Origin of the sequence: Peterkaempfera bronchialis, from assembly GCF_003258605.2 — a bacterium.
Lineage (GTDB): Bacteria > Actinomycetota > Actinomycetes > Streptomycetales > Streptomycetaceae > Peterkaempfera > Peterkaempfera bronchialis.
Window position 1 is genome coordinate 677,702 of sequence record NZ_CP031264.1, and the last position, 461,373, is coordinate 1,139,074.

The window sequence follows — 461,373 nt, forward strand, 5'->3', positions numbered from 1 at the left end:
TCGCCCGTCCGCTGCCCCCGGGCGGCGAGGCCGACTGGGCGCTGCGCTGGTTCACCCCCGCCGTGGAGGTGGACCTCTGCGGGCACGCCACCCTCGCCACCGCCCATGCGCTGCACTCGGACGGGTCGCTGCCGGAGGGCTCGGTCCGGTTCGCCACCCGCAGCGGGGTGCTGACCGCGCAGGCGGCACCGGACGGCGTACTCACGCTGGACTTCCCGGCCTCCCCCGCCGACCCGGCCCCCACCCCCGAGGGCATCGCCGCCGCCCTGGGCACGGCCGTGCTGGCCGCGTACGACACCGGGGCGCTGGGCGACCTGCTGGTGGAGGTCGCCGACGAGACGGCGGTGCGCAGCCTGGACCCGGACCTGGCGGCCCTCGCCCGCCTCCGCGTCCGGGGCGTCGTCGCCACCGCCGCGGCCGACGACCCCGCAGCGGGCTACGACTTCGTCTCGCGGTTCTTCGCCCCGGCCGTCGGCATCCCCGAGGACCCGGTGACCGGCAGCGCCCACACCGCCCTGGCACCCCTGTGGTCCGCCCGGCTCGGCCGCCCCGACCTGGTCGGCCTCCAGGCATCCGCCCGCTCCGGACTCGTCCGCACCCGGCTGCGCGGCGACCGGGTCCTGCTCTCCGGCCACGCGGTCACCGTCCTGGACGGCACCCTAGCCCTCTGACGCCGCCCGGTCACCGTCCGGCCTGTCCGGCGCCACCCGCGCTCGGGGCAGGCCGGGCCGTAGGCGATCGGCTCCGCCAGGCGTTCACGGGCGGCGCGGCGGTCCGGGTCCGGCCCCGTCAGCCGGTCGGCAACCAGCTCACATGCCCGGCCAGCAGCGCATACCCGACAAAGGCCACGGTGTCGATCAGCGCATGCGCCACCACCAGCGGCATGACCCGCCCCCAGCGCCGGTACAGCAGGCAGAAGACCACGCCCATCACCACATTGCCGACGAAGCCGCCGACGCCCTGGTAGAGGTGGTACGAGCCGCGCAGCAGCGAGCTGGCGACCAGCGCCGCAGGCCAGGACCAGCCGAGTTGGGCGAGGCGGCGCAGCAGATAGCCGACGACGATGACCTCCTCCACGATGGCGTTCTGCCAGGCGGAGGCGATCAGGACGGGGATGCGCCACCACACGTCGGGCAGCGAGGAGGGCACCACCGTGAGGTTGGCGCCGGAGGCGCGCGCGCCCAGGTAGAGGGCGAGCCCGGAGCCGCCGATGGCGGCGGCCACGGCGGCGCCGCGCCCGAGGTCGGGCCAGCGGCGGGCCAGGTCGAAGCCGAGGGCCCGTACCGAGGAGCCCTCCCGCAGCAGCAGATGGGCGACCAGGGCCACCGGTACCAGCGCGGTGGCGATGCCGAAGAGCTGCCAGGCCAGGTCGAGCCAGGGGCGGCCGGGGGCGAGCGAGCCGTTGAGGGTGGCGGTCTGCTGCTTGAGGGCCGCGTGGCGGGTGAGCGAGCCGATGAAGCTGATCAGCGCACTGAGCCCGCTGGCGCCCAGCGACAGGGCCAGGACGATGATCAGTTCCTGGCCGAGCAGCCGCCGGGGGACCGCAAGAGCCGGTGCGGCGTTCTCGGTGGTCGTCAAGGGGGCTCGCTCCAACAACGCACAGGGGACCGGGCAGATCATCATTCCACAGCCATGCACGCATCCCACCCGAGCCCGGTTCACACCCGAGCCCGGCCCGGACCCAGGCCCCGGCTCAGCCCACCGGCCAGGTGTGCACCGGGTCCCCGCTGCGCATGTACTCCATGTACCGCCGGGTCATCGCGGCCAGCGCCGAGTCCCGGTCCTGCCCATAGCGGTCCCGGAAGTGGTGGAAGGTCGCGCTCTGCCAGGAGGCGCCATTGGTCCGGCGGCGGCAGCGCGCCTCGATGATGCCCAGGTAGCGGTCCCGGTCGGCGGCCTCCACCCCCCAGGCGTCCAGACCCTGGGCGGCGAGCGGCAGCAGCTCCTCCAGCACCAGCTCCACTGCGGGGATCCGCACCGGCGGGCCGACCCGCCCGCCGCGCCCCTGGCGCGGCCAGTGCAGCACCGCGTCGATACCGGCCCGGGCCGCGGCGTGGAAGTTCTCCGAGGCGAGCGCGAACGGCAGCCGCGTCCAGACCGGCCTCGGCTGCTCGGCCAGCGAGCGCACCAGGCCGTAGTAGAACGCCGTGTTGGCCAGGGTGTCGGCCACCGTCGGCCCGGCCGGCAGCACCCGGTTCTCCACCCTGAGGTGCGGCACCCCGTCGGCGACGTCGTAGACCGGGCGGTTCCAGCGGTAGATGGTGCCGTTGTGCAGTCGCAGCTCGGCCAGGCTGGGCACCCCGCCGGAGGCCAGCACCTTCCCCGGGTCCTCGTCGTCGCAGATGGGCAGCAGCGAGGGGAAGTACCGGACGTTCTCCTCGAAGAGCTCCAGCGCCGAGTCCACCCAGCGCTCGCCGAACCAGGTGATCGGCCGGACGCCCTGCGCCTTGAGCTCCTCGGGCCGGGTGTCGCACGCCTGCTCGAAGAGGACCGGCCGGGTCTCCCTCCACAGCTCCCGGCCGAACAGGAACGGCGAGTTCGCCCCCACCGCCACCTGCGCACCGGCCAGCGCCTGGGCCGCGTTCCACACCGCCGGGAACCGCTCGGGCGTCACCTGGAGGTGCAGTTGCAGGGAGGTGCAGGCGGCCTCGGCCACGATGGACGCCGACTCCACCTCCAGCCGCTCCACCCCGTCGATGTCCAGCACGATGTCCTCGCCGCGCGCGGCCAGGATCTGGTCGTTGAGCAGGCTGTACCGGTCGTTGCGGGACATGTTGTCCAGTACCGCGTGGTCGTTGGTGAGCGTGGGCAGCACGCCCACCATCACGATCCGCGCCCCCACCTCGGCGGCCTTGCGGTCGGCGTACCGCAGCCCGGTATCGATCTCCTCGCGCAGCTCCTCGAAGACCCGGCCGCCCAGCCGGTGCGGGGCGATGTTCACCTCGATGTTGAACTGCCCCAGCTCGGTCTGGAAGTCGGGGCTGGCGATGGCCCGCAGCACCTGCTCGTTGCGCATCACCGGGAGCCCCTGCTCGTCGGCGAGGTTGAGCTCGATCTCCAGTCCCATCACCGCGCGCGGGCGGTCGAAGCGGCTCTCCCGCAGCATCCGCTCCAGGGCCTCCAGGCAGGTCCTGAGCTTTCTGCGGTAGAGCTGCCGGTCGGACAGGTCGGAACCAGCGGCCGCGACCTTCTCGCCCATGGGCGCCATCCCTCCTCGGTGCACCGTGCCTGCATCATGCCCCGGGGGCGTGATCGATAGCCGAGCCGTTCAGCTGCGGCGGAGCACCTTTCCGCCGCCACGCGGATCACACCCCCGGGCCGCTGGGCACGCGTGAGATGACCGGTTTCGGGAACCCACGGACCGGAGGTCCTCTTGCGCCCGGCGGCGGACCGCCATACAAGAGTCACAGCCGGCAGTCACAGAGCCGCGCCCGGCCCCGGCCCGCCGGTCCTCCCGAGGATCGGCCCGCCGCCGCCCGCGCGCCACACGCTCGCCGGCACAGCACGGCACCCTCGCCCAGCGCCTGCACGCCGATCTCAACCGGAGAGGCGACCCGCCATGACCCTCCAGCTCCCCCAGCCTCCCGACGGAGCGCTGCGCTCCGTCCTCACCGCCCTCGCGTCGCCCAGCGCGGTGCGCCATGTCACCGCGCCCGCCCTGCGGTCGCCGGACGCGGAGCACCCACCGCTGCCCGCACATCCGCTCCCCGTCCACCTGCTGCGGGCCGGCACGGCGCTGGAGACGGCGCCCCGGACCGGCTGGCGGTTCCTGATCCGCTGCGGTGACCAGGTGGTCGCCGCAGCCGAGACCCTGGAGACCCCGGACGGCCACGCCTTCTCGCACTTCGCCGAGGGCCCCTACCTGGAGGCGACGCTGCGCGCACTCCAGCAGGCCCGCCGGGCCACCGCGACGGCGACCGGCCCTTACCAGCCACGGCTGCTGTCCGTACCGACCCTGTACACCACGGCGCTCTGGCTGCACGCCCTGCGGCCGGGCGGCACCGACCTGCTGATCCCGCTGGCGCCCGCGCCGCTCGGCATAGCCGCGCACCGGGCCTATCCGGCGGCCGAGCTGCTGGACCTCTTCCGGCGGACGGTGGCGCCGCCCGCCAAGGGCGCCCGTGAGGCACCGCCCGCCGATCCGGAGGCGCTCACCGTCGCGGGCCGGTGACAGCGCGTACGACGGTCGCCGGGATGCGCCCCCGGACATCCGAACGGGTGATCTCGGGCTCGGGGGTGTGGCGCATATCACCAAAGGGCTGCGGGATGGTCTCTTGATGCAGACACTGGGAACCAGCGCGGAAAGGTGGTTGTCTTACCCCGTGAGCGAACGGCTCACACCTGCCGTGGAGAGTGATTCCCGGCACGGGGCAGCACACTGCCGCGCGGAGACCGGAAACTTGCGAAGCGAGGGTACGACAATGTGCCAGCACCGACCTGAGTGCCCATCGGCCGACTCCCCGGACCGCGAGGCGGCCCGCCCCGTGGCCTGCCACCCCGAGCAGGGCTGGAGTCTGCTCTGCAACGGTGTGCTCGTCTTCGACGACACCGGTGAGCTGCTGCCCGACGGCCGGGTGATCGCGCCGCACCGCCCGCTGGCCGCCGCCGGCGCGGCCTGACCGGCGCGGGCCCAAGCGGGTCCAGGCGGGTCCAAGGGGCGCTCGGACACGCGGAGGGGCGGGCGGCGCGCAACGCGCCGCCCCGCCCCTCCATGCGCTCCGAACGGGCGCTGCGACCGGGCTCCGACCGGGGTCAGGAGCCGTACTCGTCCAGCGGCGGGCAGGAGCAGACCAGGTTGCGGTCACCGTAGGCGCCGTCGATCCGCCGCACCGGCGGCCAGTACTTGCCCGCCGGGTCGACGCCCTGCGGGAAGACCGCCTGCTCGCGCCCGTACGGGTGCGACCACTCGCCGGCCAGCAGCGCGGCGGTGTGCGGGGCGCCCCGCAGCGGGTTGTCGTCGGCCGGCCACTCGCCCGCGCCGACCTTCTCGATCTCGGCGCGGATGGCGATCATCGCCTCGCAGAACCGGTCGACCTCGCCCAGGTCCTCGCTCTCGGTCGGCTCGATCATCAGCGTGCCGGCCACCGGGAAGGACATCGTCGGCGCGTGGAAGCCGTAGTCGATCAGGCGCTTGGCCACATCGTCCACGCTCACCCCGGTCGCCTTGGTCAGCGGCCGCAGGTCGATGATGCACTCGTGCGCGACCAGGCCGTTCGGCCCGGTGTAGAGCACGGGGTAGTACGGCGCCAGGCGCTTGGCGATGTAGTTGGCGCTCAGCACCGCGACCTGGGTGGCCCGGCGCAGGCCCTCGCCGCCCATCAGCCGCACATACGCCCAGGAGATCGGCAGGATCGCGGCGGAGCCCCAGGGCGCAGCCGAGACCGGGCCGACGCCGGTCGCCGGACCGGCCTCCGGCTGGAGGGGGTGGTTGGGCAGGTACGGCGCCAGGTGGGCGCGGACCGCCACCGGGCCGACGCCCGGACCGCCGCCGCCGTGCGGGATGCAGAAGGTCTTGTGCAGGTTCAGGTGCGACACATCCGCGCCGAACTTGCCCGGCTTGGCGAGGCCCACCAGCGCATTGAGGTTGGCGCCGTCCACGTAGACCTGGCCGCCGGCCTCGTGCACGGCGGCGCAGATGTCGGTGATGTTCTCCTCGAAGACGCCATGGGTGGACGGATAGGTCACCATCAGCACGGCGAGCGCGTCACGGTGCAGCTCGATCTTGGCGTGCAGGTCCGCCACGTCCACGTCGCCGTCGGCGCCGGTCTTCACCACGACCACGCGCATTCCGGCCATCACCGCCGAGGCGGCGTTGGTGCCGTGCGCGGAGGACGGGATGAGGCAGACGTCGCGCTGCTGCTGCCCATGGGCGCGGTGGTAGGCGCGGACGGCCAGCAGGCCCGCCAGCTCGCCCTGGGAACCGGCGTTCGGCTGGAGGGAGACCGCGTCATAGCCGGTGACCTCGGCCAGCCGCTGCTCCAGCTCGCGGATCAGGGTGAGGTAGCCGGCCGCCTGCTCCGCCGGGGCGAAGGGGTGCAGCTGGCCGAACTCCGGCCAGGTGATCGGCTCCATCTCGGTGGTGGCATTGAGCTTCATGGTGCACGACCCGAGCGGGATCATGCCCCGGTCCAGCGCATAGTCGCGGTCGGCCAGCCGCTTGAGGTAGCGCAGCATGGCCGTCTCGGAGCGGTGGCTGTGGAAGACCGGGTGGGTGAGGTACTCGTCGGTGCGCAGCAGCGCCTCCGGCAGCACCTCGCCGGCGGCGGCGTCCAGGGCGTCGGCGTCGCCGGCGGGCACCCCGAAGGCGGCCCAGACGGCGGCCAGCTGCTCGCGGCCGGTGGTCTCGTCGCAGGCGATGGAGACCTGGTCGGCGTCGACCTGGCGGAGGTTGACCCCGCCCGCGCGGGCGGCGGCGACGACCTCGGCGGCCCGGCCGGGCACCCGGGCGGTGACGGTGTCGAAGAAGGCGCCGTGCACCAGCTCCACCCCGCCGGCGCGCAGGCCCTCGGCGAGCACGGCGGCGTAGCGGTGGGTGCGGCGGGCGATGTCGGCCAGGCCGTCGGGGCCGTGGTGGACGGCGTACATGGAGGCCATCACGGCGAGCAGCACCTGGGCGGTGCAGATGTTGCTGGTGGCCTTCTCGCGGCGGATGTGCTGCTCGCGGGTCTGGAGCGCCAGCCGGTACGCGCGGTTGCCGTCGGCGTCGACGGAGACGCCGACCAGGCGGCCGGGCAGGCTGCGGGCGTACTCGGCGCGGACCGCCATATAGCCCGCGTGCGGGCCACCGAAGCCCATGGGCACGCCGAACCGCTGGGTGGTGCCCACCGCGATGTCGGCGCCCAGCTCGCCGGGGGACCTGAGCAGGGTGAGGGCCAGCAGGTCGGCGGCGACGGTGACCACCGCGCCCAGCGCATGGGCCTGCTCCACCAGCGGGGCCAGGTCGCGCACGGCGCCGGAGGCGCCCGGGTACTGGAGCAGCACACCGAAGACGCCGCGCTCGGCGACCTCGGCCGGGATGCCGTCGGAGAGGTCAGCGACGACCACCTCGACCCCGGTGGGTTCGGCGCGGGTCCCGATCACGGCGGCGGTCTGCGGCAGGCAGTCGGCGTCCACCAGGAAGACGCCGCCCTTGACCTTGCCCATGCGGCGGGAGAGCGCCATGGCCTCGGCGGCGGCGGTGCCCTCGTCCAGCAGCGAGGCGCCGGAGGTGGGGAGGCCGGTGAGGTCGGCGACCATGGTCTGGAAGTTCAGCAGCGCCTCCAGCCGGCCCTGCGAGATCTCCGGCTGGTACGGGGTGTAGGCGGTGTACCAGGCGGGGTTCTCCAGCACATTGCGGAGGATCACCGGCGGGGTGAAGGTGCCGTAGTAGCCCAGGCCGATCATCGGGGTGAGCACCTGGTTGCGGTCGGCCAGCTCGCGCAGCTCGGCCAGCACCTGGGCCTCGGAGCGGGCTCCGGGGAGGTCCAGGCCCTGGAGGCTGCGGATCGCCTCCGGTACGGCGGCGGCGGTCAGCTCGTCCAGCGAGCCATAGCCGACGTGGGCCAGCATCTTGTCCTGCTCGGCCCGGTCCGGGCCGATGTGGCGGTTCTCGAAGGGGCTCGCCTGCTCCAGCTGGGCAAGGGTCGCCGCGGTCGCGGCGCGGGAGCGCGCGATCGTCTGGTCGGCATTCATGGCGCTTGAGGCCTCCTGGTCACGGACCGGTAGGGGCTCGCGCGCGTACGGGCACCGGCGTCCTACGGGGCCGGCGGCCGGGGCGTGCGTGCCCGGACGGCCTCCCCCTCTGTCATCGGAACCTGAGAGCTTCACCGGCCCGCCCGCGCCCGGGGGTTGCGACCCGTGCCCGTGCCCGCCGGCTTGCACCGTCGGTGAGGGGCCGACCGCCGGCTTCTGCACCGGCCGCGCCCGCCCCTGCTTTCCAGAGTGACCTCGCCCGTCCGGTACGGATGCCTGAGAGATTCCGGGGAGGAGTTGCTCCTTCGGCGCCGCGCCCCGTCGATGCGGGGGCGTGAGGACTCTCCCGAACGGGCTCGACGGTCATCCCCACAGTACCAGCGGACCCCCGCGCACCCCGGGTCGACCGCGTCACCACCAGCGGCGGCGACCGGCACCGGAAGCCCGGCGCCGGAAGACCTCTGCTACCCCCGAACGGTCCACTGGAATCCCGCTCGGCCCTCCCCAGGTCGACAGCGGGACAAATATGCCTTTTGGTGTGAGATGGCGGTGTGACCGCCTGCTACTCACCCACCGCCCCGGCCCTCGGGGCCCGCCGGCGCCTGCGCCGGGGAACCGCACTGGAGGAACCGTGCAGACCGACATCGATCCGCGGGACCTGATCGGTCACAAGGCCGTCGACCGGAACGGGGACAAGATCGGCACCGTGGACGAGGTGTACCTCGACGACGCGACCGGCCGCCCCGAGTGGGCCGCGGTCCGCACCGGCGTCTTCGGCCGCGACGCCTTCGTCCCGCTCAACGCAAGCGAGTTCTCCGGCGACCAGCTGCGGGTGCCGTACGAGAAGTCGCTCATCAAGGACTCCCCCGACTTCGGCGCGGGCCAGCACCTCTCGCCCGCGCAGGAGATGCAGCTCTACCGCTACTACGGCCTCGACGCCCCCGGCGGCCGCGCGCCGCAGAGTGCGGCGCAGCCCGCGCCGGACCGCGACTTCGGCGCGGTGCCGGCCGCCGGCCCCGCCCAGGACCAGGCCCAGTCGCAGTCGCAGTCGCAGGCCCAGACCCAGGCCCAGGCGCCCGCAGCGGCGCAGGAGGCCCGGCCGCACCAGGAGGCCCAGGCGGCCCAGGCGGCCGAGTCGCGCCGCACCGAGGAGACGGCCGCCCGGGCACGCCTGGCATCGGAGGACCAGAGCGCGTCCGCGCACCGGCCGAGCACGGTCGAGCACATCCACGCGGCCCCCCGGTTCACCGAGCCCGGCCCTGCCCAGACCTCGGCGGCGCGGCAGGAGTCCTCCGCCACGACCCGGCCCGGCCCCTCGCACCTGGACGTGGTCTGCCGTGAGGAGCGGGTGGAGGTGACCACCGAATGGCACGTCCTGGGCACCGCCCGGCTGCGCAAGTACGTGGTGACGGAGGAGGTGGAGCGCCGTATCCCGGTGGTCCGGGAGCGGGTGCGGATCGAGCGGGTGCCGGTCACCGAGGCCGAACTCGCCGGGCTGAGCGACGAGGACATCACCGAGGCCGTCGAGGAGGTCACCCTGCGCGAGGAGCGCCCGGTGGTCCGCAAGCGGATGGTGCCGATCGAGCGGGTCCGGCTGGTCGTGGAGCGGGTCACCCACGAGGAGGTCGTCCGCACCCAGCTGCGCCGCGAGCAGGTGAAGGTGCACGACGGCGGCGCGACCGGCCGGACCGACCTGGGCGGGTCGCCCGACTCCCCCCATGTGGTGCAGTTCAACGGCTCGGGTCCGTCCTCGCACCTGGAGCAGCCGATCGCCTGACCCGGACGCGGTGCCGCCCGCGCCCCGGCACCGCGCGCCATGCGCGCCACCGCACCCAGCCCGACACCCCGGTCACCCGGTCGGCCACCTCCCTACCCCGGCAGGTGGCCGACCGGGTGACCGGGCGCCGTCGCGGGCAGGGGCGGGGCGGGCGCGGGCTGCAGGTCCGGGTCGTCCACCAGGAAGGTCCGCACCCTGCCCGGGGCCGAGCCTGGGGTCTCGAAGCGGACCGTCACCCGGCCCACCCCGCTGCCCTGGACCCAGCCGGGCCCGAACTCGGCGTGCTGCACGTCGTATCCCGGCAGCCATCGGCGGGCCGCAGGGGCGTCCCCGACCGGCTCGGCGGCCCGGCCCGGGTGGAAGGCCCTCGGCGCACCGGGACCGCCGTACGCGGCCTCGCCCCCGTCGCCCGTACCCCCGCCGCCCGTGCGCCCGTCGCCCGTGCCCCCGGCCTCGCCGCCACTCCCGCCGTGACCGCCGTGGTCACCGTGGTCACCGTCCCCGAGGTCGCCCTGCCCCGCGCCGTCCGCCTCCTCCTCCGACAACCGGGCGGCCTGCGCAAAGAGGTCCTCCTGGGTGAAGTCGGCAAGGCCGGACACGCCCACCCCGAGCAGCCGTACGCCGCCCGTGACCTCGACCTGCTCCACCAGCCTGCGGGCCGTCTCCGCGATCACCGAGGGGTCGTCGGTCGGCGCCCGCAGCGTCTCCGAGCGGGTCAGGGTGCTGAAGTCGAACCGCCGCACCTTCACCACCACCGTGCGGCCGGACCGCCCTGCCGCGCGCAGCCGCCGGACGCACCGCTCGGCCAGCCGGTCCACCTCGCGGATGATCCGGTCGCGCTCCACCAGGTCCACCTCGAAGGTGTCCTCCACCGAGACGGACTTGGCGTCCCGGTCCGCCACCACCGGCCGGTCGTCGAGCCCTAGCGCCATCGCGTGGAGCGAGGCCCCGTGCGCCTTGCCCAGCAGCCGCACCAGCTCCGCCTGGTCCACGGCGGCGACGTCCGCGACGACGGCCAGCCCGGCGCGGCGCAGCGTCTCCGCGGTGGCCGGGCCGACCCCGGGCAGCGCCCTGACCGGCATCGGGCCCAGGACCGCCCGCTCGCTGCCCGGCTCCACCACGGCCAGCCCATCGGGCTTGGCCTCCTCCGAGGCGATCTTCGCCAGCAGTTTGCAGCCGGCCAGGCCCACCGAGCCGGTGAGACCGGTGGCCGCGTGGATGTCGGCGCGCAGGTCCTCGGCGAGGGCGCGGACCAGCTCGGCTCCCGTGCCCGCCTCGGCCGCCGCCTCCAGGAGCTCGCCGTAGGGGCCTGCCGCCAGGTCCACAAAAGCCTCGTCCAGGCTGAGCGGCTCCACCAGGGGCGAGAGCTGCCGCAGCAGCCCCATCACGGTCTCGCTCACCTGGCGGTAGAGCTCGAACCGGGGCACCAGAAACGCCGCATTGGGGCAGAGCCGGCGGGCGTGCGCCATCGCCATCGCCGAGTGCACACCGAAGCGGCGGGCCTCGTACGACGCCGTCGCCACCACGCCCCGGCCGCTCAGCCCGCCCACGATCACCGGCTTTCCGCGCAGGCTGGGCTTGGACGCCTGCTCCACCGAGGCGAAGAAGGCGTCCATGTCCAGATGCAGGATCGTCGGCAGGGAGCGCACACTGCCGATGATCCCTCACGGGTCGGACATCCGTCCGGAACCGCTTGACGGCTACCGGCTCCGCGCGGCGGCCAGGGCTCGGGCGACACCCGGCTCGGCCGGTCCCAGGAACCGGGGGTCCGGCCGCACCACGGCCTCCAGCGCCGCCTTGCCGGCTGCGGCGATCTCCCGGATCCCGCCGTAGTACCAGGTGGCGTCATGGGGTCCGGGCACACCCACGCCGTAGGAGTCGATCCCGGCCGCCCGGCAGAGGGCGACCGCCCGCCGGATGTGGAAGTCCTGGCTGACCAGGACGGCCCGGTCGACGCCGAAGATCCGGTGGGCCCGGGTGCAGGAGTCCCAGGTGTCGAAGCCGGCGTAGTCCAGCACGATCCGCACCTCCGGCACCCCCTGGCGGCGCAGGTAGTCGCGCATCGCGGTCGGCTCGTCGTAGTCGGTGCGGCTGTTGTCGCCGGTCACCAGGATGGCCTGCACCTTGCCCGCGCGGTACAGCCGCACGGCGGTGGCGAGCCGCTGCGCCAGGTACTCCGAGGGCTGCCCGCCGAGCAGACCCGCGCCGAAGACCACCGCGACCGGCTCGGCCGGGGCCGTGGCCACGCTGCGGAGCCGGTCCCCGGTGCCGAGCCAGAGCCAGCCGGCGGGGGCGAGCGCGGCGACGCTGAGCAGCACCACCGCCTGGAAGGCCCGGCGGCGGCCCCGCCGGGTGGCCGGCAGGCGCCGCCGCACCCACCGGGCGGCGGCCCTGGGCAGCGCCCGAAGCCGTCCGGTACCCGCCGCCCTCATCCGGGGCCTCCCTCCGCGCACCGCTTCCCCCTGCCCCTCGCCCGCGTGATCTCCCCGTATGGGTGCGGACGTGCGCGAAGGCCCGGACGGTTCCCCGTCCGGGCCTTCGCGCACGTCAGCACGTCATCGTGGGCTGCGGGCTCAGACGGCCCGGTTGCGGCGGCGGGCCAGCTCGTCGGCGGGGTCCTGGGCGACCACGGTCTCCCCGGTGTCGGTACGCTCCGCGTGCAGCTTGCTCAGCGAACCCTCCAGCTCCCGCCAGACCGCGCCCACGGCGATACCGAAGACGCCCTGGCCCCCCTGGAGCAGGTCGACCACCTCATGCGGCGAGGTGCACTCGTAGACGGTCGCGCCATCGCTCATCAGCGTGATCCCGGTGAGGTCGGCGACGCCCCGGGAGCGCAGATGGGTGACGGCCACTCGGATGTTCTGCAGGGAGACCCCGGCGTCCAGCAGCCGCTTGACGATCTTGAGCACCAGGATGTCGCGGAAGCTGTAGAGCCGCTGGCTGCCCGAGCCCTGGGCGGGGCGCACACTCGGCTCGACCAGCCCGGTGCGGGCCCAGTAGTCGAGCTGCCGATAGGTGATCCCGGCCGCCGAGCAGGCCGTCGGGCCACGGAAGCCGACCAGGCCCGAGGTGGGCTCCGGGTGCATGGATCGCGGCTCGGACGGCGGCGGGGGCACCTCCGACACCCGCGCCTCCCAGGCGTGCCGTACCGGGCGGCGGTCACCCCGCGCCGGATGGATCGGGCAGGAGCCACCTGCGGCTGTACTGTCGCCGGTGCTGCTCACGCCGACCTCCGTCCACTCGTCCCCCGGGGCCGTCGGACACCGGGCACACTCTCGACGGTAGGCAGTCGCCAGGGGCGCGTCAACGATCGCCACGCTGGGCATGCCGGGGGAAGTCAACCTCGGGAGTGGTTTCGCGTGCCCTTAGTGTGGGTATGAGTGAACCTTTTGGCAAAATGATCACCGAAGATCGGTTCGAGCGCCGGTGCGCCGTCACTGGCTCCCGGTGCTCCCGAAGTCCTCCGGCGAGATCTGGTCGAGGAACTCGCGGAACTTCTCGACCTCGTCCTCCTGCTCGTCCGGAATGGCGATACCGGCCTCGTCGAGCACACCGTCACTGCCGTAGATCGGCGTGCCGGTGCGCAGCGCCAGCGCTATCGCGTCGGACGGCCGGGCGCTCACCTCCACGCCGCTCGCGAAGACCAGCTCGGCGTAGAAGACGCCCTCCCGCAGGTCGGTGATCCTCACCTCGGTGAGCTGCTGCCCCACCGCCTCCAGGACATCGCGGAAGAGGTCGTGGGTCAGCGGCCGGAGAGGAGTCATCCCCTGCTGCGCGAAGGCAATCGCGGTGGCCTCCCCAGGTCCGATCCAGATGGGGAGGTACCGGTCGCCCCCTACTTCCCGCAGCAGGACGATCGGCTGGTTGGAGGGCATCTCGACCCGGACACCCACGACGTCGAGCTCGTTCACAAGAGCAACCCTATGGCCCCCGCCCCGGATATGAAAGCGCAGCCCGGACTCACCGCCCGGCGTGCCGGAGCGTAGGCGGCGGGCGCCGTCACGGCGACAGCGCCCGCAACCCGGCCTGCACCAGGGCCGCGTGCAGCCGCACCGCCAGCGTCGCCAGCTCCCGCGCGGTGGCCTCGGCATGGGCGCGGGTCTGCGGGTTGCGGTGCCGCCGCAGCGGCGCGACCACCTGCTCGACCAGCCCCACCTCACGCTCGGCGGCGGCCCGGACCGCCCTCAGATGGCGGGGCTCCAGACCGAACCTGCCCAACTCGGCCACCAGCCGGGCGATCTGGAGCATCTCGCTGTCATAGCCGCCGTCCGACCCCGCGCTGACCAGCCCATAGGACTCCCACTCGCGCAGCTCGGCCTCCTCCGCCTCCGCCGCGGCCAGCAGCTCCGCCCGGCCCAGCCGGACGCCGCCCGGGCCGACACCGGGGCCCAGCTCGCGCTCGGCCTCCTCCACCGGCCCGGGCCGCTGGTCGGGGCCGGGCAGCGCCGGAGGCGCCTCACCCCGGTCCATGGCGTCCAGGTGGTCCCGGATCACCCGCAGCGGCAGATAGTGGTCCCGCTGCATGCGCAGCACATAGCCCAGCCGCTCCACATCGGCGGGGTTGAACTTCCGGTACCCCGAAGGCGTCCGCGACGGCTCGACCAGCCCCTCCGCCTCCAGGAAGCGGATCTTGGAGATGGTCACTTCGGGGAAGTCGTCACGGAGCAGCGCCAGCACAGCGCCGATGCTCATCAGCTGGTCCCGGACCGTGGACCGCGCCGGAACGCGGTCCACGGGGGGCAGGGCCTGGGCCACCACCTTCGCCACAGCGGGCGGGCGGCGGGCAGCGGTGTCGCCCCGTACGACTGGCTCACTGGGCACGACTGGGTCTGCTCCTCCCGGTAGGTCTGGTTCAGAACCCCCGGTGGCCGGCGAAGAACACCAGCCGGTACTTGCCGATCTGCACCTCGTCGCCGTTGGACAGCGTCCACTCGTCGATCCGCTCGCGGTTGACATAGGTGCCGTTGAGGCTGCCCACGTCGGCCACCGTGAAGCCGGTCGGCGTACGGCGGAACTCCACATGGCGCCGGGAGACGGTGACATCGTCCAGGAAGATGTCGCTCTCCGGGTGGCGCCCGGCGGTGGTCAGGTCGGAGTCCAGCAGGAAGCGGCTGCCCGAGTTGGGACCGCGACGGACGATCAGCAGCGCCGACCCGGCGGGCAGCGCGTCGATCGCGGCCAGCACCTCCGGCGACAGCGCCGGCTGGGTGCCGGTGCCGGTGGCGTCCGGGTCGTAGGACTCCAGACCGGAGATGGAGATCGTCGAGGTGGTCTCGGCGGGCCGCTCCGCCGCCAGGCCGCCGCGCAGCGGCGCTCCGCAGTTGGAGCAGAACCGGGCCGCCTCCGGGTTGTGGTTCCCGCACCGGGTGCACACCGTCGCAGCCATGGCGTTCGCAGCCTCCTGGCGCGGGCCGCCCTGCTGGGCGGCGGACGCGTAGGGGTCGGGGGCAAACCCTCCACCAGAGGTTGAGGGTCCTGCGTCGAAACCTATGCGCGGCCCGCCCGAAGGGTCAACCGACGCGCCGTGTGCACCGGTACGGCCACCCGGCTCGCCGCCGGGCTGCCCATCGGCCTGGTCGCGGAAGAGCGGACGGTCGCCGGACGGGGCGGCGAACTCGTCGCCCTGCGGGGCACCGCGCATGCCCGGCACACCACCGGGCTCCTCACCGGCGCGGCGGTGCCGCGCCGTCGGCGCCTCGGCGGCGCCACGGCGGGAGTTGCGACCGAACAGCTTCGAGAACAGACTCACGGGCGAATCCCCTTGCATGAGACAGACCCGCCCGCGGGGCGAGGTGGAGTGGTCGTGGGACAGTCTGGCGGAGGCGCCGGCAGCAGGTGGCACCGGGGGCGTTCGAGGCCATCGGTCATGGCTGCGCCGGCCGAGCGTACTCAGGCGTCTTCGGCTGGATCAAGGCGTCCACGGTGAGCTTCTCCTCCTCGGCGATGCTGGCCGTGGCCTGCTGCTTCTCCAGGGTACGCACCACGCCGCCGGGGATGTTGAGGGCCGGCTGCAGATCCTGAGGATTCCCGATCACGGTGAAGACGTAGGGCTGCGACACGCTCTTTCCGTCGATCTGCACGCCGCCCGAGGAAGGGTCGGTGAAGTAGGTGTCCGCCACCACGCGCACGTTGTTGATCTGAATCGCCTCCGCCCCCGCTGCTCGCAGTTCCTGCAGCGTATCGAGCAGCATATCCGCCTTGACGCCGCCTCCGGGGTCCCTGATCGTCAGCGTGATCCCGGGCCCGGTCGCGGTGACCGTTCCCGCCAGGACGCCGAGCTCGGCCTCCTTGCGGCGGGTCTGCGCCTGCGCCTCCTTGGCCTGGTTGGAACTGGTCTCCAGCTGCGCCAGGGACTGCTCCAGCTGGTGCTTCTCCTGCTGGAGCCGCTGCTGGCGGCCGTCGAGCTCGTCCAGGATGCGCACCAGGTCCTCCTGGCGGGCGCCGCGCAGCTGGCTCTGGTCATTGGTGCTGCTGACCTGGATGGCGAGGCCCAGCCCGAGTGCGAAGAGCAGCACGGCGACCACCAGCTGGGCCCGCGACACGCGGGGCGGCCAGGCGGCGGCCAGCAGTCGGCGGCGGCCGTCCGGCGGCGCACCGCCGGTGTCCGGCCGGTCGGCGTCGCCGTCGGGCCCGTCCGACTCCGGCTGCCCCGGCTGCTCCGGCTGCCCCGGCTGCTCCGATTCCTCCGGGCCGGTCGTCCCCGCCTCGGGCCCGCCCGCCGCCGGGGGCTGCTCCGGCGCCGACGGCTGCTCGCGGCGGTCCCCCTGCTCTGGCGGTCCGAACGCGCCCGGCTGCTCCGGGGGCGCCCCGTCGGCGGCGTCCCCGCGCCTCGGCTCGCTCTCGTCCTGACTCACCCGTGCTCCCGCCCGGCCGCGCTGTTCCCTGTCGCTGCGTTCATCGTGTCGCTCGGTCGTCCGTACCGTTGCCCGGCCCTCACGCACGGAGGACATGGCGGCGGATGGCCGCGGCATTGGAGAAGATCCGGATGCCGAGCACCACCACCACGCCGGTCGACAGCTGGGAGCCGACACCGAGCTGGTCGCCGAGGAAGACGATCAGGGCCGCGACGACCACATTGGAGAGGAACGATACGACGAACACCTTGTCATCGAAGATCCCGTCCAGCATCGCCCGCAGACCGCCGAAGACGGCGTCCAGTGCCGCCACCACGGCGATCGGCAGATAGGGCACGACGGCGTCGGGCACCTCGGGCTGGACCACGAGCCCCAGCACGACGCCGATCACGAGCCCCAGTACGGCAATCACGGTGTTGCTCCTCCTGTCCCTGCTCCGACTGTCCCTGCGTCGGCCGTCCCTGCGCCGGCCGTCCCTGCTCCGACCGGCGAGGCATAGCGCAGGGTCACCCCGGTCGCGGCCGGCACCTCGACCTTCCCCTGCACCGAGATGCTCGCCCGGATCCCGTAGTTGTCCTGGAGCAGCTTGAGGTAGCGGCCTCCCACACTGTCCCGGAAGGCCGTGCTGAACTGCTTGCCGTTTCCGATCGCCAGCACGGTGTACGGCGGCACCAGCGGTCTGTTGTCGACGAGTATGGCGTCACCGGCGGCCCGGATCGCCGAGAGTGCGGTGAGCCGCTGGCCGTTGATGGAGATCGCCTCCGCGTCCGCGACCCAGAGGCCGTTGACGATCAGCTGGAGGTCCCGGTCGCGGACCCGGCCGCTGTCCCCGAAGCCGCTGGAGTCCCGCGGGTTGGTACCGCCCCCGCCGCCGGTCGCCTCGGCCGCGTCGTCCACCACCAGCTTCACCCCCGGTCCGGACGCGGCCACGGTCCCGGCCTCCACCCCCAACTGCTGCAACCGCTGGTCCTCCCCCGTCGACCGCAGCGCCTGGCGCTGCGCGGTGTCCACCCGGGTCCGCAACTGCTCGATGTCACGCTGGAGGCGGTCGGCGGAGGAGTTGGCACCGTTGATCCGATCTATCAGCTCCTGCCGCTCCCTGGCCAGCGTCGACGCGGCCTTGTGGGACTGGACCCCGCCCACCGTGATCACCACCCCCGCCAGCGCCAGGCCGACCACCAGCACCAGGCGGCCCCGTGCGGCGGACGGCATCCGGCTGGTCCCGTACTCCCCCCGGCGACGCGCCGCCTCGGCATACCCGTCGTCCAGGGTGTTGTCCATGACATTGGTCAGCAGCGACATGGAGGCGTCCGGGCGCGCGTACCGCGCGTCGGGCTCTCGGGTCGTCCGCTTCTCCGGCATGCGGGACATCGTCGCATGTCGACAGGGGTCGGCTCGCACAACCCCCGCCACAGGCACCCGAATCGGAGACCCGATCGTGACAAAGCCGCCGATACGCGGGGGCGAACACCGGGCGGCGGGCGAGCGGCGGCGCGGCAACGCCGGTGACAGGCGTTGCCGCGCCGCCGCTCTGGCTTACCTCCCGGCACCCTCCACCACGCCGGCCCATTCGTCCAGCAGGGCCTGGGTCGCGGCCTCGTCCGGCCCCTCGGCCCAGAGGTGGGTGACGGCCTCGGCGGGGTCGGGCAGCACCATGGTCCAGCGCCCGTCCGGCTCCACCACCCGCACTCCGTCCGTGGTGTCCACCTGGCGGTCGCCCGCCGCCTCGACCACCGAGCGCATCACCATGCCCTTGGCCGACCACGGTGTGGCCAGATCCCGACGGTGCACATGCGCCGTGGGGATGCGCGCATCGATCTGACTGAGCGTCAACTGAGTACGGGCCACCAGGCCCATCAGCCGCACAAAGGCGGCGGGACCGTCGAAGACCCCGCTGAACTCCGGCACCACGAAGCCGCCCCGGCCGTCACCGCCGAAGACGGTGCCCTCGGCCGCCGACGCCCGGGTGAGGTCATCGGGCGAGGTCGTCGTCCAGAGCACCTGCGTGCCGTGGTAGGCCGCCACCTGCTCGGCGATCCTGGTGGTGGTGACGGGCAGCGCCACCCGGCCGCTGCGCCGCTCGGCCGCGACCAGGTCCAGCAGGACCAGCAGCGCCCGGTCGTCCTCGATGATCCGGCCCCGCTCGTCCACGAAGGAGATGCGCTCCCCCACCGGGTCGAAGCGGACCCCGAACGCCGCCCGCGAGGAGGCCACCAGCTCGCCGAGCCGCACCAGCCCGATCCGCCGCTCCTCGGCGGTCTCCGTTGGATGCGTCTCATCCAGGCCACCGTTGACCGTCAGCGCCTCGACCCCGAGCCGGCCCAGCAGGCTGGGCAGCACCAGGGAGGCACTGCCGTGCGCCGTGTCCACGACCACCTTGAGTCCGGATTCGGCCACTCCGCTGATGTCCACGGCCTTGAGCAGCGTCCCCGCGTAGGAGTCGAAGACCCGGGAGGAGGAGGTGAGGTCGCCGATCTCGCCCGGGAACGCCCGCCGGTACTCCTGCCGCGCGTACACCCGGTCCAGCTTGCGCTGGCCGGCCTGCGACAGATCGGCGCCCCGCTCGTCGAAGAAGAGGATGTCCACCGAGTCCGGCACCCCCGGCGTGGTCCGGAGCATGATGCCGCCGGCGCTGCCGCGCGCCGTCTGCTGGCGTGCCACCGGCATCGGCACATTCTCCAGGTCGCGCACATCGATGGCACTGGTCTGGAGGGCGGAGATCATCGCCCGCTTGAGCGCCCGGGCACCACGGGAGTGGTCACGTGCGATGGTGACCGTGGCGCCCTTCTTCAGGGTGGTGGCATAGGCCCCGGCCAGCCGCACGGCCAGCTCCGGGGTGATCTCCACATTGAGGATGCCGGAGACGCCACGCGCCCCGAAGAGGTGCTCCTGGCCGCGCGACTCCCAGATGACCGAGGTGTTGACGAAGGCGCCGGCCTCGATCGTCTTGAACGGGTAGACCCGGACGTTGCCGGCGATGATCGACTCCTCCTCGATGAGGCACTCGTCGCCGATCACCGCCCCGTCGTCGATCCGGGCGGCCCGCATCACATCGGTGTTCTTGCCGATCACACAGCCGCGCAGATTGCTCTGCGGACCGATGTAGACGTTGTCGTGCACCACCGCCTTGTGCAGAAAGGCGCCGCGCTTCACCACGACATTGCTGCCGAGCACCGTGTGCTCCCGCAGCTCTACCCCGGCCTCCACCTTGGCGTAGTCGCCGATGTACAGCGGCCCGCGCAGCACCGCCTCGCGGTCGACCTCCGCGCCCTCAGCCACCCAGACCCCGGGCGAGATCTCGAAGCCGTCGATGTCGACGTCCACCTTGCCCTCAAGGACGTCCGCCTGGGCCTTCACATAGCTCTCATGGGTGCCGACGTCCTCCCAGTAGCCCTCGGCGATGTAGCCGTAGATCGGCTTGCCCTCCTTGAGCAACTGCGGGAAGACATCGCTGGACCAGTCGACGGACTCATCGGCCGCGACATAGTCGAAGACCTCGGGCTCCATCACATAGATACCGGTGTTCACGGTGTCCGAGAACACCTGCCCCCAGGTGGGCTTCTCCAGGAACCGCTCGACCTTGCCCTCGTCATCCACGATGGTGATGCCGAACTCCAGCGGGTTCGGGACCCGGGTCAGGCAGACCGTGACCAGTGCGCCCTTCTCCCGGTGGAAGCGGATGAGGTCGGTCAGGTCGAAGTCGGTGAGGGCGTCCCCCGAGATGACCAGAAAGGAGTCGTCCTTGAGGGCGTCCTCCGCGTTCTTGACACTGCCCGCGGTCCCGAGTGGCACCTCCTCGTTGGCGTAGGTCAGGCTCATGCCCAGTTCCTCGCCATCACCGAAGAAGTTCTTGACCAGGGACGCGAGGAACTGCACGGTGACCACGGTCTCGTTGAGACCGTGCCGCTTGAGCAGCCTCAGGACGTGCTCCATAATCGGCCGGTTCACCACCGGCAGAAGCGGCTTGGGCATGCTCGAAGTCATCGGGCGCAGGCGCGTGCCCTCGCCTCCGGCCATCACGACGGCCTTCATGTCGGGTGCGTCCTCCTTCAAGGGCTGTGGACGTCAGCAGTCCGGTTGCTCCGCGCTCCCCCTGCTGGGCAACATCAGCCCCATCCGACGCAACGGATCAACCGGTCGCGGTGTCCGCCTTCAGGATCCGGCGGACCTGCACCGCGTACAGAATCCCTGCCCACCAATAGAGGGTTGTACCCCACCAGGCGAACGCCCATCCGAAGATTGATGCCGCATTGCCGAGCCAGTCGTGCCGATCACTCAGAAGGAGTAGCGGGAATGCATACATCAGGTTGAACGTGGCTGCCTTGCCGAGGAAGTTCACCTGCAACGGTCCGTAGCCGTTCCGACGCAGGACGAGAAGCATCACGCCCATGAACAGCTCGCGCAGCAGCAGAATCGCCGTGAGCCACCACGGAATGATCTCCCGCCAGGTCAGACCCAGCAGCGTGGACAGCACATACAGCCGGTCGGCCGCAGGGTCCAGGATCTGGCCCAGCCGGCTGATCTGCCCCCACTTCCGGGCGAGCTTCCCGTCCAGGTAGTCGCTGATCCCGCTCAGCAGCAGGATCAGCAGCGCCCACCCGTCGCAGTTGGGCCCGCCGAACTTCGGCCAGAGGATCAACCACAGGAACACGGGCACGCCGACCAGGCGAGCCATGCTCAGCAGATTGGGGATGGTGAGGACGCGGTCGGTCTGGACGCGCGTCTCCTGAACCTCCACCCGGGGGCCTCCTGTCCGGGGTACCGACGATGCAGGCCGACTTTACCCGGCCTTGAGAGCCGCCCCGCGCCGCCCCCCTCCGGCGGGCTGGTATGCGGTCTGGTATACAGGCATGCGAAAGGGCCCCGTAGCCTTCCGGCTACGGGGCCCTCCCGTCAAAGATTGTTCGGCGGCGTCCTACTCTCCCACAGGGTCCCCCCTGCAGTACCATCGGCGCTGTAAGGCTTAGCTTCCGGGTTCGGAATGTAACCGGGCGTTTCCCTCACGCTATGACCACCGAAACACTATGAAGTTGACCCACCGGCAACCGGCACAGGTCATTGCTTCAGAACAACACAGTGGACGCGGAGCAACTATGGACAAGCCCTCGGCCTATTAGTACCGGTCAGCTCCACCCCTCACGAGGCTTCCACACCCGGCCTATCAACCCAGTCGTCTACTGGGAGCCTTACCCACTCAAGGTGGTGGGAGCCCTCATCTCGAAGCAGGCTTCCCGCTTAGATGCTTTCAGCGGTTATCCCTCCCGAACGTAGCCAACCAGCCATGCCCTTGGCAGAACAACTGGCACACCAGAGGTCCGTCCGTCCCGGTCCTCTCGTACTAGGGACAGCCCTTCTCAAGACTCCTACGCGCACAGCGGATAGGGACCGAACTGTCTCACGACGTTCTAAACCCAGCTCGCGTACCGCTTTAATGGGCGAACAGCCCAACCCTTGGGACCTACTCCAGCCCCAGGATGCGACGAGCCGACATCGAGGTGCCAAACCATCCCGTCGATATGGACTCTTGGGGAAGATCAGCCTGTTATCCCCGGGGTACCTTTTATCCGTTGAGCGACGGCGCTTCCACAAGCCACCGCCGGATCACTAGTCCCTGCTTTCGCACCTGCTCGACCCGTCGGTCTCACAGTCAAGCTCCCTTGTGCACTTACACTCAACACCTGATTGCCAACCAGGCTGAGGGAACCTTTGGGCGCCTCCGTTACCCTTTAGGAGGCAACCGCCCCAGTTAAACTACCCACCAGACACTGTCCCTGATCCGGATCACGGACCCAGGTTAGACATCCAGCACGACCAGAGTGGTATTTCAACGATGACTCCACCATGACTGGCGTCACAGCTTCACAGTCTCCCACCTATCCTACACAAGCCGAACCGAACACCAATATCAAGCTATAGTAAAGGTCCCGGGGTCTTTCCGTCCTGCTGCGCGAAACGAGCATCTTTACTCGTAATGCAATTTCACCGGGCCCGTGGTTGAGACAGTCGAGAAGTCGTTACGCCATTCGTGCAGGTCGGAACTTACCCGACAAGGAATTTCGCTACCTTAGGATGGTTATAGTTACCACCGCCGTTTACTGGCGCTTAAGTTCTCAGCTTCGCCACGACGAATCATGACTAACCGGTCCCCTTAACGTTCCAGCACCGGGCAGGCGTCAGTCCGTATACATCGCCTTACGGCTTCGCACGGACCTGTGTTTTTAGTAAACAGTCGCTTCTCGCTGGTCTCTGCGGCCACCACCAGCTCAGAGTGCAAGACCCATCACCAGCAATGGCCCCCCTTCTCCCGAAGTTACGGGGGCATTTTGCCGAGTTCCTTAACCACGGTTCACCCGAACGCCTCGGTATTCTCTACCTGACCACCTGAGTCGGTTTGGGGTACGGGCCGCCACAGAACTCGCTAGAGGCTTTTCTCGACAGCATAGGATCATCCACTTCACCACAATCGGCTCGGCATCAGGTCTCAGACTATATGCAGGGCGGATTTGCCTACCCCACGTCCTACACCCTTACCCCGGGACAACCACCGCCCGGGCTGGACTACCTTCCTGCGTCACCCCATCGCTCACCTACTACCCTGTTGGACCGGCGGCTCCACCACTCCCCCTCGACCCGAAGGTCTCAAGGGCGGCTTCACGGCCTTAGCATTCAGAGGTTCAGCGTTGACGCTCTACAGCGGGTACGGGAATATCAACCCGTTGTCCATCGACTACGCCTGTCGGCCTCGCCTTAGGTCCCGACTTACCCTGGGCAGATCAGCTTGACCCAGGAACCCTTGGTCAATCGGCGCAAGAGTTTCCCACTCTTGTATCGCTACTCATGCCTGCATTCTCACTCGTATACCGTCCACGACTGGCTCCCGCCGCCGCTTCACCCGGCACACGACGCTCCCCTACCCACCCACACACCCGTTAAGGCTATTGTGTGAGTGACACGGCTTCGGCGGTGTACTTGAGCCCCGCTACATTGTCGGCGCGGAATCACTTGACCAGTGAGCTATTACGCACTCTTTCAAGGGTGGCTGCTTCTAAGCCAACCTCCTGGTTGTCTCTGCGACTCCACATCCTTTCCCACTTAGCACACGCTTAGGGGCCTTAGCCGGTGTTCTGGGCTGTTTCCCTCTCGACCACGGAGCTTATCCCCCGCAGTCTCACTGCCGCGCTCTCACTTACCGGCATTCGGAGTTTGGCTAAGGTCAGTAACCCGGTGAGGCCCATCGCCTATCCAGTGCTCTACCTCCGGCAAGAAACACACGACGCTGCACCTAAATGCATTTCGGGGAGAACCAGCTATCACGGAGTTTGATTGGCCTTTCACCCCTAACCACAGGTCATCCCCCAGGTTTTCAACCCTGGTGGGTTCGGGCCTCCACACGGTCTTACCCGCGCTTCACCCTGCCCATGGCTAGATCACTCCGCTTCGGGTCTTGGGCATGCGACTACGTATTTAAATTAAACACAGCGCCCTATTCGGACTCGCTTTCGCTACGGCTACCCCACACGGGTTAACCTCGCCACACACCGCAAACTCGCAGGCTCATTCTTCAAAAGGCACGCAGTCACGGCCAGCAGGCAAGCCCACTGACGACGCTCCCACGGCTTGTAGGCACACGGTTTCAGGTACTATTTCACTCCGCTCCCGCGGTACTTTTCACCATTCCCTCACGGTACTATCCGCTATCGGTCACCAGGGAATATTTAGGCTTAGCGGGTGGTCCCGCCAGATTCACACGGGATTTCTCGGGCCCCGTGCTACTTGGGAAACGCACAAGCAAGCCGCACAGATTTCGTCTACGGGGGTCTTACCCTCTACGCCGGGCCTTTCGCATGCCCTTCGACTACCTGTACGGTTTCTGACTCGCCCAGCCGCCGGCAGACGACTGAAGTACGCTCCCACAACCCCGCACGCGCAACCCCTGCCGGGTATCACACACATACGGTTTAGCCTCATCCGGTTTCGCTCGCCACTACTCCCGGAATCACGGTTGTTTTCTCTTCCTGCGGGTACTGAGATGTTTCACTTCCCCGCGTTCCCTCCACACTGCCTATGTGTTCAGCAGCGGGTGACAGCCCATGACGACTGCCGGGTTTCCCCATTCGGACACCCCCGGATCAAAGCTCGGTTGACAGCTCCCCGGGGCCTATCGCGGCCTCCCACGTCCTTCATCGGTTCCTGGTGCCAAGGCATCCACCGTGCGCCCTTAAAAACTTGGCCACAGATGCTCGCGTCCACTGTGCAGTTCTCAAACAACGACCAGCCACCCACCCAGAACAAGCATGGGACCGGCACAACCAGAGGAAACAACCAACCGTTCCCTCAGGACCCAACAGCGCGCCCGACACCACCCAGAACCCCGACCGTTCCACACACCCCCGAAGAGACGCAGTACTGAGAAGAAGCTTCCAGACAGTGCCGAATAGTCAACGTTCCACCCATGAGCAACCGCTCCGAGACACTCGCTCGAAGCCGGCCAATGCTCCTTAGAAAGGAGGTGATCCAGCCGCACCTTCCGGTACGGCTACCTTGTTACGACTTCGTCCCAATCGCTGGTCCCACCTTCGACGGCTCCCTCCCAGAGGGTTGGGCCACCGGCTTCGGGTGTTACCGACTTTCGTGACGTGACGGGCGGTGTGTACAAGGCCCGGGAACGTATTCACCGCAGCATGCTGATCTGCGATTACTAGCGACTCCGACTTCATGGGGTCGAGTTGCAGACCCCAATCCGAACTGAGGCCGGCTTTTTGGGATTCGCTCCACCTCGCGGTATCGCAGCCCATTGTACCGACCATTGTAGCACGTGTGCAGCCCAAGACATAAGGGGCATGATGATTTGACGTCGTCCCCACCTTCCTCCGAGTTGACCCCGGCAGTCTCCTGTGAGTCCCCGACATTACTCGCTGGCAACACAGAACAAGGGTTGCGCTCGTTGCGGGACTTAACCCAACATCTCACGACACGAGCTGACGACAACCATGCACCACCTGTACACCGACCACAAGGGGGCGCCTGTCTCCAGACGTTTCCGGTGTATGTCAAGCCTTGGTAAGGTTCTTCGCGTTGCGTCGAATTAAGCCACATGCTCCGCCGCTTGTGCGGGCCCCCGTCAATTCCTTTGAGTTTTAGCCTTGCGGCCGTACTCCCCAGGCGGGGAACTTAATGCGTTAGCTGCGGCACGGACGACGTGGAATGTCGCCCACACCTAGTTCCCAACGTTTACGGCGTGGACTACCAGGGTATCTAATCCTGTTCGCTCCCCACGCTTTCGCTCCTCAGCGTCAGTATCGGCCCAGAGATCCGCCTTCGCCACCGGTGTTCCTCCTGATATCTGCGCATTTCACCGCTACACCAGGAATTCCGATCTCCCCTACCGAACTCTAGCCTGCCCGTATCGAATGCAGACCCGGGGTTAAGCCCCGGGCTTTCACATCCGACGCGACAGGCCGCCTACGAGCTCTTTACGCCCAATAATTCCGGACAACGCTCGCACCCTACGTATTACCGCGGCTGCTGGCACGTAGTTAGCCGGTGCTTCTTCTGCAGGTACCGTCACTTGCGCTTCTTCCCTGCTGAAAGAGGTTTACAACCCGAAGGCCGTCATCCCTCACGCGGCGTCGCTGCATCAGGCTTTCGCCCATTGTGCAATATTCCCCACTGCTGCCTCCCGTAGGAGTCTGGGCCGTGTCTCAGTCCCAGTGTGGCCGGTCGCCCTCTCAGGCCGGCTACCCGTCGTCGCCTTGGTAGGCCATCACCCCACCAACAAGCTGATAGGCCGCGGGCTCATCCTGCACCGCCGGAGCTTTCCACGCACACCCCATGCGGAGGTACGTCGTATCCGGTATTAGCACCGGTTTCCCGGTGTTGTCCAGAGTGCAGGGCAGATTGCCCACGTGTTACTCACCCGTTCGCCACTGATCCACCCCGAAGGGCTTCACCGTTCGACTTGCATGTGTTAAGCACGCCGCCAGCGTTCGTCCTGAGCCAGGATCAAACTCTCCGTGAATGTCTCATTCGCGGAAGAGCGGCACGGCATCCGGCGGAATAAGCCGGACCCGCGCACAGCGTCCTCGCTGTACTTCATTCAAAGGAACCCAAAGGGGTTCAAATATCTGGCGTTGACTTTTGGCACGCTGTTGAGTTCTCAAGGAACGGACGCTTCCATCGAAACCCCTTCAGGTTTCTCCGGACGCTTCCCTTCTTCGTGTTCCAGCCTATCAGATCCGCTTGGTGCTACCGCTTTTCCGATTCCCCGCTGAAAGGGGGCCGCTTTCGGCGACAACCACCACCTTAGCGGTTCCGGCGCCCTTTGCCGAATCGGCCCTGACGGGCTGTCAGATCGGCACTGCGCGCACGGCACCCCGATCCTTTGCTGATCGCTCAGGTTCTTTGGGTGGGGATGGCTGCCGGGAGGCTACGGATCCATGCAGATCCGGCGACTCTCCGTCGGCGGAATGACGACCGTACCCCCTCCCCTCGGCAGAGGCAAATCGGGGCCGGAGGCCTTCGACCGATCGGGGTGTGCGGGCTGCGCCAAATGGAGGGGGCGGGGTGCACGCAGAGGTATCGATGCTGGTCATCAGGATGCCGTAGAGTGCGTCCACGCCGCAGAGGACTAGACCACTCGGGGGCGAGATCGCGGCGGATGTCAGGGTTGTCATGATTTAGGCTGATCTCCAGGGCCGGCCGCCGCAGGCGGGCGCTTGCTGTACTCCGCACCTGGGAGGCTCCACCATGACCACCGTGACCTCGCCACTCGCAGGGCGTGCCATCGGGCTCGCGGCTGTGCCCGATCCCGTGTTCGCCGGTTCCATGGTCGGTCCGGGGACGGCGATCGACCCCATTCGGGAGCCGGGTGCGGTGGTGGCTCCGGTGGACGGGCTGGTGGTCTCCATGCATGCGCACGCGTTCGTGATCATGGATGACGAAGGACATGGCATCCTCACCCACCTCGGTATCGACACCGTGCAGCTCAACGGTGAGGGTTTCGAGCTGCTGGTGAGCAAGGGCGACACGGTCACCAGGGGGCAGCCGGTCATCCGCTGGGATCCGGCGGCGGTGGAGGCGGCGGGCAAGTCGCCGATCTGCCCGGTGGTGGCGCTGGAGGCCACGGCCGGGCAGCTGGGCGGCGTCGCGGAGTCGGGCTTTGTCGCCAGTGGCGGCACCCTGTTCACCTGGGACTGAGAGCGCGGCCGCGCCGACGGCCGCGCGGGTCGAAGCGGAGACAGGTGGAATGGAAGAGACGCTGCGGGGCGCGGGTGTCAGTCACGGGGTGGCGATCGGTCCGGTGCGGCACATGCGTACGGCGGTGCTCGAACCTCCTGCGGCGCGGATCGCGGCCGACCAGGCGCCTCGTGAACAGGCGCGGGCCCAGCAGGCGGTGGAGGCGGTCGCGGCCGATCTCCGGGCCCGTGGCAACCTGGCCGGCGGTGAGGCGCAGGCGGTCCTGGAGGCCCAGGCACTGATGGCGCTGGACCCGGAGCTGATGGCCGATGTGCGGCGTCGGACCGCCGTGGGCAGCAGCGCGGCGCGTGCCGTGTACGACGCGTTCGCCGCCTATCGGGCGCTGCTGGCGACGGCCGGCGACTACCTGGCCGGACGGGTCGCCGATCTGGACGATGTACGCAACCGGACCGTGGCCCGGCTGATGGGCGTTCCCATGCCGGGGGTACCGGACAGCGACGAGCCGTATGTGCTGGTGGCCCGGGATCTGGCGCCGGCCGACACGGCGCTGCTCGATCCGTCGCTGGTGCTGGGTTTCGTCACCGAGGAGGGCGGGCCGACCAGCCACAGCGCGATCCTGGCGCGGGCCATGGGGGTGCCCGCCGTGGTGGCGCTGCCGGGCGCGACCGCGCTGGCGAAGGGTGCGGTGGTCGCGGTCGACGGGAGTACCGGGGAGGTGCTGGTGGCGCCGTCCCCGGAGCGACAGGCCGAGCTGCGGCGGGTGGCGGAGGAGCGCCGGGCCGCGCTGGCGGCGTCCTCGGGACCGGGTCGGACCTCGGACGGGCACCGGGTCCCGCTGCTCGCCAACATCGGCGGTCCGGCCGAGGTCGCTGCGGCGGTGGCGGCCGGGGCGGAGGGGGTGGGGCTGTTCCGTACCGAGTTCCTGTTCCTGGACGGTTCGGCGCAGGCGCCGTCGGAGGAGCGGCAGGTGGAGGCGTACCGGGCGGTGCTGGAGGCGTTCCCGGAGGGGCGGGTGGTGGTCCGCGTGCTGGACGCGGGGGCCGACAAGCCGCTGGGCTTCCTGACCCCGGCGGACGACGAGCCCAACCCGGCGCTCGGGGTGCGGGGGCTGCGTGCGCTGCTGCACCACCCGGAGGTGCTGCTGACGCAGTTGCGCGCGCTGGCCAAGGCGGCGGACGGGCTGCCGGTGCACCTTGAGGTGATGGCTCCGATGGTGGCGGACCGGGTCGATGCGCGGGCGTTCGCGGACGCCTGTCGGGCGGCGGGTCTGCCGGGCGCGGTCGGCGCGATGGTGGAGATCCCGTCGGCGGCGCTGCGGGCGCGGTCGATCCTTCAGGAGGTCGGGTTCCTGTCGCTGGGGACCAATGACCTGGCGCAGTACACCTTCGCGGCCGACCGGCAGGTCGGGGCGGTGGCCCGGTTCCAGGACCCATGGCAGCCGGTGCTGCTGGACCTGATGGCGGGCGCCGCAGAGGCGGCTCGGGCGGCGGGGCAGGGCTGCGGGGTGTGCGGGGAGGCTGCGGCCGATCCGGTGCTGGCGTGCGTGCTGACAGGGCTCGGGGTGACCTCGCTGTCGATGGGTGCGGCGGCCATCCCCCGGGTGCGGGCGACGCTGGCGAAGTACACGCTGGCCCAGTGCGAGCGGGCGGCCGCTGCCGCGCGGGCGGTGGACACGGCGGAGGAGGCGCGGGCCGCCGCCCATCAGGTGCTGTCGGGCGAGTGAGCCGCCCGCCGGGTGCGGGGTGGTGCGGGGTAGGCCCCCGGCGGGCGGTGTGAGGGCGTGCGGGTGTGTCAGGGCCGGTCGGCGGCGCGCTCGTGGGCGAGCCGTTCGAAGAAGCGCAGGGTGTCGGGGTTGTCGACGGAGCCGGGGTTGACCGCCTGGTGGAGGGCGGCGCCGGAGAGCAGCCGTTTGACCGGGACCTCGATGCGCTTGCCGGTGAGGGTGTGGGGGAGGCCGGGAACAGCGATGACCTCGTCGGGGACATGGCGCGGGGAGAGCTGCTCGCGCAGTGCCGTACGGATGCGGGCGCGCAGTGCGTCGTCCAGTCGGGCGCCCTCGGCGAGGACCACGAAGAGCGGCATCCAGTAGCCGCCATCCGGCTCCTCCAGGCCGATGACCAGGGACTCGCGGATCTCGGGAAGGCGCTCCACGACCTCGTAGATGTCGGCGGACCCCATTCGGACGCCCTGGCGGTTGAGGGTGGAGTCGGAGCGGCCGTGGATGACGACGGTGCCCCGGGAGGTGAGGGTGATCCAGTCGCCGTGGCGCCAGACGCCGGGGAAGGTGTCGAAGTAGCTCTCGCGGTAGCGGGTGCCGTCCGGGTCGTTCCAGAAGCCGGTGGGCATCGAGGGCAGCGGGCGGGTGACGACGAGTTCGCCGACCTGGTCGATGACCGGGTGGCCGCCCGCGTCCCACGCCTGGACGTCGGCGCCGAGGCAGGGGGCCTGGATCTCGCCGAGGTGGACGGGGAGGGTGGGCACGCCGCCGACGAAGCAGCTGCAGACGTCGGTGCCGCCGCTGACGGAGGCGAGCCAGACGTCCTGCTTGACCTCGTCGTAGATCCAGCGGAAGCCGTCCGGGGGCAGCGGCGAGCCGGTGGTGCCGATGCAGCGGACGGCGGAGAGGTCCAGGTCGCGGCCCGGGTGCAGGTCCGCCTTGCGGCAGGCGATGACATAGGCGGCGGAGGTGCCGAGGACGGTGGCGCCGGTGCGGGCGGCGACGCTCCACAGGGCATCGGTGCCGGGGTGGCCGGGGCTGCCGTCGTACGTGACGATCGTGGAGCCGGTGAGCAGGCCGGCGACCAGGAAGTTCCACATCATCCAGCCGGTGGAGGTGTACCAGAGGAAGCGGTCACCGGGGCCGAGGTCGAGGTGGAGGCCGGCCTGCTTGAGGTGCTCCACCAGGATGCCGCCCTGGCTCTGCACGATCGCCTTGGGCAGGCCGGTGGTGCCGGAGGAGTACAGCACCCAGAGAGGGTGGTCGAAGGGCAGTTGCTCGAAGACCGGCTCGCCGTCCGAGGCGGTGAGGTCGTCCCAGTGCAGGGCGCCGTCGGGGGTGGAGGTGCCGAGGACGGGGACATGGACGACGGCGCGCAGGCCGGGCAGCTCGCGGCGGAGTTCGGCGACGACCTCGGTGCGGTCGTGCTCCTTGCCGCCGTAGCGGTAGCCGTCGACGGCGAAGAGGACGACGGGCTCGATCTGCTGGAACCGGTCGAGCACGCTGCGGGCGCCGAAGTCGGGGGCGCAGGAGGTCCAGACGGCGCCGACGGCGGCGGAGGCCAGCAGTGCGACGACGGCCTGCGGGATGTTGGGCAGGTATGCGCTGACGCGGTCGCCGGGGCGTACGCCGAGGCGGCGCAGCTCGGCGGCGAGGGAGCCGACCTGGCGGCGCAGCTCGGCCCAGCTGAGGGGCTGCGGCTCGGCGGTGGTCTCGTCGAGGTGGAGGACGGCCGGCCGGTCGGCGTGGGCGGGGTCCTCGGCGTGGCGCAGGGCGTGCTCGGCGTAGTTGAGGCGGGCGCCGGGGAACCAGCGGGCGCCGGGCATGGCCGGGTCGGCGAGTACGGCTTCGGGCGGGGTGCTGAAGCGTACGTCGAACCACTGGGTGACGGCGGTCCAGAAGCGGGCCGGGTCCGCCACGGACCAGGCGTGCAGGGCGGCGTAGCGGGTGGCGGCCTCGGTGTCGTCGGCGGTGGGCGCCAGGGGGGCGGCGGGGGCGCCGTGGTGGCGGGCGGCCCACTGCTGGAAGGCGACGATCCGGGTGGCGGCGGCACGTGCGGGGGCGGGGCGCCAGAGGGGCGCGGTTGCCGTGTCGTCCTGCGGCGTTGTGGTCACGGTGGTGTCTCCCGGCCGGAGGGTGGGGCGGGGTGGCGTGCTTGTGGCTGCGGCCCGCCCGGACGGTACTGACAGCCAGACCTTGCCATGTGAGCGGGGCGTGCGCCAGGGGGGTCTGCGGCGAGGGGCGAGGTCGGGGGTGGGCGGGGAAGGCGAGGTCGGCGGGGGGGCGGAGTGGTGGGGTGGGCGCCTGCGGGCCGCGGAGGAGTGGGCAGGGGAGGCGGGGGCGGCGGGAGCCCCGATGCGGGGGCGGAGTGGTGGGGTGGGCTCCTGCGGGACGGCGGAGGGGTGGGCAGGGGAGGCGGGAGCGGCGGGGGCTGAGGTGAGGAGGGCGGTGAATCGCGTGCGGGGCGGTGGGGACAGGGGAGGCGGGGGCGGCGGGAGCCCTGATGCGGGGGGCACGGTGGTAGCCCGCTGCGGGCAGCGAGGGTGTGGGCGCGGAAGGCAGGGCCGACGGGGCGCGGTAGTGCGGGGCAGGGCGGCGGGTGGTGGGGTGGGCGCCTGCGGGCGGCGAGGGGGTGGGCGGGGAAGGCGAGGTCGGCGGGGGGCGGAGTGGTGGGGTGGGCGCCTGCGGGCCGCGGAGGAGTGGGCAGGGAAGGCGAGGTCGGCGGGGGCTGAGGTGAGGAGGGCGATGGATCGCGTGCGGGCGGCGGGGGCAGGGGAGGCAGGGCTCGCGGGGGGTGGTTGGAGCGGGTGCGGGTGGGCGGCGTGGACGAGGGGAGGCGGAATGCGGGTGGGCGGGGAGAGGTGGGGGTGGGTCAGGGGGTGGTGGGGTAGCCGCCGGTGAACCAGGTGTGGGCGGCGAGGGTGTGGAGGGGGAAGGCGAGGTCGGTGGGGGCGGTGAGGAGGTGGTGGCCGTCGGTCTCGTCGGTGGGGGTGGACGGGGGCAGGTCGGCGAGGTCGAGTGGCGGCAGCAGGCCGAAGAGGAGCAGGTAGCTGCCGACGGTGTCGGTGTGGGCGTCGGCGAGGCGGACCCGGGCGGGGTCGGCGTGGATGCCGGTCTCCTCGGCGAGTTCGCGGGTGACGGCCTGCTGCCAGGTCTCGCCGTGGTCGATGAAGCCGCCGGGGAGGGCGAGCAGTCCCCGGCCGGGTTCGATGGTGCGGCGGACAGCGGTGAGGGCGGTGGCGCCGTCGGCGGTGCGGACGGGCAGCAGTGCGACGGCGACGGGGAGCGGGTTGCGGTAGGCGAGGGCGCCGCAGCCGGGGCAGCGGCGGGGCCAGGTGGCGGTGCCGGGGGTGTAGGGGGTGCCGCACCGGGTGCAGTGGGAGCCCTCGGCGGGGCGCGGGGCCGGGTACTGGTCGGCGGTCATGGGCGGGAGCGTACCCAGCCCTCGGCGCGGGCCTCCCAACGCCGCGAACTCGGGCTGGGCGGGGGCTTTGCGGCCCTGGACTACGGTGAAGCCATGGCCCCCTCCCCGCACCCCGCCGCTCCCGCACTCGCCGACGCGCTGGCCGCCGGTCCGGTGGTGCTGGACGGCGGGCTCTCCAACCAGTTGGAGGCCGCCGGGCATGACCTGTCGGACGCGCTCTGGTCGGCGCGGCTGCTGGAGGACCGGCCGGAGGCGATCACCGAGGCGCATCTCGCGTACTTCACGGCGGGCGCCGATGTGGTGATCACCTCCAGCTACCAGGCGACCTTCGAGGGGTTCGCCCGGCGCGGCATCGGCCGGGCCGCAGCCGCCCGGCTGCTGCGGCGCAGCGTGGAGCTGGGCCGGGAGGCGGTGCGGCGGGCTCGCGAGCAGGGGGCCCGGCGGCCGCTCTGGGTGGCGGCGTCGGTGGGCCCGTACGGGGCGATGCTGGCGGACGGCTCGGAGTACCGGGGCCGGTATGGGCTGACGGTGGCCGAGTTGGAGCGGTTCCACCGGCCGAGGTTGGAGGTGCTGGCCGGGGCGGGCCCGGATGTGCTGGCGCTGGAGACGGTGCCGGACGCGGACGAGGGGCGGGCGCTGCTGCGGGCGGTCCGGGGCCTGGGGGTGCCGGTCTGGTTGTCGTACAGCGTGGCGGGCGGGCGGACCCGGGCCGGGCAGCCGCTGGAGGAGGCGTTCGGCCTTGCGGCGGAGGCCGACGAGGTGGTGGCGGTCGGGGTGAACTGCTGCGCGCCGGAGGACGCGGACGCGGCGGTGGAGGTCGCGGCGCGTACGACGGGGAAGCCGGTGGTGGTGTACCCCAACAGCGGTGAGGCGTGGGATGCCGGTGCGCGGGCCTGGCGGGGGCGGTCGACCTTCGGGCCGGAGCGGGTCGCGGCGTGGACGGGGGCGGGCGCGCGGCTGGTGGGCGGCTGCTGCCGGGTGGGGCCGACGGAGATCGCCCGGCTGGCGTCGGTGCTGGCGCCGGGCGGTGGCGGCCCGCTCCCCCACGCCGCTTTCTGATCCCGGGGTCGCCGCCGGGGTTTGCCGCCCGCCCGCAGGCGGGGACCGACACCCCGTCAGCACTCCTCTCAGCCTTGGCTCCTCCACCACCGAATGAGGCCCGCATGACCACCACCGGCAGCTATATCGCCGCGATCGACCAGGGCACCACATCGAGCCGCTGCATCGTCTTCGGCGCCGACGGCCGCATCGTCTCCGTGGAGCAGCAGGAGCACCGCCAGATCTTCCCGCAGCCCGGCTGGGTCGAGCACGACGGCGCGGAGATCTGGACCCGGGTGCGGTCGGTGATCCGCGGCGCACTGGAGAAGGCCCAGCTGACCAGGGCCGACATCCGCGCCATCGGCATCACCAACCAGCGCGAGACCACCCTGCTCTGGGACCGCCGTACCGGCAAGCCGGTCCACAACGCCCTGGTGTGGCAGGACACCCGCACCGAGGGCCTCTGCCGGGAACTCGGCCGCGAGGTCGGCCAGGACCGCTTCCGCGGTGAGACCGGGCTGCCGCTGGCCGCCTACTTCGCCGGTCCCAAGATCCGCTGGCTGCTGGACAATGTCGCCGGTCTGCGCGAGCGCGCCCAGGCCGGCGACATCCTCTTCGGCACCATGGACACCTGGGTGATCTGGAACCTCACCGGCGGCCCGGACGGCGGCGTCCATGTCACCGATGTCACCAACGCCTCCCGCACCATGCTGATGAACCTTCACACCCTGGAGTGGGACGAGCGGATCGCCGAGTCGATGGGCGTACCGCTCTCGGTGCTTCCCGAGATCCGCTCCTCCGCCGAGGTCTACGGCCATGCGGTGGGCGAACTGGCCGGGGTGCCCGTCGCCTCCGCCCTGGGCGACCAGCAGGCGGCGCTCTTCGGCCAGACCTGCTTCAGCGAGGGCGAGGCCAAGTCCACCTACGGCACCGGCACCTTTCTGCTGCTCAACACCGGCGAACGGGTCGTCGACTCCCACCACGGCCTGCTCACCACCGTCGGCTACCGGATCGGCAAGGGGCGCCCGGTCTACGCCCTGGAGGGCTCCATCGCCGTCACCGGCTCGCTGGTGCAGTGGCTCCGCGACCAGTTGGGCATCATCTCCACCGCCGCCGAGATCGAGACCCTCGCCTCCACCGTCGAGGACAACGGAGGCGCCTACATCGTGCCCGCCTTCTCCGGGCTCTTCGCCCCGTACTGGCGCTCCGACGCACGAGGGGTGATCACCGGGCTGACCCGGTATGTCACCAAGGCCCATCTGGCCCGCGCCGTCCTGGAGGCCACCGCCTGGCAGACCCGCGAGGTCGTCGACGCCATGCGGAAGGACTCCGGGGTGGAGCTCACCGCCCTCAAGGTCGACGGCGGCATGACCTCCGACGACCTGCTGATGCAGATCGTCGCCGACGTCCTCGGGGCCCCCGTGGAGCGGCCCCAGGTCGCCGAGACCACCGCCCTCGGGGCCGCCTATGCGGCCGGGTTGGCCGTCGGCTTCTGGCCCGACCTGGAGACGCTGAGGGCCAACTGGCACCGCGCCGCCGAGTGGACACCGCGCATGGACCAGGCCACCCGCGACCGCGAGTACCGGAACTGGCTCAAGGCCGTCGAGCGGACCATGGGCTGGGTCGAGGACGACCAGCCCGCCCCGCAGAGCTGAGCCCCCGGAGCTGACGCCGCAGGCCCCGCTCCCGAAGAGCCGCACCGCGACCCGAGAGGAGGCACGGCGCCGACGGGCCCGGAAGCCCCCGCCGCCGTACACCACACCATGGCCACCATCCCGACCCAGGGCGCCCACCGCGCCGCCGGCCGCGCACAGTCCCGCGCACTCCTCAGCAGCACCACCTACGACCTGCTTGTCATCGGCGGCGGCATCCTCGGCACCGCCGTCGCCTGGACCGCCGCCCAGTCCGGGCTGAAGGTCGCCATGGTCGACGCCGGTGACTTCGCCGGCGCCACCTCCAGCGCCTCCTCCAAGCTCGTCCACGGCGGCCTGCGCTACCTCCAGACCGGCGCCGTCAGGCTCGTCGCCGAGAACCACAAGGAACGCCGGGCGCTGGCCACCGACATCGCCCCGCACCTGGTCACCCCGCTGACCTTCTTCGTCCCCGTCTACAGGGGCGGCCCGCACAGCGCGCCCAAGCTCGGCGCCGGGGTCTTCCTGTACTCGGCGCTGTCCGCCTTCCGCGACGGCATGGGCCGGGTCTCCACCGCCGCCCACGCCGCCCAGCAGGTGGCCGCGCTGCGCACCGAGGGCCTGCGGTCGGTGGCCGTCTACGGCGACCACCAGATGAACGACTCCCGGGTCGCCGTAATGACCGTGCGCGCCGCCGTCGACGCGGGCGCCGTGGTGCTCAACCACGCCGAGGTCACCGGACTGCGCTTCACCGGCGGCCGGGTCACCGGCGCCGAGGCCAGGGACCGGCTGGACGGTACCGAGTTCGGCGTGGACGCCCGGCTGGTGCTCAACGCCACCGGTCCCTGGGTGGACCACCTGCGCCGCCTGGAGGACCCCGGCGCTGCACCCAGCATCCGGCTCTCCAAGGGCGCCCATGTGGTCCTCAGGCGCCGCGCGCCATGGCGGGCCGCGCTCACCATCCCGATCGACAAGTACCGCGTCTCCTTTGCCATCCCGTGGGAGGACCACGTCCTGCTCGGCACCACCGACGAGGAGTACACCGGCGACCCGGCCGAGGTCCGCGCCACCGACGCCGACCTGGACCAGATCCTCGGCGAGGCCGGGCACGCCGTCCGCGACGAGCACCTGGACCGGTCGCTGATCACCTATGCCTTCGCCGGTCTGCGGGTGCTGCCCGGCGGACCCGGCGGCACCGCCGCCGCCAGGCGCGAGACCGTGGTCACCGAAGGCAGCGGCGGCATGCTCTCGGTCGCCGGCGGCAAGTGGACCACCTACCGGCACATCGGCCGCACCGTGCTGGAGAAGCTGAAGCACGTCCCCGGCGCCGGGCTCTCCGAGGAGATGGCCGACTTCCCCAGGACGGTGCCGCTGCCGGGCGTCGGTGCGCCCGACGCCGTCGCCCACCGGCTGCTGGCCGACCGGGAGCCCGGCGCCCGGATGGAACCGCTGGTCGCCAGGCATCTGGCCTCCCACTACGGCACCTTCTCCTTTGACATCGCCCGGCTGATCGCCGACGACCCGGCGCTGGGCGCACCCGTCCACGCCGACGGACCGGACGTCTGGGCCCAGGTCGCCTTCGCGGTCGACCGCGAGTGGGCCTGCACCGTGGACGACGTGCTGCGCCGGCGCACCACCATGACCGTGCGCGGCCTGGACACCCCCGAGGTCCGGGACCGGGTCGAGAAGTTCCTGGCCGGGCGCCGCCGGGCGCACCCGAGCTGACCGGATCGGGTGAACTCGGGGCGCACCCGGGCATGAACCCCACCGGAGCGGGCAGGGTCGTGACGGACGGTGTGTGCAGCACACCGTCCCGTCGCATCTCGGAGGGGGTCACGGATGGGAGTCAGCCGACGTACCGAGGGGACCAGGCGCCGCCGACTGCCGGACGAGGTCCGGGCGGCGGCGGTGCGCGCCTGGCTGTCCTTCGCCTTCACCCTGGTCTGCCTGATGGTGACGGTGCTGGCCTCGCTGGCCGGCACCTGGGTGCTGCTGCCCGCCCTGCTGGTCACGGCCCTGGGGGTGCTCACCTCCACCTGGTGCCTGCTGGACATCTGGATCGCCCGGCAGGTCGCCGCCCAGCGCACCTGGGGCACCGGGACCGGTACGGCGTGGGCCAACGCCGCCGGCACCGGCCGCCCGCCCCGGCGGCGCCGGCACCCGCGCCCGGCCTGAGCCCGGCGGCGCCCCGGACACGCGAGGGCGGGCGGGGCCGCCGGGGAGCCGCCGGGGGCGGGCGCGGATGGTCGCGGATCAGCCGGAAGCGGTCGGGATCAGCCAAGATCGGTGCCCCGGTTGCGGTGAACCGCTGCGAGGCCGGGCCGCGTAGCGAGAGGCTGAGTCCCACGTGCACCGGCAGCCCCGGAGGGGCAGGCTGGTGAACGCGACGACAAGCGGCCGATTCACAAGGCGGGAGCTTCAGCAATGGCGCAGCAGGCACGCATCGGGGTCACCGGACTGGCGGTCATGGGCCGCAATCTGGCGCGCAACTTCGCCCGCCACGGGCATCCGGTGGCGGTGCACAACCGGACGGTCTCCCGGACCAGGGATCTGGTGGCGCAGTACGGCGACGAGGGGGTGTTCCTGCCGGCCGAGACGGCGGAGCAGTTCGTCGCCTCGCTGGAGCGGCCCCGGCGGCTCGTGGTGATGGTCAAGGCGGGGCAGCCCACGGACGAGGTGATCGAGGAGTTCGCGCCGCTGCTGGACCGGGGCGACATGATCGTGGACGGCGGCAACGCCCACTTCGCGGACACCCGGCGGCGGGAGGCATCGCTGCGGGAGCGCGGCATCCACTTTGTCGGGACCGGGATCTCCGGCGGCGAGGAGGGCGCGCTGCACGGGCCGTCCATCATGCCGGGCGGCTCGGCGGAGTCGTACGCGGCGCTGGGCCCGCTGCTGGAGGACATCGCCGCCAAGGTGGACGGGGTGCCCTGCTGCACGCATGTGGGCCCGGACGGGGCCGGGCACTTTGTGAAGATGGTGCACAACGGCATCGAGTACGCCGATATGCAGCTGATCGGTGAGGCGTACGACCTGCTGCGGCATGTGGGCGGGCAGAAGCCGGGCGAGATCGCCGAGGTGTTCCGGACCTGGAACGGCGGGCGGTTGGAGTCGTACCTGGTGGAGATCACCGCCGAGGTGCTGGCGCACACGGACGCGGCGACCGGCCGGCCGTTCGTGGACGTGGTGCAGGACCAGGCCGAGCAGAAGGGCACCGGCCGGTGGACGGTGCAGATCGCGCTGGACCTGGGCGTGCCGGTGAGCGGTATCGCCGAGGCCGTCTTCGCCCGGTCGCTCTCCGGCCACGCCGATCTGCGGGCGGCGGTGCGCGGTATGCCCGGCCCCGGGGAGACCTGGCTGGACAGCGCGGCGCACGACCGGTTCGCGGACGATGTGGAGCAGGCGCTGTACGCGTCGAAGATCGTCGCGTATGCGCAGGGGTTCCACCAGATCCAGGCGGGCAGCGCCGAGTACGGATGGTCGATCGAGCCGGGGGCGATGGCCACCATCTGGCGGGGCGGCTGCATCATCCGGGCCCGGTTCCTGGACCGCATCCGGGCGGCGTACGAGAGCCGGCCGGACCTGCCGACGCTGCTCGCGGACGACTACTTCGCGGAGGCGCTGGGCGGGGCGCAGGACTCCTGGCGGCGGGTGGTCTCCACGGCGGCGCAGCTGGGGGTGCCGGTGCCGGGCTTCTCGGCGGCGCTGGCGTACTACGACGGGCTGCGGGCGGAGCGGCTGCCGGCGGCGCTGATCCAGGGGCAGCGGGACTTCTTCGGGGCGCACACCTATCGGCGGGTGGACCGGGAGGGGTCGTTCCACACGATGTGGGGCGAGGACCGGCGGGAGGTCGAAGCCTGATCGGCCGTCCTGGCTGTGCCCGGCGGGCGCCGGGCTGACGGGGTGTCACCGGGCTGACCGGCAGGGCTCCCCACCGCGCTGCGGTGGGGAGCCCTTGCCGTTCAGTCGGCCGCGGTCGCCGGCTCGGGCGGGCGGCGGAACATCCGGGTGGTGGTGATCTCTCCGTGGACGGCGGGGGCGTCGGGCGCGGGCAGGGTGGGCAGGCCCGGCCGCAGATGCTCCTCGACGGTGAGGTACTTCAGGCCGGCCCGCAGGTCCGCGTCATTGCGCAGCCGGATGATCAGCGGGAACTCCGCCAGCGCCGTGGTGTCGAAGAGCCCGGTGGTGTAGAGCAGCTGCACGCCGAGGGCGTCGGCGACGGCGCGCTGGAGCTCCAGCAGATAGGTGGCGTTGGCGCGGCCGATGGGGTTGTCCAGGAAGAGCGTCCCGGCGTGGCGGAGCCGGGCCTGGCCCCGGTCGTTGGCGCGCAGGGCGGCCATGGTGCAGTAGAGCGCGATGGCGGCGGTGAGCAGTTGGCCGCCGGAGAAGACGTCGTTCATCTGGCTGACCGGGACCCGCTCGGCGCGCAGCACCGCGTCGGGCTTGAGGATCTCCACCGAGATGCCCTTGGGGCCGATGGCGGCGTGGACGCCGCGCAGCAGCAGGGACATGCCGTCCCGCCTGAGGTCGCTGTTCTTGCGGACGGCGGCGCGGGTGGCCTCGTCGATGACCTCGCCCAGCCGCTCCACCAGCACGGAGTGGTCGGGGTCCTCGAAGCGGATGCGCAGGAACTCCTGGCCGGACCACTCCCCCAGGCCGTCGGGGAGGCGGGAGAGCCGCTGGGCGGCGCGGAGCGTGGTGAGGGAGGTCTCCGCCAGGCCGCGCAGCCGGTCCACGATGGAGTCGCGGTTGCGCTCCAGCTGCTGGAGTTCGTCGGTGAGGACCCGCAGCCGGGGGGCGAAGGCGTCGGCCCAGGCGGCGGCGTGCTCGGGCAGGGCGGCGGCGGGCAGTTCGCGGATCTGCTGGCGGGCGGGGGTGCGTACGGCCTCGTAGCGGGCGGCGTTGGCGTGCCGGATCAGGATGTCGCAGGCGTCGCGGACGGCGAGGTCGGCGGCGGAGAGGTCGGCGGCGGCGCCGCGCAGGGTGCGGCGGCTCTCGGCGGCGGCGGTGCGGGCCTCGGCGAGGGTGCCGGACCAGGGCTCGGCAAGCTGGTCGGGCTCGTCGGCGGGCGCGGGGTCGCGCAGGCCGTCGCGGAGCTGGGCGGCGGTCTCCTCGAAGTCGGCGGCGGCGGTCTGGGCGGCGTCGTGGGCGCGGAGCAGTTCGCGGTGCTCGGTGCGGGCGGTCTCCAGGCGTTCGGTGCGCTCGGCGAGTTCGCCGGTGGCGGTGCGCAGCAGGGCCTGGGCGTGGTCGGGGTCGGTGGGGATCAGGTGGTCGGGCAGGTCGGTGTGGGTGTCGCCGTCGGCGGGGGCGGACCGCTCGGCCTCGCCGCGCAGTCGGCCGAGCTGCTCGCTGGCGGTGGCGGAGCGGGCCTCGATGGTGTGGACGAGGTCCTCGGCGCGGGCGGCGGCGGCCTGGCGGGAGGGGCCGTCGGCGCCCTCGGGGCCGTCCAGCAGCTCCTCGGCGCGGGTGCGGACCTTGTTGGTGAGGCGGTCCAGCTCGGCTTGGGCGGCGGTCTCGGCGCTCTCGGCGCGGGCCTGCTCGGCGCGTAGGTCGGCGCCGACGCCGACCTTCTCGTAGAGCTGGGAGGCGGCGCGGTAGGCCTCGCGGAGGGCGGGGAGGGAGGGCCGGGGGGCCTTGGGTGCCTGGGGTGCTCCGGGGGTGTCCGGGGTGTCGTCGGCGAAGCCGAGGCGGTCGGCGCCGGTGATCTCGGCGCGTTCGGCGCGCAGCGCCCGGGCGGTGCGGCGGGCGTCGTCGGCGGTCCGCTGGGCGGCGCGGCGGTCCTCGTCGGCGGTGCGGGCGCGGGCGGCGCAGGTGTGCTGGCGGGCTTCGCAGGCGGCGACGTCTTCGGCGAGTTCGCGCAGCCTGCGGGTCCAGGTGGTGCGTTCGCGGAGCCGGAAGGCGAGCCCGGCGAGGGCGTCGGCGGAGCGGCGGGCCTGCTGGGCGGCGTCGCGGCGCTCCTCGTGGACGGCGGCGGCGGTGGCCCGCTCCTCCTCGGCCTCGGTGTGCTCGGCGCGGGCGGTGGCGAGTTCGGCGGCGGCGAACTCGGCGGCGGTGCGGGCCTGTTCGGCGGCGGCGGCGAGGTCGGCGAGGCGGCCGGCGGGTGAGGCGGCGCGGTGCTGGTCTCCGGTACGCCAGGAGGAGAGCCGGGCGGCGAGGGCGCGGTCGCCGCCGAGGCGGGCGGCGAGTTCCCGGATGTGCTCCTCGCGGGCGGCGGCGCGGGCGCGCAGTTGGCGGCGCTCGTCGTCGGCGGCGCGTTCGTCGTGCATGGCCGGGTTCGGCGGGACGAGGAAGACGTCCTGGGGGCCGTCGGTCGGGAGTGGGGCGATCAGGGCGGCGGCGGTGCCGACGGCGACGGTGGAGCGGGGCAGCAGGGCGGCGCTGGCGAGCGCTTCGCGGGCCCGGTCCAGGGCGGCGGGGTCGGTGACGACGACGCCGTCGACCAGTTCGGGCCGGGTGGCGAGGATGCGGTCGTGGTCGGCGGGGTCGACGGACTGGGCGAGGTAGCGCCAGCCGGGCAGCGCGGGGATGCCGTGCTCGCCGAGGTGCTCGACGGTGGCGAGGACGTCGGGGCCGGGCGGCAGCAGACCGCCGTCGCCGAGGGCGGCCAGGATGCGGGAGTCGTCGGCGGCGGCGGTGCGCAGGTCGAAGAGGGTGCGCTCGGCGGTGGCGATGGCGTCGTCGAGGAGGTCGCGCAGGTCCTCGGCGGCGGTGTCGAGCAGTTCGGGGGTGAGGGTGCCGGGCTCGGCGGGGGCGTCGTCGCCGGGGTGGGGGGCGAGCGAGAGCAGTTCGGCGAGGCGGGGTTCGGCGGCGAGCCGGGCGGCGGTGCGGCGTTCGGCGGCGAGTTCGGTCTCGGCGGCGGTGCGGGCGTCGGCGGCGCGGGCGGCGGCGAGTTCGGCCCGGTTCTCGGCGGCGGCGGCCTCGCGGGCGCGGGCGGTGGCCTGCTCGGCGGCGGCGCGGGCCTGGTCGAGGGCGGCGGTGGCGGTCTGCTCGGCGTCGGCGGCGTGCAGGGCGGCCCGGGCGGGGTCGCCGGGGTCGCCGCCGTCGGCGGTGTCCTCGATCCAGCCGGCCTGGATGGCGGCCCGGGTCTCCTGCTCGACCTCGGCGAGGCGCTGGCGGAGGTGGTCGGCCTCGCTGCGGGCCTTCTGGGCAGCGGTGGCGGCGGCGGTGGCCTCGCGGTGGGCGGTCTCGCCGTCGGACTGGAGGGCGGCGGCGCGGGCCTCCTCGCCGTCCGCCTGGCTCTCCGCCTCGGCGGCGGCCGACTCCAGGACCCGGACCAGGGCGGCGGCGGCCCGGGCGCGGGCGGCGAGGGCGGGGGCGGCGTCTCGTTCGGCCTCGCGGATGGCGGCGGCGACGCGGGTGGAGCGGTCGGCGGCGGCGCGGTGGCGCAGTACGGCCTCGGCGGCCTGCCAGGCGGCGTGCAGGGTGCGGGACTCGGTGAGTTCGCGGCGCAGGGCGGCGGCGTCGGCGGTGGCGGCGGCCAGGCCGAGGGTGGCATGACGGTACGTCAGCTCTGCGGTGATCAGCGAGTGGTGGGTGCGGTCGGTCTCGGCGGCGGTGACGGCGGAGGCGGCTGCGGCGACCTCCACGGCGAGGTCGTGGGCGCGGTCCCGTTCGACGGTGGCGCGGGCGGCGAGGGCGCGGGCGAGGCGGCGGGTGCGCCGGTCGGCGGCGCGGTGGGTCTCCCGTACGGTCTCGCGGGCCGTGGTGGCGGCGGCGATGCGGTGCAGCAGGTCCAGGGAGCCGGCGGTGAAGTCGCGTTCGGCGGTGAGCTCGGCGCGGCGGCCGAGCTTGGCGGCGAAGCCGTGGACGAGGTCGGCCAGGCCGTCGGTGTCGCGGGTGTCGGTGACGGCGCGCAGCAGCAGATCGGTGAAGTCGGAGTCGTTCTTGACCGAGAAGAGGCCGGCGGCCTCGCCCTCGTCGGCGTTCATCTCGCGCTGGTAGCGGAAGAGTTCGGGGTCCAGGCCGAGCTCGCCGAGGTGCTCGTTCCAGCGGTCGTGGATCTCCTCGAAGGTGACCTCCAGGTGGGGGTCGGCCTTGCCGGCTTCGGTGAGGGCGTCGCGGAACCCCTTCATGGTGCGGCGGCGGCCTCGGGAGAGCGGCTTGACCGGCTCGTCCCCGGGGCCGGGTACGGGCGGCAGCACGATGCGCTCGGCGACGGGCAGGGAGTCCAGGGTCATGCCGGTGCCGGGGCGGAAGGAGTACCAGAGCTCGGCGAACTTGCGGGGGTCGGAGGAGACCTGGCGGCCGCGCCACTCGCTGACCTTGCCCACGACGACGAGTTCGCCGGTGACGGTGTGCTGCCACTCCAGGGCGACATGGCCGCAGTCGTCGGCGAGCAGGAACTTGCGGAGCACGCCGGAGCTGGCGCCGCCCAGGGTGTTGCGGTGGCCGGGCAGCATCACCGAGAAGATCAGCTTCAGCAGGACGGACTTGCCGCCGCCGTTCTCCAGGAAGAGCACGCCGGCCGGTGCGGGGCGGCGGGGCGGGCCCTCCGGGTCGTCGCCGAAGAGGCCCGGCTGCTGCGGGGCGGGGTCGCTGACGGGCTCGCCGACGCCGCGGAGATCGAGCACGGTGTCGGCATAGCGTGCGCCGGCGGGCCCGATCGAGTACAGGCGGACCCGGTTGAGCTCGTACATGGGGCGGCGGTCTCCTGGACGGTTCCGTTGTGGACGGTTGGGGGTGGGTCAGAGGGCGTGGAAGGGCAGGCCGGCGTCGGCGACGAGTTCATCGCTGTCGTCGGCGGGGAGGAGGGTGGCGGTGCCGTCGGTGACGGGGACCACGCCGAGGTCGAGCAGTTCGGCCATGGCGGCGCTGCCGGCCAGGTCGCGGACCTGGAGCTGGTAGCGGGCGGTGGTGCGGTAGGTGCCGCCGGAGTCGTCCGACGCCTTCTGGAGGAAGCCGGACTCCACGAGGAAGGAGACGGCCTTGCCGACGATGCCGATGGTCGAGCCGGAGAGGCGGCGGGCGTCCTTGGTGGCGCCGGTGGCGCTGCGGCGGGCCCACACCCGCCAGGCGGCCTCCAGGCCCGGGGTGTCGCTGGCCGGGTCCGTGTTGTCGCCCTCGACGGCGGCCTGCTCCTCCAGGCGGCGGCATGCCTGGCGGACGAAGGCGTCGATGCCGTTGACGCTGATCCGGCCGATGTAGCCGTCGTCGGCGAGGTCCTCGGGGCGGGGGAAGGCCAGGGCGGCGACGGCGAGGTGGGCGAGGCCGTGCAGGAAGCGGTCGGTGGAGTCGGAGGCGGCGCGGCGGGAGTAGTCGCCCATCCGGACCGCGAAGACGGAGTCGTCGGCGGCGGCGACCGCCATGCCGGAGCGCGGCGAGACCTCCAGGACGACCAGGCCCAGGCCGGTGGCGACCGCGTCGGCGAGACGGGCGAAGGGCGGGTCCTCGCGGTAGCGGCGGATCAGCTCCCCGTACTCGGCGTCGCGGGCGGGTTGCAGCCGGGGCTGGAGGCCGAAGGAGACCAGGCGGGAGGCGTCGGCGACGTCGCCGGGGGTGACGGCGGCGGTGCGGTCGGCGCCCAGGGCGCCCTCGCCGGGCGCCGGGTCGGCCGTGAGGCGGGCACTGGCGTCGGTGGGCGTGCTCACGGGCGGGGCTCCTGACAGGACGGCGGGACGGGGGACGGACAGTCGCGGGTCTGGGTGAGTCGGCCGGACGGGCGCCTGCGGCGGTGGACGGCGGCGGCGGTGGGGAGGGTGGGGCCTGCGGCGCGGCAGGCCGGGGGTGGGGGTGGAGGGGCATGCGCGCGGCGGCGGGCATACTCCGGAGCGGGGCCGTGGACGGCGGGAGGCGACGCGCGCACGCAGAGCGGAGGGGCGAACACAGGGCGGCGGCCAGGGTGCGGCCCATAGGCCACGCAGGCCGGGTGTGCGGGCGGAGGCGCATGCGCGCGGCGGCGGGCTCGTCTCGGCGCACGGCCAATGGGCGAGCGAGACAGGCCGCAGGGCCGAGGGGCCAGCACATAGCGGCGGCGGGCTCACTCCGGAGCGGGGCCGTGGACGGCGGGAGGCGACGCGCGCACGCAGGGCCGAGGGGCGAACACAGGGTGGCAGCGAGGGTGCGGCCCATAGACCACGCAGGCCGGGGGTGGAGGTGGAGGGGCGTGGGTGCGGCGGCGGGCTTGTGTTGGGGCACGGCCAGGACGCGGCGTGCGTATGGGCGGCGTGGGGGTGTCATCCGGCCTCCGCCCGCTCGGCCGCCATGCCGGCGGAGTCCAGTCGGGCGCTGCCGACGATGAGGTCGGCGCCGCCGAACTCGGGGTCGTGCAGCGGGGTGCCGTCGTCGACGGCGAAGAGCAGCCGGTCCTCGCCCTGGCGGTAGGCGGTGCCGACCGGCGGACTGGCGGCGTGCACGGCCAGCAGGGCGACCAGGTGGGGCAGTTCGGGGTCGTGGCGGCGGGCGTCGGCGAGCAGGCCGGAGAGCCGGCGGGGCGCGTCGGCGGGGAGGTCGAGCAGATGCAGGGCCGCGTCCAGCTGCTCCTCGGAGAAGCGGCTGTCGTCCGGGGTGGCGACCAGGTCGGGCTCGGGCAGCTCGGCACCGAGGTGGTCCCGCTCCAGGGGCGGGGTGAGCAGCAGGTCGACCAGGTCGGCGACCCGGACGGCGGTGGGGGTGCGCAGCCCGGCGCCATGGGCGAAGAAGGCGTCGGTGGGGCGGGTGGCCCGCTCGACGGGGAGGCGGAGCAGCGGGGCCAGCAGTTGCCCGTAGAGGTCGATTCCGGCGCGGGCGGCGGGGGCGGCGAATGCCTGCCGGTCCTGCTCGGCGCGGAAGAGCGGGCCGGCCTCCAGCAGCCGGGTCTGCAGCTGGGTGTGGCGGCGGATGCAGTCCTTGACGATGTCGACCAGTTCGGCGGCGCGGCGCTTGTGCTCCGGTTCCTCGGACTCGTCGCGGGCGCGGCGGATGTTGGTGAGGATGGCGTTCTCGTGCCGGTAGCGGTCGGCGACATGGTCCAGCGCCTCGGCGATCATGTCGGGGACGGTGCTCATCCAGTCGACGGCCCGGACGTTGCGGCGGGTGGCCTCCAGGGCGCGGCGCAGTGTCTCGGCGTACTGGACGGTGCGGTAGCGGGCCTGCTCGGCGGCGAGCTGGGCGTCGGCGAGGCGGCCACGCCGGATGAGTACCTCCAGCTTGACCTCGGCGGCGATCTGGGCGGAGGTGACATCGGTGTCGAGGGCGCCGACCAGGACGTTGACGGCCTCGTCGGTGGTGCGCAGGTAGACGCCGCCGTCGGGGCCGGGGACCTCCTCGATCAGCTTGAAGTCGTAGTCGCGGCGGATGTAGGCGCCGTCGGGGCCGAAGGTGCCGTAGACGGCGCGGAAGCCCCGGTCCACCGAGCCGACGTTGATCAGCGACTCCAGCACCCAGCGGGCGACGCGCTGGTGCTCGGCGGTGGGGCGGGCGGCGTTCTGCGCGGCGACGCGCGGCAGCAGGCGGGCGAGCACCAGGTCGCGGTCGGCGCCGGTGTCGAAGTCCATGTGGAGGGTGACCAGGTCGATGGCGGCGAGGCCCACCTCGGCCATGGAGTAGATCGCGTACTCACCGGCCAGGTTGACCTTGCGGGCGTCCAGGTCGTGCAGCGGGGCGGTGCAGGCCAGCGCCTTGAGCCGGCGGGCGAGGCCCTCGTCGGCGGCGGGTCCCGGGGCAGGCCGGACGGGTCCGGGGGCGGGCCGGACCGGGGAGGGCGCGGCGGTCTGGTCGGCGGTCCTGGTCACGGTGGTCAAGATTAGAGGTTCCGACTGACAACGTCCCAAACGCCCCGAATGGCGGGGGTTCCGGCCGTGGACGGGCAGAAAACCCCCGCAAATGATCATCCTATCGGCTGTGCGGCAGCCCCCGTTCCACGCTCAGCCCGCCCGTATTGCCGGGGTCGCCGACGGGCAGTAGGACAGAAGCATCCGGAGCCGTACAAAACGGCCCCCGTACGCCCAGGAGGCGTCATGCAGCAGACCGGCGGAATGACCCGGATGAGCAAGGAGATGCAGGAGTGCGTGGACATGTGCCTCGCGTGCCACAGCATCTGCGAGGAGACCATGAGCTACTGCCTCCAGCAGGGCGGGCAGATGGACGCGCAGATCATGCGCGCGCTCATGGACTGCACGGACATGACCCGGATGTGCGCGGACATGATGATGCGCAGGTCGCCGCTGAGTGCGGAGATGTGCGGCATGTGCGCGCGGGCCTGTGAGATGTGCGTCGAGGCGTGCAAGTCCATGCCCAACGACGCGCAGCTCACGCGGTGCGCCGAGATCTGTCGCAAGTGCGCGCAGATGTGTCGCTCGATGGCGGACGTACGCGCCTGACACGGCGGTACGGACCGGCCCGGCCGGCGGCGGATCGACCTCGCCTCCGGCCGGTGCCCGCGACGTACCGGGTGCCGTTCACTGCTGGGCCTCCAGCAGGGCGTCGCCGGCGGCCGTCCGGTAGTAGAGCACGGACCGCCCGACCCGTCGCCGCCCGACCAGCCGGGCGTCGAACAGGACCCTGAGGTGGCGGCCCACCGACCCCAGCCCCTGGCCGGTCAGCGCCACCAGCTGCGTCGTGCTCTTGGGAGTGCCGAGGAGGACCAGGACGCCCGCCCGCGCGGGCCCGAGCAGCCTGCCCAGAGGTTCGGGCACCGGCGCCGGATCCGGCTCGGCCAGCGCGCCCGAGCAGGGGTACACCACGGCGTACCGGTGCTGGGCAGCGGGCGGGTCCTCCCAGGAGACCCAGCCCTGGCGCGGGGTGACCGGGACGAAGAGCAGCTGTGCCCCGGAGATCTCGCGCGGCGGGTAGTCATGCGCGTTGATCTGGAGCCGGCCCTCGCCGAGCCAGCGCATCCCCGGGCGCAGGTGGTCCAGGGCGGCGCTCCAGCCGCCACGGCTCAACTGCCCCGTCCGCGCGACCACATCGGCCTCGATGATCCGCCGGCGGCGCGGCCAGTAGGGCAGCACGGTCTCCGTCCACACCCACTCCATCAGGTCGGCGGCGCGTTCCGGCAGGTCTGAGCCGTGCAGCAGGGCCGGGAGCGGACCGCCCAGCGAGACGGCCAGGTCGGCCTTGGCGGCCTCGGCGGGCGTGGCTCGGATCCGCGCCACCTCGTCCCCGAACTCCTGCTCGCCCTCGCCGGTCGCGGTGGGGGTGAGGAAGTCCGCGTTCCAGGCCCGCCCCAACCCGACCCGGACGAGCAGCGCGGTGACCGGGTCGTCGGCCAACCGCGCCCGGTAGGCGGGCAGATGGACGTCGAGCCAGGTGCGCTCGCCCGGGTGCGCGGCCGTGCCCCGCTCCAGGGTCTTCAGGCTCGCGGTGGTCTCGGCCAGGGCGGAGAGGACGAACCGGCCCCCCGCGAGGGTGTCCGCATTGACCAGCCACCACCCCATGGTTTCGCCTCCCGGCGAAAGAGTAACGCCCCACCGGTGGGGCACCCGAGACTCCGGCCATGCGCACCTATCAGGAACTCTTCCGGACACCGGAGTTCACCCCGTTCTTCCTGACCGCTTCCGTGGCGGTGGCGGCCCAGACGGTGAGCGGCCTGGCGCTGGGCACGCTGATCTATGCGGCGACCGGTTCGCCGCTGCTCTCCGCCCTCGCCATGTTCGGCCCGTCCCTCGCCCAGCTGGTCGGTGCGACCACGCTGCTGTCGGCAGCCGACCGGCTGCCGCCGCGCGCCGCGATGACCGGCCTGGCGCTGCTCTTCGGGCTCGGCACCGCCGTTCAAGCCGTCCCCGGCCTGCCCGTGTGGGCCGCCTTCGCCGTGCTGCTGGGCCTGGGGATGGTCGCCTCGCTGGGCGGCGGAGTGCGCTGGGGACTGCTCAACGAGATCCTGGCCAGGGACGGTTACCTGCTCGGCCGCTCGGTGCTCAATATGTCCACCGGCACCATGCAGATCTGCGGGTTCGCGGTCGGCGGCGTGCTGGTGACCGCGCTGTCACCGCGCGGCACGCTGCTCGCCGGCGCCGCCCTCCACCTCGCCGCAGCGGCCGTCGCCCGGTTCGGCCTCGGCCGCCGGCCACCGCGCGCCACCGGGCGGCCGTCGGTCGCCGAGACCTGGCGGAACAACGCACTGCTCTGGTCCGCCGGGCCCCGCCGCTCCGTCTTCCTCGCCCTGTGGGTGCCCAATGGGCTGATCGTCGGCTGCGAGTCCCTGTTCGTCCCGTACGCGCCCCGGCACGCGGGACTGCTCTTCGCCTTCGCCGCGCTCGGCATGCTGGCCGGGGACACCCTGACCGGGCGGTTCGTCCCCCGTCGGTGGCGGGAACGGCTCGGTGCCCCGCTGCTTCTGCTGCTGGCCGTCCCGTATCTGGTCTTCGCCCTGCACCCGGCGCTGCCGCTCGCGGTGGCGGCGGTCGTGGTCGCGTCGGTCGGCTACTCGGCGAGCCTGCTGCTCCAGGAGCGGCTGATGTCCCTGACGCCGGAGGCGTCCAGCGGGCACGCCCTCGGGCTGCACTCCTCCGGCATGCTCGCCATGCAGGGCGTGGGCGCCGCCCTCGCGGGGGCGGTCGCGCAGCGCACCTCGCCCTCGACGGCGATGGCCGTGATGGCGGTGCTCTCCGCCTCGGTCACCCTGGCCCTGGCCCCGGGGCTGCGGCCCGGCCGCCGCCACGACCGCACCTCCCCGGAGCCCGCCCATGGGGAGGCCGCGGCCTAGGCGGGCGGTGTCTGACCATTCGGGCCGGTAAGGCGTGCGGCGTCCGGTGCGGTGCATCGCAAGGCGGCGGGCCGCCCTCGTACCGGGCGTACTCGGTCGATCCCGACAACGCAGCGAGGTGCCGTGCCGGGGGCGTGCGCCAGGCGGGAATGGTCAGACACCGCCTGGTGCCGCGCCTGCCGACGTTTGCCCGGTGGCGAGGCGTCCTGGCGCGTGCAGCTGCAAGGCGGAGGGTCAGCCTCGTGCCGGGTTGTACGGGGGTGGTTCGCCGACGATGCGGCCGATGTGCGGAGATGCGCGCAGAGACCCGCTGGTCACCCGGCGGAGGGGAATTCCCGGCGGACGATCTGGGCGGTGGCCGGGTCGGCGGGCAGGAAGAACTCGATGGCCAGCTCCGAGACGGCCACGTCCAGCGGGCTGTTGAAGGTGGCGATGGTGCTGACGAAGGCCAGCTCGCCGTGTGCGGTGCGCAGCCGTACCGGCAGGGCCACCGCAGGGGCCGAGGGGGTCGAACCGCCGTCGTCGTCATCCTCGTCGGGCCCGGGATAGCGGCTGACCTCGGTATGGAGGCGGCGCAGCGGCTCGGTCTCCCGGATCGCGAGATGCCGTTCGACGCGCTCCAGCAGATGGCGGCGGACCTGGCCCAGGTTGGCGATCCGGGGCGCCAGCCCCTGCGGGTGCAGGGCGACCCGGATGAGGTTGAGCGGCGGCCGCAGCAGTTGTTCGTGGACGCCCCCGAGCAGCGCGGCCATGCCGCTGTTGGCGGCGAGCACATCGTGGGTGGCGTCCAGGACCACGGCCGGGTACGGCTGGTGGCCGCGCAGCAGCGTGTCGACGGCGGAGCGGACGGCCGCCATCGCCGGGTCGTCGGGGTCGTGGAACGACGACTCGCGGTAGGCGGGTGCATAGCCGGCGGCGACCAGCAGGGAGTTTCGCTCGCGCAGCGGTACCCCGAGGTGCTCGGCGAGCCGGAGCACCATCGCGCGGCTGGGCCGGGAGCGGCCGTTCTCGATGAAGCTGATGTGCCGGGCCGAGCTGTCGGCGGTGAGCGCGAGGTCCAGCTGGCTGAGGCGGCGGCGCAGGCGCCACTGGCGGAGCAGTGGGCCGACCCCGGCACCGTCGGCGGCGGTCGCGGTGCCGACGGCGGTCGCGGTGCCGGCGGTGGCGGTCGGCGCGGGGCCGGTGGTCAGGGACACGGTGCTCCTCCGGGCGCTGTACGGCGAGGGTCGGCCTCTGACCGTACGTCAGCGCCCGGGCGGGCGGTGCGACCTGAGCCGGTTCAGACCTTGCCGCGCAGATCTGCCGCCAGCGTCCGGATCCAGTGGGCGAACTCGTCGCGGTGGTGGACGTGCCCCTCGCAGAGTGCGGTGACCTGCGCGTCGCTGAGCTGGTCGGAGCCCGTGTCGTCCAGCAGGCCGGAGACCTCCTCCAGCACCGCTGCGAGCCGCTTGGCGTCGGCGTAGCTGATCATCACGGCTTGGTGCTGGTGGCTGATGGTGACAGATCCAGGCATCGCTGCCTCCTCCGAGTCGGCCCCTGTCCACCGTACCCGCGACCGGTGCCCTTCGCGTCCGGCGGGCGCCGTCGGCCTACGATCACGGGCAGGGGCGTGGCGAACGGGAGGCTGGTCGGCATGGCGGACACGGTGATCGATCTCAACGCGGATCTGGGCGAGGGGTTCGGGCGTTGGACCCTGACCGACGACGAGGCGCTGCTGTCGGTGGTGACCAGCGCCAATGTGGCCTGCGGCTTCCACGCCGGGGACCCGACGACGATGCGCCGGGTCTGCGGGTGGGCGGCCGAGCGGGGGGTGCGGATCGGCGCGCAGGTCTCCTACCGGGACCTGGCCGGGTTCGGGCGGCGGGCGATGGAGGTGCCGCCGGAGGAGCTTGCGGACGAGATCGCGTACCAGATCGGCGCATTGGAGGTGTTCGCCCGGGCGGCCGGGTCGCGGGTGGCCTATGTCAAGCCGCATGGGGCGCTGTACAACCGGGTGGTGGCGGACGGCGGGCAGGCGGCGGCCGTGGTCGCGGGCGTGGTGCGGGCCGGTGCGCTGGGCGCTGCGTCGGGCGGCGGTCCGCTGCCGGTGCTGGGGCTGCCCGGCTCCGAACTGCTGCGGGCGGCGGGCGCGGCGGGGCTGCCGGTGGTGGCCGAGGCGTTCGCCGACCGCGCGTACACGGCGGCGGGGACGCTGGTGCCGCGCGGGCGTCCCGGGGCGGTGGTGGAGGACGCCGAAGCGGTGCTGGTCCGCGCGGTGCGGATGGCCCGGGACGGGCAGGTCACCGCGGCGACGGGCGAGGAGGTGCCGGTCCGCGCCAGGTCGCTCTGCGTACACGGCGACACCCCGGGCGCTGCGGCGCTGGCGGTGCGGCTGCGGGAGGCGTTGACGGCGGCGGGTGTGCGGGTCGAGCCGTTTGTGTAGGACGGGCCGGCTGGAGAGGACGGGCTGCGGGCGGGAGGAGGCGGGCGGTGGAGCTGGAGCTGGAACCGGGGCTGGACGTGCGGCCGATGGGGCGGCGGGCGCTGCTGGTGGAGGTGGCCTCGACCGAGCGGGTGGAAGCCTGGCATGCGGAGCTGCTGCGGCGGCGCGCGGCGGGGCTGCTGCCGGCCGAGGTCGAGATCGTGCCGGCGGCGCGCACGGTGCTCCTGGACGGTCTGGACCGGCCGGATGCGCTGGCGGCCGAGATGCGCGGCTGGCGGGTGCCTGCGGTCGGGGGCGGCGAGGGGCCGCTGGTGGAGGTGGCGGTGGTGTACGACGGCGCGGACCTGGAGGAGGTGGCGGCGCTGTGGGGGGTGACCGGGGCCGAGGCGGTGCGGCTGCACTCGGCGATCGAGTACCGGGTGGGATTCTGCGGGTTCGCGCCCGGCTTCGCGTATCTGACGGGCCTTCCGGAGCGGCTGGCGGTACCGCGCCGGGACACCCCCCGGACCAGGGTGCCGGCCGGTTCGGTGGCGGTGGCGGGTCCGTACACGGGGGTGTATCCGCAGCCCTCCCCCGGCGGCTGGCAGTTGCTGGGCCGCACCGACCTGCGGCTCTGGGACCCCGCGCGGGAGCCTGCCGCACTGCTGGCGCCGGGGACGCGGGTGCGGTTCCGGCCGGTCGCGGCGGAGGGAGGCGCATGAGGGTGCGGGAGGCGAGGGTGCTGGAGGTGGTGCGGCCGGGGCCGCTGACGACCGTTCAGGACGGGGGGCGGCGCGGGGTGGCGCAGCTCGGGGTGCCCCGGGCGGGGGCGCTGGACCCGGTCGCATACCGGCTGGCGAACCGGCTGGTCGGCAACGGCGAGGGGGCGGCGGTGCTGGAGACCACGCTGGGCGGGGTGGCGGTGCGGGCGTCGGCGCCGGTGGTCGCCGCCGTGACCGGCGCCCCGGCACCGGTCACCGTGGACGGCAGGCCGGTGCCGTGGGGCGCTCCGGTGGCGGTGGCCGCCGGGGCGGTGCTGGAGGTGGGGGCGGTCACCCACGGGGTGCGCAGCTATGTGGCGTTCGCGGGCGGGGTCGCGGTGCCTCCGGTGCTGGGCAGCCGCTCGGCCGACCTGCTGTCGGGGTTGGGCCCCGCCCCGCTCGCCGTGGGCGACCGGCTGCCGCTGGGGGAGGACGGGGGCGTACCGGTCCATGCCGAGGTGGTGCCCTTGCCGGGGCCCCCGCTGGAGCTGGTGCTGCGGCTGGAGCCGGGGCCCCGGGCGGACTGGTTCGGCCCGGACGCCACGGCCGTGCTGGCCCGCGCCCGCTACCGGGTGGCGGCGGCCAGCAACCGGGTGGCGCTGCGTACCGAGGGGCCGCCGCTGGAGCGGGTGCGGGGCGGGGAACTGCCCAGTGAGGGGATGGTGCTGGGCGCGGTGCAGGTGCCTCCGGACGGGCGGCCGGTGGTGTTCCTGGCCGATCATCCGACCACGGGTGGCTATCCCGTGGTCGGGGTGGTGCCGGAGGAGGACCTGGCGGCGGCCGCACAGGCGGTGCCGGGTATCCCGCTGCGGTTCGTTCCGGTGCGGGCCGGGCGCGGGGGGCGCGGCTGAGCACGGCGGCTTTGCGTACACCGACCGGTCGGCCCGGCAAGCGAGGAGTGCACGGGGCGCCCGGCCCGCGATGACTCGGAGGTGGACCTCGGGTGGTCTCCCACGGATGACGCAGCCTGTGAACGCCGTGAGGTCGCCGATGTGCAGACCACGATGGTCTACGAGCATGTACGGTCCCGCCGCATCGAGCCGATCAGCCCCGATCGGCCCCGACCGGCCCCGCGCCTCACGCAGAGCCCGGTGACGGCAGAGCCCGGTGACAGCAGAGCCCGGTGACAGCAGAGCCCGGTGACGACGGCCGACTCCGGCGCACGCATGGGCGGACCGCTTAGGGTGGGGGCGGCGGAGATCGGCGGGGGCGGTGGAGGGACGGGGAATGCTGATCGGCAAGGGCGCGAACGTACCGGTGGCCGCAGGGGCGGTCCGGGTGGTGCTGGGCTGGCGGAGCGGGGCGGGGGTGCCGGACGCGGACGCCTCGGCGCTGCTGCTGAGCGGCGGGCGGGTGCGCTCGGACGCGGACTTCGTCTTCTACAACCAGTCCCGGGACGCCTCGGGTGCGGTGCGCCACGAGGGCAAGCAGGCCACCGCGGACGGGGTGGCCGACACGCTGGCGGTGGACCTGGCCGCGCTGGACCCGGCGGTGGAGACGGTGGTACTCGCCGCGTCCAGCGACGGCGGGGTGTTCGGTGCGCTGCCCGGGTTGCAGCTGTCGGTGCGGGATGCCGCGAGCGGAGCGGAGCTGGCGCGGTTCGAGGACCCGGGGGCCACCTCGGAGACGGCCTTTGTGCTGGGCGAGCTCTACCGGCGCGGCGGCGGTTGGAAGTTCCGCGCGGTGGGGCAGGGCTATGACTCGGGGCTCGCCGGGCTCGCCACCGACTACGGCATCCGGGTGGACGCGGCACCGGCACCAGCACCGGCACCGGCACCGGCACCACCGTCATCGCCGTCGCCGTCGTCGCCGCCGCCGCCGACCAAGCTGTCGCTGACCAAGGCCGCCCCCACCGTTTCACTGGCCAAGCACGGGGCGACCGGCGGCGCCATGCGGGTCAACCTCAACTGGCACGCCCCCGACCAGGGGCAGGACCCGGGCCAGGACCAGGCCGGCCGCCGGGGCTGGCTGCGCAAGCTCGGCGGCGGAGGCGGGGCCGGCGGGGGCGCCGGCGGCCGGGACCTCGACCTGGCCTGCCTCTGGGAGACGCAGGACGGCAACAAGGGCATCGTGCAGGCGGTCGGCCGGCTGTTCGGCCACCTCGGGGGGCCGCCCTACGTCCAGCTCGACCAGGACGACCGCACCGGTGCGGCGGCCACCGGCGAGAACCTGTGGATCAATCTGGACTTCGCATCGCGGATCCGCCGACTGCTGGTCTTCGCCTTCGTCTACAGCGGCGCGGGCAGCTTCCAGGGACTGGACGCGGTCGCCACCCTGTACCCCGCCTCGGGGATGCCGATCGAACTGCGGCTCGACGAGTGCGCGTTCCCGGCCAGCGGCTGCGCCATTGCCATGATCGAGAACGTCGGCGGGGAGCTGGTGGTGCGGCGCGAGGGCCGGTACTTCCAGCAGCTGCCTGGCGCCTCCATCCATCAGCAGGTGGACCAGGCGTACGGCTGGAACCTGAGCTGGGTCAGCGCCTCCAAGTGACCCGGCCGCTGCGGAGCGGTCCCCGCCCCGCCCGCGCCTAGCGCACCCGGTCCCCGGCGATCAGCCGCCCACGGACGGCCGCATGCACCTCCGCCTCCTCGGCCGGGTCGGCGGCGAGCCTGCGCAGCCGCTCCAGGACCCGCACATCGCCGGTGGTCGCGACATGCCGGGCGGCGAGCTCCCGGGTGGTCTCCTCGCAGTCCCAGAGGCACTCCACCGCCGGTCCGGCGGGGAAGCAGGCGTCGGTGGCGGCGAGCGCGTGGGCGGCCCGCCCGCGCAGCTGCGAGGAGACGGTCTCCGCGTAGACATAGCGCAGCGCCGGTACGGCGGCGGTGGCGCGGAGCCGTCCGGCGCCGTCGACCAGGCAGCCGAGGCCGTCGCCGTCGGCGCCGTATCCGGCGATCCAGCGGCGCAGCGCATCGGCCACCAGCGGGGCGTCCCGCTCGTCGCCCGCGCAGGCCAGCAGCCGGGCGGCGGCCTCGCCGAGGGCGCTGTCGGCGCCTCCGGTGGCGGGGTCGGCCCAGCGGCGGGCGTGGTCCATGGCGGCGGGTCCGCGCATCCGGCCGAGGACGTCCAGGGCCGCGTCCACGATCCGTCCGTCGGGGTCGGCGGCGCACAGCTCGATAAGGCCGGGGACGGCGGGGTCGTCGCGGTCGACCAGGTGGCGCAGGGCGGCCCGGCGGGCGCCCTCGGCGCCGTTGCGGGCGGCGTTCAGCAGCAGCGGGCGGTCGTCGGGACCGGCGACGGCGGCCAGGCAGCGGGCCGCGGCGGCGGCGCGGCGCTGTACGGCGTCATGGGGTGAGCCGCTGCGGTCCTCCTCGGCGGCCCGGTCGGCCCAGGCCAGCACCTCGGCGGCGCCCCAGCCGGGGGCGGCGGTGCTGCGGCCCAGCTGGCGCTGCCACAGGTCGAAGGGAGCCTGTTCGCCGGCGGCGGCGATCCGGGGGTGGGTGGCGGCCCAGAGCCGCCAGGGGCGGGGCTCATAGGCGTCGCGCACGGCGGCGCGCAGGGCCGCGTCGCCCTCGGGTCCGGCGGGGAAGCGGTCCAGGACGGCGGGGGCGAGCCGCAGCAGGGAGGCGTCGTCGTCGCGCAGGGCCAGCTCGTCCAGCGCCCAGGCCCAGTTGCTGCCGTGGACGGTGTAGCGGCGCAGCAGGTCGAGGGCGTCGCGGCGGCCGTAGGCGGCGAGGTGGCCGAGGACGGAGAGGGCGAGGCCGGTGCGGTTCTCGTCGGTGTCGATGCCGTCGTCGGGGTGGAAGAGGTGCGCGTCGATCCCGTCCAGGGGGCCTTCCAGCTCCGAGTAGAGCCGCGCGTAGTACAGCGACCGGTTCTCCACCTGCCAGTCGTGGCGGGGGTCGCGGACGACACACGCGTCGAGGGCGGCGAGGGCGTCCGGCCGCTCGGCCGCCAGCGCATGCAGGGTGCCGTCTCCGCGGCCCCGCTGGAGCAGGCCGAGAAGGGTCGCACTGGGCGCTATGTCGGGCTCGAACATGAGGTCAGCATCCGTTGCGGCGGTCCTGGTGGCAACGGGATTTCCGCTGCCGGGGGGCCCGGCGCCCGGGTCCGGGTCGGCAGACGGGGCCGGTCCGGGCCGGGGGGCCGGAAGCACCGAAGGTTACCGTTCGCGCGGCTTGTCCGCACACAGGGCGACCGTGGGCCGGGGTCCGGCCCCCGGCGGCGCACCACGGCATGTCCCGGGGACATCGGGAGGGGAATCGCCCGAAACCCTTACCGGCGGTGGCTCTCTGTGCAACAGTCGTGACGGCCCATATGTCCGTCGACCCGTGGGAAACCCATGCACCCCGCTGCGCACCCGGACCATCCAGCCGTCCTCGGGGACGGGCCCGGCGCCGTGGCCGCGCCGTACGCCCCCGGCATCGCCGTCTGGGACCTGACCACCGACGAGGTGCACTGGTCCCCGGAGGTCTTCGCGCTCTTCGGCCGGGACCGGACGGCCGGTGCCCTCACCCTCGACCAGCTGCCGGCCTATCTGCTGCCCGACGACCAACTGCCGGTGCAGGGCATGGTGACCGCCGCGCTGGTCGACGGCCGGGCGCTGCGCGGCGAGTTCCGGGTGGTGCGGCCGGACGGCACGGTGCGCGCCGTCCGCTGCACCGGCGGACCGGTGATCGGCCCGGACGGGCACGCGGAGTCGCTCCGGCTGTCGCTGCGGGACGCCGGTGGGGCATGGCCGCTCTCCGACCGGGCCGCTGCCGCGTCGGCCCGGCCGGTGGCAGCCCCGGCCGCCGCCGTTCCGGACCTGGCGGTGCGCGGCCCCGCCGACACCGCCTCGGGGTGGTGCGACGCGTTACCGCTGCCGGGCGGCGGCGCGCTGCTGGCCCTGGGGTCCGGAGCGGCCGAGTCGGCGATGCTCCGGGACGCGCTGCGCGGTATGGCGATGACCGGTGCCGGGCCCGCCGTGATGCTGGGGCTGCTCGACCGGTTACTGCGGCAGTGCGGGGGCAGCACGCCGGTCGCCGCGCTCTGCTGCCGCTACGAGCCCGGGGAGCCGCCCGCCCTCGCCTGGGGGCAGGCCGGACTGCGCCCCCCGCTGCTGTTCCGGGACGGCCGGGTGCAGCCGACCGCCGCCGAGGACGCGTCCGGGGCGCCGCTGGGCGGCACCGCCGAGCCGGGGTACGGCGAGCGGCGTACGGCGCTGCGCCCCGGGGATGTGGTGCTCTGCTGGGCCGGAGACGCCGGTGAGGCCGAGGCTGCCGCTGTGGAGGCGCTGGGCCCAAGGCTGGGCGCGGCCCGGACGGCGGCGGACTGCGCCGACCTGGCCCTCGACCTGCTCGGCCAGGGCTCGGGCTCGGACTCGGCGGAGGCCCACCCGGGCGGCGTCCGCCTGGTGGCCCTGCGACTGGGCTGAACCGACGCCCCCGCCTCACACCAACTGCTGCTGAACCGCAGCCCGGGCACCCCGCCGCACACGATCCGCCACGGCACCGCCAGCCGACCGAGCCGAGCCGCCGCCGCCTGGGTACCCGCCCCGGAGCCCCCGCCTCACACGATCTGCCGCCGCTGCTGCGGCACCGCCTGCCGGATCTGCTCCCGCAGGTCGGCCACCTCGGGCAGGCCCTTGTACTGCTGGGTGAGCCGGTACATCTCCCGCAGCCGGTCCCAGGTGCGGTGCGAGGAGGTGTCGCGGATCAGCGCCAGTGCCATCTTGGCCTGCACCTGGGCCTCGTCGGGCTGTCCGGCGATCCAGCAGGCCGAGGCCAGGGAGAGGCGGTCGAAGATGGTGGACCGCTCGCGGCCGTTCTTCGACCGGAGGTCGAGCGCCAGCTTGGCGTGCCGCTGGGCGAGCGGGGCCGCCTTGGGGTCGTGCTCGGCCAGGGTGCGGTAGACCAGCGCCTCCATGCCGTGCAGCTCCGCCTCGGTGAAGAGCTGCATCCAGCTGGGCGCCGGCTCGCCCTTGTCGGCCACGAACAGCTCCTCCGCCTCGCCCAGCACCCTGCGGGTCGCCTGGGAGCGGCCGAGCGAGGCATGTGCCCATGCCTCGATGGTCTGGAGCATCGCCCGGGTGCGGGGCAGCGTCTGCTCGCCGGAGCCGATCTTGGCCAGCTGCATCAGGTCCAGCGCGTCGTCGGCCCGGCCGAGGTGCACCATCTGGCGGGCGGCGCGGGAGAGGGCCTCCCCGGCCCTCGGTTTGTCCCCGGCCTCCCGTGCCGCGTGCACGGCGATCACAAAGTACTTCTGGGCGGTGGGCTCCAGGCCCACGTCATGGGACATCCAGCCGGCCAGCACCGCCAGGTTGGCGGCGACGATCCAGAGCCGCCGCTCCAGGTCCTTGGGGTGACGGTAGGTCAGCATGCCGCCGACCTCGTTGAGTTGGCCGACCACGGCCTTGCGCTGGAGTCCGCCGCCCCGGGAGGCGTCCCAGGCGCGGAAGATGTCCACCGAATCCTCCAGGGCCTCGACCTCGTCGGTGCCGACCGGGCCGGCCTCGTAGAGGTCCAGGGAGGATTCGCCGACCGGGATCACGGAGCGGGGGCGGCCGGCCTGGCGGAGGGCCTCGGGGGCGTCGTACTCCCCGGTGAGCCAGTCGTGGAGTGAGTCGGCGATGGAGGAACCAGCCGCGAGCGCGGCGCCCGCGCCCATCAAACCGCGTCGGTTGAGCATGAGGTCCATTCCCGTGAACTCGGTGAGGACCGCGGCCGTCTGCTCCGGCTTCCAGGGCATTCCGGTGTCCGATGTGCCTGCTCTGCTGCGCCGGTGCCGTTCCAGACCGAGGTCTTCGATGGTGACGACACGGCCGAGCCGCTCGGTGAACAGTGCGGCCAGCACCCTCGGCACGGGATCTCGGGGGATCTCCCCCTGTTCGATCCAGCGCCGCACCCGCGAGGTGTCGGTGGACAGCTGTTGCTGCCCCAGGGCGGCACCGCGCCGATTGACCATCCGCGCCAGCTCGCCCTTCGACCATCCGGTCAGGGCGAACAGGTCGGCAAGTCGGGTGTTGGGTTCTCTGCTCACGTGAAGCCCCCAGGTTCCTCGGCAGCTCCGACATTAACGGGCTGTCATGTGCCTCGCGACCATTCGCCAGGGTTCGCCAGGGTGCGCCAGATGGTGTGCCACCCGAAGCCCGGTGTGATGTAGGCCTGCGCCACCCGACTCCCGTCGGGAACCGCCGCCACCGGGGCTCTCCGCGCCGGAGGGGACGGCTCCCGGTCGTCACGGAGGGGAGTGGCGCAGAGGGTGGCGCGGGGGCGCCGCGCATGGCCGCTCCCCGACGGCCGACCGCATTCCCCAGGGTGCGGCGGGCCACCGGGCGGGGCCTGTGCCCCGGTCCGTGTACGGCGCCTGCGCGCCACCCCGTCCGCCACCCCTGGTCGGCACCCGGCCGACCGGCGGCTCGCCGGCCAGCAGGAAGGGACCCACCCACCCCCATGTATCCATCAGCAACCGCTCCGGCCCCCACCACGCTGCGTCCCCCCGCGCCCCTGCACCGCCGGCCGGTGGGCGCACCGGCCGCGCCGGTACGCACCGGGCGGCCCCTCGACCCCCGCTCGGCCGACCAGCGCGCCGCGCTGGAGGCCCGGCAGCAGTTGGCGGCCCGCAGGCCGGGCGCCCCCGCAGGCACCGCCCTGCTCCCCCGGCCGGGGGTCGACGGACCGCTGCGCGGCCGGCTGCCGGGCGGCGGGCGTCCCGACACCACCGCGCTCCAGGCCCCGCTGGTGCGGGCCGCGATGGCCCATGTGACGCGGATATGTCCGGGGTTCACCCCGCGTCAGCTGCTCCACCAGGACGGCCGCCACGTCCTGGTGGCGGGTACGGTCGGCCGCACGCCGGTGGTGGCCAAGTGCCTGGCTCCCCGGACGGAGCGCCGCGACGACGACCTTCAGTGGGTGGAGAGCTTCCGGCACGAGGTGGCCGCCTACCGCGCCTTCGTCCGGCACCGGCCGCCGGTGCGGCTGCCCAAGCTGGTGGCCGCCGACCCGGACCGCTGCGTACTGCTGCTGGAGCGGGTGCCGGGCCGGACCGCCGCCCGGGAGCGGCACCCGGTCGATGCGCCGACGCCCGGTGAGGTGCGTGCTGTGCTGGGCTCGATCCGGGCGCTCAACCTGTGGCGGCCGCCGTCCGGCTTCGACGCGCCGCTGGACTATCCGGTGGAGATCGCCCGCTACCACGCGCTCGGCCTGCTGACCGACCGCGACACCGGTGACCTTCAGCAGTTGCTGTACGGGCTGGCGCATGTCCCGGCGCAGTTCTGCCACGGCGACGCGCTGCTGTCGAATGTGGTGCTGGCCCCGTCCGGCCCGGTGCTGGTGGACTGGGAGCGGGTCGGCTGGTACCTGCCAGGCTACGACCTGGCGGTGCTGTGGAGCGTGCTCTCCGGGGACACCGCCGCGCGGCGCCAGATCAGCCAACTGGCGCAGGCGTCCGGCACGGTGCTGCGGGATGCCTTCCTGGTGAACCTGATCCTGGTGCTGATGCGCGAACTCCGGATGCACGACCTGCCGGGTGCGGGCGAGGAGCAGCGCATCCTGATCCGCCGGCTGCACGACGACGCCTCGCTGGCCCGCCGTGCGGTGCGGGCCGCCGTGGGCACCCGCTGAGCGCATCGGCAGGGGCGTCGTCCGAGGTGCCGGCCGAGAAGTCGGCCGGGAAGTCCGCCCGCAGGGGGCCGCCGGTCCGGCGGCCCCGTGGCGGGTGGTGGTGCCGGTCGGGCCGTAGCCGTCAGTCGGCCTCCAGCGCGCAGGGGTGGCTGAGCAGGTTGCCGAGCCAGCCGTCGCCCTCGCCGTCCTTGAAGGCACGGGCGGCACCGGTGAGGTGGCCGTCCCGCAAGGCGAGTTCCAGCCCGGAGGCGGGGCTGTTGCGCCGTGCGTCGACGCTGGGGAGCTGCACCGGGAAGGAGACCCGGAGGTCCCAGTCGGCAGAGGCCGTGGCCTGGGCCATGACCGCCGCGCCGCCGTCCAGCCGTAGCTCGACCTGCCGGTCCGGACGCACCCGCAGGGTCAGCGGCACCTCTCGGTCGGGGGTGCTGATCCCTCCGGTCCAGCGGCCCTCGGGTACGGCCATCGGGCGCTCGGCGGAGACCGGCGGCGGCAGGACGACCGAGTCGCGGTCCGCCACGAGTCCGTCCAGAAGGCGGCCGACGACCGCGTCGCGGGCACGCCGGTCCGTGCTGTTGGTGAGCACGCAGAGGGCGGTCTCCTGATCGGGCAGCACCACCAGCATGGTGGCGACGCCGCCCATGCTGCCGCTGTGGCTGACGGTCCTCGGCCCGTCCCCGGAGGAGACGAACCAGCCGAGCCCGTACCCCAGCCGACCGTCGATCGGGATGCCGTCCAGCATGGCGGTGGCCGTCTCCGGCCGCAGCAGCCGGCTGTACGAGAGCCCGAACAGCGCCGCCTCCGATGCCGTCGCCCAGCCGAGCGAGGCGCCCGGGTGGCTGGTCCCGTACGCCGGGTAGGCCCGGCCGTCGGCGGTGTGGGGCACCGCCTGGAGGCCCTGGTGGCGCGGGCCGAGATGCGCGGCGGTGAGTCCGAGGGGGGCGAAGACCCGCTCCCGGACGACGTCGCCGAACTCCTGCCCGGTGGCCGCCGCCAGCGCCCGGCCGAGCAGCCCGTAGCCGAGGTTGGAGTACTCGAAGCCGGAGCCGGGCTCCCGGTAGAGCGCGGCGTAGTCGTCCAGCGCCACCTCGGCGTCGGTGGTGTCATAGCTGAAGTCGTAGTGCTGCCCGAACCCGCCTCGGTGCAGCAGCACCTGACGGATCGTCGGACCGCTGTCCCGGCCGGGCAGCGGTGCGTCCAGGGCGAGCAGCCCCTGGTCGGCGGCGAGGCAGACCGCCGTGGCCGTGATCGGCTTGGTGACGGAGGCCAGCAGGTACGCGGTGTCGGTGGTGGCCGGGCGCCCGGTGGCGGGGTCGGCCAGTCCATGGGCCTCGGCCAGGGTCACCACGCCCCGCTGGGCGACGGCGACCGAGACCGAGGGGCAGCCGTAGGCGGTCAGCACGTCGGCGCAGTGGTCGGCGAGTTCGGCGGGCATACGGTCGCCCCTCCCTCGTTCGGCGTGGCGGCCGGGCCGTCCCCCGGCAGCCGGCGGGTCAGGCCGCGCCGATGCGGCTCGGGCCTCCCTGAGGCAGCCTACGGCGCGCCCCTGACGCCGCCCTCTCCAGGGCGGCGCGGCCGACGGCGGTGAGGATGACGTCGTCCTGGGGGAAGTGGACCCGGCCGCAGAGTACGTCGCGGTGGTGGCGCTCCAGCGGGTTGCCTCGGCTGAGCCCGGGGTTGCCGGTGAGGGCGAGGGCCTGCTCCACGGCGGAGATCGCGGCGCGGGTGGCAAGCAGCTTCGCCGGGCCGGAGCGGCGGACCGCCTCGCTGTCGCCCTCGTCGACTCGGCGGGCCAGGGAGGTCAGCACTTCCTCGGCACCGATCAGGCGGGCCTCGATCTCGCCGACGGCGGTCTGGAACCGGGGCAGCGAGGCGAGCGGGGCTCCGAGGTTGGCCGGGGTGCGGCGGTGCAGAAAGCCCACCAGCCAGTCGCGGGCGGCGCGGGCGACCCCGAGGTAGAGGGCGGGGAGGGCCAGGTCGTTCCAGGCGGCGGCGACCCTCTCCGGGCCGTCGGGGTCGCCGGAGGCGGGCGCGTCGCCGGAGGCGGGCGCGTCGTGGGAGGCGTGCGCGTCATGCGCGTCGTGGAGGCCGACGGCGGCCTGCTCGGGCACCAGCACCTCGTCCAGCAGCACATCGTGGCTGGCGCTGGCCCGCATGCCGAGGTGGTCCCAGATGGGGTCGATGCCGATGCCGGGCGCGTCGCCCCGGACCAGGAAGGTACCGACCCGGGGCCGCTCCTCGTCGGTGCGGGCCCAGACCGCCATCCAGGCCAGCGCCTCGGCGCCGGTGCAGAAGGTCTTGCGGCCGGTCAGCGCCCAGCCCTGCCCGGTGCGGCGGGCGACGGTGGCAGGCAGGCCGCCGCGCCCGGGCGTGCCCAGCTCCGGCTCCACCCGCAACGTGTTGACCAGCGCGGGGCCGCGCCGGGACTCCTCCAGCAGCACCCCGTACAGGGCGTCCGGCCAGGCCCCGGTGCGGGCCTGCGCGGCGTGGTGCAGCAGGGTCATCGCCGCGACCAGCGCCACCGAGGCGTCCCCCCGGCCGAGCTCCCCGAGGACCCGTACGGTGTCGGCCAGGCCCGCCCCGGGGCCGCCGTACCGTTCGGCGACGGTGAGGGTCAGCAGTCCGGCCTCGTGCACGGCCTCGATGCCCTGGTAGGGGAAGGCGCCGTCGCGGTCCAGTTCGTCGGCGCGGGCGGCGAGCAGGTCGACGACGCGCGGCAGCCGGTCCAGGGCGGCGGCGACGGCGACGGTGGGGCCGCTGAGCTGATGGGGCGTCATGGCGGGGCCTCCGGGGCAGGCGGGAGCGGCGGGCACGGCGAACGGGGGGTGCGCGGGAGGGCTCCGGACCTGGCACGGCGGCGCCCCCGCCGACCTGGGCGGGTGGACGCCGGGCGGACACCGGGTGGAGGTGTCAGGCCGTGGGCCGTGCGGGGGCGTGCGCCGCCGCCGGCTGCGGTCCGGCAGCGCCACTACACACCGCGCTGGCGGTCCGCCGCAGGTCGACATAGCTGCGGCGGGTCAGCAGCGGACGGCACGGCATAGGGCGAATCTACGAACGCGCCTTCGGCCGCGTCAACCACGGCCCGCCCCGGCGGGCGGGCTCAGCCCTGCTGGAACATGTCGGCGGGCAGCGGCTTGAGCAGTTGGTAGAGGTCGTCGGAGATCGGGCGGTCCCAGGTGGCGATGGTGACCTGGACGCCGTCGCTGCGCCCGAACTGGGCACAGGTGATCCGCTCCTCGCTGACCTTGACCTTCTTCACGATCAGCAGGTCGTCGCCGAGCATCACCGGGAAGTCCTCGCTGGAGACCACGGTCACCGGCTCGTCGTTCTCCAGGGCCGCCAGCAGCTGGCGGACCTCGAAGGGCACACCGTCCTCCGGCTCGCGGACCGGGGAGCCCTCCGGCAGGTTGCCGATCAGCATGGCGGGGCCGCGTCCGCCGAAGAGGTCGTAGCGCAGGAAGATCCCCTGGCAGGTCCCGTCGGCACCCGCCAGGATGGCGGCGCCGAAGTGGCCCGGCCAGTCGCCCGGGTCCATCGCGAGCACATCGAAGTCCGGGCCCGCAGGGGTGCCGGAGCGGCGGCGGAGAAACGGCATGGGGACATCGTACGGGGCGGCTCGGGCGGGCCGCGCAGCCGTCCCGTACGGCGGGCGTGCGGCCGGTTTCCGACGCCCCGTCAGACGGCCGTGGCCGATTGCGGCCAGGTGCTGCCGGTGGGGCTGGACACGCGTTGACCGTGGGCGGACACGACGGTTACGGTCGCGGCATGCAGCGATCGGCGCGTCCGGTCACGCGGAGCCAGGGGGACCTGCTCCGGGTCGCCGCCGCGCGGCGTGTCGCTGCGTACCCGGCCGGTGCCGGGCCCGGCTCCGCCGAGCGGCGCCGCCGGGTGGTCGCTTCCCCCGCCCCGGGGCCGGTGCGAGTCATGCGCCGTGGGGCGCGTACCTCCACTCTCCAGCCCCAAGCCCCAAGCCTCCAGAGATGCATCCGATCGTGGTCCGCGGGCCGCTCTCCGACCGCCGCAGCCCGTGGACCGGCCCGTCGAGCCGTCGTGTGGGAGCGTGCGGCCTACGGGCCTTCGGCAACCCGGCTGTCGGCGACCGCGTCCCGCAACGGCGGGCGGCGGTCCGCCCGGCCGGGGTGCCACCCTCCCGGCGGCGGCCCGCCCGACGAGGCGGCGGGGCTGCGGAGGGGCGCCCGGTGGGGTGGCCGGGCGGTCGCAGTGCGCCGCGTCGGCCGCGTGGGGGCGTCCGACGCGGCGCCTCGGTGTCCTGGATCAGGTGAGGTCGAACTCGCCGTCGCGCGCGCCGAGCACAAACGCCCGCCACTCGGCCGGGGTGAAGATCAGCGCCGGGCCGTCGGGGCTCCGGCCGTCCCGCATCGCGATGTAGCCCTCCACAAAGGCGATCTGCACATCGCCGACCCCCTGGCTGCTGGAGAGCCACTCCGCCTCGCTGAGGTCCACCTTCGGCTTCCGTCCATCCGCGAGGACCTCGGTGCTGCCGATGTCCACGCCGGTGCTGTCGCCTGACACGTCTGTGCTCCTCCCGCCGTCGTCCGGGGGCCAGCGTAGCCAGCCCGGCGGGGCGCCCGGAACCGTTTGCCCGGACACCACCCGCAGGGGGTGATCTCCGCCGGGCCGCGTGGTATGGCACGGACCGCCCCCCTCACAGCCCCGTTCCCGGCCCTGTTCTATGCCTGGACACGCCGGGGCCGGGGCCGCCCGGATCGCTCCGCATCGGGCTCCGGTTTGCGAGAGTGGCGGCAGCGGTCGCCGCCCGTGCGCGGCGCGGCCGGCGGCACTCGGGCGGACGAGAGGGAACCGGCGGTGAGGAAGCGGATCGGCGCTCCGGAGAAGGTGGCTTCCGATGCGCCGCGCGGACTCGCCCCGACCACCGCCCCCGCCGACCGGCCGGAGTCGTCCACCGGCCTCCACCGCGCCCCCGCCCGGGGGATCGCCGAAGCCCTGCCGGACGCGGTGGCGGCCCGGTCCGGTGTCCACCGGCCGGGGAAGCACAAGGAGGGATCGTGAGCACGTCGGACGGCAGGGACGCGGAGGTCATCCCGATCGGCGAGGCGCCGTCCGCGTCGCCCAGGACCTCGGCCCGGCCGAGGCGGGGGCGGCCGGCCGAGGCGCAGCCGGTCACCGCGCATCCGGCGGAGCTGGACCGGGTGGGTGTGGTGCTGGTCTCGCACAGCCGCGCGGTGGCGGCGGCCACCGCCGCGCTGGCGATCGGGCTGGCGGGTACCGGCGACCCGGCGCCGGTGAGCACTGCGGGCGGTACCGAGGAGGGCGGGCTGGGTACCAGCGCGGCACTGGTGCTGGCCGCCGCCCGGCGGGTCGACCAGGGGGTGGGTGTGGTGGTCCTGTCGGATCTGGGCAGCGCGGTGGGGACGGTGCGGTCGCTGCTGGCCGAGGCGGACCGGAACGGGCTGCCGTTCCCGACCCGGTTCGCCGATGCGCCGTTTGTAGAGGGGGCGGTGGCGGCGGTGGTCACCGCGTCGGCCGGCGGGGATCTGGCGGCGGTGGTGGACGCGGCCGAGGACGCCTACCGGTTCCGCAAGGGTTGACACAAGGGCTGAGCCCCGGTCGCCGATTGGCGGCGATCCCGCCCGTCGGCGGCCGTCCCGGGGCTACGATCACGGACGGGGTGAGCCGGCCGCCCCCGGGGGGACCGATCCGGCCGGGCACGGAGGGGGACGTCCATGCGCGTGGTCATCACCGGCGGTGCGGGGTTCATCGGCGCCAATCTGGCCCGGACCCTGCTGGAGCAGCCGGAGGTCGAGCAGGTCAGGGTGGTCGACGACCTGTCGACCGGCAGCAAGGCCAATCTGGCGGGCCTGGATGTGGCCTTCCACGAGGGCAGCATCCTCGATCCGGCGCTGCTGGACGAGGTGTTCGCCGGCGCCGACGCGGTGGTGCACCTGGCGGCGCTGCCGTCGGTGCCGAGGTCGGTCGCCGACCCCGTGGCCAGCCACCACGCCAATGCCACCGGCACCCTGGAGGTGCTCCAGGCGGCCCGGCGGGCAGGCGGCCTCTATGTCGCGGCGGCGTCCTCGTCGTCGGTGTACGGCGCCAACCGCGAGCTGCCCAAGCGGGAGGCGATGCGTACCGCGCCGATGAGCCCGTATGCGGTGAGCAAGCTGGCCACCGAGGCGTATCTGACGGCCTTTCACCACTGCTATGGGCTGGAGGTGCTGCCGTTCCGGTTCTTCAATGTCTTCGGGCCGCTCCAGCCGGCCGGGCACTCCTATGCGGCGGTGGTCCCGGCGTTTGTGGAGGCGGCGCTGGCCGGGCGACCGCTGACGGTGCACGGCGACGGCGGCCAGACCCGCGACTTCACCTTTGTGGGTACGGTCTCCCGGGTGCTCTGCGACGCGGTGCTGCGGCGGGTGGTGCACCCCGATCCGGTGAACCTCGCCTTCGGCACCCGTACCTCGCTGACCGAGCTGGTCGCCGAGCTGGAGTCGGTGCTGGGCAGCCCGGTGGCGGTGGAGCACACCGAGCCGCGCCCCGGCGACGTACGCGACTCACAGGCGGACAACGCCCGGCTGCGGTCGCTCTTCCCCGAGGTGCGGCCGGTGCCGCTGCGGGAGGGGCTGGAGCGCACGGTGGAGTGGTTCCGGTCCTGACGCGGGGCCGCCCGGCCGCCCGGCAGCGCGCCGCGCCGTCGGCCGTACGGCGGCCCTATGCGCCGCCGCCCCGGCCCGGCATCGGCCGGGCCGGGGAGCCGATCACCGTGGTGTGCGGCGGCACATCCCGGGTGACCACGGCCGCCGCGCCGACAAAGGCCCCCCGGCCGACCGTGCGGCCCTGGAGCACCACCGCGTTGCTGCCCACCGTGGCGTCGTCCTCCAGCAGCACCGAGCCGGAGACATTGCCGCCCGGGTAGACGGTCACCCGCTCCCCCAGCACCGCGTCATGGCCCACCGTGGCGTTGTAGTGCACCTGGCTGTGCGGGCCCAGCCGGACGCTGCTGGAGATATACGCCCCGCCGAGCACGATGCAGCCCTCCGCCAGCTCGGTCTCCGGCGCCACCACCGCCCGGGGGTGCACCAGGGTGGCGGGCCGGGCACCGCGCTCCGCCAGCAGCGGGGCGAGCCGCTGCCGCGCCCCGGGGTCGGCGATACCGATCACATAGCGTGCACCGTCCGGGATCTGACGGGGTGCCAGCACCGGCAGGCCGCGCACCCTGCCCCCGGCCCGGTGGTCGTCGAGGAAGCCCGCCACCCGGACGCCCGAGGCCAGCGCGGTGTCCAGGGCCTCCCGGCCCACTCCCCCGGCTCCCGCGATCCACAGGCCGCCGCCGTCCTCCGCTGCGGGCCCCGGAGCGGGGTGGGGGTCGGTGGCGGTGGCGGCGTCGGGTGCGGAAATCCCCTGCGACATGGTCGACATGGCCACATACTGCCGCCTCCGCGACTACCGTGTGGGCAAGTCCGGATGGCCGTCGGGTCGCTGCGGCTGCCCCCGGGATGCGTTCTGCCCGATGGGCGGGCGCGGGCCGCGCGGGCCCGGAACGGGGGTCCCAGGGGGGCGGGAAATGCCGGACTCTGATGCCGTCTCCACTCTCGCGGCGCCGTGCCCGCACCGGCTGCCGGGGCCCGAGGTGGCCGGTGCCGCCGTACTCACCAGCTGCGCCGGCTGGACGCTGGCCACGGCGGCGGGGCACTCCAGCGCCCGGCCCGAGGGCGTGCTGCTGGCCCTGCTGGCGGTCGCCGCGGGCTACGCCGCCGGACGGGTCGCGGGAGCGCTGCTGCCCACGGCGGCCCCGGCGGCGGCCGCGCTGGCGGTGGGGCTGCTGACGGCGCTGGTACCGGGCGGGCTGTCCGGTGCACCGCTCGCGCCCCCGCTGCACTACGGCAACGCCGACGCCGCGCTGCTGGCACTGGGCGTGGGCGCCGCCTGCTGCGCCGCCTGGTCCGCCGACCGGTCCGCCGTACGGGCCGCGCTGCTGGCCCTGGCCTCGGTCCTGACCGGGCTGACGCTGCTGGTGGGCTCGCTGACGGCCTTCGCCACCTCGGCGGGAGTCCTGCTGGTCTCCTGCGCGGCCGGGCGGCTGCGGCGGCGGGGTCCGCTGCTGGCGGTACTGGCGCTCTGCGCGGCACTGGCCGCCGCGGGGACGGTGGCGCTGGCCCGGGGCGCCGTACCGGAGACGCTGCGCGGGCATGCGGTGGCCGAGCTGTCCGAGCGGCGGATCGAGCTGTGGAACGACGCCCTGGTGCAGACGCGGCTGCATCCGCTGCTCGGGGTCGGTCCGGACCGGTTCGGCGAGCAGAGCCCCACCGTACTGGCCGACCGGGACACCGACCGGGCCCACTCGGCGCCGCTCCAGCAGGCGGCCGAGCAGGGCCTGCCCGGGCTGGCGCTGCTGGCCTGCGCCTATCTGTGGGTGCTGTGGGCGCTGCTGCGCTCCCCCCGGCCGACGCCGGTGGCGGTGTCGGCTGCGGCGGCGCTGACCGGGCTGGCCGTGCACGCCTCCATCGACTACGTCCTCAGCTTCGCCGCCGTCACGACCGGCGCCGGGCTGCTGCTGGGCATCGCCACGGCCCACCCGCTCACCGAGGAACCCACCACCCGCCCGACCTGACAGCGTGGCGCCGGGAGTTCCGATGAGGCAGCTCGCCTCGCAGTCGCCTGGGATCGCCGCGCCGCTTGAGCCCGAACGGCGGCCCTGGAACCGGCCACCGGTGATCCCACCGAGTGCGGCGCATGTGCCGGGCGCCTGGAGCGTACGACCCGTCAGGTGCTGCCCGCCAGCCGTCGTGTACGGGCAGCTGCGGGCGGGTGGGGATGTTGTCGGGCGACGGTCAGCCCTGCTGGGATCGGCGGTGCAGCCGCAGGAACCACACCGACAGACCAGCGAAGACAACCGCGCCGGTGACGCCGGCCAGGTGCAGCCCGCCGGTGAACGCGTCGTGCGCCGCGCGCAGCAGGTCGGCCGCAGCCCCGTCGGGAAGTCGGTGCGCAGCGCCGACCGCGCCGGCCAACGTCTCCCGGGCCTGGTGTGCCGCGCCCTCGGGCAGCCCGGCCGACACTGCGTCCGCGACCGGCCCGGCCATCCGCTGCTGGTAGAGGCCGGTGCCCGCCGCGCCGAGCAGCGCCATGCCCAGCGATCCGCCGAGGAAGTTGCTGGTCTCCGACATCGAAGCGGCCGAACCGGCCCGCTCCGCCGGAACCGCGCCCACCACCACGCCGGTGCCGAGCGCGAACAGCGGACCGGTTCCCAGGGCCAGCACCGCCACCCCGACCGCCAACGGCAGCGGCCTGCCGTCGGCGCCGACCTGTGTGATCAGCAGGCAGCCCGGCACCGAGCAGGCCAGCCCGACCGCGATGGCGGCGGGCAGCGGCAGCCTCCGGCCCAGGGCCGGCGCCAGCATCGTGCCCAGCCCCACGCCCAGCCCCATCGGCGCGAACCACAGCGCCGCAGTGGTCGGCGACAGGTCGAGCACGCTCTGGAGGAACTGCGTGCCCAGCAGGCCGGTACCGGCCATCACCACGCCGGCCAGCACCAGCGCGCACAGCACTGCGGTGAAGGTCGGGTTCCGGAACAGCCGCAGGTCCAGCAGCGGCGTGGCCAGGTGCAGTTGCCGCCGGACGAAGAGCGCGCCGACGCCGGCGCCGACCACGATCGCGGCCACCGGCAGCGTCGGGCCGCCGCCCTCGGGCACGGCCAGCCGCTTGATCCCGTAGACGATCGGCAGCACGGCCGCCATCGACAGCGCCACGCTGACCGGATCCAGCCTGCCCCGGTCCGGGTTGCGGAACTCCGGCAGCAGCACCGGCCCGGCCACCAGCACCAGCAGCATCACCGGCGCGGCCACCAGGAACACCGAACCCCACCAGAAGTGCTCCAGCAGGAACCCGCCGAGCACCGGCCCGACGGCCGCGCTGGTGAAGTTGCAGGTGGCCCAGATCGAGATGGCCTGCCCGCGCTGCCGGGCCTCGGCGAACATGCTGGTGATCAGTGCCAGCGTGGACGGCATCAGGGCGGCGCCGGCCAGTCCGAGCAGCAGCCGCGCCGCGATCAGCATCGTCGTACCCGTCGAGAACGCGGCCAGCACGGACGCGGCGCCGAACCCGGCCGCGCCGATCAGCAGCAGCCTTCGCCGGCCGATCCGGTCGCCCAGGGTGCCCATCGTGATCACAAACCCAGCCGTCATAAACCCATAGCTGTCGGTGATCCACAACTGCTCGGTACCGCTCGGCCGCAGGTCCGCCGTCAGCCTTGGCAGCGCCAGGAACAGCACGTTCATGTCCAGGCCGACCAGCAGGGTGGGCAGCGCCAGCAGGGCCAGGCCGAGCCAGGCCCGCCGCCCGGCGCGGGCCGTGGTCGGCGGCGGCGCCGTCTCGGCCGTCGTCGTGCTCATGGGGCAACCTCCTCCGGGTGGATCGTCACGGTATGGTCGGAACCGATCGACGGATCTTGACCTGCGTCGGCGGAATCGTCGGCGGAATCACCGGCGGAATCGTCCGATCTGCTGAATCCAGCGCCGGCATGTCAAGGGCGGCCGACCCGCGACGACCACCCGATGACGGGGCCCGTCCGGGCGCCACGACGGTGAGGAGTCGGACATGAAGTTCCTGCTGATCATGCACATCAACCCGGCCATCATGGAGGAGCTGACCGAGGCCGAACGCCAGGAGATCATGGACGGCCACGGCGAGTTCATAAAAACGATCCGCGAGTCCGGCGAGATGGTCGGCACCGAGGCGCTGGCCGACCCGTCCCAGAGCGCGGTGGTCCGCGTCCGCGACGGTGTGCCGGTCGTCACCGACGGCCCCTACCTGGAGGCCAAGGAGTTCCTGGGCGGCTACTACGTGGTCGACGTCGCGAGCAGGGACCGTGCGCTGGAGCTGGCCGCGTTGATCCCGGATGCCCGGTTCAACGGCCTGGGCATCGAGGTCCGCCAGGTGATCTTCTCCGGCGGCCTGCCCGCGTGAGCGCCGACCGCGCCACCGTCGAGGGCCTGCTGCGCGCGCTCGCGCCGCAGGCCCTCGGCGCGCTGGTGCGCCGGTACGGGCAGTTCGACCTGAGCGAGGACGCCGTGCAGGAGGCGCTGCTCGCCGCAGCGACACGCTGGCCGACCGAGGGCGTCCCGGACAACCCTCGCGGCTGGCTGACCACGGTCGCCAGCCGCCGTCTGGTCGACCGGATGCGCAGCGAACAGGCCCGGCGGCGGCGCGAGGACGCGGTGGCCGCCCAGGAGCCTGATCCGACGTCGCCCGGCCCCGGCGAGGACACCCCGGCCGACCGGGACGACACGCTCACCCTGCTGTTCCTCTGCTGCCACCCGGCGCTGAGCCCGGCCTCGCAGGTCGCGCTGACGCTGCGCGCGGTCGGCGGCCTGACCACCGCGGAGATCGCCCGCGCCTACTTCGTACCGGAACCGACCATGGCGGTCCGGATCAGCCGGGCCAAGCAGCGGATCAAGGCCGCCGGCAGCGAGTTCACCATGCCGGTCGGGCAGGATCGGGCGGAGCGGCTGCGGGTCGTGCTGCATGTGCTGTACGTGATCTTCAACGAGGGCTACACCGCCAGCTCCGGCGACCGGCTGCGCCGCGACGACCTGGCCGCCGAGGCGATCCGGCTGACCCGGCTGCTGCACCGGCTGCTGCCGGACGACGGCGCGGTGACCGGCCTGCTGGCCCTGATGCTGCTCACCGACGCCCGCCGGACCGCCCGCACCGGCCCGCATGGCGAGCTGATCCCGCTCGACGAGCAGGACCGCTCACGCTGGGACCGGGGTCGTATCGCCGAGGGCGTCGCGCTGGTCACCGACGCGATGACCCGCTCGACACTGGGCCCCTACCAGTTGCAGGCCGCCATCGCCGCGCTGCACGACGAGGCGCCCAGCACCGGCGAGACCGACTGGCGCCAGATCAACACCCTGTACAGGATCCTGGAGCGGATCTCGCCCAACCCGATGGCCAGCCTGAACCGGGCGGTGGCGGTCGCCATGGTCGACGGACCGCAGGCCGGTCTGGCCCTGCTGGACGGGCTGGCCACGGACGACCGGATCACCGACCACCACCGGCTGCACGCGGTCCGCGCACACCTGTTGGAGATGGCCGGCGACCACCCGGCGGCCCGGGAGTACTACCGCCGCGCCGCCCACGGCACCGCCAGCCTGACCGAGCGCCGCTACCTGGAGGCCCGCGCCGCCCGACTGACGCCGCGTCCTGCCTCCTGAGGCGGGCCCTCGCTCAGGATGCCTCTTCGGCGGGCTCGGCTGCGGGCTGGTAGCGGGGGCGGGAGACGAGGGGGGTGACCGGCGGGAGGTGGCTGGTGCGGCGGAGTACGGCGGGTTCGCCGGGAGCGGGGAAGCCGGGGTTGACGCCGCCGGCGCCGGTGATGCCGACCGGCCGCAGCAGCACGCCGACGGTGCGGAAGAGGATTCTCAGGTCGAGCAGCAGCGAGTGGTGGTCGATGTACCAGAGGTCCAGTTCGATGCGCTCGGGCCAGCTGATGGAGTTGCGCCCCTGCACCTGGGCCCAGCCGGTGAGTCCGGGCCGGACGGCCAGTCGGCCGCGCTGCCGGGGCGAGTAGTGCACGACCTGCTCGGGCAGGGTCGGACGGGGGCCGATCACGCCCATGTCGCCCCGGATGACGTTCCACAGCTGGGGCAGTTCGTCCAGGCTGGTCCTGCGGAGCAGGCGGCCGAGCCGGGTGATGCGGGGTGCGTCCTCCTCGTCGGGGTGGCGCCGGTCCCGCATGGTGCGGAACTTGAGGATCTCGAACTCCTCGCCGCCGCGCCCGGCGCGCACCTGGCGGAAGATCACCGGCCCGCCCATGGTGAGCCGGACCAGCAGGGCGATCGTCAGTACCAGTGGAATCGCGACGATCCCGGCCAGTACGGCGACCGCCAGGTCCCCCCCTCGCTTCATGCGTTCTCCCCCCTAGCGGTCCGCGATGTCGCGGAGTGACTGGTCGTCCCGGCTGTGCGGTGACGCGGTCGGCCAGCCCAGGCCACGGGCCCGGGCGACGGCGGCGTAGGTCTGCACCGAGACGCGCGCCACCTCCCGCTGGTCGAACTCCCGGTTGGCCCTGCGGCGGGCGGCTCCCCGAGCCGCCGCCGCAGGTCGCCGTCGGTGAGCAGCCGGTCGACGGCGGCGGTGAGCGCCGCCGGGTCGCCCGGCGGGGCGAGCAGCAGATGCTCGCCGTGGGTGCCGATCTCCCGGCAGCCCCGGATGTCGCTCAGCACCATGGGGAGGCCGCAGGCGGCGGCCTCCATGGCGGAGCGGGAGAAGCCCTCCCGGTAGGAGGGGAGGACAAAGAGGTCGAGCGCCGCGTAGACGTCGGGCATGTCGTCGCGTTCGCCGAGGAACTCCACGCCGCCGAGGGCGTCGGCGAGGGCGTCGGACTTATCGGGGTCGTCGGGGCCGATCCAGGCGAAGCGGGCCTTGCCGGTGAGTGCGCGGGCGGTGGCGGCGTACTCGCGGATGCCCTTCTCGGCGACCCTGCGGCCCACTCCGGCGACCAGCAGTTCTCCGTCGGCGACGCCGAGTCGGGCGCGGACGCGGGCGCGGGCGGCCTCCCGGTCCGGTCCGGTGGCGAAGCGGTCGAGGTCGACGCCGTTGCCGACCACCCGGGAGCGCCGGGCGGGCACCGCGCGGGCGAGGGTGCGGCGGTCCTCGCCGTTCTGGTACAGCTCGGCGTGCGAGAAGCGGCCGGCCAGGGCCTCGGCGCCGAGTACCAGGGCCCGTTTGGCGAGCGGGTCGTGCGCCTGGGCCCAGAGTCCATGGCAGGTGTTGACCACCACGGGCACCCGGGCGGCGCGGCCGAGGATGCGGCCGAGGACGCCGGTCTTGGGGTTGTGGGTGTGCAGTACGTCGGGCCGGATGCGGCGCAGCGCGGTGAGCAGTTCGCGGGCGGCGGCGGCGTCGCCGCGCGGGTTCCAGGCGCGGGTGAGGGCGGGCAGCGGCACATGGGTGACGCCGAGTGCCTCCACCTGGGCGACATAGGGGCCGGGGGCGCTGATGCCGTAGGTCTCGAAGCCGCTCTCCACGTCGTGCCGCAGCTCGGTGGCGAGCAGCAGTTGGAGGCTCATGTCGACGGTGGTGAGGTGGGCGACCCGCAGCGGTCGGCCGCCGGGGCCGCGCAGGGCGGCGGGGGACGTGCCGTGGGCGGGGGACGTGCCGTGGGCGGGCGCGTCAGGCACGGACGCCCACCGCCTTGGCTGCGGCGACCAGGCGGGCGTAGGCGCGTTCGGGGAGGAGGCGGCCGGTGAGCTTGGCGCGGAAGAAGTCGAGCGGGTCGGTGCGGCGGACCGGGACGCGGCGCAGCCGTACCGGGTCGAAGCCGGGCAGGTTGCGGCCGACCTCGCCGGTGGCGGCGCTGCGGAAGCGGGCCCGCAGGGCGGGTTCCATATGCGGCACGGGGACGCCCCAGGTGTAGGCGTAGTGCCGGGGGCGGGTGCCGAGGTGCTGCTCGATGTCGTCGCCGCAGGCGTCGAGTTCGGCGGTGGAGAGCAGCTGCGGCCGGGCGTGGCTGCGGGTGTGGTTGGCGACGGTGCAGAGGCCGCCGGCGGTCATCTCGGCGAGCTGGTCCCAGGTCAGGGCGGGGGCGCCGGCCGCTTTGGCGGTGGAGCCCTCCCAGCGCATCTCGCCGCCGATGTGGCCGCTGGCGAGGTAGATGGTGAAGGGCAGGCCGCGTTCTCTGAGGACCGGCCAGGCGTGGTCGTACACATCGGCGAAGCCGTCGTCGAAGGTGAGGACGGCGGTGCCGGTGCGGTTGCCCCGTTCCAGCCGGTCGACGGCCTCGTCCAGTGGGACGACGGGGCGGCCGGGTAAGTCGGCCAGCAGGTCCATCTGGGCGGTGAAGTCGGCTGTGGAGACGTCCAGTTCATCGGGTGAGCCACCGCCGACGCGGTGGTAGATGAGCAGCGTGGCGCCCTCGGCGGGGCGGCTGCCGGCAGCACGGGCGAGGTGCTGCTTGACCCGGGTGCGGGCGCCGCCGGGCTCTGTCGGCACGGTGGTGCGGCTCATGGTTCCGGTTCCCCCCTCTGCGAGACCCTCCCCGGCGTCGCGGCCCGGCGGTGGTGCCCTCCACCGGACGAGGACCACCTTAGGGGGAAGTGTGGGGCTGCTGCCCCGGAAATGTGAAAGAAGCGAGAAGGTAGGCGGATGATCGGCCGATATGCATACTGCCCGGGCAGAGCCGGTCAGGCCGGGCAGTCAGACCGGGCAGTCAGGCGGTGCCGGGTCGGGCTGGGCCGGGGCCGGTGGGGAGCAGTCCTCGGAGCACCGTCACCGCCGCCTCGGCGTCGTCCACGGTGACGGTGAAGCGACGGCCGCCGCCGAGTTCCAGGACCAGCGCCGGGCCCTTGCGCACCACCACGGCGGCGCCGTGGCTCTGCCGGTAGCGGTAGCCCCAGCCGCCCCAGTGCATGGGGGTGCAGGGCTGGTAGCTGGCGTCCACCACATCGGCGAGCGGGATGCGGCGGCGCGGCAGCCCGACATGGCCGCAGCGCACCTCCAGGGCGTCCCGGTCGATCCGGACATGAACATGCACAAATGCAAGGGTCCCGGTCAGCAGCAGCAGGCCGATGGCGAGGCAGCCGGCCACCGTCATCACCCAGGCGGCCGGGCCGTCGGTGTCCGGCACAGTGACCGCGACCAGCACACCGAGCGCGAGACAGGCCGCCCCGACCCCGGCCAGCAGCCACTGGTGGCGGTTGTGGGCGGTGCCGCTCCAGAGCGGCGGCACGGGAAGAGACCGGCTCAGCGCCGAGGCGCCCACCGGACGTCCTTCACGATCGCTCTCCGCATCCTCCATGGACCACACGGTATACCGGATACCCGGGCTGGGCACGGGCAAGCACAAGGGGGTTCCCACCGGAGGCCGCCGGGCCACCGCCCACGGCCGCCGCGCGGAAATTCCCGCCTCCCCTGTACAACCATCCACGGAATGTAGGTGTCTGTACTACGTTGAGCGACCCGGGACGGGGTGGGGAGCCCCCTCGCGGGCCGTCGTCGCTCCGGGCGGGGCAACTCCGCCCCACCGCACTACCACCGCCGGGAGGACGGGGCCGCCGTCCCTCCGGCGAAACCGCCGCGCCGCCCAGGCGTCGGAAGGGGGAACCGTGCCGCAGCCGGAAACCACCACGCGTTCATCCACCGCCATGATCACGACATTCGCGCCCGCACCGGGCCGCCACCCCGTACCCGTGACCGACCGCCGCCGGCGCCGACTGGACGCCCTGCTCCGCCACTCGCCCGCGCAACCGGTCTTCCGGGCCAGGGCAGCGCGCCGGCTCTCCGTACTCGCCTACCACGAGATCGACGACCCGACCGCCTTCGCCGCCCAGATGGACCGGCTGCTGCGGCTGGCCCGCCCGGTGTCGCTGGACGAGGTGCAGCGGGCCTCGGTGGAGGACCGGCCGCTGCCGCCGCGCAGCGTGCTGGTCACCTTCGACGACGGCGACCGGTCGGTCGTCACCGAGGGGCTGCCGGTGCTGGCCCGCCGCTCCATCCCGGCGGTGGCGTTCGTGGTGGCCGGTCTGGTCGGCGGCGACCAGCCGTTCTGGTGGCGGGAGGCGCACTTCCTGGCCCGGCACGGCGGCACCGCCCGGTCGCTGCCGCCCGGCGGAGCGCCGGAGGCGGTGGTCCGGCGGATGAAGGCGCTGCCGGACCCGGACCGCCGCCGCAGCCTGGCCGAGATGCGGGTGAGTGCCACCCGGCGCGCGCCCCGGCAGGCCCAGCTCTCCCCCGAGGACCTGCACACCCTGCGCGGCTCCGGCGTGCGGATCGGCAACCACACGCTGGGCCACCCCTGCCTGGACCACTGCGACGAGCCCACGGTGCGTACCGAGATCGTCGATGCGCACCGGTCGCTGGAGCGGTGGCTGGGCGAACCGCCGACCGCGTTCGCGTACCCGAACGGCAACTTCGACTCCCGGGCGGACGGGGTGCTGCGGGAGCTGGGCTACCGGCTGGGGTTCCTCTTCGACCACCGCCACGAGGCGCTGCTGCCGAGGAATCCGCTGCGGATCAGCCGACTTCGGGTGAACGCCTCCACAAGCCTGCACCGGTTCGACACAATCCTCTCGGGCCTGCACCCGGCGGTGCACCGGCTGCGCGGCGGCACCTGACGGCCCGACGACGGCCGGGACACCGCACGGGGGCAGGCCGCCTCGTACGGGACGGGCCGGGGGGCGCGCGGTCGCACGGCCTGCGCCTGACGGCGCACCGACTACACGACGACAGTTGGGGGACCACACCGGGGCAGGCCGCACAGGCGAGGCGCGTGCCAGGCGGGCCGGGGAGAGCAGGGTCATGCGACCTGCACCCGACGGTGCACCGGCTGCGCGGGCGGGGGCCTCATGCCGGGCGGGCCGGGGGTGGGGGCAGTGACAGGGGGGACGCGGGTGGGGCAGCGGTGGGTGGGGGTGCGCAGCCGGAGGTTCACCGTTCCCCTGTGTTGCCCGTCGGGGTCGAGGAGGGCTGGCGGGAGCTGGTCGCGGGTGATCCGGGCGGGTCGTGGTTCATGACGCCGGACTGGGTGCTCGCCTGGTGGGAGACGCTGGGCGCGGATCTGCCGGCGGGCGCCGCCGAGGTGGCGGTCTGGCGGGGCCCGGGCGGCGCGGTGGAGGCGGTGGCGCCACTGCTCCGTACCCGGCTGCGGCTGCACCCGAGGGCGCCGCTGTCGGTGGACTGCCTGACGGTGCTGGGTTCGGGCGCGGGCGCGGCCGACCACTGCGGCTTCCCGGCGCTGCCGGGGCGGCGGGCCGAGGTGCGGGACTGGCTGGCCGGGCGGGCCCGCAGCAGCAGCCTCTGGCTGCCCGGTCTCGATCCCGGACAGGCCACTCTGCTGCCGCCCGGGGCGCGGGAGGTGGAGCGCACGCCCTGCCCGCGCGCCGACCTCTCGGCAGGGACGGAGGCGCTGGGCTCCCGGCAGTTCCGGTCCACCGTCCGCCGGTACGGGCGCAAGCTCGCCGCCGCCGGGGTGTCCTTCCGCTGGGTGCCGCCCAAGGAGGCCGGGCCCGAGCTGCTGGACGAGGTGATGCGGCTGCACCTGCTGCGGCGTGCCGCGCTGGGCCGCCCCACCACCTTCGACGCCGGGCGCCGCCCGCTCCATCTGCGGGTGATGGAGCGGGCGGCGCAGGGAACCGGGCCCGAGCGGGGCCCGGCCCTGCTGGTGGCCTCGGCGGGCGGCCGGGTGGTCGGCGGGCTGTACGGGTTCCTGTGGGGCGACACCTTCGGGTACTACCAGATCGGCTGGGACCCGGCGTGGGCGCCGCTGCGGCTGGGCACCGCGATCATCGCGGAGGCGCTGGCGGCCTGCGCCGACCGGGGGGTGCGGACCTTCGACTTCCTGCGCGGCACCGAGCCGTACAAGTACCGCTTCGGCGCCGTGGACCGGGACGACATCGGCTGGCTGGTCCCGCACGGCGCGGGCGGCGCCCTGATCGGGCTGCGGCAGCGCGCCAGGTCCCGCCGCGCGGCGAGGCGCTGAGGCGGGCGCGGCGGTCAGCGGCGGGCGCGGCTCCAGGCCAGCAGCCGGTCGGCGGTGAGGGTGTTGACCACCCGGGCGGCGGGCACGCCGCACTCCTCGGCGCGGGCGCAGCCGTAGATCTGCCAGTCGAGCTGGCCGGGGGCGTGGGCGTCGGTGTCGATGGCGAACACCACCCCGGCGTCCAGGGCCTTGCGGATCAGGCGGCGCGGCGGGTCCAGCCGGTCCGGGCGGGAGTTGATCTCCACGGCGGTGCCGTGTTCCGCGCAGGCGGCGAAGACGGCGTCGGCGTCGAAGGCGGACTCGGGCCGTCCCCGGCCCGTCACCAGGCGCCCGGTGCAGTGGCCCAGGATGTCGACCCGGGGGTTGGTGACGGCGGCGACCATCCGGCGGGTCATCGCGGGGGCGTCCATCCGCAGCTTGGAGTGGACCGAGGCGACCACGATGTCCAGCTGCGCCAGCAGGTCGGGCTCCTGGTCCAGGGTGCCGTCGTCCAGGATGTCGCACTCGATGCCGGTGAGCAGCCGGAACGGGGCGAGGTCGGCGTTGAGCCGGGCGACCACCCGCAGTTGCTCGCGCAGGCGGTCGGGGCTGAGGCCGCGGGCGACGGTGAGCCGAGGCGAGTGGTCGGTGAGGACGGCCCAGCGGTGGCCCAGGTCGCGGGCGGTCTCGGCCATCAGCGCGATCGGGCTGCCGCCGTCGGACCAGTCCGAGTGCAGATGGCAGTCGCCGAGCAGGGCGGCGCGCAGCCGCTGCCCGCCCTCGGTGAGCGGGGTGCGGGCGCGCTGTTCCAGGTCGGCGAGGTAGTCGGGGGTGGCACCGCGCAGCGCCTGGTCGACGGCGGTGGCGGTCTTGGGGCCGATGCCGGGCAGCTCGGTGAGGGTGCCCGCCCGGTGGCGGCTCTCCAGTTCGGGCCCGGGGAGGGCGGCGATGGTGGCGGACGCGGTGCGGAACGCCTTCACCCTGGGGGTGGCGGCCTGTTCGCGTTCCAGCAGGAAGGCGATGCGGTTCAGCGCCTCGACCGGGTCCACGGGGCCTCCTCGCGAGTCAGGCGCTGGCCCGCCTGCGGGCTGCCGCGGTCTTCTTGGCGGGCTTCTCGCCGGTCTTCTCGGCAGGCTGCCCGCCGGCCTTCCCGGCAGTCTTCTCGGGGCTCTTCCGGCCGCCGGAGGAGGCCGTCTTCTTCGCCTCGGGCTGCTGCTTCCGCGCGGTCTTCCGCGCGGCCGGCTGCTTCGCGGCACTCTTCCGGGGCGGCTTCCCCTCCTCCGGCTCCTCCGGCTCGCCGGCGGTCCGGCTGCGCTCGGCAGCCTTGACGCTGGCGGACAGCGCGGCCATCAGGTCGATGACATTGTCGGGGGCGCCCTCGCCGGCCTCCTCCTCGCTCGGCGGCTCCACCCCCTCCAGCTTGGCGGCGACCAGGGTGTCCAGGGCGTGCTGGTAGTCGTCGTGCAGGGCCTGGAGGTCGAAGTCCTCGCTGAGGGTGTCCATCAGCGAGGTGGCCATGCTCAGCTCCTGGGGCCGGACCTCGACCTTGCCCTGCGGTTCGAGGCCGGATGCCGAGCGCACCTCGTCGGGCCAGAGCATGGTCTGGAGCACCAGCAGGTCACCCCGGACCCGCAGCAGCGCCAGGCTCTCCCGGGTACGCAGCGTGATCTTGGTGACGGCCGCCCGGCCGGTGCCCGCCAGCGCCTCCCGCAGCAGCACATAGGGCTTGGCGGCGGCCGGGGTGGCGGTCTGGAGGTAGTAGGGCTTGGCCAGCAGCAGCGGATCGACCTCGGAGGCGTCCACAAAGGCCAGCACATCGATGATCTTCTTGCTGGGCAGCGGCAGCTCCGAGAGGTCCGCGTCGGTCAGCACGGCGGTACGGCCGTCCGGGGACTCATAAGCCTTGGCGATCTCCGCGTAGGGGACCTCGCGGTTCTCCTTCTCGCAGTACCGCTTCACCCGGATCCGCCCGCCGTCCTCGGCATGGACCTGGTGCAGGCTCACGCCGTGCTCCTCGGTGGCGGGGAAGAGCTGCACCGGGATGGAGACCAGGCCGAAGGTGATCGCACCTTTCCAGGAACTACGCATGCTTCCGTCCCTTCTGGGGACTTTCACGGTATGCCGGACCGGATCGCCACGACAGTCGACGGCCGCCCGCTGGCCCTCAGCAACCTGGAGAAGGTCCTGTGGCCGGCGACCGGCTTCACCAAGGGCGAGGCGCTGCACTACTACGCCCTGGCGGCTCCGGTGCTGCTGCCGCACCTGCGCCGCCGCCCGGCGTCCTTCGTACGGTTCCCGGACGGCGTCGAGGGCGAGCGGTTCTACATCAAGCATCCCCCGCCCGGGCTGCCCGACTGGGCGCCCACCGTCGAGGTCTCCGGCAAGGACGGGTCGCGCAGGCAGGTCGTGGTGGACGATGTGCCGACCCTGATGGCGCTCGCCAACCTGGGCGCGCTGGAGCTCCATGTCCCGCAGTGGACGGCGGACGGCGGACCGGATGCCCACGACCTGCTGGTGGTGGACCTCGACCCGGGACCCGGCGCGGGCCTGCTGGAGTGCTGCCGGGTGGCGTGCCTGGTCCGTGAGGCGCTGGCCGAGGACGGGTTGGAGTGCTGGGTGAAGACCAGCGGCTCCAAGGGCCTGCACCTGTATGCGCCGCTCGTCCCGGCGCCCGGGCGGCTGGTCTCCGGCTATGCCAAGGCCGTGGCGCAGCGGCTGGAGGCGGACCATCCGGCGCTGGTGCTGTCCCGGATGGCCCGGCATCTGCGGCCCGGCAAGGTCTTCGTGGACTGGAGCCAGAACGCCAGCGCCAAGACCACCGCCGCCCCGTACACCCTGCGGGCCCGCCGCACGCCCACCGTGTCCACCCCGGTGACCTGGGAGGAGGTGGCGCACTGCACCCGTCCGGAGCAGCTGGCCTTCACTCCGAGCCAGGTCCTGGCCCGCGTCGAACGGGACGGCGACCCCTTCGCCTCCCTGACCGACCCCGCCCGCGCCCGGCCGCTGCCGGGCACCCGGTGACCGAGACCGGGCCCGGTCAGTACGGGGGAACGTCGGCGGCAGGGCCGCGCAGTCCGCGCCAGACCGGCTGGCGCAGTCGGCCGCCGGAGGTCTGCTCCAGGTACTCCACCTCGCCCTGGAGCACCGGGGCGACCCAGCGCACCTCCCGGCCGGACTCCTCGCGCAGGGCCTCCAGATTGGCGGTGAAGGGCGGCGCCTCCCGCTCCAGCGGGAGCAGCAGGCCCGCGAGGGCCTGCCGGTCGCGCTGGGTGAAGCCGGTGCCGACCCGGCCCGCGTAGCGCAGCCCGGTGGGGTCGGCGGTGCCGATGAGCAGCGCCTGGCAGGCGCTGGCGCGGGGGCCGTCGGCGACCCAGCCGCCGATGGCGACGTCGGCGGTCCTCAGGTGCTTGATCTTGATCCACTCCCGGGATCTGGTGCCGGGCCGGTACGGGGACTCCAGCCGCTTGGCGACCACCCCCTCCAGTCCGGCCGACCGGGTCCACTCGAAGGCCAGGGTGCCGGTGCCCACCCAGTTGGCCGGGACCACCGCCCGGGGGTGGTCGATGCCGAGGCCGGTCAGCAGGTCCCGGCGGGCCGTGTAGGGCCGTGCGGTGGTCGGCCCGCCGCGCAGCCAGAGCACATCGAAGACCATCGCCGTCACCGGCGCGGCGGCGGCCGAGGCGCGCACCGCCTCCGGCCGGTAGAGGCTCATCCGGTCCTGGAGCCGTCGGAAGGAGGGCCTTCCATCGAGGCCCAGCGCCACGATCTCCGCGTCCAGGACGGCGTCGGTGCCGGGCGGCAGCGCCTCGGGCAGCGCGGCCAGCTCCGGGTACTGCGCGGTGACGTCGCGCCCCTGGCGGGACTCCAGCCGTACGGTGCCGTCGCCGGGCAGATAGGCGAGGACCCGCATGCCGTCCCACTTCACCTCGTACGCCCAGTCGGCCTGCACGGCCGGCAGCCGACCCGCCGTGGCCAGCATCGGCCGCAGCGACGGCAGCGGTACGGCGGGGGCTGCGGCGGCGGGGCTCACCGGACCAGGCTGCGTCCGGCGGGCCCGCCGCGCAGCCCGGGGCGTGGGCCGTACGGCGGTCAGCGCGGGACGGGGGCCCCGGCGATGAACCGGCCCTCGGCACAGCGCAGGGCCTCCGCCGGGAGTTCGCTCTCCCGGCCGCTGAGGATCACCCGCAGGGTGCCGCCGCCGGTGGCCGCGACGCGGGCGGGGGCGGACACCGCGACCCGGCGCAGCGCCTGGGCGGCGACGGCGTCGGCCGACCCGAAGAGGGCCAGGTCGGGGTGGGCGGTACCGGCGACGGCGGCGCGGATGCGGCCGGCGACCAGCTCGTAGTGGGTACAGCCGAGCACCAGGGCCCGGATCCCCGCCGGGGTGCGGGCGGCGGCGTCCGCGACGGCGGCGGCGACAGCCCGCTGGTCGGCGCGTTCCACGGCGTCGGCGAGACCGGGGCAGGCCACCTCGGCGACCTCGGTGCGGTCGGCGAAGTCGCCGATCAGGCCGCGCTGGTAGGGGCTCCCGGTGGTGGCGGGCGTCGCCCAGATCGCCACCGGACCGCCGGTGGCGGCGGCGGGCTTGATCGCGGGGACGGTGCCGACCACGGGCAGGGCCGGTTCGAGTTCGGCACGCAGGGTCTCCAGGGCGTGCACCGAGGCCGTGTTGCAGGCGACGATCAGCGCGTCGGGCCGGTGCAGGGCGGCGGCGCGGGCGCAGGCGAGGGCATGCCGGGTGACGTCGGCCGGGGTGCGGGGGCCCCAGGGCATGGACTCGGGATCGGAGGAGAGCACCAGGTCCGCGTCGGGGCGCAGCCGTCGCAGGGCCGCCGCTGCGGCGAGCAGGCCGATACCGGAGTCCATCAGTGCGATCTTCACGACCATCGACCTTAGACGATCGACCGTGGCCGCCCGCACCGCAGCAGCCGCACGGCGGCGGGTTCCGGCCGAGCCCGGCGAGTCCGGCCGCAGACTCCGGCGCAGGCGTGGGACCCGGCAACGGGCTCCCACCAGGCAGGAGGTCCGGTACCAGGGCTCCGGCACGGGCCCGGGCGCGGCGCGCGGGGACGGGCCCCCGCCGGGCACGGAGGTCGGCGACAGGCCGGGCGCGGCGCGGGGGGACAGGGCACCACCGCCCACCGGACACCGCAACGGGGAGGCGGAGGCTGCGGCGGAGGGATGACGCCGGAGGCGGGGAGGCTGAAGCTGCGGCGAGGCGCTGACGGTGGGGACGGGGAGGCGGAGGCCGCGCCGGAGGGGCTGACAGTGGAGACGGGAGGCTGAAGCTGCGGCGGGGGGCTGACGCCGGAGGCGGGGCGCGGGCTGCGGCGGAGGGATGACGCCCGAGGCGGGTGGGTGGGGGCTGAGGCGGAGGCGGAGGCTGCGGCGGGGGGCTGACGCCGGAGGCGGAGGCGCAGGCTGAGGCGGAGGGCTGACGCCGGAGGCGGAGGCGCAGGCTGAGGCGGAGGGATGACGCCGGAGGCGGGGAGGCTGAAGCTGCGGCGAGGCGCTGACGGTGGGGACGGGGAGGCGGAGGCTGCGGCGGGGGGCTGACGCCGGAGGCGGGGAGGCTGAAGCTGCGGCGGAGGGATGACGCCGGAGGCGGGTGGGCGGGGGCTGCGGCGGGGGGCTGATGGTGGGGGTGGGGGGTGGGGCAGACTGCGGGGCGTGACGGTGCTCGGGTGGATCTCCGTGGTGTCCCTGGCGGCCTGGGTGTGGCTGACGTTCTGCCATGGCCTCTTCTGGCGGACGGATGTGCGGCTGCCGCCGCGCGCCGCACCGGAGCGGTGGCCGTCGGTCGCGGTGGTGGTGCCGGCCCGCGACGAGGCGGAGGTGCTGCCGGTCAGCCTGCCGAGCCTGCTGGCGCAGGAGTACCCGGGCGAGGCGCGGGTGGTGCTGGTGGACGACGGGTCCACCGACTCCACCGGGGCGTTGGCGAAGGAGCTGGGCGAGGCCGGCGGGCTGCCGCTGACCGTGGTCTCACCCGGGGAGCCGCCGGCCGGGTGGACGGGCAAGCTGTGGGCGGTGCGGTACGGCGTGGAGCAGGCCGGGGACGCCGAGTACCTGCTGCTCACCGACGCCGACATCGCGCACCGGCCGGACTCGCTGGCGCAGCTGGTCGCGGCGGCGGAGAGCGCGGGTCTGGACCTGGTGTCGCAGATGGCGCGGCTGCGGGTACGCACCGGCTGGGAGCGGCTGATCGTCCCGGCGTTCGTCTACTTCTTCGCGCAGCTGTACCCGTTCCGGTGGTCCAACCGCCCGAGTGGCCGCACCGCCGCCGCAGCCGGCGGCTGCTCGCTGGTGCGCCGCTCGGCGCTGGAGCGGGCCGGCGGGGTGGCGGCGATCCGGGGCGCGGTGATCGACGATGTGTCGCTGGCGCGGGCGGTGAAGCGGTCCGGCGGGCGGATCTGGCTGGGCCTGGCCGACCGGGTGGACAGTGTGCGGCCGTACCCGGAGCTGGCGCAGCTCTGGCGGATGGTCTCGCGCAGCGCATATGCGCAGCTGCGGCACTCGGTGCTGCTGCTGGCCGGGACGGTGCTGGGGCTGGCTCTGGTCTATCTGGTGCCGCCGGTCGCGACGGTCGCGGGGCTGGTGGCGGGTGCGCCCCGGGTCGCGGTGCTGGGCGGCTGCGCATGGGTGCTGATGGCGGTGACGTATCTGCCGATGCTGCGCTACTACGGGCAGCCGCCGGCCGCCGCGCTGCTGCTGCCGTACACCGCCTTCCTCTATCTGCTGATGACGGTGGACTCGGCGATCCAGCACTGGCGGGGGCGGGGCGCGGCCTGGAAGGGGCGGACCTACCCGGCCCCGGGGCGCCCCAGCTGACCCCTGTCAGGGATGCGACAATCCCGTATTTGTCGGGCTATGCCCGTTATGAGACCCATCTAACAGTGGCCTCGATCACAATTCCTCCCCATTTGGGTGGTGGCTTGTAAGGGTTTGTACGAGGTCGCGCCCGGTGTGGCGCGGCATCGTCATGCACCGCCAAGCCCCCGAAGAGGTTGTATGCGATCGACCCGCTCTCGCCGGCGTGTGAGCGTCCAGGCAGCGGCCGTGCTCCTGCCCGTCGCCTCGTCCCTGCTCGTCTGGGGGCCGCCCGCCCAGGCGGCCGACCGGGTCCCGCTGGCCGGTGCCCGCCCGGACTGGGCCACCGCCCGGGCGGACCGGGGCGGCATACCGGCGCAGACCACCGTCAGCAGCCGGGTCTACCTCGCCGGACGCGACCCGCAGGGCCTGGCCCGCTATGCGCAGGCGGTCTCCGACCCGAAGTCGCCGCTGTACCAGAAGTACCTGTCGCCGCAGCAGGTGCGGGAACGGTTCGGAACCAGCAGCGGCCAGCGGGCCGCGGTGACCTCCTGGCTGACCTCCTCGGGCCTCAGGATCACTGCGGCCACCCCGCGCTATGTGGCCTTCCAGGGGAGCGCCACCGCCACCGACCGGGCCTTCGGCACCCGGCTGCACGGGTACGCCACCTCCGGCAGCACCTACTTCGCGCCGTCCTCCATACCCTCGGTGCCGGCCGCGCTGAAGGACGCCGTACTGGGCGTGGCGGGCCTGGACGACGCCCCGCGCCAGGCCGGACGCGCCGAGGCCCTGCCCGGCCCCGGCTCGGCCTTCGTGGACGCCGGACCGTTCTCCACGTACTACGGCTCCACCGTGGACAAGAAGCTGCCGAAGGCGTTCGGCATACAGCCCCCCGCCCCCGTTCGGGGCTACACCGGCAAGCAGCTGCGCGCGGTCTACGGCGGCACCGCGTCCGGGCTGACCGGCAAGGGCGTCAAGGTGGCGGTGCTCGACGCCTACGCCTCGCCCACCCTGGCGTCGGACGCGGCCACCTACGCGGCCCGCAACGGCGACCAGCCCTACCGCCCCCACCAGCTCACCCAGTCGCTGCCGAAGAGCTACAACGACATCAAGGCATGCGACGCCTCCGGCTGGTACGGCGAGGAGAGCATGGACGTCGAGGCGGTGCACGCCGTCGCCCCCGACGCGGACATCGTCTATGTCGGCGCCGCCTCCTGCAATGACGACGACCTCGTGGACGCCACCGCCAGGATCGTCGACCACCACCTCGCCGACATCGTCTCCAACTCCTGGGGCGACGCCGAGAGCGATGCGCCGGACGGCGGCCCCAAGGTGTACGACCGGCTCTTCATGGAGGGGGCCGTCGAGGGCATCGGCTTCTACTTCTCCTCCGGCGACGACGGCGACCAGCTCGCCTCCTCCGGGACCAAGCAGATCGACTACCCGTCGGACTCCCCCTGGGTCACCACGGTCGGGGGGACCAGCCTGGCGGTGGGCAAGAACGACCAGTACCTCTTCGAGACCGGCTGGGGCACCGCCGAGGCCAGGCTGTCGGCCGACGGCAAGCAGTGGAAGCACCTGCCCGGCACCTTCACCGGCGGCTCCGGAGGCGGTACCAGCCGGTTCTACGCCCAGCCGTCCTACCAGCGCGGCATCGTGCCCGACGCGCTGGCGCGGGCGCACGGCGGGACCCGGCACCGCACGGTCCCGGACATCGCGGCCGTCGCCGACCCCGCCACCGGCTTCCTGGTGGGCCAGACCCAGCGGTGGTCCGACGGCTCGGTGCGGTACGGCGAGAGCCGGGCGGGCGGCACCTCGCTGGCCGCGCCGGTGATCGCCGCCGTTCAGGCGATGGCGCAGCAGGCCAGGGGCGGCGTGCCGATCGGGTTCGCCAATCCGTCGATCTACGCCCGGTACGGCAGCAGCGCCTACCACGATGTGACCGACCACCCGCTGGGGGCGGACAAGACCCTGGCCGTGGCGCGGGTCGACTACGCCAACAACGAGAACGCCCGGCGCGGCACCACGACCTCGCTGGAGATCCTCGGCAAGGACAGCTCCCTGTCGGCGACGCGCGGATACGACGACGTCACCGGCGTGGGATCGCCCGGCGCGGACTACCTGAAGTCGTTCCTGCCCGGGCAGCGCGGCTGACCCCGGGGCCGGGTCAGCGGCGGAGCAGCCGCAGTCCGGCGGGCTTCACAAACTCGTAGCGGCTCATCTGCTCGGCGTCGCGCAGCCAGCCGGTGAGGCCCGGCGGGGAGGCCAGGGCGGAGCGGTACAGCTCCTCGAAGGCGGTGGCGACCTTGGTCAGCGAGAAGCGGCCGACCACCCAGGTACGGCCCCAGTCGGACAGCTCGGCGCGGCGGTCCGGGTCGTCCAGCAGCCGCCGGATGTGCCCGGCCAGCGCGGTCGGGGAGGGCTCGCCCGTCCCATAGCCGTACATGCAGCGGGAGGCGTGCTCCTCCACCACCGGGCCGGGCTCATGGACGGCGTGGTAGCCGTCGGCGCCGTACACGATCACCGGCTTGCCGAAGGCCAGCCCGCGCAGCGCCGAGCTGCCCATGCCGAGGACGAGGTCGGCGGCGGCATAGGCGGTGCGCGGGTCGGCCATCTGGCCGGGTACCAGGACGGCCTCCCGGCCGAGTGCGGCGTTGGCCCGGGCGGCGGCGGCGCGCAGCCGGTCGCGGCTGGGGCCGTCGCCGACGACGGCCAGCCGGAGGCGCGGGTCGGCGAGGCTGCGGACGGCCTCGACGGTGAGTTCGGCGCCGGCGTCCTTGCCCAGGTCGGGCACCAGCCGGGTGACGATGACCAGCAGCTGCTCGTCGGCGCCGATGCCGTGGGCGGCCCGGAAGTCGGCGCCGTCCACGGCCCCGGGGGCGTCGTCGTCGGTGTTGACGGGCGGCTCGATCAGATGCAGGTCGCGGTGGCCGAAGGCGCGGCCGTCGGCGGTCAGCGCGCCCAGGCCCAGCACCAGCGGCTGGTGCCGGGGCATGCCACGGAGCATCCGGACGCCGTAGAAGGTGGTGACCACCGGGAGGCGGCCGAACCGGGCCGGGCCGAAGTAGGCGTTGCGGGCGGCGCGGACCTCCCAGGCGTGCACCAGCCGGCTGCCGTGCTCGCGGGCGAGCCGCTCCAGCCGCCCCCGCACCGCGCGGTGCGGGGTGCCGGGACCGCCGGCCACCACCAGGTCGAGGCCGTGGGCGGCGGCCCGGTCGACCAGCGGGGCGGGCCCGTCCACGCCCTGGGCGAAGAGCACCGGGTGGTGGCCCCGGTCGCGCAGGGTGCGGGCGATGTCGACGGCGTTGATCTGGGCGCCGCCCAGGGCGAGGTTGTTGAGGTGGACCAGGACGCGCAGGCCGCCTCTGCCGTCGACTGACGCCACGTCAGCCCTCCCAGTGGTGCGGGACGAAGACCGGTGCGGCCAGCACCACGGCGCGCGGCGGGGTGTCCAGCATCGGCCCGAAGACATCGAACTGGCCAGCGGAGTGCCAGCTCATCAGGGTGCCGCCGTCGGTGTGCCCGATGCTGTAGACCCCGGCCCAGAGGGTGTAGCGGCCGCGCGGCAGCGGCAGCCGGGGGATGGTGCAGCTGACCTTGCGGTCCTCGCCGGTCAGCCGGACCTCATGGCTGATCTGGAAGATGGGGCTGGCCGTGCCCTCGCTGACGCCGAGGTGCAGGGTGGCGTCGCCCCGGTAGTCGCCGCCGAGGAAGAGGTCGACCGTCATCGGCTCGTCGGAGAGCAGGTTCTCCCGCTCGGGGCCCCGGACCTCGTACTTGAGCAGCTGGAGCGGCTCACCGGTGCGGGCGTTGCCCTCCGACTGGGCCTCGATGGAGTCCCGGTACCCGGCCATGGCCTCGCGGATCCCGGCGTCGACCCGTACGGTGCCCTGCTCCAGCCAGATGCCCCGGCTGCACACCGACTCCACGGCGGGCAGGTCGTGGGAGACGAAGACCAGGGTGGTGCCCTGGTCCAGCACCTCGCGCATCCGGTCCAGGCAGCGCTGCTGGAAGACCGCGTCGCCGACCGCCAGCACCTCGTCCACCAGCAGCACATGCGGCTCCAGGTAGGCGGCGACGGCGAAGCCCAGCCGCATCTGCATACCGGAGGAGTAGAACTTCACCTGCCGGTCGATGGCGTCGTTGAGCCGGGCGAACTCCACGATGTCATCGAACCGCCCCGCCACCTCGCGCCGCTTGAGGCCGAGCAGCGCGCCGAAGAGGTAGATGTTCTCCCGGCCGGTCAGGTCGGGGTGGATACCGGCCCGGATCTCGATCAGGGCGCCGATCCGGCCCCGGACGTCGATGTCGCCCGCGTACGGGTACATCACCCGGGTCAGCATCTTCAGCAGCGTCGACTTGCCGGAGCCGTTGGAGCCGATCAGGCCGACGGCCTCGCCGGGCTCGATGTGCAGATTGATGTCGCGCAGCGCCCAGCGCCACTCCTCGCCGCGTTGCCCGCGCAGCCGCCGCCCCAGGGACTCGACCTTGTCGCGCAGCAGCATCCGCTGCTGGTCGGCCTTGAAGCGCTTCCAGACGTGCTCGGTGCGGATGGTCCCGTCGGGCAGCTCACGCGACATCGGCGATCCCCGTTTCGAGCTTCTTGAAGATCAGGTACCCGCCCACCAGGAAGACCAGCGAGCTCACGGCGGCGATCACGGTCAGCCGGGCGTCGGGCGCATCACCGTAGAGCAGCGCGCCCCGGTAGCCCTCGATGACCGCGCCGAGCGGGTTGAACCCGACGTAGACCTCCTGGAGCCGGTGCGGGATCTGGGCCAGCGGATAGGCGACCGGGGTGGCGAAGACTCCCATCTGGGTGATGATCGGCAGCAGGTGCCGCACATCCCGGAGGTAGACCACGGCCACCGAGAGGATCAGCGCCACGCCGTAGGTGAAGGCGAACTGGATCAGCAGCAGCGGCAGCACCCAGGCGGCGGTGGCCGCCGGCGGCACCCAGAAGGCGAGGAAGAGCACCCCGAGCACACCCACGCCGATCAGCATGTCCACGCTGGCCACCAGCATGGTGGCGAGCGGGAAGACCTCACGCGGGCAGTAGACCTTGTTGAGCAGGCTGAGGTTGTTGGCGAGGCTCAGCGCGCCCTGGTTCATGGTGTTGCTGAAGAACTGCCAGACGATCAGGCCGACATAGGCGAAGAGCGCATAAGGCGCCGAGCCGGTCTCGATCTTGACGGCCCGGTGGAAGACCAGGGTGAAGATGGCGCAGAGCGCCAGCGGTGTCAGCACCGCCCAGGCGAAGCCGAGCACCGCCTGCTTGTAGCGGGCCCTCAGGTCCCGCTCGGCCAGTGCGCGCACCAGCTCGCGCGATGCCCACAGCTCCCGGGCCACCTGGGCCGGGCGCAGCCGGCGTCTGAAGATCGCGCCGGGCGGCGGCCCCTCGGCGACCGCCGCGCCTCCCTCGGCGCGCACTTCGACCAGCTGTGCGTTGCGTCCCCCCACGGACCTCCGCCTTTCCGTCCCCCCACGGCCCCATCCCGGGGCCGGGCCTGCGGCACCCGACCACTCTGGCACAGAGTGTGGCCGACCGGAGGCGGTTCGGTGAACGTGATCGACACTCCGTGCCGGGGGGATCACTCCCGGCGGTGGGCAGCCTGATCACCGTCAGGACCAGGCCGCCCGCACCGCGCGGCGCGGTCAGCGCTCCGCTGTGCCGCGCGGGGTGGCGGGGCTGTCGACCACGCGGAGCGGGCGCAGTCTCGGGCCGGTTGCGGCCAGCTCGGCGCGGGCCCGGTCGGCCAGGCCGTCGGCCTCGCAGCGGACGGCCAGGTCCACCCCCGCGTACAGCCGGTCCGCCGCCTCGTCCGCGCGGTCGGCCCGGCGCAGCGCCGCACCGAGGTCCACCAGCGCCTCGGCGTACTCATGGAGGCTGGGCGAGCGGCTGAGCAGGTCGACCGCCTCCTCCAGCAGCGCCAGCGCCTCCGGGCCGCCGTCGGCCACGGCGGCTGCGGTGCGCAGCGCCTGCCCGATCGCGGTGGCCGTGCCATGGCGGCGGGCCCGTTCCAGGGTCTGCGCCACCAGCAGCCGGGCGCGGTCGGGGTCGTCGTCCGCGACGGCCAGGGCGAGGTGTCCGGCCCAGGGGCACCAGGTGGGGCTGAGGGCTCCCTTGGCCTCCATCCGCCGCCCGACCTCGGCGAGTTCGGCGGCGGCCTCGGTGTGCCGCCCCTGGGAGAGCAGCAGTCGGCCGAGCACCGTCTGGGGGTCGGGGAAGACGACCGCGCTGGGGAACGGCGGGCCGAAGTCATAGTTGTCGGCGACCCGTTGGGCCTCGTCCAGGTGGCCCCGGGAGAGCAGGACGTCGATCAGCAGTCCGACGGCGTACCACTGGGCGGGCACCCGGCGGCCCACCCGGTCGGCGAGCCGCACCCCTTCGCGGGCGAAGCCCTCCGCCGCGCCGAGCCGCCCCTGGCGGAACCGCACCAGGCCGAGCAGGGTGAAGCCGAAGGAGAGGTGCGCGCCGCTCCACCCGGCCTGCTCGCACTCGGCGATGGCGGCGCCGAACATCTCCTCCGCCCGGTCGGGCTGGTCGGCGTACATGAAGGAGAGCGCGGCCACGCTGGGCAGTTCGAAGCCCCAGTCGGGGTCGGTGTAGCTCAGGGCGGAGCGGGTCCGGCCGGTGGAGTGCCGGGGCGGCCGCCCGAGGGGCGCGGGAGAGGGCCCCGGGCCGGTGCCGGTCCACAGCGGGGCCTCAGGGATCTGGGGCGTCTGGCCGCTCAGGGAAGTCTGGCCGCTCAGGGGCGTCTGGCCGCTCAGGGGCGCCCGGGAGGCCAGGCCGAGGGCGCGGTCGGCGATGGCGAGGGTGGTGGCGGCGGGCTCGCCGCGCAGGGTGGCGTCCCAGGCGCGCAGGCAGAGGACGGCGCGTTCGCCCTCGGTGTGTCCGCCCAGGTGCTCGGCGAGCCGGGCGAGTCGGCGGGAGCGGGCCGGGCCCTCGGTCTCATAGGCATCGAAGACCTGCCAGAGGAAGTGCGCCGTCTGGAGGCGCAGCCGGCCGCTGGGCGACTCGGTGCGGCCGGCCTCGTCCCCGACCACCTCGGCGGCCTCGACCAGCCGGTCGCTGTGGGCGAGCGCCTGGGCGAGGCGGAAGGCGATGTCCTCGCGCAGGTCCGGGTCCAGGTCGGGCTGGGCGAGGGCGGCGCGCAGGTGGTTGACGGTGACGGCGGGGGCGGTGAGCAGGGCGGAGCAGCCGAGTTCATAGAGCACGGCGGCCCGGTCGGCCGGGCGCGGCGGCTCGCGCAGGGCGCGTTCCAGGCAGCGGCGGGCCGCCTCGGGGGCACCGGCCCGGAGGTTCTCGCGGGCGGCGGCGCGCAGGTGGTCGACGGTGTCGGGGTCGCTGTCGGGGTGGGTCTCCAGCAGGTGGCGGGCGGCGGCGGCGATGCCAAGTCCGGCGTCGGCGACGGCCCAGGCGGCCTGCCCGTGCAGGGCGGTGCGGGTGGCCGGGGGGATGGCGCTGTAGACCGCGGTGGCGATCAGCGGGTGGACGAACTCCAGGGTGGTGGTGCCGGTGAGGATCCGGGCGGTACGCAGCCGGTCGACGGCGTCCGCCGCCTCGGCGAGGCCCAGCCCGGCGACGGTGGCGGCCAGGCCGGGCGAGATCTCGGTGCCGAGCACGGCTGCGGCCCAGGCGAGGCGTACGGTGCCGGGGCCGAGGCGTTCCAGGCGGCGGACCAGTCCGCTGCCACGTGCGGTGGCGGCGAGGTCGCGCAGCAGCGGGGCGGCGTCCGCGACCGGTTCGATGCCCCGGTCCTGGACCCTGGCGATGAGTTCCACGGTCTCGTACGGGTTGCCGCCGGTGACCGCCCAGCACTCATGGCAGAAGGGGCCGTCGGCGCGGTCGCCGAGGGCGCTGCGGACCAGCCCGGCGACGGCGTCGGGGCTGAGCGCGTTGAGGCCGATGGGCCGGGCGGCGCGGCCGGTGACGAGGGTGCGGAAGGTGTCGGCCGCCTCGGGCAGCTCGCCGGGCCGGTAGCCGAGCACGGCGAGCACGGGCAGCTCCCGGAGCCTGACGGCGAAGGCCGCGAACCAGGCCAGGGACTCCAGGTCGGCCCAGTGGGCGTCGTCCACGACCAGGACGATCGGCGGCTGGAGGACGGCGAGCCGGGTGACCACCCAGTCGAGGCCGTCGCGGACGCCCTGGGGGTCGGGCAGCGCGCCGTCGCCCTGGGCGAAGAGGCCGACTGCGGGTCCGGCGATCTCGTACCAGCCGCCGAACAGCTCCCGGCACTCGGCCTCGGTGCGGCCGGCCAGGACGGGTTGCAGCAGTTGGCGGACCACATGGAAGGGGACGGTGTGCTCCTGCTCGCTGCCGCGCGCGAAGAGCACGGTGCAGTCGCGGGCGGCGGTGCGGCGGGCCTCGGCGAGCAGGGTGGTCTTGCCCAGCCCAGCCGCTCCGCTGAAGAGCAGCAGGTCGCCGAGGGCGGCGCCGGCGCCCTCGGGCCCCGCGCGGAGCCGGTCGACGGCCTCCCGGACGGCGGCCAGTTCCCGCTCGCGCTCATACAGGTGCGGGCTGCCGAGGGCACCCGCGGCGGTGCCCAGCCCTGCACGGTCGGCCTCGGCTTCTGACGCCGCCGGTCTGTCCGACAACCCCGTGCCTCTCTCCTCGTCCGCCCCTTGCGGGGAGCGTACCGATTAAACGCGCCCGGGTCGGCTCTGTATGCAGTTCGCGCGGGATGCGGTTCGCCCACGACCGGGTGACGGCAGGTCAGGGCAGGGTGGTCAGCGGACGGCGGCCACCTCGCCGAGCAGCCGCTGCCAGGCGTCCGCGACCACGCCCAGTTCGAAGCGGTCCAGGGCGTGGCGGCGGGCGGCGGCGCCCAGGGCGGCGCGGTCGCCGGTGAGGACCCGGCCGAGGGCGTCGGCCAGGGCCTGGGCGTCGCCGGGGGCACCAGGGCGCCGGTGACCCCGTCGACCACGGCCTCCCGGACCCAGCCGACCTCGGTGGCGACGCTGGGCAGGGCGGCCAGCGCGGCTTCGACGAGGACGCCGGGCATGCCCTCGCTGGCGCTGCTGAGCAGCAGCGCGTCGGCGGCCCGGTAGAGCTCGGCGGGGCTGTCCAGGCCGCCGAGGAAGTGCACCCGGCCGGGGGCGAGGACGGCGGCGTGCTCCTCCAGGGCGGCGCGCAGCGGGCCCTCGCCGGCCACCGCGAGGTGGGCGCCGGGGGTGCGGGTGACGGCGTCCACGGCGAGGTCGATCCGCTTCTCGGGGGTGAGCGCGCCCACGGCGGCGGCCAGCGGTACATCGGGCGGCAGGCCCAGGGCGCGGCGGGCGGCGAGCCGGTCGGCGGGTCCGGCGGCGGGCGGGTAGCGGTCGGCGGCGCGTCCGTTGGGGATGGTGCGGACCCGTTCGGGGTGCAGCCGGAAGCGGTCCAGCAGCACCTCGCGGGCGCCGTCGGAGAGGGCGGCGACGGCGGCGGCCCGGTGCAGGGCGGCGCCGACCCGCAGTCGGCGGGCCCGGCTCGCGGTCCAGTGCCGGGGGTCGCCGATGTTGACGTAGACGAAGGGGGTGCGGCTGCCGAGCAGCGCCGCCGCGCAGGCGGGCAGGGTGCTGGAGCCATGGGCGACCACCACGTCGGCGGTGGTCGCGGCGCGGCGCAGGGCGCGCAGCGTGGCGGGGTGGAAGCGGGCGGGGCCGAGCACCGGCAGCGGGTCCCCGGGCGGGGCGTCGGGGTGGGGTTGGAGGGCGGCGATGCGGCTCTCGGTGCCTCGGGCGAGGAGTTCGGCGTGCAGGTCGCGGGCGAGGTTCTGGGCGCCGCGCCGACGGGGGTCGGTCACCAGGTGGAGGACGCGGGGCTGCTCGGCTGACGCGGTGTCGGGCATGGTGCACCACCCTGGCACAGCGGGCGGTCCGGCAGAGCCGGTTCTGCGGGTCGCCTGGTGCACCGTGACCGGGTGCGTCCGTCACTTGACGTTCTTTGCCCGAATCCGACAGCGGCTTTGCCTGCCTGGGGGCACTCTTTACGTATCCGAACCGCCGTTCCGCAGCGGGCACCCCTCCCCGCCTGGGATGCTGTGTCGGCGATGGCGCCGCCGGACGGCGGGGAGGGCCGGTGCGCATCGCACAAGGGGGGGGAGACCTGCACATGCATGTGCTCTATGTGATCGACAGTCTGGAGAGAGTCGGCGGCGCGGAGCAGGGCCTCGCCAGCATGGCGCCTCATCTGATCCGCAGCGGCGTCCGGCTGGACATCGCCTATCTGGTCGACTCCGAGGGGTTCCAGCCGGAGCTGGCCGCCGCCGGAGCCACCCTCTTCGGGGTGCACCGGGCCGGCCGGTCCGGCCGCGTCCGGGGTCTGTACGAGCTGCTGCGCGAGCGCCGCCCCGACCTGGTGCACACCACCCTGTTCGAGTCCGATGTGCTGGGCCGCAGCGCGGCGCTGGCGGCGCGGGTGCCGGTGGTGTCCAGCCTGGTCAACTCCTCGTACGGGCCGGAGCATGTGCACGCCCGGGGCCTGAGCCCGTGGAAGGTGCGCGCGGCCCAGGCGGTGGACGGGGTGACCGCGCAGGGCACCCGCCGCTTCCATGCGCTGACCCGGCATGTCGCCGGGGCGATGTCCCGCCGGCTGCGGATCTCCCCGGACCGGATCGATGTCATCCCGCGCGGCCGGGACCCCGAGCTGCTGGGCACCGCCGACCCCGAGCGGCGGGCCAAGGTGCGGGCCTCGCTCGGTCTGCCGCAGGAGGTGCCGCTGGTGCTGGCCGCCGCCCGGCAGCAGTACCAGAAGGGCCTGGACGTGCTGCTGGAGTCCTGGCCCCGGGTGCGCCGCGCGGTGCCGGAGGCGGTGCTGCTGCTGGCGGGCGGCCCCGGCGCCGAGACGGCCCGGCTGCGGGCCCTGGCCGAGGCCGCCGACGGCGGGGCGGCGCCCGCGTCCGACGGCTCCACCGGGAGCGTGCGCTTCCTGGGGGCGCGCACCGATGTCTTCGACCTGATGGCGGCCAGCGACGTCTTCACCGCCCCGTCGCGCTGGGAGGGCCTGGGCAGCGCCGCGATGGAGGCCATGGGCGTGGGGGTGCCCCTGGTCTGCTCCGATGTGCCCGCGCTGCGGGAGACCGTCGGCTCGGAGGAGTACGCCTCGCTGGTCCCGCCCGAGCGGCCCGAGGAGCTGGCCGACGCCCTGGTGGCCACCCTGGAGCACACCGAGGCCGCGCAGCGCCGGGTGGAGGCGGCCCGGGCGCGCTTCCTGGCGTTCTTCACCCTCCAGCGGGTGACGGGGCGCACCGTGGACTTCTATGAGCGGTCGCTCGGGGCGCGGGGGCGCGGGGGCCGCTGACCGGGAATTGCCAAAGTGGTTGCGCCGGACGCCTGCTGAGGCAAGCATCGCAAGGGACGGCGGTTCCACACGGGGGTGCGGAAGGCGAGCTTCCGCGTGGTCAGGGGGGTAGAGGTGCACAACCGATCGAGGAATCCCGCGACCGCCTGCTGCGGCCGGCGCGGTGGCGGCTGTCCGCGACCGTCCGCGTCCGAGACCCCACGGGCCTGAACCAGGAGCGAGCCGCCGCCACGCCGCCGCCGCCCGGGGGAGGGCGCGGCTCGCCGCACCGGCGCCTCACCGAGCCGGACGGCGCACCGCGTGGGCCTCGCCACGGCCCGTGTGGACGCGACGCACGGCACCGCCGGGACCGGCAGCGGGAGGGCCGGGCCCGGTAGCACCGAGCACACGATCGCGAGGGGAACTCCACCGGTGGAACCGGCAAACCATCTCACCGTCCTACGACGGTACTGGCGGCTGCTCGTCGGCTGCGGCCTGGCGGCGCTCGTCGTCGGCTGGCTGCTCACCCCGGCCGGCAACGCCGTGGACAACGGCAAGTGGGAGTGCAAGGTCAGCATCGTGCCGGCTGCGGGCTCCGGAGACACCGTCAAGATCGACCAGGTGCTGTCCTTCGCCACCGGCTCGGACGTCGCCCAGGCCGCCGCCAAGAAGCTCGGCACCACCGACCTCCAGACGCTGCTGACCCGCCGCGAGGTGACGGCGGTCAGCGAGCAGATGCTCCAGTTCACCGCGCACGGCCCCACCCAGCAGGCCTGCTCCGACGTGGTCAGCGCGTTCGCCGAGGCCACCATCATCGGGTACGGCCGCGAGGCGCAGAAGAACGCCCAGGACTCCATCCAGTCCCTCCAGCAGCAGGCGACGATCCAGCAGCAGCAGCTCGACTCCCTCAACTCCAGGCTCGCCGGCGCCACCGCCGAGGCGCAGACCAAGCTGCAACCGCAGATAGACGCCGCCAAGGCCGCCATCACCAAGACCCTGACCGACATCTCCAACCTCCAGAACGCCGCCCGCACCGACGCCGTGCGCAAGTGGGGCTCCATCGACAGCAGCCCGGCCGACTCCACCCTGCTCACCGCGCCCAGCAGCCGCCCGCTGCGCCTCGCCCTCGCGGTCGCCCTCGGGTTGGCGCTCGGCGTGGTCGCCGCGCTGATGCTGGACCGGATCGACGGCAAAGTACGGACTCGCAACGGCGCCGAGGAGGCGTTCGCCCTGCCGGTGATCGGCGAGATCCCGGTGCTCTCCCGGCGGCTGCGGCGGCTGCGCGAGCCGGTGGTGGTCGCCCGCCCGTCCGCGTCGGCCGCCGAGGCGTACCGCTCGCTGCGCTCCACCCTGCTGCTGACCGGGCCGCCCTCGCTCTCCCTGCACATCAGGGACGGAGAGGAGGACGGCAGTCCGGCGGCGGCCGCCGCGCTGGTCTCCCGCCGGCTCGCCCACCCGGCCCCCGTGGTGCTGGTGATGTCCGGGCGCAGCGGCGACGGCAAGACCACCACCGTGGCCAATCTGGCGGCCGCGCTCGCCGAGACCGGCCGCTCGGTGCTCGTGCTGGACTGCGACTTCCGCCACCCGCAGACCCATGAGCACTTCGGGGTGGCCGCGCGCGGTCCCGGCATGGCCGAACTGCTGCGCGGCGACCGGCTCACCGGCATCGTCGACGTCGTCCGGACCACCAATGTGGAAGGGGTCACCCTGATCGGCGCCGGAAACACCAACGCCTACCCCGCAGCCCTGGTGATGCGCGCCGGGGAGGTGCTGCAACGGGCCCGGCGGCACGCCGACATCGTGCTGATCGACACCTCGCCGCTGCTGCACGCCAATGACGCGTACGACCTGGTGCAGCACGCCGACGCGGTACTGGTGACCGCCCGCAGCGGCAATGTGACACCGGAGCAGGCCGCCCGGGTCAGCGAACTGCTGGCCCGCACCGGCGTACCGGTGGCCGGGCTCGCGCTCACCGCCTCCCCGTCGCCGTCCGGCGGCGGCCCGCGCACCGGGCTGCGCCGCTCGGAGGCCGCGCCGCCCGGCGCCGCCGTCACCACCCTGGGCCGGGGCGGCGCGCAGCCACGCGCCCTGGTCCGGCCCGACGACGACGAGGAGGACCGGGTCTACGAGACCCGCGAGCGGGAACGCGAACGGCACGCCCCGAGCTGGGCGCGCGGCGAGGCCGGACTGCCCGACCGGGCCGTGGACGGCGGGTACGCCGCCGACCCGGCGGCGGTCCGCCGGGCGGAGGGGGAGGACCGGTGACCGACGCCGCAGAGGCGGACCCCGCCGCCACCCCCGGACCCGCCCCGCTCCCCCACCGCCCCTCCGGCGCCCGGACCAGGGTGCTGTGGCTGGCCAAGGGGCTCGGCCGGGGCGGTGCCGAGCAACTGCTGGTCAACTGCGCCCGGCACCTGGACCGCGACCGCTACGAGGTCGAGGTCGCCTATGTGCTGCCGTGGAAGGACGCCCTGGTCCCCGCCCTTGAGGAGGCCGGGATACGGGTGCACTGCCTGGGCGGGGCCCACGGCACCCCCGGGCGGGCCGACCCGCGCTGGCCGCTGCGGCTGCGCCGCCTCGCCGCCGAGCGGCGCTACCGGCTGGTGCACACCCATATGCCGGTGCCTGCGGTGGCGGCGCGGCTGCTGCTGCGCGGGCCCGGGCTGCGGGGCGTACGGCTGGTGCACACCGAGCACAACATGTGGGAGCGGTACCGGACCGCCACCCGCTGGGCCAATGCCGCCACCTACCGCCGCAACGACGCGGTGATCGCGGTCTCCCGGGCCGTCGCCGAGACCGTCTCCCCCCGGGCGCACCGGCTGGGCGACCGGCTCACGGTGGTGCACCACGGGCCGGACCTCTCCGGCGCCCCCACCGGCCCGCTCGCCCGGGCCTCGGCCCGGGCGCTGCTGGGCGTGCCCGGGGACGCCGTGGTCGTCGGCAGCGTCGGCAACCTCACGGCGAAGAAGGACCAGCGGACACTGCTGGAGGCGCACGCCCGGCTGCGGCGCACCCACCCGGGCACGGTGCTGGTCCTGGTGGGCTCCGGGCCCCTGGAGGGGGAGCTGCGCGGCCGGGCGGCGGCGCTGGGCCTCACCGACGGCGCGGTCGTCTTCGCCGGGTCGCGGTCGGATGTACCGGCCCTGCTGCCGGGGCTGGACGTCTTCGCGCTGAGTTCCCGTCAGGAGGGGCTGCCGGTGGCGCTGATGGAGGCGATGGCCAGCGGGCTGCCCGCCGTGGTGACCCGCGTCGGCGGGATGCCGGAGGTGCTGGACGACGGCGACCAGGGCCTGCTGGTGCCGCCCGCCGACCCGGACGCCCTCTGCCGCGCCCTGGCCCGGCTGGTGGGCGACGACGGGCTGCGCGCCCGGATGGGCGCGGCGGCCCGGGAGCGGTCGCGGTCCTTTGACGTCGCGGGGGCGCAGCGGGCGGTCGAGGCCGTGTACGAGCAGGTGCTGGGGGCCGGCCGCCGGTGACCGCCACCCCCGCCCCAGAGCCGCCCCGCGAGAGCGGGCCGGGCCCGGCCGATGCGGTGAACGCCCTGAGCGCCCCTGCCGAGCCGCCGGACCACACCGACAGCCCGGCCCCCGGGGCGGCGCCGCGGCGGGCTGTCGGGGGCCGGGGCGGTGGCGGTGCCGGGCTGCTGGTGCGGCCGTGGGTGGAGGGCGACCTGCCGGAGCTGCTGCGCCTGCTCACCGCCTCGCTCGCCGGAGGCCCCACCGGTGAGCGCAGCGCCGACTTCTTCACCTGGAAGCACCTGCGCAACCCCTTCGGGGTGAGCCCCGGCCTGGTCGCCGAGACCGGGGACGGCCGACTGGCCGGGGTGCGGCTCTTCCTGCGCTGGGAGTACGCCGCCGCCGGACGCCCGGTCCGCGCGGTGCGGCCGGTGGACACCGCCACCCACCCGGACTTCCAGGGGCGCGGCATCTTCCGCCGCCTCACCCTGGACCTGCTGGACCGGGTCGCGGACGACACCGCCCTGGTCTTCAACACGCCGAACGCCAGCAGCCTCCCCGGCTATCTGAAGATGGGCTGGCAGCCGGCCGGACGGGTGCCCATCGCCGTGCGGCCGGTGCGGCCCGCCGCCTTCGCCCGGGGCGTACGCGCCGTGCTGGCCCGCCGGGCCGCCCCCGCGCCCCCGCAGGACGCCGGGGCCCGCTGCCCGCTGCCCGGCGCGGCCGACTGGTTCGCCGGGCAGCAGCGGGACGGCACCGCAGGCCCGCTGGCCGAGCTGCTGCGCGAGCGGGCGGAGGCCGACGCGGGCGACGCCCGGCTGGCGACCGTGCGCTCCGCCGCCTTTCTGCGCTGGCGCTACGGCGAGGCGCCGGGCCTGGACTACCGGGTGATCACCGTGGTCCGTGGCGGCGAGCTGGCCGGGGTGGCCTTCGGCCGACCGCGCCGCCGGGGCCCGCTCACCGAGTTCACCCTGGCGGATGCGGTGGTCCGCCCCGGCGACCGGGCCACTGCGGCCCGGCTGCTGCGGATGGCCGCCCGCTCCGGCTGCGACCATGTGGCCACCCATCTGGCGGCGGGCACCGAGCCGGCCGCCGCCGCGCTGCGCAGCGGCTACCTCACCGCGCCGCGCGCCGGGATGACGCTGGTGTCGCGCGCCCCCGGCGGCGGGCCGGGGCCGGGCGGGGCCGGGGGCGTCGCCGGCTGGCGGTTCGCCCTGGGCGACCTGGAGGTCTTCTGATGCGGTCCCGCCACGAGCTGGCCGCGCTGCCCGCCCGCTGGGCCCGCCGGGTGCCGTGGGCCTCCTGCGTGGCGGGCCTGCTGGTGTCCGGCTATGTGGCGATGTTCGCCTGGGGCATGGCGCACACCTCGTACGACATCTGGGGTGCGCTGCTGATCCTGCCGGTGCTGATGGCGGTGAGTACGCCGATCCTGGGCCGGATCGCCGCCGTCAACCCCGAGCCGAGGATCTTCAAGCTGCTGATGATGGCGATGGCGCTCAAGCTGCTCTGCGCCTTCCCCCGCTATCTGATGGCGTTTGTGCTGTACGGCGGCCAGGCCGACGCCAGGATGTACGACGAGAAGGGCCGGGCCCTGACCGCTGCGCTGGAGCAGGGGACCCTGCTCCAGAACGGCGGCCACTACGACCTGGGCATGAAGGTGGCCGGCACCGGCTTCGTCATCATCGTCACCGGCGTGGTCTACCTGGTGACCGGCCCCTCCCTGCTGGGCGGCTTCCTGGTCTACTCCTGGCTCGGCTTCTGGGGGCTGCTGCTCTTCTGGCGGGGGGTGCAGATCGCCTTCCCGGAGGCGGAGTCGCGCCGCTACGCCAAGCTGCTCTTCTTTCTGCCGTCGCTGCTCTTCTGGCCGTCCAGCATCGGCAAGGACGCCTGGATGATGCTCTGCCTGGGCGCCACCGCGTACGGCACGGCCCGGCTGCTGGAGCGGCGGCGCGGGGCGTTCGCCTGGATCGCCGCCGGTTCGCTGGGCACCGGGATGGTCCGCCCGCATGTGACGGTGCTCGCCGGGGCCGGGCTGGTGATCGCCTATGTGCTGCGGCGGCGGCCCAAGGAGGTCAGCGCGCTGGGGCCGCTGCGCACCATCCTCACCGTCGCCGTGCTGGGGGTCGGGGTGATGCTGATGCTCCAGCAGGTCAGCTCGTTCTTCGGCACCGCGGGGGCGGGGCAGGTCGACCAGGTGCTCCAGGAGACGGCACGCCGCACCTCGCAGGGCGGCTCCCAGCTGACCGCGACCGCCGGGGCGGGGATCAGCGACGACGCGGCGCCGAGTGTCAGCCTGTCACCGCTGGGGCTGCCGATGGCGGTGGTGACGGTGTTGTTCCGGCCATTCCCGTTCGAGGCGTCCAACCTCCAGAACCTGGTGCAGTCGGTGGAGTGCTTTGCGCTGCTGATCGTCTTCATCCGGTCCTGGCCCCGGCTGCGCCAGGTGCCCCGGCTCTTCGTGCGGCGGCCGTACATGGCCTTCACGGTCGTCTATACGCTGCTGTTCTGCTGGGCGTTCTCCAGCATCAACAACATGGGCATCCTGTCCCGGGAGCGGGTGCAGGTGCTGCCGCTGGTACTGGTGCTGCTGGTGATCCCCAGACCGCCCGCCGTCCGCCCGCTGCCCCGGCAGCGGGCGGTGGAGTGGCTGGCCGAGCCCGGTCAGTGGCGGGACCGGGCCTGGCCCGGGGCCGAACCGCCCGACTCCCGGCTGGTGCCGCTGCGCACCGCCGTACCGCGCCGCCCACCGCCGACTCCACCGGCGACAGCCGCGCCACCATCGCCACCGCCGCACCGGCCGTACCGGCCACGCCCACCGCACCCACCGCACCCGCCGCACCCGCCGTACCCGCCGCACTCCAGGGGGATCGACTGATGACCGCAGACCTGCCCGCAGCCCTGGGCGGCACGCCCGCCTTCCCCGAGGGGCTGCCGCTCACCGTCGTCCGGGCACCCGACCGGGACGGGCTGCTGCGCCGTCTGGGCACCGTCCTGGACAGCGGTCAGCTGACCAATGGGCCGACCGTCGCCGAGTTGGAGGAGAGCGCCGCCAAGCTGCTGGAGGTGGACCATGTGGTGGCCGTCTCCAACTGCACCGCCGGGCTGATGCTGGTGCTCCAGGCCGCCGGGGTGGGGGCCGGCCGGCCGGTGGTGATGCCCGGCTTCACCTTCTCCGCGACCGCGCACGCCGCGCACTGGGCGGGCGGGGTGCCGCTCTTCGCGGAGGCGCTGGAGGAGAACATCACCCTGGACCCGGAGGACGCCGCCGCCCGGCTGGCCGCCGCCGGGTCGCCGGCCGCGCTGATGGCCACCCATGTCTACGGCACCCCGTGCCGGGTCGAGCGGTTGCAGGAGGTGGCCGACGCCGCCGGGGTGCCGCTGGTGTACGACGCGGCGCACGGCCTGGGCAGCCGCCGGGCCGGTACCCCGGTGGGCAACTTCGGCCTCGCCGAGGTGTTCTCCATGAGCCCCACCAAGGTGGCGGTGGCCGGTGAGGGCGGGCTGGTCGCCACCCGCGACGGAGCGCTGGCCGCGACGCTGCGCTGCGCCCGCGACTACGGCAACCCCGGCGACTACGACACCCTCTTCCCCGGCCTCAACGCCCGGATGAGCGAGCTGCACGCCGCGGTGGCGCTCAGCTGGCTGGCGGGGCTGGAGGAGCGGGTGGCCCACCGGGGGGCGCTGGCGGGCGAGTTCAGCTCGACCGTCGCCGGGCTGCCGGGCCTGCGGATCGCGGTCCCGGACGAGGGCGACATCTCCACCTTCAAGGACCTCACCCTGATCCTGGATCCGGACCGCTTCGGCCTGACCGCCCTGGAGCTGTCCCGCGCCCTCAAGGCGGAGGGCGTGGACACCCGCCGCTACTTCCACCCCCCGGTGCACCGGCAGCGGGCCTACGCCCACCTCGGCCAGGCCGAGGCGCTGCCCCGTACGGACCGGCTCGCCGACTCGGTGCTCACCGTCCCGCTCTGGACGCAGATGGACGCCGCGACGGTGCGGCGGACGGCGGACGCGGTGGTGCGCATCCACGGGCGGGCCGAGCAGCTGCGCTCGCACGGCGTCTGAGCGCGCCGGACCCGGGGCGCGCGCGGCCTCGGACGGGCTCCTCGCGGGGCCGGTCCGCAGCCGTGCGCGCCCTCGTTCGTCTGCGATCACTCCGCTGATCACTCCGCCGCACAACGGCCGGATGTCGAGGGTCACATGCACAACCACTTGACAACCTCGCCGACGCTTGGTGACCGTTTTTCATACTTTCAACGCAAGTGTGGAGAGGAAGTCTCGGCAAACACACCAACTCCGTGCCCTACCGGTCTCCTCAGCAGGCACAAGGTGTCCTACGGTATGCGCATGACCTCCCCGCGCTCCTTCGACGGAGTCGGCTACTACGCTCCGTCCTTCTCCTCGGACACGCCCATCTACGACAGCCTGGTCGCAGAACGCGGAGTCCCCCAGATCGCCCCGATCAATGTGCCGGCTGCCCTTCCGCCGGCCATGCCGTCCCCCTATGAGCAGCCGCGCTACGGCGGCTATGAACCGGCCTCCAACCTGCCCGCGCTGCCGCCCGCCCGCCCGGCGCTGGGCCCCGGTCCGAGCAGCAGCCACCTGCCTCCGCAGGCCCCCGCCCCGCAGTACGCGGCGGCCCCGCAGGCACCCCAGTACGGCGCTCCCCAGCCGTATGTCCCCAACCAGCGGATGGCCGCCCCCGGGCAGGGCATGCCGCCGCAGGGCATGCCCAGCGCGCCGCAGGGCGGCCAGGGCCAGCCGGGCGGCTACGGCTACCCCGGTCCGGGCCAGGGCTTCGGCGGCAACGGCCTGCGGCCCGCCGCCCCGGTGGCGCCGGTCGCCCCCGTCGCTCCGGTCCGGCCGATGCCGCAGCGCCCCGCAGCGCCCACCCAGTACGGCGACCAGCAGCAGCAGCAGTACCCGCGTGGCGGTGGCTACCCGGGGTACTGACCGGCACACCCACCGCACGACCCCGGTGCCGCGCCGCACCGGAGGAGCATGGGCCCCTCCTGCCCGCCCCGGGCCAGGAGGGAGGGTCTGCACCGGGCCGATCGGGTTTCCCGATCGGCCCGGTGGCATCTCCGGCCCGGCGCCCGCGCGCCCGCATACCGCCCGGATACCGCCCGGATACCGCCCGCCCTTGATACCGCGAGCGCCCGCACCGGCCGCCACCTGGCACCATGGCCGCATGCCACGCCTGAGCGCCCTGTACGTCCACCCGCTGAAGTCCGCCCGCCGGCTGAGCCCCGCCTCCGCCCCGGTCGAGCCGTGGGGGCTGGCCGGAGACCGGCGCTGGATGCTGGCCGCCCGCGACGGCCGCTTCGTCAGCCAGCGTGACCACCCCCGGCTGGCGCTGGTCCGGGTCGAGCCCCGGCCGGACGGCGGCCTGCTGATCACCGCCCCCGGAGCCGAACCGCTGCATGTCGACGCCCCGTCCGCCGAGCGCGGCGACCCGCTCGCCGACGTCCACGTCTGGGGCACCCCCTTCCAGGCCGCCGCAGCCGGGAAGGAGGCCGACGTCTGGTTCGCCGAACTGCTCGACGCCGATCTGCGGCTGGTGCACCTGGACGACCCCCGCCGCCGCCCGTCGGACCCTGAGTACGCCCCCGGCGGGACGGTCTCGATGGCCGACGGCTTCCCGCTGCTGCTCACCACCACCGCCTCACTGGACGCGCTCAATGCGCACATCGCCGCCGACCACCCCGGCGACCCGGTCGCGGGCGCCCCGCTGCCGATGGCCCGGTTCCGCCCCAACCTGGTGGTCGACGGCACCGAGCCGTGGGCGGAGGACGGCTGGCGGCGGATCCGGGTCGGCGAGGTGGCCTTCCGGGTGGTCAAGCCCTGCACCCGGTGCGTGGTCACCACCACCGACCAGGAGACCGGCGTACGCGGCGCGGAGCCGCTGCGCGCCCTGGGCAGGCACCGCCGGTTCGGCAAGGGCCTGGTCTTCGGGCAGAACCTGGTGCCCGAGCGCCCCCCGGGCCGCATCGGCGACGTACTGGGCACCCTCCATCTCGGCGACCCGGTGACCGTGCTGGAGGAGGGGCCGCGCCCGGTCCCCGGAAGGTGAACGATCGGGTCGTGGTTCCGGCCACCCGGCACGGATGATCTTCGCCGAGGCGCTACGGTGGGGCGACGGCTCCGCCCACGGCCGTCCCCGTGGGCGCTGCCGCGGCACGGCCGGACGAGAGGTGGGGACGCGTTCCGCTATGGGAGAGCAGAAGGTCCGAGTCACGCAGGACAGCGGCTCCCGCTGGCGGCGTCGGACCGGCGAGTACGACACCCTGGCGGAGGCGCTTGCCGCCGCCGAGCCCGGGGACACCGTCACCGTCCGGGCGGGGACCTTCCGGGAGAACCTGGTCCTCGACAAGCCGGTGACCGTCACCGCCGCCGGCGCCCTCGGCTCGGTGCGGATCGAGCCGCCCGCCGGACCGGCGCTCACCGTGCTGGCCGCCGCCTCGGTGCGGGGCCTGGTGCTGGAGGGCCATGACACCTCGTCGGCCGCCGTGCTGGTCGACGGGCCGGCTGCGGCGGCCGAGATCGCCGAGTGCCGGGTCAGCACCGTCTCCGCCGTGGGCATCGAGGTCCGGGGCGGGGCCAGGCCCACCGTCCGGCAGTGCACCGTGGAGAACCCCGGAGGGCTCGGCATCCGGGTCCGCGACGCCGCCGCCGCGTCCTTCGAGGAGTGCGAGGTGGTCGCCGCCGGGCAGGCAGGGGTGGCGGTGCTGGAGGGCGCCACCGCCCGCCTGGACCGCAGCCGCATCCACCACGCCTCCGGCGCCGGACTGCTGCTCACCGGCGAGGGCACCACCGTCGAGGCGGTCGGCTGCGAGGTCTACGAGATCGACGGCACCGGCGTGCAGGCGGAGAGCCGGGCCGTCGGCCGGATCACCGACTGCGAGGTGCACCGGGTCTCCGGCAACGGCATCACCCTGGACAGCGAGGCGGTGCTGGCGCTCGACGGCACCCGCGTCCACGACGTACCGGAGAACGGCGCCGACCTGCGCGGCCGCTCGGTGCTCACCCTGGAGCGCAGCACCATACGGGCGTTCGGCCGCAATGGGCTCTCGGTGTGGGACGCGGGCACCCGCGCCGAGGCGTCCGGCAGCGAGCTGCATGACTCCACCGGCGACTACCCGGCCGTCTGGATCAGCGACGGCGCCCGGGTGTCCCTCTCCGACTGCCGCCTGCACGATGTGCCCGACGCGCTCTTCGTCCTGGACCGCGACTCGCACGCCGAGGTCACCGACTGCACGCTCACCCAGATCCGCAGCTCCGCCGTCTCGGTGAGCGGGGGCGCCACCGTGCGGCTGGACCGCTGCCGCATCCAGGACGCCGGTACCGGCCTCTGGTTCCGCGACCACGGCAGCGGCGGCACGCTGGACGGCTGCGAGATCGCCGACGTGGCCACCGGGGTGATCGTGGCCCGGGGCGCGGACCCGGTGGTGCGCTCCTGCACCGTACGCGGCAGCGCGGACGCGGCCGTCTATGTCTCGGCGGGCGGCGTGGGCACCTTCGAGGAGTGCCGGGTCTCGCACGGCAAGGGCTATGGCTTCCATGTGATCGACGGCTGCCGGACCGTCATCTCCCGCTGCCGCGCGGAGCAGCACGCCCGGGGCGGGTTCGAGTTCTCCGAGCCCGGCCCGATCGTGGAGGACTGCACCAGCGACGACATCAAGCCGCAGACCGCCACCGCCACGGCCGCGCGCGGCACGGTCAGCGACCACGCGGCGGGCGCCGGCGGCATCCTCGGCGGCGGCATCCTCGGCGGGGGCTTCGCGGGCGGCGGCGGTGGCGCCGCGCGTACGGGCAGCGCCCCGCTGGTGGACTCCACCGCCGCCATCGCCCCGATCCCCGACTGCCGCCCCGCCGACGAGGCGCTGGCCGATCTGGACGCGCTGATCGGGCTGGACACCGTGAAGCAGGAGGTCCGCACCCTGATCGACCTGATCTCGGTCGGCCGGCGGCGGCAGCAGGCCGGGCTCAAGGCGCCCTCGCTCCGCCGCCACCTGGTCTTCACCGGCTCCCCCGGCACCGGCAAGACCACGGTGGCCCGCCTCTACGGGGAGATCCTGGCCGCCCTGGGGGTGCTGCAACGCGGCCACCTGGTGGAGGTCGCCCGGGTCGATCTGGTCGGCGAGCACATCGGCTCCACCGCGCTGCGCACCTCGGAGGCGTTCGACCGGGCGCGCGGCGGGGTGCTCTTCATCGACGAGGCGTATGCGCTGGCACCGGAGGACGGCAGCCGCGACTTCGGCCGGGAGGCGATCGACACCCTGGTGAAGCTGATGGAGGACCACCGCGATGAGGTGGTGGTCATCGTGGCCGGCTACACCGCCGAGATGGAGCGTTTCCTCTCCTCCAACCCCGGTGTGGCGTCCCGCTTCTCACGTACCGTCACCTTTCCCGACTACTCCGCCGAGGAGCTGCTGCGGATCACCCGCACCCAGTGCGCCGAGCATGAGTACCAGCTGGCCGAACCGACTGCGACGGCGCTGCTGGACCACTTCGCGGCGCTGGACCGGGGGCCGTCGTTCGGCAATGGGCGCACCGCCCGGCAGGTCTTCGAGACCATGGTCGAGCGGCACGCCGTACGGGTGGCCCAGTTGGCCGACCCCTCCACCGAGGAGCTGCAACTGCTGGTGCCCGAGGACCTGCCCGGGTAGCCAGGCAGGTGAGCAGGGCCGGTTCAGCAGAGCCGGGAGAGCAGCGCGGCCCGCTCGGCGGCGAAGGCCGGGTCGGCCTGGTAGTGGGAGTGCGCCTCGACCTGGGTGGGCAGCGGAGCGGCCGGGGTGCGCCCATAGCTGAGCGGGTCGGTGAACGGCGGCGCGTCCACCGGCGCCTGCTGCCCGGCGGTCGGGACGTGCACCGGGCCGCCTATCGGGTCGGTGTACCGGTAGAGGTTCCGCCACGCCGGGATGTGGCGCCGCAGCCGGGCCAGGTCCTCGGGGCCCATGTACGCCGGGAAGAACCGCCCGTACAGGCGGCGCAGCGGCGAGCCATAGGTGAGCAGGCTGACCTGGTGGCGTACCGACTCGGGGAGCTGCCAGAGCGCGGCGGCGGCGATCACCGTGCCCTGGGAGTGGGCGGAGACCACGATCCGGCAGACCGGCCCCCGGTCGCACCAGGCCCGGACGCGGGAGACCAGGTCGGGCACGGCGCGCTCGGCGTAGCAGGGCGGGGCGAAGGGGTGTGCGGCGCGCGGCCAGAAGGTGCCGATGTCCCACAGGATGCCGATGGTGCGCCGCGCCCCGGCGCCCTTGTAGGCGCGGCGGCCCAGGGCCACCAGGGCGACCACGGCGGTGCCGATCAGCCAGGACCCGAGCGCCTGGGCGGTGTCGGCGGCATAGGCGACGGCGGTGGGCGTGGAGTCGGCGGCCTGGGCCGGGTCGGCGTGCTTGACCAGCGCCCCGGCCAGTGACCCCGCGCAGGCCAGCAGGGCCAGCAGTGCGACGGCGCCGATCAGCGCGGGGCCGGAGTCGGTGAGCCGCGCCCGGGCGAGCGCCCCGGCGATGGCGGCGGACCGCTCGGGGCTGGCTCCGTCGGGGGCCACCCCGTAGGTGGCCGGTACCCGGGGGGCGAGGTCCCGCTGCTGGAGCACCATCCGGCCGCCGGCCAGCGCCAGCAGCCCGGCGACGGCCAGCAGCACGACGGGGAGGCAGACGGCGTGCCAGGTGAGCAGCAGCGGCGGGGCGGGGAGGGTGTCGCGGCGGTCGCCCGGTCCGGCGGCGCGGTTGAGCCAGTCGGCGGCCCAGACAACCGCGCCGGAGGTGAAGAGCACGCCCAGGCCGCAGGCGAGCATGGCGGTGGCCGGGCCGCCGAAGCCGCCCAGCGCCGCCCCGTCGGGCCCGCCGAAGCCGGGGGCCCGCAGCGCCGCCCCGGGCTGCTTGCCGTCGGGCTCCGGGCCGGGCTGCTTGCCGTCGGGCTCCGGGCCGGGCTGCTTGCCGTCGGGCTCCGGGCCGGGCTCCGGGCCGGGCCCCTCGGCGAGGCCCGCGGCGGCCGGGGCGCGGCCGGACCTGCGGGCGAGGACGGCGGTCACGGCGGCGAGCCCGACCACCAGCACCAGTTGACCGGTCGCCAGCACGGTGAAGGCGGCGGCCCCGCCGGGGAGCAGTCCGGAGGAGGTCCAGCCGGTCCGGCCCCAGCCGCTGTAGAGCAGGGCCGCCCCGCAGATGGCGAGGGTGGCCCAGTGCAGATAGCGCACCAGGACGCCGTCCCGGGCGTCGTCCAGGATGGCCTCCCGGCGTACGCTCCCCACCAGCACCACCAGGACCGCGACCGCCACCGCCGTGAGCAGTGCCGCCAGCAGCACCCCCGCCCCGAGCAGCGCCGCCGATCCGGTGGGCCCGGCGTCGTGCCGCAGCGTGGGGACCACCAGAGCGATGCCCACGGTGGCCAGCGCGGCGGCGAGATGGGCGATCCGCAGTCGGCCGACCGCGCGTTTGCCGTACCAGAACCCGGCGAGCTCCATGGGGGCCTCGCGCTGCTCGGTCGCCCGGTGCTCATCGGGCTGGTGGGCCTCGAAGGCGCTCCAGGTGCGGTGTGAGAGATGCCCCAGCAGGGCGACCAGCGCCAGCGGCAGCAGCGCGCCGAGGGCGAGTCGGCGGCCGGGCTGGTGCCACCAGTTGTGCGGGTCGGCGGCGAAGCGCAGCCAGGACTGGTGCACGGCGCAGACGGGGCTGCCCGCGCACTGCCAGGCGGCCAGGTCGAGCGCCACCTCGCAGGCACCGGCGGCGAGCAGCACGGTGAGCAGCAGCGCCAGCAGCCGCAGCAGCAGGTCATAGGCGGCCCCGGCGCGCTGCCTCGGTGCCTGGCCCGTACCGGCCGCGCCTGGGCCCGCCTGACCCGCGCCCGCCTGGCCCGGGGGCCGCATCCAGTGGGCGAGGTTGACCACCATGAAGGGCAGGAGCAGCAGCCAGAGCGCCCGGGTGCCGTCGCCGGAGGTGAGCCCGGACCAGCAGTACGCCTCCTGAAGGGGTTCCTGCCGAGGGTTCCGGGGGTCGTCCTCGGCGTGCAGGTCCCTCCGGCGGCGGTAGACGCCTGCGGTGTCGTCGCCGAGCATCCGGATGGGGTGCGGGTCGGCCAGCATGCCGCCGGGCGTGGCTCCGCCGACGCCATGGACGAGGAGTTCCAGGGCGGGGCCGGAGGAGGCGGCGGGCGGCGGTGCGACGCCGACGGGACTGGCCTGGCCCGGCAGGTCGGGCTGCGGTGGCGGCGGCGTGCCCGGCGGGCCGCCGGGGCGCTCGGGTGCCTGGGTCATGGTGCTCTCTCCCCCGAGGAACTGATACGGCGCCGGGCCGGGGCTGCGCGGCCGGGCCCGGTGGGACCATGGTTCCGCCGGCGGGCGGTCTGTACACCCGCTGCGCCCCAACCGCAATGAACAGCGGGCGCGCAGGCTGCGGTGCGCGCTCACCCATACGTGGCCGCGCCCCACGGTGCATGGGATCATGGGCCCGACCACCGGGACGGAGCAGAAGGCGGGTCGGCTTCCTTGACGGAGAACAGCAACCTCCTCGCCGAGCAGCGTAGGGCGCTGATCCTCGACGAGGTGCGGCGGCGCGGGGGCGTGCGGGTCAATGAGCTCACCCGTCGGCTCGGCGTCTCGGACATGACGATCCGCCGGGACCTCGACGCCCTCGCCCGGCAGGGCGCGGTGGAGAAGGTGCACGGCGGCGCGGTGCCGGTCGAGGAGGCCCGGACGCATGAGCCGGGCTTCGAGGCGAAGTCGTCGCTGGAGCTGACCGCCAAGGAGGAGATCGCCCGGGCCGCGGCGCGGCTGGTCGCCCCGGGCAGCGCGGTGGCGCTCTCCGGCGGCACCACCACCTACGCCCTCGCCCACCGGCTGACCCAGGTGGAGGGCCTGACCGTGGTGACCAACTCGGTGCGGGTCGCCGATGTCTTCGAGCATGCGCTGCGGCAGGGCGGCGGCGCGGGGACCACGGTGGTGCTGACCGGCGGGGTGCGCACCCCTTCGGACTCGCTGGTCGGGCCGATCGCGGACCGGGCGATCCGGTCGCTCCACTTCGACCTGCTCTTCCTGGGCTGCCACGGGGTCTCCCCGGCGGCGGGGCTCTCCACGCCCAATCTGGCGGAGGCGGAGACCAACCGCAGCTTTGTGGCCTCCACCCGGCGGCTGGTGGTGGTGGCCGACCACACCAAGTGGGGCACGGTCGGCCTCTCCACCTTCGCCGAGCTGGCGGAGGTGGACACCTGGGTCTGCGACGCCGGGCTGCCCGAGGAGGCCCGGGAGACGGCCCGCGAGCAGATCCGCGAACTGGTGCTGGCGGGCGCGTCCGACTGAGCCGGGGCCGCCCCGAGGCACCCTCGCCGGGCGGCTGCCGCTCCCGTACGATGGCGCCTCCGGGCCCTGGGGTTGGCTTGCCGGGTCCTCGTCGCACGGAGCGGGAGGTGGCCTGATGGCACGTCACCTGCGGCCCGAGACACCGGACTTCCTGACCGGTGCGCCGGTGCGGCTGCGTTTCTCGGCCGTGCTGGCGGCCTCCCCGGAGGCCGTCTTCCGGGAGCTGGCGGAGATCCCCGAGGGCTGGCCGCGCTGGTTCCGCCCGATCGCCTCGGTGGAGTACGTGGGCGATCCGCCGTACGGGCGGGGCAGCTGCCGGCGGGTCAGACTGGTCGGCGGGGGCCGGTTCGTGGAGAGCGTGCTGGTCGCCGAGGAGGGGCGGCGGTTCGTCTACCGGGTGGACGAGACCAGCGTCCCCGGGCTGCTGGCGCTGATGGAGGAGTGGCGGCTGTCACCGTCCCCGTACGGCGGCACCCGGCTCCAGTGGACCACCGCGCTGGCGGCGCGGCGGCCCGCCCGGCAGCTGTGGAGCGCGGCCCGGCCGCTGCTGGCCCGGGCGTTCCGGCGGGCGGCACGCCGCCTGGACGAGCGGATCGCCGAACAGGCCGCCGGCTGACGGCTGGTCAGCCCTGCCATTCCCCGCCGGCCAGAAAGCCGTCCAGGACGGCGGTGTACGGGGCGATCTCGATGCCCTGCTCGGCGAGCCAGCGGTCGGAGTAGTACTTGTCCAGGTAGCGGTCGCCGGGGTCGCAGAGCAGGGTGACCAGGCTGCCGCGCTGCCCGGCGGCGCGCATCTCGGCGACGATCCGCAGCGCGCTCCACAGCCCGGTGCCGGTGGAGCCGCCAGCCCGGCGGCCGAGCACCCGCTCCAGGGTGCGGACGGCGGCGATGGAGGCCCCGTCGGGGACCTTCATCATCCGGTCGATGGCGCCGGGCACGAAGCTGGGCTCGATCCGGGGCCGCCCGATGCCCTCGATCCGCGATCCGCGCTCGCAGTGCACGGTCTGATCGCCGCTCACCCAGCCGTCGAAGAAGCAGGAGTTCTCCGGGTCGGCCACGCAGATCCGGGTGTCGTACTGCTGGTAGCGGACATAGCGCCCCAGGGTGGCGGAGGTGCCGCCGGTCCCGGCGGTGGCGATGATCCAGGCGGGCTCGGGGTAGCGCTCCATACGGAGCTGACTGTAGATCGACTCGGCGATGTTGTTGTTGCCCCGCCAGTCGGTGGCCCGCTCCGCGTAGGTGAACTGGTCCATGTAGTGGCCGCCGGTCTCCGCCGCGAGCCGCGCGGAGACCTCGTACACGGTGCGCGGGTCGTCGACCAGATGGCAGGTGCCGCCCTGGAACTCGATCAGGCTGATCTTCTCGTAGCTGGTGGTGCGCGGCATCACGGCGACAAAGGGCACGCCGACCAGTCCGGCGAAGTACGCCTCGGAGATGGCGGTGGAGCCGCTGGATGCCTCGATCACCGGCTTCCCGGGGCGGATCCAGCCGTTGCACAGGGCGTACAGGAAGAGCGAGCGGGCCAGTCGGTGCTTGAGGCTGCCGGTGGGGTGGGTGGACTCGTCCTTGAGGTACAGGTCGATGCCCCACTCCTCGGGCAGCGGGAAGCGCAGCAGATGGGTGTCGGCGGAGCGGTTGGCGTCCGCCTGGACCTTGCGCACGGCCTCCTTCAGCCAGGCCCGGTAGGCGTCGTCGGAGCGGTCCACATCGACGGTCGCCGCTGCTCCGGCGGTGTTCCGGGGGTCTGCCATGCCGTCGGGCCTCCTTGCGTGCCTGCGGTCGAGCCGACGCAAGCGTAACAGGCGACTACCATAAGTGACCGTTACCTGCTATCCATGCGCCCCTTATGCCACCCCCGTCCGCCGAACGGCGGGATACGCCGGTTCGCACCACCGCCCACCGGCCCGTTCACGCCGTGCGCTCCCCGGTGCAGCATCGCGCCCGCGTGTGCGCAAGTTGCGGAACGGCGCCATCGGCGTGAGTCTGGTGCACATCGCTTTCCGTTGCGACCCAGACACTCTGCGCGTTCGAGGTCTCGCAGCGCGCAGCCGGCCCCACCTCGGAGGGAGTCGTTGCGTCATGGAGGATCGGGTCAGGAATTACGAACTGCGGCTGGCCGCAGTCCCGAGCCGCTTCGAAACCGTGCGCCGGATAACCTCGGCGCACCTGCGGTACTGGAAGTGCGCGCCCCTGGTGGACTCGGCACTGCTCGGGCTGACCGAGCTGCTCGCCAACGTCCACCAGCATGCCGCCGGCAGCGAGGAGTGCGTCCTGGAACTCAGGGCCGCCCCGGACTGCCTCACCATCTCGGTGCACGACGCCGACCCGACCCTGCCGGTGGCCCGCGAGGCCGACGTCTGGGAAGTCAGCGGCAGGGGGCTGGCCATCGTGGCGGCGCTCAGCAAGGAGTGGGGCGCCGTGGTGGAGCCGGAGGGCCTGCTGGCCGGCAAGGTGGTCTGGTTCTCGCTGGCCGCCGACCCCGTACTGCCGGACCCGCTGCGGGCCCCCCGGGCCCGCCGGGCGCTCGCCCACCCCCGGCTCACCGTGGATCCGCTGCGGCCGTCGGCTCCGCTGCGCACCGCACCGCTGGTGCTGCCCTCCGGCGACGAGGACGACTGGTACGACCCCGCGCTGCCGGGCCGGGCCCAGCCCGTCGCCGTACCCCACCGCTGAGCCACGCGGGGCAGGGAGACCGGGCAGCGGGCAGCCCCAGCGGCCCGCCCGCCGCCCGCCGCCCCGGCCTCAACCTCCGCCCAGGCCGCGCGCAGTCGGCGGGGGACGCCGACTCACCGCGTATGCGCTCGCTCGGCGCGACGTCGGCACCAGGCCCAGCTCAAAGGCGATGGTGACCAGCTGGACCCGGTCACGGGCCGCCGACTTGGTGGGCAGCCGCCCCCCGTGGGCCTTGGCGGTGGCCGGGCCGATGAAGAGCCCGGAGGCGATCTCGCCGCTGGACCGGCCGCGTCCGACGAGAACGAGCACCTCGCGCTCCCGGTCGGCGATGCCCTCGACCACCCCGTGCCGGGGCGCAGCCGCAGGCTCGGGGCGGGCGGCGAACTCCTCGATCAGGCGGCGCGTCACGCTCGGCGCGATCAGCGCCTCACCGGCGGCGACCACCCGGAGCGCGGCGAGGAAGCCGCTCGCGCCCGCGCGCAGCGCGCCGTAGCCCTCGTCCGGCCTGGCCCGGGCGATCCTGCGCGACCACCACGGCCTCTCCCTCAGCGCCCCCGGCGCCCTGCGGGCCGTCGCCGCCTCCGCGCGGCTCGCCCCGCTGCACGCCCTGGTCGGCATGGCTCTCGGTGCCCTCATCCGGCACGCCGGGGGCACGGTCGTCGCGGTCGTCGGTGTGCTCCTGCCGCTGGCTGCGCTCTTCGCCATGGCCGCCGTGCACCGCCGCGACGTATGAGCGCTCCAGGCCCGCCGCCTTCCGGGCCCAGACATCGCGGAATGAAAATGACAACCATCTCGCTATAGTGGGCACACCGCACCGAAGGGAGCCCACCCCCGCATGGCCCGCAATGACATCCGCCCGATCATCAAGCTCCGCTCGACCGCCGGCACCGGCTACATGTATGTGACCCGCAAGAACCGCCGCAATGACCCCGACCGGCTGCAACTGCGCAAGTACGACCCGGTCGCCCGCCGCCATGTGCTGTTCCGCGAAGAGCGCTGACCCGAGCCGACCCGAGAGAGACCCGGAGAGACCCATGAAGCCCGGCATCCACCCCCAGTACCGCCCCGTCGTCTTCCGCGACCGCGCGGCGGACTTCGCCTTCCTCACCCGCTCCACGGCGACCAGCGAGCGCACCGTGGAATGGGAGGACGGCAAGACCTACCCCGTGATCGACGTGGAGGTCTCCTCCGCGAGCCACCCCTTCTACACCGGACGCACCCGCGTGCTGGACACCGCCGGCCGGGTGGAGCGCTTCGAGCGCCGCTACGGCCGCCGCTGACCGGGCGGAGCGACGCGCGCAGCGACCGCGCACGGGGGCTGCCGCAGTCGCGGCGGCCCCCGTTCACGCGGCGGCAACGCCCGAGGCGAGATGTCCACCCGAGGGTCATCCGCCTGCAAAACACCCGTCACAACGGGGTGCCAACCTTGGAGTCAAAGGAAGACTCCCGGAAAGGAACCCCACAATGAGCGATCTCACCCTGCTGCTGGCCGCCGTCGCCGAGAAGCTGCCCGTCTCCGACAACGGAGCCGGTGCCCCGCCCCGCATCCCGGGCCACGAGGCCGACCGGCTGGCGAGCCTGGGCCCGGCGGCCCGCCCGGGCCCTGGACGCGGCACGGAGGGACGGCGGCGCCGAACCGCCGTCGGCGCCCGGCTTCGGCGGCGACTGCTCACCCGGCCCGCCGTGGCCGCGCCACCGTCCTGAGCAGCCCCCCGCGCGCTCGTCGCGCACCCTGCTGCCCAATTTCTGAGAGCGCTCTCACCCGGATTCCGCTACCCTCCTGGCTGTCCGGCGCCCACCCGGGGCGCGGACCGCCGGAGGGGACGACCATGGAGAGCCTGACCAAGCGCCGACCGCCCGTGGAGCAGTTGCAGACGTGGCTGCACCAGGCACTGGGGCCGCAGGCGCTCCTCGCCGAACACTCCGAGTGCACCGACGGCTGCTTCAACGCCGTGTACGCGGTGACACTGGCGGACGGCCGCGACTGCATCCTCAAGGTGGCTCCCCCGTCCGGCCTCAAGCTGCTGCGCTACGAGGCCGATCTGCTGCACGCCGAGGCGCACGTCTACAGCCGGGGGGCGGAGGCGGGGGTGCCGCTGCCGGATCTGCTGTACGCCGACCTCGACCAGGGGTTCCTGGTGCTGGAGCGGCTGCGCGGCACCCCGCTGGAGAAGGTCCGCGACACCCTGGACCCGGCCGCCCTGGCCGACGTCCGCCGCCAACTGGGCGGGGCCACCGCCCGGCTGCACTCCGTGACCGGCCCGGCCTTCGGCTACATCCGCCGCGACGGGCACACCCGGTCGGCAACCTGGCGCGGTTCGTTCCTGGCCATCGTCGACGACATCCTCGCCGACGCCGCCGAGTTGGGGACCGAACTGCCCGCGCCGCCGGACCGCATCCGGTCCGTGATCCACCGCCACGCCGACGCGCTGGACGAGGTCACCCGGCCCGCCCTGGTCCACTTCGACCTCTGGGACGGCAATGCGTTCGTGCTGCCGGACGGCGACGGATCGTGGCGGCTTGAGGGCATCATCGACGGCGAACGCGCCTTCTACGGCGATCCGCTGGCCGAGCTGGTCTCGCTCGCCCTCTTCTGCGACCCGGAGGACTCCCCCGGCCTGCTGGAGGGCTACGCCGAGGCGGCCGGCGCACCGCTGAGGCTCGACGGCGCGGCCCGGAGGCGGCTGGCCCTGTACCGGATCTACCTGGACCTCATCCTGGTGACCGAGGGCGCGACCCGCGGCTTCACGGGCGAGGAGCACGAGGGCTTCCGGCGCTATGCGCTGGGGCTGCTCGACGGGGAACTGACCGAGCTGGACGCGACACACCCGCACAAATAGTACTAATTGTCCACAATCTGACTAGAGTAAACCTCCCGGATCAGGGAGGCGCCATGTCGACACCGATGTTCTATGACGTTCCGTCAGCAGAGGGCTGCCAGTGCCCCGCATGCAGCGCGGTGCGGCTCGCCCGCAATGTGCGCCGGCTGCGCCGGGCAGGTCTCGGCGACGGCCGGGCGCACGGGCGGGCGCAGCTGCGTCCGGTGGTGACCGTCGCCGCCGGTACGGTGCTGGCCGGGACGGGCGTGGCGCACGCCGCCCAGAGCAGCACACCGCCGTCCACCACCTTCGCCGATCTGCCCGGCCCCACCGACCTGCCCGGCCCCAGCGATCTGCCCACCGACCTCCCGGGCTCCGCCGGCCTGCGGTCGACTGCGGCCTGGACGATGCGCGGGGACGACGCGGGGCCGCCGGTCCTGACGGAGCTCACCCGCGCGGAGATCGTCTCCCGGGCGGCCCGCTGGCTGAACTCCCGCGTCCCCTACAGCCGGTCCCACTTCCGCGACGGCTACCGCACCGACTGCTCGGGTTTCATCTCCATGGCCTGGGGGCTCGACGGCAGCGCCTGGACCGGCAACCTGACGGACTTCGCCGTCCCCATCGCCAAGGACGACCTGGCAGCGGGCGACATCCTGCTCTTCCACAACCCGGCCGACCCGGAGCGGGGCTCGCATGTCGTCCTCTTCGACCACTGGGCCGACCGGTCGCACACCTCCTACGTCGGCTATGAGCAGTCCCGGCCGCACACCTTGCGGCGCACCATCCCGTACGGGTACTTCACGCATGGCACGGAGTACCGGGCCTACCGCTACCGCAACCTGGCGTCGGGCATCTCCGAGCTGCCCTTCCCCGGCGCCGAGTCCTTCGGGCCGGGCGCCAGCAACTCCTCGGTGACGCTGCTCGGCTCGATGCTGGTGGGGCGTGGCGGCGGCCGGTTCTACACCGAGGGGCCCGGCCCGGAGTGGGGTGACGCCGACCGCGCTGCCACCCAGGCGTTCCAGCAGGCGCAGGGGTGGCGGGACGCCGAGGCCGACGGGTTGCCCGGCCCGCACACCTGGCGGCTGCTGATCAACGGCGGGGGCCGCGACATCCCGGGCGACGCCCTCGGCGCCGGCCGCACCCCGGACTTCCCCGGCGTCGACTCCTTCGCCCCCGGCCGCTCCGGCAGCCATGTGCTGGCCCTGGGGCGGCAGTTGACGACGCGCGGCTACGACAGCCACTACCGGGTCGGCCCCGACCCGATCTGGACGGAGGCCGACCGGCTGAACGTCCAGGACTTCCAGCGCGCCCAGGGCTGGCGCGGCACCGAGGCCGACGGCTACCCGGGCCCGGACACCTGGACCCGCCTCTTCGAGTGAGCCGTCCGCTGCCCGGCGGGCGGCGGGCGGCCGGCCGGGTCGGGGCGGGGCGGGCCGGTCAGAGCAGGGTGAGGATGCGCGGGCCCTCCTCGGTGACGGCGATGGTGTGCTCGATGTGGGCGGCCCGGCTGCCGTCGGCGGTGCGCAGGGTCCAGCCGTCGGGGTCCGTACGGTAGTCGTCCAGGCCGCCGGCCAGCAGCATCGGCTCGATGGCCAGGGCGAGGCCGGGGCGCAGGTGCAGCCCTCGGCCGGGGCGGCCGGTGTTGGGGATGTGGGGGTCCTCGTGCATGCGGCGGCCGATGCCATGGCCGCCGAAGTCGGAGAGCTGGCCGAAGCCGGCGGAGCGGGCGACGGTGCCGACGGCATGGGAGATGTCGCCGATGCGGTTGCCGGCGGTCGCGGCGGCGATGCCCGCGTCCAGGGCCCGCTGGGTGGCCTGGATGAGCTCCAGATCGGCGGGGCGGGGGGTGCCGACGGTGAAGGAGACGGCGGCGTCGCCGGTCCAGCCGTCGAGTTCCGCGCCGCAGTCGATGCTGACCAGGTCGCCGTCGCGCAGCCGGTAGCCGTCGGGGATGCCGTGCACCACGGCATCGTTGACGGAGGCGCAGATCACCGCCGGGAAGGGGGTGGGGGCGAAGGCGGGCCGGTAGCCGAGGAACGGTGAGCGTGCCCCGGCCTCCGCCAGGACCGTACGGGCGCACTCGTCCAGCTCCCGGAGGCTGACCCCCACGGCCGCCGCCTCGCGGACCGCCGCGAGCGCCTGCGCCACGACCCGACCGGCCTCACGCATCGCCTGAAGGGCCGTGTCCGTCTTGATCTCCACCATGTCCGCGACTCCCGTCGTGTCGAGTGAACCAATTCTTATACCGGCATTAGTATCACGGTCATGGTGAGAACGCCTTTGACTCCGCAGGAACGGCAGCGCGGCGAGCGGTTCGGCGCCCTGCTGCGGCAGGCGCGCGGCGAGCGGTCCATGGTGGAGGTGGCCGCGGCGGCGGGGGTGTCGGCCGAGACGCTGCGCAAGATCGAGACCGGCCGGGCGCCCACCCCGGCCTTCTTCACGGTGGCGGCCCTGGCCGCCGCGCTGGACCTCTCCCTGGACACGCTGGCCGCCGCCTGCGCGGAGGACGTCGACTACGACGGCCCGGCGCTCTCGGCCTGAGCGGCGGCCCGGCTCAGGGCCCGGCTCAGGGCCCGGCGACCGCCAGGGGGTCGTCGAGGTAGGGCTGCCAGGCAAGTTCGGCGGCGCCGGTGAGGTCCGGGCGGCCAAGGGCGGCGGGCAGCAGCGGGACACCGGCGCTGCGGCCCCAGAGGCACCGCTCGGCGACGACGCCGGGCAGCCGCTCGGGAGCGGCGGCGAGCAGGTCGAGGTGGATGCCGCCGAGCACGATGCGGTCCGGGTTGAGGATGTTGACCAGCCCCGCGATGCCGAGGCCCAGCCGGTCCACCACCTGGTCCACGGCGGCGCGGGCGACCGGGTCGTGGGCGGCCGCGCGGGTGACGGCTCGGGCCTGGTCCAGCAGCGGTTCGACGGGGTCCGGGACGATTCCGGCGGCGGCCAGCAGGGCGGCCGGGTCGGTCTCCACGTCCAGGCAGCCGCGCCGGCCGCAGGGGCAGCGGCGGCCCTGCGGGTCGACCGTCAACTGGCCCACCTCCAGGGCGAGTCCGGCGCTTCCGGTGTGCAGTCGGCCGCCGACGACCAGGGCACCGCCGACGCCCCGGTGGCCGGAGGTGACGTACAGCAGGTGGCGGGCGTCGCGTCCGGCGCCGTGCCGGTGCTCGGCGAGGGCGGCGAGGTTGGCGTCGTTGGCGACGGCGGTGGGCAGCGGGGGGCCGGGGACGGCTTCGGCGATACGGGCGGCGAAGAGGTCGGCCACGGGGGTTCCGCTCGGCCAGTCCAGGTAGACGGCGGCGAGTGCGGTGCCGTCCGGCTCGGTGACCGGCGTGGGCACGGCGAGGGCGGCGCCCAGGCAGCGCCGGGGGCTGGCGGCGATCAGCCGGGCGCCCGCCTCGGCGACCGCGCGGAGTACCCGCTCGGGGTCGCCGGGGCTCGGCAGCGGGAGGTCGGCGGGCTCGCCGAGGGCGCCGCCGAGCCCGGCCAGGGCGACGCTCAAGCCGTCGGCGTGGATCTGCGCGGCGAGCACCACCGGCCCGCCGGGCGCAACCGCCAGCCGGTGGGAAGGGCGGCCCCGGCTGCCCCCGGCGGGCCGGGAGTCGACCGCGACCAGGCCGAGCGCCTCCAGTTCGGCGGCGACCGCCCCGGCGGTGGCGCGGGTGACGGCGAGCGCCCCGGTGAGCGCGGAGCGGGTGGGGGCCTGCCCGGTGTGGATCAGGGCGAGCGCGGGCCCGAGTACGGTGCGGCCCCGGTCCAGGGCGGGCCGACCCGCCGGTCGGCCCGGGCGGGTGGGCGGCGCGGGGCTTGTCGTGGTGTGCGGCACCCCTCTATTCTGCATTTGTGCCGCGACTCAACAAAATACCCGTCAGCTCCGACCTCGACCCGCTGCGGCGCACCTTCCGACGCCGCAACCGGCCCGCTGACCGGCCGTCACCCGGCGACCCCCTGCCGTCCGCGTGGTCCCCGCTGCGATTGGCCCTGACCGCCTTCTTCACCGCCGACGGCTTTGTCTTCGCCGGCTGGGTGGTGCGGGTGCCCGCCATCAAGGAGCAGGTACACGCCTCCCCCGGCGCCCTGGGACTCGCCCTGCTCTGCATCTCGGCCGGCGCGGTCGCCACCATGGCCGTCGTGGGCAGGCTCTGCGTGCGCCATGGCACCCGCCCGGTGACGGTGGCCTCCGCGCTGCTGCTCAGCCTCGTCGTCGCGCTGCCCGCCCACGCCCACTCGGTGGCCACCCTCGGCGCGGCGCTGCTGCTCTTCGGCGCGGGGTACGGGGCGCTGAACGTGGCCATGAACAGCGCCGCCGTCGAGGTCGGCGCCGCCCTCCGACGCCCCATCATGCCGACCTTCCACGCCGCCTACAGCCTGGGCGGGCTCTGCGGCGCCGGACTCGGCGGACTGCTGGCCTCCCGGCTGACCCCCGCCTGGCACCTGGGCCTGATCGCCCTCGTCGGGCTGGCGGTCACGGCGACCGCCGGAACCGTCCTGCTGCGCTCCCCCGCACCGGGCCGCCCGCAGCCGCAGGACGCACAGGGCGCACGCCCCGCCGCCCCGCGCGGCGGCGACCGGGGCCGCCGGGTGGGCCTGCTGGTGGTACTGCTCGGGCTCACCGCGCTCTGCACCTCGTACGGCGAGGGCGCACTCGCCGACTGGGCGACCCTCCACCTCACCGACGACCTGCACACCGGCGCCGGACTGGCGGCGGCGGGCTATGCCGCCTACGCCTTCGCCATGACGACCGGTCGGCTGACCGGCACCTGGCTCTCCATGCGGCTGGGGCCGACCCGGGTGATGGCCGGCGGCGGACTGCTGGCCTGCGCGGGCATGCTGACGGCGGCGCTGGCGCCCTCGGTGCCGCTGGTGCTGGGCGGCTTCGTCCTGGTGGGCCTCGGCCTGGCCAACACCTTCCCGCTGGCCATCGCCCGCGCCGGGACGCTGGCCGGGCCGCAGGGCGTGGCCACCGCCTCCACCCTCGGGTACGGCGGCATGCTGATCGGGCCGCCGGTGATCGGCTTCCTCGCCAACGCCTTCGGGCTGCCCCTCGCGCTCACCACCGTCGCCGCGCTGGCCGCCGTCGCTGCGGCCATCGCCGTCAGTACGGACCGCAGGCCCGCCGCGCACCCGGGCAGTTGACGGGGCAGCGGACGGACCGGCCGACCCCGAGGCACCGCCGTACGGATCGGCGACTCCCGACCGGACTCCGGTACCCGGCACCGGACCGCCCTGGGAACCAGTCCGTCAGATCAGTCCAGAGTCACGAAGCGGCGGACGGGTCGGCCGCCCCCGCGCCCGGGCCGCCGTCCACCGGCCCGGGCAGGTGCAGATCCCAGCCGACCAGGGCCCGCAACTGCTCCGCCGTGACACCGTCCGGCACCGGCCGGGGCGCCGCCGTACGGATCGGCGGCTCCCAGCCGGCCTCCGGCGTCCAGCGGCGGACCACCTTGGCCGGAGCCCCCGCGACCACGCTGTGGTCGGGCACCTCGCCCCGGACCACGGCGCCCGCCGCCACCACCACATTGCGGCCGAGCCGGGCGCCCGGCAGGATCACCGCGCCGGTGCCGATCCAGCTGCCGGAGCCGATCTCCACCGGCTCGTTGCGCGGCCACTGCTTGCCGATCGGCAGCCCCGGGTCCCGGTACTCGTGGCCCTGGTCGGTGATGTACACCCCGGGGCCGGTCCAGACGTCGTCACCGAGCACGATCGACTGGTGGCCCACGATGTGGCTCTCCCGGCCGATCACACAGCCGCCGCCGATCCGCACGATCGGCTCGGGCCCCAGGTCGAGGCCGGGCAGAAAGCCCGCCGACAGGGTGACCTGCTCGCCCACGATGCAGAACGGCCCCAGGTGGATCCACCGCTCGTTGAAGACGGTGCCCAGCGGGAACGCCAGCCGGGTACCGTCCCCCAGGCTTCCGAAGCGGTACGGCCCCGGGCTCTCCGGCGACACCGCCCCGCGTTCCTGCACCCAGCGCCAGCCGCGGTGCACCAGTCGGCCGACGGCGCGTCGGCGGCGGGCCCGGGCAGCGGAGAGCAGCGAGTGCGGGAAGGGCATGCGCCCACGGTAGCCGCCGCCGGGCGGCCATGATCGGGGACGGGAGCAACGTCACACCCCCGCCCGAGGGGTCAGCGTGCCCAGGAGGGCGGGCGGCGCTCCAGGAAGGCGGACATGCCCTCCCTGGCCTCCTCGCTGCCGAAGAGCAGCGCGGACTGGGCGACCCGGTCCTCCCCGTCCTGGTCGAAGGAGCGCAGCAGATCGGTGGCAACCAGCCGCTTGGACTCGGCCAGGCCCTGCGGGGACGCCTGCCGCAGCGCGGCCAGGATGGGCTCCAGGGCGGCGCCGGTGTCCTCGGCGGCGAGGGTGAGCAGGCCCATCCGGACGGCCTCGGCGGCGTCGAAGGTCTCGCCGGTGAGGTAGTAGCGGGAGGCGGCGCGCGAGTCCAGCCGGGGCCGCAGCGGCACCGAGATCACGGACGGGGCCAGGCCGAGCCGTACCTCGGTGAAGGCGAAGGTGGCCGCCGGTCCGGCGACGGCGATGTCGCAGACGCCGAGCAGGCCCAGCCCGCCCGCCCGGACATGCCCGTCGGCGCGGGCGACGACCGGCTTGGGGCACTCCACCACGGCGCGCAGCAGCTCCAGCAGCCGTCGCGGGCCTGTGGTGAAATCGCCGGAGGCGGCCTCGGAGAGGTCGGCGCCGGCGCAGAAGACCTTGCCGGTGTGGGTGAGCACCACGGCGCGGACGGCCGGGTCCTCGGCCGCCTCGGCGAGCCCCTGCCCCAGTTCGGCCATCAGCCGGGTGGAGAGGGCGTTGCGGTTGTGCGGGGAGTCCAGGGTGAGGGTGGCGACCGCGTCCTCGACCGTGTAGCGGACGAGGGGGGCGGGGGTGGTGGGGTCGGTCATCGCGAGGGGCCTTCTTCCGGGTCGGCTCCGTTGCCGGCGTGCGTCGGGGTCTCGGTCGCGGTGGCGCGGGCACCGTCGGGCTCCCGCTCGTGCGGCCGGCGACTGAGGGTCCCGCCGGTCGCCGACACGGGGACGGGGCCGGCCACGTAGTCGATCACCTGCTTGAGGCGTGAGGTTACTCCCCGGCCCTCCCCCGCCCGGCGGAGGGCCCGGTCGACCTTCCTCTGCCGACCCGGCGAGGCCCCGGCGGCCGGCTCACTGCCTGCCACCGGGGCCCGTTCGACCAGTCAGCCGGTCAGCCGGTCAGCCGGTGGGGACGGTCCACTTCTGGTTGGCGGCGCCGGTGCAGGTCCAGATCTGGAGCGGGGTGCTGTTGGCGGAGGTGTTGCCGGTGACGTCGAGGCACTTGTTGGCCTTGGGGTTCACCAGGTCACGCCCGGAGGTGTAGCTCCACTGCTGGGCGGTGGTGCCGTTGCAGTCGTACAGCTGCACCTTGGCGCCGTCGGCGGTGGAGCCGGAGGCCACGTCCAGGCACTTGCCGAGCGCGCGGACCGTCCCGTCGGCGGCCATGGTCCACTGCTGCGCCGTGGTGCCGTTGCAGTCGTAGAGCTGGACCTGGGTGCCATTGGCGCTGCTGGCGGCGGCGACGTCCGCGCACTTGCCGCCCAGTCCGGTGATCGCACCGGTGGGCGCACCGCCGCCGGACTGGCCGCCGTTCCAGGTGAAGGTGGCGGAGGTCCTGGCGGGCAGGGTGTAGGCGAAGGACTGGCCGCCCCAGTTGACCCGCAGGGTCTGGGTGGAACCGGAGTCGTTCCAGGCCACCAGGGCCTTGGAGCCGTCCGGGTTGAGCCAGGCGACATTGGGGACGGTGCCGCTGGCGGTGGAGGCGATCCGGTACGCGCCGGGCTGCACGAACTTGGTGAGGTGCCCCATGGTGTAGTACTCGACCGTGTAGTCCACCTGCCCGCTGCGGCTGTCGCCGTTGTGGACCGTGACCAGGCCGGTGCAGGTGCCGCAGCCGCCGTAGTGCGGGCCCATGTTCTGGTCGACGGCCAGGCTCCACTTGGTCACCGACTTCCCCCAGTTGCGGGTGTAGTCGATGATGTTGCGCATGTCCTCCCGCTGCTGGTCGGCGATCCAGGTGCCACCGGAGTGCTCGGTGTCGAAGGCGTCCACCGACGGGTACTGGTTGTGCACGGTGGTCTGCTGGCTGACGTCGCCGCCGTAGCCGTGCCAGGCGATACCGCCGAAGAGCGAGTCATTGCGGATGGCCGCGTCGTCGACGACCGGGGCGCCGTACCCGGACCACAGGTCCCAGTTCCAGTCCAGAGCCAGGACCTTGGTGGGGAGCCCGGCGCCGTGCAGCGCGGGCAGCAGATTGGTCTTGGTGAAGTAGTTGAGGCCGGAGCCGTTCCAGCTCATGGAGGGGTAGCCGGAGCAGCAGGTGGGCTCGTTCTGCACGGTCACATAGTTCACCGGCACGCCCTGGGCCTGGTACGCCTGGAGGTACTTGACGAAGTACTGGGCGTAGGCGCCGTAGTCCTCGGCCTTGAGCCAGCCGCCGTTGAGGCTGCCGCTGTCCTTCATCCAGGCCGGGGCGGTCCACGGGCTGGCCATCACGGTGAGCCCGGGGTTGAGCTGCCGGGCCTGCTTGGTGAGGGGCAGCACGTCGGCGAGGTCGTGGGCGATGGAGAAGCTGTTCAGGTTGGGGTCGCTCTGCCCGGCGGGGACGTCGTCGTAGGTGTAGCCGGTGCGGGCGAGGTCGGAGGCGCCCATGGGGTTGCGGAGGAAGGAGAGCCCGATGCCGGTGCCGGGGTCGAAGAGCTTCTTCATCACATCGGTGCGGGTGGCGGCGGAGAGGGCGCCGCTGGAGTTCAGCAGCCAGGCGGCGGTGTCGGTGAAGGAGGCGCCGCCGCCGGTGAACTGCTGGTACCGGGTGTTCTGGTCGACGGTGACATTGACGCCCGAGCCGCCGGTGCCGGCCGCGAAGGCGACCGGGGACTGCTGCTGGAGGCCCCGGGTCACATGGCGGCCTGCGGCGTCGTCGGTGGTGGTCAGCCAGACGTTGACGGTCTCGTTGGCGGCGTGCGCCGGGGCGGCGGTCAGCAGTCCGGCCGTGGCGAGCAGCCCGGTGAGGGCCGCGGCGACCGGGCCGCGCCAGGGCGGCCGGCGGTGGCCGGCCGTACGGGTGGAGGGCATGGGTGGGTCCGCCTCTCGGTGGTTCGACGGGTGGGCAGCTGGTGAGGGGTTGTCCGAAAGCGACGCCGCACCCCGCTTCCGACTTATTTCAGGGCGTGATTCAACTCATGCGGTTAAGCTGCGTCAAGGGTTTCGACAGGAGTAATTCCGTGGACATGACAGGGTCAGCAGAAAGACGAGGGAGAGAGCAGATGCCGGAGCGAACCCTGCAGACGGTCCGCGACCTGCGCCGGTCCAACCGGTCGCTGCTGCTCCGGCGGCTCTACTTCGGAGGACCGCTCAGCCGCCAGGACCTGATCCACACCACCAGCCTCAGCGCCGCCTCGGTGAGCAATGTGGTCGCCGACCTGGTCGACGACGGGCTGGTGGTGGAGGCGGGCGCCCTGGAGTCCGAGGGCGGCCGGCCCCGCATCCTGCTGCGGGTCAACTCCTCGGCGCTGCATGTGGTGGGCGTGGACGTGGGCGAGACCCGGGTGCGGGTCGAGCTCTTCGACCTCGACCTGGAGCGGCAGGCCGGGACCGACCTGCCGCTGGACGCGGGCGGCTTCACCGCGCCCGAGGTGGTCACCCGCATCCGGGCCGGGCTGGAGGCGGTGACCGGGGCCGCCGCTCCGGACGGACCGGCGCTGCTGGGCATCGGCATCGGTGTCCCCGGCGTGGTGCAGCACTCCCCCGACGCCGTGGTGCACGGGCAGACCAACGGGTGGGACGGGGTGCCGCTGGAGCGGCTGCTGCACGAGTTCACCGACCTGCCGATCTTCATCGACAACGGCGCGGTGACCATGGGCCAGGCCGAGATGTGGTTCGGCGCCGGGCGCGGCACGCGGAACACCGTGGTCACGCTGATCGGCTCGGGTGTCGGCGCCTCGGTGGTCACCGCGGGGTCCCCGTACCGGGGATCGACCAGCAGCGCCGGGGAGTGGGGGCACACCACCGTACGGGTGGACGGCCGCCGCTGCCGCTGCGGGTCGCGCGGGTGCCTGGAGGCGTACATCGGCGCCGAGTCGGTGATCGCCCGCTTTCTGGAGATCGCCGACGACCCCGCCGTACGGGACGCGGCGGACGAGGAGTCGGCGCTGGCCGCGCTGCTGGCCCGGACCGACTCGGCCGCCGCCCGCGAGGTGCTGGACGACACGGCGGTGCACATCGGCGCCGGGGTCGCCAACCTGATCAACCTCTTCAACCCCGAGCGGATCGTGATCGGCGGCTGGGCGGGCCTGATGCTGGGCAGCGCGCTGCTGCCGCGCATCCGGGAGACGGCCCGCGAGTACGCGCTGCACCACCCGTTCTCGCAGACCCGGATCACCCTCGGCGACCTCGGCCCCGACGCGGTCACCCGGGGCGCGGCCACCCTGCCGGTCGCCCGGTTCCTCGCCGCCGGCGGCACCCGCAGCCGCGCCGGGGCGCAGGCCGCACCGGCCTCCGGGCACTGAGACGGAAAAGGTGCCGCCGACCGGCCCGGACTCCGGTCGGCGGCACGCCGAGGGGCGATCAGTGCGTCAGAAGAGGCTGCACGTCGCGCCGTTGAGGGTGAAGGCGGTCGGGGTGGCATTGGACGAGTTGTAGGTGCCCTGGAACCCGAAGGCGGTGGAGGCACCTGCGGGGAGGCTGCCGTTGTAGCCAAGGTCGGTGGCGGTCACCGAGGCACCGGACTGGGTGACCTTGGCGTTCCAGGCGCTGGTGATCTTCTGGTCGCCGGGGTAGGTCCACTTCAGCGTCCAGCCGTTGACCGCAGCGCTGCCCGTGTTCTTCACCGTGACGTCGACGGTGAAGCCGCCGCTCCAGGAGTTGGGCTTGTAGGAGACGGAGCACGCGGCGTTGCCGGGCGGAGTGGTCGGCGGCGTCGTGGGCGGGGTCGTCGGCGGAGTGGTCGGGGGTGTGGTCGGCGGCGTCGTGGGCGGAGTGGTCGGGGGGTTGGTCGGCGGGGTGGTCGGCTGGGACGGCGGGTCCGCCGCATTGGCGGCCAGCGCGTACGCCACATCGGGCAGGAAGGTGCCGGCGGAGCCCGCGCAGCCGTCCGACTCACCCGGGGGCTTCACCCAGAGGAAGGCGTCGATCGCCGCGTCCCCGGTGGCGGCGGTCGGGTAGTTGCCGATCTTGCGCCCGGACGGGTCGCACCAGGCGCCGCCGCCCGCAGGACCGTTGCCGTTCCGGCTGGTGTCCACCACGGCGTGCAGGTTGGACGGGTTGCCCAGCGCGGAGAGGATCGCCTTGTCGTAACTCACCTCGCTGGAGGTGGTGTTGAAGTTGGAGACATTGGTGTAGAAGCCGTCGGAGTTGGTCAGCACCCCTGCGTTGCGCAGCCGTGCGGCCTGCTCCGAGGCGCTGTTCCAGGTGGAGTGGCCGCCGTCCAGATAGACCTTGGCGTTCGGGGCGGCGGAGTGGATGGCGGCGCCGGCCCGGGAGAGCGAGGCGAAGCGGTCGGACTGCTCCTGCGCGGAGAGGCAGGTGGTGAGCGCGATCGAGTCCGGCTCCAGCAGGACGATCGACTGCCCCTTGCCGAGCCCGGCCGCGAAGTTGCGTACCCAGGTGTCGTACGCGGACAGGTTGGGGGCGCCTCCGGCAGAGGCGCCGCCGCAATCCCGGTTGGGGATCGCGTACGCCACCAGCACCGGCACCTGACCGGCAGCGGCGGCAGCCGAGGTGACCCGGCTGACGTCGGAGGTGACGGTGTCCGGGCGGTAGGACGAGAACCAGATGCCCTGCGCCTGGCTGGCGATCCGCTTGGAGATCACCGGCTGCCGGGAGTCGCCGGGGTTGGCGGCGGCCCACTTGACGACCTGCGAAGTCGGGTCCTTGTAGAACTGGGTGCCGCTGGGCAGGCTGCCCTGCACCGCAGCGTCGGCACTGGTCTGGGTGGACAGCAGCATGGCGCCGGCTGCGGCGCCGGCGGCCAGCGCGAGTGCGGCCGTGCGGCCGCGGCGTGCTCTGCGGACCGGGGGCGGTCCGCTGGGCGCCGCGGCGGCGAGCCGGTCGCTGGTGGGGGTGGTCACAGGGGTCCTCCGCGCTCTCGGGGTGGGAGAGATCCAGGGGCGGCATCACCGGAAATCGTGGGAGCGCTCCCGCGATGCCGGGGCTGAGCGTAGCCTGGCATGTCGCGTTCATGTAATCCCTAGGAGGGGCTGAATATCCGCCTTCATGGGAGCGCTCCCGCATACACCGCCCGTTTTCTCATGACATGACCCCCAAGCACGCAAAGCCCGGGCACGCGGGCCAGGCCCGCCCCGGAGCACCGGGCACGCGGGAGGACCAGGCACGGCGGAGGCTCGGTGGCGGTCAGCCCAGCCGGCCCGGCCGCACCAGCCCCGACTCGTACGTCACGGTGCCTGAGTACGGGTGCGCCGTCCGGCTGAACAGCGCGGAGCTTCCGATCCTCGGTGCCCCGGCCACCGGTCACCGGGACAGCGGACGGCCGGGGCGGTCTACTCGGCCGCGAAGGAAGGGACGGGGCGTGAGGGGTCGGCCAGCCACGGCCGGTGTGCGCCCTCCGGGGTCACGGTGAGCCCGAAGGAATCCACCTGCGGGGAGCCCAGCCCTCGCCACCACTCCAGCGCCCGGGACACCTCGTCCCACAGCCTGCGCGGGCCAGACTGGTGGACCGTGGCCTTGGCCTCTCCCGCCCGGAAGACGACCGACGCCCACGAGCGCGAACCCTCGGCCATGTCGAAGAACCAGAGCGTTGACTCACCCCTGTCGGTGTTCAGCACATGGGCGCAGTCCGGCACGCACAGCCCCATCACGAACTTCGCGCCGTGGAACCGCCGACCCTCGCCCAGGTCCGCCAGGGTCACCGACACAGCCTCCTCTGCTGCGTCCCCGGGGTAGGTCCCGACGTGGCTGCCGAAGCGCCGCCAGTCCAGCCGGGCGGACAGCAGTCCGGCGTTCCAACCGGTTCCGGTGCCGACTTCGAGCACGTGGGCATCCGGGAACACGTCAAGGTCGGCCAGCATGCGGCTGACGACGGACGGCATGCTCGCCGAGCTTGTCGGCACCCGTCCCGGGGCGGGGCCGGTGTGGTGCCCGTCGTCCCACTGGATCGTGACCGGGACGTTGGCGTACGCCTCCCGCTCCCATCCCGCCAGGTCCGCGCTGCGGTCCACTGAGCGGCTGGCCCCGGTGTCCATGTCGTAGGGCCACATGAGGTCAGGCAGGAAGGCAGCGCGCGGGGCCGCATCGAACGCAGCGGCCCAATCGCCGGTCAGCGCACCGGAGTCGAGGAGGAACCGCACCAGCTCCTCGCGGGGGCTGACGCGGTCCACCTGATCATGTTCCGTGGTCACTTGCGGTGCTCTCCGTCTCCTTCGGGCGAGCCGCCATCCGGCGACGGCGGGTCGGTCGGAGGAGTCCACGGCTGACCCGGAAGGTTGTCGCCGCCCTCGCCGGGCTTGTGCTTGTCCACGGTGCACCTCCGATGGATTGACGGTGTCCGACCTCGCATTCGCGGCGGCCGTCCACGTTGGTCTGCCAGCTGTGGTCCATGACCAAAAGGTAGGCGCATCGGCGGACACCGCCTACCCGGTTTCGCGTTCTCGCAAAAAGTCGTCCCGGATAGCACCGACCATGCTTCGCATGCCGCCGCCGGTAAGACTCCGGATCTGAGGAACATCCATGTCGGATCGTGCGCTAATCCCTCGTTGCCCCTGGTGGGCGGCTGACGGAGCATCGGTAGCGAACGCGATCTGAAGTCTTCCTACAGATAACACCCCAATATCTGCGGTAGCTTGATCCGTCACCTGCGGTGACGTTCTCCGGCCGCTACGTGAAGCGGCCCTGTTATCTGCGGCAAGGGGAAATGGTGCCCACCGTCGTACAGCTGCCAACAGGAAAGGCGCTGACCGTCCGGGCGGCGGCCGACGTCTTCCTCGACTCGCTCGGCAATCCGAACACGGTCCGGAACTATGGGATCGGGGTGGGCAAGACCGCCGAGCGGCTCGGCGAGGGCCGGCCGCTGGCGTTGGTCGCGAACGACGAGATCGGCGAAGCCCTCGAACTGCTCTGGGGCACCTCCGCGGTGAACACCTGGAACACGCGTCCGACATCGGTGCTGTCCTGGCTCGGCTGGTGCGGTGAACGCGGCTACGAGGGGCCGGCGGTCCCGGCATGGGCGAAGCGGCTGGCGGTGCCGGACTCTCAGACCCCGGCCCGCTCGAAGATGGCTGTTGACCGGCTGGTCTCCCGCCGGGAGGTGTACCTGCGGGAGAAGACGCTGTGCGGATGCTCTACGAGACCGCAGGGCGGGCGGAGGAGATCCTGGGCGTCAACATCGAGGACCTGGACTTCGCTGGTCGCCGCTGCTCGGTCAAGGCGAAGGGTGCGCGGACCAAGTCCCGCCGCCGGGGCGAGGCTCGCGAGGACTTCGTACTGGAGACGGTCTACTGGGACGCTGGCACTGCCCGGCTCCTACCCCGCCTACTCAAGGGACGTACGAGGGGGCCGGTGTTCGTCACCCACCGCAAGCCCGGCCCGGGAAAGGTCGTCAGCCCGCGCGACGCGTGCCCGGACACCGGCCTCGCCCGACTGTCCTACGGGCAGGCCCGTGCCCTGCTGGACCAGCACACCGCCGTACGCGGGCCCGGTAGCGGGTGGGACCTGTACGAGTACCGCCACTCCTCTCTGACCCACCTGAGCGAGGCCGGGGCGAACCTGCTGATGCTGATGGCCAAGTCCCGGCACAAGAAGCCGGAGAACGTGCGCCGCTACTTCAAGCCCTCTCCGGAGGCGATCTCCGAGCTCACAAGTCTGCTCGCGCCGGGCGACGCCCGCCGCTGAGCGGTTCCGACGGGTCCCGGTTTCTGTACGGGTTGGCCGGGCGACTTCCTATCCCCGTAGCCAGGCGAGTATGCGCGGGCGGATCGGCCGACGCGTGTCGGCTGTGGGGATCCGCAGAACTGGGTGGGTTTTCGCGGCTTGCCGCGCGAGTCGGTCCCGGGCGGCTGCGTCGATCAGTTCCTGGTGTCGGAACCGGGCCAGGGCGATGAGCGTGTCGACCTGCATGGCGCCCGCCCCTACTGCTGGAGCTCCAGCACGTCGGCGACCACGCAGCTGACGTTGTCGGGACCGCCGGCACGGTTGGCCAGGGTGATGAGCTCGCGCACCGCCTGCTCGGGATCGGCGACGGCGGAGAGGACCTGGTGCAGGTCCTCGGTCGCGACGACCGCGGACAGGCCGTCCGAGCACAGCAGGTAGCGGTCTCCAGGCCGGGCATCGTGCAGGCGAATGTCGGCGGCGGCATCGGAGGCCTCGACCAGAGCCCGCATCAGGAGCGAGCGCTGCGGGTGGGAGGTGGCCTCGTCCGCGGTGATGCGGCCCTCGTCGACCATCGACTGCACCAGCGTGTGGTCGTGGGTGATCTGGAAGAGCTCGCCGTTGCGCAGGAGGTAGGCCCGGGAGTCGCCGATGTGGACCAGGGCCAGCTGGGATCCGGTCCAGAGCATCGCGGTCAGGGTCGTGCCCGCCTCCTGCGGGGCGGGGCCGCTGGAGGCGACACCACGCACGGCCTGCTGGGCCTGCTCGATCGCGTCACCCAGGACGTTGAGAAGGTCTCCCGCCGGGATGCTGTCGCCCTCCAGGCGCTTGAGCACCTCGACGGCGGCCGCGCTGACGGGGGCGCCGGCCGGGCCGAAGCCGTCGGCCACCGCGAGCAGCCGGGATCCGGCGTAGGCGGTGTCCTGGTTGCTGTCGCGCACCAGGCCGGTGTCCGACAGTGCGGCGTAGCGCAGGTGCAGGGGGTTGGTGGTCGATGACATGACGGGGTCCTTCCAGGTCAGGTGGTCGATGAGGAAGGTGGCCAGGTCCCGGCGCGCGGTGGTGTCGGCTTCGATCCGGGCCCAGAACGCGCGGACCTCCTGCGCGGCTGCGGCTGCGTCGAGTTCGCCTACCTCGCGGATGCGGGCCAGGGGCATGCCGAGCCTGCGAAGCCAGGCCACCAGCTGGGCGCGCTCCAGTTGCCCGGGGGCGTAGAAGCGGTAGCCGTTCGCCGGGTCGACGCGGGCCGGGGTCAGCAGTCCGAGCTCGTCGTACAGGCGCAGTGCCTTCGGCGACAGCCGGGACGCCTTCGAGAATGCCCCGATGGTCAGCAGCTCCATGCCCGTTCCTCCTCGTGCCGGGCACCTCGCCCGGCCTCACTGATGCTGGGGCTTCCCCCCAGGTGAAGGTCAACCAGTGCTCCTCGCTCGGCTCCGCACCGCAGACCGCCTGTATGACGATCCGCAGGTGGGAGCCGGTTGCTACGGCGCTCTGCGGGTGGTCTGCGTCAGCGTCCGGGTCGCGCAGCGGTCGTAGGCCCCCGGGCAGGTCGGGGAGCTGGAAGGAGCACCGGCCCAGCATGTTGATGTGCTGCCGGACAAACGGTGAGAGGCGGGCCAGGTCCTCGTCTCGGACGTCGAAGCCGTCCGCGCGGAGCTGGTTCACCGCGGCATCCATGTATCGGGTATTGAAGAGTACGACGGCGTTGAGCACGAGTCCGAGCGCGCCGATCTGGTCTTCCATGCCGTCCTGGTAGCGCTGGTAGAGCTGCCCGGCCTTGCCGTGGAAGATCTTCCGGGCGAGCGCGTGGCGCCCCTCCTGGAGGTTGGCCTGCACCTTGATCTTCCGCCGGTAGGTCGGCTCGTCCGCCAGACGCAGGATGTGCAGAGTCTTGGCGATCCGCCCGTAGTGCGCGATCGCGTCGCCCAGCGGGGTGGGCCGGCCCTCGCGCGACAGCATCCGGATCACGTCGTAGGCCCGCACCACGCCGGTGTGGATGGAGCCGGTGATCGCCACCTCCGTGCGAGGCAAGACCGTTGTGGTGACAACGCGACGAAGCTCCTGGTAGATGGGTTGTCAACCAAGATCAACCTTCTCCGCCAGGAGCTTCGTGTGCTTGTCTACCCGTCCGGGCTGGATCTGTCCACTTCCGCGCTGCGGCTGCTGGGAAGGGAACTGGCCGCCCGACGCCGCCGGATCGGGACCCGGTGGCGGCGGCTGACCTGCGGCCGGCAGGCGCTGATGGGCCTGGCCCACCTGCGCTGCGGCCACACCTTCACGCAACTCGCTGCCGGGTTCGGCGTCGGACTGGCCACCGCCCACCGCTACGTCACCGAGGCCGTCGAGGTCCTGGCCGAGCTCGCGCCCACCCTGGAGGAGGCGGTAGCCGTCGCCGCGACCAAGGCGTTCGTGATCCTGGACGGCACCCTGCCGCCCATCGACCGCGTCGCCGCCGACCGGCCCTCCTACTCCGGCAAGCACAAGCGCCACGGCATGAACGTCCAGGTCCTCACCGACGCCTTCGGGAAGGTGATCTGGGTGTCACCGGCCCTGCCCGGCGCGGTACACGACATCAAGGCTGCCCGCACCCACGGCATCCTCGACGCGCTCAACACCGCGAGCATCCCGTGCTGGGCGGACAAGGCCTACCAGGGCGCAGGCCCGGCCGTTCGCGTCCCCTACCGAGGCCGGTGGGACAAGCTTTTCTCAGGTCAGAAGGCCGTCAACCGCGCTCACGCGAAGATCCGCGCGGTCGGCGAGCAGGCCATGGCCACCCTCAAGACCTGGCGCCTCCTGCGCAAGCTTCGCTGCAGCACCACCCGCATCACCAACATCGTCAAGGCCGTCCTGGCCCTGCAGCTCGCCACATCAGCGTGAGATTGGAAAGCCCTCACTGGCGGATTCATCGAACGCCCAGGGGTCGTCCACTTTGAAGCCCTGGGCGATCACATCCGTTCCGTCCGTACCCCATACGGTCGGGCACGGGCCGGACTCACAGTTACTCGCCCACTTGGTCAGCCTCATGGGCTCCCCTTCCCTCGTGTTGCGTTCGATGCTGTCGGCCCGTCAACCGGCGCGCAAGAGGAATCAGTTGCAACAATGCGAAATCGGGAAAGCACGCATCGCGACTACCCACGTGGTCCGGAGGACCTCGGCGACGGCGGTGACGGCCACCGACCGCCGCCCGCCCCCGGCCCGTGGCTCAGCGGGTGGCGACGGCCATCAGCCGCTGCACGCCGCGGTACTGGCGCAGTGCCTCGGCGAAGGTGGTTGCGCCCTGGGTGACCTGGACGAAGGCCCGCCAGATCGGCGGCACCGTGGTCACCCCGGCGTGGAACACGGCGGGGCGCCGCTCGAACGCCGCCAGCAGCTGCTTGCCGGCCCGCATCTCCACGCCCAGCCCGGCCTTGATGGCGAAGGCGTAGTTGAGGGCCTGCCGCCGCACATCGACGCCGTCGGCCGCCTCGGCGACCCGTACCGCCCACTCACCGGCCAACCGGCCGGAGCGCAGCGCGTAGGAGATGCCCTCCCGGGTCCATGGCTCCAGCAGCCCGGCCGCGTCGCCCGCCACCAGCACGCGGCCCCGGGAGAGCGGTGAGTCCTCGGCGCGGCAGCGCGTCAGATGCCCGGACTCCACGGCCGGGCGGAACCCGGCCAGGCCCAGCCGCCCGATGTAGTCGGACAGGTACTGCTTGGTCCGCTCGCCCTGGCCTCGGGCGGCGATCACCCCGACGGTCAGCGAGCGGGACGCGGTCTTGGGGAAGACCCAGCCGTACGAGCCGGGCATCGGCCCCCAGTCGAGGTGGATGCGGCCCGCCCAGAACCGGGCGACCTCCTCGGGGACCGGGATCTCGGCCTCCAGGCCCAGGTCGATCTGGTCGAAGGAGACCCCGACATGGCGGCCGATGCGGCCCGCGCTGCCGTCGGCGCCCACCACGGCGCGGGCCAGCAGGGTCCGCCCGTCGCCGGTGGCGAGCGCGACGGTACGGCGGTCGGGCACCCGGTCCCCGTGCTGCTCCACCCCCGTCACCGCGACGCCGGTCTCCAGCGCGGCACCGGCCTGCTGTGCGGCCTTGACCAGGCCGTGGTCGAACTCGTCGCGGTTGACCAGGCCGAACATCATCCGCCGGGAGCGGCGGGTGCGCTCCCAGCGGCCGTCCAGGGAGAAGGTGACGGCGTGCACCCGGTCCTGGAGCGGCAGCGCAAAGCCCGGCGGCAGCGCGTCGCGGGACGGGCCGATGATCCCTCCCCCGCAGGTCTTGTAGCGGGGGTGCTCGACCTTGTCGAGCAGCAGCACCTTGCGTCCCGCCATGGCGGCCGCGTACGCAGCAGAAGATCCGGCCGGCCCAGCGCCGACCACCACGACGTCCCAGACGTCCTCGGAGTTGTCCGTCACGTTGCGCCATCCTATGCGGCGCGAGCGACCTGACGATCACCCGGCACCTGCGCGGCCGGTGGGATCGCCGGTCGGAACCCCGCTCTGCCGCCGCCGCACCCCGGCGCACAACGGCGTCCCCCTGCTTGGGCCGTCCGGGGGGCCGCCGCTGCGGATGCGGTGCCGTCCGCGCAGCGGGCCGGGGCGGGTCAGTCCTGGCGGGCGCTGCGGATGCGTGCCGCCGCCGCGTACAGCAGCAGACCTGCGGCGAGGCCGGTTCCGGCGCCGAAGCAGGCGGTGGGGACCAGGTCGGCGACGGAGTCGGTGGTGCCGTGCAGCGAGGTCCAGCGGGCCACTCGGTGGACGGCGCCCGCGATGCCCGCCGCTGTGACGAAGGCGGCCGTCCCGGCCCGCGCCCGGCCCGACAGCCGCGGCCGGCGGCGCTGACGGATGGCCGGACGGGCGGCCACGGCCACTCCGCCGGTGCCGGGCACGGCGGCAGGGGCGGGCTCCGGCTCCGGATCGGGTCCGGCCCCCGGTCCGGCCTCGGCCTCGGTCTCGGTCTCGGTCTCGGTCGAAGCAGCCTCCGAAGCGGCGGCCCTGCGCGTCGTACGGACCGCGTAGACGGCGAGCCAGACCAGCGCCACCGCCGAACTGCCGTACTGGAGCAGGTGGAAAAGCGGCTCCCCGGAGACCGTCCGGTTGAGCACCGGGAGCAGCCGCACCCCGGCCCGGTCGTGGTGGGTGAAGGCGTCCCAGCCCACATGGGTGGCGGCGCCGACCGCCGCCGAGAGGACGAACCAGCCCGCGTCCGCCGGGCGGAGGCCGCGCCGCCGAGGCGCCGTCAGGGTGTGGACGGCCGCCGCCCAGCGGTCGGGCAGCAGGGCGGTCAGCGGCTCGCGCAGCAGCCCGTGCCAGGCCGCCACCAGCGCGCCGGCGATGGCCACGTCCACGGTGGGGATCGCCCAGAGGCTGTGGGTGACCGTGCCGTACTCGAAGGTCCCTCGGATCAGCGAGTCGGCGAAGTACGGCACATCGGGCGCCATGGACCCGGCGACCAGCGCGGACGCGACCAGCGGGCCACGGGCGCGGCCACGCCGCAGCAAGGGCAGGACGGCGGCCGGGTGGCTGAAGGTGAACGGCATTGCGCCATCCTGCCGGACCCTCCGGGCGGCGGCGAACGGGACCGGTTCAGCCGTCGACCACGGCCTCTGCGGCGCCCTCCCCCACCGGGACTCCGGCCTCCAGGGCGAGCACCTCGCCCAGTTCGCGGGCGCGGAGCGCCGCCGCCAGCCGCCGCGCCTTGCCGGGGGCCAGCAGCTGCTCCGCCTCCCGCAGGGTGACGAACCGCCAGGAGCGCAGTTCCTCGGCGGGCAGCCGCAGCCGCGCCTGCCCGGCGGCGTCGAGCCGGCCGCCGTCGTAGACCAGCCGCATGCCGCCGCGTCTGGGCCCGGTGTGGGGTTCCCAGTCGACCACCAGCAGCCGCAGCGTGCGGCGGTCCAGCCCGATGGAAAGCTCCTCGGCGGCCTCCCGCACCCCCGCCAGGGTGGGGGCCTCGCCGCGTTCCACCACTCCGCCGGGGAACTCCCAGCCCGGTTTGTAGACCGGGTCGACCAGCAGGACCCGGTCCTGCTCGTCGAAGAGCAGCACGGCGGCGGCGACGGTGTCGGCGGCGGGGAGCGGAGTCTGCACGATGGGACGGTGGGCGGTGCCCTGCCGGACCAGGGCGGCGATGCGCTCGGCGACGGCGCGCGGGGTGAGCGCGGTGGTGTCGATGACGGCGGCGTCGGCGGTGAGCCAGGGCAGCGCCGCCCGGTAGTGCGGCAGGTGGTCCAGGGACCAGCGGCCGGCCTTCTCGCCGTGGTCGGGGTGTCCGGGGTCCGCCGCGCGGGCTGCGATGCGTGCCCGGAGGATCGTTTCCCCGGCGTGCAGCAGCACATGGTGGACCGGGATGCGGCGGGCGGCGAGCGCGCCGAAGATCTCGTCCCGGTACTCCTGCCGCAGCAGCGTCATCGGGACCACCAGCGGTCCCTCCACCTCCGCCAGCAGCGCCGCCGCCACCTCGGGCACCAGCAGCCGCCACGACGGCAGGTCCTGGAAGTCGGAGACGCCCGCCAGACGGCGCTCCGGCAGCATCCTGGTCAGCCCCGACCCGACCAGTTCCGGGTCGTACAGCACACTGCCCGGCAGCAGTGCGGTGAGTTCCCGGCAGGCGCTGGTCTTGCCCGCGCCGAAGGCCCCATTGACCCAGACGATCACACAGCCCCCTGCTGTAGGCCCACCCGGCCCTCGGGCCCGCCCTGCGGGTGGCCCTGCCGGCTCCTCAGTCGACCGTGCCCGCAGGGGGCGGCCGGCGGTTCCAGGTACTCGGGAGCGGCAGTTGCACGCCGTCCCCTGTATTCCTACCCGCGCGCCCCCGCCCTCCACGCCTGCGCCGGCGCCCGAACTGACGGCAAGCCCGGGGCACCGGCCGTACGCCGGTCCCCGCTCAGTCGCGCGCCTCCCGGCCGCGCAGCCCCAGCGCCTCGATCGCGGCGGCAGCCGCGCCCACCAGGCCCGCGTCGGTGCCCAGTTGGGCGGCCCGCACCTCCAGGCCCCGGACGAAGGGCAGCGTCGCATACTGCGCCAGCCGCTCCCGCAGCGGCCCGAAGAGGACCTCGCCGGCCTGCGCGACCCCGCCGCCGATCACCGCCACATCGATCTCCACCAGCGTCGCGGTCGCCGCGATCCCGGCGGCCAGCGCCTGCGCTGCGCGGTCGTACGCGGCCAGCGCCACCGGGTCACCGGCCCGCGCGGAGACGGCGACGGCGGCAGCCGAGGAGTCGTCACCGGCGGGCTGCCAGCCGTCCCGCAGAGCGCGCCGGGCGATGGAGGTACCGCTGGCGATCACCTCCACGCAGCCTCGGCAGCCGCAGGGGCAGAGGTCGCCGTCGAGGTCCACGCTGATGTGGCCGATGTGACCGGCGTTGCCGGTGGGGCCGGGGTGCAGGGCGCCGCCCAGCACCAGCCCGCCGCCGACTCCGGTGGAGACGACCATGCAGAGCGCGTTGTCGTGGCCGCGCGCGGCGCCCTGCCAGTGCTCGGCGGCGGTCATCGCGACGCCGTCGCCGATCAGCAGCACCGGCAGTCCGGCTGCGGCCGGGTGGCGCCGTACCCGTTCGACCAGCGGGAAGTCGCGCCAGCCGGCGATATTGACCGGGCTGACGGTGCCGTGGACGGCGTCGACCGGTCCGGCGCTGCCGATCCCGACCCCGCGCACCCGCTGCCAGCCGGGCGCGGCCGACAACTCGTCCAGCACCTCGGTGACGGCCCGCATCACCGTCTCGCCGGACTCGCGGGCGGGGGTGGGCCGCTGGGTGCGCGCGGTGAGGGCGCCCCGGAGGTCCACCAGAGCGCCGGCGATCTTCGTACCGCCGATGTCGAGGGCGGCCACCAGGTCTGCCGTACCGCCCCCGGCCCCGCCCTCGATCACTGCGGCACCGGCCGCGCCGCGAGGGTCCGGCCCGGTCCCGGTGCGATCCGTCTGCATCCGCTCACTTCCACTTCCTCGTCCACCGGGGTCCACCGGGTGGCGTCCCGGGCCTGGCCGTTCGGCCGCAGTCGGCTTTGCTGTCGGCCACTGTCGGCCGGTGTAATGTTCCGCATCACTGACAACGTTGTCCAGTCCGTTGTCGCGTCCGTGGCGCGCGGACGGCCCGGATCCGTACCATCGACGGGCCCCGTCGCCCACCCCCGCCCCCGACGGCCGTCCAGGAGGAGCCCAGTGCCGAGACAGTCGCAGGCAGCCCCGACCGCCGCCGACGGGCCACCCGTGCCCCCGGCGCAGCGGTACGGCCACCGGCCCACCATGAAGGATGTCGCCGCGCGGGCCGGGGTGGGGCTCAAGACGGTCTCCCGGGTGGTCAACGGCGAACCCGGGGTCACCTCGGACACCGCCGAGCGGGTCCAGGCCGCGATCACCGCGCTGGGCTTCCGCCGCAACGACAGCGCCCGCATCCTGCGCAAGGGGCGCACGGCGAGCGTCGGGCTGGTGCTGGAGGACATCGCGGACCCGTTCTACTCCTCGCTGAGCCGGGCGGTGGAGGAGGTCTCCCGGCTGCACGGTTCGCTGCTCTTCACCGGGTCCAGCGACGAGGACCCGGAGCGCGAGGAGCAGTTGGCGCTGGCCTTCTGCGCCCGCCGGGTGGACGGGCTGGTGATCGTCCCCGCCGCCGGGGCGGACCACCGCTACCTGGCACCCGAGGTACGGGCCGGGATCGCCACCGTCTTCATCGACCGGCCGCCGCTGGGGCTGAACGCCGACACGGTGCTCGCCGCCAATGCGGCCGGTGCCCGCGAGGGGACCGGCCATCTGATCCGGCAGGGGCACCGCCGGATCGCCTTCCTCGGCGACTCGCCGGACATCCACACCGCCGCCGAGCGGCTGCGCGGCTACCGCGAGGCGATGGCCGAGGCGGGGCTTCCGGTGGACCCCAACTGGGTCGCCATGGGCCCGACCACACCCGACCGGGTCGGCGCCGCGCTCACCGCCGCCCTGACCGGCCCGGCCCCGGCCACGGCGCTCTTCTGCGGCAACAACCGGGTCACCGTGGCCGCCGTGCGGCGGCTGCGCTCCCTGGACCGCTCGGTGGCGCTGATCGGCTTCGACGACCTGGAGTTCGCCGACCTGCTCTCCCCCGGCCTCACCGTGGTCGCCCAGGACCCCGCCGGCATGGGCCGCGCCGCCGCCCAGCTGCTCTTCGCCCGCCTCGGCGGCTACACCGGCCCGCCCCGCCGCGTCGAACTCCCGGCCCGCCTGATCATCCGGGGCTCCGGCGAGACCCCGCCCGCCTGACGGCCCCGCGCGGGCCGCGCACCCCGTCGGGGCGGAAGGCAGCCGCCGGGGAGCAGCGGGGCCGGGCTCCCCGATCCACGCCGCAGTCGCGCGAGCGGGCCGGTGATGAGCCGAGGTCCAGGGCCCCGGGCCCGGGGTGTCAACTCTCGGTCAGCAACTGCTTCTTCAGGACCTTGCCCATGGCGTTGCGCGGCAGCTCGTCCACCAGGACCACTCGGCGGGGCCGTTTGTGGACCGAGAGCCGGTCGGCGACGAAGGCCGACAGCTGGTCGCCGGTGACCGCGCCGTCGGTGACCACATAGGCGACCACGGCCTGGCCCAGGTCGGTGTCGGGGGCGCCGACCACGGCGGCGTCCGACACGGCCGGGTGGTCGCGCAGGGCGGCCTCCACCTCGCCCGCGCCGATCTTGAACCCGCCGCTCTTGATGAGGTCCACCGAGGCGCGCCCGACGATGCGGTGGAAGCCGTCCGCGCCCACCACCGCCACGTCGCCGGTGCGGAACCAGCCGTCGTCCGTCCAGGACTGCGCATCCGCGTCGGGGCGGCCCAGGTAGCCGTCGAAGAGGGTGGCCCCGCGCACCTGGAGTTCGCCCACGCTCTCGCCGTCGTGCGGCAGGGGCGTGCCGTCCTCGCCGAGCAGCCGGGTCCGTACGCCCTCGACGGGGATGCCCACGCTGCCCGGGCGCCGCTCGCCGTCGGCCCGGGTGGAGACCGTGATCAGGGTCTCCGTCATGCCGTACCGCTCGATCGGCCGCTGCCCGGAGAGCGCCTGCAACCGCTCGAAGACCGGCACCGGCAGCGGGGCGCTGCCGGAGACCAGCAGCCGGGCACCGGCCAGGGAGCGGGCGGCGGCCTCGTCGGCGGCCACCCGCGACCAGACGGTGGGTACGCCGAAGTAGAGGGTGCCGCCCGCCGCCGCATAGGCCGCAGGGGTGGGTCGGCCGGTGTGGACCAGGCGGCTTCCGGTGCGCAGTGCGCCCAGCACGCCGAGCACCAGCCCGTGCACATGGAACAGCGGCAGGCCGTGGACCAGGGTGTCCTCGGCGGTCCAGGCCCAGGCGGCGGCCAGCGCGTCCAGGTCGGCGGCGACCGCCCGCCGCGAAACGACGGCGCCTTTGGGGGCGCCGGTGGTGCCGGAGGTGTAGAGCACCAGGGCGGTGGCGCCGGGTTCGGGCTCGGGGTGGGTGGTGGCGGAGCGGGCCGCGGGGTCGACCGGTACGGCGGGGATGGTGACGCCGTCGGGTACCTGCTCGCCCGGTCCGACGGCGAGCAGCGCGGCGCCGGAGTCGCGCAGGATGTGGTCGCGCTCCTTGGGCCCGGCGTCGGGCGGCAGCGGGACCACCGGGACTCCGGCCAGCAGTCCGCCGACCACGGCGGTCACGGTGGCGGCGGTGGGCCGGGCCAGGACGGCGACGGCGGACGCCCCGGCGAACCGGTCGGCGGCGGCGGTGGCCGCCGCCAGCAGTCGCTCCCGTGACATCGCATGGCCGTCGATCCGCAGCGCGTCCGGGGCGTCTCCGTGTCCGCCGCGCAGTGCCGTGAGCATCCGCCCGTCCCCTCCTCGGTGCCGCTGTGTCAGGTATGGCTGCTGAGCGTGGTGTACCGCCCCCGACCCTATGCCCAGGGACGCCCGGGGCGGGGGCCGACGGGTGCGGGCCCCGGCCGTGGTGGCGGCCGGGGCCCGGAGTGGCTGTACGGAAGCCGGGGTCAGCCCTTGCGGGCCTTGATCTCGGCGGTGAGCTGCGGCAGGACCTGGAAGAGGTCGCCGACGACGCCGAAGTCGACCAGGTCGAAGATCGGCGCCTCGGGGTCCTTGTTGACCGCGACGATGGTCTTGGAGGTCTGCATCCCGGCCCGGTGCTGGATGGCACCGGAGATGCCGTTGGCGATGTAGAGCTGCGGGGAGACCTGCTTGCCGGTCTGGCCGACCTGGTTGGTGTGCGGGTACCAGCCCGCGTCCACCGCCGCCCGCGAGGCGCCCACCGCCGCGCCGAGCGCGTCGGCCAGCTCCTCCACCACGCCGAAGCCCTCGGCGGCGCCGACGCCGCGTCCACCGGAGACCACGATGGCGGCCTCGGTCAGCTCCGGGCGGCCCGAGGAGACCCGGGGCGTGCGCGCCACGACCCTGGTCCCGGCGGCACCGGCGCTGAACTCCACGCTCACGCTCTCCACCGCGCCGGCGGCCGGGGCCGGCTCGGGGCCGACCGCGTTCGGCTTGACCGTGATCACCGGGACCCCGCGCGAGACCCGCGAGGACACCTGGAAGGAGGCGGCGAACACCGACTGCACCGCCACCGGGCCGCTCTCACCCGCGACCACGTCCACCGCGTCGGTGATGATGCCCGACTCCAGGCGCAGCGCCGTACGGGCGGCGATCTCCTTGCCCTCGCCGGAGGAGGTGACCAGGATCGCGGCCGGGTCGGCGGCGCGGGCGATCTGGGTCAGCGCGTCGACCTTGGGGACCACCAGGTAGTCGGCGAACTCGGCGCCGTCGGCGGTGTAGACCTTGGCCGCGCCGTACTCGGCGGCCTTGGCGGCGATGGCGGCGGCGGCGTCACCGGCGCCGAGCACCACGGCCGAGGGCTCGCCGATCCGGCGGGCCAGCGTCAGCAGTTCCAGGGCCGGCTTGCGGACCTGGCCGTCCACATGGTCGACCAGGACGAGGACTTCACCCATTGCTCATGTCTCCAGAAGTGAATGCGTGGACGGGGGCGGCTCAGACGAACTTCTGCGCGGCGAGGAACTCGGCCAGCTGCCGGCCGCCCTCGCCCTCGTCCTTGACGATGGTGCCCGCGGTCCGCGCCGGGCGGGCCGCGATGGCGTCGACGGCGGTCCAGGACCCGGCCAGGCCCACCTCGTCCGCCTCGATGCCCAGGTCGTCCAGGTCCAGCGACTGCACCGGCTTCTTCTTGGCGGCCATGATGCCCTTGAAGGAGGGGTAGCGGGCCTCACCGGACTGGTCGGTCACCGAGACCACCGCCGGCAGCGCGGCCTCCAGCTGCTCGGTGGCCGTGTCGCCGTCCCGCCGGCCCTTCACCGTGCCGCCCTCCACCGTGACCTCGGAGAGCAGGGTCAGCTGCGGCACGCCCAGCCGCTCGGCCAGCAGCGCCGGCAGCACGCCCATGGAGCCGTCGGTGGAGGCCATGCCGCACACCACCAGGTCGTAGCCGGTGCTCTCCAGCGCCTTGGCCAGGATCGCCGAGGTGCCCAGCACATCGGTGCCGTGGATGTCGTCGTCATTGACGTGCACGGCCTTGTCCGCGCCCATCGACAGCGCCTTGCGCAGCGCGTCCTTGGCGTCGTCCGGACCCACCGTGACCACCGTCACCTCGGCGTCGCCGGAAGCCTCAGCGATGCGCAGCGCCTGCTCCACGCCGTACTCGTCCAGCTCCGACAGCAGCCCGTCGACCGACTCGCGGTCGGTCGTGGTGTCGTCCGCGAAACGGCGGTCACCGGTCGCATCGGGCACGTACTTCACACAGACAACGATCCTCAAGCTCACGGCCTGTCTCCTGTACTGGTCACGTCCGGCGGGTGCGGCAGTGCGACGACCGGCCGCGCGACGCCCGGCGGTCACTTCCGGCAGTCTACTCACCAGTAGCAGATGACTGCTACTCGCGAGTAGCTTACGCTCCGCACACCCTCTCCCTACCGCCTCCAGCCTCGTCAAAACTGTGACGTCGGTCGTAGTCGGTGTGCCGAGCCCCGTCGCCCATCCTTCCTCACCAGCGGCGATCCGTCACCCTGCGTGGCCGGTCGGCCGCTGTGACGTTGCCCGTATTGACGCGACGGCCGCCGGGATGGCAGGAAGGTATGAGTGCAGGAAGGCAGCGGGATCAGACCGCCTCGCCCAGCGCCGCGATCACATCCACCCGGCGGGGCAGCCCCGAGGCCCGCCGCACCACCCGTCCCGAGGCGTCCAGCACCAGCACGGTGGGGGTGCGCAGGATCTCCAGCCGCCGCACCAGCTCCAGCCGGGACTCCGCGTCGACCTCCACATGGGTGACGCCGTCCACCATCCCGGCCACCTCCGCCAGGATCCGGCGGGTGGCCCGGCACGGCTGGCAGAAGGCGGTGGAGAACTGCACCAGCGTGGCCCGCTCCCCCAGAGCGGCGCCGAGGTCCCGCCCGGTCAGCCGTACACCCTCGTCGCGCACCCGCGTCCTCCCGTCCCGTCCCGTCCGGTCCAGCCAGCCCGCCGCCCGCCCGTCGGCTGCCCGCCACGCCCGGGTGCGCCGCCCCTCGAACGGGTGACTCCTGCCGCCCTCGGCAGGTTCCCCGGCCGGGGTGTGATGACAATCTCCGCCCGGTGGAGCACCGCGCAGGTGACACGGCCTGCTCCTTCGCGGGACCATCATCGCTGTATCGCCCGTCGCCCCGGGGCGAGCCGCGCCTCCGGTCGGCCGTCCCGCCTGCCACGGGCACCGCTGGATCGGGCGACCGCCCGTGGGAAGTAGGGCTGACCGTGGCTGAGTTCGTGTACCCGCCTGTGATCGGGGCCGCCCTCACCGCCTTCCGCGCACTGGACCTGCGCATCGAGGTGGAGGGAGCCCACCACGTGCCGAGGCAGGGCGGTGCCGTGCTGGTCAGCAACCACATCAGCTACCTGGACTTCCTCTTCGCCGGACTGGGCGCCTGGAAGTCGGCCCGGCGCCACACCCGCTTCATGGCCAAGGACGACGTCTTCCGGCACCGGGTGTCCGGCCCGCTGATGCGCGGTATGCGGCACATCCCGGTGGACCGTACGGACGGCCAGCCCGCCTATGACGCCGCGGTGCGGGCGCTGCGGGCCGGTGAGGTGGTGGGGGTCTTCCCCGAGGCGACCATCAGCCGGTCCTTCACCCTGAAGAAGTTCAAGACGGGTGCGGCCCGGATGGCGGCCGACGCCCAGGTCCCGCTGCTGCCGGTGATCGTCTGGGGCACCCAGCGGCTCTGGACCAAGGGGCGGCCGAGGCAGCTGACCCGCCGCCACACCCCGGTCACCCTCAGGATCGGCGAGCCGATCCACCTCACCCCCCAGGACCGGCCGGTGATGGTGACCCGGCGGCTGCGCCAGGCCATGGCCGACCTGCTGGACCACGCCCAGCACAGCTACCCGGACAAGCCGTCGGGCCCGGACGACCGCTGGTGGCTCCCCGCCCACCTGGGCGGCTCGGCGCCGACCCTGGAGGTCGCCGAGGCCGAGGACGAGAAGGAGTCCCAGGAGCGGGCCGCCCGCCGGGCCGCACGCGACGCCGCACACTAGGAGACCGACCGGGCAGCAGAGCGGCGGGAAAACCCATTGGCCCCGGCGGGCCGGTCTCCCTAGTCTCGCCTGCCATGACGGTCGACTGGCGGGCGCTGAGCCCTGCGGACACCCCCGGCTGGGCGGACCTGCTCAGCGCCACCGCGACGGCGGACGACGCCGGCGAGTTCTACAGCGCCGACGACCTCGTCGAGGAGTTGCAGGACCCCGAACTGGACCTGGAGCGCGGCACCCTGGCCGCCTTCTCCGGCGGGCGGATGGTCGCCTATGGGACGCTCGCCGGACGCCCGGAGGCCGATCCGGTGCACCGGATGTGGTTCGAAGGCGGCGTGCACCCGGACCACCGGGGCAGCGGGCTGGGCTCCCGGCTGCTGGAGTGGGCCCTGGAGCGCGCACCCGAACTGCACCGGGCGCGGCACCCGGGGCGACCGCCGGAGGCGCTGGAGCTGCACACCCAGCTGCCGGAGGGCGACACCCGGGGTGCGTCGCTGCTGGACTCCCGGGGCTTCACTGCGGCCCGGTGGTTCACCGAGATGTCCCAGCGGCTGGCGGACCGCCCCCAGGCCGTGCCGCCGCCGGCCGGGGTGGTGCTGGTTCCCTGGTCGAAGGAGCGGGACGAGGACGCCCGGCGGGTGCGCAACAGCTCCTTCGCCGACCACTGGGGGGCGTCGCCGGTGAACGCGGCGCAGTGGCACCACCACCAGACGGGCACGGCGGCCTTCCGGCCCGCCCTGTCGTGGCTGGCGCTGGACGGCGCCACCGGGGAGGCCGTCGGCGTGGTGGTCACCCACTACTTCGAGGCCGACACCAAGGCCACCGGGGTGCGGGACGCCTGGATCTCCACGGTGGGCACGGTCCTCGGCCACCGTGGGCGCGGGGTCGCCTCGGCCCTGGTGGGCCGGGTGATGGCGGAGGCCGCCGAGACCGGGTACGACACCGCCTCGCTGCAGGTGGACACCGCCAGCCAGACCGGCGCGGACGCGCTCTACCGGCAGCTCGGCTTCCGGCCCGGCCGCCGGGCGGTCCGCCGGGTGCGGCGCTTCTGACGGCATGGGTCCGGCCCGGGTCCGGGGGGAACGGACACGGGCCGGACGTGAGTGCGGGCGGCCTACTGCCTGCCCATCTCCTCCGCGATGGCGGCGGCGAAGGCGTCGATGTCGGCCTCGGTGGTGTCGAAGGCCGCCATCCAGCGGACCTCGCCGGTGTGCTCGTCCCAGAAGTAGAAGCGGTAGCGCTTCTGCAACCGCTCGCTGACCTCGCGCGGCAGCAGCGCGAAGACCGCGTTGGCCTGCACCGGCCGGACGACCTCCACCCCGTCGATGGTGCGCACGGCCGCCTCCAGGCGCCTGGCCATGGCATTGGCGTGGGAGGCGTTGCGCAGCCAGAGGTCGCCGCCGAGCAGCGCCTCGAACTGCACCGAGACAAAGCGCATCTTGGAGGCGAGCTGCATCGACATCTTGCGCAGATAGGTCAGGTCCCGTACCCGGTCGGGGTTGAGCACCACCACGGCCTCGCCGAGCAGCAGCCCGTTCTTGGTGCCGCCGAAGGAGAGCACATCCACGCCCGCGTCGCTGGTGAAGGCGCGCAGCGGCAGGTCCAGGGTGGCGGCGGCGTTGGCGATCCGGGAGCCGTCGACATGGACCAGCATGCCGCGCTCATGGGCGTGGTCGCAGATGGCCCTGATCTCGTCGGCGGTGTAGCAGGTGCCCAGCTCGGTGCTCTGGGTGAGGGAGACGGCGAGCGGCTGGGCGCGGTGCTCGTCGCCCCAGCCCCAGGCCTGGCGGTCGATGAGCTCGGGGGTGAGCTTGCCGTCGGGGGTGGGGACGGTGAGCAGCTTGATGCCCGCGATCTTCTCGGGGGCGCCGCACTCGTCGACGTTGATGTGGGCGCTCTCGGCGGCGACGACGGCGCCCCAGCGGGGCAGCAGCGCCTGGAGGGCGACGACATTGGCTCCGGTGCCGTTGAAGACCGGGTAGGCCTGGGCGCGGTCGCCGAAGTGGCGGCGGAAGACGTCCTGGAGGTGCGCGGTGTAGTCGTCCTCGCCATAGGCGATCTGGTGGCCGCCGTTGGCGACGGCGAGGGCGGCCAGGATCTCCGGGTGCACTCCGGCGTAGTTGTCGCTGGCGAAGCCGCGTACGGCGGGGTCGTGCAGGCGTACCGCGTCGGTCCGGGTCGGGAAGGGGTCGTTCATCGCGGCGTCAGCCACAGGTGCTGTCCATTCAGTTCGTCGGCGGGCCGGTCCCACAGTCCGGCCAGGGTGTCGGCCAGCTCTGCGGTCGCCGTGAAGCCCGCGAATTTCGCTTCCGGGCGCTGCTGCCGCATCTCCGGGGTGACCAGCGCCTTGATGACCAGGATCGCAGCCGCCGCGGTGGGCGGCACACCCTCCCCCGGGGTCTCCTTGGCGAAGGAGGCGGCGAGGGAGAGGGTCCATGCCTCGGTGGCGGCCTTGGCGGCGGCGTACGCGGCCCCGCCGGCGGTGGGCCGGTGGGCGGCGGTGGCCGAGACCATGGCGAAGCGGCCGGCCGGGCTGCGCAGCAGGGCGGGCTGGAAGGCCAGGGTGGTGTGCTGGAGGGTGCGCACCACGCGGTCGTGCAGGAAGTCCCAGTCGTCCAGGTCGGTGTCGGCGAAGGTCTTGCCGCCGCGCCAGCCGCCGACCAGGTGGAGCAGGCCGTCGACGCCGCCGTGCTCGGCCTCGATGTGGTCGGCCCAGTCGCGGGCGGCCTGCGGGTCGAGCAGGTCGACCATCTGCCCGCTGGCGCGGGCGCCGGGCACGGCGGCGCGTACCGCGTCCAGGGCGGCGTCCAGCCGGGCGGGGTCGGTGCCGGCGGCGACCACGGTGGCGCCGTCGGCGGCGAGGCGGCGCAGGGCGGCGCGTCCGGCCGGGCCGGTGGCTCCGGCCACGGCGACGACCTTGCCGTTCAGGCTGCCTCGGGGGGCGGTCATGCGGCGGCCTCCTCGGGGGCCGCGCCGGTGATGCCCTTGGTGGAGGCGATCACGTCGCGCAGCTTCTTGGCCAGGGCCTCGTAGAACATGGAGAGCGGGAACTCGTCCGGCAGCACCGCGTCGCAGAGGGCCTTGTTGAGCGCCTTGCCGTCGGCCTGGTCGAAGGGCAGGGCGTCGGCGCCCTTGGCCCAGGTGGAGGCGGGGTGCGGGGTGAGGTAGCGGGAGACCAGCCGGTAGGCGGCGAGCCAGTGGGCGGTCTTGGGCCGGTCGATGCCGTCGCGGTAGAGGGTCTCGATCTCGGCGCAGAGGGCGTTGGTGACCTCGGCGGCGCGGTCCCAGTCGATCCGCAGGCGGTTGTCGGTCCAGCGCAGCGCGTCGTGCTTGTGCAGGTACGCGAAGAGCAGCTGGCCGCCCAGGCCGTCGTAGTTGCGCACCCGGTCGCCGGTGACGGGGAAGCGGAAGAGGCGGTCGAAGAGGATCGCGTACTGGACGTGGCGGCCCTGCTGGTAGCCCTCGGCCTCCAGGCGCACGGCCTCCTTGAAGGCGGTGAGGTCGCAGCGCAGCTCCTCCAGCCCGTACATCCAGAACGGGCTGCGCTGCTTGATCATGAAGGGGTCGAACGGCAGGTCGCCGTGGCTGTGGGTGCGGTCGTGGATGAGGTCCCACAGCACAAAGGTCTGCTGGGCGAGCTGCTGGTCCTCGATGAGCCGGGCGGCGTCCTCGGGGATCTCCAGGCCGAGCAGGTCGACGGCGGAGCCGGAGACGGCGCGGAAGCGGGCGGCCTCGCGGTCGCAGAAGATGCCGCCCCAGGTGAAGCGCTCCGGGACCTCGCGGACGGCGACGGTCTCCGGGAAGAGCACGGCGGAGTTGGTGTCGTACCCGGCGGTGAAGTCGGTGAAGGTGATCGGCACGAACATGGGGTTGTCGAACCGGGTGCGCTCCAGCTCGGCCAGCCACTCGGGCCACACCACGCGCAGCAGGACCGCTTCGAGGTTGCGGTGGGGGTTGCCGTTCTGGGTGTACATGGGGAACAGCACCAGGTGCTCCAGCCCGTCCACCCGCTGGTCGGCGGGGTGGAAGGCGAGCAGCGAGTCCAGGAAGTCGGGCACGCCGTAGCCGCCGTCGGCCCAGCGGCGCAGGTCCTTGGCGACGGCTTCCAGATAGGTCTCGTCGTGCGGGAAGTGCGGGGCCAGCTCGCCGAGGGCGCCGAGGACGGTCTCCAGCAGGGCGTCCACGGCGGCGCGGTCGGCGGCTGGGCGCTCGGGGTCGGCGCCGGTGAGGTCGATCGAGCCGTCCTTGGCCTGGAGGGGCCGTATCGCCTCGACGGCCTCCTTGAGGCGCTGCCAGGCCAGATTGTCGACCGGAGCGGGCTTCGGCGAAAGATTATTCATCTCTTCCCCACCTGGAGTGTAAGAACTGGAGTCAGAACACGATATGCCCGAAGCTTCTCCTGTTCAAGCGGAGCCCTGCGCAGGCCCTCCGGGGGGTTTGTCCGCCTGCTCCCACTCTGCCCCGCCGCACTCCGCCCAGCATGCGGACGAGACCGCTCCGACCTGGACAGTCACGCCCCCGGGATGCCACGCTCCCGCCATGCTCCCGGCCTTGATGACCAGCCCTCATGGACGTGTCCGCCTCGGTGCGGTGACCACCGCAGCCGCCGCTCTGCTGGGCCTTGCCTCCTGTGCGCCGCAGGAGAACGGCACCGCCACCGGCTCGGCCCCGACCTCCAGCGATGCCTCCACCGCCGCCTCCGCCGGGAGCGCCGACCCGTGCGCCAAGGGCGGGCTGGCCACCAGGACCGCCGGCACCTTCACCGTCGCCACCGACAACCCGGCGTACGGGCCGTGGTTCTCCGACAACAAGCCGGAGAACGGCAAGGGCTTCGAGTCCGCCGTGGCCTACGCGGTCGCCGACCGCCTCGGCTACGGCCGCGACCGGGTGACCTGGGTCAAGGTGCCGTTCAACAAGGCGTTCGCCCCCGGGGTCAAGAACTTCGACGTCGACATCAACCAGGTCTCGATCAGCGACGAGCGCCGCAAGGCGGTGGACTTCTCCTCGGGCTACTACCAGGTCCGCCAGGCCGTCATCGCCCTCAAGGGGTCGAAGATCGCCGACGCCAGGACCACCGCCGACCTCAAGGGCGCCAAGCTCGGCGCCCAGATCGGCACCACCAGCCTGGAAGTGATCGACTCCATCATCAAGCCGTCCGTGCGGCCCGCCGTCTTCGACGACAACGACCTCGCCAAGACCGCGCTGAAGAACAGGCAGGTGGACGGCATCGTCATCGACCTGCCCACCGCCTTCTACATCACCGGCGCCCAGGTCACCGACGCCAAGGTGGTCGGCCAGTTCGACACGGCCGGCGGCCGGCCCGAGCGGTTCGGCCTGGTGCTGGACAAGGGCAGCGCGCTCACCCCGTGCGTCACCAGGGCGGTGGACGAGCTTCGCGGCGACGGCACCCTGGCCGCCCTGGAGAAGCAGTGGCTCTCCGAAGCGGTCGGCGCCCCGGTGCTGAAGTGACCACCCAGCTCTCCAAGGACGCCGCCGCGCCGTCCGACGACGGCTACCGCCCGTCGGCGCGGCGGCTGGCCAGGGAGGCGTACCGCAGAAGCCGCACCCGCCGCTCGGTGGCCATCGCCGCCGGCAGCACCCTGGTCACGGCGGTCGCGCTCGCCCTGCTGATCGTCGGCTCCCCGGGGTGGCAGCGCACCCGCGAGACCTTCTTCAGCGTCGAGTACGCCCGCCGGGCGCTGCCGTCGATCCTGGACGGCCTCTGGCTCAATCTGCGGCTGATGGCCGTCTGCGGCGCCGTGATCCTGGTGCTGGGCATGGTGCTGGCGGTGGCCCGCACCCTGCGCGGCCCGGTCTTCTTCCCGCTGCGGCTGCTGGTCACCGCGTATGTGGACTTCTTCCGGGGCCTGCCGCTGATCATCTGCCTGCTGATGATCGTCACGGGGGTGCCGGCGCTGCGGCTGGCCGGGGTCACCACCGACCCGGTGCTGCTCGGCGGGACCGCGCTGGTGCTCACCTACTCCGCGTATGTGGCGGAGGTCTTCCGGGCCGGGATCGAGACCGTGCACCCCAGCCAGCGGGCCGCCGCCCGGTCGCTGGGGCTGACCAGCGCGCAGACCATGCGCCATGTGGTGCTGCCGCAGGCGGTCCGCCGGGTGGTGCCGCCGCTCCTCAACGACCTGGTCTCGCTCCAGAAGGACACCGGCCTGGTCTCCATCGGCGGGGCGGTCGACGCGGTGGCCGCCGCCAAGATCCAGACCTCGGAGACCTTCAACTACACCGCCTATGTGGTCGCCGGGCTGGTCTTTGTGGCGCTGACCATCCCCATGACCCGGTTCACCGACTGGGTCACCGCCCGGGCCAACCGGCGGCAGAGCCAGGGAGGAGCGGTATGACCGGCGAGCCGGTGCTGCGGCTGGAGGCGGTACGCAAGGGCTTCGGGACCTCGCTGGTGCTGCGCGACGTCCATCTGGAGGTGCCCGCCCACTCGGTGACCGTGCTGATCGGCGCGTCCGGCTCCGGCAAGTCCACCCTGCTGCGCTGCGTCAACCTGCTGGAGGAGATCGACGACGGCGCGATCCTGCTGGACGGCGAGGAGATCACCGACCCCCGGGTCGACCCCGACGCGGTACGCCGCCGGATCGGCGTGGTCTTCCAGGCGTACAACCTCTTCCCGCACATGACCGTGGTGCAGAACGTCACCCTGGCCCCGCGCCGGGTGCACGGCGTGCCCCGGGAGCGGGCCGAGGAGCGCGCGCTGGAGCTGCTGGACCGGCTGGGGCTGCGCGACAAGGCCGGGGAGTACCCGGACCGGCTCTCCGGCGGCCAGCAGCAGCGGGTCGCCATCGTCAGGGCGCTGGCCACCGACCCCCGGCTGCTGCTGCTCGACGAGATCACCGCCGCCCTCGACCCTGAGCTGGTCTCCGAGGTGCTCTCGGTGGTCCGCGACCTCAAGGCGCAGGGCATGACCATGGTGCTGGCCACCCATGAGATGGGGTTCGCCCGCGAGGTGGCCGACCAGGTCTGCTTCCTGGACGGCGGGGTGGTACTGGAGCAGGGGCCGCCGGAGCAGGTCTTCGGCGACCCCCGGCAGGAGCGCACCCGCCGCTTCCTGCGCCGCATCGTGGACGCCGGCCGACTGGCCCCGCCCGGCTAGGCCGGCGCTCTCAGTCCCCGACCGCGTCCGCCGCGACCGCGTCCGCCGCGACGGCGCCGGTCGGGGCCGGACCGGCCGGCCTCGGGGCCGACCCGGCCGACCCGGCGGACTTGCGGAAGAAGAGGTACATGGTCGGCACCAGGTAGAGCGCCCACACGGCCGCCTGGAGCGCCGTCGGGTCCGGCTGGAAGTTGAGCACGCCCTTGAGCAGGGTGCCGTACCAGCTGTCCGCCGGGATGGTGGAGCTGATGTCGAAGAGCGTGCTGTGCAGGCCCGGCAGCCAGCCGGCCTCCTGGAGGTCGTGGAAGCCGTAGGCGAGCACCCCGGCCGCCACCACGACCAGCATGGCGCCGGTCCAGGTGAAGAACTTCGCCAGGTTGATCCGGACCGCGCCCCGGTAGAAGAGCCAGCCGAGCACCACCGCGGTGAGCAGCCCCAGCGCCGCGCCGACCAGCGGGCGCACCCCGTCGTCGGTGGCCTGCACCGCCGCCCAGATGAAGAGCGCGGTCTCCAGCCCCTCGCGGCCCACCGCCAGGAACGCGGTGACCACCAGGGCGAGGGTGCCCATGGCCAGCGCCGCGTCCAGCTTGCCGTGCAGCTCGGCCCTGAGGTGGCGGGCGGTCCGGCGCATCCAGAAGACCATCCAGGTCACCAGACCGACCGCGATGATCGACAGGGAGCCGCCCAGCGCCTCCTGCGCCTCGAAGGTGAGCGAGGAGGAGCCGAACTGGAGCACCGCGCCGAAGGCCATGCTGAGCACGACGGCGGCGGCGATGCCGAGCCAGACGGGCGCCAGCCGGTCACGGCGGTCGGTCTTGACCAGATAGGCGATCAGAATGCAGACGACCAGGCTGGCTTCGAGACCTTCGCGCAGGCCGATCAGGTAGTTGCCGAACACTGCGGGCTCCTGGAGGGGGTCGTGACTGGTGCGGGCGGGGGGGTCAGCCGAAGAGCGCCTGGCCCCACCATTCGCCGGACGTGCGGACGCCCGGCGGGCAGGCGAAGTGCGCGGAACCGACGTGCTGGATGTACTCGTTGAGGGCGTCGCTCGCCGACAGCCGCTTCTGCAGCGGGACGAACGCCTTGCGGGTGTCGCGCTGGTAGGCGAGGAAGAAGAGTCCGGCGTCCAGGCGGCCGAGGCCGTCCGTGCCGTCGGTGAAGGAGTAGCCCCGGCGCAGGATCATCAGGCCGCCGTTGCTGTCCGGGTGGGCGAGCCGCACATGGGAGTCGGCGGGCATCGCCGTGAGGTCGGGAGCGTCGTGCTCCTTCCGCCTGCCGTACGGGGCGCCCTCGCCCTTGGTGCGGCCGAAGACGTCCTCCTGCTCGCTCAGCGAGGAGCGGTCCCAGGTCTCGATGTGCATCCGGATGCGCCGGGCCACCAGGTACGAGCCGCCGGTCATCCACTCCGGGCCGTCGCCGGGGGCCGCCCACACATGGTCGCGCAGGGCCTTGGCGTCGGACCCGGCGATGTTGTGGGTGCCGTCCTTGAAGCCCATCAGGTTGCGCGGGGTCTGGGCCTCCGGGGTGGTGGAGGAGGTCTTGCCGAAGCCCAGCTGGGACCAGCGGACCGAGACGGTCCCCATGCCGATGCGGGCCAGGTTGCGGATGGCGTGCACCGCCACCTGCGGGTCGTCCGCGCACGCCTGCACGCAGAGGTCGCCGCCGCTGCGGTCCGGGTCCAGGTTGTCGCCGGGGAAGCGCGGCAGGTCGATCAGCGCCTCCGGCCGCCGGGCGCGGATGCCGAAGCGGTCCTTGCCGTCCTGCTCGAAGAGGGTGGGGCCGAAGCCTATGGTCAGCGTCAGCCGGGAGGCCGGCAGGCCCAGGGCCTCACCGGTGTCGTCCGGCGGGGCCTCGGCCAAGCCGTCCACGGCACCGTCCCCGACCTCGCGGCCGGCGGTCATCGCCGCTGCGGCCCGGGTCCACTGCTTGAGCAGCGCCACCAGCGCGGCCCGGTCGCCGGTGGTGACGTCGAACGCCGCGAAGTGCAGCCGGTCCTGAACGGGCGTGGCGATCCCGGCCTGGTGCTCGCCGTGGAAGGGTACGGCCCCGGCGTCGCCCGCCGCCGCACCGGCCTCGCCGCCCATGGTCGCCGCCGCCACCGAGCCGACACCGGCCGCGCCCAGCGCGACGCCCGCCCCGGCCCAGCCGATCACCGACCGGCGGCTGGGCCGCCGCCTGTCCTCTGCGGTGTCGGCGGTGGATGCCTGGGGTGCGTCCATGGTGCACTGGCCCTCTCTGCGTTCGGCGGCGCGCGACGCGCCGCAGTGGTCCGGTCCTGGCCGCCGACTACCGGGCGACGGCTGCGGCGAGCTTGGAAAGCGGCTCGGCCAGCGCGTTGACGGCGTTGGAGAAGGTCTTGCGCTCGGCCGGAGTCACCTTGTCGTACGCAACATAGCCGTCGCCCTTGCGGTACGTGGCGAGCAGGGTCTCCAACGAGGCGAACTCGCGGTCCAGGGTCGCGGCCAGCGCCGGGTCCTTCTCGGAGGCGACCGGCTTCAGCAGCTCATAGGCCTTCTTGGCGCCCTCGACATTGGCGTTGAAGTCCCACAGGTCGGTGTGGCTGTAGCGGTCCTCCTCGCCGGTGACCTTGCCGGTGGCGACCTCGTCCAGCAGCTCCTTGGCGCCGTTGGCCATGCTGGTGGCGCTGATCTCGGCCTTGCCGACCCGCTGCTGCCAGTCCTTCAGGTCGGTGACCAGCTCGTCGGCGAGGGTCTTCTCCTCGGCGCCGATCTTCTTGTCCTCCCAGAGCGCCTTCTCCAGGCGGTGCCAGCCGGTCCACTTCTGACCGTCCTCAAGGCCGTCCGCCCGGGTGTCGGTCTTGGGGTCGATGTCACCGAAGCTCTCGGCGACCGGCTCGGTACGCTCCCAGCCGACCCGGGAGGGGGCGAAGAGCGCCTTGGCCTGCTCCAGGTTGCCGGCCTTGATCGCATCGGCGAACTTCTGCACCACCGGGATGGTGAGGTCGGCCTGCTCCTGGGCGTAGGTGCGGTACGCGGCGACCGCGGCGTCCAGCCGGGGGTCGCCCTTGGCGGGGGCGCCCTTGCCGGTGACGGTGATCTTCTGGCGGATGCCGTCGCCCTTCATCCCGGGCTTGCAGGCGATCTCGTAGGAACCGGCCTTGATCTGGGCGGTGATGGTGGCCTTGGTGCCGGGGCCGATGTTCTCCCGCTCGGTGACGATCCGGTCGCCCGGAGCGTAGACATAGACCTCGGTGACCCGGGAGCCCTTGTTGTGGATCGCCAGGTCCACCGGGCCCGCCGGGAACTCGGTCTTGGAGACCTCGCAGGCGCTGTCGCTCGCCTCGACCTTGATCGCATCGTCGGAGGAACCCGACGCGCTCTTCTCCGCGCACCCGGTGACGGCGGTGCACAGCACAGCGAGCGAGAGCACGGAGGCTGCGGTGAGGCGGCGGGCGGGCATGCGGACTCCCGGGTTTCGGAGGACTGACCGGCCCTGGGACCGGAAGAAGAGGCAGAGCCAAGTTATATGAGCCTTACCTCACCTGATTACCCAGGGCGCGTGATTCTCACCACGCCTGCGCGTTCGGGGCCCCACGCCGGGCCCGGACCGGGTATGCGCGCAGACCGCCGGGAGGCGGGGCGCGGGGCGCGGGAAGCGGGGTCAGCCGAGAGTCTTGACCAGCCGCTCGAAGCGCAGGTCGGGGCGGAGCGGCAGGCCGAACCGCTCGTCCCCGTACGGGAAGGGCAGGGTCTCGCCGGTGCGGCGGTAGCCGCGCCGCTCGTACCAGGCGATCAGGTCCTCGCGCTGCACGATCACCGTCATCTCCATCGCGGAGCAGTGCCACTCCTCACGGGCCGTCCGCTCCGCCTCGGCGAGGACCGCCCTGCCGATCCCGCCGCCCTGCCGGTCCGGGCGCACCGAGAACATCCCGAAGTAGGCGGTGGTGCCGCGCCGTTCCAGCTGGCAGCAGGCCAGCAGTTCGCCGTCCCGCTCCACGGCCAGCAGCCGGCTGCCCTCGTCGGTGATGACCTCGGTCACACCCTGCGGATCGGTGCGCTGCCCGGCCAGCAGATGGGCCTCGGTGGTCCAGCCACCACGGTTCTCGCCTCGGTAGGCGGACTCCACCAGCGCCACCACGGCGGGTACGTCGGCCTCCACCGCCGTACGGAAGGTGAGGGGGCTGGGGCTGGGGCTGGGGCTGGTGGAGGGCAGGGGGTCGACGGTGGCCACGGCCGGGTCCTTTCTGCGATGCGGCTCGGACCGCCGGTCTGCGTCGGCTGTGCTGCTGACGCCGATGGCGGTCCTACGGCGGTCCTACGGCGGTCCTCTGGCGGTCCGACGGCCGAGGCTAGCGGCAGCCGGGCGCCCGGTCCGCCCCCGGCCACCCCTTGATACCCCCGTGCGCCCCCCTGCGCGCCCTGCTCGGCGCGGGCCCGCTCGGTGACCGTGGAGAGGCGATCACGCTGCCGGCCGGAGGGGATGCCGATGCACGGAGCTCCTGTTCTCGGCTGGCTGCTCGCGGCACTCACGGGTGCCGCGGGCCTCTACTGCCTGGCGCGGGTCTGGCGACCCGCGACCGGGGCCGGCTGCGCCGGCGCCGCCCAGCGCGGCGCAGCCGGGCGGGAGTCGGACGCCGCCGAAGCGCTGATGGGGCTGGGCATGGCCGCGATGGCGCTGCCGCTGGCCCGCCACGGCGGGCTGCCGCCGACCGCCTGGGCGGCGGTCTTCGGCGGCGTCGGCGCCTGGTTCGCGGCCGGTGCGCTGCGCCGGAGCGCGGCCCGGGACCGGGCGCACCGGCTGCACCATGCGCTGGGCGCGGGCGCGATGGTGTACATGGCCCTGGCGATGGCGGTCGGCGGGACCGCCGGGCCGCACGGGACGGGCCACTCCGGCATGGCCGGGGGGCCTCCGCTGCCGCTGCTGACCGGGCTGCTGCTGGTCTACTTCGGCGGCTATGCGCTCTGGGCGGGCAGCGGGCTGCTGCGCTCGGGGGGCGTGGCCGCCGCGTCGGGCGGTCGCACGCTGCTGCTCGCGCCGGGGTTGGCGCGGGAGTGCCGGTTGGTGATGGGGCTCGGGATGTTCGCCATGCTTCTCACGGGATGAGGGGCTTCTCACGGGATGAGAGGCTTCTCACGGGATGCGGGGCTTCTCACCGGATGAGGGGCTTCTGACGGGATGAGGGGCTGCTGACCCGGTTGCGGGGCCCCTGGCCGGGCGTCGGCAGCGCGCCGGGGTGTCCTTGGTCACGCCTGTCCCGAAAGCCGTTCCACGAGCAGGCCGGGCGGCCTAGGTTGGACGGGCACGCACCATCGCGCGCCGACCGTACCCGGGAGCCCGCTGCCATGACAGCCCTGCTCGGCCTGATGCTGCTCTGTCTGCTGCTGTCCACGGTCATGCCCCGTGTGCTGGCGCGGGCGAAGTGGCCCGAGCGCGAACCCGTGCTGGCGCTGGGCGTCTGGCAGTGCCTGGTGGTCTCGGTGCTGCTCTGCTGCGGGCTGGGGCTGGCGCTGGCCGCCTCGGCGGCGCTGCCCGCCGTGCGCGAGGTGCTCTTCTCGGTGGCGCCGCGTCAGGTGGAGGACGCCTACGGCTTCGCGGGCAGCGAGCAGTGGGGGGCGGTGGCCGCGCTGCTGCTGGCGTACGGGGGCCTGCACACCGCGCTGTCGCTGGTCCGCGAGATACGGGTGGCGCGGGCGGCCCGCAGCCGCCGACAGGCCGAGCTGGCGCTGCTCGCTCCGGAGCTGCCGCCCGCGGCGGCGGTGTACGAGCCGAGCCGTGAGCGCGAGCGGCTGGTGGTGCTGGAGAGCCTGCAACCGGCCGCCTGGTCGCTGCCGGGCCCGTCCGCCCGGCTGGTGGTGACCACGGGGGCGCTGCGGCGGCTGAGCGACCGCGAGCTGGCAGCGGTGCTGGACCATGAGCGCGGCCATGTCCGCGCACGCCACCACTGGCTGTTGCAGTGTGCGGAGGCGCTGGCGGCGGGCTTCCCCGGGGTCGCGGTGTTCGGCGCCTTCCGTGACGAGGTGGGGCGGCTGGTGGAGCTGGCGGCGGACGACACCGCGTCGCGGCGGCATGGGCGGCTGGCCACCGCGCTGGCGCTGGTGGAGCTGAACTCCGGGCTCGGGGTGTTCGGTGACTGCCCGGCGCAGCTGGCGCAGGTGCCCCGGCGGGTGGACCGGCTGCTCGCGGGCGAGCCCCGGCTGCCGGTGGGCCACCGGGTGCGGCTGACCGCCGCCGGGCTGACCGCGCTCACCGTCCCGGTGCTGCTGGCGTTCGCGCCGGGGCTGCACGCGCTGCTCTGAACCGGCGGCCGGCCCCGACCGGTCGGGTCCCGGGGCGCCGCGCGGGCGCGACCTGCGGCGCGGCGGGCATCCGGGCGAGAGTGCCCTGCGGGGCCGTCAGATCGGGTTACCCTTCCGGCAAGTGTCCTCCAGCCGCACCCCGGTCGGCGGCCGCACCCCGGTACCGCCCGGGTGTGCCCGGTGGTGACCGGGGCAGGCGTTTGTTCGGGTGATTCGTCCGTGGTCGTCTTCGTTCTCGGTATCGGCGCCGCCTGCTGCCTCGGGCTGGGCTTCGTCCTCCAGCAGCACGCGGCGCAGCGAGCGCCGCGCTCCGACTTCCTTTCCTGGCGGCTGCTGCTGGCCCTGGTGCGGGACCCCGAATGGCTGCTCGGGATCGCCTTCATGATCGGCGGTCAGGTGCTGAGCGCCCTGGCGCTGGACCAGGGCGAGGTGTCGCTGGTCGAACCGCTGCTGGCGACCAATCTGCTCTTCGCCATGGCCCTGGCGCGGGTGCTGACCCGTCAGGTGCTGGGCCGCTCGGGCTGGTGCGGGGTGCTGCTGCTGGCGGCGGGGGTCACCGCGTTCATCGTGGCGGGCCGCCCGCGCGGCGGCGGTGCGGAGGCGGACGCGCTGCGGCACTGGCTGGTGCTGGGGGTGGTGGCGGGGCTGGCGCTGCTGCTGGTGTCGACGGCCCGGCGGATGCCGCTGGTGGCGGAGGCCGCGCCGCTGGCCCTGGCGGCGGGCCTGCTGTACGGGTTGCAGGACGCGCTGACCCGTACCACCGCCCAGCGGATCGGCGTCGACGGGGTGGGCGCGGCGCTGCGCGGCTGGGAGCCGTACACGGTGCTGGCGATCGGCGTGCTGGGGCTGATCCTGGTGCAGAGCGCCTTCGGGGCGGCGCCGTTGAAGATGTCGCTGCCGGCGCTGACGGCGGCGCAGCCGCTGGCCGGGATCGCCTGCGGTGTGGGGTTCCTGGGCGACCGGCTGCGGCTGACGCCGGGGGCGATGGCGTGGGAGGCGGCGGGCCTGCTCTGCATTGTGCTGGGGGTGGTGGTGATCGGGCGCCATCCGGCGCTGCCGGACGCCTGCGAGGCGGGCGGCGCCTCGGCCCAGGGGCTGCTGGAGCGGACGGCGGGGCGGCGGTAGGGCGCTCGGGCCAGGGCGGCGCAGGTCAGGTCAGGGCCTGGACCGAGGCGGCGTCCGCGTCCACGTCGGCGTCCGGGGAGAGGACCCGGGCCAGCACCTCGCGCTGGGTGGGCCTGGCCTCCTGGTAGCGGCTGCGGCCGGCCGGGGTGAGGGAGACGAAGATGCCGCGCCGGTCGGCGCTGCACATGGCGCGCTCGACCAGGCCGTTCTTCTCCAGCCGCCCGATCAGCCGGGAGAGTGCGCTCTGGCTGAGGTGCACGGCTGCGGAGAGCTCCTGGACGCGCAGCTTCTCGCAGCCGCCGCTCACGCTCTCGGCCAGCCGCTCCAGGACCTCGAACTCGCTCATCCCGAGTCCATGGCGGTCGTTGAGTTCGCGGTCGAGGGCACACGCGGTGGCGGCGTGGCGGGCGAGCAGATCGCGCCACTCCTCCACGAGGGCCCGCTCGGCGGCGGGGTCCAGGTCAGGCACGGCCCCATGGTAGCAGCTGCGGCAGAACTTAATGCGTTCACACTAAATTCATGTGCATTGGTTGCACATGCATGTACTCTGCTGCACATGACCACGACCGAAGAGCGCTGGAGCCCACGCCTGTGGGGCACCCTCGTCGTCCTCTGCGCCGCCTTGTTCCTCGATGCCCTGGACGTCTCGATGGTGGGCGTGGCGCTCCCCTCCATCCGCACCGAACTCGGCCTGTCCACCTCGTCCCTGCAATGGGTGGTCAGCGGATACGTCCTCGGCTACGGCGGTCTGCTGCTGCTCGGCGGCCGGGCCGCAGACCTGCTGGGCCGCCGCCGGGTCTTCCTGATCGCCCTCGGCGTCTTCGCCGCCGCCTCGCTCTTCGGCGGCATGGTCGACAGCGGCGGCCTGCTGATCGCCTCGCGCTTCCTCAAGGGCATCGCCGCGGCCTTCACCGCCCCGGCCGGACTGTCGATCATCACCACCACCTTCGCCGAGGGTCCGGCCCGCAACCGCGCCCTCTCCATCTACACCACCTGCGGCGCCAGCGGCTTCTCGCTGGGCCTGGTGCTCAGCGGTGTGCTCACCGAGGTCGGCTGGCGGTGGACCTTCCTCTCCCCGGTACCGGTCGCGCTGCTCGCCCTGGCCGCCGGAATCCGGCTGATCCCCCGCCAGACCGGGCCCGAGCGCACCGGCGGCGGCTACGACCTGGCGGGCGCGGTGACCGCCACCGGCGGGCTGCTGCTGCTCGTCTACACCGTCACCGAGGCGCAGGGCGCCGGCTGGGCGAGCGCCCGCACGGTGCTGTCGCTGCTGGCCGTGGCCGCCCTCTTCGCCGCCTTCGTGGCCGTGGAGCGGCGCACCGCGCACCCGCTGGTACGGCTCACCATCTTCCGCAACGGCAGCGTCACCCGGGCCAATCTGGCGGCGCTGGCCTTCTTCGGCACGTACACCGGGTTCCAGTTCGTCGCCACCCTCTACCTCCAGACCCTGCTCGGCTGGTCGGCGCTGGAGATGGCCCTCGGCTTCCTGCCCGCCGGAGTGCTGGTGGCGGTGGCCTCCACCCGGATGGGCGCCATCGTGGACCGGTTCGGCACCTCCCGGCTGATGGTGGCGGGCTTCGCGGCGCTGGTGGCCGGCTATGCGCTCTTCCTGCGGATCGGGGTGCACGGCTCGTACCCGGGCCTGGTGCTGCCCAGCATGATCCTGATCGGTGTCGCCTGCGCCCTGTGCATCCCCTCGCTCAACATCGCGGCCACCAGCGGGGTCTCCGACGAGGAGCAGGGACTGGCCTCCGGGCTGGTCAACACCTCCTTCCAGGTGGGCGGCGCGGTGGTACTCGCGGTGGTCACCGCCGTGGTGACGGCGGGCAGCGGCGGCGGCACCTCCGCACAGGCGCAGTTGGACGGCTACCGCCCGGCGGTCGCCCTGGTGACCGGCGTGGCGCTGCTGGGCCTGCTGGCGACGCTGGCGGGGGTGGTGCTGGACCGCCGCCGGCTGGTGGCGGCCACCCGCGCCGCCGCCGTCGCCGTCCCCGACTACCGCTACCCCGGCCCGGAGACGTCCGACGCGCCCTCCCCCGCCACCGCTTCCGGCGGGACCGCAGACCCGGCAGCCTCGGCGGCGTCCATCCGACGCTGACGCCGCAGGCAGCCGCTCCCGGGGGGCGGCAGGGCCCGGACCACCCGGTCCGGGCCCTGCCGGCTATGGCGGTGCTGCACGGTGACGGCCTGCGGGAGACTGCGCACCCGGCAGACGGGGGGCAGGGCATGGCCGGGCAGACGACGTCGCCATCCGTGATCAGCCGGCAGCCGCCCTGAGGGCTCTGCCCTGAGGACCACGAACGGCGGGCGTCTGCTCACCGATCCCCCGTTTCGGTGAGCAGACGCCCGGTGTCGGGGCATGGCGGACTCTCCAGGAACGGTCCGCCCGCGCCCCGGCCGTCGTCGGCGGCCCCAGTATATTGACTGGGAGCCAACCAACGTATGGAGCACGATGTCACCTCGACGGGCCTCGGTCAATGAGGAGATGCGCAGGCGTTCCCAGGAGCGCATCATGCGGGCGACCGTCGAGCTGGTCGACAAGCAGGGCTACGCCGGGACGACGCTGGCGGACATCGCCGAGCACGCGGGGCTGGCCCGGGGGCTGGTGTCGTACTACTTCGCAGGGAAGCACCTGCTGCTGCAGTCGGCGGTGCACCGGGAGATGCATCTGCACCTGGCGGCCGAGCTGGACCGGCTCCCCGAGGACGCCTCGCCCGATACGCGGCTGGCCTGCGCGGTCGACGCCATCCTGGGGTTCGCGCTGGCCCATCCCCGCCTGATGCGCTCCCACCTGGCGCTGATCCTGGACCCGGACTCGGGGGCGTTTGTGCAGGATCCCGAGCAGCAGCGGCTGGGCGCGCTGCTCCAGGGAGTGCTGCACGGGCGCGGGTCGGCGGATCCGGCCGCCGACCATGCGGTGCTGCGCAGCTCGCTGATGGGCGGCTGCATCGGGGTACTGCTGCCGGGCGCGGAGACCCCACTGGTCCCGATCCGGGCCGACCTGTTCGCCCGCTACGGGCTGGCGTGGGAGCTGGGCACGCCGCCGCAACCGCAGCCGCCGCCCGGGTTCCGGCCGACCGGGGCTGCCGTGGACCGCTGCTGACGGGTGCCCGGTCAGCCCTCCACCAGGATCGACTTCAGCAGGTCCACGGTCTGCTCCGGAGTCAGGCTGTCGACGCAGAGCCGCTCCATGACCTGGATGTAGGAGTCGACGTCGTCGCGCTTGTCCAGATAGAGGGCGCTGGTGAGCTGCTCCAGATAGACGACGTCGGCGAGGTCCTGCTCGGGGAAGCGCAGGATGGTGAAGGCGCCGCTCTCCGCCGCGTGGCAGCCGAACCGGAACGGCATCACCTGCACCACCACATTGGGCTGCTCGGCGATGTCGATCAGATGCTGCACCTGAGCGCGCATCACCTCGGGCCCGCCGACCGGGCGGCGCAGCGCGGCCTCGTCGATGACGGCCCACAGCCGGGGCGAGTCACCGCCGGCCAGCAGCTTCTGCCGGCGCATCCGCAGGCCGACGCGGCGCTCGATCTCCTCGTCGCCGATGGCGGGCCGGGCCAGCCCGAAGACCGCCCGCGCGTAGTCCTCGCTCTGGAGCAGCCCGGGGACGAACTGCAACTCATAGGTCCGGATCAGGGCTGCGGCCTCCTCCAGCCCGACATAGGTCTGGAACCAGTTCGGCAGCACATCGCTGAAGCTGTGCCACCAACCTGACTTGTTGGCCTCGCGGACGAGGCCGAGCAGCGCCTCGCGCTCCGTCTCGTCCTTGACGCCGTACAGGCTGAGCAGGTCCGCCACGTCGCGCTCCTTGAAGCTGACGCGGCCCAGCTCCATGCGGCTGATCTTGGACTCGGAGGCCCGGATCGTGTATCCCGCGTCCTCGCGGGTGATGCCCTTGGCCTCACGGAGCCGACGCAGCTGGGAGCCGAGGAGGATCCGGCGCACCATCGAGCCGCCCCCCGGCTGAACTGTGGTCATGCGGTCTTACCTCCACCCGACGAAAACAGCGCACAGTCTGCCACTACCCGGCTGCGAACGGTGCCGGACGGGCATGGGGTCACCCCAGATTGTTGCGTATGCAGGTCCGGATGCACGTGCATTCGCCAGGCGCATATGCCAGTCGAACGCCTGCACGTGAATCGGCTCTTGCATCTGCCGTTAGCAAAGAGGACCATGGTGCACGTGCACATGCACACCCACTGGCAACCCTGCGGGGACCGCGTCACCCCCACGCGAGAGTCCGCTCACCGGCCACTGCGCGCCCCCGCGCATCCGACCGGAGAGGGCCGACGCGCGCGGACGCCCCGGCCCACCGAGTCGGAGGTGTCCCGCATGACCCCGGCGGGTCCCGCTGTGTCAAGCCCCTTATGGGAGGAGCTGTTCATGGGCGCCGGTCCGGCAGTCCTGGCCGACCCGGACGTGGTCACCTGTACTCTCACCCCCCGCTATGAGGCGGTGAAGACGGCACGTGACTTCACCCGGAACTCGCTCCACCGCTGGGGACTCGGCGAGCTCTTCGACGACATCGCACTGGTGGCGTCGGAGCTGGTGACCAACGCTCTGCGGCACGCCCTCCAGCTTCGGGCGGGTGACGCCCAGGGACGCATCCCCACGCAGCCCCAGCACGGCCCCGCGGCCGAGCAGTTGCCCATCCGCATCAGCCTGGTGCACCGCGCACCGCAGGTGGTGTTCGCGGTGAGCGACCCCAGCAGCGCGGGCCCGGTCGCCCGCGACGCGGACTACATAGCCGAGTCGGGCCGTGGGCTCCACCTGGTGGACTCCTTCAGCCGCTCCTGGGGCTGGCATCCACTGGCCGGAGCCGGAAAGGTGGTCTGGGCGCTCTTCGAGGCCCATGAGGCCACGGTCGACAACGGCGGCGGCAGGCACCGCAGGGCCTGACCAACCGCAGGGCCTGACCACAGCAAGGCGTGACCAGAGCAGACAGAGCGGCAGGGGCCGCCACCGGAGTCTCCGGTGGCGGCCCCTGCCGCTGCGGTGAGGCAGACCCGTCGTGGTCACTGGACCAGGTGGTCGAACTCCCCGTCCTTGGCCCCCAGCAGCAGCGCCTCGATCTCCGCGCGGGTGTAGATCAGGGCCGGCCCTTCGGGGAACCGGGAGTTGCGCATGGCGACGTCGCCGCCCGGCAGTTTGGCCAACTCCACGCAGTTTCCCTGCGAGTTGCTGTGCCGACTCTTCTGCCAGACAACGCCACGGATCTCCGCGGCCGCCATGCCGTTGTGTATGTGGCGCATAGAAAACTCCCGGAATGCGAGTACTGCGCGTGCTGCCGTACTGCTCGGCTTCTCGATCGTGCGGCCGGCAGGGGATCACTCCACCCAGCGAAAGTCCTGGTACCCGCCTCACTGGACGTGATGATAACCCGAGTGCACGTGCATCCGCACACGCAATTGCCTGTGCATGAAACGGTACGCCACGTGACGAAACCCCCTCTGTAAAAGCGAATTGACGCTTCGTAAGCGGACATAGCCGAGCGGAACGTCCCACCCGATGGCTACACTCCGCGTACGCTCGACTTCCCCGGGGTCCGCCGGGTCGAATTCGACGCCACCGCAACGGGCACACGGTCAGTCACGGACCCGGTGTGAGACTGATCACTCGGAGGTGGGCGCACCATGGCGCAGGACCTCGACACCCGCGTCCGGGCACTGCTCGCCCGGATGTGCCTTGAGGACAAGGTCGGCCAGCTCTTCGTCAGCCGCGTCCACGGCGGCGACACCGAGCACCCCTCCCCCGCCGAGGCAGCCGAGAACCGCAAGGCCCTCGGGGTCGCCACCGCCGCCGAGGCGGTGGCCCGCTACCGGCTGGGCGGCGTCGTCTACTTCGGCTGGACCGGCAACCTCGACAGCCCCGAGCGCACCGCGGCACTCTCCGCCGGACTCCAGCGCGCCGCCCGCCTGCTCCCCGTACCCGTGCCCCTGCTGATCGCCACCGACCAGGAGCAGGGCTCGGTGGTCCGCATCGGCCCACCGGCCACCGGATTCCCCGGCGCCATGGCGCTCGGCGCCTCCGGCCGCCCGGAGGACGCCCGCAGCGCCGCCCGGGTCACCGGCACGGAGTTGGCCGCGCTCGGCATCAACCAGGACTACGCCCCGGTCGCCGACGTCAACCTCGACCCCGCCAACCCGGTGATCGGCACCCGGTCCTTCGGCGGAGACCCGAGCGCGGTCGCCGCCCTCACCGCCGCCCAGGTGCAGGGCTTCCACGACGCGGGCACGGTCTGCACGGCCAAGCACTTCCCCGGCCACGGGGACACCTCCGCCGACAGCCACACCGGTCTGCCGGTGATCGGGCACAGCCGGGCCGAGTGGGAGCGGGTGGACCTTCCGCCGTTCGCCGCCGCCGTCCGACACGGGGTGGACTCCGTGATGACGGCGCATATCGTCGTCCCCGCGCTCGACCCCTCCGGCGACCCGGCCACCCTCTCCCGGCCGATCATCACCGGCCTGCTGCGCCGACACCTCGGCTATGACGGCGTGGTGGTCACCGACTCCCTCACCATGGCGGGCGTACGGACCCGCTACGGGGACGACCGGGTACCCGTACTCGCCCTCAAGGCCGGTGCCGACCAACTGCTCGATCCGCCCGACCTGGCGCTCGCCTACCGGTCGGTGCTGCATGCGGTACGCGACGGTGAACTGACCGAGAGCCGGATCGACGCCTCCGTGACCCGGGTGCTGCGGCTGAAGGTGCGGCGCGGACTCTTCGAGCGGCGGCCACCCGACCCGGCCTCGGTCCGGCGGCTGCTGGGTACGCCCGCGCACCTCGCGGTGGCCGACACCGTGGCCGACCACAGCATCACGCTGCTGCGCAACGACGATCGCGTCCTGCCGCTCGCGGCGGCGGCCGGGCGGCCGGTGCTGGTGACCGGCTGGGAGCCGGTCGGCGGCTCCGCCGGGATCGGCACCGCCGCCGGACAGCCGGTACGGGAGCTGGCCGCCGCCCTCTCCGCCCTCGGGCTCCCCACCCGGGCGCTCCCCACCGGCCCGGCCCCCGACGCCGCAGCGGTGGCCCGCGCCACCCGGGCCGCCGGGGACACCGGGGACACCGGGGTCACCGGGGACGCGGGGGGCGGCGGCGCGGTGGTGGTGCTCACCGGCGGGGCGGCCGGAGACGCCGCACAGCGGCGGCTGGTGGCCGCGCTGCTGGCGACGGGGCGGCCCATGGTGCAGATCGCCGTCCGCGACCCCTACGACCTGGCCCGGCTGCCCGGGGTACGCACCGCCCTGGCCACCTACTCCTGGTCCCCGGCGTCGATGCGGGCGGCGGCCCGGGTCCTGGCCGGCCGTACCACCCCCACCGGCCGACCGCCCGTCACCCTCCCCGACTGACCGCCCCCCACCATGCCCGGCCCCTCCGCTTCACCCTCCCCCGGCCGACCCGCCCCCGCCGCGCTCTCTCACCTCTTTCTTCACCACTCGCGCCCCGCACCGGCACACCGGCGTGACAGCAGGTCACAGCAGCCACGACGGTGCCCGCAGGGCCAGCCGACACCGACCGGAGCCGATCACGGCGTGACCGTTTCGGCCTCTTTCTGATTCCCTGTCCTACTTGTCCTCGCTGCGGCACGCCGGTTCCGGGAGCCCGCTGCCGCAGAGTCATCCGAATGACCTACGATCGGTCGCCATGAGCTCTGCCGCCACCCCGGGCACCCCGCTGCCCGTACGAACTCCTGGCTCCCCCGCCCGGGGGCGCCACCGCCGCCCCGAGCGTCCCGAGATACCCGAGGGCGCACCGGCGCTGCTGCTCGCCGTGCCCGCCACAGCGGGTGCCGACGCGCGGCTGATCGCCGACGAGATCGTCTCCATCGTGCGCGGCGAACAGCCGGGCATCGATGTCACCGCCGCTTACCTCGCGGCCTCGGAGGACTCCGACGGGGCCACCGTGGCCGAGCTGCTGGCTCAGGCAGCCGAGGCGGGCGCGCCCGCCCCCGTGGTGGTTCCGCTGCTGCCCGGTCCGCACGAGGAGGCGCTGGCCACCGTGCGGGAGACCGCCGCCGCGACGGGCGCCCTGGTGACCGATGCGCTGGGTCCGCATCCGCTGCTGGCCGAGGCGGTGCATGTGCGGCTGTCGGAGGCGGGCCTGGCCCGTGCCGACCGTGCGCGCCTGTTCAGCGTCAACACCGCTGCCGACGGCGTGGTGCTGGCTGCGGTGGGCGGCGAGGAGGCGGTGCAGGCGGCCGGTATCACCGGTGTGCTGCTGGCCGCGCGGCTCGCCGTCCCGGTGGTGCCCGCCGCGCTGGACGTACCCGGCTCGGTGCGGGCCGCTGCCGCGCACCTGCGGGACACGGGTGTCTCGCTGCCGGCGCTGGCGCCGTTCGTGGTCGGCCCGGAGGTCGACGCGGATCTGGTGAAGTCGGTGGCCGAGGAGGCGGACTGCCCGGCGGCGGAGCCGCTGGGCGCGTACCCGGCCATCGGCCGGCTGATCGTCTCTGCCTATCTGAGCGCCCTCGGCGTCAATGAGGAGCAGCCGGGACGACCGGTTCCGGCGGTCTGACGGAGTGCGGGGCGGCCGTCTGCGGGGGTTCTCCGCAGACGGCCGCTTTGCCATGGCCGAGTACGGTCAGGTCTTGAGGCGTGCGGTGGGTGCGGCGCTGCCGCCCAGCCGGATCGCCGGGGTGAGCGGGGTGCGGGCGGCGGTGCGGACGGTGGCCGGGCGGGTGGCGGCGTTCCAGGCGGGCACCTCCCTGCCGCCGCCGTCCTTGCCGCCGGAGCCCCTGGCCAGCACCGTCACCGCTCCGCCGCTGCCGGCCTCGCGGAAGACCACGGTCCGGGGTTCGGGCGCCTCGGGGTCGAGCCAGAGTTGGTTGCCGTCGAAGGCGCAGTCCAGCACCTCGACGTTGTCGGGTGCCCCCTGGTGGGTGGCGCGGAAGGCCACCCCGGCCTTGCGGTAGCCGGTGAAGCGGCACCGGCTGAGGGTGACCGGGTCGCCGTCGAGTTCATGCCGGGCGGTGGAGACCGCGAAGTCGGACATGCCCGCCGCGTCGACCAGCATGCCGTCGAAGAGGGTGCCCTGGCCGGCGCCGAGCGAGTGCACCGCGATCCCGCCGCTCGCATTGCCGTGCAGCACGCTGCTGCGGTAGGTGAAGTCATTGAGGTAGGCGCCGTGCTCGATGCCCCAGCCGCCGTTGTGGTAGGCGACGAAGTCGCTGATCACATGGTGCCGGGAGGTGTTGAGCCAGACGAAGATGCCGTCCTCCAGGTTGTTGTGGGCGAGGCAGCGCTCGAAGGTCCAGACCCCTTCGCCGCCCTCCGGCCACTCGTAGCCGGAGGCTCCCTCCGCTCCCTGGACGCCCACCGCGACGCAGTCCCTGGCCGTGCTGCCGCGACCGGCGCCGAGGCTGAAGCCGGTCAGCCGGTAGGCGCGGAAGTTGGGCTCCAGACGGGTCCGGGAGGCCACGCAGGAGTCGTAGACGATCTCGTCGGAGGGGCCCTGCGGGGTGCGGGTGTCGGGGGCGCCGTCCCACCAGTAGGCGTCCTCCCAGGTGTCATGGCTGATGCAGCTGCGGAAGGTGATGCCATGGCTGCCGTGCGGGACGAAGGCGTGGTTGCCGGCGTCGCGGATGACGACGCCCTCCACGGTGGTGCCCCGGCTGGCGTCGCCCACCATATGGAAGTGCAGGGCGTAGCGGCCGAGGACCGGGGCGGTGACCGGCGTGGGGCCCTGGGGTGAGGTCCAGGTCTCGTCGGTCGCGCTGCGCGGGCCGAGCCAGCGCAGGGCGGCGTGGCGGACGTCCTGGCGGCGGGAGCTGGTGAGGTGGATATGGGCCCGTCCGCCGGGGGTGCCCTCGACGCGGACGTTGCGGGAGAGGTTGAGCACCTCGGCGCCGACGGTGACGCCGCCGCCGGCGGCCACCCGGGGGTGCGGGTAGCGCAGCGGGCCGTCCAGGGTGATGGTGCGTCCGCTGACCGAGCGCACGGTGTGCAGGTCGTACTGGGTGGAGAAGCCGCCGCTGTCGGGCGGCGCGGTCGGGGTGACCGCGATCCGGTCGCCGGTCTGCCAGCCGTCGGGGGCGGCGGTGAGGGTGACGGTCCGGTCGCCGGGGCGCAGCGAGGCGGCGGCGCGTACCCAGGCGGTCTTGGCGGCGCCGTCCAGCCGCAGGTATCCGTCGCCGGTGACCCAGAGGCCGGTGTCGCCTTCGACCACGCCCATGCCGCCGCCCTGGAAGCGCTTCTCGTCGATGCCGGTGAAGCGCAGGGTGTGGGCGGTGCCCGCGTCTGCGGGGGCCAGCGCCAGGGTGCCCCTGACGACCACGCTGCCGGTGGAGCTGAGGGTCACGGTGCGGGTGGGGCTGTACACCAGGGAGCCACCCGCATCGATGACCAGCCCGGCGACGGCGGCGTCGGTGTCCAGGACCACCCGGTCGCGGATGCGTACGGTGTCGCGGGGGCCAGGGACGCCGCCTTCCCAGCCGGCCTGGTCCGACCAGCGGCGGCCCTGCTCGTCCACCGGCGGCGGCGGTGCGGCCGAGGTGCCGGATGCGGCACCGGGCGCAGTGCCCGGGTGGTCGTGCGGATGGTCGTGCGGGTGCGCGGTGGACGGCCTCAGCGGGGTGGCTGCCGCCGTCGCCGACCGGTCGTGCAGGGTGCGCCGCAGCACCTCCTCGCCGCCGACGGCGGCCAGCACGGCTCCGGCGGCGGCCCAGCGCAGCGCGGAGCGGCGGCCCACCGGGCCGGGTGGCGGCGGGTTGTCGTCCGGCTGCGGCTCCCCCGGCCGCTCCAGCGGCGGCTGCCGACCGTACGGATCGTGGTCTCGGACCATGTGTGCGTCCCCCCAGACGGCTTGGCTGACCCTCAGCAGCTTAGGCAGACCGGCGCGGCCGATGCCGCCGTTTGTCCGGAACCGTCCGGAGACGGCGCTAGCCGACCGGCTCTGCCGGAGGGGGTACGGCAAGGCCCGCGCCCTGGGCGCCCGCTGCGGTGCGGGTGTCCGGGGCGCGGGCCGGCGCCGGTGCCGGCGCCGGTGCCGGTGCCGATGCTGGTGCTGGTGCCGGTGTCAGTCCCGGCGGGCCGGGGCGGCGGCGGTGGAGCCGCGTACCACCAGCTCGGGCTGGAACATGAACTCGGCGCGCTGCGCCGGGTTGCCGCCGACCTCCTCCAGCAGGGCGTCCACGGCGGCGGTGGCCATGGCCTCCACGGGCTGCCGGATGGTGGTGAGCGGCGGTTCGGTGAAGGCGATCAGCGGCGAGTCGTCGAAGCCGACCACCGAGACGTCCTGAGGGACCGTCAGCCCGCGCTGCCGGACCGCCCGGATGGCACCCAGCGCCATCATGTCGCTGCCGCAGACGATGGCGGTGCACCCCTTGTCCAGCAGGGCTCCAGCCGCCGCATGGCCGCCCTCCACGCTGAACAGGGTGTGGTGGACCATGGACTCGGCCTGCTCCCGGGTCTGCCCGAGGATGCTCTGCAGGGCGGCGGTGAAGCCCTCCATCTTGCGCAGCACCGGGACGTACCGGCGCTGGCCGACGGCCAGTCCGATCCGCTCATGGCCGAGCTCGACCAGGTGCTGGACCGCCATCCGCATGGCGGCCCGGTCGTCGGGGGAGACAAACGGCGCGGAGATCCGCTCGCTGTAGCCGTTGATCAGCACAAAGGGCACCTGCCGGCCCGCCAGCCTGGCGTACCGGTCATGGGCGGCGGTGGTGTCCGCGTGCAGACCGGAGACAAAGACGATGCCGGAGACACCCCGGTCCACCAGCATCTCCACCAGCTCGTCCTCGGTGGAGCCGCCCGGTGTCTGGGTACACAGCACCGGGGTGTAGCCGTGGCGGCTGAGCACCTGCTCGATCACCTGGGCCAGCGCCGGGAAGATCGGGTTGTTGAGCTCCGGGGTGATCAGTCCGATCAGGCCGGCGCTGCGCTGGCGCAGCCGCGTCGGCCGCTCGTAGCCGAGCACATCGAGAGCCGCGAGCACGGTCTGCCTGGTGGCAGCCGACACCCCTGCCTTGCCGTTGAGGACGCGGGAGACGGTGGCCTCGCTAACCCCCGCCTGTGCCGCGATGTCCGCCAGTCGTGCCGTAGTCACAGCCCCCGAGCCTATTGCACCCATCTCAGACGGCCCACCAGACGGTGCTGTCCGAGGGCAGCAGGATCTCGCCGTCCACCGTCCCGGTCTCCGTGGAGGCGAGCAGGAGGCGGCCGGGGGCGGGGATGCGGACCGGTTCGGCGCCCAGGTTCACGGTGCAGGCGAAGGAGCCGGCGGCGGCGTCGCGGCGGAATGCCAGGACGCCCTCGGGGTAGCCGTCCAGCCAGGTCACGGCGGTGCCGGCGCCCAGCGCGGGGTGCTCGCGGCGCACCGCCAGGGCGCTGCGGTAGAGCTCCAGGGTGGAGGAGGGGTCGCCCTGCTGGACGGCGACGCTCAGCCGGGCCCACTCGGCGGGCTGCGGCAGCCAGCTGGAGCCGCCGTCGGGGCCGAAGCCGTACGGGGCCTCGGTGCCGGACCACGGGATGGGCACCCGGCAGCCGTCCCGGAAGCCGTCCTGGCCGGCGGCGCGGAAGAACGCCGGGTCCTGGCGGACCTCGTCGGGCAGGTCGGTGACCTCGGGCAGGCCCAGTTCCTCGCCCTGGTAGAGGTAGGCGGAGCCGGGCAGTGCGAGCATCAGCAGCGAGGCGGCGCGGGCGCGGCGGAGGCCGGTCTCCCGGTCGGCGGTGTCATCGGCGAGGCGGGTGGCGTGCCGGACCACGTCATGGTTGGAGAGCACCCAGGTGGTGGGGGCGTCGACGGGGCGCATGGCGTCCAGCGAGAGGTCGATCACCCGGCGGAGCTCGGCCGCCTCCCAGGCGGTGCCCAGGTACTGGAAGTTGAACGCCTGGTGCAGCTCGTCGGCGCGCACGTAGTTGGCGGTGCGGGCGACGGTGGGGGTCCAGGCTTCGGCGACGGCGATCCGCTCGCCGGGGTACTCGTCGAGGATCGTGCGCCAGCTGCGGTAGACCTCGTGGACGCCGTCCTGGTCGAAGAAGGGCAGCACGGCGTTGCCCAGCAGCTTCAGCTGGTCATGGGAGCCCATGTCGGGCAGTCCGGCGGCCTTGACCAGGCCGTGGGCCACGTCGATCCGGAAGCCGTCGACGCCCATGTCCAGCCAGAAGCGCAGGATGGAGCGGAACTCGTCGGCGACGGCCGGGTTCTCCCAGTTGAAGTCGGGCTGCTCGGCGGCGAAGAGGTGCAGGTACCAGTCGCCGGGGGTGCCGTCGGGGTTGGTGGTGCGCGTCCAGGCGGGGCCGCCGAAGATGGACTCCCAGTCGTTGGGCGGCAGTTCGCCGTTCTCGCCCTTGCCGGGGAGGAAGTGGTAGCGCTCGCGCAGCGCGGAGCCGGGGCCCTCGCGCAGCGCCCGCTTGAACCACTCGTGCTGGTCGGAGGAGTGGTTGGGCACCAGGTCCACGATGATGCGCAGGCCGAGCGCATGGGCGTCGCGGATCAGCGCGTCGGCGTCGTGCAGGGTGCCGAACATCGGGTCGATGGCCCGGTAGTCGGAGACGTCGTAGCCGGCGTCGGCCTGCGGGGAGGCATAGAAGGGGGAGAGCCAGACGGCGTCCACGCCCAGGTCGCGCAGATAGGGCAGCCGGCTGCGGATGCCGGGCAGGTCGCCCATGCCGTCGCCGTCGGAGTCGGCGAAGCTGCGCGGGTACACCTGGTAGATGACCGCGTCCCGCCACCAGCCTCTGCTGTCGCCGGCGGACGCAGCGACGGCGCCGGGCGCGGCGTCGTGGGCGGTGGCGTCCCGGGCGGTGGCGTCCTGGTCCGCTCCGGCCCGCTGCGGGGCGAGGAGGGAGGGCCGGGAGGCGTCGGCGAGGTCGTGGCTCATGGTTTCCCTTGGGTGCTCGGTGCCTTGCCGCCTCCGGTCTCCGGGAGGCGGCGCGCAGCGTGCGGACAGGTAGCTGCTGGTGGGTCAGGACTTGGCGGCGCCGGCGGTGAGGCCGGAGACCAGATGGCGCTGGACCAGGAAGAAGACGATGGTCGCGGGGATGGCGATCAGCACCGAGGAGGCGGTCATCCCCGCCCAGTCGGCGCGGGTGTTGGTCGCGAGGGTGCGGATGCCGACCGCCAGGGTGTAGTGGTCGGCGCTCATGAACTGGGTCGCGTAGGCGACCTCGGCCCAGGCGGTGAGGAAGGAGTAGAAGGCGGTGACGGCCAGGCCCGGGCGGGCCAGCGGCAGGATCAGCCGCCAGAAGGTGCCGAACGGGGTGAGGCCGTCCACCCGGCCGGCCTCGTCGATCTCCACCGGGATGGTGTCGAAGTAGCCCTTGAGCATCCAGGCGGAGAAGGGCACCGCCACGGTGCAGTAGGTGAGGATCAGGCCCAGGTAGCTGTCGATCAGGTCGAGCGAGGCCAGGATGTTGTACAGCGGCACGATCAGCACGGCCACCGGGAACATCTGGGTGACCAGGAACATCCACATCAGCTGCTTCTGGCCGGGGAACTTCAGCCGGGAGACCGCATAGCCGGCCGTCGCGGAGAGCAGCACACCGAGGACGGTGGTGGCGAGGGCGACCACCAGGGAGTTGCCGAACCAGCGGGGGAAGTCGGTCTCGGTGAGGACCCGGGTGTAGTTCTTCAGGCTCAGGTGGCCGATCACCTTGGAGGGGTCCTGCCAGGCGTCCTCGGGGCCGACCGAGATGTAGAGGATCCAGGCCACCGGGAACATCGCCACCAGCGAGGCGGCGATCAGCGTGGTGTGCAGCGCCAGGGAGGCGAGCGGACCGCGCTCGCCCCGGGCGCGGATGCGGCGGGCCGGGGGTCGGTCGTGGGTCGCGGTCATGGGCGGCTGCTCCTTCTGCTCCTGGTCGTCGCTGGGGGTCCGGGTCGGGGCGCCGCCGGTCACGACTGCTCCGCCTTGAGCTCCCGGCGCCGGTACAGGGTGGAGAAGACCAGCAGGATGAGCAGGATGATGATTCCGTAGGTGGAGGCGCCCGAGTAGTCGGAGATGCCGGTGAACGCCTTGTTGAAGGCGAAGGTGACCAGGATGTCGGTCTCACCGGTGGTGTTCTGGCCGATCAGCAGGTAGATGACGGCGAACATGTTGAACGTCCAGATGCTGCTGATCAGGATGACCGTGCTGCTCACCGGGCGCAGGCCGGGCAGGGTGATGTTGCGGAACCGCTGCCAGGGCGAGGCGCCGTCCATCTCGGCCGCCTCGTGCAGTTCGGCGGGGATGGACTGCATGCCGCCGAGCAGCGCCACCATCTGGAAGGGGACGCCCAGCCAGACATTGACCAGGATGACCGCGATCTTCTGGTTGAGCGGGGTGCCGAGCCAGTCCTGGGCCGGCAGTCCGAGGTGGGTCAGGATCTCGTTGAGCACGCCGAACTGGGTGTTGAGCATCAGCCGCCAGGCGAAGATGCCGATGAAGCCGGGGACCGCCCACGGCAGGATGAGCGCCATCCGGTAGAAGAGCCGGAAGCGCATCCGGCGGTTGAGGATGTTGGCCAGCGCCAGCGCCAGGACGAACTGGAGGACGCCGCAGGAGACCGTCCAGACGATGGTCCAGATGAGGCGGGGGTAGAAGTCGCCGTCCGCGCCGGAGAGGACGTGCCAGTAGTTGTCCAGGCCGACCAGATGGTAGGTCGCGGGCACATGGTTGACGCCGATGTCCTTGGCGACATTGGCCTCGTTGGCGTTGGTCAGCGACAGGTAGAGGCCGCGGCAGAGCGGGTAGAGGACCAGCACCGCCATCACGACGACCACCGGCAGGACCATCGCCCAGCCGTACCAGTGGCGGTCGTACGAACGCCGGACCCTGGCCAGCAGGCCGGTCCGGGGAGCGGGGGCGGGGGCGGCGGACTTGACCGGTCCGCCGGGGGCTTCGGTCGTGGTGGTCATCATCGGGCCTTCGCGACGGGCTTGGAGGAGCGTGCGGGCGGGTGTGCGGACTCACGCCCGGGGCGGGCGGGCCGCCCTCCGCGCGGGGAGGGCGGCCGCGCCATGCGCTGCCGGTGGCGGTGCTGGTAACCGGTACCGGTACGGCGATGCGGGACGTCAGTTGGTGCTGAAGTCCGGCAGCAGCTTCTTGAACTCCTTGGCCGCCTCGTCGGCGCCCTGCTGCGGGGTCGCGCTGCCCTGGAGGATCTTCACGTAGGACTGCTGGAGCGGCGTGAACAGGCTGCCCACCTGCGGCAGCGCGACCCGGGGGCGGGCGGTGTCCAGGATCGACTGGAAGCCCGCGATCGACGGGTTGGCCTTGACCTCGTCGGTGTAGGCGGAGGTGCGGGTCGGCAGGGTGCCGGTCTTGACGGCGATGGACGCCTGGCTCTCGGCAGAGGTCATGAACTGCGTGAAGAGGTAGCTGGCGTCGAGGCTCTTGGAGCCCGCGTACACCACCAGGTCATGGCCGCCGGTCGGGGCCTCGGCCTTGCCGGTGCTGCCGGCCGGGACCGGGGCGTAGCCGAGGTTGTCCTTGTCCTTGAAGGCGGCGCCCGCGTAGTCGTCACCGGTGGACCAGGGGCCCTGGATCAGCATGGCGACCTTGCCGGTGGTGAACGCCTTCTGCATGTTGTCGTAGGCGCTGGCGAAGTCGACCTTCATCGACGAGGAGGTGTAGATGTCCTTGGCGACGGTGAGCGCCTTGACGGCCTCGGGCGAGTTGATGGTGATCTTCTTGGCCTGGGCGTCGGCCATGTCGGCGCCCTCGCCGAAGAGGAAGGGCAGCAGGAAGTAGGCGTCCGGGTTCATATAGGTCCCGTAGGCGCCGGTCTTCTCCTTGATGACGGCGGAGTCCTTCTTGAACTCGTCCCAGGTCTTCGGCGGGGCCGCGATGCCGGCCTTCTTGAAGAGGTCCTTGTTGTACAGCAGGCCGAGGGTGTCGGTGACGGAGGGGACGCCGTAGGTCTTGCCGTTGTACTTGGTGGTGTCCATCGGGCCGGCCAGGAAGTCCTCGGTGGTGGCGAGGGCCGCGGTGCCGTCGAGCGGGGCGAGGTACATCAGGGAGGCGTACTCGGGGATCAGGCCGACATCGGCGCGCATCACGTCCGGGGCGCCCTTGCCGCTCTGCGCCGTCGCCTTGAACTTCTGCTCGATGTCGCCGAACGGGATGTTCTGGTAGTTGACCTTGATCTTCGGGTACTTCTGCTCGAACTGCGCGATCAGCTCCTTGTAGGCCGGAGCCTCCTTGGTCGCGTCCGAGGTGTCCCAGTACGTCACGGTGCCCGAGACGCTTGCGGGGTCCGCAGCCGCCTTGCTGTCGCTCTTGCCGCTGCTGCTGCCGCCGCCGTCGCTGCCGCAGGCCGCCATCGAGACCGCGAGGGCCGCGACCAGAGCGGTGGCCGCCATACCACGCCGCATGAGTACTCCTTGAGAGGGTGGGGTGCCCGAGAGGGAGGGACGGCGCATAATGGCCTTCCCGGGCCGACTGCGCCGATCGCGGCCGCCGGACCCGGGGAGGAACGTAACAGCGGCGCGCGTGTTGCGGAAAGTCCTTGCAGCAAGTTTCTGCAAGGCCCTTCGTTTCGTTACGCCAATGTGTCCGGCCGGTTGCCGGACGGTGCCCGAACGTGACCGACTCCGACCCGGCCTTCCTTGACAGCCGCCACCTGCGCCACTGTCATGAGAGCTGCCGTCCCGACCCCGGACGGCAGCCGCGACAGTCGCTCAGGAGGCGCAGGTGGCGTACTACCGGACCGTCGGCTCGGTGCCGCCCAAAAGGCACACCCAGTTCCGTCGAGAGAACGGTGAGCTCTACTACGAGGAGCTGATGGGAGAGGAGGGCTTCACCTCCGACTCCTCACTGCTCTACCACCGGCACATCCCCTCCGCCCTGGTGGACAGCCGGGTCTGGCAGCTGCCCGAGGCCAAGAGCGAGGCCAACCACCCGCTCAAGCCCTTCCACTTCCGGCTGCACTCCCTCTTCCCCGGCGAGAGCTGGCGGCAGGCCGACCCGGTGACCGACCGGCGGGTGGTGCTGGGCAACGCCGATGTACGCATCGCCTATGTCGCCGCCGGGCAGCCCTCGCCGCTCTACCGCAACGCCATCGGCGACGAGTGCGTCTATGTGGAGTCGGGCACCGGCCGGGTCGACACCGTCTTCGGCTCCATCGAGGTCGGCGAGGGCGACTATGTAGTCCTCCCCCGCGCCACCACCCACCGCTGGGTGCCGACCGGCGACGCCCCGCTGCGGCTCTACGCCGTCGAGGCCAACAGCCACATCACCCCGCCCAAGCGCTACCTCTCCCGCTTCGGGCAGCTGCTGGAGCACGCACCCTACTGCGAACGCGACCTGCGCGGCCCGCAGGAGCCGCTGCTGGAGGACGGCGAGGACGTCGAGGTCCACGTCAAGCACCGGGGACCCGGCGGCAACGGCATCGTCGGCACGGTCTTCACCGTGCCCCGGCACCCCTTCGACGTGGTGGGCTGGGACGGCTGCCTCTACCCGTACGTCTTCAACATCGCCGACTACGAGCCGATCACCGGCCGCATCCACCAGCCCCCGCCGCAGCACCAGGTCTTCGAGGGCACCGGCTTCGTCATCTGCAACTTCGTCCCCCGCAAGGTCGACTACCACCCGCTGGCCATCCCCGTCCCCTACTACCACTCCAATGTGGACAGCGACGAGGTGATGTTCTACTGCGGCGGCGACTACGAGGCCCGCAAGGGCTCCGGCATCGGCCAGGGGTCCGTCTCGCTGCACCCCGGCGGCCACACCCACGGCCCCCAGCCCGGCGCCTATGAGCGCTCCATCGGCGCCGAGTTCTTCGACGAACTGGCCGTCATGGTCGACACCTTCCGCCCGCTGGAGATCGCCGAGGGCGGCCGGGCCGCCGACGACGGCCGCTACGCCTGGACCTGGAGCGGACGCGGACCGCAGGGCCCGCAGGAGCCGCTGGAGATGCCCGGCGGTGCCGGGTGACCGAGGTCCGCAGCTGGGTCCCGGTGCCGGAGGGGTCCCCCTTCCCGGTGCAGAACCTGCCGTACGGGGTCTTCAGCCCGCCCGGCGGCGACGCCAGGGTCGGGGTGGCCATCGGCGAGCAGGTGCTGGACATCTCCGCGATCTGGGCCGGGACCCCCCTCGGCGCCGACCTGGCCACCGGCTCCCTCAACCGCTTTCTGCGGCGCGGGCGCGGCGAGTGGGCCTATGTCCGCCGCCGGCTGCTGGAGCTGCTCACCGGGACCGAGCAGCGGCGGCTGGTGGAGGCCCATCTGCACCCGCTGGACCGGGTGCGGCTCCAGCTGCCGTTCGAGGTCGCCGACTATGTGGACTTCTACGCCTCCGAGGCGCATGCCACCAACCTCGGCCGGATCTTCCGGCCGGACGGCGACCCGCTGCTGCCCAACTGGCGCCATCTGCCGGTCGGCTACCACGGGCGGGCCGGCACGGTGGTGGTCTCCGGTACGCCCGTCCGGCGGCCGAGCGGCCAGCGGCGCGGCGCCGACGGAGCCGCGCCGGACTTCGGGCCCACCCGGCGGCTGGACATCGAGGCCGAGGTCGGCTTTGTGGTGGGGGCGCCGTCCCGGCTCGGCGAGCCGGTGCCGGTGGGCGACTTCGCCGACCATGTCTTCGGCGTGGTGCTGGTCAACGACTGGAGCGCCCGCGACATCCAGTCCTGGGAGTACCAGCCGCTCGGCCCCTTCCTGGGCAAGTCCTTCGCCACCTCGGTCTCCCCCTGGGTGGTGCCGCTGGAGGCCCTGGAGCAGGCCCGCCTGCCGGTGGCCGCGCAGGACCCGCCGCCGCTGCCCTACCTGGAGGAGAAGGAGCCCTGGGGGCTCGACCTCCGGCTGGAGGTGCGGCTCAATGACGCGGTGGTCTCCCGGCCGCCGTTCCGCGACCTCTACTGGTCGCCGGCCCAGCTGCTCGCCCATCTGACGGCCAACGGCGCGTCGCTGCGCACCGGCGACCTCTACGCCTCGGGCACCGTCTCGGGTCGGCTGCCGGAGGAGCGCGGCTCGCTGATCGAGCTCACCTGGAGCGGCCGGGACCCGCTGCGGCTGCCGGACGGCTCCCTGCGCACCTTTCTGGAGGACGGCGACACGGTGACGCTGACCGCGACCGCGCCCGGCGCCGACGGGGTGCGGATCGGCTTCGGCGAGGTGACCGGCACCGTGGTGTCCTGACCCTGACCCTGACCCCGTGCCCCTGACCCTGACCCTGACCCGCCGGAGACGGCGGTGCGGCCCGCCCCCCGGTCGGGGGCGGGCCGCACCTTTCGGTCGGCCGCTAGGGCTTGACCGTGATGGTGAAGGTGGAGGTGGTGTTGCGGATGTCGACCGCGTTGTCGCTCAACTTGAGGTTGTTGAACGTCACCGAGCCGACCGCCGGGCCCTGCCCCGCCTCGGGCAGCTCATTGGCCCAGAGTCCGAAGCCGGACTTGGCGTTGTAGGCGTCACCGCTCTTGTGGGCGCCGCTGATCGAGACATTGGTGAGGATGGTGTCCTTGATGGGGTTCTGCGGCTGGCCTCCCACGTAGTTGGTCTGGAACATGATGCCGCTGTAGGTGGGGTCGACGATGTCCGTGTCGCTGACCCGGATGCCCTGGAACACCTTCGACGCGGAGAAGAGCCAGATCCCGGGGAAGGTCTGCGATCCCCAGAAGTGGCCGCCGGCCCGGACGATGGAGATGTTCTGGAAGTTGGTCGGGTCGCTGCCGAAGCCGTTCATCGCATAGCCGAAGTCCAGCGAGCTGATGGTGATGCCCGAGTAGACCAGGGTGTCGGCGATGTAGATGTTGCGGAAGGTGTTGGCGTAGCCGCCGTAGACCGCGACGCCGGCCGCCCGCCAGGTGAGCAGCGAGGTGAGGTTCTCGTAGACGTTGTTCTTCTCGTCGGACCCGCCCGCGTCGATGGCGGAGAAGAGCGCGAAGCTGTCGTCACCGGTGGAGCGGGCCTCGATGTTGGTGACGTGGTTGTCGGTGGAGCCGTTGGTCATGTTGATGCCGTCCGCGAAGGTGTCGCGGATGCGGGAGTTGCTGATGGTGATGTTGTCGGTGTTGGCGCCCCAGTAGAGGCAGACGGTGTGCTCGTTCCAGACGTTGTCGATGACGATGTCGGTGATGTTGGAGAAGTCGAAGACCTTGCCGGGCCCGTCGATGCGGGAGGTGTAGTTGCCGAAGAAGGAGAAGTTGGCGAACTTCGACCCCTTGGCCGCGGCCTCGGCGCGGAAGCCCGCGTCGGTGTTCTCCTGGCTCTCCGGGGTGTGGAACCGGGTGTACCAGGGGCCGGCGCCGACGACCTTGACCGGCTTGCCGTAGATCTGGAACTTGCTGGAGGTCTGGTAGTCACCCTCGGGCAGGTAGACACCGGTCAGCTTGCCCGTGGTGTCCATCCGCACCTTGTCCAGGGCGTTCTGCACGTCCTGCTGGGTGAAGCCGGTGGGCACGGTGTAGGAGGCCGGGTCGGGGTTGGCGATCGGGGAGACCTGCTCCAGGTTGATGAAGTCGATCGCGTAGGTGGTGCTGTTGGCGGCGTCCTTCTGGAGCTTGATGGTGGATCCGGCCGGGACGGTCGTCCCGAGCATCAGATTGGCCTCGTCGTAGATGTGGCGGGGGCCGCCCGCGCTCGGCGAGTTGCCGGGCGAGGTCTCGTCGCCGTAGAGCCAGGCGTACTTCGAGGTCAGGTTGATCGGCTTGAGCAGGGTGCCGTTGACGTAGACGTCAAGGGTGGAGTTGATGCCGCCGCCGCCCGGCGCGTCCGGGATGGAGTAGCGGACGACCAGGGTGTTGGTGCTGGCCTTGGTGGTGAACTCCACGGAGCTGCCGGTGGAGTTGAGGGTGACGGCCTTGCGGCCGGACGCCTCGCCCGCCAGGTCTCCGACGGTGCGGTTGGGTCCGATGACCGCCGCGCCGCCGCCGAGCCTGCCGTCCTCGGCCTCGTACATGTCGTACGGCATATTGGCGCCGCGGCCGACGAAGAGCGACTGGGTGGAGGTGTTGTTGGCCCGCTTGACCGGCAGTTCGTTGGCGTCGTCGGCGATCACCGTCTTGACGGTGTACTTGCCGTTGGCGGCCGTCCAGCTGCCGAGGCTGACCGGGGAGGTGGTGGCCCCGGCGGCGATGGCGCCGCTGTAGGACCCGGTCAGGGTGCGCACGGTGCTGCCGGTGGTGGCGTCGGTCACCGTCAGGGTGATGGCGTGGGCGCCACCCGCCGAGGCGATGGTGCCCTGGTTCTTGATGGCGACGGAGAAGGCGACGGAGTTGCCGTTCGACGGGTTGCTGGGCGTCCAGCCGACCGGCGAGGCCACCAGGTCCGCGCTGTCCACCGGCTTGACCACCAGCGGGGTCGCGCTGGTGAAGGTGTTGTTGCTGTGGTTCTGCTCGATGACCTTGCCGGCCTCGTCCACCGTGGCGCTCAGCGGGTAGCTGCCCGCGTCGCGGGTGCCGATGGAGGTGGAGACCGTGGTGGACGCCCCGGCGGCCAGCGCGCCCACGGGCGCGGTGCCGACGGCGGTGCCATTGAGGTGGAAGGTGACATCGGTGGCCGGGGAGGCGGCGTTGCCGATGTTCTTGACGGTCGCGGAGAGGGTGATCGGGTCGCTCTCCACCGGCGCGGCCGGCGAGGCGGTGACCCCGGTGACGGTGAGGTCGGGGTTGGGGGCGGGGGTGCCGATGACCTGGAACTCGGCGACCTGGCCGCCGGGGGCTCCGGTGTTGCTGGTGATCCGCAGCTGGACCTCTTCGACCCGGGCGGTGACCGGGATCGTCACCGTGTTGCCGGAGGCCGGGTTGAAGGTGTAGTCCTTGGCGGCCACCAGGCTGGTGAAGCCGGTGGCGCTCTGCTCACGGCCGAGCAGCTGGATGTTCTGGGTGCGGGTCGACCAGGCGCTGTCCGGGTTGAGCTTCAGCACCACGGAGGTGACGTCGGCGTTGGCGCCGAGGTCGACGGCGAGGGTGCCGGGCTGCCCGGCGGCCTCCCAGTAGGTGGCCGTGTTGTTGTCGTTGGCGTTGGTGGCGACAAAGGTGAAGGTGCTGGACGAGGCCGTGATCGGCTTGCCGACGGCCATGTTGGAGCCGGTGCCGCCGGTGCTGCCGTTGCGGGTGACGGTGTTGCTGTTGCCGGACTGGTTGCCCGCCGCGTCCTTGGCCCGGACGTAGTAGGAGACCGTGGCGCTGTCCGGCTGGCTGTCGGTGTACGTGGTGACATTGCCCGCCACGCTGTCCCGCAGCACATTGTTGGCGTAGATGTCGTAGCCGGTGACGCCCACGTTGTCGGTGGACGCGGTCCAGGTCAGCTTGATCTGGCCGGAGCCCGGCTGGGTGAAGGCGAGGTTGGAGGGGGCGGTCGGCGCCTGGGTGTCGCCGGTCGCGCCCTGGCGGGTGACGGTGTTGCTGTTGCCGGACTGGTTGCCCGCCGCGTCCTTGGCCCGGACGTAGTAGGAGACCGTGGCGCTGTCCGGCTGGCTGTCGGTGTAGGTGGTGACATTGCCCGCCACGCTGGTGCGCAGGGTGCCGTTGGCGTAGATGTCGTACCCGGTGACGCCTACGTTGTCGGTGGACGCGGTCCAGGTCAGCTTGATCTGGCCGGAGGCCGGCTGGGTGAAGGCGAGGTTGGTGGGGGCGGTCGGCGCCTGGGTGTCGCCGGTGGCCGGGCCGTAGACCTCGAACTGCGACAGCTGGGCCGCCGACCAACCGGTGTTGGCGGTGACGTTCAGCCGCAGGTAGCGGGTGGTGACGGTGTCAAGGGAGATGGTGACGGTGTTGCCCGAGGCCGGGTCGAAGACATAGCCCTTGGAGGCGACCAGGTCGGTGAAGTTCGTCCCGTCGGTGGAGCCGCGCACGCTGAGCGTCTCGGTGCGCTTCTCCCAGCCGGTGGGCAGCTTCAGCACCAGCTTGGCGACGCCCACGGAGGCGCCCAGGTCGGCCTGGATCCACTGCGGGAGGCTGCCGCTGCTCTCCCAGTAGGTGGCCTGGTTGCCGTCGTTGGCGTTGGCCGGGACATACGGGGAGTTGGAGCTGCTGGCGGTCAGCCTGGCGTTCGCGGCGAGGTCGCTGCCGGAGGTCGCGGCGCCGTACACCTCCAGCTCGGAGATCTGCCCGGCCGGCCACCCGGTGTTGCCGGTGATGTTGATCCGGACGAAGCGGGTGTTGGTCGCCGGGAAGCCGATCTTGACGATGTTGGCGGCCGCCGGGTCGAAGACATAGCCCTGGGAGCCGACGATGGTGGTGAAGCTGGTGCCGTCGGCGCTCCCCTGGACGGCGAGGGTCTCGGTGCGGGTGCCCCAGTCGGCGGTCGGGAGCTTCAGCACCACCTGGCCGATGGTGGTGCTACTGCCCAGGTCGACCTGGGCCCACTGCGGGAAGCTGTTGTTGGCGGACTCCCAGTAGCTGCTCTGGTTGCCGTCGTTGAGGTTGCCGGCGCCGTTGGCTCCATTGCTGCTGCTGACCGCGACGGTCTTGCCGGCCGCCAGGTTGGGGCCGTCCGCGGCCGAGGCCGGTATCGCCACCGGCCCGGCGAGGAGCATCATCGTGGTGGCCAGCAGGGCCGCGACGCTCCGCGGCACCAGACGTCTGAATCGCATCATCGTCCTCTGTCTCGGGGTGGATGCCGCCGACCGGCGCAGGGTCTGGCCGTGCGCCGGTCAGCGGCGGTCGGGAGAGGGTCAGGAGCTGTACGCCTGGAGCTCGGAGAGCTGGGCGGCGGGCCAACCGGTGTTGCCGGTGAAGGTGAGCTTCAGATAGCGGGCGGTCTTCGCCGGGAAGGTGACGGTGGCGGTGTTGCCGCTCGCAGGGTCGAAGGTGTAGCCGGTCGCTGCGGCCAGCGTGGTCCAGGTGTTGCCGTCGGTGGAGCCCTGGACCTGGACGGTCTGGGTGCGCTTGGCCCAGGCGCTGGCCGGCGGCAGCTTCAGCACCAGGCGGCCGACCGACTGGTTGCCGGCCAGGTCGACCTGGATCCACTGCGGGAAGGCGTTGTTGGTGGACTCCCAGTAGGTGTTGACGTCACCGTCCACCGCGTTGCCCGGGCCGTAGTTCTGGCTGGTGCCGGAGGCGGTGGCCGCCTTGCCGTGGGCGAGGTCGCCGCTGGGCGGCGGGGTGGTGGGCGTGCCGTCCGAGGCGTACGCCTCCAGCTCGGAGAGCTGGGCGGCGGGCCAGCCGGTGTTGCCGGTGAAGGTGAGCTTCAGATAGCGGGCCGTGGCGGTCGGGAAGGCGGCGGTGGCGGTGTTGCCGGTCGCCGGGTCGAAGGTGTAGCCGGTCGCTGCGGCCAGCGTGGTCCAGGTGTTGCCGTCGGTGGAGCCCTGCACCTGGACGGTCTGGGTGCGCTTGGCCCAGGCGGCGGCCGGCGGCAGCTTCAGCACCACCTTGCCGAGGTCGGCCTTGCAGCCCAGGTCCACCTGGATCCACTGCGGGAAGGCGTTGTTGGTGGACTCCCAGTAGCTGTTGGCGTCACCGTCCACCGCGTTGCCCGGGCCGTAGTTCTGGCTGGAGCCGGAGGCGGTGGCCGTCCTGCCCTTGGCCAGGTTGCCGGTGCTCGGGGTGCAGCTCGGCGGGGTGGTGGGGGGCGTGGTGGGAGGCGTCGTCGGCGGGGTCGTCGGCGGGGTGGTGGGAGGCGTGGTCGGCGGGGAGGTCGGCTGATCGGTGGGGCCGGTGGAGCCATTGGCCGGTCGGCCGCCGTAGGTCCACTGCGGGGCGGGCCAGTTGCCGGAGCAGGTGGAGCCGGTGTTCCAGCCGGAGTTGCCGCCGCCGTCGGTGATCGAGAAGCCGGTGCCCACGCAGTTGTGGATCGGGGTGGCGCTCTGCGCGATGTTCTTGGCGGTCACCCTGGTGAACTTCATCGAGGCGTTCGCCTGGGCCTGGATGGCGTAGGTGCCGGCACCGTCGATGTTGACATTGGTGAGGTTGATGCCGCTGGAGGCGCCCTCGATGGTCTGGATCGCCTCGTAGGAGCTGTCCAGGATGTCGGTGTCGGTGACGTTGATGGTGGCGCCGCTGATCGGCTCGTTGAGGCCGTCGAACCAGATGGCTCCGACGCCGAAGTTCCAGTTGTAGTCGCTGTTGCCGGTGCGGATCAGGGTGTTGCGGGCGGCGGTGATGGTGCCCGCGACCGCAGTGCCGCTACCGGAGTTGACACCGGGGTAGCGGTTGGCGATGTGCAGCCCGCCGCCGTTGGAGATGGTGTCGGCCATCACGTTGTCGGAGATGGTGAAGTCCCTGCCGCCGTAGGTGACGATGTTGTTCGCCAGGATCGGCAGGACCACGGTGTTGTGGGTGAAGCTGTCGTTCACATTGGGCTTGTTCTCCGGCCAGGAGGCCAGGCCGTCGTCACCGGTGTTGCGGACGAAGGTGTTGGTGACGGTGGAGTTGGTGACCCCGGTGTGGAAGTTCACGCCGTCGGCGGTCTGGTCCAGGATGCGGCTGTTCTTGATGGTGAAGTGGTCCATCGGACCGTCCATCCAGGCGCCGACCTTGGTGTGCTGGAGCCAGAGGTTGTCGACCGTGGAGTTGGACATCGCGCCGCCCAGCGCGTTGACCTGGTCCTCGTCCACCCGCTCGCGGATGTCGCCGATGATCGCGAAGTCCTTGAGGGTGACGTTCTGGCTGGGGCCGCCGTCGCTGACGTACTTGCCGTAGATGCCGGCGGCACGGCTGCGGACGTTGGGGTCGCGACCGCCGAGCACGCTGTACCAGGGGCCCGCCCCGGCCAGTGTCACCCTGTCCACGATCACATGGCTGTACAGGGTGAAGTTGCCCTGCGGGATGTAGACCGTCCTGCCCTGGGCCGCACCGGCGTTGACGGCGGCCTGGAACTTGGCGGTGGAGTCGGTGGCGCCGGTCGGGTCGGCGCCGAAGTCGGCGACCACGTCGAGGGCGCCGGACGGCTTGCCGATCGGGCCCGCGACGTTCTCGAAGTCCGCCAGGTCGATGGTGAAGGTCGGCGACTGGGCGGTGGAGGAGACCTGGAGGCGGATCCTGGTGCCGGCCGGGTAGGTCGAGCCGAGCAGCGTCCGGGCCTCGTCGTAGAAGTGGTGCGGGTTGGTGTCGCCCGGATTGTTGTTGAACGGGTAGCCCCCGTAGTACCAGCTGTACTTGGAGGTCACATCGACGCTCTTCAGCTTGGACCCGTTGACCAGCAGGTCCATCGAGGCGTCGCGCCCCTTGCCGTCCGGGGAGTCGGGCAGGCTGTAGCGGAAGTCCATCGCGTTGGCGGGCGCGGTGAGGGTGAACTCCACATACTGGCCGACCGCGTTCAGCGTGACCGCCTGCCGGCCCGACGCCTCGGAGGACAGATGGCCGTAGAGGCGGTCGGGGCCGATCACGGTGCCGTTGGTGGTCGCGTACTCCGCCTCCTGCTCCAGGAAGGGGACGGTGGCGCCACGGCCGGAGACCGCCAGCGGGGAGAGCGTGGGGACACCTGCGGCGTGGGCGGTTCCGGCGCTTGCCATCACGGCCGTGACCAGACCTGCGGCGCCGAGGGTTCCGGCGGTGAACGCGGCCAGGCTGCGGCGTAGCCGGCTTCCGGGGGGTGACTGCATGGGAAATGCACATCCTTGCTGGTCGGATGAGTGGTGGGACCAGAGGTGCGGGGAGAGGTCGGATCGCGCGGAGCTTCCGAATGTGACGCGGCCATTTCAGCCGAGCATGGGAAGACTAGGCGCCCCGGATGCACGAAGTCCATAAGCAGTAGCAAGATTTTGGCAGAATCAACGCAAGGAGCTTACGAGCCAACGCAGAAGGGCCCCGGAGCCCCCCTGAGGGGGGTTCCGGGGCCCTTGCGGTCGACGGCTCAGCCGGCGGGGCGCAGCCAGACCGAGGTGTCCGGCGGAAGCTGACCATCCGTCAGTTCTCCGCTGGCCAGCAGTGTCTCCGCTCCGGCGGGCAGCGGCACCGGGGCGTCGGAGAGGTTGGTGAGGCAGCGGAAGCCGTCGCCCCGGCGGAAGTCGAGTACCCCTGGCGCACTGCCCAGCCAGCCGAACTCGCCCTCGCGCAGCTCCGGTTCGGTACGGCGCAGGTGCAGCGCGGTGCGGTAGAGCCGCAGCATCGAACCGGGGTCGGCCGACTGCGCCTCGACGGTGAGGGCGGCCCAGTCGTCCGGCTGCGGCAGCCAGGGTTCGACGCCGTCGGAGGTGAAGCCGTACGGCTGCGCGGTGCCGGACCAGGGCAGCGGGACGCGGCAGCCGTCGCGCCCGGGGTTGGTGCCGCCGGAGCGGAAGTGCATCGGGTCCTGGAGCCGGTCCAGGGGAAGGTCCTCGACTTCGGGCAGGCCCAGTTCCTCACCCTGGTAGAGGTAGACGGAGCCGGGCAGCGCAAGGGAGAGCAGGGCGGCGGCGCGGGCGCGGCGCAGGCCCAGGGCCCGGTCGGTGGGGGTGCCGAAGGCCTTGGCGGCGAAGCCGAAGCGGGTGTCGCTGCGGCCGTAGCGGGTGACCGTGCGGGTGACGTCGTGGTTGCAGAGCACCCAGGTGGCGGGGGCGCCGACCGGGGCGTGCAGGGCGAGGGTGGTGTCGATGGAGGCGCGCAGCGCTTCGGCCTCCCAGGGGCGGGTCAGGAAGTCGAAGTTGAAGGCGGTGTGCAGCTCGTCCGGGCGCAGGTAGCGGACGAAGCGTTCGGCGTCGGGCAGCCAGACCTCGCCGATCAGGACCCGGGGGTCGGCGTAGGAGTCGGCGATCCGCCGCCAGGAACGGTAGATCGTGTGCAGCTCCTCCCGGTCGACAAACGGGTGGGGGTCGGTGCCCGGGGTGAAGTCGGGCAGCGCCGGGTCCTTGGCGAGCAGGGCCGCCGAGTCGATGCGGACGCCGGCGGCGCCGCGGTCGAACCAGAACCGCAGCACGTCCTCGTACTCGGCCCGCACCTCGGGGTGGTCCCAGTTGAGGTCGGGCTGCTGGGTGGCGAAGAGGTGCAGGTACCAGTCGCCGGGGGTGCCGTCGGGGTCGGTGGTGCGCGTCCAGGGCACGCCGCCGAACTCGGAGACCCAGTCGTTGGGCGGCAGGTCGCCGCCGGGGCCACGGCCGGGCCGGAAGTGGAAGCGCTCCCGCTCGGGGCTGCCGGGGCCGGCGGCGAGGGCCGCCTGGAACCAGGGGTGGGCGTCCGACACATGGTTGGGGACGATGTCGACGATGGTGCGGATGCCCAGGTCGAGCGCCTCGGTGATGAGCTTCTCGGCGTCGGCGAGGGTGCCGAAGGCGGGGTCGACGTCCCGGTAGTCGGCGACGTCGTAACCGCCGTCGGCCAGCGGGGAGGGGTACCAGGGGTTGAACCAGATGGCCTCGATGCCGAGGTCGGCGAGGTACGGGAGCCTGGTGCGGATGCCGGTCAGGTCGCCGGTGCCGTCGCCGTTGCCGTCGGCGAAGCTGCGTGGGTACACCTGGTAGATCGCCGCGTCGCGCCACCACCCCGGACGCTCGGGCTGGGGCTGGGGCTGCTGTACCACGGGGAGGGTCCTTTCGACCGGAGGCGGGGGTGGGGGTCGGGCAGGGGGAGGGGGGTCAGCCCTTGAGGCTGCCGGTGGTCAGCCCGGACATGATGTTGCGCTGGAAGATCAGGAAGAAGACGATCGTCGGCGCGGAGGCGATGGCCAGGGCGGCGATGACGAGGTTCTGCGGGACGCCGGTGGAGAGCGACCGGATGCCGATGTTGAGGGTCTGCTTGGCCGGGTCGGGCTCGACCAGCATCGGCCAGAGGAAGTCCTTCCAGACGTTGACCACCGCGAAGATCGAGACCACGCCGAGGATCGGCCGGGACATCGGCAGCACGATCGACCAGAGGGTGCGCAGCGGGCTGGCCCCGTCGATGGCGGCGGCGGCCATCAGGTCCTGGGGTATGGAGTCGAAGAACCGCTTCAGCAGAAAGATGTTGAAGGCGTTGGCGACGGTGGGCAGCCAGATCGCCCAGGGGGTGTTGATCAGGTTGAGGTGCAGGACCGGCAGGTCCAGCACGGTCAGGTACTGGGGCACGATCAGCACGGTGGCCGGGATCATCAGGGTGGCCAGCATCATGCCCAGGATGACGTTGCCGAGGACCGGGCGGAGCTTGGAGAGCGAGTAGGCCGCTGCGACGTCGAAGACCAGCTGGAAGGCGAGCGCGCCGAAGGCGTAGTAGAGCGTGTTGAAGAGCAGCCGGCCCATGGAGAGGCGGCTCCAAGCCTCCGTGTAGGTGTCGGCGTGGACCTGCTTGGGGAAGAGCGTGGGCGGGTTCTGGATCACCTCTGCGGTGGACTTCAGACCGCCGGTGACCAGCCAGTACAGCGGGCCGAGGAAGACCAGGGTGAAGCCCAGCACGGTGACGGCGAGAACGGTCCAGTACAGGGCCCGGCCGGCGGGGCGGTTCAGCTGCGTCTGGGAGATCAGGGTGCGGGTGTGCACGGCTTTGGCTGCCACGGTCGGTGCTCCTCTCAGTCGTCGGCGCGGCTGAGCCGCACGTACACGGCGGAGAACCCGGCGAGCACCAGCAGCATGACCAGGCCCAGCGCCGAGGCGCTGCCGTAGTTGTTGAAGTTGAAGGCGTACTGGTAGACGAGGTAGACGACGGTGGTGGTGGACCCCTGGGGGCCGTTGCCGCCGGTCAGCAGGAACGGTTCGACGAAGACCTGCATGGTGGCCACGATCTGGAGCAGCAGCAGCAGCGACAGGATGAGCCGGGTCTGCGGGATGGTGACGTGCCAGATCCTGCGGAGCAGGCCGGCGCCGTCGAGTTCGGCCGCCTCGTAGAGCTCGCCGGGGATGGTCTGGAGGGCCGCCAGGTAGATCAGGGTGGCGCCGCCCATGTTCATCCAGGTGGAGGCGATGACCACGGAGAGCATGGCGGTGGAGGAGGAGTTGAGCCAGGCGGACGTCGGCAGGTGGAGGGCGGAGAGGATGTGGTTGAAGAGGCCGAAGTCCGGGTCGTAGAAGTACTTGAAGAGCAGCACCGAGGCGACCGGGGGCATCATCACCGGCAGGTAGACCAGGACGCGCAGATAGGACTTGGCGTGCCGCAGTTCGTTGAGCAGCAGGGCGACGACAAAGGGGACTGCGAAGCCGAGCACCAGCGCGAGTCCGGTGTAGAGCAGGGTGTTGCGCCATGCCTGCCAGAACGCGGGGTCGTCGAAGATCCGGTCCAGGTTCTCCAGGCCGACCCAGGTGGTGGTGCCCCGCTTGGTCTTCTGGAAGCTCATGATGACTTCGCGGACCATCGGGTACCAGGTGAAGAACCCGAAGCAGAGCAGCGCACCCAGCAGGAAGCCGTGTGCGGAGAGGTTCTGGCGCACTCTGCGCCGTCGGCCTCCCCTGCCCTGGTCCGCGGTCCTGCCGAGTTTCCTCGTCTCTTCGCTGGAGACGGTGATCGCCGCCATCGCTACTCCTGAGTTCAGCTGCTGATCGGTGCTCGGGGCCGCCGCCGGGGGCCGGTCGCGGGGACCGGCCCCCGGCGGGTGCCGCTACTGGAGGTTGGCCAGGACCTGGTTGACCTGGGTCTCGGCGTCCGAGAGCAGCTTGTCGATGTTGGCGTTCTTGTCCGTCAGCACGGCGGAGACCGGGTTGTCCAGCACCTTGTAGATCTGCTGGGCGTTGGCCGGCTCGGTCTTGCCGGGCACCTGGACGGCCAGGTACGGCGCGTAGTTGGCCACCGGCACGGTGGCGCTGGCCGCCTTGGCCTGGTTGTCGGCCTCCAGCGTGGCGCCGCCGAAGAAGAAGGGCTGCGGGAGACCCACCGGCAGGCCGTCGGCCTTGGTCCGGGCGTAGTCGAACTGGCCCTTGCCCATGGTGAGGAACTTGAAGTTCACCCAGGCGATGCCGGCCTTGATCTGGTCCGGGGTGGAGCCCTTCTTGAACATGTAGTCGGCACCGCCGAGCAGCGCGGCCTTGCCGCCCGGCATCGGGCCCATGCCGTAGTCCTCGTAGTCGCCCTTGAGGGTCTGCACCATGTAGGTGATGTCGTCCGGGGCGCCGACGTACATGCCGAGCTTGCCCGCGGCCATCTGGGTCATCAGGTCGGGCCACTTGAGGCCCTGGGCCGCGCTCATGGACTTGTCGGTCCAGCGCATGTCGTAGAGGTTCTGGAGGACCTGCTTGCCCTCGGGCGTGTTGAAGGCGGCCTTGCTGCCGTCCTCGTTGACCATCGTGCCGCCGAGGCCGTAGAGCTCGGCGGTGTAGTGCCAGCCGCCCTGGTTGGTGGCGCTGTACTCGCCGTAGCCGTTGACGCCGCCGCCCAGTGCGGCGATCTTCTTGGCGTCGGCGCGGATCTCCTCCCAGGTGGTCGGCGGCTTGTCGGGGTCGAGGCCGGCCTTCTTGAAGAGCTTGCGGCTGTAGAGCAGGCCCATCTTGTAGTTGGTGGTCGGCAGGCCGTAGAGCTTGCCGTCCGCCTTGAGGGTGTCCATCACCGACGGGTCGATGTCCTTCAGCGCCGGCACGGTGGTGTCGTTGACGTAGGCGCTGATGTCCTCGGCCTGACCCGCGTCGAGCACCTGGTCCAGGTCGGTGAAGTAGCTGTAGAAGACGTCCGTCTGGGTCTTGCCCTGGAGCTGTGCGGTGAACCGGGCCGGCTCCTCGCAGGGGAAGGCGTCCTTGGAGTCGATGGTGACGTTCGGGTACTGCTTGGTGAACGCCGCGATGTCCTCCGCCCACTCCTTGCGCTCGGCGGTCTTGGTGACCGGCGGCTGGCAGTCGATGCTGAGGGTCACCTTGGCGTTGGGGTCCAGGGGCGCGGCGGCGTCGTCGGCAGCGGCGGCGGAGGGCTTGCCGCTCTTCCCTGCCTCGGCGCCGCTGTCGCTGCTGGAGCTGCTGCACGCGGCGGCCGGGAGGACCAGGCCGGCGACTGCGACGGCGGTGACCGCTCTGCGGAGCAGCCGGTTTCTGTTCATGCGGGTGGACCCTTCTGCAAGCACGGTGGAGGAGTCGCTCCTGTCCGACCGGACGTGAGCGGGAGGTGCTCAAAGTGGCGCGTCATGGGCGCAGCGGTTCCGCGGGTACTCGTCCCGGTGCCACGGCCCCGGCTGGCGCGATTCACTTAACCATCGCCGACAGATGACCACAAGATGTCGACTGAAGTTTGCAAAATCACGATACGGACTTGTGATCTGCTGACGTGAACGCGTCAGGGGCGGGCCCGCTGCTGGAGCGCACCACCAGCTCCGGCTCAAAGAAGATCTCGCCGTGCTCGCCCCAGGTGCCCGAGATCGCGCCGACCAGCAGGTCCACCACGGTCCTGCCCATGGCGTCGATCGGCTGCCGGACGGTCGTCAGCGCCGGATCCATGCAGGTCATGAAGGAGGAGTCGTCATAGCCGACCACCGAGACGTCGTCCGGCACCGAGAGGCCGCAGCGGCGCACGGCCCGGATCGCGCCCAGCGCCAGCGGGTCGCTGGCGCAGACCAGCGCGGTGGCGCCGCGCCGCAGCAGCCGGGCGGCCGCCGCCTGGCCGCCCTCCAGCGAGAACATGGTCCGCTCGACCATGTCGTCGGCGAGCGCGCTCCCGGCCGCCGCCGCATGCGCCCGGGCGGCGGCCAGCTTGCGGCGGGACGGCACATGGTCGGGCGGCCCGAGGACCATCCCGATCCGCCGGTGCCCCAACTGCCGCAGATGGCCCAGCACCTGCTCCACCGCGACGGCGTCGTCGCAGACCACCCGGGGGAAGTCCAGCCCGTCGACGGCCGCGTTGAGCAGCACCGTCGGCAGGCCGCGCTCGGCGATCAGGTCGTAGTGCTCATGCTGCGCCTCGGCCTGCGCATAGGCCCCGCCGAAGAAGACCACGCCGGAGACCTGCTGCTGGAGCAGCAGGCCCACATAGTCCGCCTCGGAGACCCCGCCGGCGGTCTGGGTGCAGAGCACCGGGATGAAGTTCTGCTGGGCCAGCCCGGCGCCCACCACCTCGGCGAGCGCCGGGAAGATCGGGTTCTGCAACTCCGGCAGCACCAGACCCACCAACCGGGACCGCTGCCCCCGGAGCTGGGTGGGGCGCTCATAGCCCAGCACGTCCAGCGCGGTCAGCACGGCGGCGCGGGTGTTCTCCGACACGCCGGGGCGGTTGTTGAGCACACGGCTGACCGTGGCCTCGCTCATGCCGACCTTCTTGGCCACTTCCGCAAGTCGTCGTGTCATGGTTCGCAATCGTACGACATCACATCGCAACAACTTTGCAAAGGATGCTTCGAACTTCCCGCGAAGGTGCCAGGATGCCCGCATGAGCGCGCAGACCGCCCCCGGAGGCAGGCCGACGGAACCGGGCGCCCCTCCCGGTGAAGTCCCTCCCGGTGAGGCGGCGCCCGGTGAGGCGGCCCGGTCGGCCGCGCCCGGCCGGCGGTCAGGCGCCTGCCGGGGCCGGCCCGGTGGAGCCGCGCACCACCAGCTCGGGCTCGAAGAGCAGCTCGTCATGGGTGACCCGGACCCCGGCGATCTCACCGGCGAGCAGCTCCACCGCAGCCCGGCCCATTGCCTCGATCGGCTGCCGCACGGTGGTCAGCGGCGGGTCGGTGCAGGTCATGAAGGAGGAGTCGTCATAGCCGACCACCGAGATGTCGCCCGGCACCGTCAGCCCGCGCCGCCGGGCGGCCCGCACCGAGCCCAGCGCCAGCGGGTCGCTGGCGCAGACGATCGCGGTGACGCCCTGCTGAAGCAGCCGGGTGGCGGCCGCCTGGCCGCCCTCCAGCGAGAAGAGCGCCCGCTCCACCCGGGAGTCCGGCAGCTCCAGCCCGGCGCGCTCGCAGGCCACCCGCCCGGCCGCCAGCTTCCGCCGGGACGGCATATGGTCGGGCGGGCCCAGCACCATGCCGATCCGCCGGTGGCCGAGCGAGACCAGATGCCCCACCGACTGCTCCACCGCGACGGCGTCGTCGCAGGAGACCCGGGGGAAGTCCAGGTCGTCGATGGCCGCATTGAGCAGCACGGTCGGCAGACCGCGCTCGGCAAGCCGCTCATAGTGCTCATGCGGTGAGTCGGCCTGCGCATACAGGCCGCCGAAGAAGACCACCCCGGAGACATGCTGCTGGAGCAGCAGGTCCACATAGTCAGCCTCGGAGACCCCGCCGGCGGTCTGGGTGCAGAGCACCGGGGTGAACCCCTGCTGGGCCAGGGCCCCGCCCACCACCTCGGCAAAGGCCGGGAAGATCGGGTTCTGCAACTCCGGCAGCACCAGACCCACCAGCCGGGCGCGCTCCCCCCGCAGCTGGGTGGGCCGCTCATAGCCGAGGACGTCGAGCGCGGTCAGCACCGCAGCCCGAGTGGAGTCGGAGACACCGGGCTTGTCGTTGAGCACCCGGCTCACCGTCGCCTCGCTCACTCCGACCTTCTTGGCCACCTCGGCAAGTCGTCGCGTCATGGGCGTAAGCGTACGACATTGACCGTAAGTCACTTGCGTCAGCCTTGCGGCTGCCTGCCGGGGAGGACCCCGAAGACCAGGGAGAAGCGGGTCGGCGCAGCTTGCAGCCGGTACGCCGGGAGCACCCCGGGGCCGCAGGAGGCGGACCCCAGTCCATGCTGGGCGTGGTCCAGGGTGAGGTGGATCCAGTCCGGATCCGGCAGCAGGTCGGTGGTGTGCCGGGCGGCGGCCAGTTGCTCGGTGGTCCAGCGGCGGGCGGTCAGCGCGAACTCCGGCTCCCCCTCGATCCGCAGGCCGCCGCTGTTGCGCAGGCCGCCGCCCGCCTCACCGGTGAGCAGGGCGTACCGGACCCCGGCCCGGCTGCCGTTCTCCTGCGGCCGGACATAGGGCGTCTGCAAGCCGTCCACGGTCGACTCCCAGCGGCCGATCCGGGAGGCGCGGCTGCTGTCCGGGTACGCCTCCCCCGGCCCGCCGCCGAACCAGCGCACCCGGCCCAGCGCGGCGGGCACCGCCAGCCGTACGCCCAGCCGGGGCAGCGGCACCGGCCAGTCGCCCTCCGGCTCCACCTCCACGGCCAGCCGCAGCCGCACCCCGTCCGAGGTCCACCCGTAGGCGGTGCGCAGCCCCAGGTCGGCGGCGGCCGGAGCGACCCGGGTGCGGACCAGCAGCCCGGTCTCCACAAGCCGCACCTCGTCGATGCGGTGCCGCATCCGGTGCAGGCCGAGCCGGTGCCACCGCTCGGCCAGCCGGTCCTCGGGGCGGGCCAGCACCATGGCGTCGTTGTCGGTGGGCGCCCGCCAGACGTCCAGCCTGGGCCCCTGCACGGGGAGCCCGCCCAGGGCGGTCAGCAGCCCGTCGGCGGCGTCGAAGGTGCCCGGCCCGAGCCGCAGCGCGGCGCCGTCCCGGCGCGGGGTCGCGGTGGGCCGCAGCGGGGGCCGCGCCGGTGCCGGGGAGGCCGCGAACTGCGCCCAGGCGACCTCATGGCCGGCCTCCGCCCACGCCGTGTCGGCGGCCAGTACGGCGCTGACGGTCCACCATGCTTCCCCCTCGGGCGCCTTGCGGAGCGCCCCCGGGGGCGGCGGCCCCAGCTTGACCTCGGCGCTGCCGCCCGGGGCCAGCGGCGGCACGGCCAGCGGGCCCTCCGCCACGGTCTCCCCGGCGACCTGGTAGCTCCAGCGGAAGGCGAGCAGGCCGAGGTCGGCGAAGTCATGGCCGTTGGTGATCCGCACTCCCCCGGCGTCGCCGCCGAACCGCACCGGCTGCACCACCGCCTTGAACTCGGCCAGCCCCGGGGAGGGGGTGCGGTCCGGCAGCAGCAGCCCGTCGCAGACGAAGTTGCCGTCGTGCAGCTCCTCGCCGAAGTCGCCGCCGTAGGCGAAGAACTCCCGCCCGTCGGGGGTCCGCTGCCGGATGCCGTGGTCGATCCACTCCCAGACGAAGCCGCCCTGGCAGCGCTCATAGGTCTCGAAGAGCCGCTGGTAGTCGGCGAGTCCGCCGGGGCCGTTGCCCATGGCGTGGGCGTACTCGCAGAGCACAAACGGCAGCGCGCGGCGGCGGGCGTCCAACCGGGGGTCGTCCAGCGGCTCCTCGGTGCGCTCCCCGATCCGGCGCACCTCCTCGGGGGAGGCGTACATCCGGCTGTAGACGTCGGTGTGGCGGCAGCTGGGGTCGCCCTCGTAGTGGATCGGCCGACCGGGGTCGCGAGCGCGGATGTGGTCGGCCGCCTCGCCGAGGCCGCGTCCGGTGCCGCACTCATTGCCCAGCGACCAGAGGATGACGCTGGGGTGGTTCTTGTCCCGCTCGACCATGCGGGCGGCGCGGTCCAGCAGCGCCGGGGTCCAGCGGGGGTCGTCCACCGGGTTGCCGCGCCAGCCGGTGTCGGCGAAGCCATGGGTCTCCAGGTCGCACTCGTCGACCACCCAGAGGCCCAACTCGTCGCAGAGGTCCAGGAAGGCGGGGTGCGGCGGGTAGTGGCTGGTGCGTACGGCGTTGACGTTGTGCCGCTTCATCAGCAGCAGGTCGTCGCGCATGGTCGCGTACGGCACGGCGCGGCCGTGGTCGGGGTGCCACTCATGGCGGTTGACGCCGCGCAGCAGGATGCGGCGGCCGTTGACGGTGAGCAGGCCGTCCGCGACGGCCACGGTGCGGAAGCCGATCCGCAGCTCCACCCGCTCCGCCCCGGTGGCCAGGGTGCCCGCGTACAGCCGGGGTGTCTCGGCGGTCCAGGGCTGCACCGGGACGGTGGTGGCCTGCCCGGCGGGCAGGTCGGCGACGCCCAGCTCGGGGACGGTCACCCGGCCGCCCGGGTCGGCGTCCACCCGCAGGGTGCCCAGGCCGGTGCGGTGGTCGTACCCGGCGTGCACAGAGAGGTCGCGGACCCCGCCGGCCGGGCGGTGCAGCAGGGTGACGTCCCGGAAGATGCCGGGCAGCCACCACATGTCCTGGTCCTCCAGATAGCTGCCGGAGGACCACTGGTGCACCCGTACCGCCAGCACATTGCGGGTGCGGCGCAGCAGCGGTCCCGCGTCGAACTCCACCGGCAGCCGGCTGCCCCGGGAGACGCCCAGCTCGGTGCCGCCCAGCCAGACCCGGCAGCAGGAGTCCACGCCCTCCAAGCGGAGCACGGCTCCGCCGCTGTCGCTGTCGGGCCAGTCGGCGGGGAGGTCGAAGACCAGCCGGTGGTCTCCGGTGGGGTTCTCGGTGGGGACCCGGGGCGGGTCGACCGGGAACGGGTAGCGGTGGTTGGTGTACGCGGGGCTGCCGTGGCCCTGGAGCGGCCAGTGGCCGGGGACGGTGAGGTCCGCCCAGCCGGTGTCGTCATAGCCGTCGGCGGCGAAGTGGGCCTGCCCGTCGTGGGCTTCGGCGGCGGCGACGGTGGGCGAGAGCCGGAACCGCCAGCGTCCGCCGAGGTCCAGCCGGGGCGCGGAGGAGGCGAAGGCCGCCCGGGGCGGCAGTGCGCCGCTGCCGGGTGAGCGCTGCTCGTAGTAGGGCAGGGAGGGCATGGTGCTCCCGGTATCGGTGCCGGTGTCAGTACAGACAGGGATGTCAGTGCACGGGGATGTCAGTGCGCGGGGATGTCAGTGCACGGGGATGTCAGTGCGCGGGGATGTCAGTGCACATGGATGTCGGGGGCCCAGTCATGCGGTCCCGGCGGGGTGTTGCCGGAGACGAAGGCGGTGCCGCCCCGGTCGCGTACGGCCAGCGCCGCGCGCAGTCGGCGGACCGTGCCCGGGGAGAGCAGCCGGAACGCCTCCTCCGGGTCGCACCAGCGGAAGTCCTCCAGTTCGTCGGACGGCAGCCGCACCTCGGTGCCGTCCGGGACGGTGCCGCAGTCGAAGACGAACAGCAGCCCGGGGTGGCCCCGGGTGGGGCGTCCGCCGGACTCGCGCCCGTCGACATGCCGGGTCCAGTGCACGGCGGCCAGCCGGACCATGGTCACGGTGAGACCGGTCTCCTCGGCGACTTCGCGGACCACGCACTGCGCGGGGTCCTCACCGGCGTCCACGGTGCCGCCGGGCAGTGACCAGTGGGTGCGGTAGGTGGGCTTCACGATCAGCAGGCGGTCCGACTCGTCGGTGATCACCGCACCTGCGGCGAGATAGGCCCGGGGAAGGGAGGCGAGGTAGTCGTCGACCGGCAGCAGGCGGGGAGGCTCTGGCGTGTCCACCGTCCCAGTGTGGCATCGGGCGGCGGCGCGGCGGCGGACCCGCGCGGGGATGGCCGAGATGCGCGCGGTCACCGGCCCGCCCGGCGGCCCTACGCTGACGCCATGGCAAATGACGGCACCACCGGCGGTACTGGCAGCACCCTGGACCGGCTGAGCGCGGGCAGCTATCTGCTGGTCACCACCTATCGGCGGGACGGCTCTGCGGTGCCCACCCCGGTATGGGTGGTACGGGACGGGGACGCGCTGGGCGTGTGGACGGTGGCGGACTCCGGGAAGGTCAAGCGCATCCGCAACCGGGCGGACGTACAGGTGGCCCCCTGCGACGTGCGGGGCGGGCGCAAGGGCGACGATGTGCCCGGTACGGCCGAACTCCTGGACCCGGCGGCCACCGAGCACTACCGGGCGCTGCTGGCCCGCAAGTACGGCCTGCTGGGCCGGTTGACCCTGCTGGGCAGTCGGCTGCGGCGCGGACGGCAGGGCACGGTGGGCATCCGGATCACCCTGCGCGAAGGGTCGGCCTCGGGGTGATCGCCTCCACCCCGATCGGCCGTTGACGAGCGGCGACCGGGGCCGTGTCAGGGTGCCGTGTCCAGGGCGCGGTGCAGCACCTCGGCGAGGTGCAGGGCGCGGCGGCCGTCGGCGAGTTGGGCGATCTGGGTGCGGCAGCTGAAGCCGTCGGCCAGGACCAGGGTGTCCGGGTCGGCGGCGCGCACCTCGGGGATGAGGACGCGTTCGGCGGCGGCGCGGGAGACCTCGTAGTGGCCGCGTTCAAAGCCGAAGTTGCCGGCCAGGCCGCAGCAGCCGGAGTCCAGCACCCGGTTGTCCAGGCCGAGGGCGGCGGTGACCCGGCGGTCGGCGTCGGTGCCCAGGGCGGCGTGCTGGTGGCAGTGGACCTGGGTGATGGCGCTGCCGGGCAGGGCGGGCAGTTCGGCGGTGTGCCGGTCCACGGTCTCGGCGAAGGTGCGGACCCGGGCGGCGAGGTCGCGGGCGGCGTCACCGTACGCCGGGTCGCGGCCCAGCAGGGCGGGCAGTTCGTCGCGGAGCGCGGTGGTGCAGCTGGGCTCCAGGCCGACGACGGGGATGTCCGGCGGTACGGCGCGGACGGTGCGGCGCAGCACCCGGCGGGCGGTGGTGAGTTGGCCGGTGGTGATCCAGGTGAGGCCGCAGCAGACGGGGCGGTCGGGGATCTCCACGGCGTAGCCCAGGTGCTCCAGTACGGCCACGGCGGCGCGGGCGATGTGCGGTTCCAGGTGCTCGGAGAAGGTGTCCGGCCAGAGCAGCAGCCGGGGCGCCGCCGGGTCGGCCGGGTGGGTGGCGCGGTGGCGGCGGAACCAGCGGGTGAAGGTCTCGGCGGGGAAGGTCGGCAGGTCGCGTTCGGGGGCGATCCCGGCGGCGCGTCGGAGGGCGGCGGCCAGCGCGGGTGAGCGGCGTACCCGGTCGGCGGCACGTGGGGCGAGGGCGGTGGCGCGCAGCCAGAGCGGCAGCCAGCCCAGGGAGTAGTGGGAGGCGGGGCGCAGCCGGCGGCGGTAGTGGTGGTACAGGAACTCCGCCTTGTAGGTCGCCATGTCGACCTGGACCGGGCAGTCGCTGGCGCAGCCCTTGCAGGCCAGGCAGAGGTCCAGGGCCTTGTGCACCTCGCGGGAGCGCCAGCCGTCGGGTACGGCCTCGCCGCGCAGCATCTCGGCGAGCAGCCGCGCCCGGCCCCGGGTCGAGTGGCGCTCCTCCCCCGTCGCCATATAGCTGGGGCACATCACGCCGGTGGAGGTGTCGACGCATTTGGCGACGCCGACGCAGCGGTGCACGGCCTTGGCGAGGCTGCCGTCGTCGTCCGGGTAGGGGAAGACCAGCGGCAGGCGGCGTTCGGGCAGCCCGGCCAGCCGCAGGTCGCGGTCGAGGGGGCGGGGGTCGACCAGGTTGCCGGGGTTGAGCAGGTTCTCCGGGTCCCAGATCCGCTTGAAGCGGGCGAAGAGCGCGATCAGCTCCGGCGGGTACATCCGGGGCAGCAGCTCGGCGCGGGCCTGACCGTCGCCGTGCTCGCCGGAGAGCGAGCCGCCGTGGGAGACGGCCAGGTCGGCGGCCTCTTCCAGGAAGCGGCGGAAGGTGCGGCGGCCTTCGGGGCGGCCGAGCGGGAAGTCGATCCGCAGGTGGACGCAGCCCTCGCCGAAGTGGCCGTAGGGGACGCCGCGCAGGCCGTGCGCGGCCAGCAGGGCGCGCAGTCGGCGCAGGTAGGAGCCCAGCCGCTCGGGCGGCACGGCGGAGTCCTCCCAGCCCGGCCACGCCTCGGCGCCTCCCCGGGCTTCCGGCTGCGAGGGGTCCGGGGGCAGCCGGGTGACGATGCCGGCGCCGGCCTCCCGTACGGACCAGAGCTGCCGCTGCTCGTCCGGGTCGGTCAGCACGGTGACGGTGGCGCCGTGGCCGCGCCGGGCGTCCTCGGCGAGGGTGCGGGCGGCGGCTTCGGCGGCGGCCGGGGTGTCGCCGCCGACTTCCATGAAGAGCCATCCGCCGCCGGCGGGCAGCCGGTCCAGGGCGGGCGGGCGGCGGCCGGCGGCGAGCAGTGCGGCGATCAGGTCGGCGCCCATGCCCTCCATGGTGAGCGGGCGGTGCGGCAGCAGTGCGGGTACGGCGTCGGCGGCGGCCGTCTCGTCGGGGTATCCGGCGACCACCAGGGCCCGGGCGGCGGGGGCCGCGACCAGCCGTACGGTGGCGCCGAGCAGCACGGCGCAGGTGCCCTCGGTGCCGGTGAGGGCCCGGCTGAGGTCGTGGCCGCGCTCGGGCAGCAGGGCGTCCAGGGCGTAGCCGGAGCCGCGCCGGGGCAGTTGCGGAAAGCCCTGGCGGAGCAGGGCCAGGTTGCCGTCGGCGAGCTCCTGGAGGGCGCGGTGGAGTTCACCGGCGCGGCCGGGGAGGCGGCGCAGCCGCTCCCGTTCGGCGGGGGTGGTGGGGCCGCCGACGGTGAGTTCGGTGCCGTCGGGGAGCAGCAGGTCCAGCGAGTGGAGGTTGTCCGAGGTGCGGCCCCAGGCGAGGGAGTGGGAGCCGCAGGAGTCGTTGCCGATCATGCCGCCGAGGGTGCAGCGGCTGTGGGTGGCGGGGTCGGGGCCGAAGGTGAGGCCGTGCGGGCGGGCGGCGGCGCGCAGGTCGTCCAGCACGGTGCCGGGTTGCACGCGGGCGGTCCGCCGGTCGGGGTCCAGCTCCAGCACCCGGCCCAGGTGGCGGCGGAAGTCCAGCACCAGGGCGCCGGGCCCGATCGCCTGCCCGCCGATGCTGGTGCCGGCGCCGCGCGCGACCAGGGGCACGCGGTGTTCGCGGCAGAGCGCCATGGCGGCCCGGACGTCGTCCAGGTCGGCGGGTTTGGCCACACCGGCGGGCAGGTGGCGGTAGTTGGAGGCGTCATGGCTGTACACGGTGCGCTCGGCGGCGCCGAACCGCACCTCGCCGCGGAGTGCGGCGGTCAGCGCCCGCCGGAATGCGGTGTGCTCCTCGGTGGCGGCGGTGCGGCGACGGGTCATGGGGGGCCTCCTGCGCGTCGGCTGCCCGGTCATGCTTGCACACGGGCTGCCGCCTCGGCGGCAGAGCGGAGGCGGGTGCCGGGGCGGCGCGGCGCGGCGCGGCGCGGCCCCGGCCGGGCCGGGGCGGGGCGGCGCGGCCCCGGCCGGGCCGGGGTCAGCCGACCGGTACCGGTGCCGCTTCCTGAAGGGCCATCAGATGGTCGACCAGGGAGAGCAGCAGGTCGCGGGCGTCACCGCGCCGGCGTACATCGACCAGCAGCAGCGGCACCCCCGGGTCCAGGTCGAGGGCTTCGCGGACCTCCTCCGGGGTGCGGTCCCGCACGCCGTTGAAGCAGTTGACCCCCACCACAAAGGGGATGCCCCGGCTCTCGAAGAAGTCGATCGAGGCGAAGCTGGTCTCCAGCCTGCGGGTGTCGGCCAGCACCACGGCCCCGAGGGCGCCGTTGACCAGGTCGTTCCACATGAACCAGAAGCGCTCCTGACCGGGTGTCCCGAAGAGGTACACCACCAGGTCGCCGGTGACGGTGATCCGGCCGAAGTCGAGGGCGACCGTGGTGGTGGCCTTGTCCGCGACCCCTTCCAGGTCGTCGACGCCGAGGCTGGCCCGGGTCATGTACTCCTCGGTCCGCAGCGGCGTCACCTCGCTCACCGAGCTCACCATCGTGGTCTTGCCGACGCCGAAGCCGCCGGCGATCAGCACCTTGACCGCTGCGGGCGCATCGCCCGCGACTGCTCCATGGTCAGAGTCTGCGGAGCCCATCCCTCACCGCCTGAAGAAGTGTTGCGTCCAGTCCGCCCTGGGCGACCGCCAGCGGCGGTCGGGCCGACACCCGGTTCTGGGCGACCAGGTCGCCGATCAGGATCTTGGTCACCGATACGGGAAGGTCGAGTTCGGCCGCGACCTCCGCGACGGCCGCCGGCCGGCGGCACTGCTCAAGGATCGCGCGGTGCTCGGGCTGGAGGGCCCGGGCACCCGCTGCCGATCCGAGGTCCGGGTCAACGGTGGTGATCACCGTGATCAGACTGAGGTCGTCCCGCTCGGACGAGGTCCGTCCACGCGTGATGGTGTACGGCCTGACCAGCGACTCGTCGCCGTCATCGGCTTCGAGGCCGTCCGTCCAGTGGCTCACCCACGTCCACCACCGTCGGCGTCGGCGGAATCGCTCCGCGCCTCGGTGCCGAGCTTCAGTCCGACCTGCTGGACGAGGGTGTGCATGGCCACCGCCATCACCTCGGCGTCGACGTCCTGGGAGGCGACCACGGCCAGGTGGGTGCCACGGCCTGCGGCGGTGACAAAGAGCCAGAGGTCCGCCATCTCCACGATGACCTGGTGCACCGGTCCGCCGCCGAACAGCTCCCCGATGCCCCGGGCCAGGCTCTGCTGGCCGGTGGCCACCGCCGCCAGCCGTTCGGCGTCGGAGCGTTCGATGGTGCGGGACTGGCTGATCACCAGGCCGTCGTCGGAGAGCACGACGGCGTGCCGGCTCCCTGCGACCTGGTCGATCAGGCCGTCGAGCAGCCAGTCCAGGTCATGGTCGGTGGCGGTGGTTCTCGGTGTCATCATCGGTCTTCCGTCGTGGGGCGCTTGACTTCCGGCGGGGTTGCGCCGGTCGCATGGTGGTCGTCCGTGCCACTGCCCGACCGTGCGATCCGGGACTGCCGCTGGAAGGCGCGGATGGCCGGGCCGAAGCGGGTGGGCGCGGTACGCGGGGACGGCGTGTCCCCGGTGGCGGACTGCGGCCGGGCCGCCGGCTCCCTGAGCTCGTCGACCAGGCTGGCCTGGCGCACCCGCCGGGGCAGCGGCCGGTCGGAGCGGGCCGGATCGGCGGCCCCTGCGGTCCCCGTCGGCTCAGCCGGCTTGGCGGTCTCGGGGCTCCCCGCAACGGCGGACATCGCCCGGCCCCGGGAGCGGACCGGCAGACCCGTCGGCCCCAGCTCGGCCACCGCGACCGGGGCGGGCCCGCCGCCGACCGGGACCGCCTCGGGCTCCGCAGCCCCGGCGGCGTCCCCGTCCACCGGGTCCACGACGGCCAGCCGACCGCCGCCCCTGCCGTGGGGCTCATGGGGCGCCGGGGCGCCCTCGGGGGCCTCGGCCACCAGCTCGGCGGGGATCAGCACGATCACCCGGGTGCCGCCGAAAGCGGATGCCCGGAACTCCACCTGGAGACCGAGGCCGGCGGCCAGCCGCGCCACCACATAGAGGCCAAGCCGGGCGTCGTCGGCCCGGGTCATCACATCCATCCGCGGCGGGTCGGCCATCAGCCGGTTCGCCGCCGCGTACTGCTCGGGCTCCATGCCCAGCCCGCGGTCCTCGATCTCGACCACCAGGCCCCGGCCCACCGAGGCGGCCCGCACCTCGACCGGGGTGGGCGGCTTGGAGAACGACGCGGCGTTCTCCATCAGCTCGGCCAGCACATGGACCACCGTGCCCACGGCCCGCTCGGCGACCCAGGGACGGCCCTCGACCTCGATCTGCACCCGGCGGTAGTCCCGCACCTCGCCCTGGGCGGCGCGCAGCACATCCAGCAGCCGGACCGGCTTGCGCCAGCGGCGCTGCGGCTGGCCGCCGCCGAGGATCACCAGGTTCTCCTCGTAGCGGCGCAGCCGGGCGGTCAGGTGGTCGAGGTCGAAGAGGCCCTCCAGCACCTCCGGGTCCTCGTGGCGGCGCTCCATCTCGTCCAGCTTCTTGAGTTGCAGGCCGATCAGCAGCTGGGTGCGGCGGGCGATCCGCTGGAGCAGCCGCTCGAAGCCCCGGTGCTGCGCGGCCTGCCGTACGGCGGTCTCCACCGCGCTGCGCCGGGCCTGGGCGAGGGCGTCCTCCAGCTGGCCCAGCTCGTCGCTGCCGCGCGGGGTCTCGCGGGTCTCGGCGGCGAGGTCGACGCTCTCGCCCGCGCTGAGCCGGTCGACCAGCTCGGGCAGGGTGGTCTGGGCCTGCCGGGCGTCGTCGCGCAGCGAGAAGATCCGCCTGCGCAGCGATCCGGTGAGCCGCACGCTGACCAGCACCACCAGCAGCACCCCGGCCAGGCCGACGGCACCGGTGGTGATCAGCCGCATCTGGAGGGCGTGCACGGTGTTGTCGCCGACCTCGGCGACGGCCAGGGTGCGGCTCTGGAGCAGTCGCTGAAGTGTGGGGGTGACCTGGTCGACGCTCTGCCGCCACTGGGTGAGGGTCGACGGCGGGATGGCCACTGTGCCGCCCCCGGCGGGGCTGAGGTGCACCAGTGTCCGCTCGATGGCGTCCTTGCCCTGCCAGGCGGTGCCCTCGGTCAGGTCGCTGTACACCAGCGCCTCGGCCTCGTCGAGGTACGGGGCGACCTTGCTCTCCAGGGCGAACTGCTGGGCACCGATCCACCCCACCAGCTGCTGGTGCTCCTCGACGTCGAGTCGGCGGCCCTCGGCCCGGGCGAGCAGCGCGTCCTCGCGGGAGAGCATCTCCTTGGCCCAGAAGGCGTCGACCAGGGTCCTGGAGAGATAGCTGACCTGGCCGTTGTCCACATTGCTGAGCGCGGTGAAGAGGCGCAGGTCGGTCTCGATCAGACCGGTGTAGTAGGCGAAGGTCACCTGCTGGCTGGCCACCCGGCGGTCCACGCCGTCCCGGAAGCCGGACAGCCGCTCCATCTGGTCGCGGGCGTCGGCGACGGCGAAGCGCAGCTCCTCGGGGGCGTCGCCCGCCTCGATACCGGAGAGGGCCTGGAAGGACCGCACCGCCTGGTCGGTGCGGTCCCGCTGGTCGGTCAGCGCCTTTCGGGAGGCGGCGGGGTCGGCCAGCACCTCGGCGCTCAGCCGGCGCTCCTCCTGGAGGTTGTCGTACACCAGGGTGGACGGCAGTCCGGCGCGGTGGGAGAGGGCGCTCTGCGCCTTCTGCTCCCGCCAGTCCGCGTAGAGCCGTTCGGAGCTGACGGTCCACAGGGCGACCATGGCGATGCTGGGGACCAGTGCGAGCACCAGCAGGACCGTCCGGAGTGATCCGAGCCATGGCCGGCCTGGTCTTCGGGCGGGCCCGTCGGATGCAGCTGTACGCAGCGCCATGTCTCCCCAGCAGCGGTCGCCTGACACCGGCCGCTTCTGACGTGCGGCCGGATGACGAGCGATACTAGCCACACAAGGTCAGGAGTGAAACGGGCGAGCGGAATGTCCGGCACCGTCAGTTTCGGCGGACGGCTATGCGGGCACCGCGAGCGAGAGCCCGAACCGGTCCTCCGGGTCGGTCCACCAGTGGGCGAGGGTCAGGTCGGCGGCGGCCAGTTCCGCCGTGATCCCACGGCGGCGGAACTTCGCGGAGACCTCGGTGCGCAGCTCCTCGCCGGCGCCGAAGGGGACGACCAGGTCCAGGGCGCGGATCTTCACGGCCTGCTCGCGGCGGGAGCGCAGCCGCATCTCGATCCACTCGCTGGCGGCGTTCCAGCGGGCGAGGTGCTCGAAGGCGGCGGGGTCGAAGTCCGCGTCCAGTTCGCGGTTGAGTACGGTCAGCACGTTCTTGTCGAACTCGGCGGTGACACCGGCCGCGTCGTCGTAGGCGGCCACCAGCACGGACGGGTCCTTGACCAGGTCGGTGCCGAGCAGCAGCGCGTCGCCGGGGGCCAGTTGGGCGCGCAGCCCGGCGAGGAAGCCGGCCCGCTCGTCGGGCAGCAGATTGCCGAGGGTGCCGCCGAGGAAGGCGATCAGGCGGGGGCCCTGGGAGGGCGGGAGGTCCAGCGTCGCGGTGAAGTCGGAGACCACCGCGTGCACGGCGAGGCCCGGGTACTCGGCGATCAGGGCCCGACCGGCGTCCAGCAGGGCGGTGTCGCTGACGTCCACCGGGAGGTAGCTCTCCAGGGTGCCCAGGTCGCGCAGCGCGTCCAGCAGCAGCCGGGTCTTCTCGGAGGAGCCGGAGCCCAGCTCGACCAGGGTGCGGGCGCCGGTGGCCTCGGCGATCTCGGCGGCGCGGGCGGTGAGGATGGCCCGCTCGGCCCGGGTGGGGTAGTACTCGGGCAGCCGGGTGATCTCCTCGAAGAGTTCGCTGCCGCGTGCGTCGTAGAACCACTTGGGCGGCAGCCACTTGGGATCGGCGGTGAGGCCGTGGAGCACGTCGTGGCGCAGCGCGGCGCTGAAGTGGTCGGCGGGCAGCAGGCGGGTCAGGTCGAACGGAGTGGCCATGGCGGGGCGTCCTCTCGCGCGGTGGACGGTGGTGGGTGGAGTGGGCGTGCGTCGCGCGCCCGCCGCTCAGCCCGGCGGTCCCGCCAGCGGGCGGACGGTGACCGCGTCGGCGGTGGCCAGCAGCAGCGAGCCGTCGGGGACCGGTGTCCAGCCGGGGAGGTCGTCCCCCGGCTCCGAGGCGACCAGGGCGCAGCGGCCCGGCTCCAGCCGGTGGAAGAGGGTGTCGCCCCAGGTGGTGGCGGCGATCAGGGTGCCGTCGGTGAGCAGCAGGTTGAGCCGGGCGTCGGCCCGGGCGGCGATGTCCCGTACGGTGGCGGCCAGCGCCTCGCCGGGTGCGGCGCCGTCCCGCAGCCGCCGCAGCACCAGGGCCCAGACCAGTGCGGAGTCGCAGCGGGCCTCCAGCGCCAGCAGGTCGGCGGGCGGCAGGGTGGCGGCGAGGTCGGCGAAGGCTGCGGGCCAGCCGGGCAGTGCGCCGTTGTGGCTGAAGAGCCACTGGTCGGCCGCGTACGGGGCGGCGGCGGCCTCGCCGGGGGCGCAGCCGTCGGTGGCGGACCGTACGGCGGCCAGCAGGGCGCGGGTGTGGACCACCCGGGCCAGGTCGGCGAAGGAGGGGTCGGCCCAGATCGGGCCGGAGCGGCGGTAGCGGGCGGGCACCGGGTCGCCGTCGGCGTACCAGCCGATGCCGAAGCCGTCGGCGTTGACGGTGCCGTACTTCTGCATCCGGGGTGCCCAGGACTGCTGGTGCAGCCCGTACGGGGGGTCGGTGACCAGCGCGCGGATGGTCCGGGGTGGGCCGACATAGGCCAGGTGGCGGCACATCAGGCGGCCCCCGCAGCGGTCCGGCCGGGGCGTGGTTCGGCGTCGCGGGCGGTGCGGAAACCGGCGAAGATCTGCCGCCGGACGGGGTAGTCCCAGTTGCGGAAGGTGGCGCGGCCGACGACCGGCGCCACGGCGAAGGAGCCGCCGCGCAGCACCTTGTGGTCGCTGCCGAAGAACACCTCGGAGTACTCCCGGTAGGGCCAGGCACGGAACCCGGGGTAGGGGGTGAAGTCGCTGCCGGTCCACTCCCAGACGTCGCCCATCAACTGCCGGGCGCCGTAGGCGGAGGCGCCGGCCGGGTAGCTGCCGGCGGGTGCCGGGCGCAGATGGCGCTGGCCGAGGTTGGCGTGGGCGGGGGTGGGGTCGGCGTCGCCCCACGGGTAGCGGCGGGTGCGGCCGGTAGCCGGGTCGTGGCGGGCGGCCTTCTCCCACTCGGCCTCGGTGGGCAGCCGCCGCCCGGCCCAGCGGGCGTAGGCGTCGGCCTCGTACCAGGAGACATGGACCACCGGCTCGTCGGCGGGCACCGGCTCGGTGGTGCCGAAGCGGCGGCGCAGCCAGGTGGCGCCGTCCCTGGACCAGAAGAGCGGCGCGGTGAGGCCGGCCCGCTGCCGGTGCTGCCAGCCCTCGGCGGTCCACCAGCGGGGGTCGTCATAGCCTCCGTCGGCGATGAAGCGCTGGTAGGCGCCGTTGGTGACCGGGACGGTGTCCAGGAAGAAGGCGGGGACGTGCACGAGGTGGGCGGGGCGTTCATTGTCCAGCGCCCAGGGCTCGCCGGCCGCGCCCATGGTGAAGTCGCCTGCGGGGATCAGGACTTCGGCGGGCAGCGCGGCGGCGTCGCCGGGGGCGGGGGCGGGCGGCGGGTCGGCGAGCACCGGGGGGCCGTGGCGCAGCTGATGGGTGATCAGCATGGTCTCGTCATGCTGCTGTTCATGCTGGGCGATCATCCCGAAGGCGAAGCCGCCGCGCAGCAGTCCGGTGCCGTCCAGCGCGGTGGTCTCCAGCAGGTCCAGCACCCGGCCGCGTACCTCGTGGGTGTAGGCGCGGGCCTCGGCGGGCGGCAGCAGCGGGAGGGAGGGGCGCTCGGCGCGGGGGTGCTCGAAGGCGTCGTACAGCGGGTCGATCTCGGGGTGCAGGGGGTCGCGGCCACCGACGTTGCGCAGCAGCCAGAGCTCCTCCTGGTTGCCGATGTGGGCGAGGTCCCAGACCAGCGGCGACATCAGCGGGGAGTGCTGGGCGACCAGGTCGGGTTCCTCGACGCAGCCGGTGAGGGCGGCGGTGCGCTCACGGGCGGCGAGCAGTTCGGCGGCGATGCGCTCGCGCAGGGCGTCGCCCGACGTTCCGGGGCCGGGTGCGGTGTCGGTGTTCAGCACGGGGCGGTCTCCTGCGTCGTCGCGGGGTCGGTGCCGGGGCGGGTGCGGGTGCCGGCGGACGTGCGGCCGGCCAGGGCGTCCAGCTGGTCGTCGGCGGGGCACCGGCCGCGGCCGGGGTAGCGGTCGGCGAAGGCCGCCACCGCGTGGCGCAGCGCGGCGGGCGCGCCGAGGCGGGGCAGTGCCTCGTCGGCGGCGGCGAAGCAGGCCACGGCGGCGCGGCGCAGGTCGGGGTCGGCCACCGCGTGGGTGGAGGCCCTGGTCCACAGGGTGCCGCGCGGGCCGGGCAGGTCCCGGTCGGGGTCGGCGAGGGGTTCCAGGGCGGCCAGCGCGGCGTCGGCGGCGCGGTCGTCGTCCAGCAGCGCGGTGACCAGGGCGGTGGGGATCAGCCAGCCGTCGTCGGGCTGGGCGTCGATCATGCGCAGTTCCAGGTGGCCCTGCGGGCGCACCGGCGGGAAGAGCGTGGTGAGGTGGTAGTCCAGGTCGTCCAGGGTGGCGGGGCGCTCTCCGGCGCCGCGCAGCCAGTCGCGGAAGGTCAGTCCGCCGGGGGCCGTCCAGGGGAGGCCGTCGCCGCGCCGTACGCAGAGCAGTTCGGCGTCCAGCACATAGCGGGCCCATGCCTGGCGGGGGTCGTCGGCCAGCGGGGTGGGGGCGAGGCTGCGGCTGGGGTCCACCCGCTCCCAGACGGCCTGCCGGGTGGAGCGGCGTCCGGTGGGGCGGCCGTCCAGCAGCGGGGAGTTGGCGAAGGCCGCCACCAGGACCGGGCCGAGCAGATGCAGCAGCCGCCAGCGGTCGCGGAAGCCGCGCGAGCCGGGGCCGTCGGTGCCGGCGTCCAGGCAGACCTGCACGGAGGCGCTGGCGCACATCATGATCTTGCCCCAGGGGCCGCCGCGGCCGAAGAACTCCTCCATGGCCGCGTAGCGGGGGCCGTGCACCACCACCCGGCGTTGGCGCGGATAGGGGTCGGTACCGAGACCGACCAGGCTCAGGCCACGGGCGGCGAAGGCGGTGCGGAGGGCGCCGAGGTCGCGCAGCGTGGTCTCGGCGCAGTCGGTGAGGGAGTCGGCGGGCGGGGAGCTGAGCTCGACCTGTCCGCCTGGTTCGCGGGTGATGCGGGACCCTGCCGGGAGGGTCGGATCGGGCGGCCGGAGGCCGAGGGCCTCGACGGCGGCGTCGATGCGGGCCGGATCCACGGGGGCGTCGGGGTCGCGGGCGTCCTGGACCAGCCATTCCAGTTCGACACCGACCCGCCTCGGTGGGCCGATCTTGAAACAGATGGAGGCCACATACGCCTCCGCCCGCGACTCGGTCAGCGGGGTCACGGTCGGCGGTGCCTGCGGTTGCCCGGTGTCGGTCTGTATCGGGGGGCGTACGGGTTTCACGCGGATCACCGTCCCTCGGTCCCTCGGTGCCTTTCTCGCTCTTACGGCCCGGGGCTCCCTGCCCAGTCTGCACCGAACCATGCGGAGACGGCGGTTAACCGCCCGGCGGCCGGGGGATCAGCGCAGGTCGGGCGGGACCGGACGGCCGCCCTCCGGATCGGCCGACCGGGCCAGGCGGTCCAGCGCCTCGGCGAGGCGGCGGCGGGGCAGGGCGTAGTTCAGCCGCAGGAAGCCGCGTCCGGCGGACCCGAACCCCGCGCCGTCCTGGAGCCCGAGGCCGCAGCGGTCAAGCAGCAGCGCGCGGGCCCGGTCGACGGGCAGGCCCAGCGCGGTGGCGTCCAGCCAGAGCAGATACGACGCCTGCGGCGGGGAGGGCACCGCACGCGGAGCCAGTCGGCGCAGCGCGTCCACCGCCAGGTCGCGGTTGCCCGCCAGGTATGCCAGCAGCCCGTCCAGCCAGGCGCCGCCGTGCTCCAGGGCGGCGCGCTGGGCCACCTGGGTGAGCAGGCCGCCCTCCCAGAGGCCGTAGCCGGCCATCACCTCCCGCAGGCGCGCCCGCAGTACGGGGTCGGGGACCAGGGCGAAGGCGCTGGGCAGTCCGGTGGTGTTGAAGGTCTTGCCCACCGAGTGCAGGGTGACGGTGGCGGGCGCGAGGTCGCCTGCGGCCTCCACCGCCACCGGGTGGCGGTGCCCGGGGTGGACCAGGTCGGCGTGCACCTCGTCGGAGATCAGCACCCCGCCGCTCTCCGCCGCGACCTCCGCCAGCGCCCGGATCGCGGACCGCTCCCAGACCCGGGCGGTCGGATTGTGCGGGCTGCTCAGCAGTACGGCGGTGAGCGGCCGGCCGCCGTACCGGGCGAACTCCGCCACCGGCAGCCGGTAGCCGTCCTCCTCCAGGGCCAGCGGCACCTCCCGGTACGGCAGCCCGGCGGCCCGGCAGGTGGGGGCGAAGCCGCCGTACTCGGGGGTGGGCAGCAGCACCGGACCGGGTGGGCCGGTACGTCCGGCGCGCAGCGCCTCCAGCAGCAGGCGGATGGCGGTGCGCGGCCCGAACGGCAGCAGCAGCACCCACTCCGGGTCGACCGCCGCGCCGTGCCGGGTCCGGTACCAGGCGGCGACCAGCTCACGGCCGCCCGGGTCGCAGACCGTGTAGCCCAGCGCCGGATGGGCGACCCGGGCGGCCAGCGCCTCGGCGACGGCGGGCGGGCCGGGCAGGTCCATGTCGGCCAGCCCGAGCGGGATCCGCCCGGGGTCCGGGTCGGCACCGGCGCTCAGCCACTTGCTGCTGCCGGTGCCGGACCGGTCGAAGGGGCGGTCGAAGAAGCTGTCCCAGGGGGCAGGGGTGGCGGCGTCCACGGCTCCTCCGCATGCTCGGGCGTCTGAAATGCTCGGGCGTCTGGGTGCTCGGGCGTCTGGAACGTCAGGGCCGGACCGCCTCGGTGATGAGCGGCCGGCAGCCCCACCCGGCGGCGACGGCGGTTCCGCCAAGGCTTCCGCTACGGCTCCCGCGAGGCGACGCCCGGGCGGAAGACCGTGGTGGAGCGGAACTCACCGCCGGGGCGGAGCACGGTGGAGGGGTAGTCCGGGTGGTTGGGCGAGTCGGGGTGGTGCTGGGTCTCCAGGGCGACACCGCTGTACGGCGTGTAGGCCGTCCCGCCGAAGCCGGTGACCCGGCCGTCGAACGTATTGCCCGTGTAGACCTGGATGCCCGGCTCGGTGGTGCGGACCTCCAGGGTGCGCCCGGTCGCCGGGTGGTGCAGCAGCGCGGCGCGGGCCGGGGCGCCGTCGGCCGGGCGGGGGCGCAGCACCCAGTTGTGGTCGTAGCCGTCGGCCTGCCGCAGCTGCGGGTGGTCGTCGCGGATGCGCTCGCCGATCCGCCGGGCCGAGGTGAAGTCGAACGGGGTGCCCGCCACCGGCTCGTAGGGGCCGAGCGGCACCATCCGGTCGTCGACCGGGGTGTAGTGGTCGGCGTCAACGGTGAGGTGGTGCCCGAGGACGTCGCCGGTGCCCTCGCCCGCGAGGTTGAAGTAGGCGTGGTTGGTGAGGTTGACCACGGTGGGGCGGTCGGCGGTGGCGTGGTACTCCACGGTCAGGGCGCCGTCCGCCCCGAGGGTGTACGTGGCGGTGGCGTCCAGCGCGCCGGGGAAGCCCTGGTCGCCGTCGGGGCTGTGCAGGCTGAACCGCACGGCGGCGCCGCCGGGGGCGGCGGGCACCTCCTCGGCCTGCCAGACGCGGTGGGCGAAGCCGTCCGGGCCGCCGTGCAGGGTGACGCCGCGTCCGGTGGGGGCCACGCGGTGCTCGGTGCCGTCCAGGGTGAAGCGGCTGTCGGCGATGCGGTTGGCATAGCGGCCGACGATGGTGCCGAAGTGGCGCGCGGGGCCGAGCACCGTGGCGAAGTCGTCGCTGCCCAGCACGACGTTGACGTGCCGTCCGTCGCGGTCGGGCGTCTGCCAGGTGTGCAGGGTGGCGCCCAGGGTGAGGACGGTGGCGGTGACAGCGTTGTCGGACCGAAGGGTCCAGCGTTCGACCGGCGTACCGTCCGCGAGGACCGCAAAGGTCTCGGACCGTGCTCCGGGGGTACCTGCCTGGTCCGGGTGCCGCTGTGGCGGGGCCGCCGTCATCCTCTGCTCCTCACTCACAGGTCGCGATGGCCTGTTGCTTTCCGGGCGGTATGCCGCCGGGCTCGGCACAGCCTAACCGCGCCACCGCGCCCGCAGCGACACCGCCTGCAACGTCCGGAACACCGACCGCAGCACCGTCCGAAACGCCGTCCGGAACGCCGTCCGGAAGGCCGACCGGCCACCTGGTCCGGAGCACATGGCGTCGGCTACTGTCCCGCACGGGTCGCCGAGGGCGCCCGTTGACCCCGCCTACGCCCCCTGGAGCCCGTCACCGTGCACGCCGAGATCGCCGAACCGTCCCGCCTCCAGCTGGGAGAGGGCTCCTTCTGGGATGCCGCCACCGGCCGCCTCTACTGGATCGGCATCGAGGACCGGCGGGTGATGTGGCTGGAGCCGGCCACCGGTGAGGTCACCTCACTGGAGCTGGACACCATGCCCGGCACCCTGGTCCCGTATCGCGACCGCCGGGTGCTGCTGGCCACCCAGCGGGGCTTCGAGCTGCTGGACACCGCGACCGGCGCCCTCCGCCCGGTCGCCGAGGTGGAGGCGGACCGCACCCACCGGCGGATGAACGACGGCAAGTGCGATCCCTACGGGCGGCTGCTGGCCGGGACGATGACGCTCGACGAGCCCAGGGAGCCCGGCCCGCTCTACCGTCTGGAGCCGACCGACGGCGGCACGGTACGGGCGGTGCCGGTGCTCGACGGGCTCGCCATCCCCAACGGCCTGGCCTGGCCGGAGCCGGACCGGCTCTGGTACATCGACACCCCCACCCGCCGCATCGACCTGTACGCCTACCCGGAGCACGGGCCGGTGGGGCCGCTGATCCGCACCATCGACACCGCGCAGCTGCCGGGCGACCCCGACGGCATGACCCTGGACGCCGAGGGCAACCTCTGGGTCGCCTTCTGGGGCGGCTCGGCGGTGCGCTGCTTCGGCCCGGACGGCACCCTGCTGGAGACGGTGGAGCTGCCGGTGCCGCAGGTGACCAGCGTCGCCTTCGGCGGCCCCGACCTGCGCACCCTGTACATCACCAGCGCCGCGACCGGTACCGACCCCGGGGACGGCCTGCCGCACGGCGCCCTCTTCCGCTGCGAGGGCGTCGCCACCGGCCGACCGGGCGTGCCCTGGGCCGGGCCGGGCGCCTGACCCCCGGCCCGGCGGGCCGCGTCGGTCGCCCGCGTCAGGGCCTGGAAATGAACGACGCACTCCATCGGCTGATCACTGGCCGCGACAGCGGCTACCTACTTGTGCGACTTCGCCGCCGGGACGTCTCGGGATCTACCGCGAGCCGCCAGCGTTGAGCGCTGCCGAGATGGGTCGACGAGCCCTCAGTCGCCGTCCGGGCGATCGGGGTCGGGGTCGGGGTCGGACTCGGGGTGGGCCGCCCCGGTCTCCTCCGGCGGCATCCCCAGCGCTGCGGCCAGCCCGTCGCGCCCGGTGCCCAGCTTGCGGTGGACGGCGGCCAGCAGCCGGTTGACCCCGATCACGGCGGTGCCCAGCTCGACGGCGATCCGGTCGGCGGACATCCCCCGCACCGTCAGTTCGGCCACCCGCCGCTCCCGGTGGGTCAGCGCCTCGCTGCCGACCACATAGAGCCCGCGCGGACGCATCCCGGCGGCGGCCAGCTCGGCCGCCCCGCGTGCCGCCAGCGTCTCGGCGCCGCACTGGTTGGCCAACTCCACGCCCTGGCGCAGCTGGTCGGCGGCCTCGGTGGCGCGGCCGACGCGGCGCAGCGCGGAGCCATGGTTGACCAGGGCGAGGGCGTACTGGTGCGCGGACGGGGAGCGGCCGAGCAGTCCGACGGCCAGTTCCAGCATGGCCTCGGCCTCGTCGGGGCTCTCCGCGACGGCGGCGCCCAGCCGCAGGGCCTGGCCCACGGCGGTGGCGGTGCCGTACCGCTCGGCGTCCTGCACGGCCTGCCGGGCGAGTTCGCGGGCCCGCTCGGGCTCCTCGTCGGCGACGGCGATGGCCAGCAGAGCGCGCCAGGGAGACCAGACGGTGTTGCGCCAGCCCCGGGCGTCGAGGCGGGCGCCGGCCGCGGTGAGTTCGGCGGCGGCCTGCTCGTTGCGGCCGAGGGCGAGCAGTAGTTTGCCGTGCAGGGTGGGCGCGTCGGGGAGCAGCAGCGCCGAGGGGTACGGCGGTCCGAAGCGGTACTCGGCGGCCAGCTCCCGTGCCTGGTCGATCTTGCCACGGGCCAGCAGGGTGTCGATGAGCACGCCGACGGCGTCCCACTGGAGCGGGACGCCCGGGCCGAGCCGGTCGGCCAGCCGCAGGCTGCTGCGGAGGAAGTCCTCCGCCTCGGTGAGCCGGCCGCCGCGGAACCGCACCAGGCCCAGCAGGAAGTAGGCGAAGCCCAGGTGGGAACCGCTCCAGCCGGCGATCTCGAACTCGCGGGCGGCGTCGCTGAAGAGCTCCTCCGCCAGATCCAGCCGGTCGGTGTAGGTGAAGGTCATCCCGACCATGGTGGGGACCTCGAATCCCCAGGTGGTGTTGGTCCACTGGAGTTCGCGCGGCAGCCGGCCGCCGTCGAGGGCCTGCTCGACCAGTGCCTGCGCCGCCGTCGCGGGTTCGCCGCGCAGGATGAGGTCCCAGCCTCGGAGCACCTGGAGCACCCGGGCCCCGATGTCGCGGCCCTGGAGGCCCTGGGCGAGTTCGGCCAGTTCCCGGGAGCGGTCCCGCCAGTCGTGGCCGCCGTCCTGGAGCGCCGTCCACATGAAGTGCGCGGCCTGGAGGCGGGTCCGGTCGGGGCCGGGCAGGGTGCGGGCCGCCTCGGCGGCGAGCACCTCGGCGGCGTCGTCCAGCCGGTCCAGATGACCGAGCGCCTGGGCCAGCCGCATGGTGGCGTTCTCCCGCAGGGTGGGGTCGAGGCCGGGCCGGTCGAGTGCGGCGCGCAGATGGTTGACGGTGACGGCGGGTTGGGTGAGCAGGGTGGCGCAGCCGAGTTCGTACTGGACCACGGCGCGGTCGCCGTCCGCCGGAGGTTCGGCGAGGGCCCGTTCCAGGCAGCGGCGGGCGGCGTCCGGGGCGCCCACCGCGAGGTGTTCCCGGGCCGCCGTGCGCAGTGTGGTGACCAGCTCGTCGTCGCCGTCGGGGTGCACCTCCAGCAGGTGCCGGGCGGCGGCGGAGACGCCGAGGCCCGCGTCCTGGACGGCCCGGGCGGCGATGCCGTGCATGGCTGTCCTGGCGGCGGGCGGGATGGCCCGGTAGACGGCGGTGGCGATCAGCGGGTGGACGAAGTCCAGGGTGGTGCTGCCGGTGAGGATGCGGTGCTCGCGCAGTCTGTCGGTGGCCAGCGCGGCGTCGGCCGGGCCCAGCGCCGAGACGCTGGCGACCAGTTGGGCGGGGATCTCGGTGCCGAGCACGGCGGCGGCCCAGGCGAAGTGGACGGTGGCCGGGCCGAGCTTCTCCAGCCCGGCGATCAGGCCGGTGCCACGGACTGCCGCACCGAGGTCGCGCAGCAGCTCGGCGTTGTCCGAGGTGGGGGCGATGTTCCGGCGGCGGACGTTGGCCAGCAGCTCCACCGCCTCGTACGGGTTGCCGCCGGTGACGGTCCAGCACTCCCGGCAGAAGGCGTCGTCCGACTGGTCGCCCAGGGTGGTGCGGACCAGTTGGGCGACGGCGTCCGGGCTGAGCGGGCGCAGCGCGACCGGCCGGGCGGTCCGCTCGCCGGTCAGCCGCTGGAAGGGGTCCTCCCTCGGCAGGTCGTCCGGCCGGTAGGCGAGGACCACCAGGACCGGCAGCTCCCGGATGCGGACCAGGAACGACGCCAGCCACTCCGCCGACTCCAGGTCGGCCCAGTGCAGGTCGTCCACGACCAGCAGCAGCGGGGACTGGAGCTGCGCCAGCTGGATCAGCACCCAGTCCAGGCCGTCGCGGACGCCCTGCGGGTCGGCCTGCACCCCGGCGGGCGGGGCGAAGAGGCCGGCCGCCGGGCCCGCGATGTCGTACCAGCCACCGAAGAGTTCCCGCCGTTCCGCCTCGCTGCGCACCGCCAGGACGGGTTGCAGGAGTTGCCGTACGACATGGAAGGGGAGGGTGCGCTGCTGCTCACTGCCCCGGGCGAAGAGGACCCGGCACCCTTCGCGGGCGGCGGCCAGTCGGCGCACCCGGGCCAGTAAGGCGGTCTTGCCCATGCCGGCCGAGCCGCTGCACAGCAGCAGTCCGCCGAGTTCGCTGCCGCCCGCCTCCATCCGCCGGCAGAGGTCGTCCACGGCCCGCTCGGCCTCCGCGACCTCCTGCTCGCGTTCCAGCAGCGGGTCGGGCGGTCCGCCCGGGGTCCGCTGGTCCTGCTGCTGCCGACTGCCGTCCCGATCGGTCACCGCTGACCTCTCCGTGTCGCCGACTTGCCCTGCTGGAGCCGAGGTTATCGGGTGGCGGCCGGGTTGGAGGGCGCCTGTGGAAGCCCGGAACCGCATAGTTTGGCCGGGAAGAGTGTTTACCGCTCCGGCGGCGCGGACGAAGATCTCTGCGAGGCAGTCCTCTCAGCGCCATCCAGCCGTGCGGTCCCCCGACTCCCCGATTCGCGCCCCACGAGGAGGAGAGCCATGGCCCACCCTGACGGGCGGTTATGCGCCGCGGAGGTCTCCGGCGCCGTCCTGACGAGTGAGCAACGAATCCGGAGAAGACCGTGGAACTGATCATCTCGCTGCCCGAATTCCCCTTCCCCTCCAGGATCAGCCCGCACGCCCACGAGGCCCAGGACCACCTGCGGGAGTGGTGCCGCAGCACCGGGATCGTCGCCGACGGTCCGGTCGGGGAGAGCTTCGACGCCATGCTCTTCGGCCGCTTCGCCGCCCGGGTCTACCCGGACGCGGAGTTCGACCGGCTGCTGACCCTGGCCGACTGGACCGGGTGGATCTTCGCCTTCGACGACCTGCTGGACGACACCCCCGAGGGGCGCGACCTCGGCTTCGTCAACCATGTGATCGACTGCGTGGAACCGGTCTGCCACGGCCTGTCGACCGGCGGACACCCCGCGCCCAGCGCGGCCGTCGGCCGTTCCCGGGACGCCCTCGCCGACCTGTGGAAGCGCATCACCGGGCCCATGCCGCCTGCCTGGACCGAGCGGTTCACCCGCAATGTCCTGGACTTCCTGCACTCCTACCGCCGCCAGGCCACCGTCAATGCGTCCCGCAACGTCCTGGACGACCGCGACTACAGCGCCCACCGGTCGGCCACGGTCGCGATGTACACGGGTGCGGACCTCATCGAGTACGGCAGCGCGCGGCCCATCCCCGAGCACCTGATCAGCCACCCCGAGGTGGCCGCGCTGCGCGAGGCCGCCACCAACGCCATCGCCTGGACCAATGACCTGTTCTCGGCGCCCAAGGAGATATCGGTGGGCGACCTGTGCAACTTTGTGACGGTCCTTCACCGGCAGCTCCGGATACCGCTGGAGGATGCCGCCCGGGAGGTGGTGGCACGCATCGACGGCGAGGTCGAGCGGTTCTCCGAGTCGGCTGCGGGGATCGCCTCGCTCTGCACCCGGCTGCCGGACGGGCAGTCCGAGGCGCTGCTGGGCATGGTCGACGGGCTGCGGTCGTGGATGGTGGGCCATGTCGCGTGGTCGGTGGAGAGCGGGCGCTACCGCTCCCGGGACATCCCCGAGGGGCCCGAGCTGCTGGAGGCGACGGGCCGCACCCCGGCGGGGCAGGGCAGCGGTCGCTGAGGACCGCCCGCCCCTGGGGGTGAGTCACCGTCCGAGGCGCCTCACTCCGGGTCCGGGACCAGCACGGCCACCCCGGTGACCCGGTCGGCTGCCAGGTCGGCCAGTGCCTGGTCCGCCCGGGACATCGGGTACCGGGTGAGGTGCACCCGGGGGCGCAGCCGGGCCGCCTCGGCCAGGTACGCCCGGCCGTCCTCCCGGGTGTTGGCGGTGACGCTGCGCAGCGTCCGCTCCTGGAAGAGGTGGCGGGCGTACCCCAGCGGCGGGATGTCCGTCAGGTGGATGCCGGCCACCGCCAGGGTGCCGCCCCGGTCCAGGGCGGCGAGCGCGGTCGGCACCAGTTCCCCGACCGGGGCGAAGAGGATCGCCGCGTCCAGCGGTTCGGGCGGCGCGTCATACGCTCCGGCGGCGGAGGCGGCGCCCAGGTCCAGGGCGAGCCGCTGGGCCGCCTCGGAGCGGGTGAGCACATGGACGGTGGCGCCGCGCGCGATGGCCAGCTGCGCCGTCAGATGGGCCGAGGCCCCGAAGCCGTACAGGCCGAGGCGCCCGCCGGGCGGCAGCTCCGCCCGCTCCAGCGCGCGGTAGCCGATGATCCCGGCGCAGAGCAGCGGGGCGATCTCCTCGTCGGCCCAGCCCTCCGGCAGCCGGTAGGCGTAGCGGGCGTCGACCAGCAGGTGGCCGGCGTAGCCGCCGTCGAGGTCCCAGCCGGTGTAGCGGGAGTACGGGCAGAGGTTCTCCTGTCCCGCGCGGCAGTAGCGGCACTCCCCGCAGGTCCCGGCCAGCCAGGCGGCGCCCACCCGGTCGCCGGGTACGAAGCCCTCCGCCGCCGGGCCGGCCGCCAGCACCCGGCCGACCACCTCGTGGCCGGGTGTGCAGAGCGGCCGGTGGGGTGCCAGGTCGCCCTCGGCGAGGTGCAGGTCGGTGCGGCAGACCCCGCAGGCGCCGACCTCGACCAGCAACTCGTACGGGCCCGGCGCCGCCACCTCCCGCTCGACGCGGCGCAGCGGCCGACCCGTGATCGGTCCGGGCCGGTCCACGACCCACGCGGTGGTGGTCGTCGGGGTGGGCGGTGCCGCTGCTGCCATGGGGGCCCTCCTCCGTGCGGTGGCCCTTCGACGCTACCGCCGCACCGGTACGGGCGCAGGGCCTGGAGCGCAGTCGGCGAAGGGCCCGCTCCCTGGCGGAGCGGGCCCTTCGCGCGGTGGAACGGAGGTGTCAGTGGGCGATGACGGGGATGGCCACCTCGTCCTCGGCGCCCTCCGGGGAGCCGGAGGAGGCGATGGCGCCGCCCTGGCGCCCGGTGGTGATCAAGGTGAACGCGAGGGTCGCGGAGACGGCCAGGATGCCGACCGCCCACCAGATGGCGGCCGCGTAGCCGTGCACCGCCGCCTGGTTGATCAGCTTGGGGTCGCCGCCGCGGGCGACGAGCCACGAGGTGGTGGCGCTGGCCGCGATGGTGTTGAGCAGCGCCGTACCGATGGAGCCGCCGACCTGCTGGGAGGTGTTGACCATGGCGGAGGCGATACCGGCGTCGCGCGGCTGGACGCCGTGCGTGGCCAGGCTCATGGCCGGCATGAAGGCGGTGCCCATGCCGAGGCCCAGCAGGATCTGCGCGGGCAGGATCAGGCCGGCGTAGGAGCTGTCGACCTTGAGCTGGGTGAGGATCAGCATGCCGAGCGCGGCGGCCAGGAAGCCGGGGGCCATCAGCAGCCGGGGCGGGACCCGGGTCATCAGCCGGGCGCCGATCTGGGTGGAGCCGGTGATCATGCCGGCGACCATCGGCAGGAACGCCAGGCCGGTGACGACCGGGGTGTAGCCCTTGACGATCTGGAGGTAGTAGGTGAGGAAGAGGAAGAGGCCGAACATCCCGATGACCGCCAGGCCCAGCGAGAGGTACACCCCGGCCCGGTTGCGGTCGGCGACCACCCGCAGCGGCAGCAGCGGGGCCTTGACCCTGCTCTCCACGGCGACGAAGCCGAGCAGCAGCACGACCGCCGCGACAAAGAGGCCGATGGTGGCACCGGCGCCCCAGCCGTCGCTCTCGGCGCGGGTGAAGCCGTAGACCAGGGAGACCAGGCCGAGCGTCGCCAGCACCACGCCGGGGATGTCCAGGCGGTTGCTGTTGCGGCTGCCGGCGGGCTCATGGACGACGGCGATGGCGCCGACGGCGGCCACCACGGCGATGGGCACGTTGACATAGAGCGCCCAGCGCCAGTCGAGGTACTCGGTGAGCACGCCGCCCAGGATCAGGCCGATGGCGCCGCCACCGCCCGCGATGGCGCCGTAGATGCCGAACGCCTTGGCGCGCTCCCGGGCCTCGGTGAAGGTGACCGCGAGCAGGGAGAGCGCGGCCGGGGCGAGCAGTGCGCCGAAGGCGCCCTGGAGGGCGCGGGCGCCGAGCAGCATGCCGGTGTTGACGGCGGCGCCGCCGAGCGCGGAGGCGCCGGCGAAGCCGAGCAGTCCGATGGTGAAGGCCCGCTTGCGGCCCGCGATGTCGGCGATCCGGCCGCCGAGCAGCAGCAGCCCGCCGAAGGCCAGGGTGTAGGCGGTGATCACCCACTGGCGGTTGCCGTCGGAGATGCCGAGGTCCCGCTGGGCCGAGGGCAGGGCGATGTTCACGATGGTGGCGTCGAGCACCACCATCAGCTGGGCGAGGGCGATGAAGACCAGGGCTGTCCAGCGCCTGGGGTGGGGGGCGGGCGTTTCGGGCATGGGGGTACTCACAATCGTCACAGGCATGAGTGGCGTAGGCGGAAGACGGGGTGGTGCCGGGAGGCGGATCAGCCGCGGCGCGGCTCGGTCAGCGGCACTCCTCCCCGTGCCCCCGGAGGTCGTCCAGGGTGACGGCGAAGCCGGGCAGCTCCGATGGGCGCGGTGTACTCAGCCCGTCGAGCAGCAGCTCCAGATGCCGGTGGACAAACCGGTCGACCCCCTGGCAGGCGGTGCCCGGGAGCGGTCGGGCGAGCTGGCTGACGGCGACCATCAGGTCGCCGAGGCCGATGTCGGGGCGCAGCTCCCCGCTCCGCTGGGCGGCCTCGATGAGGTCCTGCACGGCCCGCGACAGACGTTCCCGCGCCTCGGTGAACTCAGGGTCACCGGGCTGGATCCAGCGGGAGAACAGCGGGCACATGGCCCCCATGCGCTCGTCCACCGCCGCGTGCACAAAGCGCCGCAGCGCCTGGAAGGCGGACGCCTCCTCGGCGAGCGCCGTCTCGGCCTGCTCGGCGGTGCGGGTGAGCACCGAGAGGGTGACCGTGTGGATCAGCTCGCGGCGGTCCGGAAAGTGCCGGTAGAGCGTGGCGTTGCCGACTCCGGCGCGGCGGGCGATGTCGTCCAGCGGCACATCGGCGCCGTACTCGACGAACATCTCCCGGGCCGTGGCCACGATCCGCTCGCGATTGCGCACGGCGTCCGCCCTCGGTCGGGCCACCCGCTGCACCACGGCGCTGCCGACCATCGCCGCACTCCCCTCCGATACCGAACCGGGGACCAGATCCCCGGTTGCTGCACCAGACAGAACGGGGAGCTGGTCCCCGGTTATTTCGGGGCGTGGCGTGACCTGCGTCACATGACCCGGGCGCCCTCCTCGGCCTGGCGCAGCTCGGCGAGCAGGCCCTGCTGGCCGGCGAGGAGTTCGGTGAGGATGCGGCGGGCGGCCCGCAGCAGATCGGCGACGTCCGCCCCCGCCAACGAGTAGACCACGGTGGAGCCGTCCCGGGCGGAGACCACGATCCCGGAGCGGCGCAGCACCGCCAGTTGCTGGGAGAGGCTGGACGGCTCCATCTCCAGGGCGGTCAGCAGCTCGCGTACGGGCTTGGGCCCCTCCTGGAGCAGTTCGAGCACCCGGATGCGGACGGGGTGCCCGAGCATCCGGAAGAACTCCGCCTTCGCCTGGTACAGCGGAACCCGTTGCACCACGGTTCAGCCCCTTCCCGGATTCATCGCTTCTCCCGCCCCCGCGGTCGGAAGGCTACGGGCGGCGGGCCCGAGCTGCCGGAGTGTGAAGTGTCCGGCAGATCGGGAATTGCAGAAACCTTCAACTGGTGGGCGTGAAAAAAGACCTCAGAGCTCCAGCGCGTCGCAGACCTGCCGGGTGCGGTGCCGGGCCAGCGCCAGGTTGGCCCGCCGCCGGTCGAGCACCAGGTAGAGGAAGATGCCCTGGCTGCCGCGCTTGGTGAGCGGGCGGATCAGGTGGAACTGCCCGGAGAGCGTGATCAGCATGTCCTCGATGGCCTCGCCGCGCAGGTCGAGCAGTTCCATGGCCCGCATCTTGGCCCGCACCACATCGGTGTTTCCGGCCGCCGCCACATTGAGGTCCAGCTCGTCGCTGCCGCCGAGCACGCCCAGCGCCATCCCGCTGCTGTAGTCCACCAGGGCGGCGCCCAGCGCGCCGTCGATCGTCATGCACTCCTTGAGGGAGGTTTCCAGATTCACGGACTGCGTCCCCTTCGTCGTCGTTCCCCCGCCGGTCGGCCGAGTGGACCGGCGGACGCGACGACGACGCTAGGCGCCGCAGCGGCCTCCCGGGCCAGTCGACCGCAATCGACCGGAACGGTTCGAACGGGCCGGGGAAACCGAAAGAAAGAAGCCCCGAAGCGATCCAAGATCACCACATTCATCCGCCTCGGCCGCCCGGGCGCCCAACGCTTCGGCGGGCAGCGGAGGACGGCCAGGTGAAGCGCTTCGACACAGGGTCTGGACACACTCCGGACCCGTCCCTAAGCTCTCCCGGCAAGAAGCGATTGAGCCGCAGACATGACACTGTCGAAGCGCTTCACCACAAGTGCCGATCAGACGAGTGTCGCGAGATGGAGCACCGCATGGTCACGCTCGCCCAGGTCGCCCGGCACGCCGGTGTGTCCCCGAGCACGGTCTCGTACGTCCTCAGCGGCAAGCGGTCCATCTCCGAGGCCACCCGCCGCCGGGTGGAGCACTCCATCGCGGAACTCGGCTACCACCCGCACGCGGGGGCCCGCGCGCTCGCCAGCAACCGGTCCAATGTCATCGCCCTGATGATCCCGCTGCGCACCGACATGTTCGTCCCGGTCATGATGGAGATCGCCATCTCCATCACCACCACCGCCCGCCGCTACGCCCATGACGTCCTGCTGCTCACCAGCGAGGAGGGCCCCTCGGCGGTCAAGCGGGTGGCCGGCAGCGGGCTGGCCGACGCCATCATCCTGATGGATGTCGAGCTGGACGACGAGCGCATCCCGCTGCTGCGCCAGACCGGCGCCGCCGCCGCGCTGATCGGCCTCCCCGCAGACCCCTCCGGGCTCTCCTGCGTGGACCTCGACTTCGAGGCCACCGGCGCGGTCGCCGCCGACCACCTGGCCGACCTCGGCCACCGCGAGGTGGCGCTGATCGGCGCCGCCGAGACCGTCTACCGCCGCCACACCGGCTTCGCCGAGCGCACCCTGGCCGGCTTCGGCCGGCGGGCCGCCGAGCGCGGGCTGAGCTTTCTGCACCGGCCGTGCGGCGGCAGCCATGAGGCCACCGCCGGGACGCTCTCCCGCATTCTGGAGGAGCGCCCCGGCACCACCGGCTTCGTGGTGCAGAACGAGGCCGCCCTCCCCCATCTGCTCAGCCTGCTGCGGCAGGTCGGGCGGGCCGTCCCCGAGGACGCCTCGGTCGTCGCCATCTGTCCGGACGATGTGGCCCTCCATGCCTCGCCGCAGCTCACCTCGGTCTCCATCCCCGCCGAGGAGATGGGGCGCCGCGCCGTCGAGCTGGTGATGGCCCAGGCGTCGGGCGAGGACACCACCGGGCTGACCCTGCTCGCCCCCACCCTGACCGTCCGGGAGAGCACCGGACCCGCCCCGCACGCCGGCTGACCCGCCACCGGCACCACCCTCGTCCCCTCCCGCGCCCCTCCCTCACCCCGACCACCACAGACCCACCGCAGACCCACCGCAGACCCCGCCGCGCCCGAGCACCGACATCCGAGCACCGGCGCGCGGGTCCGGCGTGCCCCCGCGCGGGCGCCCCCGCCCCAGACTCGCCCAGGAGCCCCGTTGAACCAGTCCCCGCACCCGGCCGGCACCCCCTCCTGGCCGCCGCTGCCCGCCCTCCGCGCCCCGGAGAAGCCCGAGACCCCCGGCGTACTGCGGGAGGCCGACGGCGCGCTGGAGTGGTGCGGCCACCAGGAGACCCTGCGGCTGGAGCCCTGGGGCCCCGACGCCGTCCGGGTCCGCTCGGTACGCGGCGGCCGCATTCTCGGCGACCTGCCCGGCGCGCTCCTCCCCCAGGCGCCGCCCGCCACCGCCTCCGTCAAGGTCGAGGCCACCGCCGGACGGGTGGTCAACGGCGCCCTCACCGCCGAGGTCACCGACCGTGGCCTGGTCCGCTTCACCCGTACCGCCGACGGCGCCGAGCTGCTGGCCGAGGACCCCGCCCACTTCTGGTGGCCCGGTGCCCGCCACCGGACCCCGGCCGGGAACGGCTACCACCGCCTGGAGCAGCGGTTCCGCGCCTACGACGGCGAGCGGCTCTACGGCCTGGGCCAGCACACCCACGGCCTGCTGGACCAGAAGGGCGCGGTGATCGACCTGGTCCAGCGCAACGCCGAGGTCACCGTGCCGCTGCTGGTCTCCAGCCGGGGCTACGGCCTGCTGTGGAACAACCCGGCCCTCGGCCGGGTGGAGCTGGGCGCCACCGGCACCCGCTGGGTCGCCGACAGCGCCCGCCAGATCGACTACTGGATCACCGCCGGCGACCCGGCCGCCGTGCTCTCCCGCTACGCCGACGCCACCGGCCACTCCCCCGAACTCCCCGACTGGGCGGCCGGCTTCTGGCAGTCCAAGCTGCGCTACCGCACCCAGGAGGAGCTGCTGGAGGTCGCCCGCGAGTACCGGCGGCGCGGGCTGCCGCTCTCCGTCATCGTCAACGACTTCTTCCACTGGACCCACCTCGGCGACTGGAAGCTCGACCGCGCCGAGTGGCCCGACCCCGACGCCATGGTGCGCGAACTGGACGCGATGGGCGTGCGGCTGATGGTCTCCATCTGGCCGTCCGTCAGCCCGCTCAGCGAGAACCACCCCGAGCTGGAGCGGCGCGGCCTGCTGGTCGGCACCGAGTACGGGCCGATGGCGCACGCCGACTGGCCGGACAAGGGCGTCGCCTCCACCGTCCAGGTCGCCTTCTACGACGCCACCCACCCCGAGGGGCGCGACTTCATCTGGCAGCGGGTGAAGGAGAACTACCTCGCCCATGGCATCAGGACCTGGTGGCTGGACGCCTGCGAACCCGAGCTCAACCCCGGCCACCAGGCCAATCTGCGCTACCACGCCGGGCCGGGCCTGGAGGTCGGCAACCTCTACCCCCGGGAGAACTCCCGCGCCTTCCACGAGGGCATGCTCGCCGCCGGCGACCCCGAGGTGGTCACCTTCAACCGGTCCGCCTGGGCGGGCTCCCAGCGCTACGGCGCCGCCCTGTGGTCCGGCGACATCGGCACCGACTTCGCCACGATGCGCGCCCAGATCAAGGCCGGGCTCAATGTGATGCTCTCCGGCATCCCCTGGTGGACCACCGACATCGGCGGCTTCCACGGCGGCGACCCGGACGACCCGGCCTACCGCGAGGTGCTGGTGCGCTGGTTCCAGTACGGCGCCTTCTGCCCGCTCTTCCGGCTGCACGGCTACCGGGAACCCAAGATGCGGCTCTCCCCGGAGATGACCGGCGGGCCCAACGAGGTCTGGTCGTACGGCGAGGACGCCTACCGCATCCTCCGTACCTACCTGCTGCTGCGCGAGCGGCTGCGCCCCTATGTGGTGGCGCAGATGCGCACGGCGGCGGAGACCGGGGTGCCGCCGATGCGGCCGCTCTTCCTGGAGTTCCCCGGCGACGAGGCCGCCTGGACCGCCGATGACTCCTTCCTGCTCGGCCCGGACCTGCTGGTCGCGCCGGTCGCCGAGGCGGGCGCGGACCGCCGCGAGGTGTACCTGCCCGCCGGGGCCCGCTGGCGAGACGCCTGGACCGGCGAGGAGCACCAGGGCGGCCGCACGGTGGTCGCCGAGGCGCCGCTGGAACGCATCCCGCTCTTCCTGCGGGACGGCGCCGAACTGCCGATCACCGAAGAGGAGTGACGGCAGGGTCACGGCTGGGCTGCACCACCCTTGGTCACAGCGACGGCAAGGAGGCCGAGATGCAAAGCGCAACGCTCCACCGGGTACCGCACGAGGGCGCCGCCGCGCCCCCCGCCCCGCAGCCGGCGGTCGGCCTGCTGGCCCCGGAGGAGCAGCGGCTGCTGCTCCTGCTGGCCGACGGCCTGCCGCTGGACGCCATCGCCCGGCGGCTCTGCACCTCCAGTCGCACCCTGCGCCGCCGCATCCGGGTGCTGTGCGACCGGATCGGCGTCCGCACCCCGCTCCAGGCCGCCGTCTGGGCGGCCCGGCGCGGCCTCATCTGACGGTCACGACATCGCCCTACCCTCCGGTGCGCTGCCGTACCTCCACCCCGTACCGGCGGAACCCGCGCCCGAGGCAGTTCGGGAGCGCATGGGGGTGGTCCAGGTCCGAGGTGTGCAGCCGCACGCCCCGTACCGGGCCGCCCTGCGGGCGGAACTCCCAGGCCAGCCGGACGGCCAGGGTCAGCGTATGGCCGCCGAGGCCCTGGCCGACCCGCTCGGGCACCAGGCCGAAGGCGGTGAGTTCGGTACGGCCGTCCGGGCCCGCCGCCAACTCCACCAGCCCGACAGGCTCAGCCCCGTCCGCCACCAGCCACCGCCCGCGCAGCGGGTGCACCGGCCACTGCTCCCGGTCCGAGCCGGCGGGGCCGGGCCACCGGTGCGGTGCGGCCATCCGGTCCTGGAGGGTGCGTACCAGCGCCGCGTCCTCCGTCGGCCGCAGCCGTACCGACTCCACCGGCCGACCGGGCCGCAGCTGGTCGGGGGCGGTCATCCGCAGATGGGTGATCGTCTCTTCGAGCACGCGCTGAGCCTACGTCAATTCGCCCTGCCGACAAGGCAGTTGCGCACAGCATCGATCAGCGTCCGGGAGCGGATGTCACCGGTCACGCCGGGTTGCATGCCGTTGGTGACATAGCCGAAGCCAAGGCCCAGCTCCGGGTCGCCGAAGCCCAGCGAGCCGCCCCGGCCCGGGTGGCCGAAGGACGCGGGGGAGGCCATCGGCGAGGTGGGGCCGTGGCGGAAGAAGCCGTGCCCGAAGACGGTGGGGACCATCAGCACCCGGTCCGGCCCGGTGGAGGCCGGGCCCATCGCCTCCGCCAGCGCCGCCGCCCCGAACAGCGGGTCCTCGGCGGCGCCGGCCAGCGCGGCGTAGAAGCCGGCCACCGCGCGGGCGGTACCGATGCCGTTGGCGCCGGGGATCTCGGCCGCCCGGACGGCCGGGTCGTCCAGGTCCAGCGCCGGTTCGACGGAGCCGAACGCCCGCGCGGTGAGCGACGCCGGGTCCCGGTACGCCTCCCGTACCGACCGCTTGGTCCGCATCCGCAGCCCGCCCACCCGGGGCGCGGGCACCTCCAGCAGCCGCCCCACCCGGTGGCGCTCCGCCTCGGGCAGCCCGATCCACAACTCCAGGCCGAGCGGCCCGGCGATCTCCTCGGCGAACCAGCGGCCCACGCTGCGCCCGCTCACCCGGCGCACCACCTCCCCGACCAGCCAGCCGAAGGTGTACGGGTGGTAGCCGTGGGCGGTGCCGGGCTCCCAGGCGGGGGCCTGTGCCGCCACCGCCTCCACGGCGGGCTCCCAGGCCAGCACCTCGGCCACCCGCAGCGGGGTGTCCAGCGCGGGCAGCCCGGCCCGGTGGGAGAGCAGCCACCGCACCGGCACCCGCTCCTTGCCCGCGGCCTTGAACTCGGGCCAGTAGGTGCTCACCGGGGCGTCCAGGTCCAGTTGGCCGCGCTGGGTCAGCAGCAGCGCACAGGCGGCGGTGAGGCCCTTGGTCACCGAGCGCAGCGCCTGCGCGCTGCCCTCGCTCCACGGCACCCCCGGGGCGGCCTCGCCGCCCCACAGGTCCACGACCCTGCGGCCCCGCACCTGGAGCGCGAAGGCCGCGCCCACCTCGCCGTGATGGCTGAAGTTGCGGGCGAAAGCCTCCCGTACCGGCTGGTAGCCCTCGGCCACCTCACCCTGTATGTCCACCGCACACCTCCACCTCGGACACCGCGGGCCATTGTGCCCCGCCGCCGAAATCAGCGCCGCCGCTCCGCCAGCGCGCCGATCCGCCCGAACAGCTCCGCCCCCAGCACCCGCACGTCCAACGGCGTCTCCAGACCGGGCAGTTCCTCCGCCGTCACCCAGTGCAGCGGGTGCTCCGCCGGTCCGACCGGCCGGTCCGGGTGGTCGGCGACGGCGAGGTAGTGGTGGTCCACATGCACATGGGGCTCCGCCAGGTGGTTGTCCCCCCGCACCGGGATCTCCACCGTCCACCACGGCGGCGGCACCGCCCGGTGCGGGTAGCCGTCCGGCAGGGCGCAGCCGGGCGGGGCGAGGAACCGCGCGGTGAGCCCGGTCTCCTCGCGCAGCTCCCGTACGGCCGCCTCCGCCGGGGTCTCATCCGCCTCCACATGCCCGCCGGGGACCAGTACCCCGCCGAGCCGAGGATGCTCGATCATGCCCAGCCGCCAGCCTCCACCGATCCGGGCGAACAGATAGACACTGGCGGTGGCGTGCTTGACCGGCATGGGCGGCCCTCCGTGCGGCGGCGGTCTTCCGCGCCGACTCTTTCACGTCCCGGCTGTGCTGCGGCCGCCGAGGTGTCCGTGCGCTTCCAGGACTGAGAGGATTGCCCGTATGGACCCGGCCGAGGAGATCCTGGACATCGTCGACGAGCAGGACCGCGTGGTGGGCACCGCCCGGCGCGGCGAGGTGTACCGGCGGCGGCTGCTGCACCGCTGCGTCTTCATCCTCTGCCGCGACGCCGAGGACCGGATCTTTGTGCACCGCCGCACCGCGACCAAGCTCTTCTCACCGCTGATGTACGACCTCTTCGTCGGCGGTGTGGTGGGCGCCGGCGAGTCCTATGCGGAGGCGGCGGTGCGCGAGGCCGAGGAGGAGCTGGGCGTCTCCGGCATCCGGCCCGCCCACCTGTTCAAGTTCCTCTTCGAGTCCCCGGACCACTCCTGGTGGTGCGATGTCTACGAGGCCCGCTGGACCGGCCCGGTGCACCCGCAGGTCGAAGAGGTCGACTGGCACGCCTTCCTGACCGAGGACGAGGTCCGCGACCGCCTCACCCGCTGGCCGTTCGTCGCCGACGGTCTGGAGGCGTGGCGCCGCTACCAGGAGGTGGCCGGACCGCGTCCGCCGGGGGGTGCGGACGCGGTCCGGGACCGACAGGAAACTTAGCTGTGAACATGTCAATAAGTCAACCCAGCCGCCGGTTAGGGTGATCCCCATGGCCACCCGCACCAGCGCCCCCCGCCGCAGGCTCAGCGTGGACGAGCGCCGCGAGCAGTTAATCGAAGTCGCCCTCGACCTCTTCAGCCGCCGCTCGCCCGACGAGGTCTCCATCGACGACATAGCAACCGCCGCCGGCGCCTCCCGCCCGCTGGTCTACCACTACTTCCCCGGCAAGCAGAGCCTCTATGAATCGGCCCTCCGCCGCGCCGCCGACGAGCTCTCCCGCCGCTTCCACGAACCCCCCGAAGGCCCCCTCTCCGAGCGCCTGCACCGGGTGATGGGCCGCTACCTGGACTTCGTGGACGACCACGGCCCCGGCTTCGCCGCCCTGCTGCGCGGCGGCTCGGTCGCCGCCAGCCCGTGGACCGGCGCAGTGATCGACGAGGTCCGCCGCGCCGCCCACGACCAGATCCTCTCCCACCTGGCGATCGACGCCCCCGGCCCCCGGCTGCGCCTCACCGTCCGGACCTGGATCGCCACTGCGGAGATCACCGCCCTGGAGTGGCTGGCGGACCGCTCCATACCCCGCGAGGAACTCCAACTCCGGCTGGTCCAGGAGTTCGTGGCCGCCCTGACCGTCACCGTCTCGCACGACCCCGGTCTGCTCCCCGCCTTCCGGGACCTCCTCGCCGCGGAGTCCCCCACCGGCCCCACCGGCAGCCTCCTCGGGCAGCTGACCCGACTGCTCGCCGACCCCCAAGTCGCCGCCTCCGCCCGCCATCTGACGGCCGACCGCTGATCTGGTAGAACAGCCTCACCGATCGCGCGAGGGAGCACCATGCCAGGGAACGGTGACGCCACCAACCAAGTGACCGCAACCGTCGACGCGGTCTCCGAAGCCCTCCTCTCCGGACGGGGCTGGCTGCACCCCGCAGCCTCACTCACCACCCCCACCGGCCGCACCCCGCTCTTCTCCCCCGCGATCACCACCGACGAGCGCCACATCCTGCCCGGCACCGGCGCGGTCATCGGCTGGACCTCCACCGCCCAACCGCCCGCCCCCGTCGGCGCCGCCGCCGTCCGCCGCATCCTGGAACGCCTCGGCCCCGGCCCCGAACCCACCGCCGACGCCCTCCACCTCCCCGTCACCGCCGAGCCGGCCCCCGCCGACCCGCGCCCCGCCTTCCCCCGCTCACCACCCCACCGACCGCCCCGGCCCGCACCTGACCCCGGACACCCCGGCGTCCGGGTCCGCCTCGCCATCCCCGCGGTCTTCCACCCCCTGCTCGTCCCCGGCGACGCCGACGCCCTGGCCGCCCACCTCATCGAAACCGCCGAAGAGGTCCTGGCCGGCGCCCCCGGCACCGCCCGCCGCGACTGGGCCACCGTCACCGCCGCCACCACCGACGCCGCCCGCGCCGCCGGCACCTTCTTCGCCGGGCTCTGCCGACTCGACCTCGCCGGCCGCGAGAGCACCGCCTCCCTGGTCGCCGCCGTCATCCCGGCCGCCGAACCGCCCACCGAGGCCCGCGAGGTCGAACTCCCCTGCGGCCCGGCCACCGTACTCGTCGAAGCCCGCACCACCCCCGTACCCGCACAGCTCTCCACCGACGGCCGCCGCCGCCTCATCGGCACCGCCGCCGCCCTCGCACTGATCCCCCTGCCGGACACCCAGGTCCTCGCCCTCCAGCTGAGCACCCCCCACGAGCAGGACTGGGAGCTGTACGCCGCCGCCTTCGCGGGGATCCTCCACAGCATCGAAATCGCCTGGCCCGGCCCACCCCCACCCCCGAAGACCCCCAACCCACCAAGGGCACCCCGTCCGCATCCCCCCGCCGACTGGGACCCCTGGGGCGGCACCCCCACCACCCCCGAACCCCCCAACCCACCAAGGGCAAGGGCACCCCCGTCCACATCCCCCCGCCGACTGGGACCCCTGGAGCTAACCCCTCCGAGCAGACGGAGGCAGACAACCAGCAGCGGGGCCAGGGCACCGGACCCGAGAGCTTCGCCAGCCCACCCACCCCAGCCACGCACCCACAGACCTTCCCCCACGGGCGGAGGGTGGCGGACGGGGAGGGGTGGGGGGTCCCGGGCACCCAGGAGGATGCCGCCGGTTCCCCCGAAGCGAGGAACGAGCGCAGGGGGACACCGGCGAGCACCGGACGCCCGGGACCCCCCACCCCGGACCGGCCGACACCCGCACCAGCCCACACAACCCCAACCACAACCCCGCACCACGACCCGCAACAAACCACGCCTCACCCCCGCCGCAGCACCCGCCCACCCAACGCAGCCCCCACCGTCGCCACCACCGCACACCCCACCACCACGCCCCACCCCAGCGGCCCCAGAGCCGTGTTCCCGAAGAACCGGTTGACCCCCGGCACCTCCACCGCCGCGACAAGCGCCGCCGCCGAGACCGCACAGGTCGCCAGCACCAGCGGACTCCGCCACCGCCCGATCAACGTCTGCCCCAACTGCGCCCCGACCAACGCCGCAAGCCCCATGGTGGAAGCCCGCCGCCCACCCCTCGGCAGCACCCGGCTGACCCGCCCGACCTGCCAGGCCACCAGCGCCGCCGCCGCCGTGGCACTCCCTCGGACCGCCAGCACCCGCCCCACCTCAGGCCCGGTGAACCCCTGCACCGGCCCGCCGCCGTCCTCCTCCCCGTCCTCCTCCCCCGCACCGCGCGGCGTCAGCGCCACCGCCAGCGCGGGCAGCATGTCGGTGAGCATATTGACGACCAGCAGTTGACGGGTGCTCAGCGGAGCCCGCCCACTCACCGCCGTCCCCACCAGCGTGAACGCGATCTCACCCGCATTGCCGCCCACCAGGATCGCCACGGCGTCCCGTACGCTCGCCCACAGCGAGCGCCCCTCGGCCAGCGCATCGAGGATCAGCCTCGGATCGGGCGCGGTCAGCACCAGATCGGCCGCACTCCGCGCGGAACCGCTGCCCCGCCCTGCCACGGCGATCCCCACGTCGGCCCGACGGATGGCGGCGGCGTCATTGGTCCCGTCCCCCGTCATCGCCACCACCCGCCCGGCCCGCTGCAACTCCCGGACGATCCGCACCTTCTGCGTCGGCGACACCCGCGCGAAGACCCCCGCCGCGCACACCGCCTCGGCCCGCCGCTGCGGCGGCAGCTCCTCCAACTCGGCCCCGGTCAGCACCCGGTCGGCAAAGGGGATGCCGATGTCCGCCGCGACGGCCGCAGCGGTGACCGGATGGTCACCGGTGACCATCACCGGCCGGACCCCGGCCCGCACCAGCCCCGCCACCGAAGCGGGCGCAGCCGGACGCGGCGTATCCGCGATGCCCACAAACCCCAGCAGACAAGCCCCCCGCACCCGCTCCACCAACTCCTCCCCCTCCACCCCAACCCCAGCCCCCTCAACCCCAGCCCCCTCCACCCGCGCCACCGCCAGCACCCGCAACCCCCGCCCCGCCAGCGCCCGCACCCGCTCCCGGGCCCGCTGCCGCCTGACCTCGGTGAGCGGTACCGCCCGCCCACCCCGGTCCAGCACCTCGACACAGCGCTCCAGCACCGTCTCCGGCGCCCCCTTGACCGCGATGGCCAAGCGGCCGTCCCCCAGGGAGCCGATCGCCGCAGAGAAGCCACGCCCGGTCTCGAAGGGCAGCTCCCCGAGCAGCGTCCAGTCCGGCGCCACCTCATGGTCGAGCGCCGCCTCCGCCACCGCGCGGTCCGTCGCATGGGCAAGCCCCCTGGTCCCGTCCTGGAACGGCGGGCAGGCCCGGGCCGCAGTGCGCAGGATCTGCCGCCCCGTCCCGCCCCCGATCGGCACCGGACCATGCAGCGCAGCGGTCCGCACCAGCGACAGCCGCCCCTCCGTCAGGGTGCCCGTCTTGTCGAAGCAGACCGTGTCCACCCGGCCGAGCGCCTCCAGCGCCCGGGTGGACCGCACCAGCACGCCCAGCCCGGAGAGCCGCCGGGCTGCGGCGAGCTGCGCCACCGTGGCGACCAGCGGCAGCCCTTCCGGTACGGCGGCCACCGCCACGGCGACCCCGGAGGCCAGCGCCTTGGGCAGCTTGAGTCCCCGCAGCAGGCCGAGGCCGGTGACGGCCAGGCCGCCGACCCCGGTGGCGGGGAGGGCGATGCTGGTGAGTTCGGCGAGCCGGGCCTGGAGGCCCGCCGTGGAGCGCACCCGCCCGGCCGCCCGCGCGGCCCGACCGGCCTCCGTCGCGGGGCCGGTGGCGACCACCACGCCGACGCCCGACCCGGCCAGTACCACCGTTCCCTCATAGAGCATGCAGGTGCGTTCCGCAGGGCCGGAGTTGGGCACGGCCTCCGGTGTCTTGCCGACCGGCAGCGGCTCCCCGGTGAGGCTGGCCTCGTCGACCTCCAGCGAGGTGGCGGTGAGCAGCCGTACGTCGGCGGGCACCACGTCCTCGGGGTGGACCGCGATCAGGTCGCCCGGACGCAGCCGCTCCGCAGGTACCGTACGGCTCGCCACCCCGGCCGGGTCGTGGACCTTCGGCGCGGTGCCCTCGGGTGGCGGCTCCACCAGCCGGGCGTGCGTGCGCTGACGCAGCAGCAGGGCGTGCAGGGCCCGTTCGGCGCGCATCCGCTGGGCTCCGCTGATGACGGCGTTGCCCAGCATCACCCCGCCGACCAGTACGGCGTCGACGCCGGAGCCGACCACCGCCGAGGCAGCCGCGCCGAGGGTGAGTACCGGCGTGAGCGGATCGTGCAGTTCGTCGCGGGTGGCCCGGTACAGATCGGCGGCGCCGCGTACCCCCGGCACCCGCGCCGCAGCCGCCACCCCACCACGCCACCGCCGACCACCCCACCACCGACCACCACCAACACCACCCTCCCCACCCTCCCCACCAACACCACCCTCCCCACCACCACCAGCCGTCAGTTCACCCTCCCCCACCCGCAGTTCACGCATCCGCCGATACACCTCGTCGCCCGGCAGCGCATGCCACGCGTCCCGCACCACCGGCGGCGGCGCCGAGCGGCGGGCCACCCCACGGGCCCGCAGCGCCCCCGTGACCATGGCCCCCAGCGCGGCCAGATGGACCGGCGGGGCCGTACGCCAGCCGATGAGCGGCCCGCGCCCGTGTTCCGGCGGCCGTGAGGCCGACAGCAGCCCGCCCAGCGCGGAGGCGGCGACGGAGGCGTGCGCGGCGGCGGCACTCTGCTCACGCGCCGCCGCCAACGCGGTGAGCACCCGCCATGCCTGCTCCAGCGCGGAGCCCTCCGCCCCGCCGGCCCCGCAGACGATGTCCGCCGTCCAGTCGGTGCCCCCGCCCTCGGGGCAGACCGAGACCCCGACATCGGCGGCGAGCAGCGCCTGCGGGCACCCCCGGGCGACCAGCAGCACCGCCCGCCCGTCGGTCTGAAGCCCCCGTACGGCCTCGGTGAGTCCTTCGTCCCCGCCGGGCGCCTCCTCGGCCTGGCCGAGCAGTTCATGAATGGACGCGTGCGCCGTGACGGCGACCTGCGCCGCATTCTGCTGCGCGGCGTCGATGACGGCCTCGGCCAGCGGAGCCGCCACCACCCCGACCCGCACCCGCCCACACAGCCCCTGCGGCCCATACAACTCGGCCACCAACCCCTGCGGCCCAGCCGCACCCCCACCCCCACCACCCCCACCACTCCCACCATCCCCACCCCCACGTTGCAACCGATACCGCCCCCGCCGCCACGGCCCGGGACCGTCCAGCTCCGACGCCGTACGCCCATGCAGCACCCGGGCAGCGGCCTGCCAGACCTCCGCGTCGTCCAAGCCGTCCTGCACCGCCTCGGCGGAGAGCAGCCGCACCGTCTCCCCGCAGAGCACCCGCGCATCCATCACCACCGCGTCGATCCGGTCCAGCCTGCGCAACGCCAAGGGGTCCAGCACGACCGTGCCGTGGACCGCCAGGTCGTGCCCCAGCACGGCGGCGAAGGACTCGCGGCCGAGCCGGGCGGCCCTCGGCACGGTGGCCAGCATCGCGTCGGCCGCGCCGTCCGTGTGGTGCGAGACCAGGACGGCGGCACCGGCCCCCAGGATCTCCGCCAGCGCGGTTCGGTCGGAGGCCCGCTCCACCGGCCCCTGGGGGAACGGCACCGACCGGGGCGGCAGCTCCGGCAGCCGGTGCGGGGTCGGTACGCCGCCCGCGCACAGCCGGGGCTCGGCGGCCGACCAGGCGGCCCCGCGCGCCCGGACCTCGTACAGCTGGAGGCAGCGGTGGGCGGCGTCCACGGCCAGCGGGGCGACTCCGTCGGAGATGCCGTGCAGCGCCGCATTGACGGCCGCCAGCAGGACCTCGGCGCGGTGGCGGCCGACGCGTGCGCCGAGGTCCTGGCGTACGGCGGGCAGCGAGTCGGCCAGGGCCACCGCGGCGCGCACCACCCGTGGCGCGGGGGCGATCCGGGTGAGCCTGGCGAGGGAGGCGCCGACCAGTCCGGCGCAGTCCAGCACAAGGGCCACCGAGGCGGCGGCGGTCGCGGCCTCGTCGTCGGGCGGGAGCGGCCGGTGGATCTCCCCGGCCCCTTCGACCCCACCCGCCTCCGCCGTACCGGCCGCACCCGCCCCTCCCCGGTGCTGGAACGCCTCCTCGGCGCTGCGCACCGCCTCGACCAGCTCGGCCACATCGACCTGGTCCTCGGCGAAGGCGACCAGGACATGCCCGGTGACCGCATTGACCTCGGCCAGGTGGACGCCCTTGATCCCCTGGAGGGCGGTGGTGACGGCGGAGGCAAGCCGGTGCAGGCGCGGTCCGCCTGCGGCCAGACCGCGTATCTGGATGTGCGCACGGCCGCCCGCCGACCAGATCCGGCGACGGCTGTCGCCCTCGACCAGGGCGCGCAGGGCCCGGCCCACGGCCTCGGTCTCGGGGAGCCGCAGCAGGGCCGGCAGCGGCCGGGTCGCCACGTCGACCGCGCCTGCGGCGGCCGTCCGGGTGAGCGAGGCCGCTGCGGCGGTCCCGCTGCGGACCAGCGCGATGGCGTCGGCGGCACCGCCGGCGGCGGCCCGCAGCCCAGTGAGCGCAGGGCGTGCGGGCGCCACCGCGACGGCGGCGAGCAGGGCGGGCAACCGGGCCACCGCAGCCTCCTTAGGGCGCAACCGAAAAGAACCGGCTACCCCGGCCCCCTCGGCTCACACACCCCCTCACTCCCCTCACTCCCTTCACTCCCCTCACCCCCTCGGCTCAGACGCCGCTGCCCCCAGCCGCCTCCCCACGGTGCCGGGCCAGAGCCTCGTCAACGGTGTCGTGCACCGGCGTGGTGATACCGACCCCGGTCAGGTCGATGATCCGCCGGACCGCCGCCGTGGGACCGGCCAGCCGCAGCGATCCGCCCACCCGGCGGGTCTCCTGCTGCGTCCGGATGACGATGTTGAGGCCCGAGGAGTCCATGAAGGGCACCGCCGTGAGGTCCAGCACCAGGTGGCGGCGGCCGTGGTGCAGTTGGTTGGCCAACTGGTAGTGGAGCTCGGTGGCGGTGTCGACATCCAGCTCCCCGGCGACGGAGACCACGGCCAGTTCCGGTTCGGGCAGATGCACCTCCACCGTCAGCCGCTCGGTCTCCGCGCCCGATTCGAGCGCGGTGTGGGGGTCAGGACTCGTCGGGGGTGTCAAAGCGGTACCTCCACAGCTCCGGACGCACAGGGTCGTGCAGGCGGCTGCCCCGTACGGCCGACCCCACTCCCCCACCGGCCCCCTCACCCGCCGCCGATCACCTCACCCCTCGTCCCGCCAGGACCGCCAGAGCGCCGCATACGGCCCGTCGGCGGCCACCAGCTCCGCATGGCTGCCGTACTCGCTGATCCGCCCCTCCTCGACCACCGCGATCACATCGGCGTCATGCGCGGTGTGCAGGCGGTGGGCGATGGCGATGACCGTACGCCCGTCCAGGACCCGGGAGAGCGAGCGCTCCAGGTGCCGGGCGGCGCGCGGGTCGAGCAGCGACGTGGCCTCGTCCAGCACCAGCGTGCGCGGGTCGGCGAGCACCAGCCGGGCCAGCGCCAACTGCTGCGCCTGCGGCGGGGTGAGCGAGGCGCCGCCGGAGCCGACGTCGGTGTCCAGCCCGTCGGACAGTGCGTCCACCCAGGGCCCGGCGTCCACCGACTCCAGAGCGGCGCGCAGTTCGGTGTCGTCCGCGCCGGGCCGGGCCAGCAGCAGGTTGTCCCGCAGGGTGCCGACGAAGACGTGGTGCTCCTGGTTGACCAGCGCCACATGCGAGCGGACCCGCTCGGCGGGCATCTCGGCGAGCGCCGCCCCGCCGAGCGTCACCCGCCCGGTCCTCGGCGCATAGATGCCCGCCAGCAGCCGGCCCAGGGTGGACTTGCCCGCGCCGGACGGCCCGACCAGGGCGAGCCGGGCGCCGGGCTCGACGCCGAGGGTGATGCCGTGCAGCACATCGGCGCCCTCGCGGTAGCCGAAGCGGACGTCGTCGGCGTGGACGTGGCGGCCGTCGGGCCGGGTGGTCTCGTCCACCTCGGCGTCCTCGACCTCCCGTACGCCGACCAGCCGGGCCAATGACGCCTGCCCGACCTGGAGTTCGTCGTACCAGCGCAGGATGAGGTCCACCGGCTCGATCAGCATCTGGGCGTAGAGCACGCCGGAGGTGAGCTGCCCGACGTCGATCCAGCCCTGGAGGGTGTAGAGGCCGCCGAGGGTGAGGGTGGCGGTCACGGCGAGCACATAGGGCAGGTCCACGGTCGGGAAGTACCGGGTGCGCAGCCACATGGTGTAGCGCTCCCAGGAGAGCCAGGTGCGGATCTTCTCGTCGGTGAGCGCGACCCGGTCGTCGCCGAGCCGCAGCGCCTCCACGGTGCGGCCGGCGTCGACGGTCTCGGCGAGCGCGGTGTTCACCGCCGCGTACGAGGCGGACTCCGCCCGGTAGGACTGCGGGGCCCGCCGGAAGTACCAGCGGGAGCCGGCCAGCAGCACCGGCAGTCCGATCAGCGCGGTGACGGCGAGCAGCGGCGAGGTGACCAGCAGGGCGCCGAACACCAGCAGGACGGAGACGATGGCGACGGCGAGTTCCGGGACCGCGTCGCGCACCGAGCGCGACAGCCGGTCGACGTCCGTCGTGGTGCGGGAGACCAGGTCTCCGGTACCGGCCCGCTCCAGCACGCCGGGGGGCAGCGCCACCGCGCGGACCAGGAAGTCCTCACGCAGGTCGGCGAGGACCTGCTCGCCGAGGACGGCGCCGCGCAGCCGTGACATGCCGGTGAAGGCGGCCTGTACGGCGAGGGCGAGCAGGTACCAGAGGGCTGCCTGGGCGATCCGGCCCTCGGTGGTCCCGGTGCCCAGTTCGCCGACCAGGGTGCCGAGCACCCAGGGGCCGACGAGTCCGGCGGCGGCGCCGACGGCATGCAGCCCGATCACCCCGGCGAAGGTGCGGCGGTGACGGGCGGCCAGCAGCCGGACGTAGTCGCGTACGGCGGCCGGGGAGCCCACCGGCAGCAGGGTCGCTGCCTCGCGTTCCTGGGCCGCTGGGTCGGCCGGCGGCTTCATGCGGTCTCCTCGACGAGGGGCGCGGTCTCCTCGCGGGTGACCACGGAGCGGTAGCGGGGGTCGGTGTGCATCAGCTCGCGGTGGGTGCCGGTGGCGGCGACCCGGCCGTCCTGGACCAGGACGACCCGGTCGGCGCGGTCCAGCAGCAGCGGGCTGGTGGCGAAGACGACGGTGGTGCGCCCCTTGCGGAGCTCCTTGATGCCGTCGGCGATCCGCGACTCGGTGTGCGCGTCAACGGCGCTGGTGGGCTCGTCCAGGACGAGTACCGGCGGGTCGGCCACCAGCGAGCGGGCCAGTGCGAGGCGCTGGCGCTGGCCGCCGGAGAGCGATCTGCCGCGCTCGGTGATGCGGGCCCGCATCGGGTCTCCCTCGGCGTCCGGGGAGTTGTCGACCAGCGCCCCGAGCAAATCGTCGGCGCGGGCGGCCGCCAGGGCCTCGGCGGGGGTGACCCGGCCGGAGGCGGGGACGGCGAACAGGTCGGCGAGGGTGCCGGAGAGCAGCACGGGTTCCTTGTCGTGGACCAGGACGGTCGCCCGGGCCTCGGCCAGCGGCAGCGCGTCCAGGGCGATCCCGCCCAGCCGCGCCGACGGCTGCACCTCTGCCGCCCCGTCAGCCTCGCCCCCGCCGTCCCCGCCGTCCCCGCCGCCCCCGCTGTCCCCGCCATCCGCACCGCCGCGCGGCACATGGCCGCCGAGCCGTTCGGCCAGGGCTCCGGCCGCGTCGGGGTCGCCGCAGACCACGGCGGTGAGCCGTCCGGCGGGCGCGGTCAACCCCGTGGCGGGGTCGTGCAGGTCGGACCGGGCGGCGCGGGCGGCGTCCAGCGTGGCGGTGGCGGCGTCGCCGTCGGTCCGGGTGAGGCTGAGCACCCGTACGGCGCGGTCGGCCGAGACCCGGGCGACGGTCCAGGCGTGGGCGGCCTCGCCGAGTACCCGCAGCGGTCCGGCGAGGAAGGCGCTGGCGCCGTAGACGGCCACCAGGTCGCCGATGGAGAGGTCGCCCCGGACGGCCAGATGGGCGCCGTACCAGGTGATGCCGACGACGAACGCGCCCGGCAGCAGCACCTGCTGGGCGCGCATCAGCGCCCACACCCGGGCGGCGCGGACGGCCGCCACCCGGACCTTCTGGGAGGCGGTGCGGTAGCGGTCGAGGAAGAGCTCCTCACCGCCGATGCCGCGCAGCACCCGCAGACCGGCCACGGTGTCGGCGGCCAGTTCGCTGGCCTTGCCGCCGAGCGAGCGCTGCTCGTCGAAGCGGCGCTCGAAGGGGCCGATCAGCGGCCAGATGGAGGCGGCGAGCAGCACCACGCCCAGCAGCACGGCGACGCCGAGCACGGGCTGGTGGGCGAGCACCACGGCGGAGACGCCCAGCCAGACGAGGACGGCGGCCCAGAGGCGGGCGGAGATCTCGACAAACCAGCCGATCTTCTCCACGTCGCCGGAGCTGACGGCGACGACCTCGCCGGTGGCGATCCGGTGGGAGAGCCCGGCGCCGAGCCGGGACGCCTGCCGGGCGACCAGCTGGCGGATCTGCGAGGCGGCGGTGATCCAGTTCCACACCGCCTGGCGGTGCAGCATGGTGGCCGCAGCCGCCTGGACGGCGCCCAGGCCCAGCGCGCCGGCGCCGGCCAGCCAGACGCCGCGTGCGTGGCCGTCGACGGCGGCCTGGATGCCGTGGCCGATCAGCAGCGGGATGGCCGCTTGGCTGCCCATCTGCACCACGCCCCAGAGCACGGCGAGGAGTCGGCCGCGCCGCTGGGCACGGCCCAGCCAGCGGAGGAAGCGCAGGGGCGAGGTGAGGTCGGGACTGCCGGGGTCGGACATCGGCAGCTGAATGAGCGACATGACGCTCCGTGGGGATGGTGCGGTCGGGGTGCGGTGGCGGGGCCCGCCGGGCCGCGCGGTGCGGTTCGGGCGCGGGCGTGCCGAGAGCCCCGCCGGCCAGGGAGGGCGGGGTGGCAGGAGAGGAGGTGCGGTCGGGAGGCCGTGGTGGGCGGCAGCGGAGTCAGGAGTTCGCCATGGTTACCGAGCGTGCCGCTGAAGAGGCGCGGCCGCAACCGGTTTTCCGGGGGGCGGGAGGGGCCGGGACCCGGCAGGGGCGGCCGACCGCCGCACACCGAACCCCCGAAATGACCTGACGGATGGTCAGGCAGCAGCGCCCAGGCCACGGGTGGCGGCCCGCAACGCCTGGTACGCCGCCAGATAGGCTCCCTGGAGGTGGGCCAGGGTGGTCGACTGCCGGTCGGTCCAGCCCTGCGGCGCACCCGAGGCCGCCCCGCCGGAACGCCGCCGCTCGCCCTCCACCTCGGCCACATAGGCGCGCACCGCGTCATTGGCACGATCCACGGCGCGCTGGAGGTCGTTCAGGTCTCCGGAGTTCGACAGGGCTGACGACATGTGTCGATTCTATGGAGTGTCACCGACAACCGCTTCCACTCCCCACCAGGGCACCCCCTCCCACCAGCGGGTTTCCGGGCAGGGCGTTGCCGACATCACACTTTGGGGACGTTTACGGGTCACTCCGAGCGGTGAAAGGCGATGCCTGCCCGCCCCGGCACTACAGTCGGGCCGCTTTGCCCAGCAGTTCCAGGGCCCGCCCTCGGTCGGCCTCGTCCAGCGGTTCCAGCAGCAGCCGCTGGACCTCCCGGACGCCGGGCGTGCACCGGTGCAGCGACTCCTGGCCGACCGGCGAGAGGGAGAGCAGGTTGCGGCGGCCGTCGGAGGGATCGCGGCGGCGCAGCAGCAGCCCTCGCCGGACCAGTCGGCTGACCATCTCCGCCATGGTCGCCTTGTCCAGCGAAGCCCGTTCCCCCACGGTCCGCTGGTCGATACCGGGTTCCAGGTCGAGGACGGCCAGGACGGCGTGCTGCGGGGCGGTGAGTTCGGCCCCGACGTGCTCGTTCCAGAGCCGGGTGTGCACCTGCTGGGCCACCCGGATCAGGTAGCCCACGGCCCGCTGGGCGTCCAGCAGCGGCCGGGCGTCGGCGAGTGCGGCTATCGCCAGCGACTCCAGTCGGCCTATCCGGCCCAGGATGGTGACCAGGTCCTGGCGCTCGGCATCGTCCAGCGGTTCCAGCAGCAGCCGCTGGACGCGCACCACCCCGGCGGTGGCATCGCGGACCAGCTGAGTACCGGCCGGGGAGAGCGCCAGCAGTTTGCGGCGGCCGTCGGAGGGGTCACGGCGGCGCAGCACCAGGCCCCGCCGGATCAGCCGGCCGACCATCTCCGCCATGGTCGCCTTGTCCAGCGACGCCCGCTCCCCCACGGTCCGCTGGTCGGAGCCGGGTTCCAGGGCCAGCGCCAGGAGGACGCCGAACTGGGGGGCGGTGAGTTCACCGCCGACCTGCTCCGCCCAGAGCCGGGTGTGCACCTGCTGGGCCACCCGGATCAGATGGCCGGGGGATCGCAGCAGGCCATCGGATGTACGGGTGATCTCGATCTCCCCCAGCACCATGAGTCCGTCCCCATGTCGCGCCCGACGCGCGTGTGCGGCAGTCGGGGGGCGCAGTAACGGCGTGCCGGCGTCCCGCAGCGTCGAGGGGAGCTCCGCCGAGCAGCCGACGGCTGCTGGCGCACACTATACAAATATCCGACTGATCTGCGGAGTCTGGCGGAATACTAAACACTTGTCGGGGCATGGGCCAGTTTTGCTCCTTACCCTCACAGGAGTTTCACCGATCTGTGAGTCCCCTGAGAAGCAGGTCGGCGAAGGTGGCACCGATCTCCTCGGGGCGCAGCTCCCCCTCCGGCCGGTACCAGGTGCCCAGGTGGTGGATGCCGCCGAAGAACTGGTGCACCACCAGGTCGGCGGAGACGTCCGAGCGGAGCTCCCCGGTCCGCTGCCCCTCCTCCACCAGGGCGCGGAACCGCTCGTGGTAGCGGCGGCGGTCGGCCCGCACGGTGGCCTGGCGTTTCTCCGGCAGCATGTGCATCGAGCGCATGGAGACCACCGCGTCGTCCAGGTGGTCCAGGGTGGTCACCACGACGTCCGCTGCGGCGGCCCGCAGCCGTTCGGCGGCGGGCAGCGGGCGGGCGGCGATCTCGGCCAGCCGCTCCGACTGGAGGACCAGCAGCCGGGTGTAGATCTCCTGGAGCAGGTCGTCCTTGGACGAGTAGTAGTGGTACATCGCGCCCTTGGTGACCCCGGCGTGCTCCACGATGTCCTGGACGGAGGTCTGGGCGAAGCCGCGTTCGGCGAAGAGGGCGCTGGCGACGGCGAGCAGTCTGGCCTGTACGGGCAGCGCGGTGTCCGGCTCGGCCGCCGTACCGGTGCCCAGGTCGGCGACCCGGGAGGCCAGCGGGCCGGGCAGCACGGTGCGCACCACCCGCGACCGGCGCCGCCCCATCCCCGACCCCGACCCAGACCCCGCCGGGGACTGCTCAGGCGGCTCCCCCGCAGGTCTGCGGCGTGCAGCGGACACCTGGACTCCTCTCCCCGGGTGGATCACGTCGAGCCACCCTAGCGGACATACTTACCGGTCGGTATGGTGTGGCCGACGGCGCCCATGCCACTCCGGAAGTCTCCCCCCGACGTCTACCACCCCACCCCGTGCCCCGCCCCCTCGGGCGGCGTGCGGAAAGGACGGTACGCATGGCCGACCAGCCCCCGGGCCTGGACCTGGACCGGCTGCACGCCCAGCTGGCGCACGCCCGCCCCGGCCTGGCGGCGGGCCCGCTCTCCGCCCGGCTGATCGCCGGCGGCAAGTCCAATCTGACGTACACCGTCACCGACGGGACCTCCCGCTGGGTGCTGCGCCGCCCGCCGCTGGGCCATGTGCTCGCCACCGCGCACGACATGGCCCGCGAGTACCGGGTGATCTCGGCACTGGCCGACACCGCCGTGCCGGTCCCGGCCACCTATCTGCTCTGCGAGGACCCCGACGTACTCGGCGCCCCCTTCTATCTGATGGAGGAGGTCCACGGCACCGTCTACCGGACCGCCGAGCAGACCGCCGGGCTGGGAGCCGACCGGGCCCGCACGATCTCGGCCCGGCTGGTGGATGTGCTCGCGGAGCTGCACGCCGTGGACCCGGCCGAGGTGGGCCTCGCCGACTTCGGCCGCCCGGACGGCTTCATGGCCCGCCAGGTGGAACGCTGGCGCAGGCAGTTCGAGGCGTCCCGGAGCCGTGAGATCAAGGGCATGGACGAGCTGTACGGGCGGCTGCGCGGCTCCGTACCGGAGGCGCAGCGGGTGGCCGTGGTGCACGGCGACTACCGCCTGGACAACGCGATCCTCGACCCGGACGACCGGGTGACCGCAGTGCTGGACTGGGAGATGGCGACCCTCGGCGACCCGCTCGCCGACCTCGGCCTGATGCGGGTGTACTGGGAGATCTCCCGCGACCTGCCGCAGAACCCGGTCTCCTCGGCGGTCAGCGCCGACGCCGGATTCCCCGCGATGGCGGAGCTGGTCGCCCGCTACGCCGAACGCAGCGGCCTCGACACCTCCCCCCTGCCCTGGTACACCGCGTTCGCCCGCTACAAGCTGGCGATCATCGCGGAGGGCATCCACTACCGCTACACCCAGGGCAAGACCGTGGGTGGCGGTTTCTCCCACCTGGGGGTCATGGTGGAGCCGCTGGTGACGGCCGCCCTGGACTCCCTGCTGACGGAAGGGGCCTGACGATGGACTTCGGGTACGACAGCCGCACGGAGGAGCTGCGCGGCCGGCTGCTGGCCTTCATGGACGAGGTGGTGTACCCGGCCGAGCCGCTCTTCGAGGAGCAGGTGGCCGCCGCGGGCGACCCCTGGGCCCGGCCGCCGCTGATGGCGGACCTCAAGGCCGAGGCCCGTCGGCGCGGGCTGTGGAACCTCTTCCTCCCCGGCGAGGAGCACGGCGCCGGGCTGACCAACCTCCAGTACGCGCCGCTGGCGGAGATCACCGGCCGCAGCCCGCACCTGGCCCCCGAGGCGCTGAACTGCGCGGCACCGGACACCGGCAATATGGAGCTGCTGGCCGAGTTCGGCTCCCCCGAGCAGCAGGACCGCTGGCTGAAGCCGCTGCTGGAGGGCGAGATCCGGTCCGCCTTCTGTATGACCGAGCCGGAGGTGGCCTCCTCGGACGCCGCCAATATCGCCACCCGGATCGAGCGGGACGGCGGCCACTACCTGGTCAACGGCCGCAAGTGGTGGTCGACCGGCGCCATGGACCCGGCCTGCCGCGTCCTGGTGGTGATGGGCGCGACCGATCCCGCAGCGTCCAAGCACCGCCGGCAGAGCATGATCCTGGTGCCGCGCGACACCCCCGGGGTCTCGGTGGAGCGGGGCCTGACGGTCTTCGGCTACACCGACGGACCGCACGGTGGCCACGCCGAGGTGGTCTTCGACAACGCCCGCGTGCCCGCCGACCACCTGATCGGCGGCGAGGGCGATGGGTTCGCCATCGCCCAGGCCCGGCTGGGACCTGGCCGCATCCACCACTGCATGCGGCTGATCGGCATGGCCGAGCGCGCGGTGGAGCTGATGTGCCGCCGCGCCGCCACCCGGACCGCCTTCGGCCGGCCGCTCGCCGAGCAGGGCGTGATCCAGGAGTGGATCGCCGAGTCCCGGGTGCGGATCGAGCAGTTGCGGCTGCTGGTCCTCAAGACCGCCTGGCTGATGGACACGGTCGGCAACCGGGGGGCCCACACCGAGATCCAGGCCATCAAGATCGCCACCCCGGCCGGCGTGGAGTGGATCCTCGACAAGGCCATCCAGACGCACGGCGGCGGCGGGGTCTCCCAGGACTACCCGCTGGCCCGGCTCTGGGCGGGTGCCCGCACCCTGCGGTTCGCCGACGGGCCGGACGAGGTCCACAAGCGGTCGCTGGCCCGCCGCGAGCTCAAGCCCTACCTGCCCTCCTGACACCCACTGCTCTCCCCGACACCGCAGCCCTGCCCAACCCCGCAACTCCCCCAACCCCCGCAGCCCTGCCCAACCCCGCAACTCCCCCCAACCCCGCAGCCCTGCCCAACCCCGCAACTCCCCCAACCCCCGCAGCCCTGCCCAACCCCCTCACTGCCCCGACAAAGGAATCGAGTACCCCTATGACCGAGCAGACCACCGCTCCCCGCGTCGCGATCGTCACCGGTGCCGCCCGTGGCATCGGCGCCGCCACCGCAATCCGCCTCGCCGCCGACGGCCTCGCCGTGGCGGTGCTGGACCTGGAGGAGTCCGCAGGCAAGGAGACCGTGGAGCGGATCACCGCAGCGGGCGGCCGGGCCGTCGCGATCGGCGCCGACGTGTCCGACGCCGAGCAGGTGCAGCGGGCCGTCGAGCGGGTCGCCACCGAGCTGGGCGCCCCGACCGTGCTGGTGAACAACGCCGGTGTGCTCCGCGACAACCTGCTCTTCAAAATGTCCGAGTCGGACTGGGACACCGTGATGAACGTGCACCTCAAGGGCGCCTTCCTGATGACCCGTGCGGTGCAGAAGCACATGGTGGACGCCGGTTTCGGGCGGGTCGTCAACCTCTCCTCCTCCTCGGCGCAGGGCAACCGGGGCCAGGCCAACTACTCGGCGGCCAAGGCCGGGCTCCAGGGCTTCACCAAGACGCTGGCGATCGAACTGGGCAAGTTCGGCGTCACCGCCAACGCGGTCGCCCCCGGCTTCATCGCCACCGACATGACCGCGGCCACCGCCGCCCGGGTCGGCATGGACTTCGAGGACTTCAAGAACGCCGCCGCCGGCCACATCCCGGTGGCCCGGGTCGGCACTCCGGAGGACATCGCGCACACCATCTCCTTCCTGGTGAGCGAGGGCGCCGGCTTTGTCTCCGGCCAGGTGGTCTATGTGGCCGGCGGCCCGCTGGACTGACCGGACCCAGCACCATCCGGCACCACCACATCCAGCACCACCACGAGAGACGGGTACGGACGGATGAGCGAGGACAGCGGGCGGGTCGCCCTGATCACCGGGGCGAGCCGGGGCATCGGCCTGGCCATTGCCGAGGCCCTGGTGGCCCGTGGCGACCGGGTGGTGATCACCGGCCGGGACGGCAAGGCCCTGGAGGAGGCCGTGGAGCAGCTCGGCGGCGCCGGACGGGCCGTCGGCGTGGCCGGCAAGAGCCACGACCCGGACCACCGCGAGGCGGCGGTGGGCCTGGCCATGGAGCGGTTCGGGCGGATCGACGCCCTGGTCAACAATGTGGGGACCAACCCGGTGGTCGGCTCCCTGGTCGACCTGGACCTGGACACCGCCCGCAGGATCCTGGACGTCAATGTGATCGCCACCCTCGGCTGGGTGCAGCTGGTCCACCGGGCGTCGCTGAAGGAGCACGGCGGAGCCATCGTCAATGTCTCGTCGGTGAGCGCGCTGGGCCCGGCGCCGGGCATCGGGATGTACGGGGCGAGCAAGGCCGCCCTGGTCCAGCTCACCCAGCAGTTGGCGTATGAGCTGGCGCCCTCGGTGCGGGTCAACGCGGTGGCCCCGGCGGTGGTGAAGACCCGCTTCGCCGAGCCGCTGTACCTCGGGCACGAGGAGCAGGCGGCGGCGGCCTACCCGCTGAAGCGGCTCGGCCTGCCTGCCGATGTCGGCGGAGCGGTGGCCTTCCTGCTCTCCGAGCATGCCTCCTGGATCACCGGTCAGACCCTGGTACTGGACGGCGGCCTCACCCTCGGCGGCGACTGGGGCTGACGGCCACCGCCGGGCGGGCCGCACCCGATCGGGTACGGCCCGCCCGACTTCTCCGGAAACTCCGGGACAACGCATTGCCAATCCCAGGAAAATCCGGGAATCCCAGCCGCCCGGAATTGCGGCGGAGCCCGTCGGAATCCGGATTCCGGAATCCCGACCCCCGTCCGAATAGCGCAACAGGCGGCAACCGGACGCGGGCGGCGATCTCCGGGCCAATCGGACAGCCACCCCTCCGCGACGTGCCGGAAACCTCCTGGCGCACCGATCGGCGGGCCGCCGGAATGACGCGCGTCACATTCCCGGATGCACAAGCCGTACGCCTGCTCCTTTATCCGGCACTAACGCGGTCGACCAGGTCACATCGTCATTACGAACGCCAGGTCGGCCACAGTGGGCGCTGTCACGGGCTGTAACGTCAAGCGAGTGCGTACCCAGACGAACGACGCCGCACCGCTCGGGCGGCCGGACCAAGACGTCGCGGAGCGGCCGCAGGAACGCCGCCGGCCGCCGCTGACGCGCACCCACAAGATCCTCTTCGTGGTGACCCTCGCGCTGTACGTGGTGGTGGTCGCCGGGGTGCTCACCAACACCTGGCTGGTCGACCTGGACTGGGACGCCATGCTGGCCAAACCGTACAAGCGCTGGCCGCAGCTGCTGCCCTTCCTCAACGTCTGGATCATCGTCGGCCAGCGCGGCCCGTCGGCCATCGCCGCCTGCGTCTGGCTGGTGTGGCGCAGCTACCGCACCCGCAGCACCCGCCCGCTGCTGGTGATGGCGGCGGCGCTGCTGCTGCTCAATCTGACGGTCGGCGCGGTGAAGATCGTGACGGGTCGGCTGGGCCCGCACTACGCCCACTACATCGGGTCGCCCGAGCTGTTCGCCGGCGGCCAGATCTTCCCCTCCGGACACACCGCCAACTCGGTCGTGACCTGGGGCGTCATCGCCTATCTCGCGGTGCGGCTGCGGCGGACCGGTTCGGTGGCCGCCGGTGTCACGGCCGCCTCCATCGGGCTCACCACCGTCTATCTGGGCACCCACTGGATCACCGATGTGGTGGCGGGCTGGACGGCCGGGCTGCTGGTGCTGCTGGTGCTGCCGCTCTGCGAACCGGCCATCGCCACCGCCGACGAGCGGATCCGGGCCGCCTGGGGTCGAAGAACCGGCAGACCGCCGACTGCGCCGGGGCGTCCCGCCGCCGGCTGGTCCCCGTGGGACAAGGCGGTGCAGGACGAACTGGCGGGCGTCGGCGGTGGCGCCTCCGGCGGCGGCACGCACTCCCCGGGCCGCAGCGGCGCCCGGGCGTAGCCCCCTCGGTACCCCCAGCCCCCTCAGACGCCCCAAGGCGCCATCCCCCGGGCGCATCCCCAGGCGTTCGGCCGGATCGTCAGCCGAACCAGCAGCGCACCACGCGGCCGTCGTCAGCCGCGAAGTTGATCCGCCCCGACCGGTACTCCAGCGTCACCAGGGCATCCCTGGCGACCACCCGGACGGTGGTCCACCCCCGCTGTCTGGCGACCGCCTCCGCCTGCTCCGCCGACAGGCCGACATAGCCCTCCGGGTCCTCATGGGGCGGGGTCGACTGCTCTGACATGGTTGCGCGCCTCACTCGTTCGGGGGTGCCGGTCAGCACCCTGCGTACCGTTCGGCCGTCACTCGGGCGGTGTCGTCCCCGCCACGTTATGCCGCTACGGCTCTCGGCGGAAGGTCTTCGCTCACCACTCCCCGATGGTCCCGGATTCATCACGGCCGTGAATGTCCTGTGCCGTAGCCGTGCAGGACCCGGGTTCCGGCGCGGAGAATAGCCGCGATCGGCCTCCGCCGCATGAGCAGCGCCAGGGAATTCCGCGCGGCCGCACGGGGAGTAGGCCCGCCGGTGAATGCGCAGGGCCGGGGGGATTCGGCCGCTCCGGGAAATCGCCGACGCCGGTCGGCCGGGGCACGCGGGCCCGTACCGCAGCCGGTGCACCCGCCCCGGTGAATACCCGCCACCGGTGGCGGGATTTGCGGCGGGCAGTGGTGCCGCCAGGTGCGGGCTGGCACAGTGTGGCCAGCACCGGAACCAGACCATCCGCCTCCACGGGGGACCGCAGCGATGCACCAGATCGGCCAGCCCCCTGACCGCAGCGGCGGCTCGCCGGTCGGCGCCCCGGCGGCCCGAACAGCCGGAACAGCCCGGGCAGCCCGAACGGCCAGGGCGACCGCTGCGACCCGGGCGGCCGGGGCAGCCAGGGCCTGCTCCGCGACCGACCTGGTCCTGGGCCTGGACGTGGGCGGCACCAACACCCGCGCGCTCCTCTGCGACCTCGCCGGGAACCGGTACGGCCACGCCAACAGCGGCGGCGGCAATCCGGCGGCGCACCCCGCCCACCGGGCGGCCGCGGCGCTCTCGGTGGCGCTGCGCGGGGCGCTGGCCGGGGTCGATCCGGCGGAGGTGCGGCATGGGGTGATCGGGCTCGCCGGGCGGCAGCTGCTGAGCCGGCCGCAGGTGCGGGCCGCGCTGCGGCGGGCCTGGCGGGAGGCCGGGCTGGAGTGCCCCATGACGGTGGTTCCGGACGCCGCGGTGGCCTTCGCGGCGGGCACGGCGGTGGGCAGCGGCAGCGTGCTGATCGCCGGGACGGGCGCCATCGCGGTACGGATCGACCGCTGGGAGGAGGCGGGCCGGGCCGATGGGCTGGGCTGGCTGCTCGGCGACCTGGGGTCCGGCTTCTGGATGGGCCGGGAGGCCGTCCGGCTGACGCTGGAGGCGCTGGCGGGCCGGGTGCACGCGCCGCTGCTGGCCCCGCTGGTGGTGGAGGCGCTGCTGCGGGCGGCCGGGGAACCGCCGGTCCCGGAGGCGGTCGGGGGCCCGACCGGGACGGCGCCCTGACGGCCCGGCTGGTGGCGGCCGTCTACGCGGACCAGCCGGTGGCGCTGGCCCGGCTGGCGCCGCTGGTGACCGCTGCGGCCGAGCGGGACGACCCCGCTGCGGGCGCGATCGTCGAGGCGGCGGCCGGGCATCTGCTGGCCACCCTGGCGGAGGTCCGCCGACCGGCCGAGCGGACTCCGGTGGTGCTCGCCGGTTCCTGCCTGGTGACCGACAACGCGCTGGCCCGCCGGGTGGTGCGGGCGATCGGGGCGGAGTGGCCCGGCGCGGCGATGAGCTGCGCCCTGGACGGCGCTGCCGGGGCGGCGTTGCTGGCGGCGGACTCGCTCGGGGTGGACGAGGCGACGCTGGCCTCGATGCACCGGCGGCTGCTGGCCGAGCACGGCTGACCGGGGAACGGCTGACCGGAGTGCGGCCACCCAGGGGCTCCGCACGACCGGATCGGTGCCGAGTTCGTCCATGCGCAGCGGTCGGCGGTCGCGCTGGTCGGCGACGGCGCGATGCGGATCGGCAGGGCCAGGTCCCTACGGCAGGACGTGTGACGCCCGGTCGGCGCGGGCTCAGGCGCGGCGGCCGAGCAGGGCGAGCAGCCGGGTCTGCTCGTCGGCGTCGTCCGGCACCTCCACCGGCGGGGCGAAGAGGCCGCCGGCGGAGAGCTGGTCGGCGTACGGCTCCACCTCGCGCCGGGCGAACGCCACCAGCTCCGGCGCGAGCCGGGTGTCCCCGCCGGTCGCGCGGGCCAGGTCCCAGGTGTGCACGGCCGCATCCGTGGTCAGCTGGCTGCAGTACTCGACGGCCGGGGTGTCACCGGCGGAGAGGTGCACGGTGGCATCCAGCGCGCCGTGCCGGATGACGGCGTCCCGGGCGGCGGTGGCGGCCCGGCGCCAGGTGCCCACCGGGTCGTCGCCGAGCTGGTCGCCGTCGAAGCGGTCGCCGACCTCCGCGAGGGTGGCGCCCTCCATCAGCGGGGGCACCCACAACTGCTCGACGGTCAGGTGGTTGACCAGGTCGCGGACGGTCCACCGGGTACAGGGGGTGGGGGCTTTCCACTGGTTGGCGCCGACGGCACGCACCCGGCGGCCGAAGGAGGCGAGTGCTTCGGCGTGCATCCTCAGCACTTCTTCCTGCTCGTCGGTGAGCGTGTGCGCCATCGAATCGCCTCTCCGCTGCTGGGCCGGGGCGGCCCTGCCGCGGCGGGCCGTGCCTCCCGGGGCGTCGGGGTGCCCGGTGCCGCTCTGCGCCTGCCCGGCGCCCTCAGCGGCACACTCGGGAGCGGCGAAGGCCGCACGAACGGCGCAGTACCGGACGGCGGCCCCGACCCGCCGCGCCGCGTACCTCAGCGGCGCCGCGCGGCGCGGGCGGCGAGCAGCCCGGCGGTGCCGGCGCCCAGCGCTCCGACCGTGCCCAGCAGACCGTGGTGGCGGGACGCCCATGCCTGGGCGCTGCGGCTGTGCGCCCGCTCGTCGAAGCGGCCGTGGGCGCCGAAGTCCGGGCCGCCGGGGCCGTCGGCGGGCTCCCAGAGGTTGACCGGACTGTCCGCCGGCTGCTCCTCGGGACTCTGCTGGGAGTCGAAGCCGGTGCGGGCCAGGTAGCGGTCCAGCAGGCCGGGGGCGACCGCATTGGCCAGCAGGGTGGCGGCGGTGGCGCCGCCCACCCAGTACTCGCGGCGGCCGGGGTACTCCGCCGCATGCGCGACCGCACGGGCGGCGACCTCCGGCTGGTAGACCGGCGGCACCGGCTGGGCGCGGCGCGGCAGTCGGCTGAGCAGCCAGTCGAACTGCGGGGTGTTCAGGGCGGGCATCTGCACCATGGTCACCCGGACCTGGGTGCCGCTGTGCAGCAGTTCGCAGCGGAGCGCTTCGTTGAAGCCCTGGATGGCGTGCTTGGCACCGCTGTAGGCGGTCTGCAACGGGATGCCCCGGTAGGCGAGCGCGGAGCCGACCTGGACGACGGTGCCGTGGTCGCGCGGCAGCATCCGGCGCAGCGCGGCGCGGGTCGCCCAGACGTAGCCGAGGTAGCTGACCTCGGTGGTACGCCGGAACTCCTCCGGGTCGATCTCGGTGAAGGGCGCGAAGACGGTGGAGAAGGCATCGTTGACCCAGACGTCGAGCGGGCCGAACTCGGCCTCGACCCGGCCGGCGGCGTCCTCGACGGCCGTGTGGTCGGCCAGGTCGAGCGGGACCACCAGGGCCTCGCCGCCGGCGGCGTGCACCTCGTCGGCGGCGGCCCGCAGCCCGGTCTCGCCCCGGGCCAGCAGCGCGACCCGATCGCCCATGGCGCCGAAGCGGCGGGCGGTGGCGCGGCCGACGCCGCCGCTGGCACCGGTGACGACGACGGTGCGCGGGATGTGGTCGGCGCGGCGCCACCGCTTCGGCAGCTGGACAGGCATGGCTCCTCCGGTGGCAGGCGGCCGGTGGCCGGGGCAGGACGGGGCGGGGGACGAGAGGCACCTGCCCGGACGGGGGACGGTCATGCCGTACCGGTTTGGCCCGCCGGCGACGCGGTCAGACGCGTCCCATGAGGCTTCTCCTGGCGCTCAACGGACCGGCCCGGGCGGCCCAGGCGGCCCAGGCGGTGTCCGACCCTTCCGGCGGGTGGCGGGCGGTCCCGGGCCGGGCCGGTCAGGCTCTGCCGTCCATGCCGCGCAGCGAGAGCGCCGAGATGGTGTCGCCGAATCCGCCACGGGCCCGTACGCTGCGGCGCGCGGAGGTGATCACGGGCAGGTCGGCGGCGCGGCGCACGGGGCGGCCGAGCGCTTCCAGGGCGGCGACCAGGGCGTGGTCCTCCCCTACGGCGAGCGCGGCGAAGCCGCCCGCCGAGCGGTAGGCGTCGGCGCGCACCCCCAGGTTGGCTCCGTGCACATGCGGGTGCTCCGCTCTGGGGGCGGTGCGCAGGGTGGGCTTGGGGGTGGTCTCCACCGAGGGGCGGACCGGGGTGGCGTACTGCCGCTGGAACTTCTCCGCCGTGCCCGGGGGGTGCTCCGACCAGTCGAGCACCTGGACGGTGCCGAGTACCGCGTCCCAGCCCTGCTCGGCATAGGCGAGCTGACGGGCCAGCCATCCATAGGGCACCCGGGTGTCGGCGTCGGTGTGGGCCAGCCAGAGTTCGGCCGGGGCGGGGGCGCCTGCGGGGGACAGCACGGCGGCCAGCGCCCGGTCGGTGCCCCGGGCGCGGGCCGCGCCGACATTGCAGGCCCGGATGGTGGCGACCTCGGCGCCGGCGTGGCGGCCGATCGCGGCGGTGCGGTCGCGGCAGCTGTCGGCGACCACCACCAGGCGCACCGGGAGACCGCCGACCTGCGGGTGGCGCGCGGCGCGGCGTACCGAGGCGAGGCAGCCGCCGAGCAGCCGCTCCTCGTCCCGGGCGGGGACGACGACGGCGATGGCACGGATCATGTAACGGACCTCCTGGGGAACGGCGGCGGGCCGGCTGCGCCGAGGGAGCCGAGGGAGAGGGTGGGTGTCCGAGGGCCGGTGCGGGTGCGCGGGTGGCGCGCGGCTCCGAGGGACCCTCTCCGGCCACGGTGACACGGCGGGGCCCGATGCCGCGCGGGGCGGTTCTGCCTGCGCCGCCGCCTTCACCCGACCGGGTGTGTCGGGCCGCTCCGGCGGAACGGTCGGTTCCGGTCCGTGTCCGAAACCCGGGAGCGGGTAGGCGTACCTCCGGGTGGCCCGGTGTTCCGCGCTGCGCGGCCCCAGTCGCCCCGGCCATGGACCACGACGCTGGAGGCGACGAGACCATGCGGCAGTTCATCCCCAATCGCGACCGCGGCGCGGCGGGCGGCTCCGACGCCCCGCGCACCTCTCCGCACGGCATGCCGCTCGAAGGCCAGGGCCCTCCGGGCCGCCGCAGCCATCTGCGGCCGACCGACACCCATCTGCCCGATCCGCACCTCACATACGACATCACCGGTCGGCGCCGCGACCGCACCGGTCTCACCGGGCCGGGCGGGCGCAGCCTGTCGGACATCCGGATCTTCCTGGCGAGCGTCTTCGCGCCGGTGCTGCTGGTGGGGGCGGCGATCCTGGCCTTCGCGGCGTCGCTGGCCGCCGGCGGGTCCTCCGCCCGGAGCACCCTGGTGTGGTTGGCCGTCGCCTGCTTTGTGCTCTCGGTGGGCGCCGCGCTGGATGTGGCCCAGTCGGTCTGGCGCCGTCGGCGCCGGGAGCGGCAGCGGATGACCGAGGCTCCCCCGTACGGGTGATCTGGCCGGGCCGGTGAAGCTCTTCACCCATACCGGGCCCTACCTGCCGCACCCCCGAAGCTTTCCGCTCAGATGACGGTCCTCCTCGGGCAGAGTCGATCGACAGTCGCACAAAAGCTGTCAATCGGCGTGTGCCCGGTGACATGGTCCCTAGGGTCGCCACTGCTCTGCCGACCCGCCCGGGTCGGCCTTGTCCGGCCGAGCCGGCGCCCCAACCGGAGGACTCTCAGCGCGATGAGCAACATGGAAGCGGCACTCAAGGAAGCGATGACCATCGAGGGCGCCATCGGTGTCGCACTGGTCGACTACAGCAGCGGCATGGCCCTCGGCACCCTGGGCAACTCCAAGGAGCTCGACCTCAATGTAGCCGCCGCCGGCAACACCGACGTCGTGCGCGCCAAGATGCGCACCATGGAGATGCTCAACCTCCACAACGAGACCATCGAGGACATCCTGATCACGCTGACCGGCCAGTACCACCTGATCCGGCCGCTGACGCACCGCAGCAGCAAGGGGATCTTCTTCTACCTCGCACTGGACCGGCACCGGGCGAACCTGGCGATGGCCCGGCACATCATCCGCAAGGTGGAGGAGAACCTGGAGATCTGACCGGGCCGCGAGCCGGGCCGCCCACCGTGCCCCCTCCGAGACGGAGGGGACCCGGTGGGCGGCCCGTTTCCCCGGCGGCGCTCACCGGTTGGCGACCGCCTGCTTCACCAGCGTCCGGCCGAAGTCCCACATCAGGCCGCTGCCCCGGTGGGCGTCGTCCATGACCTCGGTGAAGGCGTCCACAAAGCGGTCGACGTCCCGCTCGGTGATGGTCAGCGGCGGGATCAGCTTGATCACCTCCAGATGGTCCCCGGAGACCTGGGTGAGGATGCGGTGCCGCTGCATCAGCGGCACCACCACCATCTGCGCGAAGAGGCCCTTGCGAGCCGCCTGGAGCGCGGCCCAGCCGGTGCGCAGCTTCAGCGACCTCGGCCTGCCGAACTCGATGCCGATCATCAGGCCCCGGCCACGTACGTCCGCCAGCAGCTCATACCGGTCCACCAGGGCCGCCAGCCGCCCACGGAAGAGGTCGCCGATCCGCCGGGTGTGGGCGACCACCTGCTCGTCCTCCATCACCTGGAGGGTGGCCAATCCGGCCGCCATCGCCTGCGCATTGGACCCGAAGCTGGCGGAGTGGACCAGCACCCGGTCCATCGAGGAGTAGACCGCCCGGAAGATCCAGTCCTTGCCCAGGGTCGCCCCGACCGGGACATACCCGCCGGAGAGCGCCTTGGCCGCGCAGACCAGGTCGGGCTCCACGCCCTCCTCGTGCTGGTAGGCGAAGAAGTCGCCGGTGCGGCCGATGCCGGTCTGCACCTCGTCGCAGATCAGCAGCGCCTTGTGGCGGTGCAGCAGGTCCTGGGCGGCCTTCAGCCAGCCGGGCGGGGCGGCGTGCACGCCCTTGCCCTGGATCGGCTCCACGATCAGCGCGGCCACATCGCCCCGGCGCAGCTCGCGCTCCAGCGCGGCGAGGTCGCCCAGCGGCACTGCGGTGTCCGGCAGCAGCGGGTCGAAGCCCTTGCGGAAGCCGGTCTCGCCGTTGACCGAGAGCGAGCCGGTGGTGAGGCCGTGGAAGGCGTGGTCGCAGTAGAGGACACGGCTGCGGCCGGTGGCGTACCGGGCGAACTTCAGCGCGGTCTCGACCGCCTCGGTGCCGCTGTTGCCGAAGAAGACCCGGTCCAGGTGCGGGGTGTGGGCCAGCAGCTTCTCGGCGAGCAGGCCGGGCAGCGGGGAGCAGTCGAAGCGGGTGAGGTCGGGCAGGTCGAGGTCCATCACCTGCTGCACGGCGCGGCGCACCACCGGGTGGTGGCGGCCCAGTGCGAAGATGCCGAACCCGGCGAGCATGTCGAGGTACTGGTTGCCGTCGGCGTCGTAGAAGTACGGCCCCTCGGCCCGCTCGTAGAACTTGTCGAAGCCGATGGTGTGCAGCATCCGAGGCAGCTGCGGGTTGAGGTAGCGCTCCTGGAGCTCATAGCGCTCGGCGCCGCGCCGGGCGAGCAGCGCCGCCAGGTCGAAGCCGGTACCCGACCGGGGCTCCGGTGGGCGCGACATGCCCGGCTCCTCGGCTCGGGCGGCGGCGACGGTCTCAGAGGCCACGGTGCGGGTCCCCTCCTCGGGTGCGTGCGGCTTCGGCGGTGCGCGGGCGCAGGACGGGCACCCGGGCGGCGGCGGCGCCCGGAGCGGTCTCCGTCCCGTTGGGGCGGCGTCGGGCGGCCACCCGGGTGAGACCTGCGGTACGGGCGAAGGCGGCGGTCTGGGCGGCGATGCCGGGGCCGGTCAGCCCGATCTCATTGAGGATCTCGCCCCGGGCGGCATGGGCCAGGAACTGCTGCGGGATGCCGAGTTCGCGGACCGGGGTGCGGACCTCCGCGTCCCGCAGCGCCTGGGCGACGGCGGCGCCCACGCCCCCGGTGCGGCCGTTGTCCTCGACCGTCACCACCAGCCGGTGCCCGGCGGCGAGCCGTACCAGCGCGGGGTCGACCGGCTTGACCCAGCGGGGGTCGGCCACGGTGGCGCTCAGCCCGTCGGCGGTGAGCAGCGCGGCGGCGTCCAGACAGGGCTGGGCCATGGTGCCGACGGCCACCAGCAGCACATCCGGCGGGTCGGCGGGGCTGCCTCCGGGAGGCGTGGTGCGCCGCAGCACATCGACGCCGCCGATCCGCTCGACGGCACTGATGGCCGGGCCGACATCGGCCTTGGGGAAGCGGACCACGGTGGGCGCGTCATCGACGTCCAGCGCTTCACGGAGCTGGGCGCGCAGCTGGTCGGCGTCGCGCGGGGCGGCGAGCCGCAGCCCGGGGACGACCTGGAGGACGGACATGTCCCACATGCCGTTGTGGCTGGCGCCGTCGGTGCCGGTGACACCGGCCCGGTCCAGCACGAAGGTGACGCCCAGCCGGTGCAGCGCCACATCCATCAGGACCTGGTCGAACGCCCGGTTGAGGAAGGTGGCGTAGACCGCGACCACCGGGTGCAGCCCGCCGGTGGCCAGACCGGCGGCGGAGACCGCGGCATGCTGCTCGGCGATGCCCACGTCGAAGATGCGGTCGGGGTACGCCTCGGCGAACCCGGCCAGGCCGACGGGCTGGAGCATGGCGGCGGTGATGGCGACCACATCGGGCCGGTCGCGGCCCACGGCGACCATCTCCCGGCCGAAGACGGAGGTCCAGGAGGTCCCGGTGGCGGGCGACAGCGGCAGGCAGGTGAAGGGGTCCATGGCGCCGACCGAGTGGAAGTGGTCGGCGTCGTCCTCCTCGGCGGGGCGGTAGCCGTGGCCCTTCTCGGTGAGGCAGTGCACGATGACGGGGCCGCCGAAGCCCCGGGCCCGCTCCAGCGCCGACTCGACGGCCGCCGTGTCATGGCCGTCGATCGGGCCGAGGTACTTCAGCCCCAGGTCCTCGAACATGCCCTGCGGGGCGAAGGAGTCCTTGAAGCCCTTCTTCGCCCCGTGCAGGGCACCCAGCATCGGCCGGCCGACCACGGGGGTGCGTTGCAGCGCCTCCCGGCCCCAGCTGAGGAAGCGCTCGTACCCCTGGGTGGTGCGCAGCGTGGCCAGATGGTTGGCCAGGCCGCCGATGGTCTTGGCGTAGGAGCGCTCATTGTCGTTGACCACGATGACCAGCGGGCGGTCCTGGGCCTCGGCGATGTTGTTGAGCGCCTCCCAGGCCATGCCGCCGGTCAGCGCGCCGTCGCCGATCACGGCGACCACGCTGCGGTCGCGGTGGCCGAGCAGCTGGTTGGCCTTGGCGAGGCCGTCGGCGTAGCCGAGCACGGTGGAGGCGTGCGAGTTCTCGATCACATCGTGCTCGGACTCGGCCCGCGAGGGGTAGCCGGACAGCCCGCCCTTGACCCGCAGCCCGGAGAAGTCCTGACGCCCGGTCAGCAGCTTGTGGACATAGGACTGGTGGCCGGTGTCGAAGAGGATGCGGTCACGCGGCGAGTCGAAGACCCGGTGCAGCGCGACGGTGAGCTCCACCACCCCGAGGTTGGGCCCGAGGTGGCCGCCGGCCCGGGAGACGGCCCGGATGAGGAACTCCCGGATCTCGTCGGCGAGCAGGGGCAGCTGCGCGGGTGCGAGGCGCTTGAGGTCGGCGGGCTCCGAGATGCTTTCCAGCAGGGTCACGATTTCCCTCACCTTCGGTTCGCTGCTGTGACGTACGGCGCTGTACGGGGAGTCAGCCGGCGGTGACGGTGGGCTCGCCGGACTCGACGCCGTCGGCCTCCATCTGCTCGGCGAGCTTGAGCGCCTCCTCGATCAGCGTCTCCACGATCCTCGACTCCGGCACGGTCTTGATCACCTCGCCCTTGACGAAGATCTGCCCCTTGCCGTTCCCCGACGCCACCCCGAGGTCCGCCTCACGCGCCTCCCCAGGCCCGTTCACCACGCACCCCATCACCGCCACCCGCAGCGGCACATTCATCCCCTCCAAGCCCGCGGTCACCTCTTCCGCGAGCTTGTACACATCCACCTGCGCCCGCCCGCACGACGGACACGACACAATCTCCAGACCCCGCTGCCGCAGCCCCAGCGACTCCAGGATCTGGTTCCCCACCTTGACCTCCTCCACCGGAGGCGCCGACAGCGACACCCGGATCGTGTCCCCGATCCCCTCCGCCAGCAGCGCCCCGAACGCCACCGCCGACTTGATCGTCCCCTGGAACGCCGGACCCGCCTCCGTCACCCCCAGATGCAGCGGATAGTCACACGCCGCCGCCAACTGACGATACGCATTCACCATCACCACCGGATCGTTGTGCTTCACCGAGATCTTGATATCCCGGAACCCGTGCTCCTCGAACAGCGAGCACTCCCACAACGCCGACTCCACCAACGCCTCCGGAGTCGCCCGCCCGTACTTCTCCATCAACCGCCGGTCCAACGACCCCGCGTTCACCCCGATCCGGATCGGCACCCCCGCCGCCGACGCCGCCCCCGCGATCTCCCGCACCTTGTCGTCGAACTGCTTGATGTTCCCCGGATTCACCCGCACCGCCGCACACCCCGCGTCAATCGCCGCAAAGACATACTTCGGCTGGAAGTGGATGTCCGCGATCACCGGGATCTGCGACTTCCGCGCAATCGCCGGCAACGCCTCCGCATCATCCTGCGACGGCACCGCCACCCGCACGATCTGGCACCCCGACGCCGTCAGCTGCGCAATCTGCTGCAACGTCGCATTGACATCAGCCGTCACCGTCGTCGTCATCGACTGCACCGACACCGGCGCATCACCACCCACCGGCACACCCCCCACCATGATCTGCCGCGACTTGCGGCGCACGGCGAGCGGCTTGAGCGGCATGGACGGAATACCGAGCGAGATCGCGGTCATGGTTTCACCCTCACTGTGGCAGGTGCGATTCGTGGGAAGGGGTGAAGGGATGGGTCAGGGTCAGCGGGTGGGTGCGCGGCGCGGGGCTGTGGGGCCCCGCGCCGCGCAGCGGGCGCTCAGTGGCTCCGGTTGGCGGCGACCGTCTCCCGGGCCGCGCGGATCGACGCCTTGAGCGATCCCATGGTGGCGAGGACCGCGGTGGGCTCATAGCCGCAGTGCGCCATGCAGTTCTCGCAGCGCGGGTCCCGGCCCCGGCCGTACTTCGACCAGTCGGTCTTCTCCACCAGCTCGCGGTAGGTGGGCACATACCCGTCGGACATCAGATAGCAGGGGCGCTGCCATCCGAAGAGCGAGTAGTTGGGGATGCCCCAGGCCGTGCACTCGAAGTCGACCTTGCCCTCCAGGAAGTCCAGGAAGAGCGGGCTGTGGTTGAGCCGCCAGCGCCGCCGGTTCCCCCCGGAGAACGCCTTCTTGAAGAGCTCGCGGGTCTGCTGCACCCCCAGGAAGTGCTCCTGGTCGGGCGCCTTCTCATAGGCGTAGCCGGGCGAGAGCATCATCTCGTCGACCTGGAGGTCGTCGTTGAGGTAGTCCAGCACCTCGACCACCGTCTGCGCGGTGTCCGTGTTGAAGAAGGTGCTGTTGGTGGTGACCCGGAAGCCCCGGGCCTTGGCCTCCTTGATGGCGGCCACCGCCTCGTCGAAGGTCCCCTCCTTGGCCACCGAGGCGTCGTGCCGCTCCCGCAGGCCGTCGATGTGGACGGTGAAGGCGAAGTACGGCGAGGGGGTGAACTTGTCCAGCTTCTTGCGCAGCAGCAGCGCATTGGTGCAGAGGAAGACGTACTTCCGCCGCTCCACCAGCTGACGGACGATCTCGTCGATCTGGGGGTGCATCAGCGGCTCGCCGCCGGCGATGGAGACCATGGGGGCGCCGGACTCCAGCACCGCGCCGACCGCCTGGGCAACCGGCATCCGCTGCTTGAGGACACCGGCGGGGTGCTGGATCTTGCCGCACCCCTCGCACTTGAGGTTGCAGGCGAACAGCGGCTCGAGTTCCACGATGAGCGGGAACTTGTCCCGGCGCTTCAGGAGTTTCTGCTGGAGGAGGTACGTGCTGATCCGCGCGGTCTGGCGCAACGGCATGGCCATGACTAGCTCGCCTCCTGAGGGAGCGTCCGGATAGGGGTTTCGGTGGGGTGACTCGGGTCGGTCGGGTCGGTGGCACCGCTCTGGGGGGCCAGGGCGTGATGCCAGGCGGTGAAGGCGGGCACGGCGGAGCGGAGCGCACGCCAGGCGCGCACTCCGCTCGGGACGGTGCCGGGCCGCAGCAGTTCCTGCTCCGGCGTGTCGACGACGATGCGGACGGCGGCGCCGGGCAGCCCCGGGGCTGCCCGGCGGGCGGCGTCCAGCACCGCGGCGGTCTCCATGTCGATCCCCAGGGCGCCGCCGTCGTGCAGCCGGCGGCGGGCCGCCGCGCCGCGCACCACGCGGTCGGCCGAGTGGATCCTGCCGAGATGGACGGTCAGACCTCGGGCGCGCAGCGCGTCCGCGAGCAGCCCGCACGAAGGAACCCCGATCGAGGTCTGCCCTTCGTCGCGCACCTCAGCGGCAACGACGGCGTCGCCCGGGCGTATTCCCGGACCGGCCGCTGCGCAGAACCCGGTGGCCAGCAGCGCGCCATAACCGCTGCCGCCGCCGCTCAGCAGGGCGGTGACGGAGCGTCGGGCGCGGACCGGCCCCATGCCGGTGGCCGTCAGCAGCGCCCGTCCGGCGCCCCGGGCGGGCATGCCCGGGGCCGTCCAGTCGCCGCCGCGCAGCGCCCACCGCTCCACGCCCAGGGCGCAGACCACCAGCAGCGGGCCGCCGCCGGCGGCGGTCGGTTCGAACGGTTCCCCGGCGGGGCCGTCGAAGCGGTAGGACCGTCTCATCGCTCGGCCCTCGTCCCGGCCGTGCCACCCGCTGCCGCCGTGCCTGTGCCCGCCGTGCCCGTCCCTGCGGTGCCCGTGCCCGCGGTGTTCGTCCCCGCGGTGCTCGTCCCCGCCACGGGGCCGCCGCTGCGGTCCGCCGCCGGGACGGGTGCCGGGCCGGGCAGCGCCCGCGCGGCATGGCCGACGGCGTCCGGGCGGGGGACGCCGTGCAGATAGCGGCCGAGCGCGGTGACCGGGAAGACCAGCCGGTAGAGGTTGTAGTTGATGGAGAAGTCCCAGGGGAACCCGGTGCCGGTGAACTGCGGCTCGTCCCAGGTGCCCTCGGGCAGCTGGGTGGCGGCCAGCCAGGCGACGCCCCGGTCCACGACCTCGCCGCTCTCCCCGGCCGACAGCAGCGCCATCAGCGCCCAGGCGGTCTGCGAGGCGGTGGAGTCGCCCCGCCCGGACCAGTTCTCCGGGTCGTCGTAGGAGCGCATGTCCTCGCCCCAGCCGCCGTCGGCGTTCTGGTGCTCCTCCAGCCAGCGCACCGCGCGCCGGATGGCCGGATGTGCGGTGGGGATGCCTGCGGCGACCAGCGCCGGGACCACCGAACCGGTGCCGTAGAGGTAGTTGGTGCCCCAGCGGCCGAACCACGAGCCGTCCGTCTCCTGCTCGCGCAGCAGCCACTCCACACCGCGCCGGGTGCGCGGGTCGCGGGCCTTGCCGACGTCCGCCAGCATCTCCACCACATGGGCGGTGACATCGGCGGACGGCGGGTCGACCACCTCGCCGAAGTCGCAGAACGGGAGCTTGTTGGGCAGGGTGCTGGTGTTGTCGACGTCGAAGGCGCCCCAGGCGCCGTTCTTGGACTGCATGCCGAGGTTCCAGGCGACGCCCCGGTCGACCGCGCCGCGCAGCCGGTCCGGGTCCGGGTGGTCCACCCGGCGCAGCGCCAGCACCACCTCGGCGGTGTCGTCGATGTCCGGGTAGGTGTCGTTGTCGAACTCGAACGCCCAGCCGCCCGGCTCCAGTTCGGGCCGCTGCACGGCCCAGTCGCCGCGCCGGTGGATCTCCTCGCCGAGCATCCAGTCGGCGGCGCTGACCAGTGCCGGGTGGTCGGCCGGCAGACCGGCGTCCACCAGCGCGATGGTGGCCAGGCAGGTGTCCCACACCGGGGACTGGCAGGCTTCCAGCCAGCGCTTCCCGTCCTCGGTGTGCACGGTGAACCGGTCGAAGGCGGCGAGACCGGCCCGCATCACCGGATGGTCGAGGTCATAGCCCTCCAGGTGCAGGGCGATCAGCGAGTAGACGGCGGGCGGCTGGATACCGCCCCAGCAGCCGTCGGTCTCCTGCCGCTCGACGATCCAGCGGGTGGCCTGCCCCAGCGCCAGCCGTCGGACCGGCCGCACCGCCCGCCGGTGGTAGGCGTGCAGCACCCGGTCCAGCCGCTGGAACACCCCGTCCCAGCTGGTCGGCGAGGCGAACCGCTGGGTGGGGAACGGGTCGGCCGGGTCGGTGTGCAGCTCGTCAAGGGGGAACGGCGTGGGGCGGACCGGGCGGTGAGCCGAGACCACGGTGAGCGGTACGATGGTCTGCCTGGCCCAGCAGCCGAACGAGTAGATGTTCAGCGGCGCCCATTTGGGCAGGAACATCAGCTCCGGGGGAAGGTCCGGCAGCCGCTCCCAGGGCCACCAGCCGAAGAGCGCCAGCCAGATGCGGGTGAAGACCCGGCTGGCCGCGATCCCTCCGTGGTCCCGGATCCAGGCCGAGGCGCTGGCCATATGCGGCGCCTCGGGATCGTCACCGGCGAGTTTGAGGGCGACATAGGCCTCCACGGTGGTGGAGAGCTCCGACGGGCCGCCGTGGAAGGTGGCCCACGTCCCGTCGTCGCGCTGCTGGGAGCGGATCCACGCGGCGGTGGCCCGGGTCTGCTCCTCGGTCCGGATGCCGAGGAACTGCCGCAGCAGCAGATCCTCGGCGTCCATGGTCACATTGGTTTCGAGGTTCCCTTTCCACCAGCCCTGGTCGCTCTGGAGCGACAGCAGGTGGGCGGTGGCGCGCTCCAGCGCGGCGGCGGCCACGGCCCGGGTCTGCGCCGCCGGACCGCCGGGAGCGGGACCCGCCCCCGGGGGGGCGTCGAGATCCTCACCGGGCCTCTCCCCGGCATCGTGCACATCCTGCAAAGGACTCTTCACCGCGACCGGCTCGGGATCGTACTCGGGGTCGAGCCGACCGTCCGCGGTTGTTGTCACCTTGGGTTCACCTCTCCCGTACGACGACGAATTCGGCGAGTGCGACAAAGTGCTCGCGCACCACGTCGGGCATGGGCACCTCGTCCAGAGCGGCGAGGGCGGTCTTGTGGCGGCGGCGGGCCTCGTCCTGGGTCCAGGCCCGGCCGCCGGCCTCCTCGATGAGGGCGGCGCGGGCGGCGAGCTGCTCCTCGTCCTCGTGGCCGCGGCCCTCCGGGTCGGCCAGCAGTTCGGCGAGGCGCCGCGAGGCCCGGCCGCCCTCCGCGAGGGCGGCGGAGACCGGCAGCGACTTCTTGCGCTGGCGCAGGTCGCCCCAGTGCGGTTTGCCGGTGACTTCGGTGGCGCCCCAGATGCCGAGCAGGTCGTCCACCGCCTGGAAGGCCAGACCGAGGTCGTGGCCGTAGCGCTCCAGGGCGTCGGCGGTGCGGTCGTCGGCGCCCGCGAGGACGGCCCCGATGGAGGAGGCGCAGGCGAGCAGGGCACCGGTCTTGTTGCCCTCCATCTCCAGGCACTCCTCGACGGTGACCCGGTCGCGGTGCTCGAAGGAGAGGTCCTGCGCCTGGCCGTCGATCAGCTTCCGGGTGGCGCTGGTGATCCGGCGTACCGCCCGGGCGGCGTCGGCGGCCTGGATGGCGGGTCCGCCGGCGGCAGCGGACGCCTCGGGGGCCTCCAGCAGCACCTCGGTGGCCAGCGCGAAGAGCGCGTCGCCGACCAGGATCGCCTGCGCGGGCCCGAAGACGGTCCAGGCGGTGGCGCGGTGGCGGCGGGTCTCGTCACCGTCCATCAGGTCGTCGTGGAGCAGCGAGAAGTTGTGCACCAGCTCGACGGCGGCCCCGCCGGGTGCGCCGATACCGGGATCGGCGCCGACGGCCTGGGCGGAGAGCAGCGCCAGCGCGGGCCGCACCGCCTTGCCGCCGTCACCGGCGGCGGGCCTGCCGTCGCGGTCGATCCAGCCGAAGTGGTACGCGGCGACGGTGTCCATGGGGGCGGCCAGTCGGCCGACGGCCTCGCGCAGCCGCGGGGTGCACAGGGTGCGGCCGCGCTCCAGGAGGGCCGGCACCGACACCGTCGCCTCCGTGGACTGCGTGTCGAGGCGTGTATCCACGCGCATTCCCTCTCCCTCGGGTCTGTGGTGCGCTGCAAGCGGTGGCGCCGCCCCGGGCGGCGCCGTGCCGGCGGGGCAACTCCGCCGGTCGGGCGTGTGCGGAACCGGGTCGGTGCCGGTCCAGGGTCCGGTCGGCGATTCGCCATGCGGTCCGACGTGCCGTCCGACGTACGGTCCGGCGGGGGGTCCGACCTCGGATGCGGCCTCGGGTACGGCCTTGGGTACGGCCTGGGGTGCGGCCTTGGGTGCGGCCTGGGGTGCGGCCGGTCGGTTCACCGCGGCCACCTCCCCGCGGCATAGGCCGCCGCCAGGTCGGCGGACCGGGCGCCCAGCGTGGCCAGCGCCTCGTCGGCGGCGGTGTGCCCGCTGCGGACGGCGCCCTCCATGGTCGCGGGCCACCCGGTCGCGGTCCACGCACCGGCCAGCAGCAGCCCCGGGACCCGGGTGCGGGCACCGGGCCGCAGCCGGGCACTGCCCGGCGCGGGGTCGAAGGTCGCGGTGCGCTCACGGGTGACGAAGAAGTCCCGCAGCCGGGCGCCGCGCGCGGCCGGCAGCAGCCGCTCCAGCTCCGGCAGATAGCGGCGGCGCAGCTCGGCCACCGGCAGGTCGATCTCGTCCTGGGCGGCGGACTGGGAGACCGCGAGGTACTGGGCGTGCGGGTCCCGCTCGGCGAGCCCGGAGTGCCGGGTCCGGTCGAACACCCACTGGACGGGTGTGCCGATACCGGCAAAGAACGGCCTGCGCAGCACCCGGCGGTCGTAGATGGCATGCACGTTGAGGATGGGCGCCGTGCCGAGTCGGCGCAACCGGTCCTGGCCGTCGAGGCTGTCCGGGGGGAGCAGCTGGGCGGCGGCGTCCTGCGGTACGGCCAGCACCACGGCGTCCGCGTGCAGCAGCTCACCCCCGGCGGGCAGCCGCTCGCCCTCCACCCGGACGGCGTGCCGGTCGTGGCCCTGTGCGGTCGGGCGGTGCGTATTCGAACCTTGGGACGACACGTTCCCCGCGCCCGGAGCGTCCGCCTCCGGGCCGCCGGCGGATGACTTCAGGGCCGCCGCCCTGGCCCGCAGCAGGACCCGGACGCCGCTGCGGTGCAGCGCGTCCAGTGCCGCGTCATGGTGGATGACGCCCAGGGGGACGTCGGCCCAGCCGATGTCGGAGGCGCCGGGCGCGGAGAGCAGCCCGGTCTTGAAGACCATGGCGGCCAGGGCCAGCGACACCTGGTCGGCGGTGGCGTTCAGGGTGGCGACGCCCACCAGGTCCCAGAGCGCCTCGACGGTGCGGCGCGACTGGCCCTGCTGCCGCAGCCAGTCGCCGAAGGAGCGCTCGTCCAGTGCCGGGTCGGCCGGGTCCAGGCCGTACAGCGCCAGGGTCGCCCGGACCACCTGGAGCCGCTCGGCGGTGCCCAGGTGCGGATAGCGCGCCAGGCTGCCCGCCAGGTGCAGCGGCACGGGCAGCGCGGTGCGGCGCAGCCGGCCGAGCCGAAGGCCCTCCATCCGGCCCGGGTCGGCGCCGGAGACGTCCAGGACGGGCACATCGAGCCGCCGCTGCACGGAGACCATCCCGCCGGCGCCGAGCCGGTCGATCAGCCCGCGGTAGGCCGTGCAGCAGCGCAGGAAGACATGCTGGCCGTTGTCGACGGTGAGGTCGCCCCGCTGGAAGGAGAAGGCCAGGCCGCCGAGGCGCGGGCGGCCCTCCACCAGCGTCACGGCGAGTCCGGCCTCGGCCAGCCGCAGGGCGGCGGTGATACCGGCCAGCCCGCCGCCGATGACGACCGCGGTGGCCCGGTCCTGCTGCGTGGCGCTGCTCATCGCCTCTCCCCCCGGGTGCGGGCGCTGCCTTCCGGCGGCCGCACGGCTGCTGCACTGGACGCGTCCGCCCGCCCGCGTGGTCGCGCGGTGTCTGCGGGTGGCGGTGTTGCGGTCAAGAGCGTCCTCCGGCCAGTCCGGACAGCGCCACATAGGCCTTCTCCCAGCCGGGCAGCGACACCCTGCCGCGCAGTACCGACTCGGGCTCTGCGGCGATGCGCCGCAGCAGCCGGTGGTAGATGCCCGCCATGGCGGCGGCGCATGCGCGACTGCGGCGGTCGAGCATCGGCAGCAGCAGCAGCCCCTCCTCGAAGTACTGCTGGGCGCGGGCCGCCTGGAAGGCGATCAGCCCGGTGAAGTCGGCACCGGCGACCGGCTGCGCGGCGCCGAAGCCGGCCTCGCAGCCGAACCGCGCCAGGTCCTCGGCGGGCAGGTAGGTGCGGCCGGTGCCGGCGTCCTCCCGCAGGTCGCGCAGGATGTTGGTGAGCTGGAGGGCCAGGCCGAGGGTGTCGGCGTACTCGGCGCCCAGCTTGGGGTCGGTGCAGCCGAAGACGCCGAGTGAGAGGCGCCCGATGGAGCCGGCCACGCAGCGGCAGTAGGCGCGCAGTTCGTCGAAGGTCGCGTACTCGACGCCCCGCAGGTCCATCTCCACGCCGTCGATCAGCTCGTCGAAGGCGTCCACCGGCACGGGGAAGCGCACGGCGGCATCGGCCAGGGCGACCTTGACGGGGTCGGTGTCGTCCTCCTGCACCTCGCCGGCCCGCACCTCGTCCAGCAGCGCCCGGGTGCGGCCGAGCAGCTCCGTCTTGCGCTCCGGCGGAAGGTCGCCGTCGCCGATGTCGTCGACCCGGCGGGCGAGGGCGTAGAGCGCGGACATGGCGAGCCGCTTGGGCTCCGGAAGCAGCCGGATCCCGTAGCCGAAGTTGCGCGCCTGCATGCCGGTGACCGCTTCGCAGTACCGGTAGGCCGCCATGACCTGCGCGGACGCCAGTGGTGATGCCGCCACCCCGGGGCTCACCTTCCCTTCACATATGTAGCCGCCGCTTCCCGCAGGAGGCGGCTCTTGGCGGGCTTGGGCGGCCCGGGCAGTACGTCGTACCCGACGGCGGTGATCGCCCCCAGGGCGGCGCGCCCGCCGGCGGTGAAGCCGGCCAGCAGCAGCCTGAGCCTTCCTCGCACCGTACCCACCAGTGGTGCGCCATGATCGAGCAGGGTCCCCGCCCGCTGCACCTGAAAGGCGATCAGGTCGCGCACCCGCCCGCCTGCGGCAGGGGCGGCGAGGTCCGCTTCGGTCACACCGAACCGGTCCAGATCCTCCGCAGGCAGATAGATCCTCCCCCTCGCGCGGTCCTCCGCAACGTCCTGGAGGTGCTCGACGACCTGGAGTGCGCTACAGATCGCATCCGAGCGCTCCACCCGTTCGGGTGTGGAGACGCCCGCGATGGCCAGGACCAGGCGGCCGACCGGGTTGGCCGACAGCTCGCAGTAGCCCAGCAGGTCCTCGTAGGTGGCGTAGCGGGTGGTCTGCTGGTCCACCCGGTTCGCCTGGATCAGGTTACGGAAGGGGTCGGCGGTGAGCCCGTGATTTTCCACCAGCGGCACCAGGGCGCGCATCAGCGGATGGCGGGGCTGCTCGACGCCGCAGGTGCCGAGCACGATGGCGAAGACCCGGTCGAGGTCGCGCTCCAGCCCGTCGAGCAGGGCCAGCCGGAAGGCGGTCTCCTCCTCGGTGGGCAGGTCGGAGCCGTCCCGCCGGCGGGTCTGCGGGAGGGGCTGGTCGACGCCGAGCACCTTGGCGACCTGGTCGGGGTGGTCCAGGTCGCCGTCGCCCGCGTCGTCCACCAGCCGGGCGAACCCGTAGACCGCCATCAGGTCGTCGCGCCAGGCTGCGGGCAGGAAGAAGGGGGCGACGGGGAAGTTCTCCCGCGCCGCCTTGCCCAGCACAGCGCCCTCGGGGGGCGCACCTGGGCTGGAAGGGCGTGCGTCCGCGCTCACCGGCGACCGCCCGGTGGGCTCCCGGCACGTCGCGGCACCGGACCGCGTGCCCCCTCGGAATGGGCCGAAGCCGCCACTGGCGTCACTCCCCCGTTCTACACCGATCTTGACGGCGTGCACACAGCGGACACGCCCTGACCCCTGGGAGAGCACATCCTCCGCTGCCTCTCCCGACCTGTGCACTCACTCTAGGCCGAGGGACCGACAGCGGCTCCCAGAGGGGTGATCCCGTGCCCAAGTCGTCACACGGCGGAGGGCCGGCGTCCCGGGTACGCCGGGATGCCGGCCCTGGGCCGTACGGAGCCGCTGTGCGGAGTGCGCCGACGCCGGGCGTCAGCGCTTGTTCTCCTTCTCGTACGCCTTGATGACCTCGTCGGTGGGCCCGTCCATCATCAGCTCACCCTTCTCCAACCAGATCACACGGTTGCAGGTGTCCCGGATCGACTTGTTGTTGTGGCTCACCAGGAAGACCGTGCCGGCCTCCTTGCGCAGCTCACGGATGCGCTGCTCGCTGCGGCGCTGGAACTTGGCGTCGCCGGTGGCCAGCGCTTCGTCGATCATCAGCACATCGTGGCTCTTGGCCGCCGCGATGGAGAACCGCAGCCGGGCCGACATACCCGAGGAGTAGGTGCGCATCGGCAGCGAGATGAAGTCGCCCTTCTCGTTGATGCCGGAGAACTCCACGATCTCGTCGTAGCGCGTCCTGATCTCCTCCTGGGTCATGCCCATCGCCAGGCCGCCCAGGATGACGTTGCGCTCACCGGTGAGGTCGTTCATCAGGGCCGCGTTGACGCCCAGCAGCGACGGCTGGCCCTCGGTGTAGACCGAGCCGCGCTCGGCCGGCAGCAGACCGGCCACCGCCTTCAGCAGGGTGGACTTCCCGGAGCCGTTGGAGCCGATCAGGCCGATCGACTCGCCCTTGTAGGCGATGAAGGAGACGCCGCGCACGGCGTGCACCTCGCGCACCGAGGGGGAGCGCCGCTTGGAGAGGATCCGGCTCAGCGCCGAGGTGGCGCTGCCCTTGCCGCTGCCCGCGCCGTGCACCCGGTAGACGACGTGCAGGTCGTCGACGACCACGGTGGGGATGTGCTGCGCGACAAGCTTGTCCGCGTCCGTGTCGCTCGCGCCCACGGTCTGCGTACCGGTCGATGCCTCAGCCACGGCCGTACTCCTCCTCAGCCTTCCAGAAGTACAGGAACCCGCCGATGCCCGCGAGCAGCGCCCAGCCGACCGCCCAGGCCCAGACATGCGGGGGCAGGACGTCGCTCTTGACGGAGTCCAGCAGGGCGAAGCGCATCAGGTCGATGTAGACCGCGATCGGGTTGACGTCGAGCAGGGTCTTGGCCCACTCGGGGACGTCGATGTTCTGGACGTTGAACATCACGCCGGAGGCGTACATCCAGGTGCGCATGACGAACGGCATCAGCTGCGCGGTGTCGGTGACCTTGGCGCCGACCCTGGCCAGCACCATCGCCAGGCCCGCGTTGAAGACGAACTGGAGCACCAGGATCGGCAGCACCAGCGCCCAGGACACCATCGGCAGGTTGGCGAAGAGCACGATGCCCAGCAGCACGATCATCGAGAAGAGCAGCTGCTGCAACTGGATGATGGTGAAGGAGATCGGCAGGCAGGCCCGGGGGAAGTGCAGCGCGCGCACCAGTCCGAGGTTGTCCGCGATCGAGCGGGTGCCCGCCATCACCGCGTTCTGGGTGAAGGTGAAGATGAAGACGCCGATGCACAGGAACTGGACGAAGTGCGGGGTGTTCCTGCCGGTCTTCAGCAGGATGCCGAAGATCAGGTAGTAGACCGCGCAGTTCAGCAGCGGGGTCATCACCTGCCACAGCTGGCCCAGCTTCGCCTTGGTGTACATCGCGGTCAGCCGCGCCGTGGCGTACGCCACGATGAAGTGCCTCCGCGACCAGAGCTGCCGCACATACGCCGGCAGGCTGGGACGGGCGCCGCTCACCGACAGGCCGTACTTGGCGGCGAGCTGCGCCGGGCTCAGGCCCTGGTCCGGGCCTCCCGCCACCGCTGCGGGGCGGATGTGCTCACTCACTGTTGACACTTTCGTCCTATGCGAGATCGGCAGGTCCGGCTTCCGCTTCGGTTCAACGGGCGCTCCCCTGCAATCGTGCCGTTGCTGCTGCAACGGGGATCTTCGCGGGCCTGGGTCCGCAGGTCAAATGAGGATCGGATGATCAGATCACCGGTGGGCGACCAAGCCTGGTCAGCCGCCACACCGTACGCCACCGCATGGGTCTGCGCGGGCCGCAGGGTGTCCTCCATCCTTCTCGGAATCCTCCCATCCAGGCCCGCAGTGCGGCGCGGGAGGGGCGACGTGCCAGGGTGAGCAGCACCCAGGTGCCCAGGTACGCGGGAACCAGCAGAACGGGCAGGTTCCGGCGGGCCAGCCACACCCGGTTGCGGGCCACCATCCGGTGGTATACCGCATGGCGGCTGGGCAGCGTAGCCGGATGGTGCAGGACGATATCCGCCCGGTACTCGATGGACCAGCCGGCGTCCAGCGCCCGCCAGGCCAGGTCGGTCTCCTCATGGGCGTAGAAGAACTCCCCCGGCAGCTGCCCCGCCTGCGGGAAGACCGCGCTGCGCACCGCCGAGGCGCCGCCCAGGAAGGTGGTGACCCGGGAGGAGCGCAGCGGGTCGGAGGCGCGCAGCCGGGGTACGTGGCGGCGCTGGGTGGTGCCGGTCTCCGGGTCGGCGATCCGGAAGGAGACGATGCCGAGGCCGGGGTCGGCGGTGAAGGCCGCGCGGAGCTTCTCGGCGGTGTCGTCGCCGGGGAGCAGTCCGTCGTCGTCCAGGAAGAGCACCGCGTCGACGCCGGAGCCGTCCGGGCCGAACGCCTCGATGCCGACATTGCGGCCGGCCGGGATGCCCAGGTTCTCGTCCAGTTCGACGGACCGGACGCCCTGCGGCAGCGGCGGCAGCGGGGCGCCGTTGCCGACCACCACCACCTCCACCGCCGGGCCGCGCTGCCCGGCCACCGACTCCAGCAGGGCGGTCAGCTCGGCCGGCCGGTTGCCCATGGTGAGGACCACGGCGCCCAGCCGGAAGGAGTCGGCGTCCGCTCCGGTACCGGCCCCGGCCGGCTGGGCCGCGGTCACCGCAGCCTGCTGGAGAGGACGATGGAGGCCAGGTGCAGCAGGGTCTGGACCAGCGCGATGGCGGCGAGCACCCCGACCGCGATCCGGGTGAGCAGCAGGTCGCCGTGGACGGCGTCGGCGATCCCGGCGGCCAGTACCACCAGCGATGCCTCCACACCGCCCACCAGCCGGTGGAACTTCAGCGCGGCGGCCGCCTTGCGGGCCTTGGCGACCCCGGACGACCGGGGCACCGAGGCGGTGTCCTGGACGGCCGGCAGGCCGCTGCGGATGCGGGCGACGTCCACCAGGTCGGTCTCGGCCTTGATCAGGATGGCGCCGAGGGCGGCCACCGTACCGATGAAGGCCCACTCCCAGTGCGCAGTGGCGCCGTCCCGGTGGAAGAGGTCGGCGGCCCGCAGGCCGGCGCCGGTGAGCAGCGCGGCCTCGGCCAGGTAGTGGCCGACCCGGTCCAGGTAGACGCCGGTGACCGAGGTCTGCCGGCGCCAGCGGGCGACCTCGCCGTCCACGCAGTCCAGCAGCAGGTAGAGCTGGATCAGCAGGGCGCCGAGGACGGCCCCGGCGATCCCGGGGACGAGCAGCGCCGCACCGGCGACGATGCCGGTGAGCATCATCAGATAGGTGAGGCTGTTCGGGGTGACCCGGGTGTTCACCATCAGTCGGGTGATCCGCAGGGAGATGGACCGCATATAGATGCGGCCCGCCCAGTGCTCACCGCTGCGGCGGTCGAGCAGGCCCTCGGGGTGGACGGCTGCGCGCAGCTCCTCGATCGAGGGGCGCGCGGCGGTCAGCTCAGCTGTTGACGGCTTGGACATAGTCGGAGTACGCGTCCCGGATGGCAGAAGGGGAGAGGTCAAGGTGCTCAAGGATGGTGAAGCGGCCCGGCCGGGTCTGCGGGGCGTAGTGGACCGCCTCGGTGAACTCCTCGTCGGAGAAGCCGATCTCCTTGGCGGTCACCGGCAGCCCGTGGCGGGCCAGGCTGCGGGCGATCAGCCTGGCGGACTCCTGATCGCCGCGCAGGAAGGTCGCGAAGGCCGCGCCCAGGCCCACCTGCTCGCCGTGCTGGGCCGAGCGCCTGGGGTAGAGCAGGTCCAGCGCATGCGAGATCTCGTGGCAGGCGCCGGAGGACGGGCGGGTGGAGCCGGCGACGTTCATGGCGATGCCGGAGAGCACCAGCGCCTCGGCAAGGGCGGTGAGCAGGGCGTCGTCCGCCAGGGTGCCGGGGTGGCGCAGCAGCGTCTCGCCCGCGCTGCGGGCCATGGCGACCGCCAGGCCGTCCACCGGTTCGCCGGTGACGCGCTGGGAGAGCTCCCAGTCGGCACAGGCGGAGATGTTGGAGATCGCATCGCCGATGCCGGAGGCCACAAAGCGCTTGGGGGCGCTGCGGACGACATCGAGGTCGACGATGATGCCGATCGGGTTCGGTACGCCGTAGGAGCCGCGCCCCGCGTCGTTGTCGAGGGTCGACACCGGGGAGCAGATGCCGTCGTGGGCCAGGTTGGTGGCCACCGCCACCATGGGCAGCCCGACCCGGGCCGCAGCGTACTTGGCGGCGTCGATGATCTTGCCGCCGCCCAGTCCGACCACCGCGTCGTAGTGTCCGGCCCGCATGGCCTCCGCGAGCAGCACGGCGGAGTCCAGGCTGCCGTCGGCGACGGAGTACCAGTCGGCGCCGGGCAGTTGCGGCTCCAGCCGCTCACGCAGCGCGGTGCCCGACCCGCCGCTGACCGCTACCGCCATCCGGCCCGAGGTGGACAGCCGCTGGTCGGCCAGGACGGCCGCCAGGTCGTCCAGCGCGCCCGCGCGGATGTCGACGACGACCGGCGACGGGATCAGACGGGTCAGTACCGGCACGCGATCTCCCGGGCCTTGGCGAGGTCGTCGTGGTTGTCGATCTCCACCCAGGAGACCTCGCCGATGGGCTGGACGTCGATCCGCAGGCCGCGGTCGACCATCTCCTGGTAGCCGTCCTCGTAGTAGAGCTGCGGGTCGCGCTCGAAGGTGGCCTGGAGCGCGGAGGCGAGGTGCCCGGCGGCGGAGGGGTTGATCACGGTGATGCCGATGTACTCGCCGGTGGCCTGGGCCGGCTCCATCAGCTTGGTGATCCGCTGGACGCCCTTCTCGGCGTCGGCGATCACCTTCATCTCCTCGTCGGCGAGGTGCTTCACCGTGTCCAGGGCGAGCAGGATGCCGGGCCGGCTGCCCTCGGCGGCGAGCCGCTGGTCGGCCTCCAGCATGGTCTTCTCGACCGAGACCGGGTGCACGGTGTCGCCGTTGGCGAGCAGCAGGCCCTCGGCGAAGAGGTCGCGGGCGCACCACAGGGAGTAGGCGTTGTTCCACTCCTCGGCCTTGTCGTTGTCGACCAGGGTGAGGGTGACGCCGTACTTCTTCTCCAGTGCGGCCTTGCGGTCGTATACGGCCTCCTTGCGGTAGCCGACGACGACGGCGACGTCCCGCAGACCCACCTCGGCGAAGTTGCCGAGGGTGAGGTCCAGGACGGTCGTCTCGCCGTCCACCGGCACCAGGGCCTTGGGCAGGGTGTCGGTGTACGGCCGCAGGCGGCGGCCGGCTCCTGCGGCCAGAACGAGGCCGATCATGCGGTGTCTCCTGTTTCGTCGTGGACTGCCGGAGCCTCGTCGCCGAAGACCCAGAAGCGGATGCTCTCGGCCAGGACGACCAGCGCCAGGGCGGCGGCCAGGGCCGCCAGGGTGAGGTGCAGCGCGTGGGCTCCGGGGAGCCGGTCGCCGACGGGCCCGTGCGGGCTGCCGCCGTACGCCAGCGCGGCGGCCGTGGTGAGCAGCAGGACCCGGCCCTCGTGGCCGCCTGCCGCCCGGACCAGCCACCTCGGGGGCGCCCCGGTGCCGCCGCGGATGCGGTACACCGTGTCGTAGTGATGGTAGGCGACCGCCGCGACCAGCCCGAAGGCTGCGGGCAGCGCGGGGCCGGACAGCTGGGCGGCCAGGCCGAGGACGGCGAGGTACTCGGCGGCCCGGAAGACGGGGGGACCAGCCAGTCGAGGGGGCCGCGCAGCGGGCGGGCGACCGCCAGCGAGGAGGTGACCAGGTATCCGGCGGCTGCGGCGACGGCCCACCAGGTTCCGGCGCCGCCCAGCAGCACCCCGGCGAGCAGCAGGGCCGCGCCGGCGGCGGCGATCACCGGGGTGGCATAGGCGGGCAGCGGGCGGGCGACCGGCCGCAGCAGGCGGGCGCCGAGCTCGGCGAGCGGGCCGGAGTCGGCGAGTTCGGCGAGGGCGTCGGCGGCCCGGTCGGTGCGGACCCGCAGCCGGGTGATGGAGCGCAGCACCCGCCCGGCGGTGGTGTAGCAGGCGGCGAAGGCGCAGCCGATCAGCAGCACGGTGAAGGTGACGCGCGGCGTGGTGACGGCGGTGAGCAGCGCGATCAGCGCCCAGCGCTCGCCGATGGGCAGCACCACGATGCGGCGTGCCCACACCGTCCAGCCCACCCGGTCCAGCCGGTTGGAGAGCTGCGCGGTGGGGCTGGAGTTGCCGGCCGCGTCATGGTTGGCCTCGGTGAAGGCGAAGTCGACCACATGGCGGCAGGTCTGAAGGACCATCGCGCCCAGCGCCAGCGCCCACACGTCGTCGCCGCCGACGGCGGCGCCCACGGCGAGGCCCGCGTAGTAGGCGTACTCCTTGACCCGGTCGAAGGTGGCGTCCAGCCAGGCGCCCAGGGTGGAGTACCGCAGCGCGTAGCGGGCCAACTGGCCGTCGGTGCAGTCCAGGACGAAGGAGGCGACCAGCAGCAGACCGGCCGCCGCAAAGCCGGGGCGGGTGCCGGTGGCGGCGCAGGCGGCGGCGATCAGGGCGACCAGCAGCGAACCGGTGGTGACCTGGTTGGGGGTCAGACCGCGTCGGGCGCACCAGCGGGCGATGTAGCGGGAGTAGGGGCTGACGCAGAAGGTGGTGAAGAAGCCGTCGCGCGCCTTCACCGCGCGCTTCAGCCGCACCGCCTCGTCGTCGACCGCGGCGACGGCCTGCGCGGCGTGGTGCCGGTCCAGGTCGTCGGCGGGGACGGCGGCGACCAGCTCGCCCAGTTCCGGGCGGTGCACCTCGGTGCCGCCCGCCTGGAGGGCGGCGGCGAGGGCGTCGGGCAGGACGGCGCCGGCGGTGCGGGCGGCCCGGTCGGCGGCGAGGCTGTCCACGGTGAGGGTGCGGCCCGGGTCGGCGGCGGTGGCGCCGCTGCTCGCGCTGTTGCTCGCGCTGGTGGCGGCCGCGCCGGGGTCGCTGCCCGGGTCGGCGCCGAGCGGCAGCGTACGGGTGGCGTCCTCAGCGCCGGCGGCGGCCGCGGCCAGCCGCTTGGCGGCGGCGGCGAGGGCGGCGCGGGCCTGCGGTCCGTCGGCGGTGAGCGCGCCGGGCACGGCGGCGGCCGGGAACCGGGGGTCGGTGAGGCCCAGCCGCAGGGCGTGGCGATGGCCGACGAAGCGGCGGTCCACCACGGCGACCCGCTCGCCGGCGGGTGCCTGGGCCAGCAGTCGGGCCAGCTCGGCGGGTCCGGTGGCGTCCAGGACGCGGCGGTAGCCGAGCGCGGCGAGGTCTGCGGGCAGCGCCCGCCGGGCCCCGCTCGGGTCACCGCCGCCGGGCGTGGCCGTGCCGCCCGGGTCAGGGCCGGTGAGGATGGCGGTCGACAGCGGAATTCACTCCCTGGAAGGTGCGGGGCAGCGGCCTGCCCGGAAGTCGCAGGCAGGGCGGGGGCCGGTGCACGGCCCCGGTGAAGGGTGCGTCGGCAGAGGCTATCGGATGACGTCCGGGGAAACTGCGGGGGAGCCCTCCCGGTCCGAACGGTGCCGACCCACCCGGCGTCGATCATCTTCGCCGACCCGGGGCCTGCGGACAAACCACGGCCCCGCCCCACGGCGGCCGGTGCCCACCGGCTGCGGACCCGGGGCCGGGACGGCGGCGCGCGGCCGACGGTGCGCAGCCGCCCGGCCGATGGTGCGGGCCCGCCCAGCCGATGGTGCGGGCCCGTACCGACCGGCGCGATTGCGTGCGTCGGGCGGATCAGCCCTGCCCCGTACGGCAGACTGGGGCACCGGCGTCACATCCGTACCCCGCCCCTGGCCGGGCGGCGGACGGGACGCCCAACCGACCGCCGGACCGGGCTGGTGGGCCCGGGCAGACGGCCCGGGCGGCTGCCCGGTCCCCGCGCCGAAAGGGGCCACATGCCGACCAGCGGAACGACGAGCCCAGCGACCGTCAACGGCGCTCCGGGCGACGCCCTCCCGGCGCCGGAGATCCTGCTTGAGCTCGTCGACGACGAGGGACGCACCATCGGGACCGCGGAGAAGCTCTCCGCCCACCAGGAGCCCGGCCGGCTGCACCGGGCGTTCTCGGTCTTCCTGTTCGACCCGGAGGGGCGGCTGCTGCTCCAGCGCCGGGCCCTCGGCAAGTACCACTCCCCCGGTGTCTGGTCCAACACCTGCTGCGGCCACCCGTACCCCGACGAGCAGCCGTTTGTGGCGGCCGCGCGCCGCACCTCCGAGGAGCTCGGAGCGGCCCCGGCGCTGCTGCGGGAGGCCGGGACGGTGCGCTACGACCTGCCGGACGCCGCCTCCGGGCTGATCGAGCGGGAGTGGAACCACCTCTTCGTGGGGCTGGTCAACGCCCCGCTGCGGCCGGACCCGGAGGAGGTGGCGGACGCCGTCTTCGTCACCCCGCAGGAGCTGGCGGCGCTCCGCGCCGAGCGGCCGTTCTCGGTCTGGTTCGAGACCGTGTTCCAGGCGGCGCTGCCGGCGATCCGGGAGGCCACCGGCGTCGCGTGGTAGCCCCGTCGGCCGCCCCGGGCCGGGCCTCCCGGGCCCGGGGCTCGCGGGCTCCCGGGCTCGGGGCTCGCGGGCTTCCGGGCTTGGGGCGGCTAGCGCGGGGGGACGGCGTACGCGGCGGGGCGGGGGGCCGGGAGCGGCAGCGACGCCCAGACCGCCTTGCCGCCGCTGACCGTACGGTGGACGTCGCAGGCGCCGCCGACCTCCTGGGTGATCGCCTTCACCAGCAGCAGGCCGCGACCGCCGGTGCGCCCGTGGTCGTTCTGCAGCGCCGTGGGCCGGTACGGGTGGCTGTCCTCGACGGAGACCCGCACCCAGCCCCCGCCGATCACCACCTCCACCACGATCTGCGGGGAGAGCACGGCGGCGTGCTGCACGGCGTTGGTGACCAGCTCGGAGACGATCAGCAGCAGCCCCTGGAGCAGGTCCTCGTACGGCGGCTGCCCGGCCAGGCCCTGGGCCGCGAGCAGGTCGCGCACCGCGTGCCGTGCCTGCGGCACCGAGGACTCCCGGGAGGGGGCGGCCAACCGCCAGACCCCTTCGACCGGGCCCGCCCCAGCGCCCCGGGGGGCAGCGGGTACGCCCCCGCCGATCTGCATCACGTCAAGCCGCCCTTCGTGCCGCGGATGGCGCACCCGGAGCCGGCGGCCTTGTTTTCCGAGGCTAGAGGGCGGGCCGGAGCGGCGGGCGGGCGATCGGAACTCCATGCATCGTGGCTGCTTGCGACCGGGATCCATCGGTATGGAGCTCTATGGGTTCGATTTCCGATCAGGCACCATAAGGATCCGGTCATACCGGTGCGGTCACATGCCCATCGGCGGCGGAGAGGGGCGGTCGGACCGCTGCCCGGGCTGCGCCCCGGCGGTGCCGCCCGCCCGGACCTCGGCCTCCCGGGCCCGGGCGCCCTTGATCCGCGCATTGCGGGCGTCGTCCCGCCCGGCGAGGTACGAGTCGGCCTCGCCCCTGCGGCGCTCCTCGTCCACCATGCCGATCACCCGCCGGCCGCCGAGGCCGGTACTGATCAGGCTGAGCCCGTCGAAGAGCAGCGCCAGCGAGAAGAACAGCCCCAGCGTGTACAGCGAACTGCTCGGCCACTGGGCCAGCACCAGCGCACCCAGCAGCAGATCCAGCACCCCCAGGAAGACCGTCCAGCCCAGCTGGGGCCCGCGCACCGCCAGGCCGCCGACCACCCGGAAGGTACCCGCGCTCAGGAAGAGCAGGGCTGCGAAGAGCGTGAGGCCCAGCGCCGCTGTCTTCGGATGGAGCACCATCACCAGGCCGGCCGCCAGGTTGACCGCCGCCACGGCGGCGCCCAGCCAGAAGAAGTTGTCCCTGCGCGAGTGCACCGCGTGCACCAGGCCCACCGTGCCGCCGGTCAGCAGCAGGCAACCGAAGAGCAGCACGCTGGTCAGCGTGGCGATCCCGGTGTAGAGCAGCCCCATGATCCCGGCCAGCACCAGCACGGCCCCGAGGAAGACCAGCACCCCGAAGCTCCGGTGCAACCGCGCCTCCGGGGCCACCCGGTCCTTGTCCCGCCTTCTCCTCACAGCGACCTCCACGGCCTGATGGGCGACCTGTCCGAACTGGTGCACCCATACCCGGAAAGAGATCATCCATCCCGTTTCGCCCGGACCCCGGCCCTGGATACGCAGGTGAGGAGCACCGCCCGGGCCTGGTACTCTTTCCATGTCGCCACGGGGAACAGAACGGAAACCGCGGCACACACCCTGTCCGGGTGGCGGAATGGCAGACGCGCTAGCTTGAGGTGCTAGTGCCCTTTATCGGGCGTGGGGGTTCAAGTCCCCCCTCGGACACCAACCATTACCCCGCGAGGGAATGCTGAAGTGAGTAGCTGCGCGTCGAGGTGTTCCTCGACGCGCAGTTGTCGCTTGCCAGGGTGGCTGGTCCCCTGGATACCGACTTCGCGGTAGACGGCAGCCGGATGGCGCCGTCCGTGGCGGGACGGCACGGAGACGCGCCCGGGCTTTGGTCCTCTACGCCTTCACCTCGCATCCAGGCAGCGACGGCCGCAGGATCTCCGCCTGCGTCGAGGGCAGCCTGGTAGCCGACGAGCCTGGTGTCGCACTCCCGGAGTCCCTGCCGGGCCCGCTCCACCTCGGCCCCATTGTCCGTGTCGTCGGCCATCGCCTCGATGGTGGCCTCCAGCCGATGAGAGGCGAAGCTGCGGGTCGGCCAGAAGTCGAGCGGAGGGATCACCTCGGCTTCACGGAGGAAGACGTTGCGGGGACGCTGGATCCGGTTGGCGAGTGCGTACTGCTCCGGGAAGCGGCAGCGGTAATACGGCCCGCCGTGGCTCAGCCGGCCCTGCATCGTGCGTGAGCAGAGGCCGCAGACCATCGCTCAGTCCAGATCAGCGGGGGACTTCACTTCGGGGAGAAGTCCCTACCTTGCCGAGCACGAGCCAGTCCCTCAGCGGCGTTGGCCTCGCCGATGTGGTCGCCGAAGGGTTGGAACAGGTCGAATGCTTGACGGTGGGCCTGCGCCGCCTACCGCTGGCGACGAGGGCGGCGCGCTCTGCTTCCATCCATGCCAAGGCCTGGGTGCGCGAGACCAGGCGCAAAGAGGTCGGCAACGAGGCGGACGCGGGGGAAGGATGGCCGCCCGTGTCGTTGATGAGGGCGTCGGCGGCCTCGGCAGTGTGCTGGTAGTAGTCCAACAGCCGGTCCAGCGCGGCCGTGTTGTCGGCGTCGAGATCCTGCTCAGCCAAGGTGCGTGCGTAGTGGCGCAGGAGGTCGTGGGTCTGGAAACGGCCCCGGACGCGCTCCTCCAGCAGGTGCTCGCCATACAACTGCTCCAGGAGGCGGCCCGCCAGGCCCACAGGCAGATCCATCAAGGCCGCAGCGGCGTAGACGTCGATTTCGGTGCCAGGATGCAGTCCCAGACGACGGAAAAGGCACGCCTGGTGCTCAGTCAGGTCCCGGTAGGACATGGCGAACGCGGCTGCCACGGCATCCCCGGTACCCGCTGGGTCGGCCAAGCGGAGGGCGAAGTCCTCTGCCAGATCCTCGATCGACCAAGCCGGGCGATGGGCCAGGCGGGCCGGCCAGCAGGGCGATGGCCAGAGGCAGGCCCCCACAGGCCCGGGTGATCCAGGCGACCGCCTCCTCCGCATGTTCAGCCTCGGTGCGCCCGGACAGGAGCAGGAACAACGTGTCAGCGTCCCGGGGCGGGAGCGGGGCCAGGGCCAGCGGCTGTGGGGTGTTGCTGAGTTCCTCCAGACGTCGGCGGCTGGTGACCAGGACCAGGCAGCCCGGCTCCCCTGGCAGCAGCGGTTCCACTTGGGTGTGGTCGGCCGCGTCGTCCAACACCATCAGCACGCGTTTGCCGACCAGGTTCGGGGTGAAGCCGACCACCTTGAGTAGCCCGCCCAGGACATCGCCTGGGTCGGCGGCCCGTGCGCCAGGAGTGTGGGCCTGCAGGGCGAGATGCGATCTTCTTCCGGTCCCGGCAGCCCGGATCGAACGCCGACAAGCCGTCGCCAGGCTTATCAACGAGTATCACCGCACAAGCCGACCATCCGGCAAACCCGCAGCTCGTACCTGGTGAAGCCGTTTGGTGCGCTACGGGGCGAGGCGGGCACACCCTCCGGCGCCCAAGCCGCGGTCAGGTGCCCGCAGTCACAGCGGACCGTGTGCCCGAGCCCGGAGCTGCTCGTTCTCCGCCTCCAGCCGCGCGACCTGCTCAGCCAGCGCCGCGTTCAGCTCACGCAGCAGCCCCACCAGCGGCACCCGCCCCTCCTGAATGCTCGTGGTGTCGCCAGTCCGTCCCGAAGAAAAGGGCCGCGAGCATCGGCAGACCGTACCGGCCCGCCCTGAAGTCACGCCGGCTCGGGTCGATGGGTGGCCACTGCACGGTCAGACCTCCGTAGACGGCTTCTGCGGGATATGCCAGCGGTCACCGATCGCCCGTAGCCGGTCGTACTGCTCTTTTCCGATCGGCACGGAGTAGGCATTCGCGGCCCGCAGGAACATGCGGAATCCGAGGTCGGCGTCAGCCTGATGTACAACCTGCCGCAGCGCCGGAACGATCCCCGGCACCGCCACGGCACGTTCCAATGCGGATGCGGCCCGGTCGATCTCCGCCGTCACGGTCTCGCGGAGCTCCTCCTCGGCGACCACCGGCCGCACCTCATCCAGAAGTTTCACAGGTACTCGCACTCGCCGAGGCGGCCGCGGAGGACGACGATGTTCAGCTTGGCAAGGACGCACGTCTACTGCTGAACTCTCCGCTTACGGACACGGTGATTCAGGCCGTCTGGTTGGCAGCTGCACGACGACGCTTCGACCCGGTGGAAGAGGGTGCGGACATGCGTCTGTGGTTGCGCGGCATCTTGGAAATTTGCCCGTCTCGGACGTGTACCTCACATGTGGGCGTCACCCTTGAGATCCCAGATCAGCTGGACCGCCTACGCCGAACCCGACCGCCTCCTGGCACGGCACCCGGAGGACTACCGGCTGGGCCAGACCTGGTGTCACCGGTGAAGGGCGTACTGCGCGGCTACCGGGACCTGGACGGCCGCCGGCGGTCTCGCTCGAACGGCACGCCCACGAGGTGGACAAGGTACTCCTGCGCGACCTTGGCACGCTGCGTCGGCTGAACGGACTGAACCGAATTCGGCAATGCGCACGCGACGCGCGGCGGCGAAGACGCCCCGGTTCTCGCAGTTTGAGATTCTGGCAGTTGGGCTCGACCGGGCGTCACGTCCCATGATTGGGTGGTCCGGGTCACATCTCTCATTCGCGCAATTCCTGACTATTGGATTGTTGGGATCACTCATGGACCTGGGACTTTCGGGGCGCACAGCGCTCGTGTGCTCGTCCACCGGCGGGCTGGGGGAGGCAATCGCCCGGGCGCTGGCCACGGAGGGGGCCAGGACCGTGGTCTGCGGACGGCGCGGGGAACGCGCCGGGCAGATCGCCGCCCAGCTGCCCACTGCCGTGGGTGTCGAGGTGGACCTGCTGGCCGAGGACGGGCCGGCCCGGTTGCTGGAAGCGACGGTCGCGGCCTTCGGTCCCCCTGACGTGCTCGTTCTCAACGGGCCCGGGCCCAAGCCAGGTCCGGCGAGCAGCCTTGATCTGGCCGAGGTGGATGCCGCGCTGGACGCCACGCTGCGCCAGCAGTTGCGCCTGGTCGCGCTGGCACTGCCGGCCATGCGGGAACGGGGCTGGGGCCGCATCCTCGCGGTCGGGTCCAGCGGGGTCGCCGCTCCGATCCCCAACCTGGCGCTCTCCAACCTGGGCCGCGCGGCGCTGGCCGGCTACCTCAAGACCCTGGCCGCCGAGGTCGCCGCGGACGGGGTGACGGTGAACCTCCTGCTGCCCGGACGGATCGAGACCGAGCGCACCGCGGCGGTCGATGCCGCCAACGCCGAGCGCACCGGCCGCAGCCTCACCGAGGTACGGGATGCCTCGATCAAGGACATTCCCGCAGGTCGCTACGGTCGACCTGCGGAGTTCGCCGCAGTCGCCTCCTTCCTGTGCAGCACGCACGCCTCCTATGTGACCGGCACCGCGATGCGCTGTGACGGCGGCTATCTCCGCAGCCTGTGACGCGGACGCCCGGGGCGCGGACTTCCCGGGCGCTCCCGCCGATCACTCAGCGTAAATCTCTGCTACGCGGAATTCCGCATTCCTGATAAGATCAATCATGCCCACGACTAGTGATCTGGAGGTCGCCGCCTGGCGGCCGCCCGTATGTGGCATCAGAGAAGTTTTCCATGCGCACATAACGAACCATGTCTACCCCATGCACACGCATGACTCATGGACGCTCCTCATTGTCGACGACGGCATTGTCCGTTTCGACGTGGAACGCCATGAGTACGGCGCTCTGAATCACCTCGTCACGATCCTTCCGCCGCAGGTCGCGCACAACGGGGATTCGGTCTCCCCGGACGGATTCCGGAAACGGGTGCTCTATCTGGACCCCGCCCTGCTGGGCAGTGAACTCATCGGGGCCGCCGCGGACCAGCCGGTCATCTCGGACCCCGTGCTGCGGCAGCGAATCCACCTACTGCACACCGCCCTGGACGGAAGTGGCGAGCCGCTGGAGGCCGAGAGCAGGCTGGACTTCATCGTCGAACGCCTGCACGGACACCTTGCGGGAACGCTGCGGAACCCACGGCCGACGGCCGCCCCGGGAGTCGCCCGGCGTCTTCGCGACCTGCTCGACGCGCGGCTGGTGGAAGGCATCACGCTGGCGGAGGCCTCGGAGTTGTTCCAGACCCACCCCACGCATCTGGTCCGCGCCTTCACCAAGGAGTTCGGCGTGGCCCCTCATCAGTACCTGACGGGCCGAAGGGTGGACAAGGCACGTGAACTGCTCCTGGAGGGCATGACGCCGGGCCTCGTCGCGGCGGCCACCGGCTTCTACGACCAGTCGCACTTCACCCGCCACTTCAAGAACACCCTCGGTACCAGCCCGGGCCGCTACGCCCGGTCCGCCACCGGCTCGACCTCGGCACCGGGCATCTCCCGCAGGCGGCTGAGCGGAGACAGCAGCACTCCGCAGAGCACGAAGACCGCCGATCCGACCGTCGAGACCCACAGGGTCTGATGCGCTCCGGTCTGCTGGGCGAGCAACCCCGCCAGCAGGCCGCCGAGCGCGCCCAGCCCGAACATCACGGCGCGCACCGCCGCGTTCATCCGCCCCAGGAAGGCGGGCGGGGTGACGTTCTGCCGCACGCTGATGATCAGGATGTTGACGGTCGTCAGCCCCAGCGCCCCGAGGAACCAGGCGATCGTGAACAGCACCTCCACCAGGACGTCCGCGCCTGCGGCGGCCGGCAGGAGCAGCATCGGAATGAACGCCGCGGCCAGCGCGCAGGCGTAGAGGCGGCCCAGGGAGAGCCGCTGGGTCAGCCGGCGGCAGAGGATGCCGCCGACGATCCCGCCGCAGGCGCCGACCGAGAAGATCAGGCCCAGTACCGAGGTCGGCACATGCCGGTCGCGGACCGCATACAGGATGAACATCGGCTGCGTCGCCGAGAGGAAGAAGTTCGCCAGGCCGCCGACCGCCGCGATCCACCGCACCAGGCGGTTGCCCGCGACGAACTTCAGTCCCTCGACCAGATCCGTGCGGATTCGCCGCTCGGCCACGGCCGGAGGCTGGGGCTCCCTGGTGCGGATCAGCAGCAGCGAGACCACCGAGCCCAGGTACGTCCCGGCGTTCGCGGCCATCGCGATCGGCGCCGACAGCAGGTTCACCAGCGATCCCGCCAGGCCCGGCCCGGCCGCGTCGGCGGTCGCGGATGTGGTCGCCAACTTGGAGTTGGCTTCGACCAGGTAGTCCGGGTCGCGGATCAACGTGGGGACGTATGACATCCAGCTGATGTCGAAGAGCACCGCGCCGACACCCACCCCGAAGGTGATCAGCATCAGCCGCGGCATGTCCAGTTGATCGAGCCAGGACAGCAGCGGGATCAGCCCGATCAGGGCCAGACGCAGGGTGTTCGCGCCGATCATCGCCGTGCGCCGGCGGTGGCGGTCCACCCAGACTCCGAAGATCGGCCCGAAGAAGAGGTAGGGGACCATCTGCAGGAACCGCAGCAGGCCGACCTCGTCGGGCTGCGCGTCCAGCGTGATCACCGCGGTCAGCGGCAGTGCCAGCACGGTGATCTGGGTGCCGAACAGCGAAAGGGTCTCCCCGGACCAGAAGGTGAGGAATTCCCGGTTGCGCCACAGGCTCGGCCTGGCCGCGGCCCGCTCCGGGGCCGCGGTTTCGTGTGTGGTCATGCTGGTACTCCTTACGGTCGCGCGGCGGACACCTCGTGCAGCGCGTCCCGGACCGCTGCGCCCAGAGCCTCCAGGCCGGCTCCGCGCCACATCGAGAAGTGGTCGCCGGGCACGGTGACGGTGCGCACGTCCTGCGCCGCATCGGTCCACCGCAGCGGACCGCGCGGCGACTCCTCGGCCTCGACCACCAGCACCGGTCCGGGGTAGCCGGGCTCGGGCCGGTACCCGTGCAGGGCCTCGACGTTCCGCCGGAAGACCTCGAACAGGCGGTCCAGGGTCTCGGCGTCCAGGTCTTCGGAGATCAGGCCCGCCCGATGGAGCAGACGCCAGGCGTCCCCGGTCGGCGCGGCCGACGGCCACTCCCGCAGCGCGTCGGCCACGTGCTGCTCGCTCTGTCCGTTCCCGGCCTCGGCCAGCAGGTTGACGGCGAACCTGGCCAGGACCACCTCCCTCGGCGGGACCGGTTCGGCATGGTGCAGCAGGGCGTCGACCAGCACCACGAGCGCCACCCGACATCCCCGGGCCCGCAGCCGGTGGGCCATGGTGTAGGCGACCGCGCCGCCCATCGACCAGCCGAGCAGGCACAACTCCCGTCCCGCACAGTCCTCTTCCACCGCGCGGACGTAGTCCTCAGCGAGCTCGCACAGATCGGTGGGCGGCAGGCCGTCGCCGTCATATCCGGGCACCTCGATGCCGACGACCGGCCGACCGCCGAGGAGGCCGACCAGCGGCAGGTAGGTGTAGGCGGAGCCGGAGGCGGAGTGCACGCAGTACAGCGGCGGCAGCCCGGCGTCGTCCCCGCCGAACGGCAGGAGGCGGTCAGCCGACACGGCCGGGCCCCGCCTTGGCACCCGCCGCCTTCGCCGCCACCAGCCGGTCGACCTCCGCCGAGATCGAACGTGTGGTGGCGTCGGCAAACATCGCCCGCAGCCGGATCTTCACCCCGAACTCCTTGCCGATACGGCTGACGACCCGCATCGCCTGCAGCGAATTGCCGCCGGCCGCGAAGAACGCCACCGCCGCGCTCACCCGCTCGACCTCCAGCACCTCGGCGTAGATCCGCGCGACCGCCTGCTCCGTCGGCCCCTGCGGGGCGACGTAGTCCTCCTCGGGGTCGGCCTCGACCGGGTCCGGCAGGGCCTTGCGGTCCACCTTCCGTGCCGTGGTGAGCGGCAGACTGTCCAGCACCACCCACGCGGTCGGGATCATGTACTCGGGCAGCCGCTCGGCCAGGTGGGCGCGCAGTTCGGCCGCGTCCGGAACGCGGTCGCCGGCCGGCGACGCGTAGCCGACCAGGCGCTTCTCACCGCGCCGGTCCTGCCGCAGCGCCACCGCGCCGACACCCACGTCCGGGTGCGACATCAGCGCGGACTCGATCTCCTCCAGCTCGATGCGCAGGCCCCGCAGCTTCACCTGGCCGTCGCCGCGACCGAGGAACTCCAGCTGGTAGTCGCGGTTCCAGCGGACGAGGTCGCCGCTTCGGTAGACCCGGCCGCCGGGGTGGAACGGGTCCTCGGTGAACGCCGCGGCGGTCAGGTCCGGCCGGTTGAGGTAGCCGCGGGCGAGGCCCTCCGCACCGCCGATGAGCAGTTCCCCGGCGATACCGCGGGGGACGAGCCGGTCGGCCTTGTCGACCACGTACATGCGGCGGTCGGTGAACGGGGCGCCGATCGGCGGCGCGCTGCGGGCCGGCTCGTGGGGGCACTCGTAGGAGGTGCAGCCGACCGCGGCTTCGGTGGGCCCGTAGCAGTTGATCAGCCGACGCCCCGGCAGGTTCCACTTGGCGACCATCTCGGCCGGAACCGCCTCGCCGCCCGCCATGATCTTCCGCAGCTTGGGGTAGGGTCCGCCCTCGACCAGTGCGAGCATCGCCGGCGACATGCAGATGTAGGTGACCTCCCGCGCCCGCATGAGCGCCGCGAGCGCGTCGGGCGAGGTGCCGGCCTCCTTGTCGACCAGGACCAGGGCCGCCCCGGCGGTGAGGCCGGCGAAGATCTCGCCCTGCGACATGTCGAAGGCCAGCGCGGCCAGCTGGAGCATCCGGTCATCCGGCTGGAGGTCGAACACACGCCGGTAGGAGGCGATGAACGACTGGAGCGCCCGGTGTTCGAGGAGAACTCCCTTGGGCTGGCCGGTCGAGCCGGAGGTGTAGATGACATAGGCGAGCGAGTCGCGGCCGGCCTCCTCGGCCCAGCCCTCGGACTCGGCTCCCGCCTTGGCGATGGCCCCCCGCTCCTGGTCGACCTCGACGATCGACCAGTCCGCCGACTCGGGTATGCGCTCGCGCACCCGGCGCTGGGTCAGCACGATCGGCGCCGCGGTGTCCTTGAGGATGTACTCGAGTCGGCCCACCGGGTGCGAGGGGTCCAGGACTGCGTACGCCGCCCCGGACTTCAGCACGCCGAGCAGCGCGACGAGCGCGTCCAGGTCGCGCTCCATCGCCACCCCGACGACCTGCCCGTGCCGCACCCCCCGGTCGCGCAGGAAGGCGGCGAGCTCGAACGCCCGGCGCTCCAGCTGCTGGTAGGTCAGGCTCTCGCCCTCGTACATCGCGGCGATGCGGTCCGGCTGCTCCAGCGCGCGCCGGGCGATTGCGGCGTGCACCGGCTCGTCCGCGTGGGAGAGCATCTCGCCGATCCCGGCGGCGAAGAGCTCCTGGGCCTCCGTGTCGTCGAGCAGCGTCAGCTGCGACACCCGCTGGGCGGGGTCCGCGCAGGCCGCCCTCAGCACCTGTGCCAGATGCCGGACGAGTGCCTCGATCCGCCAGCCGTCGAAGAGGTCCGCAGCGTATTCGACACCCACCTGGAGCCGGTCGGCCGACTCCACGAAGGTCAGCGCCAGGTCGAAGCGTGCACCGAGCGACGGGAGGTCGACCGCTTCCGTGGTCAGCCCCGGGAGGTCCATCGTCGTGCCGGAGGTCTGCTCGGTCAGGAACTGGGCGCAGACGCCGAACAACGGGTTGCGGCCGGGATCGCGGTGCGGCCGAAGCCGGTCGACGACCCGTTCGAAGGGCACGTCCTGGTTGTCGTAGGCGTCGAGCAGGACGTCGGAGAGCCGGGACAGCAGTTCGTCGAAGGCGGGATCGTCCTGGAGGCCGGCCCGGAGTACCACCATGTTGGTGAAGTACCCGACCACCTCTTCGAGATCCGGATCGGTCCGACCGAGCGCAGCGGTGCCGAGCGAGACGTCCTGCTGGCCGGTGTACCGGCCCAGGACCACGGTCAGCGCGGCGGTCAGGACCATGAACAGCGACGCGCCTTCGGCCTCGGCGAGCGCGCGCGCCGCCACCAGCAGGTCCGGCGGCAGCTCGCTCCGCGTGGTGCCGGCGGCGAAGCTCGGTTCGGCCGGGCGCGGCCGGTCGGCCGGCAGCTCCAGCGGCGTGACGCCATCCAGCTGCTCCTGCCAGTAGCCGAGTTGCTCTTCCAGGCCGCCGTTGTCGAGAGCGGCGCGCTGCTCGGCGGCGAAGTCCGCGAAGCGGACCGGCGGCGGGGCGTCCGCCGCCCGGTCACCTGCCCCGCCGGCCGGTCCGTCGCCCCGGAGCGCCGCGGCGTAGCCGTCCTGGAGCTGCCTGAGCAGCAGGCTGGTCGACCAGCCGTCGGTGACGAGGTGGTGGAAGACGAGCGACAGCACATGCTCGTCCGCCGAGAGACGGAACAGCCTGAACCGGTACAGCGGGCCGCGCACCAGGTCGAAGGACTGGCGGACGTGCTCCTGGAGCTCCTTCGCGAGCTGGGCCTCGCGGGCTTCGGGGGTTGCGTCGGTCAGGTGGCCGACCGGCAGGTCCACCGCCGACGGCGGGGTGAACACCATCCCCGGCGTCCCGTCCACCGTGGACACCGTTCCACGCAGCGACTCGTGCCGCCGCACGAGCTCGGTCAGTGCCGCGGCGAGCGCCGTGCCGTCCAGCGGCCCGCGAATCCGGTGGGCGACCGCGACGTTGTACGTCGCGAGCCCGGGAGTCAACTGCTCCAGGAACCAGAGCTGCTCCTGCCCGACCGACAGCGGCACCTGTTCCGACGCCATCGAACCCTGATCAACGACCACTGCGCCCGCTCCAAACCGGTGAGAACCCGACACCCCTGTCAGCCTTCCGGATCCACCGTGCCGCCTCCCGGCAGCCACGTCTTGTACGTTCTTGACATGCAGAGCGGTCCGGTGCGGATTTCTCCGACGGGGCGTCAAACGGCCTAGCATGCCTGCGTAATCTTGCGGACACCGGGAACGGAGCGAACGTTGACGACCAAGGTCCTGACGATCGGCGCACCAGTCGACGACCTGCACGAGCGGCGGCTGAAAGCGGTCGCCGCAGCCAGCGCCAGGCTCGGTGTGCTGACCGGAGCCCCGGCGCCGGGGACGTCCACCACCGCGATCGAACTGCTGCGTACGCTGGCATCCGCCGGCCGGATCGCGGTGAGCGCGGAGGACGACGCGGCCGGGCCGTGGACGCTGTCCTACGTGCCTTCGGCGGCCGCGCTGGCCGCGGTGGCCGGGGGCAGTGCGCCCTCCTGGGGGGCGCGGGTGGACGCCAAGCAGCAGAAGGCGCTGCGCCGGAGCCGGGGGGCGGTGATCCGGCTGCCCTTCGCCGATCCCGCGACCGGCGAGGCGAGCGGCGACTCCCTGAGCACCTTCACCACCGACTGGTCGCCCTTCACCGCCGCCTGCGCGGTCGTGGTGCACCCCGACCACGTGGCGCTGGCCGCCACCGAGGTGCGGCAGCGCCCGTACTTCAGCGGACGCTTCGTGCGCCACCCGCTCCACGGCGACCTGCTGCCCGTCTGGGTCGCCGACTGGGCCAAGCCCGAGTTCGGCACCGGCGCCGTGATCGTCAACCCGGCGCACTCGGTCGCCGACCTGGAGTTCGCGCGCGCCATCGGGCTGCCGATCCGCTTCGGCCTCGGCGAGCAGGAGCCCGGCGCCGACCCGGAGACCTGGCTGACGCCGCCGGTCATCAAGACGGGAGTCGCGGTGCGGGCCGGTCGGCGGCACGACGGCCGGCCCCACGAGGAGGCGATGCAGGCGTACCTTGAGGACCTGCTGGCGTCCGGGTACGGCGAGTGGGCCGAGTCCGTGTCGCTGGGCCGGGCACCGCTCGCGGTGCTGAGCGCCGACCCGGCCGGCGAGGTGCGCTGGGCGCCCGCGCTACGGGCCCGCAGCCTCACCGAGGGGGTGGACGGGGCCGCGGCCGTGTCCGTGTCGATCGACCCCGCGCCGCTGCTCGCCTCGGCCGCCGAATACACGGTGGGGCGGGCGACCCTGGTCGCCTCGTCGGAGGCGGTCACGGCCGATCTGCTGTGGCTGCGCCTGCTGATGCTGGACATCGCGGTCGAGCACCCGCCGGTCGCGGTGGTGCCGGTGGCCCGGGTCGGCTCAGCCCAGAGCGTCGAGTCGCAGTGGCTGGACGGTGCGCTGCTGGTGGCGGGTCGGACGGATGAGACCGTGTCGGTCAAGGCCCAGCTCAGCGAGCAGATCGGGCGTATCGCGGGTGATCACGCGGCGGCGGCCGCCGCCGCCGGAGAGCCGGAGCCCGCAGCGTCCAAGACCGCTGCGAAGATCTGTGAGGCGCTCTCCGCCGCCGACTTCCCGACCGCCTTCGGCACGGCCACCGCCGTCGCGAAGACGGTGCGGCGCGGGGGCGCGCTCGGGGCGTCGGAGCGCACCGCGTTCCTCGCCGCCCTGCATGTGCTCTTCGGGCTCCCGCTGCCCGAAGGCTTCTCCGCAGCCACGCTGGACGGCTCGTTCCGGAAGTGAGTACGGGCGGGGTCGGGCAGGGCGACGGAATCTCGCCCCGCCCGCTCCCGCGGTGCCGGCCACCCTGGGCTGCGGCGGGCAGGTTCGGCGGGTGGGCGCCGCGCCTGCTACCGGCCGGAGACCCGGTCCATAACCTCCTCGCCCGCCGGGTTGCGCTTCGCGCTGATCCGCTTCTGGTGCGGGTCGGTGATCATGACCTGCGGAAGGACTCCTGTCTGCGCGGACATGTCCGCGAACGGCGACCACAGCGGGCCGTCGTGCAGAGCCTGCAGATCGGTCGTGCTCAGTCCGCTGATCCGCTCCAGACGGGCGGCGAGCGCGCGGTCCACGGAGCCGGCCAGGAGCGCTCGGATCCGGTCCTCGGCCTCCAGCAGCTCGGGATGCTCCCCGGCAAGGAACTCGTGCAGGTTGGCCGCTCGTCCCGCGAAGGGGGAGTACACCATGCAGATCAGCTGCGTGGTGTCGAGCCCGAAGGCATCCTCGCCGTACCGGGTCGCCGCCTCACGCATGGACTCGACACCGGCCTCGGTGGCGTAGCGCTGCCGCATCTCCTCGACCAGGTGCTCCGGGAAGTGCTTGCGGCGCATCAGTTCCAGGGCGAAGTCGACATACTGGCCGATGCCCTCCTGGTAGGAGCGCTTGTACACCCGCTCGGTCCGCAGCCCGCGCAGGTGGGCCATGAGCGCGGGGTTCACGCAGTCGGACTCGGTGAAGTTGAACGCGATCTCGTCGAAGACGAAGCCGAGGAAGCCCGTCAGGAGACTCCAGTGCGCCCCCGAGGCGTAGCTCGTGTAGTCGTAGATGGAGTAGAACTGGAGCGCGGTGGAGATGTCCGAGGCCACCCCACGCGCTTCGATCCGCTCCGCGTTCTCCGAGCCGTGGATCTCCTGGAAGTACGCCCTCGCCAGCCCGTTGAGCGTCTCCAGCGTGCCCTGGAAGCCCTTCTTGCTGTCGGCAGGCTTCAGACCGGCACTCCGCGCCAGCTGCCGAATCCACAGGGCGTAGTCGCGCTGCTCCTGGGGAGAGTCCCCGGTGATGATCAGGTCCACGCCCTCGCCGTGGCCGGCGGCCACACCGAAGGAGTCCGCCACGTTCAGGTTGCACGCGTTGCAGAACGTGGCCCGGCCGTCGCCGTAGGTGCGGTGCCCGGACATCAGCATGTCGACCCGGTTGAAGTCGATCAGCCGGTGGGGCATGCTCCGGTCCCGGGCGAAGGGGCGGACCTGGCCGCCCTCGATCAGCAGCAGCTCGGCATCCGGATCGCCGTAGAGCCCCAGCGCCTGGTACGTGCGGTCGATGTTCTGCATCACCTGGTACGGCATGCCGCCGTGCCGCATGGTCGCCACCCGCAACCGGAAGGTCTCGCCGTGCCGTTCGGCGAGGGCCAGGTGGACTGCGCGCACAAAGGCCAGCGCATAGGAGCTGTCCTTGCCGCCGCCATAGGCGACCATCACCGTGTTCCGCCCGAGCTCGCCCGGTCGCGGCAGCGCCTTGAGCAGCGTCGTCGCGCACTCCTCGACCGCCGGCACATCCCGCTCCGGGAGCGCCTTCCGCAAGTCGTCAAGAATAGCCGTGCTCATGACATCCCTCCTGGCTGCTTGACCCTGCAGGACGCAGCCGACTCCGGTCGTCGAGGCCCCGGTCGTCGGGGCCCGGTGTCGTGAACGAATGCGCCGACCACCAGTCAATCGCCCAGAGGTCACGCAGAAGGAGAAGCCCGCCCCGGCGAACCGTGCGCGGGTGTGCGTCTCAAATAATGGACAGCGCAGCCCGTTCGGCTCCTGGGGTCCCGGGCAGCGGAATCCAGCCTCGACTGGATGCGCCGACAGGCGCTGAGCGACTCATCCAGGGTCGGCGCCAGCTCTCGCCCAGAAAGCCAAACACAGGTATTCGCCCCCTGTCCAGCGAAGTCAATCAGTTCGCCTACCGACCGGCCGGCACCGGTCGGCAGTAGGGTTCCAGCGCCGATCGACCAACGCTGGTCGACCGCCGCCGGCCACACCCGGGCCGGGCGCGTCCGCACTGCACCGTCTCGCCATGTGAGACGGCTCGGCCGTGGCGACTGTTGTCCGGTTCCCACCTCTCCAGCCCTCGGCGCGCGATCTCGACACCCGTCCACAGCCTCCGCTGACCTGCGGCAACCTGCCGCCGCGCGCGAACCACCGAGCCTGCGGCGGCGACACTATGCCACCCAAACCAGTCGAGCCGACTCGGGCCTAAGGGGACATGTCAGGTTGCCGGTGCGCGGCAAGGCGTTGATCCCCCTTGGATTGTGAGGCATAGTCAGCGGCCAGGCGAGGAGCGCCGGCAGGCCAGGGGGGAACTGGACCATTCTCCTCGGGGTTGCCGGGGCAATCCGCCGAATTGGCGTACATTGCGTCGCAACGAACCCCACAGAGGTTCAGCGTGACAGCCCTACCCCGGATTTTATCAGAAATGAAAACCCGGACACGGGCAGATGGCGCCCAGGTGAAGACTTGCTCACCATGAGGCCGGAACGATCGCACCCACGGCACGGGACTGCCTGTGGCGGCGCGGCGGAGGCCGTTTCTCCACCCCGACAGAAGTCGGGGTTTCCACGGTCGGACTCCCTCATGGCGCTCCATCACTCCTGTACTGCCGACATCTGACCGGGCCCACCGGGAATCTGTCGCGCAGTCCGACGGGACACTCATCTGCAAACCACTGAGCTTCGGAGGACGGATTTGTCTACTGCACCCGCCCCGCTGTTCGAGCCGCTGACGAGCGAGATTCTTGACGCCACCCTGCGTGATGGTTCCTATGCCGTCGACTTCCAACTCGACCAGAAGTTCGTCATCGAACTCCTAGGCCGACTGAACGAGACACCGATCGAGAAGGTGGAGATCGGCCACGGCCTCGGTTTCGAGGCCGAGCGTTCCGGTATCAGAGCCTGCAACATCGACCTGTCCCGGTGGTGCGAGATCGCACGTTCGGAACTGTCGGAGACCTCCTGGGGGATGTTCGCGCAGCCCGGTTTCAGCCGGCTCGGCACACTGGAGGAACTCTGCAGCCAGGGCATGTCGTTCGTCCGCATCGGTATGGAAGCCGATCGGGTTCCCGAGCACCTCGACTACATCGAGCGCGCCACCGAGATCTGCGGGCAGGTCTACCTCAACCTCATGAAGACGAGCGCCACACCTGCCCAGCAGCTGCCCGAGCTGCTGAGCGGAGTCACCCCGGCCGTTGCCGGGCTGTACGTCGTGGACTCCTACGGCTCGATGCTGCCCAGCGACGTGCACCGTTATGTGGAGGTCGCCAAGGAGTGCTTCCCGGTCGTCGGGTTCCACGGCCACGACAACCTCGGCATGGCGAACGCCAACAGCATCGCCGCGCTTGAGGCGGGCGCCACCATCGTCGACGGAACGCTCGACGGCATCGGCCGGGGCGCCGGCAACGCGGAGACCGAGTCGCTGGCCGGCATCCTCAGCCTCATCGGCAACGACAAGTACGACTACAAGCGACTGGCCCGGCTCGCGGAGTTCTGCCGGACCAACCTGGAACTGCTGCCGGAGAACCGGAACATGCAGGTCCTCGGTGGAGTGATCGGAATTCACTCCGGATACTTCCCGCTCATCGAGGAACTCTGCGCCGAGCTCACCGTCGACCCGGCCCCCCTGATGGAGACCGCCGTCGACCTGGCCTCGCAGAGCGTCGGCAAGAGCCACATCCACGCTGCGGCGCAGCGGATCTCCCAGGGCCTCGCGGCGGTCTAGCGAGCCCTTCGATCAGTCTTAGGAGGAGGAAAACGTGAGAATCGCACGATTCGATGCCGGCAGCGGATACCAGATCCACGCGGGTCAGGACGGCAGTTGGGCGCCGCTCTCGGCATTCGAAGGGTACAAGGCTCCCACCCGGATCGCGGATCTGCTGGACGATGCCCGGAGAAGCGAACTCGCCGCGCTGCTCGCCTCCCGGTCGGTCGAGCGGCTGACCGATGTTCGGCTCGACGGGGCTGCGACCATAGCCGACGGCGGCGACATCTGGGGCGCCGGCCTGAACTACCGGGGCCATTCGGAGGATCTGAACACCCAGCAGCCGGCCTCCGGCCCCGGATCGTACCTGAGGCCCAGCAGCTGCCTGATCGGCAACGGGCAGCAGATCAACCTGCCGTCCCAGAGCAAGAGGGTGACCGCGGAGGCCGAACTCGGTCTCGTCATCGGCTCGGAATGCAAGAACGTGTCGCGCGCGGACTGGCGCTCGGTCGTCGTGGGTGTCACCGCCGTGCTCGACATGACCGCAGAGGACGTGATCCGCGAGAATCCGCGGTACATCCCGTGGGCCAAGGGGTTCGACACGTTCTGCAGCATCGGGCCGCAGCTGGTGACGCTGGACGAGTTCGACGATGCGGCTCTCCAGGGGATTCGGGTGTCGACCGTCCGCAACGGTGAGGTCATCTCCTCCGCCCTGGTGTCCGCCATGAAGTACGACCTGGGTTATCTGGTCGAGTACTTCACGGCCGGGCGGACCCTGGTACCCGGAACCGTGATCTGCACGGGAACCCCGGGAGCCGCTGTGATCAGCCCCGGGGACTCGATCAAGGCCGTCGTCGAGGGTGTGGGAACGCTCGTCCACACCGTGGGGTAGTTCGAATGACCACCGCTGAGAAAGGTTCAGCACTTGACTGTGCAGCAGATATCAGTAGTGGACGCGATCCAGCGCGCCGTTCAGGACCATCCCCACTGCACCGCCATCGAGACCTCCGACGGCTCCATCACCTATCGGGAGTTCGGCGAGTACACCCGCGATTTCACCTCGCGACTCGAATCGCTCACCGCTCCGGGTGAGTTCATCGGAATCGAGGCCATCCGCACCTCGGGTTCGATCGTCGCCATGGTCGGCGCGCTGGCCGCCAGACGGCCGTTCGTGTTCATCGACCCGCGCGACAGCGAGTCGTCGAACAGGAGCAAGGTGTCCTCGCTCGGTATCAACGTGGTCGCGAGCAGCCGCGACGCGCCGCACGCGCCACGGCTCGCCGCGCCGCCGGCCGAGTGGCGGGACGGCGCGGGAGACCGGCCCCTGGCGGATCTGGCCGAATACCAGGGAACGCTCGGCTACGCGATCCACACCTCGGGTTCGACCGGAGAGCCCAAGTGCGTCCTGGTGCGCGCGGAACCGCTGGTGCCCATGGTCCGGGACCATGTGCGACGTCTGGAGCTGGACCCGCAGTGCCGCACGCTGCAGTTCGCCCGCCTGACCTTCGACGGGTGCATAACCGAGATTCTGTGGACCCTGACCTCGGGCGCCTGCCTGGTGATCCTGGGCGAGGAGCACCTCAGCCCGGGAACGGTGCTCCAGCGGACGTTGGAGGACTTCCGCATCACCCATCTGAAGACGACGCCGTTCGCGCTGACGTCCACTCAGCCGAGCGATGCGATGACCCTGAAGCATGTGATCAACGGTGGCGGCGCCTGCCGGCAGGCCGTGCTCCGGAAGTGGTCGTCGGCAGCGGCCTTCCACAACGCCTACGGGCTGACCGAGACCACCGTCTGCAACTTCCTCAGCGACCCGCTGGACCCGGACGACTGCCGGGAGTCCATCCCGCTCGGCGACGTGGTGGGCGACTGCGGGTTCGATGTCGTCCCGTTGCCGACGGCCACGGCGGACGGTGCCGCCGGATCGCCGGTGACCCGTGGTGAACTCGTCATCACCGGCAACAGCGTCGCGGTGGGCTACCTGACCGCGCAGGGCGTGCAGCGCTTCATCGACGACAACGCGGACCGGGTCTACCGGACCGGCGACATCGTCGACCACCACGACGGGCAGGTCTTCTTCGTCGAGCGGCTGGATCGGCAGCTCAAGGTCCGCGGCTACCGCCTGGACCCGGGTGAGGTCGAGAGCGCGGCCTGCCGCCTCGACGGGGTCGTGGAGGCGGTCGTCTCCGCCGAGTCGCACGAGAACGGTGACGACTCCGCCGTCGATGCCCTGGTGTGCTACTACCTGGGCACCGCCACCTCCCGGGAGGTGCGCGCCCACCTGGAGGCGGTCCTCGACTCCTACAAGGTCCCTTCGGTGATCCAGCAGATCGAGGCGATCCCCTACACGCGGAACGGCAAGGTCGACCGCGAGGCGCTCCGGGCGAGCCGCCGCACCGCTCCGGCTGCGGCCCGGGCCGCCACACCGGAGGAGCAGATCCTCGAACTGGTACGTCAGCTCACCGGAGTGGACGACGCCGGCCTCGACGACAACTTCTTCGACGTCGGCGGCGATTCGGCCTCCACGGTGATCCTGGTCAACAAGCTGAAGGAACTCGGCTGGATGGCTGTCGGCGTCCGGGACGTCCTCCGGGCGGAGAATCTGAAGGTTCTCGTCGACGAACTACGTGATCGGAGTGCTTGATCGCGATGTGTGGCGTATGCGGGACCTATTCTCCGAACGGTCAGGTGGATCGCAGCATCGCGGCTGCCATGCACAACCGGCTGGTCCATCGCGGACCTGACGAGACCTACTCACTGAACACCGAAACAGTCTCCGTAAAGCTCGGCCGCCTCGGCATGACGGGCCTGGTCGACGGCTGGCAGCCCGCCGAGGACCGCAGCGGCCGGTACGTGGCCATGACGAACGGCGAGGTGTACAACGCCAAGGCCCTCCGCGAGAAGGTGGGTTCCGACCGGCAGCGGAACGCCGTCGATGTGGCTGTCATCCCGGAGCTGGTGTCCCGGTACGGAATCCAGGGACTGGGCCTGGTCGACGGGCAGTTCGCGACCGTCGTCTTCGACCGTGCCGAGAACTCGCTGATCCTGGCCAGGGACCGGTTCGGCATCTGCCCGCTGTACTACACGGTGGCCGGCTCCGACATTCACTTCTGCTCGGAGCTCAAACCGCTGGTGCAGTGCGTCGACCAGCCCTGGAAGGTGGACATCGGCGCTGTCGACCAGTACTTCTCGCTGGGGAACATCGTCGCGCCACGGACCCTGGTGAAGGGCGTGCACGCCGTTCCCCCCGGCTGCGCCGTCCGGTTCGGTCCGGACCGGCAGGAGACCGTACGCTACTGGCGCTACGGCCAGTTCGTTCCCGCCCCGGAACCGGTCTCCGAGGAGGCGCTCAGGGAGGGTCTGCAGTCCTCCGTCCGGGACCGCCTGCATGCCGATGTGGAGATCGGCGCCTATCTGAGCGGGGGATTCGACTCCACTGCGATCCTGATGGAATCGGCCGCGCTGCTCGACCGGCCGGTCCGGACCTTCTCCGTCGTGTTCGACGATCCGTCGCTGGACGAGGGGCGCTTCCAGCGGGAGGTGGCGGAGCAGGTCGGCAGCAAGCACGAGCAGATCCTGTGCCGGCCCACCGACATCGCGTCGCGGTTCGAGGAGATGGTCCGGCACTGCTGCTATCCGCAACGCGAGACCTACAATGTGGCCGCCATGATGCTCGCGGACACGGTGCGGTCCTTCGGCGTCAAGGGGGTCGTCTCCGGCGAGGGAGCGGACGAGCTGTTCTTCGGCTACGACTCCTATGCCTTCGACAGCGCGACCCGATCCACCCGGAGCTCCTGCGCGGAGAACGAGCAGGCCTGGGGCCGGGCGGACTTCAGCTGGGAGGTCGACTGGCGAAAGGTGAGCCGGCGGCGGGAGCACCTTGCCTCGGCGGCACATGAGGCGCTGGTGGGCGAGGAGTTCTGGCGCACCAGGCTGATTCCGTTCTCCGAGGACGAGGTCAAGCTGCTCTCATCGATGCAGCTGCGCTCGATCTCCGATGTGTACGTCCAGCTGGCGGGCCATCTTCTGGGCGACCACGGCGACGCGATGGTCATGAAGAGCTCGATCGAGGGCCGCTACCCGTTCCTCGGGAACTCGGTGGTCTCCCTCGCTCTGCAGACCGGCGACAGTGCGAAGGTGGTCGACTTCGAGGGCAAGGCGTGCCTCAAGTCGGCCTACCAGGGAGTCGTCCCGGAATCCGTTCTGCGGCGTGGCAAGCACGGGTTTACCGCGTACGACCTGCGGTCGGTCGTCGATGAGCGGACATGGGAGGGCTGGCGGGGCCTGGTCGAGGCCAGTGGGGTCTTCGCCCCCGGCTGCCTCGACACGGCGCCTGGTCAGGGTGGTGCGGACAAGTGGGACTTCAGGCTCAGCCTGATCAGCATCGCCATGGTCATGGATGAGCTGGCACTCGGGCTCTGAACCCTGAGCCATGCCGTCACGATTCGCTGAAGACAGGAGGAGGAACCGGTGAGTCCCGACAGTCCGAGCATCGTCGTCTTTCCGGGTGCCGGATCCTTCGGCACCGAACTCCGCGGACTGCTGGCAGAGTTGGGGCCGTCAGCCTGGCTCGCACGGTATCCGGGACGATTCGGCAGGGATTTCGGCCAGGGCGCGGGAACCTTCCAGGAGGTCGTGCGGTCCTGCGTCGCCCAGGTAGAGCGCCGCCGGCCGTCCCGGGCCGTCCTCGTCGGGCACAGCTTCGGCGCGTACGCGGCCCATGCCACGGCGAGGGAACTGGAGGAGCTGGGGACGGTGGTCTCCGCGCTGGTGGTGGTCGGCGCCACCGCACCGGCTCTGCTGACGGTGCCGGAGCCGCCCACTCTGCGACGGTCGGACACCGTCGCCTACCTCGAAGGCATCGATCCCGACCTCCTACCGGACGAGGCCGACGAGTGGCGGGAGATCGTCATCGACACCACGATGCAGGACCTCCGACTGCTCAGGGAGTTCACCACATCGCAGGTCCGAGAGGTGCGCTGTCCGATCCTCGCGGTGCGCGGTGCGGCGGATCCGCTGGCGTCCACCAGCGGAATCGGCGCGTGGGCCGACGCCACTTCCGGCGGATGCACTCGCGAGGAGTTCCCGGGCGGTCACTCGGATCTGCTGCGCACGCCCGAATTCGCCTCGTGGCTGCGCGAGGCATGCCTGCACTCGTACGCGTGACCCTGCACGCCGAATCAGAAAGAGGGGGCAACCGGACCGTGTCCGTGGCCACACCCGACGCACTGGTGGCATACGCCTTCCCCCGGCCCCGCGCCGGGCGGCCGCTCGGCCACCCGGGCCGCGCCGTCGGCCTCACCCGGTGCAGCGGCGCCCTCGGCACATCCCGGGCCGGGGATCCGATCGCCGCCCGAGCAGCGGGCTGATCCATGGGCAAGCACGCCATCATCGTCGGCGGCGGAGCCAGCGGGGTGACCCTGTTCACCCTGCTGGCAACCACCCCCGGAATCAGCTCCATCACGGTGGTCGACCCCAATCCGATCGGGCTGGGAACGGCCTTCGGCACCACCGATCCGCTGCTGCTCTGCAACACCTCCGTCGACGTCACCTCGATCAAGCCCACCGGCGAGTCCGATCTGCTGAGGTATCTCGCCGCGCGCGGCTGGCCGGTACACCGTGACCACTTCGTCCCCCGCTACCTCGTCGGCCAGTACTGCCGCGAGCGGTATCTGACATACCGCCGGACCGCCGAGCAGGCGGGAACCCGGGTCCGGCACCACCGCGCGCGAGGCACCGCCGTCCGCCCTCACGACGACGGCGGCTACACCGTCGTGCTCGACGACGGAGCGCAGCTCGTCGGCACCGATGTCTTCCTCTGCCTCGGCCTCGACCAGCCGGTCGTCCCCGAACTGGTACGCGCGCACGTCGGCCATCCGGACCTCACCACCGTGCCGTACCCCGTGGGGCGGCTGCGTCGGCTGCCGGCCGCCGCGCGGATCCTGGTGCTCGGCAGCAAGCTCACGGCGATCGACGCGGCGCTCGTCCTGGGACAGCGGGGGCGGCGTGTGGTTCTCACCTCGCCCTCCGGACAGCTGCCTGCGGTCCGGAGCCGACTCAGCCGGCCCGCCAGCCCGGTACTCGACCCGGGCTCCTGGCGACGGCTCGCACCGGAGTCCCCGGACTTCGACCGCGAGGCGGCCCGCCTGGTGGTCTCCGCGGTGGCCCGGGCCGGATCGGGAGCCGCGCTGCGTGCCCAGACGAGCGCAGCGGCCGCGCCGGCCGACCGGCTGGCCGAGGAGCTGCGCCTCGCGGAGTCCGGCCAGGTTCCCTGGCAGGACGCGATTGCCGAGATCATCGACGCGATCAACGACAGCACGGCGTCCTGGCCTGCGGACACGCGCAGGGCAGTGCTCGGACGGTACCGGCACCTGATCTCGCGCTACATCTCATCCATTCCGGTCCGGAACGCCCGGCTGCTGCTCGAACAGCTCACCGGGGGAACGCTGGCGATCGTCCCGCGGCTGCCGGAGGGCATCACCCCGGCCAAGGCCGGTACCGGGTGGCTGGTCCGGTGGGCGGACGACCGTACCGAGCACATCGACCACATCGTCTGCGCGGCCGGCTACCACAAGCCGACTCTGCGGCAGCTCCCTGATCGCACCCTGCTGCTCCACTCCGATCCGGCCCTCGCTTCGGCCGGCGCCGAGCCGGAGGTCTCGGCCGGCCTCAGGGTGTGCGATCCGCGGTCCGGTGCACCCGAGCGGGTCTGGGTGCTCGGTGCCACCTCGCACCCTCGGGCCGCCATCGTCAACTACCTGAACACCGCGGCTCGTCAGGCGACCGGCATCGCCACCGACCTGCTCTGGGCCGCGCACGACGTGCCCGCCCCCACCGTCAGCGGAAGGCTCGCATGATGTTCGTCCTCGTCAATCCCGTCTCCACCGGCAAGGCGCTGGCCACGGCATTCCGGGAGGAGGGCGCGGAGTGCCTGCACCTGTACGACGCGTCGCTGCGGCACGCGTACGACGCGGACAGCTCCCCGCACACCATGGTGCACGAGGACCTCGCCAAGACCCTCGGGGTGCTGAAGGGCCTGCGCCCGACCGCCGTCATCGCCGCGAGCGAGTACGGCGTCCTGCTCGCCGACGCGCTTGCCGCGAAGCTTGGGCTGCCGCACCACCGGCCCGAGCAGGCCGCGGCCCGCCGCGACAAGGAGCTGATGGTCCGGGCCCTGGAGCAGGCCGGTGTGCCCGCCGCGCGCACCGGCTCGGTACGCGACGAAGCCGAGCTGATCGAACTGCTCGCCCGGTGGGGCGGCCATCCCGTGATGGTCAAGCCGCGCGACAGCGCCGGAAGTGACGGCTGCACCATCTCCCCGGACCGGGAGACGGCCCTGGCGGCCTTCCGGGCGATCGTCGACCGGCGGAACCTGATGGGCGAGGTCAACCATGACGTCCTCGTCCAGGAGTTCCTGACCGGCACCCAGTACATCGTGAACACCGTGAGCATCGGTGGCCGCCACCTGGTGAGCGAGGTGTACGCGGAGCGCATCGACCACATCGACGGCGCCCCGGTGCTGCGCCACATCATCTCCCGCCCGCAGCTCGACGCGGCGGAGGCGGAGCTGGTCGCCTATGTGCTGAAGTGCCTTGACGCACTGGGCATCCAGGAGGGGGCCGCGCATACGGAGGTCATGCTCACCCCTGCCGGACCGCGCCTGGTCGAGGTCAACTCCCGTGTCATGGGCCCCTCGCTGGCGCCTGACCCGTACCATGCGGCCTTCGGGTACAGCCACCAGCATCTCGTCGTGGAGCGCTTCCTCCGCCCCGAGGAGTTCGCGCTCCGTCTCGAACTGCCCTACACGGCGGCCCGGACGGTCGCCAAGGTCTTCCTCCGCTCCGACCGTCCGGGGGTGCTGCTGGCCGTGGACGGCGCGCGCATCCTGCGCCGCCTGCCCGGCTTCCACAGCATCGACCGGCTGCCCGCGATCGGGCAGCCCATCCTCGACCGGTACCTCACCACCGGAGCCAGCGGCATCGCCTACCTGGTCCACGAGGACAAGCACCTACTGCTGAACTCGCTCGGCGTCATCCATGACCTCGAGGACAGCGGAGCCCTCTACCGCCTCGCCGAACAGAGCTGATCCTCGTTGCCGATCGCACTCATCGCCCTCTCCGTCCTGCTCCAGGCCGGGACCGAGGGCTTCCTCTCCGGCCGACTCGACCCGGCCGGCAGCCTGCTCTTCTCCTGTCTGGCGTTCCTCACCACCGCGGTGGTGTTCGCGCTGACCTCCGTACTGCGCGGCATCCACCGGGGAGCGCTCGGGAACCGTGAGGTCAGACGGCTGCTGTACCAGATGAACCTGGCGAGCGCGCTGACCTTCCTGGGCTACTTCCTGGCGCTGGCCTGGGTGCCCGCCGCACTGGCCGCGAGCCTCATGGCCGGCGTCGGCCCGCTCGCCGTCGCCGTCCTCGGCATGGGCCGGGGGTCCGGCGGCCCGGGACGCGCAGGTTGGCTGCGGGCGGGCGCGCTGCTGGCGGTGTCGCTGGCGGTCGCCGCCTGCACCCGCTCCGGCGGGCCGTCGGCGAGCGCGCCCGCGGTCCTCGGGGGCGGTGTGCTGGCCGTGCTCTCCGGCGTCGGTGCGGCCCATCTGGCCACCATTTCACGGAGGTTGGGCGCCCTCGAAGTGGACCCGATCGTGGTGACGGCCCACCGTTTCCACCTCACCTATCTGCTGGCCGGCGTGCTACTGGTGGCCCATGGAGGTCCGACGGGCCACGGGCTGTCGCTCGGGACAGCCGCGACGGCGGCGGTGGCGGGGGTGGTCGTCCCGCTGTATCTGCTTCAGATCGGCGCGCAGCGCTGCCCCCCGGCGATCACCATGGTGCTGCTCACCACCCTTCCCGGGCTGACGTACCTGGCGCAGGTGCTGTTCGGTGACCGGTTCAGGGCGCTGAGCGCGGTGCTGATCGCGGCGCTGGTGGCACTCGCCGCGCTGTTCACCCGGATCGAGGCGCGGCCCCGGCGATCCCCCGCCGCAACCACTGCCGCAACCACTCCCGCAACCACTCCCGCAACCACGACAGAAGGAGACCGCGATGCCGACCGTGCTGGTGATCGGGGGCGCGGCGCCGAGGGAGTCCGGCTTCGTCCGTGACATCTGCGACCGGGCGATGGACCAGTTCCGGAAGCGTGGTGTCCGCGTGGTCCTCACCGACACCCGGGAGAACCTGGCGGCCGCTCCGGAGCTCACCGCGCTCGCCGACGAGGTCCATGAGCTGGACTTCGCCGATGTGTCGGCCTGCCAGGACTGGGCCGTCGCCTACGCCCGGCACTCCCCGGTGCAGGCGGTCGTCGGCTACCGCGAGTACGCGGCCGTCAGTGTGGCTTCGGTCGCCGCGCTTCTCGGGGTGCCGGGCAACCCGCCCGAGGCGGTGCGACTGGTCAGGACGAAGGACGAGTGCCGTGAGCACCTGCGCCGCCACGGTTTCCGGCAGCCGGAGTTGACGGTCTGCGCGTCCGAGGAGGAGGCGGCGGACTTCCTGCGGAACCACGGCCCGGAGGTCGTGGTCAAGCCCCGCCGGGGCTCCAGCAGCGAGGGAGTGAGCAGGGTCTCGGACTCGGCCGCGGTGGCCTCCGCCTTCCGGGCCGCACAGGACGCCGACGGGCTGGCACTGGTGGAGGAGTTTGTGCACGGCCGCGAGTTCAGTGTGGAGGGCCTGTTCACGCAGGGTAGTCCCCATGTCCTCGCCGTCACCCACAAGGTGCTCGCCCCCGGCGGGTTCGTGGAGATGGGCCATACGATGCCCGCCGCGCTCGCCGCCGACGAGGAGGCCGCGGTCGTCTCCACCGTGACGCGGGCGCTCCGGGTGATCGGCCTCCGGCGGGGTCATTTCCACGTCGAGTGCTGGGTCACCGAGTCGGGTGTCGTGCTGGGCGAGGTCCATGCCCGCCAGGGCGGGGACTGGATCCACGCGATGCTGGAGTGGTGCCACCCGGATCTCGAGCTCTACGGCCAGTGGCTGGACGACCTCCTGGGGGTGCCGTCTGCCGGTGCACCGGCCCGCGCCACGCGGGGCGCGGCCGTGCGCTTCCTGGCCCCGCCGACCGGCGTCGTCACATCGGTCGGCGGCTGGTCCGAGGTGGCCGGCGATCCCTCGGTGCTGGCCGCATCGTGCACGCTGACCGTCGGCAGCCGCATCCATCCCGTCACCTGCAACCTCGACCGGCATGGTGCGATCGTCGTGGGCGCGGAGGATGCCGGGCTCGCGGAGGCCAAGGCCGATCTGCTGCGGAGCTCGCTGCGCGTCGAGGTGCGCCGGCCATGAGTCCACACCGGCCGCTTGCCCGACTGTTCCGCGGATTCCTAGGCTCGGTGTCATGACTTCCCTGTTCCCTCACGCCGCCACGGCCCCGGGTCCCCGCCGCACGGTGACCGCTGCCGTGGTGCAGGCGGCCGCCCCACTGTTCGACACGCAGGCCGCGCTGGCCCGCGCCGAGGAACTGATCCGCGAGGCCGTCCTGAGCCACCGGGCCGAGGTCGTGGTGCTGCCCGAGGCGTTCCTCGGCGGCTATCCCAAGGGCCTGGACTTCGGCGTCACCGTCGGCAGCCGCACCCCGGACGGCCGCGAACTGTTCCGCCGCTACCACGCCGCCGCCATCTCCGTCCCCGGCCCGGAGGTCGACATCCTGGCCGCCGTTACCCGGGAACTGGGCTGCCACACGGTCGTCGGCGCGGTGGAGCGGCGCGGCGGCACCCTGTACTGCGTCGCGCTCTTCTTCGGCCCCGACGGCTACCTGGGGCTGCACCGCAAGCTGATGCCGACCGCGGCGGAACGCTACCTGTGGGGCCAGGGCGACGGCTCCACCCTCCCGGTCGTCGACACCGGTAGCGCCCGGCTGGGGGCCGCCATCTGCTGGGAGAACTACATGCCGCTGTTCCGTACGGCGATGTACGCCAAAGGCGTCGACCTGTGGTGCGCACCGACCGTGGACGACCGCGACGCCTGGCAGGCGACCATGCGGCACATCGCACTGGAGGGGCGCTGCTTCGTCCTCAGCGCGAGCCAGTACCTGCGCCGCGACGCCGTCCCCTCCGACCTCCATCCGGTCCAGGGCGAAGAGCCCGACACCGTCCTGATCGGCGGCGGCTCGGTCATCGTCTCCCCGCTCGGCGAGGTCCTGGCCGGCCCGCTGCGCGGCGGCGAGGGCATCCTGGCCGCCGAACTCGACCTCGACGATCTGGCGCGCGCCCGCTTCGACTTCGACCCTACCGGCCACTACGCGCGCCCGGACGTCTTCACCCTCCACGTCGACGAGTCGGCCCGCACCGCCGTAACCGGCTGACCAACGCACGAGGACCGCTGGACCTCCGAGTCCCGCACGACCCGACTACCCACTCGCCGTCGACCTCGGTGTGCCAGCGCCCGATCGCCCCGGTGGAGGTCTCGCTGTAGACGACCACCGCGCCCGCGAGCACGGCCTCACGTGCTTATTTGCGTATTGATGCAACAAGGGGCACACTCTTGGCGTCGGGTTCCGTGCGTGCCGAGCGCGCGTCGGGGCGCAGCCACATCACGTACAGGAGGCGGCCATGGGTGCAGACCCTCCCAGTCCGCGCTGCCTCCAGGGCATTCGCTGACTCAGTCGGGGCCGTGCGGCCTCTGCTCCACCCGCGCCGGGCACGGCCTCAGTCTCGATGAGGCTGCGGTCCCGGGCGTGCCTCTGATGCTTACCCGTCTATCCCCCTGATGCCTGGGTGCGTTCTGTCCTGCCGCCGGTGCGCCGGTCGTGGCCGGGCATTCCGTCGTGCCCGGAGCCAGGGCCGGAGGTTTCCGTGATGTCGGTCCGTACGGACAGCAAGCCTGCGCAGGCCACAGCCACGCCGGTGGCCGCGAGGCTGGCCGGGCGCTGGTCCCGGGTTTCCTGGGTGGACGCGGCGGTGGCCGCCGCCGTGCTGGTGATCTTGTATGTGGTGCTGCGTGCGGGACACGGCACGACCGTGGCCTTCAACACACACCACAACCTGCGCGTGGACACCGATCCGGCCCGGCTCCCCTATGACGCGGCCCGTTCGCTGCTGCGCATGTTCGCCGCGCTCGCACTGTCGATCGTCTTCACCTTCGCCTACGCCTATGCCGCGGCCAAGAGCAGGCGGTTGGAGCGGATCCTCATCCCGGCGCTGGACATCCTGCAGTCGGTACCGGTGCTGGGCTTCCTGACCGTGGCCGTGACCGGGTTCATCGCCCTGTTCCCCGGTTCGCTGCTGGGCCTGGAGTGCGCCTCGGTCTTCGCGATCTTCACCTCGCAGGCGTGGAACATGACGTTCGGCTTCTACTACTCGCTGACCTCCCTCCCCCGTGAACTCGACGAGCTGTCCCGCTCGTTCGGCTTCACCCGGTGGATGCGGTTCTGGAAGGTGGAGGCGCCGGCCGGGGTGATCGCCCTGGTCTGGAACGGCATGATGAGCTTCGGCGGCGGCTGGTTCTTCCTCGTCGCCTCCGAGGCGATCAGCGTCAACAACCAGCAGTACGCGCTGCCGGGGATCGGCTCCTACGCCGGCGCCGCGATCGCCGACGGAGACCTGGGCAAGGTCGGCTGGGCGATCCTGGCCATGGCCGTCATGGTCATCGGCGTGAACATCCTGTTCTGGCGCCCGCTGACCGCCTGGGCGGAGAAGTTCAAGAACGAGCAGTCCGAGGCGAGCGAGGTCCAGCACTCCGTCGTCCTGGACCTGCTGCGCCGGTCCCACTGGCCGCGGCTGCTCGGGCGGCCGCTGCGCCCGGTCGGGCGGTGGCTGGGGGTGGCGGGCCGGGTCTTCGGCCGCGACGACCGGGCGCTGTCCGTCGACCGCACCCGGCAGCGCACCGGCGACCTCGTCTTCGCCGTCATCGCGGGCGGGCTGATCCTGTGGGGCCTGGTCGACCTCGCCCTCTACCTCCATGACCGGACCGGGCTGGGGGTGTTCGGGCAGCCGCTCCTGCTGGGCCTGGCCACGCTCGCCCGCGTGGTGGTGCTGGTCGCGCTGGCCACCGTGGTCTGGGTGCCGATCGGCGTCAAAATCGGCTTCTCCCCGCGGCTGACCCGGATCGCGCAGCCGCTGGTGCAGCTCCTGGCGTCCTTCCCCGCCAACTTCCTCTTCCCGCTCGCGGTGTGGTTCTTCCTGAAGACCGGGCTGTCCATCAACATCGGCGGCACCCTGCTGATGGCGCTGGGCGCCCAGTGGTACATCCTGTTCAACGCCATCGCCGGTGCCATGGCCATCCCCTCCGACCTGCGCGAGGCCATGGACGACCTGGGCGTCACCGGCTGGCAGCGCTGGCGGCGGCTGATCATCCCCGGCATCTTCCCGTACTACGTCACCGGCGGGATCACCGCCTCCGGCGGCGCCTGGAACGCCTCGATCGTCTCCGAGGTCGTCACCTTCGGCGGTACCGCACTGACCGCCACGGGCCTGGGCGCCTACATCGCCGAAGCCACCGAACACGGCGACTACCCCCACCTGCTCGCCGGCGTCGCGGTCATGAGCCTGTATGTCGTCGGCCTCAACCGGCTGCTGTGGCGCCGCCTGTACCGGCTGGCCGAGGCCCGCTACTCCCTCTGAACCTCCGCTTCCACCGAGTATCTGGAGCACATCATGGTGCTGAACACCCTGCGCCACCTGCGCGCCGAGCGCCGGGCCCGGGCCGGCATCGCCTACCTCACCGCCGACAAGGCCCGCCGCCCCGCCGACGGCGAGCTGCTGCTGGAGACCGTGGGCCTGACCAAGTCCTACGCCGGCGCCGACGGCGAACTGCCCGTCCTGTCCGGCATCGACCTCCAGGTCCGGGCCGGCGAGATCGTCGCCCTGCTCGGCAGGTCCGGCTCGGGCAAGTCCACCCTGCTGCGCTGCCTGGCCGGCCTCGTCCCGGCCAGCTCCGGCACCGTCACCTACAAGGGCACGCCGCTGACCGGAGCCAACCCCGGCACCGCCATGGTCTTCCAGACCTTCGCCCTGCTGCCCTGGCTGACCGTGCAGCAGAACGTGGAACTGGGCCTGGAGGCCAAAGGCGTGCCCGCCGTCGAGCGCGCCGACGCCGCCCGCCAGGCCATCGACCTGATCGGCCTGGACGGCTTCGAGTCCGCCTACCCCAAGGAGCTGTCCGGCGGCATGCGCCAGCGCGTCGGCTTCGCCCGCGCCCTGGTCGTCGAGCCTGATGTGCTGATGATGGACGAGCCGTTCTCCGCCCTCGACGTCCTCACCGCCGAGAACCTGCGCGGCGAGCTGATGGAGCTGTGGGAGTCCGGGCAGTTCCCCACCCGCGCTATCGTCCTGGTCACCCACAACATCGAAGAGGCCGTCCTGATGGCCGACCGGATCGTCGTCCTCGGTGCCCGCCCCTACGGCACCATCCGCGAGGTCTTCGACGTCGGCCTGAACCGTCCCCGCGACCGCAACGCGCCCGCCTTCGAGGAACTCATCGACCGCGTCTACCGCACGATGACCGGTCGGCAGAAGGAGACCCGCACCCCGGGCCGCCACGAGCCGGCCGCCCTGGACAGGCGCAGCCCCGCCAACACCCCGCTGCCCCCGGCAAGCGTCGATGGACTGTCGGGCCTGGCCGAGATGGTCCTCAACCGGGCTGGCCGCTGCGACCTGGCCGACCTCGCCGACGAGCTCGGCCTGGAGATCGACGACCTCATGCCCCAGGTCGACGCCCTCGACCTGCTCGGCTTCACCACCCTCAGCGGCGACGACCTGGTGCTGACCGGCACCGGCACCGCGTTCGCCGGCGCCGACGTCCAGGAATCGAAGAAGATCTTCGCCAATGCGGTCCGCAACGCCCCCCTGGTCACCCTGATCACCAAGAGCCTGTGCCAGAACCCCGCCGGCACCCTGCGCGCCGGCTTCCTCCGCGACCTGCTGGCCCACCACTTCACCGTCGAGCAGGTCACCCGCCAACTGGAGACCGCCACCGACTGGGGCCGCTACGCCGAGCTCTACTCCTACGACGCCGAACCCCAGGAATACCGCCTCAACGAGAGCGACGACACACGCCACCCCGCCGCCAGAGGGCAGCACTGAACCCGCGCCGGGCACACCGCTGCCACCGCCCCGGGACCTGTCACCGCCCCGGGACCACCCGCGCCACCGTGGGCCGCCCTGCCGCAGCACCCCGCTCCAGCACGGCGGCCACCTCGCCGCCGTGCCCCCCGCCATCCCCCGCATCCGGGGCCGCACCCTCGTTCGCCGCCAGCACCGCGCCCACCAACAGTGCCCGCACCTGCGGGCCGGCAGCCCGGTAGAAGATCCGCGTGCCTTCCCGCCGCGAGACCACGAGACCAGCCGCACGCAGCTTCGCCAAGTGCTGGGAGACCGCCGCCACATGCGCGCCGATCAGCTCCGCCAGGCCGCTGACCGGCAACTCCCGCTCGCTCAGCGCCCACAGCAGCCGATACCGCGACGGGTCGGCCACCGCCTTGAGCACCGCCACGGACCGCTCGGCCTGCTCCTCATCCCACGCTACTTGCGTCTCCATGCAAATATGTTAACCGTTCGCATGCTCGATACCGCAGCGCCGTCTGCGTGGGTCAGGGCGCGGCCCTGACGCTGCCGGACTAGGTGAGGGGCCCGCCCGCCATCAGGCCACCGTCGACCACGAGGATGTGCCCGGTGACATAGCTTGCCTCGTCCGAAGCCAGGAACCGGACGGCCTCGGCGATCTCCTCCGGGGTGCCCGCCCGGTGCATGGGCAGCACCGAGTCGACCGCGTCACGCGCCGTGTCGTCGCCGGTGAACCGCTCGTACATGGCGGTCCGGGTGTAGCCGGGCGCGACCGCGTTGACCCGGATACCGTGGTCGGCGCCTTCGAGCGCGGCCGCCTTGGTGATGCCGACGACGGCATGCTTGCTCCCGACGTACAGGGTCGCCCCGGGGTAACCCATCAGGCCGAAGGTGGAGCTGACATTGACGATGCTGCCGCCGCCCTGCTCCCTCATGACCCGGAACTCGTGCTTCAGGCAGAGCAGCGTCCCCTTGACATTGGTGTCGAAGGTGGCCTGGTAGCCCTCGTCGGTCACCTCGGTGACAGGGCCCGGTGTCCCCTCGGTGCCGGCGTTGTTGAAGGCGACGTCGATCCGCCCGAACCGTGCGACCGCGCGGTCGACGAGGTCCTGCACCTCGGTGTCGAAGCGGACGTCGGCCCGTACGAACTCGGTCGGGGCGCCGAGGTCGGAGAGCTCCCTGGCAAGCTGCTCACCCACGTCCTCGTGGCGGCCGGAGACCACGAGGTTCGCGCCGTGCCGGGCGTACGCCAAGGCGGTGGCGCGGCCGATGCCGGTGAGCGCGCCCGTGATGAGGACGACGGGATCGGTCACGTCAAGGGTCCTTCCCGCAAGCACACGGATGAATGACCGGGCGAGCAGTTCGGAGCACGCACGATCCTCTGGCAGGCGCGTATCGCTCGGCACCTGCAAGGAAGGTGTCCCAGCCGGACGGCAGCCGCACCGGACCCGACCGCCGCGTCCATCGAACGGCGGCACGTGACAGCCCGTCCGGCCCACCCGCATGCGCTCACGCCCACCGGCGGCCGGTGGGGGCGGCCGTGCTCTCCCGCCCCCTTGTACGGGTGAGGGAACCCTGCTTTTCTTTGCATGTACATGCGTCAAGGCTGCGGCTACTCGGGAGGCCACGGCGAGACGAAGCGTCGCCACGGGCGATGCGCTCTCGTTCCGTCCGCACATCCCTTGTCCTCGTGCCGGCTCGGGTCGGCACCACAGCCGAAGGAATCGACATGACGCCACGAAGGGTGGTGTCGTTGCTGGCGTTGCTGGCGACGCTCCTCTTCTGCACGGCTCTCCCGGCCACCGCCGCTCAGGGCGGTCCGCCCCCGCGTCCCCCGGTCTCCTCTCCGGTGGACTCCAGCCTGGCCACCCACAGCTACGGCTATGCCGACACCCCCGTCGGCCAGCCGATGAAGGGCATCGCCCCGTACCTGTTCCCCGGCGACAACTACGACGCCAAGTTCCCCGGCGGGGTGCTGTGGAGCTACTTCGCCCTCAACGAGGTGATGAAGGACCCCTCGGACTGCAACACATTCGACTGGACCATCTTCGACAAGGCGCTCGACGAGGCCGCGGTCTGGGGTCGCCAGCTGGCCTTCCGGTTCTATGTGGAGTACCCCGGCGGCACCGCCTCGCACCCTGCCAACGGTATCCCGCCCTGCCTCAACGGCAAGGCCGCGATGCGGACCAACGGCTTCTGGGGGACCGTCAGCCCGGACTACGACGACCCGCACACCATCGAGGCGTTCACCAACTTCGTCAACGCCTTCGCCGCGCGCTATGACCGCAGTGGTCCCGGCGGCACCGCGGACCCCCGGATCGCCTTTATGACCGCCGGCCTGGTCGGGCTGTGGGGTGAGTGGCACACCTGGCCCTACGATCGGGACACCTCGGACGGGTACCCCGACCTCTTCCCCACCGACGCGACCGTCGCCAAGCTGGTCGGCGCCTTCTCCAAGGCCATCCGCAACATCCCGGTGGAGATCCGGTACGGGGACCTGGCCGGACTCGCCGGTGCGTCCACCATCGGCCTGCATGACGACTCCTGGGACTACAAGGAGTTCCGCGACAGCGGTCTGGGCGGGATGACCCTGCCGCAGTCCATGGGCGGCTGGTCCGACGCATTCCTCCAGCGGGCGCTGGACGGCGGCACCGAGAACCGGTGGACCACCGCGTCGGTCGGCGGCGAGGCCCGGCCGGAGATCCAGGGCCAGATCTACAGCACCTGGCCCGGTGGCAGCGGCCAGGTCGACAACACCCTGGCCGCGACCGAGCTCACCCACGTCACCTGGATGATCAACCAGACCGGGGCCGGGAGCTACAGCACCACCGATCCCAAGGTGGCCGCGGGCGTCCGCAGGATGGGTTACAACCTCTACGTCCCGCACGCCGACTTCAACAGCCCGACCGGCTCGTCCCTCAAGGTCGGGGTGACCATGCAGAACGACGGCGTCGCGCCCTTCTACCAGCCCTGGACCGTCCAGTTGGGCCTCCAGGACGCCGCCGGGAAGCTGGTCAGGAGCTGGGACACCCCGTGGGACCTGCGCACCGTCCAGCCGCTGAAGATCCGGGCCTTCCCGGACTGGAACGTCGGGGCCGACCCGACCTACCTCGACTACGGCCGACCGGTGAACTTCGGGGCCACGGTCGACACCACCGGGGTCCCGGCGGGGAGCTACACCCTGGTGATGCGCGTGCACAACCCGCTGGACGCCGTCACTCCCCAGGTCCTGAAGTCGCGCCCCGCAGCCCAGCGGCTCAGCGACGACGTCATCTCCCACTACCGCGCGCCGTACCCGCTGATGTTCGCCAACGCCAACCAGCGCGCCGACGGCTGGCTGAACCTGGGCTCCCTCGGGGTCGGCGGGGGCGGCGGCGGTGACACCACGCCGCCGACGGCACCGACGCTGACCGCGACCGGCCACACCGCCGCCTCGGTGTCGCTGAGCTGGTCCGGGGCCACCGACAACGTCGGCGTCACCGGGTACGACGTCTACCGGTCCGGCAGCCTGGTGGGCTCCACCGCGAGCACCACGTACACCGACACCGGGCTCACCGCCGGAACGGCGTACAGCTACACCGTGCGGGCCCGGGACGCGGCCGGCAATGTGTCCGCCGACAGCAACCGGGTCACCGTGACCACCGACACCGGCAGCGGTGGCAGCAGCGGTGGCGGTGATGGCGGCACACCGCCGACCGGGCTGGTGGTCGACAACTTCGACGGGACGCCGCCCTACCCGTCGTCCGCGCTGAACGACCTGGGCAGGTGGACCGGCGGCAACAGCTTCCTCAACGGCGGCGGTGCGGGCGAGGTGACCGGCGGGGCGCTGGTCCTCCAGTACAGCAACGGCGGCTGGTTCGGCAGCGACATCTACACCGACGTCTCGGACAGGCACGACCTGGTCCTGCGGCTCAAGGGCGCGCACGGCGGAGAGGAAGGCGACTTCCAGCTGTCGCTGGGGGGCGTGACCAAGGTGTTCAAGGACTTCGTCCTCGCCGACGGCAGCCACCCGAAGGTGACCGGCTCCTTCACCGACATCAGGATCCCGCTCGCCGCCAACGGCATCAACGCGAGCGCTCCGGGCCAGCTGTCCATGGGCTTCTGGTACGGAGGGAGCAGCACCCTGAGCATCGACTCGCTGTCCTTCCAGTAAGGCCACGCGGCGCGGAGCGGCTCAGCCGCTCCGCGCCTCACCCGCGGTCCCGGACGAACTCGGGGGTCGCCGGAGGAAATGCCAGGCCCTGCTCCACGGCTCGGGCCAGGGCCGCGTCGACATGGCTCCAGGCGATCTGGATGCCGCCGAGTGCCACCGCGTCGCCGCCCAGGGTGGAGACGGCGACGGCCGGCATCAGCGGGCAGAGCCGGTGGAGGTTGTCCCGTACCAGGTCGACAAAGAGGTCCGCGGAGTTGGAGCTGCCGCCGCCGAGGACCACCAGCTCCGGGTCGATGGCGAGGATCATCGCCGCGATGCCGACGGAGAGGGCTTCGGCGAAGGCGCTGACGGCCTTGAGGGCCTCGGCGTCGCCCTGCCGGGCCGCGGTGAACATCTCGTGCCTGGTCGGCCGGCCGGTGGCCGGGGGCCGACCGGAGTAGGTCTCGAGTTCCAGCTCGCGCCAGCGCAGTTGGGGCAGTTCGCCGATGATCCCGGTCCCGCCGCGGTGTCCCCGGTAGAGGTCGCCGTTGGCGATGATGCCCGCGCCGGTGCGGTTCCCGCACAGGATGTAGACCACGTCGCGGGCGCCCCGGGCCGCTCCCAGCCGGTGCTCGGCGACGGTTCCCAGGGCGCAGTCGCCCTCGACGAGGACCGGGCAGTCGAAGTCCTCGGCGAAGGCTGCGGCGAGGTCGAGCCCGATCCACCCGGGCATGCCCTCGCCGCCGAAGTGCCGTACGCCACCGTCGGTGATCACGCCGGGTGAGCCGATGGCGACCGCCCACAGGTCCTCGGCCCGGGTGTCGGCCTCCTTGAGAGCCGCGGTCATGGCGCTGCGGGTACTGCGCAGCCGGTCGGCGGCGGGATCCTGCTCCGAGACCGCGAGCGTGTGCGAGGACAGCACGGTGCCCTGGAGGTCGGCGACGACGGTGTGGATGTGGTGGGCGCCGATGTCGGCCGAGAGCAGTCGTCCGGCCTCACCGGCGAAGCGGTAGCTGACGGCGGGTCGGCCCATCACCGGCCGACCGGACCGTTCCTCGGGGGCGGCGGTGGCGGCCCAGCCGAGCTGGACCAGATCGCCCAGCACGGCCTCCGCCGTGGTCCGGGAGAGGCCGGTGGCCTCGGTGAGGTGACTGATCGTCCGGGGTCCCCGGCGCAGCTCAAGGAGGAGTGCGAGCGAGTTCATCCGCCGCAGCAGGGAGCGGTTCCCCGCCACGCTCGATGCCATTGACATTGCCGACTCCCTTGACACGCGGTTGGGTCCGCCGTTCACTTACATCGCCAAGTTGCGAATGTATATCACTCGTCGGCTCCTGCCCACCCGCCCACGGCGGGCACTGCCTCCGGGGCGGCAGGTCATGCCCTGAGCACCTCATTCCCCCATACCCCAAGACACCCCCGTTCCGAAGACGCAGAGAGGCACCGATGAGCACACTGCCGACCGCTGCCGAGGGGAGGACCACCCCCGGCCCCGGTCCCGGCCCCCGCTCCGGACCGCCCCGCCGGGGCGCGGGCCGCAGCCAGGGCTTCACCGCCGCCGTCTTCCTGGCGCCCGCCCTGCTCGGCTTCGCGCTGTTCTACGTCTACCCGGCCGTCCGCGGCGCCTATCTGTCCTTCACCGACTACAACCCGGTGTCCTTCCTGCCGGCCGAGAACGTCGGACTCGACAACTACAGCCATCTGCTCCATGACCCGCTGTTCTGGAAGTCCCTGCGGGTCACCGCCTGGTACGTGCTGCTCAACATAGGCTCGCAGACGGTACTGGCCCTGATCCTCGCCGCGCTGATGGCGCGGCTGACCCGCTCCGTCGTGCTGCGCGCCGCCCTGCTGGTGCCCTGGCTGGTCCCCAATGTCACCGTCGGCCTGCTCTGGGCCTGGCTGCTGGACGCCAACCTTGGCTTCGCCAACCATCTGCTCACCACCCTCGGGGCACCCGCCCAGGGTTTCCTGGCCGACCCGGACCAGGCCATGCCCGTCATCGCGGGCATCAACACCTGGGCCTACACCGGCTACACGGCCCTGCTGCTGTACGCCGGGATGATGCAGATCCCCACCCAGATCTACGAGGTCGCCGCACTGGACGGGATCGGAGAGGTCCGCACCTTCTTCAAGGTCACCCTGCCGCTGCTGCGACCGGTGCTGGCCCTGGTCCTGGTGGTCTCCCTGATCGGGTCCTTCCAGATCTTCGACACCATCGCCGTCACCACCAAGGGCGGCCCGGTCAATGCCACCCAGGCCATCTACTTCTACATCTACCGGCAGGCGTTCGGCTATCTGCACATGGGGTACGCCAGCGCGCTGGCCATGACCCTGGTGCTGATCCTCGGCGTGCTCACCTTCATCCAGTTGCGCCTGTTGCGGGCCTCCCGATCCGACCTGGCCTGAGAGCGAGGAGCCCCATCATGCGCACCCGCAGCAACCCCGGCCGGATCGCCGCCTGGATCTTCCTCGGCGCCGCCCTGCTGATCACCCTGTTCCCCTTCTACTGGATGGTCCGCACCGCGCTCACTCCGGCCAGGGGCCTCTTCGGCGACAGCTCCTCGCTGCTGCCGCACTCGCCGACCCTGGTCAACTTCGAACGTGTGCTGGGCCTGACCACCGATGCCGAGGCCCGCGCCGCAGGAGGCACCGGAGCCCGCATCGACTTCCTGCTCTATCTGCGCAACTCCATCATCTACAGCGTCGTGATCGCCGTCGGACAGACCCTGTTCTGCGCCATGGCCGGCTACGCCCTGGCCAGGCTCCGCTTCCGCGGCCGGGAAGCGGTCTTCGCCCTCGTCATCTCGGCCCTGACGGTCCCGCCGATCTTCAGCCTGCTGCCCAACTTCGTCCTGGTGAAGTCACTCGGCTGGCTGGACACCTGGCAGGGCATGGTGGCCCCGACCCTGCTGATGACCCCGTTCGCCGTCTTCTTCCTGCGGCAGTTCTTCCTCTCCATCCCCCGGGAGATCGAGGAGGCCGCGATCCTCGACGGCGCTGGCGTATGGCGGCAGTTCGTACAACTGATCCTGCCGATGACCAGGGGGCCGCTCTTCACCATCGGCCTGATCACCGCCGTCAACTCCTGGAAGGACTACCTGTGGCCGCTGCTGGTCGGCCGCGACGACGACACCCGGCTGATGACCGCGGCCCTGGGGGTCTTCCAGCAGTCCGGCCCCAACACCTCCCCCGACTGGACCGGGCTGATGGCCGCCTCCGTCCTCACCGTCGTCCCCGTCCTGCTCGTCCTGCTGCTCTTCGGACGCCGCCTGGTCCAGTCGATCAGCTTCACCGGCATCAAGTAGCCCCCGTCCCCATTCCCCCTGGCCACACCACCCGATCCACGCACCTCCTGCCCGAAGAAGCCCGAAGAAGGAAGACGTCGATGAACGCCACCTCCCGAAGAAGCGTCGCCCTCCTTGCCGCCGCCGCGCTCGCCGGCCTGGCCGGCTGCGCCCACTCCTCGGGCTCCAGCAGCCCCGACGGCAAGGTCACCCTGAACTACGCCCTGTGGGACGACAAGCAGCTCCCCGCCTACCAGGCGTGCGCCGACGCCTTCACCCAGCAGAACCCCGACATCTCCGTGAAGATCACCCAGACCGCCTGGGGCGACTACTGGCAGAACCTCACCACCGAGCTGGCCGCAGGCGATGCCCCCGACGTCTTCACCGACCATGTCGGCTACTACCCCAAGCTCGCCGCGAGCGGGCAACTGCTGGACCTGCAGCCTCTGGTCGACCGGGACAAGGTCGACCTCGGCCGGTACCAGCAGGGCCTGGCCGACCTCTGGGTCAAGGACGGCAAGCGCTACGGCCTGCCCAAGGACTGGGACACCATGGCCCTGATCTACAACAGCGACATGCTGAAGAAGGCCGGTGTCGACCCGGCGTCGCTGAAGGACCTCACCTGGAACCCGCAGGACGGCGGCACCTTCGAGCAGCTGATCGCCAAGCTCACCGTCGACAGCAAGGGCCACAACGGCCTGGACCCCGCGTTCGACAGGAACAACGTCGCCGTCTTCGGCTACCAGCCGGACTACGACTCGGGCGGCGCCCCCGGCCAGAGCAGCTTCGGGAACTTCGTCGCCTCCATGGGCTTCGAGTTCACCGACCAGAACCCCTTCGGCACCAAGTTCCACTACGACGACCCGAAGCTCGCCCAGACCATCGACTGGCTTGCCTCCCTGTCCGCCAAGGGCTACTCCCCCAAGCTCGACAAGACCTCCACCCTCGGCACCGACGCCGTCCTCAACGCGGGCAAGGCCGCGCTGGGCATCACCGGGTCCTGGAACATCAACACCTACCTCGGACCCACCGCCAAGCAGAAGTTCGCCTTCGCCGAGCTGCCCATCGGCCCGGCCGGCCGCAAGAGCATGATCAACGGCCTCTCGGACGCCGTCTTCGCCGGCACCAAGCACCAGGACGAGGCGTGGAAGTGGGCCAAGTTCCTGGCCTCGCCTGCCTGCCAGGACACGGTCGGTGAGAACGCGGTGGTCTTCCCCGCGATCACCTCCGCATCCGACAAGGCCCTGGCCGCCCACCAGGCCGCAGGCCAGGACGTCAGCGCCTTCGTCGACGAGGCCCACGCCCCCGGCGGCACCTTCTTCTGGCCCATCACCGACCACGGCGACGAGATCGCGGCCGCCGTCAAGGACGCCGTCTTCAGGGTCTACCTCGGGCAGTCCGCCGCAGCTCCGGCCCTGGCCGACCTGCAGAAGCAGGTCGACGCGCTCTTCGCACAGGGCTGACCCCGGCAGCCGTCTCCCCCACTCGAAGGACCTCCATGGCAATCGTGATCGACCTCGGCGGGCGCAGCCTCGCCGTCCAGGCCGCAGGGACTCCCGAAGCCGTCAGCGGCGGTGTGATCCTTCCCCCCGGACGGGTCGCCGTCCTGCACGGCCAGGGCGACACCGAGTTCTACCGGCACGGCTGGAACTCCTGGTCCCCCACCGGCTGGCGCACCCTGAGCAGCCCCCCGCTGTGCATCTCCGACCCGCGCCGCCGCCAGACCGCGGACGACACCGTCTGGCACGACGAGCGCCGCCACCACTCCTCCGCAGTGGCCGCGCTCGACCTGCGCGACGGCACGGTGCTGCTGCTCGGCTCGCTGGGCCTGGGGAACCCGCGCCTGACCGCCGACCAGGACACCCTGGTCGGCTGGTACGAGAGCGGCGCGGCGCCCTGGTTCCTCGCCGCCGGCCCGGAGACCGAGGTCTTCTCCCGCTACGCCGAACTCCTCGCCAAACACCTGGGCGGCAGGCGCAACCCGCCGACCACCCGCACCGTCTGGTGCAGTTGGTACTCCTACTACGAGGACATCGACGAGGCCGGGCTGCTGGCCGAGCTGCCCGCCGTGGCCGAGCTGCCCTTCGAGGTGTTCCAGGTCGACGACGGCTGGGAGGAGGTCGTCGGGGACTGGGAGGCCAACGCCAAGTTCCCCTCCGGGATGGCCCACCTCGCCGAACGGGTCACGGCCGCCGGGCTCGCCCCCGGGCTGTGGCTGGCCCCGTTCATCGCCCTCCCCCGGTCCCGCACCGTACGCGAGCGGCCCGAGCTGTTCCTCCGCGACCGCCAGGGCGGCCTCGCCGTCACCGGCTACAACTGGGACACCGGCTACCACTCCCTGGACCTCACCCTCCCCGAGGCCCAGGACCACCTGCGGAGCATCATCGCCCGCGTCGTCGGCTGGGGCTACCGCTACCTCAAGCTCGACTTCGTCTACGCCGCCGCGGCAGCCGCCGAGCGCGCCCATGACATCGGCCGCGAGGAGGTCTACCGGGACGCCCTGGCACTGATCCGGGAGACCGCAGGCGAGGACGTCTACCTGCTGGGGAGCGGCGCGCTGCCGCTGCCCTCGCTCGGGCTGCTCGACGGCATCCGGATCGGCCCCGACGTCGGCCCCTTCTGGAGCCACTACGGCCTCGACGACCCCTCGGACGCCGCCGCCCGCAACGCCGTCGCCGTCTCCGCCGGCCGCCTGTGGCTGGACAACCTCTACGACATCGACCCCGATGTCGCCATCTTCCGTACCCAGCGCAGTCTGCTCACCGACGACCAGCGCCGTATCCTCGCCGACCTCGCCACCGCCTGCCGCTTCCGCGCCGTCTCCGACCCCCCTTCCTGGCTCAGCGACGCCGAACGCGCCCAGCTGACGGCCTTCCTGACCGCGGATCCCGACATCCGGTGGCTGGGCCGCAACCGGGTCAGCCTCGACGGCCGCCGCATCGACTTCCCCGTCGACCTGCCCCAGGGCTGACAACGTCGGCCCTGCCGCCATCGCACCATCCCAGGACCGGTCGGCCCCCGGGGGCGATCCCGAGCGCCCCCGTGGGCCGGCCACCCCAGCACGTTCGCACCGCACGGACCCCGCAGCCCCCGAGCTCAAGGACCACGCCATGCCACGAACGAGCACCCCCTCCCCCGCCCCCGCCCCCGCCCTCACCCCCGCCCTCCGCAGCCGCCGTCTGCCGCGCGCCGCCGTCTCCACGGTGCTGGTCGCCGGACTCGGCATCGCGGCCGCCGTCACCGCCCTCCCGCAGGCCGCGGCGGCGACCACCACCGCGACGTACACGGCAGACCTGGCCACCGTCTTCCCCAACCCCGAGCGCGGCTTCCACAACCGCTATGAGATCGTCGACAACCCGGCGGTCAACGACTACGCGAGCAACACCATCTCCGGGTTCAACCCCGACATGCTCGACCGCACCTTCGCCCGGGCCCGCGCCGACGGCGACACCCTGATCCACAGCTACGTCCACCTGGACAAGTACAAGAACGGCGACCTTCCGCAGGCCCTCCTCGACAACCTCGCGAGCGGCCTCGCCGCCATCCGGCAGAACCACCTGAAGATCGTGCTGCGCTTCGCCTACACCTGGTCCGAGTCCTCCGCCGTCCCCGAGGCGCAGATCATGCGGCACATCGACCAGGTCGCCCCGGTGCTCAATGCCAACGCCGATGTCATCGAGCACCTCGAAGCCGGCTTCCTGGGCGCCTGGGGGGAGTGGCACGACAGCCAGTACACCGACTTCTTCAACGCCGACCAGGCGCTGGTGCGCTACCGCATCGTCAAAAAGCTCACCAGCAGCCTCTCCTCGACCATCCCGGTCGCCTTGCGGTACCCCATCTTCTACAAGGAGATGATGGACCGCACCACCGCGCCCCCCGACTGCACGCTGCCCAACGGCTGCCTGCTCACCCAGTCGGAGAAGGACCGGCTCGGCTTCCACGACGACTGCTTCCTGTCCGACAGCGCCGACATGGGCACCTACGACCAGAACTCCTGGATGGGCTGGTACTACGTCGAGCAGAAGAAGCAGTGGATGTACGACATGCGGACCTCCGGCGGCGGCAACAAGATGGTCGGCGGCGAGACCTGCGACTCCGCCGGCGACGACGACGCGGCCGGAGTCAACGCCCAGCGCGAGATGGCCGCCCTGCACTTCACCGAGATCAACGAGGACTACGCCCCGGTCAACCTCGACCTCTGGAAGGCCGCCCACCTGCCAGCGACCGCCCAGGACCCGGCGGAGACGCTGTTCAACCGGGCCAGGCGCAAGCTCGGCTACCGCCTGCGGCTGAAGGACGCCACCTTCCCCACCTCGGCCGCTGCGGGCTCCACCTTCAGCTTCGCCGCCCACCTGGCCAACGACGGCTACGCGGGGCTGATCCACCAGCGCCCGGTCTTCCTGGTCCTCGACGACGGCACCCACCGCTACAACGTCCAGCTCGGCGGCGTCGACGCCAGAACCTGGCTCAGCGGCGACACCACCCTGGCCACCCAGAACGTCACCCTGCCCGCCGGCATGGCCCCGGGCACCTACAAGCTCGCCCTCTGGCTGCCCGACCAGGCCACCAACCTGCGCAGCGATCCGGCGTACTCGGTCCGCCTGGCCAACCAGGGCACCTGGGACGCAGCCGCCGGCTACAACGTCCTGGCCCGCGACATCGCCATCGGCGGCAGCGGCTCCACCCCGACCGACCCGCCCACCGACCCGTCCACCAACCCGCCCACCGACCCGCCCAGCAGCAGCCCCACCCCGACCGACCCCGCATCCCCCACGCCGACCTCGTCGCCGACCGTCCCGGCCGGTGCCGTGCTGGTGGACGACTTCGACAATCCGGCGAGGTACACCGCGAACCTGAACGGCCTGGGCAGGTGGACAGGCGGCAACAGCTTCCTCAACGGCTCGGGATCGGGCGCGGTCGCCGCCGGAGCGCTCGCCCTCCAGTACGGCAACGCCGGCTGGTTCGGCAGTGACATCTACACCGACGTGTCGGCCAAGCAGTACCTGGTCCTGCAACTCAAGGGCGCGCACGGCGGAGAGGAAGGCGACTTCCAGCTCTCCGTGGGAGGCGCGAGCAAGGTCTTCAAGGACTACGTCCTGGCCGACGGCAGCCACCCCAAGGTGACCACCTCCTTCACCGACATCCGCATCCCGCTCGCCGCCAACGGCATCAGCGCAACCGCTCCGGGCCAGCTGTCCATGGGCTTCTGGTACGGCGGCTCCAGCACCCTCAGCCTCGCAAGCATCTACTTCGCGTAACCGCCACCCCCCTGAACGGCCGGCCCCCGGGGTCGAATCCCGAGCCTCCCCGAGGGCCGGCTCAGCGACGTCGCGTCGTCACTGAGCCGATCCGCGACCCGCCACCAGGCTCGCTGCTTCGAGGCGGTGCACTGGTCGAACGTGCCTACCGCGGGACCGGGCACCGCGACCGGCCCGGCAGCGGCTCGTCCACCGTCTCGGGACCGTCGGCCGGACGACCGGCGGCGGCGGCAAGCTTGACGAGTTGGGGGCAGCTCGCCACGACCCTGCGCGAGGCAGTGCTCACCCGCCGGCCCGCACTCCAACTGCTCCCTTCACCGCGTCACCGCGCCCGCGCGACGCCGGGCGACCTCGGCGAGTGTCGCCCAGTCCCGCTCGGACCAGCCGGCGGCCATGGCCTCCAGCAGGGCGTCCTGGACCAGGCTGGCGGCGGGCAGCGCCAGGTTCCGGGCGTGTGCGGCGGACTGGGCCAGCCGGACGTCCTTGAGGCCCAGCCGTGTGGTGAATCCGGCGGGCTCATAGCGCTGCCCGGCCATCAGTCCGCCGTAGGTGGCGTAGACCGGGCCCGGGAACAGGGAGTTGCTGATCAGTTCGACGAACTGCCCGGCCTCCACGCCGTAGGACTCGACCAGGGAGATGGCCTCGGCCGTGGTCTCGATGGCGCTGGCGAGCAGGAAGTTCACCGCGATCTTGACGGCGTTCGCCCGCGACGGGTCCTCGCCGAACGTCCAGATCCTCGCGGCCAGCGGCTCCAGTACCGGGCGGGCCAGCCCGACTGCGGCGGGCGCACCGGCGACGAGGACGTTCAGCCTGCCGGCGGCGGCGACCTCGGCCCGGCCGAGCACCGGCGCGGCGACGTACCCGATGCCGTGCGCGGCATGCCGCTCGGCCGCCTCGGCGGCGAGCCCGGCGGAGACGGTGGCCAGGTTCACATGGACCCGGCAGGCGGTGTCCTCCAGCAGGCCGCCGTCCAGGATCCGTTCCCGGACGGCGGCGTCATCGGCGAGGATGGACAGCACGACCGGGCGGGCGAACGCCTGGGCCAGTTCGTCGGCGGGCTCGGCGCCCTCTGCGGCGAGTTCGTCCACTGCGGGCCGGGACCGGTTCCACACGGTCACCCGGTGCCCGGCGGCCAGCAGTCGGCGGACCATGGGCTTGCCCATCGTGCCCAGCCCGATGAATCCGATGTCGCTCATCTCGGCTCCTTGCCGCGCCACCGTGTGGCGGCGCACGTCCTTGTGTTCGTCCCGGTGGAGCCCCCGAGGCCCGAGCCCTGAGCCCCGAGGCCCCTACGCCGCGCGACCGGGCTCACGCCGACGCGATCCGCGTCCGGCGCCTCCCCGTCGAACCCCCGCTGCAACCCCGCGTCCGCCACCGCACGGCGTCGACCGGGCCGCGATGGACGGCGATCCCCGAGCAGCGCGGCGGCGGGCCGCCCGTCATGGCGCGGAGGCGCTCAGATAGTCGAGCGCGAAACGGTCCTCGCAGATCGCGTCCAGCGCCCGCATGAACCGCTCATGCGCCGGGTGGTGCCAGTAGCGGTCGAAGGCCGCCCGGTCCTCGAACCGGCCGAGGCAGCCATGGGTGAACCCGCGGTCCAGGCCGGACCGGTTGGTGTTCGCGCCCCAGGTCAGGTCCGACATCCCGGCGACACCGCCGGCCAGGCCGGCGCCCAGTTCGGCGAGGGCCGCGGCCAGCTCGGGCTCCCGGCCCGGCAGGGGCCGGAAGACCACATAGTGCTCCAGCATGCTCATGCCTCCGAAGGATCCGAAGGAGACGGGCCCACGGCACCGCCGGAGAAGCCGAAGCCGTTCCAGTAGCGGGTTCCGGCGACCAGCAGCTCATCGGCGGGGAAACGGGTGATGACACGCGGCCCGTCCGCGGTGACCACCACCTCCTCCTCGATCCGGGCCGCGGACGAGCCGTCCTTGGTCGGCCAGTACGTCTCCAGCGCGAAGACCATGCCCTCCTCGATCGGCACCGGGTGCTCCAGCGAGTGGTAGCGGCTGATCAGCGGCTGCTCCCACACCGAGAGCCCGACGCCGTGGCAGTACTGGAGGCCGAACGCCTCCTCCTCGCTGGTGTAGCCGAGGTCGGCGGCGCTGGGCAGCGCGAGCGCGACGTCCCGGCTGGTCGCGCCGGGCCGGACGGCGGCGATGGCCTGGTCGATCGCGTCGCGGGCGCGCTTGTAGGCGTCGCGCTGGGCGGCATTGGCGCTGCCCACGTTCATGGTGCGGTAGTAGCAGGTCCGGTAGCCGTTGAACGAGTGGATGATGTCGAAGTAGGCGGTGTCCCCGGGGCGGGTCATCCGGTCGCTGAACACATGCGGGTGCGGGCTGCAACGCTCGCCGGAGATGGCGTTGACCGCCTCGACCTCCTCCGAACCGTGCTCGTAGAGCACCCGGTTGACCAGTGCCACGGCCTCGTTCTCGCGCATGCCGACGTGCAGCGTGCGGTAGAGCTCGTCATAGGCCGCGTCGACCATTCCGGCGGCGTGGTCGAGCAGCGCGATCTCGTCGGCGGTCTTGATCTTCCGGGCCTGCTGCATGAGTTCCTGGCCGTTGACGATGCGCAGGCCCTCGGCCTCCAGCGCCCGCAGCACCGGGATCTCCACGACGTCGATGCCGATCGGCTCGCGGTGCAGGCCGCGCTCGCGCAGGTGCTGGGCGATCCGCCGGGCGTTGCCGGCCTCGACGCCGACGTCCTCGGGGATCGAACCGCGCCAGCTGGAGATGCCGGCCTGCCAGCTGCTCTCGGGCAGCCACCGGGCGTGCATCCGGTGCTGGCGGGCGGCGGAGCCGATGTCCCAGAGGATCGGGGCCTCGCCGCGCATCAGCAGCACGCAGCGGAACAGCTTGTCGCGGGCCCAGTTCCCGATGTGGGTGGCGGTGGTGTAGCGGATGTTGTTCTGGTCGAACAGGATCAGCGCGCCGAGGTCGGACGACTCCATCGCCGCGCGGGCCCGGGCAAGGCGCTCGGTGCGCAGCCGCGCGAAGTCGACCCGCTCCTCCCAGTCGACGCCGAGGGTGGCGCCGGGTGAGGCGATGCCGTGCAGGGACATAGGATGCTCTCCTTCGGTTTTCCTTGTCATTGCTGGTCGGTCATTCCTGGTCGAAGTCCCTTGTCGAAGTCCCTTGTCGAAGTCCCTTGTCGCATGCCTGCTCAGACCGGGGCGTACGAGCCGGGCTCGGGTTCCAGGGCCGCGACCTGCGGTGCCGGGCCCTGGCGGCCGGCCAGTTCCCAGGCGGTCCGGACGATCTCGGCGGTGGACAGGCCGTACTTCTCGAACAGGTAGGGCGCGGACTTCGAGCCCTCGGCGAAGGTGTCCCGCAGGCCGATGCGGCGCAGCGGCACGCCGACGCCCGCCTCGGCGAGGACCTCCGCGACGGCGGAGCCCAGGCCGCCGATGATGCTGTGGTTCTCGACGGTGACGACGCCGCCGGAGCCATGGGCGGCGGCGGTCACCGCGTGCCGGTCGAGCGGCTTGAGGGTGGGGACGTTGACGATTCCGGCGGCCACGCCGTTGGCGTGCAGCACGGCGGCGGCCTGAAGCGTGGCGGGCAGCATCATGCCGCTGGTGAACAGGGTGATCTCGTCGCCGTCGAGCAGCCGCTGCGCCTCGCCGACGCGGAACCGGTGCCGCTCGTCGAACACCATGGGGATCTCGCCGCGCTTGAGCCGCAGGTAGACCGGTCCGGGCAGGTCGGCGAGCTGGGGCACGACCTGGCTGATCTCCACGGCGTCGGCGACGTCGACAACGGTCATATGGGGCAGGGCCCGCATGATCGCCACGTCCTCGATGGCCTGGTGGCTGGGGCCGCCCGGGGTGGAGACGCCGGGCATGAAGCCGACGATCCGCACCGGGAGGTTCGGGTAGGCGATGGCGTTGACGATCTGGTCGTAGGGCCTGCGGGTGGCGAAGACGCCGAAGGTGTGGACCCACGGTTGCAGCCCCTCGCGGGCCATCGCACCGGCCATCGACATCATGTTGGCCTCGGCCATGCCCGCGTGGACGAACCGGTCGGGGAAGACCTGCTGGAAGAGGTCGACCTCGCACTGCCGGGTGAGGTCCCCGGAGAGGCAGACGACCTCCTCCCGCTGCCGGGCCAGGTCCACCAGCGCACGGCCGTAGGGCTTGAGGACGGTGGGGTACGGGGCGCTACGCATCGGTCTGCTCCAGCTCGGCGAGGGCGCGCGCGGCGAACTGCGCGGGCAGCTTGATGAAGTGGCCGTCCGCGTCCTCGGGCAGGCAGGCCAGGCCGTGGGCGGTGGAGGTGCGTGCGATGACGACGGCGGGGCGCTCGTCGTCCACGGCCCGTTGCAGGGCGGTACGGAGCCGGGCGGCGTCGTGGCCGTCCACCTCCTCGGCATGCCAGCCGAAGGACTGCCACTTGTCGACCAGCGGGTCGATGGTGGTGATCGAGCTGACCGGGCCGTCCACCTGGGAGTCGTTGGCGTCGAGCAGGACGACGACCTCGCGCAGCCGGTGGTGTCCGGCGAACAGGGCTGCCTCCCAGGTCTGGCCCTCCTGGACCTCGCCATCGCTGACCAGGACGAAGGTGCGCCGGGTGCCCTCCGTGCCACGGAGCCGGTCGGCGAGCGCGAAGCCGACCGCGCCGGAGAGCCCCTGGGCCAGGGAGCCGCAGGTCAGGTCCACGGCAGGGCTGGTCTCGGTGCCGATCGCCTCCAGTTCGGCGCCGTTGTGGCCGTAGCTCGCCAGCTGTTCGTCGGTGAGTTCGCCGGCCTCGCGCGCCGCCGCGTACGCGGCGATGACGTAGTGGCCGGGTGAGCAGACGAACCGGTCGACCCCGGGGCGGAGGAAGCCGGTGCGCAGCACCGCCATCTGCTCGGCGGCGGAGAGCGCCTGGCCGAGGTAGCCGAAGCCGTGCGGCGCGACCATCTGGACGGCGCGCAGCCGGATCCGGCGGGCGAGGCGGACGGCCGGGTCGGCGGCGGTCTCGATGGCGGCGTCGGGGCCGGTCTCGATGGCGGCGTCGGGGCCGGTCTCGACGGCGGCGTCGATGGCGGCGTCGAGGTCGTCGGTGGTCGCGGTCATGCTGCTGCCTCCGTCGGGTTCAGCATCGCGACGAAGCCCGCGAGGGCCGCGTCGAGGTCGGCGGCATAGCCGGCGTTGACGCTCAGCTCGGCGAGCAGGCGGCGTCCGGTCGCCGCCAGCGGCCCGGGTTTCGCCGCGGCGAGCGCCAGCTCCTGGACGCGGGCGTCGACCTGGGCTGCGGGTGCGGTGGCGGCGAGCACGCCCAGTGCTTCGAGCCGGGCGGCGGGGAACGGGATCCCGGTGACCAGGTTGTACGTGGCGAGCTTGGCCGGGAGCAGGTGCCGCACCGCCACCTGCGCGATCATGGGCCAGCTGCCGCCGGCCGCCTCGACCGTGCCCAGCAGGGCGTGGTCGGCGGCCACGGCGGCGTCGGTGAGCAGCGCCAGGGAGAAGCCGGAGGCGAGCGCGTCGCCGCGCACCGCCGCGAGCACCGGCTTGCGCAGCACGGGCACCAGCTTGAGCAGGGCGATCACCTCTGCGGCGAACTCCGCCGCGGTTCCGGTGGCGCGCAGTTTCGGCAGGTCGGCGCCGCCGCAGAAGGCGAGCGGTGAGCCGGCCAGCACGACGGCGGCGCACCCGGGGTCGGCGTCGGCGGCGCGCAGCTCGCGAAGGATCAGCCGGACGGTGTCGAGGTCGAGCAGGTTGCGTTCGCCGGTGTCCCACTCGACCCAGGTGACCGCCTCGCGGGTGGTGGCGGTGACCGGGCCGGTGGCGGTGACCGGGCCGGTGGCGGTGACCGGGCCGGTGGCGGTGACCGGGCCGGTGCCTCGTCGGTGTGCGTCGGTGGCGGGGGGCGCGTCGGTCATCGGGCTCCTCCACGGTCGGTACCGGGCAGCGGGGCGAACGCGCCCAGGCCGCCACGGAAGAACAGCAGGGGGCGGCGCCTGGGCTCGGCGTGCAGGGCGGTCACCCGGCCCACGACGAGCAGGTGGTCACCGGCGTCGTCGACGCGTTCGGTGGCGCAGTCGATCCAGGCCACAGCGTCCTCGATGACGGGGGAGCCGGAGGGGGCCTCGGACCAGTCGAGCCACTGGAAGCGGGCCGCCGCAGGCCCGGCGAACCGGGTGCACAGCTCGTGCTGGCCGTCGGCGACGACATTGACGCAGAAGCTGCCGAAGTCGCGGATCGCCGGGAAGGTGCTCGATGTCCTCGCCACGAAGAACCCGACCAGGGCCGGTTCCAGGGAGATGGAGGTGAAGCTGCCGATCGTCATGCCGACCGGTCCGCCGTCGGGGTCGCGGGCGGTGACCACGGTGACGCCCGTGGGGTAGTGCCCGAGGACGCGCCGGAACTCCTCCGACGTCACATCCACCGCCTCGGGGGCTGAAAGACTCGCTGTCATGTCTTCTCCGGGTGTTGCGAAGTGCCGAGCGTTCTGGGCCGGCGCCGCGTACGCGGACGGACGCCGGCGGGAGGGCCGGTCCGGGGCCGGGCTGTCGGCAGCCGGAGGCCGCGCGGGTGGGCGGCCGGGCTCCGGTCGCACTCAGACCTCGACCGGGAGCGGGCCCTCGGCGCCGAGCAGGAGCTTGCCGTAGACGTCGTTGGCGATGCCGGGGGTGGCATGGACGTGGCTGCCGCCGGTGCCGACGTCCTGGAAGATCCGCGCCAGCGGGCTGGCCTCCATGAAGCTGCTGGACCCGGCGGCCTTGAGCAGCAGGTCGACGGCCTCCTGCACCAGGGTCACGATGTGGCCGGTGTCGTTGCGCACCCGGGCCCGGGTCAGCTGGTCAAGGTACTCGCCGCGCAGCGCGGCCTCGTCGATGTCGCGGCAGGAGCGGTGCGCGAGCAGCTCGGCGGCGTCGATTTTGGAGGCTGCCTGGGCGACGGACACCTGGTGCACCGGCGAGTTGCGCGACTCGGTGTAGGCGGTGCCCGGCACGCCCTTGGCCTTCATCCGTGCGACGGACTGCTCCAGCGCCGCCCGGCCCAGCCCGATCTGGACGGCCCCGAAGATGATGGTGCCGGTCGGCAGGAAGGCGGCATTGGCGCGCGGTTCGGCGTGCCGCAGCTCGGTGGCGTAGTCCCCGGCCACCATGTCGTGGAAGTACTGGACGCGGTGGTCGGGGACGAAGACCTCCTCCGCGACCACGGTGTCGCTGCCGGTGGCGCGCATGCCGATGGGGAACCAGGACCGCTCGACGGTCCACTCCCCCGGGTGCAGGATGCCCAGCGCATGCCGCATACCGCCGTCGGCCTGCGGGGCCAGGAAGCCCATCATGGCGTGGCTGGCGGCGTAGGAGCCCGATGCGTAGGGCCAGCGCCCGGTGACGACGTACCCGCCGTCGACCCGGCGGCCCTTTGCCGAGGGGGCCAGCACCACGCAGCAGCGGGCGGCGGGGTCGGCGGCCCAGATCTCGTCCTGGGCCCGCACCGACCAGGTGGTGGCGAACCAGTTGCCGACGTTGAGCAGCATCGCCGACCAGCCGGTGGAGCCGTCGGCCCGGGCCAGCTCGGCCAGCACATCGACCGTCGTACGCGAGTTCGTCTCGGCGCCGCCGTAGCGGCGGGGAACGGTCAGGCTCAGCAGGCCCTGCCCGGCCATCGCGTCGATGACCTCGGGCACGACCCGGCCCTCGCGGTTTCCCTGGTCCGCGTGCTCGCCGATCAGCGGGCGCAGCGCCCCGGCACGGGCGATCAGGTCCCGGCTCGGCTCGGTGCCGGTGGTTTCGGGGAGCGACGCCGGCTCGCCCGTCAAGGTGGTCACACTCATCTCACACTCCGGTCGCTTGGCCCCAGGTCTCTGGGATCTGCCGACCCCCAAAGCCTGTGACCGCGCGCACACCCGGGCCATGGGCACGGTCACCAAAGCCGACTCCTCCGCCGGTGGATCGAGCAGCCGACGGCTGGCCCGCAGCCCGGCGTCCGGGCATCCTGCACAAGAGCGGCGGCCGGAGCTGTTCACCCAGCACGGAGATCGCGTCGGGTAGTGCCTTCGGCGGGCGGCTTCGACACAGTGGGCTGTGTCGTCTCAGCAGGGACCGAGCAAGGAGCGGACCATGGACCACGGCTGGGTGCGGAAGCTGGCGGCGACCGAACCGGTGGCGCCGCTGACGTCACTCACCACCCGTCGCCGCGCGGCGAAGGTGATCGGCGAGGAGGCCGTGGGATGGGGCGTGGCGGCCGGCCGGAGGATGGCGGCGTACATCCTCGGGGCGCTCGCGGACTGGCCGGGCGAGCGCTCCGAGGAGGAGTGGGAGTCGCTCCAGCGCGCGACCGAGGCGAGCACCCTGGACACCCTCACCGCGCTGGTGACCGGGAACGGGGAGCCGATGCGGATGTCGAGCGAGCCCACGCAGAACATCATCTTCTATGTGACGGAGGGCATCCCGATCGAGGAGGTCGTCCGCAACGTCCACGCCGGGCAGGAGTTCCTCACCCAGGAGCTGATCGGCTGCATCGCGGACCTGCTCCCGCCGGAGCAGCGGCTGGAGGCGATCCAGGCGACCACCCGCAGCGTGATCCAGAACTGGTCGGCGTTCGCCAGCGAGATCACCCAGATCTACGCTGCGGAGTCGCGGCGCTGGCAGCAGGGCAGGCAGAGCGTACGGATGCAGGCGGTGCGCCGGATCCTCAGCGGCGTGCGGTTCCCGGCGGAGGACACCGGCCGAGACCTCGGCTACCGGCTCGACCAGACCCACGTGGCGCTGATCCTCTGGCTGGAGGACCTCGACGTCGAGACTGCGCGCATGTTCGACTTCACCGGGCTGGCCCGGTCGCTCGCCGCAGTCACCCTCGCGGAGCCGGAGCCGCTGGTGATCCGCCGCGGCGCCACCCGGGTGGACGTCTGGCTGGGCGGCGCCCAGCCGGACGCCGCCCAGCTCATCGAGGCCAAGGCCGTCCTGCCCACGCCGCTGCGGATCGCGGTGGGCTGCCCCGCCCCGGGAGTCGAGGGGTTCCGCTGCTCCCATGAACAGGCGCTGGCCGCCCGCCGGGTGCTGCGCCTCGGAACCGCCGACCGGCAGATCGTGGACTATCCGGACGTGGAGCTCGTCTCGCTGCTCGCGGCCGACCCGATCCGCGCCCGCGCCTTCGTCCGGGCGGTCCTCGGACCGCTGCGGCAGCGCGACCCCCGGATGGCGGAGCTGCGGCTGACCCTGGCCGCCCACATCGACAACGGCGGCAGCATCGCGCAGACCGCGCAGGCTCTGCACACCCACCGGAACACGGTCTCCTACCGGCTCAACCAGGCCGAGGAACTGCTGCCGGCCAACCGTGGCAAGACCGAACTGCGGTGCGCCCTGCTGCTCGGGGAGCTGTTCCCGGAAGGGCTGTGACCCCCTGGGCCCGGGCACCACAGCCATGCGGTCGGCCGTCGGCCTCCGGCAGTGCCTCGCACGGCAGCCGCACCCGGCCCAAGGTGCTGTGAGAGAGTGGCCGACCGGGGTGCCGGTCCGCTCCGGCAGTCGGCGGACCTCCACCCCGGGCAGATACCGGCGGTGACCGATGGGGAGCTTGTACGCCCGTGCTGAGCGAGACGGTGTTCCGTAGCGAGGACTTCCCGGTGGGTGACCGGTTCGACGCCTGGCAGGCGTGCACCAGCGGAATGCACGCCCCGTTGGAACTGCGCCGCGAACAGGGCGGCGACTTCCGGGCCGAGGCGCGGCTCATCGAGCTCGGTGCGGTGTCGGTGTGGCCGGCGACATTCGAGCAGCACATCTGGCGGCGGACTCCGAAGCTGATCCGGCAGTCCGACCCCGAGCTCTACCACCTCTCCCTCGTTCTGCGCGGGGAGGTGCAGGTCTCCTGGGGCAGGCGGTACGCCACCCACCGCGCGTACGACTTCCATACCAACGACTCCGCCCGGCCGTGGGAGATCCGGACCAGCGAAGGGCTGATCAGCTCCGTGGGCATCGAGGTCCCCAAGGTGCTGCTGCCGTTACCCCGGCACAAGGTCGACCGGGTGATCGGGCAACGGATGTCGGGCAGGGAGGGGATCGGCGCCCTGCTGGCCCAGTTCGTCACCCAACTCGCGGCGAGCACCGACTCGTACCAGCCCGCCGACGCGCCCCGCATCGGCGGGGTCCTGAGCGACCTGGTCGCCGCGCTCTTCGCCCATGTCCTCGACGCGGACGCCGCCCTGCCGCCGGAGACGCACAGCCGGACCCTGACGCTGCGTATCAAGGCGTTCATCCGCCGGCAGTTGCACGACCCCGAACTGACACCAGGTTCCATCGCCGCCGCGCACCACATCTCGCGCAGCTACCTTCACCGCCTCTTCCAGGCGGAATCCGAGACCGTGGCCGCGTACATCCGCCGCCTGCGCCTGGAGGCCACCCGCCGAGACCTCACCGACCCCGCCTTGCGGACCACGCCCATCCACGCCATAGCGGCCCGCTGGGGATTCACCCGCCCGGCCGACTTCAGCCGCGCCTTCCGCGCCGCCTACGGCATCCCGCCCAGGGACCTCCGCCAGGGCTTCGGCATAGCCGCTCCACACCCGGTCTGCGGTGAGCAGCCAGGCTGAGGCGCCTGCGGAATGCCGCCCCGGACCGCACCGGCGATGCGGCCCTGCCACGCCGGCCCGAGAACCAACCGCCACCTTGGGCGCTGTGGACGCGTTGCGCAGGCAGTTGTGGACTCCGTGCTAACGACGTGGATCGCACGGCAGAGCAGTCTTGGAGCCGGACGGAGGCCGAGCGCCCGAAGGTGAACCATGAACCGCCATCAGGCGATTCCGGCCGCCGGTCCGGCCTGCGCGGTAGCAACCCACGGGCACCATGACGTCCGCCGACCCGGACAACCCGGCGTCGGCGGCTGATTGACCCGGAGACGGCGGCAACGGGGGGTGCCGCCGTCTCCGCATCTCCCGGGTGGCGCAGCAGGTCGAGCATGTGTGCGGGATGACGAGCGAGGCGTCCTGGCCGACAAGGTCTACGCCGGAGCCGGCGGAACCTTTGAGACACCGACCAAGCACCGCCCGGACAACAAGCCTCGCGGGGGCTTAGGCTCCGTGCAGGGAACCCGGATGGCGTCGAACACCGTGGAGCCGTCGTGTCAGGACCCCTCCGTGGGGATGAAGAGATCGAACCAGAGAACGTGGCCAGTGCTCCGGCGGGCCACGCCCCAGCTCTTCGACATGGCCAGGATCCCGGACCGGCGTATGGCATCGTCCCCGGCTCCGAGGTGCGACTGCGCATCCGCGCCGCGTCTGTCGTGGACCACCTCGACCACAACGGTTGACCGGAGCCGCATGACTCTCAGGTCGATGGTCTCGGGGCACTGCTCCAGGGCGGCGGTGGTGGTCTCGCTGACCAGCAGCCGCGCGGTGTGGACCAGCATGTCCAGCCCCCAGCGGGTGAGTTCGCCGGCCACGAGTGCTCGGGCACGGCGCACTTCGCTCGCTTGGCTCCTGAGTGTCCAACCGCGCACATCCTCCTCAGGGATGCCGTCGAGCCGGGCGGCCACGAGGGCGACATCGTCGCGGAGGTAGTCGGGGGCCAGCTCCGCGAGGAGTCGGTCGCACACAGCCTGGGGTTCCGGGTCGCAGCTCGCGGCCACGGCATGCAACCGGTCCAGCCCTTCGGTGATGTCCCGGTGTTCAGCGAATACGAGCCCATTGGTGTAGAAGACCAGCCGACTGCCGTCCGCGACCGAGAACGTCACCGTGTCGAAGGGCCAAGCACCAGCGCCGATGGGCGGCCCGGGTGGCACGTCGACGAACACCACATCGCCGTCGGGTGCGATGAGCAGCGGCGGGAGATGGCCTGCGTTCGCGGCGGTGCAGGTCCGAGCCACAGGGTCGTACACCACGTAGAGACAGGTCGTCAGCGCCTGGTCGTTGAGTCGCAGGCAGAGATCATCGAGTTGGATCAGCACGTCGGCCGGTGCCAGATCCAGCGCGGTGAGGGTCTGCATGGCGCTGCGGAACCTCCCCATGGCGGCTGCCGAGTGCAGGCCGTGGCCCATGACGTCCCCGATGACGAGGGCGACCCGTCCTCCCGGCAGCGGTACGGCGTCGAACCAGTCACCGCCCACGTGGATGTGCTCATCGCTTGGCTGGTAGCCAAACGCGATCCGTGCTCCCGCGAGTTCGGGCGGGCTCTCGGGCAGCATGCTGCGTTGCAGCGAAAGGGAGGCGAGTACTTCGTTGCGGTGCTGCTGTGCCGTTTCGATGGAGCGGGCTGCGATGTCGGTCAGCGCGCGGAGGCTCAACGCGTCGGCTTCCTCGAAGGGCTGGTGGTCAGGGGACCGTGCAAGGAGCAACAAGCCGATAAAGCCGCCGCGCACCGTCAGGGGGACCGCCATCAAGGAGCAGTTGGCAAACCAGGGCGCGGTGCTGCCGTCACCTAGCAGCGCGGCGCACTCGGCGTCGACGGTAGGGGAGATCCTGCGAATCACCACGGGTTCGTCCTGGTAGAGCCGGCTCCCCACCGAGTCCCAGACGTTCAGCGGAATCCGCTGTTCTTCATGCAGCAGGTGCTGCCAGGACGACATCTCGGGGCCGAACCGGCACGCCAGCCGACGCATGCTCGCTGTTGTGGCCAGTACATCGCCGGCCTCCGGCAGGTCCACGCAGGCGAGGTCGGCCACTGCGGGCACCATGAGGTCGCAGATCTCCTCCGCCGTCTGGCGCAGGTTGAGGCTCGTCCCGACCACCCGCCCCGCGGCCCGCAGCAGTCCCGCGTACCGGGACTCCAACTCGGCTACCGGGCCGTCCGACGCGCGTGACTGCAGACGTGCCTCGGCGGCAAGCAACTGGGCCTCCAGCCGAAGGCAATCCTGCTCGGACTCCTGCTTGAGCCGCTGGGCTCGCTCCAATTCGACTTTCATCGATGCCAGTTCGGCGTGAAGCGCAGCCAATTCGTCATCCGCGCCGACCGACGTCCCGGACCCGGTGAGCGCGGTGCCGATGCCGGGAGCCGTCTGCGCCGCGCGGTCCGACCACCCACGCTCCAGCTGCCGGTGACGCTGCTCCGCACGGGCAGCCCTGGCCTCCTGGTCTGCGACCGCCTTGACCAGGACGCGTTCGCGGACCTTGGCATGGTGCAACTCCTCTTCTGCGGTCCGGAGCCGCTGGCGCAGAAGTTCGAGTTCGTAAGCGGATCCGTTGCTTACCCGCAACGCCTCCAGCCGCAGCCTGTGCGCCTGCTCCTGCACCTCCGCGGTCACCGGCTGCCCGGTAATCTCGGTGACATGGCATAGAAGGTCATCCACAAAGTCCTGGGGCGGTACGCGCTGGCCGCTGAGATAGCGCGAGACCGCCCCCTTGTCGCGGTGGCATCGGACGGCGTACCGGGTGAGACTCGTCTCCAGCAAAGCGAACAGTTGCTTGAGGAAGGCAGACAACGCCAAGACCTCGGCTTTCGCCCTCGTGTCCGTTCCCCGCATTTCGGTCACGCTGCCCTGGGGCACGCTCGCTCCCGTAGCCGTTCGCTCCGTGGCGTTGCCGTGGTCTGGCAACACGTGCACCCTCCCGCAACGTTGCTCCGTGCGAGGATCGTAGTGCGGAAAGTGAACGACCAGCTGGGAAAGAACCCGAACGTGACACCTTTCGTCGCAGCCCTCATCAGTCGGACTGTCCCGCGAAGAGCAACCGTGCCGGCGGCACTGACCGCCTTGCCAGTCATCCTGGCCACGCTCGCTCTTCTCCCGGCACTCGCCGTGCTGCCCTTCTGCCCCGACGGTGACCGTCGGGTGGCAGTCCTGCTCCACCGACTTCAGTCGTGGACCGCCACCTTGCTCTACAGATTTCCGGTGCACCCTGCAGCACGTCACCCTCACCGAGCCGGATCGGCAACATCGCCCGTGCCGTCCTCGTCCCCAACGGAAACGTCAGTGGCGCAGTGGTGATCTGCGGCGAGCAACGGATCCGACCTGGGACTTCTCCGCCTACAGGGTCATCGCCCGGCGCGCTTCCACGCCCCTACGAACTCCCGATACAAGAACCGTTGATATGGCTGCGCACCGGCGAAGCCGAATTGCTTGGACAGGGATCGGGCCCCGAACCACAGACCGCTGACGACCGGAACACCGGTCACCATGCTCCCGACGGAGTCAACGGATCCGACAAGTTCGCGCTCGATTGCCGAGAGTTCCACACGCCGCAGTCCCAGGCGTTCGAGCAGTTGTCGCTTGACACCTTCGATGTCGCGGGCAAGCCGCACATAGTCCTCGGCGGTCACGCAACGCTCCACGGCTCGGCGGAGTTCGGCCGCGCGACTCCGGTAGTCCCGGATGCGGGCAACGACAAAGGCCACCCAGTCCCGGTCGTTGCGCGTCCCAGTTTCGTCGGGGGACCACAGTCGACCTCCCAGCAGTGGCAGTTCCAGCTGGAGCAGCCGGGTACGGTGCACTTCCTCTTGGCCGGCGGCTTGGCTGAGGGTGGCGTGAATGCCACGGACGGCCTGGATGAGGTTGAGTACCTCGTCGTCATCGGCACCGTCGCGGGTGAGGTCGAAGGTGAGCGAGAAGTCCCGGCGCATGGGGTGGGACTGGTAGGAGATGCCGCAGGATTCAGCTCGCGCCCGGTACTTCATGCCCCTGGCCAGCGTGGCCATCAGATAATTGCCCTGGCCGGGAGCGGCGATGTCACTGAGGGCTCCGTGCAGCATGACGGCCGCGGCACGTGCCCATTCGCCGAAGGCGTCCTCTTCCACTCCGTCACGGGTCGGTATCCGTTCGGTGTGGTGTCCGGCAGTCGAGCGGACCTGCCCTTCCTGGAACCCGCTCCAGTCTCGGATCCGCCTGGACAGGGCCTGCTGGCCTCCTACGCTGGCCCGGTCGCATGCGAAGGTCTGCTCCACGAAGCGGGCCATGCTGGTGACACCGTGAACGCTTTGGAGGTCGTGAATCGCGGACGATTCAAGACGCTCGGCCGAAGCCTGCTGCTCGGCATCGAGGCGGAGCGGCTGCAGCAGGCCGGTCCTCATCAGCTCACGTAACAGCAGCGGTCGGTCTCCGAAGTCCGCCGCCTGTGGCGCGAGCAGGACGGGATGAGCGACATGGACCGCGGACATGAAGATGAGGGACTGGACAACCTCGACGAAGCACTGCCGGGCGAAGGGGTCCTTCGGTGGCGCGGACCGGTTTTGGGAGAGCAGGAAGTCTTCTGCGCTGATGAGAGAAGTGACATCCACGAGGACGTCCGTGTTGCGCTGGTTCATGCGCGGCTGACCTCCAGGAACCAGGCGACGGTCTCGGGGCGGCCCATGACTGTGGAGGGGAAGGCCGGTGTGGGGGCGCTGAGAAACTCAGGCCCGTACGGCAGGGGCTCGCCATTTTCCCCCATGCTGCGCAGACCGAGTGCCGCACCCAGGCAGAGGCCGGCTGCGCCGTCCCAGAGTTTCTGCGTGCGCCGCCAGAAGAGATCGAATCGTGGCAGGACAGGGTCGGTGACCGCGCTGAGATCCACGACGGTGCGCACCATGTCCAGGGTCTGGGACGTCGTCCGGGTTTTGAGGCGGTATCCGGCTTGCTTGGCAATGGCTTCGAAGGAGCGTGCCGGGCTGCCGAGACTGCGGGTCACCGAGACCCACTCTGCCGGCTCCGGCGCAGGTACGGACCCGCCGCCGAGCCGGACTGTGCCGGCGGTGACGTCGCCGGTGACGACGAGCGGGGTGCGGCCAGTCCCCAGTTCGGGGGCCACGACGAGGGCGGCGGACGGTTTCCAGTCCTCCAGAAGGCACACGACCGAGCAGAACTCGACCCGGTCATGGCGGACGAACTCGGCGGTACCGTCAATCGGGTCGATTACCCAGACCCGGCCGTCCGACTTCGCCACCTCTTCGCGCGGACCCGTCCGCTCGTCCTCTTCCGCGATGATCACTGCGTTGGGATCCAGTCGCCTGATCTCCCTGACAATCAGATCTTGGATCTCGACGTCAGCCCTGGTCAGCAGTGTCCGGTCGGCCTTGAACTCGATCGGGAGGTCTGCAAGGCGGTTGCGGTAGTCTGCGAAAGTCCGGAGAAGCTGCTGGGTAAGCGAGCTCCACAGCGGTTCTACGGACATCTGGCCATCCCCCTGATGTCATCCCGGTTCATCCAACGCCGAGTCTCCCATCCCGATCACACCCTGGCACAGCACGACCCACGGCCGGAAGGGCGCGCGCCGGTCACATCAACGACCGATCGCCTCGGAGTCTCGGCTTCTGAGCCGTTTCGGCGACCTGAGGCGCCTAACGCAGAGGCCACACGCCCGTTTGCAGCGCAGCTCCTGCTGAGGGTGGTGCGTGTCCTTCAGGTTCCCATGGCGTTGAGGGTGTGGACCTGGATGAGATTGCTGACCGGCCACCAGGCGTGGCAGGGGATCCGGCTCCCGACGGAGACCGCCATCGGCGCCGATGCCGCAGCGCTGTTTACTCGACCACACGGGCACACGCGCCGACCAGGCCCGCAAGCGGCAGAACGTCGCGCTCTCCATCCAGGGTTCGCGTCCATCGGCTGACCCGGGCGGACACGGCCACCCCGGAACTGCTCGACCGCATCGCCCCGGGATACGAGCCGGCCGTGGACACCCACTGGCCGCCGGAGCTCTCGCGGGGCGCGCGCCCCGGTGGGGGCCGGGGCGCGCGGCCGAGGGGGGGTCAGCGGTGGCGACCGGCCAGGAGCAGGTCCTGCTGGAGGACGGTGAACGCGGACTTGGGCTGGTAGTCGGCGTCCATGATGTTGGCGTCGCCCTCGCCGGTGAAGACGCTGGGGACCCAGGAGTACTTGTCGGTGAAGCCCCAGACGGTGAAGTCGGTGCAGCGGGCGGTCAGCAGGCAGCCCTGGAGGAGGGTGCTGTACGCCTGGTTCTGCGCCTCGACCTTGGTGTTGTCGGAGGGCAGCGGGATACGGACGTCGGCCTCGGTGATGGCGGTCTGCACCCCGAGGGCGTCGAAGCGGGCCAGGTTCTGGGCGATGTCGTGCGGGGCGGGGTACTGCACGTCCAGGTGGCCCTGGACACCGACGCCGTGGATCGGCACACCCTGGCCGCGCAGCTTCTTGACCAGGTTGTAGAGGGCGGTGCTCTTCGCGTTGACGCCCTCGATGTTGTAGTCGTTGATGAACAGGACGGCCTTGGGGTCGGCCTGGTGGGCCCAGCGGAATGCGTCGGCGATGTAACCCGGGCCGAGCTGCTGCAACCAGATGGTGTCGCGCAGCGTGCCGTCGTCGTTGAACGCCTCGTTGACGACGTCCCACTGCCAGATCTTGCCCTTGAAGTGGCCGGCCTCGTCGGTGATGTGCTTGCGGAGGATGTCGCGCAGCTGGGCGGGGGTGAACGAGCCGTTGGTCAGCCACGACGGGAGCTGGCTGTGCCAGACCAGGGTGTGGCCGCGGACCAGCTGGCCGTGGGCGCGGGCGAAGGAGACGAGCTGGTCGGCGGCCTTCCAGTTGTAGCTGCCCCGGCTGGGCTCGACGGCGTCCCACTTCATCACGTTCTCCGGGGTCACCGAGGAGAACTGGGTGGCCACCTGCCGGGTGTAGGCGGGCTCGTCGGCCAGGGCGTCCGTGTTCACCGCCGTGCCGATGCGCACCCCGGCCCGCTTGCCGAGCGTGGCGAGGGTCTGGTCCAGGGGTCTGGCCGAGGTGTGGGCGTTCTGGCCGGGGGCCAGGGGCGCGGGGTGCCCGGAGGCTGAGTGGGCGAACGCCATCGGCACTGCGGCGGAGAGCAGCAGGCCCATGGATGCAGCGGTCAGAGCAGCGGTGCGGGTTATCTTCAGCACGAAATATCCCCTCCGGACGCGCCAGAGCCGCGACCCGACCCGGCGCAGTGGTCGAAAGTTTCGACGTTTCTTTCGCAAACTTGGGGAAAGGTAGGGGCTGGCGCAGGGGCGGGTCAAGAGTCCTGTCATGACATTCCGTCGGCTGCGTCCGGCGGACCGGGCTCGCCGGGGAATGGTCGAGCAAGTCGCGGCTGCCGATGGCCGGGAGACCGGATGGCGCGGCACCGGCCGGACGTGGTCGCCTCAGTGGCCCACGGGTGTCCGCCAGGCCGTCGATGCGGCTCATGGGAGCGCTGCGCGGTCCGTCAGGTCCCGCGCCCGTGGCGACCGTGACCGAATGTTTCGAAGGCGGCACCCTGATGAGTCCGGCTCTGGTGGCTACGAGGGCAGAGGGCGGCCGTCATCAGGCCGAGGCCCCAGCCGTCGCCGCTGGCAGCAGTGCCCGAACGGCGATCCGGTCGCCTCCGGGGGCGGGGATGCGGCCGGGGAGCCGGCGTTCGGCGGTGGCGGAGAGGCGCAGCCGTCGCGCTTCGGAGTTTGCGCAGTCTGGACTGCGCAAGCTAGCCTGTATATATGCGTGAGATGGCCAGCAGCCAGGACAGCGTGTCCGAATCAGCCGCGCGCGCGGCCCGCGAGGTCCGTGTGGTCCTCAGCCGGCTGAAGCGCCGCATGCGCGAGACCTACGACCCCGGCGACCTCACCCCGTCCCAGATGTCCGTGCTCAGCCGGCTGGACAAGGACGGCGAGGCGTCGGTCAGTGACCTGGCGGCCGCCGAACGCGTCCGGCACCAGTCGGTGGCCGCCACCGTCGGCGTCCTGGTGGAGCGCGGGCTCGTCTCCCGCCGCCCGGACCCCGAGGACGGCCGCCGCCAGCTGGTCTTTGTCACCGGCAGCGGCCACGCCTTCCTGGAGGACCGCCGCCGAGTCGGCGAGGGCTGGCTCACCCGCGCCCTGGAGGACCAGTGCACGGAGGAGGAACGCCGCACCCTCCTCGCCGCGACGGCCCTGCTGGATCGGATCGTCCGGTCGTGACCGGAAGCCTGACCCGCGTCCTGCGCCGGCTGCGCCCCGGCAGCGCCAAGGGATCGGCGGACGGCTTCGACCGACGCCTGCTTGCCCCGATGATGCTGGGATCGGTACTCAACCCGGTCAACTCCTCCATCATCTCCGTCTCACTGGTACCGATCGGCGCCGCCTTCGGCGCCCCGCCCTCCCGGACGGCATGGCTCATATCCGCCCTCTACCTGGCCACCTCCATAGGGCAACCGGTCGTGGGACGGCTGATCGACCTCTTCGGACCCCGCCGCCTGTTCCTGGCCGGGACGGCGCTGACCGGTGCCGCCGGCGTCGTGGGCATGCTCGCCCCCAACCTCGGCGTGCTCATCGCCGCACGGGTACTGCTCGGCTTCGGCACCTGCTCCGGCTATCCGGCGGCCATGTACCTCATCCGCACCGAGGCCCGACGCACCGGCCGGCAGAGCCCCGCCGGCGTCCTCACCGCCCTCGCCGTCACCACCCAGACCATCGCCGTCATCGGCCCCAGCCTCGGCGGCCTGCTGATCGGCGTCGGCGGCTGGCGCGCGACCCTGGCCGTCAACATCCCCCTCGCGGCAGCCGGCCTGTACCTCGGCGCCCGCCGCCTCCCTGCGACCCCCGCCTCCCGCCGCGACGACGGCCGCCACCCCGTGAGCGACCTGGACCTGCCGGGCATGGGCCTGTTCGCCGTGGCGCTCGTCTGCCTCCTGCTGTTCCTCATGAACCCCCGTGGCGGCGACTGGTACCTGCTGCTGCTGACCGTCGCCGCGGCAGCCGGCTTCACCTGGCGCGAGCTGCGAGCGCGGCAGCCCTTCATCGACGTACGCGTCCTCGGCGGCAATCTGCCGCTCCTCGCCACCTACGCCAGGACCCTGCTCGCCTACGTCGTCAGCTATGCCTTCCTGTACGGCTACACCCAGTGGACGGAGGAGGGACGCGGGCTGTCCCCCTCCCAGGCCGGTCTGGTGCAGCTCCCCCTGTTCGCCACCGCGATCGTGGTCTCCACCCTCACCGGACGACGCCAGGCCATCCGCAGCAAGCTCCTGGTCGGCGCCGTCGGCCAGATCGCCGCCTGCGGCCTGCTGCTCCTGCTGCACGCCCACAGCCCCCTGTGGATGCTCCTGGCCGTCGTGATCGTCCTCGGAGTGCCCCAGGGCCTCAACAACCTCGCCCTGCAGAACGCCGTCTTCCACCAGGCCGACGGCGAACGCATGGGCTCCTCCGCCGGGCTGCTGCGCACCTTCGGCTACCTCGGCGCCATCATCGCCTCCGCCGCCGGCGGCACCTTCTTCGGCCAACGCGCCGACACCGACGGCCTGCACCACCTCGCCGCCTTCATGCTCGCGATCAGCACCCTGTTCCTCGCGGTGACCGTCGTCGACCGCTCCCTGCGCCGCCTCGGCGCACCACGCAAGGACGACGCCCCCGCCGAGACGGAACCCCAGCACCCCGACCGGTGACCGGGACCTCCGGGCCCCCGCCCGACAGGACCCGCCGCGAAACACCAAGGACGAACCGTGACCAACTCCGCCCTGCTCGTGATGGACGTCCAGAAGGCCATCACCGACCGCATCCCCGACCCCGACTACACGCCCCGCCTCGCACGCGCCGTCGCCGCGGCCCGATCCGCAGGCGTACCCGTGGTGTTCGTCGTCATCGGCTTCCGCCCCGGCCGTCCGGAGACCAAGTCCAGCCCGCTCTTCAGCGCCCTGCCCGACGGAGCCTTCACCGACGGCGACCCCCAAGCCGCCATCCACCCGGACGTCGCGCCCCGCCCCGGCGAGTGCATCGTCACCAAGAAGCGCGTCAGCGCCTTCGCCGGCAGCGACCTCGACCTGGTGCTGCGCGGCGGCGCCATCGACCACCTGGTCCTGACCGGCCTCGCCACCAGCGGCGTCGTCCTGTCCACCCTCCGCCAGGCCGCCGACCTCGACTACCGCCTCACCGTCCTGGCCGACGGCTGTGGCGACGCCGACCCCGAGGTCCACCGGGTGCTGACGGAGAAGGTCTTCCGGCGCCAGGCCGACGTCACCACCGTCGACGCCTGGATCTCCGACCTCACCTGACACCACGCCCCACGCCGACAGCGGAGGACCGGGGCGCGTCACCCACCCGAGGCGAGGATGGCGACGGTCTCGGCGGCGCTCTCGGCCCTGCGGTCCCAGCGCCGCCGACCGCGTGCGGGGCGGGTGTGCGGGTGGTTCGCTGAATGGAGGAGGCCGAGTCGCCGTCGTCACCGGAGCCTCCAGCGGTATCGGCGAGGCGTCCGCCGCACACCTGGCGGCGCCGACCTGCTGTTCAACAACGCCGGGGTGATGCTGCCCGCCCCGATCAAGGAGCTGCGCACCGACCAGTGGGAGCAGCAGATCGACCTCAACGTCGCCGGTCTGATGCATGCCATCGGCGCGTTCACCCCGCAGCTGGTCGAGGCCGCCGCCGAACGCGGCGTGGCCGACCTGATCAACACCTCCTCCATCGCGGCGCAGAACATCTTCCCGAATGTCGCGGTGTACTCCGCCACCAAGGCGTACGTCACCCATCTCTCCCGCCACCTGCGGGTGGAGCTGGGACCCCGGGGGGTGCGGGTCGCGGCCATCGAACCGGGCATCGTCGGGACCGAGTTGCAGAGCCATGTCACCGATGCGGGCGCGCTTCAGTGGCTGGACGGGTCCAAGGAGACGATGGAGTGGCTGACCCCGCAGGACATCGCCGAGATCGTCGGCTTCATCGCCGCGCTGCCGCCCCGGGTGAACCTGCAGCAGACCACCATCATGCCCACGGGGCAGGCCGGCTGACCCGCCCCGGTCCGCCGGACCCCCGGTGCGGGGAGGCGGGGACAGGAGGCGAGATAGCCGGAAAAGTAGGGATCGCGCCACACCGGGCCACCGCCCCCCGGAACTGTACATCTTCCCTGCTCAGCGCCGTGTGGGGGGTGGTCACCGGCCCGGCCGGGTGCGGCGGCGGCGCTGCGCGGACCTTCATTCACGAGATGACCTCTGGCGCTGGGGGACTGTGGCGAGTCAAGATCTCCTATCCGACGGCTCCACCTGGCCAGAAACCGGCCATGCGCGAGCCACATACGGCAACGGGGACCAGTACACGAGCGGAGAGGGAAGAGGAGCGCCATGCTCGATGCGGCCGGTCTCGATCCTGTGGAAGTACGCGCATACCGCAGCCTGGTCAAAATGCCGGCGGCCACGCCGCCCCAACTCGCCCGCCGACTCGGCCTGTCCGGTCACGAGGCAGCCGCGCTTCTCGACACGCTGGAGGCCAAGGGGCTGGTGAGCCGTGCCGCGGGCTCGGCGCACCGGTTCCGGGCGGCGCCTCCGGACCTGGCTCTCGGCCCGCTCCTGCTGAGCAGGCAGCAGGAGCTCCAGGCCGTGCAGTCCGTGGTGGCGCAGCTCACCGAGGAGTACCGCAGTGAGGCGGGGCGCCGGGGCTCGACCGAGATGATCGAGGCCATCAGCGGGACACCGGCGATAGCCCGGATGTTCGACCAGTTGCAGCGAGGCGCCCGGGACGAGGTCCTGGCGCTGTGCAAGCCACCGAATGTGGCGATATCGCCCCAGGGGAACGACACCGAACTCGGTGTGCTGGCCTCGGGCGTGCGCTACCGGGCGGTCTATGAGCGGGCGGCGCTGGAGGTGCGGCCCGAGGTGTACCGGATCCGCGAGTTCATCCGGCACGGTGAACAAGCCCGTGTCACGACGGAGATTCCGGCCAAGTTGGTGATCGCGGACCGATCGCTGGCCCTGCTGATCTCCTCACCGCCGGGGTCCACCTACCCCGGCCCCGGCCCGCAGGATCCGCCGGACACCCGGTCCGACTGGGCGGAGGACGAATACTCCGGCGGAGTGTTCGACGAAGCACCCGACGAGGCACCCGACGAGGCACCCGACGAGCCGTCCGCCGTGCTGATCCACCCGGGCCTGCTGCTCGACGCCCTGGTCGCCTTCTTCGAGGCGCTGTGGGCGGGCGCCGCCCCGCTGCTGCTCACCGAGGACGGGTGGATCGGGGAGCGGAGTCCCGGGCAGGCTCCCCCGCCGGAGGACCTGCTGCTGATCTCGCTGCTGCTCACCGGGCTGACCGATGGCGCAATCGCCGGTCAGCTGGGCCTGAGCCTGCGTACCGTGCAGCGTCGGATCCGCGACCTGCTGGAGTCCACCGGGGTCCGGACCCGGATGCAGCTGGCCTGGGAGGCGGCCCGCCACGGCTGGCTGTGACCCCCTTCTCCGATCGGGTCCTCGTACGATCAGGGGCCCTCGGCCCGGTGCTGCCGGGTCGAGGGCCCCTTCACGAGGACTCACACGGAGGGCTCAGGTGCCGATCGCACCCTCGCTACCGCTGGATTACTTCTCGAAGACCTGGAACTCCGACGCCCGGACGTCGAACGCCGACAGGGAGCCGGTGGCGCAGTCGGTGACGTTGTTCGGGTCGTTGTCCTGCTTGCCCGCGTACGCCGGAGCACCGACGCACTGGTTGGTGATCGCCTCGAAGCGCAGGTCGGTCGCCGTGGTCGCGGGGATGTCGAAGCTGTGCATCGTCAGGTCCGGCGCCACCGGGCGGGGCTTGACCGCCGAGAAGGCATCGGCCGGGCTGAGGTAGACGACGTGGAACTGCGTGGACTTCGAGCAGTCGACGGTCGCGGTGCGGGTGCAGGCCGAGACCTCGAACCGGCGGAGGGCCGAGAAGCGGCTCTGCGCGGCGGTGTCGCCACCCGGGTCCTTGCTGTCGGTCGGCCGGTTGATGGCGCTGACCTGGATGCGGCGGACCTTGACCGGAGCGTCGACGGCCAGGTGGATGTTGACACCCTTGCCGGTCACCGACGTCTTGGTCGACTCACCGACGAAGGCCCAGTTGGTGCCCTCGTCCTCGTCGATCAGCTTGACCAGGTTGAGCCCGTCACCGGTGGCGGTGGCACCGGCCGCCGCAGAGGCGAGGTTGGGCTGCATCTTGATCTTGACGTTCTGCTTGGAGCCGTCGTCCACCTGGAAGTCGAACCGGGTCAGACCGAAGCCCGGGGCGACCGCGATGGCGTCGTAGTGGCCCTTGGCGAAGAGCGCCTTGTTGCTCAGGTCAGCGGTCGTACCGGCGATCGGGGTGGTCCGAGCGCTGAACTGGCCGATGTAGATCTTGGCGTTGGGGATGTCCTCGCCGCCGTTGACGACCTTGAAGGTCACCGTGCTGTTCGGCGCGGCCGGGGTGGCGAAGTCCGCGTGCGGACGGGTGTCGCTGGTGGAGAGGGCGGTGGCGTCGATGCCCAGGCCGCGCTGTGCGAACGCGCCCCACATGACGTCGAGGTCCTCACCGTGGAAGCGGATCTTGTCCGCGGCGAGCATCGCGTCACGGGCGTCCACCATGGTGATCTTGCCCGAGGCCATCAGCAGGTACGAGTCGAACATCAGCTGGATCCAGCGACGACCGCCACCGCACTGCTCGACCGCGGTCTTGCCGGCTGCGCACGCGGCGGCGACCTTCTTGGTCGCCTCGCCGTACTTGCCGACCAGCGCCTGGCGCACCTCGTACTGCACGGCGTTCCAGATCTCGCCGTCGGAGTGCACCTCCGGCCCGGCCATGTCGAACCCGAAGTTGGAGTAGTTGAGCGGGTTCTTGTCGATCGCGAAGTTACGGATGCCGCGCTCGTTGTTGGCGGTCACGTAGGGGCCGACCACCCAGGGGTCGACGCCCGCCGGGACGGCGCCGGTCTCGATCAGCCGCTCGCTGGCGACCAGGTCGCTCCAGGACTCGCCCATGGAGCCACCGTGGGTGCCGGAGATGCCGGCGTCGGGGCCGCCGATCATCCGGTTGGTGATGGCGTGGGTGTACTCGTGGCCGATGACCGAGGCGTCGAAGTCACCGTCGGCGCAGCGCCCGTAGAAGGAGCCGGCCAGCGGCTGCCACAGGTACATGTTGGTCAGCGCCACGCCGCCCTCGGCGCCGGTGCTCTGGTTGGCGTTGTTGCGGGTGCTCGGGGTGTTGGCACCGGAGCGGGCGTTGCCCATCTCCGGGTCGCCGCCCTTGCCGCCCAGGCCGTAGTTGTCGCTCTGCATGTTCCAGGCCGTCTCGGTGAACCCGAGGTGGTAGGAGAAGTCATGCATGCCGTTGTGCTGGACGAACAGGTTGCCGACAGCGGCGTCCCGGTCCGGCTGGGACGGGTCGGTCAGCACCTTGGGGTCGCAGCCGCTGGCGTGCCAGGCGTCGGTGTACGAGTAGTCGTACACCCGGTCCGGCCGCACGTCAGGCGTGACATTGAGCCAGTTGCGCCCGTTGGACGCCTTGCCGTCGCTGGAGAAGGCGTTGGCGCCGAGCGTGGTGCCCAGCTTGTAGTAGCTGCCGTAGGTGCCGCCACCCTCGCCGGTGGCGATGTCCCACGCGTGGTGCGGCGCACCCGGCGCGTCCTCGCTGACCGCCTTGTCACAGCCCGGTCCCTGCACCCAGCAGTAGGTCTCCCGGGTGTCGGCGGAGGAGTCGTTCAGCGGCGGCGAGAAGGGGAACGCCTTCCACTGCGGGTTGCCGTCGTGCCCGTCGGCGACCTCGTCCTCGACCAGCGACTCGCGGGCCAGCACCTCGCCGGTGCGGGCGTCCACGACGATGTCGTACATCTCCGGGTCTTCGCTGGCGCTGCCGACCTGCACCTGGTACGCGGAGCGCACCGTGCCATCAGGGTCGGCGACGACGACCGGGCGGGCCAGCTGAGTGCCGGCCAGGCCCGCGGCCTCGTACCTGTGCCACCTCCCGGTGCCCTCGCTCTGGGTCAGCTTGCCGGGCGACAGCGTCACATCGGCCAGCGCCGCCTTGATGGCGTCCTGCTCCGAGAGGGTCGCCGCCTTGGGCGTACCGGTGATCGGGGCGAGCGCGCCGGTGACGCTGACCACGCTGCCGTCGACCACGCCGACGGAGACCTGACCGTCCCGGGCCAGCGGCTTGCCGTCGACCTCCTGGGCGAGCAGCACCGCAGCGCCCTTGCCGATCGGGCTGACCGACACCAGCTTGAGGGCGTCGACCTGGGCGGCGGTGACGCCGAACAGTTCCGCGTTGGTCTTGAGGTATGCGCGAGCCGCCTGCTCCGGCTTGGTCGGCAGCCCCTTCGCCAGGGTGTCACCGTTGCCGTCCGGCACGACCGTGGTCGGCGTGCCGTAACGGCTCCAGCTCACCCGGGCCTTGGCCTTGGCTGCCGCGTTTCTTGATTTGGCCGCCGGGGATCTTACGGCCCCGGGCAGGTCCTTGTCCGCCTTGCCGTGCCGGTGCCCGTTGAGGGCACTCGAGCCCGAGTCCGACGACTTTTGCCGCTCTGAACCCGGGGACGCACCGGCGGACGGTGTCTGTGTCACCGCCACGACGGCTGCCGTGGCAAGAGCCAGGACTGCCTGCCGTATGCGCGCGGAGTTTTTGCGCATTCGTACTCCTCCTTCTGGGACGCCCGGACGGGGATCACCTGTTCGGGTTGCGCGGAGACTGACACGTCGCGAGGCATCGCAGGAACGGTTCCTGCGTGGCGGAAACGCGACACAGCACAGTTCCGCCAACGGAGGGTGCGCCGCAGGCTACGGGGCGTCAGCCCTACTTCGCGGGCCTGGACCCGTGCGGTCGCCCGGCTGAAAGGGGGCCCTCGCGCGGCGGGTGGGGGTCCGAGGCCACGACCGCAGAGGGCGGCGGGCGGGCGGTGGGCGGCGTCGCTCAGGCGGGAGAACGCTTTGGCGGCGGGATTGGTTCACGCCGGGGGCTCCCGGGTGCTCCCGCGTGTACTCGCGTACTCTTGGCTGCCCTGGAGGGACCGGTGACGGCCCCTTGGCGGGGCAAGGGTGAGACGGGGCGGGGCGGCCGCGCTGACGTTGGCTCAGGCAGAAGTCGGAGCACTACTGTCCTGAGCTGTGAGCTGCTCTCCAGGCCGCCGCCCGCCCCGGAGCGGGCGGCGCCGGCTGCTCCCAGGTGACGAGCAGTGTCAACTCCCGCTCATCGGCGGGAAAGTCAGCCGGCGCGACGGCGGCCCCGCCCCACACGGGTCGTACGGCTCCGCGAGCAGCGCCTCGGCCCCGGTCAGGTGTTGCACAGTGCACAACTTCGCCTGCAAGATATGCAACAGCGTCATCGTGGTCGGGTCTCGGAGGGGGCAGCCATGTCCCAGACGGTGCAACGGGCGATCTCGATCGTCGAGTTCATCGCGGAGCGGGCGCGCTCGCTCAACGAGGTCGCGGCCCACCTCGGGATGCACAAGTCGAGCGCCCTGCGGCTGCTCCAGACGCTTGAGGCCAACGGGTTCGCCCGGCGGACGGAGGACGGCCGCTATGTCCTCGGCACCCGGCTGATCTCGCTCGCCCAGCAGTCGCTGGACGCGCTGGACACCCGGCAGGCCGCAGCGCCCCACCTCAGGCGGCTGCACCACGCCTGCGGCCATACGATCCATCTCGCCGAACTCGTCGGCAGCGAGATCGTCTACGCGGACAAGGTCGAGGCGGAGGACGCCGTACGCATCTACTCCCGCATCGGCCGCCCGGCCTCGCTGCACGCCAGCGCCGTCGGCAAGGTGATCATGGCGTTCCTCGATCCGCAGCGGGCCGACCGGCTGCTCTCGGCAGCGGCACTCACCCCGCACACCGGCACGACGTTCACCACCCGCGCCGCCCTCAACGACGAGCTGACCCGGATCCGCACCCGGGGGTGGGCCGTGGACGACGGCGAGTTCGAGGGGTTCGTGAACTGCGTCGCGGCACCGATACGGGACACCACCGGCGCGGTCTGCGGCGCCGTCTCCATCACCTCGCTCAAGGTGATCGCGCCGCTCTCCGAGCTCACCGCACTGGTGCCCGCACTGCTCCGGACCGCCGACGACATCTCCCGCGAACTGGGCTGCACCGGCTGACCGCCCAGGGCGTCCGACGGCAGGCATGAGGCCCCAGGCGGGTGCCTGGGGCCTCGTGCCGGGTGGGATCAGTACCAGTGGTGGGTCTGCCAGAAGGACCAGGCGGCGTTCGGGCTGCCGTAGCGGTCGTTCATGTAGGACAGGGCCCACTTGATCTGGGTGCCGGCGTTGGTCTTCCAGTCGGAGCCGACGGAGGCCATCTTGGAGCCGGGCAGCGCCTGGGCCAGGCCGTAGGCGCCGGAGGAGGCGTTGACCGCCTGCGGGTTCCAGCCGCTCTCATGGCTGATGATCGCGTCGAACGCGGCCCACTGGCCGGCCGGGACCATCGCCTGGGCCGCCCCGCGCGCCCCGCCCGCCGACACCGGGGCCGAGACGGCCAGCCCGCCGTGCCGCACCGCAGCCGAAGCAGCGGAGGCGGTGCCGGTCGCGCCCTGGGCGCGGTCACCGCCGGCGGTGTGGTTCAGGTGGTTGACGTGGTGGACGTGCAGCTGGTGCGCGCTCATCCGGGCCTGCGAGGCGGTCGCGGCCGACGCCGCCGGAGCGGCCGCGGCGGCCAGCGAGGCGAACCCCGCGGTGGCGGCCAGCAGGGCGGCGGACTTATGCAGGCGGGACATGGGGATGCGCTTCACAGTCTGGGACCTCAATCGGTTCACTGGGCAGCCGGGCCTCGCGGCTCCTGGCGCCCGTGGCACCCGTTTCGGTTCGGTGTGCCGGAGGGGCGCCGGGCTCTTGCGAACCCGCCGACGCCGTCGGACTCGGCCCAGTCTTAGCGACCCGCCCGAACCCCGACAAACCCCCTCCTACGACCCCGCCCCGTAGCCGACCGGACCCCCGCACCCGCCCCCGACCCCGCGAAACCACCCCCGCCGGACCCCGGACCGCCCCTCGCGGACGACCGCGCCGGACCGCCGCCCCTCCCTCACCAGCCCATTTGCCCGTGATTCGCCGCATGTGCGGCTTAAACACGCAGATGCCCGAAATCAGATGTTTATTCTGCGACCGGCACCCCACCGGCCGTCTACGAGCAAGCCTCGTACACCCACGAATCCCTGTGAGCCTCTTCACGTGCGAGGCCCCCGCAGAGGCATTGCAAAGGGATGTTTGCAAAGAAGTCTTTGGGAATCTATCGTCTCCGCATGCACGAGAAGCACCCTCCGCCCTCCCCCTCCCCCTCCCCCTCCCCCTCCGACGCCGTCCTCGACGCCGGAGGTCTGCGCGCGCTGTCCCACCCCGTACGGCTGCGGCTGCTGGGACTGCTGCGGCAGTACGGACCGTCGACGGCCACCAGGCTGGCCGAGCACCTGGGGCTCACCTCCGGAGCGACCAGCTACCACCTGCGTCGACTCGCCGCCGCCGGGTTCGTGGAGGAGGACACCGAGCGGGGCAGTGCGCGGGAACGCTGGTGGCGGTCCATGCACCAGACGACCCGGTTCGACGACATGGCGCTGGCCGAGCAGGAGCCCGAGGCGGCCCAGGCGTACCGCCAGTCCGTCGCCGCCGCGCACACGCTGCGCACCCAGCGGGCGCTGGGAGAGCTCCGGACGATGCCGCGCGCCTGGCGGGAGGCGTTCGACATCAGCGACTGGGCACTGCGGCTCACCCCCGGGGAGGCCGCCGCGCTCCATGGCGAGCTGGTGGCGGTCATCGCCCGCTACCGGCGGGACTCGCCGGAGGACGCGGCGGGCGCTCCGGCCGAGGCGCAGCGGGTCATGCTGATCGCCCACCTGTTGCCCGAGCCGGACGTAACCGCGTCGGCCGAAGGCTCCGAAGGTGCGACCGGGGCGGAGGCACCGTGACCGCCGCACCTCCCGCGCCGATACCCGCGTCCGCCGACGCCCCCGTCGATGTCCCCGCAGCCGTCCCCGCAGCCGTCGCCGCAGGCCCGGACCCGGGCGCCGACCCGGGCGCAGGCGGTCGCCGGGAACTGCGACCCCTGGCCGGGGTACTCACCGCCATGGCGGTGTCGCTGACCGGCACCCGGATCTCCGCCGTCGCGCTGCCCTGGTTCGTCCTCGCCACCACCGGCAGCGCCACCCGGACCGGGCTGGTCGCCTTCTGCGAGATGGCCCCCTACGTCCTGGTCAAGGCGCTCACCGGACCGCTGCTGGACCGGGTCGGCCCGCGCCGCGTCTCCTGGATCACGGACGCGGTGAGCGCTGCGGCCGCCGCGCTCATCCCGCTGCTGCACGCCCTGGGCGTCTTCTCCTTCGGGCTGCTGCTGGCGCTGGTCGCCGTCATCGGCGCGGTACGCGGCCCGGGCGACCTGGCCAAGCACATCATGGTCCCCGAGTCGGCCGACCTCAGCCGGGTGCCGCTGGAACGGGCGACCGGGCTGGCCGGTGTCACCGAACGGCTCGCCTCCACCATCGGCCCGGCGGCGGGCGGTTCGCTGGTCGCCCTGCTCGGCCCGCTCACCGGCGTCGCCGTCAACGCGGTCTGCTTCGCGCTCGGCTCGGTGGTGGTCGGGCTGGTCCTGCCGCGCGGCATGGGCCGGTCGGCCACGTCGCAGAGCGACACCTCCGCCGACCCGGCCGAGCCGGGCTACTGGAGCCGGTTCGGCGAGGGCCTGCGCTTCCTGCGCGGCGAACCGCTGCTGCTCACCGTGATCGTCATGGTCGGCATCACCAATCTGCTGGACGCGGCCTTCATGACGGTGCTGGTACCCGTCTGGGCCAAGGACTCCGGCGGCGGCCCGACGGCCATCGGCCTCACCGGCAGCGCCTGGGGCATCGCAGCGGTGGGCGGCTCGCTGATCGCGGCGGCGGTCGCGCACCGGATGCGGCGCCGGGTGGTCTTCTTCGCCGGGTTCCTGCTCGCGGGGGCGCCCCGGTTCCTGGTGCTGGCCCTCGGCGCACCGATGTGGGCGGTACTGGCCGTCTTCGCCGTGGGCGGCTTCGGCGCGGGCTTCCTCAACCCCATCCTGGGGGCGGTCTCCTTCGAACGGGTCCCCCGCCGGCTGCTGGGCCGGGTCAACGCCCTGGGCGACTCCATGGCCTGGGCCGGCATCCCCGTCGGCGGACTGATCGCCGGCGCCGCCGTCGCCACCGCCGGCCTCGCCCCCACCCTGCTGGCCGCCGGCGCCGCGTACTTCCTCACCACCAACCTCACGGGCCTGCGGCCGGAGTGGAAGGAGATGGACCGCCTGCGCGGCAGAGGCACGGCAACCGACCCAGCAATGCCCGCCGAACCGGCCCCGCCCCGCCCGCTACAGATCCCACCCCCTCACCACGGCACGGACGGCCGGTCCGCCGCTCGACCAGGGCGGAGAGATCCGCGGCGGAGGTCGTCAGACGGGTGATCTGCGGAACCTTGCGGGCAGTGCGAGCGGGGCGGCGGCCGACGGGCTGAAGGCGCAGCCGAAATCGTTCCGCCCGGCCCGCACCGCGTCGGGGCGCCTCTTCAGCGCACCAGTTTGCGGATGACCATGCCCACGATGAGTGTGGTGAACAGCAGGCCGGCGGCGGTGAAGGCGACCGCCAGCGCCGTCCAGCCCGGAGAGGTGAGCTGCGAGGGAGCACCGGTTCCCACGTTCAGCCAGAGAGCGACGGCGAGGACAAGCGCCTTCACCATTGCGGACGCGCTCATGAAGCCCTGGCCGGTCCCGTGCAGCGGGCCGGCCAGATGGAGGCAGACGGCCGTGAGCAGGATGCCCAGCAGCAGCACCCGTGCGGGATTGCGGGCACGTACGCCCCACCCGAGGAAGCCGCCCACGACTCCCTGGACGAGGTAGCGCCGAAAACGCGGCAGAAGGGCTGCTTCCCGCTGCCGGGTGAGGTAGTAGAGCTGGTCCACCTCTCGGTTCCTGTTCCGTCTGGCCAGGGCCGCCCTGACGGTCTCCAGAGCTGCCGCCGTCACCTCGGTGAAGGCACGGTCCAGGAAGGAGAGAACCTGGTCCGAGTTACGAAACGTCTGCCCGGTGAGTTCCAGATCGCCCACGCTGGAGTCCTCATCGAGGTCATAACGGGACCGCCCGGTGGGCAGGCCGAGCGCACCTGTGACGGAGGTGCCCCGGAGACCGATCACCGAGGGGGCGCGGGAACCGGCCGTGAGCCGGGCCAGGGTGGAGTTGCGGAAGGACAGCCGGGCCGGTGCCGCCCCCTGGTCGCCCTGCGCCTCCAGATCCCTGACGTCGACCGGGCCCCGGATGTCGCTGTCGGCGATGCAGCTGTCACCCGCAGGGAGCACCAGACCGTTGACGCGTAAGGTGTCACTGCAGCGCAGATCCGTGGTCCTGAGGGGTACATCGAGGCGGACTCGCTTGAGCATCAGCTCCCTCGTGTCGAGGTCGTGCAGCACCAGACCCAAAAGCCACAGGTCGTCGAAGGAGAGGTGTTCGGCGGCATGAAGTCCGTTGATCTCCACCCGGGGCCGCCCGAGGCGCCCGGAGGCCACCTGGCTCTTCAGGGCCATGGCCGCGACCCGTGAGCCGTTGACCCTGACCGATCCCCGCAGAGCAGTCAGCCGCACCGACTGCTCGGCACGCAGCCGCTGGAGGTGGACATCACCGCAGGAGTGGAGGTCAAGGGAGACGAGCGAGGTATCGGTGATCGTGATGTCACAGCCGAGGGACGCGTTGCGGACGGTCAGCCGCCCGATGCGGGAGTTGGTGACCAGGAGGGCGTCGGCCTCGATATGGTCGATGACCAGTTCCTCGATATGGCACGAGCGGACGGTCAGCGGGCCTTCAAGGGACACCTGCTCGAAGGCGATCCGGTCGGCGACCACCGTGTCGAGGAGGAGTGCGGTGTCGATCTCGTCACGGTGGAGGCTGAGACTGCGGTCGGAGACGGTTCGCTGCCGACCGATGGCAGCCAGTTCCTCAAGCGTACGGATGATCCCCACGGGCGGTCCTCTGCCGAGCGTAGTGGACGGGCATGTGATCGCTCCGGCGTCAGTTCCCCTTCGCCTCCGCCGTCGGGTGAAGGTCCAGGACCGACCGCAACTCATCGGGCGTGCAGGCCCGGGGAGCAGCGTGCAGCGCTCTGCCGATCGCTTCGACGGCAGCGTCGACGCTCAGCCTGTCCGTACGGACGATCACGTCGAAAAGGCCGTCGACGTCCGCGCCGAGGAGGTCGGCGGCCGTCTCGGCCCAGGCGGTGAGCCTCTTGGTCGTGTCGGCGTCCCCACGCAGGCGGGAACGCTCCTCGCACACATCCGCCGGTACCCAGAGCAGTACTCGCAGCCAGTCGGCCGCCGCGCCGCCGAGCAGCCGGCGGAGGTCCGCGACATTGCCGATGTGGACCACGGGGATCAGCCCCTGGGAGCGCAGTTCCGCAATGTCGCGCCGGTCGACGGCGTAGACATTGCCGTAGCGGCGCGTCTCCACCACGATGCGGCCCTGGTCCCGGAGCCCGCTCAGCTCCTCCGAGGTGACGAAGCGGTAGCCAGCCGAGCGACCGGAGCCCTGCTTGAGCTTGGTGACCAACCGAAACCTCGGGTCGGCAGCGGAGAGGGCGGACGTGATCGTGTCCTTGCCCGCAGTCGGCGGACCGTAGAGGACGACGCCGCTCATGCCGCCACCTGGAGCCTCTGCGCGGCCGACTCCACCTGCTCGGCCAAGGGGCGGACAGCAGCTATGCGGTTGTCGATCAGGTGGTGGTCGAGCACCGGCCGAAGGCCGAGGTCCATTCCCGATAGATAGGTGGACCAGTGGGTGAGCTTCCAGGTGTCCCGGGACGCGTTGCGCGAGGTGAGCCGCTCCCGCATGGAGTCGGCGTCGCTGTCGATCCAGAAAGTCTCGAAGCGCACACCAAGACGTCGGCAGCGCCGAACGACACGCGCCATCCACTGGCTGTCGGTCGCCTCCCTGATGAACGGTGCCACGGCGACGACGGAGATCCCGCACTCCAGATTCTCCCAGACCGCCTTCAGCAGGCAGTCGTACTCCAGCGGCCTGACCCGCTCGGTGTAGACGTCGCTGTGGCGATCGTCGGGGTCACTGCCGAAGGCCACCAGCAGCTGTTCGGTCAGCGGCCTGGTCAGGGTGTCCTTGTCGAGCATGGCCCAGCCGGTCGACGCCGCCAGCAGCTTCCCCGCTTCGGACTTCCCGGACCCCGCGAAACCGCCCACCAGGGCGAATGTGAGCGTGCTCGGTGCTGTGGTGTCACTGGTCACCCTGCCTCCCCCCGCATCGCTCTCACCGGTGTGCAATCCGTCCGCATCTCCAGCTGACTGCTACTCAGGTAGAGCATACGGGGCTGCGCAGTTCGCCTGAGGGAGATCGCCGAAGGCCGGTCAGGACCCTTCGCGTAGTTGACGCAAGGCGCCCGCGATGTCCAGGTCGATGCCGTCGCGGGCGCCGTCCCATCGGGCGAGCACGGCGGAGGCAGCGCGCATCAACTCGTCCGGCAGACCCACCTCGGCCAGCAGATCGGCGGCCTCGTCCAGTTCCGGCCCCCAGCGCCAGGCGCGACCGGCGGTCTTGGGGATGTAGCCGGTCTCGGCCAGATAGCTCCCCGGGCGCTGCCCTGCGAGGTCGAGCAGTTCGTCGGCGACGCCGCCGGCGTCGGCCACCCCGTACGCCAGGGCCGCCAGGACACGGGATACTTTCTGGTAGCTGGTGTAGGCGAGCTTGAGCGCCGACGCCTTGCCGATCTCCTCCCCCAACGGATGGACGCGTACATCGGTCGAGGCGAAGAGTTCCCGGAGCCGAGCGACCGCCACAGGCGGCCCGGCGGCGTACAGGCGCGGTCGTTTTCCACCGACCGGAGGCGAACCGACCACTGCTGCGTCGACGACCGTCGCGCCCTCCAACAGGTTCGCGATGCGCAGCATGCGTTGCGGAGCGATGGCATTCGCCTCGACGTAGGTCTTTCCGGCAAAGCCGTGCTCCGCGACCTGCCGGGCGACATCCTCGGCCGCCGCCGGGGGGCACAGGGAGATGACGACATCAGCCCGCTCCAGAAGGACGGACAGATCGCGGACCGCCACCAGTCCGGCCGCTTCGGCCCGCGCAGCCGTGGCACTACTGCGTGCTGCGGAGTGCCACAGCACCTCCACGCCACGGCTGCGCAGCTGACCGGCCACCGCCGCGCCCATGCTGCCGGGATGCAGGATTCCGACCGTTGGAGCGGACCGGGTCATTCGACGTTCCTCACCGATCCGGCAGCGGCCAGCAGGTCGATCGCCGCGCGCGCCTCAGCGACCTGACGATCGGGAGGCAGCAGGTCACCGGGCCAGGGGCGTCCCCGGCTGATCCATACCGTACGGAGACCGGCGGCCTGGCCGCCGCCGATGTCATTCACCGGGCTGTCGCCGACCATCCAGATGCCGGCGCCGTCACACACGGCTCCGCAGCGACGCACCGCTTCATGGAACATGGCCGGATCGGGCTTACGCACCCCGATCTCCTCGGAGATGCACACCGCGTCCACATGGTCGGCGATCCGGGTGGCGCGCAGCTTGGCCCACTGGATGTCGGCAGCCCCGTTCGTCGCCACGCCGATCCGCCAACCGTCGGCGCGCAGCCCCTCCAGACCGGACAGCACCTCCTGCGGGCAGACCACCGCAGCGGCGATGTCGGAGCAGTAGCGGTTCCACAGGGCCCCCACGGACTCGTCAAGGACGAACCGCTCACGAACCCGGGCGAAGTGAGCCGGAGTGGCGCGGTCCGCGAGGAGGCCGATGAGCCAGCGTTCGGACCCGGGGCTCAGGCCGTGCCGCGCCTGAAAACGGCCGGCCCACTCTGCGAGCGTGCACTGCCGGTCCACAAGTGTGTTGTCGAGGTCGAAGAGCACCAGGGGCTGCACATCACCAGACTCTACCGATGCCCGCCGGCGCCGGGCAGAGCCTGGCTGGCCACACGCAGGCCGACAAGGCCGGAGTCGCTGCGTGGGGGGATTGGTCTACACCCTTGACAGGTATAGGCCAAGCAAGTTGAGTGACGTCACCCCCCACAGCACTGAGGATGTGTGGTCATATGTCGAAGAAGCGCATCATGGCGTGTCTCTCCGCCGCCGCGTTCGCAGGCGCCCTTGCGGTCGCCGTTCCGGCGGGTTCTGCCTCCGCTGCGGACTGCGCGGCGGCGTGGAATGCCGCCACCGCGTACACGGGCGGTGCGGCGGTCTCGTACGGCGGGCACAACTGGTCGGCGAAGTGGTGGACCCAGAATGAGACGCCCGGCGGGGCCTCCGGGGTCTGGACGGACCAGGGCACCTGCGGCAGCGGGGGCGGGGGCGGCTCGGGGTCCGAGTGCAGCCACCCGGACTGGGTCGCCGGACGGTGGTACGCGACCGGGGACATCGTCCGGTACACCAACGGCGGTCTCTACCGGGCGACGCACGACAACCCGGGCTACGACCCGGTGATCAGCACCTGGTACTGGGAGCCGTACTCCTGCGGAAGCGGCAGCACCGGTGGGGGCGGCACGCCGCCGAGCCAGGGTGGCTTTGTGGTCAGCGAGGCGCAGTTCAACCAGATGTTCCCGGGTCGGAACTCCTTCTACAGCTACAGCGGCCTGACCGCCGCGCTCGGCGCCTACCCCGGCTTCGCCACCACCGGCAGCGACACCGTCAAGAAGCAGGAGGCCGCCGCCTTCCTCGCCAACGTCAGCCACGAGACCGGCGGCCTGGTCTACGTGGTCGAGCAGAACACCGCCAACTACCCCCACTACTGCGACACCGGCCAGCCCTACGGCTGCCCCGCCGGACAAGCCGCCTACTACGGCCGCGGTCCCATCCAACTCAGCTGGAACTTCAACTACAAAGCCGCCGGCGACGCCCTCGGCATCGACCTCCTCCACAACCCCAACCTCGTCCAGACCGACTCCGCCGTCGCCTGGAAGACCGCCCTCTGGTACTGGAACACCCAGACCGGCCCCGGCACCATGACCCCCCACAACGCCATCGTCAACGGCCGCGGCTTCGGCGAGACCATCCGCAGCATCAACGGCTCCCTGGAATGCAACGGCCGCAACCCCGCCCAGGTCCAGAGCCGCATCGACGCCTACCAGCGCTTCACCCAGATCCTCGGCACCACCCCCGGCTCCAACCTCACCTGCTGAGCCTCGGAACCCCCATCGCCGCGCCCCGCGCCGCCCGCCGACCTCACCGACGGGCGGCGCCGGGCCGCCGGCGGATACCTCGGGTTCCAGGTCTCGAAGACGGCGGTGGTGGCGGCCACCACCGCCAGGCCGAGCAGCCAGCCACCGGCCACGTCGCTGACCCAGTGCACGCCGAGCGCCACCCGGGTGTAGCCGACGCCGACGACGGAGACCACGGCTGCGGCCAGGAGCAGCGGGCGCCACCGGCGCGGCACCAGCGGGGCCAGGACCAGCACCAGCACCGTGCAGCAGGTGGCGGCGGTCATCGCATGACCGGAGGGGAAGGAGAAGCCGGGCGCGTGGGCGACCGGGTCCGGCAGCCGGGGGCGGGCGCGGGCGACCGCGTGCTTGACCAGCGCCCCGGTCAGTCCGCTCGCGGTGGTGGTGACGGCGGCCCAGGCGGCGAGCCGCCATGCCCGGCGGCACAGCAGCCGGACGACGAGCGCGGCCACCAGCAGGCGCATGGTCACCGGGGCCCACACCACCTCGGTGAGGAACCGCAGTGCGGAGACCCAGGCGGGGTGGGACAGGGCCTGCCGGTGGAGTCGGTCGGCGGTCCCGGCATCGAGGCGGCGCAGCGGTCCCCAGTGGGTCTCCACCAGCAGCAGGACCAGGCCGAAGAGCGCTGCGGTGAGGAGGAAGGCGACCACGGGCAGCAGCAGCCGCGCCCCCGGCCGCCGGTCGGGGCCGCCGTCTCGGCCGGGGGCGAGCGCCGCCGCCATCCCACGCACTCCCATGGGTGTCAGCCTTACCCCTTTCCGGCGGGTGCAGTACGGCTGCCGCCATACGTCCAGGTCGGGCGGCGGGCGGCTTCCGGATGGTGAACCCGACGGCGGCGGGCATCCGTCTGTACGCGGGCGGCGGGGCGGGGGTGGGGCGCACGGGCAGGAGCGGACGAGTGGGGCGGGGGCGGGGCGGCACAGCGGCGGGCGGCTACCGGATGGTGAACCCGACGGCGGCGGGTATCCGTCTGTACAGCGGCGGGGGCGGGGGCGGGGCCGGACCCGATGCGCTGCCGGGCGGGAACGGTCAGCCACCGCCCACTAGGCTTCACCCATGGAGCATCCGGCAGTTGACCGCGTCAGGGCAGCGCTCAGGGCGGCAGGCGCGGAGGGCGAAGTACGGGTACTGGACGACCAGGTGCGGACCGCCGCTCTGGCCGCCGCCGCGCTCGGCTGCGAGGTGGGTGCCATCGCCAACAGCCTGGTCTTCGACGCCGACGGAGCGCCCGTCCTGGTGCTGACCTCCGGCGCCCACCGGGTGGACACCGCCCTGCTGGCCGCCACCCACGGGCTGCCCGAACTGCGGCGGGCCGCACCGGACTTCGTGCGCGAGCACACCGGTTCGGCCATCGGCGGAGTGGCTCCCGTCGGCCACCCGGAGCCGCTGCGGACCTTTGTGGACGTCGCGCTGGAGCAGTACCCGGTGGTCTGGGCCGCAGCCGGGCATCCCCGCACCGTCTTCCCCACCGCTTACAAGGAGCTGCTGCGCATCACCGGCGGCACGGCGACCGTCGTGGCAGCGGCCGGCTGACGGACTGTCGGCCGGTCGACCCGCCCGCGGACGGCGCGATGCGGGGGTAGCCGTGCGGGACGGCTTCGTTCGGGTCGCCGAGGCGCGGCGCGGACAGCCGTCGAAGGCGGCTGCCCGGCTGCGCGCTTCCGGGTGACGACGGGCTCAGGGTGCGGCAGACTCGCTACACAGTCGAACATCTCTTCTACCGAACACCGCCTCTGTCCGTGGAAGGAACCCATGCTTCTCTCCCCGTTCGGTATGGCACGGCGGATAGCGCCCGCAGCTCTCGCGCTCGCCCTGCTACCCCTGGCCGCCCCCGCACCCGCCGCCCACGCGGCGACCGCACCGAAGCTCTGCACCTCGACCGGCGACCCCAAGCTGGCGGCCAAGCTCTCCCAGGACATTCGCACCGCTCTGTCGGGCCGGGCCGGAAGGGTCTCGGTGACCCTCTGGGACCGGCGCACCGACACCTCCTGCGCGGTGGGCTCCACCTGGCACTACGACTCGGCGAGCGTGGTGAAGGTCACCGTGATGATGGCGGTGCTGCGCCGGGCGCAGGAGCTGAAGCGGAACCTGACCGCGCGCGAGGACGCGCTGATCACCGCGATGATCACCAAGTCGGACAACGATGCCACCACGCAGCTGTGGCAGAGCCTGGGCCGCGCCCGGGTGCAGCGGTTCCTCACGCTGGCGGGCCTCACCCACACCACGCTGAACGCCGGGGGCGCCTGGGGGCTGACCCAGATCACGGCGCAGGACGAGTTGCGGGTGCTGGCCCTGCTGGACGGCGTCAACACGGTACTGACGCCGTCGTCGCGGGCGTATGGGCTGCGGAAGATGGCGGCCGTGGTGGCGTCCCAGCGCTGGGGCACCCCGGCCGGGGCCCCGACCGGGGTCGGCGTGCATGTCAAGAACGGCTGGCTGCCACGGGCCACCCACGGCTGGCGGGTGCACAGCATCGGTGACTTCACCCGGACGAACGGGATGAACTACCGCATGGTGGTGTTGACGCAGGACAACCAGACGATGGCCTATGGCGTGACCACGATCGAGCGGATCGCTCGGGCGATCCACCGCGATCTCAACCCGGGTACCAAGGCGGCCGTCGTCGGGCGCGTACCGATGCTGGGCCCGCAGCGGTCCGACGGCTCGGACCACGGGTCCTTCCGCCGCTGACGCCATCCGATACACCCGCCCGGCGGCCCCTCCGCCGGGCGGAGCGGTGGTGACCGGGGTCAGCGAGGCTCGGGTGAGGCTGCCGGGGCCGGGCCGGCGAGGGACCGGGCGGCGATGCGGCTGAGGTTGTCGGCGAAGACCTGGCGGGCGTCGGGGTTGACGCGGGTGAGGGCGACCATGGCGGTGACGATGACGTCGCACAGTTCGGCCTGGACGTCCTCCCAGGTGTGGGAGTAGCCCTTGCGGGGGTTCTGGCCGGTGGCGCCGATGACGGCCTCGGCGACCTCTCCGGCCTCCTCGGTGATCTTGAGGATCTGGAGGATGGTGCGGGTCTCCGGCGGCAGGTCGCTTCCGGCGTCGAGCCAGGCGACCAGCGAGTCGACGGTATTCCAGGCGGCGTGGTCCACAGGACTCCGATCGGCGAGGCAGAGCGGGCGGGGCTGGGTGTCGGAGGCCCAGGGTAGAGCGGATGGCCACGGGCCCCGGGCGCGCGCGGCGCTCGGGGCCCGTGGGGTGCGGGGCGGAGTGGGGTCAGGGCAGGGTCACGCCGTAGGCGCTCATCGCGGCGGTGACCGGCTGGAAGTAGGTCGTACCGCCGGAGGAGCAGTTGCCGCTGCCGCCGGAGGTGAGGCCGTAGGCGACGGTGCCGGCGTAGAGGGCGCCGCCGCTGTCGCCGCCCTCGGCGCAGACCGAGGTGCGGATCAGGCCGGAGACGGAGCCCTCGGCGTAGTTGACGGTGGCGTTGAGCGCGGTGACGGTACCGCTGCGGACGCCGGTGGTGCTGCCGCTGCGGTAGACGGTCTGGCCGACCGACGGGGTCGCGGCGGAGGTGATGGTCTGGTAGGAGCCGTTGTAGAGGTAGACGTTGGAGGGCTGGGCACCGCTGGTGCTGTACTGCACCAGGGCATAGTCCTTGCCGGGGAAGGTGGAGCGGACCGTGGAGCCGATCTTGTTGCTCTGCGACGAGTTGGAGTACCAGGTGGACGCCACGTTGCCGCAGTGTCCGGCGGTGAGGAAGTAGTAGGTGGAGCCGCTCCTCACGTTGAAGCCCAGCGAGCAGCGGTAGCCGCCGCCGTAGATGGCCTCGCCGCCGCCGATGCGCGGGGAGAAGGTGCCGGACACCTTCTCGATCCGGGCGGCGGAGCCGAGCGCCTCGGCGGCCTTCTCCAGCTTGGCGAGCCTGGCGCCGGTCACCGAGGAGTCGACGGAGATGAGGACCTGGTTGGTGGCGGGGTCCACGGCCCAGGCGGTGCCGGGGATGCGGGCGGTGCGGTCGAGGACGTCGGTGGCGGCCTTGAGCTGGGCACCGCTGCGGGTGACCAGCTTGGCCTCGGCGCCCTGGGCGCGCACCTTGGCGGCCGAGGCGGAGTCGGTGACGGTGACCACCAGCCGGCCGCCGTCGACATACGAGCCGGCGGAGTGGGCGTCGCCGAGCTGCTGCTGCACCTGGGCGGAGAGGGTGGACACCTGCTGCGGGCTGAGGGCCTGGGCCGGGGTGGCGGCCTGGGCCTGCGGCAGGGCGAGGGCGGTTGCGGCCAGCACCGCTGCTGCTGCGGTGGCGAGCAGGCTGGTGCGGCGGCCGAGGGTGCGACTGTTCCTCACGCGGGTCTCCCTGGAGACTTGAGGAGCGGACACGGGGGGCGTGCCCGGGCCCGCCGGTCGGCGGGCGCGGATTGGCCCGGTACGCGGCAGCCGCCGGGTAAGCGGCCTTACGTCGCGTACATGTCAAGCCGGGATCAGTCTCCACGGGCGCTGTCGGAAGTGACAAGTGGTGTTCCCGGCGACTTGTGGCCAGTGGCGGGAGTCCGCCGGACGGACTCCCGCCACCCGGTGTCACCCCTTGCCGGCTCCCAGGGTCAGGCCCGCGATGAAGTGGCGCTGGAGCAGGAAGAAGACCAGCACCGTGGGCAGGGCGACCAGCACCGAACCCGCCGCCAGCAGGTTGTAGTCGGTGAAGAACTGGCCGCGCAGATTGTTGAGCGCACTGGTGACCGGCAGCTTCTCCGGGTCGTTGATGAGCACCAGGGCCCAGAGGAAGTCGTTGTACATCCAGGTGAACTCCAGTGTCGCCAGGGCGGCCAGGGCCGGTCGGCAGAGCGGCAGGGTGATCCGCCAGTACTGGGTCCACACCCCGGCGCCGTCCACGATGGCCGCCTCGGTGATCTCCTCGGGCAGCGCCCGCATGAAGTTGGTCAGGACGAAGACGCAGAAGCCCAGCTGGAAGGCGACCTGGATGGCGATCACCCCCAGGTAGGAGTCATAGAGCACCTGGGAGTCGGAGAGCGCGTAGGGCAGCGCGATGTGGTTGAACATCACATACAGCGGCGTCACCAGCACCTGCGGCGGCAGCAGGTTCCCGGCCGTGAACACGACCAGCAGAAAGACCCCGCCACGGATCCGCACCCGGGCCACCGCGAAGGCCGTGAAGGAGGCCAGCAGCAGGGTCACCACCACCCCGGGCACCGCGATGATCAGCGAGTTGGCGAAGTGGTGGCCCATCCCGGACTGGGTGAACGCCTGCCGGTAGTAGTCCAGGCTGAGGTGCCGCGGCAGCGAGAAGTAGCCGTCCCTGGCGGTCTCCTGGTACGGGCGCAGCGAGGCGTAGACGGCGAGCAGCACCGGGGCCAGCCAGCCCAGGGCGACCACGCAGAGGAAGGCGTGCAGGACCAGCCGGGCGGGGCGGACCCGGGCCCGGCGGCGGGGGCGGGGGCGGTGCCGTCCGGTTCGAGGCCGGGGGCGGGTGGGGCGGCGAGTGCGGTCATGGGCGGTCTCCCCCTGCTCCCCGGCGCCGGCGGGCCGGTCGACCGGTGCCCCTGCCATTGCCGCTGCCACTGGCGCTGCCGCTGCGGCCCTCGCTGAGCTCATGGGCGAGGTAGCCGATGATGAAGACGAGCGAGACCCCCAGCAGCAGCACCGCGATGGCCGAACCGAAGCCGATCCGGCTGGCCTCGCCGATGATGTTGTCGGTGACCAGCACACTGAGCAGTTCCAGGCCGTTGCGGCCGTGGTTGACGGCGTAGACGATGTCGAAGGCGCGCAGCGCCTCGATGACGGTGATGACACCGACGATGACATTGACCGGCCGCAGGGTGGGCAGCACCACCCGGAAGAACGCCTGGGCCTCGCTCGCCCCGTCGATGGCGGCGGCCTCCTTGAGGGAGGGGTCGACGGACTTCAGCCCGGCCAGGTAGAGGATCATCACATAGCCGGTGTGCCGCCAGCCGGCCAGCAGCAGTACGGCCCAGAGGTTGATGCCGGGGTCGCCGATCCAGTCGACCGGGTCGCCGGTGCGCCCGAGCAGGCCGTTGAGCGCGCCCTGGTCCCGGGAGAAGACCAGCTGCGCGATAAAGCCGATCACCGCCAGGGAGAGCACCACCGGCAGGTAGACGGCGCTCCGGTAGAAGCGGCTGAAGCGCAGTGAGCGGTCCAGCAGGACGGCGAAGAAGAGGCCGAGCGGGGTGGCGACCAGGGCGAGGAAGCCCAGCCAGATCAGGTTGTGGCGGACCGCCGGCCAGAACGGCGGGTAGTTGCCGGTGGCGTCGGCGTAGTTGCGCCCGCCGACGCCGTGGATGGCACCGATGCCGTCCCAGGAGGTGAAGGAGAGGCCGACGGAGGCCAGCGCCGGGCCCCAGACCAGGGCCAGGTCGAGCAGCACCGGGATGCCCAGCAGCAGGCCCAGCACCAGCAGGTCCCGGCGGCTCAACCGGCGGATGCGGGACCGGCGGGCGCGCGGACCACGGAGGCGGACGGCGGTCCGGTGGGAGGTGTCCGACACGGTGCTCCCCTCGCCCTCAGCCCTCGTCGGCGAAGAGGGACTTCTTCTGCCGCTCGATGTCGTTGACCAGGCCGTCGATGTCCTTGGGGTCGTTGATGAACGTCTGGAGGGCCGGGATCATCACGGTGGAGGCGAAGTCGGGCCGGGTGTCGCGGTCGAGGAACTGCGAGACATGGGCCGCGCTGGAGACCAGCTCGACGGCCTTCTTCTGGAGAGCGTTGTAACCGCTGGTGTCGGCGCCGGAGTTGACCGCGATGTTGTTGGGGTCGGCGGAGATGTAGGTCTCCTCGGCGGCGGGCGTGGCGAGGTAGCCGAGCAGGTCCCGGGCGGCGTCCTTGTTGCCTCCCCGGTGCGGCAGCAGAAAGCCGTCCATGGGCGCCTCGACCGAGTCCTGGCCCCACTGCGGGTCGATCTCGGGGAAGGCGAAGAAGTCGAGGTCGCCCCGGTCGGCCTCGGCGAACTGCTGGCCGGGGTGGGGCAGTCCGAAGACGGCCATGCCGGTCTTCTTCCGGGCGAGGCTCTGGGCGGCCTCCTGCCAGGTGCGGCCGTTGGCACCCCGGTCGTGGTAGGGCATCAGGCCCCGCCAGAGGTCGAAGACATGCCGCACCCTGGGGTCGGTCCAGGACTCCTGGCCGGCCATCAGTGAACGGTGGAACGCATAGCCGTTGGCGCGCAGGTCCAGGTAGTCGAAGGTGCCCATGGCGGGCCAGCCGTCCCGGTCGCCGAAGGCGAAGGGCACCAGGCCGTCCTTCTGCATCCGCCTGGCGAGGGCGGTGTACTGGTCGAAGGTCTTCGGCACCTGGTAGCCGTGCTGCCGGAAGACGCTCTTCCGGTAGAAGACGGCCCATGGGTAGAAGTAGTACGGCACAAAGTACTGCTTGCCGTCCTGGCCGGTGGACTGGTCCTTGAGCGCCTGGGAGAACCCGGTGAAGCCCTGCCAGAGGTCGCTGATGTCATCGAGCAGGCCCTTCGCCGCGAAGAACTGCATCCGGTATCCGGCGAACCACATGGAGACGTCGTCCGGCCGGCTCTGGAGATAGCGGTTGATGTTCTCCTGGAAGGTGTTGTGGTCCGTGGTGCGGACCTCCACCCGGTGTCCGCTCTTCGCCTGGTAGCCCGCGATGACGTCGCGGTACGCCTGGCGCGGCAGCGGGTCCGAGGCGTTGGAGCCGAGCGTGGCGGTGCCGCTGCCGCTGTCGCTGTCGCTGTCGCCGGAGCTTCTGGGGCCGCTGCTGCACGAGGCGAGCAGCGCGGGGAGTGCGACCGCCCCGGCGCCGGCGAGGGTGGTGCGCAGCAGGGCGCGGCGGGAGAGCCGTGCGGGGGCGGGATGGTGCGTCGTGGTGGACCCGGACGTCGGTGATCCGTCGGCGGATGAGTGCGCCATAACCCCTCCCGAGGGGGATCGGGGGAACACAACCGAACGCAAGCGTTCAGATCGCACCAACTGATCGGGTCCCTGTCAAGGATCGCCACCGAATGTCCCCGCCCGCTCCCCGGGACGGCCCACGTGGCACGGCCGGAGATGCGGCGTCGCACGGGCGCCGCCGCAGGGGTGGGGCCGACGGGCTGATTCCCACAGGTTCGGACGTAACCGATCAGGTTCCCTCGCTGGGGCGGCACCGTACGGACTGCCGTCGTTCGGTCACTCGTGGCGCAGCAGCGCCCCGATGCCGTCGGCGGGCTTGGCGCCGTCGCCCGGCCGCAGCACCACCAGGTCGGCGGCGGTGGCTGCCAGCGTACGGGCGATGGCGGCGTCGGCCCGGTCCTGCTGCGGCACCTCCACGCCGAGCAGTCGGGCGTCCTCGCTGAAGAGCGCCAGCTGGCCGGGGTCCGGGCCGATCCACAGCCGGGCCTCGGACTCGGGGCGGTCCTCCAGCAGTACGGTGAGCACCTTGCCCTCGGCCAGCGCGTTGACCACCGGGCCCACGCCCTCGACGGCCAGGCCGTGGCGGCCCAGCTCCTGGGCGAACCGGTCGGCCGCAGCCATCCGGGGGCGGGCGGCGCGGGCGGCGACCGCCGCCTGCCGGGCGGCCTCGATATGGGCGGGGCTGGTCCCCTCGGCGCGGCCTCCGGTGTCCAGTTCGGTGACGGTCTCCTGCCACCGGGCGGGCAGATGCTCACGGAGCAGCGCCACCGCCCGGACGTCGCCGGTCACCAGGATCGCCTCCACCGCGAACCGCTCGGCGACGGCGGCGGCCTCGGCGGCCACCGAGCGGGCGTTGCGGTCCCAGGTGTTCTCGGCCCGCCGCTGGTAGCGGGGCTGCGACCAGCCGCCGGGGTGGCTCTTGTGGATGGGGTCGGTGCTGCCCTGGACCTCCTGGGCGTCCTCGGGCGTCTCCCGGCCGCCGGCGCCCAGGCTCCAGACGCTGAAGTCGGCGCCGGTGCGGTCCACCGCGACCAGCAGGTGCGGGATCTGCTCGCCGCGCTGCACCAGCAGCGGCATCACATGCGGCAGCGGCGCCCAGACCGCCCGGGTGGCCGGGGGCGGGTCGGGCAGCGGTTCGCTGTGCACGACCCGCCCTCCGGTGGCGAAGACGGCCAGCCCGCGGCGGCCCGGGGAGCCGCGCAGCTCGGTGATGGCCTGGTGCACCGCGTCGGCGGTGGCGGGGTCGGCGCCCTGCTCCAGCAGTTGCTCGCGAGCGGAGCGGGCGCGCAGCGGGATGGCCTGCCGGGCGTCCTCCGCGTCTCCCCCGATGTCGGCGTAGGCGCTGGCCCAGGGGCCGGGGTGCCCGTACAGGGGGCGCAGGTCGGTCAGTCTCACGGCGGGTTCCTCCTGACCTCGCGGGCGGGCTGCTCTGCGGGTTCCCGGTCAGCCGGGGGCGAAACCGCACCGGCCGGGGCCCGGGGCCGTGCGGGCGGCGCCTCCGGGGCGGGGCGGGGGATATGGCGGGGCAGGGGGATATTCGGTGTCGGGCGGCCGGCGGGACGGTGAGGATGGGGCCGGGCGGCGTCCGCCGCCTTGTACGGTCCCCTCGCGAGGAGCCAAGCCATGACCACCCGCCTCACCCATCTCGCCGCGCCCGCCGGGGTCGCGCCCGGCACCGGTTACAGCCATGTGGTCTCCGGCAGCGGGCGGCTGGTCGCCGTCTCCGGGCAGATCGCCGTGGACGAGCACGGCGAGTTGGTGGGGCCCGGCGACCCGGCGGCGCAGGCCCGGCAGGTCTTCGAGAACCTGCGGCGCTGCCTCGCCGCAGCCGGTGCGACCTTCGCCGACGTGGTGAAGCTGACCTTCTATGTCACCGACACGGCCTATCTGCCCGCCGTCCGGATCGCCCGGGACGAGGTGATCGACACCGAGCGCCCGCCGGCGAGCATGGCGATGCAGGTCGCCGCGCTCATCCGGCCGGAGCTGCTGGTGGAGGTCGATGCGCTGGCGGTGGTCGGCTGACCGGTTGACCAGCCGTCAGGAGTCCGGGTAGCGCAGCCAGGCGGCGGTGTCGGGCGGGAGGAGTCCGCCGGTCAGCGGGTCGGAGGTGAGCAGGAGTTCGCCGGGTGGCAGGGGCTGCGGGCGGCTGCCGAGATTGACGGCGCAGACCAGGCCGCGGGAGTGGCGGAAGGCCAGCAGCTGCGCCGGGTCGCCCTGGTCCAGCCAGCGGAGGGTGCCGTCGCCGCCGTGGGTGCGGCGCAGCCGCAGGGCGGTGCGTACCAGTTCCAGGGTGGAGCCGGGGGCGCCGGTCTGGGCCGCCACCGAGAGGTCGGCCCAGGTGGGCGGCTGGGGCAGCCAGGCCGGTCCCGGGCCGAAGCCGTACGAGGGCCCGGTCGGCGTCCAGGGCAGGGGGACGCGGCAGCCGTCGCGGCCCTTGCGGGTGTGGCCGGAGCGTTCCCAGGTGGGGTCCCGGAGGGCGTCGGCGGGCAGGTCGGCGACCTCCGGCAGGCCGAGTTCGTCGCCCTGGTAGAGGTAGGCGGAGCCGGGGAGGGCCAGCATCAGCAGGGTGCCGGCCCTCCCCCGGCGGCGGCCCAGGGTGTCGTCGGCGCCGTCGGCACCCTCCACATCGCCGCCCGGGGCGAGCAGCCAGGCGTCGCTGTCGGCGCCGGGCGGCAGGGCGTAGCGGGAGCGGTGCCGAACCACATCGTGGTTGGAGAGCACCCAGGTGGTGGCGGAGCCGTGCTCGCCGTCGGCGGCCAGCGAGGCGTCGATGACGGAGCGGAAGGCGGTGCCGCTCCAGGGTGTGGTGAGGAAGTCGAAGTTGAAAGCCTGGTGCAGTTCGTCGGGGCGGGTGTAGCGGGCACGGCGCGGGTGGGGCAGCCATGCCTCGGCGACGGCGGCGCGCGGCGGTCGGTAGGTGTCCAGGAGGCGGCGCCAGTCGCGGTAGATCTCATGGACCTCCTCGCGGTCCTCCAGAGGGTGGTCGGGGTGCTGGTTGATGATCCGCAGGTCGTTGGAGGGGCCGAGGTCGCGCAGTGGGTCGGCGAGGTCCTTGGCGAGGCCGTTGGCGACGTCGATGCGGAAGCCGTCCACGCCGAGGTCCAGCCAGAACCGCAGGATCCTGCTGAACTCGGTGCGGACCGAGGGTTCGGCCCAGTTCAGGTCGGGCTGCTCGGGGGCGAACATATGCAGATACCACTGGCCGTCCGGGACGCGGTGCCAGGCGGGGCTGCCGAACTTGGCCCGCCAGGCGGTGGGGGGCAGCGCGCCGTCGGGGCCTTTGCCGTCGCGGAAGACATAGCGGGCGCGGGCGGGCGAGTCGGGGCCGTCGGCGAGCGCGGCACGGAACCACGGGTGCCGGTCGGAGGTGTGGTTGGGGACGAGGTCGATCAGTACCCGCAGACCGCGCTCATGGGCGCGGACGATCAGCGTCTCGGCGTCGGCGAGGGTGCCCAGCCGGGGGTCCACATCGCAGTGGTCGGCGATGTCATAGCCGCCGTCGGCGAGCGGGGAGGGGTAGAAGGGGGTGAGCCACACGGCGTCCACGCCGAGGGCGGCGAGGTGGTCGAGGCGGGCGGCGGCGCCGGGCAGGTCGCCCAGGCCGTCGCCGTCGGAGTCGGCGAAGCTGCGGACGTAGACCTGGTAGATCACGGCGTCGCGCCACCAGCGGTGGTCGGTGCTCGTCGGCATGGGGAATACGTACCCGGCGGCGGGGCGCGGGGCACCCGCCCGGGGGCGGTGCCCGTTCCGTACTCCTTGCGGATTCCGGGTGCGCCCGCCCGGCGGCGGTGCCACGGTGGAGGCACCAGCACGGTCGAGGAGAGGAACCCAGCGTGGCGCTGCACAAGGGCCGGGACGACGACCGGCGACTCGCCGTCAACCCCTTCCTCGGGGAGACCGACCCGGTGGGCTCCATGGCGGTCGCTCCGCCGCTGCACCGGCTTCCGGACGGGCCCATGACGCCGTCCGCCGCCTACCGCCTGATCCATGACGAACTGCTGCTCGACGGCAACGCCCGGCTCAACCTGGCCACCTTCGTCACCACCTGGATGGAACCCCAGGCGGCCACCCTCATGTCCGAGTGCTTCGACAAGAACATGGTCGACAAGGACGAGTACCCGCAGACCGCCGAACTGGAGCGGCGCTGCGTGGCCATCCTCGCCGACCTCTGGCACGCCCCCGACCCCGCCCAGGCCGTGGGCTGCTCCACCACCGGCTCCAGCGAAGCCTGCATGCTCGCCGGGCTGGCGCTCAAACGCCGCTGGATGCACCGCAACGCCGACCGGTACGCCGCCGGGGCGCGGCCCAACCTGGTGATGGGCATCAATGTGCAGGTCTGCTGGGAGAAGTTCTGCGCCTACTGGGAGGTCGAACCCCGGCTCGCCCCGATGGAGGGCGAGCGCTACCACCTCGACGCCGAGCAGGCGGTGCGGCTCTGCGACGAGAACACCATCGGCGTGGTCGGCGTGCTGGGCTCCACCTTCGACGGCAGCTATGAACCGGTCCAGGACATCTGCGCCGCCCTGGACGACCTCCAGCAGCGCACCGGCCTGGATGTGCCGGTCCATGTCGACGGCGCTTCCGGCGCGATGGTGGCGCCGTTCCTGGACGAGGAGCTGGTCTGGGACTTCCGGCTGCCGCGCGTTGCCTCCATCAACACCTCCGGCCACAAGTACGGTCTGGTTTTTCCTGGCGTGGGCTGGGCGCTCTGGCGCGACCAGGAGGCGCTCCCCGAGGAGCTGGTCTTCCGGGTGAACTACCTCGGCGGCGACATGCCGACCTTTGCGCTCAACTTCTCCCGGCCCGGCTCCGAGGTGGTCGCCCAGTACTACACCTTCCTGCGGCTCGGCCGGGACGGCTACCGGGCCGTGCAGCAGGCGTCCCGGGACGTGGCCGGGCGGCTCGCCGACGGTATCGAGGCGCTGGGCTGCTTCCGGCTGCTCACCCGGGGCGACCAGCTGCCGGTCTTCGCCTTCACCACCGCCGACGATGTCACCGCCTTCGACGTCTTCGATGTGTCGCGGCGGCTGCGCGAGCGCGGCTGGCTGGTCCCCGCGTACGCCTTCCCGGAGCATCGCGCGGACCTGTCGGTGCTGCGTATCGTCTGCCGCAACGGCTTCTCGCAGGACCTCGCCGACCTGCTGCTGACCGACCTCGGCAGACTGGTCGAAGAACTGCACCACCAGCCGAAGCCGCTCCAGCAGCTGGGCGTCGAGCCCCGCACGGCCTTCCACCACTGAACCACGACGCCTCCCGGCGCGGACCGCAGCCGCCCGGGAGGCCCCGGAGGCACCACCATGTCCGACACCGACACCGGCACCCCGCCCCCCGCACCCTTCACCCGCGACGACTACGCCGCCCGGATGGCCCGCGCCGCCCGGACCGCAGCCGAGGCGGGACTGGCCGGACTGGTCGTCATGCCCGGCCCCGACCTGGCCTGGCTGACCGGCTACCTGCCCACCGCGACCACCGAGCGGCTCACCCTGCTGGTGCTCGACCCCGACCGGGAGCCGACGCTGCTGGTCCCGGCCCTGGAGCAGGGCGACGCGGCGGCGGCCCCGGGCGCCGGGGCGGTCGCCATCGGCGGTTGGAAGGACGGCCAGGACCCCTACGCCGCCGCAGCGGCGCTGCTGCGCCCGGAGGGCCGCTACGGGATCTCCGACTCCTCCTGGGCCCAGCACCTGCTGGGGCTTCAGCGGGCCCTGCCGGGGACGGCGTACGCGGCGCTGAGCGAGGCGCTGCCGATGCTGCGCGCGGTCAAGGACGCGACCGAGCTGGAGCGGCTGGCGGCCGCCGGGGCCGCCGCCGACGCCGCGTACGAGGATGTGCTGAGGGTGCGCTTCGCCGGGCGGCGGGAGTCCGAGATCGCCGCAGACCTGGCGGCGCTGCTGCTGGAGCACGGGCACAGCCAGGTCGACTTCACCGTGGTCGGCTCGGGCCCCAACGGCGCCAACCCGCACCATGAGGCGGGCGAGCGGGTGATCCGGGACGGCGACATGGTGGTGCTGGACTTCGGCGGGCTCAAGCACGGCTACGGCTCCGACACCACCCGTACGGTGCACGTCGGCGAACCCACCGCCGAGGAGCGCCGGGTGCATGACGTCGTCCGGGAGGCGCAGCAGGCCGGCTTCGAGGCGGTGCGGCCGGGGGTGGCCTGCCAGCAGGTCGACCGGGTGGCCCGGTCGGTGATCGACCAGGCCGGGTACGGGGAGTACTTCATCCACCGCACCGGGCACGGCATCGGGGTGACCACCCATGAGCCGCCGTACCTGGTGGAGGGCGAGGAGCTGCCGCTGGTGCCGGGGATGTGCTTCTCGATCGAGCCGGGGATCTACCTCCCGGGCCGCTTCGGGGTGCGGATCGAGGACATCGTGGTCTGCACCGAGGACGGCGGCCGCCGGCTGAACGGCACGCCGCATGGGATGGCCGTGGTCGCCTAGCCGCGGTCGCCTGGCGGGCAGCACGGAGCCCGCACCCGGACCGGTCAGGGGGGCGGCGGGGCGCGGGCCCGTGCTGATGCTATGTCAGCCGCGCTGCTCGCGGCTGCGCCGCACGGTGTCGCGGTACCATTCGGCGCTCTGCTTGAGGGTGCGCCGCTGGGTGTCGTAGTCGACCCGGACCAGGCCGAAGCGCTTGTCGTAGCCGTACGCCCACTCGAAGTTGTCCATCAGGGACCAGGCGAAGTAGCCGCGGACATCGGCTCCGGCGGCGCGGGCGGCGGCGACGGCCCGGATGTGGTCGGCCAGGTAGGCGGTGCGGTCGTCGTCCTGGACGCGGCCGTCGGCGTCGGCGGTGTCGTCGAAGGCGGCGCCGTTCTCGGTGATGTAGAGCGGCAGGCCGGGGTAGTCGCGGCCGAGGCGGGTCAGCAGGTCGGTGAGGCCGCGCGGGATGATGTCCCAGCCCATGGCGGTGACCGGCAGGTTCTGCGGGACGATGCGGGAGTAGGGCTCGCCGGAGGGCCGGGTCTCCGGCTCGCCGTCCTCCGGGGTGCCGGAGAAGACATGGCTGGAGTAGTAGTTGACGCCCAGCATGTCCAGCGGCTCCGAGATGGCCGCCAGGTCGCCGTCCTGGACGGGGATCTCGGCACCGCGCAGCGCCAGGTCGGAGATCACGTCGGCGGGGTAGCGGCCGTGGATCAGCGGGTCCAGGTAGAGCCGGGCGCCCAGCCCGTCGGCGCGGCGGGCGGCGTCCCGGTCGGCCTGGCGGTCGCTCGCGGGGTAGGCGTTGCCCATGTTGAGGGTGATGCCGAGCTGGATCGGCTCCGGGGCGGCGGCGCGCAGCCGCTGGGCGGCGAGGCCATGGCCGAGCAGCAGGTGGTGGACGGCCTTGATGGCGTCGGGGAAGTGGGTGCGGCCGGGGGCGTGCACGCCCTGGTCGTAGCCGAGCATGGCGGAGCACCAGGGCTCGTTGAGGGTGGTCCAGTGGCGGACCCGGTCGCCGAGGGCGTCCATGACCAGCTCGGCGTAGTCAGCGAAGCGGTGGGCGGTGTCACGGGTGGGCCAGCCGCCGGCGTCTTCGAGCTCCTGGGGGAGGTCCCAGTGGTAGAGGGTGATCCAGGGGAGGACGCCCTTGGCGAGGAGTTCGTCCACCAGGCGGTCGTAGAAGGCCAGGCCGGCGGCGTTGGCGGGGCCTCGGCCGCCGGGCTGGACCCGGGGCCAGGCGATGGAGAAGCGGTAGGAGTCCACGCCGAGGCCGGCGATCAGGGCGACGTCGTCGGGCATCCGGTGGTAGTGGTCGCAGGCGGTGTCGCCGTTCTCGCCGTCGACCACGGCGCCGGGGACGCGGCAGAAGGTGTCCCAGATGGAGGGGGTGCGGCCGTCCTCGGCGACGGCGCCTTCGATCTGGTACGAGGAGGTGGCCACGCCCCACAGGAAGTCGGCGGGCAGGCCGGCGGCGGCGTCCGTCGCGGCTGCGGCAGTGGCTGCGGCGTTGGCTTCGGCGGGGCGGATGTCAGTGGTGGCGTCCATGCTTGTCCTCAAGGGTTCGGATACGGAGTGGTGGGTGTCCGGGCAGGGGTGCTGCCGTGCCCGCCCGGGGAGGAGGGCGGGGCACGGCAGCGTGGGGTGTGGGCCGGTCAGCGGCCCTGCGGGGGGTGGTGCAGCCAGCAGGCGACGGAGCGGTCGGGCGTGTCGGAGTGCGGGGTGAGTACGGGGAGCAGCCGCTGGCAGGGTTCGTGGACCTTGGGGCAGCGGGGGTGGAAGGCGCAGCCGGTCGGCATGGCCTTGAGGTCGGGGGGTGAGCCGGGGATGCCGGTGAGTGCGCGGCGGGGGCCGTGCAGTCCGGGGAAGGAGTGGAGCAGTCCGTGGCTGTAGGGGTGGTGGGCGTCGCGGTAGAGGTCGGCGGCGGGCGCCTGCTCGACGATGCGTCCGCCGTACATGATGGCGATGCGGTCGGAGAACTCGATGAGCAGCGAGATGTCATGGGTGATGAAGACGACGGAGAAGCCCAGTTCCTCGCGGAGCCGTACCAGCTGCTGGAGGATCTGACGCTGCATCACCACGTCCAGGGCGGTGGTGGGCTCGTCCATGATGACGATCTCGGGGTCGAGCGCCAGCGCCATGGCGATCATGACGCGCTGGCGCATGCCCCCGGAGAGCTGGTGGGGGTAGCTGTCCAGCCGGTCGGCGGCGATGCCGACCAGTTTCAGCAGTTCCCGGGCGCGGGCCTGCCGGTCGGCGCGTGACATGGAGGGGCGGTGGGCCTTGAGGACGTCGGTGAGCTGGGTGGAGACCTTGTGGACGGGGTTGAGCGAGTTCATGGCGCCCTGGAAGACGATGGAGGTCTCGTTCCAGCGGAAGGCGCGCAGCTGCTGGGGGGTGAGGTCCAGGATGTCCAGGGGTTCGGCGGAGTCGCGCGGGTGGTAGCGGACCTCTCCGGCGGTGATGACGCCGGGCGGGGAGAGCAGCCGGGTGACGGCGTAGGCCAGGGTGGACTTGCCGCTGCCGCTCTCCCCGGCCAGGCCCAGCACCTCGCCCCGGTGCAGGGTGAGGTCGATGTGCTGGAGGGCGTGGACGGCGGCCTCGCCGAGGCCGTAGTCGACGTCCAGGCCACGGATCTCCAGCACGGGGGTGCGTTGCAGGGTCGGGGTGGTCATGCCCGGTCGCCCTTCTGCTCGGTGCGGACGACGGGGGTGAAGCCGGTGCGCATGCGGACCCTGCCGCCGGTGGAGCGGCCGGCGGTGCGCAGACGGGGGTTGACGAACTCGTCGATCCCGAAGTTGATCAGGGAGAGGGCGGTGCCCAGCAGGGCGATGCAGAGGCCGGCGGGGACAAACCACCACCAGGCGTTCTGGGCGAGGGCCTGGTTGTTCTGGGCCCAGAAGAGGACGGTGCCCCAGTTCCAGTTGGAGATGTTGGCGACGCCGATGAAGGAGAGGGTGATCTCGGAGAGCACGGCGAAGATGACGGTGCCGACGAAGCCGGAGGCGATGATGGCGGTGAGGTTGGGGAGGATCTCGAAGACGATGATCCGCCAGGTGGACTCGCCGGTGGCCCGCGCGGCCTCCACATAGTCGCGGCGGCGCAGCGAGAGGGTCTGGGCGCGCAGCACCCGCGCGCCCCAGGCCCAGGCCGTGACGGAGATGACCACCGCGATGATGACGTCGCTCGCGTCCGGGAGGAAGGAGGTGATGATGATGATCAGCGGCAGTCCGGGGATGACCAGGAAGACATTGCTGAGCAGGGAGAGCAGTTCGTCGCCGAGGCCGCCGAGGAAGCCGGCGGTGACGCCGACCAGCACCGAGATCACGGTGGCGAAGAACCCGGCGACAAAGCCGACGACCAGGACTCCCCGGGTGCCGACCAGCAGTTGCGAGGCGATGTCCTCGCCGGTCTGGGTGGTGCCCAGCAGGTGCTTCCAGGACGGCGGTTGGAGGATGTCGTTGCTCATCCCGGAGGGGTCGTAGGGGGCGATCCAGGGGCCGATGACGGCCAGTACGGCGAAGATGCCGAGGATCACCAGGCCGGTCACGGCCTTGCCGTTGCGGAGGAAGGTCAGCCGGCTGCGGCGGGCGCGGGCGATGCCGCCGGCCGGATCGCCGGGCGGCGGCTCGGAGGTGGCGACGGCGGGGTCGCTGGCTTGGACGGTCATGGTGTCAGCCCTCCCGCCGGGTGCGGGGATCGAGGAACATGTAGGCCAGGTCCGCCAGCAGGTTCGCGGCGAGGACCGAGAGCGTGATGATGAGGAAGATGCCCTGCATCAGCGGGTAGTCCTTGGCACCGACCGCCTGGAGCAGCACCAGGCCGATGCCGGGGTAGGAGAAGACCATCTCCACCAGCAGGGTGCCGCCGACGATGAAGCCCAGCGAGAGCGCAAAGCCGGAGATGGAGGGCAGCACGGCGTTGCGGGCCGCGTAGGAGAACATCACCCGCCGCTCGGAGAGGCCCTTGGCGTGGGCGACGGTGACGTAGTCCTCGGAGGAGACGGTCACCATCATGTTGCGCATGGCGAGGATCCAGGTGGCCATGGCGCTGATCACGATGGTGATGCCGGGCAGCACGGAGTGGTAGACCGCGCTGGCCACGAAGTCGAAGGACATGCTGGGGACCAGCCCGTTGTCGAACCCCTGGGCGGCCGGGAAGACATGCCAGACACCGGCGAAGAGGGCGATGGCGATCAGGCCCAGCCAGAAGTACGGGATGGCGGAGAAGAAGGTCGCGACGGGCAGCAGGCTGTCCATCCAGGAGCCGCGCCGCCAGCCGGCGAAGACGCCGAGGGTGGTCCCGAGCAGAAAGCTGATCAGCGTGGTCGTGCCCACCAGGGCCAGGGTCCACGGCAGTTGCTGGCTGATGACCTCGGAGACCGGGGTGGGAAAGAAGGTGAAGGAGAGTCCCAGGTCGCCGTGGAGCAGGTTGGACCAGTACTCGATGTACTGCTGCCAGATGCTCTTGTGCTGGTCGAGCCCGAAGAGGATGTTGAGGGAGTCGATCGCCTTGGTGGAGAGCTGTCCCTGGAAGCGCGCGATCAGCGCCTGCACCGGGTCGCCCGGCATCAGGCGCGGGATGATGAAGTTGAGGGTGATGGCGGCCCAGGCGGTGATGAGGTAGAAGGCGATCCGCCGCAGCAGGTACTTCATGCCTGCCCCTCCGCTCCGGACTCGGTGCCGTCGTACAGCCAGCAGGCGGCCCAGTGGCCGTCCTCGGGGAGGTCGAAGCGCGGCGGCACGGTGGTGCGGCAGCGCTCCATGGCCGACGGGCAGCGCGGGTGGAAGCGGCAGCCGGCCGGGGGTGTGATCAGGCTCGGTGGTTCGCCGGGCGGGGCCTGCTGCTCGGTGCCGTCCGCGATCACCCGGTCGGGGTCCGGGGCGGAGGCGATGAGCAGCCGGGTGTAGGGGTGCGCGGGCTGCTGGGTGACGGTCTCGCTGTCTCCGCCCTCGACCATCCGGCCCGCGTACATCACCAGGGTGGTGTCGGCGAAGTAGCGGGCGGAGGCGATGTCGTGGGTGATGTAGAGGACGGCGAGCCGCAGCCGCTCCCTGAGGTCGGCGAGGAGGTTGAGCACGCCGAGCCGGATGGAGACGTCCAGCATCGAGACGGGCTCGTCGGCCAGGAGCACGGCGGGGTCGGCTGCCAGCGCACGGGCGATGGCGACCCGCTGCCGCTGGCCGCCGGAGAGTTCGTGCGGGAAGGCGTCGATATAGCGCTCGGGCGGGGTGAGCTGCACCTGGGTGAGCAGGGCGTGCAGATTCTGTTCGAGCTCGGCCCGGTCCCGGCCGGCGCGGCCGTGGATGCGCAGCGCGCGGGTGAGGTGGTAGCGGATGGTGTGGACCGGGTTGAGGGAGGCGAAGGGGTCCTGGAAGATCAGCTGGACCTTGCTGCACCAGGCGCGGAAGCGGCGGCCCCGGCCGGCCCGGGACGGCTCGCCGGCATAGCGGATCTCGCCTGCGGTGAGCGGGTACAGCTGCGCCAGCAGGCGCGCGACGGTGGACTTGCCGGAGCCCGACTCCCCCACCAGGGCGGTGACGCGCCCCCGGTGCAGTTCCAGGGAGACGTCGTCGACGGCGTGCACGGTCCGCGCGGAGCGGGTGAGCAGTTCGCGTCCTTTGCGCTTGACCGGGAAGTGCTTGGTCACCCCGTGGGCCTCAAGGATCGCCGGCTCGTCGGGGGCTGCGGTGGCGTCCGGGGCGGTGTCGGCTATGGCCATGGCCTGGCTCTCTGTCGGTGTGGTGCTGGTCGGTCCGGTGCGGCCGGTGGGACCGGTCGGGACCGGTGCGGCCGAGGGGGCCGGGGGCGGCGGCACAGCCGGCGCCGCCCCCGGTCACTGGTCAGGAAGCGGGCTGGAGGTGGAGCACCACGTCGAGGGCGTTGGGCTGGGTGGGCTGCGACGGGCCGTAGGGGTTGGAGTCGTCGGGCCAGCCGGTCCAGTGCTTGGTGCTGTACTCGGCGCCGATCGGGGCGGCGGAGGTGGGCGCCATCGGCACCTGCTCCACCATGATCTTCTGGAGCTTGTTGAGGGCGTCGGTACGGGTGGCCTCGTCCGAGGCGTTGGCGTACTGCTCCAGGGCCTTGGTGGCGTCGTCGTTCTTGAAGCGGCCGTAGTTGCCGACGGTGGCGGCCTTGCCCAGGGGCTGGTAAAGGGAGCCGTCCATGACGTTCTGGTACATGTCGTACGGGGTGGCGCCGCCGTTGGTCCAGTGCAGCACCGCGTCGAAGTCGCCGTTGTTGACGGCGGAGGTCCAGGCGTCCACGGTCTGGGTGCGGACGTCGGCGGCGATGCCGATCTTCTTCATCCCGTCCTTGATGATGGACAGCCCGGTGAGGTAGTCGGACCAGCCGGACGGGTCGGTGAGGGTGATCTTGACCGGCTTGCCGGACGGGTCCTTGAGGGTGTCGCCGTCATAGCTGAAGCCCGCGTCGGTGAGCTCCTTCTTGGCCGCGTCGACATCCACGGTGAGCTTGGCGTCCTTGTACTCGGGCGCCAGGTAGGGCGCACCGGCGGGCAGCGGGATGCCGGTCGGGTTCTCGATCTTCGGGTAGAGGGTGGCCTCGGCCTGGATGTAGATCGCCTCGCGGTCGATCACCAGGTTGATGGCGCGGCGCAGCGCCGGGTTGTCCAGCGGCTTCTTGGCGGTGTTGAACCAGAGGCCGTGGATGCCCAGCCCGGAGGGGAACCAGAGCTTGTTGTGCTGCGCGTCCTTGTTGATATAGAGCTGCTTGTAGTTCGGCATGAAGACGAAGGACCACTCGCTTGCGCCATTGGCCAGGGCCGTGGTCTGCGCGCTGTTGTCGTTGAAGGAGGTGTAGCGCAGCTCGGAGACCTTGGGCAGGTCCTTCCAGTAGCTGTCGCGGAGGGTGAGGGTGACCGTCTGCGGGGTGAAGGACTTCAGGGTGTAGGGACCGGAGCCGACCGGCTGCTGGTTGGTCCAGGTGGAGGGGTCCTTGACGGTCGACCAGATGTGCTTGGGCACCACGAACTGGTTGAGGATCTTCGTCTGGTTGACGAACTGCGAGGAGGCAAAGGTCAGTTCGACCTGGTTGCTGCCCTTGAGGGCGACGCCCTTGAAGGGGACGGCGTTGACGTTGAGCGCCGGGGTCTGCTTCATCAGGTCGAAGGTGTAGACGACGTCCTCGGCGGAGAGGGGCTTGCCGTCGGACCACTTGACGTTGTCACGGATGGTGAAGGTGACCTTCTTGTAGTTGTCGGTCCACTCCCAGTCGGAGGCCAGCCAGGGCTTGCCCTTGTCGCTCGGGCGGACGCCGTTCATCATCACCAGCGGCTCGTAGATCATGAAGCGGTAGCCGAGGGAGGCGCCGGCGGAGGTGCCGAGGAACGGGTTGCTGTTGTTGGCCTGGGGTCCGTTGGGCATGCCGACGTTCAGCACGCCTCCGGAACCGCTGCTGCCCTTGCCGCTGCCGCTGCTACCGCCGGCCACCGGCCCGCTGGGGCCGGAGGAGCTGCCGCTGGTACATCCCGCGACCAGCGCGGCGGCGGCCAGTACGGCCAGCAGGGCGGGGGCGGTCTTCTGCCGTCTACGGTGCATGACTGCTCCTGGAGGAGGAGGTGGGTGGAGGGACGGAGAGCTGTCCGGGTGCGATGCGGCGGCACCCGGGGTGGTGCGGGTCCGAGGGTGTCGGCGGGGGTCTCGGGCGGGGTGTCGGGCGGGGTGCTCCGCGAGATACGAGAGCGCTCTCATCACGCGTCTGCGAGCAGGCCCCGGGTGGGGGAGATGACGGATTGCGGTGGGCGGTGGCGGCGCCGTGGCGACTGATCGGCTACGGCATGGGGGCCGAGCCCCGGACGACGAGGGTGGTGGGCAGGACGAAAGGGGTGGGGGACATCGGAACCCCCTGGAGGTGGGAGAGCAGCAGCCCCGCCGCCGCCTCCCCCATCTCGCGCATCGGCTGACGGACCGTGGTCAGGCCGGGCTCGGTGTGCGAGGCGAGCGGGATGTCGTCGAAACCGATCACCGCAACGTCCTCCGGCACCCGCCGGCCCGTCTCCCGCAAGGCGCGCAACACCCCTGCGGCGGAAAGGTCGTTGTGGGCGAAGACCGAGTCGAAGGACGTCCCGGCGGCGAGCAGCCTGTGCACCGCCGCCCGACCCGACTCCTCGGTGAAGTCGCCCTCGACGACGAGCTGCGGGTCCATGTGCAACCCTGCCGCCTCGGCCGCCTCGGCGAAGCCCACCGAGCGGTCGCGTACACAGCCGAAGCGGAGATGCCCGGTGACCACGGCGGGCCGTCGGCGGCCGAGGGCTGCCAGGTGCCGGGCGGCGGACGCTCCGCCGTCGCGGTTGGTGGTCGCGACGGACGGGAACTCCACGTGGTGGCCGCGGTCGTCGATCAACACGACCGGCAGGCCCTTGCGGTGCAGTTCGGCGATGTAGTCCAGGGTGTTCTCCGGCTCGATGACCAGCAGCCCGTCGAAGGCGCTGCCGGACACCTGGTCGGCGAAGCGGCGCAGCGACTCCTCACCCCGGGTGCAGGTGTAGAGCAGGACGCCGTAGCCGTCCGCCTCCAGAACGTCCACGACCCCTTGCAGCACATCGCCGATCCAGGGCCAGGTCAGGGAGGGCACCAGCATGCCGACGGTGCGGGTCCGGCCACGGGCCAGACCCACCGCACGGGAGCTGGGGACGTACCCCGTCTCGGCGATCACCTCGCGGATGCGCTGCGCGGTGTCGGCGTCCACGTCCGCCTTGCCGTTGAGCACCCGTGAGACGGTTGCCTTGCTGACACCCGCGCGGCGTGCCACGTCCGCGATGGTGACGCGCACGACTGCACCCCCTTGTTCCGGTACCGGTTCCGTAACCGGTACCGGGACCGGTTACGGAGTGAGAGTGAACCGTCTGGCGCAGCGGGCGTCAACAGTTTGGACAGCGCTCGTCAAGCGAATTTCGCCGTGGGCGCCGGTGCCCCTGGTCAGGCGCCCGCCTGCATCTCCCCGAGCTGGGCGAGATAGCGCTCGGCGGCGCGCAGCTTGCGGCCGTCCGGGCCCGGTACGCGGCCGCGCAGCGCGATGATGGACGGCGCGATCCGCCGCGCCTCGGCGACGTCGTGGACCGCCCGCCAGCAGGCTTCGGCGTTGGAGGCCGCCTGGAGGGTCTCGGGGTGCTCGGGGCCGTGGGCGAGGAGCAGCTTCAGGGCGACATCCCGGTAGAGGTCGGCGGCCAGCGCCTGATGGCCGGCCAGCCGGGAGACATGGGCCCGTACCTGGCGTACATGCAGCGAGGGGGCGGCGGCGTCGCCGTGCATGGCGAACGCCTGCCGCTCCAGGACGGCGGCCAGGGCGACTGCGGTGGCGTGCTCCCCCGCGTCGGCGGCCTGGACGATCCGGCCGATGGGCTCGCGGTACTCGGCGAGGGCTGCGGCGGGGTCGGGGTCGGCGAGGGCTGCGGCGGGGTCGGCGGGGGTGGGGCGGGGGCGGGCTCGGCGGCGGGGGCTGCGGCGGGGGTGGGGGTGGGCTCGGCGGCGGGGGTGGATGCCGGGGCGGGCTCGGCCGTGGGGGCTCCGGTGGCGGGGCCTTGCGGAGGTGCACGGACGGGGGTTGGGCGGGTTGTGTGGGGAGGGAGGGCGCCGGTTTGTGCAGCGAGACCGGTGTGGTCACCGGGGCGGGGTCGCTCTTTTTCAGGGTCACGCCGGGCGTGGGCGGGAGGCGCTTGTCAAGCGAGACCGGCGGCTTGGTGGGGGCGGGGATCGAGGCGGGGTCCGGGTCCGGGGCGGAGGCGTGGGCCGGGTCGGAGGCCGAGGCCGGGCCGGAGGCGGGGACCCGCACGGGCGCGGAGGGCGGCACGGGCCCGAGGATCGGGGCCGAGGACGGGTCGGAGGCGGGAGCGGAGGGCGGGGCGGAGGGCGGCACGGGCCCGAGGGCCGGGGCCGGGGCGGGAGTGGAGGGCGGCACGGGGGCGGCGGGGCCGGGGGCGGGGAGGGAGGGCGCGGAGGGCGGTGGAGCCCGTGGCGGTGGCGGCCCGGGGCGGCATGGCGGACATCGCCGTGGTGGTCACGGTCGTGGTCGTGGTGGTGGCCGCCGGCTCCGCGCGGCGCGCGGTGTTGCGGAAGACCGGCTGCCCCGGCCCATGCGAGGCCACCAGCAGGACATCGGGCCGCAGCACCGACTGCACCTGGTGCTGCAACTGCTCCGGCGACAGCGCCGCGCCCGCCCCCGGCTGGCCGCTGTGCAGCGCCTCCACCAGCGCCCGGGTGAAGATCCCGACGTGGTCGGGGTTCGGGCTGACCGCCGCCCACAGCGGCAGGCCCTCGGCCAGCGGTGACGGCACCGTGTGCAGCTGCGGCCAGACCATCTCGTCGGCGCTCAGGTCGGCGATCACCAGGGCGCCCCACTCCGCCGGACGCGCCCTCAGCTCGGCGGCGATCCACGGCCAGGGCAGCCCGTCGTGCCGCACCGAGGACGGCTTGGAGTCGCGCAGCGCCAGGTGCAGCCGACCGCCCCGCCGGTCGGCGATCACATGCCCGGCAAGGTGGATCAGCACCGGCCCGGGATGCCGGGCGGCGGCCCGCAGATGGGCCAGTACCGTCTGCGGATCGGTGGCCGACGGGAGGTGGACGGCGTCGACGGCGTCGGCCGCGAGCAGCACCTGCGGGGAGACGGCGGCGAGGACCGCCGACAGGGCGGGCGCCCCCGAGGCGACCGCCTGCCGAGACCACGGCCAGCGGCCGGACGCCGCGAACCCGCCCTCCACCACCAGGATCCGGCCGCGCGGCGCCGCCGCCCGGGCCGGGTCGGTGACCGGTGGCAGTAGCGCGGTCTCCGCAGCCCGATCCGCCCGGCCCAGCGGGGACGGCACATGTGCTGTGGACTCCGACGTCGAGGTTGCCGAGCTCCCCGTCACCGCAGGTCACCGTCCTGTCCCGCTGCTGCCGCCGCGTCCGTCCGCTGCACGGCGCCGATCGCCGTCCCCGGTTGCGTCACTTTATGGCGTCGCCGGTTGATCGGCCATCCGGCGCCCCGCTGCGGCCGGGGTGGTGAACGTTTCTCCGATGCCATGCGTACGTAAAGAAGTGACGGAAGGTCAGCACCGGCTATGCCTGCTCCATCAGGTCGCGGAGCAGCGAGACGGTCTCCGGTTCGAGGTCGCGGGAGGCGTGGCGGCTGGTGGCGTCGAGCCGGTTGACCGCTTTCAGCAGTTGTTCGCGGGCGCCGGCGGAGGCGTAGATGTAGAGCAGGTCGCGGTGGAGGAGTTCGGCGTCGGGGGCGACCGCGAGGCCCCGGTATGCCGCCGCCTCGGCGCTGCGGAAGTCGCCGTGCTGGAGGCGGCGGGCGGCCAGTTCATGGGCGGTGTCCAGGACGGCGGCGACCATGTCCTGGCGGAAGGGCTCGGCCCAGCCGTACGCACCCCGGGGCACCTCGGCGAACGGGGCGCCGCGCACCAGGGCCAGGGCGTGTGCCAGCGCGGCGTCGGCGGCGGGGCTGGTGCTGCGCATACCGCGTCGGTAGAGGCTGCGGAAGTCGTCCCAGTCGCAGGTGACGGCCGGGGAGAAGGCATGCGCGCCGCTGCCGTCAGCGGGCAGGAAGGCCCTGCCCTCCGGGTCCTGGCCCAGCCAGTCGCGCAGCCGGTCCACGGCGGAGGCCAGTTCCCGGGCGGCGTGTTCGGCGGCCTCGGGGTCGCGGTGTACGGCGCCGGGGTGGAGGACCAGGTCGAGCGCCCGCTGGTCGCTGCCCGGGTTGAGGGCGAGGTAGGCGGCCGTCTCGGTGAGGCGGCCACCGGCGGCCGGGTCCAGCGGGCCGTGGGCGCCGAGCACGTCCACCGGGCCGAGCAGCCGCACCCGGGGGGCGGTGCGGACCGTGTGGGCGCGGGTCGAGCGCAGGATGGCCAGCAGGTCCTCGGCGTCGGTGCGGACGGGGCGGGAGGCGGCGGCGGGAGCCGGAGTCGGGGTCGGAGTCGGGGTCGGAGCGGGGACGGGGACGGGAGTGGGCTCCGGGGTCGCGGCGGGGGCGGCGTGGCCGTTGACCCGCTGGACGGGCGTGCTCTCCCGGGGGTCGGATATGCGTGGGTCCGGCCGGGTCGGGGTGGCGGCCGTGCCACGTGCGGGGGTGACGGGGTCGACACCGGCGAAGGCGCTGGTCCCGGTGGCGACCACGGGCCGGGCGGCCGGCAGGGCCGGGCGGACGGCGGCGGCACCGGCCCGGCCGAGGCCGTTGACATGGGCGGTCGCGGTGGCGGTGGCCGTCGCGGTCAGGGTGGCCGTCGCGGTGGCGGTGGCAGGGGCCGGGGCGGGGCTGTCGGCGCCCCGGTCGATCATCGGCCACTGCTCGGGGTCGGGCTCCGGCCCCTCGACGGTCCAGGACGGTGCGGGGTACTGCTCATCGCTGCCCGAGGTGTGCATCAGCTCACCCCAGTAGCGGTACTGCTGGTCCGACAGCCGCTGGAGTTCGACGGTGAGGCCCAGCCCGGGGAGTGCCGTGGGCCCGGCGGTGGAGAGGGTCCACCGGGCGACCGGGCCGCTGCCGCGCCCCGGCGCCTGGGTCACCACGGCCACGCAGGTGCGGGGACGGGCGTCCAGCAGTCGGCCCAGCTCGGCGGGGGTGGCCCCCTCCGGGGGGTGGCCGCAGAGCACGATCTCCGGGGTCCAGGCGTCGTCGGCGCGGCCCCGGCTGCGGGCGTCGCGGGGGTGTGCGGCGCCGGCGGTGAGCAGTGCGGAGCGGGCGGTGGTGTCGCGCGCGGCGAGTTCGCCGAGTGCCGCCTCCAGGCTGCCGTGGCGGCGTACCCGCTCCGTCGCGCTCTCGGCGACGGGCAGGTCCGGGGCGACGTCGACCAGGTGCATATGCAGCCGGTCGGCGAACGGGCTGTGGGCCAGTTCCAGCGCGAGGGCGCGCAGGACCGACCGCACGTCATCGGGGCTGCCGGCGAGGTGGAGCAGCCGTACCGCCTCCAGGTCCACCAGGACCGCGCCACCGTCCGGGGCCGAACCCAGGCCGACCAGGCCCGGGTAGGGCGCCGGGACGGCGGCGGCTTCGGCGGCGGGGAGCAGGTCGGGGGCGTCCGGGGGGCACCACCAGGAGGTGGAGGCATGGGCGGCCCGGAAGGGGGCGATCGGCGTGGCGGGGACGGAGAGGTGGAGTTCGACCGTGTGGTCCGGGGTGATCCGGACGGCCGTGACGGCGGGCAGCCGCTTGGAGCCGCTGATCGCGTTGCGGGCCAGGGTGCGCAGGGCACGGTCGGCCAGGTCGAGTCCGGCGGCGTCCTGGCGGGCCCTCAGTTCGGCTTCGAAGGCGGCGACCGGGGGCGGCGGCAGGGCGATGCGGTGGCGGGGGCGGCGGCGCTGCTGCTGCCGGCCGCGCCGGGTGGCGACGGTACCGACCAGCAGGGCCGCGAGCAGCACGGTGACCCCGGAGGCCGTGAGGGCGGCGCTGTAGTCGCTGCTGGGGACGGCGGCGGACTGCTCGCCCCCGGCGGGCACCGGGGCGGAGTCGCTCTGCTGGGTGGGGAAGGGGGTGGCGGCGACCGGTGCCGAGTCGGCCGGAGGCGGGGTGGCCGGAGCGGAGGTGGCCGGGGCCGGACTGCTCGGGCGCGGCGGGGCGCTCGGGGGCGGCGTCGTCACGGGCACCGCTGTCACGGGCGGGGTGGTCGCCGGCGGGGTGGCGTGCTGCGCGCCGGGGATCTTCAGCACCATGCCCGGGGCGATGACGTTGGGGTCGGTGAGCCGTTCCCCGTCCGGCGCCCGCACCCCCTTGTTGGCGGCGTACAGCTCGGGCCAGGAGTCCGAGTCGCCCAGTTCGCGCTGCGCGATCTGCGACAGGGTGTCGCCCTGCCGGACGGTGACCGTCTCATGGTGGGTCTGGTGGTGCGGCCTGGGCTGGGCCTCATGGTGGGCGGCCGTGCCGTCGCCGTCCGGTGCGGCGTCCTGCGGCATCAGCAGCCGCCAGCCGGGGTGGATGGGCCGGTCGGCCTCGAACCGGCGGCCCTGGTCGTCCATCACCCGGCCGTCGTTGAGCCGGGCGATCTCCTGCCACCGCTCCCCGGAGCCGAGCTGCCGCTCGGCGATCGACCAGAGGCTGTCGGCGGGCCGGGCGTCGCGGACGGTGTAGACGGGCCGGTCCGCGGTGGGGGCCGCCGACACGGCGGCCCGGGGTGCGGGCGCGGCGGTCAGCGCGGCATGCTGCGGCGCGGCGGTGAGCGCCGCCGGGGCGTGGGCCGGGGTGGCGGCGAACGCCCCTCCGGCGGCGGGCAGCACCGCGAGGACGGCGCCGACCAGCCCGGCGGCGGCGCGCTGGCTCCAGCCGAGGGTGGGGATGCGCCGGGCCACCCGGCCGCGCAGCTGCGCCGGTATCTCCACCAGGACGGAGAGCGCAAAGCAGAGCCAGGCCACCCAGCCGACCACCACCAGCGCCCACAGGAAGAGCCGGCCGTCGTCGGGTCGGGTGAGCAGGTCGAGGACGCCGCCGGTGGGCGTGCCCATGTCGGCGACGGCGCGTGTGCCGAGCAGCAGCAGCGCGGGTACGCCCGCCAGCAGCGCCGCCAGGACGACCAGCGCCCCCAGCGCTCCGGCGGCGGACCGGAGTCTCCCCCGGCGGCGGCCGGGTCCGCCCCGGCCGCGCGGGGGGACGGGTGCGGGCGCGCTGTGACGCGCCGGTCGGTGGACTTCCGCTCGTGGGGCGGTCATCAGCCCTGTTCCGCCTTTCGGACGCCGCGCACCAGGCTGGCCCTGCCCTCGCCGTGCACGGTCATGCTGCCGATACCGATCACGCCCAGCAGGGCGGTGTCGTACGTGCCGTCCACGGTGACGTGGATGGTCCTGCCGTCGGCCGCCACCACGGCGTTGCCGTGCACGCCGTTGGCCGCCAGGTACTGCTGCGCCGCCGACCGGGCGGCGGCGGGGTCGACCACCGGCGGTCCGCCGGAGAGCGCGGCGCCGGTGTCGAGCTGCTGCCCGGCCGCGCGGGCCGCCTCCTGGGCGAGGGCGTCGGCGTTCTCGATGGCGCGCAGCCGCCCGCCGCAGTCGATGACGATGCCCACGACGGCCAGCAGGCCGACGGCGCAGATCGCCACGAAGACCGACACCGATCCGCGGTCCGACCGCGCCGCACTCCTCAGCACTGCTCCGATCCCCTCCTCAGCGTCCTCGGTAGCGGTCCACGACCGAGGTGAACCGGCCGGTCATGGTCCGGGAGCCCGGCAGGCCGTTCAGCAGCAGGTCGTTCAGCGGCACGGTGCACCGCACCACCGCCGTCACCTGGCCGGTCTCCCCCAGCGGCACGCTGAAGCGGCCGGTGTCGACCTCGACCCGGGTGGAGCCGCAGTGCACCCCCTGCTGCTTCAGCGTCTCCTCGGCCGCGCTGTGCGCGGCCTGCCGTGCGGTCTCCGCCGTACGGGCCAGCGAGGCGCTGCGCGCCGCCGCCCGGGCCGCCGCGTCGACGGTGCCGCCGGCCGTCTGGAGACGGCCGGCGGCGATGGCGAGCAGCACGAAGAGCAGCACGGCGGGCACGATGATGGCGGCCTCCAGGGCCACGCTGCCCTCCTCGTGCCGGTCGCCGCCGTCGGCGCTGCTCACGGTGTCGCCTCCTGGGGTACGAACCGCTCCCGGGGCGCGGTCACATGTTGGGTGATCAGCTGCCCGGACAGGCCGGGCAGCAGGGACTGGGCGCGTACGGTGACGCTGATCCGGATCTCGGTGTCGGTGCTGCCCGCCGCCGAGACCTGTGGGTCGGAGATCGCCGTACCGGCCCGGTCCAGGAACGTGCGCGCCCTGGCCGTGCCGTCGGCGGGCGCGGCGTTCAGCAGGCGGCCCGCCTCGGCGCCCTCCCGGGCGGCGGTGAGCGCCACCTGGCGGGCGTACCACCACAGCGAAGCCTGGACGACGAGCAGCACCATGGTCAGCACGACCGGGAAGACGATGGCCAGGCTGATGCTCATGGACCCGTCGTCCCGCCGGGCGGGCCGCCCGCGCCGTCGGAGGGCGGAGGGGGTCACTTGTCGGCGGGGATCTTCGCGGTCACATTGTCGGCGAGCGTGGTCAGCGCCAGCACCACGCCGCCCGCGACCGCGACCAGGGCGATGATGGCGAGCGCGAGTTCGATGCTGATGGCCCCGCGGTCGCCCTCGCGGACGGCCCGGCGGGTGCGGTCCACGCGGTGGCGGAGGAGGTGAACGCCCAGCAGCAGGGGCAGCAGCGCGGTCACGGCGGTCAGACCGCTGAGGTGCTTGAGATGGTGCTTCATGTGATGACTCCCGGTTCGGCAGGGGCTGCGGAGCGGCTGAGGGGGTTCAGCCGCTGTTGAGCATCTGGTACAGGGCGGGGAACGCGATCAGGGCGGTCATCAGCATCGTCAGCGCCGAGCCGGGGGCCACCATCCGCTCGCTGTCGGTGTTGGCCCGGGCCAGGTCCTCGGCGAGCAGTTCGGACCGCAGGGACTTGGCGCGGGCGCGCAGGGTGTCGTAGACGGCGGCGCCGTCGGTGCCGGAGATGCGCATGATGTCGGCGACGTCCTGGAGCGGGGTCAGGCCCAGTTCGGCGGCGAGCGCCTCCAGTCCGTCCCACGGGGGCAGCCGGTCGGTGGCAGCCCGGTCGAGGGCGTCGGAGAGCCGCCGGAAGACGGCGCCCCGGCCGACGGCGGCCGCCCGGATCAGGGAGTCCGCCGGGCCGCAGTCGGCCGCCCGCTCCAGGGCGACCAGTTCCAGGTAGGAGGCGATGGCGTGCAGATACTCGACGCGCGCCTCCTTGGCCTCGCCGCGCACCACGCCGTCCGGTACCAGCCAGAGCAGCGCGGCCAGTACCGGTCCGGCGAGGGCGGGCAGGATCAACGGCAGGGCGACGTCCAGCATGGCCGCCAGCGCCCCCAGATAGGCGGGCAGCAGCAGCCCGAGCAGCGCGAAGAGCAGCTTGTGCACCATGAAACGCGCCGGGGTGCGGCCGATCAGGGACAGCTCGCGGTGCGGGATGCGCGCCCCGGGGAGGGTGGTGAGCCGTTCGCCCAGCCGGTCGTACCAGGCCGGTTGGGCGGTCGCCGCACCCGGCCGGTCGCGCGCCGGGGTGCGGTGCAGCCGGTCCAGCGCGGGTCCGAGGTCGGGCGGCGCGGGGCGCAGCTCGGAGACCAGCAGGGCGACCCCGGCTGCGGCGCCGGCCCCGGCCAGCACGGCCCAGGGGGAGATCATCGCGACTCCTTGCCGGTCGTCAGCGGGGCGGCGGCCTCGGCCGGCTCGGACCCGGGCTCGGGCTCGGGGTCGGCGTCCGGCCGGGGGGCTCCGACGCGGCTGCGCCGGTCGGGCTCCAGCAGGCGGGGCAGCGGCGGGTGGGACGCCAGGTTGCGCATCCAGAGGACGACGCCGATGAAGGCGACGGCCAGCACCGCCAGCACCAGCTGCCCGAGGGCGGTGCTGTAGGGGGCGGTGTAGTGGCGGTTGAAGGAACCGACCACCACCACGCCGAGGATGATGGTGACCAGCCAGCGCACGGTGGTGCGGTGCTTGGCCCGGTCGGCCTCGATGGCCCGGCGCTGCCGCACCTCCTCGCGTACCGACTCGGCCATGTCGGCGAGCGCCCGGGCGAGCCCCGGGCCCCGGTCGGAGGCCCGCAGCACCAGCGCGGCGAGCACCTTGTCGACGGTGGCGTCGCAGAGCTGGTCGGCGAAGGCGCGCAGCGCGTCCTCCGGCCGCCAGCGGGCCTGCAACCGGGAGGCCAGATCGGCGAGTTCGTCCTCCAGCAGCGCGGGCGCGGTACGGCGGCTGGTGACGATGGCCTGCTCCAGGCCGACGCCGAGCAGCAGCACATCGGCGAGGCGCTGGGTCCACTCGGCGAGCGCCTCCAGCTTCTCCACCCGGTGGGTGTGCGAGCGGGTGGTGTCGAAGAGCCAGGGGATGCCGAAGACCGCGACGGGGACCAGCAGCACGGTCAGCGGGACTCCGCTGAAGAGCCACATCAGCGGCCCACCGACGGCCGAGCCCGCGACCTGGATCCGGCGCAGGCGCAGGGTGCGCGGGTCGGCGGTGCCGGGGGCGCCGTACCAGAGGGTGCGCAGCCGCAGGGCGAGCGGGCTGGGGGCGGCGGCCTCGGGGCGGTCGCTGCCGATGAGCCCGGCGACCAGGCCGACCAGCCCGGCGGCCACCGCCGCTCCGCAGACGACATAGAGCAGCATCAGACCCGCCCTCCGATCCGCAGGTCCAGGGGTGCGCCCCAGGCGCCGTACGGGGATTGCAGCATCCGGGCGTCGAAGCCGACCCGGCGCAGGTCGTCCAGGCAGGAGGGCGGGGTGTGCGGGACGGCGCGGGGCTCGGCGTCGCGCGGGCCGAAGACGGTGTTCATGGCGGGCCGGCCGCTCTCGCCGAGCCCGACCACCTCCAGGACATGGGAGACGAAGCGGTGGCGGCGACCGCCGACGGCGGTCTCGTCGACCATCGCCACATGGACGACGAAGTCGACGGCGTTGGCGGTGAGCCGGTAGGCCAGGGTGTCGGTCATATGGGCGCCGTACTCCAGGCAGAGTTCGGCGATGCGGTCCACCACCATGTGCGGGCCACGGGCGTGCAGGGTGCACATGGAGCCGCCCTCGCCGTTGGTCATCACCCGCAGCATGGGGACGACCTCGGAGGAGCGGACCTCGCCGACGATGATCCGGGAGAGGGTCATCCGCAGGGCGGCGGGGATGAGTTCACCGATGGTCAGCTCGCCGGCGATGCGTCCGTCGACGCGTTCGCCGTTGCCCTCCCGGGCCTCCATGGGGACGACCTGGCGCAGGTGGCCGAGCGTGTGCAGCCACAGCTCGTACTCGCTCTCCAGGGTGCCCACCCGCTCGTCCGGCGGGATCTCCCCGGCCATGGCGCGCAGCAGGCTGGTCTTGCCGACGCCCTGGGTGCCGGTGATCATCACATTCTTGCGGGCCCGGATCGCGGCGGACAGGAACGCGGCCAGGGTGGTGTCCACGCTGCCCAGCCCGACCAGGTCGCGCAGGGTCGCGGAGGCCACCCGGTGGCGCCGGATCGCCACATACGGGCGGGGGGTGACCTCGGTCAGCGCCTGGAGGCGCATCCCGCCCTCCAGCCGCAGGGCGAGGGTGGGGCTGGCGGTGGAGAGGCTGCGCTCGCCGCCGCCGTGCTGGCGGGCCAGGTCCTGGAGGAGTTCGACCAGCTCGGTGTCGCTGTCGGCGACCGGGGGGACCTGGCGCAGCGGCTGGTGGACCCGGGACACCCAGACGTCGTCGCAGCCGTTGATGAGGATGTTCTCGATCTCGGGGTCGTCCAGGTAGGGCTGGAGGCGGCCCGCGCGGAACAGCAGGTCGTAGACGGCCTCGGCGAGGGCGCGGTCCTGCTCGCGGGTGGGCGGCACGCCGTGCGCCTGGGCGTGGGCGTCCGACCAGCGGGCGACGGCCTCCTCGATCAGCGCCCGGCCGCGCTGGCGGCGGGTGGCGCCGTCCACCCCGGGGGTGCGGGCCAGCTGCTCGTGCAGCTCGGCGGCGACCTGCCGCTTGAGTTCACGGGCGACCTGCGGGTCCACGGCGGGGGCGATGCCGTACCGGGCCGGGCCAACGCCGGGGCCCGGGCCTGGGCCTGGGCCTGGGCCTGGGCCTGGGCCGACCGGGGGCCTGACCAGGTCGGCGGGCAGCTGGGCGGCGGTGGCCGAGGCGGTGGGATGCGGCTGGGGGCCGCCGTAGGGGTGGCCGTTGACGGGTGGGATCGCCACCGGGAAGGCGTCGGCGGGGCGGCCGTGCAGGGGCTTACCGCGCACGGAGCACCTCCTCCCCCTGGTCGTTCCCGGTGGCGGGACCGACCGGGCCGGGGAACGGCGCGGGCGGCGCGGGCTGCGGAGCCGCCGGGCCGGGGAACGGTGGGCGTGGGGCAAATGGCTGCTGCTCGCCGCCGGTGTCGAACGCCCTTCCCGGAGGCGGCGGTTGAACACCCGGCACGGGAGCGGCAAACGGGCCGGTGGAGGCGGGCGACGGCGGGCGCGGCGCAAACTGCTGCTGCTCGCCACCGAGGTCGAACGCCCTTCCCGGAGGCGGCGGTTGAACACCCGGCACGGGAGCGGCAAACGGGCCGGTGGAGGCGGGCGACGGCGGGCGTGGGGCAAATGGCTGCTGCTCGCCACCGGGGGCGGGGGCCGCAACGGTGAAGGGGGCGAACGCCCCTCCTGGAGGTTGGGCACCCGGCACCGGAGCACCGAACTGACCAGCAGCAGCGGGCGACGGCGGGCGTGGGGCGAAGGGCTGCCGGTCGCCGGCGGCGGCGGGGACGGTGAAGGGGTCGAACGCCCGTCCCGGAGGCGGCGGTTGAACACCTGGCACGGGAGCGGCGAACGGGCCCGGTAACGGACCGGCGGCACCGGGGCCGGGCGAGGGCGCGGGCGTCCCCATGGGCCGACCGCCGGGATGCGGTGCCGGGAACGGTTCCGGGGCCGTGGCCGGGTACTGCGAGCCCGGGAAGGCGCCGGGCGCGGGCGGCTGCGGGGCGAGGCCGGCCAGGGGCGTGCCCGGCCCCGGGGCGGCGGCGCTCTGCGGTCCGCCCTCGGCCTGCGGGGCGAGCCGTACCCGCCGCCGCCCGACCAGCACGCGCACCTCGTCGGCGGCCGACCGGGCCGCCCGCATCAGCCCGGAGCGCACAAACCGCCGGTCGCTGCTCTCCCCGCCGTCGGAGAGCACCCGGGCGGTCCCCGGCGCATACGGCAGCAGCCCCAGCACGGGCACACCCAACTCGCGGGAGACATCGGCGGCCGGGTACGGCCCCTCCTGGATCAGCAGCATCCCCAGGGCGTCGGACCCGGTGCCGGAGCTGTCCAGGTCCTCCCGGAGCGCGGCCAGTCGCGGGCGGGCGGCGCTCAGTCCGCGCAGGGTGTTGCGTACGGTGACCAGCACGGCGTCGGCGCGGCGGACGAGGGCGGCGCTCGGCCCGTACGCGCCGGAGCGGCCGAGGTCGAGGATGACGTCGTAGCCGTGCGGCTCCAGCGCGTGGAACGCCTCGATCAGCGGTTCCCAGGTGTAGGCGAGGCCGACCGCCTGGGCGGGGTCGGTGAGGCCGGGCAGCAGCAGGCGGTCGGCGGTGCCGCCGGGTGACAGGTCGACCAGCTGGTCCCACAGCTCCTCGGTGAGTCGGCCGCGCCGGTCGGCGACGGCCAGGTTGCGCAGCCCGTACACCGCCTCGATGCGGCCCTCCAGCGCGCCCGCGAGCACGGCGCCGCCGTCCGGGTCGCACTCGGCGAGCAGCACCCGGCGGCCCTCCGCCAGCGGCCAGGCGAACAGCAGGGCGAGGGCGGAGGTGGTCGCCCCGGGTGCGCCCGGGGTACCGGCTACCGCGATCACCGCCATCAGCCGCCGCTCCTCTGCGAGGTGGAGGCGAGGATCACCTGGAATTTGCCGCCGGCCACGGTCTCGGCCAGCCGGGGCCCGTCCGCCTCGTCGACGGCCATGTCGACCACCACGGTGCCGTCGGTGTCGGCGCCGCCGACGGTGACCACGGTGGCGGTGAAGGTCTGGGACCGGGGCGCGGTGTCGCCGCCCTGGGTGGAGTCCGGGGTGGAGACCACGATGACCTGCCGCCCGGGTTTGAGGGCGGTGGCGGGCAGTTGGGTGCGTTTGGCGGCGACGCCGACGATCTGCTGGCCGGGCCGCACGATCAGCTTGTCGATGACATCGGCCTTGGTGAGCAGCGAGCCGCGCTTGAGGTCGTTGGTGGCGCGCATGCCCACCGCCCGGTCGAGGTCGGCGCCGTCCAGCGGGTGCAGTGCGGGGTCGCCGGCGATCCGGGCCACGGTGAGGTCGGCGGCGGTGAGCTGCTGTCCGGCGGGTACATCGCGGGCGAGGGCGAGCACGGCGACGCGTTCACCGGTGGCGCTGTAGAGGGCGGCGCCGCCCAGGCCGCCGGCGGCGATCAGCGCGACGGACAGGGCGAGCACGGCCGGACGCCGGCGGCGGGCGCGCAGCGCCCGGGGCGGTGCGACCGCGACCGGCCGGTCCAGCACGGCCCGTTCGGACGGCCGCCCGGGGTCGGCCGGGGTCGGCGGTGGCGGGGACGCCAGCTGCGACGGGAATGCCCTGTTCTCCACCCGACTGTGCCTTCCATGCGTGGCGCCCGTGCCTGTCGGCCGGTGCGCGCGACGTGCGTTGGTGCGGAGCGGTGGTGCGGTGCAGCGCTGGTCAGTTGAGGACCTGTACCTCGGCGACGCGCAGCTGGAGCAGGTTGCTCTCGACGGTGTAGTCGTCGATGGGGTCGATCGGCCGCACCCCGCTGCCGTCGATGGTGGCCTCGATGTACCAGTGCAGGGTGGCGGTGACGGTGAACCGCTCGTCGGGCTGCCCGCCGGAGGACTTGGTGTAGCGGTAGCCGCAGTCGGGGGACCGGGCGCTGCCGTACGCGGCCTTGTACGGGGTACCGGGACCGTCGCAGTAGGTGGAGGCCGAGCTGTCCCCCATGTGCCACTCGACCCGCTTGAGGGTCGCCCTGGCGGTGACGGCGACCCCGCCCGCCCGTGCGGTCGCGCTGGGGTGGTCGAAGGTGCCCGGGTCGCGGTCGTACCAGAGCCAGATCGGCAGGCCGACCAGCAGGGTGCCCTTCTCGCCGGGCGCGGTGTGCAGGGTCGGCGGGTGGAAGGGGATCTCCCTGACGGCCTGCGCGGCCAGTTCGGCCGGGCTCGGCGGGGGCGGTGCACCCGGAGCCGTGGCGGCCCAGAGCGGCTGGCCGCCGCCGAGGGTGCCGTCCACGTAGCAGAGGCGGTCGTACACGGCGCCGCCGTTCGCCGGGTCGTGGCCTAGCCAGGCCGGGTCGTCGGCCGGCGGCTGGGGGGTGGACTCCTTCCAGTAGCAGCCGTCGCTGCTGTTGAACCAGGCCCCGTCCCGGGTGCAGGGCACCTGCTCGCCGTTCCAGGAGCAGGTCTGCCCGCCGCCGGAGCCGCTGCCGCTGCCGCCGGAGGAACCGCTGCCGGGGGAGCCCGGGTCCTGGGCGACCACGCAGATCCCGTTGTTGTGGCACTCCTCCAGACCTCCGCCGCCGCCCGAGTCGGCGGCGGCCGGACCCGTGCCCGCGACCAGGGCGCCGAGGAGCAGCGCCGCACAGGCGGCGGTCCGCCGCGACGCCCTCAGCATGTCCGCTCCGTCTCGGGCTTGAGCTCGGTGATCAGCCAGCCCTGGTCGGTGTGGCGGGCGGTGGCCGTCACCATGTACCGGCTGAGCCGCTGCTTCGGGTCCCTGATCTGCTTGGTACGCGCGTCGGCCTGGTGCCACTCCCGGACGTCGAGGCAGTCCTCGACGGTCGCGGTCTGCGGGGTGGCGTCCAGGTCCAGTGCGACGACCCTCGCATCGCTGCGGGGGCGTCCCTGCATCACCATGCCGGCCTCCCGGAGGCGGTAGACGTTGGCCAGGGAGTCGCTGAGGGCCTGCCCGGTGGAGAAGAGGCCGATCCCGACGCCCGACTTGGAGGTGTTGGCGAAGGCCGTGATCCGGGCCTCCCACCAGCTGGTGTAGCGGGCCAGCACCTGATGGGCGGCGGCGCCCTTGGCGCCGCTGTCCGGTACGGCGGGCTGCGGCGGGCGCTGGGTCGTCTCGGCCGCCGATGGAGCGGCGGAGGTCTGCGGGCGGCTGCCGAGGCGGTCCACGGGGGAGCCGTCGGAGCCGGAGCCCGCACAGGCCGTCAGCAGCAGGGTGGCTGGAAGCAGCAGTGCCAGGAGTGCCGTCGGGGATGGCCGGAACCCGACTCCGCTCCCCCGCCCTCCTCCGGTCCGGCGGTCGGCCGCCGGAGGGCGTAACGCGTGCTCATGTCGTCGCATGGGCCCCCCTCGCCGCATTCCGACCCACGTGTGCCAGTGGTCAGCAGAATATGCCTGTCGGACCGTCATGTCCGCTGTAGGGCCGAATCTTCGTCGTCCCGTCAGCTTCCGGCAATACCAAGGGTCACTGAGACTACGCAGAGGGTGGGCGGCTTGGGGAGTCCTTCCGCCCGAGAACAGCAAGGAGTTCCCCGGAAAGCGGCATTCCGGACAGCTTGCCTCGCAGCGCAGCCGGATTGCGCAACAGGAGCCGCCCGCCTGCGGACGGCACTACCATGCGCGCCCCCGTGCGCCCCTGTGCGCCCAGCTGTTCGCAGACCGCCGGGTGCAGATCCGCCGGGGAGACCGCCGCCGGAAGGCCCGGTACGCCCTGCTGCACCAGCCGCACCACCGCCTCGGCGAACGAGCCGTCGCCGCCCGGCACCGTGGCACCGCGCCCCCGCCGACCCGGCACCCAGGGCGCCACCCGGCCCCAGAGCGGAACCCGGGAGTGGTCCAGCAGTTCGGCCGGGCCGCCGCCCTCGCGGCCCAGCGCCTCCCACACCTCCCGGTCGACCACCGCGTCCACCAGCAGCAGCGTCTCGGCGTGCCCGCCGTGGACCATGGCGCTCACCACCCAGTCCCAGGCCAGCCCGCGCCGGTAGGCGTTCTCCCGGGTGCTGCCGGCGGTGACCAGCGCCAGCCGCCGCAGCCGGGGATCGGCGACCAGCCGTCCCAGCAGGCAGACCACCAGGAACCGGCCCTCGCGCCCGGCCGCCTCCTGAACGGCCGTCAGCATGGTGTTGGCCTCCGCGTCCGGCGGCACCAGCACCGTACGGCCGGGTTCGGGGACCCCGTCGTACCAGGCCCCGGGCAGCGCCCCGGCCAGCAGTCCGGCACCCCGGCCGGCGTCTGCGGACCCCGCGAGGGCACGCTCGTTCCCGCACTCCGCACCTATCACGACCAGATCCGCTGCCAGGCTCCCGCCCACGGCCCCTCCTCGCTGCTGCTCCCACTGTGGCGCACGACGGCGCCGTACGGGGGCCGGACGGCGGTGCCCGCGTACGCCGGACCTCAGCCGGGGGCGCGGCGGGGCACGGCGGCGCAGTGGGGCGCGGCGGGGCGCGGTGGCGGCGGTCACCCCACCGGGACCGGGCGGACCCCCATCGCATTGCGCTTCGCCGGCAGCCGCAACCGCACCATCCGCCGCCACCCGTGGGCCGCCTCGTAGAGGTAGAGCAGATGGAGGCCGGCGGCCAGCGCGGCCCGCTGCGGTCGGGGCCAGCCCAGGATGTCCCCCATCCGGCGCATGACGGCCAGTCCGACGTCGCGGTGGGTGCGGATCTCGACCCGGGCGGTCTGCCGCAGCAGCGCCCGGATGGCGCGGCTGTGCCCCTGGTCGGCGAAGCGCAGCAGTTCCTCCTGGCAGTAGGCCAGATGGTTGGCCTCGTCCGCCGAGATCAGGCGGACCGCCCGGCCGATCTCCGGATGGTCGCCGAGGACCCGGGCCAGCAGCCGCATCTCCTCGGCGGCCCGCTGCTCGGTGACCCGGCTGTGGACCAGATAGGTGATGACGTCGCGGTCGTCGAGCGGGCGGTCGGAGCGCAGCCGCTCATGCAGCAGCCCGATGCCCTGCCGCTCCAGCAGCATGCAGTAGTCGGTGTCGGGTGGGACGGGCACCGGCTCCAGCCCCCGTCTGCGGAGCAGTTGGGCGAAGATCCGGCCGTGTTTGCGCTCGTCGGCGCCATGGCGGGCGATCTTGGGTGCCAGCTCCTGGTCCTTGACCAGGGCGGCGATGCGTTCGTTCTCCCACCCGCCTTGGTTCTCGTCCTGCGCGGCGATGCTGCAGAAGAGCCGGTATGCCTCGTCGCTGTCGTGGATGGAGCGGAAGAGAGTGCGCACGGTGAGCATGGCAACCACCTCTCGGACGGCGCGTCACTCGACGGCGGCGCCGGAGCCGGGGCCTGCTCCATACGGGCGGACACCCGGTGGCGGTGGTACGGACCGGCAGCCACTCGCATCGTAGCGGCAAGGGGTCCGCCCCGCCCGCGCAGCGGCTTCGGGCGGGCGTCGGGCAGCTGTTTCCGGCGGGCGTCGGCCGAGCCGGGGACAGGAGCTGGGCGGGTTGCGGGGATTGTGGTGGTTTGCAGTGTTTATGGCTGGTTGCGGGGCTTGCGGAGGGCTGCGGAAGGTACGGGTTGCGTCCCTTCCGTCAACCTGCGTCACTCGCGCCGTCCCCGGGTAGTCTGCGGTGGAGACGGTCGGCGTACGGTCGCGGTCGGGCAGCGGGGCCGTCCGCCGCTCCGGATCGCGTCCGACCCCCGACCGAGGAGGCGCCGTGCCCGGCTCCACCCCGTGGTTCTCCCGGCCCACCGGCCTGTCCCGCCTCCCCGGGGCCGACCGGGTCCGCTCCCTGCCCGGCGCCGCACTGCGGCGGCTGCGGCCGGCGGCCTTCGGCGCCGAACCCTCCGGTGCCCGGCTGGAACGCATCCTGCGGTCACCCCACTTCGTGGACGGCGCCTTTCGCAACCCGGTGCCCACCCGCCGGCTGGTGACCGGTTCGCCGCTGCCCGGGCTGCGGGCGATCCTGACCGCCGACCGGTCGCGCAGGGTTCCGGCCGCCGCGGTGCCGCTGCGCCGGCTGACCGCCGCGGACTTCGCCGAGCCGCCCGCCTCCGGCCTGCGGACGACCTGGATCGGGCATGCCACGGTCTTTGTCGAGATCGACGGCCGCCGGGTGCTGATCGACCCGGTGTGGGGTGAGCGCTGCTCCCCTTTCGCCAGCTTCGGGCCCCGGCGTCTGCACCCGGTGCCGGTACCGCTGAGCGAACTGGGGCCGGTCGATGTGGTGGTGGTCTCCCATGACCACTACGACCACCTGGACATGGGGACGGTGCGGGCGCTGATCGACACGAAGGCGGTCTTCGCGGTGCCGCTGGGCGTCGGCGCCCACCTGGAGCACTGGGGGGTGCCGCAGCGGCGGATCGTGGAGCTGGACTGGTGGGAGTCGGCGGAGGTGGCGGGCCTGACGCTCACCGCGACCCCGGCCCGCCACTACTGCAGCCGGGGCCCGCGCACCAGCCCCCATCTGCTCTGGGCGTCCTGGGTGGTCGCCGGTCCGGAGCACCGGGTGTTCCACAGCGGCGACACCGGGTACTTCCCGGGCTTCGCGGAGATCGGCGAACGGCTGGGGCCGTTCGACGCGACGATGGTGCAGATCGGGGCGTACAGCGACTTCTGGCCCGAGGTGCATATGACGCCCGAGGAGGGCGTACGGGCGCACCAGGAGTTGCGGGGCGCCGTGCTGCTGCCGATCCACTGGGGCACCTTCGACCTGGCGCCGCATCCGTGGGAGGAGCCTGCGGAGCGCTCGGTGGCGGCGGCGCGGGCCGCCGGGGCCGTACTGGTGGCGCCGCGCCCCGGTGACCCCCTGGAACCGGCCGACCCCCCGGCACTGCAACTGTGGTGGCGGGCGGTGGCAGCGGTCCCGCAGGGCGCGGAGCAGCCGGCGCACGGCGCACCGCTGCCGGAGCGGGCGGAGACGGCGGGTACCACGCCCCCGCCCGAGGAGGGCACCGTCCAGCCGGACGGCGTCCCGGTCTGAGGCTCCTGAGGCCCGAGGCCCGAGCCCGCGAGCAAGCGGGGCTCGGGCCTCGGTCCGTTTGCGGGCTGTCCCCTTTCACCGGCTGTTTCACCGGCTGCGGGCCCGATGGACGCCCCCCGGTACTGCCTCCGCGCCTGCCCGCCGCCGCCTTCCCGCTGGCGCGCGGGCGCCGCCATGCGGTGTGATGGCCCGCGGAGTCGTACAGCACCATCAGGAGGAGACGCCCATGACAGCCCCCGCCCCGGAGACGCCCCCGGGCATCGTCGGCCAGGACGCGGACGCCCCATCGGCCATGCCGCCGACGAAGCCGCGCATCAGCGGCGCCGTATGGGGCGCCCTCGCCATCGTCTACGTCGTCTGGGGCTCGACCTACCTGGGCATCCGGATCGCGGTGGAGACCATGCCGCCGTTCCTCTCCGCTGCGGCCCGCTTCCTGGTGGCGGGGGCGCTGCTGGCCGGGCTGGTGGCCTGGCGGCAGGGCCCGGCCGCGCTGCGGGCCACCCCGCGCCAGCTCGGCTCCGCCGCCCTGGTCGGCCTGCTGCTCCTGCTCGGCGGCAACGGCCTGGTGGTACTCGCCGAGACCTCGGTGCCGTCCGGGCTCACGGCGCTGCTGATCGCGGTGGTCCCCGTCTGGGTGGTGCTGCTCCGCACCGCCTCCGGCGACCGTCCCCGGACGGCGACCTTCGGCGGGGTGCTGCTGGGCCTGGTGGGCCTGCTGGTACTGACCGTGCCCGGCCTCAGCGGCGAGGTGAAGCTCGGCGGCCTGGTCACCGTGATCGCGGCCACCCTGATGTGGTCGACCGGCTCCTTCTCCGCCGCCCGCATCCCCATGCCCGCCAACCCCTTCGCCACCAGCGCCTATGAGATGGTCGCGGGCGGACTCGGCTGCCTGCTGCTCGGACTGGCCCGGGGCGAGCAGCACGGCCTGGACCTGGCGGCGGTCTCCACCCGCTCCTGGCTGGCCCTGGCGTACCTGGTGGTCTTCGGCTCCCTGGTGGCCTTCACCGCCTACGCCTGGCTGCTGCACTCGGCACCACTGTCCCTGGTCGCCACCTACGCCTACGTCAACCCGGTGGTGGCCGTCTTCCTGGGGTGGCTGGTCCTCAGCGAGCCCCTCTCCTGGCCGATCCTGCTGGGCGGCGCCATCGTGGTGGCCGGAGTCTGCGTGGTGGTCAGCACCGAACGGCGGCACTGAGCCCCCGCGCATTCGCGGAGGGATGAGCCGCACACCCCGTCGGGCTCTGGTGCGCGGCCGGAGTGGGATAGCAGGATGATCGGCATGCACGACACCACTGCCTTCCACGACCTGGCCGCGTTCACCGCACTGCCCCGGGTCTCCTCCCTGGCGCTCTCCCCGGACGGAACCCGTCTGGTGACGGCCGTTCAGGACCTGGCCGCCGACGGCACCCGCTACATCGGGGCGCTCTGGGAGGTCGACCCCGCCGGAGTGCGCCCCGCTCGCCGGCTCACCCGGTCCGGAAGCGGCGAGTCCGCACCCCGCTTCCTCCCCGACGGCACCCTGCTCTTCCTCTCCGCCCGGCCGGACACCGACCCCGGCGAGGGCGAGGAGGACCGCAAGGAGGCCGCCCTCTGGTCGCTTCCGGCCAGCGGCGGCGAGGCCGCACCGCTGCTGGCCCGGCCCGGTGGCATCCATGCCTACGCGGTGGCGACCGGGACGGACCGGATCGCCCTGGTCGCCTCCCTGCTGCCGGGCGCCGAGGACACCGCGCAGGACGCCGCGCTGCGCAAGGCCCGCGAGAAGGCCAAGGTGACGGCGATCCTGCATGAGTCCTCGATGATCCGCCACTGGGACAACGACCTCGGGCCGGACATCCCGCACCTCTTCACGGTGGCCGGGGCGGGCACCGAGCCGTCGGCGCCGATCGACTGCGGCGCGGGCAGCACCCTGGGCATCTCCGGCGCCGCCCTCTCCCCCGACGGCTCACTGGCCGCCTACACGGTCCTCACCGGTACGCGCCCGGACGAGCTGCGCTACGCGGTCGTGGTGTCGGACGCCGCCACCGGCAAGCAGCTGCGCACCGTCGAGGCACCGGACGCCGAGTTCTCCTCCCCCGCCTTCACCCCGGACGGACGCCATCTGGTCTGCGTCCGGGCGCAGCGCATCACCTGGGAGCAGAGCGGTGACCAGACCCTCTGGCTGGTCGACGCCACCGACGGCCAGGACACCGGCCGCGACCTGCTGCCCGGTTTCGACCAGTGGCCGGGCGACCCCGTGGTCTCTCCCCTGCCGAGCGGGGACGGCTCCCCGGTGGTCTTCTTCACCGCCGCCGAGGGCGGCCGGGAACCGGTCTTCCGGGTCTCGGCCGGCAGTGGCGACGTCGTCCGGCTGACCGCCTCCGGCGCCTACACGGACGTGGTTGCCGCACCCGACGGCGCCACCCTCTACGCGCTGCGGTCCGCCGTGGACAGCGCACCCGCCCCGGTCCGACTGGACGCGGCCACTCCCGACCAGCAGCCCGAGCCGCTGCCGTGCCCAGGCGCGGTGGGCGAGCTGCCCGGCACGCTGACCGAGGTCTTCACCTCGGCCGAGGACGGCACCCCGCTGCGTGCCTGGCTGGTGCTGCCGCGCGAAGCCTCCGCCGAGGCGCCGGCGCCGCTGCTGCTCTGGGTGCACGGCGGCCCGCAGAGCAGCTGGAACTCCTGGACCTGGCGGTGGAATCCGTGGGTGGCCGCAGCGGCCGGGTACGCGGTGCTGCTGCCCGATCCGGCGCTCTCCACCGGCTACGGGCAGCGGATGCACCAGCGCGGCTGGGGCGACTGGGGCGGCGCACCCTACCGGGATGTCCTGGCGCTGACCGACGCCGCGCTGGACCGGGACGACCTGGACGCCGACCGCACCGCGATGATGGGCGGCTCCTTCGGCGGCTACATGGCGAACTGGATCGCCACCCAGACCGACCGGTTCAGGGCCATCGTCACCCACGCCAGTCTGTGGAACCTGCCCGCCTTCGCCGCCACCACCGACTTCGCCCCGTACTGGATGCGCCACCACGGCGACCCGCTGGAGCGCACCGAGCGCTACCAGCGGTACTCCCCGCATCTGCGGGTGGCCTCGATCACCACGCCGATGCTGGTGGTCCACGGTGACAAGGACTACCGGGTGCCGATCGGCGAGGCGCTGTCGCTCTGGAGCGATCTGACCCGCTTCGAGGTGCCGGCGAAATTCCTGTACTTCCCGGATGAGGGGCATTGGGTGGTGAAGCCCAACAACAGTCGGCTCTGGTACGCCACCGTGCTGAGCTTTCTGGCCCATCATGTGCTCGGCGAGGAGTGGCGCCGCCCCGAGTTGGTCTGACGCCGCCGCTGGGCGCGGTCAAGCCGGAATACCAGCCGGGCGGTGACAGGTGGCGGGTCTTCGCCGACCCGGCTGGGCATCCCTTCTGGCTGACCGGGAGCTGACGTCAGGAAGCCGATGAACGCCTCGGCGGGGCCCATCGCACTTATGAGGTCGGGCTGGGGCGGTGTTGGCGGCGGCGGGCCAGGGACCAGGCGCCCTGCTGGGCGAGCAGGGTGGCGCTGCCGGCCAGCACGATGCCGACCAGGTTGAGGCCGAGCTGTCCCGCCGAGCCGGCCGCCTGGTGGAGGTCGCGGTAGCCGAGCGCCAGGGCGGCGTTGGCCGCCGCCGGGACGGTGGTGACCGAGATCGCCACGCCCACCAGGGCGCCGGACTTGGCGGAGGTGAGCGAGAGCACCCCGGCGATCCCTGCCAGCAGGGCGACCACGAGGGAGACCCAGTCGGGGTTCCAGATGAAGGAGGTGTTGGGCCGCTTGGCCTCGAACAGCTCCCGGCTGAAGAGGCCGAGAGCGTCCATCAGCTGGGCGAAGCCCACCGTAAGTACCGTCGCCACCGCAAAGCCCACCAGCAGGGCCTGCAAGGACCTCCAGGCCAGCGACGGGCGGCGCTGCACCAGGGCGACGCAGATACCGGCCAGCGGGCCGAACTCCGGCCCGACCACCATCGCGCCCACCACCAGGATCGCGCTGTCCAGCATCGCGCCGCAGGCCGCCAGCATGGTCGCCACGGCGAGGAAGGCCAGGAACGTCACCGAGAGGCTGGACTCCTCGTGGGTGGCCTCGGTGACCTCCTCCCAGACCAGCGCGTCCGCGCCCGCCCCGGGGGCGGCGGCCTCCGCCTGGTCCGCCGAGCGGGAGACGGAGAGGTCCACCTGGTCGGCGACGATCGCCCCCCGGTCGGCGAGCCCGCACGCCTTCAGCTCCGCCAGCAGCTCGTCGGCGGCCTCCCGGGCCACATCGCAGAGCACCAGGTCGCCCGGCGGGCGGCGGGCGGCGCCCGGGAGCACCACGACATGGGTGACGCCGACCGAGGCGGCCAGGCAGTCCTGTACTCGGTCCGCCAGGTCTGCGGGCACGATCAGGCGTAGATGCAGCACATCAGCTCCAGCGGTGGACGGGCCGGGGCCCGCTCGGTGATCACCCCTCAACCTACTGTGGCCGGTGGCGAGGCGTCCTGGTACGGGCAACTGCCAGGCGGAGGGCCACCCTCGTACCGGGGTTGTACGGGGGCGGCCCACCAACGGCGACCAGATGGGCGTGCCAGGGCGGCAAGCGGGGCAAAGACCCGCGGGCGCGGCGCTGGCCGGTGGGGAGGCGTCCTGGTGCGGGCAGCTGCCAGGCGGCGGGCCGCCCCCCGTGCCGGGGTTGTACGGGGGCGGCCCGCCGACGGCGACCAGATGGGCGTGCCAGGGCGGCAAGCGAGGCAAAGGCCGGCGGGTGCGGCGCTGGCCGGTGGCGAGGCGTCCTGGTGCGGGCAGCTGCCAGGCGGAGGGCCCCCTCGTACCGGGGCTGTACGGGGGCGGTTCGCCAACACAGGATGGGCGTGCCAGGGCGGCAAGCGAGGCAAAGGCCGGCGGGTGCGGCGCTGGCCGGTGGCGAGGCGTCCTGGTGCGGGCAGCTGCCAGGCGGAGGGCCCCCTCGTACCGGGGCTGTACGGGGGCGGTTCGCCAACACAGGATGGGCGTGCCAGGGCGGCAAGCGGGACAAAGACCGGCGGGCGCGGCGCTGGCCGGTGCCGGGGCGGGCGCGGGCGTGGGTGGCTCAGGTTTCCGGGGAGAGGGCGTCGCGGAGTTGGCGGGCCTCCTTGACCAGGCGGGCGGAGCCGGGGCGGGCCGCCAGCGCGGACACCTCCGGTAGGGCGCCCCGGGCGCCGCTGCGGCGGGCGCAGTCCCCGGCGATCGACAGCAGGTCGCCGGTGCCGCGTACCGGCGGACCGGTGAGCAGGCCGGGCAGCGCGGCCGCGAGCACCGACCAGACGGTGCCATAGGCGCCGGTGCGGGAGGCGGTGCGCAGTGCGTCGGAGAGCCGGTTGGGCTTGACGGCCCCGAGCGCCACCAGTTCGGCGAGCCGCCTGCCGAGCAGGTCGCCGTCGAGGTCGCCGCGCGCCGCCAGGACCAGCAGCGCGTCCACCGCCGCCGCACGGTCCTCGGCGAAGCGGGCGCCGAGTCCATAGCCGACGGCCAGGTGCACGGCCTCGCCCGCCGGGCCGCCCGCCTCGGCGAGCAGCGGCAGCAGGCCGGCCGCACCGCGTTCGTCCTGGTCGGCTCCGGCCACGAAGCGGCGCAGGCAGCGGGCCGCGACCACCTCGCGGAGGTGCGGCAGGACGGCGGGCCAGTGGTCGACGGCGCCGGACCATCCCCAGGTGGCCAGGGACTCGCTGCCCCGGGGACCGGCCGTCCGCAGCAGGACGGCGAGCGGTTCGGCGAGCGGGACGGGGGCACCGATCGCGGGGAGGTACAGCAGGATGCGGCGGTCGTCCGGTTGGGGCGGTCGGCTCGACGGGTCGCCCTGGGCCCGTGCCCGGACGACGGACGGGACGGTGGGGCCTCCGGCGTGCAGCCACTGGGCCAGCTGCTGGCCGTGGGGGGAGGTGAGCGCGTCGGCGGCGGCCACGGTGCCCGGTGTCGCGTCCGGGGTCAGCCGGAGCAGCGCCTGGGAGAAGTCCACCTCGCCCGGGGTCGCGCCCGCCTGCTCGTAGACCTGGAGTCGGCGGACGAGTTCGGCCGGGTCCAGGGCACCGGTGGAGAGGGTCGGGGTGGCCAGCAGGAAGGGCGGGGCGTTCTCACCGGTGATCTGCCAGGCGGCCTCGATGAGGCGGGCGCCCAGCACCTTGCCGAAGATGGTCTGGTGGCCGCGGAACGGCAACCGGCGGCCCTGGTGCGCGGCCTGGAGGTCGGTGCCGGAGTGCCGGCCCAGCACGGCCAGCGCCACATAGGCGATGTCGGCCGGGCCGCAGTCGCCCCAGCCGTTCCCGCTGTCCCAGGTCAGCCACCGCTCCTTGGGCAGCACGGGTTCCAGCGCGGCGGCGAGTGCCTGGCGGTCGCGGTGGGCGTGGCGGACCAGACCGTCCAGGGCCCGCTCGAAGGCGGCGACGCCGGAGTGGGTGGCCAGCATGGCGGCGACCTCCTCGGCCACCTCGGCCGGGGTGGCCGGGGGCGGCGGAAGCGGCTGCGGTTCGGGGGCGGGCGGCAGCAGGTCGGCGGGTTCGTCGGCGGCAGCGGTGGGGGCGGCGCCGAGGAGGACGGCGGCGCGGGTGTGGTGCACCGGGTCCAGCCCCTCGGCGGCGGCGCGGAGTTCGGACAGTACGCCGTCACCGGCCCGGCCGAGGTGACGGGCTATCAGGTTGAGGGCGCGCTCCTGGATCGTGGTGTCCTCGTGGCCCAGCGCGTCGGCGGCGGCCAGGACCGCGTCGGCGGCCCGGCCCGGCTCGCGGCGGGCGACCCGGTCGAGCCAGGACAGCTGACTCCGTACCAGCTTCTTCTCGCTGCGGAAGAGCACGGCGCGGGAGGTCTCGGCGAGGTATTCCGGGTCGAGGCGGCCGTCCGTGTCCAGCGCGGTCAGCACCTGCTGGGCGTGGGCCGCCACCGTGGAGTGGGCGTCCGGTAGCAGCCGGACATAGGTCTGCGCGTGGGCGGCCTGCTCGTCGGGGGTGAGGTCAAGGGCCTCCAGGATGGCGAGGAAGCCGCGCAGGTCGCCGGGGCTGCCGCCGCGCAGCAGCCGGGAGAGGCAGCGGTCGATGAGGTCGGCGCGGTCCAGCACCCCGTCGGCGGCGAGCCGGGCGAGGGCGCCGAACCAGGTGTCCTCGACGGCCGTGCCCTGCCAGGACTGGCCCAGGGCGCCGCCGATGTCGGGGAGGTCGAAGAGGCGCGGCGCGAGCACCGGCAGGTAGCTGTCGGCCCGCAGCCGGTCCAGGAGGGTCCTGCCCTTCGGGAGCGCCTCGACCCCGGGTCCGGGGCGGCGCTGGGCGTGCCCCCAGGTGCGGTTCTCGACCCAGCGGGTGACAAAGGCGTCGGAGGTCGGTACGGGGCTGCCGGTGATCCTCAGCAGGTATTCGACAAACGGGTACTCGCTCCAGCCCCAGAGGGTGTCCCTGCGGTCGGCGAGCCGCTGGGCGACGGCCGCCTGCCACTCCGGCTCCTGCGCCGTGAAGACCTCGATGAGCGGGCGGAAGGCGAAGTCCGCCAGCGCCTCGCGGGCACCGGCGCTGATCCACTGGGCGGCTGCTGCGGCCCCGGTGTTGCAGCCGGTACCGGCGACCAGCAGCGCGGCCTCGCGGTAATCGGTGCGTCGGCCCCACTCCTCACGCAGTTCCCGCCGCAGCTCCCTGAGCCGGGGCAGGCAGGCACGCCGCGCGGCCGGGTCGAGCTCCCGGAGCAGCGCCGGGACCTCGGCCGGGGCCCCGAGACGCACCGCCCGGAAGAGCCGGTCCTGCGGTGTCTCGGCAGGCACGACCCCGTCGGCGGCACCACGGGCGACCACCTGGGCGAGGGCCCCGGCGACCCGGGAGAGCAGCCGGTTCGCGGCCCGCCCGGGCCGCCCGGGCCGCTCGCGCGACTCGGGTCGTTCGGTGCGCCCGTCGGTGGCGGGCTGCGGCTCGGTGACGGTCGGGCTGCTCATCGGGCGCCTCCTCGGGCAACGGCGCCGACGGCGGGACGCGCGGCGGGCGCAGCCGGGACGGCCGAGCGGCGCAGGATGCGGACGGCGAGGGCGTGTTTGCAGGGCCCGCGCCCTCCCCGGTACTTGGCCCACCAGAGGCAGGTGCAGCTGAGCCGCCCGCCCTCGGCGCGGACCCGGTGGTGGTGGTCGTCGACGGTGACGGTGGCCATGGTGTCGTCGTCCAGGCGTACGGCGCCGGCGTCCAGCAGCGCGCGGGCGCCCCGCAGCCGGGGGTTGTGCCGCTCCGCCCGGTCGGCGTCATAGGGCAGCTCACGGTGGAAGTAGGCGGCCTCGGCGGTGTCGTAGCCGATCCGGCCGGCCGTGCCGAGCCGGGTGAGCGCGGCCCGTACCCGCTCCGGGGTCAGCCCGGACTGCGCGGCCAGGTCGGCCAGGTCGATCCGGGGCTCCCAGGCCAGCAGCACCGAGACCAGCTCGGCGTCCTCGGCGGCCTCGTCGGTGGCCAGCGCGTCCAGTACCGCGCCCTCGCCGGAGAAGCCCCGGGAGGCGTCCGGGGAGAGGGTGAGGGTGAGCCGCATGCCGGGCAGCTCCACCTCCCAGGCGGCTGCGGCGGGTGCGCAGCCGGCGGTGGCCGGCGGCCCGTACACCCGCAGCGCCACCGCGTGCCGCAGCACCCGCTGGAGGGCGGCCAGCCGCTCCGGGCCGGGCAGGCAGACGGCGCCGGGCACCGGGCGGGTGGTCGGCCGCAGCGTACGGCCGGCGGGCACCACCCACTGGGCGCCGCGCGCCGCTCCGCGTCCGCCGCCGCGCGGCAGCGTACGCAGGAACCGGACCGCCTCGGCCGCGTCCAGCTCGGCCCGCAGGTCGAAGGCGGCGGCGATCACCTGGGTCTCGGCGAAGCCGCGCAGCCAGCGGTCGGGCAGCGGCACCTTCTTCTCCACCACCGGACCGTCGAAGGTGGTGACGGTGAGTTCGTCCGGACCGACCTGGAGGTGCAGCGGGTCGGCGGAGCCGATGCGGGCCAGCGACTCGCGCAGCGGGTTGTTGACGTCGACATTGGTGGTGCCGTGGCCGATGTCGTCGCCGTCCAGACCGCCGGTGAGCACGTCCAGCCGGGCGTAGACGCCGCAGCAGCCGGAGAAGGACTCAAAGCGCAGCCGGTCGCCGTTGCCGGTGACCACGGGGTCGAGGGAGGCGGGCAGCCGTTGCTGGTAGTAGCGGGCGGCGGCCACGTCGGCGACCGCGAGCAGCGCGGAGGCGGCGGCTTCCGGGTGCGTCAGAAAGCCGCTGAAGAAGCTGGGGTGGGCCATGCCGCCCGCAGGCGTGGCGCCACCGGAGGTCTCCAGGGCGAGGCTGCTGCCGGTGGCCTCGCGGCGGACTGCGGACGGGCGGAGGTAGGCGTATGCCTGTACGGCTTGCGTCATGGCTACGACCGTAGGGACCACCACTGACAATCCGTCGGCGCGCGGCTGTTCCCCTGCGCGGTCCCGGCGGCCGGGAGGCTCGTTTCCGCTTGCACCGGGACCGCGCCGGCCGCGCTCGGGGGAACCGCGGCCGGTCCTGAGCCTTGCACCTCCGATGGGGCATATGCCAGCGGTTGAGGGATTTCCACACAAAGCGCCACCCCTGGTTCGCCACCCCTGACCCGGCGCCACCCCCTGCCAGGTCCGCATCTCAGATGTGAGATACGGTTCTCCTGTGACAGATGACTACCTCGCTCGCATCGGCAGGCTCATCCGGGACGCCCGCAAGCACCGGGGCTGGACCCAACTGCAACTTGCGGAGGCGCTGGCCACCAGCCAGAGTGCGGTCAACCGCATCGAGCGCGGCGGCCAGAACATCAGCCTTGATATGATCGCCCGCATCGGCGAGGCGCTGGACAGCGAGATCGTCTCCCTCGGCTATGCCGGGCCGATGCATCTGCGGGTGGTCGGCGGGCGGCGGCTGTCGGGCAGCATCGACGTCAAGACCAGCAAGAACGCCTGTGTCGCGCTGCTCTGCGCCGCGCTGCTCAACTCGGGGCGCACCACCCTGCGCCGGGTCGCCCGGATCGAGGAGGTCTACCGGATCCTGGAGGTGCTCGCCTCCATCGGGGTGCGCACCCGGTGGATCAACGGCGGCCGGGACCTGGAGATCGACCCGCCCGAGCAGCTGCGGCTGGCCGAGATGGACACCGACGCGGCCCGCCGGACCCGCAGCGTCATCATGTTCCTCGGCCCGCTGATGCACCGCGCCGACCGCTTCCGCATCCCGTACGCGGGCGGCTGCGACCTGGGCACCCGCACCGTTCAGCCGCACGTCAGCGCGCTGCGCCACTTCGGCCTGGAGATCACCGCGACCGGCGGCATCTACCACGCCGAGGTCGACCGCAGCGTCTCCCCGGACCGCCCCATCGTGCTGACCGAGCGCGGCGACACCGTCACCGAGAACGCCCTGCTGGCGGCGGCCCGCCACCACGGGGTGACGGTGATCCGCAACGCCAGCTCCAACTACATGGTCCAGGACCTCTGCTTCTTCCTGGAGCAGCTGGGCGTCAAGGTCGAGGGCATCGGCTCCACCACGCTGACCGTGCACGGCGTGCCGAGGATCGACCGGGACGTGGACTACTGGCCGTCGGAGGACCCGGTGGAGGCGATGAGCCTGCTGGCCGCCGCCGTGGTCACCTCCTCGGAGCTGACGATCCGCCGGGTGCCCATCGAGTTCCTGGAGATCGAGCTGGCGGTACTGGAGGAGATGGGCCTGGACCACGAGCGGGGCGGCGAGTACACGGCCGACAACGGCCGCACCCGGCTGGTGGACCTGACGGTGCGCCCGTCCAAGCTGCGCTCCCCCATCGACAAGATCCACCCGATGCCCTTCCCCGGCCTCAACATCGACAATGTGCCGTTCTTCGCGGCCATCGCGGCGACCGCGCAGGGTTCCACCCTGATCCACGACTGGGTCTACGACAACCGGGCCATCTACCTGACCGAGCTGACCAGGCTCGGCGCGGCCGTCAAGCTGCTGGACCCGCACCGGGTGCTGGTGGAGGGCCCGACGCGGTGGCGCGCGGCGGAGATGATGTGCCCGCCCGCGCTGCGGCCGGCGGTGGTGGTGCTGCTGGCGATGATGGCGGCGGAGGGCACCTCGGTGCTGCGCAACGTCTATGTGATCAACCGCGGCTATGAGGAGCTGGCAGAGCGGCTGAACTCGGTCGGCGCGCAGATCGAGATCTTCCGCGACATCTGAGCCGGAAGCTGTGCCCCGCCCGCAGGCGGGGCACAGCTGTCATCACGTACCCGGTACAGGCCGTGGGCGCCTTACGACGAGGGACCCGCCACGCCGATGCCCTCGGCCGACGGCCTGCCGCCGCCGCCGCGCTCCGCCCTGGCCAGCACTACGATGCCGGACAGCAGCAGCGCGGTCCCCGCCAGCGCGGCCGGGGTGAGCCGCTCGTCGAAGACCACGACCCCCAGCGCCAGGGCCGCCAGCGGCTCCAGCATCATCAGCACCGACACGGTGGTCGCCCGGACCACGGTCGCGGCGGCGAAGAAGAGCCCGTACGCCAGCGCGGAGGGCACCGCGCCCAGATAGCCGAGCAGCAGCAGCGAACGCTCCAGGTGCGCCCCGGTCGGCAGCAGCCCGCCGCCCGCGCAGACCGGCAGCAGCAGCCCCGCGCCGACCACGAACCCGGCAAGCGCGGCATCGTACGGCTCACCGCTCCCGGCCGAGCCACGGCGGTGCTGGCCCAGCAGGTTGACCGACGCGCAACCCGCGGCGGAGAGCAGCGCACAGAGGAAGCCCGCCAGCGGCGCGCGGCCGGAGGCCGCCCCGCCGGAGCCGCCGAGGGCGAGCAGCAGCAGCCCGGCCACGGCCAGCGCCACCGTGAGCCCGCCGGCCCGGCCGAGGCGTTCGCCCAGCAGCAGGCGGGCGCCGACGGCGGTGAGGACCGGGACCGCGCCCATGGTGGCGGCGGTCCCCACGGCCAGCCCGGCGAGGTCCACGGCGGCCAGGTAGGAGGTCTGGAACACCGCCATGCCGAGGCCGACGGCGAGCAGCTGCGGCCGCAGCACCCGGCGGACGGCCCGCGAGCCGAGGCCCAGCAGCGGCCGGGCGGCCAGCAGCAGGACCGCGCCGAGGGCGAACCGCCAGAACGAGACGGCCAGCGGGCCGAGCCCGCTGATCCGGTACAGGGCGGTGGCGGCGGCACCGGCGGTGCCCCAGGTGGCGGCGGCGACGGTGGCGTAGAGGAGGCCCCGCCCGACGGGCAGGGCGGCGTGCGAATGCGCCATGGTGGAGGTCTCCAGGAGGTGATGGGCGCTTGCCTGCGGGTCCTGGGCGGCGGGCAGCGGCCATCGGCACGGCGGCGGCCGGAGGGCCGTTCACGCCGGGCGGGGACGCGGAGCGTCCGGGTGCGGCCCGCCTAGCGGGCCGGCGGGGGGAGAACGCCGTGGAGAGCCATGGACGCCAGCGTACAGGCCGTCGCCGAGGGGTCGGCGAGGCCCCGTCCCGGCGTCGCGACCCGTCCCGCGACCAAGAACACGTTCCACTCGCTGACCTGCCCGCCGACCCCCGCGCATCGGTGTCCGCATGAGGACCAGGGGTCATACCGGGGCGGACCGGCCGTCTGCGACGATGGCGAAGTGACAGACATGACCGACCAGTCGGCGGAGGCCGGAGCGCTGGGCGGCACCTTCCCGGAGCTGCTGCGGCTCGACGAGATAGACGAGAACCTGTTCCGTGGCCGCTGCCACGCCGGAGCCCCGCTGCGGGCGTTCGGCGGCCAGGTCGCCGCGCAGGCGCTCACGGCAGCGGGCCGGACCGTCGGCGCCGACCGCGCGGTGCATTCGCTGCACGGCTACTTCATCCGCCCCGGCGACCCCCGCCGCCCCATCGTCTACCAGGTCGACCGGGTACGCGACGGCCGCTCCTACACCACCCGGCGGATCACCGCCGTGCAGCGCGGCGAGGCCATCTTCACCCTCTCCGCGTCCTTCAAGGAGCCGGAGAAGAGCGCCGAGCGCCAGCGCACCGCGCCTGCCGTGCCCTCCCCGGCGGAGCTGCCCGACCCCTATCTCGCCTGGGCCGAGGCGGACCCGGAGGGGTATGCGCGGTCGACGGTGTCCCGCACCCTCCAGATGCGCTTTGTGCCGGACGACTCCCCCGGGCTGCCGCCCGAGGACCCGGGGATGCCCCAGCAGTTCGTCTGGCTGCGGGCCGCCTCGCCGCTGCCCGCCGACGAACCGCTGCTCCATGTCTGCGCCCTCACCTACCTCTCCGACCTCACCCTGGCCTCCACCACCGCCATGCACCTCCAGCCGCCGCGCTTCCGGCGCACCGAGCCGCCTCGGCTGACCCTGGCCTCGCTGGACCACGCGATGTGGTTCCACCGGCCGTTCCGGGCGGACGAGTGGCTGCTCTTCGCCCAGCGGAGTCCGTCCTCCTCGGACGGGCGCGGGCTGGCCATCGGCGAGTTCTACGACGCCGGGGGCGCGCTGGTCGCCTCGGCGGTGCAGGAGGCACTGGTCCGCGAGCGCCGGGAGGCGCCGGGCGGTTGAGTTTTCCGCGCCGGGCGTTTGAACGCTCGGGCGCCGGGCTCCGTATAGAGGGATGACGGCCGGTCCACCGGGCCCCGCCGAGGCCCGTCGGAGGGAGCGCCGGGCGAGGGGCCGTCAGGCCTCCGCCCCCGGTTCCCGTACCGACCGCCTTTCCGATGTCCGAGTCCGGTGTCCGAGTCCGATGTCCAAGCCCGATGTCCGAGCCCGCAGGCGCATCCGGCCGGCGGCCTCCTGTCCTCCCGGAGTCCCTGATGACCCTCACCCACCCCATCACCGAGGCCACCGCAGCCACCGCAACCGCCGAGGGGTCCGGGCAGCGGCCCGCCTGCGCCTGTGCCTCCCCCGCCGCCGAGGCGGGCGTGCCGCGCCGCACCGCGATGCTCGCGAGTATCGGCCTGGCGGCGGCGCTGGCCGCAGGCTGTGCCGCCGGTGGCTCCTCCGTGTCGTCGGCGGTCGAGCCGGGCGAGGCGCAGGGCGGCACGCAGGGCGGCCCCCAGGGCGGCGCGGACCAGGGCTCGGCACCCGCGACCGAAGGCGCCGGAGGCGCCGAAGCCGGCCGGGCGCTGGTGAAGGTCTCGGAGGTACCGGTCGGCGGCGGTGTGGTGGTCGACAAGAAGTACGTGGTGACGCAGCCGGAGCAGGGCCGGTTCAAGGCGTTCTCCGCGATCTGCACCCATGCGGGCTGCCCGGTGAACGCCGTCTCCGGAGGCACCATCAACTGCCCGTGCCACGGCAGCCGGTTCGCCATCGCGGACGGCTCGGTGGCGGGCGGCCCGGCCCCCTCCGGCCTGGCGCCGCAGAACATCACCGTGAGCGGCGACACCGTACGCCTCGCCTGACGCCGCGCTCCGGCGGGGAGCGCGGCCCCGGAATCCGCGACCGGATGCGTGTTCCCCGCTGTCGCAGGGGCGGGATACGCTCCTGGGCGTGACAACGGCAACGAATCCCCCCGGCTGGTACCCCGACCCCCATGGCGCACCCGGGCTGCGCTGGTGGGACGGTTCCCGGTGGACCGAGCACACCCACGCCGGCACCGACGCAGGCGGCATTCCCCCGCAGCAGGGCCCGCAGGACTCCTCCTCTCCCTGGGAGATCCCGATCGAGGGTGCCCACGACGCCGACCGCATCCGGCGCCAGGTGCAGCAGAAGGCCGGCGTGGGGCCGGTCTCGGGCGGCGGCGGCACCCTCTTCAGCGAACCGGTGCTGGTGGTCAACCAGAAGACCAAGCTGATCGAGCTGGCCGCGGAGTACTCGGTCTTCGACCAGAACGGCACTCCCATCGGGTCGGTGGCCGAGATCGGCCAGAGCGCGCTGCGCAAGGTCGTGCGCTTCATGACCAGCTGGGACCAGTTCCTCACCCACCGGCTGGAGGTGCGCGACGCCGCCGGGCAGCCCGTGATGCTGCTGACCCGTCCGGCGAAGCTGATCAAGTCGCGGGTGCTGGTGGCCCGGCCGGACGGCAGCCAGCTCGGCGAGATCGTCCAGCAGAACGCGATCGGGAAGATCAACTTCGCGCTGATGGTGGACGGCCGGCAGATCGGCGCCATCAAGGCGGAGAACTGGCGTGCCTGGAACTTCGCCATCACCGACCACACCGACACCGAGGTCGCCCGCATCACCAAGACCTTCGAGGGCCTGGCGCGGACCCTCTTCACCACCGCCGACAACTATGTGGTGCAGATCCACCGCCCGCTGGCCGACCCGCTGCTGAGCATGGTCGTGGCCTCGGCGCTCACCGTGGACACCGCCCTCAAGCAGGACAGTCGGGGCCTGGGCTGAGACGGCGGGGCGGCCCGCGAGGACCGGATTTCGATCAACCGGGCCGCCCCACCCGCCCACTCCGGCCAAAAGACCTGATCAGGCGGCATACTGCTGCAACATCGTTCCCCGTATCATGAGGCTTGTGTCCAAGGTTGACCTGTCGCCGCGGCCGGTCGAGGCGATGTCCCCACGCCAGCTGGAACGACGTCGGAACCTCATCGCGGCTGCCCTCTCCCTGGTGACCGAGATCGGCGTCGAGAGACTGCAGATGAAGCAGGTAAGCGAGCGCTCCGGGGTGGCACTGGGGACGGCGTACCGCTACTTCTCCTCCAAGGACCACCTGCTCGCCGCTGCCATCGCCGACTGGCACCGGTTGCTGCTCGCCGACATCGTGGCCGAGCTGCGCGGCCCGAGAGCCCCCACGGCGGTGGCCGACCGGGTGGTCCGCTATGTGAACCACGGCATGCGCGCATACCAGCGTCAGCCGCAGCTCGCCCATCTGCTGGTCTCGGTCGCCGCCTCCACCGATCCATTCGCCAGCGAGGCGCTGCACAGCATGGCCCGCGCCGACCGGGAGGCCCTGCTGGCGGTGATGCCGGATGTGCCGGCGTCGGTGCGGGACGTGGTCCAGCACATCGTGGGCAATGTCTGGCAGGGCGAGCTCACCTCATGGGTGACCGGCCGCACCACGCTGCGGGACGCCCGGCGGCGCCTGGAGGACGTGGTCCGGCTGGTGCTCACGCCGTACCACGCGGCGTAGCCCGGGGTCGGCGAGCCCGGCGCGGCCGAGCCCGGCGCGGCTGGCGAGCCCAGCGCAGCAAGGGAACGGGCCGCGCCGGTCGGAGCCCCCACGACGTCCGTTCCGGCGCGGCCCGCGACGGCACCCTCCACCGACCACGGGCGGAGGGGGCCGGGTCCGGGTGGCCCGCCGCGCTAGCGCGGCGCTCCGTTCGCGTACGGGAGCAGTGCCATCTCCCGGGCGTTCTTGATGGCGCGCGCCATGGCGCGCTGCTGCTGGACCGTCAGCCGGGTGACCCGGCGGCTGCGGATCTTGCCCCGGTCGGAGATGAACCTCCGCAGCAGGTCGGTGTCCTTGTAGTCGATGTACTCGATTCCGGCCGCAAGAAGCGGATTGGGCTTGGGACGGCGGTCCTTGGCGGCGGTACGGCGGGGCGGCATGGGCGGGGAGGGGTCCTCTCGGTGTCGGCGTCGGTGTCGGCGGGGCGGCCGGGCGGCGGTGCGGTCAGGCGACCGGGTCGAGCAGGTCGCCGAAGGCGTCGGGCAGGGACTTCCAGGCGTCCTCGCCGCCGACCAGCTCCTCGTCCGTCAGCAGGCAGGAGTCCAGCAGGTCGACCAGGCCGCCGCTGTCCAGTCCCTCGGCGGTGAAGGAGAGCTGCTGCACCCGGTCGCCGTGGACGGCGTGCCAGTCCAGGGCGGCGGCGGCCCGGCGGACCGGGGGGAACAGCTCCCAGGCGGCGTCGGGCAGCGCGGCCAGCCAGGGCCCGCACTCCTCCACCGCCAGGTTGGCCCCGGCGGCGTCCCAGGCGAGCATCAGGCCGGGCCGGTTGGCCAGCCAGAAGCGGCCCCGGCTGCGGTGGGCGGCGGGCACCAGCTGCTCCAGCGCGTCATGCAGCCGCGCCGGGTGGAGCGGCCGGCGGCGCTCCCAGACCAGGGTGGCGACCCCGGCCTCGTCCCGCTCCTGGGGGAGCAGCGCCAGTGCGGGGTTGACCCGGTCGCGGGCGGCGGCCACATCGAACCCCGCCAGGGCGGCGCGGGCCAGGGCGCCGGTACCGAGCCGGGCCGACCTGGCCGCCGGGTTGAGCTGCCGCAGGGCGGCCAGCCCGGCGTGCAGTTCGGCGGAGCCGGCCGCCGCTCCGGCGCGCGGCACAGCGAGCACAGTGGCGTACTCGATCTGGTGGGCCAGCGCCTCGGCGCGGGTGCGCTCGTCCTCGGGCGCGGTCTGCTGGCCGTGCTCGGCCAGCAGGTCGGGCACCGCCAGGTCGGGCAGCAGATGCAGCGGGTCGACCGCCGCCACCACACCGGCGATCTCCAGCAGCTCGCCGGTCTCCCGGCCGCCGACCTCGGAACCGGCGATCACCTCGGCGGCGGGGTGCGGGTCGGTGCCGCCCCAGAGTTCGACGATGGCGAGGCGGTGGCTGCCGGAGTCGGCGATCCGCACCAGTTCGGGGAGCAGGTCCTCGCGCAGGGCGCAGCAGGGGCAGTCGTTGGTCAGCGGCGCGTACGCCGACCGGTGCGGCCCGGCGGCGTCGCGCACCTCGCGGCGGACCTGGCCGTGCGGGGCCTCGGAGAGGTCGTGGTGGAGGACGATGGCGCGGTCGGTGCCGTCCAGCAGCTCCTGGACGGCGGCACGACGCGCCTCGGCGTGGACGCCGGCCACCACCACGACGGGCAGCAGGGTGTCCGGGGGCATGCGGATCGCCTCCTCTACCAGCTGGACTTGCGGACGCCGGGCAGGAACCCGGCGTGGGCCTGGTTGCGCAGATTGATCCGGGAGAGGCCGAAGGCACGCAGATAGCCGCGCGGGCGGCCGTCCACGGAGTCGCGGTTGCGCAGCCGGGTGCGGCTGGCGTCGCGCGGCTGGCGGTCCAGTTCGCGGCGGGCGGCGGTCCGCTCGGCCTCGCCGGTGCGCGGGTCCGCCAGGATGCGCTTGAGTTCGGCGCGGCGCTCGGCGTACCTGGCCACCACGGCCAGCCGCCGGTCATTCTTGGCGATCTTGCTCTTCTTGGCCATCAGATACTCCCGCCGCGAGCGCGGATACGGGCCACCGCGGCCTCCACGCCGATCCGGTCGACGGTCTTGAGGCCCTTGGTGCTGAGGGTGAGCCGGATGTGGCGGCGCTCGCTGGGCAGCCAGTAGCGGCGGGTCTGGATGTTGGGGTCGAAGCGGCGGCGGGTGCGGCGGTGCGAGTGGGAGATCGCATTGCCGAAGCCCGGCTTGCGGCCGGTGAGCTGGCAGTGGGCGGACACGGGTCCTCCGGGTCGTTCGGGTCCCGTGGGCGGGCAGGGGTGCGCACGGGGTGCCGTCCGGGCGGTGTCCCGGCGGCACTCCCCACTATAGAAAATGGTTTTCAAAATCGCCAGCCCCGCCCACCGCCGCTCAGCCGCGCGGGTCCCTGGTGGTCATCCGCGCCTTGCGCAGCGCGGCGTGCAGCCGCCTCGGGTCGGTGAGCAGTCCGCTGCCGTCCGGCGGGATCAGCCAGTGCAGCGGTCCATACGTCTGGCTCGGCAGCGGCACCCGCAGCCGACCGCCCCGGCCGGCCACCGTCACGCCGATCGGTCGCGGCCCGAACCCGGCCCAGCACTCGGCCGAGCCGGTCGGCACCAGCACGCTCACCATCGCCTCCGGGACACAGACCAGCGCCGGGCCGACGGCCCCGGCGTAGCGCAGCATGTCCAGCGCTTCCAGGCCCAGCGGGATGCGGGCGTGCACCACGTCCCAGGCCAGGCCGATCGCCAGGGCCGCCGCGCCGTCCGGACTGCCGTCCCACTCCGCCAGCGCCACCCCCGGTACGGGCGCGGCGCGCAGCAGCCAGCCGACGGCGCTGACCGCTCCGGATGTCCCTCCCGCCATGGACCCGAGCGTACGGGCATTGCTGCGCGGCGCAGTTCCAGATTGCGCCCTATTGCGAATCTTCTGCCGTGCGCGGCAGTTGCTGCGGCAGCGCGGGCCCGGCGGACAGCTCGGCCATCACCCCGGCCACGATCCGGCGGGCCGCCGGACCATAGGCGGCGGCGCCGGCGTGCCGCTCGAAGACCTGCTCGTAGAGCGCCACTTCACGCCGGTCGGTGAGGTTGAGTTCGGCGCTCCAGGTCTCGACCTGCACCAGCCGGTCGTCGAAGATCCAGAAGGGGTGCAGCGGCATCAGCGGCAGCGGCGCCCCGTCGGGGATCACCCCGAACCGCAGATTGCCCAGCGAACCGACCGCCAGCAGCCGGTCCAGCTGGCCCCGGTGCACCTCCACCGGGCAGACCCGGGTGCGCAGCGCCGCCGTGGTCAGCACGAAGTGGAACTCCTTCCCCGACTCGTACAGGGCCCGCTGACGCTCCATCCGGACCCGCACCGCCGCGCCCCCGTCGTCGGGCGTGCCGCGCAGCGCGCACAGCTGGGCGAAGAGGTGCCGGGCGTACTCGGCGGTCTGGAGCAGTCCCGGCACCACACCGGTCTCGAAGGCGCGCAGCAGCCGGGTCCTGGAGTCCAGTTCGACGGCGACCCGCTGGCGCGGGGCGTGCCCGGCCCGCAGCGAGCGGCGCCAGGAGACATAGTGGCTGTCCAGCGCATGCAGCCGGGCGGCGAGGTCCTCGGCGGCGTCGGGGGCGCCCACCGCCTTCGCCCAGGCCGCGATGTCCGCCTCGGAGGGCGTCTGCCTGCCGTGCTCGATCCGGGAGACCTTGGAGGCGGCCCAGCCGAGGTCGGCGGCGAGCTCCTTGCCGTTGAGACCGGCCTCCCGGCGCAGCCGGTGCAGCCAGCCGCCGAGCATCTCGCGCTCGCGTTGAAAGTCCGTCATGGCGACGCTCCTGACTGCCGGCCGGCCCGGCTCGGGGCTACCCGTCTCTGTCACTGCCCGGGGCGAAGGCCAGCAGTTCCCGGGGGATCTCCACCGCGGTCTCCCCCGGCAGCAGGTCCCGCAGCTGGGCGACCGTACCGGGGTCGGTGACCCGGTAGCCCTGGACGACCAGGGTGCCTCGGTCGGTGGCGTACAGGGTGGGGCAGTTGCCGTCGGTGGAGGTGGTTCCGAGGAGGGTGAGCTGCATGGATGGCGGTTCCTTGACGGTGGCCCATACAGCAATTGCCGGCTGCCAACAATTGCTAACACCGCTCCGGTACGGTGCGCAACCGATCCTGACACGGTGTGAGGTGCGAAGGGGCGCAGGCAGGGCGGATGACCCGGGTGTCACCACTGCGCTCCGGCGCGAACGCCGTTGAGGCGCGCTCCCTTTGCGCATCGGCACCACCCCCGCCGACCCCAGGGGGGCGGGCGGTGAGGGCGAAGGGGGCGGCCGGCGCTGAGCGGTCGTATGCACCGCCTAGCGCTGCGGGACGTCCTTGACGAACACGATGCCGTCGCTGTCCGCCAGATGGGCCGGGTCGAGCGGGGCGTAGCCGAACCAGGGGGATACGCGGGGCGCGGGCCGCGTGCCGCCGAGGGCGGCAGCCAACCGGGCGCGGTCGATGACGCGGCGGTCCTCCGGGAGCGCGTACAGCAGTCCTTCGACGGTGTCCGGCGGCGGCGTGTCCACTCCCTGGTGCCGCAGTGTCCGGGCCCGGCCGCACATTCATCGGGCCGCTGGCGGGGAAGCTCGGAATCCGGCCCGCGACGCTGCGCGCATGGGAGCGCGCCGGGCTGGTGCGCCCGCGCCGCGACCCGCTGACCGGGTACCGCGTCTACGACGAGGCCGACGTACGGGACGCCCGGCTGGCCCACCAGCTCAGGCGGGGCGGCTATCTGCTGGAGCAGATCGCCCCGCTGATCGCCCAGGTGCGGGCGGCCGGCGGGCTGGAACCGCTGGAGGCCGCACTCTGCGACTGGCACGGTCGGCTGTCCGCCCGGGGGCGGGCGATGCTGACCGGGGCCGCAGAGCTGAAGGCGTACCTCCGAGAACGCGGATGAGACGTCGGCCGCCAACCGGGGGGGTGGCGCCGGTACAAGTGCCCGGTGCTGCCGTGGAGGATCTTCCGCGCGAGGGTGGTCCTCGGCCCCCGGGGCGCGCTCAGCCTGCCGAGAGGTCGCGGGCCAGGGCCTCGCCGACCCGCTCCAGAAGCGGGCCGGCCTCGGCGATGCTGCGGGCCGGGTCGGGCTGAAGGGCGGTCAGGGCGTAGACCCGGAGGAAGCCGGCGGCCTCCGACTGGGCTGCGGTGAGGTCGAACCGCCCGCAGACGGCGACCACCGGCAGGCCGTGGCGGCGGGCGGCCTCGGCCACGCCGAGCGGGGCCTTGCCGTGCAGGGTCTGCCGGTCCAGCGCCCCCTCACCGGTGACCACCAGCGTGGCCTGCTCCAGGGCGTGCGCAAAGCCCAGCACCTCCAGCAGCACCTCGATGCCGGGCCGCCGTACGGCGCCCAGCGCGGCCATCGCCCCGTAGCCGGCCCCGCCCGCCGCCCCGGCGCCGGGCAGCTCGGCCGCGCGGGCGGCACCCGGCCCGGCGGCCCGGCCGAGGACGTCCGCGAACCGGGCCAGCCCCGCCTCCAGCCGGGCGACGTCCCCGGGCCCGGCGCCCTTCTGCGGCCCGTACACGGCCGCCGCGCCCTTCTCCCCGAGCAGCGGGTTGTCCACATCCGAGGCGAGCACCAGCCCGGTGTCGGCCAGCCGGGCGACGTCCCCGGGCCCGGCGCCCTTCTGCGGCCCGTACACGGCCGCCGCGCCCTTCTCCCCGAGCAGCGGGTTGTCCACATCCGAGGCGAGCACCAGCCCGGTGTCGGCCAGCCGGGCGTCCAGGCCGGACAGGTCGATGCGGTCGAGCGCCGCAAGGCCGCCCCCACCGGGCGGCAGCGGGTGGCCGGCCGCATCCAGGAGGCGGGCGCCCAGCGCGGTGAGCAGACCGGCGCCGCCGTCCGTGGAGGCGCTGCCGCCGACGCCGAGCACCACCGTGCGGGCCCCGGCGTCGAGCGCGGCGCGGATCAGCTCCCCGGTGCCGTGGGTGCCCGCGCGCAGCGGTTCCGGACGGCCGCCGGGCAGCCTGCGCAACCCGGACGCCTCGGCCATCTCGACCACGGCGGTCTCTCCGCGCAGCGCGAAGGCGGCCCGTACCGGATCGCCCAGCGGCCCGGCCACCACCGCCTCCCGGCGCGCGAAGCCGGCCGCCACGGCGGCGTCCACGGTGCCGTCGCCGCCGTCGGCGACCGGGAGCAGGGTGACCGCGATGCCCGGCTCGGCCCGCCGCAGCCCGGCGGCGAGGTGCCGGGCCACCTCGACGGCGGTCAGCGACCCCTTGAACTTGTCGGGGGCGAGCAGCAGATGCAGCGGGCGGGCGGGGCTCACGGTCGTCCTTCCGGTCCTGCGGTACGGCGGCGACCGGCGTCGGGGCGCCGGTGCGTGCCACCCTGCCAGGTGACCGGGCCCGGCGCACCGGGCAACGGTGGGGCGGGCAACGGTAGGGCAAGCAACGGCGGCGCTCAGGCGGGGGCGGCGGAGGCCACTGCGGGGATCACGGCGGCGCCATAGGCGTCGATGGTCGACTCCACGGCGTCATGCATGGCGTAGACGGCGAACTGGTCCACGCCCAGCGAGCGCAGCTGCTCCAGCCTGGCGATCTGCGCCTCGGGCGGGCCGATCAGGCAGAAGCGGTCCACGATCCCGTCCGGGACAAAGGCGGTGTCGGGGTTTCCGGCCCGCCCGTGGTGGCTGTAGTCATAGCCGTGGCGCTCCTTGATATAGGCGGTCAGCGCCTCGGGGACCATCGCGGAGTGTTCGCCGTAGCGGGCGACCAGGTCGGCGACATGGTTGCCGACCATGCCGCCGAACCAGCGGCACTGCTCGCGGGCGTGGGCGAGGGCGGCGGGCGAGTCGTCGGCGGTGACATAGGCGGGGGCGGCGACGCAGACGGTGACCGAACCGGGGTCGCGGCCGGCCTCGGCGGCGGCGGTGCGCACCGCCTTGACCATCCACTCGGTGAGGTAGGGGTCGGCGAGTTGCAGGATGAAGCCGTCGGCCTGACGGCCGGCCAGCGCAAGCGCCTTGGGCCCGTACGCGGCCATCCAGACCGGCAGCGAGGCGCCGGGCCGCACCCAGGGCAGCCGCATGGTGGTGGCGTCGACCTCGGCCTCGCGGCCCTCGGCCAGCTCCTTGATGGCGTGCATGGCCTCGCCGAGGCGGGCCAGGGTGGCGGGGCGGCGTCCGGCCACCCGCATCGCGGAGTCGCCCCGGCCGATGCCGCAGACGGTGCGGTTGCCGTACAGGTCGTTGAGGGTGGCGAAGAGGGAGGCGGTCACCTCCCAGGTGCGGGTGCCCGGGTTGGTGACCATCGGGCCGACGGTGAGCCGCTCGGTCTCCGCCAGGATGCGGCTGTAGAGGACAAAGGGCTCCTGCCAGAGCACGCAGGAGTCAAAGGTCCAGCCGTGGCTGAAGCCCGCCCGCTCCGCGCGTTTCATCCGCTCGATGAGCAGCTGCGCGGGCGGGTCGGTCTGGAGCACAAGGCCGATGTCCACGGGGTCCTCCTGGGAGGTACGGGATCGCCGGGCCGCCCGGCGGCCGGGCCCGCGAGGGGTCCGGCGGCCGGGCGCGGTCGGCGATGCGTGGCGGCTGGGGTCAGCCGAGGTACTGGCAGGTGGCGCGCGCCAGATGGCGGCCGTGTCCGGCCCGGCCGAGGTAGCGGCCGCCGTCCACGATGACGGTGCCCCGGGAGAGCACGGTGCGGGCCCGGCCGGTGACCTGCCTGCCCTCGTAGGGCGAGTAGTCGACGTTCATATGGTGGGTGGCGGCGGAGAGGGTCTGCTCGGCGGCGGGGTCGTAGACGACGAGGTCGGCGTCGGAGCCGGGGGCGATGGTGCCCTTGCGGGGGTACAGGCCGAACATCCGGGCCGGGGTGGCGCAGGCGATGTCGATCCAGCGGCGGCGGGAGATCCGGCCCTCGACCACGGCCTGGTGGAGCAGGTCCATCCGGCTCTCCACCCCGGGCAGGCCGTTGGGGATCTTGGAGAAGTCGCCACGGCCGAGCTCCTTCTGCCCGGCGAAGCAGAAGGGGCAGTGGTCGGTGGAGACCACCTGGAGGTCGCCGGTGCGCAGACCCTTCCACAGCTCGGCCTGGTGCTCCCGGGGCCGCAGCGGGGTGGAGCAGACGTACTTGGCGCCCTCGAAGCCGGGCTCGGCGAGGTTGTCGGTGGAGAGGAAGAGGTACTGGGGGCAGGTCTCGCCGAAGACGGGGAGGCCCTGGCGGCGGGCGGTGGCCAGCTCGGCGACGGCGGAGGCGGCGGAGACATGGACCACATAGAGCGGCGCCCCGGCGACCCGGGCGAGCGCGATGGCCCGGTGGGTGGCCTCGGCCTCCAGCACCTCGCGGCGGACCTCGCCGTGGTACCGGGGGTCGGTCTGCCCGGCGGCGAGCGCCTGCTCCACCAGGACGTCGATGGCGATGCCGTTCTCCGCGTGCATCATGATCAGCCCGCCGTTGGCGGCGCCCCGCTGCATGGCCCGCAGGATGCGTCCGTCGTCGCTGTAGAAGACGCCGGGGTAGGCCATGAAGAGCTTGAAGGAGGTGACACCCTCCGCTACCAGGGCGTCCATCTCCTTGAGGGAGTCCTCGCGGACGTCGGAGAGGATCATATGGAAGCCGTAGTCGATGGCGCAGTTGCCCTCGGCCTTGGCGTGCCAGGCGTCCAGTCCCTCGCGGAGCGAGCCGCCCACCGACTGGATGGCGAAGTCCACGATGGTGGTGGTGCCGCCCCAGGCTGCGGCCCGGGTACCGGTCTCGAAGGTGTCGGAGGCATAGGTGCCGCCGAAGGGCATCTCCATATGGGTGTGGGCGTCCACGCCCCCCGGGATCACATAGTGGCCGGTGGCGTCGATCTCGGTGTCGGCGGTCCAGCCGGCGGCCACCGTGCTGCCGCTCGCGGCGAGGGCGACGACCTGCTCGCCCTCGATCAGCACATCGGCCTTGACCTCCTCGGCGGCGGTGATGACGAGTCCGCCGCGAATGACGGTGCGGGTCACTGGCCCTGCTCCTTTCCGCCCACGGTGTGCTGGGCCTGACGGAGTGCCTGGACGAGGAGGCCGGCGCCCTGCTCGGCCTCGGCCGGGGTGAGCGAGAGCGGCGGCGCGATGCGCAGCGCATTGCCCTGCCGTCCGCCCTTGCCGATGAGGACGCCCAGCTCACGGGCGTACTCCAGGGTGGCCGTGGCGGCCTGCGGGGAGGGGCTGCCGTCGCGTTCCACCAGTTCCACGCCGATCATCAGCCCTCGGCCGCGCACCTCCCGGACGATGGGCAGCTCCTCGGCGGCGGAGCGCAGCCGGTTGAGCAGCAGCGCTCCGGTGGCGCGGGCGTTGCCCTGGAGGTCGTGCTCCCGCAGGTACCGCAGGTTGGCGAGGGCGCCGGCGGTGGTGATCGGGCTGCCGCCGAAGGTGGAGATGGAGTTGGCGCCCAGGCAGTCCATCACCTCGGCGCGGGCGACGACGCCGCCCATGGAGAGGCCGTTGCCGATGCCCTTGGCGAAGGTCAGCAGGTCGGGCGGCCCGGCGGCGCCATGGGCCTGCCAGCCCCAGAAGTGGTCGCCGGTACGGCCCCAGCCGGTCTGCACCTCGTCGGTGATCCACAGGATGCCGTGCCGGTCCAGCACCTCCTTGAAGGCGGCGTAGAGGCCGTCCGGGCCGGAGGTGAAGCCGCCGACGCCCTGGATCGGTTCGGCGATCAGCGCGGCGACGGTACCCTCGGCCTGACCGAGTACGTCCTCCAGGTCGGCGACGCAGGCGGCGGTGAAGTCCTCGTCGGAGAGGTGCGCAAAGGGGCCCCGGGTGCGGACCCCGCCGTGGACGTAGAGGGTCTGCAACGGGGAGAGGCTGGTGGGCGACCAGGAGGTGTTGCCGGTGATGCCCACGGTGCTGAAGGAGCGGCCGTGGTAGCTGTTGCGCATCGCCAGCACCTGGTTGGACCGCCGGAACGCGGTCGCCAGCAGCAGCGCGGCGTCATTGGCCTCGGTGCCGGAGGTGGTGAAGAAGACCTTGGCGTCGGGGATGCCGGAGAGTTCGGCGATCTGCTCGGCCAGCTCCACCATGGGCGTGGAGAGGTAGAGCGTGGAGGTGTGCAGGATCCGCCCGGCCTGCTCCGCGACGGCCTTGGTGACCTCGGGCAGGGCATGGGCGGTCATGGTGGTGAGGATGCCGCCGAAGAAGTCCAGGTAGCGGCGGCCCTCGGCGTCCCAGACATGGCGGCCCTCGCCGTGGGTGAGCTCGATCGGCTCCCGGTAGTAGGTCGCCAGCCAGGAGGGGGTGACCGCGCGGTGGCGGGCCAGCAGGGCGCGGTGCGGGCCTGCGGGCGGGGGGTGGGCGGCGTCGGGGCCGGCGGTGTGCGGGTCGGCGGGGTGCGGGTCGGCGGTGTGGGGGTCGGCGGTGTGGGGGTCGGCGGTGTGGGGGCTGGTGGCGTTCATACGGCTCGGCTGCCCCTTCGTCATGCCTCGGTGAGCGGCCCGTACGCGTCGGGCCGGCGGTCGCGGTAGAAGGCCCAGCCCTGGCGGACCTCCTGGATCAGGTCGAGGTCCAGGTCGCGGACGACCAGCTCCTCGTCCTTGTCGGAGGCCACCTCGCCGACGAACCGGCCACGCGGGTCCACGAAGTAGGAGGAGCCGTAGAAGTCGTTGTCGCCGTACTCCTCGACGCCGACCCGGTTGATGGCGGCGATGAAGTACTCGTTGGCGACGGCGGCGGCGGGCTGCTCCAGCTGCCACAGGTACTGGGAGAGGGAGCGGCTGGTGGCGGAGGGGTTGTACACGATCTCGGCACCGGCCAGGCCCAGGGCACGCCACCCCTCGGGGAAGTGCCGGTCGTAGCAGATGTAGACGCCGACCCTGCCGACGGCGGTCTCGAAGACCGGCCAGCCGAGGTTGCCGGGCCTGAAGTAGAACTTCTCCCAGAACCCCTTGACCTGAGGGATGTGGTGCTTGCGGTACTTGCCCAGGTACGAGCCGTCGGCGTCGATGACGGCGGCGGTGTTGTAGCAGAAGCCCGACTGCTCGATCTCGTACACCGGCACCACCAGGACCAGGGAGAGCTCCTTGGCGAGCGCCTGCATCCGCACCACGGTCGGGCCGTCCGGGACGGGCTCGGCCCACCGGTAGTGCTCCTCGTCCTGCACCTGGCAGAAGTAGGGCGCGTTGAAGACCTCCTGGAAGCCCATGATGCGGGCCCCCTGTGCGGCGGCCTCCCGGGCGTACCGCTCATGCGTATCGATCATGGAATTGCGGTCGCCCGTCCACTTGGTCTGGACAAGGGCGGCGCGGACGATCCTGGACACGAGGCCCCCTCAACTCCACCGACCGCCGAGCGGGCGGCGGTTTGCTGGTCGGGTAGTGCGCAGCGGTGCGGATCTACGTGCGTAGACGCTAGGGCGGACGACCTGGGGATGGCAATACGCCCGTCGCAACCGAGAGAAGACGATCACGTTGGCCACCTCCGTGACCACTCCCCATTCGAGTGAATTCAGAATATGTCCGGCTCCTGCCCGGCCGCCAGCATCGTCGCACCGCACGGCGGACCGCCCGCCGGACGCGATGCGGGCCCGGCCGAGCCGGGCCCGCATCCTGAGGTGCTGTGAGGGGGTGTCAGGGGCCGACGGGGCCGCCGCTCCGGCCGGTGCCCTGGACGATCACGATGTCGCCGGGGCGGCTGAAGTTGTAGAACCACTCCGCGTCGGCCACGCTCAGGTGGATGCAGCCGTGCGAGATGTCCTCCGAGCCGATCGTGTGGTCCCACGGCGCACCGTGCACGAAGAGCCCGCCGGAGGTGAGCCGCACGGCCCAGGGGACCTGGAGGTCGTAGTAGTCCGGGCTGTCCGGGTCGCAGGTGATGCGGGCGCTGCACGAGGTCATCTCGATGACCGCGTCCTTGCCGAGCACCCGGTAGGTACCCGACGGGGTGCGGAACCTCGGCTGGCCGAAGCCCACCGGGAAGACCGCCACCGTCTTGCCGTCCACGGTGGCCCGCAGTTGGTGGGTGGCGGCGTCGATCGTCGTCACGTGCGACGTGGCGTACTCGGTGCTGCCGCTGCGGTCCGTCCCGCTCGACGCCGCCGCCGGGGTGGACGCCGCCGCCGGGGCCGCCGCCGTCCCGCCGCTGCCTCGGGAACCGGCGGCGGAGTGCCCGCCGGTGGCCGCGACCGCCGCTCCTGCCCCTGCCGTGAGCACGGTGGCCAGCGCGCTGGCCACGACGGCGCACCGCAGTGCGCGAAGCCGTTCTCTGGTCATCCTCATCACCACCCGTGGTTCTGGCGGCCGGCCGCCGACTGTCCCTGCGACGCTGCCGCCGATGCCTGCCTGGTCGGTTCACTGGCGAGAGATGGTCGGGTGTGAGCGCTCCTGTGCGGGCGGGGCCCTGCCTATGGAGCGGGACAGCGTGGGGAGGTCTTCACCCTCCGGGTCGGTTCTCAAGCTGACCGTACGCGACCTCCGGTACCCCCGCATCACGGAGCCACCCGAGCCCGACGGCCGCCGCACACCACCCCCGCACTCCACGGCATGGCGACCATCGCCGAGCCCTCGCCCCGGCGGCTCGGCCGAACGCCCGCTGACGCACCGTCAGCGAAGCCTTTCGGGCGCGGGCTTGACACATGCGGTGATCCGCCGACCGCTCCAAGCCGCTGCCACGGTCGAAATCGGCCGGGGACGACCCCGCCCGCCATGCGCCCGCCGCTTCCTGGACATCCCCTGTGGGCTCGTTCGCCCTACTCCGGGGCGGCTGCCATCGCCCCACCCTCGGCGTTCGAAAGTTTCGGTCACCTTTCCGAAAGTGGCCGAAAGTTCGTGTTGCGTAAAGCCGCAGGTGGCGGATGGTGTGGCCGGTTTCCGCCCATCCGCCCGGCTTGAGGGGCCGTCGCACGTTTCGAAAGAGGGCCAGAACAGCCAACCTGAGTGGTCCATGTCCCACGTGTTGTCATGCTCTGGACCCCTTCCTAATCTTGGGAGCACTCCCAACCTCTTTGGCACCTCTGCCAGGCACGATCTGCGACCCCCGACTGGCTGGTACCGGCCGGTGCCTGACCGCATGTCGACCGGGCGGGGTCCGTTCCCGTCGACCGCGCGTCTTCCTCTGGAGGTCCCCCATGCACTTTCTTCGGTATCGATATCGGCCCCAGGTGTGGGTAGCCACAGCCCTGGTGGCCGTGGTGAGCCTGGCAACCCCTCTTCTCGCCCCGCAGGCGGGTGCCGCCGACAGATCTGTCGCCGCCGCGCTGGCGGGGTCCGCCGTCGAAAACGACGGCGCCGACTGTGCCGTCTCCAACGGCTCTTCAGCGTCCACCTCCATGCTTCCCGACCCCTTCAAGAAGCTGAACGGCACGCGGATCTCCACCAAGTCCGACTGGCGGTGCCGCCGGGCTGAGATCAAGGATCTGGCGGAGAAGTCCATCTATGGTCCGAAGCCCGCGAAGCCTGCCAGCGTCACGGGAACGGTCTCGTCCAGCAACATCACGGTGAATGTGACGGACCAGGGGAAGAGCAGCAGCTTCTCGGCGACCGTCAGCCTGCCGAGTGGTTCCGGTCCTTTCCCGGCCATCATCGTCCTGGGCGGGCTCGGCGCGGACACGGCCACCATCAAGGCAGCCGGTGTCGCCATCATCAGCTACGACCCCTACACGGTCGGGCGTGAGGGCACGGCGCGGAACAACAAGCAGGGCGCCTTCTACAGCATCTACGGCCCCACCAGCAGCACAGGGCTGCTGATGGCCTGGTCCTGGGGCGTGAGCCGGATCATCGACGTCATCCAGCAGTCGGGCGGCAACGTCCTCAAGGCGGATGCGACCGGCGTCACCGGATGCTCGCGGTTCGGCAAGGGCGCCATCGTGGCCGGCGCGTTCGACCAGCGCGTCGCGCTGACCATGCCGATCGAGTCGGGTTCCGGCGGTGTTCCGATCCTCCGAGGGATTCCCGGAGAGAACGGCGCCCAGCCGCTGAGCAGCGCCTACACGGAGCAGCCGTGGCTGGGCGACGCGTTCAACTCCTACACGGGCAACCCGAACGCGCTGCCGGTGGACACCCACGAGGTCGTGGCCATGGTCGCGCCGCGAGGTCTCTTCATCATGGAGAACCCTGCCGTCGACTGGCTGGCCGCCAAGTCGGGAAGCGTGGCGGCCCTGGGTGGAGCCGAGGTCTACAAGGCGCTCGGCGTGGCGAGCAACATCACCTACTGGTCCGACGTCCAGGACGGGACCCACTGCGCTGTCCGGCCCGAGTGGAAGACCCCGCTGCAGCAGAACATCCAGAAGTTCCTGCTGGGCACGGGCAACGGCTCCGGTGTGATCAGGATCGCCCCCAGCAAGTCCGGCAACCTGGCCTCGTGGCGGGACTGGCAGACTCCGACCCTGAGCGACGACGGTGGCAGCACCACCGGAGGTAGCACGGCAGGCACCACGGCCGGCACCACCGCGGGCACGACCAGCGGCACCTCGTCCGGTACGACCAGCGGCACCTCCGCAGGCACCACGGCCGGCACGACCAGCGGCACCTCCGCCGGTACGACCAGCGGCACCACGGCCGGCACGACCAGCGGCACCACCGCCGGTACGACCGCAGGCACGACCAGCGGCACCACGGCCGGCACCACCGGAGGCAGCACGGGCGGCACCGGCACCAACGGCACCTGCACCGCCACCTACCAGACCATCAGCAGCTGGCCCGGCGGACTCCAGGGCGAGGTGTCGGTCCGCAACAACGGCACCAGCACGCTCAACAGCTGGACCGTCGGTATGACCCTGGCCTCCGGCCAGACCATCAGCAGCCTCTGGAACGGCGTGAACAGCGGGACCAGCGGATCCATCACCGTGCGAAACAGCCCCTACAACGGCACCATCACGGCCAACGGCACCACCACCTTCGGCTGGACCGCCACCGGCAGCTCCGCCGCCGCGCCCAGCAACATCACCTGCACCAGCGCCTGATCTCCCCCAGCACACGCCCCACCGTTCCCGCCCCGGCAGCCATGCACCACGCCGGGGCGGGAACGCTGCGTTTACCGGTCTCGACCTTCACTCCATCGGGTGGTTTCGGGATATATCGCCTTGCTGTACTCGCCTAGGGGCCTACCGTCCGACGCTCATCGACCGCTCGGATTTCACAGGCTTGTCAGGACCGTTTAACAACGCTCTGGAAGGCTTTCCCCCATGGCAGAGAACCGGAACCGCGATTCGCACCTCACCCTGGTCGCCCCTGCGACGGTGTCCGCAGGGGGCGGCGCCCTCCGGCGCGCGGGCGTCGGCTTCCCGCTCCCCCGCCGCCATCGTCGGCTGCTCGCGACCACCGGCACCACGGCGGCGGTGCTGCTGGGCGCCCTCTCCGCCGGGACGGCCCTGGAGAGCCTGCACGGCAGCCCGGCCGACGCCTCGGCGGCGGCCCCGGTCACCGCCCGCTGACTCGGGGATCAGCCCAGGTCGGCCAGGATCAGCTGCGGGGTCCGGCGGGCATGGCGGCCCGGCCGTCCCTCCTCGGTGTCCGCCGGGGGCGCATAGCGGGCAGCCGGGGCCAGCAGCACCCAGCCGGAGGTGGCGGCGCCGCGCGCCCCGCGCACATCGGTGGCCGTACGCGCCCCGGCCTCGGGACTCCGCTCGGCCCGCTCCGTGTCGGCGCGGACCGGACCGGCCGGCGCCATCAGGTGCATCCGGTGCAGCAGGTCCAGGACGTCGCGGCGGAGCGCCGACCGGTCGCTGAGGTACCCGGCCTGCCAGCCCGCCCGGCCGCCGTACTCGTCGGCGATGTCGCCGAGCGCCCCGTCGATGGCCGCGTCCGGCACCGGCACCCCGATCACCGGTCCCACCGCCGTCCGGGAGACGGGGTCGCCCGGCACCGGACGCAACTGCTCCACCAGCCGCTCCGCCAGCAGCAGCGCCGCCCGCGCGGGTGAGCCCGCGCCGGGCGGCTCCAGGTCGGAGAGTTCGTCGGCCGGGTCCAGCAGCGCCACGCCCTCGGCCCGGATCTCGACCTCCAGGCCGAGGAAGTCGGCGAAGGACTCCCCCTCGCGGCGCTGCCGGGTACGCAGCCAGCCGCGCTCGCGGTCGGTCAGCTCGTCCAGCAGCACCACGGGTGTCTCGGCGAGCCGCCGCCGCACATAGATCCGCTCCCCGCCCGGCCCCGGGTCGGCGGCGCGGCGCACCAGGTCCGCCCCGTCCCGGCTGCCGGCCAGCGGGCCGGCCACCAGCAGCCGGGCCACGGCGTGGTCCACCACGGTCTCGCCGTCCCGCTCGACCATGATCTGACGATCGGTCAGCGCTGCCAGGGCGTCGGCCAGCTGAGGATCGGCGACCGCTTCGGGCTCCAGGCCCGCCCCGGCCGCAGCTTCCCGGATGGCCTCCCGGACGGCTTCGCCCAGCTCGGCCGACGGCAGCCGGGCGGGGACGTCCGGCAGCACCGAGAGGGCCAGCGCCAGGCAGGCGTAGGAGCGGGGGGTGAACAGCGCACCATCGCCGGGGCGGCGGAGGCCGCGTCCGCAGCCGCTGCCCAGCCCCGCCTTGAAGAGCCGGGCGCCGGTGTCGTCCACCAGCAGCCGGTAGCCGAGGAACCGTCCGAACCGCAGGGCCAGCGCCTCCGCGTGGCGGCGTATCTGCGGCAGACTGCCCGCCCATGGACCGGCGGCGGTGATCAGCGGGTGGGCCAGCAGCAGCCTGGCCGCCGCCCGCCGCTCCGCGCTCTCCGAGTCGTCCCGGCCGCCGCCCGCCGCCGGGCGGAGCGGCCGGGCGTGGCGGGGGTTGCGGGCTGCCGTCCCGGCCCGCTGCGGACTGGGCACGGGGAGGTGCGCGGCCCGGCCGCGCGGGCTGCGGGCCGCGCCGTCGCGCAGCGCCGCCGGGACGGGGGCGGGGGCGGTCGGGCCGTGCCACCAGCTGGTGTGGGCGGGCACGGCGGTACCGGGGCTGTCCGGGGCGATGCCCAGGTGCCGGGCGCCGTACAGGCCGAACGCTGCGGCGAACAGGTCGTGCGCGCCCTCGGGGTCGGCCACCTCGAACCAGCGGGCGAGCCGCCGCAGGTCCTCCGGCGTGGTCTCGCTCTCCAGCCCGGTCGGCTGCATCACGTCCCCCGCCTGCCCGTACTCGTCCATCGCGGGTCAGCCTAGGGGCAATGACGGTGACTTAGCGACCTCCGGCGGGGGCGGCCGGAGCCTGCTCCGCAGGCCGGCGGGCGGTGCCCGGCCGCAGCCGCCCGCCGTCAGCCGCGCTGCGCGCGGGCGAGGGAGGCATCCACCTCATCGCGGCGGGCCAGCGAGGGCTGCGCAGCCGCACGCGGGTGACGGGCGCAGCCCGGCATAGCCGAGACGCCGAAGGCCGACCGTCAGCCGCGCTGCGCGCGGGCGAGGAAGGCATCCACCTCATCGCGGCGGGCCAGCGAAGGCTGCGCAGCCGCACACGGGTGGCGGGCCGAGCCCGGCCGCAGCCGCCCGCCGTCAGCCGCGCTGCGCGCGGGCGAGGAAGGCGTCCACCTCATCGCGGCGGGCCAGCGAAGGCTGGGCGCCCGGGCGGGTGGTGCTGATGGCGGCGGCGGCGCAGGCCCAGCGGGCGGCCTGTTCGAGGGTGCTGCCCTCGGCGAGTGCGACGGCGAGCGCGCCGCAGAAGGAGTCGCCGGCCGCCGTGGTGTCCACGGGCCGGACGGTGAAGGCCGGGATGTGCAGCTGGGCGGTGCCTTCGAGGAGCAGCACCCCGTCGGCGCCGAGGGTGACGATCACGGCGCCCATGCCGGTCAGCTTGCGGGCGGCGGCGGCCACGTCGTCGAGTGTCGCGGGTACGGAGGTGCCGGTGAGGGCGGCCAGCTCCGTGCGGTTGGGGACCAGCACATCCACCCGGGGCGGCGGGACGGCGCCGGTGACGGCGGGGGCCGGGTTGTAGACCACGGTGCCGCCGGCCAGGCGTGCGGCCGCGTGGTTGGCCTCGTCCGGGACCTCCTGCTGGAGGACGGTGACCCGGGCTCGCCGCAGCAGGTCGGCGGCGGCCTCGCAGTCGGCGGCGGAGAGGCGGGAGTTGGCGCCGGGGCTGACGACGATGGCGTTCTCGCCTGCCGGGTCGACGGAGATCAGCGCGCGGCCGGTGGGTACGCCGGGCGTGCGGACGATGTGCGTGGTCTCCACGCCCTCGCTGCGGGCCGCGCCGAGCATGATGTCGGCCGCGTCGTCGTCGCCGACCCGGCCGACGAAGGAGACCTGCCCTCCGAGCCGGGCTGCGGCGACCGCCTGGTTGGCGCCCTTGCCGCCGGGGTGCTGGGCGATGTCCCCGCCGAGCACGGTCTCGCCGGGCACCGGGTGCTTGGGTACCGGGGTGACAAGGTCCAGGTTGAGGCTTCCGACGACTGCGATCACTGGTCTTCCTCCGTGGTGCGGGTACTGCCGGCGTCCCGGGCCGGGGTGGCGGGGGACGCGCTGGAGGCGCGTATGACGAGTGCGGGGGCGAGCCGGATCGCCCGGTGCGGTCCGGTCCGCTCTCCGGCCAGGCGCCGGTCGAGCAGTCGGGCGGCCTCGGCGGCCAGTTCGCCGACGGGCTGCCGGACGGTGGTCAGGGCCGGGTCGGCGAGGCTGGTGATGAGGATGTCGTCGAACCCGGTGACGGCGACCTCGCCCGGGACGTCCGCGCCGAGCTGCTGGAGGCGTTGCAGCGCGCCGAGCGCGATCAGGTCGTTGGCGCAGACCACGGCGTCCGGGCGGGAGGGCCAGATCCGGTCGACCGCCGCTCGTCCCCACTCGACGGAGAAGTCGCCGAGTTCGACGCGGTCGGCCCCCTGCGGGTCCAGGGCCGTGACGCCCGCCTTGTAGGCGGCGTGCCGCTCGACGGCCGCCGAGGCGGTTCCGGCCGCGCCCAGGAAGCAGATGCGGCGGCGGCCGGTGGCGGCGAGGTGGTCCAGTACGAGCGCCATGCCGGCGGCGTTGTCGACGGCGACCGAGTCGGCGGCGCCGGGGCCGCAGCCACGGTCCAGCAGCACCAGCGGGACCCGGGTCGCGGCGGTCATCACCGTGTCCCGGCTGTGGCTCTCGTCGACGGGGATGACCAGCAGGGCGTCGACCTGCCGGTCCAGCAGGGCGGCTATCCGGGCCGCTTCGATGGCGGGGTCGTCGTCGCAGTCGGCGAGCAGTACGGCTCGGCCCTCGGCGTGCAGGGCGTGCTCCACCTCCCGTACCAGGGAGGGGAAGAAGGGGTTGGTGATCTGCGGGAGGACCAGGCCGATGGTGCCGGTGGAGCGGCTGCGCAGGGCCCGGGCCACCTGGTTGGGCCGGTAGCCGAGGCTCTCGGCCGCCGCCCGGACCTTACGGGCGGTCTCGGCGCCGACCGGGCGGGTCCCGGCCAGGACCCGGGACACCGTGGCGATGGAGCAGCCCGATGCTCGGGCCACGTCCTTCAGGGTGACTTCGGCCACCATCTCGCGACCCCCTCTGTGGTGGGCTTGGCCGGCCTGGTCCCGCCGGGCGGGGCATGGCTGTCCCCAACTGGCGGCAAACGTTATCACCATCGCCCTCCGAGGGGTATACCGGACTCCTCCCCTGGGCCTGGAACAGGCACGGGATGTACCAAAAGTTTGGGAATGCGACCATTGACATTGGGCTGGCCGTTGCGCATCGTTCTCGGAGAACGATTTCCCAAGCAGTAAGGGGCTCCCGTTGGCTACCAAGATCATCCTCGACTGCGACCCCGGGCACGACGATGCCATCGCCATGCTCCTGGCATACGGGAACCCCGACATCGAGCTGGTCGCCGTCACGACCGTGGTCGGCAACCAGACCCTGGAGAAGGTGACCCGGAACGCCCTGTCCGTGGCGCGCATCGCCGGGATCACCGGGGTGCCCTTCGCCGCCGGCTGTCCCCGGCCGCTGGTGCGGGCCATCGAGAACGCCCCGGACATCCACGGCGAGACCGGGCTGGACGGACCGGTGCTGCCCGAGCCGACGCTGGAACTGGACCGCCGGCACGCCGTGGACCTCATCATCGACACGGTGATGTCCCACGAACCCGGCGAGATCACCATCGTCCCGACCGCGGGCCTCACCAACATAGCCCTCGCCGTACGGAAGGAGCCCCGCATCGCCTCCCGCGTCCGCGAGGTGGTCCTGATGGGCGGCGGCTACCACGAGGGCAACTGGAGCGCGGTCGCCGAGTTCAACATCATCATCGACCCCGAGGCCGCCCACATCGTCTTCAACGAGAGCTGGCCGGTCACCATGGTCGGCCTCGACCTGACGCACCAGGCGCTGGCGACGCCCGACGTCATCGAGAAGATCGCGGCGGTGGGCACCGGACCGGCCCGATTCGTGCTGGAGCTGCTGGACTTCTTCGGCGCCACCTACCGGGAGGCCCAGGGCTTCGAGCACCCGCCCGTGCACGACCCCTGCGCGGTGGCCTATGTGATCGACCCCAGCGTGATGACGGTGCGCAAGGCCCCCGTGGACATCGAGCTCACCGGGAGCCTGACCCTCGGCATGACCGTGGCGGACTTCCGGTCGCCCGCGCCCGCCGACTGCCACACCCAGGTCGCGGTCAAGCTCGACCACGAGCGGTTCTGGAACCTCGTGGTGGACGCCCTCCAGCGGATCGGCGACGTCCAGGCATGAGCGGCACGAGTACTCCCACCGCCGAGCGCTCCACCAGCGGGGCCGGCGGCCGCACCGCCCCCGTGGGCGTGCTGGTCGCCGCGCTGCTCGCCGCCTGCGTCGCCTTCCAGCTCAACGCCAGCATGCTCAGCCCCGCGCTGAAGAGCATCCAGGACTCCTTCTCGGCCACCTCCGCCGAGATCGGGCTCACCCAGACCGCCTTCTTCACCTCGGCGGCCCTCTTCTCGCTCTTCCTGCCGAGGCTGGGCGATGTCATCGGCCGCCGCCGGGTGCTGACCGGCATGCTGGCCCTGATGGTGCTCGGCTGCGTCGTCTCCGCGCTGGCGCCCAATGTGTCGGTGCTCTTCATCGGGCGCATCATCCAGGGCGCCTCCGGCCCGGTCGTCCCGCTCTGCCTGATCATGCTGCGGGTCGAGGTGACCGAGCCGAAGCGGTACGGCACCCTGCTGGGAGTGATCACCGCCGTCAACGGCGGCGTCGCCGGTGTCGACGCCCTGGGCGGCGGCTACCTCGCCGACCACTACAGCTTCCGGGCGGTCTTCTGGGCGATGGCCGTGGTGGCCGCCGCCGCCACCCTGCTGGTCGCCACCATGACCCGCGAGTCCAAGGCGGCCGTCACCGGCCGGATGGACTGGCCGGGAGTCGCCCTCCTGGTCGTCTCGGTCGGCTCGCTGCTGATCGCGCTCAACGAGGCCGGGAAGCTCGGCGACGCCAACTGGACCCTGGTCGCGGTCCTGGTGGTCGTCTGCGCCGTCGCCTTCGCCCTCTTCTGGCGGTCCCAGGACCGCGGCAGCCACCCGCTGGTCGCCACCCGGCATCTCAAGCAGCGCGGCACCTGGGCGACCCTGCTGACCACCCTGCTCACCATGACCGGCGTGTTCGCCGTGATGAACGGGCTGATCCCGGCATTCGCCCAGGACGCGCGGGCCGGGCTCGGCATGACCGCCGAGCAGTCCGCGTGGTGGACCCTCACCCCGTATGCGCTGGCCGGGCTCGCCATGGGCCCCATCGCCGGGCGGCTGGCGGCCACCCACGGGTACCGCCGGGTCCTCCGGCTGGGGCTGGTCGGGGCCGTGGCGGCCGTGCTGCTGATGATCTTCACGCTCGGGCACCACTCCCACGCCATGCTGCTGGTGACCTCGATCCTGGTCGGGATCACCTACGCCGGGGTGGGCAACATCGTGCTCAACGGGCTCGGCATCGTCCTCTCCCCCCGCGACAACCCGGGCTTCCTGCCCGGCCTCAACGCGGGTGCGTTCAACCTCGGCGCCGGACTCAGCTTCGCGCTGCTGTACGCGGTCCAGACCGCGGCCGCGCCCGCCGACCCGGCGTCGGCCACCGGTTACACCGCCGGAATGATCGCCGGGGTGGTCATCATGGCCCTCGCCATCGGGACCTCGTTCCTGATCCCCAAGCCGGTGGAGGCCGAAGCACAGCGCTGAGACGCTGCCCGGTCCGGGGGCGGGTCAGCGGCGGGGTTCCACCGCCGCCGACGCGCCGCCGGACCGCTCCCACTCCAGGAACCGGCCGGACTCGCGCACCAGGCCGCGCACCGTCCACATCAGCACCCCCGCGTCGTCCATCCAGCCGATCACCGGGATCACATCCGGCACCGCGTCCACCGGGGAGACCAGGTAGGCCAGCGTCAGCAGCGTGTACAGCGCCGCCTTGCCGCGCGAGAGATGCGGGTACTCGCCGCGCACCGCCGCTCCGAAGAGCCGGGGCGCTGCCCCGATCCTGGCCATCAGCCCCGGCGCCCCCGGCTGCCGCGTCTCCCCGTACAGCGCCCACACCTCACGGGCACCGGGCCGCCGCCCCTTGCCTGCCGCCACCGCTGCTCTCCCTCCGTCTGCCAACCCTTACCCTGCGCCCCCGGAGGTCAGTCGGTGGCCGGGCCGAGCGCCGCCGTGCTGCCGCGCCGGATCAGCAGCGGGCCCGCCACTTGGAGGTCATCGGCCTCCCCGCCCGCGACCAGCCGGCCCAGCCGGCGGGCGGCCTGTGCGCCGTAGTCGGCGATGTCCCGGCGGAGCGCGGTCAGCCCGGGGCGGATCACCTCGCAGAGCGGCGAGTCGTCCCAGGCCAGGATGGAGACGTCGGCGGGCACCCGGACGCCGCGCTGCTGGGCGGCGCTGAGGCCGGAGACCGCCATCAGGTCGTTGTCGTACAGGATGGCGGTGGGCGGGTCGGCGCTGTCCAGCAGGCCCAGCGTGGCGGCGGCGCCGAGTTCGCCGGTGTAGTCGGCCTCCACGGTGGTGGCCGTGAGGCCGAATTCGGCGGTGACCGCGTCGAAGGCGGCGTTGCGCTGGCGGGTGTGCAGCAGCTCGGCGGGGCCGCTGACCCGGGCGACGGACCGGTGTCCGAGCCCGGCCAGGTGCTCCACGGCCAGCCGGACACCGTCCCGCTCGTCGTTCCAGACGGCGGGCAGGCGGCCGGACGCGGCCGGCGAGCCGATCACCACGGCGGGCAGCTGGAGTTCCTCCAGGGCGGCGATCCGGGGGTCGCCGATGTGCACATCGACCAGGAAGACCCCGTCCACCCGGTGGCTCGCCCACCACTCCCGGTAGACCGCGACCTGCGCCTGGACGTCCTCGGCGAGGGTGAAGAGCAGGGCGACGCCGCCCCGGGAGAGCTCCGCCTGGATGCCGGAGATCAGCTGCATGAAGAACGGCTCCACGCCGAGCGACGGCGCAGGCCGGTCGATCACCAGGCCGAAGGCGCCGGCCCGGCCGTCGGAGAGCGCCCGGGCGGCGCTGTTGGGCTGCCAGCCCACCTCCTCGGCGATGGCCAGGATGCGGCTGCGGGTGGCCTCGGAGACGCCGGGTTTGCCGTTGAGGGCAAAGGACACCGCCCCCTTGGTCACTCCGGCCCGCCGCGCGATGTCCGCCATCGTCGGACGCTTCACCTGCACTCCTTCCGGCCTGCCGACCGCTCCGCCCGATGCCGCCGAGCCGGTGCGGCCCATTCTCTCAACAGCCCGGCACCCATGCTCTATACGCGGTGTGTATAGGCGCGATGTACAGTCCCCGCATGTCCATCGGCCACACCCTCCTCGGGCTCCTGGAGTCCGGCCCCAGCCACGGCTACGACCTCAAGCGCACCTTTGACGATCACTTCGGGCGCGACCGCCCGCTGCACTACGGCCAGGTGTACGCCACCATGTCGCGGCTGCTCAAGAACGGCCTGGTCGAGGTCGAGGGCACCGAGCCCGGCGGCGGCCCCGAGCGCAAGCGCTACGCCATCACCGACGCCGGGATCACCGACGTCGACCAGTGGCTCGGCAAGCCCGAGCCGTACCTCCGGTCCGCCCTCTACACCAAGGTCGTGCTGGCCCTGCTGACCGGCCGCGACGCCGCCGACCTGCTGGACACCCAGCGGGCCGAGCATCTGCGCGCCAGGCGGACGCTCACCGAGCGCAAGCGCGACGGCGACCTCGCCGACCAGCTCATCTGCGACCACGCCCTGCTGCACCTGGAGGCCGACCTGCGCTGGCTGGAGCTGACCGCCGCGCGACTCGGCAGCCTGGCGAACGAGGTCGGCGCATGACCACCGCCCAGCCGCTGCTCATCGCAGAGCGGCTGGGCGCTGCTCCCCGCGTCGGTGCCGCACCTGCTGATGACCCGTCGGCGCGGTCGGCGAAGCCCTCTTCGACTCCCTGGCCGGACTGGTCATCCGGCCACCCGCCGACTCCAGCTGAGCAGCGGGGCGGAGACGCTGCTGCTGATCGGCGCCGGCCTGCCGCCGCTCTGGCGCATGATGCGGCCCGACGGCCTCCGTACGGAGTGACCCACCGGCACCGCCGCCGCGTCGTCGCACGGCGCGGGGGCGGCGGTGTCTCGGGTCAGTGCCGGCGTGCCCGGTAGAGGTCGCGCAGTAGGGCGATCTCGGCCCCGTGGTGCAGCAGTTCCTGATTGACCCACCAGACGATCTCGGCAAAGGGGTTGTCCGGGTCGCTGCCGTACGGGTAGGCGCTGTATCCGACCGTGTCGAGCGCGGCGTCGTCGGCCCCGAGCAGGGCGGCTCGCCATGCCGTGGCGCCGGAGTCGAAGGCCGCGATCGCCCCGGCCGCGTCGCCGTGAAAGCGGTACTCGTCACGCGTCAGGGCATGGCTGCCGTTCGTGTGGTCGGCACGCAGGGCCAGCATCTCGCTGAGGTGGCCCAGGCGCCAGGCGATGGTGGTGAACGGCGGTGGCACGGGGTGCGGGTTGGCCGCGGAGTCACGCCCCCAGTCGCCGGCGCCGACCAGAAGCGTGGCACGTGCGCCGGGGCCGTCCGAACGCCGTCGGATCGACCAGCAGTCGGGCACCGGCTCCCAGAGGTACTCGTCGTCGGTCATGGGGCCGACCTCGACGTCCGTGCCATTGCCGCTGTCCACGACCGGACCCGCCATTCGGTCGGTGAGCCGCTTACACGCAAAGTCGAACTGCTGCAGCAACGGGATCAGGCGCGGTGGTGTCGGCATCGCACGCTCTCTGTGGTGGGCCGGATGTGGCATCGGACGCGGATCCGGTGGTCCACAACCTGTCACGGGCGACCCGACACGTCGACTCCTTTTCGACAGGCCTCCGATGAGGCGTCAGAACGTGCTCGCTGTGGCCGGCGGCCTTCAGGCGAGGGGGCGGGTCGGGGAGGGCACCAGCAGTCTGCGGGTCATCTCCAGCCCCCAGGGGTCCAGCCCCCGCAGCCCGTCGCTGGAGGCGCGCAGACCGCCGTAGGCCGCCACGGTCTGCGCCCAGTCCTCGCGGCGCTCGACCTCGGCGCGCAGCATCAGGCAGTCCGGGTCGTTCACCCAGAGGCGGCCGTGTTGCCAGGCGCGGGCGCGGACGTTGCGGTCGGCGTTGTGCTGGCTGGGCTCGGAGGGGTGGCCGCTGGGGGCGAACCAGTACGCGGCGATGTCCGGCCCGACCCGCATGGCGTCCACAAACCCGGCGGCGGGGAGTTGCGGGGCGCCGCAGCCGAGCAGGTAGGAGTCCGGGCCGATGGCCTCGCGGATCACCCGCAGGCCCTCCCGGTAGGCCTCCACCCCGGTGACGTCGGCGTACCGGCGGCCCTCGATCGCTCCTGCGTAGATGAAGTCGATCTTGAAGTAGTCGACCCCCCAGCCGCGCATGGTGCGGAAGACCCCGGCCAGGTACTCGGCCGCCGCCGGGTGGGTCAGGTCCAGCGCGGTGCAGCGGTCGCCGATGGCCTCGCCGGCGAAGACCGGCTCCCCGGTGGCCGGGTCGGTGACCACCCAGTCGGGGTGCTCGGCATAGAGCCGGCTCCGCAGGCCGACCAGCATCGGCGCGGTCCAGATCCCGGCCCGCCGCCCCCGGTCCCGGATGCGGGCGAGCAGGGCGGGCAGATCGCTGAAGCGGTCGGAGGGGATGAGCCAGTCGCCGGGCGCGGCCTGGTACCCGTCGTCGATCTGCACCACCTCGACCGGCAGTCGAAACTCGTCCATCGCCCCGAGGTTGTCGATGATGTCCTGCTCGGTGACGGTGCTCCAGTACTGGTACCAGGAGCACCAGACGGTGGGGGCCGGGCGCAGCCGCTCCGGAGTCACCCCGGCGCGGGCGGCGAAGCCGTCGGCCCAGGCTCCCAGCGCGGACTGGAGCGGGACGCCGGGGGTGCTCTCCAGCTGCTGCACGGGCGCGTCGGAGGAGACCTCCAGGATGTTGCCCGGCCGCAGTTCGGCGCGGATGCGGGGCACGGTGGTGTCGGCCCGCTCGGTGCCGAAGACCCGTACCGGCCCGCCGTCGCCGGGGTCCAGGGCCAGTACGCCCTCGCCCTGGAAGACGCCCTCCGGCGGCACCTCGTTGTAGTGGCAGTCCATGGCCAGGGAGTTGGCCAGGGTAGCCCGGTAGGGGACGGCGGTGACCGGGAGCGCGTCGGTGACGCTCCAGGACTGCCACCCCTCGGCGTGCACCCGGGCCAGGCCGGGGTGGACGGGGAGGGCCGCGATCGGCTCGAAGCGGTCCGGGACGGCTGAGGTCATGGGGCGGCCTTCTGCGGGGGGACGGTGGGGGCCGTGGCGGCGGTGGCGGGGGTGTCCTCGTACAGCCAGCAGAGCGCGCGGTGGCCGGAGGAGGTGCCGTCGGCCGGGCTGATCCGGGCCTCGGGCGGTCGCTGGGTGCACTTCTCCATCGCGAACGGGCAGCGCGGCCGGAACCGGCAGCCGTCGCCCACCACGACCTCGCGGCGCTCCGCGTCCCGCTGGGCGCGGGCGGCCAGCCGCACCTGGCGGGCCGCGCGGACCTGCTCGCGGGTGGCGCCGGTGCTGGGCGCGGCGGCGGCGAGCAGCTGGGTGTAGGGGTGCTTGGGGCTGAGGATCACCTCGTCGCTGGGGCCGCGCTCCACGACCTCGCCCCGGTACATCACCATGATCTCGGAGGAGAAGTGCCGGGCGGTGGCCAGGTCGTGGGTGACATAGAGCAGGGCGAGGTCGCGTTCCCGCTTGAGGTGGTCCAGCAGGTTGAGGATCTCCAGCCGGATGGAGACGTCCAGCATGGAGACGGGTTCGTCGGCGAGCAGCACATCGGGTTGGGGGGCGAGTGCGCGGGCGATGGCGACGCGCTGCCGCTGGCCGCCGGAGAGTTCGTGCGGGCGCTTGCGGGCCACATCGGCGGCGGGGGTGAGGTTGACCTGGCGCAGCAGTTCGGCGACGGCGGCGTCGGCCTCGGCGCCGCGCCGGGCGCGGCCGGTGGCGAGCAGCGGGCGGCGCAGGTGGTGGTCGATGGTGTGGGACGGGTTGAGCGAGGCGAAGGGGTCCTGGAAGACCATCTGCACCGCCCGGCGGTACTCCGTGCCGCGCACGCCCTCCCGGCCGCCCAGCAGGATCTCCCCTCGGGCGGGCCGCACCAGCCGGGAGAGCGCCTTGAGCACGCTGGACTTGCCGCTGCCGCTCTCGCCGACCAGGGCCAGGGTCTGGCCGGCGTGCAGGGAGAAGGAGAGGTCGTGCACGGCGCGGAAGGGTCTGCCGTGGGCTTGGGGGTACTCGATGGTGAGGTCGCGGACTTCGAGAGCGGTCACCGCTGCCGTCCTTCGGTCGTGAGGTCGCGGAGATGGGGAGCGGTCACCGCTGGCCTCCTTCAACGGTTTCAGCGGTCGGGCTGCCCGGGGCCGGAGCCGGGGCCGGGTCGGTGGCAGGGGCCGGGGGGCGGTGGGCGGGGTCGTTGAGGTGGCAGGCGGCGCTCCACGGGCCGCCCTCGCGGCCGAGTTCCAGCAGCCTCGGGGTGGTGCTGCGGCAGGGCTCGAAGGCGTGCTCGCAGCGGTCGGCGAAGGCGCAGCCGACCAGGTTCTCGCGCAGGTCGGGCGGCGAACCGGGGATGCCGCGCAGTTCGCGCCGCACGCCGGTGAGGTCGGGGAAGGAGCGCAGCAGGCCCTGGGTGTAGGGGTGGGCGGCGCCGGCGGCGAGCTCCTCGGCCGGGGCGTACTCCACGACCTCTCCGGCGTACATCACGGCCAGCCGGTCGCTGATCTCCAGCAGCAGGCCCAGGTCGTGGGTGATGAAGATGACGCTGAAGCCGAGTTCCTCGCGGAGCCGCTCGACCTCGTCCAGGATCTCCCGCTGGACCACCACGTCCAGCGCGGTGGTGGGTTCGTCCATGATGACGATGTCGGGTTCCAGGGCGAGGGCCATGGCGATGACGACCCGCTGGCGCATGCCGCCGGACAGCTCATGGGGGTAGCTGCGCACCCGGTCGGCGTCGATGCCGACCATCTCCAGCAGGGCGCGGGTGCGCTTCTCCCGCTCGTCCGGCTCCATCTCGGGGCGGTGCGCCCGGAAGATGTCGCCGAACTGGCGGCCGATGCTGGTGACGGGGTTGAGGGCGTTCATGGCGCTCTGGAAGACCATGGAGAGCCGGCTCCAGCGGAAGGTCCGCAGCGACTCGTCGTCCAGGGCGAGCAGGTCGGTCTCCGCCCCGTCGCGGTCGTGGAAGGCGATGGAGCCGCCGGTCATCCGGGCGGGGGCCTTGAGCATCCGGGTGATGGCGTAGGCGAGGGTGGACTTGCCGCAGCCGCTCTCCCCGGCGATGCCCAGCACCTCGCCGCGCCGGAGTTCGAAGCTGACGCCGCGTACGGCGCGGGTGGGCCGCTCCCCGTCGTACTCGACGTGGATGTCCCGGGCGCGCAGCACGGTCTCCTCGGCGGGCCCGGCCGCGTGCTCGGCGGGGCCGGTCAGGCCGGTGGCGGGGGCGTTCACCGGGTGGCCTCCTGTCCTTCGGTACGCCTGCTCTGCTTGGCGGGGCGGTAGACGCGGAGCTTGGGGTCCAGCACCTCGTCCAGGCCGAAGCTGATCAGCGACATGGCGGCGCCGAAGACGGCGATGCACAGGCCCGGCGGGACGAACCACCACCAGGAGCCGCTGGAGAGCGCCTCCGCGTTCTGGGCGAAGTACAGCATGTTGCCCCAGGTCAGGTCGGAGGGGTTCTGGAGGCCGAGGAAGGCGAGGCCGGCCTGGGTGAGGATGGCGAAGATCACCGCGAAGATGAACTGGGAGACGATGATCGCCGCCTCGTTGGGCAGGATCTCCACCAGCACGATCCGCCACCGCTTCTCGCCGTAGAGGCGGGCGGCGAGGACGTAGTCGCGGGTGCGCAGCGAGAGGGTCTGGGCGCGCAGCACCCGGGCGGAGGCGGCCCAGCTGGTGATGGAGATGACACCGATGGTGGCGAGCATGCTGCCGCCCTTGGTGTACGAGGAGATCACGATCACCAGCGGCAGCCCGGGGATCACCAGGAAGACATTGCTGAGCAGCGAGAGCGTCTCGTCGGACCAGCCGCCCAGGAAGCCGCCGCCGATGCCGATGACCACGGAGATGGCGGTGGCGATCAGTGCGGCGGCGGCGCCGATCTCCAGCGAGGTGCGGGTGGAGACCATCAGCTGGTCGAAGACGTCCTGGCCGGTCTGGGTGGTGCCCAGCCAGTGGGCCCCGGACGGCGGTTGGCCCAGGTCGAGGCTGAAACCGTTGGGGTCGGTGGCGATGAGCGGGCCGATGATGGCGACCAGCACGAAGATGCCGATCAGTACGAAGCCGATGGAGAGCCGGCGGGAGCGGCGGACGGTGCGCCAGGCGGCCCGCAGCCGGGCGGCCGGACCGCCGGAGGGGGCGGGCGGGCCGGTGGGGCCGGGCGGGGGCGCGGCGGTCGGCGCGGCGGAGGTGATGTCGGCGGTGGTCATCGGGCCAGCCTCGTTCGCGGGTCGACGAAGCCGTACAGGACGTCCACCAGGAAGTTGGCGGAGAGCACGGCGAAGGTGATGACGAGGAAGATGGCCTGCATCAGCGGGTAGTCGTTGTTGCCGACGGCCTGGAGCATCTGGAAGCCGATGCCCTGGTAGGAGAAGACCATCTCCATGACCAGGGAGCCGCTGATCACAAAGCCCAGCGAGATGGCGAAGCCGGCCACCGAGGGCAGCACCGCGTTGCGGGCGGCGTAGCCGATCATCACGGTGCGCGAGCGCAGCCCCTTGGCCTCGGCGGCGGAGACATAGTCCTCGGAGAGGGTGGAGACCATCATGTTGCGCATGCCGAGCATCCAGCCGCCCACCGAGCTGATCACGATGGTGAGGGCGGGGAGGATCGCGTGCTGGATCGCGGAGCCGATGAACGCTCCGGTCCAGCCGATCTGGATGCCCTCGTCCTGGGCGTAGCTGAACTGCTCCGGGAAGATCGGCCAGACCTGGGTGAAGAGGTAGATCAGCAGCAGTGCGGCCCAGAAGTAGGGGACGGCGGCCAGGAAGGTGGTGGAGGGCACCAGGGAGTCCAGCCAGGTGCCGCGCTTCCAGCCGGCCAGGGTGCCCAGGCTGATGCCGATCAGCACGCTGATGACGGTCGCGGTACCGACCAGGATGAGGGTCCAGAGCACTGAGGAGCGCAGGATGTCGACGACCGGGGTGGGGAAGTAGGTGACCGAGAGGCCGAACCTCAGCTGGGCGATGGAGGTCAGGTAGTCCCAGTACTGGCCGAGGATGTTGCCGTGGCTGAGGCCCAGCATCTTCTCCAGCGCTTCCTGCTCCCCCGGCGGCACCGGCCCCAACTGCGACTGACGGGCCATGATCAGCTGGACGGGGTCGCCCGGGATCAGGCGGGGCAGTGCGAAGTTGAGGGTGACCGCTATCCAGGCGGCGATCACATAGAACCCTAGTTTTCTCAGTATGTACCGCATGCCATGGCGCTCCTTGACCGTGGGTCGGCGGCCGGGCGCCGCCGGGCGGGGGCAGTCCCGCCCGGCGGCGCGGGGGCTTACTTCTTGTTGTCGGCCACGGGCTCGATCCGGGCCGCGACCCACCCGCTGTCCGGGGCCAGCCAGATCGCCGAGCCGGCGTAGGGGTTCTTCTCGGTCGGGTAGCCGGTGATGTTGTTGCCGTTGAACTCCGCCTCGTTCTGGGCGTTGAAGAGCGGGATCAGCGGCATGTCCTTCACAAACGCCTGCTGGATCGTGTAGAAGTGCGGCTTCTGCTTCTCCAGGTCCGGGGTGGTGGCGATGGCGTCGAGCGCCGCGTCGACCTCGGGGTTGGAGTAGCCGCCGTAGTTGCCGATCGTGCTGTTCTGGCCGTCCTTGGGGCCGATGCGGCTGTCCAGCAGCTGGTCGTAGTACGCGTACGGCACCGGCGTGTAGCCGTAGTTGCTGAGCAGCATCTGGAACTTGCCGGCCGACTGGTTGGCCGCCCACTGCGCGTATGCCTCGGCGCGGACGTCGAGGTCGATGCCCACCCTGGCCAGCTGCTGCTTGGCCATCTGGGCGATCGAGATGTAGTCGGTCCAGCCGGCGACGGTCTCCAGGGTGATGGAGAGCTTCTTGCCGTCCTTGGCGTAGGTGCCGCCGGAGCCCTTGGTGTAGCCGGCCGCCTTGAGATAGGAGTCGACCTTGTCCTGGCCGGTCTCGAAGGCCGTGTCCTTGAGCGTGGGGTCGAGCACCGCCTCGTAGTTGGGGGTCAGCAGCGCCATCGGGTTGGTGGGGCCGGCCTGGCCGTTGTAGACGGTCTTGGACATGAAGTCACGGTCGAGGGCGGCGCTGATGGCCTTGCGGACGTTGACGTCCGCCGTGGGGCCGCTCCTGGTGTTGGGGACGAAGAAGGTGACCGCCAGCGGGATGTTGACCAGGTCGAACTTGGCGTTCTTGGCCAGGTAGTTCTTCTCGATGTCCGGGATGAAGCCGCCGGCCCAGTCGATCTTGCCGGAGGTGGTGGCGGCGTTGGCGCCGTTGTTCCCCGAGAAGGAGAGGTAGCGCAGCGTCTTGATCTTGGGAAGGCCCTTGAAGTAGTAGTCGCTGCGGGCCGTCAGGTCCATCGACATGCCGGCGACCTGCTTGACCTTCCAGGCACCGGTGCCCACCGGGTTCTTGTTGAGGACGGTCTTCTTCTGGGCGTCCGGGATGGCGGACCAGACATGCTCGGGGAGCATGTCGGCCTTGCCCAGCATGAAGTACTCCTTGGTGTACGCGGACTGGGAGAACTTCAGGACGACGGTGTCCGAGCCCTCGGCGCTGACGGAGGACAGCGGCAGCGCGTAGCTGTCGAAGTCCTTCTTCTTCATCAGCTCGAAGGTGAAGGCGACGTCCTTGTTGGTGAACGGCTTGCCGTCGTTCCAGGTGGCGTCGGTCCGGATCTTGATGGTGAGGGTCTTGCCCTCGTCGGACCAGGCGTAGGACTTGCCGAGCCAGGGCTGGACGTCACCGGTCTTGACCGCGTTGAAGAGGAACAGCGGCTCGTAGATCATGCCGTGGGTGGCCTGAAGGCAGTTGGGCGAGAACGGGTTGAAGTTCTCGACGAAGTTGCCGGTGGAGCCGGTCGAGACGGTGAGCACGCCGGTCGCGGCGGGGCTCTCCTTCTTGCCGCCGCTGCTGCTGCACGCGGCGGTGGAGACGGCGAGGGCCAGCACGGCACCGGCGGCGAGGAGGCGCTGGCGAGCCGGTCTCTTGACGTTCATCGGTTCCCCTTGGTCGGTGGGCGGGTGGAGGCCGACCGTCGGGGGCGCGGCGCCGTCGAGACTGGTAAAGGTCCTTGACAACGTTGTCCGGGGCCGACGGAGGCCAGGGGCGAGCAGGTGCGGTCCTGCGCAGCCGCGCGCAGGGAGGCACGCGATCGGTCGGTGGGGTCCGCACACCACCGGTCCGGGGCAGGCGACGGTCGCAACCGGCCGTCCATCGGACGTCCGGAGGACGCTGCACCGCAGGCGGAGCCGCGGGCCCGCAACGGTGCGTCGTGGCCGAAAAATTAGAGCGCCTGTAACGCCATGTCAATGCCCCGAGAACAATTCCTCGCCTCCACCACGGGCCGTCACTACACTGCCGCCCAGCCACACCGCTGAACCGGTTTTGTCGACAGCAGGGAATTCCCAGGTCGCAGCGCGCCCGGCCCGGCCGGGCGCCCCCCGAGGAGCTCATGTGAAGCGTCCGACCATGGCGGACATCGCCCGCCGTGCAGGTGTCACCAAAGCAGCCGTCTCCTTCGCCCTGAACGGCAGACCGGGGGTCTCCGAGCCGACCAGACGCCGCATCCTGGCCATCGCCGACGAACTCGGCTGGCAGCCCAACAGCGCCGCCCGGGCGCTCTCCGACGGCCGGGCCGGCGCCTTCGGCCTGGTGGTCGACCGGCCCGCCCGGATGCTGGGCCTGGAGCCCTTCTTCATGCAGCTGATCTCCGGCATCCAGGCCGAGCTCTCCATCGACGGCACACCGCTGCTCTTCACCGTGGCCGAGGACCAGCAGGCCGAGATCGAAACCTACCGCTCCTGGTGGGCGCAGCGCCGGGTGGACGGCGTCTTCCTGGTGGACATGCAGGTGGCGGACGCGCGGGTGCCGGTCCTGGAGGAGCTGGGCATGCCCACGGTGGTGATCGGGGCGCCCATCGGGAACGGGCGGCTGCCGGCCGTGTGGAGCGACGACGCGGCGGCCGCGCACACCGCCCTCCAGCATCTGGCGGCGCTCGGGCACCGCCGGGTGGCCCGGGTGTGCGGGCCCGCCCATCTGCGGCACACCGAGATCCGCTCGGCCGCCATCGAGCGGCTGGCGCCGACCCTCGGCATGGAGTGCACCACGGTGGCCACCGACTACAGCGCCGACGAGGGCGCGGCGGCCGCCCGCTCCCTGCTGACCGGTCAGGACCCGCCCACCGCAATCCTCTTCGACAGCGATCTGACGGCCGTCTCCGGGCTGACCGCAGCCCAGGCGCTGGGCCTGCGGGTGCCCGGGGACGTCTCCATCGTGGGGTGGGGCGACTCCGCGCTCTGCGAGCTGGTGCACCCGCCGCTGACGGCGCTCAGCCGGGATGTCGCCGCGCATGGCGGGCATGCCGCCCGGCTGCTGCGCACGGTGGCGGCCGGCACCCGGGTGGCCCATGTCCAGGACGCCTCCGCCCGGCTGGCGCTGCGGGGCTCCACCGGTCCGGCGCCGGTCCGCGTCCCCGACGCCCCGCCGGCCGTGGGCGGGACCGCGGCGACGGCGGCGGCGGCGACCGCGCCGACCGCGGACTGACTCTTCGGACACTGTTGCCGATTCGTGATGTAAACCGGTTTACGACAGTTACCTCGGAATGCTTCCGGAGGGTTGACACTAAACCGGTCCAGTGCTTCGATCGTGCTGCTGTCTGCGGGACCGCCCGTCCGCAACGGGCCCGCACGGAATGCCGATGCCCACTGCCGTCCCCCGGCGGCCGCCTGGACGCGCCGTGCCGCCGCCCTGCCGCTCCCCCGGCCTGGCGGCCGTCCCTCCTACGCTCAGAGCCCCGCGTACCCGCCGCGACCCCGGCATGCCCGCGCCCGCGTCGCGGCCTGCCGCCCTCCTGCCCGTCATACGTCCGAAGGGGACCCTCGCCCATGCTGCGCAACTCCGCCCGGTTGACCGCCGCCACCGGAACGCCGGTCACCTGGCTCGGCGCCAACTACTGGTCCCGTACCGGGGGCCCGCTGATGTGGCGCTCCTATGACCCTCAGGTCATCGAGGAGGAGCTGCTCGTCCTGCGCGACCACGGCCTCAATGTCACCCGGTCCTTCTACTACTGGCCGGACTTCATGCCCACCCCGTACAGCGTGGACGAGGAGAAGTGCGCCCACTTCGCCGACTTCCTCGACCGCCACCAGGCGCTGGGCATGACCACCATCCCGACCTTCATCGTCGGCCATATGTCCGGCGAGAACTGGGACCCGTCCTGGCGGAACGGCCGCGACCTCTACTCCGACGTCTGGATGGTCGCCCGGCAGGCGTGGTTCGCCGGGGAGATGGTCCGCCGCTTCAAGGACCACCCGGCGGTCTCCGGCTGGCTGGTCTCCAATGAGATGCCGATCTACGGCGACGCCACCCGCGACCGGGAGTCCGTCTCCTCCTGGGCGCAGATCGTGGTGGACGCCGTGCACGCCGCCGGCGGCACCCAGCCGGTCTCGCTCGGCGACGGCGCCTGGGGCATGGAGAACACCGGCCATGAGAACGGCTTCTCGGTGAAGCACTCCGCCGAGATCTGCGACTTCCTCGGCCCGCACGTCTACCGCATGGAGGACGACCCGATCCGCCAGCACCACGCCGCCGCGTGGGTCTGCGAGCTGACGGGCACCTTCGGCCTGCCGGTGATCCTGGAGGAGTTCGGCGTCACCTCCGACTTCGTCTCCGACGCCCAGGGCGCCCACTACTACCGGCAGGTGCTGCACAACTCCCTGCTGGCCGGGGCCACCGGCTGGATCGCCTGGAACAACACCGACTACGACGACCTGATCCACCAGCCGCCCTATCTGCACCACGCCTTCGAGCTGCACTTCGGCCTCACCGACCGGCACGGCAGGGCCAAGCCGCAGCTGCGGGAGCTCAAGGAGTTCGCCGGGGTGCTGGAGCAGGTCGACTTCGGCCGCACCCACCGTCCCGACAGCGACACCGCGCTGGTGGTCTCCTCCTACCTGGACACCGTCTACCCGTTCACCCGGGAGGAGGACCGGGGCCATGTCTACTCCGCCGCCCGGCAGTCCTGGGTGGCCGGCCGGCTCGCCGACCTCGCCCCCGCCGTGACCCGCGAGACCGACGGACTCACCGACGACGCCCGCCTCTATCTGGTGCCCTCCACCAAGCAGTTGCTCTCCCCCACCTGGTATCAGCTGGAGGAGCGCGCCCGGGGCGGCGCCACCGTCTATGTCTCCTACTGCCCCGGCGCCCACGACGAGCAGCGCGGCCCCTGGTACGCCCACCTCAACGAACTCTTCGGCGTGCAGCACCAGTTGGAGTACGGCCTGGTCAACCCGATCGAGGACGACGAGGTCGGCTTCACCTTCACCCGGGCCTTCGGCAACCTGCCCGAGGGCGCCCGGCTCTCCTTCCGGGCCGCCGGGACCGCCAGCAGCCGGGTCTTCCTGCCGGTGGAGCCGGACGGCGCCGAGGTGCTCGCGGTGGACGACCACGGCCGTCCGGCGCTGCTGCTGCGCCGGGTCGGCGAGGGCAGCGTGGTCTTCTGCACCTACCCGGTCGAGCACATGGCCGCGGTGACCCCCCGGGTCAACCCGGAGGACACCAGTACCCTGTACGACGCGCTGGGCGCGCACGCCGGGGTGCGGCGTCCGGTGACCGTCGCCGACCCCCGGGTGAGCACGGACCGGCTGATCCACGAGGACGGCCGTACCTTCGTCTGGCTGGTCAGCCAGGCCCGTGAGGAGGTCACCGTCAAGCCCGCCATCGCCGAGGGCAGCCTGTACGAACTGGACGGCACCGCCGTCGACGCGGTGACCCTGCCGGTCTACGGGGTGCGGGTACTGGAGCTGCGCACCGCCTGACCGGACACCACCCCGACCAGGGGCCGCCGGGCCGCCCGCCGTCTCCGGGCCGCCCGGCGGCCCCGTCCCTCCTCGCCCTTCGCCCGTCAACCCTCCTCACCCCTCAAGGAGATGCCTTTCCCATGCCGCTCACCGACCTCCCCCTCGACGAGCTGCTCGAGTACCGCCCCGACCTCCCGGCGCCCGCCGACTTCGACGCCTTCTGGGCCCAGACCCTCGACCAGGCCCGGGCGCAGGGCGGCAGCCCGGCCCTGGCCCCCGTCGAGGACCACCTGCTCCCCGCCTTCGAGGTGCACGATGTGCGCTTCCCCGGCTGGAACGGCGAGCCCGTCGCCGCCTGGCTGATGCTGCCGCGCGGCGCCGAGGAGCCGCTGCCCACCGTGGTCAAGTACATCGGCTACAGCGGGGGCCGGGGCGTGCCCACCGACCATCTGCTGCTGCCCGCCGCCGGGTACGCGCACCTGATCGTGGACAGCCGGGGCCAGGGCCACGACACCCCCGACCGGGGCGAGGGCCAGGGCACCCAGTGGGTCGAGGGCCTGATGACCCGTGGCATCGAGGACCCCCACAACCACTACTACCGGCGGCTGATGACCGACTGCGTGCGGGCCGTGGACGCCGCCCGGGCGCTGCCCCAGGTCGACCCGGCCCGGATCGTGGTCTGCGGCGGCAGCCAGGGCGGCGGCCTCGCCCTGGCGGTGGCCGGACTGGCCGGCGACCTGGTCGCGGGCGCCCTGATCGACGTGCCGTTCCTCTGCCACTACCGGCGGGGCACCGATGTCGCCTCCGAGGGCCCCTATGTGGAGGTCGCCAAGTACTTGCGCTGGCACAGCCAGCACATGGCGGAGACCGCCTTCGGCACGCTGGACTACTTCGACGGCATGCACTTCGCCGCCCGGGCCACCGCCCCGGCGCTCTTCAGCGTCGGCCTGATGGACCCGATCTGCCCGCCCTCCACCGTCTTCGCCGCCTACCACCGCTACGCGGGCGACCGGGACATCCGGGTCTGGCGCTACGCCGACCACGGCGGCGGCTACGGAGCGGCGCCGCGCGAGCAGTTGACCTGGCTGCGCGACCAGGGGCTTGCCCCCAAGGGGGTTTGACGCTCCGTCGGCAACGTCTTGCCATGGCCCCGGACCCCGGCCCCGGACCGGCGCTGGTCCGGGGCCCGCGTCTTGGAGGCCGTCCGGGGTTCAGAGCTCCAGGTCGACCACGACCGGGGCGTGGTCGGAGGCACCCTTGCCCTTGCGGGCCTCCCGGTCGACATAGGAGTCGGAGACCGCACCGGCGAGCGGCTCATTGCCATAGGCCAGGTCGATCCGCATGCCGTTGTTCTTGGGGAAGGCCAGCTGCCGGTAGTCCCAGTAGGTGTAGGGGTGGTCGTACTTGAGCGGGCGGGGCACCACGTCGACCAGCCCCTCGGCGCGCAGCGCGGCCAGCGCCTCACGCTCCGCCGGGGTGACATGGGTGGCGCCCTCGAAGAGGGACGGGTCCCAGACGTCGTCGTCGGTGGGGGCCACATTGAAGTCGCCGAGGACGGCGAAGGGGCGGGCACCGGCGGCGTCGTCCCGTACGGCGGTGCGCAGGGCGGCCAGCCACTCCAGCTTGTAGGTGAAGTGCGGGTGGCCGACCTCGCGGCCGTTGGGCACATACACCGACCACACCCGCACCGGACCGCAGGTGGCGGCGACCGCACGGGGCTCGACGACCTCCAGCATCGCGCCTTCGCCGAGGTACCCGGGCTGCCCCGGCAGGCCGCGGACCACGTCGTCCAGGCCGATCCGGGAGACGACCGCGACGCCGTTCCACCGGCCGGTGCCATGGGCGGCGGTCTCGTAGCCGAGCGCCTTCACCGGGTCGTAGGGGAAGGCGTCGGTTGAGCACTTCAGTTCCTGGAGGCAGACCACATCGGGCTTGGCGCTCTCCAGCCACTCCAGGAACTTGGGCAGCCGCGCGGTGATGGAGTTGATGTTCCAGGTGGCGATGCGGACGGTCACGGCGGGCGGGCCTCCGGGGCGGTACGGGCGTTCGGGGCGATGCGAACGTCCAAAGCGGTGCGAACGTTCGGGGCGGTGCGGACTTCGGGTCGGGGCACCCCGGGGGCACCCCGACCCAAAGCTACCGTCCACCACCGACAGCGGACCGCTGCGCCGGATCAGCGCGCGGGGACGACCACGGCCGCCGCCCCGCCGCCCCGGCGCACCGGCTCGGCGGCGGCCAGCCAGCGGCCGTCGGGCAGCCGCTCCACGCCGGTGGCCGCGCCGATCTCGCCCGCGTCGGTGAAGAGATGGCCGATCGCCTCCAGCTTGGCCCGCTGCGGCAGGGCTAGGAACGCGGGCTCGGCACCGGTGGCGGCGGCGTTGCGCTGGCTGGCGCGCGGGGCGGCAATGGCCTGCTCCAGGCTCAGCCCCCGGTCGATCCGGCCGGTGAGCACCTGGAGCACGGTGGTGATGATGGTGGCGCCGCCGGGCGAACCGGCCGCGAAGAACGGCCTGCCGTCCTTGAGCACGATCGTCGGCGCGATGGAGGACCGGGGCCGCTTCCCGGGGCCGGGCAGGTTGGGGTCGGGTACGCCGGGCGTCAGGGGGGTGAAGGAGAAGTCGGTCAGCTCGTTGTTGAGCAGGAAGCCCCGGCCGGGCACGGTGATCGCGCTGCCGCCGGTCTGCTCGATGGTGAGCGTGTAGGAGACGACGTTGCCCCAGCGGTCGGCGACGGTCAGATGGGTGGTGTTCGGCCCCTCGTGGCCCTCCGCCGAGGCCGTCCCGGCGGTGGCGCAGCCGGTCGCCGGGTGGCGCGGGTCGCCGGGGGCGAGCGGGCTGGCCAGTACGTGGTCGGGGGTGATCAGGCAGGCCCGGGAGTCGGCGTAGCGCTGGGAGAGCAGCTGGGCGGTGGGCACGTCGCTGAAGCGCGGGTCGCCGACCCAGCGGTTGCGGTCGGCGAAGGAGATCCGGGACGCCTCCAGGAAGCGGTGGTAGTACTGCGTGGCGTCCAGCCTGCCGAGGTCGCTCCGCTCCAGGATGTTGAGCGCCTCGCCGACGGTGGTGCCGCCAGAGGAGGACGGCGCGATGCTGTAGACGTCCAGCCCCCGGTAGGCCACATGGGTGGGCTGCTGGCGGCGGACGTCATAGCCGCGCAGGTCCTTGGCGGTCAGCTTGCCGGGCCGCACGGTGCGGGTGGCGGCGGGGTCCACGGGGGGCCGTCGCACGGTGCGGACGATGTCGGCGCCGAGGTCGCCCTGGTAGAGCGCCCGAGTGCCCTGGCGGCCCAGCTGCCGGTAGGTGGCGGCCAGGTCGGGGTTGCGCAGCGTGGAGCCGACGGCGGGTACGGCGCCGCCGGGCAGGAAGAGCGCCCGGGTGGCCGGGAAGTCGCGGAACCGGTCCTCGTTGGCGGCGGTCTGGTCGCGGAAGGTCTGGTCGACGGTGAAGCCCCGCTCGGCTATCCGCTCGGCCGGCTTCAGCACCTCCGCGAAGGACCTGCTCCCCCACAGCCGGACCGCCCGCTCCCAGGTGGCGGCGGTGCCGGGCACCCCGACGGAGAGCCCGCTGGTCACCGCGTCGGCGAAGGGCAGCGGTTGCCCGTTCTCCAGGAAGAGGTCCGGCCCCGCGGTGCCGGGGGCGGTCTCCCGTCCGTCCAGGGTCTGCACCGTACGGGTCCGGGCGTCGTAGTAGACGAAGTACCCGCCGCCCCCGATGCCCGCCGAGTACGGCTCGGTGACGCCCAGCGCGGCGGCGGTGGCCACCGCCGCGTCCACCGCGTTGCCGCCGTTGCGCAGCACCTCGATCCCGGCGGCGGTGGCATCGGCGTCCACACTGGCCACCGCCCCGCCCCAGCCGACGGCCTCGGGCGTCTTGGCAGGCGGCGGGGCGGCTCTCCCGGCG

Annotated in this window: 369 protein-coding genes, 1 tRNA gene, 3 rRNA genes, 8 pseudogenes and 1 riboswitch (2 of these 382 only partly in view); of the genes and pseudogenes, 145 read left to right on the plus strand and 236 right to left on the minus strand. The window is 73.0% G+C overall.

The window, feature by feature from the left end; genetic code table 11:
• A protein-coding gene (locus tag C7M71_RS03060) for a PhzF family phenazine biosynthesis protein (protein ID WP_111493108.1) crosses the window boundary here: on the plus strand, window positions 1-671 show its 3' portion. Its footprint begins 145 nt before the window's first position; only the last 671 of its 816 coding nucleotides appear in the window; the start codon falls outside the window, past its left edge; it ends in the stop codon at window positions 669-671.
• 118 nt (window positions 672-789) lie between these two features.
• On the opposite strand, the gene C7M71_RS03065 is transcribed toward C7M71_RS03060, so the two are convergent.
• Window positions 790-1,620, minus strand: coding sequence for a CPBP family intramembrane glutamic endopeptidase (locus tag C7M71_RS03065; RefSeq protein ID WP_111493111.1), 831 nt, complete (start codon window positions 1,618-1,620; stop codon window positions 790-792).
• Between the two features lie 73 nt (window positions 1,621-1,693).
• Complete coding sequence (locus C7M71_RS03070) at window positions 1,694-3,199, minus strand: glutamate--cysteine ligase (protein WP_111493107.1); 1,506 nt, start codon at window positions 3,197-3,199, stop codon at window positions 1,694-1,696.
• A gap of 360 nt (window positions 3,200-3,559) precedes the next feature.
• Here C7M71_RS03070 and C7M71_RS03075 point away from each other — a divergent pair, with 360 nt between their 5' ends.
• Together C7M71_RS03075 and C7M71_RS03080 are read left to right on the plus strand one after the other, a co-directional pair.
• Window positions 3,560-4,171 (plus strand): hypothetical protein, encoded by a 612-nt coding sequence (locus C7M71_RS03075; RefSeq protein ID WP_229758500.1) that lies wholly within the window; start codon window positions 3,560-3,562, stop codon window positions 4,169-4,171.
• A gap of 250 nt (window positions 4,172-4,421) precedes the next feature.
• Window positions 4,422-4,619, plus strand: coding sequence for a DUF5999 family protein (locus C7M71_RS03080; protein ID WP_111493106.1), 198 nt, complete (start codon window positions 4,422-4,424; stop codon window positions 4,617-4,619).
• A gap of 133 nt (window positions 4,620-4,752) precedes the next feature.
• Here C7M71_RS03080 and gcvP read toward each other — a convergent pair whose 3' ends face one another.
• Entirely contained in the window at window positions 4,753-7,671 is a 2,919-nt protein-coding gene (gene gcvP / locus C7M71_RS03085; protein WP_111494725.1) for an aminomethyl-transferring glycine dehydrogenase, read from the minus strand.
• 254 nt (window positions 7,672-7,925) lie between these two features.
• A riboswitch (glycine riboswitch) is annotated at window positions 7,926-8,030 on the minus strand.
• A 272-nt stretch (window positions 8,031-8,302) separates the two neighbouring features.
• On the opposite strand from gcvP, the gene C7M71_RS03090 reads away from it, so the two are divergent.
• Window positions 8,303-9,448 carry a DUF2382 domain-containing protein gene (locus tag C7M71_RS03090; RefSeq protein ID WP_229758502.1) on the plus strand — a complete coding sequence of 382 codons (1,146 nt, stop codon included), beginning with the start codon at window positions 8,303-8,305 and terminating at the stop codon, window positions 9,446-9,448.
• A gap of 92 nt (window positions 9,449-9,540) precedes the next feature.
• On the opposite strand, the gene C7M71_RS03095 is transcribed toward C7M71_RS03090, so the two are convergent.
• From C7M71_RS03095 to C7M71_RS03160, 14 genes are all read right to left on the minus strand, one after another.
• Complete coding sequence (locus C7M71_RS03095) at window positions 9,541-11,097, minus strand: DNA polymerase IV (protein WP_114914146.1); 1,557 nt, start codon at window positions 11,095-11,097, stop codon at window positions 9,541-9,543.
• A 51-nt stretch (window positions 11,098-11,148) separates the two neighbouring features.
• Entirely contained in the window at window positions 11,149-11,880 is a 732-nt protein-coding gene (locus C7M71_RS03100) for a SanA/YdcF family protein (protein WP_111494354.1), read from the minus strand.
• A 141-nt stretch (window positions 11,881-12,021) separates the two neighbouring features.
• Window positions 12,022-12,672 carry a MerR family transcriptional regulator gene (locus C7M71_RS03105; protein WP_175607622.1) on the minus strand — a complete coding sequence of 217 codons (651 nt, stop codon included), beginning with the start codon at window positions 12,670-12,672 and terminating at the stop codon, window positions 12,022-12,024.
• Window positions 12,673-12,882: 210 nt separating this feature from the next.
• Window positions 12,883-13,359 (minus strand): bifunctional nuclease family protein, encoded by a 477-nt coding sequence (locus C7M71_RS03110; protein ID WP_111494352.1) that lies wholly within the window; start codon window positions 13,357-13,359, stop codon window positions 12,883-12,885.
• An 88-nt stretch (window positions 13,360-13,447) separates the two neighbouring features.
• Window positions 13,448-14,140: a transcriptional regulator FtsR gene (ftsR, locus tag C7M71_RS03115; RefSeq protein ID WP_111494358.1), complete on the minus strand. Its 693-nt coding sequence runs from the start codon at window positions 14,138-14,140 to the stop codon at window positions 13,448-13,450.
• A gap of 160 nt (window positions 14,141-14,300) precedes the next feature.
• Window positions 14,301-15,197, minus strand: a complete 897-nt coding sequence (locus tag C7M71_RS03120; RefSeq protein WP_407675852.1) for an FHA domain-containing protein — start codon at window positions 15,195-15,197, stop codon at window positions 14,301-14,303.
• A gap of 115 nt (window positions 15,198-15,312) precedes the next feature.
• Window positions 15,313-16,302 carry a DUF881 domain-containing protein gene (locus C7M71_RS03125; RefSeq protein ID WP_229758503.1) on the minus strand — a complete coding sequence of 330 codons (990 nt, stop codon included), beginning with the start codon at window positions 16,300-16,302 and terminating at the stop codon, window positions 15,313-15,315.
• Window positions 16,303-16,381: 79 nt separating this feature from the next.
• Window positions 16,382-16,714, minus strand: a complete 333-nt coding sequence (locus tag C7M71_RS03130; protein ID WP_111494679.1) for a small basic family protein — start codon at window positions 16,712-16,714, stop codon at window positions 16,382-16,384.
• On the minus strand, window positions 16,711-17,664 hold the full coding sequence (locus C7M71_RS03135; RefSeq protein WP_229758504.1) for a DUF881 domain-containing protein: 954 nt from the start codon (window positions 17,662-17,664) through the stop codon (window positions 16,711-16,713). Before C7M71_RS03135 ends, C7M71_RS03130 begins: the two co-directional genes overlap by 4 nt.
• A 174-nt stretch (window positions 17,665-17,838) precedes the next feature.
• Window positions 17,839-20,334, minus strand: a complete 2,496-nt coding sequence (locus C7M71_RS03140; protein ID WP_111494681.1) for a mannose-1-phosphate guanyltransferase — start codon at window positions 20,332-20,334, stop codon at window positions 17,839-17,841.
• 97 nt (window positions 20,335-20,431) lie between these two features.
• A complete protein-coding gene (locus C7M71_RS03145) occupies window positions 20,432-21,040 on the minus strand; it encodes a CDP-alcohol phosphatidyltransferase family protein (RefSeq protein ID WP_111494683.1) in 609 nt (202 codons plus the stop codon).
• A gap of 164 nt (window positions 21,041-21,204) precedes the next feature.
• A 5S ribosomal RNA gene (rrf, locus tag C7M71_RS03150) occupies window positions 21,205-21,321 on the minus strand.
• Window positions 21,322-21,395: 74 nt separating this feature from the next.
• A 23S ribosomal RNA gene (locus C7M71_RS03155) occupies window positions 21,396-24,534 on the minus strand.
• 270 nt (window positions 24,535-24,804) lie between these two features.
• Window positions 24,805-26,320, minus strand: a 16S ribosomal RNA gene (locus C7M71_RS03160).
• Together the 16S, 23S and 5S rRNA genes form the textbook arrangement of a ribosomal RNA operon.
• A gap of 728 nt (window positions 26,321-27,048) precedes the next feature.
• On the opposite strand from C7M71_RS03160, the gene C7M71_RS03170 reads away from it, so the two are divergent.
• Window positions 27,049-27,498, plus strand: a complete 450-nt coding sequence (locus C7M71_RS03170) for a PTS sugar transporter subunit IIA (RefSeq protein ID WP_111494671.1) — start codon at window positions 27,049-27,051, stop codon at window positions 27,496-27,498.
• Between the two features lie 49 nt (window positions 27,499-27,547).
• Window positions 27,548-29,221 (plus strand): phosphoenolpyruvate--protein phosphotransferase, encoded by a 1,674-nt coding sequence (ptsP, locus tag C7M71_RS03175; protein WP_111494673.1) that lies wholly within the window; start codon window positions 27,548-27,550, stop codon window positions 29,219-29,221.
• Window positions 29,222-29,289: 68 nt separating this feature from the next.
• On the opposite strand, the gene C7M71_RS03180 is transcribed toward ptsP, so the two are convergent.
• A complete protein-coding gene (locus C7M71_RS03180; RefSeq protein ID WP_111494675.1) occupies window positions 29,290-31,329 on the minus strand; it encodes an acetoacetate--CoA ligase in 2,040 nt (679 codons plus the stop codon).
• Window positions 31,330-32,087: 758 nt separating this feature from the next.
• Window positions 32,088-32,639: an NUDIX domain-containing protein gene (locus tag C7M71_RS03185; RefSeq protein ID WP_111494579.1), complete on the minus strand. Its 552-nt coding sequence runs from the start codon at window positions 32,637-32,639 to the stop codon at window positions 32,088-32,090.
• A gap of 93 nt (window positions 32,640-32,732) precedes the next feature.
• Here C7M71_RS03185 and mmuM point away from each other — a divergent pair, with 93 nt between their 5' ends.
• The 5 genes from mmuM (at window position 32,733) to gndA (ending at window position 39,169) form a co-directional block, all read left to right on the plus strand.
• On the plus strand, window positions 32,733-33,698 hold the full coding sequence (mmuM, locus tag C7M71_RS03190) for a homocysteine S-methyltransferase (RefSeq protein WP_111494581.1): 966 nt from the start codon (window positions 32,733-32,735) through the stop codon (window positions 33,696-33,698).
• Window positions 33,699-33,802: 104 nt separating this feature from the next.
• Window positions 33,803-35,332, plus strand: a complete 1,530-nt coding sequence (glpK, locus tag C7M71_RS03195; protein WP_111494577.1) for a glycerol kinase GlpK — start codon at window positions 33,803-33,805, stop codon at window positions 35,330-35,332.
• A gap of 108 nt (window positions 35,333-35,440) precedes the next feature.
• Window positions 35,441-37,033, plus strand: a complete 1,593-nt coding sequence (locus tag C7M71_RS03200) for a glycerol-3-phosphate dehydrogenase/oxidase (protein WP_111494575.1) — start codon at window positions 35,441-35,443, stop codon at window positions 37,031-37,033.
• Between the two features lie 114 nt (window positions 37,034-37,147).
• Window positions 37,148-37,483, plus strand: coding sequence for a hypothetical protein (locus tag C7M71_RS03205; protein ID WP_114914147.1), 336 nt, complete (start codon window positions 37,148-37,150; stop codon window positions 37,481-37,483).
• Window positions 37,484-37,732: 249 nt separating this feature from the next.
• A complete protein-coding gene (gndA, locus tag C7M71_RS03210; RefSeq protein WP_111495082.1) occupies window positions 37,733-39,169 on the plus strand; it encodes an NADP-dependent phosphogluconate dehydrogenase in 1,437 nt (478 codons plus the stop codon).
• 101 nt (window positions 39,170-39,270) lie between these two features.
• Here gndA and C7M71_RS03215 read toward each other — a convergent pair whose 3' ends face one another.
• The 3 genes from C7M71_RS03215 to C7M71_RS03225 form a co-directional block, all read right to left on the minus strand.
• Entirely contained in the window at window positions 39,271-43,944 is a 4,674-nt protein-coding gene (locus tag C7M71_RS03215; RefSeq protein WP_114914148.1) for a hypothetical protein, read from the minus strand.
• 48 nt (window positions 43,945-43,992) lie between these two features.
• The gene (locus tag C7M71_RS03220; protein ID WP_111495429.1) at window positions 43,993-44,832 is read right to left on the minus strand and encodes a hypothetical protein; all 840 of its coding nucleotides are present in this window, start codon (window positions 44,830-44,832) and stop codon (window positions 43,993-43,995) included.
• A 648-nt stretch (window positions 44,833-45,480) separates the two neighbouring features.
• Window positions 45,481-47,016: a hypothetical protein gene (locus tag C7M71_RS03225; RefSeq protein ID WP_111494031.1), complete on the minus strand. Its 1,536-nt coding sequence runs from the start codon at window positions 47,014-47,016 to the stop codon at window positions 45,481-45,483.
• Window positions 47,017-47,241: 225 nt separating this feature from the next.
• On the opposite strand from C7M71_RS03225, the gene C7M71_RS03230 reads away from it, so the two are divergent.
• Window positions 47,242-47,604, plus strand: coding sequence for a four-helix bundle copper-binding protein (locus tag C7M71_RS03230; protein ID WP_111494027.1), 363 nt, complete (start codon window positions 47,242-47,244; stop codon window positions 47,602-47,604).
• A gap of 78 nt (window positions 47,605-47,682) precedes the next feature.
• Here C7M71_RS03230 and C7M71_RS03235 read toward each other — a convergent pair whose 3' ends face one another.
• Entirely contained in the window at window positions 47,683-48,660 is a 978-nt protein-coding gene (locus C7M71_RS03235) for a transcriptional regulator (RefSeq protein ID WP_111494025.1), read from the minus strand.
• Between the two features lie 59 nt (window positions 48,661-48,719).
• Here C7M71_RS03235 and C7M71_RS03240 point away from each other — a divergent pair, with 59 nt between their 5' ends.
• Window positions 48,720-49,928 carry an MFS transporter gene (locus tag C7M71_RS03240; protein ID WP_111494023.1) on the plus strand — a complete coding sequence of 403 codons (1,209 nt, stop codon included), beginning with the start codon at window positions 48,720-48,722 and terminating at the stop codon, window positions 49,926-49,928.
• A gap of 314 nt (window positions 49,929-50,242) precedes the next feature.
• Here C7M71_RS03240 and C7M71_RS03245 read toward each other — a convergent pair whose 3' ends face one another.
• Both C7M71_RS03245 and C7M71_RS03250 read right to left on the minus strand, forming a co-directional pair.
• Window positions 50,243-51,124, minus strand: a complete 882-nt coding sequence (locus C7M71_RS03245) for a helix-turn-helix domain-containing protein (protein ID WP_229758505.1) — start codon at window positions 51,122-51,124, stop codon at window positions 50,243-50,245.
• Window positions 51,125-51,207: 83 nt separating this feature from the next.
• Window positions 51,208-51,441, minus strand: a complete 234-nt coding sequence (locus tag C7M71_RS03250; protein WP_111494021.1) for a hypothetical protein — start codon at window positions 51,439-51,441, stop codon at window positions 51,208-51,210.
• Window positions 51,442-51,561: 120 nt separating this feature from the next.
• Here C7M71_RS03250 and C7M71_RS03255 point away from each other — a divergent pair, with 120 nt between their 5' ends.
• From C7M71_RS03255 to C7M71_RS03275, 4 genes are all read left to right on the plus strand, one after another.
• A complete protein-coding gene (locus C7M71_RS03255; protein ID WP_114914149.1) occupies window positions 51,562-52,350 on the plus strand; it encodes a LamB/YcsF family protein in 789 nt (262 codons plus the stop codon).
• Between the two features lie 86 nt (window positions 52,351-52,436).
• Window positions 52,437-53,051 (plus strand): 5-oxoprolinase subunit B family protein, encoded by a 615-nt coding sequence (locus C7M71_RS03260; protein WP_111495010.1) that lies wholly within the window; start codon window positions 52,437-52,439, stop codon window positions 53,049-53,051.
• Window positions 53,048-53,941, plus strand: coding sequence for a 5-oxoprolinase subunit C family protein (locus C7M71_RS03265; RefSeq protein ID WP_111495008.1), 894 nt, complete (start codon window positions 53,048-53,050; stop codon window positions 53,939-53,941). The genes C7M71_RS03260 and C7M71_RS03265 overlap by 4 nt, the downstream gene beginning before the upstream one ends.
• 376 nt (window positions 53,942-54,317) lie before the next feature.
• Window positions 54,318-55,580 carry a TerD family protein gene (locus C7M71_RS03275; RefSeq protein WP_111495004.1) on the plus strand — a complete coding sequence of 421 codons (1,263 nt, stop codon included), beginning with the start codon at window positions 54,318-54,320 and terminating at the stop codon, window positions 55,578-55,580.
• 37 nt (window positions 55,581-55,617) lie between these two features.
• Here the strand turns inward: C7M71_RS03275 and C7M71_RS03280 are convergent, their stop codons facing one another.
• Window positions 55,618-57,066: a HEAT repeat domain-containing protein gene (locus C7M71_RS03280; RefSeq protein ID WP_114914150.1), complete on the minus strand. Its 1,449-nt coding sequence runs from the start codon at window positions 57,064-57,066 to the stop codon at window positions 55,618-55,620.
• Window positions 57,067-57,369: 303 nt separating this feature from the next.
• Here C7M71_RS03280 and C7M71_RS03285 point away from each other — a divergent pair, with 303 nt between their 5' ends.
• Entirely contained in the window at window positions 57,370-58,443 is a 1,074-nt protein-coding gene (locus tag C7M71_RS03285; protein WP_114914151.1) for a PP2C family protein-serine/threonine phosphatase, read from the plus strand.
• A gap of 134 nt (window positions 58,444-58,577) precedes the next feature.
• Here C7M71_RS03285 and C7M71_RS03290 read toward each other — a convergent pair whose 3' ends face one another.
• A complete protein-coding gene (locus C7M71_RS03290; protein ID WP_111495306.1) occupies window positions 58,578-60,047 on the minus strand; it encodes a DNA-binding protein NsdB in 1,470 nt (489 codons plus the stop codon).
• 413 nt (window positions 60,048-60,460) lie between these two features.
• On the opposite strand from C7M71_RS03290, the gene C7M71_RS03295 reads away from it, so the two are divergent.
• Complete coding sequence (locus tag C7M71_RS03295) at window positions 60,461-61,630, plus strand: aminoglycoside phosphotransferase family protein (protein WP_114914152.1); 1,170 nt, start codon at window positions 60,461-60,463, stop codon at window positions 61,628-61,630.
• Window positions 61,631-61,751: 121 nt separating this feature from the next.
• Here C7M71_RS03295 and C7M71_RS03300 read toward each other — a convergent pair whose 3' ends face one another.
• The 5 genes from C7M71_RS03300 to C7M71_RS03315 all read right to left on the minus strand — a co-directional run bounded on the left by C7M71_RS03300 (window position 61,752) and on the right by C7M71_RS03315 (window position 66,160).
• Window positions 61,752-63,062, minus strand: a complete 1,311-nt coding sequence (locus tag C7M71_RS03300; RefSeq protein ID WP_111495050.1) for a serine hydrolase domain-containing protein — start codon at window positions 63,060-63,062, stop codon at window positions 61,752-61,754.
• A gap of 58 nt (window positions 63,063-63,120) precedes the next feature.
• Window positions 63,121-64,404, minus strand: coding sequence for an acyl-CoA dehydrogenase family protein (locus C7M71_RS03305; protein ID WP_111495052.1), 1,284 nt, complete (start codon window positions 64,402-64,404; stop codon window positions 63,121-63,123).
• Between the two features lie 133 nt (window positions 64,405-64,537).
• Window positions 64,538-64,666: a putative leader peptide gene (locus C7M71_RS33105; RefSeq protein ID WP_407675853.1), complete on the minus strand. Its 129-nt coding sequence runs from the start codon at window positions 64,664-64,666 to the stop codon at window positions 64,538-64,540.
• Window positions 64,667-64,727: 61 nt separating this feature from the next.
• A complete protein-coding gene (locus C7M71_RS03310) occupies window positions 64,728-65,222 on the minus strand; it encodes a hypothetical protein (RefSeq protein ID WP_111495601.1) in 495 nt (164 codons plus the stop codon).
• Window positions 65,223-65,902: 680 nt separating this feature from the next.
• Complete coding sequence (locus C7M71_RS03315) at window positions 65,903-66,160, minus strand: DUF397 domain-containing protein (protein WP_229758506.1); 258 nt, start codon at window positions 66,158-66,160, stop codon at window positions 65,903-65,905.
• 294 nt (window positions 66,161-66,454) lie between these two features.
• Here C7M71_RS03315 and C7M71_RS03320 point away from each other — a divergent pair, with 294 nt between their 5' ends.
• The 3 genes from C7M71_RS03320 to C7M71_RS03330 all read left to right on the plus strand — a co-directional run bounded on the left by C7M71_RS03320 (window position 66,455) and on the right by C7M71_RS03330 (window position 68,259).
• Window positions 66,455-66,658 carry a hypothetical protein gene (locus C7M71_RS03320; RefSeq protein WP_111495090.1) on the plus strand — a complete coding sequence of 68 codons (204 nt, stop codon included), beginning with the start codon at window positions 66,455-66,457 and terminating at the stop codon, window positions 66,656-66,658.
• A 131-nt stretch (window positions 66,659-66,789) separates the two neighbouring features.
• Entirely contained in the window at window positions 66,790-67,197 is a 408-nt protein-coding gene (locus tag C7M71_RS03325; protein ID WP_229759036.1) for a PTS sugar transporter subunit IIA domain-containing protein, read from the plus strand.
• A gap of 135 nt (window positions 67,198-67,332) precedes the next feature.
• Window positions 67,333-68,259, plus strand: coding sequence for an NAD-dependent epimerase/dehydratase family protein (locus C7M71_RS03330; protein WP_111495092.1), 927 nt, complete (start codon window positions 67,333-67,335; stop codon window positions 68,257-68,259).
• 55 nt (window positions 68,260-68,314) lie between these two features.
• Here the strand turns inward: C7M71_RS03330 and C7M71_RS03335 are convergent, their stop codons facing one another.
• The gene (locus C7M71_RS03335) at window positions 68,315-69,022 is read right to left on the minus strand and encodes an acetyltransferase (RefSeq protein ID WP_229758507.1); all 708 of its coding nucleotides are present in this window, start codon (window positions 69,020-69,022) and stop codon (window positions 68,315-68,317) included.
• A 145-nt stretch (window positions 69,023-69,167) separates the two neighbouring features.
• On the opposite strand from C7M71_RS03335, the gene C7M71_RS03340 reads away from it, so the two are divergent.
• Window positions 69,168-70,214: an O-antigen ligase family protein gene (locus C7M71_RS03340; protein WP_114914153.1), complete on the plus strand. Its 1,047-nt coding sequence runs from the start codon at window positions 69,168-69,170 to the stop codon at window positions 70,212-70,214.
• A 220-nt stretch (window positions 70,215-70,434) separates the two neighbouring features.
• Here the strand turns inward: C7M71_RS03340 and C7M71_RS03345 are convergent, their stop codons facing one another.
• On the minus strand, window positions 70,435-71,994 hold the full coding sequence (locus C7M71_RS03345; RefSeq protein WP_111493153.1) for an MFS transporter: 1,560 nt from the start codon (window positions 71,992-71,994) through the stop codon (window positions 70,435-70,437).
• Window positions 71,995-72,199: 205 nt separating this feature from the next.
• Here C7M71_RS03345 and C7M71_RS03350 point away from each other — a divergent pair, with 205 nt between their 5' ends.
• Together C7M71_RS03350 and C7M71_RS03355 are read left to right on the plus strand one after the other, a co-directional pair.
• On the plus strand, window positions 72,200-72,568 hold the full coding sequence (locus C7M71_RS03350) for a YciI family protein (RefSeq protein WP_111493154.1): 369 nt from the start codon (window positions 72,200-72,202) through the stop codon (window positions 72,566-72,568).
• On the plus strand, window positions 72,565-73,818 hold the full coding sequence (locus C7M71_RS03355; protein ID WP_111493155.1) for an RNA polymerase sigma factor: 1,254 nt from the start codon (window positions 72,565-72,567) through the stop codon (window positions 73,816-73,818). Before C7M71_RS03350 ends, C7M71_RS03355 begins: the two co-directional genes overlap by 4 nt.
• A 13-nt stretch (window positions 73,819-73,831) precedes the next feature.
• On the opposite strand, the gene C7M71_RS03360 is transcribed toward C7M71_RS03355, so the two are convergent.
• The 4 genes from C7M71_RS03360 to C7M71_RS03375 all read right to left on the minus strand — a co-directional run bounded on the left by C7M71_RS03360 (window position 73,832) and on the right by C7M71_RS03375 (window position 77,402).
• Window positions 73,832-74,512: a sugar transferase gene (locus tag C7M71_RS03360; protein WP_111493156.1), complete on the minus strand. Its 681-nt coding sequence runs from the start codon at window positions 74,510-74,512 to the stop codon at window positions 73,832-73,834.
• Window positions 74,509-75,786 carry a glycosyltransferase family 4 protein gene (locus C7M71_RS03365; protein WP_229758508.1) on the minus strand — a complete coding sequence of 426 codons (1,278 nt, stop codon included), beginning with the start codon at window positions 75,784-75,786 and terminating at the stop codon, window positions 74,509-74,511. The genes C7M71_RS03360 and C7M71_RS03365 overlap by 4 nt, the downstream gene beginning before the upstream one ends.
• Window positions 75,779-76,612 (minus strand): polysaccharide deacetylase family protein, encoded by an 834-nt coding sequence (locus C7M71_RS03370; RefSeq protein ID WP_111493157.1) that lies wholly within the window; start codon window positions 76,610-76,612, stop codon window positions 75,779-75,781. The genes C7M71_RS03365 and C7M71_RS03370 overlap by 8 nt, the downstream gene beginning before the upstream one ends.
• Before the next feature lie 202 nt (window positions 76,613-76,814).
• Window positions 76,815-77,402 carry a hypothetical protein gene (locus tag C7M71_RS03375; RefSeq protein ID WP_229758509.1) on the minus strand — a complete coding sequence of 196 codons (588 nt, stop codon included), beginning with the start codon at window positions 77,400-77,402 and terminating at the stop codon, window positions 76,815-76,817.
• Window positions 77,403-77,793: 391 nt separating this feature from the next.
• Here C7M71_RS03375 and C7M71_RS03380 point away from each other — a divergent pair, with 391 nt between their 5' ends.
• Both C7M71_RS03380 and C7M71_RS03385 read left to right on the plus strand, forming a co-directional pair.
• Window positions 77,794-78,717, plus strand: coding sequence for a polysaccharide deacetylase family protein (locus C7M71_RS03380; protein WP_229758510.1), 924 nt, complete (start codon window positions 77,794-77,796; stop codon window positions 78,715-78,717).
• 326 nt (window positions 78,718-79,043) lie between these two features.
• Window positions 79,044-80,081, plus strand: a complete 1,038-nt coding sequence (locus C7M71_RS03385; RefSeq protein WP_111494703.1) for a GNAT family N-acetyltransferase — start codon at window positions 79,044-79,046, stop codon at window positions 80,079-80,081.
• Between the two features lie 14 nt (window positions 80,082-80,095).
• Here C7M71_RS03385 and C7M71_RS03390 read toward each other — a convergent pair whose 3' ends face one another.
• On the minus strand, window positions 80,096-81,109 hold the full coding sequence (locus C7M71_RS03390) for a PHP domain-containing protein (protein ID WP_111494701.1): 1,014 nt from the start codon (window positions 81,107-81,109) through the stop codon (window positions 80,096-80,098).
• 16 nt (window positions 81,110-81,125) lie between these two features.
• On the minus strand, window positions 81,126-82,148 hold the full coding sequence (ku, locus tag C7M71_RS03395) for a non-homologous end joining protein Ku (RefSeq protein ID WP_111494699.1): 1,023 nt from the start codon (window positions 82,146-82,148) through the stop codon (window positions 81,126-81,128).
• 30 nt (window positions 82,149-82,178) lie between these two features.
• On the opposite strand from ku, the gene ligD (C7M71_RS03400) reads away from it, so the two are divergent.
• Entirely contained in the window at window positions 82,179-83,081 is a 903-nt protein-coding gene (gene ligD / locus C7M71_RS03400) for a non-homologous end-joining DNA ligase (protein WP_111494697.1), read from the plus strand.
• Between the two features lie 16 nt (window positions 83,082-83,097).
• Here the strand turns inward: ligD (C7M71_RS03400) and ligD (C7M71_RS03405) are convergent, their stop codons facing one another.
• Both ligD (C7M71_RS03405) and C7M71_RS03410 read right to left on the minus strand, forming a co-directional pair.
• Window positions 83,098-84,090: a non-homologous end-joining DNA ligase gene (gene ligD, locus C7M71_RS03405; RefSeq protein ID WP_229759037.1), complete on the minus strand. Its 993-nt coding sequence runs from the start codon at window positions 84,088-84,090 to the stop codon at window positions 83,098-83,100.
• A gap of 59 nt (window positions 84,091-84,149) precedes the next feature.
• Window positions 84,150-84,941, minus strand: coding sequence for a glutamate racemase (locus C7M71_RS03410; RefSeq protein ID WP_114914655.1), 792 nt, complete (start codon window positions 84,939-84,941; stop codon window positions 84,150-84,152).
• 789 nt (window positions 84,942-85,730) lie between these two features.
• Here C7M71_RS03410 and C7M71_RS03415 point away from each other — a divergent pair.
• Both C7M71_RS03415 and C7M71_RS03420 read left to right on the plus strand, forming a co-directional pair.
• Window positions 85,731-86,888 (plus strand): glycosyltransferase, encoded by a 1,158-nt coding sequence (locus tag C7M71_RS03415; RefSeq protein WP_229758511.1) that lies wholly within the window; start codon window positions 85,731-85,733, stop codon window positions 86,886-86,888.
• A gap of 180 nt (window positions 86,889-87,068) precedes the next feature.
• Entirely contained in the window at window positions 87,069-89,021 is a 1,953-nt protein-coding gene (locus C7M71_RS03420) for a S53 family peptidase (RefSeq protein WP_111494093.1), read from the plus strand.
• 13 nt (window positions 89,022-89,034) lie between these two features.
• Here the strand turns inward: C7M71_RS03420 and C7M71_RS03425 are convergent, their stop codons facing one another.
• The 4 genes from C7M71_RS03425 to C7M71_RS31365 all read right to left on the minus strand — a co-directional run bounded on the left by C7M71_RS03425 (window position 89,035) and on the right by C7M71_RS31365 (window position 95,378).
• Window positions 89,035-90,252, minus strand: a complete 1,218-nt coding sequence (locus C7M71_RS03425; protein WP_162824120.1) for a glycosyltransferase — start codon at window positions 90,250-90,252, stop codon at window positions 89,035-89,037.
• Window position 90,253: 1 nt separating this feature from the next.
• Complete coding sequence (locus C7M71_RS03430; protein WP_111494089.1) at window positions 90,254-91,447, minus strand: ABC transporter ATP-binding protein; 1,194 nt, start codon at window positions 91,445-91,447, stop codon at window positions 90,254-90,256.
• Window positions 91,437-92,324: an ABC transporter permease gene (locus C7M71_RS03435; RefSeq protein WP_111494087.1), complete on the minus strand. Its 888-nt coding sequence runs from the start codon at window positions 92,322-92,324 to the stop codon at window positions 91,437-91,439. The genes C7M71_RS03430 and C7M71_RS03435 overlap by 11 nt, the downstream gene beginning before the upstream one ends.
• Before the next feature lie 195 nt (window positions 92,325-92,519).
• Window positions 92,520-95,378, minus strand: a complete 2,859-nt coding sequence (locus tag C7M71_RS31365) for an ATP-binding protein (RefSeq protein ID WP_114914656.1) — start codon at window positions 95,376-95,378, stop codon at window positions 92,520-92,522.
• A gap of 294 nt (window positions 95,379-95,672) precedes the next feature.
• Between C7M71_RS31365 and C7M71_RS03445 the strand changes: the two genes are divergently transcribed.
• Window positions 95,673-95,915 carry a hypothetical protein gene (locus tag C7M71_RS03445; RefSeq protein WP_114914154.1) on the plus strand — a complete coding sequence of 81 codons (243 nt, stop codon included), beginning with the start codon at window positions 95,673-95,675 and terminating at the stop codon, window positions 95,913-95,915.
• Here C7M71_RS03445 and C7M71_RS33110 read toward each other — a convergent pair.
• Window positions 95,807-96,694, minus strand: a pseudogene (locus C7M71_RS33110) (glycosyltransferase); the annotation flags it as partial. The gene C7M71_RS03445 and the pseudogene C7M71_RS33110 sit on opposite strands and share 109 nt — an antisense overlap.
• Window positions 96,695-96,924: 230 nt before the next feature.
• Between C7M71_RS33110 and C7M71_RS03455 the strand changes: the two are divergent.
• The 9 genes from C7M71_RS03455 (at window position 96,925) to C7M71_RS03495 (ending at window position 110,248) form a co-directional block, all read left to right on the plus strand.
• Complete coding sequence (locus C7M71_RS03455) at window positions 96,925-98,145, plus strand: glycosyltransferase family 4 protein (RefSeq protein ID WP_229758513.1); 1,221 nt, start codon at window positions 96,925-96,927, stop codon at window positions 98,143-98,145.
• A 411-nt stretch (window positions 98,146-98,556) separates the two neighbouring features.
• Window positions 98,557-100,389, plus strand: coding sequence for a tyrosine-protein kinase family protein (locus tag C7M71_RS03460; RefSeq protein ID WP_114914156.1), 1,833 nt, complete (start codon window positions 98,557-98,559; stop codon window positions 100,387-100,389).
• The gene (locus tag C7M71_RS03465; RefSeq protein WP_114914157.1) at window positions 100,386-101,600 is read left to right on the plus strand and encodes a glycosyltransferase; all 1,215 of its coding nucleotides are present in this window, start codon (window positions 100,386-100,388) and stop codon (window positions 101,598-101,600) included. Before C7M71_RS03460 ends, C7M71_RS03465 begins: the two co-directional genes overlap by 4 nt.
• Window positions 101,597-102,817: a GNAT family N-acetyltransferase gene (locus C7M71_RS32490; protein ID WP_265737639.1), complete on the plus strand. Its 1,221-nt coding sequence runs from the start codon at window positions 101,597-101,599 to the stop codon at window positions 102,815-102,817. Before C7M71_RS03465 ends, C7M71_RS32490 begins: the two co-directional genes overlap by 4 nt.
• Entirely contained in the window at window positions 102,817-104,454 is a 1,638-nt protein-coding gene (locus C7M71_RS30945) for a hypothetical protein (protein ID WP_111494137.1), read from the plus strand. The genes C7M71_RS32490 and C7M71_RS30945 overlap by 1 nt, the downstream gene beginning before the upstream one ends.
• Entirely contained in the window at window positions 104,454-105,644 is a 1,191-nt protein-coding gene (locus C7M71_RS03480; RefSeq protein ID WP_111494139.1) for a DegT/DnrJ/EryC1/StrS family aminotransferase, read from the plus strand. Before C7M71_RS30945 ends, C7M71_RS03480 begins: the two co-directional genes overlap by 1 nt.
• A gap of 282 nt (window positions 105,645-105,926) precedes the next feature.
• Complete coding sequence (locus C7M71_RS31380; RefSeq protein WP_111494141.1) at window positions 105,927-106,532, plus strand: DUF6643 family protein; 606 nt, start codon at window positions 105,927-105,929, stop codon at window positions 106,530-106,532.
• A gap of 238 nt (window positions 106,533-106,770) precedes the next feature.
• The gene (locus C7M71_RS03490) at window positions 106,771-107,652 is read left to right on the plus strand and encodes an MOSC domain-containing protein (protein ID WP_111494143.1); all 882 of its coding nucleotides are present in this window, start codon (window positions 106,771-106,773) and stop codon (window positions 107,650-107,652) included.
• Window positions 107,653-107,791: 139 nt separating this feature from the next.
• The gene (locus C7M71_RS03495) at window positions 107,792-110,248 is read left to right on the plus strand and encodes a right-handed parallel beta-helix repeat-containing protein (RefSeq protein WP_114914158.1); all 2,457 of its coding nucleotides are present in this window, start codon (window positions 107,792-107,794) and stop codon (window positions 110,246-110,248) included.
• A gap of 23 nt (window positions 110,249-110,271) precedes the next feature.
• On the opposite strand, the gene C7M71_RS03500 is transcribed toward C7M71_RS03495, so the two are convergent.
• A complete protein-coding gene (locus C7M71_RS03500) occupies window positions 110,272-112,842 on the minus strand; it encodes a hypothetical protein (protein ID WP_229758514.1) in 2,571 nt (856 codons plus the stop codon).
• 231 nt (window positions 112,843-113,073) lie between these two features.
• Here C7M71_RS03500 and C7M71_RS03505 point away from each other — a divergent pair, with 231 nt between their 5' ends.
• A complete protein-coding gene (locus C7M71_RS03505; RefSeq protein ID WP_111492802.1) occupies window positions 113,074-113,883 on the plus strand; it encodes a DeoR/GlpR family DNA-binding transcription regulator in 810 nt (269 codons plus the stop codon).
• Window positions 113,884-113,998: 115 nt separating this feature from the next.
• The gene (locus tag C7M71_RS03510) at window positions 113,999-114,499 is read left to right on the plus strand and encodes an SRPBCC family protein (protein WP_111492803.1); all 501 of its coding nucleotides are present in this window, start codon (window positions 113,999-114,001) and stop codon (window positions 114,497-114,499) included.
• A gap of 7 nt (window positions 114,500-114,506) precedes the next feature.
• Here C7M71_RS03510 and cds1 read toward each other — a convergent pair whose 3' ends face one another.
• On the minus strand, window positions 114,507-115,634 hold the full coding sequence (gene cds1, locus C7M71_RS03515) for an L-cysteine desulfhydrase Cds1 (protein ID WP_111492804.1): 1,128 nt from the start codon (window positions 115,632-115,634) through the stop codon (window positions 114,507-114,509).
• A 328-nt stretch (window positions 115,635-115,962) separates the two neighbouring features.
• Here cds1 and C7M71_RS03520 point away from each other — a divergent pair, with 328 nt between their 5' ends.
• A complete protein-coding gene (locus C7M71_RS03520) occupies window positions 115,963-116,556 on the plus strand; it encodes an ATP-binding protein (RefSeq protein ID WP_229758515.1) in 594 nt (197 codons plus the stop codon).
• Window positions 116,557-116,625: 69 nt separating this feature from the next.
• Here the strand turns inward: C7M71_RS03520 and C7M71_RS03525 are convergent, their stop codons facing one another.
• The gene (locus C7M71_RS03525; RefSeq protein WP_229758516.1) at window positions 116,626-117,174 is read right to left on the minus strand and encodes a response regulator transcription factor; all 549 of its coding nucleotides are present in this window, start codon (window positions 117,172-117,174) and stop codon (window positions 116,626-116,628) included.
• 217 nt (window positions 117,175-117,391) lie between these two features.
• Here C7M71_RS03525 and rpmG point away from each other — a divergent pair, with 217 nt between their 5' ends.
• From rpmG to C7M71_RS03545, 5 genes are all read left to right on the plus strand, one after another.
• A complete protein-coding gene (rpmG, locus tag C7M71_RS03530) occupies window positions 117,392-117,556 on the plus strand; it encodes a 50S ribosomal protein L33 (protein ID WP_111492806.1) in 165 nt (54 codons plus the stop codon).
• 34 nt (window positions 117,557-117,590) lie between these two features.
• A complete protein-coding gene (locus C7M71_RS03535) occupies window positions 117,591-117,836 on the plus strand; it encodes a type B 50S ribosomal protein L31 (protein ID WP_111492807.1) in 246 nt (81 codons plus the stop codon).
• 184 nt (window positions 117,837-118,020) lie between these two features.
• On the plus strand, window positions 118,021-118,260 hold the full coding sequence (locus C7M71_RS30490) for a hypothetical protein (protein ID WP_162824121.1): 240 nt from the start codon (window positions 118,021-118,023) through the stop codon (window positions 118,258-118,260).
• Window positions 118,261-118,385: 125 nt separating this feature from the next.
• Entirely contained in the window at window positions 118,386-119,396 is a 1,011-nt protein-coding gene (locus C7M71_RS03540) for a phosphotransferase family protein (RefSeq protein ID WP_162824122.1), read from the plus strand.
• A gap of 53 nt (window positions 119,397-119,449) precedes the next feature.
• Complete coding sequence (locus tag C7M71_RS03545; RefSeq protein ID WP_162824123.1) at window positions 119,450-120,754, plus strand: peptidoglycan-binding protein; 1,305 nt, start codon at window positions 119,450-119,452, stop codon at window positions 120,752-120,754.
• Between the two features lie 58 nt (window positions 120,755-120,812).
• On the opposite strand, the gene map is transcribed toward C7M71_RS03545, so the two are convergent.
• A complete protein-coding gene (gene map, locus C7M71_RS03550; protein ID WP_111492810.1) occupies window positions 120,813-121,580 on the minus strand; it encodes a type I methionyl aminopeptidase in 768 nt (255 codons plus the stop codon).
• A 60-nt stretch (window positions 121,581-121,640) separates the two neighbouring features.
• On the opposite strand from map, the gene C7M71_RS03555 reads away from it, so the two are divergent.
• Window positions 121,641-121,916 carry a helix-turn-helix domain-containing protein gene (locus C7M71_RS03555; protein ID WP_111492811.1) on the plus strand — a complete coding sequence of 92 codons (276 nt, stop codon included), beginning with the start codon at window positions 121,641-121,643 and terminating at the stop codon, window positions 121,914-121,916.
• Window positions 121,917-121,941: 25 nt separating this feature from the next.
• On the opposite strand, the gene C7M71_RS03560 is transcribed toward C7M71_RS03555, so the two are convergent.
• Window positions 121,942-123,192, minus strand: coding sequence for an ROK family protein (locus tag C7M71_RS03560; protein ID WP_407675854.1), 1,251 nt, complete (start codon window positions 123,190-123,192; stop codon window positions 121,942-121,944).
• 17 nt (window positions 123,193-123,209) lie between these two features.
• Between C7M71_RS03560 and C7M71_RS03565 the strand changes: the two genes are divergently transcribed.
• Window positions 123,210-124,502, plus strand: coding sequence for an MFS transporter (locus C7M71_RS03565; RefSeq protein ID WP_407675855.1), 1,293 nt, complete (start codon window positions 123,210-123,212; stop codon window positions 124,500-124,502).
• 121 nt (window positions 124,503-124,623) lie between these two features.
• On the opposite strand, the gene C7M71_RS03570 is transcribed toward C7M71_RS03565, so the two are convergent.
• The 3 genes from C7M71_RS03570 to C7M71_RS03580 all read right to left on the minus strand — a co-directional run bounded on the left by C7M71_RS03570 (window position 124,624) and on the right by C7M71_RS03580 (window position 128,465).
• On the minus strand, window positions 124,624-125,421 hold the full coding sequence (locus C7M71_RS03570; protein WP_111492497.1) for an acyltransferase: 798 nt from the start codon (window positions 125,419-125,421) through the stop codon (window positions 124,624-124,626).
• A gap of 71 nt (window positions 125,422-125,492) precedes the next feature.
• On the minus strand, window positions 125,493-126,266 hold the full coding sequence (locus tag C7M71_RS03575; protein ID WP_111492498.1) for an enoyl-CoA hydratase family protein: 774 nt from the start codon (window positions 126,264-126,266) through the stop codon (window positions 125,493-125,495).
• A gap of 303 nt (window positions 126,267-126,569) precedes the next feature.
• Window positions 126,570-128,465, minus strand: a complete 1,896-nt coding sequence (locus tag C7M71_RS03580; RefSeq protein ID WP_111492499.1) for a ricin-type beta-trefoil lectin domain protein — start codon at window positions 128,463-128,465, stop codon at window positions 126,570-126,572.
• Between the two features lie 191 nt (window positions 128,466-128,656).
• Between C7M71_RS03580 and C7M71_RS03585 the strand changes: the two genes are divergently transcribed.
• Window positions 128,657-129,898 carry an ROK family protein gene (locus C7M71_RS03585; RefSeq protein WP_111492500.1) on the plus strand — a complete coding sequence of 414 codons (1,242 nt, stop codon included), beginning with the start codon at window positions 128,657-128,659 and terminating at the stop codon, window positions 129,896-129,898.
• 66 nt (window positions 129,899-129,964) lie between these two features.
• Here the strand turns inward: C7M71_RS03585 and C7M71_RS03590 are convergent, their stop codons facing one another.
• Window positions 129,965-131,458 (minus strand): glycoside hydrolase family 6 protein, encoded by a 1,494-nt coding sequence (locus C7M71_RS03590; protein ID WP_229758517.1) that lies wholly within the window; start codon window positions 131,456-131,458, stop codon window positions 129,965-129,967.
• A gap of 429 nt (window positions 131,459-131,887) precedes the next feature.
• On the minus strand, window positions 131,888-132,745 hold the full coding sequence (locus tag C7M71_RS03595) for a methyltransferase domain-containing protein (RefSeq protein WP_229758518.1): 858 nt from the start codon (window positions 132,743-132,745) through the stop codon (window positions 131,888-131,890).
• Window positions 132,746-133,257: 512 nt separating this feature from the next.
• On the opposite strand from C7M71_RS03595, the pseudogene C7M71_RS31385 reads away from it, so the two are divergent.
• Window positions 133,258-134,234: pseudogene (locus C7M71_RS31385) on the plus strand (tyrosine-type recombinase/integrase).
• 236 nt (window positions 134,235-134,470) lie between these two features.
• Here C7M71_RS31385 and C7M71_RS03605 read toward each other — a convergent pair.
• A complete protein-coding gene (locus C7M71_RS03605; RefSeq protein WP_111492501.1) occupies window positions 134,471-135,550 on the minus strand; it encodes a MerR family transcriptional regulator in 1,080 nt (359 codons plus the stop codon).
• 169 nt (window positions 135,551-135,719) lie between these two features.
• Window positions 135,720-136,211, minus strand: a pseudogene (locus C7M71_RS03610) (Tn3 family transposase); the annotation flags it as partial.
• 111 nt (window positions 136,212-136,322) lie between these two features.
• On the opposite strand from C7M71_RS03610, the gene C7M71_RS03615 reads away from it, so the two are divergent.
• On the plus strand, window positions 136,323-137,087 hold the full coding sequence (locus C7M71_RS03615; protein WP_114914160.1) for a transposase family protein: 765 nt from the start codon (window positions 136,323-136,325) through the stop codon (window positions 137,085-137,087).
• A gap of 325 nt (window positions 137,088-137,412) precedes the next feature.
• On the opposite strand, the gene C7M71_RS03620 is transcribed toward C7M71_RS03615, so the two are convergent.
• The 4 genes from C7M71_RS03620 to C7M71_RS03635 all read right to left on the minus strand — a co-directional run bounded on the left by C7M71_RS03620 (window position 137,413) and on the right by C7M71_RS03635 (window position 142,114).
• Window positions 137,413-138,606, minus strand: a complete 1,194-nt coding sequence (locus tag C7M71_RS03620; RefSeq protein WP_229758519.1) for a geranylgeranyl reductase family protein — start codon at window positions 138,604-138,606, stop codon at window positions 137,413-137,415.
• 188 nt (window positions 138,607-138,794) lie between these two features.
• Window positions 138,795-139,730 (minus strand): DUF4184 family protein, encoded by a 936-nt coding sequence (locus C7M71_RS03625; RefSeq protein ID WP_111492240.1) that lies wholly within the window; start codon window positions 139,728-139,730, stop codon window positions 138,795-138,797.
• Window positions 139,731-139,776: 46 nt separating this feature from the next.
• Window positions 139,777-140,844, minus strand: a complete 1,068-nt coding sequence (locus tag C7M71_RS03630; RefSeq protein WP_111492239.1) for an NUDIX domain-containing protein — start codon at window positions 140,842-140,844, stop codon at window positions 139,777-139,779.
• A 229-nt stretch (window positions 140,845-141,073) separates the two neighbouring features.
• Entirely contained in the window at window positions 141,074-142,114 is a 1,041-nt protein-coding gene (locus C7M71_RS03635) for an ROK family protein (RefSeq protein ID WP_111492238.1), read from the minus strand.
• A gap of 318 nt (window positions 142,115-142,432) precedes the next feature.
• Between C7M71_RS03635 and C7M71_RS03640 the strand changes: the two genes are divergently transcribed.
• Complete coding sequence (locus C7M71_RS03640) at window positions 142,433-143,419, plus strand: LacI family DNA-binding transcriptional regulator (protein ID WP_111492244.1); 987 nt, start codon at window positions 142,433-142,435, stop codon at window positions 143,417-143,419.
• A gap of 139 nt (window positions 143,420-143,558) precedes the next feature.
• On the opposite strand, the gene C7M71_RS03645 is transcribed toward C7M71_RS03640, so the two are convergent.
• The 4 genes from C7M71_RS03645 to C7M71_RS31390 all read right to left on the minus strand — a co-directional run bounded on the left by C7M71_RS03645 (window position 143,559) and on the right by C7M71_RS31390 (window position 147,609).
• Window positions 143,559-144,965: an acyl-CoA synthetase gene (locus C7M71_RS03645; protein ID WP_111492237.1), complete on the minus strand. Its 1,407-nt coding sequence runs from the start codon at window positions 144,963-144,965 to the stop codon at window positions 143,559-143,561.
• A 161-nt stretch (window positions 144,966-145,126) separates the two neighbouring features.
• Window positions 145,127-146,095 carry an electron transfer flavoprotein subunit alpha/FixB family protein gene (locus C7M71_RS03650; protein WP_111492236.1) on the minus strand — a complete coding sequence of 323 codons (969 nt, stop codon included), beginning with the start codon at window positions 146,093-146,095 and terminating at the stop codon, window positions 145,127-145,129.
• 40 nt (window positions 146,096-146,135) lie between these two features.
• Window positions 146,136-146,921: an electron transfer flavoprotein subunit beta/FixA family protein gene (locus C7M71_RS03655; RefSeq protein ID WP_111492235.1), complete on the minus strand. Its 786-nt coding sequence runs from the start codon at window positions 146,919-146,921 to the stop codon at window positions 146,136-146,138.
• 334 nt (window positions 146,922-147,255) lie between these two features.
• Window positions 147,256-147,609: a thioredoxin family protein gene (locus tag C7M71_RS31390; RefSeq protein WP_111492243.1), complete on the minus strand. Its 354-nt coding sequence runs from the start codon at window positions 147,607-147,609 to the stop codon at window positions 147,256-147,258.
• Between the two features lie 275 nt (window positions 147,610-147,884).
• Between C7M71_RS31390 and C7M71_RS03665 the strand changes: the two genes are divergently transcribed.
• Together C7M71_RS03665 and C7M71_RS03670 are read left to right on the plus strand one after the other, a co-directional pair.
• On the plus strand, window positions 147,885-148,664 hold the full coding sequence (locus C7M71_RS03665; protein ID WP_111492234.1) for a lysophospholipid acyltransferase family protein: 780 nt from the start codon (window positions 147,885-147,887) through the stop codon (window positions 148,662-148,664).
• A 74-nt stretch (window positions 148,665-148,738) separates the two neighbouring features.
• Window positions 148,739-149,710 carry a GNAT family N-acetyltransferase gene (locus C7M71_RS03670; protein WP_111492233.1) on the plus strand — a complete coding sequence of 324 codons (972 nt, stop codon included), beginning with the start codon at window positions 148,739-148,741 and terminating at the stop codon, window positions 149,708-149,710.
• Between the two features lie 62 nt (window positions 149,711-149,772).
• On the opposite strand, the gene C7M71_RS03675 is transcribed toward C7M71_RS03670, so the two are convergent.
• From C7M71_RS03675 to C7M71_RS03685, 3 genes are read right to left on the minus strand one after another with little or no spacing between them, the layout of a single operon-like run.
• Window positions 149,773-150,855, minus strand: coding sequence for a threonine aldolase family protein (locus C7M71_RS03675; protein WP_111492242.1), 1,083 nt, complete (start codon window positions 150,853-150,855; stop codon window positions 149,773-149,775).
• The gene (locus C7M71_RS03680; protein ID WP_114914161.1) at window positions 150,852-151,607 is read right to left on the minus strand and encodes an SDR family NAD(P)-dependent oxidoreductase; all 756 of its coding nucleotides are present in this window, start codon (window positions 151,605-151,607) and stop codon (window positions 150,852-150,854) included. The genes C7M71_RS03675 and C7M71_RS03680 overlap by 4 nt, the downstream gene beginning before the upstream one ends.
• Entirely contained in the window at window positions 151,604-152,998 is a 1,395-nt protein-coding gene (locus C7M71_RS03685; RefSeq protein ID WP_111494272.1) for a DUF6421 family protein, read from the minus strand. Before C7M71_RS03685 ends, C7M71_RS03680 begins: the two co-directional genes overlap by 4 nt.
• Window positions 152,999-153,212: 214 nt before the next feature.
• Between C7M71_RS03685 and C7M71_RS03690 the strand changes: the two genes are divergently transcribed.
• Genes C7M71_RS03690 through C7M71_RS03700 form a run of 3 tightly spaced genes read left to right on the plus strand, consistent with a single transcriptional unit; the run spans window position 153,213 to window position 155,775 of the window.
• On the plus strand, window positions 153,213-154,127 hold the full coding sequence (locus tag C7M71_RS03690; RefSeq protein WP_111494274.1) for an ABC transporter substrate-binding protein: 915 nt from the start codon (window positions 153,213-153,215) through the stop codon (window positions 154,125-154,127).
• Window positions 154,124-155,014: an amino acid ABC transporter permease gene (locus C7M71_RS03695; protein WP_111494270.1), complete on the plus strand. Its 891-nt coding sequence runs from the start codon at window positions 154,124-154,126 to the stop codon at window positions 155,012-155,014. Before C7M71_RS03690 ends, C7M71_RS03695 begins: the two co-directional genes overlap by 4 nt.
• Window positions 155,011-155,775 (plus strand): amino acid ABC transporter ATP-binding protein, encoded by a 765-nt coding sequence (locus tag C7M71_RS03700; RefSeq protein WP_111494268.1) that lies wholly within the window; start codon window positions 155,011-155,013, stop codon window positions 155,773-155,775. Before C7M71_RS03695 ends, C7M71_RS03700 begins: the two co-directional genes overlap by 4 nt.
• A 10-nt stretch (window positions 155,776-155,785) precedes the next feature.
• Here the strand turns inward: C7M71_RS03700 and efeU are convergent, their stop codons facing one another.
• The 4 genes from efeU to C7M71_RS03720 form a co-directional block, all read right to left on the minus strand.
• Complete coding sequence (efeU, locus tag C7M71_RS03705) at window positions 155,786-156,673, minus strand: iron uptake transporter permease EfeU (protein WP_111494265.1); 888 nt, start codon at window positions 156,671-156,673, stop codon at window positions 155,786-155,788.
• 43 nt (window positions 156,674-156,716) lie between these two features.
• Window positions 156,717-157,994, minus strand: a complete 1,278-nt coding sequence (gene efeB, locus C7M71_RS03710; protein WP_114914162.1) for an iron uptake transporter deferrochelatase/peroxidase subunit — start codon at window positions 157,992-157,994, stop codon at window positions 156,717-156,719.
• Between the two features lie 67 nt (window positions 157,995-158,061).
• On the minus strand, window positions 158,062-159,195 hold the full coding sequence (gene efeO, locus C7M71_RS03715; protein ID WP_111495358.1) for an iron uptake system protein EfeO: 1,134 nt from the start codon (window positions 159,193-159,195) through the stop codon (window positions 158,062-158,064).
• Window positions 159,196-159,396: 201 nt separating this feature from the next.
• On the minus strand, window positions 159,397-159,966 hold the full coding sequence (locus C7M71_RS03720; RefSeq protein WP_229758521.1) for a GNAT family N-acetyltransferase: 570 nt from the start codon (window positions 159,964-159,966) through the stop codon (window positions 159,397-159,399).
• Between the two features lie 255 nt (window positions 159,967-160,221).
• Here C7M71_RS03720 and C7M71_RS03725 point away from each other — a divergent pair, with 255 nt between their 5' ends.
• The 3 genes from C7M71_RS03725 to C7M71_RS03735 all read left to right on the plus strand — a co-directional run bounded on the left by C7M71_RS03725 (window position 160,222) and on the right by C7M71_RS03735 (window position 163,157).
• A complete protein-coding gene (locus C7M71_RS03725; RefSeq protein ID WP_114914163.1) occupies window positions 160,222-160,839 on the plus strand; it encodes a DUF5134 domain-containing protein in 618 nt (205 codons plus the stop codon).
• A gap of 239 nt (window positions 160,840-161,078) precedes the next feature.
• Window positions 161,079-162,032 (plus strand): M56 family metallopeptidase, encoded by a 954-nt coding sequence (locus tag C7M71_RS03730; protein WP_111493121.1) that lies wholly within the window; start codon window positions 161,079-161,081, stop codon window positions 162,030-162,032.
• Window positions 162,033-162,251: 219 nt separating this feature from the next.
• The gene (locus C7M71_RS03735) at window positions 162,252-163,157 is read left to right on the plus strand and encodes a DMT family transporter (RefSeq protein ID WP_175607627.1); all 906 of its coding nucleotides are present in this window, start codon (window positions 162,252-162,254) and stop codon (window positions 163,155-163,157) included.
• Between the two features lie 25 nt (window positions 163,158-163,182).
• Here the strand turns inward: C7M71_RS03735 and C7M71_RS03740 are convergent, their stop codons facing one another.
• Complete coding sequence (locus C7M71_RS03740) at window positions 163,183-163,626, minus strand: MarR family winged helix-turn-helix transcriptional regulator (RefSeq protein WP_111493122.1); 444 nt, start codon at window positions 163,624-163,626, stop codon at window positions 163,183-163,185.
• 87 nt (window positions 163,627-163,713) lie between these two features.
• On the opposite strand from C7M71_RS03740, the gene C7M71_RS03745 reads away from it, so the two are divergent.
• A complete protein-coding gene (locus C7M71_RS03745; RefSeq protein WP_111493123.1) occupies window positions 163,714-165,255 on the plus strand; it encodes an MFS transporter in 1,542 nt (513 codons plus the stop codon).
• Between the two features lie 354 nt (window positions 165,256-165,609).
• Entirely contained in the window at window positions 165,610-166,260 is a 651-nt protein-coding gene (locus C7M71_RS03750; RefSeq protein WP_175607628.1) for a TetR/AcrR family transcriptional regulator, read from the plus strand.
• Between the two features lie 11 nt (window positions 166,261-166,271).
• Here the strand turns inward: C7M71_RS03750 and C7M71_RS03755 are convergent, their stop codons facing one another.
• Entirely contained in the window at window positions 166,272-167,138 is an 867-nt protein-coding gene (locus C7M71_RS03755; RefSeq protein WP_111493124.1) for a helix-turn-helix domain-containing protein, read from the minus strand.
• A 405-nt stretch (window positions 167,139-167,543) separates the two neighbouring features.
• Here C7M71_RS03755 and C7M71_RS03760 point away from each other — a divergent pair, with 405 nt between their 5' ends.
• Entirely contained in the window at window positions 167,544-168,059 is a 516-nt protein-coding gene (locus C7M71_RS03760) for an ATP-binding protein (RefSeq protein WP_229758522.1), read from the plus strand.
• A gap of 116 nt (window positions 168,060-168,175) precedes the next feature.
• Here the strand turns inward: C7M71_RS03760 and C7M71_RS03765 are convergent, their stop codons facing one another.
• Window positions 168,176-168,412, minus strand: a complete 237-nt coding sequence (locus C7M71_RS03765) for a DUF397 domain-containing protein (protein ID WP_111493126.1) — start codon at window positions 168,410-168,412, stop codon at window positions 168,176-168,178.
• Window positions 168,413-168,793: 381 nt separating this feature from the next.
• On the opposite strand from C7M71_RS03765, the gene C7M71_RS03770 reads away from it, so the two are divergent.
• Window positions 168,794-170,509: a glycoside hydrolase family 3 protein gene (locus C7M71_RS03770; protein ID WP_114914164.1), complete on the plus strand. Its 1,716-nt coding sequence runs from the start codon at window positions 168,794-168,796 to the stop codon at window positions 170,507-170,509.
• A gap of 295 nt (window positions 170,510-170,804) precedes the next feature.
• A complete protein-coding gene (locus C7M71_RS03775) occupies window positions 170,805-171,674 on the plus strand; it encodes a sirohydrochlorin chelatase (protein WP_111495154.1) in 870 nt (289 codons plus the stop codon).
• A gap of 66 nt (window positions 171,675-171,740) precedes the next feature.
• Here the strand turns inward: C7M71_RS03775 and C7M71_RS32495 are convergent, their stop codons facing one another.
• From C7M71_RS32495 to C7M71_RS03805, 6 genes are all read right to left on the minus strand, one after another.
• On the minus strand, window positions 171,741-173,939 hold the full coding sequence (locus C7M71_RS32495; RefSeq protein WP_114914165.1) for a right-handed parallel beta-helix repeat-containing protein: 2,199 nt from the start codon (window positions 173,937-173,939) through the stop codon (window positions 171,741-171,743).
• Window positions 173,940-174,173: 234 nt separating this feature from the next.
• Window positions 174,174-175,226: a LacI family DNA-binding transcriptional regulator gene (locus C7M71_RS03785; protein WP_111492213.1), complete on the minus strand. Its 1,053-nt coding sequence runs from the start codon at window positions 175,224-175,226 to the stop codon at window positions 174,174-174,176.
• 1 nt (window position 175,227) lies between these two features.
• On the minus strand, window positions 175,228-176,979 hold the full coding sequence (locus C7M71_RS03790; protein ID WP_111492212.1) for a glycoside hydrolase family 13 protein: 1,752 nt from the start codon (window positions 176,977-176,979) through the stop codon (window positions 175,228-175,230).
• 84 nt (window positions 176,980-177,063) lie between these two features.
• Window positions 177,064-177,933 carry a sugar ABC transporter permease gene (locus C7M71_RS03795; protein ID WP_111492215.1) on the minus strand — a complete coding sequence of 290 codons (870 nt, stop codon included), beginning with the start codon at window positions 177,931-177,933 and terminating at the stop codon, window positions 177,064-177,066.
• Between the two features lie 59 nt (window positions 177,934-177,992).
• Window positions 177,993-178,994, minus strand: coding sequence for a carbohydrate ABC transporter permease (locus tag C7M71_RS03800; RefSeq protein WP_407675856.1), 1,002 nt, complete (start codon window positions 178,992-178,994; stop codon window positions 177,993-177,995).
• A 156-nt stretch (window positions 178,995-179,150) separates the two neighbouring features.
• Complete coding sequence (locus C7M71_RS03805) at window positions 179,151-180,452, minus strand: extracellular solute-binding protein (RefSeq protein WP_111492210.1); 1,302 nt, start codon at window positions 180,450-180,452, stop codon at window positions 179,151-179,153.
• A gap of 319 nt (window positions 180,453-180,771) precedes the next feature.
• On the opposite strand from C7M71_RS03805, the gene C7M71_RS03810 reads away from it, so the two are divergent.
• On the plus strand, window positions 180,772-182,013 hold the full coding sequence (locus C7M71_RS03810) for a homogentisate 1,2-dioxygenase (protein ID WP_111492209.1): 1,242 nt from the start codon (window positions 180,772-180,774) through the stop codon (window positions 182,011-182,013).
• Entirely contained in the window at window positions 182,010-183,215 is a 1,206-nt protein-coding gene (fahA, locus tag C7M71_RS03815) for a fumarylacetoacetase (protein WP_229758523.1), read from the plus strand. Before C7M71_RS03810 ends, fahA begins: the two co-directional genes overlap by 4 nt.
• Window positions 183,216-183,318: 103 nt before the next feature.
• On the opposite strand, the gene C7M71_RS03820 is transcribed toward fahA, so the two are convergent.
• From C7M71_RS03820 to C7M71_RS03865, 10 genes are all read right to left on the minus strand, one after another.
• The gene (locus C7M71_RS03820; protein WP_111492208.1) at window positions 183,319-187,611 is read right to left on the minus strand and encodes a discoidin domain-containing protein; all 4,293 of its coding nucleotides are present in this window, start codon (window positions 187,609-187,611) and stop codon (window positions 183,319-183,321) included.
• An 81-nt stretch (window positions 187,612-187,692) separates the two neighbouring features.
• Entirely contained in the window at window positions 187,693-190,560 is a 2,868-nt protein-coding gene (locus C7M71_RS03825; RefSeq protein ID WP_114914166.1) for a galactose-binding domain-containing protein, read from the minus strand.
• A gap of 251 nt (window positions 190,561-190,811) precedes the next feature.
• Window positions 190,812-192,452, minus strand: coding sequence for a glycoside hydrolase family 13 protein (locus C7M71_RS03830; RefSeq protein WP_111492923.1), 1,641 nt, complete (start codon window positions 192,450-192,452; stop codon window positions 190,812-190,814).
• 55 nt (window positions 192,453-192,507) lie between these two features.
• A complete protein-coding gene (locus tag C7M71_RS03835) occupies window positions 192,508-193,383 on the minus strand; it encodes a carbohydrate ABC transporter permease (protein ID WP_111492928.1) in 876 nt (291 codons plus the stop codon).
• A gap of 29 nt (window positions 193,384-193,412) precedes the next feature.
• Window positions 193,413-194,351, minus strand: a complete 939-nt coding sequence (locus C7M71_RS03840; RefSeq protein ID WP_111492924.1) for a carbohydrate ABC transporter permease — start codon at window positions 194,349-194,351, stop codon at window positions 193,413-193,415.
• An 84-nt stretch (window positions 194,352-194,435) separates the two neighbouring features.
• The gene (locus C7M71_RS03845) at window positions 194,436-195,857 is read right to left on the minus strand and encodes an extracellular solute-binding protein (RefSeq protein ID WP_111492925.1); all 1,422 of its coding nucleotides are present in this window, start codon (window positions 195,855-195,857) and stop codon (window positions 194,436-194,438) included.
• Between the two features lie 196 nt (window positions 195,858-196,053).
• A complete protein-coding gene (locus C7M71_RS03850) occupies window positions 196,054-197,094 on the minus strand; it encodes a LacI family DNA-binding transcriptional regulator (RefSeq protein ID WP_111492926.1) in 1,041 nt (346 codons plus the stop codon).
• A 202-nt stretch (window positions 197,095-197,296) separates the two neighbouring features.
• Window positions 197,297-198,310 (minus strand): LacI family DNA-binding transcriptional regulator, encoded by a 1,014-nt coding sequence (locus C7M71_RS03855; RefSeq protein ID WP_111492927.1) that lies wholly within the window; start codon window positions 198,308-198,310, stop codon window positions 197,297-197,299.
• 38 nt (window positions 198,311-198,348) lie between these two features.
• Window positions 198,349-201,312, minus strand: coding sequence for a glycoside hydrolase family 2 TIM barrel-domain containing protein (locus C7M71_RS03860; protein WP_114914167.1), 2,964 nt, complete (start codon window positions 201,310-201,312; stop codon window positions 198,349-198,351).
• 107 nt (window positions 201,313-201,419) lie between these two features.
• Window positions 201,420-201,977, minus strand: coding sequence for an NUDIX domain-containing protein (locus C7M71_RS03865; RefSeq protein ID WP_111494280.1), 558 nt, complete (start codon window positions 201,975-201,977; stop codon window positions 201,420-201,422).
• Window positions 201,978-202,079: 102 nt separating this feature from the next.
• Here C7M71_RS03865 and C7M71_RS03870 point away from each other — a divergent pair, with 102 nt between their 5' ends.
• Window positions 202,080-202,505, plus strand: coding sequence for a PPOX class F420-dependent oxidoreductase (locus tag C7M71_RS03870; protein WP_111494278.1), 426 nt, complete (start codon window positions 202,080-202,082; stop codon window positions 202,503-202,505).
• 47 nt (window positions 202,506-202,552) lie between these two features.
• Here the strand turns inward: C7M71_RS03870 and C7M71_RS03875 are convergent, their stop codons facing one another.
• The 11 genes from C7M71_RS03875 to C7M71_RS03920 form a co-directional block, all read right to left on the minus strand.
• On the minus strand, window positions 202,553-205,480 hold the full coding sequence (locus C7M71_RS03875; RefSeq protein WP_111494276.1) for an FAD-binding and (Fe-S)-binding domain-containing protein: 2,928 nt from the start codon (window positions 205,478-205,480) through the stop codon (window positions 202,553-202,555).
• 154 nt (window positions 205,481-205,634) lie between these two features.
• Window positions 205,635-206,240 (minus strand): GTP-binding protein, encoded by a 606-nt coding sequence (locus C7M71_RS03880; protein WP_111493900.1) that lies wholly within the window; start codon window positions 206,238-206,240, stop codon window positions 205,635-205,637.
• Entirely contained in the window at window positions 206,221-206,610 is a 390-nt protein-coding gene (locus C7M71_RS03885) for a DUF742 domain-containing protein (RefSeq protein WP_111493902.1), read from the minus strand. Before C7M71_RS03885 ends, C7M71_RS03880 begins: the two co-directional genes overlap by 20 nt.
• Window positions 206,607-207,041, minus strand: coding sequence for a roadblock/LC7 domain-containing protein (locus tag C7M71_RS03890; protein ID WP_111493904.1), 435 nt, complete (start codon window positions 207,039-207,041; stop codon window positions 206,607-206,609). Before C7M71_RS03890 ends, C7M71_RS03885 begins: the two co-directional genes overlap by 4 nt.
• Entirely contained in the window at window positions 207,041-209,425 is a 2,385-nt protein-coding gene (locus C7M71_RS03895) for a sensor histidine kinase (protein ID WP_229758524.1), read from the minus strand. Before C7M71_RS03895 ends, C7M71_RS03890 begins: the two co-directional genes overlap by 1 nt.
• A gap of 216 nt (window positions 209,426-209,641) precedes the next feature.
• The gene (gene egtD, locus C7M71_RS03900; RefSeq protein WP_111493908.1) at window positions 209,642-210,616 is read right to left on the minus strand and encodes an L-histidine N(alpha)-methyltransferase; all 975 of its coding nucleotides are present in this window, start codon (window positions 210,614-210,616) and stop codon (window positions 209,642-209,644) included.
• Window positions 210,617-210,682: 66 nt separating this feature from the next.
• A complete protein-coding gene (gene egtC / locus C7M71_RS03905) occupies window positions 210,683-211,435 on the minus strand; it encodes an ergothioneine biosynthesis protein EgtC (RefSeq protein ID WP_111493910.1) in 753 nt (250 codons plus the stop codon).
• On the minus strand, window positions 211,435-212,805 hold the full coding sequence (gene egtB / locus C7M71_RS03910) for an ergothioneine biosynthesis protein EgtB (protein ID WP_111493912.1): 1,371 nt from the start codon (window positions 212,803-212,805) through the stop codon (window positions 211,435-211,437). The genes egtC and egtB overlap by 1 nt, the downstream gene beginning before the upstream one ends.
• Window positions 212,799-214,184 carry an ergothioneine biosynthesis glutamate--cysteine ligase EgtA gene (egtA, locus tag C7M71_RS31405; RefSeq protein WP_229758525.1) on the minus strand — a complete coding sequence of 462 codons (1,386 nt, stop codon included), beginning with the start codon at window positions 214,182-214,184 and terminating at the stop codon, window positions 212,799-212,801. Before egtA ends, egtB begins: the two co-directional genes overlap by 7 nt.
• Window positions 214,185-214,301: 117 nt before the next feature.
• The gene (locus C7M71_RS03915; RefSeq protein ID WP_111491117.1) at window positions 214,302-215,540 is read right to left on the minus strand and encodes a MalY/PatB family protein; all 1,239 of its coding nucleotides are present in this window, start codon (window positions 215,538-215,540) and stop codon (window positions 214,302-214,304) included.
• Between the two features lie 140 nt (window positions 215,541-215,680).
• Window positions 215,681-216,805 (minus strand): aldose epimerase family protein, encoded by a 1,125-nt coding sequence (locus tag C7M71_RS03920; protein WP_111491116.1) that lies wholly within the window; start codon window positions 216,803-216,805, stop codon window positions 215,681-215,683.
• Window positions 216,806-217,078: 273 nt separating this feature from the next.
• Here C7M71_RS03920 and C7M71_RS03925 point away from each other — a divergent pair, with 273 nt between their 5' ends.
• The gene (locus C7M71_RS03925) at window positions 217,079-217,954 is read left to right on the plus strand and encodes an SMP-30/gluconolactonase/LRE family protein (RefSeq protein ID WP_162824124.1); all 876 of its coding nucleotides are present in this window, start codon (window positions 217,079-217,081) and stop codon (window positions 217,952-217,954) included.
• Between the two features lie 182 nt (window positions 217,955-218,136).
• Here the strand turns inward: C7M71_RS03925 and C7M71_RS03930 are convergent, their stop codons facing one another.
• On the minus strand, window positions 218,137-221,127 hold the full coding sequence (locus C7M71_RS03930; RefSeq protein ID WP_407675857.1) for an ATP-binding protein: 2,991 nt from the start codon (window positions 221,125-221,127) through the stop codon (window positions 218,137-218,139).
• Between the two features lie 308 nt (window positions 221,128-221,435).
• Between C7M71_RS03930 and C7M71_RS03935 the strand changes: the two genes are divergently transcribed.
• Window positions 221,436-222,476: a terpene synthase family protein gene (locus tag C7M71_RS03935; RefSeq protein ID WP_111491113.1), complete on the plus strand. Its 1,041-nt coding sequence runs from the start codon at window positions 221,436-221,438 to the stop codon at window positions 222,474-222,476.
• Window positions 222,477-222,517: 41 nt separating this feature from the next.
• On the opposite strand, the gene C7M71_RS03940 is transcribed toward C7M71_RS03935, so the two are convergent.
• From C7M71_RS03940 to C7M71_RS03960, 5 genes are all read right to left on the minus strand, one after another.
• Window positions 222,518-223,558 carry a zinc-binding alcohol dehydrogenase family protein gene (locus C7M71_RS03940; RefSeq protein ID WP_111491112.1) on the minus strand — a complete coding sequence of 347 codons (1,041 nt, stop codon included), beginning with the start codon at window positions 223,556-223,558 and terminating at the stop codon, window positions 222,518-222,520.
• 130 nt (window positions 223,559-223,688) lie between these two features.
• Window positions 223,689-225,185: an MFS transporter gene (locus tag C7M71_RS03945; protein WP_111491111.1), complete on the minus strand. Its 1,497-nt coding sequence runs from the start codon at window positions 225,183-225,185 to the stop codon at window positions 223,689-223,691.
• An 88-nt stretch (window positions 225,186-225,273) separates the two neighbouring features.
• A complete protein-coding gene (locus C7M71_RS03950) occupies window positions 225,274-225,930 on the minus strand; it encodes a TetR/AcrR family transcriptional regulator (RefSeq protein WP_111491110.1) in 657 nt (218 codons plus the stop codon).
• A 107-nt stretch (window positions 225,931-226,037) separates the two neighbouring features.
• The gene (locus C7M71_RS03955; RefSeq protein WP_322975143.1) at window positions 226,038-226,391 is read right to left on the minus strand and encodes an ArsR/SmtB family transcription factor; all 354 of its coding nucleotides are present in this window, start codon (window positions 226,389-226,391) and stop codon (window positions 226,038-226,040) included.
• Between the two features lie 144 nt (window positions 226,392-226,535).
• Window positions 226,536-226,877, minus strand: a complete 342-nt coding sequence (locus C7M71_RS03960) for a hypothetical protein (RefSeq protein ID WP_111491109.1) — start codon at window positions 226,875-226,877, stop codon at window positions 226,536-226,538.
• 416 nt (window positions 226,878-227,293) lie between these two features.
• Between C7M71_RS03960 and C7M71_RS03965 the strand changes: the two genes are divergently transcribed.
• The 3 genes from C7M71_RS03965 to C7M71_RS03975 all read left to right on the plus strand — a co-directional run bounded on the left by C7M71_RS03965 (window position 227,294) and on the right by C7M71_RS03975 (window position 230,880).
• Entirely contained in the window at window positions 227,294-228,307 is a 1,014-nt protein-coding gene (locus C7M71_RS03965; protein WP_111491122.1) for a LacI family DNA-binding transcriptional regulator, read from the plus strand.
• A 225-nt stretch (window positions 228,308-228,532) separates the two neighbouring features.
• Complete coding sequence (locus tag C7M71_RS03970) at window positions 228,533-230,557, plus strand: glycoside hydrolase family 31 protein (RefSeq protein WP_322975214.1); 2,025 nt, start codon at window positions 228,533-228,535, stop codon at window positions 230,555-230,557.
• A gap of 59 nt (window positions 230,558-230,616) precedes the next feature.
• Window positions 230,617-230,880 carry a DNA-binding response regulator gene (locus C7M71_RS03975; RefSeq protein WP_229758526.1) on the plus strand — a complete coding sequence of 88 codons (264 nt, stop codon included), beginning with the start codon at window positions 230,617-230,619 and terminating at the stop codon, window positions 230,878-230,880.
• A gap of 16 nt (window positions 230,881-230,896) precedes the next feature.
• Here the strand turns inward: C7M71_RS03975 and C7M71_RS03980 are convergent, their stop codons facing one another.
• The 3 genes from C7M71_RS03980 to C7M71_RS32500 are packed head-to-tail and all read right to left on the minus strand — an operon-like array spanning window position 230,897 to window position 233,114.
• Window positions 230,897-231,400 (minus strand): GNAT family N-acetyltransferase, encoded by a 504-nt coding sequence (locus tag C7M71_RS03980; RefSeq protein WP_229758527.1) that lies wholly within the window; start codon window positions 231,398-231,400, stop codon window positions 230,897-230,899.
• A gap of 14 nt (window positions 231,401-231,414) precedes the next feature.
• Window positions 231,415-232,572, minus strand: a complete 1,158-nt coding sequence (locus tag C7M71_RS03985; protein WP_111491108.1) for a serine hydrolase domain-containing protein — start codon at window positions 232,570-232,572, stop codon at window positions 231,415-231,417.
• A 50-nt stretch (window positions 232,573-232,622) separates the two neighbouring features.
• Window positions 232,623-233,114: an NUDIX hydrolase gene (locus C7M71_RS32500; protein ID WP_114914170.1), complete on the minus strand. Its 492-nt coding sequence runs from the start codon at window positions 233,112-233,114 to the stop codon at window positions 232,623-232,625.
• A 109-nt stretch (window positions 233,115-233,223) separates the two neighbouring features.
• Here C7M71_RS32500 and C7M71_RS03995 point away from each other — a divergent pair, with 109 nt between their 5' ends.
• Genes C7M71_RS03995 through C7M71_RS30495 form a run of 3 tightly spaced genes read left to right on the plus strand, consistent with a single transcriptional unit; the run spans window position 233,224 to window position 236,149 of the window.
• The gene (locus tag C7M71_RS03995; RefSeq protein WP_111491107.1) at window positions 233,224-233,775 is read left to right on the plus strand and encodes an NUDIX hydrolase; all 552 of its coding nucleotides are present in this window, start codon (window positions 233,224-233,226) and stop codon (window positions 233,773-233,775) included.
• A 49-nt stretch (window positions 233,776-233,824) separates the two neighbouring features.
• Window positions 233,825-234,568 (plus strand): TetR/AcrR family transcriptional regulator, encoded by a 744-nt coding sequence (locus C7M71_RS04000; protein WP_111491106.1) that lies wholly within the window; start codon window positions 233,825-233,827, stop codon window positions 234,566-234,568.
• A 39-nt stretch (window positions 234,569-234,607) separates the two neighbouring features.
• Window positions 234,608-236,149, plus strand: coding sequence for a hypothetical protein (locus tag C7M71_RS30495; protein WP_162824125.1), 1,542 nt, complete (start codon window positions 234,608-234,610; stop codon window positions 236,147-236,149).
• On the opposite strand, the gene C7M71_RS32505 is transcribed toward C7M71_RS30495, so the two are convergent.
• The 7 genes from C7M71_RS32505 to C7M71_RS04040 all read right to left on the minus strand — a co-directional run bounded on the left by C7M71_RS32505 (window position 236,031) and on the right by C7M71_RS04040 (window position 247,522).
• Window positions 236,031-240,830, minus strand: a complete 4,800-nt coding sequence (locus tag C7M71_RS32505; RefSeq protein ID WP_114914172.1) for an HAD-IC family P-type ATPase — start codon at window positions 240,828-240,830, stop codon at window positions 236,031-236,033. The two genes, C7M71_RS30495 and C7M71_RS32505, sit on opposite strands and share 119 nt — an antisense overlap.
• Window positions 240,831-240,936: 106 nt before the next feature.
• On the minus strand, window positions 240,937-241,302 hold the full coding sequence (locus C7M71_RS04015; RefSeq protein WP_111495166.1) for an STAS domain-containing protein: 366 nt from the start codon (window positions 241,300-241,302) through the stop codon (window positions 240,937-240,939).
• Window positions 241,303-241,467: 165 nt separating this feature from the next.
• Window positions 241,468-243,249, minus strand: a complete 1,782-nt coding sequence (locus tag C7M71_RS04020) for an ABC transporter ATP-binding protein (RefSeq protein ID WP_111495164.1) — start codon at window positions 243,247-243,249, stop codon at window positions 241,468-241,470.
• Window positions 243,246-245,090, minus strand: a complete 1,845-nt coding sequence (locus C7M71_RS04025) for an ABC transporter transmembrane domain-containing protein (protein WP_114914173.1) — start codon at window positions 245,088-245,090, stop codon at window positions 243,246-243,248. Before C7M71_RS04025 ends, C7M71_RS04020 begins: the two co-directional genes overlap by 4 nt.
• Window positions 245,091-245,390: 300 nt before the next feature.
• Window positions 245,391-245,642 (minus strand): hypothetical protein, encoded by a 252-nt coding sequence (locus C7M71_RS04030; RefSeq protein WP_111492976.1) that lies wholly within the window; start codon window positions 245,640-245,642, stop codon window positions 245,391-245,393.
• A gap of 160 nt (window positions 245,643-245,802) precedes the next feature.
• Window positions 245,803-246,699, minus strand: a complete 897-nt coding sequence (locus C7M71_RS32850) for a MarR family winged helix-turn-helix transcriptional regulator (protein WP_322975144.1) — start codon at window positions 246,697-246,699, stop codon at window positions 245,803-245,805.
• 217 nt (window positions 246,700-246,916) lie between these two features.
• Window positions 246,917-247,522: a TetR/AcrR family transcriptional regulator gene (locus C7M71_RS04040; RefSeq protein ID WP_407675969.1), complete on the minus strand. Its 606-nt coding sequence runs from the start codon at window positions 247,520-247,522 to the stop codon at window positions 246,917-246,919.
• A gap of 314 nt (window positions 247,523-247,836) precedes the next feature.
• On the opposite strand from C7M71_RS04040, the gene C7M71_RS04045 reads away from it, so the two are divergent.
• The 5 genes from C7M71_RS04045 to C7M71_RS04070 all read left to right on the plus strand — a co-directional run bounded on the left by C7M71_RS04045 (window position 247,837) and on the right by C7M71_RS04070 (window position 253,162).
• The gene (locus C7M71_RS04045; protein WP_111492978.1) at window positions 247,837-248,868 is read left to right on the plus strand and encodes a phosphotransferase family protein; all 1,032 of its coding nucleotides are present in this window, start codon (window positions 247,837-247,839) and stop codon (window positions 248,866-248,868) included.
• Between the two features lie 2 nt (window positions 248,869-248,870).
• Entirely contained in the window at window positions 248,871-250,088 is a 1,218-nt protein-coding gene (locus C7M71_RS04050; RefSeq protein WP_111492979.1) for an acyl-CoA dehydrogenase family protein, read from the plus strand.
• 182 nt (window positions 250,089-250,270) lie between these two features.
• Window positions 250,271-251,038: a 3-oxoacyl-ACP reductase FabG gene (gene fabG, locus C7M71_RS04060; RefSeq protein WP_111492980.1), complete on the plus strand. Its 768-nt coding sequence runs from the start codon at window positions 250,271-250,273 to the stop codon at window positions 251,036-251,038.
• 63 nt (window positions 251,039-251,101) lie between these two features.
• Complete coding sequence (locus C7M71_RS04065) at window positions 251,102-251,857, plus strand: SDR family oxidoreductase (RefSeq protein ID WP_111492981.1); 756 nt, start codon at window positions 251,102-251,104, stop codon at window positions 251,855-251,857.
• A 423-nt stretch (window positions 251,858-252,280) separates the two neighbouring features.
• Window positions 252,281-253,162, plus strand: coding sequence for a phosphatase PAP2 family protein (locus C7M71_RS04070; protein WP_175607629.1), 882 nt, complete (start codon window positions 252,281-252,283; stop codon window positions 253,160-253,162).
• A gap of 79 nt (window positions 253,163-253,241) precedes the next feature.
• Here the strand turns inward: C7M71_RS04070 and C7M71_RS04075 are convergent, their stop codons facing one another.
• Entirely contained in the window at window positions 253,242-253,448 is a 207-nt protein-coding gene (locus tag C7M71_RS04075) for a proteinase inhibitor I78 (protein ID WP_111492982.1), read from the minus strand.
• A gap of 501 nt (window positions 253,449-253,949) precedes the next feature.
• Here C7M71_RS04075 and C7M71_RS04080 point away from each other — a divergent pair.
• The gene (locus tag C7M71_RS04080) at window positions 253,950-254,723 is read left to right on the plus strand and encodes a BadF/BadG/BcrA/BcrD ATPase family protein (protein ID WP_114914175.1); all 774 of its coding nucleotides are present in this window, start codon (window positions 253,950-253,952) and stop codon (window positions 254,721-254,723) included.
• Window positions 254,724-254,734: 11 nt separating this feature from the next.
• The gene (locus tag C7M71_RS04085) at window positions 254,735-255,109 is read left to right on the plus strand and encodes a hypothetical protein (RefSeq protein ID WP_114914176.1); all 375 of its coding nucleotides are present in this window, start codon (window positions 254,735-254,737) and stop codon (window positions 255,107-255,109) included.
• Between the two features lie 171 nt (window positions 255,110-255,280).
• Here C7M71_RS04085 and C7M71_RS04090 read toward each other — a convergent pair whose 3' ends face one another.
• The 3 genes from C7M71_RS04090 to C7M71_RS04100 all read right to left on the minus strand — a co-directional run bounded on the left by C7M71_RS04090 (window position 255,281) and on the right by C7M71_RS04100 (window position 258,115).
• On the minus strand, window positions 255,281-255,871 hold the full coding sequence (locus tag C7M71_RS04090) for a TIGR03086 family metal-binding protein (protein WP_111495603.1): 591 nt from the start codon (window positions 255,869-255,871) through the stop codon (window positions 255,281-255,283).
• A gap of 185 nt (window positions 255,872-256,056) precedes the next feature.
• Window positions 256,057-257,109: an SDR family oxidoreductase gene (locus C7M71_RS04095; RefSeq protein ID WP_114914177.1), complete on the minus strand. Its 1,053-nt coding sequence runs from the start codon at window positions 257,107-257,109 to the stop codon at window positions 256,057-256,059.
• 232 nt (window positions 257,110-257,341) lie between these two features.
• Entirely contained in the window at window positions 257,342-258,115 is a 774-nt protein-coding gene (locus C7M71_RS04100) for a glycosyltransferase (RefSeq protein WP_111494302.1), read from the minus strand.
• Window positions 258,116-258,429: 314 nt separating this feature from the next.
• On the opposite strand from C7M71_RS04100, the gene C7M71_RS04105 reads away from it, so the two are divergent.
• Window positions 258,430-258,921 carry a hypothetical protein gene (locus C7M71_RS04105; protein ID WP_111494304.1) on the plus strand — a complete coding sequence of 164 codons (492 nt, stop codon included), beginning with the start codon at window positions 258,430-258,432 and terminating at the stop codon, window positions 258,919-258,921.
• A gap of 234 nt (window positions 258,922-259,155) precedes the next feature.
• On the plus strand, window positions 259,156-259,530 hold the full coding sequence (locus C7M71_RS04110; protein ID WP_111494306.1) for a hypothetical protein: 375 nt from the start codon (window positions 259,156-259,158) through the stop codon (window positions 259,528-259,530).
• Between the two features lie 81 nt (window positions 259,531-259,611).
• On the opposite strand, the gene C7M71_RS04115 is transcribed toward C7M71_RS04110, so the two are convergent.
• From C7M71_RS04115 to C7M71_RS04195, 17 genes and pseudogenes are all read right to left on the minus strand, one after another.
• Window positions 259,612-261,021 (minus strand): aspartate aminotransferase family protein, encoded by a 1,410-nt coding sequence (locus C7M71_RS04115; RefSeq protein ID WP_111494310.1) that lies wholly within the window; start codon window positions 261,019-261,021, stop codon window positions 259,612-259,614.
• Between the two features lie 34 nt (window positions 261,022-261,055).
• A complete protein-coding gene (gene dxs, locus C7M71_RS04120; RefSeq protein ID WP_111494308.1) occupies window positions 261,056-263,092 on the minus strand; it encodes a 1-deoxy-D-xylulose-5-phosphate synthase in 2,037 nt (678 codons plus the stop codon).
• A gap of 52 nt (window positions 263,093-263,144) precedes the next feature.
• Window positions 263,145-264,302, minus strand: coding sequence for a flavodoxin-dependent (E)-4-hydroxy-3-methylbut-2-enyl-diphosphate synthase (gene ispG, locus C7M71_RS04125; protein ID WP_114914179.1), 1,158 nt, complete (start codon window positions 264,300-264,302; stop codon window positions 263,145-263,147).
• A gap of 116 nt (window positions 264,303-264,418) precedes the next feature.
• The gene (gene hpnH / locus C7M71_RS04130) at window positions 264,419-265,447 is read right to left on the minus strand and encodes an adenosyl-hopene transferase HpnH (protein WP_111495511.1); all 1,029 of its coding nucleotides are present in this window, start codon (window positions 265,445-265,447) and stop codon (window positions 264,419-264,421) included.
• 2 nt (window positions 265,448-265,449) lie between these two features.
• Complete coding sequence (locus tag C7M71_RS04135; protein ID WP_111495509.1) at window positions 265,450-266,226, minus strand: phosphorylase family protein; 777 nt, start codon at window positions 266,224-266,226, stop codon at window positions 265,450-265,452.
• Window positions 266,223-268,286 (minus strand): squalene--hopene cyclase, encoded by a 2,064-nt coding sequence (gene shc, locus C7M71_RS04140; RefSeq protein WP_229759044.1) that lies wholly within the window; start codon window positions 268,284-268,286, stop codon window positions 266,223-266,225. Before shc ends, C7M71_RS04135 begins: the two co-directional genes overlap by 4 nt.
• 178 nt (window positions 268,287-268,464) lie before the next feature.
• Window positions 268,465-269,565, minus strand: coding sequence for a polyprenyl synthetase family protein (locus tag C7M71_RS04145; protein WP_111492262.1), 1,101 nt, complete (start codon window positions 269,563-269,565; stop codon window positions 268,465-268,467).
• A gap of 266 nt (window positions 269,566-269,831) precedes the next feature.
• Window positions 269,832-271,367, minus strand: coding sequence for a hydroxysqualene dehydroxylase HpnE (hpnE, locus tag C7M71_RS04150; RefSeq protein WP_111492261.1), 1,536 nt, complete (start codon window positions 271,365-271,367; stop codon window positions 269,832-269,834).
• A 112-nt stretch (window positions 271,368-271,479) separates the two neighbouring features.
• On the minus strand, window positions 271,480-272,337 hold the full coding sequence (gene hpnD / locus C7M71_RS04155) for a presqualene diphosphate synthase HpnD (RefSeq protein WP_111492266.1): 858 nt from the start codon (window positions 272,335-272,337) through the stop codon (window positions 271,480-271,482).
• A 41-nt stretch (window positions 272,338-272,378) separates the two neighbouring features.
• Window positions 272,379-273,359, minus strand: coding sequence for a squalene synthase HpnC (gene hpnC / locus C7M71_RS04160; protein WP_229758529.1), 981 nt, complete (start codon window positions 273,357-273,359; stop codon window positions 272,379-272,381).
• A 333-nt stretch (window positions 273,360-273,692) separates the two neighbouring features.
• Window positions 273,693-274,520, minus strand: a complete 828-nt coding sequence (locus C7M71_RS04165; protein WP_229758530.1) for an ABC transporter ATP-binding protein — start codon at window positions 274,518-274,520, stop codon at window positions 273,693-273,695.
• A complete protein-coding gene (locus tag C7M71_RS04170) occupies window positions 274,513-275,415 on the minus strand; it encodes an ABC transporter permease (RefSeq protein WP_229758531.1) in 903 nt (300 codons plus the stop codon). The genes C7M71_RS04165 and C7M71_RS04170 overlap by 8 nt, the downstream gene beginning before the upstream one ends.
• Before the next feature lie 142 nt (window positions 275,416-275,557).
• Window positions 275,558-276,403 carry a glycosyltransferase family 2 protein gene (locus tag C7M71_RS04175; RefSeq protein WP_111492264.1) on the minus strand — a complete coding sequence of 282 codons (846 nt, stop codon included), beginning with the start codon at window positions 276,401-276,403 and terminating at the stop codon, window positions 275,558-275,560.
• A gap of 74 nt (window positions 276,404-276,477) precedes the next feature.
• Window positions 276,478-277,167: a CDP-alcohol phosphatidyltransferase family protein gene (locus C7M71_RS04180; protein ID WP_111492263.1), complete on the minus strand. Its 690-nt coding sequence runs from the start codon at window positions 277,165-277,167 to the stop codon at window positions 276,478-276,480.
• A gap of 103 nt (window positions 277,168-277,270) precedes the next feature.
• Window positions 277,271-278,332 carry an iron-containing alcohol dehydrogenase family protein gene (locus tag C7M71_RS04185; protein ID WP_111492258.1) on the minus strand — a complete coding sequence of 354 codons (1,062 nt, stop codon included), beginning with the start codon at window positions 278,330-278,332 and terminating at the stop codon, window positions 277,271-277,273.
• A complete protein-coding gene (locus C7M71_RS04190; protein WP_111492257.1) occupies window positions 278,320-279,075 on the minus strand; it encodes a phosphocholine cytidylyltransferase family protein in 756 nt (251 codons plus the stop codon). Before C7M71_RS04190 ends, C7M71_RS04185 begins: the two co-directional genes overlap by 13 nt.
• A pseudogene (locus C7M71_RS04195) lies at window positions 279,072-281,002 on the minus strand (DUF5941 domain-containing protein). Before C7M71_RS04195 ends, C7M71_RS04190 begins: the two are co-directional and overlap by 4 nt.
• Before the next feature lie 654 nt (window positions 281,003-281,656).
• Here C7M71_RS04195 and idi point away from each other — a divergent pair.
• Window positions 281,657-282,259 (plus strand): isopentenyl-diphosphate Delta-isomerase, encoded by a 603-nt coding sequence (idi, locus tag C7M71_RS04200; RefSeq protein ID WP_111490626.1) that lies wholly within the window; start codon window positions 281,657-281,659, stop codon window positions 282,257-282,259.
• A gap of 89 nt (window positions 282,260-282,348) precedes the next feature.
• Here the strand turns inward: idi and C7M71_RS04205 are convergent, their stop codons facing one another.
• A complete protein-coding gene (locus C7M71_RS04205) occupies window positions 282,349-282,855 on the minus strand; it encodes an ATP-binding protein (RefSeq protein ID WP_111490629.1) in 507 nt (168 codons plus the stop codon).
• A gap of 204 nt (window positions 282,856-283,059) precedes the next feature.
• Complete coding sequence (locus C7M71_RS04210) at window positions 283,060-283,803, minus strand: HdeD family acid-resistance protein (RefSeq protein ID WP_407675858.1); 744 nt, start codon at window positions 283,801-283,803, stop codon at window positions 283,060-283,062.
• A 182-nt stretch (window positions 283,804-283,985) separates the two neighbouring features.
• Here C7M71_RS04210 and C7M71_RS04215 point away from each other — a divergent pair.
• Window positions 283,986-284,073, plus strand: a tRNA-Leu gene (locus tag C7M71_RS04215).
• Window positions 284,074-284,077: 4 nt separating this feature from the next.
• Here C7M71_RS04215 and C7M71_RS04220 read toward each other — a convergent pair.
• The 4 genes from C7M71_RS04220 to C7M71_RS04235 all read right to left on the minus strand — a co-directional run bounded on the left by C7M71_RS04220 (window position 284,078) and on the right by C7M71_RS04235 (window position 286,395).
• The gene (locus C7M71_RS04220) at window positions 284,078-284,587 is read right to left on the minus strand and encodes a hypothetical protein (RefSeq protein WP_162824126.1); all 510 of its coding nucleotides are present in this window, start codon (window positions 284,585-284,587) and stop codon (window positions 284,078-284,080) included.
• 40 nt (window positions 284,588-284,627) lie between these two features.
• On the minus strand, window positions 284,628-285,224 hold the full coding sequence (locus C7M71_RS04225; protein WP_111490623.1) for a hypothetical protein: 597 nt from the start codon (window positions 285,222-285,224) through the stop codon (window positions 284,628-284,630).
• Window positions 285,184-285,630: an NB-ARC domain-containing protein gene (locus C7M71_RS33115; protein ID WP_114914180.1), complete on the minus strand. Its 447-nt coding sequence runs from the start codon at window positions 285,628-285,630 to the stop codon at window positions 285,184-285,186. Before C7M71_RS33115 ends, C7M71_RS04225 begins: the two co-directional genes overlap by 41 nt.
• Before the next feature lie 501 nt (window positions 285,631-286,131).
• Complete coding sequence (locus tag C7M71_RS04235; protein ID WP_111490621.1) at window positions 286,132-286,395, minus strand: hypothetical protein; 264 nt, start codon at window positions 286,393-286,395, stop codon at window positions 286,132-286,134.
• A 657-nt stretch (window positions 286,396-287,052) separates the two neighbouring features.
• Here C7M71_RS04235 and C7M71_RS04240 point away from each other — a divergent pair.
• Together C7M71_RS04240 and C7M71_RS04245 are read left to right on the plus strand one after the other, a co-directional pair.
• Complete coding sequence (locus tag C7M71_RS04240) at window positions 287,053-287,826, plus strand: SDR family oxidoreductase (protein ID WP_111490620.1); 774 nt, start codon at window positions 287,053-287,055, stop codon at window positions 287,824-287,826.
• Window positions 287,827-287,923: 97 nt separating this feature from the next.
• The gene (locus C7M71_RS04245; protein WP_229758532.1) at window positions 287,924-288,832 is read left to right on the plus strand and encodes a helix-turn-helix domain-containing protein; all 909 of its coding nucleotides are present in this window, start codon (window positions 287,924-287,926) and stop codon (window positions 288,830-288,832) included.
• Here the strand turns inward: C7M71_RS04245 and C7M71_RS04250 are convergent.
• From C7M71_RS04250 to C7M71_RS04260, 3 genes and pseudogenes are all read right to left on the minus strand, one after another.
• A pseudogene (locus C7M71_RS04250) lies at window positions 288,784-290,010 on the minus strand (MFS transporter); the annotation flags it as partial. The gene C7M71_RS04245 and the pseudogene C7M71_RS04250 overlap by 49 nt on opposite strands.
• 11 nt (window positions 290,011-290,021) lie before the next feature.
• Window positions 290,022-290,840, minus strand: coding sequence for a thioesterase domain-containing protein (locus C7M71_RS04255; protein WP_162824127.1), 819 nt, complete (start codon window positions 290,838-290,840; stop codon window positions 290,022-290,024).
• A complete protein-coding gene (locus tag C7M71_RS04260) occupies window positions 290,830-294,033 on the minus strand; it encodes a non-ribosomal peptide synthetase (RefSeq protein WP_111490617.1) in 3,204 nt (1,067 codons plus the stop codon). The genes C7M71_RS04255 and C7M71_RS04260 overlap by 11 nt, the downstream gene beginning before the upstream one ends.
• Before the next feature lie 210 nt (window positions 294,034-294,243).
• Between C7M71_RS04260 and C7M71_RS04265 the strand changes: the two genes are divergently transcribed.
• A complete protein-coding gene (locus tag C7M71_RS04265; protein ID WP_162824128.1) occupies window positions 294,244-295,758 on the plus strand; it encodes a hypothetical protein in 1,515 nt (504 codons plus the stop codon).
• 107 nt (window positions 295,759-295,865) lie between these two features.
• Here the strand turns inward: C7M71_RS04265 and C7M71_RS04270 are convergent, their stop codons facing one another.
• Window positions 295,866-297,338, minus strand: a complete 1,473-nt coding sequence (locus tag C7M71_RS04270) for a PqqD family protein (protein WP_162824129.1) — start codon at window positions 297,336-297,338, stop codon at window positions 295,866-295,868.
• A 1,125-nt stretch (window positions 297,339-298,463) separates the two neighbouring features.
• Here C7M71_RS04270 and C7M71_RS04275 point away from each other — a divergent pair.
• The 13 genes from C7M71_RS04275 to C7M71_RS04330 all read left to right on the plus strand — a co-directional run bounded on the left by C7M71_RS04275 (window position 298,464) and on the right by C7M71_RS04330 (window position 314,478).
• Complete coding sequence (locus C7M71_RS04275) at window positions 298,464-299,492, plus strand: beta/alpha barrel domain-containing protein (RefSeq protein WP_229758533.1); 1,029 nt, start codon at window positions 298,464-298,466, stop codon at window positions 299,490-299,492.
• A gap of 34 nt (window positions 299,493-299,526) precedes the next feature.
• Window positions 299,527-300,363: a fumarylacetoacetate hydrolase family protein gene (locus C7M71_RS04280; RefSeq protein WP_111490614.1), complete on the plus strand. Its 837-nt coding sequence runs from the start codon at window positions 299,527-299,529 to the stop codon at window positions 300,361-300,363.
• 39 nt (window positions 300,364-300,402) lie between these two features.
• Window positions 300,403-302,115, plus strand: a complete 1,713-nt coding sequence (locus tag C7M71_RS04285) for a non-ribosomal peptide synthetase (protein ID WP_229759046.1) — start codon at window positions 300,403-300,405, stop codon at window positions 302,113-302,115.
• A gap of 5 nt (window positions 302,116-302,120) precedes the next feature.
• Window positions 302,121-303,893, plus strand: coding sequence for an asparagine synthase (glutamine-hydrolyzing) (gene asnB, locus C7M71_RS04290; RefSeq protein WP_111490613.1), 1,773 nt, complete (start codon window positions 302,121-302,123; stop codon window positions 303,891-303,893).
• A 48-nt stretch (window positions 303,894-303,941) separates the two neighbouring features.
• Complete coding sequence (locus tag C7M71_RS04295) at window positions 303,942-304,637, plus strand: thioesterase II family protein (protein ID WP_111490612.1); 696 nt, start codon at window positions 303,942-303,944, stop codon at window positions 304,635-304,637.
• A 38-nt stretch (window positions 304,638-304,675) separates the two neighbouring features.
• Entirely contained in the window at window positions 304,676-304,840 is a 165-nt protein-coding gene (locus C7M71_RS30500; protein ID WP_162824130.1) for a hypothetical protein, read from the plus strand.
• 3 nt (window positions 304,841-304,843) lie between these two features.
• Window positions 304,844-306,328 (plus strand): FAD/NAD(P)-binding protein, encoded by a 1,485-nt coding sequence (locus C7M71_RS32510; protein ID WP_111490611.1) that lies wholly within the window; start codon window positions 304,844-304,846, stop codon window positions 306,326-306,328.
• Window positions 306,325-307,557: an ATP-grasp domain-containing protein gene (locus C7M71_RS04305; protein WP_111490610.1), complete on the plus strand. Its 1,233-nt coding sequence runs from the start codon at window positions 306,325-306,327 to the stop codon at window positions 307,555-307,557. Before C7M71_RS32510 ends, C7M71_RS04305 begins: the two co-directional genes overlap by 4 nt.
• A gap of 6 nt (window positions 307,558-307,563) precedes the next feature.
• Window positions 307,564-308,571, plus strand: coding sequence for a hypothetical protein (locus C7M71_RS04310; RefSeq protein ID WP_114914182.1), 1,008 nt, complete (start codon window positions 307,564-307,566; stop codon window positions 308,569-308,571).
• Entirely contained in the window at window positions 308,513-309,742 is a 1,230-nt protein-coding gene (locus tag C7M71_RS04315; protein ID WP_111491812.1) for an ATP-grasp domain-containing protein, read from the plus strand. Before C7M71_RS04310 ends, C7M71_RS04315 begins: the two co-directional genes overlap by 59 nt.
• A gap of 52 nt (window positions 309,743-309,794) precedes the next feature.
• Window positions 309,795-310,760: a nitrilase-related carbon-nitrogen hydrolase gene (locus tag C7M71_RS04320; protein ID WP_111491813.1), complete on the plus strand. Its 966-nt coding sequence runs from the start codon at window positions 309,795-309,797 to the stop codon at window positions 310,758-310,760.
• A 493-nt stretch (window positions 310,761-311,253) separates the two neighbouring features.
• The gene (locus tag C7M71_RS04325; protein WP_111491814.1) at window positions 311,254-313,017 is read left to right on the plus strand and encodes an ABC transporter permease; all 1,764 of its coding nucleotides are present in this window, start codon (window positions 311,254-311,256) and stop codon (window positions 313,015-313,017) included.
• 33 nt (window positions 313,018-313,050) lie between these two features.
• Window positions 313,051-314,478 (plus strand): ABC transporter ATP-binding protein, encoded by a 1,428-nt coding sequence (locus C7M71_RS04330; protein ID WP_111491815.1) that lies wholly within the window; start codon window positions 313,051-313,053, stop codon window positions 314,476-314,478.
• 40 nt (window positions 314,479-314,518) lie between these two features.
• Here C7M71_RS04330 and C7M71_RS04335 read toward each other — a convergent pair whose 3' ends face one another.
• Together C7M71_RS04335 and C7M71_RS04340 are read right to left on the minus strand one after the other, a co-directional pair.
• A complete protein-coding gene (locus tag C7M71_RS04335) occupies window positions 314,519-314,932 on the minus strand; it encodes an ArsR/SmtB family transcription factor (RefSeq protein WP_111491816.1) in 414 nt (137 codons plus the stop codon).
• A gap of 79 nt (window positions 314,933-315,011) precedes the next feature.
• Window positions 315,012-315,770, minus strand: coding sequence for an SDR family NAD(P)-dependent oxidoreductase (locus C7M71_RS04340; RefSeq protein WP_111491817.1), 759 nt, complete (start codon window positions 315,768-315,770; stop codon window positions 315,012-315,014).
• Between the two features lie 416 nt (window positions 315,771-316,186).
• On the opposite strand from C7M71_RS04340, the gene C7M71_RS04345 reads away from it, so the two are divergent.
• Window positions 316,187-318,610 carry a DUF4832 domain-containing protein gene (locus tag C7M71_RS04345; protein WP_111491818.1) on the plus strand — a complete coding sequence of 808 codons (2,424 nt, stop codon included), beginning with the start codon at window positions 316,187-316,189 and terminating at the stop codon, window positions 318,608-318,610.
• Window positions 318,611-318,647: 37 nt separating this feature from the next.
• Here the strand turns inward: C7M71_RS04345 and C7M71_RS04350 are convergent, their stop codons facing one another.
• The gene (locus C7M71_RS04350; protein ID WP_111491819.1) at window positions 318,648-319,835 is read right to left on the minus strand and encodes an ROK family protein; all 1,188 of its coding nucleotides are present in this window, start codon (window positions 319,833-319,835) and stop codon (window positions 318,648-318,650) included.
• A 197-nt stretch (window positions 319,836-320,032) separates the two neighbouring features.
• On the opposite strand from C7M71_RS04350, the gene C7M71_RS04355 reads away from it, so the two are divergent.
• The 5 genes from C7M71_RS04355 (at window position 320,033) to C7M71_RS04375 (ending at window position 327,128) form a co-directional block, all read left to right on the plus strand.
• The gene (locus C7M71_RS04355; protein WP_111491820.1) at window positions 320,033-320,992 is read left to right on the plus strand and encodes a carbohydrate ABC transporter permease; all 960 of its coding nucleotides are present in this window, start codon (window positions 320,033-320,035) and stop codon (window positions 320,990-320,992) included.
• Window positions 320,993-321,009: 17 nt separating this feature from the next.
• Window positions 321,010-321,891 (plus strand): carbohydrate ABC transporter permease, encoded by an 882-nt coding sequence (locus C7M71_RS04360; protein WP_111491821.1) that lies wholly within the window; start codon window positions 321,010-321,012, stop codon window positions 321,889-321,891.
• A gap of 80 nt (window positions 321,892-321,971) precedes the next feature.
• Window positions 321,972-323,333, plus strand: coding sequence for an ABC transporter substrate-binding protein (locus C7M71_RS04365; protein WP_111491822.1), 1,362 nt, complete (start codon window positions 321,972-321,974; stop codon window positions 323,331-323,333).
• A 35-nt stretch (window positions 323,334-323,368) separates the two neighbouring features.
• Entirely contained in the window at window positions 323,369-324,841 is a 1,473-nt protein-coding gene (locus C7M71_RS04370; RefSeq protein ID WP_111491823.1) for a glycoside hydrolase family 36 protein, read from the plus strand.
• Window positions 324,842-324,980: 139 nt separating this feature from the next.
• Entirely contained in the window at window positions 324,981-327,128 is a 2,148-nt protein-coding gene (locus tag C7M71_RS04375) for a DUF4832 domain-containing protein (protein ID WP_114914183.1), read from the plus strand.
• A gap of 314 nt (window positions 327,129-327,442) precedes the next feature.
• Here the strand turns inward: C7M71_RS04375 and C7M71_RS04380 are convergent, their stop codons facing one another.
• The 8 genes from C7M71_RS04380 to C7M71_RS04415 all read right to left on the minus strand — a co-directional run bounded on the left by C7M71_RS04380 (window position 327,443) and on the right by C7M71_RS04415 (window position 334,894).
• Window positions 327,443-328,360: an NAD(P)-dependent oxidoreductase gene (locus C7M71_RS04380; RefSeq protein WP_322975145.1), complete on the minus strand. Its 918-nt coding sequence runs from the start codon at window positions 328,358-328,360 to the stop codon at window positions 327,443-327,445.
• A gap of 207 nt (window positions 328,361-328,567) precedes the next feature.
• A complete protein-coding gene (locus tag C7M71_RS04385; protein ID WP_229758535.1) occupies window positions 328,568-328,882 on the minus strand; it encodes a Dabb family protein in 315 nt (104 codons plus the stop codon).
• Complete coding sequence (locus C7M71_RS04390) at window positions 328,879-330,189, minus strand: M24 family metallopeptidase (protein WP_111490372.1); 1,311 nt, start codon at window positions 330,187-330,189, stop codon at window positions 328,879-328,881. Before C7M71_RS04390 ends, C7M71_RS04385 begins: the two co-directional genes overlap by 4 nt.
• A 101-nt stretch (window positions 330,190-330,290) precedes the next feature.
• Window positions 330,291-331,295 carry a transketolase family protein gene (locus tag C7M71_RS04395; protein ID WP_111490373.1) on the minus strand — a complete coding sequence of 335 codons (1,005 nt, stop codon included), beginning with the start codon at window positions 331,293-331,295 and terminating at the stop codon, window positions 330,291-330,293.
• Window positions 331,288-332,184: a 1-deoxy-D-xylulose-5-phosphate synthase N-terminal domain-containing protein gene (locus C7M71_RS04400; RefSeq protein WP_111490374.1), complete on the minus strand. Its 897-nt coding sequence runs from the start codon at window positions 332,182-332,184 to the stop codon at window positions 331,288-331,290. The genes C7M71_RS04395 and C7M71_RS04400 overlap by 8 nt, the downstream gene beginning before the upstream one ends.
• Window positions 332,181-332,990, minus strand: coding sequence for an enoyl-CoA hydratase/isomerase family protein (locus C7M71_RS04405; protein ID WP_111490375.1), 810 nt, complete (start codon window positions 332,988-332,990; stop codon window positions 332,181-332,183). The genes C7M71_RS04400 and C7M71_RS04405 overlap by 4 nt, the downstream gene beginning before the upstream one ends.
• Window positions 332,987-333,526: a flavin reductase family protein gene (locus C7M71_RS04410; RefSeq protein ID WP_111490376.1), complete on the minus strand. Its 540-nt coding sequence runs from the start codon at window positions 333,524-333,526 to the stop codon at window positions 332,987-332,989. Before C7M71_RS04410 ends, C7M71_RS04405 begins: the two co-directional genes overlap by 4 nt.
• 141 nt (window positions 333,527-333,667) lie before the next feature.
• Entirely contained in the window at window positions 333,668-334,894 is a 1,227-nt protein-coding gene (locus C7M71_RS04415) for an acyl-CoA dehydrogenase family protein (protein ID WP_162824131.1), read from the minus strand.
• Between the two features lie 286 nt (window positions 334,895-335,180).
• On the opposite strand from C7M71_RS04415, the gene C7M71_RS04420 reads away from it, so the two are divergent.
• Both C7M71_RS04420 and C7M71_RS04425 read left to right on the plus strand, forming a co-directional pair.
• Window positions 335,181-336,458, plus strand: a complete 1,278-nt coding sequence (locus tag C7M71_RS04420; protein WP_111490378.1) for a PucR family transcriptional regulator — start codon at window positions 335,181-335,183, stop codon at window positions 336,456-336,458.
• A gap of 188 nt (window positions 336,459-336,646) precedes the next feature.
• On the plus strand, window positions 336,647-337,648 hold the full coding sequence (locus tag C7M71_RS04425; RefSeq protein ID WP_111490379.1) for an AraC-like ligand-binding domain-containing protein: 1,002 nt from the start codon (window positions 336,647-336,649) through the stop codon (window positions 337,646-337,648).
• A 530-nt stretch (window positions 337,649-338,178) separates the two neighbouring features.
• Here the strand turns inward: C7M71_RS04425 and C7M71_RS04430 are convergent.
• The 4 genes from C7M71_RS04430 to C7M71_RS04445 all read right to left on the minus strand — a co-directional run bounded on the left by C7M71_RS04430 (window position 338,179) and on the right by C7M71_RS04445 (window position 344,786).
• A complete protein-coding gene (locus C7M71_RS04430; protein ID WP_111490380.1) occupies window positions 338,179-340,536 on the minus strand; it encodes an ATP-binding SpoIIE family protein phosphatase in 2,358 nt (785 codons plus the stop codon).
• Between the two features lie 485 nt (window positions 340,537-341,021).
• Window positions 341,022-342,287 (minus strand): hypothetical protein, encoded by a 1,266-nt coding sequence (locus tag C7M71_RS04435; RefSeq protein WP_111490381.1) that lies wholly within the window; start codon window positions 342,285-342,287, stop codon window positions 341,022-341,024.
• The gene (locus tag C7M71_RS04440) at window positions 342,284-343,132 is read right to left on the minus strand and encodes a 3'(2'),5'-bisphosphate nucleotidase CysQ family protein (protein ID WP_111490382.1); all 849 of its coding nucleotides are present in this window, start codon (window positions 343,130-343,132) and stop codon (window positions 342,284-342,286) included. The genes C7M71_RS04435 and C7M71_RS04440 overlap by 4 nt, the downstream gene beginning before the upstream one ends.
• Before the next feature lie 574 nt (window positions 343,133-343,706).
• Complete coding sequence (locus C7M71_RS04445) at window positions 343,707-344,786, minus strand: endo-1,4-beta-xylanase (protein WP_407675970.1); 1,080 nt, start codon at window positions 344,784-344,786, stop codon at window positions 343,707-343,709.
• A 615-nt stretch (window positions 344,787-345,401) separates the two neighbouring features.
• On the opposite strand from C7M71_RS04445, the gene C7M71_RS04450 reads away from it, so the two are divergent.
• From C7M71_RS04450 to C7M71_RS04470, 5 genes are all read left to right on the plus strand, one after another.
• Window positions 345,402-345,860 (plus strand): MarR family winged helix-turn-helix transcriptional regulator, encoded by a 459-nt coding sequence (locus tag C7M71_RS04450; protein WP_407675859.1) that lies wholly within the window; start codon window positions 345,402-345,404, stop codon window positions 345,858-345,860.
• The gene (locus C7M71_RS04455; protein WP_111490384.1) at window positions 345,857-347,323 is read left to right on the plus strand and encodes an MFS transporter; all 1,467 of its coding nucleotides are present in this window, start codon (window positions 345,857-345,859) and stop codon (window positions 347,321-347,323) included. Before C7M71_RS04450 ends, C7M71_RS04455 begins: the two co-directional genes overlap by 4 nt.
• A 57-nt stretch (window positions 347,324-347,380) precedes the next feature.
• Window positions 347,381-347,929, plus strand: coding sequence for a cysteine hydrolase family protein (locus C7M71_RS04460; RefSeq protein ID WP_111490385.1), 549 nt, complete (start codon window positions 347,381-347,383; stop codon window positions 347,927-347,929).
• Between the two features lie 57 nt (window positions 347,930-347,986).
• Complete coding sequence (locus C7M71_RS04465) at window positions 347,987-348,658, plus strand: SDR family oxidoreductase (protein ID WP_229758537.1); 672 nt, start codon at window positions 347,987-347,989, stop codon at window positions 348,656-348,658.
• 330 nt (window positions 348,659-348,988) lie between these two features.
• Window positions 348,989-350,086: a helix-turn-helix domain-containing protein gene (locus C7M71_RS04470; protein WP_111490386.1), complete on the plus strand. Its 1,098-nt coding sequence runs from the start codon at window positions 348,989-348,991 to the stop codon at window positions 350,084-350,086.
• A 126-nt stretch (window positions 350,087-350,212) separates the two neighbouring features.
• Here the strand turns inward: C7M71_RS04470 and C7M71_RS04475 are convergent, their stop codons facing one another.
• On the minus strand, window positions 350,213-353,017 hold the full coding sequence (locus C7M71_RS04475; protein ID WP_162824132.1) for a M36 family metallopeptidase: 2,805 nt from the start codon (window positions 353,015-353,017) through the stop codon (window positions 350,213-350,215).
• Window positions 353,018-353,979: 962 nt separating this feature from the next.
• On the opposite strand from C7M71_RS04475, the gene C7M71_RS04480 reads away from it, so the two are divergent.
• Window positions 353,980-354,723, plus strand: coding sequence for an IclR family transcriptional regulator (locus C7M71_RS04480; RefSeq protein ID WP_111490388.1), 744 nt, complete (start codon window positions 353,980-353,982; stop codon window positions 354,721-354,723).
• Between the two features lie 68 nt (window positions 354,724-354,791).
• On the opposite strand, the gene C7M71_RS04485 is transcribed toward C7M71_RS04480, so the two are convergent.
• The gene (locus tag C7M71_RS04485) at window positions 354,792-355,337 is read right to left on the minus strand and encodes an aggregation-promoting factor C-terminal-like domain-containing protein (protein ID WP_407675860.1); all 546 of its coding nucleotides are present in this window, start codon (window positions 355,335-355,337) and stop codon (window positions 354,792-354,794) included.
• 522 nt (window positions 355,338-355,859) lie between these two features.
• On the opposite strand from C7M71_RS04485, the gene C7M71_RS04490 reads away from it, so the two are divergent.
• Window positions 355,860-356,519 (plus strand): winged helix-turn-helix domain-containing protein, encoded by a 660-nt coding sequence (locus C7M71_RS04490; protein WP_111493763.1) that lies wholly within the window; start codon window positions 355,860-355,862, stop codon window positions 356,517-356,519.
• A 128-nt stretch (window positions 356,520-356,647) separates the two neighbouring features.
• Complete coding sequence (locus C7M71_RS04495; RefSeq protein WP_229759048.1) at window positions 356,648-358,021, plus strand: MFS transporter; 1,374 nt, start codon at window positions 356,648-356,650, stop codon at window positions 358,019-358,021.
• Between the two features lie 101 nt (window positions 358,022-358,122).
• On the opposite strand, the gene C7M71_RS04500 is transcribed toward C7M71_RS04495, so the two are convergent.
• From C7M71_RS04500 to C7M71_RS04520, 5 genes are all read right to left on the minus strand, one after another.
• Window positions 358,123-359,565, minus strand: a complete 1,443-nt coding sequence (locus C7M71_RS04500) for a hypothetical protein (RefSeq protein ID WP_111493765.1) — start codon at window positions 359,563-359,565, stop codon at window positions 358,123-358,125.
• 49 nt (window positions 359,566-359,614) lie between these two features.
• On the minus strand, window positions 359,615-360,235 hold the full coding sequence (locus C7M71_RS04505; protein WP_111493767.1) for a nucleoside/nucleotide kinase family protein: 621 nt from the start codon (window positions 360,233-360,235) through the stop codon (window positions 359,615-359,617).
• Window positions 360,232-360,837: an AAA family ATPase gene (locus C7M71_RS04510; RefSeq protein WP_111493769.1), complete on the minus strand. Its 606-nt coding sequence runs from the start codon at window positions 360,835-360,837 to the stop codon at window positions 360,232-360,234. The genes C7M71_RS04505 and C7M71_RS04510 overlap by 4 nt, the downstream gene beginning before the upstream one ends.
• 120 nt (window positions 360,838-360,957) lie before the next feature.
• Window positions 360,958-361,806: an NAD(P)-dependent oxidoreductase gene (locus C7M71_RS04515; protein WP_111493771.1), complete on the minus strand. Its 849-nt coding sequence runs from the start codon at window positions 361,804-361,806 to the stop codon at window positions 360,958-360,960.
• Window positions 361,803-362,471, minus strand: a complete 669-nt coding sequence (locus tag C7M71_RS04520; protein WP_111493773.1) for an HAD family hydrolase — start codon at window positions 362,469-362,471, stop codon at window positions 361,803-361,805. Before C7M71_RS04520 ends, C7M71_RS04515 begins: the two co-directional genes overlap by 4 nt.
• A gap of 170 nt (window positions 362,472-362,641) precedes the next feature.
• Here C7M71_RS04520 and C7M71_RS04525 point away from each other — a divergent pair, with 170 nt between their 5' ends.
• Entirely contained in the window at window positions 362,642-363,724 is a 1,083-nt protein-coding gene (locus tag C7M71_RS04525; protein ID WP_114914184.1) for a glycoside hydrolase family 19 protein, read from the plus strand.
• On the opposite strand, the gene C7M71_RS04530 is transcribed toward C7M71_RS04525, so the two are convergent.
• Window positions 363,667-364,500: a phosphatase PAP2 family protein gene (locus C7M71_RS04530; RefSeq protein ID WP_229758539.1), complete on the minus strand. Its 834-nt coding sequence runs from the start codon at window positions 364,498-364,500 to the stop codon at window positions 363,667-363,669. The genes C7M71_RS04525 and C7M71_RS04530 overlap by 58 nt on opposite strands.
• Window positions 364,501-364,819: 319 nt before the next feature.
• On the opposite strand from C7M71_RS04530, the gene C7M71_RS04535 reads away from it, so the two are divergent.
• Together C7M71_RS04535 and C7M71_RS04540 are read left to right on the plus strand one after the other, a co-directional pair.
• Window positions 364,820-365,296, plus strand: coding sequence for a YbaK/EbsC family protein (locus C7M71_RS04535; RefSeq protein ID WP_111491007.1), 477 nt, complete (start codon window positions 364,820-364,822; stop codon window positions 365,294-365,296).
• A gap of 219 nt (window positions 365,297-365,515) precedes the next feature.
• Window positions 365,516-366,454, plus strand: a complete 939-nt coding sequence (locus tag C7M71_RS04540; protein ID WP_229758540.1) for a serine hydrolase — start codon at window positions 365,516-365,518, stop codon at window positions 366,452-366,454.
• Between the two features lie 59 nt (window positions 366,455-366,513).
• Here the strand turns inward: C7M71_RS04540 and C7M71_RS04545 are convergent, their stop codons facing one another.
• From C7M71_RS04545 to C7M71_RS04570, 6 genes are all read right to left on the minus strand, one after another.
• On the minus strand, window positions 366,514-366,861 hold the full coding sequence (locus C7M71_RS04545) for a MazG-like family protein (RefSeq protein WP_111491008.1): 348 nt from the start codon (window positions 366,859-366,861) through the stop codon (window positions 366,514-366,516).
• 124 nt (window positions 366,862-366,985) lie between these two features.
• Complete coding sequence (locus C7M71_RS04550) at window positions 366,986-368,056, minus strand: S1 family peptidase (RefSeq protein WP_111491009.1); 1,071 nt, start codon at window positions 368,054-368,056, stop codon at window positions 366,986-366,988.
• Window positions 368,057-368,287: 231 nt separating this feature from the next.
• Window positions 368,288-369,274, minus strand: coding sequence for a carbohydrate ABC transporter permease (locus C7M71_RS04555; RefSeq protein ID WP_114914185.1), 987 nt, complete (start codon window positions 369,272-369,274; stop codon window positions 368,288-368,290).
• Window positions 369,213-370,229, minus strand: a complete 1,017-nt coding sequence (locus C7M71_RS04560) for a carbohydrate ABC transporter permease (RefSeq protein ID WP_111491011.1) — start codon at window positions 370,227-370,229, stop codon at window positions 369,213-369,215. Before C7M71_RS04560 ends, C7M71_RS04555 begins: the two co-directional genes overlap by 62 nt.
• Window positions 370,230-370,245: 16 nt before the next feature.
• Window positions 370,246-371,613 (minus strand): ABC transporter substrate-binding protein, encoded by a 1,368-nt coding sequence (locus C7M71_RS04565; RefSeq protein ID WP_111491012.1) that lies wholly within the window; start codon window positions 371,611-371,613, stop codon window positions 370,246-370,248.
• Between the two features lie 258 nt (window positions 371,614-371,871).
• Window positions 371,872-372,990 carry a baeRF2 domain-containing protein gene (locus C7M71_RS04570; protein ID WP_111491013.1) on the minus strand — a complete coding sequence of 373 codons (1,119 nt, stop codon included), beginning with the start codon at window positions 372,988-372,990 and terminating at the stop codon, window positions 371,872-371,874.
• A gap of 228 nt (window positions 372,991-373,218) precedes the next feature.
• Here C7M71_RS04570 and C7M71_RS04575 point away from each other — a divergent pair, with 228 nt between their 5' ends.
• The gene (locus C7M71_RS04575) at window positions 373,219-373,617 is read left to right on the plus strand and encodes a RidA family protein (RefSeq protein ID WP_111491014.1); all 399 of its coding nucleotides are present in this window, start codon (window positions 373,219-373,221) and stop codon (window positions 373,615-373,617) included.
• Window positions 373,618-373,632: 15 nt separating this feature from the next.
• Here the strand turns inward: C7M71_RS04575 and C7M71_RS04580 are convergent, their stop codons facing one another.
• Window positions 373,633-375,285 (minus strand): glycoside hydrolase family 13 protein, encoded by a 1,653-nt coding sequence (locus tag C7M71_RS04580; protein WP_111491015.1) that lies wholly within the window; start codon window positions 375,283-375,285, stop codon window positions 373,633-373,635.
• A gap of 143 nt (window positions 375,286-375,428) precedes the next feature.
• Between C7M71_RS04580 and C7M71_RS04585 the strand changes: the two genes are divergently transcribed.
• Both C7M71_RS04585 and C7M71_RS04590 read left to right on the plus strand, forming a co-directional pair.
• Window positions 375,429-376,835, plus strand: coding sequence for a glutamate decarboxylase (locus C7M71_RS04585; protein WP_111491016.1), 1,407 nt, complete (start codon window positions 375,429-375,431; stop codon window positions 376,833-376,835).
• A 57-nt stretch (window positions 376,836-376,892) separates the two neighbouring features.
• On the plus strand, window positions 376,893-378,035 hold the full coding sequence (locus tag C7M71_RS04590; protein ID WP_111491017.1) for an aminopeptidase P family protein: 1,143 nt from the start codon (window positions 376,893-376,895) through the stop codon (window positions 378,033-378,035).
• 84 nt (window positions 378,036-378,119) lie between these two features.
• On the opposite strand, the gene C7M71_RS04595 is transcribed toward C7M71_RS04590, so the two are convergent.
• The 23 genes from C7M71_RS04595 to C7M71_RS04705 form a co-directional block, all read right to left on the minus strand.
• Window positions 378,120-379,562 carry a GH1 family beta-glucosidase gene (locus C7M71_RS04595; protein WP_111491018.1) on the minus strand — a complete coding sequence of 481 codons (1,443 nt, stop codon included), beginning with the start codon at window positions 379,560-379,562 and terminating at the stop codon, window positions 378,120-378,122.
• Between the two features lie 107 nt (window positions 379,563-379,669).
• A complete protein-coding gene (locus C7M71_RS04600) occupies window positions 379,670-380,689 on the minus strand; it encodes an ABC transporter ATP-binding protein (protein WP_111491019.1) in 1,020 nt (339 codons plus the stop codon).
• On the minus strand, window positions 380,686-381,684 hold the full coding sequence (locus C7M71_RS04605; protein ID WP_111491020.1) for an ABC transporter permease: 999 nt from the start codon (window positions 381,682-381,684) through the stop codon (window positions 380,686-380,688). Before C7M71_RS04605 ends, C7M71_RS04600 begins: the two co-directional genes overlap by 4 nt.
• A 4-nt stretch (window positions 381,685-381,688) precedes the next feature.
• Window positions 381,689-382,669, minus strand: coding sequence for an ABC transporter permease (locus tag C7M71_RS04610; protein WP_111491021.1), 981 nt, complete (start codon window positions 382,667-382,669; stop codon window positions 381,689-381,691).
• A complete protein-coding gene (locus C7M71_RS04615) occupies window positions 382,666-383,736 on the minus strand; it encodes an ABC transporter ATP-binding protein (RefSeq protein ID WP_111491022.1) in 1,071 nt (356 codons plus the stop codon). The genes C7M71_RS04610 and C7M71_RS04615 overlap by 4 nt, the downstream gene beginning before the upstream one ends.
• A 121-nt stretch (window positions 383,737-383,857) precedes the next feature.
• Window positions 383,858-385,573 (minus strand): ABC transporter substrate-binding protein, encoded by a 1,716-nt coding sequence (locus C7M71_RS04620; protein WP_111491023.1) that lies wholly within the window; start codon window positions 385,571-385,573, stop codon window positions 383,858-383,860.
• A 232-nt stretch (window positions 385,574-385,805) separates the two neighbouring features.
• The gene (locus C7M71_RS04625) at window positions 385,806-386,807 is read right to left on the minus strand and encodes a LacI family DNA-binding transcriptional regulator (RefSeq protein ID WP_111491024.1); all 1,002 of its coding nucleotides are present in this window, start codon (window positions 386,805-386,807) and stop codon (window positions 385,806-385,808) included.
• 146 nt (window positions 386,808-386,953) lie between these two features.
• The gene (locus tag C7M71_RS04630) at window positions 386,954-387,286 is read right to left on the minus strand and encodes a hypothetical protein (RefSeq protein ID WP_114914186.1); all 333 of its coding nucleotides are present in this window, start codon (window positions 387,284-387,286) and stop codon (window positions 386,954-386,956) included.
• A gap of 407 nt (window positions 387,287-387,693) precedes the next feature.
• Window positions 387,694-388,836 carry a hypothetical protein gene (locus C7M71_RS04635; RefSeq protein ID WP_114914187.1) on the minus strand — a complete coding sequence of 381 codons (1,143 nt, stop codon included), beginning with the start codon at window positions 388,834-388,836 and terminating at the stop codon, window positions 387,694-387,696.
• 235 nt (window positions 388,837-389,071) lie between these two features.
• On the minus strand, window positions 389,072-392,653 hold the full coding sequence (locus C7M71_RS32515; RefSeq protein WP_175607631.1) for a LysM peptidoglycan-binding domain-containing protein: 3,582 nt from the start codon (window positions 392,651-392,653) through the stop codon (window positions 389,072-389,074).
• The gene (locus tag C7M71_RS04645; protein ID WP_229758541.1) at window positions 392,653-393,051 is read right to left on the minus strand and encodes a hypothetical protein; all 399 of its coding nucleotides are present in this window, start codon (window positions 393,049-393,051) and stop codon (window positions 392,653-392,655) included. The genes C7M71_RS32515 and C7M71_RS04645 overlap by 1 nt, the downstream gene beginning before the upstream one ends.
• 52 nt (window positions 393,052-393,103) lie before the next feature.
• Complete coding sequence (locus tag C7M71_RS04650; RefSeq protein ID WP_111494613.1) at window positions 393,104-393,541, minus strand: TadE/TadG family type IV pilus assembly protein; 438 nt, start codon at window positions 393,539-393,541, stop codon at window positions 393,104-393,106.
• Window positions 393,538-393,903, minus strand: a complete 366-nt coding sequence (locus C7M71_RS04655; protein WP_111494611.1) for a TadE/TadG family type IV pilus assembly protein — start codon at window positions 393,901-393,903, stop codon at window positions 393,538-393,540. Before C7M71_RS04655 ends, C7M71_RS04650 begins: the two co-directional genes overlap by 4 nt.
• Before the next feature lie 53 nt (window positions 393,904-393,956).
• Window positions 393,957-394,208 carry a hypothetical protein gene (locus C7M71_RS04660; RefSeq protein WP_111494609.1) on the minus strand — a complete coding sequence of 84 codons (252 nt, stop codon included), beginning with the start codon at window positions 394,206-394,208 and terminating at the stop codon, window positions 393,957-393,959.
• A 46-nt stretch (window positions 394,209-394,254) separates the two neighbouring features.
• Window positions 394,255-395,142, minus strand: a complete 888-nt coding sequence (locus C7M71_RS04665; protein ID WP_111494607.1) for a hypothetical protein — start codon at window positions 395,140-395,142, stop codon at window positions 394,255-394,257.
• Window positions 395,139-396,122, minus strand: a complete 984-nt coding sequence (locus C7M71_RS04670; RefSeq protein ID WP_111494605.1) for a type II secretion system F family protein — start codon at window positions 396,120-396,122, stop codon at window positions 395,139-395,141. Before C7M71_RS04670 ends, C7M71_RS04665 begins: the two co-directional genes overlap by 4 nt.
• Complete coding sequence (locus C7M71_RS04675) at window positions 396,122-397,708, minus strand: CpaF family protein (RefSeq protein WP_229758542.1); 1,587 nt, start codon at window positions 397,706-397,708, stop codon at window positions 396,122-396,124. The genes C7M71_RS04670 and C7M71_RS04675 overlap by 1 nt, the downstream gene beginning before the upstream one ends.
• A complete protein-coding gene (locus C7M71_RS30970) occupies window positions 397,698-399,281 on the minus strand; it encodes a hypothetical protein (protein ID WP_175607632.1) in 1,584 nt (527 codons plus the stop codon). The genes C7M71_RS04675 and C7M71_RS30970 overlap by 11 nt, the downstream gene beginning before the upstream one ends.
• Entirely contained in the window at window positions 399,281-400,018 is a 738-nt protein-coding gene (locus tag C7M71_RS32520; RefSeq protein ID WP_265737640.1) for an SAF domain-containing protein, read from the minus strand. Before C7M71_RS32520 ends, C7M71_RS30970 begins: the two co-directional genes overlap by 1 nt.
• A 91-nt stretch (window positions 400,019-400,109) precedes the next feature.
• Window positions 400,110-401,054 carry a hypothetical protein gene (locus C7M71_RS04690; protein ID WP_111495239.1) on the minus strand — a complete coding sequence of 315 codons (945 nt, stop codon included), beginning with the start codon at window positions 401,052-401,054 and terminating at the stop codon, window positions 400,110-400,112.
• Window positions 401,048-401,563 carry a hypothetical protein gene (locus tag C7M71_RS04695; RefSeq protein ID WP_111495237.1) on the minus strand — a complete coding sequence of 172 codons (516 nt, stop codon included), beginning with the start codon at window positions 401,561-401,563 and terminating at the stop codon, window positions 401,048-401,050. The genes C7M71_RS04690 and C7M71_RS04695 overlap by 7 nt, the downstream gene beginning before the upstream one ends.
• A gap of 304 nt (window positions 401,564-401,867) precedes the next feature.
• Window positions 401,868-402,704 (minus strand): hypothetical protein, encoded by an 837-nt coding sequence (locus C7M71_RS04700; RefSeq protein WP_111495235.1) that lies wholly within the window; start codon window positions 402,702-402,704, stop codon window positions 401,868-401,870.
• Window positions 402,705-402,850: 146 nt separating this feature from the next.
• On the minus strand, window positions 402,851-403,624 hold the full coding sequence (locus C7M71_RS04705) for a ferritin-like domain-containing protein (RefSeq protein ID WP_111492860.1): 774 nt from the start codon (window positions 403,622-403,624) through the stop codon (window positions 402,851-402,853).
• Between the two features lie 427 nt (window positions 403,625-404,051).
• Between C7M71_RS04705 and C7M71_RS04710 the strand changes: the two genes are divergently transcribed.
• The 4 genes and pseudogenes from C7M71_RS04710 to C7M71_RS31455 all read left to right on the plus strand — a co-directional run.
• Complete coding sequence (locus C7M71_RS04710; protein WP_407675861.1) at window positions 404,052-405,317, plus strand: MBL fold metallo-hydrolase; 1,266 nt, start codon at window positions 404,052-404,054, stop codon at window positions 405,315-405,317.
• A 226-nt stretch (window positions 405,318-405,543) separates the two neighbouring features.
• Entirely contained in the window at window positions 405,544-406,512 is a 969-nt protein-coding gene (locus C7M71_RS04715) for an EamA family transporter (protein ID WP_111492861.1), read from the plus strand.
• Between the two features lie 84 nt (window positions 406,513-406,596).
• On the plus strand, window positions 406,597-408,633 hold the full coding sequence (locus C7M71_RS04720) for a S9 family peptidase (protein WP_111492864.1): 2,037 nt from the start codon (window positions 406,597-406,599) through the stop codon (window positions 408,631-408,633).
• A gap of 8 nt (window positions 408,634-408,641) precedes the next feature.
• Window positions 408,642-408,737: pseudogene (locus C7M71_RS31455) on the plus strand (VOC family protein); the annotation flags it as partial.
• A gap of 41 nt (window positions 408,738-408,778) precedes the next feature.
• Here the strand turns inward: C7M71_RS31455 and C7M71_RS04730 are convergent.
• From C7M71_RS04730 to C7M71_RS04740, 3 genes are all read right to left on the minus strand, one after another.
• Entirely contained in the window at window positions 408,779-409,729 is a 951-nt protein-coding gene (locus tag C7M71_RS04730; RefSeq protein ID WP_111492862.1) for a DUF389 domain-containing protein, read from the minus strand.
• A 664-nt stretch (window positions 409,730-410,393) separates the two neighbouring features.
• Entirely contained in the window at window positions 410,394-413,249 is a 2,856-nt protein-coding gene (locus C7M71_RS04735; RefSeq protein WP_229758543.1) for a DUF7824 domain-containing protein, read from the minus strand.
• Entirely contained in the window at window positions 413,246-414,670 is a 1,425-nt protein-coding gene (locus tag C7M71_RS04740) for an SWIM zinc finger family protein (protein ID WP_114914188.1), read from the minus strand. Before C7M71_RS04740 ends, C7M71_RS04735 begins: the two co-directional genes overlap by 4 nt.
• A gap of 274 nt (window positions 414,671-414,944) precedes the next feature.
• On the opposite strand from C7M71_RS04740, the gene C7M71_RS04745 reads away from it, so the two are divergent.
• Entirely contained in the window at window positions 414,945-416,474 is a 1,530-nt protein-coding gene (locus tag C7M71_RS04745; protein ID WP_111495199.1) for a helix-turn-helix domain-containing protein, read from the plus strand.
• Between the two features lie 71 nt (window positions 416,475-416,545).
• Here the strand turns inward: C7M71_RS04745 and C7M71_RS04750 are convergent, their stop codons facing one another.
• Entirely contained in the window at window positions 416,546-417,517 is a 972-nt protein-coding gene (locus tag C7M71_RS04750; protein WP_114914189.1) for a DMT family transporter, read from the minus strand.
• A gap of 360 nt (window positions 417,518-417,877) precedes the next feature.
• On the opposite strand from C7M71_RS04750, the gene C7M71_RS04755 reads away from it, so the two are divergent.
• From C7M71_RS04755 to C7M71_RS04770, 4 genes are all read left to right on the plus strand, one after another.
• The gene (locus C7M71_RS04755; protein ID WP_111493135.1) at window positions 417,878-418,783 is read left to right on the plus strand and encodes an acyl-CoA thioesterase; all 906 of its coding nucleotides are present in this window, start codon (window positions 417,878-417,880) and stop codon (window positions 418,781-418,783) included.
• Between the two features lie 251 nt (window positions 418,784-419,034).
• Window positions 419,035-419,622, plus strand: coding sequence for a Rieske (2Fe-2S) protein (locus tag C7M71_RS04760; RefSeq protein WP_175607633.1), 588 nt, complete (start codon window positions 419,035-419,037; stop codon window positions 419,620-419,622).
• Window positions 419,623-419,710: 88 nt separating this feature from the next.
• Window positions 419,711-420,562: a phospholipid scramblase-related protein gene (locus C7M71_RS04765; RefSeq protein WP_111493136.1), complete on the plus strand. Its 852-nt coding sequence runs from the start codon at window positions 419,711-419,713 to the stop codon at window positions 420,560-420,562.
• A 124-nt stretch (window positions 420,563-420,686) separates the two neighbouring features.
• Window positions 420,687-421,304 carry a TetR/AcrR family transcriptional regulator gene (locus C7M71_RS04770; protein ID WP_162824133.1) on the plus strand — a complete coding sequence of 206 codons (618 nt, stop codon included), beginning with the start codon at window positions 420,687-420,689 and terminating at the stop codon, window positions 421,302-421,304.
• 173 nt (window positions 421,305-421,477) lie between these two features.
• On the opposite strand, the gene rpsR is transcribed toward C7M71_RS04770, so the two are convergent.
• The 8 genes and pseudogenes from rpsR to C7M71_RS04810 form a co-directional block, all read right to left on the minus strand.
• The gene (gene rpsR / locus C7M71_RS04775) at window positions 421,478-421,723 is read right to left on the minus strand and encodes a 30S ribosomal protein S18 (RefSeq protein ID WP_111493138.1); all 246 of its coding nucleotides are present in this window, start codon (window positions 421,721-421,723) and stop codon (window positions 421,478-421,480) included.
• Between the two features lie 64 nt (window positions 421,724-421,787).
• Complete coding sequence (locus tag C7M71_RS04780) at window positions 421,788-422,975, minus strand: CobW family GTP-binding protein (RefSeq protein WP_111493139.1); 1,188 nt, start codon at window positions 422,973-422,975, stop codon at window positions 421,788-421,790.
• Between the two features lie 14 nt (window positions 422,976-422,989).
• Window positions 422,990-423,295 carry a 30S ribosomal protein S14 gene (rpsN, locus tag C7M71_RS04785; protein ID WP_111493140.1) on the minus strand — a complete coding sequence of 102 codons (306 nt, stop codon included), beginning with the start codon at window positions 423,293-423,295 and terminating at the stop codon, window positions 422,990-422,992.
• Entirely contained in the window at window positions 423,295-423,531 is a 237-nt protein-coding gene (gene rpmB / locus C7M71_RS04790) for a 50S ribosomal protein L28 (RefSeq protein ID WP_111493141.1), read from the minus strand. The genes rpsN and rpmB overlap by 1 nt, the downstream gene beginning before the upstream one ends.
• A gap of 130 nt (window positions 423,532-423,661) precedes the next feature.
• Window positions 423,662-424,135 carry a hypothetical protein gene (locus tag C7M71_RS04795; RefSeq protein WP_111493142.1) on the minus strand — a complete coding sequence of 158 codons (474 nt, stop codon included), beginning with the start codon at window positions 424,133-424,135 and terminating at the stop codon, window positions 423,662-423,664.
• A gap of 49 nt (window positions 424,136-424,184) precedes the next feature.
• On the minus strand, window positions 424,185-425,069 hold the full coding sequence (locus C7M71_RS04800) for a helix-turn-helix domain-containing protein (RefSeq protein WP_111493143.1): 885 nt from the start codon (window positions 425,067-425,069) through the stop codon (window positions 424,185-424,187).
• A gap of 37 nt (window positions 425,070-425,106) precedes the next feature.
• Window positions 425,107-425,316 carry a hypothetical protein gene (locus C7M71_RS04805; RefSeq protein ID WP_111493144.1) on the minus strand — a complete coding sequence of 70 codons (210 nt, stop codon included), beginning with the start codon at window positions 425,314-425,316 and terminating at the stop codon, window positions 425,107-425,109.
• 273 nt (window positions 425,317-425,589) lie between these two features.
• Window positions 425,590-425,820: pseudogene (locus tag C7M71_RS04810) on the minus strand (erythromycin esterase family protein); the annotation flags it as partial.
• Here C7M71_RS04810 and C7M71_RS04815 point away from each other — a divergent pair.
• A pseudogene (locus tag C7M71_RS04815) lies at window positions 425,814-426,173 on the plus strand (TioE family transcriptional regulator); the annotation flags it as partial. The pseudogenes C7M71_RS04810 and C7M71_RS04815 sit on opposite strands and share 7 nt — an antisense overlap.
• A 100-nt stretch (window positions 426,174-426,273) precedes the next feature.
• Here C7M71_RS04815 and C7M71_RS04820 read toward each other — a convergent pair.
• The 6 genes from C7M71_RS04820 to C7M71_RS04845 form a co-directional block, all read right to left on the minus strand.
• The gene (locus tag C7M71_RS04820) at window positions 426,274-427,515 is read right to left on the minus strand and encodes a glycerate kinase (protein ID WP_114914663.1); all 1,242 of its coding nucleotides are present in this window, start codon (window positions 427,513-427,515) and stop codon (window positions 426,274-426,276) included.
• A gap of 158 nt (window positions 427,516-427,673) precedes the next feature.
• On the minus strand, window positions 427,674-428,705 hold the full coding sequence (locus tag C7M71_RS04825) for a TIGR03842 family LLM class F420-dependent oxidoreductase (RefSeq protein WP_111492828.1): 1,032 nt from the start codon (window positions 428,703-428,705) through the stop codon (window positions 427,674-427,676).
• A 100-nt stretch (window positions 428,706-428,805) separates the two neighbouring features.
• Window positions 428,806-430,206, minus strand: coding sequence for a dihydropyrimidinase (gene hydA / locus C7M71_RS04830; RefSeq protein ID WP_111492827.1), 1,401 nt, complete (start codon window positions 430,204-430,206; stop codon window positions 428,806-428,808).
• Window positions 430,203-431,636, minus strand: a complete 1,434-nt coding sequence (locus C7M71_RS04835; protein ID WP_114914190.1) for an aspartate aminotransferase family protein — start codon at window positions 431,634-431,636, stop codon at window positions 430,203-430,205. Before C7M71_RS04835 ends, hydA begins: the two co-directional genes overlap by 4 nt.
• Window positions 431,637-431,656: 20 nt before the next feature.
• A complete protein-coding gene (locus C7M71_RS04840) occupies window positions 431,657-432,499 on the minus strand; it encodes a nitrilase-related carbon-nitrogen hydrolase (protein ID WP_111492825.1) in 843 nt (280 codons plus the stop codon).
• 307 nt (window positions 432,500-432,806) lie between these two features.
• The gene (locus C7M71_RS04845; RefSeq protein ID WP_162824134.1) at window positions 432,807-433,448 is read right to left on the minus strand and encodes a L,D-transpeptidase; all 642 of its coding nucleotides are present in this window, start codon (window positions 433,446-433,448) and stop codon (window positions 432,807-432,809) included.
• A gap of 1,055 nt (window positions 433,449-434,503) precedes the next feature.
• Here C7M71_RS04845 and C7M71_RS04850 point away from each other — a divergent pair.
• Together C7M71_RS04850 and C7M71_RS04855 are read left to right on the plus strand one after the other, a co-directional pair.
• Window positions 434,504-436,135, plus strand: a complete 1,632-nt coding sequence (locus tag C7M71_RS04850; protein WP_111492830.1) for a glucuronyl esterase domain-containing protein — start codon at window positions 434,504-434,506, stop codon at window positions 436,133-436,135.
• A gap of 222 nt (window positions 436,136-436,357) precedes the next feature.
• Window positions 436,358-436,606, plus strand: a complete 249-nt coding sequence (locus tag C7M71_RS04855; RefSeq protein ID WP_111492823.1) for a hypothetical protein — start codon at window positions 436,358-436,360, stop codon at window positions 436,604-436,606.
• 8 nt (window positions 436,607-436,614) lie between these two features.
• Here the strand turns inward: C7M71_RS04855 and C7M71_RS04860 are convergent, their stop codons facing one another.
• The 3 genes from C7M71_RS04860 to C7M71_RS04875 all read right to left on the minus strand — a co-directional run bounded on the left by C7M71_RS04860 (window position 436,615) and on the right by C7M71_RS04875 (window position 440,582).
• Window positions 436,615-438,282 (minus strand): DUF2398 family protein, encoded by a 1,668-nt coding sequence (locus C7M71_RS04860; protein ID WP_229758544.1) that lies wholly within the window; start codon window positions 438,280-438,282, stop codon window positions 436,615-436,617.
• 342 nt (window positions 438,283-438,624) lie between these two features.
• Complete coding sequence (gene rbsK, locus C7M71_RS04870) at window positions 438,625-439,530, minus strand: ribokinase (protein ID WP_111493180.1); 906 nt, start codon at window positions 439,528-439,530, stop codon at window positions 438,625-438,627.
• Window positions 439,527-440,582, minus strand: coding sequence for a LacI family DNA-binding transcriptional regulator (locus C7M71_RS04875; protein WP_229758545.1), 1,056 nt, complete (start codon window positions 440,580-440,582; stop codon window positions 439,527-439,529). Before C7M71_RS04875 ends, rbsK begins: the two co-directional genes overlap by 4 nt.
• A gap of 238 nt (window positions 440,583-440,820) precedes the next feature.
• On the opposite strand from C7M71_RS04875, the gene uriH reads away from it, so the two are divergent.
• A complete protein-coding gene (uriH, locus tag C7M71_RS04880) occupies window positions 440,821-441,768 on the plus strand; it encodes a uridine-preferring nucleoside hydrolase UriH (protein ID WP_111493181.1) in 948 nt (315 codons plus the stop codon).
• A complete protein-coding gene (gene uriT, locus C7M71_RS04885; protein WP_111493183.1) occupies window positions 441,765-443,210 on the plus strand; it encodes a uridine transporter UriT in 1,446 nt (481 codons plus the stop codon). The genes uriH and uriT overlap by 4 nt, the downstream gene beginning before the upstream one ends.
• A 24-nt stretch (window positions 443,211-443,234) precedes the next feature.
• On the opposite strand, the gene C7M71_RS04890 is transcribed toward uriT, so the two are convergent.
• Window positions 443,235-443,600, minus strand: a complete 366-nt coding sequence (locus tag C7M71_RS04890; protein ID WP_111493185.1) for a YkvA family protein — start codon at window positions 443,598-443,600, stop codon at window positions 443,235-443,237.
• Window positions 443,601-443,647: 47 nt separating this feature from the next.
• Window positions 443,648-444,670, minus strand: coding sequence for a LacI family DNA-binding transcriptional regulator (locus C7M71_RS04895; protein WP_111493187.1), 1,023 nt, complete (start codon window positions 444,668-444,670; stop codon window positions 443,648-443,650).
• A 125-nt stretch (window positions 444,671-444,795) separates the two neighbouring features.
• Between C7M71_RS04895 and C7M71_RS04900 the strand changes: the two genes are divergently transcribed.
• A complete protein-coding gene (locus C7M71_RS04900) occupies window positions 444,796-445,311 on the plus strand; it encodes a PadR family transcriptional regulator (protein ID WP_111493189.1) in 516 nt (171 codons plus the stop codon).
• A 295-nt stretch (window positions 445,312-445,606) separates the two neighbouring features.
• Here the strand turns inward: C7M71_RS04900 and C7M71_RS04905 are convergent, their stop codons facing one another.
• The 7 genes from C7M71_RS04905 to C7M71_RS04935 all read right to left on the minus strand — a co-directional run bounded on the left by C7M71_RS04905 (window position 445,607) and on the right by C7M71_RS04935 (window position 453,676).
• Window positions 445,607-446,227 (minus strand): DinB family protein, encoded by a 621-nt coding sequence (locus C7M71_RS04905; protein WP_111493191.1) that lies wholly within the window; start codon window positions 446,225-446,227, stop codon window positions 445,607-445,609.
• A gap of 144 nt (window positions 446,228-446,371) precedes the next feature.
• Window positions 446,372-447,742: a glycoside hydrolase family 36 protein gene (locus C7M71_RS04910; RefSeq protein WP_111493193.1), complete on the minus strand. Its 1,371-nt coding sequence runs from the start codon at window positions 447,740-447,742 to the stop codon at window positions 446,372-446,374.
• Entirely contained in the window at window positions 447,739-448,776 is a 1,038-nt protein-coding gene (locus C7M71_RS04915; protein WP_114914191.1) for an ABC transporter ATP-binding protein, read from the minus strand. The genes C7M71_RS04910 and C7M71_RS04915 overlap by 4 nt, the downstream gene beginning before the upstream one ends.
• 43 nt (window positions 448,777-448,819) lie before the next feature.
• Window positions 448,820-449,950, minus strand: a complete 1,131-nt coding sequence (locus C7M71_RS04920; protein ID WP_407675862.1) for an ABC transporter ATP-binding protein — start codon at window positions 449,948-449,950, stop codon at window positions 448,820-448,822.
• Complete coding sequence (locus C7M71_RS04925) at window positions 449,947-450,927, minus strand: ABC transporter permease (RefSeq protein ID WP_114914192.1); 981 nt, start codon at window positions 450,925-450,927, stop codon at window positions 449,947-449,949. The genes C7M71_RS04920 and C7M71_RS04925 overlap by 4 nt, the downstream gene beginning before the upstream one ends.
• Window positions 450,924-451,913: an ABC transporter permease gene (locus C7M71_RS04930; RefSeq protein WP_111494882.1), complete on the minus strand. Its 990-nt coding sequence runs from the start codon at window positions 451,911-451,913 to the stop codon at window positions 450,924-450,926. Before C7M71_RS04930 ends, C7M71_RS04925 begins: the two co-directional genes overlap by 4 nt.
• A 77-nt stretch (window positions 451,914-451,990) precedes the next feature.
• Window positions 451,991-453,676, minus strand: coding sequence for an ABC transporter substrate-binding protein (locus C7M71_RS04935; protein ID WP_111494880.1), 1,686 nt, complete (start codon window positions 453,674-453,676; stop codon window positions 451,991-451,993).
• 457 nt (window positions 453,677-454,133) lie between these two features.
• Between C7M71_RS04935 and C7M71_RS04940 the strand changes: the two genes are divergently transcribed.
• The 3 genes from C7M71_RS04940 to C7M71_RS04950 all read left to right on the plus strand — a co-directional run bounded on the left by C7M71_RS04940 (window position 454,134) and on the right by C7M71_RS04950 (window position 458,598).
• Window positions 454,134-455,222: a LacI family DNA-binding transcriptional regulator gene (locus tag C7M71_RS04940; protein WP_114914193.1), complete on the plus strand. Its 1,089-nt coding sequence runs from the start codon at window positions 454,134-454,136 to the stop codon at window positions 455,220-455,222.
• Window positions 455,223-455,563: 341 nt separating this feature from the next.
• Complete coding sequence (locus C7M71_RS04945; protein WP_111491810.1) at window positions 455,564-457,495, plus strand: cellulase family glycosylhydrolase; 1,932 nt, start codon at window positions 455,564-455,566, stop codon at window positions 457,493-457,495.
• A gap of 122 nt (window positions 457,496-457,617) precedes the next feature.
• Window positions 457,618-458,598 carry an acetylxylan esterase gene (locus tag C7M71_RS04950; RefSeq protein ID WP_111491809.1) on the plus strand — a complete coding sequence of 327 codons (981 nt, stop codon included), beginning with the start codon at window positions 457,618-457,620 and terminating at the stop codon, window positions 458,596-458,598.
• A gap of 90 nt (window positions 458,599-458,688) precedes the next feature.
• Here C7M71_RS04950 and C7M71_RS04955 read toward each other — a convergent pair whose 3' ends face one another.
• On the minus strand, window positions 458,689-459,492 hold the full coding sequence (locus tag C7M71_RS04955; protein ID WP_111491808.1) for an exodeoxyribonuclease III: 804 nt from the start codon (window positions 459,490-459,492) through the stop codon (window positions 458,689-458,691).
• A gap of 158 nt (window positions 459,493-459,650) precedes the next feature.
• On the minus strand, window positions 459,651-461,373 hold the 3' portion of the coding sequence (ggt, locus tag C7M71_RS04960) for a gamma-glutamyltransferase (RefSeq protein WP_111491807.1). Its footprint extends 83 nt past the window's final position; 1,723 of the gene's 1,806 nt are visible here — the last part of the coding sequence; its start codon lies beyond the right edge, outside the window; its stop codon occupies window positions 459,651-459,653.

Bases quoted from the DNA above. Each gene is read 5' to 3' on its own strand.
- C7M71_RS03065 (WP_111493111.1), bottom strand. From the start codon at position 1,620: ATGATCTGCCCGGTCCCCTGTGCGTTGTTGGAGCGAGCCCCCTTGACG.
- C7M71_RS03070 (WP_111493107.1), bottom strand. From the start codon at position 3,199: ATGGGCGAGAAGGTCGCGGCCGCTGGTTCCGACCTGTCCGACCGGCAG.
- C7M71_RS03075 (WP_229758500.1), top strand. From the start codon at position 3,560: ATGACCCTCCAGCTCCCCCAGCCTCCCGACGGAGCGCTGCGCTCCGTC.
- C7M71_RS03080 (WP_111493106.1), top strand. From the start codon at position 4,422: ATGTGCCAGCACCGACCTGAGTGCCCATCGGCCGACTCCCCGGACCGC.
- gcvP (WP_111494725.1), bottom strand. From the start codon at position 7,671: ATGAATGCCGACCAGACGATCGCGCGCTCCCGCGCCGCGACCGCGGCG.
- C7M71_RS03100 (WP_111494354.1), bottom strand. From the start codon at position 11,880: ATGAGGGCGGCGGGTACCGGACGGCTTCGGGCGCTGCCCAGGGCCGCC.
- ftsR (WP_111494358.1), bottom strand. From the start codon at position 14,140: ATGAGCATCGGCGCTGTGCTGGCGCTGCTCCGTGACGACTTCCCCGAA.
- C7M71_RS03135 (WP_229758504.1), bottom strand. From the start codon at position 17,664: ATGCCGGAGAAGCGGACGACCCGAGAGCCCGACGCGCGGTACGCGCGC.
- C7M71_RS03140 (WP_111494681.1), bottom strand. From the start codon at position 20,334: ATGAAGGCCGTCGTGATGGCCGGAGGCGAGGGCACGCGCCTGCGCCCG.
- C7M71_RS03170 (WP_111494671.1), top strand. From the start codon at position 27,049: ATGACCACCGTGACCTCGCCACTCGCAGGGCGTGCCATCGGGCTCGCG.
- ptsP (WP_111494673.1), top strand. From the start codon at position 27,548: ATGGAAGAGACGCTGCGGGGCGCGGGTGTCAGTCACGGGGTGGCGATC.
- C7M71_RS03185 (WP_111494579.1), bottom strand. From the start codon at position 32,639: ATGACCGCCGACCAGTACCCGGCCCCGCGCCCCGCCGAGGGCTCCCAC.
- mmuM (WP_111494581.1), top strand. From the start codon at position 32,733: ATGGCCCCCTCCCCGCACCCCGCCGCTCCCGCACTCGCCGACGCGCTG.
- glpK (WP_111494577.1), top strand. From the start codon at position 33,803: ATGACCACCACCGGCAGCTATATCGCCGCGATCGACCAGGGCACCACA.
- C7M71_RS03200 (WP_111494575.1), top strand. From the start codon at position 35,441: ATGGCCACCATCCCGACCCAGGGCGCCCACCGCGCCGCCGGCCGCGCA.
- C7M71_RS03205 (WP_114914147.1), top strand. From the start codon at position 37,148: ATGGGAGTCAGCCGACGTACCGAGGGGACCAGGCGCCGCCGACTGCCG.
- gndA (WP_111495082.1), top strand. From the start codon at position 37,733: ATGGCGCAGCAGGCACGCATCGGGGTCACCGGACTGGCGGTCATGGGC.
- C7M71_RS03215 (WP_114914148.1), bottom strand. From the start codon at position 43,944: ATGTACGAGCTCAACCGGGTCCGCCTGTACTCGATCGGGCCCGCCGGC.
- C7M71_RS03230 (WP_111494027.1), top strand. From the start codon at position 47,242: ATGCAGCAGACCGGCGGAATGACCCGGATGAGCAAGGAGATGCAGGAG.
- C7M71_RS03235 (WP_111494025.1), bottom strand. From the start codon at position 48,660: ATGGGGTGGTGGCTGGTCAATGCGGACACCCTCGCGGGGGGCCGGTTC.
- C7M71_RS03240 (WP_111494023.1), top strand. From the start codon at position 48,720: ATGCGCACCTATCAGGAACTCTTCCGGACACCGGAGTTCACCCCGTTC.
- C7M71_RS03250 (WP_111494021.1), bottom strand. From the start codon at position 51,441: ATGCCTGGATCTGTCACCATCAGCCACCAGCACCAAGCCGTGATGATC.
- C7M71_RS03255 (WP_114914149.1), top strand. From the start codon at position 51,562: ATGGCGGACACGGTGATCGATCTCAACGCGGATCTGGGCGAGGGGTTC.
- C7M71_RS03260 (WP_111495010.1), top strand. From the start codon at position 52,437: ATGGGGCGGCGGGCGCTGCTGGTGGAGGTGGCCTCGACCGAGCGGGTG.
- C7M71_RS03265 (WP_111495008.1), top strand. From the start codon at position 53,048: ATGAGGGTGCGGGAGGCGAGGGTGCTGGAGGTGGTGCGGCCGGGGCCG.
- C7M71_RS03275 (WP_111495004.1), top strand. From the start codon at position 54,318: ATGCTGATCGGCAAGGGCGCGAACGTACCGGTGGCCGCAGGGGCGGTC.
- C7M71_RS03280 (WP_114914150.1), bottom strand. From the start codon at position 57,066: ATGTTCGAGCCCGACATAGCGCCCAGTGCGACCCTTCTCGGCCTGCTC.
- C7M71_RS03285 (WP_114914151.1), top strand. From the start codon at position 57,370: ATGCACCCCGCTGCGCACCCGGACCATCCAGCCGTCCTCGGGGACGGG.
- C7M71_RS03295 (WP_114914152.1), top strand. From the start codon at position 60,461: ATGTATCCATCAGCAACCGCTCCGGCCCCCACCACGCTGCGTCCCCCC.
- C7M71_RS03300 (WP_111495050.1), bottom strand. From the start codon at position 63,062: ATGCCCGCCGAACTCGCCGACCACTGCGCCGACGTGCTGACCGCCTAC.
- C7M71_RS03305 (WP_111495052.1), bottom strand. From the start codon at position 64,404: ATGACGCCCCATCAGCTCAGCGGCCCCACCGTCGCCGTCGCCGCCGCC.
- C7M71_RS33105 (WP_407675853.1), bottom strand. From the start codon at position 64,666: ATGCCGTGCCGTCCGCTGCTGACCCGCCGCAGCTATGTCGACCTGCGG.
- C7M71_RS03310 (WP_111495601.1), bottom strand. From the start codon at position 65,222: ATGCCGTTTCTCCGCCGCCGCTCCGGCACCCCTGCGGGCCCGGACTTC.
- C7M71_RS03330 (WP_111495092.1), top strand. From the start codon at position 67,333: ATGCGCGTGGTCATCACCGGCGGTGCGGGGTTCATCGGCGCCAATCTG.
- C7M71_RS03335 (WP_229758507.1), bottom strand. From the start codon at position 69,022: ATGTCGACCATGTCGCAGGGGATTTCCGCACCCGACGCCGCCACCGCC.
- C7M71_RS03340 (WP_114914153.1), top strand. From the start codon at position 69,168: ATGCCGGACTCTGATGCCGTCTCCACTCTCGCGGCGCCGTGCCCGCAC.
- C7M71_RS03345 (WP_111493153.1), bottom strand. From the start codon at position 71,994: ATGAGCACGACGACGGCCGAGACGGCGCCGCCGCCGACCACGGCCCGC.
- C7M71_RS03350 (WP_111493154.1), top strand. From the start codon at position 72,200: ATGAAGTTCCTGCTGATCATGCACATCAACCCGGCCATCATGGAGGAG.
- C7M71_RS03360 (WP_111493156.1), bottom strand. From the start codon at position 74,512: ATGAAGCGAGGGGGGGACCTGGCGGTCGCCGTACTGGCCGGGATCGTC.
- C7M71_RS03370 (WP_111493157.1), bottom strand. From the start codon at position 76,612: ATGAGCCGCACCACCGTGCCGACAGAGCCCGGCGGCGCCCGCACCCGG.
- C7M71_RS03375 (WP_229758509.1), bottom strand. From the start codon at position 77,402: ATGGAGGATGCGGAGAGCGATCGTGAAGGACGTCCGGTGGGCGCCTCG.
- ku (WP_111494699.1), bottom strand. From the start codon at position 82,148: ATGCGTAGTTCCTGGAAAGGTGCGATCACCTTCGGCCTGGTCTCCATC.
- ligD (WP_111494697.1), top strand. From the start codon at position 82,179: ATGCCGGACCGGATCGCCACGACAGTCGACGGCCGCCCGCTGGCCCTC.
- C7M71_RS03420 (WP_111494093.1), top strand. From the start codon at position 87,069: ATGCGATCGACCCGCTCTCGCCGGCGTGTGAGCGTCCAGGCAGCGGCC.
- C7M71_RS03430 (WP_111494089.1), bottom strand. From the start codon at position 91,447: ATGTCGCGTGAGCTGCCCGACGGGACCATCCGCACCGAGCACGTCTGG.
- C7M71_RS30945 (WP_111494137.1), top strand. From the start codon at position 102,817: ATGCGGTCCCGCCACGAGCTGGCCGCGCTGCCCGCCCGCTGGGCCCGC.
- C7M71_RS03480 (WP_111494139.1), top strand. From the start codon at position 104,454: ATGACCGCAGACCTGCCCGCAGCCCTGGGCGGCACGCCCGCCTTCCCC.
- C7M71_RS31380 (WP_111494141.1), top strand. From the start codon at position 105,927: ATGACCTCCCCGCGCTCCTTCGACGGAGTCGGCTACTACGCTCCGTCC.
- C7M71_RS03490 (WP_111494143.1), top strand. From the start codon at position 106,771: ATGCCACGCCTGAGCGCCCTGTACGTCCACCCGCTGAAGTCCGCCCGC.
- C7M71_RS03495 (WP_114914158.1), top strand. From the start codon at position 107,792: ATGGGAGAGCAGAAGGTCCGAGTCACGCAGGACAGCGGCTCCCGCTGG.
- C7M71_RS03500 (WP_229758514.1), bottom strand. From the start codon at position 112,842: ATGACCCAGGCACCCGAGCGCCCCGGCGGCCCGCCGGGCACGCCGCCG.
- C7M71_RS03510 (WP_111492803.1), top strand. From the start codon at position 113,999: ATGGCACGTCACCTGCGGCCCGAGACACCGGACTTCCTGACCGGTGCG.
- cds1 (WP_111492804.1), bottom strand. From the start codon at position 115,634: ATGGCAGACCCCCGGAACACCGCCGGAGCAGCGGCGACCGTCGATGTG.
- C7M71_RS03520 (WP_229758515.1), top strand. From the start codon at position 115,963: ATGGAGGATCGGGTCAGGAATTACGAACTGCGGCTGGCCGCAGTCCCG.
- C7M71_RS03525 (WP_229758516.1), bottom strand. From the start codon at position 117,174: ATGCCGACCAGGGCGTGCAGCGGGGCGAGCCGCGCGGAGGCGGCGACG.
- rpmG (WP_111492806.1), top strand. From the start codon at position 117,392: ATGGCCCGCAATGACATCCGCCCGATCATCAAGCTCCGCTCGACCGCC.
- C7M71_RS03535 (WP_111492807.1), top strand. From the start codon at position 117,591: ATGAAGCCCGGCATCCACCCCCAGTACCGCCCCGTCGTCTTCCGCGAC.
- C7M71_RS30490 (WP_162824121.1), top strand. From the start codon at position 118,021: ATGAGCGATCTCACCCTGCTGCTGGCCGCCGTCGCCGAGAAGCTGCCC.
- C7M71_RS03540 (WP_162824122.1), top strand. From the start codon at position 118,386: ATGGAGAGCCTGACCAAGCGCCGACCGCCCGTGGAGCAGTTGCAGACG.
- C7M71_RS03545 (WP_162824123.1), top strand. From the start codon at position 119,450: ATGTCGACACCGATGTTCTATGACGTTCCGTCAGCAGAGGGCTGCCAG.
- map (WP_111492810.1), bottom strand. From the start codon at position 121,580: ATGGTGGAGATCAAGACGGACACGGCCCTTCAGGCGATGCGTGAGGCC.
- C7M71_RS03555 (WP_111492811.1), top strand. From the start codon at position 121,641: ATGGTGAGAACGCCTTTGACTCCGCAGGAACGGCAGCGCGGCGAGCGG.
- C7M71_RS03570 (WP_111492497.1), bottom strand. From the start codon at position 125,421: ATGCCCTTCCCGCACTCGCTGCTCTCCGCTGCCCGGGCCCGCCGCCGA.
- C7M71_RS03575 (WP_111492498.1), bottom strand. From the start codon at position 126,266: ATGACCGACCCCACCACCCCCGCCCCCCTCGTCCGCTACACGGTCGAG.
- C7M71_RS03580 (WP_111492499.1), bottom strand. From the start codon at position 128,465: ATGCCCTCCACCCGTACGGCCGGCCACCGCCGGCCGCCCTGGCGCGGC.
- C7M71_RS03585 (WP_111492500.1), top strand. From the start codon at position 128,657: ATGCCGGAGCGAACCCTGCAGACGGTCCGCGACCTGCGCCGGTCCAAC.
- C7M71_RS03605 (WP_111492501.1), bottom strand. From the start codon at position 135,550: ATGGAGCTGCTGACCATCGGGGCATTCTCGAAGGCGTCCCGGCTGTCG.
- C7M71_RS03625 (WP_111492240.1), bottom strand. From the start codon at position 139,730: ATGCCGTTCACCTTCAGCCACCCGGCCGCCGTCCTGCCCTTGCTGCGG.
- C7M71_RS03635 (WP_111492238.1), bottom strand. From the start codon at position 142,114: ATGCAGACGGATCGCACCGGGACCGGGCCGGACCCTCGCGGCGCGGCC.
- C7M71_RS03640 (WP_111492244.1), top strand. From the start codon at position 142,433: ATGAAGGATGTCGCCGCGCGGGCCGGGGTGGGGCTCAAGACGGTCTCC.
- C7M71_RS03645 (WP_111492237.1), bottom strand. From the start codon at position 144,965: ATGCTCACGGCACTGCGCGGCGGACACGGAGACGCCCCGGACGCGCTG.
- C7M71_RS03650 (WP_111492236.1), bottom strand. From the start codon at position 146,095: ATGGGTGAAGTCCTCGTCCTGGTCGACCATGTGGACGGCCAGGTCCGC.
- C7M71_RS03670 (WP_111492233.1), top strand. From the start codon at position 148,739: ATGACGGTCGACTGGCGGGCGCTGAGCCCTGCGGACACCCCCGGCTGG.
- C7M71_RS03675 (WP_111492242.1), bottom strand. From the start codon at position 150,855: ATGAACGACCCCTTCCCGACCCGGACCGACGCGGTACGCCTGCACGAC.
- C7M71_RS03680 (WP_114914161.1), bottom strand. From the start codon at position 151,607: ATGACCGCCCCCCGAGGCAGCCTGAACGGCAAGGTCGTCGCCGTGGCC.
- C7M71_RS03685 (WP_111494272.1), bottom strand. From the start codon at position 152,998: ATGAATAATCTTTCGCCGAAGCCCGCTCCGGTCGACAATCTGGCCTGG.
- C7M71_RS03690 (WP_111494274.1), top strand. From the start codon at position 153,213: ATGACCAGCCCTCATGGACGTGTCCGCCTCGGTGCGGTGACCACCGCA.
- C7M71_RS03700 (WP_111494268.1), top strand. From the start codon at position 155,011: ATGACCGGCGAGCCGGTGCTGCGGCTGGAGGCGGTACGCAAGGGCTTC.
- efeB (WP_114914162.1), bottom strand. From the start codon at position 157,994: ATGGACGCACCCCAGGCATCCACCGCCGACACCGCAGAGGACAGGCGG.
- efeO (WP_111495358.1), bottom strand. From the start codon at position 159,195: ATGCCCGCCCGCCGCCTCACCGCAGCCTCCGTGCTCTCGCTCGCTGTG.
- C7M71_RS03725 (WP_114914163.1), top strand. From the start codon at position 160,222: ATGCACGGAGCTCCTGTTCTCGGCTGGCTGCTCGCGGCACTCACGGGT.
- C7M71_RS03730 (WP_111493121.1), top strand. From the start codon at position 161,079: ATGACAGCCCTGCTCGGCCTGATGCTGCTCTGTCTGCTGCTGTCCACG.
- C7M71_RS03745 (WP_111493123.1), top strand. From the start codon at position 163,714: ATGACCACGACCGAAGAGCGCTGGAGCCCACGCCTGTGGGGCACCCTC.
- C7M71_RS03750 (WP_175607628.1), top strand. From the start codon at position 165,610: ATGTCACCTCGACGGGCCTCGGTCAATGAGGAGATGCGCAGGCGTTCC.
- C7M71_RS03755 (WP_111493124.1), bottom strand. From the start codon at position 167,138: ATGACCACAGTTCAGCCGGGGGGCGGCTCGATGGTGCGCCGGATCCTC.
- C7M71_RS03760 (WP_229758522.1), top strand. From the start codon at position 167,544: ATGGGCGCCGGTCCGGCAGTCCTGGCCGACCCGGACGTGGTCACCTGT.
- C7M71_RS03765 (WP_111493126.1), bottom strand. From the start codon at position 168,412: ATGCGCCACATACACAACGGCATGGCGGCCGCGGAGATCCGTGGCGTT.
- C7M71_RS03770 (WP_114914164.1), top strand. From the start codon at position 168,794: ATGGCGCAGGACCTCGACACCCGCGTCCGGGCACTGCTCGCCCGGATG.
- C7M71_RS03775 (WP_111495154.1), top strand. From the start codon at position 170,805: ATGAGCTCTGCCGCCACCCCGGGCACCCCGCTGCCCGTACGAACTCCT.
- C7M71_RS32495 (WP_114914165.1), bottom strand. From the start codon at position 173,939: ATGGTCCGAGACCACGATCCGTACGGTCGGCAGCCGCCGCTGGAGCGG.
- C7M71_RS03785 (WP_111492213.1), bottom strand. From the start codon at position 175,226: ATGGGTGCAATAGGCTCGGGGGCTGTGACTACGGCACGACTGGCGGAC.
- C7M71_RS03790 (WP_111492212.1), bottom strand. From the start codon at position 176,979: ATGAGCCACGACCTCGCCGACGCCTCCCGGCCCTCCCTCCTCGCCCCG.
- C7M71_RS03795 (WP_111492215.1), bottom strand. From the start codon at position 177,933: ATGACCGCGACCCACGACCGACCCCCGGCCCGCCGCATCCGCGCCCGG.
- C7M71_RS03800 (WP_407675856.1), bottom strand. From the start codon at position 178,994: ATGACCACCACGACCGAAGCCCCCGGCGGACCGGTCAAGTCCGCCGCC.
- C7M71_RS03805 (WP_111492210.1), bottom strand. From the start codon at position 180,452: ATGCGGCGTGGTATGGCGGCCACCGCTCTGGTCGCGGCCCTCGCGGTC.
- C7M71_RS03820 (WP_111492208.1), bottom strand. From the start codon at position 187,611: ATGCGATTCAGACGTCTGGTGCCGCGGAGCGTCGCGGCCCTGCTGGCC.
- C7M71_RS03825 (WP_114914166.1), bottom strand. From the start codon at position 190,560: ATGCAGTCACCCCCCGGAAGCCGGCTACGCCGCAGCCTGGCCGCGTTC.
- C7M71_RS03840 (WP_111492924.1), bottom strand. From the start codon at position 194,351: ATGGCGGCGATCACCGTCTCCAGCGAAGAGACGAGGAAACTCGGCAGG.
- C7M71_RS03845 (WP_111492925.1), bottom strand. From the start codon at position 195,857: ATGAACAGAAACCGGCTGCTCCGCAGAGCGGTCACCGCCGTCGCAGTC.
- C7M71_RS03850 (WP_111492926.1), bottom strand. From the start codon at position 197,094: ATGACACGACGACTTGCGGAAGTGGCCAAGAAGGTCGGCATGAGCGAG.
- C7M71_RS03855 (WP_111492927.1), bottom strand. From the start codon at position 198,310: ATGACGCGACGACTTGCCGAGGTGGCCAAGAAGGTCGGAGTGAGCGAG.
- C7M71_RS03860 (WP_114914167.1), bottom strand. From the start codon at position 201,312: ATGCCCTCCCTGCCCTACTACGAGCAGCGCTCACCCGGCAGCGGCGCA.
- C7M71_RS03870 (WP_111494278.1), top strand. From the start codon at position 202,080: ATGGCAAATGACGGCACCACCGGCGGTACTGGCAGCACCCTGGACCGG.
- C7M71_RS03875 (WP_111494276.1), bottom strand. From the start codon at position 205,480: ATGACCCGTCGCCGCACCGCCGCCACCGAGGAGCACACCGCATTCCGG.
- C7M71_RS03880 (WP_111493900.1), bottom strand. From the start codon at position 206,240: ATGGGCTCCGCAGACTCTGACCATGGAGCAGTCGCGGGCGATGCGCCC.
- C7M71_RS03890 (WP_111493904.1), bottom strand. From the start codon at position 207,041: ATGACACCGAGAACCACCGCCACCGACCATGACCTGGACTGGCTGCTC.
- egtD (WP_111493908.1), bottom strand. From the start codon at position 210,616: ATGGCCACTCCGTTCGACCTGACCCGCCTGCTGCCCGCCGACCACTTC.
- egtC (WP_111493910.1), bottom strand. From the start codon at position 211,435: ATGTGCCGCCACCTGGCCTATGTCGGCCCACCCCGGACCATCCGCGCG.
- C7M71_RS03920 (WP_111491116.1), bottom strand. From the start codon at position 216,805: ATGACGGCGGCCCCGCCACAGCGGCACCCGGACCAGGCAGGTACCCCC.
- C7M71_RS03940 (WP_111491112.1), bottom strand. From the start codon at position 223,558: ATGGCAGCAGCGGCACCGCCCACCCCGACGACCACCACCGCGTGGGTC.
- C7M71_RS03945 (WP_111491111.1), bottom strand. From the start codon at position 225,185: ATGCCCGAAACGCCCGCCCCCCACCCCAGGCGCTGGACAGCCCTGGTC.
- C7M71_RS03950 (WP_111491110.1), bottom strand. From the start codon at position 225,930: ATGGTCGGCAGCGCCGTGGTGCAGCGGGTGGCCCGACCGAGGGCGGAC.
- C7M71_RS03960 (WP_111491109.1), bottom strand. From the start codon at position 226,877: ATGACGATCGACGGCGCGCTGGGCGCCGCCCTGGTGGACTACAGCAGC.
- C7M71_RS03965 (WP_111491122.1), top strand. From the start codon at position 227,294: ATGGTCACGCTCGCCCAGGTCGCCCGGCACGCCGGTGTGTCCCCGAGC.
- C7M71_RS03975 (WP_229758526.1), top strand. From the start codon at position 230,617: ATGCAAAGCGCAACGCTCCACCGGGTACCGCACGAGGGCGCCGCCGCG.
- C7M71_RS32500 (WP_114914170.1), bottom strand. From the start codon at position 233,114: ATGCCGGTCAAGCACGCCACCGCCAGTGTCTATCTGTTCGCCCGGATC.
- C7M71_RS03995 (WP_111491107.1), top strand. From the start codon at position 233,224: ATGGACCCGGCCGAGGAGATCCTGGACATCGTCGACGAGCAGGACCGC.
- C7M71_RS04000 (WP_111491106.1), top strand. From the start codon at position 233,825: ATGGCCACCCGCACCAGCGCCCCCCGCCGCAGGCTCAGCGTGGACGAG.
- C7M71_RS30495 (WP_162824125.1), top strand. From the start codon at position 234,608: ATGCCAGGGAACGGTGACGCCACCAACCAAGTGACCGCAACCGTCGAC.
- C7M71_RS04020 (WP_111495164.1), bottom strand. From the start codon at position 243,249: ATGAAGCCGCCGGCCGACCCAGCGGCCCAGGAACGCGAGGCAGCGACC.
- C7M71_RS04025 (WP_114914173.1), bottom strand. From the start codon at position 245,090: ATGTCGCTCATTCAGCTGCCGATGTCCGACCCCGGCAGTCCCGACCTC.
- C7M71_RS04030 (WP_111492976.1), bottom strand. From the start codon at position 245,642: ATGTCGTCAGCCCTGTCGAACTCCGGAGACCTGAACGACCTCCAGCGC.
- C7M71_RS32850 (WP_322975144.1), bottom strand. From the start codon at position 246,699: ATGGTGCTGGGGGAGATCGAGATCACCCGTACATCCGATGGCCTGCTG.
- C7M71_RS04045 (WP_111492978.1), top strand. From the start codon at position 247,837: ATGGCCGACCAGCCCCCGGGCCTGGACCTGGACCGGCTGCACGCCCAG.
- C7M71_RS04050 (WP_111492979.1), top strand. From the start codon at position 248,871: ATGGACTTCGGGTACGACAGCCGCACGGAGGAGCTGCGCGGCCGGCTG.
- fabG (WP_111492980.1), top strand. From the start codon at position 250,271: ATGACCGAGCAGACCACCGCTCCCCGCGTCGCGATCGTCACCGGTGCC.
- C7M71_RS04065 (WP_111492981.1), top strand. From the start codon at position 251,102: ATGAGCGAGGACAGCGGGCGGGTCGCCCTGATCACCGGGGCGAGCCGG.
- C7M71_RS04075 (WP_111492982.1), bottom strand. From the start codon at position 253,448: ATGTCAGAGCAGTCGACCCCGCCCCATGAGGACCCGGAGGGCTATGTC.
- C7M71_RS04080 (WP_114914175.1), top strand. From the start codon at position 253,950: ATGCACCAGATCGGCCAGCCCCCTGACCGCAGCGGCGGCTCGCCGGTC.
- C7M71_RS04090 (WP_111495603.1), bottom strand. From the start codon at position 255,871: ATGGCGCACACGCTCACCGACGAGCAGGAAGAAGTGCTGAGGATGCAC.
- C7M71_RS04095 (WP_114914177.1), bottom strand. From the start codon at position 257,109: ATGCCTGTCCAGCTGCCGAAGCGGTGGCGCCGCGCCGACCACATCCCG.
- C7M71_RS04100 (WP_111494302.1), bottom strand. From the start codon at position 258,115: ATGATCCGTGCCATCGCCGTCGTCGTCCCCGCCCGGGACGAGGAGCGG.
- C7M71_RS04105 (WP_111494304.1), top strand. From the start codon at position 258,430: ATGGACCACGACGCTGGAGGCGACGAGACCATGCGGCAGTTCATCCCC.
- C7M71_RS04110 (WP_111494306.1), top strand. From the start codon at position 259,156: ATGAGCAACATGGAAGCGGCACTCAAGGAAGCGATGACCATCGAGGGC.
- C7M71_RS04115 (WP_111494310.1), bottom strand. From the start codon at position 261,021: ATGTCGCGCCCACCGGAGCCCCGGTCGGGTACCGGCTTCGACCTGGCG.
- ispG (WP_114914179.1), bottom strand. From the start codon at position 264,302: ATGACCGCGATCTCGCTCGGTATTCCGTCCATGCCGCTCAAGCCGCTC.
- hpnH (WP_111495511.1), bottom strand. From the start codon at position 265,447: ATGGCCATGCCGTTGCGCCAGACCGCGCGGATCAGCACGTACCTCCTC.
- C7M71_RS04135 (WP_111495509.1), bottom strand. From the start codon at position 266,226: ATGAGACGGTCCTACCGCTTCGACGGCCCCGCCGGGGAACCGTTCGAA.
- C7M71_RS04145 (WP_111492262.1), bottom strand. From the start codon at position 269,565: ATGCGCGTGGATACACGCCTCGACACGCAGTCCACGGAGGCGACGGTG.
- hpnE (WP_111492261.1), bottom strand. From the start codon at position 271,367: ATGAGCAGCGCCACGCAGCAGGACCGGGCCACCGCGGTCGTCATCGGC.
- hpnD (WP_111492266.1), bottom strand. From the start codon at position 272,337: ATGGCGGCCTACCGGTACTGCGAAGCGGTCACCGGCATGCAGGCGCGC.
- C7M71_RS04175 (WP_111492264.1), bottom strand. From the start codon at position 276,403: ATGGGCAACCGGCCGGCCGAGCTGACCGCCCTGCTGGAGTCGGTGGCC.
- C7M71_RS04180 (WP_111492263.1), bottom strand. From the start codon at position 277,167: ATGCGGTCCATCTCCCTGCGGATCACCCGACTGATGGTGAACACCCGG.
- C7M71_RS04190 (WP_111492257.1), bottom strand. From the start codon at position 279,075: ATGATCGGCCTCGTTCTGGCCGCAGGAGCCGGCCGCCGCCTGCGGCCG.
- idi (WP_111490626.1), top strand. From the start codon at position 281,657: ATGCCGACCAGCGGAACGACGAGCCCAGCGACCGTCAACGGCGCTCCG.
- C7M71_RS04205 (WP_111490629.1), bottom strand. From the start codon at position 282,855: ATGCAGATCGGCGGGGGCGTACCCGCTGCCCCCCGGGGCGCTGGGGCG.
- C7M71_RS04220 (WP_162824126.1), bottom strand. From the start codon at position 284,587: ATGCAGGGCCGGCTGAGCCACGGCGGGCCGTATTACCGCTGCCGCTTC.
- C7M71_RS04240 (WP_111490620.1), top strand. From the start codon at position 287,053: ATGGACCTGGGACTTTCGGGGCGCACAGCGCTCGTGTGCTCGTCCACC.
- C7M71_RS04245 (WP_229758532.1), top strand. From the start codon at position 287,924: ATGCCCACGACTAGTGATCTGGAGGTCGCCGCCTGGCGGCCGCCCGTA.
- C7M71_RS04260 (WP_111490617.1), bottom strand. From the start codon at position 294,033: ATGGCGTCGGAACAGGTGCCGCTGTCGGTCGGGCAGGAGCAGCTCTGG.
- C7M71_RS04270 (WP_162824129.1), bottom strand. From the start codon at position 297,338: ATGAGCACGGCTATTCTTGACGACTTGCGGAAGGCGCTCCCGGAGCGG.
- asnB (WP_111490613.1), top strand. From the start codon at position 302,121: ATGTGTGGCGTATGCGGGACCTATTCTCCGAACGGTCAGGTGGATCGC.
- C7M71_RS32510 (WP_111490611.1), top strand. From the start codon at position 304,844: ATGGGCAAGCACGCCATCATCGTCGGCGGCGGAGCCAGCGGGGTGACC.
- C7M71_RS04305 (WP_111490610.1), top strand. From the start codon at position 306,325: ATGATGTTCGTCCTCGTCAATCCCGTCTCCACCGGCAAGGCGCTGGCC.
- C7M71_RS04315 (WP_111491812.1), top strand. From the start codon at position 308,513: ATGCCGACCGTGCTGGTGATCGGGGGCGCGGCGCCGAGGGAGTCCGGC.
- C7M71_RS04320 (WP_111491813.1), top strand. From the start codon at position 309,795: ATGACTTCCCTGTTCCCTCACGCCGCCACGGCCCCGGGTCCCCGCCGC.
- C7M71_RS04325 (WP_111491814.1), top strand. From the start codon at position 311,254: ATGTCGGTCCGTACGGACAGCAAGCCTGCGCAGGCCACAGCCACGCCG.
- C7M71_RS04330 (WP_111491815.1), top strand. From the start codon at position 313,051: ATGGTGCTGAACACCCTGCGCCACCTGCGCGCCGAGCGCCGGGCCCGG.
- C7M71_RS04335 (WP_111491816.1), bottom strand. From the start codon at position 314,932: ATGGAGACGCAAGTAGCGTGGGATGAGGAGCAGGCCGAGCGGTCCGTG.
- C7M71_RS04345 (WP_111491818.1), top strand. From the start codon at position 316,187: ATGACGCCACGAAGGGTGGTGTCGTTGCTGGCGTTGCTGGCGACGCTC.
- C7M71_RS04350 (WP_111491819.1), bottom strand. From the start codon at position 319,835: ATGGCATCGAGCGTGGCGGGGAACCGCTCCCTGCTGCGGCGGATGAAC.
- C7M71_RS04355 (WP_111491820.1), top strand. From the start codon at position 320,033: ATGAGCACACTGCCGACCGCTGCCGAGGGGAGGACCACCCCCGGCCCC.
- C7M71_RS04360 (WP_111491821.1), top strand. From the start codon at position 321,010: ATGCGCACCCGCAGCAACCCCGGCCGGATCGCCGCCTGGATCTTCCTC.
- C7M71_RS04365 (WP_111491822.1), top strand. From the start codon at position 321,972: ATGAACGCCACCTCCCGAAGAAGCGTCGCCCTCCTTGCCGCCGCCGCG.
- C7M71_RS04370 (WP_111491823.1), top strand. From the start codon at position 323,369: ATGGCAATCGTGATCGACCTCGGCGGGCGCAGCCTCGCCGTCCAGGCC.
- C7M71_RS04375 (WP_114914183.1), top strand. From the start codon at position 324,981: ATGCCACGAACGAGCACCCCCTCCCCCGCCCCCGCCCCCGCCCTCACC.
- C7M71_RS04385 (WP_229758535.1), bottom strand. From the start codon at position 328,882: ATGAGCATGCTGGAGCACTATGTGGTCTTCCGGCCCCTGCCGGGCCGG.
- C7M71_RS04390 (WP_111490372.1), bottom strand. From the start codon at position 330,189: ATGTCCCTGCACGGCATCGCCTCACCCGGCGCCACCCTCGGCGTCGAC.
- C7M71_RS04395 (WP_111490373.1), bottom strand. From the start codon at position 331,295: ATGCGTAGCGCCCCGTACCCCACCGTCCTCAAGCCCTACGGCCGTGCG.
- C7M71_RS04400 (WP_111490374.1), bottom strand. From the start codon at position 332,184: ATGACCGCGACCACCGACGACCTCGACGCCGCCATCGACGCCGCCGTC.
- C7M71_RS04405 (WP_111490375.1), bottom strand. From the start codon at position 332,990: ATGACCGACGCGCCCCCCGCCACCGACGCACACCGACGAGGCACCGGC.
- C7M71_RS04410 (WP_111490376.1), bottom strand. From the start codon at position 333,526: ATGACAGCGAGTCTTTCAGCCCCCGAGGCGGTGGATGTGACGTCGGAG.
- C7M71_RS04415 (WP_162824131.1), bottom strand. From the start codon at position 334,894: ATGAGTGTGACCACCTTGACGGGCGAGCCGGCGTCGCTCCCCGAAACC.
- C7M71_RS04420 (WP_111490378.1), top strand. From the start codon at position 335,181: ATGGACCACGGCTGGGTGCGGAAGCTGGCGGCGACCGAACCGGTGGCG.
- C7M71_RS04435 (WP_111490381.1), bottom strand. From the start codon at position 342,287: ATGAACCAGCGCAACACGGACGTCCTCGTGGATGTCACTTCTCTCATC.
- C7M71_RS04440 (WP_111490382.1), bottom strand. From the start codon at position 343,132: ATGTCCGTAGAACCGCTGTGGAGCTCGCTTACCCAGCAGCTTCTCCGG.
- C7M71_RS04445 (WP_407675970.1), bottom strand. From the start codon at position 344,786: ATGGGCCTGCTGCTCTCCGCCGCAGTGCCGATGGCGTTCGCCCACTCA.
- C7M71_RS04450 (WP_407675859.1), top strand. From the start codon at position 345,402: ATGCGTGAGATGGCCAGCAGCCAGGACAGCGTGTCCGAATCAGCCGCG.
- C7M71_RS04465 (WP_229758537.1), top strand. From the start codon at position 347,987: ATGGCGACGGTCTCGGCGGCGCTCTCGGCCCTGCGGTCCCAGCGCCGC.
- C7M71_RS04470 (WP_111490386.1), top strand. From the start codon at position 348,989: ATGCTCGATGCGGCCGGTCTCGATCCTGTGGAAGTACGCGCATACCGC.
- C7M71_RS04480 (WP_111490388.1), top strand. From the start codon at position 353,980: ATGTCCCAGACGGTGCAACGGGCGATCTCGATCGTCGAGTTCATCGCG.
- C7M71_RS04485 (WP_407675860.1), bottom strand. From the start codon at position 355,337: ATGTCCCGCCTGCATAAGTCCGCCGCCCTGCTGGCCGCCACCGCGGGG.
- C7M71_RS04490 (WP_111493763.1), top strand. From the start codon at position 355,860: ATGCACGAGAAGCACCCTCCGCCCTCCCCCTCCCCCTCCCCCTCCCCC.
- C7M71_RS04505 (WP_111493767.1), bottom strand. From the start codon at position 360,235: ATGAGCGGCGTCGTCCTCTACGGTCCGCCGACTGCGGGCAAGGACACG.
- C7M71_RS04515 (WP_111493771.1), bottom strand. From the start codon at position 361,806: ATGACCCGGTCCGCTCCAACGGTCGGAATCCTGCATCCCGGCAGCATG.
- C7M71_RS04525 (WP_114914184.1), top strand. From the start codon at position 362,642: ATGTCGAAGAAGCGCATCATGGCGTGTCTCTCCGCCGCCGCGTTCGCA.
- C7M71_RS04530 (WP_229758539.1), bottom strand. From the start codon at position 364,500: ATGGGAGTGCGTGGGATGGCGGCGGCGCTCGCCCCCGGCCGAGACGGC.
- C7M71_RS04535 (WP_111491007.1), top strand. From the start codon at position 364,820: ATGGAGCATCCGGCAGTTGACCGCGTCAGGGCAGCGCTCAGGGCGGCA.
- C7M71_RS04540 (WP_229758540.1), top strand. From the start codon at position 365,516: ATGCTTCTCTCCCCGTTCGGTATGGCACGGCGGATAGCGCCCGCAGCT.
- C7M71_RS04555 (WP_114914185.1), bottom strand. From the start codon at position 369,274: ATGGCAGGGGCACCGGTCGACCGGCCCGCCGGCGCCGGGGAGCAGGGG.
- C7M71_RS04565 (WP_111491012.1), bottom strand. From the start codon at position 371,613: ATGGCGCACTCATCCGCCGACGGATCACCGACGTCCGGGTCCACCACG.
- C7M71_RS04575 (WP_111491014.1), top strand. From the start codon at position 373,219: ATGACCACCCGCCTCACCCATCTCGCCGCGCCCGCCGGGGTCGCGCCC.
- C7M71_RS04580 (WP_111491015.1), bottom strand. From the start codon at position 375,285: ATGCCGACGAGCACCGACCACCGCTGGTGGCGCGACGCCGTGATCTAC.
- C7M71_RS04590 (WP_111491017.1), top strand. From the start codon at position 376,893: ATGTCCGACACCGACACCGGCACCCCGCCCCCCGCACCCTTCACCCGC.
- C7M71_RS04595 (WP_111491018.1), bottom strand. From the start codon at position 379,562: ATGGACGCCACCACTGACATCCGCCCCGCCGAAGCCAACGCCGCAGCC.
- C7M71_RS04600 (WP_111491019.1), bottom strand. From the start codon at position 380,689: ATGACCACCCCGACCCTGCAACGCACCCCCGTGCTGGAGATCCGTGGC.
- C7M71_RS04605 (WP_111491020.1), bottom strand. From the start codon at position 381,684: ATGACCGTCCAAGCCAGCGACCCCGCCGTCGCCACCTCCGAGCCGCCG.
- C7M71_RS04610 (WP_111491021.1), bottom strand. From the start codon at position 382,669: ATGAAGTACCTGCTGCGGCGGATCGCCTTCTACCTCATCACCGCCTGG.
- C7M71_RS04615 (WP_111491022.1), bottom strand. From the start codon at position 383,736: ATGGCCATAGCCGACACCGCCCCGGACGCCACCGCAGCCCCCGACGAG.
- C7M71_RS04620 (WP_111491023.1), bottom strand. From the start codon at position 385,573: ATGCACCGTAGACGGCAGAAGACCGCCCCCGCCCTGCTGGCCGTACTG.
- C7M71_RS04630 (WP_114914186.1), bottom strand. From the start codon at position 387,286: ATGCACGGCGACGCCGCCGCCCCCTCGCTGCATGTACGCCAGGTACGG.
- C7M71_RS32515 (WP_175607631.1), bottom strand. From the start codon at position 392,653: ATGACCGCCCCACGAGCGGAAGTCCACCGACCGGCGCGTCACAGCGCG.
- C7M71_RS04655 (WP_111494611.1), bottom strand. From the start codon at position 393,903: ATGAGCATCAGCCTGGCCATCGTCTTCCCGGTCGTGCTGACCATGGTG.
- C7M71_RS04660 (WP_111494609.1), bottom strand. From the start codon at position 394,208: ATGAAGCACCATCTCAAGCACCTCAGCGGTCTGACCGCCGTGACCGCG.
- C7M71_RS04665 (WP_111494607.1), bottom strand. From the start codon at position 395,142: ATGATCTCCCCCTGGGCCGTGCTGGCCGGGGCCGGCGCCGCAGCCGGG.
- C7M71_RS04670 (WP_111494605.1), bottom strand. From the start codon at position 396,122: ATGCTGCTCTATGTCGTCTGCGGAGCGGCGGTGGCCGCCGGGCTGGTC.
- C7M71_RS30970 (WP_175607632.1), bottom strand. From the start codon at position 399,281: ATGGCGGTGATCGCGGTAGCCGGTACCCCGGGCGCACCCGGGGCGACC.
- C7M71_RS04690 (WP_111495239.1), bottom strand. From the start codon at position 401,054: ATGCTGAGGGCGTCGCGGCGGACCGCCGCCTGTGCGGCGCTGCTCCTC.
- C7M71_RS04705 (WP_111492860.1), bottom strand. From the start codon at position 403,624: ATGCTCACCGTGCGCACTCTCTTCCGCTCCATCCACGACAGCGACGAG.
- C7M71_RS04715 (WP_111492861.1), top strand. From the start codon at position 405,544: ATGACAGCCCCCGCCCCGGAGACGCCCCCGGGCATCGTCGGCCAGGAC.
- C7M71_RS04720 (WP_111492864.1), top strand. From the start codon at position 406,597: ATGCACGACACCACTGCCTTCCACGACCTGGCCGCGTTCACCGCACTG.
- C7M71_RS04735 (WP_229758543.1), bottom strand. From the start codon at position 413,249: ATGAGCAGCCCGACCGTCACCGAGCCGCAGCCCGCCACCGACGGGCGC.
- C7M71_RS04740 (WP_114914188.1), bottom strand. From the start codon at position 414,670: ATGACGCAAGCCGTACAGGCATACGCCTACCTCCGCCCGTCCGCAGTC.
- C7M71_RS04750 (WP_114914189.1), bottom strand. From the start codon at position 417,517: ATGGCGCATTCGCACGCCGCCCTGCCCGTCGGGCGGGGCCTCCTCTAC.
- C7M71_RS04755 (WP_111493135.1), top strand. From the start codon at position 417,878: ATGACCGACCAGTCGGCGGAGGCCGGAGCGCTGGGCGGCACCTTCCCG.
- C7M71_RS04760 (WP_175607633.1), top strand. From the start codon at position 419,035: ATGACCCTCACCCACCCCATCACCGAGGCCACCGCAGCCACCGCAACC.
- rpsR (WP_111493138.1), bottom strand. From the start codon at position 421,723: ATGCCGCCCCGCCGTACCGCCGCCAAGGACCGCCGTCCCAAGCCCAAT.
- C7M71_RS04780 (WP_111493139.1), bottom strand. From the start codon at position 422,975: ATGCCCCCGGACACCCTGCTGCCCGTCGTGGTGGTGGCCGGCGTCCAC.
- rpsN (WP_111493140.1), bottom strand. From the start codon at position 423,295: ATGGCCAAGAAGAGCAAGATCGCCAAGAATGACCGGCGGCTGGCCGTG.
- C7M71_RS04795 (WP_111493142.1), bottom strand. From the start codon at position 424,135: ATGGCGGGAGGGACATCCGGAGCGGTCAGCGCCGTCGGCTGGCTGCTG.
- C7M71_RS04800 (WP_111493143.1), bottom strand. From the start codon at position 425,069: ATGACGGACTTTCAACGCGAGCGCGAGATGCTCGGCGGCTGGCTGCAC.
- C7M71_RS04805 (WP_111493144.1), bottom strand. From the start codon at position 425,316: ATGCAGCTCACCCTCCTCGGAACCACCTCCACCGACGGCAACTGCCCC.
- C7M71_RS04835 (WP_114914190.1), bottom strand. From the start codon at position 431,636: ATGAACGCCACCAGCCCCCACACCGCCGACCCCCACACCGCCGACCCC.
- C7M71_RS04845 (WP_162824134.1), bottom strand. From the start codon at position 433,448: ATGACCAGAGAACGGCTTCGCGCACTGCGGTGCGCCGTCGTGGCCAGC.
- C7M71_RS04850 (WP_111492830.1), top strand. From the start codon at position 434,504: ATGCTTCCCGACCCCTTCAAGAAGCTGAACGGCACGCGGATCTCCACC.
- C7M71_RS04855 (WP_111492823.1), top strand. From the start codon at position 436,358: ATGGCAGAGAACCGGAACCGCGATTCGCACCTCACCCTGGTCGCCCCT.
- C7M71_RS04860 (WP_229758544.1), bottom strand. From the start codon at position 438,282: ATGGACGAGTACGGGCAGGCGGGGGACGTGATGCAGCCGACCGGGCTG.
- C7M71_RS04875 (WP_229758545.1), bottom strand. From the start codon at position 440,582: ATGGTGGCCGAAGTCACCCTGAAGGACGTGGCCCGAGCATCGGGCTGC.
- uriT (WP_111493183.1), top strand. From the start codon at position 441,765: ATGAGCGGCACGAGTACTCCCACCGCCGAGCGCTCCACCAGCGGGGCC.
- C7M71_RS04900 (WP_111493189.1), top strand. From the start codon at position 444,796: ATGTCCATCGGCCACACCCTCCTCGGGCTCCTGGAGTCCGGCCCCAGC.
- C7M71_RS04905 (WP_111493191.1), bottom strand. From the start codon at position 446,227: ATGCCGACACCACCGCGCCTGATCCCGTTGCTGCAGCAGTTCGACTTT.
- C7M71_RS04910 (WP_111493193.1), bottom strand. From the start codon at position 447,742: ATGACCTCAGCCGTCCCGGACCGCTTCGAGCCGATCGCGGCCCTCCCC.
- C7M71_RS04925 (WP_114914192.1), bottom strand. From the start codon at position 450,927: ATGACCACCGCCGACATCACCTCCGCCGCGCCGACCGCCGCGCCCCCG.
- C7M71_RS04930 (WP_111494882.1), bottom strand. From the start codon at position 451,913: ATGCGGTACATACTGAGAAAACTAGGGTTCTATGTGATCGCCGCCTGG.
- C7M71_RS04935 (WP_111494880.1), bottom strand. From the start codon at position 453,676: ATGAACGTCAAGAGACCGGCTCGCCAGCGCCTCCTCGCCGCCGGTGCC.
- C7M71_RS04945 (WP_111491810.1), top strand. From the start codon at position 455,564: ATGCTGCGCAACTCCGCCCGGTTGACCGCCGCCACCGGAACGCCGGTC.
- C7M71_RS04950 (WP_111491809.1), top strand. From the start codon at position 457,618: ATGCCGCTCACCGACCTCCCCCTCGACGAGCTGCTCGAGTACCGCCCC.